The sequence below is a fragment of the Microbacterium foliorum genome, assembly GCF_003367705.1.
GTDB lineage: Bacteria > Actinomycetota > Actinomycetes > Actinomycetales > Microbacteriaceae > Microbacterium > Microbacterium foliorum.
This window is the reverse complement of sequence record NZ_CP031425.1, coordinates 1,024,510-1,478,842: the sequence shown is the minus strand read 5'-3', so window position 1 is coordinate 1,478,842 and position 454,333 is coordinate 1,024,510. Positions and strand designations below refer to the sequence as shown.

Sequence of the window (454,333 nt, the reverse complement as noted above, 5' to 3'; positions counted from 1 at the left end):
CCCGCAGGGCGACGACCTCTCCGGTCCGTTCCGCGGCACCTCGGCCGTCGTCGTGGACGCCGAGGACCGATTCACCACGATGCTGGCGCACCAGCTGCGCCATCTCGGCCTCGACGTCACGAATCGCCCCTGGAGCGAGGTGACGGACGACGAGCTCGCCGCCGCCGACCTCGTCGTCGCCGGCCCCGGTCCCGGCGACCCGCGCGACCTGGACAGCCCGCGGATCGCCCGCATGCGCGAGGTCGTCTCGCGTCGGGTCGACACCGGCTCCCCGCTGCTCGCGGTCTGTCTGAGCCATCAGATCCTCAGCGACGGCCTCGGCCTCGCCCTGGTACCCCTCGACGCCCCGCACCAGGGACTCCAGAAGGCGGTGCCGGTGTTCGGCGAGGATGCATCGATCGGCTTCTACAACACGTTCACCGCCAGGGTGACACCCGGAACGACGTCGGCGGGGTCCGCCGACGTGTCAGCGGACCCCGCGACGGGCGATGTCTACGCGCTGCGAGGCCCGCACTTCGCGTCCGTGCAGGGACACCTCGAATCGATCCTGTCGCGCGACGGGATCCGCACGCTCGAGCGACTCGTCTCGCACGCCCTGTCCTGATTCCCCGGTCGGCTCAGCCTCCGGGCTGAGCCGACTGCGATCAGCCGCCGGGCTCAGCCGCCGCGATCAGCCGCCGCGATCAGCCGCCGAAGAGCTTCACGGGGTTGAACACGTCGGCGAGCAGCAGAACCGCCCCCATCGCGATGAGCAGCGTCGCGACGACCACCGTGAGCGGCACGAGGCGCGTGGCGTCGACCGGCGCGGGCGGCGGGCGACGGAACAGCTTCGCCCAGGCACGGCGAATGCCGTCCCACAGCGCCACGACGACGTGACCTCCGTCGAGCGGCAGCAGCGGGATCAGGTTGAACACGAACAGCGCCACGTTCAAGGAACCCAGCAGACTGAGCAGCACCGAGAAGCGGTTGAGCACAGGGGCGTCCGTGGCGGCGACCTCGCCGGCCAGGCGGCCGACTCCGACCACGCTCAGCGGTCCGTTCGGATCCCGCTCGCCTCCTGTGACCAGAGAGACTCCCACATCCCAGATGCGCACAGGCAGCGTGAGGATCATCGACCCCACGCGTGCGACGGTGTCGCCCGCCATCTGCGGGCCTGCCGAGAACGGCTGCTGCACGAAGCCCATCTGGGCGCCCATGCCGACGTACCCCACATCCTTGACGACGGGCTCGCCGTCGTCTCCGAGAACCGGCTGGCCACTGGCGTCCGTGATCGTGCGCTCGGCCTCGACGGGGGTGATGCTCAGCGTCTTCTCCGCGCCGTCGCGACGGACCACGAGATCGAGGGTCTTGCCGGGCGCCGCCTGCACGATGGCCGTCGCCTCGGCGAAGGTCGACACGCTCTGCCCTCCCACGGACACGAGGACGTCGCCCGGCCGGATGCCCGCCTCAGCGGCCGGCGTCGCGGGGTCATCGGCCGCGCACTCGGTCGCGGTCGATCCGGCGGGGAGGACGCACTCGTTCACCGAGGCGATCGTCGTGGTCCCCTGCTGTACGCCGATGCCTGAGACCAGCACCGTGAAGATCACGACGGCGAGGATCAGGTTCATCAGCGGACCGCCGAGCATGACGATCACCCGCTTCCACACCGGCAGTCGGTAGAACACCCGGTCCTCTGCGCCTGCGGCGATCGTCTCGTCGTTCGCCGACCGTGCGTCCTGCACCAGCGCACGGAAGAGCCCCTTGGCCGGGCCTGCGGCGGTGGATGCCGGGTACATGCCCGACATCGAGATGAAGCCGCCCAACGGCAACAGCTTGAACCCGTACTCGGTCTCCCCGATGCGTTTCGACCACAGCCGGGGCCCGAAGCCGATCATGTACTGGCCGACGCGCACGCCGAAGAGCTTCGCAGGCAGGAGGTGACCGACCTCGTGCAGACCGATCGAGAGGCCGAGGCCGATCAGCATGAACACGATGCCACCCAGATAGAGCAGGACATCCACGTGATCACGTTAGTGCGCGGAGCCTAGGAATGAGCCCCACGAGTCTCCGAGGCCACGATGCGCCGCACCGCGGTGTGCGGGTGGACGTGCCGCACCCGGAGTTCGCGCCGCCGCCGTGAGAGCATGGAGAGGACATGTCGATTGAACAACAACCGAGCCTGCCTCCCGTGCTCCGCCCCGCGAACCCGCCCCGGCGTGAGCTGTCCGAACTCGCCTCCCGATTCGCCCGAGAGGTGCGCGGCGAGGTGAACGGTGTCACCCTGTCAGGGATCACCCTCGCGACCGCCGACCTGCGTGCGGGCGAGGCGTTCGTCGCCATCCGGGGGGTGAATCGCCACGGGGCCGAGTTCGCTGCGGCCGCCGCCGACAAAGGGGCCGTCGCCATCATCACCGACGATGCCGGTGCCGAGATCGCCGCGCCCGCCGGACTACCGATCCTCGTGGTCGACGACCCCCGCGCCGTGCTCGGCGCCCTGAGCGCCTGGGTCTACGGCACCGGAGCGGGCGACCCCCTGCCGCTGCTGTTCGCGACCACCGGCACGAATGGCAAGACCAGCGTGTCGCACCTGCTCGAAGGCATCCTCGACCAGCTCGGCGTCGTAACCGGTCTCTCCTCCACCGCCGAACGTCACATCGCCGGCGAGGTCATCGTGTCGCGGCTCACGACGCCCGAGGCCTCCGAGATGCACGCCCTGCTCGCCCTCATGCGCGAGCGGGAGGTCGAGGCGGTGGCCGTCGAGGTCAGCGCCCAGGCACTCTCGCGGCATCGTGTCGACGGCATCCGCTTCGACGTCGCCGGCTTCACCAACCTCAGCCACGACCATCTCGACGACTACGCCGACATGGACGAGTACTTCGAGGCGAAGCTGCCTCTGTTCCGACCCGACAGGGCGATCCGGGGTGTGGTGTGCCTCGACTCCCCCAACGGCGCACTCGTGGTGGAACGCGCCGAGATCCCGGTGGTCACGGTCGGCACCCCCACGATCGCCGCAGACCCGCAGGCCGCCGCCGCCGCGGACTGGGTGGTCGTGATCGACGACGAGCGCGCCTCCGGCACGACGTTCACGCTGACCGGCCCCGCGGGTGCGCTGACGACGACCGTCCCGGTGATCGGACCGCACATGGCCGCGAACGCCGCCCTCGCCATCGTCATGCTCCTCGAGGGCGGCTACTCCTGGGATCGCATCGTCGAGGCGCTCGACGGGGGACTCATCGACGCGCACCTGCCCGGACGCACCCAACTCGTCTCGGGCGATGAGGGCCCCGTCGTGTTCGTGGACTTCGGGCACTCCCCCGACGCCTTCGAGAAGACGCTCGCGGCCGTCCGCCGGGTCACTCCGGGTCGGGTGCTGATGCTTTTCGGCGCCGATGGCGACCGAGACGCCAGCAAGCGCTACGACATGGCGCGTACCGCGGTCGAGGGCAGCGACATCCTGGTGATCACCGACCACCATCCGCGTTTCGAGGACCCGGACACGATCCGCGCCACCCTCGTCGCCGGTGCGCGCGCCGCCCGCCCGGACGCGGAGATCCACGAGTACTCGCCACCGGAGGCGGCGATCATCGCCGCCGTCGGCATGGTCGGTGACGGCGACTCCATCCTGTGGGCAGGACCCGGACATCAGGACTACCGCGACATCCGTGGCGTGCGGACGCCGTACTCGGCACGGGAGCTGGCGCGTCGCGCGCTGCTCGCCGCCGGGTGGCCCGTCCCCGACTCGCACTGGCCCGTTCCCTACGCCGACCAGGACTGAGAGCCGGCGCGAGCCCAGGTGGGGTCGAGCCGCCGATCGGGTGGACCCGTCGGCGGGATCAGCCCTTCGCGATCAGCTGGTCGGCGGTGCGGCGCGCCCAGGCCTCGGCCTCGGCGAGCGACTCGACCGTCAGGGTGTCGGGGGGCTCGTGCGCGTCGACGACCCGCGAGATCGTGTCGACGATGCCGAGGAACGGCAGCCGCCCCTCGTGGAACGCGTCGACGGCCTGCTCGTTGGCCGCGTTGTAGACCGCGGGGAAGGTGGCCCCGGCGCGACCGACCGCCTTGGCGAGAGCGACCGCGGGGAAAGCTCCGTCGTCGAGCGGCTCGAAGGTCCAGGACGTCGCACTGGTCCAGTCGAGCGGACGTCCGACGCCGCCGATGCGGTTCGGCCAGTCGAGACCGAGCGAGATCGGCAGACGCATGTCCGGCGGCGATGCCTGGGCGATCGTGGAGCCGTCGATGAACTCCACCATCGAGTGCACGATCGACTGCGGGTGCACGACCACCTCGATGTCGTCATAGGCGACGTCGAAGAGCAGATGTGCCTCGATGACCTCGAGCCCCTTGTTCACGAGCGTCGCGGAGTTCGTGGTCACCATCCGGCCCATGTCCCACGTCGGATGCGCGAGCGCCTGTTGCGGGGTGACCTCGCGCAGCTCGTCACGCGAGCGTCCGCGGAAGGGCCCGCCGGATGCCGTGACGACCAGCCGCCGGACCTCTGCGTGCGTCCCGCCGCGCAGGGCCTGGGCGATCGCGGAGTGCTCCGAGTCGACAGGGACGATCTGATCGGGCGCGGCTGCAGCGAGCACGAGCTCCCCGCCGACGATGAGCGACTCCTTGTTGGCCAGGGCCAGCGTACGCCCGGCCTTCAGCGCGGCGAGAGTGGATCCGAGGCCGATGGAGCCCGTGATCGCGTTGAGCACGACGTCGGCCTCGACATCGCGCACGAGCTGCTCGGCCTCGGCGGCGCCCAGCGCGGTGCTCTCGACCTGGAAGGCTGCCGCCTGCTCGGCCAGCATCTCGGCGTTGGAGCCGGCTGCGAGGCCGACGAGCTCGAAACGGCGGGGGTTGGCACGGATGACGTCGAGCGCCTGGGTGCCGATGGAACCGGTGGAGCCGAGGACGATGATGCGACGCATGCCGCCAGCCTATGGCACGCCCTCGGCTCCCGCCGTGCTTACGGAGCCTGCTCGATGGGGGTCGTCGCGAGGATGTCGACGACGAACACCAGGGTCTCCCCCTTGAGGTCGTTCGCGTTGATCTCGCCTTCGCCGTAGCCATCCTTCGGCGGCATGGTCACGACGACCTGAGAGCCGACCTTCTGGCCCTCGAGCGCCATCTTGAACCCGGGAACGACACTGGTGGTCTGGAACTGCGCCGGTGCCGCATCGCGGCTCCAGCTCGAGTCGAACTCTGTGCCGTCCGACCACTTCACCCCGCGATACTGCACCGTGACGAGGTCGCCGGAGGCGACGACGGCGCCATCGCCCTGCTTGAGATCGGCGACCTCGGTCTCGGTCGGAGCCTCGGTGTCGGGGATCGTGATGGTCGGCGAGCCCGCGTCGTCGAGCTCGACCTTCGGCATCCCCTCGGTCGCGTCGACGTCGGACCCGGATGCGATGGTCGGCAGCTCCTCGATGGTCTCGATGTACAGCACGCTGGGGTTGGCCCCCTCCTGCCCGGGAGGAAGTGTCAGCACCACGCTGGAGCCGATCGGAACGCACTCCGCAGCGACCGTGAAGACGGTGGACTGCGTGGGATCGACCATCTGCTGCTGCGGGTTCTGCAGTGCGAGCAGGGCGGAGAGCACACCGTCGGGGCCGCGCTCAGAGGTGCTGAGCACCTCGTTCGTCTTGGCATCGACGAGCTGATAGCGCAGCGAGATGAGGTCGCCGGGCTTGACGTCCTCGCCATCGCCCTCGACGACCACGGAACGCTGAGCTTCGGTCAGGTCGGCATCGGCCGGCACCGTGACCTTGGCGTCCGCGCCGGATCCCTCGACCGACACCGCGTCGGATCCGGCGCCGGACTTCAGATCCGCCAGGCACGAGCTCTGAGCGGAGGCATCCGGCGTCGCGGTCGACTCGGGATCCGCGCCACCGGAGCACCCGGCGAGGAGGAGGGTCGCCGCAGCGACGGTGGACAGGATGATGAGTGGACGCTTGCGCACGATGAGACCTCGGGTTCGCGGGAGGGACACCCCATCATGGCGCACGCCCCTTGGCCGAGGCTGGGAGGCGCGCGCCGGGGCTTCATTCCCACGGCGGCATGGATCCGGGGGTAATCTGCTCTGATGACGTCAGAGCAGTCGGTGGAGCCCGCAACATCGCCCGCAGAGACGCAGGGACCCCGTCACGCGGGATTCGCCTACCGGCTGGGTCGCGGTCTCATCACCCCGCTCGCGCGCACCATCTACCGGCCCCGCATCGAAGGCCGCGAGAACGTCCCTCAGGACGGCCCGGTCATCTTCGCCAGCAACCACCTCTCGTTCATCGACTCCATCGCGATCCCGGTCGCCGCCCCTCGACCGGTGCACTTCCTCGCCAAGTCCACCTACTTCGAGGGCACCGGCATGAAGGGGTGGCTCAGCAAGACCTTCTTCGAATCGATCGGCGCCATCTCGGTGCGCCGGGGCGCCGGCAAGGCCGCGCTCGACGCGCTCGACGTGCAGCGTCAGCTGCTCGACGAGGGACTCGCGGTCGCGCTCTACCCGGAGGGGACGCGTTCGACCGACGGTCGCCTGTACAAGGGCCGCACGGGCGTGGCCTTCCTCGCGCTGCAGACGGGGGCACCGGTCGTGCCGGTCGGCCTGATCGGGACCGACAAGGTGATGCCTGTCGGAGCGAAGGTCCCCACCCTCTCGGAGCGCATCACCGTGCGATTCGGAGAGCCGCTCGACCTGTCGCCGCACGGCGCCGCGACCAGTGGGCGAGCCCGCCGACTCGCGACGGACGAGATCATGGCGGCGATCCACGCGCTCTCGGGCCAGGAACTGGCCGACGCGTTCAACGAGGCCCCCGCGCAGGGGACGATCGAGAAGATCAAGCAGGCGCTGCCGCACGAACGTCGCTGACCGGGTCAGGCACGGGCGCGATGGTGAGACGGCTCGACGGCTCAGTCCTGCGCCGCGCGGACCGTCGCCTCGTGTCGCACCGGGAAGTTCATCGAATTCGCGATGAAGCACCACTCGTGCGCCTGCGCGTGCGCGCGCTCAGCGGCCTCGATCATCGACGTCTCCGCCACCACGACCTCAGGTCGCAGCGTCACCTCGACGAACGCGCCGCCGCCCGCTCCGTCTTCGCGCATGGTTCCGGATGCGCTGTCGCGGTATGACGTCACGACGACACCCTCGGTGACACACGCGTGCAGGTACGAGAGCAGGTGGCATTCGGACAGCGAGGCGAGCAGCAGGTCTTCGGGGTTCCAGCGGGCGGGATCGCCGCGGAAGGGCTTGTCTGCCGACGCGAGCAGATCGGGCTTGCCCGCGACCTCGATCGTCACGTCGCGTCGGTAGTCGCGGTAACCGCTCGTTCCGGTGCCGGAGTTGCCGGTCCAGGTGGCGGTGAGAGCGTAACGGTGCTCGCCGAGAGGCGTCAGACGATCTGCCATGACGTCAGTCTGCCACCAGCCCCGGGCATGCGACGCAGCATCGTTGGCGCGGGAGGACGCCGACCGACGATATCCTGAGGGGGTGCTGGAGACTCTGACCGTTCAGGATGCCGTGGAACTTGCCGTCGTCGAACGGAGCGGCTTCGTCGAATCCCGACATGCAGGGGCGGCGGTGGTGCTCTCGCCCGAGGGCGACGTCGTCGTCCGCCACGGCAACCCCGATGCCTTGGTCCTCCCCCGCTCGAGCCTCAAGCCTCTGCAGGCCGTGGCATGCGTCACCGCGGGCGCCGCGCTCGAGGGCGAACAGCTCGCGATGTCGACCGCGAGCCACAGCGGCACCGACCGCCACGCCGCCCTGGTCCGGGACATCCTCACGGAGGGTGGACTCAACGAGGACGACCTGGCCTGCCCTCCCGCCTGGCCGTCCGACACCGCCGCACGAGACGAGCTGGTGCGCGAGCACGGTGCGCAGACCCGGATCCGGATGAACTGCTCGGGCAAGCACGCCGCGATGCTGCGGGCCTGCGTCGCGACAGGCTGGCCGACCGACGGCTACCTCGACCCGGCGCATCCGCTGCAGGTGCACATCCGTGACGTCATCGAGCGGCTCACCGGCGAGAAGGTCGCGCACACGGCGATCGACGGATGCGGAGCGCCCGTGTATGCGCTCACCCTGACGGGACTGGCCCGCTCGATCCACCGCATCGGCACCGCATCCGACCGCTCGCCGTTCGCTCTGCACCGCGTCGCCGGATCACTGGTGCGCGCGGTTCGCGAGCACCCCTGGACCATCGACGGCCCTGGTCGCCCCGACACCGTCGCGATCGAGAAGCTCGGCGTGTTCGCCAAGAGCGGCGCAGAGGGTGTGATCGTGATGGTCGCCCCGAACGGCACGACTGCCGCGGTGAAGATGCTCGACGGCGGCGCGCGGGCGAGCACCATCGTGGCCGCCACCCTGCTCGCGCGCGCCGGAGGGCTGACCGACGCGGACGTCGCGACCCTGCAGGCGGTGCTCCCGCTCGACGTGCTCGGCGGCGGGCAGAACGTCGGGAGCATCCGCCCCGGCTCAGCCCTCTGAGCCCCGCCGGCTCCGCGCTCTGAGCCGCGCCGGCTCCGCCCCCTGAGCCCCGCCGGCTCCGCGAAGTTCACCGCCGCGCCGCGAGAGCCGGGATCGAGACCCGTCTGGGTGCGGAATCCGCCACCATCGACCACGCACGGCCCGCGTGCTGTCGGGCGAACGGCGGAAGGTCTCGTACACCCGCCAGCTGGCGCAGCTCGACGGCGTTCTCTGCTCTGACGAGCACTTCCCCCTCTCGGCGCACCCGCTGCCAGAGAGACCAGTCGCGCTGCCACGCCTCGGGTTCGCCGATCAGGATCGCCGGACGGTCGGAGAGTAGGACACCGCCGGGCGCGGCCGACAGGCACAGGACGTCGCACTCAGCGAACACAGCGGACAGCGCCTCGGCGACCGCAGGGGCTCCGGCGGTGACCAGGCCTGTGAGAGGAAGCCGCGGCGCCCACCCGTCGCTCGCCCGACGCCGCGACGTTGTGTGCCGGACGCTCACGCCACCGCGCCTGCCCACGCGCTCCGCCACCGCATCCTCCCCGCCCGTCCCGGGCACCTGCGCTGCCGAGTCCGGCACCCAGACGACCTGGATCTCGCGATCGCCGATCCGCATCCGTCCTGGCGGTCGCTCCGACTCGAAACCGCGCGCATCGCCTCCCGCCGCCAGGTGATCGACTCTGCTCCGCATCCGCAGCAGCCCTCTCCGCGGCAGGATGTCGAGCACGCGGCCCACGGCTCCGCCCGCACGTGCGGAAGTCAGCACGAAGGTCGTGTCCGTGTTGTTCCGCAGGATCTGCTCCCACAGGTGCATCAAGTGCTGCGCGTAGTCCGCGGGCAGGCCGTCGACCTGGACGTCGATGTCGTCGCACAGCACGAGACGGGGCGGCCTGACACCTCCCGACGAGAGCGCCACGGCCATGTCCCAGGCCTCCTCCGGGTCGCGCGGGATCCACAGCGCCGCCTCGTCCTGCGCCGCGAGTGCGCGTAGGACGGAGGTGCGGCCCGAGCCCGCAGCGCCGACCACGCTCAGCCCGCGGTCCGCCCCGACCGCCAGCGTGTCGAGCGGCTGTCGCTGGTGCTCCGGGTCGTCGACGCGGCCGAGGATCACGCGGTCAGCGTGCTGATCACCCACATCGCTCAAGGGGATCCGTCGTTCCAGGGCGGGAAGCCAGGGGCTCTGCGGCGTCTCAGCCTGCGACCACAGCGCCGCCACGGCTCGGATGTCCGCAGCGTCGGTCAGGGCGACTCGCATCACCCGCGCCTGGTCGTCCTGCGGTCTCCGTGCCAGTGCCACACCCCGTGACGCGACTCCCCCCGGCAGCTCGGCAGCAGCGTCCGTGCCGATGACGGCTCGGCTGTCGGCGGAGTCCGACACTCGGAGGCTGACCCGCAGCGGGCAGTTCGACGCCAGCGCATCCCGGATGACCCCCGACGCACGCTGCGTGCCGAGGATCAGATGCATTCCCAGCGCGCGCCCGCGCGCGGCGATGTCGGTGAAGACCGCCCCCAGATCGGGGTGCTCCTGCAGAAGGGCCGCGAACTCGTCGACCACGATGACGAGCCGAGGCATGTCACTCTCCCGCACATCGCGGACTCCGGCGCCGGCGAGCACCGACTCTCGGCGCCGCAGCTCGGCACTCAGGCTGGTCACTCCGCGCCGGGCGCCCTCGTCATCGAGATCCGTGATGACGGCGGCGACCTGGGGCAGCGCCCTGAGAGGGTCGAACGCCGTACCTCCCTTGAAGTCGGCGAGCACGAACACCACCCGATCGGGGCCGTGCGCGGTCGCGATCGCGGTCACCCACGAGACCAGCAGCTCGCTCTTCCCGGAGCCCGTGGTGCCGGTGACGATCGCGTGCGGACCGTCCTCGACGATGTCCAGCGCCACGTCGTCGCGCTCTCCGCGGCCGATCGTGGCGGGCAGCCCGCTCGAGGACTTCTGCTGACGCAGCCCGCCGAGCGCGATCTCCGCGGGAAGGGTCTCGACCTCCTCTGCCTCCCCCACTCGGGTCTGGGCGATCGCGACGGCCTGGTCGTGGGACAGCCCCTCGACGGCCACCCGGACGACGCCCTGCGGTGTGCGCACGAAAGCACGGGTCGGCTCGTCGATGTCGATCACCGTGGTGATCCCCTCGGCGACATCGTCGCCCCGGTGCAGCATCCAGATCACGCTGTCGCAGTCCGGACGCCGCGAACCCGCGCGAGCGACCCCGAGACGGAAGGCGCCACGACGAGCCGCCTTCGCCTGCGGCAGCTGGGCGAGTCCCCAGTCGTCGAGCCCGTCGCCGCAGATCGTCATCTGCGCGGCACCGAATCTCAGAGCAAGCTGCAGCGCGAGTGCCCTTGCCACCGATTCCACCAGCGGACGCCCGCCGCGCAGAGCCACACCGCCTCCGAGCGGCACAGTGACGGGCACGTCCTCGAGACGACCGCAGCGCTCGCGGAAAGCACGCTCACGCTCCCCGTCTCCGCCGGATGCACGCACGACGCTCACCCCCGTTCCGCTGCCCACCACGATCTCGGTGCGAGGCCCGAGAGGGTCCGAACCCCGCAGAGGGGGCTGGTCCAGACAGGCCGCGGCATCCGGGTGACGATGCCAGCGCCCCTGGCGCTCCTCGTCATGCTGGCCGGCCAGCTGCTCCTCGACGCGCGTCCACGCCTTCGCATTCTCCACCGCACCCTCGCGACGAGAACGGCGGCGGGATCGGGCGCCGTCGATGAGCGAGGCGAAGATCATCAGAGGCCCCAGGGCCGCGAAGCAGAGCGAGAACAGCGAGCCGGTGACCGCCCACAGCCCGACGCCCGCAGCGACCGGCACAAGAGCTGCCACGAAGGGTGTCGGCGGGCGACGCACCGGAGCCGGCGCAGACGGGATGACTATCGGAAGAGATTCCATCCCTTCAGTGCACCCCGGATCAGGAGGGCACGGGAGCCCTCCCCAGGCCGCGGAGCGCTAGTCGGACTGACGGTCTTCGGTGGAGGAGACGTCGTCGACCGCGGCTGTCGCTGCATCGGACGACGAGGAGTCGGTGCTCGATGACTCGTCGGACACCTGGACGACGACGAGCGTGACGTTGTCTCGTCCGCCGTTCTCGAGCGCGGCGGCGAGCATCGCATCGACGGCGGCGGCGGGATCGGCGTTCGCGCGCAGGAAGTGCTGGATGCCGTAGTCGGTCAGCTCTTTGGTGAGTCCGTCGGAGCAGATCACGAACCGGTCTCCGGCCCGCACATCGATCGTCACGTAGTCGGGCGCTGTGAGCTCGCTCGCCCCGACCGCGCGCGTGATCACGTTGCTGTACGGATGGCCCTCGGCCTCCTCGGGGCTGATCTTGCCGGCAGCGATGAGCTCCTGGACGACGGAGTGATCGGTGGTCACCTGGATGAGTCGGTCATCCCGGAGCAGATACACCCGGGAATCTCCGATGTTCAGCGCAGCCCAGTGCGGCTCCTCCTCGTCGAACTCCAGGAACACTCCGGTGAGAGTGGTGCCGGTGCCCTCGTCCGTGGCCTCTGGGTGATCCGCGATGTCCGCGACCGCGAGCTCGAGCGCACCTTCGATCGACGCACGCCCCACGGAACCGGACGTCGCCACCGCCTGCAGGCGGGTGACCGTGCTGCGGCTGGCGATCTCGCCGCCCGCGTGACCGCCCATGCCGTCCGCGACGATGAACAGCGGGTATTCCGCGAAGAACGCGTCCTGGTTGGTCTCGCGCCGGCGTCCGACGTCGGTGACCCCCGCCCAGGACAGCAGGAGCGGGCGCTGAGCGACCGTCACGCTTCGCGTGCTCGTCGTCGTGTCAGACACTCGTCGCCTCCGAAATTCCTGCGGGTCGGTCCGCGCCGGGATACTCACACATCGTAGTGGACACCATTACTCCACGTTATCGCCTCGCGACGACCCTCCCGCAATCGCGGAGCATGGCCGGGACCGCACAGAGCCCCCGACCGGAGTCGGGGGCTCTGTGTCACGAGGTCACGCCGGAGGCTGCGTGGGGTCCGTCGGCGGAGCCGGCGGAGCCGCGGGCGGAGCCGTCGGAGGTGCCGGCGGGCCTGCGGGCGGAGCCGCCGGAGGAGCCGGCGGGCCTGCGGGCGGTGCCGAGGGAGCTGCCGGCGGGCCTGCGGGCGGAGCCGAGGGAGCTGCCGGCGGGACGCCGGGAGCGGCCGGGTTCGACGGTGCGGGCGGAGGCGCGTATCCGGGCTGCGCGGGCGGTGCGTACCCGGGCTGGGCCGGAGGCGTGTAGCCCTGCGGCGCCGGCGGGGCGTAACCCTGCGGGGCGCCGTACCCCTGCGGTGCGCCGTAGCCGGGGCCCGCCGCCGGACGCGGCTGCACGGGAATGCCCTGCCACACGGTGTTGTCGGCGAGGAGACCCTTCGTCGCCCACGGCGCCGGCGCGATGTTCGGGTTCCAACGCGACTTGTCGAAGGCCTGGATACCCAGCCAGATGAAAGGCAGGAAGAAGTACAGGATCACCCAGACGGCGTCCTTCTGAAGCTTCAGCCCCACCCGCCACGCGACCATGAGATCGAGGATGCGCGCGGCGATGCCGACCAGCGGGAGGATGAGGAACCAACCGAGGAAGGGAATGATCGCTCCGAGCACAGCCCCACCGAGGACGTAGAGCAACAACCACGGGCTGAGATCGCCGAGCTTGTAGAAGATCATCGAGTTGTAGACGGGAACCCACGCACGCCACTTGCCCTGCACGCCAGCCTTTTCGAAGACTTTCATGTAGAACCACGCGTAGAGTGCGTAGATCGCGAGCGGCAGGACCGTGTATAGCAGGATGACGGCGACGAGCGCGCCGCCCGATAGACCGTATCCGTAATAGTCGTAGTCGTCGTACATGATCCCCTCCGGATCCGATGGAGCGGACGCCGTGCGCGCCGCGACACCAACCATATCGGTGCGCTGATATACGGGGCAACGACACACGGACGGCGCGCGCCGCGCGACGCTCACTCGGCGACGACGAGCTCCACCACGCCGTGCTCGTCGGTGTCGCGGAGCACGAATCCCCGCGGTTCCGCCCAGCGACGCAGGCCCCGCAGCGATCCGACGCGGGGTCGATCCTCCGCCAATGCCCGGGTGAGCAGTCCCTTCGACTTCTTGTTGAAGTGATTGAGCGCTCTACCGTGCTCTGTCACCACGCGCACGTACACCGACGCGACGGACTGCGGGACCGGCCCGAGCGCGACATACGCCTCGCTGCGCAGGTCGAGGACGAAGGGGGGATCCTCCTCCGCGATCGCCGCGGACGTCGGAGCCGCCCAGTGCCGGCGCAGCGCAGGCAGACCGGGCACGGACACACCCGCTGCCAGCCGGTACTGCGGGATCGGATCGAGGGCGCCGATCGGCCCGAGCGGCGCCGAATGGATCCACACATGCGCGCCGAGCCAACGTCGGGATGCCGGCGAGAGCGACGACGCGTCGAGCGCGTCGTACAGCACTCCCGTGTACCTGTCGACCGCCGGCATCGTGACTGCGGAGCGCAGCATCCGATTGTGCAGCACATCTCCGCCCTGCTTCGTGCTGAGCTTGAGCACCGCACGAGCGGCGTCCTCGTCGGCGGAGAGCGCGACCAGAGCGTCGACGACCGCCAGCCGCTCGTCGCGCAGCGACGGAAGCGCCAGCGAGCCGACATCGAGCGGTGCGCCGTCACCGCCAGGACGCTTGGTCTCGGACGGCGGGAGCAGGATCTTCATGGGACCTCGGGGATGCAGACGCGTCCGCCCCGGGACCCACGAAGGGTGCCGGGGCGGACGCGATGAACGGACTGCTACGCGATGAGGGCCGCGTTGCCCGCCACGATCGTCAGGACGTCGCTCTCCATGGAGAGGAAGCCGTCCTGCGCGTTGGCGAGCACCTTCGTGCCGTCGGTCTGCGTGATACGGACCTCGCCCTGAGCGAGGATCGCCAGAACCGGCTCGTGGCCGCTCATGAAGCCGATCTCGCCCTCGACGGTCTTGGCGACGACGAGGCTCGCCTCTCCCGTCCAGACCTCCGCGTCCGCGGAGACGAGGCTGACGTGCAGCGCCATGGTCAGCCGTTCTCCTTCTGGATCTTCGCCCACTGCTCTTCGACGTCGGAGATGCCACCGACGTTGAAGAAGGCCTGCTCGGCCACGTGGTCGAAGTCACCGCGGGTGATCGCATCGAACGACTCGATGGTCTCCTTGAGCGGCACGGTCGAACCCTCGACACCCGTGAACTTCTTCGCCATGTAGGTGTTCTGCGAGAGGAACTGCTGGATGCGGCGTGCACGCGACACGACGATCTTGTCTTCTTCGGACAGCTCGTCGACACCGAGGATCGCGATGATCTCCTGCAGTTCCTTGTTCTTCTGCAGGATCTGCTTGACCGTCGTCGCGACGCGGTAGTGATCCTCGCCCAAGTAGCGGGGGTCCATGATTCGCGACGTCGAGGTCAGCGGGTCGATGGCCGGGTACAGACCCTTCGACGCGATCTCACGCGAGAGCTCCGTGGTGGCGTCGAGGTGGGCGAAGGTGGTCGCCGGAGCCGGGTCGGTGTAGTCATCGGCCGGAACGTAGATCGCCTGCAGCGAGGTGATCGAGTGACCGCGCGTCGAGGTGATGCGCTCCTGCAGGAGGCCCATCTCGTCGGCCAGGTTCGGCTGGTATCCCACGGCCGAGGGCATGCGGCCCAGCAGCGTGGAGACCTCGGAACCGGCCTGCGTGAAGCGGAAGATGTTGTCGATGAAGAGCAGCACGTCCTGCTTCTGCACGTCACGGAAGTACTCCGCCATGGTCAGAGCCGAGAGGGCGACGCGCAGACGCGTTCCCGGCGGCTCGTCCATCTGGCCGAACACGAGGGCGGTCTTATCGAAGACACCCGCCTCTTCCATCTCGTGGATGAGGTCGTTGCCCTCACGGGTGCGCTCGCCGACACCGGCGAACACCGAGACACCACCGTGGTCCTGCGCGACGCGCTGGATCATCTCCTGGATGAGGACCGTCTTGCCGACACCGGCGCCACCGAACAGACCGATCTTTCCACCCAGCACGTACGGGGTGAGGAGGTCGATCGACTTGATGCCGGTCTCGAACATGGTGGTCTTCGACTCGAGCTGGTCGAAGTTCGGAGCCTTGCGGTGGATCGGCCAGCGCTCGGTGACCTCGATGGTCTCGCCGGGCTCGAGGTTCAGGACCTCGCCGATCACGTTGAAGACCTTGCCCTTGGTGACGTCGCCGACGGGGACCGAGATGGCCTCACCGGAGTCGCGCACCTCCTGGCCGCGGACGATGCCGTCGGTCGGCTTCAGGGCGATGGCGCGAACGAGGTCGTCGCCGAGGTGCTGTGCGACCTCGAGCGTGATCTCGACCGACTCGTCGCCGATCGTGATCGTGGTCTTCAGCGCGTTGTAGATGTCGGGGATCGAGTCGTGCGGGAACTCGATGTCGACAACCGGACCGTTGACGCGTGCGACGCGCCCGACGACCGCGGTCGCCGGCTGGTCAGCCGTGGCGGTGGTGGTCATTTTCGTCTCTTTCCTGATGGTCTATTTGCTCGACGAGAGTGCGTCGGCGCCGCCGACGATCTCCGCGATCTGCTGCGTGATCTCCGCCTGACGCGCGTTGTTGCGCAGACGGGTGTAGTCGGTGATGAGCTTGTCGGCGTTGTCGCTGGCCGACTTCATCGCCTTCTGCGTCGCAGCCTGCTTGGCAGCAGACGACTGCAGGAGAGCGTTGAAGACGCGGCTCTGGATGTACACCGGCAGGATCGCGTCGAGGACTGTCTCGGCATCCGGCTCGAACTCGTAGAGCGGGTAGACGGCGCTTCCCGCTTCCGAGTCATCGGCTTCCGCGATCTCCAGCGGAAGCAGGCGCACGGATTCCGGCGACTGCGTCATCATGCTGACGAAGCGGTTGTACACGAGGTGGATCTCGTCGACTCCGCCCTCGTCCGCACCGCGGGAGAAGTCCTCGAGCAGCGTGGCCGAGATCTCCTCCGCCGTGTGGAACGACGGGGTGTCGGTGTCGCCGGTCCACTCCGCGGCCGCCGCGATGCGACGGAACTGGAAGTAGCCGACGGCCTTGCGACCGACGAGGTAGAACACCGGCTCCTTGCCCTGACTGCGCAGGAGCTCCGCCACCTCGAGACCCTCTCGGAGGATCTGCGAGTTGAAGGCTCCGGCAAGTCCCCGGTCCGACGAGAAGATCACGACCGCGGAGCGGCGGATCGTCTCGGGCTCGCGGGTGAGCGGGTGGTCGACGTTCGAGTGCGTCGCGACGGCGGACACGGCCCTCGTCACGGCACGCGCGAAGGGACTGGACGCTTTGACACGTCCCATCGCCTTCTGGATGCGCGAAGCCGCGATGAGTTCCATCGCCTTCGTGATCTTCTTGGTCGTCTGAGCAGAAGAGATCTTCTGCTTGTAGACCCTGAGTTGAGCGCCCATGAAATCAGTTCCTCACGCGATTACGCGCGACGACCCTTGACGATCTTCTCCTGGTTGACGTCGTCGGCCTCGGCCGCACCGTGCTCCTCGTGACCGGGGGCGCCGATGGCCTGCCCCTTGCCACCCTGGAACTCCAGGAGGAAAGCGTCCGTGTGCTTCTCGAGCTCTGCGACCGTGTCGTCATCGAGGACGTTGGTCTCGCGCAGGGTGTCGAGCACCTTGGTGTTGCGACGAAGGTAGTCCAGGAGCTCGCGCTCGAAACGGAGGACGTCCGCGACCTCGATGGTGTCGAGCTTGCCCTTGGTTCCGGCCCAGATCGAGACGACCTGCTCCTCGACGGGGTACGGCGAGTACTGGGGCTGCTTGAGCAGCTCGGTCAGACGCGCACCACGGGAGAGCTGACGACGCGACGCCTGGTCGAGGTCGGATGCGAACATCGCGAAGGCCTCGAGCGAGCGGTACTGAGCGAGTTCGAGCTTGAGCGTTCCCGAGACCTTCTTGATCGACTTGACCTGAGCGTCACCGCCGACTCGCGACACCGAGATACCCACGTCGACCGCAGGACGCTGGTTGGCGTTGAAGAGGTCGGACTGCAGGAAGATCTGGCCGTCGGTGATCGAGATCACGTTGGTCGGGATGTATGCCGAGACGTCGTTGGCCTTGGTCTCGATGATCGGCAGACCCGTCATCGAACCGGCGCCGAGCTCGTCGGAGAGCTTCGCGCAACGCTCGAGCAGACGGGAGTGCAGGTAGAAGACGTCACCCGGGTACGCCTCGCGGCCCGGCGGGCGACGCAGCAGCAGCGACACGGCGCGGTACGCCTCGGCCTGCTTCGACAGGTCGTCGAAGATGATCAGGACGTGCTTGCCGCCGTACATCCAGTGCTGGCCGATGGCCGAACCGGTGTAGGGAGCGAGGTACTTGAAGCCGGCGGGGTCGGACGCCGGAGCTGCCACGATCGTGGTGTACTCCAGGGCGCCGGCCTCTTCGAGCGCGCCCTTCACCGAGGCGATGGTCGAGCCCTTCTGTCCGATAGCGACGTAGATGCAGCGCACCTGCTTGTTGACGTCGCCCGACTCCCAGTTGTCCTTCTGGTTGATGATCGTGTCGATCGCGATCGCGGTCTTACCGGTCTGGCGGTCGCCGATGATCAGCTGACGCTGGCCGCGGCCGACGGGGATCATGGCGTCGATCGCCTTGATGCCGGTCTGCATCGGCTCGTGCACCGACTTGCGCTGCATGACGCCGGGCGCCTGCAGCTCGAGCTCACGCGAGCCCTCGGTGGCGATCGAGCCGAGGCCGTCGATCGGGTTTCCCAGCGGGTCGACGACGCGACCCAGGTAGCCGTCGCCGACGGGCACGGAGAGGACCTCACCCGTGCGGGTGACTTCCTGTCCTGCTTCGACACCGGTGAAGTCGCCGAGGACGACCACACCGATCTGGTCCTGGTCGAGGCTCAGCGCGAGGCCCTTGGTGCCGTTCGCGAAGGCCACGAGCTCGTTGGCCATGACGCCGGGCAGGCCCTCGACGTGCGCGATTCCATCCGCTGCGTCGATGACGGTGCCGACCTCGGTCGCCGCTGCCCCGGTGGGCTCGTAGGCGGCGGCGAAGTCCTTCAGCGCGTCACGGATGACGTCGGGGCTGATCGATAGTTCTGCCATTGTCTTCCCTTTGTATCTGGGTGCGCGGTTCCCCGCGCGAAGTCGTATTAGCCGACGTGGGTATTAGCTGACGAGCTTCTGGCGAAGGTCGGCGAGTCGAGCGGAGATGCTGCCGTCGATGACGTCATCGGCGATCTGCACACGCAGACCTCCGACGACGGCGGGGTCGAAGACCTCGTTGAGGGATACGTTGCCGTCGTAGCGGCGCGAGAGTGCCGCGCTCAGGCGGGTGCGCTGCGCGTCGGTCAGCGGCTTCGCGGTGTGCACCGTCGCCACCACCCGATCGCCCTGGTCCGCGACGATGCGCGTCGCCCGCGCCAGCATCTGCCGGATGCGACGTTCCCGCGGCTGGCGCACCAGAGACGACACGATCAGCGCGGCGGCGTCGCTGACGCCCCCGGCCAGAAGCCTGTCGACGAGAGCGCCCTTGGCGTCCTCTCCCCCGAGGCGGGTTCCGAGCGCGAGCTCGAGATCCGCGTTCGCGGCGATGACGCGGGAGAAGCCGAACAGCTCTCCTCCGATGTCGGCCTGAGGAGTGGAGATCGCCGCGGCACGGATGGCCAGCTCCTCGACGCCGTCGACGAGCTGCGACGAGGAGGACCAGCGCTGGGCCACGACGGTCCTCAGGACGTTCTGCACGTCCGGCGAGAACCTGCCGAAGACCGCCGACACGACGTTCTGTCGCGCCTCGGCCGGAGCCGAGGGATCGGTGAGCGCGCCGCTCAGCTGAGACGACTCCGCCACGGTCCTGGCAGCTGCGAACAGCTCCCTGGCCGAGTCGAGAGTGACGTCCTTCGCTGCGGCAAGCGCCTGAGTGGATGCCGCGAGTGCCTGAGTGGTCGCGCTGCCCATTACTGAGCCGCCTTCTCGGATGCTTCGAGGTCGGCGAGGAAGCGGTCGACGACCGCCGTCGCGCGAGCATCGTCCGAGAGCGTCTCGCCGACCACGCCACCGGCGAGGTCGATGGCGAGCGAGCCCACCTCGCTGCGCAGCGACACGAGAGCGGTCTGACGCTCCGCCTCGATCTGCGTGTGCGCGGTAGCCGTGATGCGAGCGGCCTCGCTCGACGCGGTGTCCTTGGCCTCGGCGACGATCTTCTTACCGTCCTCACGGGCGGCCTCGCGGATCTCGCCGGCCTCGGTGCGCGCCTCGGCGAGCTGCCGGGTGTACTCCTCGAGCGCGGCCTCAGCCTGCTTCTGGGCCTCGTCGGCCTTGGCGATGTTGCCCTCGATGGCGGCGGACCGCTTGTCGAGCATCGTCGTGAACTTCGGAAGGGCGACCTTCCACACGACGACGAGGATGACGAGGAACCACAGACCCGACCAGATGATGTCGTACCACGCAGGGATCAGCGGGTTGTGCGCTTCACCCTCTGCTGCGAGGTTCGTGACAAGAGCGTTCAGCATCCTGTCTCCTTCAGAAGTCGGTAGAGATTACGGGAAGGGGATGAATCCGACGGCGATGCCGACGAATGCAAGCGCCTCGGTGAAGGCGATACCGATCCACATGAGGACCTGGAGGCGGCCGGCCAGCTCGGGCTGACGAGCGACACCCTCGATGGTCTTGCCGACGACGATGCCCACACCGATGGCCGGACCGATAGCGGCGAGGCCGTAGCCGACCGAAGCGAGGTGACCGTTGATGTCTGCGAGAACCGTAGTAGCGTCCACGGGTTTTTCCTTTCGTTGGGTGGGCCGGCAGGTGCCGACCCGCTCAGTGCCTGGGGGCTTAGTGCTCTTCTGCGACCGCGAGCTGGATGTAGACCGCGGTGAGGACGGTGAAGACGTATGCCTGGAGGACGGCGACCAGGATCTCGAAGAGAGTGAAGGCGCCGCCGAAGGCGAGGGTTCCGACACCGAGAGCGGCCCAGCCGCCACCTGCGGTGAAGAAGAAGAACTGGGTGGCTGCGAAGCACAGCACCAGCAGCATGTGGCCGACGACCATGTTCATCAGCAGTCGGAGCATCAGGGTGACGGGCCGGATGATGAAGGTCGAGAGGAACTCGATCGGCGTCACGATGATGTAGACCGGCCACGGCACTCCCGACGGGAACAGCGCGTTCTTGAAGAAGCCGAGCGGGCTCTTCTTGATGCCGGCGTAGATGAAGGTGATGTAGCTCACCAGGGCGAGCGTCAGCGGCACGGCCGCGATGCTCGTTCCTGCGATGTTCAGGAACGGGATGATTCCCGTGATGTTCATGAACAGCACCATGAAGAAGATCGTGGTGAGGATCGGGAGGAATCGGTTGCCGTCCTTGCGACCGAGCAGGTCGTGCGCGATGTTGCCGCGGACGAAGTCCAGGCCCATCTCGACGACGCTCTGGAAGCGTCCGGGTACGATCTTCATCCGGCGGGTGCCGAGCACGAGGATGAGGACCACCGCCACGACGGCGATGAACTGGACCAGGTGGATCCGGTGGACGGGGATGCCCGCCACGTTGAAGAGGATCTCAGGGAAGAACTCGTCGATGGAAGGTCCGTGGAACTCGCCGTCAGTGGCGAGTCGGGGCGTCAGGTTCGCAGCAAGATTGAACAGCGCGGGCTCCAGCTTCGGGGCACCGGAAAGGACCGGGGCGACGATGGTCGGTGTGCTTCAAGCGCAAGCGCTCGCGGGCGAGCGGCGGGCACTCGTCAACACTATCAGAGTATGAGGGTTCCCTAAGACCGAGGGCCGTCCTCGGCAGGGGCATCCTGAGCGGGCGCGTCCTGGATGAGGTCGTGCCGACCGGGAGCGCGATCCTCCGGCACGACGGTCGGCAGCTGCACGCCGGGCGCCCGGTCGGCCGGGGCCTCCGACGGCAGCGACGCATCGGACACATGCGGCAGACGCATGCGCGTGATCACGATCACGTCGATGACGAGCGTCGCGACGACACCGGTGACGATCGACAGGAAGAACACCATGGGGCTGACCCACGGCTGGCCGCTCAGCACGATCATGATGACGACGAACAGGCCGAGCTTGAGCAGCCAGCCGCCGAGCACGATCGCGAAGAAGAGCTGGACGTAGAGCGGATCCCCGAACCAGCGGTTGGCGATCAGGATGCTCAGCGCGGTGATGCCGAGGAACAGCATCGCCAGCACGACGCCCAGCAGACCGCTCACCAGTCCCTCTCCCCCGTCGACGAGCAGGCCGATGCCGCCGGCGACGATCGCGAGGACGACCATCGACAGGGCGGACCAGAGCAGGGTCCTGCGCAGGATCGGGTTGCTGGATACAGGGTTCGCGCTCACGAGGGCTCCACGGGTGTCGGGTCGGTGTCGGCGGTCGCCGCGGTCGTGCGCCGGCGAGTGGGAAGAAGGGTGATGACGAGGCAGGCGGCGATGCCGACGACGCCGAACAGCACACCGGGAAGATACTGGCCCGGCCAGTCCTCGCGCGCACCGACGTACATCAGCAGCACGGCCAGCGAGATCACGGCCGTCCAGGCGTAGAAGATCAGCACGGCGTCGCGATCGCGGTGTCCGAGATCGAGCATGCGATGGTGCAGATGCTTGCGGTCGGGCGAGAACGGCGACTTTCCGGCATGCACACGACGGAGCACCGCAAGACCGAAGTCGAGCAGCGGGAGCAGCACGACCAGCAGCGGAAGCAGGATCGGAATGAACGCTCCCAGCAGCTGGGAGCGCCCGAGCCGCTCGGGGTCGAGGGCGGAGGGCTCGAGCTGGCCGGTCACGGCGATCGCCGACGTCGCCATCAGCAGCCCGAGCACCAGGGCCCCCGAATCGCCCATGAAGAGCTTCGCCGGACTCCAGTTGAACGGCAGGAAGCCGACGCACGCACCGATGAGGACGGCGGCGAGGAACGAGGCGAGGTTGAAGTAGCTGGAGGCGCCGGTGTCGCGGGTGAGGATGTAGGAGTAGGCGAAGAAGACGCCGTTCGCGATCAGGCACACGCCGGCGACGAGACCGTCGAGTCCGTCGATGAAATTGACCGCGTTCATGACGATCACGATCGCGAACATCGTGATCGTGATGCTCAGCCAGCTGGAGAACACGATCAGGTCGCCGAAGGGCAGCGACAGGATCTGCAGCCCCCCGCCCACCGTGATGATGCCTGCGGCGAGGAACTGCGCGCCGAGCTTGATCATCCAGTCGAGGTCCCAGAGGTCGTCGACGACGCCGATGATGGCGATGAGCAACGCGGCGGCGAGGATCGACCACATCGTCTGCGGCGGCATCCACATGTTCGCGAAGAACGGGTTCAGCGCCGAGAAGCCGATCGCCGCGGCGATGCCGAGGAAGATCGCCACCCCACCGAGGCGCGGTGTGGGCGTGGTGTGCACATCCCGCTCACGGATGCCGGGGTAGAGCTTGTACCGCAGACTCAGCTTCCAGACCGCCCAGGTGAGCCCGAAGGTGATCGCGGCGGTCACGAGGATCGTGAGGAGGTACTGGCTCACGACTCCGCGTCCGCTGCCGACTCCGCGGGTTCGAGCAGATCTCCGAGGACCTCTGCGAGACGTTCACGGCTGACTGCGCCGTCACGGAGGATGCGCACTCCGCCCGTCGTCGGCTCGGCGCCGCGCGGCACGAGCGAGGTGGCGTCGACGATCGTCGAGGCGATCCCGTCGCGACTGAGGCCGTCGGCGAGGTAGACCGACACGCTGTCGCCCAGCATCCGCTCGGCGTCGAGCGCCGAGATCGCCGCGTCGCGACCGGTCAGATTGGCGCTGGAGACCGCGAGGGGCCCCGTCTCGGCGAGCAGCTCGAGGGCGACCCGGCCCTCGGGCATCCGGATCGCGACCGTGCCCTCGGTGTCGCCGAGGTCCCAGACGAGGGAGGGCTGCGCGGGAAGGACGATGGTCAGCCCACCCGGCCAGAAGGCGTCGATGAGGCGCTGCACGGGTTCGGGCACGGACTCCGCGAGCGCGTGCACGACCTCCTTGGAGCCGACGAGCACCGGCGGGGGCTGGTTGCGACCGCGCCCCTTGGCGTCGAGCAGCCGCTGCACCGCCGTCGGCGAGAAGGCGTCGGCCGCGACCCCGTAGACGGTGTCGGTGGGCATCACGATGAGCTCGCCGCGGCTGATCGCCTGACGTGCGTGGCGCATCCCGGCGAGAAGCTGGGCCTCGTCGCCGCAATCGAAGATGGAGGACATGACGTTCCGATTCTAGCCGGGGTGGCTGAAGGATTCGTGTCTGCGCTCAGGGGCGCAGAGCGGTCGTCGCCCTGTCGCGAAGGGTGAGGTCGCGATGCGTCGCTGCGGCGCGCCATCCGTCGCGGGTCAGGATGCTGCGGATCTCCTCGCCCTGCAGCTCGCCGTGCTCGATCACGAGAAGCCCGCCGGGGTGCAGCAGCTCCCCGGCCCGCACGCTCAGCACACGCACCAGGTCGAGGCCGTCCGCGCCCCCGTACAGGGCCATCGACGGGTCGAACAGACGCACCTCCGGATCACGCGGGATCGCCTCGTCTGGCACGTACGGAGGGTTGGAGATCACGACCGATGCGGTGCCGTCGAGCTCGCCGAACGCGTGCGCGAGATCGTCGTTGACGAGGGTGAGGTTCTCGACGCCTGCCGTGTTGCGCACAGCCCACGGATACGCGTCCGGGGAGAGCTCCGCGGCGAACACGCGCGCGTGCGGGACCTCCGTGGCCATCGCGAGCGCGATCGCCCCGCTCCCCGTGCCGAGGTCGACGGCGATCGGGGCGGGGAGCGCTGAGCCGAGCAGCGCATCGATCGCGTACTGCACGACCGTCTCGGTCTCAGGCCGTGGCACGAAGACCCCTGGACCCACGGCGAGTTCGAGATGCCGGAACGGAGCGACCCCCGTGATGTGCTGCAGCGGTTCCCGTGCCGCACGCCGGGCGACCACGGCATCCAGTGCGCTCTCGATCTCGCCGCTCAGGGCATCGCCTCGGATGATGGCGGCCTGCACCTCTCCGCGTCGCAGCCCCAGCAGATGCCCGGCCAGGAGCTCGGCGTCGACGAGGGGATCGGGCACGCCGGCCGCTGCGAGACGCGCGGCGGCCGTGCGCACCGCCGAGGCGAGGGAGATGTCGGGCATGGATCAAGCGTAGAGCGCGTACCGGCGTCATACTGCCCGCCCCCCGGTGCTGCTCGCTTAGGCTGTAGGCGCAGTCCCCCCGCACAGGAAGGCTCCTCCATGCCCGGTATCCACTCCGACATCACGTCCGCGTTCGGCAACACCCCCCTGGTGCGCCTCAACCGCGTCACCGAGGGTCTCGGTGCGACGGTGCTCGCCAAGCTCGAGTTCTACAACCCCGCCTCGAGCGTCAAGGATCGTCTCGGCATCGCGATCGTCGATGCCGCTGAGGCTTCCGGCGAGCTGAAGCCCGGGGGCACGATCGTGGAGGCGACCAGCGGCAACACCGGTATCGCGCTCGCGATGGTCGGCGCCGCACGCGGGTACGACGTGATCCTCACGATGCCCGCGTCGATGTCGAAGGAGCGGCGCATGCTGCTGAAGGCGTTCGGCGCCGAACTCGTCCTCACCGACCCGACCAAGGGCATGACGCACGCGATCGCCGAAGCGGAGGCCATCGCCGCCCGCACGCCGGGTGCGGTGCTGGCGAAGCAGTTCGCCAACGAGGCGAACCCCGCGATCCACCGGCGGACCACGGCCGAGGAGATCCTGCGCGACACCGAGGGCTCCGTCGACTACCTCGTCGCCGGCATCGGCACCGGTGGAACCATCACCGGTGTCGGCCAGGTGCTCAAGGAGCGCGTCCCGGGCGTGCAGATCGTCGCCGTCGAGCCCAAGGACTCCCCCATCCTCACCGAGGGACACCCCGGACCGCACAAGATCCAGGGGATCGGACCGAACTTCGTGCCGCCCATCCTCGACCGCGACATCCTCGACGAGGTCATCGACGTCACCTTCGACGACGCCATCCGCGTCGCACGCGAGACCGCGAGCAGAGAGGGCATCCTGGTCGGCATGTCGAGCGGTGCCGCGATCTGGGCCGCTCTGCAGGTCGCGCAGCGCCCCGAGGCCGCGGGCAAGACGATCGTCGTCATCATCCCCTCGTTCGGCGAGCGCTACCTCTCGACCGCCCTGTACGAGAACCTCCTCGAGTCCTGATCCGCTCGATGAGCATGATCGGTCGAATGCGCGAGGACGTCGCGGCGGCACGTCTGCGCGACCCCGCGGCACGCAGCGCGGCCGAGGTGGCGCTGCTGTACCCGGGTCTGCATGCGATCTGGGCGCACCGGGTCTCGCACCGCCTGTGGCGACGCGGACTGCGTCTGCCCGCCCGTGCGATCTCGCAGATCTCACGGTGGCTCACCGGCATCGAGATCCACCCGGGGGCGCGCATCGGCCGCCGGTTCTTCATCGACCACGGCATGGGCGTCGTCATCGGCGAGACCGCCGAGGTGGGGGACGACGTCATGCTCTATCACGGGGTGACGCTGGGCGGTCGCACACGCGACGCGGGCAAGCGCCACCCCACTCTCGGCGACGGGGTGGCCGTCGGCGCAGGGGCGAAGATCCTCGGCCCCGTCAGGATCGGCGAGGGATCGGTGGTGGGAGCCAACGCCGTCGTCACCCGTGATGCGCCGGCCGACAGCGTCCTCGTCGGGGTGCCGGCCAAACCTCGCGCTCGCATGCGCGGCGAGGACACGCGCGCCATGCTCACCGCACCGGAGTACTCGATCTGAGTCAGTACTCGATCTGAGTCAGTACTCGATCTGAGTCAGTACTCGATCTGAGTCAGTACTCGATCTGAGTCAGTACTCGATCTGAGTCGACGCCGGGGCCGTGCCCCGGCGGCGCCGATCGACGCGGCGCGGCGACGGTGGATCGCCGACGCCGCGCGGCGGCCGTGGATCGCAGACGCCGCGCGGCGGCCGTGGGTCACGGTCGTCACGCGGCGTCGCAGCCCCCTCGGGTGCGCGGGTCAGTGCTTCCGCAGGCCCCGCGTCACTGAGCCACGAAGAACGGGATCGCTCCGGAGACGATGCCGATCGCCAGCATCACCAGAGACACGATCGTCGCGCGCCAGAGCACCTTGCGGTGGTGGTCGCCGAGGTTCACGCCGGCCAGCGAGACGAGCAGCAGGATCGCCGGCACGAGTGGGCTCTGCAGGTGCACCGGCTGGCCGATGATCGACGCACGCGCCATCTCGACCGGGTCGATCCCGTAAGCCGCCGCACTCTGCGAGAGCACGGGCAGGATGCCGTAGTAGAACGCGTCGTTCGACATGAAGAACGTGAACGGGATCGACAGCACTCCGGTGATCGGAGCGAGGAAGGGCCCGAGCGAGGGAGGCAGGACATCGGTGATCCAGGTCGCCATCGCGTCGACCATGCCGGTGCCCGACAGCACTCCGACCAGCACCCCGGCCGCGATGACCATCGACACGACGCCGACGATGCTCGGAGCATGGGCGACGATCTCGGACGCCTGATCCTTGATGCCGCGGAAGTTGACGAGCAGCGCGATGCCCGCACCCACCATGAACACGTACGGGAGGGGCATGATGTCGAGGACCAGCAGCACCATCACCGCGAGCGTCAGCACGAGGTTGACCCAGATCAGCTTCGGACGCAGGGTCGGCCGCTCCGGGTCGAGCATGGTGTCCGCCATGGCGGTGTCCGCAGGGTCGACGCTCGCGGCGGGGACCGGGGCACGACCGCCGGCGACCACGACGATGTTGCCGGTGCGCAGCGCCGCACGGGCCCCGGGCTTCGCGTCGGATCCGCGGAAGATCTTCGGCACGGTCGACAGCGCACCGCCGTCGCCGCCCGTGAGGAGCCCGGCGGAGTCGAGACGGCCGAGGCGACGCCGCTCCCCCAGCCCGAGCAGCCAGGCGAAGCTCAACGTCACCAGGATTCCGACCCCCAGGGCGGGGAGCATCGGCACGAAGATGTCGGTCGGCTGCAGACCGAGCGCGGTCGCGGCCCGCACGGTGGGTCCGCCCCACGGCACGATGTTCAGGGTGCCGTTCATCAGGCCCGCGACGCAGGTGAGCACCACGGGGCTCATGCCCAGTCGCAGGTAGATGGGCAGCATGGCCGAGGTCGTGATGATGAAGGTCGTCGACCCGTCGCCGTCGAGCGACACCGCACCCGCGAGGATCGCCGTGCCCAGCACGACCTTCGCCGGGTCGTCGCCGAGCAGTCGCGTGATCAGGCGGATCAGCGGGTCGAAGAGTCCCACGTCGATCATGATCCCGAAGAACATGATCGCGAACATCAGCAGCGCCGCTGTCGGTGCCATCGTGGAGATCGAGTCGAGGATCATGTCGCCGAGCCCGAGGCCGGCACCCGCGAACAGACCGAACACGGTGGGCACGAGGATCAGGGCGACCATCGGGGTCAGCCTCTTGGTCATGATGAGCGTCATGAACGCCAGCACCATGGTGAATCCGAGCAGGACCAGGACCCACTCCGGCGGCACGAAAGCCACGTCATACGTGGGAGCCTCGTCGGCGGCCGCGAACAGGCCGGTGAGTGCATCGGGCATACGGTGACTCCTTCGTCGGTTCCGTCCACTTCGACGGATCCTGACGACAGTAGGCAATCCGGCGCGTCCGTGTGCGGTATCCCGCATTCCCGGGCGTTATGCGCGTAGCGTGACTTCTGCGCATATTGCGCGAAGGGAGCCCCGTGCCGAAGACGACCAACAGGTGGCGGTTCGCGACCCGCGCGCTGCTGCTGCAGCTCGCGGCCGTCGCGCTCGTCGTCGCCCTGTGCACGGGCGTGTACCTGGCCCTCGCCGTGCAGCAGCTGCGTGCGGAGGCGCAGTCCACCGCCCTCGGCATCGCCAGGACCCTGGCCGAAGACCCTCAGGTGCGCGCCGAGGTCGCTCGTATCTCGGCGGCGAGCGGGCCACCTGATGCCGCGAGCCTGAAGAACGGCGACCTGCAACGCACCGCTCTCGATGTGGCGGCCCGCACCGGAGCACTCTTCGTGGTGATCACGGACGAGGACGGCATCCGCCTCGCGCATCCGACCAGCGCGCGCCTCGGCGAGGTCGTGAGCACGCCGTTCGCCGACGTGCTCGCCGGCAACGAGGTCGTCGAGTGGCAGACCGGCACGCTCGGGGAGTCCGCCCGCGCCAAGGTGCCGGTGCGGAATGCCGACGGCACGCCCGTCGGAGAGATCAGCGTCGGCTTCGAGCGCACCGGCGTGTTCGACGATCTGCCCCCGCTGCTCAGTGTCATCGGGCTCACCGCCGTGGGTGCCCTGACTCTCTCCCTGCTCGCGTTCCAGCTCCTGCGTCGACGCTGGGAGCGGTTGACGTTCGGGGTGCAGCCGGAGGAGCTCGTCGCCCTCGTGCAGAACCAGACCGCGGTGCTGGACGGCGTCGACGACGGCGTGCTCGCGGTCGACACCGCGGGCATCGTGCGGGTGAGCAACGCCGCCGCCGACCGGATGCTGGGCCTCGACGCTCCGGTGGGTCGACCGCTCGTCGATCTGGGCCTGCCTCCCGCGCTCCTCGAGACGGCGTCGGGCAGGGTGGCGAGATCCAGCGCCGTGATCGAGGAGCGGGTGCTCTATCTGGATTCGCGTCCGGTCGAACGAGCCGGGCGCCGACTCGGCGACGTGCTGATCATCCGCGATCGCACCGATCTGATCGCACTGACGGAGCGACTCGAGAGCGTGCGCGCGGTGACCGCCGCCCTGCGGGTGCAACGGCACGAGTTCGCCAACCGGATGCATGTGGCGGCCGGCCTCCTCGACGCCGATCGCATCCCCGACGCGCGGGCCTTCCTCGGCGAACTCGTGGAACGCGGCTCCGTGGCGTTCCCGGTCGTCGGCCTCGATCTGCTCGGCGACGCCTTTCTCCATTCGTTCCTCGGCGCCAAGGGCATCGAGGCGGGTGAGCGCGGTGTGGCGCTGCGCATAGCGGACGACACGCAGGTGATCGGCAGCATCATCGAGCCCGAAGACGTCGCCGCTGTCCTCGGCAACCTCGTCGACAATGCCGTGACCGCCGCGGTGGCCGGCGACCGCGCACCTCGATGGGTCGAGGTCGCGGTGCTCGGCGACGGCGACGCGCTCGTGGTCACGGTGGCCGACTCAGGGCGGGGGCTCGGCGGCGCCGACCCGATGTCGCCGCGCTCCCCCGGCGACGACGGCGCCGACCGTGTGCACGGACACGGGCTGGGCCTCCCGCTCGCGCGGGAGATCGCCCGCCGCAGTGGCGGCGACCTCTGGCTCATAGACCCGGGCGGCCCCGAGCACGGAGCCGTGTTCGCCGCCCGACTCGGCGCCGCCGTATCCATCGCTCCGACAGATGACAGGAAGAGCCCATGACCGATCCCCTCCGCGTCCTGATCCTCGACGACGACTTCCGCGTCGGCGAGCTGCACAGGGGCATCGTCGACGAGCAGCCCGGCTTCCGCGCCCTCGAGCCGGTGCGCACGATCGCAGAGGCGCGCGACGGCCTGCACGCGTCCCGTCCCGATCTGCTCCTCGCCGACGTCTATCTCCCCGACGGCGACGGCATCGCCCTGGTGCGCGAGACGGCGGTCGACGCCATTCTGATCTCCGCCGCCGACGATGGTCCCACCGTGCGGCGGGCGCTGCGCTCGGGCGCCGTGGGGTACCTGCGCAAGCCCTTCGATCGACGGGGTCTCACGGGACTGCTCGAGCGGTACGCACGCTACCGCAATCTGCTCGCCGGCGACCGTCCGGTGCCACAGGAGGATGTGGATCGAGCACTGGCGATCCTGCACGGCTCCGGTGAACCCGTGACCGTCTCGCGTTCCGCGACCGAACAGCTGGTGCTCGCGGCGCTCGGCGATGGAGAGGCATCGGCCGCCGAGGTGGGCGAGCGGGTCGGCATCTCTCGCGCCACCGCGCAGCGCCATCTCGCGGCGCTCGCGGCACGCACCGTCGTGGAGGTGCGCCTGCGCTATGGAGCCACCGGCCGACCGGAGCACCGGTACGCGGCGCGCACCTGAGGTGCCGTCGCGATCGCGGCGCTCAGCGCACGGAACCGCACGGACGCAGAGCCGTCAGGAGTCGGAGCCGACAGCCGCGAGCCGCGCCTCTTCGTCGGCCTGGATCGCACTCTCGATGATGGGCTCGAGAGCCCCGTCCATCACCTGGTCCAGGTTGTACGCCTTGAAGCCCGTGCGATGGTCCGCGATGCGGTTCTCCGGGAAGTTGTACGTCCTGATGCGCTCCGAGCGGTCCATACCGCGGATCTGCGACTTGCGCGCGTCCGAGGCCGCGGCATCCAGCTCCTCCTGCTGCTTGGCGAGCAGGCGAGCGCGGAGCACGCGCATCGCGGCCTCACGGTTCTGCAGCTGGGACTTCTCGTTCTGCATCGAGACGACGATGCCGCTGGGCAGGTGGGTGATGCGCACCGCGGAGTCGGTCGTGTTGACGGACTGACCGCCCGGACCGGACGAGCGGAAGACATCGATCTTGAGGTCGTTCTGGTTGATCGCGATCTCGTCGGGCTCATCCACCTCGGGGAACACCAGCACGCCGGTGGTCGAGGTGTGGATGCGACCCTGCGACTCGGTCGCCGGCACGCGCTGGACACGGTGCACACCGCCCTCGTACTTGAGGTGCGCCCAGACGCCCTGCGCGGGGTCGGTGGAGGATCCCTTGATGGCGACCTGCACGTCCTTGTAGCCGCCGAGATCGGACTCGTTGCGCTCCAGGAGCTCTGTCTTCCACCCCTTGGATGCGGCGTACTGCACGTACATCCGCAGCAGGTCGGCCGCGAACAGCGCCGACTCGGCCCCGCCCTCCCCCGCCTTGATCTCCATGATCACGTCACGAGCATCGTCGGGATCGCGAGGGATCAGCAGACGTCGCAGCCTCTCCTGCGCCGCCTGCAGTCCCTCTTCGAGAGCCGGGATCTCGGCGGCGAACGCGTCGTCTTCGCGTGCCAGCTCACGGGCGGCGTCGAGATCATCGGATGCCGCCACCCATGCCTCATGGGCGGCGACGATCCGCGACAGCTCGGCGTAGCGGCGATTGACCCGCTTCGCCCGCGCGGCGTCGGCGTGCACCGCCGGGTCGGAGAGCTCCTCCTGCACCCGGCGATGCTCGTCGATCAGAGTCTGGACGGACTCGAACACTCCCGCTCCGCTCAGCGGATGTTGTTGTCGTGCCCGTGCGCGCCCGAAGGCAGCGTCGGGATCGACTTCTGCATCTGCACGAGGAACTCGACGTTCGAGTGGGTCTCCTTGAGCTTGCCGAGGACGACCTCGAGCGCCTGCTGCTGGTCGAGACCCGCGAGGGCACGGCGCAGCTTCCAGGTGATCTTGACCTCGTCGGCCGAGAGCAGCATCTCCTCGCGACGGGTGCTCGACGCGTTGACATCGACGGCGGGGAAGATCCGCTTGTCGGCGAGCTGACGCGACAGGCGCAGCTCGCTGTTGCCGGTGCCCTTGAACTCCTCGAAGATGACCTCGTCCATCTTGGAACCGGTCTCGACGAGAGCCGTGGCGAGGATCGTCAGGGATCCGCCGTTCTCGATGTTGCGCGCGGCGCCGAAGAAGCGCTTGGGCGGGTACAGCGCCGAGGCGTCGACACCACCCGAGAGCACACGCCCCGAAGCCGGAGCCGCGAGGTTGTAGGCGCGTCCGAGACGCGTGATCGAATCGAGCAGCACGACGACGTCGCGGCCCAGCTCGACGAGACGCTTGGCGCGCTCGATGGCGAGCTCGGCGACCGTGGTGTGGTCCTCGGCGGGACGGTCGAAGGTCGAGGCGATGACCTCGCCCTTCACCGTGCGCTGCATGTCGGTGACCTCTTCGGGGCGCTCGTCGACGAGCACGACCATGAGGTGGACCTCGGGGTTGTTCTGCGCGATCGCGTTGGCGATCTGCTGCAGGACGATCGTCTTGCCGGCCTTGGGCGGCGCGACGATGAGACCACGCTGCCCCTTGCCGATCGGGGCGACGAGGTCGATGATCCGCTGCGTGAGCTTCTCGGGAGCCGTCTCGAGACGGAGACGCTCCTGCGGGTACAGCGGAGTGAGGTTGCCGAACTCGACGCGCGTCGCCGCGTCGTCGACGGACAGGCCGTTGATCGAGTCGACCTTGACCAGGGCGTTGTACTTCTGACGTCCCTGCTGCTCGCCCTCACGGGGCTGCTTGATCGATCCGACGATCGCGTCGCCCTTGCGCAGGTTGTACTTCTTGACCTGGCCGAGCGAGACGTAGACGTCGCTGGGGCCGGCGAGGTAGCCGGTGGTGCGCACGAATGCGTAGTTGTCGAGAACGTCGAGGATGCCGGCGATCGGGATCAGGACGTCGTCCTCGCCGATCTCGGTGTCGAATTCGTCGGTCGGGGCGCCTCCGCGACGCTTGTTGCGCTGACGATTGCGGGCGTTCCCGCCGTCGTCATCGGTCGGGGCGCTCTGCTGCTGCGACTGCTGCGACTGCGGCGACTCGCCCTGCCCGTTGCCGTTCTGGCCGCGGCCACGGTTGCGGCTGCGGTTGCGGTTGCGGCCACGACCGCCCTGCTCCTCGCCGCCGTCGGCGGACTCGGAACCGGAATCGTTGGAGGAGCCGGTCTCGGTCGCAGCGGCCTCGGCGGGCTTCTCTGCGGCGGGAGCCTCGGCCTCGGCGGCCGGCTTCTTGGCGGTGCGACGGCCACGACCGGTGGTCTTCTTCGGCTCGTCGCTCGCGTCGGAGGATCCGCCGTCGGAGGACGGTGCGGATTCTGCCGGTGCCGCGTCGGCTGCGGGAGCCTCGGCAGCAGGAGCCTGCGCGGCGGGCGCTGACGCCTCGGTCTCGGCATCGGCCTTCTTCGCCCTGCTGCGGCGCGGCGTCTTCGCCTTGGGTGCGGCCTCGGCCGGAGCCTCGGCAGCGGGTGCTGCGGCGGAGGCGGGTGCCGCGTCGGCAGCGGGCGCCTCAGCGGCGGCGGCGGCCTTCTCGGCCTTCGCTGCCGCCGTGGCGGTGCTCGCACGTCGCGGTGCGCGCTTGCGCGCAGGGGCCACTTCGGTCGCGGATGCGGTGGCGGCGTCGGACGCCGTCGCCGGAGCCTCGGCGGCGGCTGCCGCCTTGTCGTTCTGGGTCTCGGAGAAATTCTCCACGAGTACTCCCTCTTCAGTCTGGGGAACACGAGCGGTACGCGCACAACGGGTGCTGAGCGCGGTCGCACGGGCTGACGCTCGGCGTCAGCCGACCTCGTCACTGGGTTCTCGGGGAGAACCGGGTTCTCGCTGAGAGCAGTGAAACAGGGATTCGCGTGCGGGACTTGCAGAGTTGCAATGGGGCCAGATTCACGCAGTTACGTGGAGCCCTCCGCTCGATTCCCCCACTGTACCACCACGCACGTCGACGGCGAGCAGCAGCGCGTCCCACGGGGTGTCGGTGGTGGATTCGGCGAGTTCCACGGCATCCTGACGGCGCCCTGGTCCGTCGGCGAGCACCAGCACGCTGGGTCCTGCGCCCGAGACGACGGCCGCGAAACCGGCGCTGCGCAGCGCCTGCACGAGTCGCTGGGTCTCGGGCATCGCCTCGGCGCGGTAGTCCTGGTGCAGACGGTCGGCCGTGGCGTCGAGCAGCAGTTCAGGGCTCTGGGTGAGCGCCGCGATCAGAAGGGCCGAGCGCGACAGGTTGAACACCGCATCCGCAGTGGAGACATGAGGCGGCTGCAGCGAGCGCGCGGCCGACGTCGACATCGTGTACGAGGGCACCAGCACGAGAGGAGAGACGCCGCGATGCACGAGCAGCTTCTTGTGGCGGGCGCCGTGCTCTCCCATCCAGGCGATGGTCAGTCCGCCGAAGAGTGCGGGAGCGACGTTGTCGGGATGCCCCTCGATCTCCGTGGCGAGGCGGAGCATGTCGGCGTCGTCGATGTCGACGTCGCCCTCGAGCAGTCCCTTGGCGGCGAGGATGCCCGCGGCCACCGCGGCACCCGATGAACCGAGACCGCGCCCGTGCGGCACGCCGTTCTCGGCCTGGATGCGCAGACCGGGAAGAGGACGATCCACATCGGCGTACACGTGTGCGACGGTGCGGACGATCAGGTTCGATGCGTCGCGCGGGATCTCCTGGGCGCCGGAACCGGTGACCTCGATCTGCAGCTCGCCGGGGGCGAGCTCGGTGATGAGGAGCGTGTCGTAGACGCTGAGCGCGAGTCCGAGGGTGTCGAAGCCGGGGCCGAGGTTGGCGCTGGTCGCCGGGACCGTCACCTCGACGGTGCGTCCTGCGACCACGGTCACTCTCCTTCCACGCGCAGCACCGAGACCACGCGCTCGACGACCGAGCTCTCCGACAGCGCGGTCACGGTGGCGCTGAGCGCCGAGTCCGTCGCGCGGTGGGTGCCGATCACGAGGCGGGCGGTGGGCTCCGCCTCGCCGTCGACGGTCTGGACCACCGTGGCGACGGAGACATCGCCCTCGCTGAGGATTCCGGCGACCGTGGCGAGCACGCCCGGCGCATCCGAGACCTCGAGCGTGATCTGGTACCGCGTCGTGACATGTCCGATCGCGACGACCGGAAGATTCGCCCTCGTCGATTCGCCGACGCCGACCCCTCCCGCGATGTGCCGACGTGCCGCCGAGACGACGTCGCCGAGCACAGCGGATGCGGTCTGCACGCCGCCCGCACCCGCACCGTAGAACATCAGCGAGCCGGCGGCCTCGGCCTCGACGAAGACGGCGTTGTTGGCGCCGTGCACCGACGCGAGCGGGTGCGACCGGGGCACCAGTGCGGGATACACGCGGACCGAGATCGACTCGGCGCCGTTCGCCTCGAGGCGCTCGCAGACGGCGAGCAGCTTGATGACGAAGCCGGCGGCGCGCGCCTCCTCGATCATCGAGGCGGTGATCGAGGAGATGCCCTCGCGATGCACCGCATCCAGTGGGACCGCGGTGTGGAAGGCGAGGCTCGCGAGGATCGCGGCCTTCTGCGCGGCGTCGTAGCCCTCGACGTCGGCCGTCGGATCGGCCTCGGCGTATCCGAGGCGCTGAGCGTCGGCGAGCACGTCGGCGAAGTCGGCGCCCTCGGTCTCCATCCGGTCGAGGATGTAGTTGGTGGTGCCGTTGACGATGCCCATGATGCGCACGACCCGGTCACCCGCCAGCGAATCACGCAGCGGACGGATGATGGGGATCGCCCCTGCCGCGGCGGCCTCGTAGTACACCGAGGCGCCCACGCGGTCGGCGGCCTCGAAGAGCTCGGGACCATGGGTGGCGAGCAGCGCCTTGTTGGCCGTCACGACATCGGCTCCGGAGCCGATGGCCTGGAGGATGTTCGTGCGCGCCGGCTCGATGCCGCCGATCAGCTCGATGACGATGTCGGCCCCGAGGATCAGGGACTCCGCCTCGGTGGTGAACAGCTCCGCAGGCAGATCGGTGTCGCGCGGGGCGTCGAGATCGCGCACGGCGATGCCGGACAGCTCGAGAGCGGCGCCCGCGCGATCGGCGAGCTCGTCACCGTGGCGCAGCAGCAGGTCGGCCACCTGGGAGCCGACCGCGCCGGCGCCCAGCAGCGCCACCCGAAGTCGTCGGTACTCAGTCGTCATTGCTTCTCCTTCGGAGGGTGGATCTGTCGTGCGTCGTCGGATGCCGCGTCGCGGGGAGCGCGGGTCACCGCAGGTTCTCGGATGCCTCGATGCCGGCGTCCCGTGACAGGACGTCGTCGATGGTCTCGCCGCGGACGATGACCGTCGACCGCCCGTCGCGCACCGCGACGATCGGCGGACGGGGCACGTGGTTGTAGTTGCTCGCGAGCGGGGCGCAGTACGCGCCGGTCGCCGGCACCGCGAGCAGGTCGCCCGGCGCGACATCGGCCGGAAGGAACTCGTGGTCGACGACGATGTCGCCGGATTCGCAGTGCTTGCCGACCACGCGGCTGAGCTGCGGCTCGCCGGTGCCCGCGCGGGATGCCAGGCGAGCCGAGAACTGCGCGCCGTAGAGGGCGGGACGGGCATTGTCGCTCATGCCGCCGTCGACGCTCACGTAGCGACGGGTCGCACCGGAGTCGAGGGCGACGTCCTTCGTGGTGCCCACCTCGTACAGGGTCACCCCCGCGGTGCCGACGATCGCGCGCCCCGGCTCGAAAGACAGGGCCGGAACCGTGATCCCGCGCGCTGCGCAGCCCTCGGCCACGGCGGCGACGATCTCGCCGGCCAGGGTCTCGATCGGAGTCGGGTCGTCGAGGCGGGTGTATGCGATTCCGAAGCCGCCGCCGAGATTGAGCTGCGGCACCGGACCCCCCTCGAGCAACGAGGCGTGCAGCTCGAGCACCCGCGACGCCGACTCGCGGAAGCCGGCGACCCCGAAGATCTGCGATCCGATGTGGCAGTGCAGCCCGGCGAACTCGAGGCCGGGGATCTCGCGGATGCGGGCCACCGCCTGCTCCGCCTCGAGCAGCGGGAACCCGAATTTCTGGTCCTCGTGCGCGGTGGCGAGGAAGTCGTGGGTCTCGGCGTGCACACCGCTGATGACCCGCACCAGCACCCGCTGCGTGGCACCGGTCCTCGCGGTGATCGCCGCGAGCCGCTCGACCTCGATCGCGCTGTCGACGATGATCGTGCCGACGCCCACCTCGACGGCGCGCTCGAGCTCCGCGACGGACTTGTTGTTGCCGTGGAAGCCGAGGGATGCCGGCGCGACACCTGCCGCGAGTGCGACCGCGAGCTCTCCGCCGGTGCAGACATCTACCCTGAGCCCCTCATCGACCACCCAGCGGGCGATCACGGTGGTCAGCAGCGCTTTGCCCGCGTAGTACACCTGGGCTGTGGTGCCGTGCTCGGCGGCCGCGCGGTCGAACGCGACACGGAAGCTGCGGGCGCGGGCACGCACCTCGTCCTCGTCGATCACCAGCAGGGGCGTCCCGTGGGTCTGCGCGAGGGCGGTGGCGGAGACACCGGCCAGCTGCACGACGCCGTCGACGTCGCGGCGGGCCGACGCGGGCCAGACGGCGGCGGCGAGATCGTTCACGTCGTCGGGGACGACGAGCCATTCCGGGGCGAGCGAGTCGGCAGGGGAAAGCAAGGAACACCAATCGTGGGACGGGTCTCGGGCGAACACGCGCGCTGCGAGGTCGCCCCCGATTCTAGGGCACCCGTCATGCCGCATCCGCCATGGTGACCCTCTGCGTCAACCCCCTGAGGGCGGTCCGTCGCGACTCCTAGACTGTTCGCGATGAGCACCGAATCCGCAACCCCAGAAGCCGATCGCCCCGGCCTGATCCCCCGTGTCAGCGCCGCGGCGATCCGATGGGCGCTCAGGCAGCGTCCGGTCAGGGCGTTCCTGCTCTACTCGGAGCGACGCGGCCCCATGCTGGCCGACAGCGTCACCTACCGTGCTCTGTTCAGCGTGTTCTCCGCCGTGCTCCTGGGCTTCTCGATCGCGGCACTCTGGCTGGCCGGCAATCCGGCCGCCTGGGACGCGATCATCGACGCGGTGCAGTCCGTGGTCCCTGGTCTGATCGGCGAGGGCGCGATCATCGATCCGTCCGACCTGCAGGCTCCGATCTCTCTGTCGGTCGCGGGGGCCGTCTCGGTGGTCACTCTCACCGGCTCCGCCCTCGCCGCCGTCGGCTCGCTGCGCACGGCGGTGCGGATCCTCGCGGGCACCGCGCAGAGCGATGTCCTCTTCATCTGGGTGATGCTGCGCAACCTGCTCCTCGCCATCGGCATCGGACTCTCGTTCGTGGCGGCCGCCGCGATCACGTTCATCGGTCGGATCGGCATCACCTGGATCGCGGGCCTGCTGGGCATCGCCGACGACTCCGCGCTCGCGATCTGGAGCATCCGGATCGTGTCGCTTCTCGTCGTGCTGGCGCTCGACACCGCGCTGATCGCGGGGGTCTTCCGGGTGCTCTCGGGGACGAAGCCGTCGGCGCGCTCCCTGTGGAGCGGGGCGCTGCTGGGCGGCGTCGGCCTGCTGGTGCTGCAGGAGCTGTCCGGGCTGTTCATCGGCGGCGCGACGAGCAACCCGCTGCTCGCGTCGTTCGCCTCACTGCTCGCGCTGCTCATCTGGCTCAACCTGTCGACGCAGGTGATCCTGATCTCGTCCGCCTTCATCGTCACCACCGAAGAGGAGCGTCGCGATCGCGTGCACGCCCGTTACGGCGCATCGACGTTCCCCCAGCGACGCGTGCGCCGCGCCGAAGCGGAAGTCGCTCTCGCGACCGCCGAGCTGCGCGACGCGCAGAAGGCCGAGCTCGACGCGCGGTCGGAGTCGAAGACCGAGAAGCCCGCGGGCTGACGCTCAGCGTCTCGGGCAGGTGCCCTTCTCGAGCAGACTCTCATCCGTCGCGATGGCGCCGTCGACGTCCACGTCGATCACGGCCTCGCTGCCCACGATCTTCAGCCCGACGAGGGTGATGCCGGCGGGGAGCTGGTCGGCGATGCACACCCGCTGCGTCTCGGTCAGCCGGGTTCCCAGCGCGCCCAACGACGAGCCGACCTGATCGGCGTCGACCTCGAGTCCGCCGATGGCGGCCCCCACCGGAGTCAGTTCGAGGTCGCCGTCGGCGACCCCGGGGAGCACGGTGAGCGACAGCGGGATCGAGAGTCCGAGCACCGTCACGGACCCGGACACCGTCGCGTTGGGCTCTTCGAGCGTCACGGACTCGACGGGAAGATCGGTGTCGGCGAGGAGGCTGCCGAACTGCGACTCGTCGATGCGGATCGTGCCGGTCGCGCCGCCGAGGTCGCCACCGCGCAGCGGCACGCCGGCGACGGTCGCGTCGACGGCTCCGGTGATGCCCTGCAGCGTGACGGACTCCGTCGACAGATGCAACGTGTCGAGCGAGCCGCCGATCAGCTGCGGCAGCAGGATGCCGTCGGCCTCCACCTCGAGCTGCTGGTCGGCGGGCAGGTCGAGCTGCTCGATCACCATCCCGCGCACGATCCCGGGAAGAACGGCGCGCACGATGAGCTCCGCCGCAACGACGAGCAGGGCCAGCACGACGAGGACGATGGCCAGCACCCACGGCCAGCGGGGGCGTCGACGCGGCGCCGGTGCGGCCTCAGCGGCATCCTCACCGTCTGCGCCCCCGGGGATCACGAGCGTCGGATGCTCGGTGTCCCCCGACGGGTAGGGAAGCGTCTCGTTGTCGTCGCTCATGCTGTCATCCCCCTGTCGGCGTCGCGGACGCCGGTCACATGCGCTCGGGCGCCGAGACGCCGAGCAGGTCGAGCCCGTTGCGCAAGACCTGACCCGCGGCGTCGTTGAGCCACAGGCGCGTGCGATGCACGGTCTCGATGGGGTCGTCGCCCTGCGGGATCACGCGGCAGTTGTCGTACCAGCGGTGGTACAGGCCGGCGAGCTCCTCGAGGTAGCGGGCGACCCGATGCGGCTCGCGCACCTCGGCGGCGAAGGCCACCATGCGAGGGAACTCCTGGAGAGCTCCGAGCAGCGCGCTCTCGGTCTCATGGGTGAGCGTCTCGGGGGCGAACTCCGAACGGTCGACGCCCGAGTCCGCAGCGTTGCGAGCCACGTTGTGCGTCCGCGCGTGGGCGTACTGCACATAGAAGACGGGGTTGTCGTTCGTTCGCTTCTGCAGCAGTTCGGGGTCGAGGGCGAGCGGCGAGTCCGCAGGAGAGCGCTCCAGCGAGTACCGCAGCGCATCGGTGCCGAGCCATTCGCGCAGGTCGTCCATCTCGATGATGTTGCCGGCGCGCTTGCTGAGGCGCGCTCCGCCGACCGAGACGAGCTGGCCGATCAGCACCTCGACGTTCTTCTCCGGGTCCTCCCCCGCGGCTCCCGCGATGGCCTTGAGGCGATGCACGTAGCCGTGGTGGTCGGCGCCGAGGAGGTACAGCTTGTACTCGAACCCGCGATCGCCCTTGTTCAGGTAGTAGGCGGCGTCGGCCGCGAAGTAGGTGTACTCGCCGTTCGAGCGGCGGATCACCCGATCCTTGTCGTCGCCGAAGTCGGTCGTGCGCACCCAGACCGCACCCTCGTCGTCGAAGACATGCCCCTGCTCGCGCAGGCGGTCGACGGCCTGGTCGACGAAGCTCGTGCCGTCGGCGCCCTTGGCGTGCAGCGTGCGCTCGGAGAACCACACGTCGAAGTCGACGTTGAACTTCGACAGCGACTGCTTCTGCTCATCGAGCTGGAACCCATAGGCGAGTTCGCGCGCGACGACCACCTGCTCCTCCGCCTCGAGATCGAGCAGATCGGGGCGGGCCTCGATCACTCGGGCAGCGAGGTCGGCGATGTAGCTTCCGGCGTAACCGCCCTCCGGCGTCGGCTCGCCCTTCACGGCGGCGAGCACCGACTTCGCGAACCGCTCCATCTGCACGCCGGCGTCGTTGATGTAGTACTCCCGCGCGACGGTGGCACCGGATGCCGCCAGCACACGCGCGATCGCGTCGCCGAGAGCGGCCCAGCGCGTGTGGCCGATGTGCAGCGGGCCGGTCGGGTTCGCGCTCACGAACTCGATGTTGATCGACTTGCCGGCCTGGGTGTCGTTGCGTCCGTATGCGACTCCGGCGTCGACGATGACCTTCGCCAGAGCGCCGGCAGCGGCGGCATCCAGACGGATGTTGATGAACCCGGGGCCCGCGACCTCGGCGCTCTCGATGCCGTCGACCTTCGCCAGACCGTCGGCGATCTGCTGAGCGAGTTCCCGCGGGTTGGTGCCGAACGGCTTCGCCAGGCGCATCGCGATGTTCGAGGCCCAGTCGCCGTGCTCGCGGTTGCGGGGACGGTCGAGCACGATGTCGGATGCGGCGAGCTCGAACGGCTCGCCGGGACGTCGTTCCTCGGCGATCGGTGCGAGGACGGCGAGGAGGGCTTCGGCGAGTGTGTCAGGGTTCATAGCCGTCCCAGTTTACGGCGCGGTGGGCCCCCGAATTTGCGGGAGCGGGAACGTGATCTACAGTCATGCCATGAAGGCCGCCTCCACCCGTCACCGTCTGCCCCTCGCGGGCCTCGTCATCGCGGTGATCCTGGCGGTGGCCGCCGTGGCCCTCGGGGTCTGGCGCCCCTGGGTCTCGGTGCCCTCGACACCTCCCGCGGGAGCCGCGGCCGGCGGTGAGGCGGTGACCATCGCCCCCGTCCCCCTGCTGCTGCCCGAGCATCCGACCGTTCTCGTCTTCGGCGACTCGTGGACCTACGGCTCGGCCGCGACCGAGCCCACCCTCGGCTACGCCTACGTGCTCGCCGAGCTGCTCGACGGCGAGACGATCGTCGACGGCGTCCGCGGCAGCGGGTATCTCAAGCCGGGGATCGACGGCCCCGCCTTCGGCGAGCGGATCGCCGCTCTCGATCCGACCCTCACGCCCGACCTCGTCATCCTGCAGGGATCCATCAACGACCGCGCTCAGGGCGCGGCGGGGTATCGCGAGGCCGTGACCGCCGCGTGGGACGCGATGGCGGCGAAGTACCCGGAGGCGACGATCGTCGTACTCGGCCCCGCGCCGCACGAGCTGCCCGTCGGCACCGAGACGGCGCGGATCGACACCGACCTCGGCGATCTCGCCGCGGCCCGCGGCTGGTGGTACATCTCCCCCATCGCGCAGAACTGGATCACCGCGCAGAACTACCTGTCGGTCATCGACGTGGAGGTCGGGCGCAAGCATCCCTCGACCGACGGCCACCGCTACCTGGCCGAGAAGCTCGCCGCGGCTCTCGCCGAACTGGGCGACGCGCCGGTGACGGAGGCCGGTGGGTCGGAGACCACTCCCGAGCAGTGATATCGTCGTTCGGTACGCCTCCGTAGCTCAGTGGATAGAGCGCCGGTTTCCGGTACCGTAGGTCGCAGGTTCGACTCCTGTCGGGGGCACCAAGGGATACACGCGGAACGAGTGAGAATTCGACCGCCGAACCCGCACGTACGAGAAGAGCCGCCTGGTTTCAGGCGGCTCTTCTCGTATTCACCCGGCGATCAGCGCGAAGAATCGCTCTCCGCGGCAGCATCCGTCGTCTGAGGGCCTGCGTCCGTCTCCTCGTCTTCGCTGCGACTCCGTGCACCGGCGCCGAGGGAGATCGTCGACAGCAGGCCGAGCGTGAGGAACCCTGCCGCCGTCCACGCGGAGAAACGCGTTCCGTCGGAGAAGGCTGCTTTGGCGTCATCCGCGATGTCCGCGGTCTCGGGCTGCGCCTCCAGTCCGCTGATGGCGGCCCCTGCGCTGTCGACGACCGACGCCACGACCTGATCACGCTGATCGGCGGGCACTCCCCTCGCCTCGAGCGAGGAATCGAGGATCCCAGCCGTGCTGGTGAAGAGCACGGTGCCCAGCACCGCGACGCCGAGAGCGGCCCCGAGCTGACGCGACGTCGACTGCGTGCCGGATGCCGCGCCACTGTCCGCGACCGGGACATCGGCGAGGACGACACCGGTCAACTGGGCCGTCGCGAGCCCCACGCCGAGCCCGTAGACGAAGAGGAACGGAATGAGCGGGACCCATGACGCGTCTGGCGCGATGACGAAGCCGACGCCGGCGACACCGACGATCTCTGCGATCAGCCCCGCGCGGACGACCCACACGGGCGCGACCTTGCCGCTCGCCGCACCGGCTGCACCGCTGGCGACGAACGATCCGCCGGCGAGCGCCAGCAGCAGCAGTCCGGTCTGCAGGGCATCGAAGCCCAGCACGAACTGCAGCCACAGCGGCAGCGCGAGGATGATGCCGAACTCCCCCAGCGAGACCACCGTGGCCGCGATGTTTCCGTTGCGGAACGACGGGATCGCGAACAGACGCAGGGCCAGGAGGGTCGACCTGCCGTGACGCTCGCGGTGCACTCCCCACACGATGAACGCGACGAGGGAGACCAGGGCGAGCGCGAAGGCGAAAGGGATCGGCGACAGGTCGAGCGGCCAGGTCCAGTCGCCGATCTGCGGACGCTGGTCGACGAGCCACCAGCCGTAGGTCCGCCCCTCGATGAGTCCGAAGACGAGGCTTCCCATCGTGAGCACCGAGAGGAGCGCGCCGACGACATCGATCCGCGACGTCCGATCACTGCGGGATTCGGCGACGGTCAGCAGCACGCCGATGACGATGATGATGCCGAGCGGGATGTTGATGCCGAACGCCCAGCGCCACGAGAACGCTGTGGTCAGCCATCCGCCCAGCAGCGGACCGACAGCTGCCATGCCGCCGATCGTCGATCCCCAGACGGCGAAGGCGATGCCGCGCTCCTTGCCACGGAAGGTGGCGTTGATGATCGACAGCGTCGTGGGGAGGATCATCGACCCTCCGACGCCCTGTGCGAGTCGGGCGAGGATGAGCATCCCGCCGTCCGGTGCGAAGGAGGCGAGCACGGATGAGGCGGCGAAGACGACGACTCCGATCAGCATCATGCGTCGCCGGCCGAACCGATCGGCGAGACTCCCGAACACGAGCAGCAGCGCGGCGAACACCAGCGTGTAGGCCTCCTGCACCCACTGCACCTCGGTGGACGTGATGCCGAGATCGTCGACGATCGCAGGGATCGCGACGTTGACGATCGTCGAGTCGACGATGATCAGCGAGACCGCGATGCTGATGAAGACCAGGCCCGCCCACCGAAGCCGAAAGTATCGTTCCATGACTGCTAGCTTAGCTAGCTAAATCGTATTGTGGGCAGAATCATAGAACTCTCCGGGCTTCGCGATGCGTCTGCTCATCTCTGAGGAGACGCCGACGCCGCACCGTCGTCGATCGGGGCGCAGATCGCGCGATTTCCGTCTTTTTCCGCGAATCGCATCCAATCCGTCTGGACGAGTGCATCCGAACCCCCAGCATGACGCTCACCCCCTCCGCGCCATCTCTTCTGATGTCTCGCCTCGCCTCCGCACTGCGAGGAGCGGTCCCCCAGCTCGCCACCTTCGGCGGCGTGGGGCTCATCGCCTTCGTCGTCGACGTGGGCGGCTACAACCTGCTGCGTGCGACCGTGATGCCCGATCAGGTCATCTGGGCGAAGGTGATCTCGGTCTCCGTCGCGACGGGGGTCGCCTGGCTCGGGCATCGCTACGTCACGTTCCGCACGACGAGACGGCCCGCGGTCGCCAAAGAGCTCCTGCTCTTCCTGCTCGCGAACGGAGGCGGGCTGCTGATCGCGTCCGGCTGCCTGTTCGTCTCGCACTACCTGCTCGGGTTCACCTCCGCTCTCGCGGACAACATCTCCGGCAACGTCATCGGACTCGTGCTCGGCACCCTCTTCCGGTACTTCACCTACCGGTTCCTCGTGTTCCGCACTCCTCAGGAGGCCACCTCATGACCGCCCACTCCTCCCTCATCCCTCGCCGCTTCGAGAGCGATCCCGCTCCGGATCCCCTGCTGACGCCCGCACCCGATCAGGCACCGGTTCCGCAGGGCGTACCCAACCGCGACGTCCTCGACCCCGGGCTCATCGACACGTCGCAGAGCACCGCCGGCGTCGACTGGGCTGCGATCGTGGGGTACTCCGGGCTCGTCCTCGTGGCTCTGTCGCTCACCGCGATCGCCGTGACCACTCTGTGGTGGATGCTGTACGCCTGGCGTTCCAAGAGCACCTACGACAGCACGGCGTTCTCGAAGGAGCCCCAGGCTCCGCAGCACACCTTCACTCTCCTCGTGCCGGGAAGGCACGAGGAGGAGGTCATGGGCCAGACCCTCGACGCACTGGCCGCGCAGACCCACCCCGACGTGCAGATCATCGCGATCGTCGGCGATGACGACCCCGGCACAGCGGCGGTCGTGCGAGCCGCTGCCGACCGGCATCCCGACCGCATCGAGGTGGTCGTCGACGACAGCGTCCCCAAGAACAAGCCGAAAGCACTGAACCGCGCTCTCGCGTATGCCACCGGGTCGATAGTGGGAGTGTTCGACGCCGAGGACGAAGTGCACCCCGAACTCCTGCGCCATATCGATTCGCGCTTCACCGAAAGCGGTGCCACCGTCGTGCAGGGCGGCGTGCAGCTGATGAACTTCCGCAGCTCCTGGTGGTCTCTGCGGAACGTGCTCGAGTACTACTTCTGGTTCCGCTCGCGTCTGCACTTCCATGCGGGAGCGAACTTCATCCCTCTCGGCGGAAACACGGTGTTCGTCACGCGCGACGCGCTCGAGTACAACCACGGCTGGGATGCAGAGTGCCTCGCCGAGGACTGCGAACTCGGCGTGCGGCTGTCGAGTCAGGGCGAGAAGGTGGTCGTCGCATACAGCCCCGAGTACGTCACCCGCGAGGAGACTCCCGGCACGCTGAAGTCCTTCTACAAGCAGCGCACGCGCTGGAATCAGGGATTCCTGCAGGTCCTGCGCAAGGGCGAATGGCGCGCCCTGCCCACTCGTGGGCAGCGGCTGTTCGCGCGCTACATGCTGGCGATGCCTTTCCTGCAGGCGACGACGGGTCTGCTGATCCCGCTCTCGCTGTTCCTCATCCTCGTCGTGAAGGTGCCCACACTCGTGGCGCTGCTCACTTTCATCCCGCTGGCTCCCACCATCGTCACGGTCGCCGTCGAGATCGCCGGACTCGGCGAGTTCGGCAGGCTGTACGGACAGAAGGTCCGCGCCGTCGACTACGTGCGACTGGTACTCGGGACGATCCCCTTCCAGGTGCTGCTGGCCGGTGCGGCCATGCGTGCGGTCTTCCGCGAACTGCGCGGCGAGCGCGGCTGGGAGAAGACCGAGCACACCGGCGCACACCGCGACGACGGGGCGAGCCCCGCCCGCGTCACAGCGACCCCTGTCGCACAGGAGGTGACGGCATGAGCACCACGCTCGAGAAGCCCGTACAGCCCGACCGCACGGACGCCGTCACGACACCCGGCGACGCGCCGTCCCCCCGCGGTCTCGGCGGCGCGCGTCGTCGCGCGGCCGACTGGGTGCGCACCCACGCACGCGATCTGCTCTGGCTGGTGCCAGTGCTGGTCGTCAGCGCGATCGTCAACTTCCTGAACGTCGGCGGCGCCCCGCAGCGCATCGACGACGAGGGTACATACACCGCGCAGGCCTGGGCGGTGACACACCTCGGCGAGCTCGCCCACTACACCTATTGGTACGACCATCCCCCTCTGGGGTGGCTGCAGATCGCCGGGTACACGCAGCTCACCGGCGCCTTCGAGCGGTGGGACATCGCCGTGCTGGCCGGCCGTGAAGCCGTCCTGGTCGCCGCTCTGATCTCGGTCGCCGTGCTGTGGGCACTGGCCCGCCGATTGGGCATGTCCCGGGGCGCGGCGGCAGCCACCGGCATCATCTTCGCTCTGTCTCCCCTCGCCGTGCAGTTCCATCGCACCGTGTACCTCGACAACGTCGCGGTGCCGTGGTTCCTGCTCGCCTTCTTCCTCGCGACCAACCGTCGGGGTCAGCTCGCGGCCTTCGCGGGATCTGCCGCGGCCTTCGGCATCTCGGTGCTGACCAAGGAGACCTTCCTGCTCGCGCTGCCGATCCTGATCTGGGTCATGGTGCGCTCGTCTCGCAAGGAGACCCGTCGCTACACGCTCTCGGTCGCAGCCAGCGTGCTGGTGCTGATCGGCGGGAGCTATCTGCTCCTCGCGGCGGTCAAGGGTGAGCTTCTCGCCGGCGCTGACCGCGTCAGCCTGATCGAGGGCATCACCTTCCAGCTGGGCTCGCGAGAGGGCAGCGGCTCGATCACCGATCCCGATTCTCTGATCAACCGGACGCTGGGCATGTGGTGGCAGCTGGATCCGGTGTTCATCGTGCTCAGCCTCCTCGCTGCCGCGGCGGCACTCCTCCTCCCCCGACTTCGTCCGTACGCGGTGCTCGTGCTCGCGATGACGGTCTTCATGTTCCGTCCCGGCGGGTATCTCCCGGTGCCGTACGTGATCATGCTCATCCCGTTCGGCGCTCTGCTGATCGCCGGTGTCCTCGATGCGGCTGTCGCCCGCATCCGCCGCCGAGGTGCGAGCAGGAGACCCCTCGCCATCGGGGCCGTCGCCGTGGCGGCGATCGGCGCCGTCGTCGCCGCTCCGCTGTGGACCGCGCAGCTGCGCGGATTCGTGCTCGCCGACCTCGACGAGCCGCTGCGGGGAGCGCAGGAGTGGCTCATCGAGAACGCGTCGACCGACCAGCGCGTGATCGTCGACGATGCGATGTGGGTCGACCTGGTGAAGGCCGGCTGGGACCGCGACAACGTGATCTGGTACTACAAGCTCGACACCGACCCCGCCGTGCAGGCCGACTCGCCGAACGGCTGGCGCGACGCCGACTACGTGGTCACCACCGACTCGATGCGCACCTTCCCCGGTGCTTTCCCGCAGGTGCAGGAGGCGATCGACAACTCCGTGGTCGTCGCCACGTTCGGCGAAGGCACGCAGGCGGTCGACGTACGTCGGGTGACGATCGACGGCGCGGAGCAGGCCGCCGCATCCCAGGAAGCCGCCGTGCAGGATCGCACGACTCTGGGCTCGGCCCTCGCGACGAACCCGGAGGTGCAGCTGAGTGCAGACGATCGCGACCGCCTCACCGCAGGGCAGGTCGACGAGCGGATCGTCGCCGTTCTGGCCACTCTCGCCGGCTCCGGTTCGGTGAGCGTGTCCGGCTTCCCGATCGTGGACGGAGAGGAAGGTCTCGCTTTCCGTCAGGTGTCCCTCTCGACGATCGCGGCGGCGCCCACCGTCGTCGACGGCGGGCTCAGCCCCGAGGCGCGAGAGCTCGTCGACACCCTCCAGGGCACGTACGCGCCGTCATCCGTCGAGATCGACGGCGACAGCGTCGTCCTCCGCTACTCCGTCTCAGTGCAGCCCACGCTGCCCTGACAACCGATACCCGCACGAACCCCATCGAAGGAGCACATCATGAAGAACTCACGATCCTCGCGCCTGAACATCGCCATGGCAACCGGCGCGACGGCACTGCTGATGCTGGTCGCCGCCCCGCTGTCGTCGACCGCAGCCACGACGGCCGAGAGCGCCGCGGTGCCCGCCGCCACATCGGGTCAGGCCGGCTGGCTGCGACTCGGCCATCTCTCGCCCGACACGAAGTCCGTGGACGTGCGCGTCTCGGCGGTCAGCGGCGGCTCGACCCTGTTCGAGCTCGATGGCGTGGGCTACGGAGATGTGTCCGACTATCGGGAACTCCCCGCGGGCAGCTACACCGTGAGCATGGTGCCGGCCGGGGCCTCGGGATCGAGCGTCCCCGTCATCTCCGAGACCGTGACGATCGAGAGCGGCACGGCGACGACTGTGGCGGCCTACGGGCAGACCGACGATCTGCAGGTACGCGCCTTCGATGACGATCTGACCGAGCCCGCCACGGGAGCCGCACGCATCCGGCTCATCCAGGCATCGACCCTCACGCCCGAGGTCGATGTCACGACCACGCAGGGAGATGCCATCGCCCGCGACGCCAAGGCCGGCTCGGCCACCGGTTACGCCGAGATCCCCGCCGGCGACTGGACGCTGGACCTGAAAGGGAAGGGTGTCGCCGACACCGCCGAGGTCTCCGTCTCGCCGGGGAGCGTGACGACGCTGTTCGTCCTCGACACCTCCGACGGCGGACTCACCATTCTCCCGGTCCTGGACAGCTCTTCTGTCGGTGACGTGCCGGATGGCGGCGTCGACACCGGCGGCGGATACCTCGGTTCCGACGCCGCGAACTCTGTCGCGCCGGCGAAGCGCCTCGGCGAGGCTCTCTGATGCGTCGGTCCACCTTGATCGCCGTCGCGGCCGGGGCGGTGCTGGTGACCGCCGGCACCGCCGTGGTGGCCGTCGGCGTGAGCTCTTCCGACCACGGGCCTCCGGATGCGGGGCCTGAAGCCACTTCGACGGCGCTTCCCCCGTCAGGAGACGGAGCCCCTGAGCTCGACGCGTCATCGCTCGCCACCTCGTTCCTCGACGACTGGGTCGAGGATGGACGCGTGGTGCGCCACGACGAGGGCGGAGACACGGTGAGCGAGGGCCAGGCCTATGGCCTGTTCGCCGCCGTCGTCGCGGAGGACGAGCAGCGGTTCGACGAGATCTGGTCGTGGACGCAGCACGAGCTCGTACGCCCGGACGGACTTCTCGCGTGGCGCTGGGACGAGGGCGAGGTCGTCGACGACGAGCCGGCTTCCGATGCCGACCTCGACGCCGCACGGGCGCTCGTGCTCGCCGGCGACCGCTTCGGGCGGTCCGACCTCCATGACGATGGTGTGGCACTCGCCACCACGATCGCCGATCGGATGACCGTCGAGACGGCGCAGGGCCGGATCCTCCTCCCCGGGCTGTGGGCAGCGGATCGCGAGCCCTACGCCTACAACCCGAGCTACGCCTCGCCCGTGACGTTCGAGGTGCTGAGCGCCGCCACCGGCGATCCCCGTTGGGACGAGCTGCAGGCGGGCAGCGCCGCGGTGACCACCGACATCTTCGAAGCGACCGACCTGCCGCCCGATTGGGCACAGGTGCACACGGATGGACTCGTCGAACCGATGCCGGGTCCACGAGGCGGCGGTGATCCGGTGCAGTACGGCTTCGATGCGCCGCGCCTGATGCTGCGCTACGCGGAGTCATGCGCACCGGCCGACGTCGCGCTCGCCGGCCGGCCGCTCGCGACACTCGACCGCGAGGACGACGTCAAGTCGCGCCTCGACCTCGGGGGCGGCGCGCTGGTGGAGGAGCAGTCCCCGCTCGGCTTCGCCGCACGCGCCGCCTCGGCGAAGGCCTCGGGCGACGAGTCCGCGGCCACCTCCGACCTCGAACGCGCGGCAGAGCTCGCCGCCGAGTACCCGACCTACTACGGCGCCGCCTGGGTGATGCTGTCCACCGCGATGCTCACGGATGACGCCCTCGGTGGCTGCGCGACGGGAGAGCTCTGATGTCCAGGAGCAGCGCGACCCGAATTGTCGTCACCGCGGGGGCTCTCGTGCTCGCGCTGCTTCTGAGCGCGTGCGGTGCGATCGGTGCGCAGTCCGTGCCCGCCGCGCCACCGACTCCGGCCGGCCCTTTCTCCGCGGGTGGTCTGCAAGACCCGTCGACCCCGGAGCCACAGGCCCAGACCGCACCTCCCACTCGCGTGCAGATCCCCGCGATCGGCGTCGACACGGCGCTCGAGGATCTGGCGATCGATGGGAGCGGACGCCTCGCCGCCCCTGTCGACTTCGACCTCGCCGGGTGGTATTCCGGCGGAGTCGTGCCCGGTCAGGTCGGTCCGGCGATCATCGCCGGCCATGTGGACTCCCCCACCGCGCCGGCCGTCTTCGCCGACATCGGTGCTCTGTCCCCCGGCGACGACATCGTCGTCACCCGTGCCGACGGCACGACCCTCACGTTCACGGTCAGCGGCTCGACCCAGTCGGCGAAGGCCGAGTTCCCCACCGATGCCGTCTACAGCAACGTGCCGGCCCCCGAGCTCCGCCTGATCACCTGCGGGGGCATCTTCGATTCCTCGACCGGCCACTACCTCGACAACCTCATCGTCTTCGCGGAACTCCGCGTCTGACCTCTCGAAAGGACCACCCATGAACGAGACGCTCGTCATCATCCCGACGTTCAACGAGATCGAGAACCTCGAGGGCATCGTCACTCGCGTGCTCGCTGCGGCGGACGCAGACATCCTCATCGTCGACGACGCCTCCCCCGATGGGACGGGCGAGCTGGCAGATGCGCTGGCCGCGCGGCATCCTCAGGTCGACGTCCTGCATCGCACCGAGAAGAACGGCCTCGGAGGTGCGTACCTCGCCGGATTCGCGTGGGGACTGGAACGCGACTACTGGGCGCTCGTCGAGATGGACGCTGATGGCTCGCACCGTCCGGAGGAGCTCCCGAAGCTCGTGGAGCAGCTGATCGACCACGATCTCGTTCTCGGCTCGCGCTGGGTGCCCGGCGGACGCGTGCTGAACTGGTCCCGCCACCGCGAGGTGCTGAGTCGCGGCGGAAACCTCTATGCTCGCCTCGCACTCGGCATCGACGTGCGCGATTCCACCGGCGGCTACCGCGTGTTCAGCGCCGCCGCCCTGCGCCGCATCGACCTCGCGCACGTGGCCTCCCAGGGGTACTGCTTCCAGGTGGACCTGCTCTGGCGCGCTCTCGAGCGCGGCCTGCGGGTCGTCGAAGTGCCCATCACCTTCGTCGAGCGCGTGCACGGAGAGTCCAAGATGAGCGGCTCGATCGTCTCCGAGTCGCTCGCCCTGGTGAGCTGGTGGGGTCTGCGTCGTCGCCTCACGGCGATCGGACTGTTCCTCCGCGGCGGGCAACGGCTGGGCTCGGTGCGCGCGCTCTCGCACCGGATGCTCCCTCCCGTGCGCCCGTGACGCGACCCGCCGACCTTTTCGAGTGATCGGCGGCTACGCCTCGCCAATTAAGTTGTACACAACCTAATCGCGTGCAATAATAATGTCATGGCCGTGACCGATGAGATGGTGTGCTTCTCGCTCTACTCCGCCGCCCGCGCGACGACGCAGGCGTACCGCACCCTGCTCGCCCCCTGGGGCCTGACGTACCCGCAGTACCTCGTGCTCGCGATCCTCTGGATGGAGGGCGAGCAGACGATCGGTTCGCTCGGCGACGCCATGCAGCTCGACTCGGGCACGCTCTCCCCGCTCGTGCGTCGCCTGGAGCAGGCGGGCTACGTCACCAAGTCACGCAGCGTCGCCGATGAGCGCGTCGTCACGGTCGGCCTCACCGAGGCGGGCACTGCGCTGCGATCCGAGGTCGCGCCCGTGCACTCGGCCGTCGCCGCGCTCGCCGGCATGGAAGACGACGACCAGCGCCACCGCCTGATCGCCGAGCTGCAGGAGCTCACGGCCCGGCTGCAGAAGACCCCATAGACCCTCACTCCCCCGCGCACCACGCGCTGACAGACCACAACCGGAAGGAAATCCACACGATGGACGCTCTCTACACCGCCGAGGCACTCGCCACCGGAGCAGGCCGCGACGGCCGTGTCGCCACGGGCGACGGCCGCCTCGAGCTCGACCTCGCCATTCCCAAGGAGATGGGCGGCAGCGGCGACGGCGCGAACCCCGAGCAGCTGTTCGCCGCCGGCTACGCCGCATGCTTCCACTCCGCGCTCCAGAGCGTGGCCCGCACGCAGAAGGTCAAGATCACCGACTCGTCCGTCGGAGCGCGTGTGCAGATCGGCTCGAACGGCGAGGGCGGATTCGGCCTTGCCGTGCAGCTCGAGGTCGTCATCCCCGACCTCCCGCACGACCAGGCCCAGGCCCTCGCCGACGCCGCGCATCAGGTGTGCCCGTACTCCAACGCGACCCGCGGCAACATCGACGTCGCGATCACCGTCTCCGACGACTGATCAGCCGCCGACCACCCCACGACAGATCCCACAAGGAGCACATCATGCGCACACTCACGCACCGCACATTCGGCGAGCCCGAAGACGTCCTCGAGGTCACCGAGCGCTCGACGCCGGAGCCCGGCCCCGGCCAGGTCCGCCTTCGCGTCGTCCTGTCGCCGATCCACAACCACGACCTGTGGACGATCCGCGGCACCTATGGATTCAAGCCCGAGCTCCCCGCCGCATCCGGCACCGAGGCCCTCGGCGTCGTGGATGCCCTCGGCGAGGGCGTCGACACCCTGACGGTCGGACAGCGCGTCGCGACCGGCGGCACGTTCGGCGCCTGGTCGGAGTTCGTCGTCGCCGACGCGGCGGGCCTCATCCCGGTTCCCGAGTCGCTCGACGACGAGAGCGCCGCGCAGCTGGTCTCGATGCCGTTCAGCACGATCAGCCTGCTGCAGTTCCTCGGTGCCGAGAAGGGCGACTGGATCGTCCAGAACGCTGCGAACGGCGCCGTCGGACGCATGCTCGCCCAGCTCGGAGCCGCACGCGGCATCAACGTCATCGGTCTGGTGCGACGCGCCGCCGGCGTCGACGAGCTCCGCGAGCAGGGCATCGAGAACGTCGTCGCCACCGACCAGGATGACTGGCGCGAGCAGGTCGCCCGTCTCACCGACGGCGCGCACGTCGCCTTCGGCATCGACTCCGTCGGCGGATCCTCCGCAGGCGATGTACTCTCCCTGCTCGGAGAGGGCGGCACCCTGGTGGCGTTCGGCGCCATGAACTCGCCCGTCATGGAGATCCGCTCCGGCGACGTGATCTTCAAGCAGGCCACGGTCAAGGGCTTCTGGGGCAGCAAGGTCATCCAGACCATGGATGCCGCCACCCGCGGTGCCCTGTTCGGCGAGCTGATCCAGCGCGTCACCGAGGGCACGCTCACGCTGCCCGTGGCCGGCGTCTTCGACGCTGCGGATGCGGCGGACGCCGTGCGGGCGAGCAACACCGCAGGACGCGTCGGCAAGGTGCTGCTGAAGTTCTGACTTCGCGTGTCGGGGTGGGCCACCGGCCCGCCCCGACAGGTCCACCCAGCTCCGCGCCGCTCAGATCCTGCCGCGCACCGGCGTGCGCTCGGTCGACCCTTCGCCCTCGGGCATCGTCTTCTCGGCGCGCACGCCGAGAAGTCTCACCTCTCGCTGCGGATCCATCGTGGCTGCGAGGGCGAGCGCTGCGGCGATCACGTCGTCTCGCCGTGTCGTCGGCGCGACGAGCTTGTGGCCGAACGTCCTGGTCTCGAACGGCGCGTAGCGCACCTTGAGGTGCACCCGGACGACCGCGCGGCCCTCTGCGGCGCAGTCGTCGAAGGCGTGGGCGGCGAGCTCGGTCACCGCGTCGCGCACCTGCTCGACGGCCGTGAGGTTCTGCTGATACGTCGTCTCGCGGCTGTGGCTCCGAGCCACCCACGGCGTCGGGTCGACCGCGCTCGGCCCGAGTCCCGAGCCGAGTCCGTGATACCAGACTCCCATCCGGGGCCCGAACTCGTCGACGAGAACGGCCTCGTCGGCATCCGCGAGCTCTCGCACCGTATGGATGCCGTGAGCGGCCAGACGCTTCTGCACCTTCGGACCGACACCCCAGAGATCCCTGGTGGGCCTTGCCCCCATGGTCTCGAACCAGTTGTGTGCGGTGAGACGGAAGATCCCTCGCGGCTTACCGAACTCGGTCGCGATCTTCGCGCGCACCCTGTTGTCGCCGATGCCGACCGAGCAGTGGAGCCCGGTGGCCTCGAGCACGGCCGTCTGCGCCGCGCGCGCCACCTCCTCCGGATCGTCGGTGGTCACCCCGAGGAAGCACTCGTCCCATCCGATGACCTCCACCACCACGCCGGGCACGGCCCGCAACGCCGCCATCACCTCGGCGGATGCGGACTCGTAGGCCGGATGGTCGACGGGGAGGAACACGGCATCGTCCGGGGCCTTCCGCGCCGCGATCCGGAGCGGCATCCCCGAACCGATCCCGAACGCTCTGGCCTCGTACGACGCCGTCGACACGACGGCTCTCTCGGTGGGGTCCCCGCGTCCGCCGACGATCAGCGGCCGCCCCGCGAGCTCGGGTCTGCGCAGCACCTCGACCGCGGCGATGAACTGATCCATGTCCACGTGCAGCACCCAATCGGCCATGCACCGAGTGTGGCCCGCTGCGACCGGGTTGTCACCCCTCGCGAGCGCTCAGCAGCGGATCAGCCGATGGCCACGGCGATCGCGGTCGCGATCACGGCGAGCAGCGGCAGGGTTCCCTGCATGGTCGCCGCACGCGCCTTCGTGCGGTCCGAGAGGATCAGCACGAGAGCCGCGGCCAGCATCATCCCGGTCCCCGCGAACACGAGCGTCAGACCCACGGTGGTCGAGCCGAGGATCACGAAGCCGACACCGAGCAGCGCGGCGAGTGCCAGGAACAGGTTGTAGAAGCCCTGGTTGAAGGCCAGCGATTTCGTCGTCTGCGCGTCCGCCTCGCTGGCGACGCCGAAGATCTTCCTCGTCTCGGGCTCCGTCCACCGCAGCGACTCGAGAGCGAAGATGAAGACGTGGAACGCGGCAGCGGCCGCGGCGAGGACGAGTCCGACGATGAGCATGAGTAGATCGTATCCGCCCGGAAGCTCCTAGAGCAGGAAGATCGGCAGCAGACCGGGGTTGTGGGCGTGCACCAGCACGGCGAAGACGACCGCGTCGAAGAGCAGATGAACCGTCACCACGTAGGCGAGCGAGTGCGTGCGCACGAAGATGAATCCCTGCAGCAGGGCGAACGGGATCGTCAGCAGCGGCCCCCACTCGCGGTAGCCGAGCTCCCACAGGAACGACACGAACACGATCATCTGCAGCACGTTCGCGAGAGCGTCGGGGAAGTGGCGCCGCAGCAGCGCGAACACCGTGCAGATGAAGAAGAGCTCGTCCCAGATCCCCACGGCACCGACACCGACGAACAGGCGTGCGATGAGGTCAGGCGTGTCGACGACCGGCCAGTTCTGGTACACGCCGCTGCTGATGAAGTAGAACGGCAGGATCAGCCACCCCAGCACCAGCACGGCGACCAGCCACCCCCACTGCAGCCGCCCCCACCGGCGACGCGCGCGCCAGGGAAAGCTGATCGCCCTGTCGCGGTAGACGAAGCGCGACACCGCATAGGGAACCGCCACCGCACCGCCGAGCGCGAGCGTGAAACGCAGCATGGCCAGGTTGTCGAGCTCGGCGGCGAGCGGGATCACGCTCACGATCAGCATGCCCAGCGCGATCAGGGAGAGGTCACGGGTGAGGGAGGGAGTGCGCGCCACGCCGAGCGCGCGCGCCGTCTCCCGCCGCGCGCCGACGCTCACGATCCGGTCCGGGCGCTCGGGCCTGCGGCGCTCGACGACCCAGGCGCCGAAGACGCCGAGCGCGAGCAGGATCCAGCCGAGCCAGACGATCTGCACCACGAAGAAGGCGGGCGCCGCCGCGCAGACGATCAGCGCGGGGACCGCGCCGATCCAGTCCGGCTGCGTGCGCTGCGCCGAGGTCACGGGCGAGACCGGCGGCGGTACACGAGATCGCGGATGTCCCGCCCCTTGGCGATGCCCTTGCGCTCGAACGCGGTCATCACCCGGCCGTCGAAGCGGTCGGCCCACTCGCCGTCGAACGCCCGCTCGAACAGCGGGTCCGCGTCGAGCACCTCGCGCATCTGCAGCGCATAGTCCTCCCAGTCCGTGGCGAGGCGCAGCAGGCCGCCGTCCCGGAGCGCGCGTGCGGCGGTGTCGCCGAATCCCTGACGCACGAGTCGGCGCTTGGTGTGCTTCTTCTTGTGCCACGGATCGGGGAAGAAGATCCACACCTCGGCCGCCGCGGACTCGGGCAGGTACGACGAGAGCACCTCGGGGGCGTTGGCCTCGACGACGCGGATGTTGCGGGCGCCCTCCCGGTCGGCGTCGAGCATCGTGCGAGCGAGGCCCGCACGGAAGACCTCGACCGCGAGGAAGTCATCGTCGGGCCGCGCCGACGCGGCCGCGACGATCGCGTGCCCCTGACCCGAACCGATCTCCACGTACAGGTCGGCGTCACGCCCGTATTCGTCCGCGAGATCCAGCCGGGCCTCGGGGTGCACCGATGTCCACGCGATGTCACGCGGCACGTCGAGGAGGTAGTGGGGGCCGAGCTCCTCGAACGCGCGTTCCTGAGCGTCGGACATCCGGCCGCTGCGGCGCACGAAGGACACCGGTTCGTCACGGAACGTACGGGGTTCGACCATGTTCCCAGGGTAGTCGGCGGCATCCGACCCCGCCGACCGCCGCTCAGTGCGCGGGAGCGGTCACGAAGTCGATGAGCTCCTCGACACGACCCAGCAGTGCCGGCTCCAGGTCACGGTAGGTGTGCACCTTCGACAGGATGTGCTGCCAGGCCCGCCCGGTGTCACCCTGCGTCTCGTGCGGCCAGCCGAAGGCGCGGCAGATCCCGGTCTTCCAGTCGGTGCCGCGCGGGATCTCCGGCCACTTCGCGATGCCCAGCGCGCGCGGGGTCACGCACTGCCACACGTCGACGAACGGGTGTCCGACGATGCGGACGTGCCTGCCGTGCGGGCCACGGGCCACGGCATCCGCGATGCGCGACTCCTTCGATCCGGGGACGAGGTGGTCGACGAGCACGCCGTACCGCCGGGACGCGGTGGGCGGTTCGGCGGCCAGCAGCTCGTCGAGCAGGTCGACGCCCTGCAGGAACTCCACGACGACGCCCTCGACCCGCAGATCCGCGCCCCACACCTTCTCGACGAGCTCGGCATCGTGCTTGCCCTCGACGAGGATCCTGCTGGGCAGCGCGATCCGCGCTCGCTGGTCGGAGACCACGAAGGAGCCGGATGCCGTTCGCCGCGCCCCCTGCTCCTTCGGCGCGGGCGGCCCCAGACGCACCGGCGACCCGTCGATCAGGAACCCGCCGCCGAGGGGGAACAGCCGTCTGCGCCCGAGTCTGTCCTCGAGCTCGACGTTGCCGCCCTGCACCCGCGTGACCGCGCCGCAGTAGCCGTCATCGGCGACCTCCACGACGAGATCGAGCTCGGCGGGCACCTGCGGCACCGGCTTCGCCGCGCGCTCCCGCCATCCCGACGCGAGCACATCCGATCCGTACCTGTCGTCCATGCCCTCCAGCGTATGTGTCTCCGCTGAGGGCGAACGGTCATCCCCCTCCGGAAGGTGTCGCGTGTCGAGCTCTGTGCATAGACTCTTTCGCATGGGGCTCGGCTGCCGGTCGGAGGGAACACGATGAAGACACGGTGGCTGACGCTGGCCGCACTGACTGTGGCGGCAGCGGCCGGGGTGCTCTCCGCATCCGCCGCATCGGCGACCGACCCGCTCTCGCTCGACACCGGCTACGTCACCGATGAGGCGGGCGTGCTCACCCCCAGTCAGGAGGCGTCCGTCGAGGCTCGGCTGCAGACCCTCAGCGAGAACTCCTCGGCAGATCTCTTCGTCGTCCTCGTGGACGACTTCACCTCCCCCTCCGACGACGCCCAGTGGGCGGATGCGGTGGCCGAGAGCAACAACCTCGGCTCGGAGCAGTACTTGCTCGCGATCGCCGTCGAAGGCCGCAGCTACTACATCTCATCCGCGTCCGACGGCCCGCTCAGCGACAGCAAGCTCGACGACGTCGAGGACAAGATCCTGCCGCTCGCCTCCCAGAACGACTGGGAGGGCGCGATCACCCTCGCCGCCGACGAGATCCAGGGCGACGGGGGCGCCGGTGCCCTGCGCGCGACGCTCATCGTGGTCGGCGTGATCGCCGTGGCCCTGGTCATCTGGCTCATCGTGGCGCTCGTGCGGCGCTCACGTCGCACGGCCGCCGTGCGCAGGCGGGGCGCCATGCCCGAGCACCCCGACCCCGACGATCCGTTCTCCACTCTCACCGACGAGCAGGTGCAGACACAGGCGGGAGCGGCACTGGTTCAGGCCGACGATGCGATCACCTCGAGCCGTGAGGAGCTCGGTTTCGCGGTGGCGCAGTTCGGCGAGGCCGCGACCGCCACGTTCAGCGGAGCCATCGAGACCGCCAGGGCCAAGATGTCCGAGGCGTTCGACCTGAAGCAGAAGCTCGACGACGAGATCGAGGACACCGTTCAGGACCGGCGCGCGTGGCACATCCGCATCATCCAGATCTGCGACGAGATCGACGAGATGCTCGACGCCAACACCGAGGCCTTCGACGCTCTGCGCAAGCTCGAGCAGAACGCCCCCCAGGAACTCGAGCGCGTCCGCGCCCAGAGGGCGACCGTGCAGTCCCTGCTCGCGAGCGCCGCTCCTGCGCTGGCGACGCTGACGGCGACCTATGACGCGGCTGCCATCGCGACGGTCGCCGACAACCCCGCGCAGGCACAGGAGCGCATCGAGCTCGCCGACCGATCGATCGCAGCCGCCGCGGAGGCCATCAGCGCGGGAGAGACCGGCACGGCGGCCTTCGCGATCCGCACCGCCGAGCAGTCGACGGCGCAAGCCGGCCAGTTGGCGCAGGCGATCACCACGCTCGGCACCGAGCTGGGCGAGATCGAGGCGAACGCGCAGGCTCTGGTCACCGAGCTGCGGAGCGACATCGCCACGGCGCAGCAGCTCCCCGATCCGTCCGGCGCGATCGCCGCCGCGGCCTCCGCGACGCAGACCGAGCTGCAGCGCGCGCAGACCCATCTCACCGGCTCGGCGCGGAGTCCCCAGGCGGCGCTCGCCGCGTTGACGGCGGCGAACACGCAGATCGATGCGGCGATCGCTCAGGGGCGCGAGAGCGTCGCCCGCGCTCAGCGGGCGGCGCAGATGCTCGAGCAGACCCTCGCGCAGGCCGGCTCGGAGATCCGCTCGACGCGCGAGTTCATCGAGACCCGCCGCGGCACCGTCGGATCGACCGCGCGCACGCGACTGTCGCAGGCCGAGCTCGGACTGACGCGCGCCCTCGACCTGCGCGCCACGAACACCGAGGCCGCCCTCACCGAGGCGACGCAGGCTCTCGATCTCGCCCGGCAGGCCGCGGCCTCGGCGCAGTCCGATCTGCAGGCCTACTCCCCCGCTCGCTACGACAGCGGGTGGGGTGGGGGCGGCATCTTCGGAGGAGGCGGCAGCTCGAACGGCGGCGGCCTCGGCGGCGACATCCTCGGCGGCATCATCGGCGGCCTCCTCTCGGGCGGCGGGAGCAGCGGCGGATCCTCGCGCCGCAGCAGCTGGCGCTCCGGCGGAGGAGGCGGCGGCTTCCGCAGCTCCGGATTCGGAGGAGGCGGAGGTCGATCCTCCGGCCGCAGCGGCCGCTCGGGAGGACGACGCTTCTGACCATCCCCCACCACCACTTCGGACATCGAGCACGACCCTCTGAAAGGAAACACGCATGACCAAGCAGTCCATCTTCGGACGTATCTCCACCCTCGTCCGCGCGAACATCAACTCGCTCCTGGACTCTGCGGAAGACCCGCAGAAGATGATCGACCAGCTCGTCCGCGACTACACCAACAGCATCGCCGACGCCGAGTCCGCGATCGCCGAGACCATCGGCAACCTGCGCCTCCTCGAGCGCGACCACGAGGAAGACGTGCAGGCGGCGACCGAGTGGGGCAACAAGGCCCTCGCCGCGAGCCGCAAGGCCGACGAGATGCGCACCAAGGGCGACGCCGCGGATGCCGACAAGTTCGACAACCTCGCCAAGATCGCGCTCCAGCGTCAGATCAGCGCCGAGCGCGAGGCCACCAGCGCCGAGCCGACGATCGCCACGCAGACCGAGATCGTCGACAAGCTCAAGTCCGGCCTCAACGGCATGAAGGACAAGCTCGGCGAGCTGAAGAACAAGCGCAGCGAGCTGCTCGCCCGCGCCAAGGTCGCCGAGGCGCAGACCAAGGTGCAGGATGCGGTCGGCTCCATCAGCGTGCTCGACCCGACCAGCGAGCTCGGCCGCTTCGAAGACAAGGTCCGCCGCCAGGAGGCGCTCGCGCAGGGCAAGATCGAGCTCGCCGCGTCGAGCCTCGACGCCCAGTTCGAGAGCCTCGACGACATCGGCGAGCTCACCGAGGTCGAAGCCCGTCTCGCCGAGCTGAAGGCCGGCGGCAGCGCACCTCGTCAGGCGATCGAAGGCTCCTGACACCCCGCGGATGCCCCGGACCGTCGTGTCCGGGGCATCCGCTCTCTCCACGGAGGCATTCATGGTGCGATTCCTCGTCGTCCCGCAGTGGCAGGGTTCTCCCGCCCCGCGGGCGATGCTTCTCGTCGACGGCGCGTCGGCGATCGCGGGCGATCTGCCCCGCGCGGCGACCACGATGCTCGACGTCCCCGTCGAAGCCGGCGAGTCTCTCGGCACCGGCGTGCGACGACTCAGCGCTCTGCTGCGCACGCGCGAACTGGTGGACGAGGCGATGACCGCCGACACGGTGATCATCGGCGGCGATTGCAGCGTCACCGTCGCGGCCCTCGCCGCCCTCCCCGGCGGTACCGACGATCTCGCCGTCGTCTGGTGCGACGCGCACGCCGACCTGCACACCCCGGAGTGCTCGCCCTCGGGCGCCTTCTCCGGCATGGCCCTGAGAGCGGTGCTCGGTGAGGGCGAGACGCAGCTCGTGCTCGATCCGGCCGTCCGGCGCGATCGGGTCGTCACGGTGGGGATGCGCAATCTCGACGACGCGGAGGTCGTGCCCCTCGCCGGCCTGCGTCAGCTCTCCGTCTCCGACCTCGACGACGTCGACGCACTCGCGGATGCCGTCGCGGCCACCGGTGCCCAGCGGGTGTGGGTGCACATCGACGTCGACGTGCTCGATCCGGCCGAGATCGCGGGAGTCTCCTCCCCCGCGCCGTTCGGTCTCGCCCCTGCCGCCTTGAGCGCCGCCATCCGTGCGCTGAGGTCCCGCGTGCCGCTCGCCGGAGCGACGATCGCGGGATTCGCTCCCCGCTCTCCCGCCGACGCCGTCGAGGATCTCGGAGCGCTGCTGCGGCTGGTGGGTGCTGTCGCATGACCGAGGATTGGCGCCCCGCCGCAGAGCGAGCTCTCGCCCGAGGTCGACGCCTCGACCGACGGATCCCCTCGTTCCTCCTGCGCTCCCCCGTCAGCCGGATCGGCTACTGGTGGGGCACCGCCGTCGGCTGGATCTGGGGATCGCTCTGGAGTACGGGGCCGGTCGAGCGCCGGTCGGGGCTCTGGGTGTTCCGCGGCATGCCGCAGTGGACCTTCAATCGCGGTGGCGTCTGCGTCGGCGGCTGCTTCCTCACCGGAGATACGCGCCCGAGCGACGCAGTACTGCGTCACGAGGCCGTGCACAAGGCGCAGTGGCTGCGGTACGGCATGCTGCTGCCCGTGCTCTACCTGTTCGCGGGGCGGGACCCGCTGCGCAATCGGTTCGAGATCGAGGCCGGTCTCGAAGACGGCAACTACGTACGCCGGAGCGCGCCTCAGCGGTCGGCGGGGAGAAGCCCGAACCGCTCCGGCGCGTAGATCTGACCGGGCTGGATCTGGAGCGATCCGGTCAGGTGCTCGACGATGTCCGCCGAGCCGAGGTAGCCGCCGAGCAGAGTCACACGCGTCTCGAACTCGTCGTCGCAGAGCATCTCGTCGGCCCATGCGCAGGTTGCACGCGCGAGCGCCTGACCGGGCGCGCACGCCCGACCTGTGCCCGGAGCGCCGGAGCGCTGGGCTCGAGCGAGCCACGTGACCGTCATGCGTCCGGGTGCATCGATCACGCCGATGTCGGCGGCATCGGCCACCTCGATGAAGATCCGTCCGGAGGCGCACAGCGGCAGCGTCGCCAGGAAGACCTCGAGCTCGCCGAGCGAGTGCTCGTCGGCCGTCACGAGGTGGTGCGCGCGACGACGCGCTTCACGACGCGCGGCGCGCGTGCTGCGGGTCTCGAGGAAGGTCTCCATGATGCATCAATCGTACACCAGGTGAAGGGTTGCCTAACCTTGCTCGGCGTCCGATTCCACGAGGGCGGCGTGGAGGCGCTCGAGTTCGACCTCGGTCATGCCGTTGGCGCGCAGGTATCCGGACGCCGAACCCCACCTCTCATCGACCTTCTGCAGCAGCGCGCGCATGACCGGTGCGGGCGACTGCGTGGCCAGAGCTGCGGCATGCACCGCGTCAGGATGCTGCGACCGCAGATAGGCGACGATGCGGCGCGACCGCTCTGCGGGCAGCTGCGACTCGGTGAGCGCATAGTCCGCGATGATCGCCTCGCGGTCGGCACCCACCGCGGCCAGAGCGAGCGCCACGGTCACGCCCGTACGGTCTTTGCCCACCGTGCAGTGAACCAGCGTGGGCTCGCCCGCCGCGATGATGCGGATCGCGTCCACCAGCCTCGACCCGCTCTCCTCGAGGAGATGCAGGTAGAGGTCGTCGAGGCTCGTGTCGGTCTCGAAGAAGGACCGCACGGAGCCGAGGAACAGGGGAAGGTGCGTGGTGTCCGGTCCGTCGATCTCGGTCGGCTCTGCCGCCACCTCCTCGCCGTCGCGCAGGTCGACGATGTGGGCGATGCGTCGACGCACCTCGTGCGCGCCGGCCGTGGTCACCCCCGAGAGCTGTCCCGAACGCAGCAGGACGCCCGAGCGGATCCGGCCACCGCGAGCAGGCATCCCCCCGACGTCTCTGACGTTGGTGACGCCGCCGACGTCGAGGACCGTCATGCCTGGGCCTGTGGCTGGGCCTGGGCCTGTGGCTGTCGAGGCGGTACGGGGTAGCGTCCGGCGATCACGACACGGTTGAACGCGTTGATCGAGACGCATGCCCAGCTGAGCGCCGCGTACTCCTTCTCGGTGAAGACACCGCCGACCCGGTCATACACCTCGTCGGAGATGCCTTCCTCGGCGATGAAGGTGAACGCCTCGGCGAGTTCGAGCGCCGCCTCTTCGCGCTCGCTGAAGACGTCGCTCTCGCGCCAGGTGGCGATCTGCATGAGCGTGTCGGTGTCGAGGCCCGCCTTGAGCGCCCTGTCGACGTGCAGACGGGTGCAGAAGCTGCACCCGTTCAGCTGCGAGCAGTGGATCATCACGATCTCCTTGAGACGATCGTCGATGCCGTTCGCCGCGCAGATCTCGCCGACCGTCCGGGCGAACGCGTCCAGCGCCTGGTAGGCGGCCGGTTCGGTCTTGGAGAGGTGCACACGCTTCTCGCTCATGAGTCCATGATATTCCGGCGGAGCCGCCTCATGCGGCGTCACGTGTTGCGTGCTCGAAAACAAACTGACAAGCCTAGATACGAATCAAGTGCCGTAATGATAGGTAAAATACAGTAATCACCTGTCATATCGCTCTCCCATTTCTCACGACCCCGGAGGACAGAGCAGAATATGCAGGTGGCGATCGACATCAGCGAGTTCAGCTATCTTCCCGCGCAGGCGCAGGCTCTCGGCGTCGCCGCTCCCCCCGTGGAGCGACTGACGCTGCCCCTCCCCGGCGGCCGGCAGGTCAGCGCCCTCCGATACGGAGCAGGCTCGCCCGAGATCACGCTGCTGCACGGGGCCGGCCTCAACGCGCACACCTGGGACACGACGGTGCTCTCCCTGCAGCGACCGGTCCTGGCGATCGACCTCGCGGGTCACGGCGACTCCTCCTGGCGAGACGACCTCGACTACACACCGCGCACCCTCGCCGTCGACGTCGCCGCGGCCCTCGACGCGTGGACCGACCGCCCGCAGCTGATCGTCGGGCAGTCGCTCGGCGGGCTCACCGGAGCCTCCCTCGGCGCCGCACGCCCCGAGCTCGTATCCGCGCTGATCGTCGTCGACATCACACCCGGCATCGACACCTCCGCGGGACCCGCCGCCCTGCGGGAGTTCTATGCGGGCCCCACCGACTTCGCGAGCCGCGACGAACTCGTCGACCGGGCCATCGCGTTCGGATTCGGCGGCTCCCGGCCCGACACGGAACGCGGCGTGCTGTTCAACACCCGCGTCCGCGACGACGGCAGAGTCGAATGGAAGCACCATTTCGCCCATCTGGCCGCTCAGGCGCTGGCAGCTCACGCCCCGGGAGACGAGTCCGCCCCCTCGGTGCTCAGCGACGCCGGCTGGGACGACCTCACGCGGACGAGCGCCCCGCTCACACTCGTGCGGGCCTCCGACGGCTTCGTGAGCGCGTCCGATGCCGACGACTTCTCTCGTCGGCTTCCGCACGCACGAGTCATCACCATCGCGGCGACGCACAACGCGCAGGAGACCGCCCCGTCGGAGCTCGCGGCGCTGATCACCGCCACCCTCCCCTCCGCCGATTTGTGACCTCCCGTTCCACATCGGCCCACACCCGCCCGACACATCCCTAGGCTCGATCCATCGGCACACAGCACATGCCGCACCGAGAGGAAACACCCCATGTTCCGACGAACGCGACGACTCGCGCTGATCTCCGCGATCGCGGCGAGCGCCATCGTCCTCTCCGCCTGCGCGGGCGGGGGCACCGAACCCGAGCCCACCGCCCCCATCGGCGAGCCCGACCCTGACGCGACCCTGCAGGTGGGGCTCGTGCTGGAACCGACGAACCTCGACATCCGCCACACCAGCGGGGCGGCGCTCGAGCAGATCCTGATCGACAACATCTACGAGGGCCTCGTCAGCCGGTCGCAGGACAATGAGATCGAACCACGCCTCGCGTCGGACTACGAGGTGTCGGAGGACGGCCTGACCTATACGTTCACGCTCAACGACGGCATCGCCTTCCACAGCGGCGCCGCCCTCACCTCGGCCGACGTGGTGGCCTCGTACGAGGCCGTGCGCACCGACGCCACCCTGCAGGGCAACGCCGAGTTCGCCTCGGTCGCCTCGATCACCGCGCCCGACCCGACCACTGTGCAGATCGTGCTCAGCGCGCCGAACCAGAACTTCCTCTTCTCCCTCACCGGGCCCGCCGGGCTCGTCTTCCAGACCGGTGACACCACCGATCTCAAGACCGCCGAGAACGGCACCGGACCTTTCACGCTGACCCGGTGGAGCAAGGGCAGCGCCATCACGTTCGCCCGCAACGAGGCGTACTGGGGTGAGCCGGCCGGTGTCGCCGAGGTCGAGTTCCAGTACATCCCCGACTTCACCGCCGGCGTGAACACCGCCCTCGACGGTGGCGTGCAGGTGCTCACCGCGGTGGATCCGAACCTCGCCCCGCAGCTGGAGGACTCCGGCGACTTCACCCTGACCACCGGCCGCACCACCGACAAGGCGACGCTGGCGTTCAACAACGCGAAGGCCCCCCTCGACGACGTCAGGGTGCGCGAGGCGCTCCGTCTCGCGATCGACCACGACGCTCTCGTCGCGGCCGTCGGCGCGGGATCCACGCTCTATGGTCCGATCCCCGAGCTCGACCCCGGCTATGAAGACCTCTCCGACGTCGTGTCCTATGACCCGGAGAAGGCAAAGGAGCTGCTGGCGGAGGCAGGACAGGAAGACCTGGAACTCACCCTCACGATCCCGAGCTTCTACGGCACCACCGTGCCGAAGGTCCTGATCTCCGACTTCCAGAAGGTCGGCGTGACCCTCGACGTCGACTCCGTGGAGTTCCCGACGTGGCTCGAGGACGTCTACACCAACCGCGACTTCGACCTCAGCTTCGTGCTGCACGTCGAGCCGCGCGACTTCGGGAACTTCGCGAACCCCGACTACTACTTCGGCTATGACAACGCCGAGGTGCAGAGTCTCTATGCCGAGGCGCTCGCCGAGGTCGATCCCGACGCGTCCGCAGACCTCCTGGCGAAGGCGGCCCGCATCGTCTCGGAGGACCATGCGGCCGACTGGCTGTACAACGGCGCGACCATCACGGCCGTGAGCCCGCAGGTCACCGGCTTCCCGAAGGACTCGATCAACTCCCGCATCAACCTGGCCGGCGTGACCGTGGCCGCCGAGAAGTGACGACGCACACCCCGTGATCCGCTACGCGCTCGTCCGAGGAGCCCTGCTCATCGCAGGGCTCCTCGTGTCGAGTGCCGTGATCTTCCTGACGCTGCGTGTGCTGCCCGGTGACGTCGCACAGCTCATCGCCGGCACCCAGGCCTCGCCCGCGGAGGTCCAGGCGCTCCGTGAATCGCTCGGCCTCGACCGCCCGCTCCCCGTGCAGTACGCCGAGTGGATCGGCGGACTGTTCCGCGGCGATCTGGGCACATCGCTGCTCTCGGGGGCGTCGGTCGGCGAGGAGCTGCTGCTGAAGTCGCAGGTCACGGTGCCGCTCGGCATCATGGCCCTCCTCATCGCCGTGCTCATCGCCGTGCCGTTCGGCATCCTCGCGGCGCTGCGGCGCAACGCGCGCGGAGGCACCGCGCTCAGCGTGGGCGCACAGGCCCTCGCCGCCGTCCCGGTCGTGTGGGCGGGGATGATGCTGATCGTGGTCTTCTCGGTGTGGCTGGGCTGGCTCCCCCCGCAGGGGTTCCCGCGCACCGGCTGGAGCACCCCGGGCAAGGCGATCGAGTCACTGCTGCTCCCCGCCCTCACCATCGGCATCGTGGAGGGGGCCATGCTGATGCGCTTCGTCCGCAGCGCCACGCTGCAGGCCGCGGGGCAGGACTTCGTCCGCACCGCCGCCGCCAAAGGACTCACGCGCACCCGCGCCCTGATCTCGCACGGCATCCCCGCGGTCGGCCTGTCGATCATCACGGTCCTCGGGCTGCAGATCGCCGGGATCATCGTCGGCTCGGTGGTGATCGAGCAGCTGTTCACCCTGCCGGGGATCGGGCGGATGCTCGTGGCCGACGTCGGCACCCGCGACCTCGTCAAGGTGCAGAGCGAGCTTCTCGTGCTCACCGGATTCGTGCTGGTCGTCGGGTTCGTCGTCGATCTGGCGCATCGGGCGATCGACCCGCGACAGAGGGAGGCCTGATGCCCGGCTGGCTGCCACGGCTGCTGCGCACCGCCACAGGGCGGTTCGGACTGATCGTCATCGCGCTCGTCGCTCTCACCGCGCTCGTCTCACTGCTGTGGACGCCGTTCGACCCGCAGACGTCCGACATCGGCGCGCGCTGGTCGGTGCCGAGCTGGCCGCATCTGCTGGGCACCGACGACACCGGCCGTGACATCCTGAGCCTGCTCATGGCGGGAGCCCGCACGACGGTCTTCGTGAGCGTCGGCGCCGGGATCATCGCGACCCTCGTCGGCATCGCACTCGCCGCTCTCGGCGCGCTGACCGCCCGGTGGCTCCGCGAGACGGTCGCGGTGCTCGTCGACATCCTCATCGCGTTCCCCGTCCTGCTGATCGCGATGATGATCTCGTCGGTGTGGGGCGGGTCGCTGTGGGTCGTGATCTGGGCGGTCGGCATCGGATTCGGCGTGAACATCGCCCGCGTGACCCGCCCCGAGCTCCGCCGTGTGCAGCAGAGCGACTTCGTCCTCGCCGCCCGGGCCTCCGGTCTGACGCCGGCACAGAGCCTGCTCCGGCACCTGCTGCCCAACGTCGCCCCGGTGTTCATCGTGCAGCTCTCATGGTCGATGGCGGTCGCCGTGCTCGCCGAGGCCGGGTTGTCGTACCTGGGATTCGGCGCTGCGGTCACCGACCCGAGCTGGGGTCTTCTTCTGTCCGATCTGCAGCGCTACATCGGCGTGCACCCGCTCTCGGTCATCTGGCCGGGCCTCGCCATCACCATCACCGTGCTCGCCCTCAACCTGCTCGGGGACGCCCTGCGCGAGGCGACCGACCCGACGCTGCGTCACCGCGCGGCCGAGATCCACACCCCGGCGGTGGTCGCATGAGTCTCATCGTGGAGGACCTGGTCATCCGCATCGACGGTCGCCCCGTCGTCGACGGCATCTCGTTCGAGGTGCCGGACGGCGCCCGTCTCGGTCTCATCGGAGAGTCCGGGTCGGGCAAGTCGCTCACCGCGCTCGCCGTGCTCGGCCTGCTCCCCGACGGCGCGGCGGCGAGTGGCAGCATCCGCTGGAACGGCACCGAGCTGATCGGCATGCCCGATCGGGAACTCGCGCGACTGCGCGGTGACGAGATCGGCATCGTGTTCCAGGAGCCCCGCACGGCGCTGAACCCGATCCGCACGGTGGGCAGGCAGATCGCCGAGTCGATACGCATCCACGAGGGCATCGGCCGCCGCGATGCCCGTGATCGTGCGATCCAGGAGGCGGCGCGGGTGCGTCTGCCCGATCCCGAGGGGATCGTCGACCGCTACCCGCATCAGCTCTCGGGCGGCCAACGACAGCGCGTGGCGATCGCGATGGCACTCGCCTGCCGCCCGCACCTGCTCATCGCCGACGAGCCGACCACGGCTCTCGACGTCACCATCCAGGCAGAGATCCTCGCCCTGCTGCTGGGTCTCACCGAGGAGCAGGGCATGTCGCTGGTGTTCATCACCCACGACCTCGCGGTGCTCGCGCAGGTCGCCACGCACGGAGTCGTGCTCGAAGACGGAGACGTCGTCGAGACGGCCCCGGTGCGCACCCTCCTGAGCGCGCCCGCGTCGAGCGTGACGAAGGGGCTGCTGCGCGATGCCACGGCGACCCTCTGGCGGCCCGACGGAGGCACGCGATGAGCCTGATCGAGGCGCGAGGACTGCAGCGCGAGTATGCGGACCCCCGGCGCTCGACCTTCGCGCGGGCTCGCACGCAGACCGCCCTCGCCGCCACCGATCTCGACGTCGTCGAGGGGTCCTCCGTCGGCATCATCGGAGAGTCCGGATCGGGCAAGTCCACCCTCGTGCGTCTGCTGCTCGGACTCGACCGTCCGACGGCGGGCACCGTGCGGGTCGACGGCAGGACGGTGGATGCCACGGCATCCGCCCGTTCTCTGCACTGGCTGCGCCGCCAGACCGGACTCGTGTTCCAGGATCCGTACGCCTCGCTCGATCCTCGGATGACGGCCGCGCAGATCATCCGCGAACCGCTGTGGGCTCTCGGGATCGACGGCGACCACCGTGCCCGTGTCGGCGAGGTGCTCGAGCAGGTCGGTCTCGAGCCGGAGATGGGCGACCGCTACCCGCACGAGTTCTCGGGCGGACAGCGGCAGCGCATCGCCCTGGCCAGGGCGATCGTGCATCGACCCCGAGTCCTCGTCGGCGACGAACCCCTCTCGGCTCTCGACGTCACCGTGCGGGCGCAGATCCTCGAACTGCTGATCGAGCTGCGGCGCACCACAGATCTGACCCTCGTACTCGTCTCGCACGACATCGGAGTGGTGCAGAACCTCTGCGACACCGTCGTGGTGATGAAGGACGGGAGCATCGTCGAACGCGGTACCACGGGCGATGTCCTCCTGCGCCCGCAGCAGGACTATACGAGGACTCTGCTCGCGGCCATCCCGGTCATCCCGGTCGCCGGGGACTGATCGCGGGCGTCACCGCGCCGAGATCGCTCCGAAGAGTCGACGACGACGACTCGGACGCAGCGCGCGGCGCATGTAGACCGTGCCGAGGTCTCGGCCGAACTTGTGACCGACACGGCCCATCCGGCCCGCCTCGACGAAGCCGAGCTTCGCATGGAGCCTGATCGACGCCTCGGCCTTCGTGTCGCTGATCACGGCGACCATCTCGCGGATGCCGAGATGCTCGCAGGCATCGATGAGAGCCTGCAGCAGAGCGGCGCCGAGACCCTTGCCCCCGGCACCGGGCCCCAGGTAGATCGAGTCCTCGACCGTGTAGCGGTAGGCGTTCTTGCCCGCCCACGGCTGGGCGAGCGCGTAGCCGATCACGACGCCGGCCGGCGACACCGCCACCAGGAACGGCAGTCCGAGCTTGCTCAGCAGGGCGAACTTCTCGCGCCAGTAGGGGATGCTGCTGCGTCGCTCGTCGAGGGTGACCACCGAGTTGCTCACGAAATGGTTGTAGATCTCGCGCACATACGGGAGGTCGCCGGCCCTGGCGGGACGGATCGAGAAGGAGAACACGTCGGGAGCCGGCTGGGGGCGCAGATGGCGCGGCAGCACGCGGCGACGGTCCCCGGGCTCGAACTGCATGGGATCAGCTTAGGCGCGGCGCCCGGTCGATGCGCCAGTCCACGGGGGCCGCTCCGAAGGACTCGAGCAGGTCGTTGGCCCGCGAGAACGGACGCGAGCCGAAGAACCCGCGGCGGGCGGAGAGCGGTGACGGGTGGGCGGAGGCGATGACCGGGGTGTCGCCCAGGATCGGCTGCAGCTGAGCGGCGTCCTTTCCCCACAGGATCGCGACGAGAGGGCGGTCTCGAGCGACGAGCGCGCGGATCGCGAGCTCGGTCACCTGTTCCCATCCCCACCGACGATGCGACCCCGCCTCCCCCGGTCGCACGGTGAGCACCCTGTTCAGCAGCAGCACGCCCTGGTCGCTCCACGCCGTGAGGTCGCCGTGCGGCGCGGGCGGGATGCCCAGATCGCTCTCGAGTTCGCGGTAGATGTTGCCGAGGCTGCGCGGCAGCGGGCGCACGTCGCGATCGACGGCGAAGGACAGGCCGATCGGATGCCCGGGGGTCGGGTAGGGATCCTGGCCGGTGATGAGCACCCGCACGTCGGCGAGGGGCCGTTGGAACGCCCGCAGCACCTGGTCACCCGCCGGGAGATAGCCACGACCCGCGGCCTGTTCCTCGCGCAGCCGATGCCCGATGGCCGTGATGGTCTCCTGAGCGGGTGCGAGCGCATCGGCCCACCCCGGATCGATCAGACCGTCGGCGGCCAGTTCAGCGAGAGTGCGGCTCGGCATCGCTCAGTCCAGTCGCTCAGCCGACGGGACGCACGCGCAGCGGTCCGCGCGCGAGCAGATGGTTCGCGGACTGCGCCACGGGCCGCATGGTGATGAGATCGAGGTTCACGTGCCCCGGCGCGTCGAGCGCGTAGGCGATGACGTCGGCGACGTCCTCGGCGCGCAGCGGCGCCTCGACGTCGGCGTACACGGATTCGGCGGCGACGGCGTCTCCGCCGAGACGATTGAGGGTGAACTCCTCGGTGTGCACCATGCCGGGCGCGACCTCGGCCACCCGGATCGGCTCGCCGTTGAGCTCGAGTCGCAGCGCATGCACGAGCATCGCCTGGGCGGCCTTCGCCGCGTTGTACCCGCCGCCTCCGGCGTACGCCACCTGCGCGGCGGTGGAGGTGACGAAGAGCGTGTCCGCGTGACCGTCCGCCGCGGCGGCCCGACGCAGCAGCGGCAGCAGGCCAGCCACCAGACGCTGACTCGAGAGCACGTTCGCGTCGTACATCCACTGCCAGTCGTCCGTCGACGCGTTCTCCACGCGATCCGTGCCTCTGGCTCCTCCGGCCACCTGCACGAGCGCGTGCACGGGCCCCGAGGCCTCGAGCTCGTCGACGAGGGCCGCGACGGCATCGGGGTTCGTCAGATCGCATGCGATCGCCGATGCCCCGGTCTCCGCGGCGAGCGCCGCCAGGCGGTCCTCACGGCGCGCGACGCCGACCACTCCCCACCCACGGGCGCGCAGCGCGCGCACCGTCGCCTGTCCGATACCCGAGCTCGCACCGGTCACCACTGCACGCCTGTTCGCCATGCTCTCCACCGTACGATGTTCCGCCCGGATTCCCGGGTGCGTCCCAGCACGCCGTGTCACTCCGCTCGCGCATCCTCTCGTCTCGAGCGGGCATCCCCGACCAGGACGAGCGCGACTCCGGCCGCGCACAGTGCGAAACCGCCCACGGTGACCGGGGTCATCGGCTCACCCAGGAGCACGCTCCCCGCGAGCGAGGTCGTCGGGGCGATCAGGAAGAGCAGCGCCTGCAGCGCGGTGATCCCGATTCGTCGCAGCAGCCACCAGTAGAGGCCGTAGGCGGCGAGCGTCGGGAACACGGCGGTCAGGGCGACGGCGATCCGGAAGGGCCAGGATGCCGGCGGGACGAGCGATCCCGTCACCGCCGCGAGCACGAGCAGCAGCACCGCGGTCACCGACACGTGCACCGTGAGGGTGACGAGCACTCCGGTGCGCACGGTCGTCCTGCGCTGCAGCAGCGTGCCGATGATCAGGGCGACCATCGCCAGCGCGGGGAACGCGTACGCCCAGGGTGGTGCTCCCGTGTCGCCGAGCTGCGAGCGCACGACCAGAAGCACCCCGACAGCACCGATCCCCAGGCCGATCCATTGGGCTCCCCGCACTCGCAGGCCCAGCACCGGACCGACGAGCACCGCCACGACGAGGGGCTGGATCGCGTCGATCAGCGCGACGGTGCCGGTGGCGACCCCGGCTGCGACCGCCGCGTAGACGGCGAGACAGTATCCGAACTGCGCGAACACGCCGATCGCGGACTGCACGCGCACCTCGCGGGCGGGAATGCCCTCGCCCGCCCCCGTCAGATGCACGAGCACGAGGAGCGTCGCCGCCAGAGGGACGAAACGCCAGACCAGGAGTGTCAACGGCGAGACATCGACCGTGGCGAACGCCGGGATGATGAACCCCGAGCTCCAGGTCACCACGAAGACCGCGGATGACGTGACGGTCACCATCGAACCAAGTATACCGATCTGTCTACTCATGCTCTCGACTATACAGACTGGTATATTCAAGGCATGACACAGCCGGTCCCGGACCTCGCCCCGCTGACCCCCGGTGGACGCCGGGTGCTCGACGCCGCATCGCGGCTCTTCTACGAGCGGGGCATCCACGCCGTCGGCGTCGACACGATCGCGGAGGCGGCCGGCGTCACCAAGAAGACCCTCTACGACCGGTTCGGGTCCAAGGAGGCCCTCGTGGTCTCGTACCTGCAGCACCGCGACGCCCGATGGCGCGCGCATGTCGCGGCACAGCTCGAGCGGGTTCCCGAGCCCGGACCCGCGCGGATCCTCTCGATCTTCGATGCGGCGATCTCATGGTCCGACGAGAACAGCCCGAAGGGGTGCAGTGCGATCAACGCCCGTGCCGAGCTCGGCGACGGCGCCGACGGCCACCCCGTGTTCCCCGAGGTGTCGCGCCAGAAGGTGTGGCTGCTCGATCTGTTCGAGGAGCTGTGCACGTCCGGCGGGATCCGCGATCCTCACGCGATGGCGCAGGCGATGATGCTGCTCTACGAGGGGGCCATCGTCACGGTGGGGATGGCGACCTTCGCCGAGCCGTTCCGCATCGCCCGCACCTGGGCGGACGCGCTGCTCGCGCAGGACCGGACGAGTTGATTACGCCGCATGTCCCGACGACTGTCGGCGACTGACGATCTTCCGTACGCTCACAGCAACGGCATCAGCCGAACCGATTTCCAACAGTTCCAGGGGGAACACATGTCCGCACCCGAGACCTGGCGTTTCGAGACCAAGCAGATCCACTCCGGCGCTGCTCCCGACCCCGTGACCAAGGCCAGGGCCACGCCGATCTACCAGACCACGTCGTACGTGTTCGACAGCGCCGACCACGCGGCGAACCTGTTCGCCCTGGCCGAGTTCGGGAACATCTACACCCGCATCCAGAACCCCACGCAGGACGTGCTCGAGCAGCGCCTCGCCGCACTGGAGGGGGGCACCGGCGCCCTCGTCCTCGCCAGCGGCCAGGCGGCGTCGACGTTCGCGGTGCTCAACATCGCTCAGGCGGGCGACCACATCGTGTCGTCCAGCTCGATCTACGGCGGCACCTACAACCTCTTCAAGTACACGCTCGCGAAGCTGGGCATCGAGGTCACGTTCGTCGAGAACCAGGACGACCCCGAGGAATGGCGCCGCGCCGTCCGCCCGAACACCAAGCTGTTCTTCGCGGAGACCATCGGCAACCCGCAGATCAACATCCTCGACATCCGCACCGTCGCCGACGTCGCGCACGAGGGCGGCGTGCCGCTGATCGTCGACAACACGATCGCCACCCCGTACCTCATCCGCCCGTTCGAGCACGGCGCCGACATCGTGGTGCACTCCGTGACCAAGTTCCTCGGTGGCCACGGCACGACCATCGGCGGCGCCATCATCGACGGCGGCACGTTCGAGTGGTCCCAGAACGTCGAACGATTCCCGGGTCTCACCGAGCCCGATCCCTCGTACCACGGCGCCAGCTACACCGCCGCGGTCGGCGACCCGCTCGCGTACATCATCAAGGCCCGCGTGCAGCTTCTCCGCGACCTCGGCTCGGCGATCGCCCCGCAGAGCGCCTGGAACCTCATCCAGGGCATCGAGACGCTCTCGCTGCGCATCGAGCGCCACGTGCAGAACGCCCAGGAGATCGCCGAGTGGCTCGACGGCCGCGACGACGTCGCCTCGGTGAACTACTCGGGTCTGCCCTCCTCGCCCTGGTACGCCAAGGCCAACCAGTACGCCCCCAAGGGTGTCGGAGCGGTGCTGTCGTTCGAGCTCAAGGGCGGCGTGGAGGCCGGTCGCGAGTTCGTGAACAGCCTGTCGCTCTTCAGCCACCTCGCCAACATCGGCGACGTGCGCTCACTGGTGATCCACCCGGCATCGACCACGCACGCCCAGCTCACCCCCGAGCAGCAGCTCACGGCGGGCGTCACGCCCGGGCTCGTGCGTCTGTCCGTCGGCATCGAGAACATCGACGACCTCAAGGCAGACCTCGACGAGGCCCTCGCCGCCGCGCGCCGCGTGTCGGAGGCTGCACGCGCCTGATCCGACGAGCGCACGACGGATGCCCCGGGCCTCGGTCCGGGGCATCCGTCGTCTCCACACCCCGCCGCGTGACCGTCGCGACCGTGACCGCGCCCGCGCCCGCGACGACGCTCCCGACACCGTAACGTTCGTCGCCTCGTCCGCGCGCCGGGCGAGAATGGACACATGGACTGGCAGACGACCTCTGAAGACACGGTGCCCTCGGCGCCCGTGAGCGAGGCCGACGTGCGCCTGCTGCGTGCGCGCCCCCCGGCGACCGGCGCCTGGCGCGACGGCGACCCCGTCGGCGGTCGTCGTTTCGCCTCGTTCGGCTCCTTCCCGACCGAGAGCGGAGCAGAGCTCCCCGCCATCCGACTCGCTTTCGAGAGCTGGGGGGAACTCAACGCGGCGCGCGACAACGCGATCCTCGTGCTGCACGCCCTCACCGGAGACAGCCACGTGCGCGGCGACGCGGGTGCGGGTCACCCCACCGCGGGCTGGTGGGAGAGCGTCACCGGTCCCGGTGCCCCTCTCGACACCGACCGCTGGTTCGTGATCGCCCCGAACATGCTCGGCGGATGCCAGGGATCGACCGGTCCCGCGAGCATCGCGCCGTCGGGGTACGAGTGGGCGTCACGCTTCCCGTATCTGACCATCCGCGATCAGGTCGACGCACAGGTCCGACTCGCCGATGCCCTGGGGATCGACTCGTGGGCGGCGGTGGTCGGCGGATCGATGGGAGGCATGCACGCTCTGGAATGGGCGGTCACGCACCCCGAGCGGGTCGAGCGGCTCGCGGTGCTCTCCTCCCCGCCGGCGACCACCGCCGATCAGATCGCACTCAACACCGTGCAGCTCGAGACGATCCGGATGGATCCGCGGTTCCAGGCAGGCGAGTACTACGACCTGGCCGACGGCGACGGCCCGCATCGCGGCCTTGCACTGGCACGTCGCATGGCGCTTCTGAACTACCGCAGCCCGATCGAGCTCAACCAGCGCTTCCAGCGCTCCTGGCAGTCGGGGGTGTCGCCGCTCGGCCACGGAGGGCGCTTCGCCGTGGAGTCGTACCTCGACTTCCACGGCAACAAGTTCACCCGCCGTTTCGACGCGAACAGCTACATCACGCTCGTCGAGGCGATGAACTCCCACGATGTCGGACGCGACCGCGGGGGCGTCGAGGAGGCGCTGCGAGGCGTGACCGCCACCACGCTCGTGCTCGGGATCGACAGCGACCGCCTCTTCCCGGTCGAGGGACAGCATCGCATCGCGCGCAGCATCCGCCGCACCCTCGACGGCGACGAGGCGGTCGTGCTGACCAGCGACTTCGGACACGACGGCTTCCTCATCGAGACGAATGCCGTCGGCGCGCACCTGCGCCGTCTGCTCGCGACCTAGCCGACCACGAGGTTCCAGGGCAGCGATCCGGTCTCCAGCCGCAGCCCGTCCCACTCGAACACGGTGCCCGCCGGTGTCTCCTGGACGCTCGTGGTGAAGCTCCGCGCGGTGCCGGCCGCGGCGAGCGCCGCGTCGACGCTGCGCACCCCGCAGAGACCGTGCAGTGTCATCCAGGTGGGCGGGACGAGCGTCCACTCCCCCGCCGCATGCCGCGACAGGGCGTCCTCGGGACTGATCCACAGCGCGTCGACGACCTCGTCGGCCGAGAGCTCGAGCGCGGCCTCAGGCGCCCTGGCCAGGAAGAACCAGGTGCGTATGCGCACGGGGGCCTGCACCGGCGGCTGCCACAGCGACAGGACGACCGGACCTGCGATGACGAGGCCGACCTCCTCCCGCGTCTCGCGCACGGCCGCTCGTCGCGCACCGTCCTGCTCGTCCTCGGCGTCGCGGCGATCGTCTCTCTCCACCTTGCCTCCGGGAAAGACCCATGCACCGGCGAACGATCCGCGATCGGGTCGCCGCATCAGCAGAACTTCGATGCCGCCGGTCGCCGGGCGCAGCAGCACGGCCGTGCCGGCGACGGGGATGTCATCGAGCTCGCTCACGCGCTCACTCTACGGGGCCGACCGCCGAACGGCGGATGCGCGCCATCGCAGACTCAGACCGTGGCGGGAACCCGGGTGCGGGCCTCGACGCGATACGACAGGAGCGCGATCACCAGGCCGGCGAGAGCGAGCGCCACCCCGGTCCACGACGGGGCGGTGAAGCCCCACCCTGCGGCGATCACCGCGCCACCGAGGAACGCGCCGAGGCTGTTGCCGATGTTGAGCGCGGAGTGGTTCATGGCGGCGGCGATCGACTGGTTGTCGCCCGCGACATCCATCAACCGCGTCTGGATCGTCGGGCTGAGCACCGACGACACGAAGCCCACGACGAGCACGAGCAGCGCGAGCGTGACGATCCAGAACGCGAGCACCGCCAGCAGCGCGAACACCACGGCCATCGCCACGAGCCCGAACAGCAGAGTGCGCCGCAGGTCGATGTCGGCGAGATGACCGCCGACGAGGTTTCCCGCGGTCATCCCGAGGCCCATCAGCACGAGCACGATCGGCACGACCCACTCCGGGGACCCGGCGACGTCGGTCACCAGTGGGGCGATGTAGCTGTAGACCGCGAAGAAGCCGCCGAAGCCGATGGCTCCCACCCCGAGCGTGAACCAGACCTGCGGGATGCGGAAGACGCCGAGCTCCTCGCGCATCGTGCGTCCGGGCGACCCGGGGTGCTTCGGCACGAACAGGATGATGCAGGCCGTCGCGAGCGCGAACACCAGGGCGACCACCGCGAACGCGACCCGCCACCCCCACAGCTGACCCAGGAAGGTGCCCAGCGGCACGCCGACCACGTTCGCGACGGTGAGTCCGGTGAGGATGAACGCGACGCCCTTCGCGCGATTGCCCGGACCCATGACGTCGGCGGCCACGAGCGCGCCGATGCCGAAGTACGCCCCGTGCGGAAGCCCTGCGAGGAAGCGGGAGGCGCCGACGAGCTCGAACGTCGGCAGGAACACCGTCAGGGCGTTGAACACGGTGAGCGCGAGTGCGAGGCCGATCATCACGCGGTGCCGCGGGAAGCGTGCGACGAAGCCCGCGATGGTCGGTGCTCCCACGACGACGCCCAATGCGTACAGCGAGATCAGCCAGCCGGCCTGGCTCAGCGCGTCCTCCGGGCTGCGAGCCCACAGTGTGGGCAGCAGCTCGTCGGCGATGTTGGGCAGCAGGCCCATGACGACGAACTCGGTCATGCCGATGCCGAAGCTGCCTATGGCGAGGGAGAGGAGCGCCCACTTCGCCGCACCCCTCGATTCAGTCGAGGGATTCACCCGTCAATGCTACCGGGTGGCGAAGGCGCCCGGCGTCGTGCCGAGCACCCGTCGGAAGTGACGGGTGAGGTGGGCCTGGTCGAAGAATCCCGCGTGCGCCGCGGCCGATGCGGGGGACGCGCCCTCGACGAGCATCCGGCGCGCCAGGTCGATCCGTCGGCTGAGGACGTACTGATGAGGAGCCAGCCCGTAGCTCTGGGTGAACGCCCTCGTGAGGTGGCTGGGGTGCACTCCGCTGCAGCGCAAGCGTCCAGTGCTCGGCCGCGAGCAGGTCGCCGGGCTCGTCGAGCGCAGCATGCACCCGTCGCGCCGCCCTCAGCGCCGCAGTGCTCGTGAGAGTCGGCCTCGAGACCGACCGCCCCGCGGAGTGCCCGGGCAGCCACGCGCTGTCCAGATACACCACGCGCTTGCGATAGATCCTGCCGTCGACCGCGGATCGGCCGTTGTGCGAGATCCCCGGCGGCAGCACGGTCACGGCGCCCGGTGCCGCGATGTGCGCCGATCGTCCCAGGTCGTAGGAGACGGCGCCCTCGTCCACGAGCATCACCGTCCACCCGTCATGGGCGTGCGGCGGATAGGCGTGATCGAACGACGCGTGATACACCTCGCGCACCGACGGCACTGCAGGGTGCCACGCTCGCAGGAGTTCCGGCATGCAAGAAACGTACAAGACGATCCTGTGCGGCCGGGCGATCGTGGAACCATGACCACCGCCTCACAGCCGACCGTTCCGCCGTCCGCCGCATCTCCCCGTTTCGACACGAAGGTCGTCGTCCTCCTGAGCGAAGGACTCACCGCATGGCAGGAGCTGAACGTCACGTCGTTCCTGATGTCGGGTATCGCCGTGAGCGCCCCGGGTCTCACCGGCGACCCATACCGCGACGGCGACGACAACATCTACCTCCCCATGCTCCGCCAGCCTGTGCTGGTGATGACGGCGGATGCCGCGCTGCTCGGGGCCGCGCGCGGCAAGGCCACGGCCCGCGCCGACGTGGCGATCGCCGTATGGACGCGGGAGCTGTTCGCGACCGGGCACGATGAGGCCAATCGCGCGGCCGTCGCAGCGGTCGCGGCTCGCGACCTCGATCTCGTCGGCGTCGCACTCCGCGGCCCGCGCCATGCGATCGACCGCATGATCAAGGGAGCACGCCTTCACGACTGACGTGACGCGGCGAACCCCTACTCCGAGTCGTCCATCGCCGCCTCGAGCCGCTCGATCTTCGCGTCGAGCTCTCCCGAGTATCCGGGCCGGATGTCGGCCTTGAGCACGAGCGACACCCTCGACCCGAACGGCATCACGGCCTCGGTGGCGCGCTTGACGACGTCCATCACGCTGTCCCAGTCCGGGCCTTCGATCTCGGTGAACATGCTCGTCGTGCGATGCGCGAGGCCGGATTCGCGCACGACGCGGACCGCAGCGGCCACCGCGTCGTGCACGGAGGCGTCGGAGCGCTCCGATCCGTCGGAGGGGGTGCCGCTCGGGGCGACGGAGAAGGCGATCAGCATGGTTCACTCCCGGTTCGTTGAGGGTCGATGTGCGGGTACTCGGGTGAGGGCGCGGATGCCGACGACGAGCGCCACGATGAGAAGGACGTTCCGCAGGGTCAGCATCGCGACGGGGAGGATCTCGGCGCGCAGCAGCGCATCGTAGTTCAGCGGGTAGACGAGGCAGGTGAGCGCGCAGAGCGCCAGAACGATGACGGCGGGGACGCCGGCCCGCGCGCGGTCGAGCACCAGCCAGAGCACGGCGGGTGCGATCAGCCACGTCTGGAACTGCGGCGACCCCACCTTGTTCACCACGATCAGGGCGGTGACGAGCGACAGCGCGAGCGGCGGGAACAGGCGGGAGAAGGACGCCCCCCGCGTCGCCTTGACAGCGCCGACGATCGTGATGACGACGACGAGCACGACCATCACCGGGGTGAGCACCGCGCTGACGGCATCCGCTCCCGGCGCGCCGATCTGGAAGGTGAGGATGTCGTAGCTGTACTCGATGCGCGCGGAGCCTGCGACCGCGAGCCAGAGGAAGGGGGTCGCCGCGACCGCCTCGATCTGCAGGCCGCGCCCGGTCTGCTCGGTGAGGAATCCGAGGATCTCGGAATCGGCGCCGAGCGCGAGCAGGAGCACGATCACGCCGGCGGTCACGGCGGCCGCGGTGAGCAGCATCCGCATCCTGCTGCGCGCCGCCACGAGGGCCGCGAGCAGCAGCGCCCCCGGCCAGATCTTGATCCAGGCCCCGACCGTCAGCAGCGCGGCCGCGAGAGCGGGGCGACGCGTGAGCCAGAGTCCGCCGATCACCGCGAGCGGCACCGTGACGGCATCGATCCGGTACATCGCGATGGGGCCGAGCAGCAGCAGCGCGGCGATCCAGAACCAGGCGGCGAGTCGACGCGGACGCGAGGGCGACCGACCGAGCAGCACGACGAATGCGATCGCGTCGAGCACCGTGACCATCACCGCCCAGGCGATCAGATAGGCGCCGGAGACCCCCATCGCCGCGATCAGCGGGAGGGAGAGGATCTTGGCGACGAGCATGGGCACGAGCGCGAGCTGCGGGTACACCCAGGTCTCGGTGACGCCCACGATCGGGCCGCCGGAGAGAGCCGCGGTCGACCACGGCTCGTAGACGAGCACCACATCGCCCATCGGCTGGCTGGGGAGCAGCCATCCCGACACCGCGACGATGACATGCACGAGCAGGAACGCGCACCAGGGCGCGACGATGCCGATGGCCGAGCGACGGCTCACGCGAGGACGTCCACGATCGCGCGCGGCAGCGCCTCCGCCACATCCAGCGCGACGATCGGATGCCCGTGCGCACCGCCGTCCGCCCCGATGCCGGACGCGAGTCGACCGGCATGGCCGTGGAGCCACGCGCCCGCCGCCGCGATCTCGGCGATCGACGCGTCGGTGCCCGAGTTCGCGGCGAGGAGGGCGCCGAGCACCCCACCGAGCACGTCGCCGGTGCCGGCCGTCGCCAACCACCCCGTGCCCGCGTCGACGGTGATCAGCGTTCCGTCCGGATCGGCGATGAGCGTGCGCGCGCCCTTGAGCAGAACGGTCGCGCCGAGTTCCTGCGCGACCCGGCGGGCGCCGACGGTACGGTCGTCGCCCGGTTCCGCGCCGAGCTGGCGTGCGAGACGGGCGAATTCCCCGCCGTGGGGGGTCAGGAGCAGCGGTGCGCGCCGTCCGGGCGTGAGGTCGAGAGCGCCGGCGTCGACGACCACGGGCACCGACCCGTCGAGCAGCGCACGCAGCTCCTGCTCCGCCTCGGGGCTGCGACTCGCGGCATCCGTCCCCGATCCGATCACCCAGACGCCCACCCGCGCTCCGGCCGCGTGCGCGCTCACCACCGTCTCGGGGCGGCGGGCGATCACGGCATCCGCCGCGCGTCCCTCGCCGATGTAGCGCACGAAGCCGGCACCGGAGCGCCAGGCGGCCTCGACCCCGAGCACGGCCGCGCCGGGATAGGCCGGCGACCCCGTGCGGAGACCGACGACACCGCGGGAGTACTTGTCGTCCTCCGGCCCCGGCACCCGCACCAGACGTGCCGTGTCTTCTCGGGACCACTCGCGCGCATCGGGCATGAGTCCACGTTAGTCCGACGACCCCTGCCCCTCGAGACGGCGCTAGCGTCGAGGGGTGAGCATCCTCTTCTCCCCTCTCAGCATCCGATCCGTCACCTTCCGCAACCGTCTCTGGGTGTCCCCCATGTGCATGTACAGCGCGATCGACGGCGTCGTGCAGGAATGGCACCACACGCACCTCGCCCAGTTCGCCTCGGGCGGCGCCGGGCTCATCGTGGCCGAGGCGGCCGGTGTCGTGCCGGAGGGACGCATCTCGCCGCAGGACGTCGGGCTCTGGAACGACGAGCAGCGCGACGCCTGGACGCCGATCGTGTCCGCGATCCATGCGCGCGGCGCGAAGGCCGGCATCCAGCTCGCCCACGCAGGTCGCAAGGCCTCGACCTGGTGGCCGTGGGCCGAGCACCAGGGCTCGGTGCCGCAGTCAGAGGGCGGCTGGACCACGACCGCCCCCTCCGCGATCGCCTACGAGGGCTTCGCAGAGCCCGTCGCGCTCGACGCCGACGGGATCGAGGCGATCGTGACCGGGTTCGCCTCCGCCGCGCGCCGGGCGATCGAGGCCGGCTTCGACGTGCTCGAGATCCACGGCGCGCACGGCTACCTGCTGCACCAGTTCCTGTCGCCGCTGTCCAACCTGCGCGACGACGACTACGGCGGCTCGCTCGAGAACCGGGCTCGGCTCCTCCTCCGCGTGGTCGAGGCGGTGCGCGAGGCCGCGGGCGAGGGCGTGCCGCTGTTCGTGCGCATCTCCGCGACCGACCACGCCGACGGCGGCTTCACCCCCGACGAAGCCGCGACCGTCGGGGCGTGGGCCACCGACCGCGGTGCCGACCTCATCGACGTGTCCAGCGGCGGCCTGGTCGCTCATCAGCAGATCAGCGTCTTCCCCGGGTATCAGGTGCCGCTCGCCGAGACCGTCCGTCAGGGCGGGCGCATCCCGGTCTCCGCGGTCGGACTGATCACCGCCGCCGAGCAGGCCGAGCAGGTGCTCTCCGAGGGTGCGGCCGACGCGATCTTCGCCGGCCGCGAGTGGTTGCGCGACCCCCACTTCGCGCTCCGCGCCGCCCATGAGCTCGGCGACGACATCGCCTGGCCGCCGCAGTACGAGCGCGCGCACTGGCGCTGATCGACCGCACTCACCGCCGACAGCGAGAAGCCCCTCCGATCCACAGGGATCGGAGGGGCTTCGTCGCTCGGCGATGATCAGTGCCCGCGGATGCGACGCGTCGCGTCCTGCACCTCTCCGACGAGTTCCTCGAGGATGTCCTCGAGGAACAGGACGGCGGTCGTGCGGCCCTGCGCGTCGCGCACCTTCGCGAGGTGTCGTCCCGCGCGCCGCATGACGGCGAGCGCATCCTCCAGGTCCGTGTCCTCCTGCACAGGAACCATGTGGTTGATCCGCTTCGACGGCAGCGGCTCGACGAGCTTGGCGTCGGCGTCGGGGCCGTCCGCCGCCCGCAGGATGTCCTTGAGGTGGACGTAGCCGACCGGCACCCCCTCGTCATCGACGATCACGTAGCGCGAGAAGCCGTATCGGGCCACTGCCTTCTCGATGTCGTCCGGCGTGGTGGTCAGCGGCAGCGTGACCAGATCACTCAGCGGCACGGCCACGTCGCGAGCCTTCTTGTCGGTGAATTCGACGGCGGCGGCGACGGTTCCGGCGGTGTCCGTGAGCACACCCTCGCGCCTCGACTGATCGACGATCGTCGCGACCTCGTCGAGAGTGAACGTCGATGCGGCCTCGTTCTTCGGCTCGACCCGGAAGAGTCGGAGCACGCCGTTCGCCGCGGCGTTGAGCACCCAGATCACGGGCATGAAGATCTTCGACACCAGCACGAGAGGAGGCGCGAGGATCAGCACGGCCCGCTCCGGCACCGAGAAGGCCAGGTTCTTCGGGACCATCTCGCCGAACACGACGTGCAGGAACGAGACGATCAGCAGGGCGATCGTGAACGACACGGCGTCGACGACCGCATCCGACCAGCCGATCTCGTGCAGCGGCACGGCGAGCAGATGATGGATGGCGGGCTCGGACACGTTCAGGATCAGCAGCGAGCAGATCGTGATGCCGAGCTGCGAGGTCGCGAGCATGAGCGTCGCGTGCTCCATCGCGTAGAGCGCGGTCTTCGCGGCGCGCGATCCGCGATCGGCCTTCGGCTCGATCTGCGAGCGACGCGCGGAGATCACCGCGAACTCGGCGCCGACGAAGAACGCGTTGGCCACGAGCAGCACGACCAGCCAGGCCAGTCCTCCCCAGTCGTTCATCGGGCCACCACCTCCGCCGTCAGATCGGGATGCGGCGCGTAGCGGATGCGGTCGACACGGCGTCCGTCCATGCGGACCACTTTCAGCGTCCCGCTCTCCAGGTCGACCTCGTCACCCACGACGGGAACGCGCTCGAGCACGCTCATGACGTATCCGGCGACCGTGTCGTAGACGTCTCCCTCGGGAACCTCCACGCCGGCTCGGCGGCGCAGCTCGTCGGGCCGCAGCTCCCCCGGGAACGTGATCCCGTCGCGCCCGCGCACGACACCTGCCCTGGTGCGATCATGCTCGTCGGACACCTCGCCCACCAGCTCCTCGACCAGATCCTCCAGGGTGACGAGCCCGGCGGTCCCGCCGTACTCGTCGACGACGACGGCGAGCTGGTAGCCGCGGGCGCGGAGCTCCGAGATCAGCGCATCGACGTGCACGGTCTCCGGCACGCGCAGCGGGTCGGTGGAGAGCGCCCCCACCGGCACCTCGGCGCGGCGCTCACGCGGAACGGAGATCGCCGCCTTCAGATGCACCACGCCGGTGATGTCGTCGAGGTCGTCGTCGTACACGGGAAAGCGGCTGTGCCCGGTGCGTCGCGCGAGCTGGATGACGTCGTCGGCGGAGTCGCCCGCGGCGAGCGCGTGCATGCTCGGTCGTGCCGTCATCACGTCGGCGGCGGTCAGTCGGGAGAACGTCAGCGTCCGGTCCAGCAGGCTCGCCGTGTCGGCCTCCAGCAGGCCGGCACTGGCCGAGCGGCGCACGAGCGACGACAGCTCCTCGGCGCTGCGGGCGCCGGAGAGCTCCTCCTTGGGTTCGATGCCGATGCTGCGGAGCACGCCGTTGGCGCTGCCGTTGAGCACGACGACGGCAGGCTTGAACACGGTCGTGAAGGCGACCTGGAACGGCATGACGAGTTTCGCGGTCGCCAGCGGCAGCGCGAGGGCGAAGTTCTTGGGCACGAGCTCGCCGAGGATCATCGAGAGCACCGTCGCGACGAGCATCGCCACGACGGTCGCGATGGGTGCGACGGCCGCCTCGGGGATGTTCCAGGCCACGAGGGTCGGTCGCAGCAGGTTCGACAGCGCCGGCTCCATCGTGTATCCGGTGAGCAGCGTCGTCAGGGTGATGCCGAGCTGGGCCGACGAGAGATGGGTCGACGTGTGCCGCAGCGCGCTGATGGTGAGCGAGACTCGGGATTCGCCCCGTGCCTGACGCGCCTCGAGATCGGCACGGTCGAGATTGACCAGAGCGAACTCGCTCGCGACGAAGAGTCCTGTGCCGACGGTGAGCAGCAGCCCCACGCCCAGCAGGATGTAGTCCATCAGAGGTTCCCCTCGTCACCGAGGGGCGGGCGTTGGGGCGATGTACTGCAACTGGGAGGGTCGTCCATGGTGCCACGATTCTACGGGATCGCCGCGGTGGCGGGGAGAAGCGGCACCGCCCTCGTCACCAGCTGACCGGCAGCGCCTTGCCCTCTTCGTACCCGGCGGCGGATTGCAGCCCGACGAGGGCGCGGTGATGGAATTCCGGCACCGACGAGGCCCCGGCGTAGGTGAACGACGACCGCACGCCCGAGGTGATCATGTCGAGCAGATCCTCGAGGCCGGGGCGGAGCGGGTCCAGGTAGATCTTCGACGAGGAGATCCCCTCCGCGAAGAGCTCCTTGCGTGCGCGCTCGTACGCGTCGAGGCGTCCGAACCGCGCCTGCACGGCCTTCGTCGACGCCATCCCCCAGGATTCCTTGTAGATGCGCCCGTCCGCATCGGTCTGCAGCTCGCCCGGGGCCTCGATCGTGCCCGCGAACCAGGACCCGACCATGACGGATGCCGCGCCGGCGGCGAGCGCGAGCGCGACGTCGCGCGGGTAGCGCACTCCCCCGTCCGCCCACACGTGCGCACCGAGCTCCCGCGCCGCCTCGGCCGTCTCGAGAACGGCGGAGAACTGCGGGCGACCGACGGCGGTCATCATCCTCGTGGTGCACATCGCCCCGGGTCCGACGCCGACCTTGAGGATCGACGCACCGGCCGCGACCAGGTCATGCACCCCGTCCGCAGTCACGATGTTGCCGGCGACGAGCGGGATGCCGAGGCCGAGGTCGGCGACGGCGCGCAGGGCGCCGAGCATCCCCTCCTGGTGACCGTGAGCGGTGTCGACCACCAGCACGTCGACGCCGGCCGCCGCCAGCGCTCTCGCCTTCGAGGCGACGTCGCCGTTGATCCCGACGGCAGCCGCCACCGCCAGACGCCCGTCCGCATCGAGCGCGGGCCGGTACAGGGTCGAGCGCAGGGCGCTGCGCGCGCTGAGCGTGCCGACCAGGTGCCCGTGCCGGACGATCGTGACGATGTCGGCCCCCGCCTCGGTGATCACGTCGAACGCGTGACGCTCCGATCCGATGTCCTCGGCGTCGAGGGAGGGCGTGCCTCCGTGCACGAGGTCGCCCAGCTGCGCATCGGGCAGAGCCGTCGCGAGGCGCGAGGCCGGAAGGACGCCGAGGATCCGCTCGACGTGGTGCGGTGCCCCGCCCGACGCGACGACGATGCCGTGGCCGGCGGTGGCCGGCATCAGCCGCAGAGCGTCGGCCACCGACGCCTCGGGCGGGAGGACGATCGGGGTGTCCCACAGCACGGGCTGCGCCTTGACGTCGCGGATCGCGGCATCGAGATCTTGCAGCGGCATGTCCTGCGGCAGAACTCCCAGGCCTCCGCGCCTGGCGAGCACGGCGGCGAGTCGCGGTCCCGTCACGGAGTTCATGTTCGAGGCGACGAGCGGCAGGGTCGCGGGTGTGCCGTCCTGGGGGGCGAGATCGACCTGCAGGCGGCTGGTGACCGCGGATCGGCGCGGCACCAGGAACACATCGGAATAGGTCAGATCGACTGCGGGCGACTCGCCGGAGAATTCCATACCCCCACGCTACTCAGATCGAGGCGACAGGGGCGCTCGCCTTCGACGATCGTCCCGCGAAACACGTTAGGCTTGGTGGTCGAGAGTGTGCGGGCCCCGACGCATCCTGCGTCCTGGTGTGCACATATGGACTTCAGTGATGAAAGAGGGCGATCGAGCGTGTCGAACCAGGTGACCGGCGTCGGGGGCGACGGGGGGTTCGGAGCCAATTCGTGGCTCGTCGAAGAGCTCTACGAACAGTTCAAGGTGAACCGCGACTCCGTCGACAAGGAGTGGTGGCCGATCCTCGAGAAGTACCAGTCGGAGGCGGCCTCCGGCTCCACCGCGCCCGCCGCACCGACTGAGCAGACCGCGCACCCGGTGACCGCGCCCATCCCCGTCATCGGCACGCAGCCGGTCGCGCGGACGACCACGAAGCCCGCGGCCGCCGCCCCGATCCCCGCGCAGGCGCCGAAGCCCGCGCCCAAGGCCGAGACCGCCGAGTCGGCTGCCGCCGCTGAAGAGGACAAGGTCACGCCGCTCCGCGGTCTGCCCAAGACCCTCGCGGCGAACATGGACGAGTCGCTGACCGTTCCCACCGCGACGAGTGTGCGCACGATCCCGGCGAAGCTGATGATCGACAACCGCATCGTCATCAACAACCACATGGCCCGCACGCGCGGCGGCAAGATCAGCTTCACCCACCTCATCGGCTGGGCGCTCATCCGCACCCTCGACGAGTTCCGCAGCCAGAACGTGTTCTACGCCGAGATCGACGGCAAGCCCTCCGTCGTCGCCCCGGCGCACGTCAACCTCGGCATCGCGATCGACCTCCCCAAGCCCGACGGCACGCGTGCGCTCATGGTCCCGAGCATCAAGCGCGCGGACACCCTCTCGTTCAGCGAGTACCTGGTCGCTTACGAGGATCTCGTCACCCGCGCTCGCAACAACAAGCTCACCGCTGCGGACTTCCAGGGCACCACGGTGTCGCTGACGAACCCCGGCGGAATCGGAACCGTGCACTCCGTGCCGCGCCTCATGAAGGGGCAGGGATGCATCATCGGAGCGGGCGCGCTGGAGTACCCCGCGGAGTTCCAGGGAGCGAGCGGACGGACGCTCAACGAGCTCGCGATCGGCAAGACGATCACGCTCACCAGCACCTACGACCACCGCGTCATCCAGGGTGCAGGCTCCGGCGAGTTCCTCAAGAAGGTGCACGAGCTGCTGATCGGTCAGCGCGGCTTCTACGACGACATCTTCGCGGCGCTCCGCATCCCCTACGCCCCGATCCGCTGGAACCCCGACATCGCGGTCGACCTCGCCGAGCGCGTCGACAAGCAGTCCCGCGTGCAGGAGCTGATCAACTCCTTCCGCGTCCGCGGTCACCTGATGGCCGACATCGATCCGCTCGAGTACGTGCAGCGTTCGCACCCCGACCTCGAGATCGAGAGCCACGGGCTCACCTTCTGGGATCTCGACCGCGAGTTCGTCACCGGCGGATTCGGCGGCCGCCGCGTCGCGAAGCTCCGCGACATCCTCGGCGTGCTCCGTGACTCGTACTGCCGCACGCTCGGCATCGAGTACATGCACATCCAGGATCCGGAGCAGCGCCGCTGGTTCCAGGAGAAAGTCGAGGTCAAGTACCAGAAGCCCGGCCACGACGAGCAGCTGCGCGTGCTGCGCAAGCTCAACGAGGCAGAGGCGTTCGAGACGTTCCTGCAGACGAAGTTCGTCGGCCAGAAGCGCTTCTCGCTCGAGGGCGGCGAGTCGCTCGTGCCGCTGCTCGACGAGATCCTGCAGGGCGCTGCGACCGCAGGGCTCGAGGGTGCGGCGATCGGCATGGCCCACCGCGGCCGTCTGAACGTGCTCACCAACATCGCCGGCAAGACCTACGGTCATGTCTTCCAGGAGTTCGAGGGCACCCAGACCACCGGGAACCGACGCGGCTCCGGCGACGTGAAGTACCACCTCGGCACCGAGGGGACCTTCGTCGCCGACGACGGGTCCGAGCTGCCGGTGTACCTCGCGGCGAACCCCTCGCACCTCGAGACCGTCGACGGCGTGCTCGAGGGCATCGTCCGCGCCAAGCAGGACCGCAAGCCGATCGGCACGTTCGCCTGGCTGCCCATCCTCGTGCACGGCGACGCCGCGTTCGCAGGACAGGGCGTGGTCGTCGAGACCCTGCAGATGTCGCAGCTGCGCGGCTACCGGACGGGTGGCACCATCCACGTCGTCGTCAACAACCAGGTCGGCTTCACGACCCTGCCCGACGACTCGCGCACCTCGGTGTACGCGACCGACGTCGCCAAGACGATCCAGGCGCCGGTGCTCCATGTGAACGGCGACGACCCCGAAGCCGTCATCCACGTCGCGCAGCTCGCGTTCGAGTACCGCGAGCGGTTCCACCGCGACGTGGTGATCGACCTCGTATGCTACCGCCGCCGCGGTCACAACGAGGGCGACGACCCGTCGATGACGCAGCCCCTGATGACCGACCTGATCCAGGCGAAGCGCTCGGTGCGCAAGCTCTACACGGAGTCGCTCGTCGGACGAGGCGACATCACCGAAGAGGAATACGACGAGGCCAAGGCCGACTTCCAGAACCGTCTGGAGATCGCCTTCGCCGAGACGCATGCCGCGGAGACCGGCACCAACCCGGTCGTCCAGGATCTTCCTCCCGCCGAGGAGCAGGTCGGCGCACCTGAGATCACGGGCGTCTCGAGCGAAGTCATCCAGCTCATCGGAGACGCGTTCGTGAACAAGCCCGAGGGCTTCACGGTGCACCCCAAGCTGCAGCAGCAGCTCGAGAAGCGTCTGGACATGAGCCGCAACGGCAACATCGACTGGGGCTTCGGCGAACTTCTCGCCTTCGGCTCGCTGCTGGTCGAGGGGACCCCGGTCCGGCTCGCCGGTCAGGATTCGCGACGCGGCACCTTCGTGCAGCGTCACGCGACCCTGCACGACCGCGCGAACGGGCAGGAATGGCTCCCGCTGTCGAACCTGTCCGACTCGCAGGGCCGTTTCTTCGTCTACGACTCGCTGCTGAGCGAGTACGCCGCCCTCGGCTTCGAGTACGGCTACTCCGTCGAGGCCCGCGAATCCCTGGTGCTGTGGGAGGCGCAGTTCGGCGACTTCGTCAACGGCGCCCAGTCGGTCATCGACGAGTACATCTCGTCGGCCGAACAGAAGTGGGGACAGCAGTCGAGCGTGACCCTGCTGCTTCCGCACGGCTACGAGGGCCAGGGACCCGACCACTCGTCGGCCCGGATCGAGCGTTTCCTGCAGATGTGCGCGCAGGACAACATGATCGTCGCCCGCCCGTCGACGCCCGCGTCGTACTTCCACCTGCTGCGCCGTCAGGCCTACGCACGTCCGCGCAAGCCGCTGATCGTGTTCACGCCCAAGGCGATGCTCCGTCTGCGCGGCGCGACCAGCCCGGTCGAGGCGTTCACGCAGGGTCGCTTCGAGCCCGTGATCGACGACGCCCGCGAGCTCGACCGCAATGCGGTCACCCGCGTGCTCGTGCACTCGGGCAAGGTGCACTGGGATCTGAAGTCCGAGCTCGAGAAGAACCCGAACCCCCAGGTCGCCCTGGTCCGGCTCGAGCAGCTGTACCCGACGCCCATCGAGGGTCTCAAGGCGATCACCGACTCCTACCCCAACGCAGAGCTCGTGTGGGTTCAGGAGGAGCCCGAGAACCAGGGAGCCTGGCCCTTCCTCGCTCTCGCGTTCGCGGCGGTCCCCGGCGACCGCCGGTTCCGCCCGGTGTGCCGACCGGCATCCGCGTCTCCCGCGACGGGCTCGTCTAAGGTGCACGCCGCCGAGCAGGCCACGCTCCTGCGCGAGGCGCTGACCGTGAGCTGACTCACGTCGCACGCGAGAAGGGAGCCCCGACGAGATGTCGGGGCTCCCTTCTGCTATCCGCCGCGGATGCCGTTCCGTTCGCCGCGGCCGACGGCGCGCATCAGTACCAGATGTCGAGCGCCGGGGCGGGGAACGCGACGAACGCACGGTCCAGCGCCTCGACGGTGTCGGCGTCGGCATCGATCCGGCCTCCGCCGTGCAGCGAGGAGGCTCTCACTCCCCCGGCGAAGAGGATCGACAGCGTGGCGACGTCGAGCGTCGCATCCACCGCCCTCGTCCCGTCGCCCGCCGCCTCGACCTCGGCCGCGCCGGAGCCGTCCACCCGCAGTCGCCAGTCGCCCTCGGCGAAGCCGAGCGGGTCGGTGACGCGGAGCACGAGGTCTACGGGTGCGGAGTAGGTGCGAGCGGCGAGCGTCGTCGGGAGATCGAGGATGCGCAGCCAACCGTGATCGTGGACCGTCTGCACGACGCCGCGCGGGTCGCGCACGAGCCAGGGCAGCGCATCGTCGAGCGGGCGCAGGTCGGCCGTGACCTCGTCGACGAGGTCGTGCTGCAGGGCGAACCGCCAGAGCGCAGCCGTGGCTTCGGGCGTCTCGGCCACGAGCAGACGGATGCCGAGCGCGAAGCGGAACGATCCGCTCCGCTCCTCGAGGGTGAAGGCCATCGCTCCGCGCAGGTCGCCGGCGCCGTCGAGGTATCGGACGCCGCGCACCTTGTCGCGGTCGGTGTCACTCGGCGACAGCCCGGCGATGCCGGTCCAGCGCGAGTCCCACCCGGGGATCTGGCCGGGTCGGGCCGAGCGCGCGCGGTCGTGGACTCGGCCGAGCTCGGCGGCCAGCGTCTCCCTGTCGATGTACTCGATGCGCCCGGCGATGTCACCGCCGCCCCATCCGGCGCGGCGGGTGTCGACCGTGAAGCGCGACATGGGCAGCGCCGAGCCGAATCCGTACCGGCCGTAGATCGTCGCCTCCGACACGGTGAGGCCGGCGATCGGCACGCCCGCCGAGGCGGCGGCCCGCAGCTCGCCCTCCAGCAGCGCTCTGGCGATGCCTCGACGCCGGTGCGTCGCCGAGACGGTCACGCCGCTGATCGCCCACATCGGCAGTCGGGAGCCGCCGGGAACGGTGACGGGGGTCGTCCACGAGTCGATGGTGGCCACCGGCTGCCCCTCGGGCACGCTCTCGTCATAGACGCCGATGTTGCGTCGCGATTCGAAAGTGGTGCGCCCGAAGGCCAGCACCTCGGTCGAGGGCTCCGCGCCGAGGAAGCCCCGCGAGGTCGCACGCTGGAATCTCTCCGATACCGCCTCGTCGGCGGTGTCGACGACGCGATAGCTCAGTGACTCGGCGGCGAGGCGCTCCGTGGACGTGGGATCGGCGGGGACGGATCGCGAGTCGATGTCGGTCATGCATTCCACCCTACGGGCAACACCGACGTCGACATCCGCGGCCCCACCGGGAGGTCAGTGCTGCGCGGCCTGCACCTCGCGGAGACGCGCGAACACCTGGTCACGCAGCTCCTCGGGAGCCGTCTCCTTGCACGCGCGGGCCACGACCTCGGTGAGGGTGGTCGCCACGAGCGCTTCGTCCCGACACGACGGGCAGTTCTCGAGATGCTCACGGATCTCGGTGTGCTCGGTGTTGCACACCTCGTTGCGGAGGTACTCCTCCAGATCCTTGCGCGCCTTGTCGCAGCCGCAGTCGGTCATTTCGTGCTCCTCGGGTCTGCTGCGGAGATTCCCCGCTCCGCGGCGTAGTCGGCCAGCAGCTCCCGCAGCATCCGCCTGCCCCTGTGCAGACGGCTCATCACGGTGCCGATGGGTGTCTTCATGATGTCCGCGATCTCCTGGTAGGCGAAGCCCTCGACGTCGGCGAGGTACACCGCCAGCCGGAAGTCCTCGGGAACCGCCTGCAGCGCGTCCTTGACGACCGACGCGGGCATGTGGTCGATGGCCTCGGCCTCGGCCGAGCGTCCATGCGAGGCCGTCGTCGACTCGGCGCCGCCGAGCTGCCAGTCCTCGAGATCGTCGATCGTCCCCTGATAGGGCTCGCGCTGCTTCTTGCGGTAGATGTTGATGTACGTGTTCGTCAGGATGCGGTAGAGCCACGCCTTCAGATTCGTGCCCTGCGAGAACGTCGCCCACGAGCCGTACGCCTTCACGAACGTCTCCTGGACCAGGTCGGCGGCGTCCGCCGGATTGCGCGTCATGCGCATCGCGGCAGCATAGAGCTGATCCATGAAGGGGATCGCCTGATCCTCGAATTCACGCCGAGGGTCGCTGACCTTTTCTGCCGTCTCCGTGTCATCCATCACCGGCCAGTCTAGGCCGCTGAGGTCCACGAACTCGCGTTCCAACGTTGCGAGCATGCTGTCTCCTTGTCGCCGGGCTTCCGTGATCCGATCGGGCGGACTCCCGTATTCACTAAGGTTGAAACCGATGAGCGCCAACGGGTATTCCCCCTCCCCTGTCCAGGGCGTCTATGCAGCGCCCACGGCCCCGGATCCCGTCCATGCGACGGTCACGATCCCCGGGTCGAAATCGCTGACGAATCGCGAGCTCATCATCGCCGCGATCGCCGACGGACCCGGCCGGCTCACGGCCCCGCTGCACTCGGACGACTCGCGACGGATGGTCGAGGCTCTGCGCGCGCTCGGCGTCGGCATCGAAGAGGTCGAGGGCGCCGGAGAGTTCGGTCCCGACCTCGTGGTCACTCCGGGCAAGCTCGTCGGCGGCGCGACCGTCGACTGCGGTCAGGCGGGCACCGTCATGCGGTTCATCGCCCCGCTCGCCGGGCTCGCCCACGAAGACGTGCACCTCACCGCGCACGAGACCGCGCTGCACAGGCCCATGGGGGGCCTCATCAGCGCCCTGCGCGACCTCGGCGTCGACATCGACGACGAAGGCACCTGGGCACTGCCGTTCACGATCCGCGGCCACGGACACATCCGCGGCGGACGGGTCGAGATCGATGCCTCCGCATCGAGCCAGTTCGTCTCGGGCCTGCTTCTCGCCGCGCCCCGGTTCGACGTCGGACTCCACCTGGTGCACACCGGCGAGCACCTGCCGAGCCTGCCCCACATCGACATGACGATCGAGGCGCTGAGCCGACGCGGTATCCGCATCGAGCGACCGGCCACCGGCGAGTGGCTCGTCGAGGCCGGCGTACCGCGCGCCAAGGAGATCGCGATCGAGCCGGATCTCTCCAACGCCGCGCCGTTCCTGGCCGCCGCCCTCGTGACGGGGGGCTCCGTGTCCGTGACGGGCTGGCCCGTGCACTCCACGCAGCCCGGCGCTCTTCTCCCCGAGATCCTGCAGGCCCTGGGTGCTCACGTCCACCGGCACAGCGGCACGTTGACGGTGAAGGCCGGATCCGAGATCCGCGGGCTCGACCTCGATCTTTCCGCGGCGAGCGAGCTGACGCCGACGCTGGTCGGACTCGCCGCCTTCGCGACCGGTCCGACGACGTTCCGCGGCATCGGGCACATCAGGATGCACGAGACGGACCGCATCGCGGCTCTGATCGGCAACATCCGCGCCCTGGGTGGCGAGGCGGAGGAGCTGCCCGACGGCCTGCGCATCATTCCGCGGCCGCTGAGCGGCGGCGCCTGGGCGGCCCACCACGACCATCGGATGGCGACGACCGGCGCCCTCATCGGGCTGCGCGTCCCCGGAGTGCAGGTCGACGACATCGGCACGACGGCGAAGACTCTTCCCGAGTTCACGCTGCTCTGGGAGCGGATGCTGCGAGGCGCGTCCGCGTGAGCTGGCTCGACGACACCGACGACCTCGAGGACGGCTTCGAGGACTACGACGAGAGCAGCATCCGCACCCGTCCCAACCCCAAGGCCAACCGCCCCCGCACCAAGCGACGCCCCGCCCACGACGACGCGAAGGTCGGCCGCGTGCTCGGGGTGGACCGCGGACGCTATACGGTCCTGCTCGATGAGGGCGGACCCGACGAGCGCCTGCTGACGGCGGCTCGTGCCCGCGAGCTGCGACGCAACCCGATCGTCACGGGCGACCAGGCCAAGGTCGTGGGCGACACCACCGGTGAAGACGGCACTCTCGCGCGCATCATCGGCATCGTCGATCGGACCTCCCTTCTTCGGCGCAGCGCCGACGACACCGACCAGGTCGAGCGCGTCATCGTGGCGAACGCCGACCAGATGCTCATCGTGGTCGCCGCGGCCGACCCCGAGCCCCGGGCGCGACTGGTGGATCGCTACCTGGTGGCGGCACTGGATGCCGGCATCCGGCCGCTGCTCGTCGTGACCAAGACCGACCTCGCCGACCCGTCCGCCTTCCTCGGACACTTCGACGGACTCGATCTCCGCGTCTTCACCAGCGCGCAGGAGGAGATGCCGATCGACGAGATCGGCGCCGCGCTGGTCGGTCATTCGACGGTCTTCGTCGGACACTCCGGTGTGGGCAAGTCGACGCTCGTCAACGCGCTCGTGCCGAGCGCACTGCGCGCGACGGGCCATGTCAACCAGGTGACGGGACGCGGGCGCCACACCTCCTCGTCCACGGTCTCGCTGCGCTACACCGGTCCGGCCGGCTCGGGCTGGGTCATCGACACCCCCGGGGTCCGGTCGTTCGGTCTCGGCCACGTGGACCCTGCGAACATCCTCGCGGCGTTCACCGAACTGGCGGAGATCGCCGAGAACTGTCCCCGCGGGTGCACCCATCTCGCGGATGCGCCGGACTGCGCGCTCATCGAGGCGGCCGAGAGGGGCGAGCTCAGCGAGACGGGCCTCGCGCGTCTGGACTCCCTGCAGCGGCTGTTGCAGACCTTCGCCGACAAGGCGGAGCAGAGTCCCGGCCGGTAGGCTGAAGACGTGACTGTGCGCCTCGAACCCGGAACCGCTGCTCCCGACTTCGCCCTGCTCGACCAGGACGGCGAGACCGTCCGCCTCGCGGACCTGCGCGGCGAGAAGGCCGTGCTGTACTTCTACCCCGCGGCGATGACACCGGGATGCACCACCCAGGCGTGCGACTTCCGCGACAGCATCTCGTCCCTGCAGGGTGCCGGGTATCGCGTCATCGGCATCTCGCGCGACGAACCGGCCACGCTCGCCACGTTCCGGGAACGCGACGGTCTGACCTTCACCCTTCTCAGCGACCCTGACCACGCGGTGCACACGGCATACGGCGTCTGGGGCGAGAAGATGAACTACGGCAAGGTCGTCGAGGGCGTCATCCGGTCCACCTTCGTCCTCGACGAAGAGGGCACCATCACCCTCGCCCAGTACAACGTCAAGGCCACCGGGCACGTCGCCCGTCTGCGCAAGCTGCTCGGCATCGACGCCTGAGCGTCACTCGGCCGGGCGCTCGTTCTCGGCGCGGGTGGTCGCGATCAGCAAGACGAACCCCAGCACCGCAGGGATGCCGACGCCGACGGTGAATCCCCAGACCACAGGCTGGATCGTGAGAGACGCGAGTGCGAGGGCGACGCCGAGCACCTGGAAGACGATCCCCCCGGAACGCGCCCATGAGTGACCGGACCGGGTGCCGATCGCGAAGGCGATCAGTGCGCCGGCGCCGATCAGCGTCAGCACGATGAGCGCGAGGGCGGTCGGCAGCGAGGCCGCATCCCCCGCGCCGAGGCCGAGGAGCTCGATCAGCGCGAAGACGAGGAGCGCTGCGCCCTCCGCCGCGAGGACTGCGGCTGCGGCGAGTGCGAGGCCGGGTGAGCGCACGATGATCTCCTGAGAATCGAATGAGAACAGGCGAAACCCTTGATTTCGCCGGTTTCATGTAACAGAATAGACAGCGTCATGTGCTCCCACAGCGGCGTGGGGCGGGCTCCGAGCCCGCATCACAATTCGCGGGCATCCGTCCGTATCTCAACAGGGTAGCTGAACCCGAACTGCACCCGAAATCAGAGTCGTCGCGTTGCGACGATTCAGGAAAATCCACACCGAGGAGCCCCCATGGACTGGCGCGACAAGGCCGCCTGTTTGACCGTCGATCCCGAGCTGTTCTTCCCTGTAGGGAACACCGGCCCGGCTGTCGATCAGATCGAGAAGGCCAAGACCGTCTGCGCCACCTGCACGGTGACCGAGATCTGCCTGCAGTACGCCCTCGAGTCCAGCCAGGACTCGGGAGTGTGGGGCGGGCTCTCCGAAGACGAGCGTCGCGCCCTGAAGCGTCGCGCAGCGCGCGCGCGCCGCGCCTCCTGACCATCCGAAAGCGGCCCGAGACGATGTCTCGGGCCGCTTTCGTGTACTCGGTCGGCTACTTCGTCAACCAGCGCAGCGGGATGTCGATGACGACCTCCGTCCCTCCGCCCTCGCTCCCCCGCCATTCGATGGAACCGCCGAGCTCGCCCTGGATGAGAGTCCGGATGATCTGCGTGCCGAGCCCCTGGCCGATTCGGCCCTCGGGAAGACCGCTTCCGGTGTCGCGCACCAGCACGCGCAGGTTCTCCTCGGTGCGCGCGGCATCGATCGTGACCATGCCCTCCTGACCGGCCAGGCCGTGCTCGACGGCGTTCGTCACGACCTCGGTCAGCGCGAGCGCCAGTGGCGTGGCGTACTCGCTCGGCAGAACCCCGAAACGACCGGTCGAGTGCGTGCGCGCGCGAGTGTTGGGCGCCGAGGCGACCTCGGCCACGAGCTTGAGCACGCGATGGAAGACCTCGTCGAAGTCCACCTTCTGCGTGAGTCCCTGTGCGAGGGTGTCGTGCACGACGGCGATCGAATCGACCCGCCGCATCGCCTGGGTCAGAGCGTCCCTCGCCTCGTCCGAGTGCGTGCGACGAGCCTGGATCCGCAGCAGCGACGCCACCGTCTGCAGGTTGTTCTTGACGCGGTGATGGATCTCCCGGATCGTGGCGTCCTTGGTGATGAGCTCCTGCTCCTGGTGGCGCAGCTCCGACACATCCCGGCAGAGCAGGATCGCACCGATGCGGGTCCCGTGGTCCTTGAGCGGGATCGCCCGAAGCGAGACGGTGACCCCCCGCGCCTCGATGTCGGTGCGCCACGGAGCACGGCCGGTGACCACCACCGGCAGCGATTCATCGACCTGGCGCGACGGCGGGACGAGCCGCGTGGTGACCTCGGCCAGCGACTCCCCTTCGAGCTCATCGTCGAAGCCCATGCGATTGAAGGCCGAGAGCGCGTTCGGACTGGCGAATGTGGTGATGCCGTCGACGTCGATGCGGATCAGACCGTCAGACGCGCGAGGCGCTCCGCGTCGGGGCGAGGTCGGTGCGGCCAGGTCCGGGAAGCTGCCGTCGGCGATCATCCGGAAGATGTCGTTCGCGCACTCGTCGAACGTGATCTGCTGCCGGGACGGAGTGCGCGCCTCGCCCAGGTTCGTATGCCGGGTCACGACGCCGATGACACCGGCCTCCCCGTGTCCGCGCCGTCGGTCGTTGACGATCGGAACGGCCCGCACCCGCGTCGGCGTCTCCTCGAACCAGTCCGGCGACGAGGAATCGACGATCTCTGCGGACTCGAATGCCCCCTGCACCTGAGTGCGCCACTGCGGACGCACTCGCTCCCCCACGATGTCGCGGTAGAACAGCGTCGCCGCTCCGCTGGGTCGCGCGTGCGCGACGGCGATGAACGATCCGTCCTCGGTCTGGACCCAGACCACGATGTCGGCGGACGAGAGGTCGGCGAGGAGCTGGCCGTCGCCGGCGAGACGATGCAGCCATTCGACGTCGACGTCGGTCAGGCGGCCCTGGGCGTTGGCGAGATCACTGAGGGTTGACACCCCTCAAGCCTACGGTGCGCGCACTCAGAGAACGGCAAGCGACGATGCGCGCCACCGTCGGTCGAGACCCTCCAGGCGGATGGCCACCGCCCTGGTCCGCCCGGGGCCCGCCACGATGACGACGGCTTCGACCTTGCCGTCCACCGGCTCGGTGACCCGGATGGAGAGGATCTCGAAAGTCGGGCGCGCAGGCGAAACCCCCCTCGCACTGCGCGCCCTCGCCGACAGGTTGGCCCGCGTCACCAAACTCCGGTACGCATCTTCGCTGAACCAGCGGGCCAACTGATCGACTTCTCTGACCCCGGCGAGGACTTCGAGCACGCCCTGCGTGAGACTGCGCAGCAGCGGCTGCGGATCCGGAAGCTCGGCACGCGGCGTGGGCTGCGGGGCGAAATACTCGTTCATCGTCATCTGCGGCACTCTCCATCGGGGAAGACTGCGCCAAGTAGAGCATGCGTGGAGGAGCCGTTCCGGCCGAATCCGACATCTATGTGGATAACTCGTACATGAGCCCGAGGTGATCGCCTACGGTGGTCCGCGTGCACTGGGATCGACTGTTCGAAGACCTCGAAGGCCAGCTCGCCGCCGAATGGGAGAGCGAGCGAGCCGTGCTCGATGCCGAGTCGGAGCGACTGCGTATCTCCCGTCTCGATATGCGCAGCCGCCTCAGGGTGCTGTGCGCGGCATCCGCTCTGGCGACCGTGGACCTCCCCGGCGGAGCCCGTCTGCGCGTGCGCCTGCAGACCCTCGGCGCCGACTGGGTCGCGGCGGCGATCCTCGATGCCCCGGAGTCGCCGCCGCGTCGGTCCACCTGCATCCTCCCGCTCCCTGCGGTGCGCGGACTGAGCGTGGACCACGGACTGCTGCTCACGAGCCTCGACGGCGAGGAGGCGGCACCGATCCTCCGCGAGCGCATGTCGCTGGGGTTCATCCTGCGCGACCTCGCACGACGACGCGTGCCGGTGAGCATCCTGAGCACCGACGGGAGGGACCTGCACGGGACGATCGACAGGGCGGGCGCCGATCACCTGGATCTCGCGGTGCACGACTCCGGAGCGGCCAGGACCGCATCAGCCGTGCGGGGGTTCCAGATGATCCCGTTCCACGCAGTGACGTCGGTGCAGATCCTCGGTGGTCAGCTCCCGTGACCGAACGGTGCTCCCCACACCTCGGGGAAGCTGGCCTCGTTCGCCTGACGCCAGAGCGCCATCCGCCGTGCCTCTTCCGACTGCTCCGCGAGATAGTCGGCGAGACTCGATTCCTCGATGCGCCAACGAGCCGGCGAGCCGAGTTTGGATCCGCTGAGCCGTCCTTGATAGACGAGCTCGATGACCTCGTTTACCTGGATGCTGAGCAGCTCGGCCACCTGTGCGGGCGCGAGGAAGCGCCTCGCGGACGGGGACGAATCGGGCATGTCCCCATTCTGCCCCCACCGGCAGGTTTCACCTGCACCCCTTTTCCGCTGTGGATAAGTCCCGAGCCTCCGCAGCGATTTCTGTGAGCATGTGGCGATGCACAGATTCGTTCGTCCACGCCGCGCCGTCTGGGGCGACGCGCGCTTCCTGATCGGCATCGCCATGGTCCTGCTGTCGATAGGCGGCGTCTGGGCCGTCGTCTCCTCGGCGGGTGCGACGGCGCCGATCCTCCAGGCGAGCCGCACGATCGTCAGAGGCGAGGCGCTCACCTCCGACGACTTCCAGATCGTCGAGGTGGGGCTGGGCGGCGTGACGTCGCGCTACGTGGCTCCGCAGGATCTGCAGCCGGGGCGCATCGCCGCGAAGACGGTGACAGAGGGAGAGCTTCTGGCTCACTCGGCCGTCGAAGACGTCGATGCAGGACGAACCACGACGGTGGTCGTCGAAAGCGGCCCCGGCATCCCGGCGGATGTCGGGGCCGGCAGCGACGTCGAGCTCTGGGCGGCGCCTCCGAGTGACGACGGGACGGCGCAGGAGCCGCCTCGGATCCTGGTGGCCGACGCGATCGTCACCTCGGTGTCCAAGAGCGAGTCGGTGCTGGCCTCGGGCGGAAGCACGGTCGAGGTCGTGATCGAGAGGGCCGATGTCGCAGCGGTGCTGGGGGCGATCACGGGAGGATCGGTCCTCGCCGTCGTCCCGATCGGTGCGACGCCGTGACGTCCGTCGTGCTGGCCGTGCCGGAGTCCCGTGCGGCCGGCCTCGCCGATGAGCTCGAGATCGAGGGCATCCGCGTCGTGGCGGTGGTGTCTCCCGCACAGCTGCTCCCCCTCCCTCCCGGCATCGACGCCGCCGTCGTCGCTGCGACTCGTGGGACGCTGACCCACGAGATCGTGACAGCCTGCGATCGGGCGGGCGTGCGGCTGGTTCCGCTCGGCGACGGCGATGCGAGGGTGCTGGCGCGCTACGGTCTCGCCGCCTCGCTCGCCGCCGATGCCACAGGGTGGGAGGTGGCGACCGCATTGGCGGCAGATCACCCCGAGACCACGAAGCGCGAATCCTCGCCGCCGCATCGCGTCACCGTCGTCTGGGGTCCCGCGGGTGCTCCGGGGCGATCCACGGTGGCCATCCAGCTCGCTGTCGAGCTGACGAGGGTGGGCCGTCGCACGGCGCTCGTCGACGCGGACACCGTCGCACCCTCGCTGGCACTTCTGCTCGGACTCGGCGACGAAGCTCCCGGCATCGCTGCGGCCTGCCGCCGCGCTGAGCTGGGGGCGCTCGATGCCGAGGAGCTCACCCGGCTCTCCGCGGTCCTCGAGACGAGTGCCGGCGATGTCGAGGTGCTCGGCGGCATCAACCGTCCGAGTCGATGGCCGGAGCTGGCGGCCGACCGCCTGCGTGCGACACTCCGGGTATGCCGCACATGGAGCGAAGAGACCGTGGTCGATGTCTCGAGCGCCTTCGACGCCGACGATGAGGCGACCTTCGATCTCGCCGGCCCCCGCCGGCACGCGGCCACCATGGCCGCGCTGCAGGAGGCGGACGCGATCGTCGCCATCGCCTCGGCCGATCCGCTCGGCATCAGCCGGTTCATCCGAGAGCATGCGGAGCTGCGTCGCCTCACCGACCCCGTTCCCGTCAGCGTCGTCGTGAACCGGGTGCGTTCCGGTCCCCTCGGCTTCGATGCCCGCGGTCAGGTGCGCCGGACCCTCGAGAGGTTGGCGGGGATCACCGCGGTCGAATTCCTGCCCTTCGACCAGCGCGCCGCGGACGCCGCACTGCTCCACGCCCGTCCGATGGCCGACCTCACACCTCGGTCCGCGCTGGTCTCCGGCGTTCGCCGGCTGGTCGCGTCGCGTCTGTCATCGCCTGCGGCGCCGTCGATGGCGGCGCCGGCCGCGGCGCCTACTGGCGATAGCTCGAGAGGAAGTTCCCGAGGCGCTCGACGGCCTCAGCCAGCACGCGAGGCTCAGGGAGGGTGACCAGTCGGAGGTGGTCCGGTGTGGGCCAGTTGAAGCCCGTGCCCTGCACCAGCAGGATGTGCTCCGAGACGAGCAGGTCGTAGACCAGCTTCGCATCGTCCCTGATCTCGTGCACGTTCGGGTCCAGGCGCGGGAACGCGTAGAGGGCGCCGGCCGGCTTCACGCACGAGACGCCGGGAATCGATTCGAGTCCCTCCCAGGCGATGTCGCGCTGCTCGTGCAGCCGACCGGTCGGCGCGATCAGCGCGTCGATCGACTGGACGCCGCCGAGCGCCGCCTGAACCGCGTACTGGGCGGGGACGTTCGGGCACAGCCGGGTCGAAGCGAGCAGGTTGATCCCCTCGAGGAAGCCCTTCGCATGCGACTGCGGCCCCGTGATGACGAGCCATCCCGATCGGAAACCGGCGACACGGTAGGTCTTGGACAGCCCGTTGAAGGTGAGGCAGAGCAGATCAGGCGCCAGGGTGGCAGTCGGGATGTGCACGGCATCGTCGAAGAGGATGCGGTCGTAGATCTCGTCGGAGAGCAGCAGCAGCTGGTTCTCCCGGGCGATCTGCACCATGCCCTCGAGGATCTCTCGCGAGTAGACGACTCCGGTCGGGTTGTTCGGATTGATGATCACGAGGGCCTTGGTGCGCGGCGTGATCTTCGATCGGATGTCCTCGAGGTCGGGCTGCCACCCGGAATCCTCATCGCACAGATAGTGCACCGGCGTGCCATCGGCCAGGCTCGTCATCGCTGTCCACAGAGGGTAGTCCGGCGCGGGGATCAGCACCTCGTCGCCCTCATCGAGCAGGGCCTGCATCGTCATGGTGATCAGTTCCGAGACGCCGTTGCCGAGGAAGACATCCTCGGGGCCGAAGCGGGGGAAGCCCTCGATCTCCTCGTACCGGCTCACCACGGCGCGACGTGCCGAGATGATGCCCTTGCTGTCGCTGTAGCCGTGCGCGGTCGGAAGAGCGGCCAGCATGTCGTGCACGATCTGGTGAGGGGCTTCGAAGCCGAAGATCGCCGGATTGCCGGTGTTGAGCTTGAGGATCCGATGTCCCTCGGCCTCGAGACGCGCCGCCTCGACGAGCGTGTTCCCACGGATCTCGTACAGGACGTTCTTGAGCTTCGACGACTGGTCGAAGTGGCGCGTTGGTGTCATTGCGCAAGCCTACAATGACGCGCAGAGGGGCCGATCCCACCGGATCGGCCCCTCTGCGCTCGTGCTGTCGTGTGCTCGCGCGGCTACTTCTTCTTCTTGCCCTGGGCGCGTCGCTGCTCGCGGTTGCCCGCGGCGGGTGCTGCCGCGTCGGTACGCTGCCCGAACGCTCCGCGTTCCGCCGGCGCCGCCTCGGGCTGATCGGCCGGAGCCTGACGAGCTGCGGCCGCCTGGCGCATCTTGTCCGTGGCGGCCTGCTGCACCCGACCACGGTCATCGCGGACCTCGACCTCGCCGGCGTCGTTCGCCGCCGAGTACTCGAGGCGCTGCTCGCCGCCGCCCTCCGAGAGCCCCTTGGCCTCGACCTCGGCGGTCTGCGAGTCGGCAGCACGCCGCACCTCGACCTCGAGGTTGTAGAGGTAGCCGACGGACTCCTCCTTGATCTGGCCCATCATCGACTGGAACATCGCGTAGCCCTCGCGCTGATACTCGATCAGCGGGTCGCGCTGCGCCATCGCCCGCAGGCCGATGCCGTCCTTGAGGTAGTCCATCTCGTACAGGTGATCGCGCCAGCGGCGGTCGAGCACCTGCAGCACCACGCGGCGCTCGAGCTCGCGGGTCGCCGCCTCGCCGAGGGACTCCTCGCGCGTCTCGTACGCGATCTTCGCGTCCGAGAGCAGCTCGCGGGTGAGACCGTCGGCCGTGATGCCGCCCTTGCGATCCGCGGCCTCGGAGACGACCTCGTCGATCGTGACGCTGACCGGGTAGAGGGTCTTGAGCTCGGTCCAGAGCGCGTCGAAGTCCCAGCTCTCGTTGTGTCCCTCGCCCGTGTGGTCGCGTACGACGCCGCTGATCGCGTCTTCGATGAAGTGCTGCACCCGGTCGGCGATGTCGTCGCCCTGCAGGATGTGACGACGATCGGCATAGATCGCCTCGCGCTGGCGGTTGAGGACGTCGTCGTACTTGAGGACGTTCTTGCGCATCTCGGCGTTACGGGACTCGACCTGCGACTGCGCGCTGCGAATCGCACGGGAGACGAGACCCGACTCGATGGGCACGTCGTCGGGGAAGTTCGTGCGAGCCAGGATCGCCTCGGCGGCACCCGACTGGAAGAGGCGCATCAGATCGTCGGTGAGGCTGAGGTAGAAGCGGCTCTCGCCGGGGTCGCCCTGACGACCGGAGCGACCACGGAGCTGGTTGTCGATCCGTCGGGATTCATGGCGCTCGGTGCCGAGCACGTACAGTCCGCCGGCCTCGATGACCTTCTCGGCCTCCTCGGCGACGACGGCCTTCTTCTCCTCGTAGGCCTCGTCCCAGGCGACCTCGTACTCCTCGGGCGTCTCGACGGGGTCGAGACCACGACCCTTCAGGTCCTGCACCGCGAGGAACTCGGCGTTTCCGCCGAGCATGATGTCGGTTCCACGACCGGCCATGTTGGTCGCGACGGTCACGGCACCCAGCCGACCGGCGCGGGCGACGATCTCCGCCTCGCGCGCATGGTTCTTGGCGTTCAGGACCTCGTGCTTGACCCCCTTCTTCGCGAGGAGCCGGGAGAGGTACTCGCTCTTCTCGACGCTCACCGTTCCCACCAGCACCGGCTGGCCCTTGGCATGACGCTCGGCGATGTCCTCCACGACCTGGGCGAACTTCGCCGCCTCGTTCTTGTAGACGAGGTCGGACTGATCCTTGCGGACCATCGGCCGGTTGGTCGGGATCGGGATGACGCCGAGCTTGTACGTGGACATGAACTCCGCCGCCTCGGTCTCGGCGGTACCGGTCATGCCGGCGAGCTTGTCGTAAAGACGGAAGTAGTTCTGCAGGGTCACCGTCGCGAGGGTCTGGTTCTCGGCCTTGACCGGAACCGCCTCCTTGGCCTCGATCGCCTGATGGATGCCCTCGTTGTAACGACGACCGACCAGGATGCGGCCGGTGTGCTCATCGACGATCATGACCTCGTCGTTCATGACGACGTAGTCGGTGTCCTTCTTGAACAGCGCGAGCGCCTTGATCGAGTTGTTGAGGAACGAGATCAGCGGGGTGTTCGCGGATTCGTAGAGGTTGTCGATGCCGAGATAGTCCTCGACCTTCTCGATGCCGGGTTCGAGCACGCCAACCGTGCGCTTCTTCTCGTCGACCTCGTAATCGACGCCCGCCTCGAGCGTGCGTGCGATCTTGGCGAACTCGGCGAACCAGCGGTTGGCCTCGCCCGATGAGGGACCCGAGATGATCAGCGGGGTGCGCGCCTCGTCGATGAGGATCGAGTCGACCTCGTCGACGATGGCGAAGTAGTGCTCGCGCTGCACGAGGTCGTCCTTGCGCCACGCCATGTTGTCGCGCAGGTAGTCGAATCCGAACTCGTTGTTCGTGCCGTAGGTGATGTCACACGCGTACTGCTCGCGGCGGACCGCCGGGGTCTGACCGGAGACGATGATGCCGGTCGTCATGCCGAGCGCGCGGTACACGCGGCCCATGAGCTCGGCCTGGTAGCTCGCGAGGAAGTCGTTGACCGTGATGACGTGAACGCCCTCGCCCGCGATCGCGTTGAGATAGGCGGGGAACGTGGCGACGAGCGTCTTGCCCTCACCGGTCTTCATCTCGGCGATGTTGCCGAGATGGAGAGCCGCGCCGCCCATGATCTGCACGTCGTACGCGCGCATGCCCAGGGTGCGCTTCGCCGCCTCGCGCACGGCGGCGAAGGCCTCCGGCATCAGCTGGTCGAGCGTCTCGCCCTTGGCGAATCGTTCCCGCAGTTCTGCGGTCTCGTTGCGCAGCTCGTCATCCGTGAGCTTGGAGATGTCCTCTTCCAGCGCGTTCACGGCCTTGACCACCTGGTTCAGACGGCGGATGACCCGCCCTTCTCCCGCGCGCAGCAGCTTCTCAAGAGGATTGGCCACAGATGTCATCTCCCTGTCGGATGGTTCCGGCGGCGCCGCGTGTCGAGCGCCGACCGGACATACCTTGCCATGTTACCGGTCCGTGACCTGCGCGTCGTCTGCATGGCGCGGGCACGTCGGATTTCCCGGTATGTATATTTGTGCACGACACCACGGAGGTCCACATGTCGGTGAGACAGAGTCTGCTCGCGATCCTCGCGCAGGGCCCCTGCTACGGATACCAGCTGCGGCACGAGTTCGATCGCCGCACCGGCTCCGTCTGGCCGCTCAATGTCGGGCAGATCTACAACACGCTCGAACGGCTCGAGCGCGACGGCCTCGTGGCCCGAGGAGCAGCGGATGCCCAGGGCCACGTGTACTGGGAGATCACCGACGCGGGGGCTGAGGACGTCGCTCGCTGGTTGGCCTCTCCGGTGGAGCGCGGACGGACCACGCGCGACGAGCTCGCGATCAAGCTCGCCGTGGCGGCGACGCTTCCCGGCGCCGACGCCGCAGAGATGATCGCGATCCAACGGGCCGCCGCCGCACAGCATCATGCGACTCTCCTCACGGTGCGCGAGTCCCGCGAAGACCACACCCCCGAAGGGCTGGCCTGGTCTCTCGTGGTCGACTCGATGATCTTCACCGCCGACGCCGAGCTGCGCTGGCTCGATCACATCGAGGCGCAGCTCGCCACGCATCCGCGCCACACGCTGGCGATCGAGCTGACGGCGGACCGCCCTCGACGCGGCCGCCCGGCGAGGGCCCGCGCCGCCGCACTGGTCTGACGCGCGTTCGCCCCGAGCGGATGCACAGCCAGGGTCGACCTTCGGGAAACTAGGATCGGTCCTATGGCTGGAATATGGGGCAGACGCAAGCGCGAACAGGAAGAGCTGGCCGCACAGGATGCCGACCTGGCACGCCGTGCAGAACAGGCGCTGGTCGCGGCCGACGAGCGGATCCGCAGCACCTCGGATGAGCTCTCCTTCGCCGAGGCCGAGCTCGGGGGCCAGCTCACTGGCGACCTCAAGAAGGCTCTGAGCGCCGTGCGCACGCACCTGCGCGAGGCGTTCCAACTCCACCAGCTCAATCACGACGAGATCCCGGACACCCCGGAAGAGCTCCGCACCCGCAATGCGAGGATCGTGCAGCTGTGCGACTGGGCGCAGGATCTGCTCGACGAGAAGACGTCGGCTCTGGCCGAATCGATCGCGAAGGTGCGCCGCGCTCCCGAGGTCATCGCGAAGGTGCGCGCGGATGCCGCCGAGCTGAGCACCCGGATCCCGCAGACGAACGAGACCGTCGCACGCCTGTCGTCGCGATACGCCGACTCGGCGATGCACCAGATCACGGCCAGCGCGGCCGAAGCCGAGCAGCTCATCGCGTTCGCGACCCACGGAGCATCGGTCTCAGAACGCCGCAGGGCGGCGAAGCAGAACGAGGAGGCAAACCTCGCTCTCGAGACCGCGACGGAGGCCACCCGACGCGCCTCGGCTCTGCTCGACGCGGTGGAGGACTTCGAGATCGAGGCGCTGCGCGCCGAGTCGACGCTCGCCGAGGTCGTCGCCGATTCTCGCAGCGACCTCATCGCCGCACGTACCGCTCCGCAGGTGCCGGCCGTCGCCGCCGCGGTGACCGCGCTGCAGGATGCCCTGAGCGCCCTCACCCCCGCAGGCACTCCCGGCGATCCCTTCGCCGAGCTCTCGCAACTCCGCGCGGCGAACACCGCCCTCGACGACGCGATCGCCACCGCGAGACACCGCGAGGCGCATCCGCTGCCCAGCCTGCAGCAGGTGCAGCACGCCATCGACGACGCGGACCGCCAGCTGGGCGTCGCGCGCGGACTCATCGCCGGGCACCGCGGCTGGATCGGGGCGGACGCCCGCACCCGACTCGCCGAGGCCGAGCGCCTGCGCGTCGACCTCTCCGACCTGCTCCCGGCGGAGGAGACGCGCGATCAGGCGCTCGCCGGTGCGCGCCGGGTCGCTCATCTCGCCTCCGAGGCTCTGCAGCTCGCGCAGCGGGACATCGACTCGTCGCGTCCGCAGGACCAGGGCTGGGGCGGCGGAGGCGACGGCTGGGGAGGCGGCGGCTGGAGCGGCGGCGGCCGACGCGGCGGCGGCGGCGATATCGCATCCGGCATCCTCGGTGGCCTCGTGATCGGCAGCATCCTCGACGGCATCTTCGACTGAGCACCCCGTGAACGGACGAACGGCCCGACCCCTCGAAGGGGTCGGGCCGTTCTCCTGTCGCTCTCAGGAGGCGAGTGCCTCGGTGGGCGGAGCCTGGGTCTCGAGTGCGATGACGCCGTAGTCCCAGCCCTTGCGCCGGTAGACCACGCTCGGGTGGTCGGACCGTACGTCGACGAACAGGAAGAAGTCGTGACCGACGAGCTCCATGCGATCGACCGCCTCCTCGACGGTCATCCACTCCGCATCGAAGCTCTTCGTGCGGATCACGACGGGCGAGTAGACCTCATCCTCCTCGTTCTGGATCGGCACGTTGCCCGTCGCGACGGCGCGAAGAACCTCGACGGATGCGGGCTGGACGTCGATGCCCTCGAGGGCGCCGCTCTCCTTCTCGAAATGAGCGCCACGCGGGTGCTGACGTCCGTCGACCCGCTTCTCCTTGGCGCGGCGGAGCTGCTCCGCCATCTTGTCCACGGCCAGATCGAGGGCGACGAACTTGTCGCCGTCGGTGGCCTCGGCGCGCACGACCGGCCCCTTGCTCACGAGCGTGAGCTCGACGGTCTCATCGGGTACGCGGCCGTTGCGATACACCCGGTGGGTGACCTTCACGTCCAGTCGCTGCGCGCGTGACGCGAACGTCTGGATCTTGGCGATCTTCTCTTCGACAACGGTTCTGAAGCGGTCGGTGATTCCCACCCCGACGCCAACGATGCTCGTTTCCATTGCTGCCTCCTTGTCCCGGTCCTCCCGGCCAAGGGCGGACCGTGGTCGCCTTGTGTCCCCCCACGCTAGTGGGCACGACGACGGATGTCACGGGTCATTTGCTGCGTGTCTCCGATGCATACGCATTCCGTTCACTGAGTCGTGGTGTGGCGGCCAGCACCACTGCGCACAGGACGTCCACCCCGGCGACCCGAAGCGCCCGCGCCGCCTCGTCGAGGGTGGCACCCGTGGTCATGACGTCGTCGACGAGCACCACGGCGAGCCCTCCGCTGCTGCGCGCTCGCATGCTCCCCCGCACATTGCGGGCGCGACTCCCGACGTCGAGACCTCGTTGATCCGCCGTCGTGCGGCGGACCCGCAGAAGGCGACGCGGCGCATACCCCGCACGGCGGATCAGCAGCTCGGGGATCCGGTAGCCGCGGCGGCGGAAGCCGGCGCGCGAGGTCGGGACCGGCACGATCGCGACCTCACCTGCGGGGCGCCCCTCGAGCGCGCTCCGCAGCACTTCGCCCAGTGCGGTCCCCAACGGATGCGCGAGCCTGGTCTCGCCCTCGTCCTTGAGCCGCCGCACGCACCGCGCAGGCACCGACTCGAACGGCATCGCCGCACGGACGAGGAGCCCGGCGGTCGTGCTCGTCGCGACCGGATGCGCGCGGATGCGGAGCCGGCACGACGCGCACAGCAGCGTCTCGGGGGCGTCGCACCCGGCGCACGTGGCCGCGAGCAGCAGGGCGAGGACATCGGCGCCGATGGCACGGACGGCGAAGACGGAGGCGGATGACGGCATCCGTCGATCCTGTCGCGGATCCGAGCATGAGGGGGTGACGAGCAATCCCGTGCACGGATACTGACGGAAGTGCGCGCGGAGCACCGTCAAGTGCAGGAGCGGTGCGCCCCGTGGTCAGTGCCCCGCGCGGGTGGCGAGCAGGGCGACCCCGCTGATCGACTCGCTCCACGCAGAGCCCGTGCGCGCGAAGACGGCCCCGCCGGCACCGAGGACCCGCAGCCCCGACGCGGTGCGGGCACCGGCGAGCGACACGGCTTCTGTAGGCGCCACCTCCGACGTCCCGGTGCCGCCGACGATCTGCGTGATCACCGTCCGGTCCTCGAGGTCGGCCAGCACCCCCAGACGGTCCGGGCCGAGCCACACGAGAGCGGTCGCCGCACCCGACAGCTGCGCGAGCGGCTCGATCGGTCCCAACTCGGTCGGCACACCCGTCTCGTCGCGGATCACCGACGACACGACGATCCATCGCTCGCCGCCGACCACCACGACTGCGGCGATCCGGGCGCCGTCGACCGAGACGCGTATGGCGGACACCGCAGATGCGTCCGGCCACGCACCGGAGATCGCGTTCGGGGCCACCTCGCTGCCGATCGCCTGCAGCGCGGACGGCGCGTTCGAGGGCACAGACCAGGTGTAGCCGTAGGGGTCCATCGACGGACGCACGAGGTTCGCGCGCTTGTCCAATTCGTCGAACTGGCCCTCGCCCGCGAGATAGACGTGGCCATCCGCGAGCTGGACGGCCGCACGCGAGTTGTCGAGCGCCACGTCGATCGCCGAGATCGGCTGCGTGGCGGCGAGTATCTCCTCCGTGACCCCGGCGATCGGGGTGATCTCACTGCCCACGAGCGTTCCGAACTCGCCGTCCCGCAGCACGATGCTGCCGGCTTCGGCGGGGTCCTCCACGAGCTTGACGACCCCCGCTTCGAGAGCGCGTCCGTCGACGGTGAAACGCACCTGACTGATCTGCAGGCCGGCCGCGGCGAAAGTCGTCTGCAGCTGCGTGCGCATCCGGGCGAGCGTCTTCGGATCCAGGCTCAGGGCATCTCGGTTCAGCGCCACGTCTGCGACCTGGTCGGAGTCGATCGGCACGGCGTCGCGCGCGAGCTGCACCCCCTGGGGGAACGCGCTCTGCACTGCCGGGTCGAGCCAGGGGCTGGGGGCGCCGCCGATCAGCGACTGCGCGATCGTCGTGGCCACCGTGGCACGACGGGGGAACCACCGCACGTCCGGCACCAGACGCTCCCACGTCTGGTCGTAGTACTGCAGAGCGAAGTCGTCGTAGACGCGCGAGAACCTGGACTGATCGATCACCACGCCATCGGGGGCCTCCGAGATGCGCCACTGTCCCTCGTCGAACACCACGACGAAGGCTGAGTTCGAGGCGCCGAACGACTCCGAGTAGGCACCGGTCGCATCGACGCTGGCCAGCTGATCGAACGTGACACGCACATCGGCGGTGTCGCCCGCGGAGGGCTCGTCGGTCTCATCGACGCTCGACGTGAACACGCGCGTCGACGCGCTCACGTCGATCGAGACGCCGGTGTTCGGGCGCCAGGTCGACGCGAGGTCGGGGGTGAGGAACTTGCGGGCGGTGTCCCAGTTGTCCGCCGGGGTGATCGCCGCCTCCATGAAGCCTTCGACGATCGAGGCCGGCGCGGCACCATCTGCGGGACCCGAAGCCAGCGGGAGGAAGTCCGGGTCTTCGGGAGACGCCCCCAGAGCGAGGCCCGGCTGGGCGTCGCCGGAGGTCGGCAGCCCCGTGCACGCGGTGAGCATGAGCGCGACCGTGGCGACGGCGAGTCCGCGCAGGATCCGTGGGGTCCGTCGAATCATTCGATGCTCCCTCGGTCGAAGAGCTCGGCAGGGATGTCGGCGAGGTGGATCGGCTGGGTCGCATCGCCGATCTCGGACAGCGAATCCTGCGGCTCCGTGGGGATCGGCGACGGCCCCTCGGAGGCGTCGCCGCGGCGCGGCAGCGTCAGCACGAAGTTCGTGCCGACACCGAGCTCGGACCACACCGCGAGGCTCCCGCCGTGCAGAGTCGCGTCGCCGAGCGCGATGGAGAGCCCGAGACCCGTGCCGCCGATCGTGCGCTGCCGCGACGGATCCGCCCGCCAGAAACGGTCGAACACCCGCTCGGCATCCGCCGGGTCCATGCCGAGCCCGAAGTCGCGCACACCCGCGGCGACCGCATGCTGGTTGCTGTCGACGGTCACCACGACCGGGCGCCCCTCGCCGTGCTCGATCGCGTTGCCGATCAGATTGCGCAGCACCCGGCGCACGCGACGCGGATCCATGTCCACCGGAGAGTAGCCGCCCGGCGCGACCAGACGCAGCTCGGTGCCGCGTCCGTCCGCGAGCGGCTGCATCTGCTCGATGATGTCCTCCGCGAGATGCGCGAGGCTCGTGGCCTCGAGCTCCAGCTGCACGGACCCCGCGTCGTAGCGGCTGATCTCCAGCAGGTCGGACAGCAACGTCTCGAAACGCTGCACCTGGGTGTGCAGCAGCTCGGTCGTCCGGGCGGTGGTCGGATCGAACTCCCCGCGCTGATCGTTGAGCATGTCGGCCGCGAGACGGATGGTCGTGAGCGGCGTCCGCAGCTCGTGCGAGACGTCGGACACGAATCGCTGCTGCACGAGCGAGAGCTCGCCGAGTTCCTTGATCTGAGACTCGATGCTGTCAGCCATCGCGTTGAACGACCGGCCGAGGGTCGCGATCTCATCTTCTCCGTGCACGTCGATGCGCACCGCCAGGTCGCCCGACGCGAGTCTGGCGCTGGTCTCGGCGGCCTCGACGATCGGGGTCGAGACGGTGCGCAGCACGATGAACGAGATCGCCGCGACGATGGCGACGAGCCCGATCCCGGCGATCCACAGCGTCCGCTGCACGAACGTGAGGGTGTTGTCGGCATCGGCGAGATCGTAAGCGAAGTAGAGCTGGAAGGATCCCGCCTCAGGAACCTGCAGCTGTTGGCCGACGATGATCCCCGGGACGACCCGGCCGGCGACGTCGAGCCCCACCGACTGCCAGGATTGGCGGTCGTCGAACTGCACGACCCTGTTGCTCAGACCCGTGCTGATGATGTTGGCGCTCAACCCCGCGGAGAACCCGTTCAAGGCGACGGCATCGGGATCGTCGTTCATCCGGATGCCTGCGAAGCCCTCTGCCGTCGAATAGCGTCGGAGATCTGCCTGCACACTGTCCCAGAGTTCCTGCAGTGCGGCGGGCTCATCGCCGAGCGCCGCGGAATCCAGCGTCACCTGCGCCAGGTTCACGGCGCGGGCCGCGTCTTCGAGCGCCTCGGTCTTGCGGGATTCGAAGAGATCGTTCTGGATCACCAGGGCCATGGTGACGCACGTGATGAGGATCGCGGTCGATGTGAGCAGAAGAGTGATGGTCAGCGTGCGGAAACGCAGCGAGCTCCGCCACAGCGTGCTGATGACCGACGGCCAGCCTCGCCAGTCGCGGATGACAGCGACCGCCGTGGTGGTCGCTGTGGGCGCGGCCATCGTCGTCCTATCCCGCGCTCCCGGCGCGGTAACCCACGCCGCGCACCGTCATGACGATCTTGGGATTGTCGGGGTCGAGCTCGACCTTGGCCCTCAGGCGCTGGACGTGCACGTTGACCAGACGGGTGTCCGCCTTGTAGTGGTAGCCCCACACCTGCTCGAGGAGCATCTCGCGGGAGAAGACCTGCTGCGGCTTGGACGCGAGGGCGACGAGCAGCTGGAACTCCAGCGGCGTCAGGGCGATCGGCTCCGTGCCGCGCCGCACCTCGTGCGCATCGACGTCGACGGTGAGGTCGCCCACGCGCAGCTGCTCTCCGACCGTCTGCGGAGTGGGGCGGAGCCTGGTGCGGATGCGCGCGACGAGCTCCTTCGGATTGAAGGGCTTCACGATGTAGTCGTCGGCCCCGACCTCCAGGCCGCGCACCACGTCGGCGGTGTCGCTGCGGGCGGTGAGCATGATGACGGGGACTCCGGACTCGGCCCGGATCCGCGTGCAGATCTCGATGCCGTCCATGCCGGGGAGCATCAGGTCGAGCAGCACGAGGTCGGGACGCTGCGTGCGCCACTCCTCGACGGCCCGCGCTCCGTCGGCGCAGAACACCGGCTCGAAGCCCTCCGTGCGCAGCACGATGCCGATCATCTCGGCGAGCGCGGTGTCATCGTCGACCACAAGAATGCGTGAGGTCATAACTGTTACCTTATGGCACTCAGTCCCACCGACCTCCGTCTGCGCGTCCGACGGCGGGTGTGACACGATGGGACCGCACGACGGAGGGAGTGCCGGTGAGCGGCCAGACGTGGACCCCTGCCCCGAAGAGGGGCATCATCCCCCTGCATCCGCTGACCTTCGGGATGCTGCTGAGCAGGTCATTCGCGGCGCTGCGCCACAACCCGAAGGTGCTCTTCGGGTTCGGGGTCGTGATCCAGCTGGCGGTCGTGGTGCTCAGCGCCACCGTGATGGGGTTCGTGTTCGTCACGACCTTCACGCGCCTGGAGTCCCTCTCCCCCTCCTCCGCGGACTTCGAGGCCGTGTTCGCCGGAACCATCGCGATGAATCTCGTGGCGGGTCTCGCCGTGGGCATCGCCTCCATCGCCTTCACCGCCCTGATGCAGGGAGTGGTCGCCGCCGAGATCGGCTTCGCCGCAATCGGGGTGAAGGCCGGTCTCGGCACCCTCTGGCGCCGGATGGTCCCCTCGTTCTGGCGACTGGCGGGCTTCGCATCCCTCTCGGTCGTCTTCGTTTTCGGCGTGATCGTGATCGTGTTCCTCATCATCGCCGGATTCGTCGCCGGGGGTCTGGGGAATTCGATCGAGGCGATCGGCGGCATCATCATCCTCGTGGTCGTGGTGATCCTCGCGACCATCCCGCTGGTGGTCTGGCTCACGACCAAGCTGCTGCTCGTGCCCTCGATCCTGGTGCTCGAACGGGCGACGTTCCGCGAGGCGTTCGTCCGATCGTGGCGGCTCACCCGCGGCCGATTCTGGACCGCCTGGGGAGTCACCTTCCTGATCGGCGCGATCATGGGCGTCGCGATGCAGCTGGTGAGCCTGCCGGCGACGCTGCTGGGCTCGATGTTCAGCACCGTGATCGCCCCGACCGGTTCGTCCGACACGGGAGCGATCATGGGGTTCGTCTTCGCCCTGCTCGCCCCGCAGATCCTCCTGCTTGTCCTGCAGGCGATCACGCTCGTCGTGCAGAGCACCGCCGGCACGCTCGTCTACCTCGACAGCCGGATGCGGTACGAGGGCCTCGACCAGGCTCTGATCGGCCACGTCGAGCGCCGCGATCTCGGGTGGACCGAGGAGCAGCTGGGCGACCCGTTCGTGGTGGACCCGTCGAAGGCCGTGACGAGCGCACCCCCGCCGAAGCAGGTGCCGGAGTGGGCGATGATGAGCGCCGGTTACGGGACACAGGAGTACCCGGGGCAGCCCTACCCTGCTCCGCAGCAGTACCCCGCACAGCAGCAGTACCCGGCACAGCCGTACCCTGCTCCGCAGCAGTACCCCGCTCAACAGCAGTACCCGGCACAGGCGCCGTACCCCGCGCAGCAGCCGCCGCGGGCACCGGCACAGCCCCCGTACTCCACGCCGTCCACTCCGCCTCCCGCTCCCGCCGCCCCGCCCACGACGAGCGCGGAGTCGACCTGGGCGGCGCCCGGCACGGGGGGTGAGGGTCCGGCATGACCCGCCTCCTCGATGATGTGCGCGTGCCGGACGGCGACGAGGCGCGGCGGTGGGCCGAGCAGGAGCTCGCGGATCCCCGCTACGCGGACGCGAAGCCGACCTGGTTCGACCTCATGGCCCGGGACATCGGCCGATTCCTGGCCGATCTCTTCAGTGCCGACAACGGCGCGAGCGTCGGCCCCTCGGCTTTGATCATCGTCAGCATCATCGTCTTCGGCGCCCTCGTCGCCGCTCTGATCATCTGGGGCCGCCCACGGCGCTCCCAGTCGGTCCGCGTGGCCCGGGGCGGTCTGCTCGGCGCCGAGGACGATCGGTCGGCGGCGCAGCTGCGCACGGACGCCGACCGCGCCGCCCGCGCCCAGGACTGGGATGAGGCGACCATCCTCCGATTCCGGGCGCTGGCGAGGGGTCTGCTGGAGCGCGACCTCATCGACCCGTCCCCCGGCGCCACGGCTCAGGCCATCGCCCGGGAGGTCTCCGCGGTCTTCCCTGTCGAGAGCGACCCGGTGCGTCGCGCGGCGGTCTCGTTCGACGACGTGCGGTATCTGCGGCATCCGGCGACCGCCGAGCGCTACGCCGAGCTCGCCGCGACCGATGAGAGGCTCAGCTCCCTGCGCCCCGACCTGGTGCCCGCATGACCGTGATGGACGACAGCGTGGTGACCGCGCAGCGCCCGAGCGGGCCTGAGGTCGATGTACCGTCGACGGCCGAGCAGCCGCACCGACGACGACGCCTGAAATCGCTGCTCGGATGGCTGATCGTCGCCGCGCTCGTTCTCGGGGGCGTCTTCGTCGCGATCCAGGTGGGCGTCCGGATGCCGGACCAGCGCGGTGCCCTCGACCCCGAGAGCGTGGGCGAATCGGGCGCCATGGCGCTTGCGCAGATCCTCGAGCAGCAGGGTGTGGAGGTGTCGGTCTTCCGCTCGAGGACGGAGGCACGTGCGGCGCTGGACGCCGACACGACCCTCGTCATGTCCAACCCGTACACGCTGAGCGACGAGGGGATCGCCGACCTCGTCGAGCCCGCAGCTCGAACGGTCTTCCTCTCCAGCAGCACGCATCTGCTGAACCTGTTCGAGCTCGGCGAGAACGCCACCCCCGACTCCGCGCCCGTGTCGGCGGGATGCGATGCGCCCGAGTTCGCGGATGTCGGCACGATTCGCCCCGATCGGCTGTTCACCCCCGCCGACGGCGTCGAAGGGTGCTTCGGGACCGACGCGTCGGCTGTGCTCATCGACGACGATGCCGACGCGACGCGGATCCTCGTCGAGGGTGCACGGTTGTTCAGCAACGCCTACCTCGCCGACGACGGCAACGCCGCCCTCGGCATCGCGCTGCTGGGACAGACCGATCGCGTCGTCTGGTACGTGCCGAGCTTCGGCGACACGGACATCGAGGGCGAGACACCCGACACACTGGGCTCGCTCACGCCGGGATGGGTGACGCCCGCGATCCTCCTGCTGATGATCGCCGGACTCGCCGCGGCACTGTGGCGGGGTCAGCGCTTCGGTCCCCTCGTGTCGGAGACGCTGCCTGTCACGGTGCGCGCCTCCGAGACGATGCACGGACGCGCGCGGCTGACCGCGAAGGCGGGCGACGCCGTGCACGCCTCCGAGGCGATCCGCGACGGCAGCAGGCGCAGACTCGCTCGCCGACTCGGGCTGGCCGTGACCGCGAGCCCCGAGGAGATCGCCGACGCGGCATCCGATCGGCTGCGCATCCCGCGCGGCTCGCTGCACGATCTCCTCGCCGGCCCCCCTCCCGCGGACGATCCCACGCTGATCGATCTGAGCCGGCGCCTGCGGGAGCTCGAAGAGGCCGTCGACGCCTCCACCATCATCGAGCGGAGGGACGAGTGAGATCTCGAACCGCCGTGACCGCCATACCTTCACCGCAACGGAAGCCGAGGACACCACGTGACCGCTGAGAACTCCACCGACGCCGAACTGCGTCAGGCCATGCACCGGGTGCGCATCGAGGTCGACAAGGCCGTGGTCGGCCAGGCCGGCACCGTCACCGGGTTGCTGGTCTCCCTGCTCGCTCGCGGTCATGTCCTGCTCGAGGGCGTGCCCGGTGTCGCCAAGACCCTCGTGGTCCGCTCGTTCGCCCGCGCCCTCGGTCTCGACACCAAGCGCGTGCAGTTCACCCCCGACCTCATGCCGGGTGACGTGACAGGTTCGCTCGTGTATGACGCCCGCACCGGCGAGTTCGACTTCCGTGCGGGTCCGGTGTTCACCAACATCCTGCTCGCTGACGAGATCAACCGCACGCCCCCGAAGACGCAGGCGGCACTGCTGGAGGCGATGGAGGAACGGCAGGTGTCGGCCGACGGCATGAGCCGCCCGCTTCCCGATCCCTTCCTCGTGGCCGCGACCCAGAACCCGATCGAGCACGAGGGCACCTACTCCCTGCCCGAGGCGCAGCTCGACCGCTTCCTGATGAAGCTCGTCGTCGGGATGCCGGAGCGCGACGCCGAGGTCTCCGTGCTGCGCAAGCACGCCTCCGGATTCTCGCCCCGCGAGCTCACCGGCGTCGAGGCCGCGGTGTCGGCGGAGGAGATCCGTGCCGCTCAGGCCGCCGCGGGCAGGGTGGAGGTGACCGACGACGTGCTCGGATACGTCGTCGACCTCGCCAGAGCCACACGGCAGTCGCCGTCGGTGGAGCTGGGCGCGAGCCCGCGCGCGTCGACCGGTCTGCTCGCCGCGGCGAAGGCCTGGGCCTGGCTCAATGCCTCGTCGGCGGTCACCCCCGACCACGTGCAGACGATGCTGGTGCCGGTCTGGCGTCATCGACTGCAGCTGCGGCCGGATGCTCAGATGGAGGGCGTGTCGGCGGATGCCGTGCTGACCTCCGTCGTGCAGCAGACGAGGGTGCCGATCTAGGTGTTCGTCACCGGTCGTCTCGCGCTCGCCGTCGCCGTCGGCATCGTTCCCGTCGTCCTCGCCGGGCTCGCCGGGTACCCCGCATACGCCGTACTCGGCGTCTGGGTGGGGCTGTGCATTCTGCTGCTGGTCGTTGACGTGCTGGCAGCGCCCAGCCCGCGCACGGTCGTGGTGACCAGACGCGTACCGACCCGCACGCGACTCGGCGAGCCGGTGCCGGTGAGCGTCGCGCTGCAGAACCTCGGCTCCCGGACGCTCCATGCGCTGATCCGCGATGCCTGGCAGCCCACGGCCGGCGCGGGCGAGGACCGGCAACGGCTCATCGTGCCCCCTGGCGAGCGGCGCCGCGTCGCGATCCCGCTCCTCCCCCGCCGCCGTGGCGAGCTCTCCAGCGAGTTCGTGATGATCCGCTCGCAGGGACCGCTCGGACTCTCCGGCCGACAGGTGCGCCATCGGGTGCGCGGCACGATCCGGGTGCTGCCGGCCTTCACCTCCCGCAAGCACCTGCCCTCGCGTCTGGCCCGGCTGCGCGAGCTCGACGGCAACACGAGCATCCAGGTGCGCGGCCAGGGCACGGAGTTCGATTCGCTGCGCGAGTACGTGCGCGGCGACGATGTGCGCTCGATCGACTGGCGAGCGACCGCACGAGCAGGCACGACGATGCTGCGCACCTGGCGCCCTGAGCGCGACCGACACGTGGTGATCATCATCGACACCGGGCGCACGGCCGCGGCCCGCGTGGGCGACGGGACGAGAGTCGACGCGGCACTGGAGGCGTCGTTGCTGCTCGCGGCCCTCGCTGCACGTGCCGGTGACCACGTGCACCTGCTGATGTACGACCGGGTGGTCCGCGCCCGCGTCACCGGCGTCGACGGCTCGGCGCTGCTTCCCGCCCTCACCGACGCCATGGCCCCCGTGCACGCACGGCTGGTCGACACCGACTGGCCCGGCGCGTTCGCGGCCGTGCGCACTCTCACCACGCGTCCCGCTCTGATCGTCGTGCTCACCGCGCAGGACGCCGCGGAGTCGGCACGCGGGTTCCTCGGCGCCTTCCCCGATGCCACGAGGGCCACCTCCATCCTCGTCGGATCCGTGACGGACGACGGCATCGCCGACCTCGCGAAGAGACGCGGCTCCCGTGAGGAGATCTACCTCGCGGCCGCGGCCGAGCGCACGATGCGCGATGCCGAGAACGTGGCGGATGCCGTGCGTCGCGCCGGTGGCGAGGCGATCGCCGCCGACCCCGAGGCGCTGCCCCCGAGGATCGCCGACCGCTACCTGGAGCTCAAGGCCGCCGGACGTCTGTGAGCACGGCCCCGTCTGTGAGCACGGCCCCGTCTGTGAGCACGGTGTCTTCTGTGAGCACGGGCTGACGCGGGGTGCGCGCGCTCAGCCCGCGAGCAGTCGGGGCGTCCCCGCCTCGTACTCGATGAGGTCGCCCGTCTCGCCGCGGCGGTGCGCACGACCTCCGATGACGACCATGTAGATCAGGAAGGCAGCGAGCGCCGCGGCCCCGATGCCGATCTTGAGCGGCCAGGGCAGCGCCCAGCCGGTGATGAATCCCTCGATCAGTCCGGATGCGAACAGCGAGAACACCAGCCCGATCGCGACCGTCGCCAGCGCGCGGCCCTCTGCAGCCAGCGACTCGCCCCGGGAGCGGTGGCCCGGAGCGACCCAGGACCAGAACAGATGCAGCCCTGCGGCCGCTGCGACGAAGATCGACGTCATCTCGAGGAGCCCGTGCGGGAGGATGTAGAGGATCATCACATCGACCTTGTCGTGGGCGACCATGACGGCTCCCGAGATCCCGAGGCCCATCGCGTTCTGCACGAGCACCTGGATCGGCCACAGCCCGGTGATGCCGAAGAGCACGCACTGCAGGGCGATCCAGGCGTTGTTGGTCCAGACCATCCCCATGAACGCGGCGGCCGGGTTCTCGGTGTAGTAGCCGGTGAAGCTCTCGTCGGCGTACTGCTCGAGCATGTCGGGCGGCCCGAGGGTCGCGATGAGAGCGGGGTCGGAGGATATCCAGGCGGCCGTGCCGACGACGATGGCGATGAAGGACACCGCGATGATCAGAGTGGTCCAGCGCAGCCGGTACAGCGCCGCCGGCAGCTGCGACGAGAAGAAGCGGGCGGTCTGGGTGAGGATGCTGTCTGAGGCGCCGGTGAGGCGCAGACGCGCCCGCACCAGGATCGTCGACAGGTACGCGCCCTGCGGCGACTCTCCCACCGAGGTCTTGAGCTCGGCGAGATCAGCGGATGCCGCGCGGTAGCGCACGATCAGCTCATCGACGCCGGCTCCGTCTAGGCGCGCGCGGCTCAGTTGCTCCAGCCGCTCCCACTCGGCGCGGCGTGCATCTGTCAGCGCATCGGCATCCACCTGATTTACTGTACTCATGTCTGCCCCGCTCGATGCCTCCGACGAGGTGCTCTCCGGCGAAGCCGTCGCGATCGACGTGCAGCCGGTGGGCTTCGTCCTGAGGGCGGCCGGAGCGATCATCGACCTGCTCCTCGGACTCGGTGTCTTTCTTCTGACCGTGTTCCTGCGGATCTGGCTGCTCAATCTGGGGCTGCTGGACGAGGCGACGGATCGCATCGCGACGGTCGTATCGATCGTGATCAGCTTCGTCGTCCTGCCGATCACCATGGAGGTCACTCTCAAGGGCCGCAGCCTCGGCAAGCTCGCGGTGGGCGGACGGATCGTGCGCATCGACGGCGGGGCGACCGGGTTCCGCCACGCGTTCATCCGTGCGCTCCTCGGCGTGCTGGAGATCTATCTGACCCTGGGAAGCGTCGCCGTCCTGGCGGGGGCGTTCAGCGCCCGATCGCAGCGGCTGGGCGACATGGTCGCGGGCACGTACAGCCAGCGGGTGCGCACGCCCGCGCTCGTCGCGAGCGTTCCCGTGCTCCCGCCGATGCTGGCAGGGTGGGCGCAGATCGCCGATGTCGCCAGACTTCCCGACCGGCTCGCCCGGCGGATCTCGCAGTTCCTGCAGAGCGCTCCCCGCATGCTCCCCGCAGCCCGTGCCCGCGTCGCGCAGGATCTGCTCGCCGAAGCCGCACCGTTCGTCTCGCCACTGCCCCCGGAGGCGCCGGAGGTCGTGCTGGTCGGGATCACGGTGCTCCGCCGCGAGCGCGAGGGCCGCGCACTGCGGAATGCCGACCGCAGGGCCGAGAAGCTCACCGGGCGACGCGTCGGCGTCTGAGGAGGTCGTCGCCGACCGGCGCGACGTGTCCTGCCCGGCGCGGGCCGGCCGAGGCGGGGTCGTCTACGGGATCAGGCTCGCAGCGCCTCGTGCCGCACGACGATCCATCCGGAGGGTACCGAGAGCCGATCCGCATGGGGCGCGCACAGATCATGCGAGTGCGGATGCCCCGCGAGACCGAGAGGACCGAGCGCGGCCATCTGGTCGCCATAGTCGTAGGTGATCGTCGCCACGGCTTCTCGCGCGCAGCCGACCTTCGAGCAGAGTCGTCCGTTCATCTCCGCCAGGCTACGTCGCCGGACGGAGCGCGCCCGGATGCCGCGCCGCCGCCCGCCGCAGACTCCGCCTAGACTTTCGCTATGCCCCGTCGCCCCCGCACCTCAGACTCGCCGCGCCGCGGGGCTCGGCACGGACGGCACGGGCGCGTGGGCCGCAGCGAGGCCGTGCGCCCGCCCCTCGCCCCGCTCGACGGCCGCATCGACCGGTTCGATCTCACGGTCGGCACCGCCGTGGAGTTCCTGCGCGGAACCTGGCCCGAGCTGCAGGACGTCAGATTCGAGATCGGCGCGATGCCGGACTTCGACGCGACCGACGAGGTGCCCCGCTGGCACCTCGATCATGAGCAGCAGCGGATCGTGTTGTTCCGGCTGCCGATCGAACGTCTGCTGCCCCCCGGCCACGACGACATCGCGCACCGCAAGATGGCGATCGAGAGCGCCGTCTTCCGCGCCGCGGCGGAGTACGTGGGCCGAGAGCCCTGGGACTTCGGCGGCCACGACCACTGACGCCCGCCGGGCACCATCCCGACGTCAGGGGTAGACGGTGATGCTCTGCTGCGTGCCCGCTGCCGGCCACAGCGGCCAGACCGCGAGCGCGCCGGTGTCCGTCATCGTCACCGAGGCATGGATCGGTCCCGACCCCTTCACCGAGTACACCGTGCGCGGACGCACCTCGATCGACGACGACGATCCGGCGGCGACGTCGACATCGATGGGATCGCCGCCGGTGACGGGTTCGACCTGCACCGTCACGTCGGCATCCGCGGTGTTCACGAGCACCAGCCGGGGAGCCGGCCCCAGCGGCACCGCCGCGAGCACCTCGTCGTCGATCTCGGGCGCGGGCATCACCCAGGCGAAGTCGTCCCGTGGTCCGCCGCCCTCCTGCTGGCGGACGGCGGAGAGCACCGGCGTGTCGGAATCGACCCGCACCGTGTACTCCCCCGGTGACAGCGCCGACAGCGACAGCTCGGTCGGCGTGCCCGCAGTCAGGGGCACGTCGAACGTCCCGGCGATCGCCGCGGATCCCAGGGCGTTCACGGTCACGACCGCCTGCGCATCGGCGTCGGGAGACATCAGGCGCACGACCGTCGAGTCTCCGCTGTCGCCCTGGGTCTCGAAGAGCCGGACCCCCGGGAGCACTGCGTGCTGCTGCGGGGCGGACACGGCATCCTGCAGATCGACGCCCGCGGGATCGAGCGTGCGTGTGAGTGAGGACTGGAGCACGGCGCGCACCGGCGAGCCCGTGGCGGTGACGTGCACCATCGGCAGATCAGACCCCGCTGCGAGCGAGGTCAGCGGCACGGCCGACTGCGATTCGGCCGGCACGATCACGGTGCGCGACGCCCGGACGGAGCCGTGGGCGACGAGCGTGACGGTCGAGGGCACGACTCCGGGGTTCGTGAGCACGATGAGATCCTCGGCACCCGTCTGGACAGAGCCGCCGACGATCCAGGAGTCCTGGCTCGCGGGACGGCAGGGGGCGGCGGCCAGACCCGAGAGGTCTTCGGCCGCGAGAGAGATCGACTCGGTCGCGGCGAGCAGCGGGGCCTCGCGCCCCTCGACCTCTCCGACCAGGCGTTGCGCCGATCCCCCCTCGGCGAGGTCGTCGGCGACGAGCGGGGTGGAGTCGGCCGTGCCCGAGGATCCGGCGGCCGAGAGGGCAGGAGACCCGGCGGTGACCATCTGGAACGGGTTCGCGGGGTCACGGCCGATGGCCCGGAAATCGCCGTTGCACACGAGCACCGTGTCGCCGGGGAGCGGCGTCACCTCGGCACTCGCGGGCTTGTGCTCGACCGACGGCCAGGAGGCCGTGACCCCGAACACCACGGCGACCACGCATGCGCCCGCGACGATCGCGCCCGTCACCAGGCGGGCACCGGTCGCCGCCGCTCGGAATGCGCGCGTACCGCTCATGGCCTCTCCCCCTCATCGGTCCTCTGGGAATCGGGCTCCTCCGGATCGGAACCGGACTCCCCCTCGGCGTCGGCGGCCCCGGTCTGCGGAGCACGGTCCGCGCCCTCGGCGTCCGTGGCATCAGCGGCCTGAGCCGGGGTGGTGTCGACCACCCGGGCGGGTCCCTGCGCAGGGCGCATATCCGCCTCAGGGGCGTCCTGCGGCTCGTCGCGTCCCTCGACCGACTCCGCGACCGCAGCGGGCACGACGGGGATGTCGTCGTCCCGATCCTCCGGGTGCCGGGGAAGGACCAGCGGCTCCTCGGGGGCGCGCCCGACGATGCGTGAGGTGGCGCGGGCAGCGCGTCGCGACGCACGCGTCGGCACCGAGAGCAGCAGAGCGGCGAAGATCATCACGAACTGCAGAGTGACCACGAGGCGTGTCGTCGCCTGCTCGCCGCCGGTGAGCGACGATCGAGGGGAGGCCTCGGATTCGAGCCGGTACAGGACCCCGCGATCCGTGGAGCCTGCCGGAACGAACCCGGCCCGCTGGTCGAGGGAGCTCTCGGCCGACGTGCCGAGGGCACGGGCGCGGTCGGACTGGTCGTCCGACGGGCTGGACAGGAGGACGTAGGAGATCCCGGCATCGCCCAGCTCACCGGCGGCGTCGAAGTCGCGTGCTGAGAGGAGATCGACCGACAGCGTGGTCAGATCGGTGCCGCGCAGCTCGGTGGCCGTCGACAGGATCGTCGCCTGGGCCCCCAGCGTCTCGCTCCCGCCCCAGACGACCTCGGTCGCGAGCCCGCCGTCGTTCTGCGGGGTGAGGACGAGAGTGCCGATGGGACGGTCGGCCCCCGCCTGCGCAGCCACATAGGCGGGGAGCGTCGACACGGGACCGTCACGGAGCGCGGATCTATCGGAGTGGGTGGCGGCGAGCGCGGGCGCAGCGCACACGGCGATCGCGAGACCGGCCACGGCAGCGCCCACCAGGCGCACGCGCGGCGCGGTCAACGCGGTGTCGAGGGTGACCACCGCGGCACCGGTGAGACCGATCCAGGCGAGGCTCAATCCGGCGCCGGGCCAGATGGCCACCGGCGTCCCCTGCGCGAACGAGACCGAGATGCCGACGGCCAGGAAGGCCGTGGCGAGACCCGACAGGGCGACGACGAGCAGCGTGATGCCCGCGCGCCATCGTGGCGCGACGGCGGACACGAGCGCGAGCACGGCGAGCGGGGCGAGCAGAAGCCCCGCCCAGGGCGCCAGCTCCACGCCGAGCCACACTGCCCATCCGGCGACACCGCCCGTGGGAAATCCCGAGGCCAGCGTGAGACGACCGGCGGCGTCCGCGGCGACCTGCGGGCCCGCCCAGATCAGGCCGGGGTCGGCGAGCACAGCGAGCAGAGTGCCGTGTCGCAGCTGCCAGAGCACGAGCGGTGCGAACAGCGCGATCGCGGGCACCGGCAGCCACAGCAGCCGGACAGCGCCCCGGAAGCGCGCGGAGGCGAGCGTGATGGCCAGGGCGACGACCCACAGGAACAGGAGCGCGGGCGCCAGCGAGGGTGCGCACGCGAGTACCGCGGCGAACAGGAGGGATGCCGCGCCCGACGCCCCCCAGGAGCGATGCGTCACGACGGCGGCGTGGAAGAGCCAGGGAAGAAGCAGATGCACGAGCACCGCGGTCGGCCGGCCGTCGACGAGCGCGGTGAGGAAGGTCGGCGCGAGCGCCCAGACGACACCGGTGAAGATGCGAAGGCCCGAACGGTCGGTGACGCGGGTGGCGGCGAACCACCCGCCGAGCACCGCGAGCGGCAGAGCCAGGATCCAGAGCAGCACGAGCGAGAACGATGGAGCTCCCGGCCACAGGGAACCCAGGACCGCGACCACCGCGGCGAACGGATCGGCAGGGCCGACGACGGCGGCGCCGAGACCGCGCAGGCCCCAGGCCGCGTCGTTCCACAGCGCCCCGACGGTCGCGCGCAGGGGAAGCAGGCCGCCGCCGCCGAGCACCGGCCAGGCGAGAACGGTGGTGAACGTCGCCAGACTCACGACGAGAGCAGCGAGCACCGCCCAGGCGCCGCCGCCCGAGAAGAACCGCAGCTCGCTGATGGCACCGCCTTCGCTCCCGTGCCCGTCGTCGAGGCGCCGCCGCAGGTCGCCGCTGCTGACCCGCAGGGGGGCGATGCTCGCCCAGCCCGAGGTGCGGAAGGAGCGGATCCGCCGGCGCGACCGCGCGATCGCACCGAATCGGACCATCGCCGTCGCGGCGGCACCCCACTCGGGAGCGACAGCCTCGGGGCGCTTGCCGACGAGGTGGGTGATCGACCGCCACAGAGCGAGCGGAAGCAGTGCGAGCCAGTGCAACGGCACCGCGAAAGCGGGCGCATAGGCGAGTCTGCGGTGCAGCTGAGCGAGTCGCGTGACGAACGCGCGTCTGCTCCGCCCGGTCGGCAGCGCGGCGGGCCCATCCGGCGAGACGGACACACGTGCGGCCGGTGCGAGCACGACACGGCCGCCGCCGAGGCGGGCCCGGACCCCGAGGTCGAGGCCCTGGTCGGCCCCGGCGAGTGCGGCGTCGGGACGCAGCGCGTCGCGGACCTCGTCGCGGATCAGCACGCCGCGGATGTCGGCTCCCAGTGCGTCGTCGCTCCCGTCATGCTGCCCCTGGTCGAGTTCGCCCGCGGCCAGCTCGACCGAGCGTCCGAGCGTCGTCATGCTGACGCCGAGCGAGACGATCTCCCGATCGTTGTCGGTGTGCACGAGCTTCGGGGCGACGATCGCCGCCGACGGAGAGCGCTCGAGCGTGCCGACCAGTCGCTCCAGGGCGCGACGGTGGGGAGCGGTATCGTGCGCGAGCAGCCAGACTGCGCTGCCCTCGGCGATCCGTGGGCGGGCGAGCTCCACGGCATCCGCGAAGGAGGTGGTGCCGCGAGCCTCGATGATGCCCTCGACGGCTGCTGCGACGGCCGCGCTCTCGCGGGCGGACGCGGCGTCGCCGCACATCACCAGAGTGATCGCCGCAGGCGGGGTGGTCTGCGCGCGCAGGGCGTCGAGCGTGCGGAGCAGCTGCGCACGGGCGGAAGATCCTGGGCGCGCGACGATGATGGCGTGAACTCGGGCTGGCATGACGTCGTCAGCCTAGGCGCGCGCCGGGCCTGCGCCGCACAGGGCACCCGGCGTGGCCGCGAAGCGGTGCGTCAGCCGGTGCAGGTGTGAGCCGGTGCAGGTGTCAGCCGGTACAGGTGTCAGCTGGCGCGGCGCTTCAGCTTGCGGCGCTCGCGCTCCGAGAGTCCGCCCCAGATGCCGAAGCGCTCGTCGTTGTTGAGCGCGTACTCGAGGCATTCGCCGCGCACGTCACAGGAGGTGCAGATGCGCTTGGCATCGCGCGTCGAGCCGCCCTTCTCGGGGAAGAACGCCTCGGGATCGGTCTGCGAGCACAGCGCGTCGGCCTGCCAGGCCAGGGCACTGTCGTCTTCGGCATCGGCCTTCCGCACCCCGGGAACACCGAGGTTGATCGGATCGACGAACCAGTTCTCCGGTACGTCTGAACGGTAACCCGTCATCTCGCTCTCCAACCCCTGAATATCCGCCCCCTCGGCGGGCCGCGCAGAACTAATTACACCCGTGTCATTCCCATCGGTCAAGTCGTGGATCGTAAACCCTCAATCCGATCTTGAAGGTTCTTGAGCCTCGTACGGCGTGTCGCGTGACGGGCGGAGGTCAGTCCCTGCGGCCTCCGGGAGACGCCACAAAGGCCTCCCCCGCGCCGCCGACGGTGATGCGTCCCTCATCGGCGGTCGCGAAGGCCGCGGTGCCGATCGGGACGTCGCGCGTCTCGCCGTCCGCGCCGCGCACCCTCACCTGTCCGGCGGTGGCGAGCACCATGGTCGGCCCGTCCACCTCGACATCGACGTCTGCGCCGTCCACCGTGATCCGTCGCAGCGCGAAGTCGTCGACCGGGACCGGATACTCGGTGACCGCGCCGACCGCGTCAGGGCGGAGCACCGGGACCTCGCCGGTCGTGGTGTCGAGGATCCCGAGGAGCTCGGGCACGTCGATGCGCTTGGGCGTGAGACCACCGCGGAGCACGTTGTCGCTCGCGGCCATGATCTCGACGCCGAGGCCCGCGATGTAGGCGTGCAGCAGTCCCGCACGGAGGAACACGGCCTCACCCCGCTGGAGCACCACGTGGTTCATCAGCAGCGCGACCACGACCCCGGGGTCGCCGGGGTAGGTCCGCGAGATCTCCGCCACCGCACGCAGCGCAGGACTCCACTCCCCCGCCTCGGACGCGCTCATGGACCGCACCGACTCGATCACGCCGTCGACGACCGTCTGCGCCTCCCCGGAGAGGAGCCAGCCGATCGTGTCACGCAGGACGTCCCCCTCTCCGCGAAGCCGCGCGGCGAGGGCTTCCACGCCGATACCCGGACCGAGCGCTACCAGCAGTCGCAGAGTGTCGTCGACCGGACGAAGGCCGCTGAGCGACTCGAAGCGCTCGCTGAGCGCCACGATCAGCTCGGGCTTGTGGTTGTCGTCGCGGTAGTTGCGGGTCGGATCGTCGGAGGCGAGGTCGGACTCCCGCTCCCATCCCGCCCTGGCCTGCTCGACCGTCGGGTGCACCTGGATCGACAGCGGCGAGGCTGCCGCGAGGAGCTTCAGGAGGTAGGGAAGCGACCCGCCGGTGATGGCATCGAGGGTGGATCCGCCCTCCACATCGGCCGGATCGCCGGGATGGTCGCCGAACCACACCTCCGCCTCCGGAGCGTCCGCGGCGGCGCGGCCCTCGAGTTCGGCGAGGAGCGTCTGCGACCCCCAGGCGTAGTCGCGGGGCACATTCGAGAGACTCAGCAGCATGTCACCAGAGTATTGGCACGGATGCCGACGGCCCACCAGCGCCACCCACAGGTGCGGCGCGAGTCGCGCGCGGTAGCCTGAACGCGATGGCGCATTACACGAAGCATCCGGTCTCGGCCCCGCCCCGCGCGCCCGAGCGCGAGTCGACGGGGCATCTGGTGCTGCGCGGGTACGTGGTCATGATGATGCTCGCGGCTTTCGCGCACTCGGCGATCTACAACCTCGTCGGAGAGATCGGCGCGTTCATCACGCTGATCGCCTTCCTCATCGCCACCCTCGCCGTCGGCATCCCGATGATCGCCCGCCGCCGACCGAGCGCCTTCCCCTGGCGACGGCTCCCCTGGGCGGCCGTGGGCTATACGGCGCTCGCGCTGCTCTCGGTCGCATGGTCGCAGTGGCGCGGTGCCACCCTCATCACCTGGGTGCTGCTCGCGACGGTGACCGTCGGCGGACTGTTCATCGTGCAGGTGCTGACCTGGCACGAGATCGTGCGCGCGCTCGCCTCGACGTTCAAGTGGATCCTCGGCCTCTCGCTGGCGATCGAGCTCTGGGTCGCTCTCGTGGTGCACGAGCCGATCCTGCCCAACTTCTTCATACGTCCCGAGGGAGACCTCGACCCGCACTGGTACTGGGTGCGCGGGAACCTCCTCGACGGAGGCCGTATCCAGGGCATCGTCGGCAACTCGAACATCATGGCGATCATCTGCCTGTTCGCGCTGCTCACGTTCGGGGTGCTGTTCGCGGCGCGCACGCGGTGGCGCACGACTCTCGCGCTGTGGTCTCTGCTCGCGGCCTACTTCCTGCTCCGCGCAGGGTCTGCCACCGCCTACGCGTGCGCGGCGGCCGCGGCTCTCGTGCTGGTGGTCGCCCTGCTGATGCGCCGCTCCCGCACCCCGGGCGCACGCACGCGGCTGTACGTGCTCTTCATCGGCGGCACGGCCGTGCTGGGCGGGGCACTGTGGCTGCTGCGTGAGCCCCTCTTTGCACTGCTCGGTCGCAGCTCCGACCTCACGGGTCGATCCGACCGGATCTGGAGCGCGGTCCTGGAGCGGGTCGCGCAGCATCCGCTCTTCGGCAACGGATTCTCCAGCCCCTGGGTGCCCTTCGACCCGGCATTCCAGGGCTGGATCGAGGATCACGGCATCACGGTCTTCCACGCGCACAACATGTGGCTCGACGTGCTCATGCAGCTCGGAGTGCTCGGGGGCATCCTGATGGCGTTCGCCTACCTCAGCCTGCTGTGGAGGTCGTGGTTCTTCGCGATCGACCGGCCACGGTGGGACCTGGGTGCCGATCGCCCGTACTCGGCCCTCACACTGCTGCCGAGCCTCTTCACCGCCGTGCTGCTCGTGCAGGGACTGACCGAATCGACCCCGATCATGCTGTGGGGCTGGATGCTGCTCGTCATGTTCTCGTTCAAGATCAAGGTCGTCCCCCTGGTCGGCATCGGCGAGCGCGAGCGCGTGATCGAACGCGGCGAGAGAAGCCGGCGGGTGCCGTGACCTCGACGCACCGCCTGCCGGACCTGTTCGGCTCCGCAGAGTTCGCCCGTGCGTACACGATCGCGGTCCTGACCGCCGTCTTCGCCTCCTTCACGATCGAGCGGGCGGCGTCGGCGGTGACCCTGGGCACCGTGATCGTCGCCCTGTGCGCGCTGGGTGCCGCGATCCTGTGGGTGCGGCGGGAAGAGCTCTCGCTCCTTCGCATCGCGCCGTCATCACTGCTCGCCTTCCTGGCCTGGGCGGCGATCAGCCTCGCCTGGAGCACCGACAAATCCGACACGATCCTCGGGTGGCTGGAGCTGGTCGGCTTCGCCTTCCTCGCCATCACCGTCGGACACATCCGCGACACCCTGCAGACGGTGCGTGCGCTCGGCGACACGCTCCGGCTCCTCCTGGTGGTCTCGCTCGGGCTGGAGATCCTCTCCGGCGTCCTGCTCGACACACCCTTCAGCTTCCTGGGAATCCAAGGTCTGCTCGCCGACGGCGGACCCGTGCAGGGGATCTTCGGCAGCCGCAACATGCTCGGCTTCGTCACGGTGATCGCCCTCATCACCTTCGTCATCGAGTGGCGCTCGCAGTCCCTCACGCCGCGCATCGCCGTCCCGTCGATCGGCCTGGCCGCGATGCTGGCGTTCTTCTCCTCATCGCCGACCGTTCTCGTGCTGGCGGCTGCGGTCGGAGTCGTCACCTTCGCTCTCACCATCGTCCGACATGCGCCCACCGCACGGCGCACCCTCGTGCAATGGGTGCTCGGGGTGCTCGTCGCTCTGGCACTCGCCGCGGCGTTCGCGCTGCGACATGTGATCATCGCGCTGCTCGACGCCGGTTCGGACTTCTCGATCAGGGCGACGCTGTGGAACACCATCCTCGACTTCGCGGCGCTCAAGCCCGTCGAGGGCTGGGGCTGGTTCGGGTCGTGGGCGCGCGGCGAGTTCCCCTTCACCTACATCAACTTCCTGCTCGACGACCGCCACCAGAGCGCGCTCAACGCCTACTTCGATGTCCTGCTGCAGCTGGGCACGGCCGGACTCGTGCTGTTCCTGCTGTTCGGAGGTATCGCGACGGTGCGCTCGTGGCTCGTGGCGAGCATCCGTCGATCCGTCGTCTACGCCTGGACCCCGCTCATGCTCGTCACTCTCGCGGTGGAGTCGATGTTCGAGAGCTTCACGCTGGTCGGCGCGGGCTGGTTCATGCTCGTCCTGTGCGCACTCCGGGCAGGGCAGTCCCGCTCCTGGCGCGAGAACATCGACGCCGCGCACACGGGTGCGATCCCGACGTTGCGATCGGAGCGCTGACGCGCACGTGCCCGCGCGGGGGTTTCCGAGGTCGTCCGGGTAGGCTGTTGTCTGCCCGCGGCGTCCCGCGGACTCGAGCTTCCGGAGATCTCACCTCGTGACACACGTCCCCTTCGACCCGGCGTCCGCGACGATCGTCATCGTCACGTTCAACCGCTCCCACCTGCTGACGGGCCTTCTCGAGAGCATCGTCTCGATGGAACCGAAGCCGGGCCACGTCGTGATCATCGACAATGCGTCGTCCGACGACACCACCGAGGTCGTCGACTCCTTCCGACCGCGTCTGGGCACCGAGCTCGTCTACCGGCGCCTCGAGACGAACACGGGCGGCTCCGGCGGCTTCAGCGAGGGCATGCGCACCGCGTACGAGCTGGGATCCGAGTGGATCTGGATGATGGACGACGACGTCGAGGTCGTCCCCGACGGCCTCGCCAAGATGGGAAAGTGGACGCCCCGCTTCAAGAGCATCCAGGGCCGCCGCTACGACTACGACGGCAGCGAGTTCTACTGGCAGTACCGCATCGCCGAGCGCATGGGCATCCCGATCCCGTTCGCTCCGTCCGGCTTCGACTCCTCCGGCTACAAGGAGATGAACAGCGGATGCTTCGAGGGCATGTTCATCCACCGTTCGATCGTGACGCAGATCGGCTTGCCCGACCCGAGGTTCTTCATCTACTGGGACGACCAGATGTACGGATGGCTCGCCTCGCGCCGGACCACGGCCGTCATCGTCGACGAGTTCGTGCTGCGGCGCACCCGTGAGATCAAGCAGTGGGACATGGGCATCCGCCACATGAACGCGTCGAGCAACGCCTACCGCTTCTACATCATGCGCAACCGCGCCTACATCAAGCAGTACTACCGCGTGCACGGCACCTACAACCCGGTCCTGTTCGGGCTCGGCACGTCGATGACCTTCGCCAAGGAGCTCATCCGGCTGCTGTTCGTCGAGCGCACCGTGCGCGGCACCAGCAATCTGTTCCGCGGACTCAAAGAGGGCGGCGTGCTCGGACGCGACCGCTTCTGGACGCCGATGCCGCCTCTGGAGGGCTGACCGACATGACCGACGAACAGCAGCCGGACATCCGCTGGGCGCCCATGGAGCCCGCCCCGAGCAACCGCGGCCGCATCGCGCTCATCGTGGGCCTCGTCGTCGCAGCCCTCGTCGTCGTCGGGGTCCTGCTGTTCTTCCTCCTCCCCCTGGGCGAGGCACCGACCCCGGGCGCGAGCGGCTCGCCGTCGCCGACCTCGTCAGCGACCGCCTCCGCGACCCCTGAACCGACCTCGGAGCCGGAGCCCACCGCGTCGCCGGATCCGAGCATGACCCCGGTCACGACGCCGCCGCCCGTGGCCGACCCCTCGCTTCCCGCGTTCCGCGCCCAGGTGCAGGGGTGGCTCGACGACGCGCTGACCGGACTCGACATCGTCGGCGAGACGAGCGGGCAGGATGCCGTGTCGGTGATCGACTCCCTGCAGGACGACGCCCAGCGGCTCGCGGAGTCCGCCGCTCCCGGCTCGATCGAGGCGGGGTGGAACGACGGGGTGGGTGCATACCAGCAGTCCCTCACCGACCTGCGCTCGAGCGCGGAAGGGGGAACCCCCGCGTCCGACGTGCTCACGCGGGCCCGCCAGGCCGCTGAGAATCTTCGCACGCTCGTCGAGCTCTGACGCGCCCGCTCGCGCGGTCGGGAGACCGGTCCCGGTCGGGCGTCTAGTCTCGCTCGGGAGACGCGTACAGACGCGCGGCCAGCTGCGATTTCTCCTCGCCCAGCAGGCGCGCACGAGCCGGGAAGTCGGCCGCCGACGTGGCGCGCAGCTCGCCGGCATCGACGTCGTCGCGCAGGGTCCATCCGGTGCCGAGCGCGATCAGCGACCCGTGCTTGACGTCGTAGTACCCCGAACGCGCGTTCACGACGGTGCCCCTCGCTCCGGCCGCCGCCGCGAGGAGGTGGAAGTGGAAGCGGGAGGTCAGCCAGTCCTGCCCCGCCTTGGCCGGGAAGCCGTGGTCCCACATGCGGACGAAGGGGAAGAACGGCGCCCCCTCGTCGATATGCTCCGCAGCGTACTTCGAGTCGTCCGGCGGGATCGCCTCAGCGAAGCCGACTCCCGAGCCTCCGTGCTGCGCCCTGAACGCCTCCACCAGATCGCGCAGGTCGGAGTCGTCCTCGTCGTCGAACATGTCGCCCTGAACCAGGACCATCGCGTCGGGGACGTCCTCCTCGGCCGCGTAGAGTTCGCGGCTGTTCGCGAACGCGAGGAAGGCATCGTCGACCCCGGCACGCACTCCGACGGCGTCCGCACTGTCGGCGTCACGCGCCTCCGCGTAGTCGAACTGCGCGAACTGCTCCGCGAGGCGCTCGCGCAGGTCGCCGCTGACCGGCATGAATCCCTGACCGGTGGCGTAGATCCTGATGCCGAAGTCCGCCTTCAGCGTGGTCATCGCCGCGATCACGCCGAAGTTCTCGGGCCAGATCTCGTTCATGTATCCGCCACCGAGCAGATGCACCGACTCCATCCGGCGCAGCTCCCTGAGCCCGAGGTCGTACCGTGGGGATCCGAGGTCGCGCAGCAACGTGCCGGCCCGCTCGCCGGCGGGTTCCGGGTCCGCCGGGCCCGTGTGCGCCATGTGCCACAGCGTGTTCGTCGTCCGCAGGCGCGGGTGGGTGTCGTGGAACAGGTGAGCGGCGCGCCCCGGCTCGATCGTGTCGAGCCATACCTCACGGTCGGGCTGATGCTCGGCGAGCCAGTCGAGCCAGGAGCGAGTGATGAACTCGTCGCCGAAGTTCGGCTGTCCCCCCGCCGAGACCAGATAGACCGGGCCCTGCGGCGCGGAGAAGAGTCGGGAGGCGGCGCGACGCAGATTCGTCGCCGCGCGCGCAGCAGAGAGAGCCATGGGTGGGACCGCCTCGGGTAGGCCGTGTCGGCGAAAGCGGGGGTACTCGCGCCGTTACCCCGAGCCTACCGACGATCACCGCACGAGGCTCCGGACGCTCTCAGGTCGCGATGTCCGCGTTGTACCGGTCGAGCACCTCGGCGATAGAGGCATCCATCACCAGTGCGCCCCCGTCGAGGTACAGACCTCGCTTGCAGAAACGGCGGAGGTCGCGCTCGTTGTGGCTGACGAAGAACAGGGTGCGACCTTCGGCGAGGAGTTCGTCGATCCGCCGATAGCACTTGTCTCGGAACGCCTTGTCGCCGACGGCGAGCACCTCGTCGACGAGCAGGATGGGCTCGTCGAGCTGGGACACCACCGAGAACGCGAGACGCACCTTCATGCCGTTCGAGAGGTGCTTGTAGGGGGTGTCCTCGAAACCGTCGAGTTCAGCGAAGGCGATGATCCCGTCGTAGCGACGCGACACCTCGTCTTTCGACATCCCGTGCAGGCCGGAGGTGAGCCGGACGTTCTCTCGCACCGTCAGATCGCCCACGAAGCCTCCGGTGATCTCGATCAGCGGTGCGACACCTCCGTTGACGGCCACCGTCCCCTCGTCTGCGAGCAGAACCTTGGCGACGAGGCGCAGCAGGGTCGACTTGCCCTGCCCGTTGCGACCGACGACGCCGATCGACTCCCCATGCTGCACCGAGAAGCTCACGTCGCGCAGTGCCCAGAACTCTCCCGGGCGCGAACGTCTGGCCGCACCGGCGAAGAGATCCTTGAACGTGCGACCGCCTCGGCGGTTGCGCCGGAAGCGCACCCCGAGTCCCGACACTTCGATGGCGACCGGCATCACAGCTCCTTCAGCACGGGGCGCTCGAGGGCGCGGAAGGTCCAGATGCCCAGTGCGAGGATCGCCACGCACATCACCGCGCTGACGATCACGGGCATCGGCTCCCACAGCTCGGGGAAGAACCCGACCCGATACAGGGTGAAGATGCCGGCGAGCGGGTTGAAGGCTCCGATCGTGTGGAAGGGAGCCGGAAGGTCGCGGAAGCTGTAGATCACCGGAGAGGCGTAGAACAGCGCCCGCAGGATCAGCGCCGTCGTGCGCTCGAGGTCGACGTAGAGCACGCACAGCGGCGCCACGAGCAGCCCCAGACCGACGAGCAGGACGACCTGCATGATCATGGCCACGGGGAACCAGAGCAGCGACCAGCTGACGGTCGCACCGCTGAACACCGCGAACAGCACGAGGACCGGAAGAGACAGGAGGAACTCGATGCCCTTGCTGAGCACGATCCGGTTCACCCAGATCGACCGCGGGATCGCGGTGGATCTGACGAGCCTCGAATCCTTGCGGAAGGCACGTGTGAAGTCCGAGACCGACGAGTTGAACCAGACCCACGGCAGCAGTGCCACGATGAGGAACACGATGTACGGGTCCTCACCGACGCTGCGGTGGAAGATCTGGGTGAAGACGAACCAGTAGATCGCGCTCATCACGAGCGGATCGAGCACCGACCACAGGTAGCCGAGCGAACTCGTCGCGTAGCGCACCTTGAGATCGCGCGCCGACAGCAGCCACAGCGAATGCAGGTACCGTCGAGGCGTGCCGGGCGCCCCGACGGTCGACTTGCTCATGTGACTCCTGTGCTCAGGCCGCCCGAGAGGGCGCGAGGTGCGTTCAGTCCTTCTGCACCTTATCGAACGTCGCCCGCCACTGATCGGGCGAGGTGACCTTCGGGGTGCCCTTCGCGAACTCCTCGGACAGCACCTTCCAGCGCCGCGCCAGAGCGAGGTTGAGCCGGATGCTGCGGAGGAGGAAGCGGTGCATCGTCGAGCGATCACGCTGGTACCAGGCGACGCCGAGCCCGTCGGGCGAGGTCACGAGCGCGGAATCGATGTCGGCGAACCGCCACCAGTTGATGTCCTGTGCCGAGATGATCCGCTCGGGGTTGAGGCGGCTGCCTGGCGACTGCTTGATCAGCAGCTGACGCGCTCCGACCCTTGCGGCGAGCACGAGCGCCGCGATCGGGTTCGTCGGCTTGCGTACGCCGCCGAGGATCGCGAACGAGGAGCGACGGACGGGCGGGAGCGCGGAGAGGTCTTCGACGACCTTCGAGTCGATGTACGCCGTGCGCATCTCGCGGATCTCGGCCTGCTTGCCCGGGAGCAGATCGGGCAGCACGGCGGGGCCGCGCATGACGTCGCGCAGGGCTTCGTGCCGCAGGCGCACCGCCGAATACTGCAGCATGAACAGCAGCTTGATGTCACCGAGGAAGGAGTGCAGCGGAAGGAACCCGCCGTTGCGGACATGCGAGTGGAGGAGACCGGTGATCACCCGGTTGCGGTGGATGAAGTACTCCTCCCACGTGCGAGTGGGGTCCTTGTCGTGCCAGGCCATGTGCCACACCGCGACTCCGGGCAGGCAGACGGTCGGGTACCCGTGCTCGCGCGCACGCAGCGAGTACTCGATGTCGTCGAACTTGAGGAACACCGGCAGCGACAGACCGATCTCGCGCAGGATCGCGGTCGGGATGAGGCACATCCACCACCCGTTGAAGTCTGCACCGAGGTGACGGTGCAGCCCCGGGGTCTCGCGCAGGGTCTCCTCCGCGAAGTCGTGGTCGTACTCGCTGGCGCCGGAGGGGCGCATCCAGGACTTGCGCTGATCCCATACCTCGCCCTGCGTGTACAGGACGGAGCGGTCGTCGAGGTGCAGCATGCCGCCGCCGACGATGGTCGGGGTGATCGCGAAGTCCGCGAAGCGCACGGCCCGCACGATGGCCTCCGGCTCGGAGATGGCGTCGTCGTCGAGCAGCAGCACGTACCGGCTCTCCTCGGAGCCGAGCGACTCGAGCATGGCCCTCGAGAATCCGCCGGAGCCACCGAGGTTCGGCTGTCGCAGGACCTCCAGCTTGTCGCCGAGCGCCGCGGCGGCGTCGTCGAAACCCGGCTGATCCGAGACGAGATCGGTGCCCTGGTCCACCACGATCACGCGATCGAGGACATCGTGCACGTGCTCGTTCTGCCCCACCGCGATGATCTGGTTCAGGCAGTACGACGGGCGGTTGAAGGTGGTGATGCCCACCGTCGTCTTGCCGGGGGTCCAATCCTCGGGAGCCGCGACCTGCCATTCCGCCGAGACGAGCGTCGCATCGGAGTTCCCCGCCGCGATGTCGAACCAGTAGGAGCCGCCGTCGATGAACGAGGTGATCGGGAGGTCGAAGGTGACGGTCTCGTCGGAGAAGGACTTCGAGGCGAGCGCCGATGCGCGCCCTCGGGCGCTCGACTTGTACACCGAGATCAGTCCCTTGCCCTCGACGGTCGCGACGAGACGGACCGAGCGGACGTTCGTCGAGTGCTGCCAGTAGCTGGCCGGGAACGCGTTGAAGTAGGTGCTCAGCGAGACGCGGCGGTGCGCATAGACCCGGATGCTGCGACGCCCGACGATCTCGTACGCCTCGCCGGGCTGGGAGCCGTCGCCGGAGCCTGTGTCGACGTAGAGGGCCGAGACCTCGGCCACTCCCTCGGTGGGGAAGACCGTGTGATTGACGGCGACGAAGTCGGTGTTCGTTCTCGTGTTCTCAGTCATGGGGAGTCCCGTCAGGCCAGCTCGTTGTTCCACATCGACAGCGCAGACCCGATGGCCATGTGCATGTCGAGGTACTGGTAGGTGCCGAGACGGCCGCCGAAGTGGACGTCGCTCTCACCCTTGGTCAGTTCGCGGTAGGCCAGCAGGCCCGACCGGTCCGTCGGGGTGTTGACGGGGTAGTACGGCTCGTCGTCGCGCGTCGCGAAACGCGAGAACTCCCGCATGATCACGGTCTTGTCCTTGGGGTAGCGGTCCTCCCGCTCGGGGTGGAAGTGACGGAACTCGTGGATGCGGGTGTAGGGCACGCCCGCGTCGGCGTAGTTCATCACCGGCGTTCCCTGGAAGTCTCCGGTCTGGAGCACTTCCTCCTCGAAGTCGAGCGTGCGCCAGGACAGCTCGCCCTCCGCGTAGTCGAAGTAGCGGTCGACCGGACCCGTGTACACGATCGGGACCTGCCCGACCGTGGCCTTCTTGTTGAGCGGCTGCGACTCGTCGAAGAAGTCGACCTCGAGCTTCACCTCGATGTTCTCGTGGTCGGCCATCCGCTCGATCCACGCGGTGTAGCCGTCGGTCGGCAGCCCCTCCCACGTGTCGTTGAAGTAGCGGTTGTCGTACGTGTAGCGCACGGGAAGCCGGCTGATGATCTCGGCAGGGAGGTCGCGCGGGTCGGTCTGCCACTGCTTGGCCGTGTAGTCGCGGATGAACGCCTCGTAGAGCGGGCGTCCGATGAGACCGATGCCGCGCTCCTCGAGGTTCTGCGCGGACTTCGGGTCGAACTCCCCCGCCAGCTCGGTGATCAGCGCTCGTGCCTCGTCCGGCGTGTGCGCGGCGTTGAAGAACTGGTTGATCGTGCCGAGGTTGATGGGAAGCGGGAAAACGATGCCGTTGTGGTTCGTGTAGACCCGGTGCACGTAGTTCGTGAACGTCGTGAAGCGGTTGACGTACTCCCAGACGGTCGGGTTCGAGGTGTGGAAGAGGTGCGCGCCGTAACGGTGCACCTCGATGCCGGTCTCCGGCTCGTTCTCGCTGTACGCGTTGCCTCCGATGTGGTGGCGGCGGTCGATGACCGTGACCTTCCGGCCGGCGGCGGCTGCGCGTTCAGCGATGGTGAGTCCGAAGAAGCCAGACCCGACGACGAGGAGATCCATTGATGCAACTTTCCTGATGCTGACCGACGTGACGAGGTTCGCGGGCCCTGACGGGCACGCGTTCACACATTTTAGCTGGACCTCGGTGCGATCAAGCTGAGGGCGGCGGCAGGTGGCCCGAATCCGCGAGAATTCGCTCGAGGAACGGCGAGAGGGTCCGCGCGTAGCTGCGGGACAGGTGGTTGTCGTCGATGTACACCGCGATGTTGCCGATCGCCGCCTGGCAGACGTCCCAGGGGCACAGCCACGGCGTGAAGTCCACCGTCGTGACGGCATCCGCGAACACGGACGTGGGATTCTCCTCGGCGAGCACGAGCTCCCTCGGGACCTCGCACCCCCGCGACTCGTCGATCGCGCACTCGTACATGTCGAAGTCGAACCGCGGGTTGTCACGGACGCCGATGACCGGGATGTCCGCCGCGCGCAGTTCGCCGACGGCTTCCTCGATGCCGTGCAGAAGGCGCTCGGGCTCCTGGGCGTCCGCTCTCGTCACCACGAGATACACGGCGTCCGGCGAGATGGCCTTCGCATAGTCGAGCGCCGCTCGGGCCCACGGCTCGCACGACGCCTCGGTGGGGCTGCGCGATTCCTCCGCGAGGCCCGCCGTGCAGCCTCCTCGCAGCACCGTGATGATCGCCAGATCACGGTCTTCGGAGAGGGCGATCAGCGGGGCGGAGAGCTGCTGTGCGTGTGAGTCCCCGATCACCAGGATCCGCATCGCCGCGTCTGCGGCGTCGTCGCTCTGGTTGCACGTGCCGTCGAGCACGGCATCCCTCGGTGCGAATCTGCCGGTGCATGCGGGTCCCACCGCCGCCCACTCGGCCTGCAGCTCCGTCGGGCTCGGGATCATCGGCGTGTCGAGGTCGGCGATCTCGAACGCCGCCTCGACCTGCGACGCGCCGGGGTAGTCGGAATCGGCGGCCGCGGCCGCGAACTCGGCGGTGCGCGTCTGCTCGACCCATCGCCACCCCGCAGTCGCGCCGGTGACCACCACGACCGACGCCGCGATCACGGCGACACCGCGGATGACCGCCGGGCGGTCGGTGCGGGATGGTCCGCGAAGCGGCCTCTCGACCCCCCGGGACAGCAGCCGAGCCGCGACGAGTGACATCCCGATGATGATCGCCCCCTCGACGAGGCCGACGCGGTCGGTCTCTGCGACGACCATCCACATCACGAGGATCGGCCAGTGCACGAGGTAGAGGGCGTAGGCGTCCGACGAGAGCGATGACAGCGGTCGCGACCCGAGCAGCGCTGCGGGCCCGCCGCGCTGCTCGCCCGCGCCTGCGATGATGACGGCGGCCGTGCACAGTACGGGCCAGAGAGCGAGGTACCCGGGGAATCCGCCGCGCACGTCCAGGACGATGCCGCAGAGCACGATACCCGCGAGCCCGGCCCAGCCCAGCACCGCCCGCGCGGGGGCCGGCATGCGGATTAGCGGCTGCAGCAGCGCGAGGAGGGACCCTGCCGCGAACTCCCAGAGCCGTGTGCGCGTGTCGAAGTAGGCGAACGCCTGCGCGTCGCGCGTCTCGATGACGGAGAACCACAGCGACCAGACGAAGATCACCAGGAACACCGCGACGAGCACCGGCCGGATGAGATCGCGACGCCGGCGCAGCAGCAGCGCCACCGCACCTATCAGCAGCGGCCAGAGGAGGAACACCTGTCCCTGCACCGACAGCGACCAGAAATGCTGCAGGGGGCTGGTCTCGGCGCTGTCACGGGCGTAGTAGTCCACCTCGGAGAACGCCAGCTGCCAGTTCTGCACGTAGAACAGGCTCGCGAGGCTCTCGTTCCAGATGCGCGACCACTGCGACGGGGGCATGAAGGCGTAGGCGGCTCCGAGAACCGCCAGCAGCGTCACCGCCGCGGCCGGCACGAGGCGCCGGAAACGGCGGGTCCAGAAGGCGCCGAGAGCGAGGGGAGCACCGGTGATCGCGCGACGGGCCAGCGATCCGGTGAGCAGGAACGCCGACACCATGAGGAAGACGTCGACTCCCCCGGACACCCGCCCGAGCCACACGTGATAGACGACGACGAGGACGATGGCCAGAGTCCGCAGCCCGTCGATGTCCGCACGGCGCGACGGCGCTGCCGACGTCGTCTCGGGTCGCATGGAGGCACTCCTGCCGGCTCGCTCGGCCGCTGCGTGGATCTCCGCCGTTTCGGGTGACGGAGACGGGTTCCCTCCAGAATATCGCAGAGGGGATCCCGCCCGGTCGGTCAGGGCCGAGCGGGCCGAGAGGCCTCGAGGGCGTCGTCGATGACCTCGCGCAGTGCGTCACTGAGTGTCGCAGCGTAGGCGCTGCTCAGGTGATCTGCATCGTAGAAGACCGGTTCTCCGCCGACCGCTGCGAAGCACTCCGCCTCGTCGCAGAGCAGGTCGGTGAGATCCGCCGGCCAGAGGCCGGCCAGCGGGTCCTTCGCCGCGTCGGACACAGGGTCGGAGGGCATCGCCGCTGCGCGCGGAACGGCGCACGCATCCGGCGATTCGGCGTTCAACAGGATGCAGTCGAGATCACGGACGTCGCCGTTGAGAGGGGTGTCGGCAATGGCGACGACGGCGCTGCCCGAGTCGATCCAGCGGCTCCACGCGCGCCGAAGTCCCTCGGCGAACTGCTCATTCGCCGGGAGGCCGCTGCCGTCGTCGACGAGCTGCTGTCGAGCGGCCATCGAGGTGACGATGAGGTCGGGCTTCTCCGCGACGAGCTCGTCGGACAACGCGGCCGACCAGTCGCGACACCTCAGGTAGTCGGCCGGACCCCAGGCGGAGTCGAAACCGACGAACGCGACATCCGCCGGCGGACAGCCGGGGAACGAGCTGATCGTGAGATGCCATCCCTCCGCGCGGGCGATGGGGAACACCGCGGCCTGCCACTGCTCCGCGTGAGAGTCCCCGACCAACCACACACGGGGCCCTGCTCCGCCATTCGAGAAATCGCACTCGCGCGTGGTCTGACGGCCGTCGACCACGAGCTCGTCGCCGAGCTCTCCGCATTCCGGCGCGAGGGCGAAGTACGCATCCGCCTGGGTCACGACAGGATCGAGGACCGCGGCGGACGGATCACACGGCCCAGGGTCGGCGAGTGCGGCCGATCCGACACAGGCACCACCGGACTCCTGCGCGGCCTCGGCCGTCGCAGAGCGGGATGCCGCCCCGCCCAGCAGCAGGACCGCGACGAGCGACACGACCGCCATCATCACGCCCGCGCCCGCGAAGGCGCGCCCCGTGCCGCGCCACCACCGCGCACGCTGGGCGGGGACCTCGATCCAGCGCCGGCTGCCCCAGGCAAGGACGAGCGCGACGGCGAGGATGCCGATCCTCGACCACAGAGATAGGGGCGCGCCGATCACGAAAGGTGTCAGGACGATCAACGGCCAGTGCCACAGGTACAACGAGTACGAAACCTCTCCCAGCCATTGCACCGGCCTGGCATCGGTCAGCCGCGCCACTGCCCAGAGCGGCGCTCGACGACCGGTGCCGGCAATGATCACAGCGGCGGTCGCGAGCACGGGGAGCAGGGCCGCGACGCCGGGATACGGGGTCTGCGGCCCGAACACGAACGCGGCGACGGCGATGCCGGCAAACCCGGCGGCGGAGAGCGCCGCCGCGGCCGGAGCGTTCAAGCGACCGAGTATTCCCGCGGGCAGGAGGGCGATCGCCGCCCCGGCGGCGAACTGCCATGCGCGCGTGAACGTCACGAAGTACGCCTGCGCCGGTGATCCCGCGGTGTAGGCGACCGCCGCGACGAAGGACAGGGCGGCGACCGTCGCCACGACGATCAGCAGCAGACGCCGGCGGCCGCTCTCTCTGCCCGCGCGCACGGCGGCCGCGGAGGCGGCGAGCACGAGCAGAGGCCAGACGAGGTAGAACTGCTCCTCGACCGACAGCGACCAGTAGTGCTGCACCGCGCTGGAGGCGGCGTTGTGAGCCGAGTAGTCGACCGAGAGCGCGGCGAGGGTCCAGTTCTCCACATAGAAGACGCTGGCCAGCGCCTGCACCGCGTTGTCGGTCCACCGGGTGAAGGGCAGCAGCAGCCAGACGCCGAGAAGAGTCACGAACACGACGGTGAGCGCCGCGGGCAGCAGACGCCTGATGCGGCGTGCGTAGAACGCCGCGAGACGCACCCGCCCCGTGCTCTCCGTCTCGGAGAGCAGGTGGCCGGTGATGAGGAATCCGGATATGACGAAGAAGACGTCGACGCCCACGTATCCGCCGGGGACGCGATCGGGCCAGAGGTGATTGAGCACCACCAGCCCGATCGCGACAGCCCGCAGAGCCTGGATGTCGGTGCGGAATCTGCGCGTGCGCGCAGACGCTCGGGAGGTCGCGACCGCCGTGGCGGACGCGCTCACGACGCCAGGTACTCCTTCAGCTGCTCTCCGGCGTCACGCGGCGCGAAGCCTGTGGCCTCGAGCTTCGAGAGATCCAGGACGCTGTTGAGCGGCCTCGGCGCCACGGGCCCGGTCGCACCGGCGAAGTACGTCTCGGTGCTGACCCCGGACACCCGCGCACGATCCGCTCCGGTGAGCGCGAAGATGTCTCCCGCGAGCTCGGCCCACGTGCGAGGCTCCCCCGACCCGCTGACGTTATACGTGCCGTACGGCGCGCGCGTGCGGAGGAGATGCGCGATCGCGCGGGCGATCTCCGAGGCGAATGTGAGGCGCCCGCGCTGGTCGTCCACGACGTTCGGGTCGATCCCCCGCTCGGCGAGCGATGCCATCGTCCTGACGAAGTTCTTGCCGTCGCCGATGACCCACGAGGTGCGCAGGATGTAGTGGCGCGGCGCCGTGGCCACGGCGAGATCCCCCGCCGCCTTCGACTGCCCGTACACGCCGAGCGGGCAGAGCACGTTGTCCTCGAGATAGGCGCGGGTCGAGGTGCCGTCGAACACGTAGTCGCTCGAGACATGCACCAGCGTGACGCCGTACTCGGCGGCGATCGAGGCCAGACGCGCCGGTCCCGAGGCGTTGGCCGCCCATGCGTCACGGCGCCCCTCCGCGGTCTCGGCGAGATCGACCGCCGTGTACGCGCCCGCGTTCACGATGGCGTCGTAGTCCCGCCACCGCCGCGCGGTGCGGAGCTCGGAATCGCCGAGGTCGAACTCCGCACGGGTGGTCCATTCGATGTGGTCGGCGGCGCCGAACTCGTCGCGCAGCGCGCGCCCGAGCTGCCCGCCGGAGCCCACCACGAGGATCTTCTTCGCGCTGATCGGGGTGACATCCGCCAGACGCGGATGCGCGAGGTCCTTCTCCGAGATCTCGACGTCTGCGAGATCGATCGGCCAGGCGATCGCGGCGGTCTCGTCGGCGAGGTTGAGGAAGGAGTACGACGCCTCCGGCGACCAGTGGTCGTTCACGAGATACGCGTAGGCAGTGTCGGGCTCGAGCGTCTGGTAGGAGTTGCCCACTCCGCGCGGCACGAAGATCGCCTTCGAGGGGTCGATCTCGGCGGTGAAGACCGCGCCGAACGTCGGGCCCTCGCGGAGATCCACCCAGGCCCCGAAGATCCGCCCGGTCGCGACCGAGACCCACTTGTCCCAGGGCTCCGCGTGGATGCCGCGGGTGGTGCCGACAGCGTCGTTGAACGAGATGTTGTTCTGCACGGGGCCGAAGTCGTCGAGGCCGAGTGCGGTCATCTTCTCGCGCTGCCAGTTCTCCTTGAACCAGCCGCGCGAGTCGCCGTGCACCGGGAGGTCGAAGACGACGAGTCCGGGGATTCCGGTCTCCACGATGCCCAGCTTCTTGCCGAACGCGATCTCAGCCACGGTCGGTCACTGTCCCTTCGACGCGTAGAAGGCCTCGGTCGTGTCCTTCGCAGGAGCCCACCATGCCTCGTTGTCGCGATACCACTGGATGGTCGCGGCGAGTCCCGACTCGAAGTCGGCGAACTCCGGTGCCCAGCCGAGCTCCGTGCGCAGCTTGGTCGAGTCGATCGCGTAGCGGAGGTCGTGCCCTGCGCGATCGGTGACGTGGTCGTATGCGTCGCGCGGCTGACCCATCTCCTCGAGGATCAGCTCGACGACATCCTTGTTGTTGCGCTCGCCGTCCGCACCGATGAGGTACGTGTCGCCGATCCGGCCTTTCTCGAGGATCGTGAGCACCGCGGACGAGTGGTCGTTCGCGTGGATCCAGTCACGGACGTTCTCGCCCGCACCGTAGAGCTTGGGGCGGATGCCACGGATCACATTGGTGATCTGCCGCGGGATGAACTTCTCCACGTGCTGGTAGGGCCCGTAGTTGTTCGAGCAGTTCGAGATCGTCGCCTGCACCCCGAACGAGCGCACCCAGGCGCGCACGAGCAGATCGCTGCCGGCCTTGGTCGACGAGTACGGCGACGAGGGGTTGTACGGAGTCTGCTCGGTGAAGCGCTCGGGGTCGTCGAGCTCGAGATCGCCGTACACCTCGTCGGTCGAGATGTGGTGGAAGCGGGTCTCGTGCTTGCGTGCGGCCTCGAGCAGCGTGTACGTGCCGACGATGTTCGTGTCGAGGAACGGGCGGGGGCTGTGCAGCGAGTTGTCATTGTGCGACTCCGCGGCGTAATGCACCACCGCGTCCGCCTCGCCGGTCAGGCGGTCGACGAGCTCGGCGTCCGTGATGTCTCCCTGCACGAAGCGCACTCTGTCCTCGGGCAGTCCCGCGAGCGATGCGCGGTTGCCGGCGTAGGTGAGCGCGTCGAGGACCGTGACGGTGTGCTCGGTGTTCTCCACGGCGTAGTGGACGAAGTTGGAGCCGATGAAGCCGGCCCCTCCGGTGACGAGGATGTTCGACATCAGCGACCTCTTTCCAGGGTGTCGAGCAGGTAGGTGCCGTAGCCGGACTTCACGAGCTTGTGCGCGCGTTCACGCAGTTCGTCGTCGTTGAGGAAGCCCTGTCGCCAGGCGACCTCCTCCGGCACGCCGATGCGCAGACCCGTGCGGCGCTCCATCGTGCGCACGTAGTCTCCGGCGTCGGACATCTGGTCGAAGGTCCCGGTGTCGAGCCAGGCCGTGCCCCGAGGCAGCACCTCGACCTGGAGCGTCCCGCGCTCGAGGTAGGCACGGTTGACGTCGGTGATCTCGTACTCGCCGCGCGCGCTCGGCTCGAGGTTGCGGGCGATCTCGACCACGTCGTTGTCGTAGAAGTAGAGACCGGGCACGGCGTAGTTGCTCTTCGGCTGCTCGGGCTTCTCCTCGAGCGAGACCGCGCGGCCGTCCGCGTCGAACTCGACGACGCCGTAGGCGCTGGGCTCGGCAACCCAGTAGGCGAACACGGCACCGCCCTCGACGTCGGTGTAGCGCTTGAGCTGCGTTCCGAGTCCTGGGCCGTAGAGAAGGTTGTCGCCGAGGACGAGGGCGACCTTGTCGTCGCCGATGAAGTCGGCGCCGATCACGAAGGCCTGCGCGAGTCCGTCCGGGGAGGGCTGCTGCGCGAACGTGAGGTTCACCCCGAACTGCGAGCCGTCGCCGAGCAGACGTTCGAACTGCTCCGCGTCGTGCGGCGTGGTGATGATCAGGATGTCCCGGATCCCTGCCAGCATCAGCGTCGACAGCGGGTAGTAGACCATGGGCTTGTCGTACACGGGGATGAGCTGCTTGGAGATGCCGATCGTGATCGGGTGCAGCCTGGTACCGGAACCGCCAGCGAGAATTATGCCTTTCACCCCCATATCGTGCCACATCCTGCCTGAAAGGTTGGGATCCTCGGCATGTTGACTTGCGTCACACGAATCACAGTGGCAACATCTGTTACTTTGCGCCACAATAGGCAGGGTGACCCGCCCCACGTCCTCACGCCCCCGTCTGCGCGCGCTCCTCGCGAGCACCGCCGCCGTCATCTTCGCCGCCTCGCTCCTCGTGGCGAGCCCGGCCAGTGCTTCGGTGCCGGGAACGGAGACATCGGCGACGACCGGGGTGTCCGCCACCGCCGCCGCCGCACGTGCCGCATCGGGATCCCCCGTGAAGGCGCTCGTCACCGACGGGTTCCGCCCGGGGAAGATTATCTCCGACGAGGTCTTCTTCGACAGCTCGACGATGACGGCGGCCAGCATCGACTCGTTCTTCCGGTCGAAGGTGTCCTCGTGCCGCTCCGGGTACGTCTGCCTCAAGGACTACCGTCAGAACACGCCGAACCGGGCTGCTGACCAGTACTGCAACGGCTACCAGGGCAGCGGCAACGAATCCGCCGCGACGATCATCTACAAGGTCGCGCAGTCCTGCGGGATCAACCCCCAGGTCTTCATCGTCATGCTCCAGAAGGAACAGAGCCTGATCACGCACACGTGGCCGAGCGACTGGCGATACTCGATGGCGCTGGGGCAGGGATGCCCGGACACCGCCCCCTGCGACCCGGCGTTCGCCGGTTTCTTCTACCAGATCTACGGCGCGGGCCGGCAGATGAAGATCTACACCGAGGGTCGGTACTTCACGTACTACGCCCCTGGCAAGACCTGGAACATCCTGTACAACCCGATCGCCTCATGCGGTCGCGGGCCGGTCTACGTCGAGAACGCCGCCACCGCGGCGCTCTACTACTACACGCCGTACCAGCCGAACGCCGCAGCGCTGCGCGCGGGCTACGGCTCGGGAGACGCCTGCTCCGCGTACGGGAATCGGAATTTCCACAACTACTTCACCGACTGGTTCGGCAGCACTCAAGGACCGAGCTCGAATCTCGTCCGGGCCTCCGACACCGGCGCTGTGTATCTGCTGTCGGGACGCACGAAGCACTACATCACGAACCCGGCAGACCTCCGCGTCCTCACCACCCGAGTCGGCGAGGTGCAGACGGTCTCGCCGTCGTACATCGCCTCCCTTCCCACCGGGAACAGGTTCATCCGTCTCGTGCGTGACGCGCGCGACGGCGGGATCTATCTGCTTCAGCCGGATGGCACGAAGCACCATTTCGCCACAGAAGCGCTCATCTCCCGCTACGGCATGCGCGTGGACGACTACACGCCGCTGACCCCGCTGCTGTTGAACGCCTATCCCACCGGCGTCCCGGTCGGAGACTACTTCCGGTCGGAGGACTCCCCCGACTACTACAAATGGGAGAACGGCCAGAGGCGCCACATCGCGAACGGCCTCGCATGGAAGTTGGAGCGTGCGAAGGCGAAGGACTACGTCGCCGTCCTCCCCGCGGGCAACGCCGCCTTCCCGCCTCTCGGCCGGGCATTCCTCGCTCCGGGAACCCTCGTCAAGGAGAACTCCCGCGACGAGGTCTACATCGTCGGCAACGGCGCCGACCTCACCCACATCCCGAGCTGGGACATGGCTGCAGACGCCGGCATCACCGCTTTCGAACCCGTGGTGAAGGGCACCTTCGCCGGCTACGACAAATCGACGGCTCTGGCGCCTCTGGTCTCCTGCGCGGCAAAGACTCTGGTGGTCGACGGGGGAAAGATGACCACTGTGGCGAACCCGGCCAGGAGCGGCAAGGGAACGGCGCTGCCGGCCTCCGTCTGCGCAGTGCTGCCGCGCAGCAGCACGACCATCTCGTCGGCAGTGTTCGTCAAGTCGAAGAGCGCGGACCCGATCTACTCGCTCGAGAGCGGCAGAATCCGACACGTGCAATCGGGGCAGCGACTTCTCGAGCTCAGCGGCGGCAAGTCCCCGTATACAGCGACCTGGTCGAATGCGACGATCGCCGCCTTCGCCAAGGGAGCACCGTATTTGGCGCAGGGCGCATTCATCACCTTCGCAGGACGCGGTGAGATCTATCGCCAGCGCACAGGCAACGTCCTGCAGCACGTGCAGGACTACGTGACGCTGCTGCGCCTGGGCGGTGGCGTCGTGCCGCCGATCCAGACTCTTCCCGAACAGTTCCGCGCGTCGTTCTCGTTCGGCACGCCGCTCCTGCGCGAGGGTGACCTCGTGCGCTTCGCCGACCGCGCAGACGTCTTCGTCTACTCGTCGGACGCACTGCACCACATCACCAGCGAGGAGGACCTTCTCCGCCGAGGAAGCGGTCAGCTTCCGCCGATCATCGAGATCCCGGCGGACGAGGCGGCGGACTACCCGATCGGCGACCCTGCCGAGCCCTCCCCCTGATCGACCTCTGAAGCCGGCGCATCGAATGACACAGCTGGCGAGACGTCGGCTCCGCCGCCGCAGCGCACCCGACCATCCCGGTAGACTGAACGGATTATGACGACACTGCCTGATCGAGTGCTGATCATCGTTCCCGCATGGAACGAGGCCCGTAATGTCGGGAACACCGTCGCAGAGGTCCGCCAAGCCAGCCCGTCCTACGACGTCGTGGTAGTCGACGACGGCTCGGCTGACGACACGGCCGAGGTGGCGCGCGCCGCCGGTGCGACCGTGATCTCGCTCCCCTTCAACCTCGGGGTCGGTGGCGCGATGCGCACCGGCTTCACCTACGCGCATCGCCACGGCTACCGGCAGGTGATCCAGGTGGATGCCGACGGCCAACACAACCCGGCGGACATCGCGCGGGTTCTCGGAGGGCTGGCGCATGCGGACATCTCGATCGGCGCACGTTTCGCCGAAGTCGGCGACTACTCCGTCGGAGGGCCGCGCAAATGGGCGATGCTCTTCCTCGCCCGCACCGTGTCGCGAGTCGCCAAGACGCGGCTGACCGATGTCACGAGCGGATTCCGGGCGGCCAACGAGCGCGCCCTCGCGCAGTACATCGCGTACTACCCCGCGGAATACCTCGGAGACACCATAGATTCGCTCGTCGCGGCATGTCACTCGGGGCTCGTCGTGACCCAGGTGCCGGTCGCCATGCGCGCACGGGTGCACGGCACCCCGAGCAAGGGGCCCGTCGGAGCCTCCATCTACCTTCTGCGCTCGGTGTTTGCGCTCGCACTCGCACTGTTGCGCGGCCCCCGACGCGCTCAGGCCGTCGCTCGATCGGAGCAGCCATGATCGTCGCCGCCGGGATCGGGATGGCCGTCATCATCCTCGTGATCGTCCTGTGGATGCTGCTCGCGCGGAGACTGCGCGAGAAGTACGCCGTGATGTGGATCCTCATCGCGGTGTGCGTGCTGCTCCTGGGCCTCATGCCCGGGTTGCTCATCTGGGCGACGGCGCTGCTGGGTGTCCAAGTTCCGGCGAATCTGCTGTTCTCGCTCGCGATCGTGCTCCTGCTCGCGGTGGCACTGCATCTGTCGTGGGAGCTCTCGCACACGGAGGACGAGATGCGGCGGGTTGCAGAAGAGGCCGCACTCGCTCGCACCGAGATCGACGCGCTGACACGACGCATCGACGACCTCGAGACCGCCCGTCATCCTGGCCCCTCTCACGGCACAGACGCTGACGCGTCCTGATCCCCGCTGAGCCGCAGCGAGACGTCGCCGGCTCAGCTGACGACGAAGCGCAGCAGGGCGCGACTGCGGCGCACATCGCCGGCGACGAGAGCGCCGAGTGTCTCGACCGCCGCGTGCAGTCGGGAGATGATGCGGCGGCGGCCGATGCGCGCGGCGCGGCTCCACCCCCGCGACGACATCGCATCCGCGAACGCGAGCGAGAACTCCCGCTCCTGCTCGAAACGGACGCCCGACGTCGCCGTCACCGAGGACACGGATGCCCGGTGACGTCGGTAGTCGAAGACGACGTCGTCGTAGACGAGGATGGAGCCACCGGAGAGCGCGATGTCCAGCAGGAGCCCGTAGTCGAGAGCGACGGCATACTCGTCGCGGAAGCCGAGCCCCCGCGCGGTGGTCGTCCGCCAGACCAGCGACGGGAAGTAGGCCCAATCCGCTCGCATCAGACTCTCGGCCATCGACTCGCCCGTCAGCACCGTGCCCGAGCGACCACCGCGGGGTCGGAGAACCGCTTTGATCCGATCGCCCAGCGGCAGGACCTGATTGCCCTCGGCGTCGATCACCCGCACTCCGGGCTGGACGATGTCCACCTGGGGATGCGCGTCCAACTGCGCGGCGATGCTCTCGACGTACGTCGGATGCAGTAGATCGTCATCGCCCAGCATGGCGAAGTGGTCGGCTCGGACCAGCTCGAGACAGCGACTGAAGTTCCGAGCGAGGCCGAGATTCTCCGGGTTGCGCACGTACTCGATCCGGGGATCTCCCAGCGCCACCAGGCGCTCGCGCATGCCCTGTTCCGGATACGCGTCGTCGACCACCACGAGTCGCCAGTTCTGATGAGTCTGAGCCAGAACGGATTCGATGGCCGGCCATGCCCGATCGATCGGGCTGTAGAACGGAAGGAGGATGTCGATCGTGATTCCCGCACTCATGGCTTCCCCCGACGATCGCGCAGACCGTCGGCGATGCCTCGTCCCGCGTCGAGGACGGGGAGTCGACGATCGCGTCGGACGCCGACGATGAGCTCCTCGGCGGCCCGACGTGCGACGGCGAAGACGACCGGAATCCGCGGCAGCCGAGCCTTGCGGGCGAAGAGAACCATGTTGCGCAGGCCGAGGCGCAGCGGATGGGCGCCGGGCTCCTGCTGTGCGGTCTCCGGCACCACGAGAGTGCGCCAACCTGCTCTCGCCAGCGACCATCCCGTGTCCACGTCTTCGAAGTAGAGGAAGTACCGCTCGTCCATGCCCCCGATCGCGTCGAGCGCGCGGAGCCGGAGCAGCAGGACCGCCCCATCCACCCAGTGCACAGCCCTCGCGTGCCGGATCTCATCGGTCCGGTGGTAGGCACGACCTCCGCGCGTGACCACACCCCCCGAGGAGAAGATGCGCTCGGGCCGCGAGACCCAGCGCAGCGTCGGAGCGACGCATCCCGCTCCCTCGTCCGCGCCCAGCGCGTCGAGAAGGGAGGCGGCGAGTGTGGGGCCGAAGACCGCATCGTGGGTGAGTACCAGGAGGTTCTCGATCCCCGCGTCTCGCGCGCGTTCCGCCGCCACATTGACCGCGACCGCGTACCCGGGGTTGTCGCCGCGGCGGATGAGGACTGGCGCGACGCCGACCCCGGCGAGAGCGGCCTCGTCGATGTCGCCTCCGTTGTCCACGACGACGATCATCTCGGGCTGCCGGGTCTGCGCGCGAAGGCGCTCGATCACCGCCGACACGAGATCCTGGCGGTGGTAGGCGATGATCACCGCGGCGTATCGGGCAGCCGACAACGCGGCGTCATTAATCTCGGACATCGACGCCTAGGCTAGCTGATATGCATGCATCCTCACCTGAGCCCGGTGTCCGTCCCACCGTGGTCAGCGTGACCAAGTACGTCCCGTACACCGGCATCGCGCACGCGGGCGGCGAGTACGCCCTCCAGCATCACCGCGCGCTCCGGACCGCGTTCGAGGTCACGGCGATCGCGCCGGCGACCGCGCTGAACCGGGAGGCGGTCGACAAGGGGGCGGCGGGGCCGTTGCTCGTCCTCTCTGGTTCGGGTCCGAGTGCGTCCGATGGTCTGAAGACGGTCGCCGACGTCGGCTCGCTGCTCCGTGGGAGCTCCGCTCATGCGTGGTTCCGACGCGCGCTGCGCCGCAGCCCCTCGGCGGCCGCTCTGCTGGCAGATGCCGACATCGTCGAGTTCCAGTGGTCCGAGATGGGCAGCCTCATCCCAATCGCGCGGGCTCGATCACCCCGCGCCCGACTGGTCGTGATCGCGCACGATGTGATCACACAACGCTGGTCCCGGGCCGCCGAGACCGCCCAGGGCGTGCTGAAGCGCTTCGCCTACACGCTTGCCTCCACGCTCAGCGCTCGTCGCGAGCGCCGCACCTTCGAGGCCGCCGACATGGTCGTCGTGTTCAGCGAGAAGGACGCCCGTCTGGTCCGCGCGCTCGCCCCTAGCGCCCGCCCCGAAGTCGTCCGACCCGGCTTCGCTCTACCGACCGCATCGTCGGCACGTACGGTGGGCTCCTCCCCCACGGTCGTGTTCAGCGGCGCGATGGGGCGTCCCGACAACGACGAGGCGGCACGATGGTTCCTGCAGCGCGTCTGGCCACGGGTGCGCGCAGCGCTGCCCTCCGCGCGGTTCACGGTGGTGGGCGCCCATCCCAGCTCGGCGCTGCGACAGATCGCCGCCGAGGATCCTTCTGTCACGGTGACGGGATTCGTCGAATCGATGGATCCCCATCTCGATGAGGCCGACGTGATCGTCGTTCCTCTTCACAACGGCGCCGGGGTGAAGTTCAAGACGATCGACGCGCTGCTCCGCGGCATCCCCGTCGTGGCGACCCCCGTCGGCGCAGAGGGCATCGAGCGCGCAGACGCGATACGCCGTGTCACGGACGACCCCGACGAGTTCGCGGACGCGGTCGTCGCCGCGGCGCGGGACTCGGACCGCGCCAGGGAGTCCGAGATCCGCGACTGGGCGGCCGGGGAGTACGGCCTCGAGGCCTTCAGCGAGCGGATCGTCGCACTGTATGAGGAACTCGTCCAGGAGGGCTCCCGATGACCGATACTCCGACCGAGGCGGTCGTCATCGCCGTGATCCCGACGTTCCGCGCGCCCGAAGGTCTGCGCGGCCACGTGTCGGACGTGCTGACGCAGGTCCGTTCCGTCGTCCTCGTGGATGACGGAACCGCCTCGACTGTCGCGCTCGGTTTCGAGGACCCCCGGGTGCACGTGATCGAACTGCCTGAGAATGGCGGTATCGCGAAGGCCCTGAACGTCGGCTTCACCGCGGCTCGCGACGCGGGTGCGACGCACGTCCTCACGCTCGACCAGGACTCCTGGATTCCCGACGGATACGTCCGGCGCGCGCTCGCCGAGTTGGACTCTGCCCTCACGCGTGGCGAACGACCCGTCGGCGCGGTCCCCTCCTCCGCGGGAGGGACAGGTGTCCTCCTGGATCACGACGGCCACCCCTTCGACCCGATCCAGGCCGGTCAGCTGGTTCGTCTCGAGGCCTACGACCGTGTGGGCCCCTTCGACGAATCGCTCTTCATCGACGCGGTCGACAGCGAGTACACGCTGCGAGCATGGCGAGAAGGGTTCCGCTACGTGCTCGTTCCCGATACCGACATCGGCCACGAACTGGGGACGCTCGTCCCCCTCACTGTCTTCGGGCGCCCACTCGTCCTCGGCGGCCGGGCGCGTCATCTGCTCTACCACGCGCCTTTCCGCACCTATTACATGGTGCGCAACTCTGTCATCCTGTCCCGCCGTTTCGGGCGCGAGCGCACGATGTGGACGTGGCGCCGCACAAGGCTTCTCTCGTCGATGATCATCGGCGGACTGCTCGTGGCCGGTGACCGCAGGGCGCAGCTGCTGGCATTGCGCCACGGCATCCGCGACGGACGCGCCGATGTGGGCGGCCGGATCCCGGCGTCGTTGGTGTCGCGACTCAACCGCCTCGGCAGGAAGGCACCATGAACGACGGCCCGACGTCGCACCGCGGGCGTGCACGCAAGGCCATCGGTCACGAACTGGTTCGGCGCTCCTTCCTGTTCTCGCTGTCGATCATCCTGTCGACGCTGGTCGGCGTCGCGTCGATCCCCGTGCTGATCGGGCAGCTCGGCGACACCACCTGGGCGCGCCTCGCCGTGCTGCAGTCGATCGCACAGTTCTTCGCCGTCATCGTCGGCTTCGGATGGGGCGCCACCGGTCCCAGCACGGTGGCGAGCCTTCCCCCGACCGAGCGCAAGGCATTCTTCGCGACCTCGCTGCTCGCGCGCCTCCTCATCCTGGTTCCGGTTCTGGGAGCAGGCACGTTCATCGCCGCCTTCATCGTCCATGACGATCCGATCATCGCCGCTCTCGTCTCCCTCACCGCGGTGGCTCCGGCGGCCGCTGCAGGCTGGTACTTCATCGGCACCAACCGGCCGGTCGCGCTCTTCCTCTTCGACGCCCTGCCCGCGATCCTCGGCCAGGGAGCGGCGCTGGTGGGCGTGCTATTGGCCCCTTCGCTGCTCACCTATGCATCGTGCACCGCGACGTTCGCGGTGCTGGGACTCCTCGCATCCTGCGTGTTCGTCGCCACCCGGTCCGCCGACGGGCAGTGGCGGGTCGATCGCTCCCAGACGCTGCGCGGTCTCCTGAGCGATCAGGTGCCGGGGTTCACGGCCACCTTCACCACGAGTCTGCTCACGACGCTTCCCATCGTGATCGTCAAGCTCATCGTCCCCGCCACCGCGCTGCCGCTGTTCGTCCTGGCCGACAGACTGTCACGCTACGCCGGTCTGGTCCTCGCGCCGATCCTGCAGGCCGTCCAGAGCTGGGTGCCCGAGGCGGGGCGTGAGCACATCCGCTCTCGCGGGCGCATCGCGATGCTCGTCGCGTGCGCGATCGGGGTGGTCGGCGCCATCGGAATGATCACCTGCGCTCCCTGGGTCGCGCCTCTGCTGTCGCAGGGAGCCATCACCATCCCCATCCTCATCGCCGTGGTGATGGGACTGGGCTTCGCGGGTGAGGCTATCAGCCAGGTCACGGGTCTCGCTGTACTCGTCACGCTCGGCCGTTCCCGAGAACTGGCGCTCTCCGCGGGCGTCGCCACCGGAGCAGCACTGCTCGGCGTTCTGGGAGGGACGCTGCTTCTGGGGGTCCCCGGGGCTCTGATCGCGCTCGCCCTGACCTCGATCGGCCTCGCCGTGTACAGGTCGCGGACCGCCTTGCGCGGTCTCGCCGCCGAGTCGGCGTGAGGCGCCGGAGCTGTCCGACAGAGAGCCCCTCAGGCTCACGCTCAGCAAGCCTCGACCTCAGCCTCACGCTCGGCCCTAGAGGCTCAGCCCCAGAGGCTCGACCTCAGTCGAGCATCTGCGGGTCAGCCTCAGCCGCAAGCGGTGACGCGGTAGAGACGCGCGGCGCCTTCTGAATCGACGAGCTCGACCGCATCGGATGTCGCGAGCCGATCGAGCCCCTTGTACACGTGCTTTCCATCGTTGACCTCGCGTCGACCGAAATCGAGCACGTAGGCGACCCGGCGGTCGAGCATGAGCTCACAGACCTGAGAGCCGGTCTTGGCCGTGTCCAGTCTGTCCAGGATCTCCTGCATCTCGGGCGAGACATACATGAGGGTATGGGGCAGCAGCACTTCCCTGTCCGCCAGAGCGTACGCGAGAGCTGTGCCGGTCCAGGGACTGCCGATGATGACAGCATCCGCCGGAACCTCGTCGTCCAGACGGTCGAGGAGGGTTCTTTCATCCGTGCTGAGAAGCGGCGCCTGAGTCGTCACAGCGTAGTTCGATCTCGCATCCCGTATCGCTTGACGCATGCTCATCGCCTGAGGGAGCGGGAAGAGCGCGACCACGATCGCGGCTACCAGAGTGGTCGTGAGCACCGTCTTGCCTGCGGTCCGACGACGTGCGATGAGCGCGTCCCAGGCCGTCGTGAACCCGAGCGCGACCAGAGGCACCCAGACCAGGGGCATGAGCGCGGCAAGACGCGGGATGTTGTTGTACCAGGCTCCGACGAGGATGTCGCGCAGCACGAGGTACGGAACACCGGCGACCGTCACGTACAGCGCTGCCGCGAGCACGAAGAGGGCGAAGGCGAGCCACCCGCGAGCCGTCCGTGCCCGGAAGATCGCCACGACGCCCAGAACGATGAGCACGGCCATCCCGAGATTCACCGGAGCGCGGTTCACGGAGGCGGTGATGATCTCGCCGAGCGCCTGCCCGACGGTCATCTCCGGGGCCCAGGTCCGGGCATCCTCGGGCGGTCGCAGGAAGTACCAGAGGCCCGCGGCGATGAGCAGATAAGCGCCGATGCCCACCCACGGCCAGATTCCTCCGGGAGTCTGCCCCGGAGTGGCCACAGCGCGTCGAATGGCGGCCGTGACCAACACGACCGCGGCGAATGCCAGCAGCGCGACGAGCGCACCGGGGTGGCTCACGGCGAGAGCCGGAAGCAGTCCGACCAGTGCGATGAACCAGGGAGTGCGATCCCGCCCGCCCGAGTGCGAGCCCAGTACCGCTCTCACCAGCAGAGCCAGGGATACCGGGACGAAGCTCACGGCCATCAGGTACGGGAAGAGGACGCCGTAGTCGGCGAGCAACAGCGGGAAGGCCGGGAAACAGGTCGATGCGGCCGCCGCCGCGACGATCGTCACGGTGCGTCCGCCCCAGAACTCCCGGGTGAGAACGATGATCCCCATCGTCCAGGTGAACGCGGCGAAACCGATCAGAAGCGCGTTCGAGGCGACCGGGATCGACACGCCGCTCAGCTCGACGAGGAGGGCGGAGAGCGCGTGCCAGCCGTCGGGGTAGAAGGTCGGGACGGTCCCCGACTCGGCGCTGGTCAGCGACGACACCCAGAAGGGCGACGCATTGCCCGTCTCGAGGATGTAGCGCACGGCGTTCAGGTGGAAGATGTTGTCGAACGTCTGCGAGATGTGATCGGGCGAGGCGATCATGAGGACCACCTGCACCAGGATCACGAGGGGCGCTGCCACCGTCGCGACGAGCGCCAACGGCCTCAGACTCTCCTGCGGAGACGTGGGCATGGATCCCCGCCACAGCAGCATGCGGAACGCGACCACGACGGCGATCAGCGCGACGGCGACGATCGCGACAGGAAGCGCGCCCCATCTCATGCCCACGAGAGGGGCGGCGATGGATGCGACCACGACGACGGTCACCGATGCGGGGCCGGATACGGCGACCGACCACAGCCCTCGCAGCCCGAGAGCTCGGGCGATGAGATAACCGGGGAGGAAGATCAGCAGACCGAGCATGCCGAGCGCGAGCAGGAGTTCGATCCAGATCGTCATGGGTGTGTCGTGCTCTCCTGGTCGACGGCTGTCATTGATCGCGCCGCACTGCCGGACGACGGCCGCGCCGCACCGATCCTATCGTGGACTGTCCTGTGCGCCGTCGCGAGTGGATGCGGTGCCGGCCGCCGACGCCCGCGCTGCGAGCGCGTGCGCACGACGGCGCCCTCCGGTGAATGCTCCGGCCGCCCAGCTGATCAGGTACTCGATGGAGGAACGTCGCACCATCGTTCCCGCGACCTCGGCATCGTGCTGGAGACGGCGCAGCGGACGCAGGCGTCGACGACGTCCGAACGCCGCGTCGATGCCCGCGTCGACAGGGCGGCCACGGGCCTGCAGCACCTCGACGATCACCTGACGCCATCCGACCTGCACGAGGAAGAACATCCGCAGGACTGCGAGAGGACCGGCATTCCCCTCATACTTGCGCGCCTTGGCCAACGTCTCACGAACGGTCTCGGCGAGCCCCATCGCCTTCTGCTGGGAGGGATCCCCGTAGACGTTCGATCCGTGCTGGACGTAGTCCTGCACCACATCCCCCACGATGGCCAGGTCGCCGTACGTCGCCGCGACGACGGCCAGCCAGTGGTCGTGCGTCTCCACCCGCGTGGGCACGCGTGGGAAGGGCAGCGCCGTCTCGAGCAGCTCACCCCTGAACACGCAGAGCGAACCGGTGACCTGGTTGGCAAGTACCAGTTGCGCGCCTCCGGAGAATGTGCGGTCGGTGACGCCGGTGACCTCCCCGGACGGATGCCTCACCAGACGCGCCTGCCCGGAGGCGAGGGGCGATGTCTCGAGCTGCGCCGTGAGGAGGGCGAGCTTGCCCTCGCACCAGTAGTCGTCCTGGTCGCTGAGTGCGACCCACGGTGCGTTCACCGGCACCTCGAGCAGGCCGCGTTCGAAATTGAGATAGAAACCGCGCCTGATGCCGTCTGCGACCACACGAAACCGGCCGTCATCGCCGACCGTCTCCGCCAGCACGCGACGTACGGTGGCGTCGTCTCCGTCGACGGAGATGACACAGGTCCACTCCCGCATCGTCTGAGCCTGGATGCTGCGCAGCTGGCGAGCGAAGAGCTCGGCGTTCGGTTGATATGCGGCGAGTACGATCCAGCCGCTCTGAGAGGTCATTGCCGCTCGGCTCCCCGTCGTGGTCGTGTGATCGGTCACGAAGGAGCCTACCTCCGCCCGATCGGAGGTCGCATACGAAGCTGCCCGCCACCCGACACTCCGCGAGCGTTGCACAATGACGAAGCGCGTGATTCGGAGAACCTATGATTGACGAGGCGTTCCCCCCCGAACAGGACGTCTGACGGAGGTGACGAGGACGCCATGTCGCAAACATCTGTGCCCGCCGAGCTGCGACTGACGCAACCCGGATCGAGTACTGGACTGCTCGACGTGTTCCGTCGTCGTTACCTGCTCAGCCTGATCGTCCGCAAGGAAGTCGGCATCCGCTACCGCGGCTCTGTGCTCGGGTGGCTGTGGTCGTACGTCAAGCCGCTGATCCAGTTCCTCGTCTTCTACTTCGCGCTCGGCGTGTTCCTGCGCCTGAACGACAGCATCGAGTACTACCCGATCTACCTGCTGTCCGGTATCACCGCGGTGACGTTCTTCAACGAGTCGTTCGCGAACGCCACGAAGTCCCTCGTCGAGAACGCCGCGCTGATCAAGAAGATCTACTTCCCGCGGCAGATGTTCCCGGTCGCGAGCACGATGGTCGCGGCCATCAACACGGTCCCGCAGATCATCGTGGTGCTGGTGATCGCCCTCTTCTTCGGCTGGTCTCCGAGCGTCATCGGCATCGCCGCCCTCCTGCTCGGTCTCGTCATCATCTCGCTGCTCGCGACGGGCCTCGGACTGCTCTTCGGCGCGATCAACGTCACGTTCCGCGATGCGCAGAGCTTCGTGGAGATCATCGTCATGATCTCGGTCTGGGCATCGCCGGTGATGTACCAGTGGCAGATGGTGGCCACCAAGGTCCCCGAATGGCTGTTCCAGCTGTACGCGCTGAACCCGATCACCGGTGCCGTCGAGCTGTTCCACTACGGCATCTGGCATGCTCTGAATCCCGCGAACGCCGAGCCGCTGCCGTCGATGTGGTTCCACGCGGTGATCGCTCTCGCCGTCTCCATCGTCATCCTGATCATCGGCGAGATCGTCTTCCGCCGTCTGGAGGGTCGCTTTGCCCAGGATCTCTGATGCTCCCCGCATCCTCGTCGAGGATGTGCACAAGCACTTCAAGCTGCGCCATACGCACTCCATGAAGGAGACCTTCGTCGCCGCGATGCGACGCAAGCCCCTCACCTCGGAGTTCCAGGCGCTCGACGGCATCTCCTTCGAGATCGGCGAGGGCGAGGCGGTCGCGCTGCTCGGCTTCAACGGCTCGGGCAAGTCGACGATGCTCAAGCTCATCTCCGGCGTGCTTCGCCCCGACGAGGGACAGGTGCGCACCCGGGGCAGGGTCGCGGGACTGATCGAGGTCGGCGCCGGATTCCACCCCGATCTGTCGGGTCGCGAGAACGTCTACCTGAACGCGGCCATCCTGGGCATGTCGAAGAAGGAGACGAAGGAGCAGTTCGACTCCATCGTCGAGTTCAGTGAGATCGAGAAGTTCATCGACACCGAGGTCAAGCACTACTCCTCAGGGATGTTCCTGCGCCTGGCGTTCTCGGTCGCGATCCACACGCATCTGGACGTGCTCCTGATCGACGAGATCCTCTCGGTCGGCGACGAGCCGTTCCAGAAGAAGTGCCTCGCACGCGTGCGCGAGCTCCACTCCCAGGGCAAGACCCTGGTGGTGGTCAGCCACGACCTGAACATGGTCTCGCACCTGTGCGAGCGCGGCATCCTGCTGCAGGACGGCAAGGTGCGATTCGACGGCCCCAGTGCGGATGCCGTCGAGCTCATGCGCTCCTGACGAATCCGGCGCCGGCTCTGACGGGCCAGGCACCCGCTCAGAGATCGGCGTGCAGGCCCCACACCCGCTCGGCGGCACCGAGCCAGGAGAACGACCTCGAGCGGTCCGCGGCGAGGACGCTGAGCCTTCTCGCGCCGTCGCCGACGGCGTCGACGGCGGCGTCCGGAGCATCCGCGGCGTCGACGATCATGCCGCCGTCCGCGATCACGTCGTGGTGCACACCGCTCTCGACGGCGACCACGGGGACGCCGAGGGTCATCGCCTCAACCGCACGCCAGGGCCACCCTGCTCCGGCATCCGTGGCGACCATCGCGGCGGCGGCGGCGAAGACGGCGGCGCGGTCCTCCGTCGACAGCACTCCGCGGATGTGCGCGCGGGCCTCGGGCAGACCGACCGCCGCGGCGATCTCGGCGAGGGCCGGCTCTCCGCCCTCCGGGGCGTCGAGGACGACGGCATCCCGGCCCGTCGCGAGAGCCGCGCGGAATCCGGTCTCGAGGGAGTCGGCGGCGCCGGTGACGACGACGTAGGACGCGGGAAGCGACAGAGCGGTGCGGCGCTCGGCGGCGTCGAACGGCACGACGAACGATGACGGCACAGCACCGGAGATCACGCGGATCCGGTCGCCCAGCTTCGTGATCTCTCCGAGTCGGGCCGCGATCGCGTGCGAGGGCACCACGACGGCGTCCGCATGCTTGACGGCTCTCTTGAGCATCGCGCGCTGCCACGACACCGTCGACTTGGACAGCAGCTGCGGGGCGTCCCAGGCGCGCAGGTCCCAGAGAGTGACGGTCGTCTGGTCGTGATCGTGCACCCGGTCGTGCCGCACGAGCGGCGCCATCAGCGTCGCGGAGTGGATGAGGCCGTCACCCGCGCCGGCCGGGATCCCCAGCTGCCACGAGCCGGCGAGCTCGCGGCGCGCGAGCGAGAGCCTGCGGACATCCGCGATCCCGCGGATCGACACCTCGGCCCCGGCGGGCACGATCGCCTCGACCTCGCATCCGGACGGTGCGGTCGCGACCAGTGCTGCGGCGAGATCCGATGACGCGAACGCGTGATTCCCGTCGACGACATGCGTCAGCTGATCCAGAACAACACGCAGCCGAGCACCCATGCGACAACAGTAGCCGTCCGCAGCTGGAGAACCCCGGAGCACGGCCGCGTGGGGCGTGTGCTCCGCCGTACCGGCTCCATCCTGCTTCGTGCTTGAATGCAGGAGTGAGTGACGGACGCCTTCCTGTACGTCGTCGGTGGTTGCGGTGGACCCTCGGCGCGATCCTGACGATTCTCGTGCTCGCGATCGGGTGGGTGACGGTGCGCGGAATCGGCGCCGTGAACGACCTGCAGCAGGTGGCGACGTCGTCGTCGACGCTCAAGGAGGCCGTCGGCCAGGGCGATCTCGAGAAGGCCGCCTCTCTCTCGTCCCGCATCGCGCATCATGCGGGGTCCGCGCACGATCTCACCTCCGATCCCGTGTGGCACGCCTTCGGCATCCTCCCCTGGCTCGGACCGAACTTCGCGGCCGTGAGCGACGTGGCCGAGATCGCCGACGACGTCGCCTCGAACGCACTCGTGCCGGTGCTCGACGCCGCCGGTGCGCTGAACCTGGCCAGCCTCGGCCTGTCGAACGGCGCGATCGACATCGCACCCTTCGCCGCCATCGAGCCGCCGCTCGCGGATGCGAGCGCGACGCTGAGCGCCGCGCAGGACCGCGCTCTCCGGATCGACGCGGATGCGACGCTCCCCCCGCTCGCCGATGCAGTGCGAGAGATGCGCTCGACCGTCACCCAGGCGGCGACCGTGGTCGGATCGCTGCACGGCGCGGCCGCGCTGCTGCCGAGCATGCTGGGTGCGGATGGTCCTCGCAACTACGTCCTGGCGATGCAGAACAACGCGGAGCTGCGCTCTTCCGGAGGCATCATCGGCGCCATCGCGCTGCTGCACGCGGAGGACGGACGGGTCACCCTCGTCCAGCAGGCCTCGGTCCCCGACTTCCCGTCGCTCGACGAGCCGCTTCCGCTCAGCGAATCGACCGTCGCGCTGTTCGAGGACCGCCCCGGCCGCTACATGCAGAATCTGACGAGCGTTCCCGACTTCACCGAGGCGGGCCCCGCGATAGCGGCCCGCTGGCAGAACAGGTTCGGCCAGCCGATCGACGGGGTGATCGCCGTGGACGCGGTCATGACCGAGACCCTCCTGAAGGCGACGGGTCCACTCACGTTCGGGCCGTTCACCGTCACGCACGAGACGGTGGTGAACTTCCTGCTCTCGGAGATCTACGCCGCGGTCCCGGATCCTGCGGCCCAGGACGAGGTCTTCTCGCAGGCGGCGGGAGCCCTGCTGTCGGCGGCGCTGTCGACCGCAGATCCGAAAGATCTCGTGGCGGCGCTGGCCGATTCGGCCGAGCAGCACCGGATCCGCATCTGGAGTGCGCACGAAGACGAGCAGACGATGCTGGCCGCATCGTCACTCGGCGGCGCTCTTCCCGTCGACGACACGGAGACGCATGTGGGCGTGCTGATGAACGACACCACCGGCGGCAAGATGGACTACTACACGGATGCCGCGATCACCACATCTGTGGGGGTGTGCGACGGCGAACCGACCACTCAGGTGCGGGTCACCTGGACCAACGACGCACCGGCGGATGCGGGAACCACCCTGCCGCCGTACGTCACGGCGAACGGGTTCTACGGAGTCCCGCCCGGATCCATCGGCACCCTGATCACGGTGTACGGCCCCGAAGGCGCCACCGCGTCGCACATCGACCGCGATGGCGAGCAGGAGAGCGTTCAGACGACCCTCCTCGGCACGCGTGCAGCCGTGCAGCATGAGGTCGTGCTCGCACCCGGCGAGTCGTCCACGATCACCCTCGAGTACCAGGGTGCCGGTGCCGGCGAGCGACTCACCGTGGTCGATCACACGCCGATGATCGACGACCCCGAGATCTCCCGAGAAGAACTGCAGTGCGCCTCGTGACTTTCAGGATCCGATGATGTAGTGTCGGTCTCACTGGGGAATATCTGGGTGTAATTCTGTCGTGGGGACAGGATGCATCCACGCAATCGAACGCAGGGGTGTGTTCGGATGCGATTCCGCGTGAATTTCTGGGGAGAATCATGCTGAAGAAACTGGCTGCCATCAGCCTTGCCGCTGGCGCGATCGTGTTGATGGCTCCTGCCGTCGCCACCGCTGCGCCGTTGACCGTTCCGTCCGAGTCCGATTCGTACTCCGGTGCGCCTCGCGTGGGCGTCGACGATCCGATCATCGACATCTGCAATGTGTCGACCGTCACCTTCGGGGCAGGGTACTTCCTGTCGTCCGAGACGGTCGGTGTCTCCGTGTCCGGTCACAACGCCGGCGAATCGGCGATCTCGGGGAACACGGCGGCTGCCGACGGCAGCCTGGTCGTGACCTTCCGGCCGCCGTCCGACGGTGAGGGCTCCTACGCACTCGCCTTCTCGGGATCGCGTTCCTACACGGCGACCATCACGGTCTCGCACGGGCACGATTCGGCCGTGCGCTGCGACCACGATCCGGGCGTCGCGGCGTCCGGCACCGAGATGCCGCTCACAGGAGGCGGGCTCGAGCTCGCCCTCACCGGTGGCAGCGTGTCGCCGTGGGTGGTCGGCGGCGGAGCTGCGGCTCTCATCGCCGGCGGAGCGCTCGTCGCCACTGGAGTCGTGCGCCGCAAGCGCGCCTAAGACGGACCCCCGCTTTCTGCGGGTGTCGGCTGGACGGCGGTGGTCCCTCCCCCTTCCGATCACCGTCGTCCAGTGAATCCGGCCCGAACCGGAGGCCCACGGCCGCTACCTTAACTCTCAGGTGGCGGCCGTGGGTTCGTTAACGGACCGGCTCATCGACTGCCGGGTTCGTCCGCTGCTCACCGCCACCCGACCCTCCGGTCCGGCCGCCCCGCTCCGGTCAGGGGGAGGGAGTCGGTGTCTCCGTCGGCGGATGCAGGGTCTGCTGCATCATCTGGTGGATGTAGTCGTAGTTCGGCGAGTGCTCATCGACCCCGTTGTCGGGGGTGAGCTCGACCGTGGTGACCGGCTGCTCTCGCGCCTTGGTCATCAGGTCGAAGAACTCGGGCAGCTTGTCCTGAGGGAGATCCGTGCTGATGAGCGCGGTGCCTGCCGCAGCGACCTCGTTGAACCGCGTCAGCACGGTCTGCGGTGTGAACTGCGCGAGAATAGCCTCCTGCAGCTCGCGCTGGCGCTTCATCCGGTCCCAATCGCTCGTGGTGTAGCGCGAGCGCGCGTACCACTGAGCGGTGTCACCGTCCATGTGCTGCTGGCCGACCTCGATCCAGCCCGTCGCCCATGCGTCGACGTCGTGGGGGTTCACGCCCTCGGGCGGACCACCCTTCGGGAGCCGTTCCGTGACGTTGATGTCCACGCCGCCGAGCGCGTCGACGAGGGCGGCGAAGCCGTGCATGTCGACGAACACGTAGTAGGGGATCTCGATGCCGAGGACGCCCTCGGCGGCATCCTTCGTGGCCTCGATCCCGGGGTCGGAGCCGTGCGAGGCGGCGTCCGGGTAGAGCCCCGCGCCGTCATCGTCCCGGCAGACCTCGGCGGCGTTGCGGACGTGGTTCATCCAGCCGTTCCACCCGCAGGAGTTCGAGTTGTGCCCTTCGAACCCGTTCGGGTACAGCGCCTGCATCGGGCTGCCCTCGCTGAACGGCGCGTTGGGGAGTTCTCGCGGGATGCCGGTGATGGTCACGGCCCCGCTGGTCGCGTTCACGGAGACCACGGAGATGCTGTCGTACCGCATCGAGTCCCGACCGTCGCCGCTGTCGGCTCCGAGCAGGAGGATGTTGTAGTAGCCCTCGCTCGGCGGCAGGCTCGGCCCGCTCTGGCCGAAGATCGTGCTGATGGTTCCGCGGGCGGTTCCGACATACGACGCCGCGTATCCGGTGCCGGTTCCCACCAGGCCGAGCAGCAGGAGAGCGACGAGCGGGATCGCGAACTTCGAAGGACTAGGAACTTTCACGAGGCGCACGAGGCGCAGCGCGTCGAAGGTGAGCACGACCCACAGCACGAGGTAGCCGATGAGCAGAACCTGGACAAGGGTCAGGACGACGGCGGAGAACCATCCTCCTCCCACCGTCAGCCACAGCAGCACCGGGCGGGCGAAGAGCGCGAGTCCGGCACCGACGATGACCAGGAACCAGGCGAGGAGCGTGGCACCGAGGCCGAAACGACCGAGCCGTCGATCACCGGCGAGCACCTGCGCCGAGCCCGGAACGAACAGGTTGAGCAGCACCAGCCACCAGGCGCGCTTGGTCATCGCCCCGGAGTCAGCGGTGTTCGGATGTCGCAGCGGCCGGGTCTCGATCAGAGGGCGCGCCGAGCTTCGTGGCGGCGCAAGGGTCACAGTGAGCCCTTCAGCCGCTCGTTCTTCTCCTCGACCTGAGCCTCGAGGTCGAGGGCGTACGCCTCGACGCGGTCGGCGAGGTCGTCGTCGGACGTGCCGAGGATGCGGGCGGCGAGGATGCCGGCGTTGCGGGCTCCCCCGATCGAGACGGTGGCGACCGGGATGCCCGCCGGCATCTGCACGATCGACAGGAGCGAGTCCATGCCGTCGAGGTAGGCGAGCGGCACCGGCACGCCGATGACCGGCAGCGCGGTCATCGAGGCGAGCATGCCCGGCAGGTGCGCGGCGCCCCCGGCACCGGCGATGATCACGCGGATGCCGCGAGAGCGTGCCTCCCGCGCGTACTTCATGAGTTTGTCGGGGGTTCGGTGCGCCGAGACGACCTCCACCTCGTGCGGGATTCCGAAGTCCGTGAGGGACTGCGAGGCGTCGCTCATCACTCGCCAGTCGGAGTCGGATCCCATGACGACGCCGACCAGCGGCGCGGTGGAAGAGTGCAGAGGCTCGGTCACTTCCCCAGGCTACGGTCTGCTACTGGGAGAATCCCCGAACGGCACGCCCCTCGTGCCCCTCAGTCGAAGTGCGCGGCAGCCGCTCTGGCGACATACACCGCGTCGTCGAGATCCGCACCCGACACGTTCACGTGACCGACCTTGCGTCCGGGACGCGGCGCCTTGCCGTACGTGTGGATCTTCGCTGTCGGATACCCGGCCATCGCCGCAGCGAAACGGTCGCCGAGCGAGCCGTCCTGCGGTCCGCCGAGAATGTTGATCATCACCGACCAGGGGGCGCGTGGCGTCGTATCGCCGAGAGGCAGATCGGCCACCGCCCTGAGATGCTGTTCGAACTGTCCGGTCACCGCGCCGTCCTGGCTCCAGTGCCCGCTGTTGTGCGGGCGCATCGCCAGTTCATTCACGAGGATGCGTTCGTCATCGGTCTCGAAGAGCTCGACCGCCAGCATGCCGGTGACGCCGAGCCCGTCGGCGATCGAGCGACCGATCTCCTCGGCCAGCTGGACGAGCCGCTCCGACGCCTGCGGGGCGGGAGCGAGCACCTCGGCGCACACGCCGTCGCGCTGCACCGTCTCGACGACGGGATAGGCCACGGCCTGTCCACCGGGACGACGCGCGACCTGCTGCGCGAGTTCCCGCACGAATCCGACGAGCTCCTCGACGAGAAGCGCGTCACCGTCGGCGAGCGCCTGGAACCAGTCGGCGGCATCGGTGCCGGACCGGACGACGCGAACCCCTTTGCCGTCGTACCCGCCGCGCGGCGTCTTCACGACCGCCCTGCCGCCGTGATCGTCGAGGAACGCCTGCAGCTCGGTGGCGTCTCGCACCGGAGCCCACTCGGGCTGCGGCACACCGAGTTCGGCGAGGCGCGCGCGCATGAGCAGCTTGTCCTGGGCGAACTGCAGGGCATCCGGTCCGGGGTGCACGGCCACACCGTCCGCGACCAGCGCGCGGAGGATGTCCTGCGGAACGTGCTCGTGGTCGAAGGTGACGACGTCGACGTCCTTCACGAACGCGCGGACGACATCGAGATCGTGATAGTCGCCGACGGCCGTCGCGGCGAGACCGGCCGACATCCCCTCGTCCTCGGCCAGCACCCGAAGGTCGAGTCCGAGCTCCACCGCCGGAGCGATCATCATCCTGGCCAGCTGGCCTCCACCGATCACACCCACACGCAACGCCATGTGCCGTCTCCCATCGTCGTGACCATTCTCGCGCATCACCACAGCGTTCGGACACACTCCACGCGCAGCAAGAGAACGCTCGGCCGACTCAGAACGAGGCGGTGTCGGAGCCGGACTGCGCATCTCTGTGCGCGAGGATCTGACTGACCTCGATCTGGTCGGCGAGGGTCTCGTGCACCAGCGTGACATTCGGCACGTTCGCCAGTCGCAGCGGCGCATCGACGCCGTTGGAGAGCGAGATCGTGCCGGTCCCCCACATCCGCTGCAGGACGCCCCGACGCACGCCGATCGTGTAGCCCCTGGCGTGGGACATCTCGCGACGACTCTGCGCGCCGATGCCGTGGCGCACGATGACCCGCCGTGTCGTGACCGTCACTGTGCGCGAGTACCAGACGATGTAGGGCACGATCACGAGAACCAGGACCAGGCCGCCGGCAGCGCTGAGGAGCATCCAGTCCTCGAACGGAGCCGGGATGTTGTCATAGAAGTAGGCGGTGGCGCCGAACACCGCGATCAGCACGATCGCCGACCAGAACAGCCGTCGGGCATGGCCGCGGAAACGCGCGATCAGCAGCTCCTCCGACGGCACACCGGGAGGTGGCATCGTCGGCCGTCCGCCGAGGGTCACTGGCTGCGTCACGTCTCCATTGTGCCTGGAACCGCCGACATCGGCCTGCGCGCCCCGGGCGTGTCAGACTCAGGCCGGCCGGACATGCACCACGTCGCCGGCCGAGACGGCGACGTGCTGGCCGGCCGAGAGCACGACCAGCCGTCCGGCGGGATCCACCGCGACAGCAGTGCCGACGAGCATCCGCTCCCCGGGGAGCGTCACCCGCACGTCGGCGCCGATCGTCGCGCATCGCGCCGAGACGGCGGCGTGCAGTCCACTGGCGACGGCATCGCCGGCGTGCACGAGATCGGAGATCCGCCCGTCGAGCTCGCGCAGATACACCGAGAGCAGCCGGTCCTCGTCGACGACCACGCCGAGCGCGGCGAACGACGTCGCGGTCGGCACCGGGAGCTGCGCGGCGGTCATGGACGTGTTGACGCCGGTTCCCACGATCACGGCGTCGGGCACCGCCTGCGCCAGGATGCCGCAGATCTTGCGCCCCTCCACGAGCACGTCATTCGGCCACTTGACCGCCACTCGACGGTCGGGCAGCTGCTCCGCCACCGCCTCGGCCATCGCAAGACCCGCCGCGAGGGAGATCCACCCGCGGGCGTCGGGGTCGGCGGGAAGCCTACGCAGAAGCACCGATACCGCCAGCGAGGATCCGGGGGGCGCCGTCCACGAGCGATCGAGCCGGCCGCGCCCGGCCGTCTGAGTGTCGGTGAGCAGCACCGAGAGGTGCGGCCAGGCCACGGCATCGGCCGCACGCTCGGAGAGCGCCGCGTTCGTCGATCCGATGGCGGGCAGGACCTCGAGTCGCGAGGCCACTCCCCTGGTCGCGGCGAGGTCCATCAGAGCTCCTCCTCGTCGGCCTCTTCGTCGTCGTCGTCCTCGTCGGGGCGCACCGCACCGATCTCGTGGGCCTGCCAGCGGTCCCACCGGCGCATGAGCTCCTCGATCGCACCGTGGAACTTCGCGGTGGCGACTCCGGGCGTCGTGTCGCCGAAGTAGTGCTGCACCCACATCCGCAACCGGGCGACGGCGCCCTCGTCCGCGCGCACGCGCTCGACCTCCGCGATGATGTCGGAGGCGGCATCCGCCTCGAGCCACTCGCAGTCCGAGAGGTAGCCGTTGGTGTCGATCGATGCGCGGTCGTCGACCGGCCGGGTGATCATCAGAGGCTTGCCGACGGCGAGGCGGTCGTAGACCATCGCCGAGATGTCGACGATCGCGACATCGGCAGCCGCGAGCTGCCAGCCCAGGTCAGGGCCGTTGTCGTACACGTGCTGCGCGGCGGGATCGGCGGCGTTCGCCGCGGTGATCGCCGCCACGATCCGCCGGTGCGCAGCGCCGTAGGCGTCGTCGACGACGCCGCTGCGGGGATGCGGCCGATACACCACGCGGTGGGCGGACGAGGCGAGGAGCGCGCCCACGAGCGCCTCGCCGTGCGAGGCGATCGAACCGTAGTGGGCGCTCGGCCGGTCGCCCTCCCACGTGGGCGCGTACAGCACGACGGTGCGGTCATCGGGGGTGTACGGGAGCGTGCCCGAATAGTGGTCGGCCTGCGGGCGGCCGATCTCGAGGGTGCGGCGCTCGATGTCCCAGTCCCAGAGCGTGCGTGCGAGGCGATCCCGCGCCGCCTGACCCGCGACGAAGGCGTAGTCGTAGGCCTTGTACTGATTCGTCGTCATGTACATCTTGTCGGACTCGCCGTGGTTGATGAACACATGCCAGCGGCGACCGTAGCGGAACATCTGGAAGTTGCGCGTGTTCTGGTTCACGTACAGGACGATGCGGATGTCCTGCGAAGCGACGAACTGCTCCAGGTCGCGCACGGTCGGGACGAACGCGACGGGAGGGCCGTCCTCGTCGAGAAGCCTGTCCGCGCCCGTGGCCGAGCGAGCCAGCACCACGACCGGCCAGCGCTTCGCGAGCTCCGCCAACGGCCGATACCACTGCCGCATCTGGTACATGTTCACCGCACCGTCGGCGAAGTAGACCGCGATCTGGTATCGCCCTGACGGGTGCGGCTCCCGGTCGGCCAGTCTGCGGCGCACCCGCTGCACCGCGGTACGCGAGGCGAGAGCCCTCTTCAGCAGACGGTAGGCCTTCTTCGCATCGGACACAGCACCCATCCCTCCAGGATACCGAGTGGGGCCCGAGGTGCTCAGCCGATCGCCGGCAGCCCGCGCCCGCATCAGCGAACGTCCGAGAGCACATGCCATGATCGTCATGTGCCTGACAACGAGATCGACGCCCCCGACGACGGGGTGTCCTTCGTCATGCCCGTCCTGAACGAGCGCGCCTACCTCGAGCACGCCGTCCGGTCTGTGCTCGCGCAGGAGCTGACGGTGCCCGCCGAACTCGTGCTCGCCCTCGGACCGTCGACCGACGGCACCACCGCCCTCGCACAGCGCCTCGCCGCCGACGACGAGCGGATCCGGCTCGTCGACAACCCCGCCGCGCACATCCCGGTGGGATTGAACGCGGCGATCCGAGCGAGCCGGTACGCCACGATCGTGCGGGTCGACGCCCACTCCGAACTCTCCCCCGGCTATGCCGCGCGGGCCCTCGAGACACTGCGGCGCACCGGCGCCGCGAACGTCGGCGGCGTGATGCACGCCGACGGCAGGACACCCTTCCAGCGAGCCGTCGCCCGGCTGTACAACTCCCCCGTCGGACTCGGGGGCGGCGCCTACCACGGCGGGACGCACGAGGGCGAGGCCGAATCCGCCTACCTGGGCGTCATGCGCCGTGACGTGCTCGAGGAGGTCGGGCTCTTCGACGAGTCGATCCGCCGCGGCGAGGACTGGGAGCTCAACCTCCGCATCCGCCAGGCCGGACACCGGGTGTGGTTCGACCCGAGCCTCTCGGTCACCTACTGGCCGCGGGAGAGCTGGCTGCGTCTGGCCCGACAGTTCCGGGCCACCGGAGCATGGAGAGGCGAGCTCGTGCGCCGGTACGGGCGCCGCAACGGCATCCGCTTCTTCGCACCGCCCGCGCTCGTCGCGCTGCTCGCCACCGCCGTTCTGCTCGGCATCACGCAGCTCGTCGGGGCCGTGACCGGGGTTCTCTCCGCGATCCTCTCCGCGGTGATCTACCTGCCGCTGCTCGCCTACGTGCTCCTCGTGCTCGTCGTGGCCGCTCTGCCCGGCGGTGGCGGCCCGCGCCAACGGCTGTGGACCGCCGCGGTGCTGCCGACGATGCACCTCTCATGGGGCTTCGGGTTCCTGGGTGGCGTGCTCCGCGGAGCCCGAGACACCGTCGACGCGTCGCGACTCGGCACCCGCAACACCCCGCTCCCCTGATCAGCGCGTGACGTACCCCTGATCGAGGATGCGAGCGACCACCCGCTCCGCCGCGTGACCGTCGTCGCGGGTGTTGAACTGAGCGCGCCACGCCGCGTACCGCTGCGCGAAGGCCTCCGTGAGCGTGGGATCGGCCAGCGCGGTGACCAGCTCCTCCTGCGAGCGGACCAGCGGGCCGGGCGCCCTGCTCTCGAGGTCGAAGTAGAACCCGCGCAGCTGGCCGCGGTAGTGGTCGAGGTCGGGTACGAGGAAGAACATCGGCTTGCCCGTCACACTGAAGTCGAACATCACCGAGGAGTAGTCCGTGATCAGGGCGTCGGCGGCGAGCAGCAGCTTCGACGTCTCGGGGTATCCGGTGACGTCGATCACACGAGCGCCGGCGCGGTCGCGATCGGTGTCGATCGTGCGGGAGTGGCCGCGGACGAGCACGACGGAGTCCGTCTGGCGAGCGAGTGCCTCCGCGTCGACGAAGTCGACCATCGCCGCGCGGTCGTCGCGCCAGGTGGGCGCGTAGAGCAGCACGCGTTCGTCGGCGCCTATTCCGAGATCGGCACGGATCGCCGCCGCGTCCCCCGTCACCAGCACATCGTCGCGGGGGTACCCCTCGACCCAGATGGGGCGTCCGAAGAAGGCGTATGCCTTGCGGAGAATGCGCTCCGAATACGCGTTCTGCGCGAGCAGGACGTCCCAGCGGCGCGACTCCTTCACGACGGCTGCCATGCGACGCAGGTCGAAACCCGGACGATGCAGCGCGAGCCGCTTCAACGGAGTGCCGTGCCAGGTCTGCAGCACCTTCTGACCCGGTTTGCGGGCGAACCGTCGGCGCAGCCAATCGTTGACGACGAGGAGCCGGACGGAGGCGCGAGCGCGCCACCACTCCGGGCTGCCCTCGACGACCGCGATGGCACCGTGCGGAACCGCCACCGAGAGATCGGCAACGCTCCAGTAGCGCACGACCGCCGGCGCTGCTGCGGCGAGCGCCCGATCGATGGCCTGCGGATTGCACCCGACGGTGCGCCCGTAGAAGCTCTCGAAGAACACCGCGTTCTCGGTTCCGCCGGCGTGCGCGAGGTAGCGCCCCTCGAGGGTCGCCTGGCCTTCAGGAGTCTCGTAGGCGGGATCGACCGGAGCCGCGATGACGGCCGTGCCACCGCGGACCGCTATCCGCACGCCGGACAGCACCTCCGGTGCGAGCGCGAGACCGCCGAGGTCCACGCCCGGGATGCGGATCTCGTAGTCCCCGGCCGGGAGCGGCAGCTCGGGCCCGCCCCAGCGCGACGCACGAAGCGGGACGGTCGCCTTCCACGTCTTGCCTCCGCCGGTGATCCGAGCGGCGACACTGGCGCGCGGTCCGATCAGTTCGGCGCTGGAGGGACGCGGACCTGTCCCTGCGATGACCAGCGTCTCCGCCGCATCATCGATCCGGGCCGTGGTCATACTGCTCCCTTCGGCGCGGCGACACCGCGCGCGCGAATCTTCTCGTACACCCGCTGGGTGTTGCGCCCATCGCGGAATGCATGCATCTCCGCGCTGAGCGTAGCGGAACGCTCTGCGGCGGCGGCGAACACGTCGTCGTCGTCCAGCAGGGCCGACATCTGCGCAACCGCGGCATCCCAGTCCGCGGCCCACTCGTCGCCCGCCACGTCGCGGAAACGACCGTAGAACCCCCGGGTGCGGCCGTACTCGGCGACGTCGGGGGCGAGATAGAGCACCGGCATCGCCAGGAGCCCGACGTCGTACGCGAGCGAGGAGTAGTCGGTGATCAGCAGGTCGACCGCCGGCAGTATCGGGGTCACGTCGGCGAGCACATGAGAACCGAGCGTCTTCACCCGCCTGGTCGGCAACGGAGGCGCGTACCCGCCCTCGCCCAGCGGATGCGAGCGGACGAGGAGCACGGCATCGTGATCCTCCAGCATCCGGATGATCCGCACCCACTGCCCTGCATCCGGTATCGCGGGGTCGGGCGCGCCGTCGCGCCAGGTGGGCGCGTAGAGGATCGTGCGGGAGGACCTCCGGGGTTCCCCGAGTGCACGGTCGAGGACGAGGGATGCCGTCGCCCGCCGCTCGTCGGGATCCGCTGCCGAGAGCACGTCGACGCGTGGCTCACCGGTCACGACCACCCGATCGTCGCCGAGGCCGAACGCCGACTCGAGGCGTCCACGGGATCGATGCGACGCGGCCGGGAGCACGCGGATGCGCTGTGCCGCCCGACGGTAAAGGAACTCGACGAGGCGTCGCAGCACCGCCGCACCCGGAACGTCGGGAACCTGCGTCGTGGCGGGCGAGTCCAACCCGATCCGTTTGAGGGGGATGCCGTGCCAGAGCTGCACGACGAATGCGCCGGCGATCGCGTAGCGGTTCGCATCGCCCAGGCCGTGGGTCACCACGACGACGCCGGCCCGCGCGGTCGCCCACCACCCGCGCAGCCCGTGCTTGCGCACGGTGCGCAGGCCCAGGGCGGCGGCATCGGCATCCTCACGATCCGAGGACGTGAGCCAGAGCGTGTCGTGGCCCAGCGCCGCAGCGTGCCGTTGCAGCGCGAGCGCGCCGTCTCCGATGCCGGCGCCGCATCCGAACACCCAGCGTGAGCCGCGCGGTACGACGGACGTACCGACGCGACCGGCGAGGTAGACCGGGATCCGCAGCAGCTTGGCCGCATTGCCGGAGCCGAAAGAGAAGGACGCCACTCCGCGAGCCTATCGCGGGGTGGCGTCCTTCTCGGTGACCCGGGGGTCCGGGTGATCAGCCGGCGAGAGCTCCCAGGGTGACGTCGCTCTCGAACTGCTTCCCTCCGCGGATGTAGGTGACCTTGGCGTCGCTGCCGCCTGCGGCCGCACGGACCTGGGCGGTCAGATCGGTCGCGCTCGTGATCGGGACGCCGTTGAATGCGGTGACCACGTCGCCCTTCTTGAGCCCACCCGTGGCGGCAGCACCCCCGCCGGACACATCGGCGATCAGCGCGCCGGCGACCGCGGCGTTCTCCGCGCTGGCGGCATCCTGCACCGAGGCGCCGAGAAGACCGTGCGTCGCGGCACCGTCGGCGATGATCTCCTTCGAGACGCGCTCGGCGATGTTCGAGGGGATCGCGAAGCCGATGCCGATGGATCCGCCCTCCTCGGAGTTGCCCGAGCTCGCGATGGCCACGTTGATGCCGATCAGCTCGCCCTTGCTGTTGACGAGCGCGCCGCCCGAGTTGCCGTGATTGATCGCGGCGTCCGTCTGGATGACGGCGATCGAGATCGAATCGGAGCCCTGCTGCGAGGTGTTGCCCGGCAGATCGAACTGGAACGGCCCCTGGCCCTGCCCCTCCGGCGGCGTCTCCTCCTGCTGGGGAGCGTCTTCCGACGACGAGTCGGGCAGAGCGGACGAAGCGATCTGGATGCTGCGGTTCAGCGCGCTGACGATTCCGGTGGTGACCGAGTTCGACAGACCGAGCGGCGCACCGAGCGCGACCGCCGTGTCTCCCACGTTGAGCGACGAGGAATCGGCGAACTCGATCGGGGTGAGGTCCTTGGCGTCGGTCAGCTTGATGACGGCGAGATCGTAGATCGGGTCGGTGCCGACCACGGTCGCGGCGTAGATACGGCCATCCGACGTCGTGACCCGGATGGTGGGATCGGCGACCGCACCGCCGAGCGTCACGACGTGGGTGTTCGTGAGCACGTAGCCGTCGTCGCTGATGATGACGCCCGAACCGCTGCCGCCCTGATCCGAGCCCGCGACCTCGATGGTGACGACCGACGGCAACGCCTCCGTCGCGACCGCGGTGGTCTCGTTGACGGATCCCGGATTGTTCACCGTCACGGTGTCGGGTCCCTGCGCCACGCCGGTCGAGGTCTGGTTGGAGATCCCGTTGAGGATCGCTCCCCCGCCGAATCCGGCGACGCCGCCGACGAGCGCGGCCGCGACCACGATGGCAGCGAACTTCACACCGGCACGCGGCTTCTCCTTGGTCTTCGCCGGAGGCGCGAACGGCTCACCCTGCCCGGCCTGATGCGCCGAGTGGATGCCGAAGGCGGCACCCGGAGCGGCCGCGGTGGCGGCGCCGGGGTGCGTCGGGGCAGGTCCGTATGCCGATGCGTCCGGGGCGCCGACACCGCTCGGAGCAGCGAACGCCGCGGGCTGCTGCGGCACGGGCGCAGCGTGGGGCGCGGCGAATGCGGGGGCGCCGCCCGCTGCGGGATCCTGCGGCGCCGCGGGTGCCTGCGGTGGTGTGAAAGCAGAGGACGCCGACGTGAACGTCTGCGGCATCTCGTGTCCCTGCCCGACGGGCGCGGGCAGGTCGGTACGGGTCTCAGCGGCGCCGTTCGTCGTCGAATGGTCGACGGCCCCTGGCACCTCGGTGGACGGCACGGCGTCGTTCGACGCGGGTGACGTGTGGTCGTGGGTGTTGTCTTCGTTCATGGTGTGTGCTCCTTCAACAACGCCCCTTCAGAATGACGACTCTGTCTGTGCGTTTCGTATGGTGCAGATGAGTTTCCGCTATGGCCTTAGCCTGTTCTCCATGAATGAGATCCCCGGCGCCTGGCGGCGTACGGCAGCGGGAGCCGGCCTGCTCGCAGCCGACGGAACCGTCGCACCCACCATCTTCGCAGAGATGTCCGCCGCGGCGGCCAGAACCGGGGCGATCAACCTCGGGCAGGGCTTCCCCGACGAGGACGGCCCGAGGGAGGTGCTCGACACCGCCCGCGAGGCGATCTCCCGAGGGGTCAACCAGTACCCGCCCGGTCGGGGCGCACCAGATCTGCTCGCCGCGATCAGCGAGCATCAGCAGCGCTTCTACGGGCTGGAGGTCGACCCGGCGAGCGAGGTGATCGTGACGGCCGGTGCGACGGAGGCTCTGACCGCCGCTCTGCTCGCGCTGATCGACGGACCGGACGACGAGGTGGTCGTCTTCGAGCCGTACTACGACTCGTACGCGGCAGCGGTCGCGCTGGCCGGAGCACGGTTGCGGACGGTCCCCCTGCGCGCCCCGGACTTCCGGCCGGACCTGGATCTGCTCGCTGAGACGGTCACCGACCGCACCCGGATCATCCTCGTCAACGACCCGCACAATCCGACCGGCGCGGTGTTCGACCGAGAGGTGCTCGACGAGGTGATCCGGCTCGCCGATCGGCACGACGCGATCATCGTCACCGACGAAGTGTATGAGCATCTGTCGTTCCACTCGCCGCACACTCCGATCGCCTCGCTGCCCGGCGGCGCGGCGCGCACGCTGACGATCTCGTCGGCGGGCAAGACATTCTCGGCCACGGGCTGGAAGATCGGCTGGGTGCATGGCCCGGCCGCGCTGATCACCGCCGTCCTGACCGTCAAGCAGTATCTGACCTATGTGAACGGGGCGCCCTTCCAGCCCGCCGTCGCCGTCGGTCTGCGCCTCGGCGACGACTACTTCGCGGGGGCGGCGGCGGCACTGGCGCGCAAGCACGAGATCCTCGGCGCCGGGCTGAGGGACGCCGGGTTCGTCGTCCACGCGCCACAGGGGGGCTACTTCACCGTGGCCGACGCGTCGGGGCTCGGCGGTGCCGATGCGGCGCAGTTCTGCCGGGAGCTGCCCGAGCGGGCGGGTGTCGTGGCCATCCCCCTCACCGCCTTCGTATCGACGGCTCGGCGAGACGAGTACACCGGGCTCGTGCGGTTCGCCGCGTGCAAGCGCATCGACGTGCTGCAGGAGGCCGCCGCACGGCTCAGCACCGCGGAGTTCTGATCGACGGAGCGACTCCCGCGGTCAGCGCGGGCTGACCCGGTACCGTCTGAGCTGCAAGGCCGGGTTGCTCTCCCGCACCCGCTCGATTACGGCGCGCTCGACGGGCGCGAGGGCGATGCCCTCGCTCACTCCGACTCCGGCCAGGACGACGCCCTGCGGGTCGATGATCTGCGAGTGTCCCACCCCGACCGGGGTCGGGTGATCGGCCGCGACCACGTAGACGGTGTTCTCGATCGCGCGCGCCGCGAGCAATGTGGTCCAGTGATGCTCTTTGAGGGGGCCGCGCACCCATTCGGCGGGGACGACGAGCGCGTCAGCGCCGGCATCGACGAGCATGCGGGCGACCTCGGGGAAGCGCAGGTCGTAGCAGGTCATGAGGCCGAAGCGCATGCCGGCGACCTCGAAGGTCGGCGCCGTGAGCTCGCCCGCCTCGATCCAGTCGGACTCCTTCTGGCCGAAGGCGTCGTACAGGTGCTGCTTGCGGTACACCCCGAGGATGCCGTCGCCGCGGACGGCGACGACGGTGTTGTGCACGTGCGCGGCGTCGGAGGCGCGCTCCACCAGGCCCGCGACGATCACGACGCCGTGGTCTGCCGCCAGGGCCTGCAGCGTCGTGACGAAGTCGCCCTCCAGCGTCTCCGCATTCGCGACGAGCGTGTCGTCCATGGGATCGACGAAGTAGCTCGAGTACTCGGGGAAGACGATCAGTCGCGCGCCTCGGGCAGCGGCAGCGACGACGAGCTCGGCGAGGCGCTCACGGTTCTGTTCGCGGGAGTCCGTCGGAGCGAACTGGCAGACGGCGACGGGCACGGCGGCGGATGCGGGCATGCTCACATCCTCCCCCATCGCGCCGGGGCCGACCTCGATTCGCGAGCCCTCAGAATCCGTGTTAGGCTGTAACTCGTGCCGCGGGGTGGAGCAGTTCGGTAGCTCGCCGGGCTCATAACCCGGAGGTCGCAGGTTCAAATCCTGTCCCCGCAACAAGTAAGGCCCCGAGATCATCGCGATCTCGGGGCCTTTTCCTTTGAATCGGGTACGATTCGACAGATCTCGTCGACAGCTGTGCGGCGAGCTGATCAGACTGCACGGCCACGAAGTGCAGCTCGGCCCAGCCTGCGGTCTTCTCTGCAAAGTGGTACTCGCGATCCAAGGCGTCGTACAGGTCGAGCGCCATCCTGACCGCCTGTGCAATCGATGCGCCAAGTGTTACAAACTCGAAAGCAGCTCGGGCGGCTTACGCGCTCAGCTCCTCAAGGCTGGGGACACAGGTTGGGGTCATCCGTGCACGCGGGAGTGCGACCGTGCCCGGTGACGGCAAAATCAACTCGCACTGCCGTGTGAAGAGCATCGAGATTACTCCAGTTGTTCGCACCGCCACGCTTCAATGGATGAGGACCACCACCACGGTCGTGCGCTGTCCCCAGCGTACGCGATCGTTTACGGCTGAGGTGAGCGCGAAGCCCCCTAGGGCCGCGCAGCGACCGGGCGATCGTCGTTCAATCACTGCACCGCGCGGCGCTTTGCAGACGCATACACCTAGTGCCTCGATCACACCAGGCCACCGACGCTCTGTTCTCCGCCGGAGGCAGGTACTTATCTCCTAAGTACTGCCCCACAGAGAAGGAAAAAACTTATGAGAATTGCGAAGAACCGGTCCGGTACGTCATCAAGACGTCGCCAGCGAGCGTGGACCAGCATGCTTTCCACGGCCCTCCTTCTCGGGGGTGTTCTTAGTAGCGCCGCCCCAGCGAACGCAGCCCTTACGGGGAACATCTGCGATTTCGCGGTGATCATCGCGGTCCGCGGCACCAACGCACCCGCAGGCAGCGGGTCGGTGCACAACGGTCGCCTCTACGACAGCGGAGGATATGGGGGGGAACTTGACCAGATCCGTGTCCACGCGGCTGCGGCGGCGCCCTCCTACTATGTCGCTGCATTGAACTATCCGGCGGGTGCCGCAAACTACCCGGTGAGTGTTGCAAGTGGGATGAATACTCTCGTCCAGGAGCTCAACTGGCTTGCAAACCAGTGCGGCCAGTACGGGCCCACTGTCTTCCTCATGGGGCACTCCCAGGGGGCGGATGTGGTTCTGAACGCGTTTGCCAATCCTTCCCTTTCTGCCAAAGCAAGGCAGTCGATCAGAGGCATCGCCGTCTTCGGCGATCCCGCCTACAAGGCGAACCAGCCCATCAACGTCGCAGGTTCTCAAAACGGGTCATCGGGCTTGTTCTCGCGCAACCAGACAGCCATCAACACACTCAACGGGTTCAAGTACTGGGGATACCCTCCGAACTCCAACACGGTGGGCTACCAACAGCAGATCCGTTCGTATTGCTTCGAGGGAGATGCCTTCTGCGATAGCACCAATCCTGGCGGGCAGGCGGCAATCAACATTCATAATTCGTACGAAGCCAACAACAAGGTCTTTGAGGCCTTCAAATGGTTCGAGTACCTGACGACCGATTTCAATTAGGATCGGGCTCATGGTCGACAGTGCCCCGCGTCCGCTCCGTACTGCCCTTCTATGGATCCTGGAGCTCGCCGTCGCAATGGCGGCGTGGGGCACTGTTTGGCTCCGCCAACTCGGAGTACCGGGGTGTGGTCAGACCTGCGACGGCACCCTGCTTTACGCCGCTATTGATGCCTTCTTCTGGGTGTGTGTCGTGATCGTCGCCTCCTCGGGAGTGATCTCGCTGCTCTTCGCACAGCACCGTTCAATGTCCTTCGTTCCTGTGACGGGGATCGTCTTGATAGTGATTGCCGCGTTTGTCGCGCACGGACTGTGCAGTCAGGCGCTGGCCCCCTAATCCGCAGCCCAACCAAGATCAGTCGGCGTACACCTTCAGCAGGGCTACCAGCCGACCCAGCTCGCTCGCATCGGGGTCTAGCGCTAAAAGCAGGCGAAGAAACGTTTCTAGTTTCGCTTGACTGATCTGCCCTCGTAGGCCCGATCGTTCTAAACGCCCGTACGTCGGGACCGCCAGCCCAGCCCGCAGAGCTATCGCTTCCTGCGACATCCCACGGGAGGATCGGGCCGCGTAAAGCCAGACTGCAACGGCTTCTACCGGCGACCCCACCGCCCATTTGTCGCTCACAAATACACTCCGTTATCAGAATCGCTACATCGCTCGCCGCGCTCAGCCTGACGAGGATGTCCACGAGTCCGGGGAGCGTGGGATCCAAACTACGACGCATACCATAATTAATCAAGAGATTTGATTAGCGACACGCACTACCGGATCGAGATCGTGGCTCGGAACTGTGGGAAGGCGCTGAGGGAGCTGCGAAAGCAGAATGGGCGCCCCCGGAGGGGCGCCCATTCTGTATCTCTCACTGCGGGATCACTCCCCCGATGTCGACTCCAGTCCGAGCAGCGTGTTGACCGCATCCGTGAGGCGCTTGTCGGCCTCGGCGAACTTGGTCAGGTCGCCGGACTTGAGCGCGGCGTCACGGTCGGTGAGCGCCTGCCGCGCGGCGGCGAGAGCCTCGGCCTGCGCATCCGTGGGCGTGGTCGGGTCCGTCGGGGTGACCTCACCGGTGTCGGGATCGGGCTGCGTCGGCTCGACCTGGTCGTCACCGCCGGTCGCGCCCGAGTCTCCACCGAAGAGCGTGTCGAGTGCTGCCGTCAGAGTGTCTTCGAACGCCACCTTGTCACCGAAGGCCACGAGGACCTTCTGCAGACGCGGCAGCTTGGTGCCCTCCGAGGACTGCACGTAGACCGGCTGCACGTAGAGCAGACCGCCTCCGACGGGCAGCGTCAGCAGGTTTCCGTAGAGGACTTCCGACTCACCCTGCTGCAGCAGGTTCAGCTGCGGCACCACGGCGGTGTCGGAGTTGTAGGTGTTCTGCACCTGTCCCGGGCCCGGCACGGTCGTGTCGGTGTCGATCTCGAGCATCCTGAGCTGGCCGTAGCCCTCCGCCTTGACGCCGGCCTCGGAGCCGGCATCCGAGTCGACGGCGAGGTAGCCCATCAGAACGTCACGGTTGCCGCCGCTCCCCGTCGCCGACGGGATGAACGTCGAGAACATCGAGAACCGCGGGGAGTCCTGTCCGGGCATCTGCATCGTCAGGTAGTACGGCGGCTGCAGCACCGCGTCGCTGCGAGGATCGTTCGGCGTCTGCCAGCGGTTGTCCTGCTGAGCGAACGAGCCGGCGGTGTCGATGTGGTAGATACCGAGCACGTCGCGCTGCACCTTGAACAGGTCGGTCGGATACCGCACGTGGCTCATCAGGTCGGACGACATCTCGCTGACCGGCTTGAGCGTCGACGGGTAGATGTTCTGCCACGTCTGCAGCACCGGGTCCTTGTCGTCCCAGGCGTAGAGTGTCACCGATCCGTCGTATGCGTCGACCGTGGCCTTGACCGAGTTGCGGATGTAGTTGATGTCGTCGATCGCGAGGGTCGGCGACGGGAGGTTCGAGTCGGCGATCGCCTCCGAGAGGCTCACGTTCTTCGAGTACGGGTACGTGGCGCTGGTCGTGTAGCCGTCGACGATCCAGACGATCTTGCCGTCGACCACGCTGGGGTACGGATCGCTGTCGAGCTCCAGGTACGGCGCGACCTTCTGCACTCGGGTCTTCGGATCGCGGTCGTAGAGGATCTGCGAGTCGTCGTTCACCAGGTTGGAGAAGAGGATCTGCTCGGACTGGAACTTCAGCGCGTAGAGGAGCTTCGTGAAGGTGTTGCCGATCTTCGGCCCACCGTCGCCCTCGAACGTGGTCTTGGTCTCGTTCGAGCCGTCCTTGCCGCGCGGGTAGTCGATCTCGACCGGGTCCGATCCGTCGGGCGACCCGACGATCGAGTACTCGGGCGAGTTCTCGCCGAAGTACACGCGGGGCTCGAAGTTCTCCTGGTCGGTGAGGAATCCCGCGGAGGGGATGCCGCGCTCGAGGAAGACGGGCTCTCCGTCGCTCGTGCGCTGGTTGCCCGCGGCCACCACCAGACCGTAGCCGTGCGTGTAGACCGCGGCGCGGTTGTTCCAGTTGCTGACGTCGACGCCCTCCATGTCGAGGTCGCGCACAGACACCACGGTGTCCTGCATCTTGCCGTCGATCTCGTAGCGGTCGACGTCGAGGTTCTGCTGGAACTGGTAGTACCCGCGGTACTGCTCGAGCTGACGCACCGCGGGGCTGATCACCGCAGGGTCGACGATGCGGATGGATGCCGTCGTCTCGGCGTCCGCGCGCAGCTGCCCCGCCTCGGCGTCGGTCTCGGCCTCGAACGGAGTCGTCTCGAGATTGGCGACCCCGTACGCCTCTTTCGTGCCGTCGATGTTCCGCTGGTAGAACTCCGCCTGGTAGGCGTTCTGGTTCGGGCGCACCTGGAAGGTCGTGACAGCCCACGGGAAGCCGACGCCGACGACGAGCGAGGCGACGATCAGCAGCGCGGTCGCGGCCAGCGGGAAGCGCCAGCGGCCGATGACGGCCGTGACGAAGAAGAGGATCGCGACGATCGCCGCGATGATGGTGAGGATCGCGAGACCGGGGATCGTCGCGTTCACTCCGGTGTAGGCGGGGCCGACGATGCGATCGTCCTGGGCGACGAGGGTCTTGAACCGGTCGAGCCAGAGGCTCGCCGCCTGCACGAGCAGATAGAGACCGGCGAGGATCGCGAGCTGGATGCGCGCGGGCTTGGAGATGCGCAGCTCACCCTGGCCGATGCGCACTGACCCGTAGAGGTACGACACCAGCGCGGTCACGACGAGCGTCAGCAGGAGCACGGCGGACACGAACGCGAGCAGGATCGAGTAGAACGGCATCGCGAACATGTAGAAGCCGGTGTCGACGCCGAACTGCGGGTCGGTGGTGTCGGTGGTGACACCGTTGGCCCACAGCCACACGGTCTTCCACTGGCTGGCCGCGGAGAAGCCGGCGAACAGGCCGAAGAAGATGGGCATGCCCCACATCGCGAGGCGACGGAGCGGTTCGATGACCTCCTGGTACCTGTCCAGCTGCGAGCTCAGGCGCACGTAGACGGGCCGCAGACGGTACGCGAGCTGGATGGCGACGAACAACGGCACCGCCATACCCAGGAAGCCGACGACGAACATCACCGCCGTGGCGAACCATTGAGTGGTGAGCACTCCGGTGAAGCCCACCTGGTCGAACCAGAGAAATTCGGTGTAGAACGATGCGAAGACGAAGAAGGCAGCGATCAGCGCGGCGATGATCGCCAGCGAGATCCCGAAGATTCTTCGCGAGGTTCGAGGAGTGGCCGGGTTCGGTGCGGAAGTCGAGGTCACCCTTCCATCCTAGGCTCGCCTCACTGTGCGGCGGCTGTTCACCCTGTCACGGGGAGGTCACGACATCGCAGGTCGGCAGGGCATCGACGTCGCCGCCGTCGGCGATCACATCGAGAGCCGCAAGTGACTCTTCGAGCGTGGAGGTGCTGACCACCGTGAGCCCGTCGGGGATGTGCCCCACGACCTCATTGCAGTTCGTCGAGGGCGCGAGGAAGTAGTCGGCACCGGCGTCACGCGCGCCGTAGAGCTTCTGACGGATGCCGCCGATCGGTCCCACCGTCCCGTCGGCCTCGATGGTGCCGGTGCCGGCGACGTTCTCCCCGCCGTTGAGCTCGCCCTCGGTGAGCGTGTCGATGATCCCGAGCGCGAACATCATTCCCGCGCTCGGACCGCCGACGTCGTCGAGCTGCAGGGTGACGTCGACCGCGAAGTCGTAGTCGGTGCGCAGAGAGACGCCGATGAGCCAGGTGGTGACATCCCCCTGGGTCTGCGCCTCGGGCGTGACCTCGACGACCCGCTCGTCGCCCGAGCGCTGCACGGTGAGTGCGACGGGGGCACCGCCGGCATCCTGGATCGCCTGCTTCAGCTGCTTCGCGGAACTCACCGCGGCGCCGTCGACCCCGGTGATCACGTCTTCCGCCTCGAGGCTGCCCTCGGCGGGCGAATCGTCGATGACCTGCTGCACCACGACCTCGGCGCCGGTGTCGTATCCGAGCTCATCGAGTGCGGCGGCGGTCGCCTCGTGCTGCGAATCGACCATCAGCGTCGCGTTCTGCTCGTCGCGCTGCTCGGTCGTGACGCCTTCGGGGAACACCGAGTCGATCGGGACGACGGCGCGAGAGGAGTCCGTCCACGCCAGAGCGAGCTCGAACCAGCTGGGCGTGCGCTCGCGGTTGCCCACGACCTGCACGGTCGTGAGATCGAGCGTTCCCGCCGTCTCGTATGTCTTCGCACCGTCGATCTGGATCAGCGGGACCTGCTCGCCGTCGGCGCCGGCAGCGGTGCCGAGGGTGTCGTACACCGGGCCCGGACGCTGGATCACGTAGGGCGTCGGAAGGAAGGTGAGCACGACGAGGGCGATCAGCGCGACGATCAGCGCCCAGACGCCCAGCCCGAGCTTCACAGACCGGGTTCGATCCACAGTTTCCTCCGTCGTTCGCGGGCGGCGTACAGCGATCTGCCCGCGTCGGGGTCTGGCGGCCACTCCGGTGACTAGCGTAGATGCCACGGCTTCAGACGTGCTGAGAGGCGAGCGACATGCCAGACAACGACCCCACCCCCGAGGACTTCGAAGAGTTCCTCCGACGAATGATGGCCGGCCAGGGCGGCGGTGACATCGACCCCGAAGCGCTGCGGAACGCCTTCTCCGGTATGGACGGCATCCAGCTCGACCCGGCGATGATGCAGACGATCATGTCTCAGCTGCAGGGAGCCTTCGGCGGCGATGCGTGGGAGAACGCGCTGCGTCAGGCGCTGCACATCGCCAACCGCGACGGACTCGGCATCACCGAGGGATCGCGTACCTCGCTGGTCGACTCGTTCGCCCTCGCCGATCTGTGGCTGAGCGAGGCGACCACGATCTCCGAGCTCGCCGAGCGGCCCAGGGCGATGACCCGCGGCGAGTGGGTCGAGGCGACCCTCCCCGTGTGGAAGGAGATCGCCGAGCCGGTGTCCACGAGCATCGCGGATGCGCTCACCAGCGCCCTCGACACCCAGGTGCCCGAAGAGATGCGCGAGGTCGTGCAGGGGGCCGGCAAGCTCATGCGCGGACTGGGCGGATCGGTGTTCGCGGCGCAGTTCGGACAGGTGCTCGGCACACTCGCCCTCGAGGTGGTGTCCGGCGGTGATGTCGGCATCCCCGTGCTCCCGGCCGGAACGGCAGCGGTGATTCCGCAGAATCTCAGCGATTTCGGAGACGGACTCGAGATCCCCGAAGACCAGATCATCCTCTACCTCGCCACACGCGAGCTGGCCTACGCGAGGCTCTATCGCCACGCGAAGTGGCTGCACCTGCACGTGATGGCGCAGATCACCGACTTCGCGCGGGGCGTCACGGTCGACGTCGACGCGCTGGAAGACGTCGCGAGCCGACTCGACCCCTCGAACCCCGAAGAGCTGCGGTCGGCGATCGAGGGCGGCGCACTGCTGCCTACGCAGACGGAGGCGCAGGGCGAGGCGCTGGCGCGGCTCGAGAACCTGGTCGCGACGATCGACGGGTGGGTCGACGTCGTCACCGCCCAGGCCACGTCTCGACTCCCCGACGGTGCTCGCATCGCCGAGGCCGCACGACGTCGCCGCGCGGTGGGCGGCCCGGCGGAAGACGCCCTCGGCGCTCTCGTCGGACTCAAGCTCCGCCCGCGCCGGCTGCGCGAGGCGTCGGCCATGTGGCAGGCCGTCACCGACGCGGTCGGCGCCGCCGGACGCGACGCACTGTGGGACTACCCCGACCTGATGCCGACCTCGGAGGACATCGACGACCCGTCCGCACTGGTGGCGCGGCTGCAGGCGACGGCCCGCGGCGAGGAGCCGGCAGCCGACGAGTTCGACGAGGCGCTGGCGCGTCTGCTCGACGGCGACGACTTCTCGTCGGAGAGGAACGCAGAGACGGACGCCTCCGGGACCGACAGCGAGGAGCGCGACGGCGAGGAGCGCGACGGCGAGGAGCGCGACGGCGAGGACCCCGGCGACGGGGGGCCCGGCGACGGGACCGGGGGCGAGCGACCGGTCTGATCCGGCCGTCGGTCCGGTGCGCGCACCGGACCGACACCTCTTCTGCACAGACGCCGAGGGCGACCGATGTTGTCCACCGATCGCCCTCCTGGCGTCCCACGGCACGCGATGATCCCCAGAATCGAGGGATGCCTCCGCTGAGCCCGCAGATCACGACCCGCCTCGACCCCGCCATCCCTCTGCTGTGGCGCGACGGAGAAACCCTGCAGATCGGCATCGAGGGGACTCTGCGGATCCCCGCCTCCGAACCGTGGGTGGAGCGGCTCGTCGCGCGCATGGCGGCCGGGTTCCGCCGCTCGACTTTCGACGTCGTCGCCCATGCAGCCGGCGCACCGCGCGCCGACGCGCGCGAGCTGCTGGCGCGGCTCCAGCCGCTGCTGGTCGACGACGCCCCCTCTCCCCCTGCGGCGTGGGTGGAGAGCATCGACGTCCTCGACGGCCGCTGCGAATACCGGATGCGGGAGGCGCTGATCGACGAGGGCGTGGCCGACGGAGTGCGAGGGGATCCCCGGCACGTCGGCGTCGTGCTCGTGGAGGGGGCGGCCGCGGCGCTGCAGTTCGCGCGCTACCTGCGGGAGGACACCGCACACCTGCCGGTGTCGTGGGAGCGCGGGCGGACGACCGTCGGCCCCGTGATCATCCCCGGCATCTCGCCGTGTCTGAGCTGCCGCGACGCGCACGACAGCGCGAAGGATCCGGCATGGCCGCGCCTGCACGCGCAGCTCATCGCGCGCCCCGCAGGCGCTCTCAGCGCGGCACGCGTCGCCGATGCGGCCACGCTCGTCGCCCGGCTGCTGGCGGCATCCGCGTCACCGGGCGAGTATGCGGTGATCAGCGGCGACGGTCGGCGCGAGTGGCGTTCGGTGACATTTCACGAAGAATGCCGGTGCCGCGTGCCGTCGTCCCCATCTCTGCGAGGAACCGCGACGGCGCTCGTTCCCCTCGCCCCGCGGATCGAGACCAGGAGAGCGCCAGCGTACGCGCGGCTCGCGTGACACCGACGTACGCGAGACGTCGCTCTTCATCGATGGCCTCGAATCCGGTGGCATAAGAGATCGGCAGCGCCCCCTCGGCCCACCCCGCGAGGTGCACGTGCGGCCATTCGAGCCCCTTCGCGGCGTGCAGCGTCGACAGCGTGACGGTGCGCAGGGTCGGCTCATGCTGGTCCTTGGCACGAGCCATCAGCGAATCGCTGAACGTGCGCAGGTTCTCGTCGGGCCCGGCATCCTCCGCGAGCCGGAGGATCGCGCGTCGCGCCTCCCAGCCGTCGCGCTGCGCGCCACCCGCGGCAGGAGGCTCGTCGCTCAGGCCGAGTTCGCGCAGGACACGCTGGACCCCCGGGAGGAACCCCTGCTCGGTGGGAGCGACGGCCGCTGCCCGCAGCGCGAGGATCGCCTGTCGCACCTCGGGCATCGCGAAGAACCGCGTACCGCCCAGCACCGAGGTCGCGACACCCTCGGCGGCGAGCGCCTGCTGCAGCGCGGCGGACTGCGCGTGCGCACGGTAGAGCACGGCGATGTCGGCGGGCGAGGTGCCCGCGGCGATCCGTGCCGACACCGCCGCGGCGATGCCCTCGGCCTCTTCGCGCTCGGAGTCGTACGCGGTGACCGTGGGGGCATCCGCGTTGAAGGTCTCGCGCGCGGGGACGAGCTCGAGCGCACCCGGCCTGCCCTTCATGAGCGCGTTCGCCGCTTCGAGGATCGGCGCCTGCGACCGGTAGTTGGTCTCGAGGCGGACGACCGTCGCATCAGGATGCCGGCGTCCGAACTCGAGCAGAAAACGCTGCTCGGCCCCGGCGAACGAGTAGATAGTCTGGCTGGCATCGCCCACCACGCAGATGTCGCGCCGGTCGCCCAGCCAGAGCTCCAGCAGACGGTTCTGCAACGGCGACACGTCCTGATACTCGTCGACCGTGAAGTGCCGATACTGCTCGTGCACGGAGGCAGCCACTCGGGGCTCCGCCTCCAGCATCCCCGCGCACGCGAGCAGGACGTCCTCGAAATCCAGCTGATGCCGTTCGTCCTTCAGTGCCTCGTAGCGCTGCTGCAGCTCGACCAGCTGCTGCGTGTCGACACCGCTCACCGACCGCCCGAGGCCGGCGTGCGCGTCGACCGACAGCATCGACACCTTGCGCCATTCGATCTCGGAGGCGATGTCGCGCAGTGTGGCGGTGCTCGGGCGCAGTCGCATGGCATCGGCGGCCTGCCCCAGCATGCGCACCTTGTTGTCGATGATCGACGGGGCCGGAGCACCCGCGAGCGTGGGCCAGAAGAAGTTGAGCTGCGCCAGAGCGGCCGCATGGAAGGTGCGCGCGGCGACGCCCTCGACACCCAGTGCCCGCAGACGTCCCCGCAGCTCGCCCGCCGCCTTGGCGGTGAACGTCACCGCCATCACGCGCGAGGGCGAATACGCACCGGTATCGACGCCGTGGGCGATCCTGTGGGTGATCACACGCGTCTTCCCCGTGCCGGCCCCCGCGAGCACCGCGACGGGTCCGCGCAGCACGGATGCCGCCTCCCGCTGCCGTTCGTCGAGGGCGTCGAGCGCGCTCACGCGCGCTCCTCGAACCACGACACGATCAGGGCGCGGGCGATGGACGACGGACCGGGAAGACCGACCGGCCCGTCGCCGGCGAGGGCGGAACCGATCTCCTCGCGGGTGAACCACCGCGCATCGATGATCTCCTCGCCATCGGGCCGCACATCGCCCTCATCGAGGACGACCGCGCGGAAGCCCAGCATCAGCGAGCGCGGGAACGGCCACGGCTGCGAGGAGACGTAGCGCAGCGAGGCGAGCCGGACGCCGGACTCCTCCTCGAGCTCACGGTGCACCGTCGCCTCGAGCGACTCCCCCGCCTCGGTGAACCCCGCGAAGCAGGAGTACATGCGGCCGCCCCAGTTCGCGTTGGCACCGAGCAGCAGGCGCTCCCCGTCGGCGCTCTCCACGGCCACGATGACGGCAGGATCGGTGCGCGGGAAGTGCTCGCGTCCGCAGACCAGGCAGTGCCTCGACCACCCCGCCTGTCGGAGCTCGGTGCCGCCGCCGCAGGACGGACAGAACGGAGCGTCCCGCAGCCAGCCGCCCAGGGCGAGCGCCTCGATGAGCAGCTCGGTCTCGTCGGGGTCGAGACGGGCACCCAGATCGCGCAGCCCCAGCCACATCTCATCCGGGGCCGTGTCGACGCTCACCGTCTCGGGCTCGGGCGGCAGGACGGCCAGCAGGATGGCGTGGCCGTCGGGGTCACGTCCGAGCAGAGCCCAGGTGGCCTCGACGATCTCCTCGACGGGAACCCGCAGGAGCGTGGCGTGATCGAGGTCGCCGTCCGCGATGCGCACCCGACCGCCACGCGTGGCGATCACTCGGGTGGTGCGGTCGGCACGGAGTCGGTCGATGAGGCCGGGCTCGCCCCTCAATTCGGCGGCGCGGTCGAGGGACGTGGTCTTCATGGTCATCGGCTCCCTCTCTCACGGGCGTGGCGGAAGCGGGACCGCCCCTGCGTCCACCTACCCTGGGGGTATGCGACGCTCTCCTTTCACTCTAGCCGCGGCGGTGACTGCCGCACTGCCGGGCGCGGAGGTGACCGGAGCCCGCGCGCTGAGCGCTGACGGCGACGGACGCTTCGATTCCGCCGTCGCCACGCTCGCCGACGGACGCGAACTCGCGATCCGCGTCGCGGACGACGACGAGACGGCCCGTGAACTCGCCGCGGAGGCGCTCGCCCTGCGCGCGCTCACGGCCGGTGCCCGCGCGATGCTCCCCTTCCGGGCGCCCGAGTACATCGGCGAGACCCGCCTCGGCGACTCCCGCGCACTCGTGACCGAGCTGCTGCCCGGATTCCAGATCGAGGCGGCGATGGTCCCGGCGGGGCGTGGCGCGGCCGAATCGATGGGAACCGCGATCGCCGCCGTGCACACCATGCCGACGTCGGTCGTGCGCGGAGCCGGGCTCACCACCCGCTCGGCGCAGGAGAGCCGCGACGAGCTCATCCGCCTCGTCGACGCCGCCGCATCCACCGGTCGCGTCCCGGCGCGTCTGACGATCCGCTGGCGCGACGCCGTCGCGGACGACGACCTGTGGCGCTACGAGTCGACCGTCGTGCTCGGGGGCGTCCAGTCCACCTCCTTCCTCTTCCGCGACGACCCGGATCTCGGCCCCGAGGTCACCGGCCTCATCGGGTGGCACTCGCTGTCCGTCGGCGACCCCGCCATCGACCTCTCCTGGCTCTCGGCGGCCCCCGACGCGGCGGACGACGTGCACGCGGCCTACGCCAGAGCCGCCGATCGCGGTACCGACGCCGCACTCGAGGTCCGTGCGCGTCTGCACGCCGAGCTGGAGTTCGCCCGCTGGCTCGTGCACGGCGACTCGCTGCGCCGGCAGGACATCGTCGATGATGCCGCTGCGCTCCTGGAGTCACTCGCCGAAGGGCTGCACGACGACGACCTCGGCGTGATCGCATCGCGGCGTGACGGCGTCGACTCGGCCCTCGACGCGCTCGACCGGGTGCCCGCCGCGGCATCCGTCGCCGACGTCGACACGTCGATGCAGACCGATGCGTACAACCCGAACGAGCTGTGGCACGACGAAGACGCCACCGGAGACATGTCCGATGCCGCGGCAGAAGCGGCGCGCCGCATGCAGGTGGGAAGCCTCGCGACCGAGGACCTCTCGTCCGTGCGCGTGGACGAGCGTCCGGACCAGGAGCCGGGACATCCCGATGACACGCAGCGACGTGACGCCGCCCCCGCCGTCGTGCGCCCATCGGGCGACACCGGTGACGGGTCGGACGAGTCGTCGCCCGAGGACGAAGCTCAGCGCGCGGCGCGCGCCGCGCTCCAGCGCTGGAAGAGCTCGGACTCGGAGTAGATCCGTTCTCCGCGGATGACCAGGTCATCGGCGACGTAGTAGAGAGCGACATCGATCTCATCGAGCGGCACCCCGAAACGGCGGTGGTAGGCGAGCCGGTAGAGCGCGAGCTGCAGCATCCGGTCCTCCCTCTCCTGCGCCGTGCGGGGAGCCTTGCCCGTCTTCCAGTCGACGATCTCGATTCGACCGCCGCGGTCCTCCCTGCGGTACACGGCGTCGAGCTTGCAGATGACGATGTGGCCGTCGTCGCCCGAGGCCGCTCCTCCCCCGAGCGCGAAGTCGATCTCGATCTCGACGGCGAGAGGTTGCCGACCCGCCCATTCGCTGCGCTCGAAGATCTCCTGCAGCGTCTCGAGATCGGCCGCATCGGCCGGTGAGACCACCGCACCTCCGATGTCCTGCCCGAGAGGGGCATCGTCACCGTCGTCGAGCTCCCAGAGGGCCTCGTCGACCCGCCGTCCCACTCCGACGAGTTCGCTGCGACGTTCCACCCAGGCATGGAAAAGTGTGCCCAGTCGGGTCTGCCGATACGGCCTCTCGGGCATGGGGCGGACGATCGATGACAGCGTGCCCCCGAAGTCCGTGACGTAGTCCTTGAAACGCGACGCGGGAACGCGGGTGGGCGGCGGGGCGTCGGTGCCCCGCATGCGCGCGGTCCGTTCGGCCAGAAGCCTCGACAGTTCGGGCGAGGCCTGCGGCTCCCCCTCTGCGGCCAGCCGAACCGCGGATGCCGCGGCCTCCACGACCTGTCGACGGGCCCCGAGCGGATCGAGCGGCCAGGTCAGGGTCGCCCCCGGCCCGTCATAGGGGTTCTCGTCCGGGTCGACCGGCTGCACCGGATCGAAGCCGAGGATCTCCATCGCCTCGACGAGATAGGCGCTCGGCACCCGCGGCGACTTCTGCCCGGCCCAGTGCGAGCCGCTCAGCAGCAGATCGGTCCGGGCGCGCGTCACGGCGACGTAGGCGAGGCGTCGCTCCTCCTGCTGCTGATAGTCCCGGTAGGCGTTCTTGAAGCGGCGAAGCGCTCCGCCCTGGGGCCAGGCCTTGGATATCCCGCCCGACAGCGATGACTGGGCGAGCGTCTTGCGCCTCTTCGGATCGGTCTCGTCGCCGACGGCGGACTCCGGGTCCCATTCGAAACGCGGCAGCGCATCGCGGTCGCCGCGCAGCGCGAACGGAACGACGCCGAATCCGAACCATCCCGACGTGTCCGAGACGCGGCCGGGGAGCTCATCGGCCACCAGTCTCACGACAGCGACCGAATCCCACTCCAGTCCCTTCGAGCCGTGGATGGTCAGCAGCTGCACCACTCCCGGCTCCGGAGGTTCGGGGCGCGGCATCAGCTCATCGGTGCTCTCGGCCTTGTCGAGCCAGGCGAGCAGACTGCCGATCGTGCCTCGTTCGTCGGCGGACAGGAATGCGCGCACCTCGTCGGAGAACGCGCGCAGCTGCGTGGCCGCGACACGTGCGGGGCCGCGGGTCTCGTTCGCCGCGAGCTCGATGTCGAGCCGCAGCTCGAGTTCGATCAGACGGATGAGCTCGGGAAGCGGCTGCGAGCTGGCGCGACGGAGTCGCTCGAGCATCTCTCCTGCGGCGCGGATGCGTGATCGCCCCGCCGCGCTGATGCCCTCGAGCAGCCGGTAGTCGTCGCGCACGGCCCGGACGATGTCGACCGCGTCGATGATCGACACCGCTTCATCCGCCCCTCGGGACGAGCGCAGTCGCACGCGCACCTCTTCGGGCAGGGGCATCATCGCGGTGTCGCGCTCGGCGAGCGTGCGTCCGAGATCGTAGAGCGCCGCCATGTCGGCCACTCCCACCGCGAACCGCGGTCCCGTGAGCAGTCGGATCAGGGCCGATCCCGCGGTCGGGTCGTGCACGACACGCAGCGTCGACACCACGTCGACCACCTCGGGCGTGGTCAGCAGACCACCGAGGCCGAGGATGCGGTGCGGTATGCCCCGTGCCGCGAGGGCGGCCGCGAACGTCTGCATGTGTCGCTTCGACCGGAAGAGGATGGCGCCGGTGTGCGGCGAATCCGACGCCGCGGCATGCGTGGCGCGGCGATCGGCGAACCAGTCCGCGACCTGCTCCGCCTCGTCATCGACGGTGAAGGGGAATCGCACGTCCACGGCCCCGACCCCCGCGCCAGGGCGAGGTTCGAGCGGCGGCACATCGAGAACGGGACGCCTCAGCGGCTCGAGCACGCGGTTCGCGACGTCGAGGATGCGGGTGTCGTTGCGCCAGCTCGTCATCAGACTGTAGGTCTGCGCATTCTGCGAGGCGCTCGAGAACGTGCGGGAGAACGCGTAGAGGTTGTCGGCGCTCGCACCTCGCCAGCCGTAGATCGACTGGTGCGGGTCGCCGACCGCCATGACCGCGGAGTCGCGGAACAGCTCGGCCAGGAACCTCGTCTGGATGACGGACGTGTCCTGGTATTCGTCGAGCAGCACCACTCGATGCTGCTCGCGCAGGGCGGCTCGGACATCGGGCGCAGACTCGACGATGTCATAGGCGCCACCGACCTGATCGGCGAAGTCCAGCACCCCTCGGCGCTCCTTCTCGGCGATGTACTCCCGCACGAGACGGGCGAGGGTGCCCAGTCCCTGCAGGTTGCTCGCCGCCTTGTCGACGTCGGCGTTGCCGCGGTAGGGCTCGAACCGCTCGGCCTGTTCGCGAGCCAGGGCGACGGCGCGATCGAGGTCGACCCGGTGGTCGAGCACATCACCGGCCAGTCGCTGCACGGCGTCGATCACCGTTCCGAGGGCGAAGTCGATGTCCTCCAGCTCGGGCAGGTCGGAGCGGAGCACGACCTCGCGCGCGAGCATCCAGGATGCCGCCTGGCTGAGCATCGCGACATCCGAGTCGCGGCCGATTCGGGCGGCATGCTGCCGCACGATGCCGTCGGCGAAGGCGTTGTAGGTCGACACCGTCGGCCGGATCATCAGCTCTTCGGCGGCGCGCGGCGTGGCCGGATCCCAGCCCGTGCCGTAGCGTGCCGCGAGTTCGTCGAGCACGTGCAGACGCACCAGCTCGCGTTGCCTTCCGGGCGCCGCGTCGTCGACACGTCGGAGAGCGCCGGACGACACGATCTCTGGCAGGAACGGCAGCAGCCCCCGTCGCCCGTACTCGTCGATGACGGCGAGCCGTGTGCCGATGCGCTCGGCCAGCTCGCCGGCGGCCTTGCGTGTGAAGGTGAGTCCGAGCACCTCGTCGCGGCGCACGTGGCCGTTCGCGACCAGCCACACGACCCGGCCCGACATCGTCTCGGTCTTGCCGCTGCCTGCGCCGGCGACGACGAGGGCGGGCATCGGCGGCGCCTCGATCACGCGCTGCTGTGCGGGAGTGGGCGGCGGCTGCCCGAGCGCTGCCGCGATGTCCGTCGCAGAGATCCCTCGCTCGCCCGGCCAGCGTCCGATCTCTGCGGCTGCGGCCACCGGCGCCTCGCCGAGGCTCATGAGCTCACCGCCGGCACCGTGTGGATGCGGCACGGGTTGATCCGTCGCTGCGTGTCGGCGCAGTGCGACTCGACCTGCGCGGTGAAGCTCGATGCCGACATCCCCCTCGCCGCCTCGCCGACGCGCCGCAGGAACGCCTCTCTGGCCTCGTCACCCAGAGTGTGCTGGTGGGCCACGCGGTAGTCGCTCTTCGCGAGCGTCTTCGAGACGATCACGAGGCGTGCCCCGGCGAGCGCATCAGCGGGAGCGCCCTCGATGAGTCCCTGCTGCACGGCGATCTGATAGGCCGCGAGCTGGGCGTGCTCGGTCACGGCGGTGTCGGACTCGGGATCGCTTCTCCCGGTCTTGAGATCGACGACCACCACCCGCTCGCGACCCGCGTCGCCCTCGATGGGCTGCCACTTCTGACCGCGTGCATGAGGGTGGTCGCCCGCTCCTGGCGGATACAGCTCGACACGGTCGATGTAGCCGTGGACGACGGCGCGGTTCGCGGCGTCGTCTCCCACGGGGTGCACGCCCGGCGGGGCATCGGTGTCGCCGGCGACGTCGACCGCGAACCGGAACTCCACCTCGCTGGCGAGCTCCCGGCCTCCGTCGCGGCGCACGTCGCCGAGGTAGGTGTGCAGACGATCGACGAGGACGTCGGCCCGGCGGCGCTCCTTGCGTCCGATCCACGCGGTCTCGAAGTCGAGCTCCGGCCAGTGCTCGGCCACGACCTCCCGCATCCGCTCGAGGTCGCCGTCGGGCGCCTTCTCCATGGCCTCGTGGATGATCGTGCCGATGCCCGCGGTCGGGGGCATCACCGTGTCTCCACCCAGCGCCGAGACCGCCCAGTTCAGGCCGCACTCCTCGTACGACTCCATCCTCGACGGGGAGACGCGCGCTCCCTCGCTCGCGAGGTCTCGCAGCGCGCTGATCGTCGACGGCTCCGCGATGCCGTACCAGTCGGCCGGGTCCGCTCCGGGAACACCCTCCCTCGCCAGCACGGCGAGCTGGCCTGCGGCTTCGCGTCGGTCCGCGGCCGATGCGGAGGATGTGAGCACCCGTCGGTGACGGGCGACGAGTCCGCGAAGGGTGAGCGGATGCTCGGCCGAGGCGTGTCGCCCGGGGGGCTCCGGCGGCGGCAGGAAGGCGAAGAAGGGGCTGGGCGTCAGATCGTCGTCGTCGACCGCGGTGATGAGGAGCCGCCGCTGCGCGCGGGAGATGGCGCGCACGAAGAGTCGCAGCTCGTCGTGGAGCGCGGTGCGACGGCGGTCGAGGGCACCCGGCGCAGACTCTGCCGCACCACTGCGCGCCGCGACGATCGCATCTGCCAGGCGCCAGGTCTGCAGCAGTCCACCCCGAAGGCGCACGTTCGGCCAGACGCCGTCCTGCACCCCGGCGACCACGACGGCGTCGTATTCGGTGCCGAGCGCCGTGGCGGGCGTGAGCAGTGTCACCCGGCCCGGCCGATCGGGGCTGGAGAGGGAGTCCTCAGGGACCTCGCTGTCGAGGACGTCGCGAACGAAGACCTCCGCCCTCTCATTCGGGGTGCGCTCGACGAATCGCTTGGCGGCGCCGAACAGGGCGACGAGCGCGTCGAGGGCGCGCGCGGTCTCCGCACCGCTCGCCTGCAGCGACATCTCGCGCCAGGCGATCTGCAGCCTGCGCCCGTCGACCGCACGCGCGGCGTCCCAGACCCGCCAGAGCAGGTCGTGGATCGTCTCGCCCGCCGCGCCCCCCGCAGCCACTTCGGCGACGGTCTGCGCGAAACGGGCAGCAGTGCGGGACTCCTGGGCGTCGATCAGCTCGAGGTGCGCCGGGGCTGTCAGCGCCTGCACGAGGAGTTCGCGCGCCGGGGTCGAGCCGCCGTGTCCGAGCTCCAGATGCCGGAGGCGCGCGCGGAGTCGTCGGAGCCCGATCGCGTCCATCCCGCCGAACGGGGTGCGCAGTGCCTCCTCCCAGTCCTGCGCGGTGCGCTCGTCGGGAGGCGTGAGCGCCAGGCGGACCACCCCCACGATGTCGCGCACGATCGACTCGCTGCCGAGCGGACGCTGCACCCCCGCCGCCCTGGTCGGGATCTCGCGCGCCGCGAGCTCGGCCTCGAGCTCGCTCACCTGTCGGGTGTCATGGGCGATCACCGCCATCCGGTCCCAGGGCACGTCGTCGCTCAGGTGCCATTCGCGCATGACGCCCGCAATGCGGTCGAGCTCCTCGTACGGAGAGGGCGCGACGAATGTCGCCACCGCGGGGGTCGCCGCGGCGTCCGGCGGCAGCGGCGCGCGTCGGTGTTCGACGCGTCCCGAGACGCCGATCGCCTGGGTGACTGTGCGCGTGAGCGCAGTGAGCGAGGGCTCCTGCCGGTGCGCGTGGTCGAGCACGTGCACCGTGCCGAGTTCCGCGGCGAGGTCGGCGAAGAGCTCGGGGCTCGCGCCACGGAACGCCCCCGAGGAGATGTCGGGGTCGCCGACGGCGAACACCGCGATGCCGCGTCGCCGCAGCGCCTGCACGACGGCCACGCCCCCGCGCGTGAGCTCCTGAGCGTCATCGATCAGCACCACGGCGAGATCGGCGAGCGGTCCGAGAGCCGCAGCGTCGGCGGTCTGCAGGATCGCGCTGGCCTCGGCGAGCAGATCGGCCGCGTCACGGTGGGAGGCACGAGCCATGTCGAGAACCGCGCGGTACTCGACGAGGAAGTCGGCCGCCGCCGTCCACACCGGGTCACCCGTCGCCGTGAGTTCGGCGGGACCGGTGCCGAGCTCGACGCAGGCGTCGATGAACGCCCGCAGCTCCGAGCGGAACCCCTTCGATGCCCGGACGGAGGGGCTCAGGGCGTCGGGCCAGTCGATGTGCTCGTCTTCGGTGTCGCCCGCGAGCAGCTCCGAGATCAGCCTGTCCTGATCGGCGCCGGTGAGCAGCGCCGGCGGCTCCGCTCCGGCGCGCACCATCGCTCCGCGCACGATCTGGAAGGCGAAGGAACCGAGCGACCGCGCCAGCGGGCCCGGAGTGGCCTGACCGATGCGCACACCGATCCGATCGCGCAGCGCAGTGGCCGCCTGTCGGCTGGGCGTGAGCACGAGAACCTGCTCAGGGCGCATGCCGACCGTGTCGAGGAGTCGCACCACGCGCTCTGTGAGCGCATGGGTCTTGCCCGTGCCCGGCGCACCGATGACGACTCCGGATGCCGTCGCATCGGCGCCGATCACGGCGTTCTGCGCGGCGTCCTCTGTCATGTCCTCCACGCTACTGGGGCCCGGGGACATCGCCCGCTCCGGCGATCCGGCGACCCTGTGCGCTCAGGGCGAAACCGGGGGCGCGGAGGATCCGCGCCGGTCCGCGCCCGGTAGAGTTGGGCGCAGTCGTCGACCTCTGTGGTCGACTCGACCGCAGCATCGTCGACTGGAAAACAGGAGTACGCGTGGAAATCCGCATCGGCATCACCAACACCGGCCGCGAGCTGAGCTTCGAGACCGCTTCGAGCGCGGACGAGGTCCGCAGCCAGGTCTCCTCGGCTCTCGAGCAGAACACCGCCCACCTGAGCTTCTCCGACGTCAAGGGCAACTCGTACCTGGTCCCGACCGCGAACCTCGCGTACATCGAGCTCGGCACCGAGGAGTCCCGTCGCGTCGGCTTCTTCGCCTGACACCGCGATGTACATCCTTCTCGCACTCATCGGGGCGTGCGTACTCGGCGTCGCCGCCCACTTCATGATCGGCGGGCGGGAGCTCCGCGGGGTCGCGCTGACGCCGGCGATCGCGACGGCGCTGTCTGCTGTCGCCTATACGGGACTGCAGTGGCTCGGGGTCGGCGAGGACAGCGTCTGGCTGTGGCTCGCGAGCGTGCTCGGCGCGGTCGTGGTCGCCGCGGTGCTGACGATCGCCATCGTCGCGGCGCGCACCCGAGCGGATGCCGCGAACAGAGCAGCGCTCGGCATCTGACCCGGCCCGGCCGACGGCAGACGCGCTCGATCAGGACGCGAGTCCCACCCCGGCACGGCCGACGGCGGGCACGAACTGATCAGGACGCGAGTCCCATCGCGTCCATCCGCCGGGCGTGAGCGCCCATGAGCTCGGTGTAGACCAGCTCGACCCGGTCCTCGCTCATCGCCGCCAGCTCGGGCTGACGCAGAGCCGAACGGCAGACGAGGATCGTGTCGCCGACCAGGCGGCGCGCCCACATCGACAGCAGCGAGCGCCATTCGCCGTCTCCGTCGATCGTCTCCTGGATGATCGCGACGATCTCGTGCCTGGCGTCGTCCTCACCGAGGATCTCGGCGACACGCTCCCCCGTCTCGCCATAGCTCGAGGCGAGTGCGAAATAGAAGTCGTCGAGCATTCCGGCCGTGATGTAGACGGCCAGGAGCGTCTCGCGTGGCCGCGCGCCGATCGTCTTGCGTCGGAACGCGTCGAGGTTCTCTCGGAACGGCAGCATGAGCTGCGTCGGGTCGTCGCCGCGCGCGGCGATGAGCTCGACGATGGCCCGGTGCTTGGTCAGGGCGGCTCCCGCCGCCCGCGAGAGGGACTCCTTCTCGGACAGTTCAGGGGTCGCTCTGATCAGCCGGGTGAGCGTCTCGAAGTAGCCGAGCTGCAGATAGGCGGCCTGTCCGAGGAACCGCGGCAGCTCGGGAGCGAGTTCGGCGAAGTCGACGCGGGTCGCCGCCCCCTGATCACCGCGACTGCGCAACGTCATCGTGCGTCGGGGCGTCCTACGCTTCCAGAACCAGTTCACCACGGGGTTTACATTACTCGGACGACGCGCACTTCCTGCCCGGGCGACCCCCTCGGGTAGGCTGTCGTTGTCCCCGCCGTCGGAGCGGGGCCCCGCGCCTGTGGCACAAGAGACGGCGTGGATCCGTGAACATGGCGATCCTCGCAGGTCGCCGGACAGGCATCTGAACATTGACTACCTTCGCTGATCTCGGAATCGATCCGGACATCGTCGACGCACTCGCCGCCAAGGGCATCGTCGACGCCTTCCCGATCCAGGAGCAGACCATCCCCCTCGGCCTTCCCGGCCAGGACATCATCGGCCAGGCAAAGACCGGAACCGGCAAGACCTTCGGTTTCGGCATCCCGGTCGTCCAGCGACTGGGGCTGAACCCCGAGCACGGGGTCAAGGCGCTCATCGTCGTGCCGACCCGTGAGCTCGCTGTGCAGGTGTACGAAGACATCGACCTGCTGACGAGCAACCGCTCGACCAGCGTCGTCGCGATCTACGGCGGCAAGGCCTACGAGGGCCAGATCGACCAGCTCAAGGCCGGAGCACAGATCGTCGTCGGCACCCCCGGTCGTCTCATCGACCTCGCGGGTCAGCGCCTGCTCGACCTCTCGAACGCGACCGAGGTCGTGCTCGACGAGGCCGACAAGATGCTCGACCTCGGCTTCCTCGCCGACATCGAGAAGATCTTCCAGAAGGTCCCCGCGGTGCGTCACACCCAGCTGTTCTCGGCGACCATGCCCGGACCGATCGTGGCGCTCGCACGCCGTTTCATGACGAACCCGATCCACATCCGCGCGAACGACCCCGACGAGGGACTCACGCAGGCCAACATCAAGCACCTCGTCTACCGCGCGCACTCGCTCGACAAGGATGAGATCATCGCCCGCATCCTGCAGGCGGAGGGTCGCGGCAAGACCGTGATCTTCACCCGCACGAAGCGCGCGGCGCAGCGCCTCGTCGACGAACTCGGCGATCGCGGCTTCAACGTCGGCGGCGTGCACGGCGACATGGGTCAGGACCAGCGCGAGCGCTCGATGGCCGCGTTCAAGGCCGGAAAGCGCGACGTCCTCGTCGCGACCGACGTCGCGGCCCGCGGTATCGACGTCGACGACGTGACCCACGTCATCAACCACACGATCCCCGACGAGGACAAGACGTACCTGCACCGCGCCGGTCGGACCGGCCGCGCCGGCAAGACCGGCATCGCGGTGACCTTCGTCGACTGGGAGGACCTGCACAAGTGGGCGCTGATCAACCGCGCCCTCGAGTTCGGCCAGCCCGAGCCTGTCGAGACCTACTCGTCGAGCCCCCACCTGTTCGAGGAGCTGAACATCCCGGCCGGCACCAAGGGCCGCCTCGTGTCGGCACCCAAGACGCAGTCGGTGAAGACCGAGCGGACACCGCGCCCCGAGCGCGCCGCCGTCGCAGCCGCCGAGGGCACCGACGAAGGCGGGACCCGCCGTCGTCGGCGTCGCCGCGGCGGCGCGAACCCGGTCGGCTCCACGTTCGCGGAGGGCGCGGAGGCCTCGACGTCGGCCGATTCGGCGTCCGAGTCGTCGGCCGACCGCAGCGCCGAGGGCGCCGGAACGCACGACGGCGCCGGCAAGGAGCACCACGACGGAAAGCCGGCCCCGGCTCGCCGGCGCCGCCGCCGTCGCGGCGGCTCGGGCGGCGCGGGAGCGGCTCCGGTGGTCGGCGCCTGAGCGCCACCCCGACTGATCGATGAGAGGGGCGGATGTCGCGGATGCGGCATCCGCCCCTCTGTCTTTCCCTCAGGGATACCCGTCGTGCTGTCAGGGATACCGAGGCGACGACCCGGAGGCACGCTCGATCAGCCGCTCCACCATGACCTCCGCCGTCGTGTTCTCCCCCGGGAGGTTCGGCTTGCCGGTGCCGTGGTAGTCGCTGGAGCCGGTGACGATCAGGTCGTGCGCGGCGACGACCGCGCGCAGCGTCCTCTTGCCGGCTTCGGTGTTCTCACGGTGGTCGATCTCGAATCCACCCAAGCCCGCCGCGATCAGCGTCTCGAGGAACGACACCGGCATCATGCGGTCGCGTCCGACGGTGACCGGGTGCGCGATGATCGCGACTCCCCCGGCGTCCGTGATCAGCCGCACCGCGGTCAGCGGATCGGGGGCGTAATGCGGCTCGTAGTACCCCTCGCGAGGATGCAGGATGCCGTCGAACGCCTCCGTGCGGTCCTTGACGATCCCGCGGGCGACGAGCGCATCGGCGATGTGCGGGCGCCCGACGGTGGCATCGAGCGTCGTCTGGGCGAGGACGTCGTCCCAGTCGAGGTCGTAGTCGCGCCCGATGCTGCGGACGATGCGCTCCGCGCGCCCGATGCGGTCGTCGCGGATCCGATCGGTCTCGGCCTGCAGCGCCGGATCGAGGGGATCGAACAGGTAGCCGAGCACATGTACGCTGCGCCATTCGTGCTTCGCGGAGAGCTCCATGCCGGGGATGAACGTCATGCCCAGCTCGGCCGTCGCCGCGGCTGCCTCGTCCCACCCCGTGGTGCGATCGTGGTCGGTCAGCGCCATCGTCCGCACTCCGAATCGCTGCGCCTGGCGCACCACCTCGGCCGGCGGTTCCGTGCCGTCGGAGTGGTTGGAGTGCATGTGCAGGTCGGCGGGACCGGCGAAGCGGGCGGAACGAGCGAGAGGCATCCTCCGAGCGTACCGACGACGGCGCCGCCCGGGGTCCCGCGCTCCGCGCGGCAGGGTCTTCACAGCGACGCCTTCTAGGCTGGAGCGGATGCTTCGACTACTGGGGATTCTCGTCACGGTGCTGCTCGCGATCGCGACGGCGATCGCGGTGTGGCCGCAGTTCTTCCACCTCGAGCAGACCTATCCGTTCGCGCAGGTCGTCGCGGCGCGGGGCGTCGTGCTGGCGGGCTTCCTCGTGGCCGCGGTCATCGCGCTGCTGCTCCTCTTCGCCCGGCCGCTGCGCGGCTTCGCGGCGTCCGTGCTGATCATCGCGCTGCTGGGCGCGGGTGCCACGGGGCTCATCGGGCTGCAGCGCGGATTCGGCGGCGACACGCTCCCGGCGGCGACCGACACGAGCATCCGCGTGCTCACCTGGAACACCGCGGGCGACGAGGTCTCGGCCGAGGAGGTCGCCGGGCAGATCCTCGAGCGCGGGGCCGACATCGTCGCCCTCCCCGAGACCACCGAGGAGGTCGGCGAGCAGATCGCCGTGTCACTGCGGGACCAGGGCCATCCGATGTGGGTGCACCACGTGCAGTTCCAGCCGGATGTCGTCGACGGGCCGAAGTCGTGGCACACCACGGTCCTCGTCTCCCCCGACCTCGGCGAGTACTCGGTGATCCCGTCGTCGGAGGACGGCTCGAACAACACCGGCTCCGTGCCCAGCGTGGTCCTGATGCCGGTCGACGCGAACGCCGGAGGACCGGCGATCGTCGCAGTGCATGCCGTGGCACCGCGCATGGAGGACATGGCGCAGTGGCAGAGCGATCTGCGGTGGATCGCCGATCAGTGCCCGACGGGCGACTTCATCCTCGCCGGCGATTTCAACGCCACGATCGACCACATGGCGGGTCTCGGCGTCGACGGCGGCGACATGGGGTACTGCCGGGACGCCGCCTCGCGCACCGGGAACGGCTACAGCGGAACCTGGCCGAGCTCGCTTCCGGCGCTGCTGAGCACCCCCATCGACCACGTGATGGCGTCGCAGAACTGGACGCCCACCGGGTCCGCGGTGATCGACGATGCCACCGGAAGCGACCACCGGGGACTCGTGGTGCAGCTCGAGCCCGCGGGCTGAGATGCCGCGCGCTCCGCGCAGGTGACAGACTGGAGCGATGAGCACCGCAGACCGCGACACGATCGCAGAGCCCACGACAGAGACCCCCGTCGAAGCGACGACCACGAACCGCAAGCAGCCGTTCCCCCGCGGCTTCCTCGACACGATCTCGACCGGGTGGGCCGAGCGCCCGGAGTCGGTCCCGGCTCCCCGCCCGCAGGCGTCGTTCGCCGCGACGCGTCGCGCCGCCGTGTCCGCCGCGTTCCCCGGCGCACGTCTCGTCATCCCCGCGGGCTCGCTCAAGCAGCGCAGCAACGACACCGACTACCCGTACCGCGCGCACTCCGCGTTCGCGCACCTCACCGGCTGGGCGGCAGACGCAGAGCCCGACTCGGTGCTGGTGTTCGAGCCGACCGACGGAGGGCATGACGTCACCCTCTACTTCCGCGAGCGCGCCGACCGCACGACGACCGAGTTCTACGCGGACGCGACCGTCGGCGAGTTCTGGATCGGCCCCCGTCCGTCGCTCGCGGGCGTCGCCGCCGACCTCGACATCGCCACCGAGCACCTCGACCGCTATGTCGGCGTCGACGGCGAACTCGTGCTGGAGGAGGACGACGACCTCACCCGTTTCGTCTCCGAGCTGCGTCTGGTCAAGGACGAGTTCGAGATCGCCGAGATGCGCCGCGCCGTCGACATCACCGCCCAGGGGTTCGACGACATCATCCGCTCTCTGCCCGCCGCGATCGCGCACGCCCGCGGCGAGCGCGTGGTCGAGGGCGTCTTCCACCGCCGCGCCCGCGAGGACGGGAACGGCGAGGGCTACGACACCATCGCCGCGTCGGGTCCGCACGCCTGCTACCTGCACTGGACGCGCAACGACGGCACCGTGGTGCCCGGCGACCTGATCCTCGTGGATGCCGGCGTCGAGGCCGACAGCCTCTACACCGCCGACATCACGCGCACCCTCCCGGTCTCCGGCACGTTCACCGACGTCCAGCGTCGCGTATACGAGACCGTGCGCGAGGCGGCGGACGCCGCCTTCGCCGCCGCACGCGTCGGCGTGCGCTTCCGCGAGGTGCACGAGGCCGCGATGCGCGTGATCGCCGAGCGCGTCGCCGAGTGGGGCCTGCTCCCCGTCACCGCGCAGGAGGCTCTCGACGGCGACGCCGGCGGGCAGCACCGGCGATACATGGTCCATGGCACGTCGCACCACCTCGGCATCGACGTGCACGACTGCGCGCAGGCCCGGCGCGAGATGTACTACGACGGCATCCTGGCCCCGGGGATGGTGTTCACGATCGAGCCCGGCCTGTACTTCCAGATCGATGACCTCACCGTGCCGGTCGAGTACCGCGGCATCGGCGTGCGGATCGAAGACGACATCCTGATGACCGAGGACGGTCCGGTCAACCTCTCGGCGGACATCCCCCGCACCGCCGACGAGGTCGAGGCCTGGATCGCTCGGGTCCAGGGCTGACCTCGGGATGCATGAGGGCGAGCTCGAGCTCACCGACGACGACGCCGCGCGGCTGATCGTCGGACGTTTCCCCGAGTTCGCCCTCCTCCCCCTCCGGCGTGTGCGCACCTCCGGGACCGTGAACCGGATCATCCGCATCGGCGATGATCTGGCGGCACGGTTCCCGCTGCTCCCCGCGACGGAGACGGCGCTGGCCGCAGAGGCCGAGGCGATGTCCGAGTTCGCGCAGACCTGCACCGTCGCGGCACCGCAGCCCGTCGGCATCGGCGAGCCGACCTCCGAGTATCCGTCCGCCTGGGCCGTGCAGACCTGGGTGCCCGGAGAGACCGCGAGTCACGATCACCAGGAGGCATCCGATTCGCTGGCGATGGACCTCGCCGAGCTGATCGCGTCGCTGCGGACGGCCGACGTGCGCGGACGTGTCTTCGACGGGCAGGGCCGCGGCGGTGCCCTCACCGACCATGACGAGTGGATCGCGCTGTGCATCGACCGGAGCAGCCATCTGCTCGACACCGCTCGCGTGCAGCGACTGTGGCGCGCACTGCGTGTCGTTCCCCCGTCCGGCCCCGATGTCATGAGTCACCGGGACCTGACGCCGTTCAACCTGCTGGTGTCGGATGATCACCTGGTCGGCGTCCTGGACGGCGGCGGCTTCGGACCGGCTGACGCTGCGCTCGACCTCGTCGGCGCCTGGCATCTGTTCGACGGCCCGCGTCGTCGGATCCTCCGCGACCGCCTCGGTTCAGGCGAGGCTGAATGGCTGCGCGGCGCGGCCTGGGCGCTGCAGCAGGCGATGGGACTGGTCTGGTACTACGAGGACTCGCATCCCGACATGAGCGCTCTCGGACTCTCCACGATGCATCGGCTGCTCGCCGACGCCGAGCTCACCTCACTCTGACGGCGGGTCGGCGACGATCTCGACTTTGAAACCCTGAGCGTTCTCCGCCCACCCGGCGTAGTGGTCCGGTCCCCCGGCATGCGGGTATCTCTCGTGATACAGCGGATGCCATCCGTGGGCCTCCGCGTCGGCGAGCACGGCGTCGACCTCGATGCGCGTACCGCCCCAGAACGCCAGGTGGTTCACGCCCGCACGACGCCGATCGTGTGCTGCCGACGAGAGGTTCGGGGAGGTCGTGACCGTCACATAGGCGCTCCCTGCCGTCCACGTGCGTCCGTCCGGCCACTCCCCGGTGAGCGCGAACCCCAGTCGTGCGAGCAGCCAGCTCCAGCTCTCGACGGCCTCGTCGAGGCTCGGCACCCAGATCTCGACGTGATGCAGGCCTCTCACGACTGGCGTCCGCGGAACACGGCCGTGCGGAGCTCGATCGACCATACGTCGGTCGTCGGCATGTCGAGCGATTCGGCGACGGCGATCTCGGCCTCGATGTCGTACGGCACCCGCACGAACTGCACGGCGAAGGGGTCGTCGGCCGACGCCCCTCCTTCGAGGACCACGTACGACGACACGGGCGTGTCGAGCGGGTTCCCGACACTGCCGACGTTGAACAGCGTGCGTCCGTCGTTCGTCTCGATGTAGGCGTCGTGGATGTCGGCATAGCCGACGACGTCGGGCAGCGGTCCGTCGCCGGTCATCTCCGTCGCCTCGAACATCGCCGAGAACTGCTCGGGCGTGTGCCGATGGTGCACCCTGACGTGCGGGCTCTGCGCCGATGCGTGGAACAGGCGGATCCGCCGACCGCTGAGCGCGATGTCGACACTCAGCGGAAGCGCTCCGAGCCATGCCCTGCTGGAGGGCGACAGCTCGTCACGCCACCAGAGCATCTCGGCCGGCCCGTCGTCGGGGATCGAGGGGAGGAAGTCGTCCCAGTTGCCGCGGACGCTCACCTCGCAGGCCGCACGGCAGCGCTGCACCGCAGCCTCCCCGCGCGGTCCTTTGCCCGCCGTGTCGCCGAGGTTGACGATGCGGGTGATCCCCCGCCGCCGGATGTCTTCGAGCACCGTGTCGAGTGCGGTCAGGTTGCCATGCACATCGGCGATCAGGGCGATTCGTTCGAGACTCACCCCACCATGCTCTCAGGGCCGTGCGAACTCCGCGACGATCGGCGCGAGAGACGCGCCGATCTCGGATGCCGGGAGCTTTCGTCCCTTCACCTCGAAGGTGTGGCCGCCGCCGTCGATCCACACCACCCTGGCGTTCCGGCACGTCGCGACGACGTCGTCGAACTGCGAGATGGGCTGGATGAAGGGATCATTCGTCCCTTCGACGAACAGCTGCGGAACGGCGATGGCCGCCAGGTGCTCCGCCCGGGGCTTCTCCGGCTTTCCCGGCGCATGCAGCGGATACCCGAGGTAGGCGAGACCGTCGACGACGAGGCCCTCGGCGACCGCCATCGACGCCATGCGCCCGCCGTACGACTTGCCCGTGGCCCACACCGCCGCCTGCGGATCCTGCGCACGTGCGAACGCCACGACGGCCCTCCACGTCGCGATCGCGTGCGTGGCCGGTCCCGGCATCCGGCGCCCCTGCTCGACGTAGGGGAAATTGAACCGCAGCGTGGAGAACCCGAGCGCGCCGAGTGCGTCCGCATAGCCCTGGAGGAACGGGTGGTCCTTGCCCGCACCCGCACCGTGTGCGATGACGACAGTCGAGCCGTTCGTCCCGGGCACCCAGTCGGCCGAGACGGTCGTCGTCCCCGTGGGCAGATCGACCGAGACGGTGGACATCAGGCGCGCAGGTACGGGATCGCAAACGGCACGCGCATGATCTTTCCGCCCGAAGCCCGCACCATACCCATGATCACGAGGGCGAGGTGGAAGATCGACACGGCGAAGTACAGCGTGATCGGGATCCCGAGCGGGTAGAAGCCCGAGGCGGGGGAATCTGCCGTCAGGGTGAACAGGATCACGAAGTGCGACACCAGCAGCACCGTCGAGACGAGCAGATAGGTGAGCCCCCAGTTGAGTGCAGTCCTGGCGTTCTCCCGTGCCGGGCCGCCGAATCGGCGCGAGGCTCCCCCGCTCACCGCCATCGCGATGCCCGAGGCGATCCCGCCCACGAAGGGGAACGGGATCAGGATCAGCAGACCGAGCGCCCACGGGAGGAGACCGCGCGGTGGGACAGCTGCGGGGTACGCACCCGCCGCGTATCCGCCCACGGGGTAGCCCTGTGCCGCCGGTGGCGCGTAGCCGTGTGCGGCCGGTGGGGCGTAGCCCTGTGCGGCCGGTGGGGCGTAGCCGTGTGCGGCCGGTGGGGCGTAGCCCTGTGCGGCCGGTGGGGCGTAGCCGGGAGCCTGCGGCGACGCGTATCCAGGAGCCGGTGGTGGCGAGTACCCGGGAGTCGGTGGTGGCGACGATGCGTATCCGGGGGCCTGCGGCGGGACGTATCCCGGAGGGGGCGGCGGCGACGAATGGCCCGGTTGCTGCGGCGGCACGTCGCTCTGCCCTTCAGCCATCAGGCGGTCTCCGCGGAGCGCGGCGGGACGCCGGGTGCCGAGGGGTCCGCGGCACCGGTGCCGTCGGCAGGAGGCGCGGGATCGGCGGAAGGCGCGGGATCGGCGGGTCGCGGAGGGATGCTCGGCTCCTCAGGGGCTTCCTGCGGCCCGCCCAGCGGCGGAGTCGCCTCGGTGCCGGGCGCGGGCTGCTCGGGCGCGGACGGCGGGGTGGGCGCGGAGGCACCGGGGGTGATCCGCTCTCCGTACCGGGGCGGCTCGCTCAGATCCACCGGCGCACGCACGGCCGTGGGCGTCGGTGCTCCCAGCGCCAGGCGCGCCTTGGCGAGCGACGTCGCCTGCACGCGCACCTCGTAGTGATCGGCGGCGAACTGCGTGACGCTGGCGAAGTCGCGGCGGCGACGGACGATCGCGTAGGTGACGAGGCTCAGCAGCATGCCGAGCGCGACGCCGATGAACACGAAGCCGACGAAGAGCTGCATCGGCACCTCGGGGTTGCCGATCACGAGGATCGCCGAGAGGAACAGGCCGATGAGGATGCCGTTGACGGCACCCGACCGCGCCGCCGCGGCGTATCCGAGCCGTCCGGTGATCCGCTCCACCGTGCGCACGCTCTGCCCGATGATCGCGATGTCGCGCGCGGGCACCTCTTGGGCGATCAGTGTGGACACCGTCTTCTGGGCGCTCTCGTAATCGCGGGTGGATGCGACGATCTCGCCCTCGTCGCGGCTGTCAGCTGGACGGTTCAGCATGCTCATGACGCCATTCTCCCATGACCGCCATGTGCCGGACCTGGTCCGCACGGTCGGCGGCGACCGCGACGCGTCGGCACCGGCATCCGCCCAGGCCCGCGCACTACGCTGGACGGGTGAGCACACAACGGGTATTTGCCGCGCGCCTTGCAGGGTGCGCCGTCTTCGACCCCGTGGGCGACCGGCTCGGCAAAGTCCGTGATGTCGTCATCGTGTACCGAAGTACCGCGGCACCCCGGGTCATCGGGCTCGTGGTCGAGATCCCCGGTCGCCGACATGTGTTCCTCTCGATCGGGCGGGTCACCTCCATCCGCGCCGGGCAGGTCATCACGACCGGTCTCATCAACGTGCGGCGGTTCTCGCCGCGCGCCGGTGAGGTGCGCGTGCTGGCGGAGCTGCTCGGCCGTCGCGTCAGCCTCGTCGAGGGCGGCGGGTCCGCGGTGATCGAAGACGTCGCGATCGAGCCGAACCGTCTCGGCGAGTGGGCGATCAGCCAGCTCTTCCTGCGGCGGCCGAAGACCAGCGCCTCTCCCTTCGCGAAGGGACCGACGACCTTCGCGGCGTGGAACGAGGTCGCCGAGCAGCGCTCCCCCGGCGAGTCGCAGTCCGCCGAGCAGCTCGTCGCGTCCTACTCGGAGCTGCACGCCGCCGACCTCGCCAACACCCTGCTCGATCTGCCTCAGCAGCGCATGATCGAGGTGGCCGAGGAGCTGTCCGACGACCGTCTCGCCGACGCCCTCGAGGAGATGCCCGAAGACGAGCAGGTGCACATCCTCGATCGCCTCGGCGACGAGCGCGCCGCCGACATCCTCGACCAGATGGAGCCCGACGACGCGGCCGACCTCCTCGCGCAGCTTCCGCCGAACCGTCTGGAGCAGCTCCTCGAGCTCATGGAGCCCGAGGAGGCCGAAGACGTCAGGATGCTGCTGCGCTACGGCCCCGACACCGCGGGTGGCCTGATGACCCCCGAGCCGATCATCCTCTCCGCCGACGCCACCGTCGCCGAGGCGCTGGCGCTGATCCGTCGGCACGAGCTCCACCCCGCCCTCGCCGCGGCCGTGTTCGTGACGCTCCCGCCGTTCGAGACGCCCACCGGTCGCCTGCTCGGCATGGTGCACTTCCAGCGGATGCTGCGGTATCCGCCGCACGAGCGCCTCGGCGCGATCATGGACGACAGCCTCGACCCGGTCAGGGTGACGGCATCGGCGGCCGAAGTCGCGAGGATGCTGGCCAGTTACGACCTCGTGTCGCTGCCGGTGGTCGACGCCGCGCACCGCCTCGTCGGCGCCATCAGCATCGACGACGTGCTCGACTACCTCCTGCCAGACGACTGGCGCACGCATGACAGCGACGAGCCCCGCGTGCCGAAGGAGGTGCGCTGATGGCCCGTTCGCGCTCGCCGCGCCTCGACGCACCCCTCGGCCGGGGCACGGTGCGATCGCGACCCACGTCGCGCGACCGCTTCGGACGGTTCACCGAATGGGTCGCGCGCGCCATGGGAACGCCGGCGTTCCTGCTCATGCTGACGCTGTTCTGCGTCGCCTGGATCTGCTGGAACACCCTGCTGCCCGAGAGCCTGCGCTTCGACGACGCCGCACTCGGGTTCACGGCCCTCACCCTGATGCTGTCGCTGCAGGCGTCGTACGCGGCACCCCTGATCCTTCTCGCACAGAATCGCCAGGACGACCGTGACCGGGTGCAGATCGAGCAGGACCGTCAGCGTGCCGAGCGCAACCTCGCCGACACGGAGTACCTCGCAAGAGAGATCGTCGCCCTGCGCATGGCGCTCGAGGAGAAGAACAACCAGGTGGTGACGCGCGACGTGCTGCGTCAGGAGCTGAAGGCCATGCTCGCCGAGCTGGGTGATGCCGATGAGGCCCCCGGCGACACGCGCACCGGCGGTCGATCCTCCTCATGAGCACCGCGGATGCCGTCACCACGGCCGTCGCCGCGGTGACGGACCCCGAGCTGCGACGCCCGATCGGCGACCTCGACATGGTGCGCGACGTGACGGTCGACGACGGCCGCGCCCGCGTCGGTATCGTGCTCACGATCGTCGGGTGCCCCGCCGCCGCGCGGATCGAGTCGGATGTGCGCGCTGCGGCCGCATCGGTGCCCGGTATCCGCGAGGTGGACGTCGAGGTCGGCGTGATGACGCCGACCGAGCGCAAAGCCCTCACCGAGAAGCTCCGCGCCGGCCGCGCACCGCGGCAGATGCCGTTCGGTCCCGATTCGCTCACCCGCGTCATCCTGGTCTCGAGCGGCAAGGGCGGGGTCGGAAAGTCGACGATGACGGCCAATCTCGCCGTGGCCCTCGCCGACCAGGGACTCGCCGTCGGTCTCGTGGATGCGGACGTGCACGGCTTCTCGATCCCGGGTCTGCTGGGAATCCCCGCCGGCACGCAGCCGACCAGGATCGACGACCTCATGCTCCCGCCGGTGGCGTACGGCGTGAAGACGATCTCGATCGGCATGTTCCTGCGCGACGGCGAGGCGGTCGTGGCCTGGCGAGGACCCATGCTGCACCGCACCGTGCAGCAGTTCCTGACCGACGTCTTCTTCGGCGACCTCGACATCCTGCTGATCGACATGCCTCCGGGAACCGGCGATATCGCCATCTCCATCGGCCAGCTGCTGCCGCACGCCGAGGTGCTCGTGGTGACGACCCCTCAGGCCGCCGCATCGGACGTGGCGATCCGCAGCGGTCTCGTCGCCCGCCAGACGGGTCAGCGGGTGATCGGCGTGGTCGAGAACATGGGCGCCTTCACGCTTCCGGACGGCACCGTCGTCGATCTGTTCGGCTCGGGCGGCGGCGCGGCGGTCGCGGCGGCGCTGTCGGAGACGGCCCCCACGCCCCTGCTCGCGTCGATACCGCTGAGCCCCGCACTCCGTGCCGGCGGCGACGCCGGTCTTCCCCTCGTGCTCGACGACTCCGACGATCCCGCAGCCGTCGCGATCCGCGAACTCGCCCGCACGCTGGCGACGCAGGGCCGCGGTCTCGTCGGCCGCTCGCTGCCGATGACGCTGGGCTAGGGGCGACCCGCGCGCCGACGGGTGATCAGTCTCGTCACCAGGGTCACGAGCGGCAGGAGCACGGCCAGAGGCGGGCACATCACCGCTCCCATGGCCAGCAGCGTCCCCTGGGCGAAGTCCGCGCCCCCGGTGCGGCCGAGCCCGATGCTGCCCTGTCCGATCGAGTCACCCGCCACGAGGAACCGTCCGTCGTACATGTCGAGCGAGTCCCGGCAGGTCACACGGTGAGCACCGGGCTCCGCCGCGGTGAACTGCGACGACTGCACGAACCCCGGCCGAGGCGTCATCCACCACAGCACGTCGTCCCAGTTCACCGCACCGGGGCCCCGCTGCGGACGTTCCTCGCCGTCAGGACCGAGCACCCGGCAGTCCATGGTGCCCAGCGACGCGGAGATGCCACTGGCCCAGATGCCGACGCGCTCCCCCTCCTCGAGGTCGACGACCGTCGTCGTCCCGAGAGGCACGTCCTCGGCGGCGTCGATCGACCGCACGATGGGCAGCACCCACAGGGTCCAGATCGAGACCGCGGCGACGGCGCAGACGGCGGCCGCGACGAACGCCATCCTGTGCCGGCTGCGGAGCCGGTCGGGATCGAGCGTCCGCGTCACGTGGCTTCGGGATCGTACGGCGGGGGGCTCGACATCGAGAACTCCGGGCGCACCCTCGGCGTGCTCACGGGCTTCACCGCGGGTTCGGCGACCACGGCGTCGGCGCGCGCCGGCCCCGGTGACGCATCGTCCTCGAAGAGCGCATCGCGGATGATCCGCCGCGGGTCGTACTGGCGCGGATCGAGCTTGCGCCAATCGACGTCGTCGATCTCGGGGCCCATCTCGTCACGGACCCGTGACTTGGTGTCGCGCAGGAACTCGCCCGCACGGCGCGCGAGTTTCGCGACGCTCTCTGCATAGCGCGGCAGCCGCTCCGGTCCGACCAACAGCACGGCGATCAGACCGATCAGCAGCAGCTTCTCGAAGGTGATCCCGAACTGCATCTGTCCAGGCTACCGCCGCGCCTGCCCTGACGCCGCGCACCGAGCGCATACCCTGGGAGAACACACATCCGAGTCGGGAGAACCAGGCAATGAGCGAGAACGATGCGAACGCACGTTTCATCCGCGAGTCCATCGTCGAGCCCGCGCCGATCGCCCGTGCCCGCGCCCATGCCCTCGAGCTCGGTGCCGCACCCGTCAGCCCCGCCGTCGGCTCGCAGATCGCCGTGCTCGCCGCGGCCACCGGCGCACGTTCCATCGTCGAGATCGGCACCGGCGCAGGGGTCTCGGGGCTCTGGCTGCTGCGCGGGGCGCCGCAGGCGGTGCTGACCTCGATCGACAACGAACCCGAGCACCTGGCCGCGGCCCGTCAGGCATTCGCCGACGCGCGGATCCCTGCGACGCGGGCGCGGTTCATCACCGGCCGCGCCGCCGACGTCCTGCCCCGCATGAACGAGGCCTCGTACGACATCGTCCTCGTCGACGCCGACGCCGAGAACGTCATCGACTACGTCGCCCACGGTCTGCGGCTCGTGCGCACCGGCGGCATGGTCCTGGTCCCCCGCATCCTCGGCGGCGGTCGCGTCGCCGACCCGGTGCAGCGCGACGAGGTCACCTCGGCCTACCGCTCGCTCGTGCAGGAGACCCAGGAGTCCCCGGTCGTGCTGGCCACCGTCTCCGCCTCGGGCGAGGGACTGCTGCAGCTGATCAGCGTGGGCCCGTCCTGAACCCAGGCCGTCGCGAGCATCGCGATCCCGGACACGAAGAAGGGCGACGGATCGAGGATCCGTCGCCCTTCTCGTGGACCCGCATGCGCGGATCCCTGGTAGATCAGGCGGGGTTCACGACGGCTGCCAGCACGTCGTGAAGTTCCTTCGCCTCGGCGTCGTTCACGGACACGACCAGTCGGCCGCCTCCTTCGAGCGGGACGCGCACGATGATGAGTCGCCCTTCTTTCACGGCCTCCATGGGTCCGTCTCCGGTCCTCGGCTTCATCGCTGCCATCGTGGGCTCCTTTTCCTCCGGTGGTATGCGATCAGTTTATCGGGTGTTACCCGAACCTGGATGTCGCCTATGAAGAAATGCACCAAGCCTTAACATTCAGGGCACCTGCCAGAACGTGTTGCCGAGGGCGTAGACGTGGTAGATCCACAGCCATTGCCCCGCCAGACAGGCGACGAGGATCCCCCCGCGCCATGCGCGCGAACGCGGCACGGCGAAGGCTCCCCATGCCGGGCTCAACGGCAGCAGCAGGCGGAAAGTGCTCGACTGGGGGAAGAACACCGCCAGCAGGTACAGCAGATAGCTCGCGCTCCAGAGGCGGAGGTCGGGTCCCAGCGCTCGCACCTGGGGAAGGTACAGCAGCGCCGCCCCGGTCGCCACGACCAGGAGCGCGAGAGCGATCGGACCCCACGCGGTCGGCAGCCCCCATTGCGCGAACCAGAACTGCGACGCCTGGATCCACCCGTCGAACGGTATGAATCCCTCCGCCCCACCCGCGATCCAGTTGCGCCGCCAGGCCAGCTCGGTCGCCAGATAGGCACCCGGGTCCCCCGTGACGACCGATGCGATGACCTGCCAGGCGAAGCCGCAGACCGTGGCGAGGGCGCCGAGGGCGACGATGTGCACGACCTCCCGCACGGGCAGAGGATCGTCGCGACGGTGCCACCAGCGCAGGATTCCGTGCAGTCCGAGATAGAGGGCGACGGCGAGGATGCCGGGCCGGGTGAAGGCCATGACGGGGATGAGCACGTACAGCAGCACGTAATGGCGGCGGACCGTGGCATCCAGCGCCAGGAAGAGCAGGAGCAGGAACAGGGTCTCGGCGTAGCCGACCTGGAACATGGCCGAGATCGGCCCCGAGGCGAAGAACACCACCGCCCACATCGCGGCGCGGTGCCCGATGCGGTCTCTGAGCAGGCGATGCAGAGCGAGACAGGCGAAGTATCCTGCCGCGAACGAGAGCAGGAACGCGCCCATCCCCCACGATCCGAAGAGGAATCCGATGGCCTTCGCAGCGAAGGCGAACACCGGCATGAATGCCCAGGCGTTCTCGGCCACATCCCCCGACGGGGTGAGCGGAAGATCGGAGGGGTACCCCTCCTCGGCCACGAGCCAGTACCACTGCGCGTCCCATGCGACGATGAAATCAGGGAGTCCGGGGTCCGCACCGAATCTCGACAGGGGCGTCGACTGGAGCGCTGCCGCGACCATCATCGCCGTGGTGACCGCGCGCGCCGCCAGGTAGATCAGCGCGATCCTGAGCGCCGGCGGAGCAGCCGCCCAGCGGCGGGTGAGGGTCAACGAGAGGTGAGCCATGCGCGCAGGCCCCGCTCGACGGCGTCGATCTGCGCGAGAGGCACCCGCTCCTCGTCGTGATGGGCCAGGTGCGGGTCGCCGGGACCGTAATTGACGGCGGGGATGCCGAGAGCCGAGAAGCGTGCGACGTCCGTCCACCCGTACTTCGGACGAGGTTCCGCGCCGACTGCGGCGACGAAGTCCCGCGCGATCGGGGCGTCGAGGCCGGGCCTCGCCCCTTCGGCCACGTCGGTGATCTCGACGTCGAAGCCGGCGAGCAGGTTGCGGATGTGGGACTCCGCGTCGGCGGCCGACTTGCTCGGCGCGAACCGATAGTTCACCTCGACCTCGCAGGCGTCGGGGATGACGTTGCCGGCGACCCCTCCGCTGATCCGCACCGCGCTCATGCTCTCGCGATAGAGCAGACCGTCGACCGCGACCTCGCGGGCGCGGTACTCGGCGAGGCGAGCCAGGATGGGCGCGGCCCGATGGATCGCGTTCTCACCGATCCATGCACGCGCGGCGTGCGCCCGCACACCGGACGTGCGCACGATCGCCCGCATGGTGCCGTTGCATCCGCCCTCGACCTCGCCGTTCGACGGCTCGCCGAGGATCGCGAAATCCGCCTGGAAGAGATCGGGCCGCACCGCGGCGAGCAGCGCGAGGCCGTTCTTCGACGCCTCCACCTCTTCGTTGTCGTACCACATCCAGGTGATGTCGACCGTGGGCTCGGTGAGCTCGGCGGCGAGCTTGAGCTGCACCGCCGTGCCGCCCTTCATATCGACCGTTCCCCGCCCCCACAGGTAGGCGACTCCCTCGATCTCGACGTCTCTGGTGGGGACGTTGTCGTTGATCGGCACCGTGTCGATGTGGCCCGCGATCGCGACCCTCTGGGCACGACCGAGATTCGTGCGGGCGACGATGGTGTTGCCGTGTCGGATCACCTCGAGGTGGTCGTATCCCGACACCGACTGCTCGATGGCGTCGGCGAGGGCGGTCTCCTCGCCCGAGACGCTCGGGATGTCGCAGATCGCGCGGGTCAGGTCGACAGAGGACGCAGTCAGATCGAGCACCATGCCCCCAGCCTAGTTACACCGACATCTGTGCGAGTGTGCGCATCGGGTCGCGATAGCGTGGAGGCATGACTGAGGCACGCACCGTGTGGGGTACCGGACTTTCGACGATCGCCGGCGACGGCACGGTTCTGGACGCCTGGTTCCCCGAGGTGTCGACCGTCGCGCCCGGTGCCGGAGACGCCGCGGCGGCGCTGCTGAGCGTCGAGGCCCTGGCCGGCCCGGACGAGCGGCGCAACGTCATCGTCGAGCCCGTGCAGCTGCAGATCGACCTGGATGCCGCACCGACCTCGACCGTCGACGCGTACCTGCGCCTGCACGCGCTGTCGCACCTCGTGGTGCGCCCGAACGACCTCAACCTCGACGGCATCTTCGCCCACCTGCCGAACGTGGCGTGGACGAACGCCGGTCCCCTGCATCCCGACGACGCGGCGCGTCTGCGCCCCCTTCTGCAGCGCGCCGGAATCCAGGTGCAGGGGCTCGACAAGTTCCCCCGCCTCACCGACTACGTGCAGCCTGCCGGGGTGCGGATCGCCGACGCCTCGCGCGTGCGCCTCGGGGCCCACCTCTCGCCGGGTACGACGGTGATGCACGAGGGCTTCGTGAACTTCAACGCCGGCACGCTGGGCGCCTCGATGGTGGAGGGTCGCATCTCGCAGGGCGTCGTCGTCGGCGACGGCAGCGACATCGGAGGCGGATCCTCGATCATGGGCACGCTGTCGGGTGGCGGCTCGCATCGGGTCTCGATCGGCGCGCGCACCCTTCTGGGAGCGAACGCCGGGATCGGCATCTCGCTCGGAGACGACTGCGTCGTCGAGGCCGGACTCTACGTCACGGCCGGCACCAAGATCGTGCTCGTCGACAGCCCGGTGCTGCCGGAGGGCGGACGGAAGACGGTGAAGGGCGCCGACCTGTCGGGCCATGACGGTCTGCTCTTCCGTCGCAATTCCCTCAGCGGTGCGGTCGAGGCCGTGCGTCGCGCAGGGGTCGGTGTCACGCTGAACGAGGCACTGCACGCCTGAGGCGTCGGGCGGCCTGATCACGCGCGACCCGCGGATGCCGGGCTCCCAGGCTCCCCCGCACCTCCCGTGCTAGGGTGAATCCGACGCTCCTCGCTCTGCGAAGCGTCTGCGTCGTCGACACGCTCCCGCACCACTTGCCTGGTTCTGGCCATTTCGAACGGCGAAACGATGCGCGATCCCGCGCCGTCGCCCACCTTCCCGCACCCGGCATTTCTGTTCGTGCGTGCATTCTCGGAGATATCTCATGACTTCCTTCCTCGATCTCGGCGTGCCCGCCGACCTCGCCGCCGTCCTCTCGAAGGACGGCAAGACCGAGGCGTTCGCCATTCAGCGCGACACGCTTCCCGACTCCCTCGCCGGCCGCGACCTCCTCGGTCGGGGCCGCACCGGCAGCGGCAAGACGATCGCGTTCGCGCTCCCCCTCGTCGCCCGCCTCTCCGCCTCGCCGCGCAAGGGTCGTCCGGGCCACCCGCGCGGCCTCGTCCTCGCCCCGACCCGCGAGCTCGCGACCCAGATCGCCGCGACCATCGCGCCGCTCGCCGAGGCCAAGGGCCTGCGCGTCACCACCGTCTTCGGCGGTGTGAGCCAGCGTCCGCAGGAGACCGCGATGCGCAACGGCGTCGACATCGTCGTCGCGTGCCCCGGCCGCCTCGAAGACCTGATGAAGCAGCGGATCGTGCAGCTCGACGCCGTCGAGGTCACCGTGCTCGACGAGGCCGATCACATGGCCGACCTCGGATTCCTGCCCGGCGTCACCCGCATCCTGACCGCCACCCCGGCCGGCGGCCAGCGTCTGCTGTTCAGCGCGACCCTCGATCGCGGCATCGACACGCTTGCCCGCCGCTTCCTCTCGAACGCGGTGAGCCACGAGGTCGACGAGGAGAGCGTGCCCGTCGGCGAGATGACGCACCGCGTGCTCGTCGTCGACTCGACTGACAACAAGACGACTCTCGTGCGCGACCTCGCCTCCGGCACCGGCCGCCGCATCCTGTTCACCCGCACCAAGCACCAGGCGAAGAAGCTCGCCAAGCAGCTCACCGCCGCGGGGATCCCCTCGGTCGACCTGCACGGCAACCTGTCGCAGAACGCCCGCGAGCGCAACCTCAGCGCGTTCTCGTCCGACCCGGCCGACGGAGGCGTGCGCGTGCTCGTCGCCACCGACGTCGCTGCACGCGGCGTGCACGTCGACAACGTCGACCTGGTCGTGCACGTGGATCCGCCCATGGAGCACAAGGCGTACCTGCACCGCTCGGGCCGCACCGCCCGCGCGGGCGCAGCGGGAACCGTCGTCACGGTCGTGCTCCCGGAGCAGCGTCGCGACGTGAAGGATCTGCTGCGCAAGGCCGCGATCACTGCCGCTCTCGAGCCCGTGACCACGGATGCGGTCACCGAGCTGGTTCCGGAGCGTGCCCCGCACGTGCGACCGGCACCGGTGCAGGCCCCCCAGCAGCGCCAGGCGCCCAAGCAGCGTCCTGCGGGCGGCGAGCGCAACTCCGCCGCCACTCCCCCGTCCCGCCGCAGCCGTCGCCCTCGTGGCGGCCAGGGTGGTCAGGGAGCCCAGGGCGGAGCGACGGCGGGAGCACGTCAGGGCGGCGCAGCCCGTCAGGGCGGCCAGTCCCGCGCCGGCCAGGGCGGTCGCGGCCGAGGCGGCTCGCAGGGCCGCTGACCCCCAGTCACCGAGAAGGCGGGTGCGTCGATGCTCAGGCATCGGCGCACCCGCCTTCCGCGTGTCGGCGAGGCATCGCGCGTGTCGCAGTCCGCCCCGTGCGACTGTCAGGGCGACACGGCCGCCAGGACCTCGGGGTCCGAGCATCCGTCGACGAATCCGTCGAGCCGCCGCCGGATCTCCGCACCGAGCACGCGCACGCCGATCCACTCCGCGAGGGGCGCCAGCCACCCGGGGCGGCAGGAGAAGTTGTACTTCCACACGGCCAGTGTTCCCTCGGGAACCTCCGTGAACCGCCATCCTCCGCCGAGCTTCGCGAAGAACCAGGGTCCGCGCTCCATCACCATGCCGACGTTCGTGGGAGGCGCGTAGGAGACGTAGCGACTCACCATGGAGAGGCCGAAGCGCTGTCTCGTGAACGTGCGCACCCCCTTCGCCGCGACATCCGCCCCGTCGAGGAAGTGCTGCTCGCTGATGAAGGGATCCCAGCGCCGCCGAACCGCACCGGTCAGCTGGGAGACCGCGAAGGCGGTCGCCGGGTCGACAGGCACGACGGCCTCGGCGCTGACGACGGGCATGTGCGCCGCGTCAGAGCGTCTGGAAGGTGCGCTCGGGCGAACCCGTGTACAGCTGCTGCGGGCGACCGATCTTGGTCTGCGGGTCGAGCTGCAGCTCGCGCCACTGGGCGAGCCAGCCGGGCAGACGGCCGATCGCGAACAGCACCGTGAACATGCGCGTCGGGAAGCCCATCGCCTTGTAGATCACGCCGGTGTAGAAGTCGACGTTCGGGTACAGACGACGCTCCTTGAAGTAGTCGTCGGCGAGAGCGATCTCCTCGAGCTCCTGAGCGAGGTCGAGCAGCGGGTCGGTGACGCCGAGTTCGGCGAGCACCTCTCCCGCGGCCTCCTTGACGAGCTTGGCGCGCGGGTCGTAGTTCTTGTAGACCCGGTGCCCGAAGCCCATCAGCTTCACGCCCTCTTCCTTGTTCTTCACCCGCTCGACGAAGCGGGACACGCTCTGTCCCGAATCGCGGATCTGGCCGAGCATGGTGAGCACCGCCTCGTTCGCCCCGCCGTGCAGGGGCCCGGAGAGCGCCTGGATGCCGGCGGAGACCGAGGCGAACTGGTTCGCACCGGTGGAGCCGACCAGGCGGACCGTCGAGGTCGACGCGTTCTGCTCGTGGTCCTCGTGCAGGATCAGCAGCAGCTCGAGCGCCTTCGACATCACCGGGTTGATCTCATAGGGCTCCGACAGGACGCCGAAGTTCAGCTTCAGGAAGTTCTCGACGAAGCCGAGCGAGTTGTCGGGGTACAGGAATGCCTGTCCGACGCTCTTCTTGTGGGCGTACGCCGCGATCACTGGCAGCTTCGCGAGCATGCGGATCGTGTTGAGCTCCACATGCTCGGGGTTGTGCGGGTCGGTCTCGCCCTCGTAGTAGGTCGAGAGGGCGGCCACGGCCGACGACAGCACCGACATCGGGTGCGCGGTGTGCGGCAGTGCCGAGAAGAAGCGCTTGAGGTCTTCGTGCAGCAGAGTGTGGCGACGGATCTTCTCGTCGAACTCCGCGAGCTCACCGGCGGAGGGCAGTTCGCCGTAGATCAGCAGCCAGGCGACCTCGAGGTAGCTCGTCTTGCCGGCCAGCTGCTCGATCGGATACCCGCGGTAGCGCAGGATGCCCTGGTCGCCGTCGATGAAGGTGATCGCGGACTTCGTCGATGCGGTGTTGACGAACCCGTAGTCGAGTCCCGTGTACCCCGTCTGCTTCGTCAGGGTCGACAGATCGATGCTGTCGTTCCCTGCCGTGCCGCGCACGATCGGGAACTCTGCGGTGGTCTCACCGATCGACAGCTTCGCGATGGGCTGCTGCTCTGCCGCTGCGCTCACGCGGACCTCCTCGTGGGTTCTTCTTCAAAGCCGGATATGGCGATGTCTCGGCGCTGTGCGCCAGGCCGGATCGAGATCGTCGATCCACGACCGAAATCGCCTTTACAGCCTAGTAGGCACATCGGCCTACTGTGACAAGGCACAAAAGAACGATGCGTCTGGGGGGATTGTCTACAGGGCATGCTCCCGGAGACGGCGTGCACCTTCCATGATCCGCTCGGTCGGCGCGGTGAGCGCGAGCCGCACGTGCCGGGTCGAGTGCGGTCCGTAGAACGGCCCAGGACCGGCGAGGATGCCGAGGTCCGCGAGCCTCGCGATGCTCGCCCACGCGTCCTGATCCTCGGTCGCCCAGAGGTACAGCCCCGCCTCGGAACCGTCGATCCGGAAGCCCGCTGCCTCCAGCGCCGGCCGCAGCGCGTCACGCCGGGTCCGGTACAGCTCCTTCTGCGCGGCGACGTGCGCGTCGTCGCCCAGTGCCACCGCCATCGCGTGCTGCACGGGCTCCGGCGGCATGAGTCCCAGGTGCTTGCGGGCCGTGAGCAGCTCGCCCACGATGCGCGCGCATCCGGCGACGAAGGCCGCTCGGTAGCCGGCGAGGTTGGACTGCTTGCTCAGGGAGTAGACGCTGAGCAGATTCGCCCTGCTGCCCCCGGTCACGCGGGGGTCGAGGATCAAGGGGATGCTCTCGCTCGCCCAGCGGCCGTCCCAGCCGAGCTCCGCGTAGCATTCGTCGCTGGCGAGCACTGCACCGAGCTCCCGTGCCCGATCGACGGCGACGGCCAGCTCCTCGACCGTCCAGGTGCGTCCGTCGGGGTTGCCGGGGGTGTTGATCCAGACGAGTCTCGTGCCCTCAGGCCAGTCCGCCGGTTCGTCGGCGGCGACGGGCGTCGCACCCGCCACGCGCGCACCGACTTCGTAGGTCGGATACGCGATGCGCGGATGCACGACGATGTCACCCGCGCCCAGGCCCAGCAGAGTGGGCAGCAGGGCGACCAGCTCTTTGGAGCCGATCGTGGGGAGCACGTTGTCGGTCGTGAGATCGGGCACACCCCGGCGGCGCCGGTACCACTCGACGATCGCCTCGCGCAGCGCGGGCGTGCCGACGGTCTGCGGGTAGGCGTGCGCGTCGGTCGCGTCGGCGAGCGCCCGACGGATCAGCTCAGGCGTGGGGTCGACGGGCGAACCCACCGAGAGGTCGACGATCCCGCGCGGGTGCAGCGCCGCCCGCTCGCGATACGGGGCGACGGAATCCCAGGGATAGTCTGCGAGGTCGCGGACGCTCACGGACTACTCGCCCTGAGGCGGGAGCGCGGCGATGATGGGGTGGTCGTGCGCGATGACGCCGACCTTCGCCGCACCGCCGGGCGAGCCGACCTCGTCGAAGAACTCGACGTTGGCCTTGTAGTAGTCCTGCCATTCGTCGGGCAGATCGTCTTCGTAGTAGATCGCCTCGACGGGGCACACCGGCTCGCACGCACCGCAGTCGACGCATTCGTCGGGGTGGATGTACAGCGAGCGTTCACCCTCGTAGATACAGTCAACGGGGCACTCGTCGATGCAGGCGCGGTCCTTGACATCGACGCACGGAAGGGCGATCACATACGTCACCCCTCCAGTCTACGACTCGCTGCCGGTCCGATCGCCCACCGGCATCCGAGACAGACGCGGCCAGGCCACGGTGAGCAGCACGAGACCGGCGACGAGGTAGATCCAGATCCGTCCGCTCAGCGTGTCCTCCACCACCACCGAGCCACCGGGGCCGACCCCCGAGATGAGCACGAGCATGCCCAGCATCCCGAGACCGGCGGCCAGTGTCGCCCCCCGGTCGTGCGTGAGGGCGCGGATCGCCACGAGGATCGCCGCGCAGGCGATGGCGCCGACGACCAGGCCGACGGGCAGCGGGCCCCACATCAGGCTGTGGCCGATGGTGCCGGCGACACCGAACACGCCGCCGACGAGGGCCGCGGCGATCCAGGACAGCACCCGGGAGATCCAACCGTTACGCACCAGACGATCCTACGCGCGGTGCGCCCCCTCCTCGCTCACCCGGCGAGCCCGAGCAGACGCAGCACGGCGGCCACGGCGGCAGCAGCGACCACGACCACGAGGAATGACTGTCGCAGCCAGAGCAGGCCGGCCGCGACGAGCAGCGCGGGGACCCGCGCGTCGACGATCACTGCCTGACCCGCGCCGAGGCTCTGCACCGCCACGAGGGCGGCGAGCAGCGCGACCGTCAGCAGATCGGAGATGCGCGCGGGACGCGGAGCCTCGAGCACTCGGGTCGGCACCAGGTACCCGGTCGCCTTCAGCCCGAGGCAGATCAGCGCGGCCAGCAGGATCGCGCTCCAGACGCTCACAGCGCTCCTCCGTCGTCGACCACGCGCACCGACGGCTTTCGCCCCAACCAGTCGAACCATCCGACGACGACGGCCACCACGGCCGCGACCAGGACAGGCAGGCCGGGCATGAGCATCGGAGTGAGCGCCGCGGCGACGATCGCGGCCGCGATGCCCACCGCGATCGCCTGGCGCTCCTTCAGTCGAGGCCACAGCAGCGCGAGGAAGGCGGCGGCGGCCGCGGCATCCAGCCCCCAGCTCCGAGGATCGCCGAGGACATCGCCGACGAGCGCACCGATCAGGGTGGTGAGGTTCCATCCGAGGAAGATGCCGACCCCGGTGACCCAGAACCCCACCCGGCGCAGGCGAGGGTCGTTCTGGGAGATCGCCACGGCCGTCGACTCGTCGATCGTGAAGGGGGCGGCGACGACCCGGCGGGCGGGGGTCGTGCCGACGATCGGAGCCATGCGCATCCCGTACGCCACGTTGCGTACTCCGAGCAGCACGGCGGAGGCGATCGCCGAGGGAAGCGCCGACACTCCCCCGGCGGCGAAGACGCCCACGAAGGCGAACTGCGACCCGCCGGTGAACATCAGCAGACTCAGGACACATGCCTGCCACACGTCGAGGCCCGAGGCCACGGCGAGCGCGCCGAACGAGACGCCGTACGCGCTCGTCGCGAGCACGACGCCGAGCGCTTCGCGCCACACCTCGCGTTCCGCGCTCACCGGCGGATCGTTCGATTCACTGAACACATGATCATCATCATGAACAGGACCGACCGGATAGTCAAGCGAACGATCGTTTGGCATGATGAACACATGGAAGATCTCCGCACCCGGATCGCACGCACGCTCCGACGAGAGCGTGAGAGCGCAGGCCTGTCGGTCTCGGAGCTCGGCCGTCGCGCCGGCATCTCCAAGGCGACCGTCTCGCAGCTCGAATCCGGATCGGGCAACCCCAGCGTCGAGACGCTGTGGGCGCTGGGCGTCGCGCTCGGGGTGCCGTTCGCCGTACTCGTCGACGAACAGACCAACGCGCCGACCCTGATCCGGGCCGCAGACCTCGCCGGAGTGCCGTCGTCAGCCGCGGACTACAGCGCCACGCTGCTGTCCGCGAGCCCGCCCGGGGCCCGGCGGGACATCTACCTCATCACCGCCGAACCGGGCGACCCCCGCCGTTCCGATCCGCACCATGCCGGAACCACCGAACACGTCATCCTGCTCTCCGGTCAGGCGCAGATCGGCCCCGTCGACGAGCCGGTGCTGCTGAACCCGGGCGACTACCTCTCCTACCCGGGAGATGCCCCCCACGTGTTCGAGGCGACGGCTGCCGACACCAGGGCCGTGCTCGTCTCCGAGCTGCGCTGAGCACGGAGCGGGCGCCGCGCGCGACCCGCTCACCGCTCACCGCTCAGTACCAGTTGACCGACTGCGAGTGCGACCAGGCGCTGCACGGCGTGCCGTAGACCGACGAGATGTACCCGAGGCCCCAGCGGACCTGCGTGGCCGCGTTGGTCTGCCAGTCGGAGCCGGCGGACGCCATCTTGCTGCCGGGCAGAGCCTGCGGGATGCCCGTCGCGCCGCCGGAGGCGTTGTAGGCCTGGTAGTTCCAGCCCGACTCCTTGGTCCACAGCGAGTTCAGGCAGGAGAACTGGTCCTCGCCCCACCCGTACTCGCTCGCGGCGATGTCGCGGGCCGCCGCCTTCGCGCCGTCGACCGTGTTGGTCTGCGCGAGCACTGCAGCCTCCTGAGCCGCCTGGGCGGCTGCGGCGTCTGCGGCCGCCTTCGCCTCCTGCGCCGTCGTGTACGACTGCTGGAGCGCCGCCGTCTCGGCGGTGATCTCCTCGATACCGGTCACCGTGTAGGCCGTGAGGCTCGACAGCTCGCGGTGCGAGAGGCCGTCGCGGTCCGCGAGCTGACCGACCCAGGTGGTCACGTCGGAGGTGTCGACGGATGCCGGCGCGGCACCGAGGTCGAGACCCGACGCTGCGACCTCGGCGTTCACCGCCTCGGCTGCGGCGACGGCATCCTTCGCCGCGACCATCGTGAGCGCGGAGTCGTCGACGCTCTTCGCGGGCGTCTCCTCCGCACCGGTGACGAACGACGCGACGCTGGCAACCGCATCCGGCATCTCGGCGCCTGCTGCCGGCGCCGAGACCATGCCGACGGTCAGGGCGAGTCCGAGCACGCCTCCGGTGATGGTGCCGAGGATCAGCTTCGGACGGCGGGCGGTGATGGCGTTCCGGGCATCGGCGGCGGCGTTGGCGCGCCGAAGGGCACGGGAAGTGTGAAGCATGGGGGTGTGACTTTCGGGTGGTCGTACGCCCATCGCGGGACACTCATCGGGAGATCGCCCCAGGCGCAAGGTAACGATTCTGCAACGGGCCACCTGTGCGCTTCATGAGAAAAGGGCCCTGCACCAGCCATTTCGGCGGTGCAGGGCCCTTTTCGCAGGCGATTCTCAGACGCTGGCGTCCTGACGCTTCATCCTCGCGGTCTCCCGCGCGCGGGTGTTCGCGTCGAGGTTGACCTTGCGGATGCGCACGACCTCGGGCGTGACCTCGACGCATTCGTCGTCACGCGCGAACTCGAGGCTCTCCTCGAGAGTGAGCTGGCGCGGAGGCGTCATCGACTCGAAGGTGTCGGAGCTCGCCGCACGCATGTTGGTGAGCTTCTTCTCCTTGGTGATGTTGACGTCCATGTCGTCGGCACGAGAGTTCTCGCCGATGACCATGCCCTCGTAGACCTCCTGCGTGGGCTGCACGAAGAACGACATGCGCTCCTGCAGGGCGATCATCGCGAACGGCGTGACCACTCCCTGGCGGTCGGCGACGATCGAGCCGTTCTGACGGGTCGTGATGGACCCTGCCCACGGCTCGTAGCCGTGCGAGATCGCGTTGGCGATACCCGTGCCGCGCGTCGTGGTGAGGAACTCGCTGCGGAAGCCGATGAGACCACGCGACGGGACGATGAACTCCATGCGCACCCAGCCGGTGCCGTGGTTCGTCATGTTCTCCATGCGGCCCTTGCGGTTCGCGAGCAGCTGCGTGATCGCGCCGAGGTGCTCCTCCGGCGTGTCGATCGTGAGGTGCTCGAACGGCTCGTAGGTCTTGCCGTCGATCTTCTTCGTGACCACCTGCGGCTTGCCGACGGTGAGCTCGAAGCCCTCGCGACGCATGTTCTCGACCAGGATGGCGAGAGCGAGCTCGCCTCGGCCCTGCACCTCCCACGCATCCGGGCGTCCGATGTCGACGACCTTGAGCGAGACGTTGCCGATGAGCTCCTTGTCGAGACGGTCCTTGACCATGCGCGCCGTGAGCTTGTGGCCCTTCACCTTGCCCATGAGGGGCGAGGTGTTGGTGCCGATCGTCATCGAGATGGCGGGGTCGTCGACCGTGATCGCAGGCAGCGGACGGACATCCTCGGGGTCGGCGATGGTCTCGCCGATCGTGATGTCGCTGAAACCGGCGATGGCGACGATGTCGCCGGGCCCTGCGTCTTCGGCGGGGTAGCGCTCGAGCGCACGGGTCTTCAGCAGCTCGGTGATGCGCGCGTTCTGGTGCGTGCCGTCGGCTCGGACCCAGGCGACGGTCTGACCCTTTTTGAGCGTGCCGTTGAAGACGCGCAGCAGCGCGAGACGACCGAGGAAGGGGCTGGAGTCGAGGTTGGTGACCCAGGCCTGCAGCGGGGCCTCGTCGTCGTACGACGGGGCGGGGACGTGCTGGAGGATCGCCTCGAAGAGCGGCTCGAGGTCGTCGTTGTCGGGCAGCGAACCGTCGGCCGGACGGTTCTGCGACGCCGCGCCGGCGCGACCGGACGCGTACACGACAGGCACGTCGAGCAGTGCGTCCACGTCGAGGTCGGGAACGTCGTCGACGAGGTCGGAGGCGAGACCGAGCAGCAGATCGTGCGCCTCTTCTTCGACCTCGGCGATACGCGCGTCGGGGCGGTCGGTCTTGTTGACCAGCAGGATGACCGGCAGCTTCGACTCGAGGGCCTTGCGGAGCACGAAGCGGGTCTGCGGGAGCGGGCCCTCGCTCGCGTCGACGAGCAGCACGACGCCGTCGACCATGGAGAGGCCGCGCTCGACCTCACCGCCGAAGTCGGCGTGGCCGGGGGTATCGATCACGTTGATCGTGATCTCCTTGCCCTGGGCGTGCTTGCCCTTGTAGGTGATCGCCGTGTTCTTGGCGAGGATTGTGATGCCCTTCTCGCGCTCGAGGTCGTTCGAGTCCATGGCACGCTCATCGACGTGGGCGTGTTCGCCGAAGGAGCCCGTCTGACGCAGCATGGCGTCGACGAGAGTGGTCTTGCCGTGGTCGACGTGCGCGACGATTGCGACGTTGCGGAGGTCAGAGCGGAGGGCGTGCGCCATGCAGGAGTCCTAAAGAGTGTGGGTTTTTGTCGAGAAGCCGACGGGACAGCCTATCGCACCCTCGTGAATCCTGGCTGAACGGCTCCTGTCCCCCTGTCCCCTGGGCAGTGCGATACCGTGACCGCATGGGGGACCCGATGTACGACACCGACCTCGCCGCCGCGCAGAACCCGGCGACGCCACCTGCTCGACTCGCAGACATAGCCGCACGCCGGGGAGATCTGCATCCGCTGATCCTGGGTCATCCCGCGTGCTATCCGCAGCTGCGCGAATGGATCTTCCAGGTCAACCCGTCGGCGCGGGCGGCGATGAGCGCTGCTCCTGCGATGCCACCTGCCGCGGCTCCGAGTCCGCGTCGCGGACGCGGCGGCCTGTGCGCGCTCCTCGGATGCGGCGGTCTCGCGCTGCTGGGTGTCGTCATCGTCGGGATCGTGTTCGTCGGAGGGCTGCTCATCGGACCCTCGACGCAGGATCAGTCGACGAGCGATCGTCCGACGAGCGAGGGCACCACGGCTCGCGACGACTCCCTGGCGGCTTTCGATGCGGAGCGGAGCAGGTACGACGAGCTCTACGCCCAGATCGAGAGCAACCCCGTGGCTCCCCTGGTCGCCGACGTCGTGAGGTTCCAGCGTGTGGAGACGAACATCGCCGACCCCGGCCTCACCGACGCCTCGGTCGCGCAGTACGCGAATGAGGCCAGGAGCATCAGGGAGACGCTCGAGCAGAGGATCGCCGACGCCGCAACCCGGCGGACGAACGTCTCGGGCTCGGTCACCGAGGCGATCGTCGACGAGGCGGGCCAGGGATTCATCGACATCGCCTGGGACGCGGACACGCAGTGCGCGACCTCCCGACGGGCGGACGAGGGTCGAGTCACCATCGGATGCGTCTCGGACGAGCCGCTCGCGGTGCACCTCGCTCCGGAGAGCCAGCTCGGCGGCGACCTGGCGATGCGCGAGGTCGTGCTGCATGAGCTGACGCACCTCTACGTGCGCGCCGACAGCGATGCGCACGGCTCCGAGTTGGGAACTGCGGCCCTTCTCGTCGAGCAGGGTCATTTCCAAGGGAACAGCGAGTCGTTCGCCGACTGCTACGCGTTGACCTACCTGGATCTGTGGACTCTGACCTTCGACGGTCGCGAGTACGGCTACGGCTACATCTGCACCCCCGAGGAAAGGCAGCTCGTACGCGAGTGGGCGGCAGAAGTACATGCGCCGATGCCGCAGTGATGCGCGCGGCGCGCGTACGATCGATGGTGCCATGAGCCTCCTCCCGACTGCCGAGTCCTCGCGAGCCCGCATCTGGTGGGAGATAGGCATCGTGCTGGCTCTCGGCCTCGGCCAGTCGGCCGTCTATGCGGTCGTGCAGCTCGCCTATCGCCTCACCGACGTCACTCCGCTGGCCGATCAGACGGCCACGCTGAACCCGTCGCGCAGCGACCGCGAGATCTTCGACCTGATCTACCAGGTGCTCTCGATCGGGTTCTCCCTCGTCCCGGTTCTGCTGGTCTGCTTCCTGCTCTGGCAGTCCTCGCGGCCGCACCTCGGCCGCCTGGGGCTCGACGGCACCCGGGTCGTCCCCGACATCGGACGGGGCGTGCTGCTCGTCGCAGCCATCGGGATCCCGGGCCTCGGCCTGTACCTGGTCGGTCGCGCATCCGGCCTCTTCGTCGCCGTGAATCCCGCCGGGCTCGACGCGTACTGGTGGACGGTGCCGGTGCTCCTGCTCGCCGCGGCGCGCGCCGCGCTGCAGGAGGAGTTCGTCGTGCTCGGTTACCTGTTCGCGCGTCTGCGGCAACTCGGGTGGGGTCCGTGGAGCATCATCATCGCGACATCGGTGCTGCGCGCGAGCTACCACCTCTACCAGGGACCCGGCGCCTTCATCGGCAACCTCGCCATGGGTCTGCTGTTCGGATGGCTGTTCCAGCGCAGCGGGCGTCTGATGCCGTTCCTCGTCGCGCATTTCCTGATCGACGCCACGGTGTTCGTCGGCTACCCGTGGGCGGCGGCGACGTGGCCGGAGCTCTTCGGCCTGCCCGGCTGACGCGGCGCCCTATGCATTCCCGCACGCACTCCCCTACTCTTGGTACCTCCATCGATGCCGCATATGGAGGGAATAGCTCATGAAGAAGAATCGCGGAGCCAAACTGGGCGTCGCCATCGCAGTCGCTGCGGGGATCACGCTGTTCGGCGTGACACCCGCTTCTGCAAGCGAGTTCGGGCCGTACTCGTCGCCGCAGCAGTGCAATGCGGACCGCACCGATTTCGTTCGCGGAGGTGGCAGGGCGAGCCCCTGCGTTCCGGGAACGGGCGGCTGGTACTTCCAGTCGTATCAGTGACCGCCCATGCTCCGCCCCTCGTCATGAGCCGGCCCTTCCGGCACACCCGGTGCTCATGCTCGTGAGTCGTAGCGCTTGACTGCGTTCAGTCAACGGATCGACGAGACCGCCGTCCTGCGAGGTGCCGGAGACGCGATCGCTGTGCCCCTCACGCTTCCGCGTGAGGGGCACAGCGTCGCTCTCGCGTGCGTTCGTCGGCGGGAGGGACGGCGAGAGCAGGCGGCTCTCAGGAGGCCTCGACAAGCCATACCGAGACGACCGCACACACCAGGATCACGCCTAGTGCCCCCAATGCCTTCCAGTCCCAGGAGCGACGGATCGCCTGGTCCGCCGTCACGTCAGCTGCCTGCCAGCGGTCGCGGATGTCCGCGAGATCACGGAAGCCGGTTGGCACCGTCCGCGCATCCTCATCGCGCATACGGCTCCGGCGTGGGCGAGCGTGAGCCGGACCGCCGAAGCTCGTGAGGTCGGTGCCGTCCTGCAGCGAGAACACGAGCTGCCAGCGCAGATCGATGTCGCGCACCTGACTCCACCCGAATGCAGTACGACGCAGCAGATTCTGCACGAGAACGCCTTCGCCGGTGACCCGCACATGTGACACGAAGCTGATCTGATACACGACCCAGAGACCGAGCAGGACCCATGGCGCGAGCAGCAGCATAGGACCCCACCCGCCCCTGACCACGGCATCCCCGAGCAGGAACAGCGCGAGCAGGCCGGTCAAGACCATGGTGACGACACCCGAGGGTGCACGGTATGTGCGTGCGCCCTCGGGTGCGGGAGCCGCCGTCACTATGCCTGGCCTCCCAGCGACATCGATACACCGGGGATCGCCTTGAGCAGGCGGTCCGTGTACTCCTGCTGCGGATTGGCGAAGATCTCGTCCACGGTTCCCTGCTCCACGAGCTTGCCTCGCTCCATGACGCAGACGAAGTCGCTGGAGACACGCACGACCGCGAGGTCGTGCGTGATGAAGAGATACGTCAGATCAAGCTCCGACTGCAGCTCAGCGAGCAGCTTGAGGATCTGGTCCTGAACGAGCACGTCCAGAGCCGAGACCGCTTCGTCGAGCACGACGATGTCCGGCTTGAGTGCGAGCGCGCGCGCGATCGCGACTCGCTGACGCTGACCGCCCGACAACTCGTTCGGATACCTCGTCGACAGCTCCCGAGGCAGCGACACCTGGTCGAGGAGCTCGAGCACCCGGTCCCGTCGGGACGACTGGTCGCCCACGCCGTGGATGTTCAACGGCTCCGCGATGGTATTGCCGATGTTGCGCAGCGGATCCATCGATCCGTACGGGTCTTGGAATACCGGCTGCATACGCCGCCGAAGCCCGAACGACTGGGCGTTCGAGAGGTGCGACACGTCTTGACCGTCGATCTCGATGAGACCGGACGTCGGTTCCTCGAGCTTCAGCAGCATCTTCGCGACGGTCGACTTCCCCGAACCCGATTCTCCGACCAGCGCGAGCGTCTTGCCCTTCGGGATATCGAACGTGACGTCGTCGACGGCACGGAACGCCTCACTGCGGAAGTTACCCTGCCGGATCCGATAGTCCTTCGTCAACCCGGCGACCCGCACTGTCGGAGGAGTGTCGGAGAGGTCTTCGACCGTCCTGACGCCGCGGTCCTCGACGATCGCCTGGATCCGCTGCGAGGCGATGCTCGGCGCAGCGCCGACCAGCCGCTTCGTGTACGGATGCTGCGGATTCTCGAGAATCGCGCGACTGGGACCGGCCTCTACGATGTCACCGCCGTTCATCACGATGATCCGCTCCGCACGCTCGGCCGCAAGACCGAGATCATGCGTGATGAGCAGCACCGCAGTGCCTCGATCACGCGTCAACGATGCCATGTGATCGAGGATCACGCGTTGGACCGTGACGTCGAGCGCGCTGGTCGGCTCGTCGGCGATCAGGAGTTTCGGGTCAGCTGCCAGACCGATGCCGATCAGTGCTCGCTGGCGCATACCCCCCGAGAACTGGTGCGGGTATTGGTGCAGGCGGCGCTCGGCATCCGCGAGCCCGGCCTGCTGCAGCACCTCGACAGCACGATCTCGAACCTCACTGCGCCCGGCAGCCAGGCCGTTCGCGCGGACCGCTTCTTTGACCTGGAAACCGATCGACCAGACGGGGTTGAGGCTTGCCATCGGGTCCTGCGGCACGAAACCGACGTCCTTGCCCCGGACCTCCTCGATCTCACGGCGGTTGAGCGTCGTCAGCTCGCGACCGTCCAGCGTGACGCTGCCACCGGTCACCGTTCCCGTCCCCGGGAGCAGGTTGATGATCGCAGCCGCTGTGGTGGATTTGCCGGAACCCGACTCACCCACGATGGCCACGGTCTCGCCGGCGTGGACGTCGAAGGAGATCCCGTGGAGCACCTCACGGGGTCCGGCCTGCCCGCGAAACGCGACCTTGAGGTCGCGCACGCTCAGAATCGGTTCGGTGGACTGCTGTGCGTGAACGCTCATCGCTGTGCCCTCGCCTTCGGATCGAGAGCGTCTCTGATGAGTTCGCCCAGCATGATGAACGCGAGCACGGTGATCGTGAGCGCGAGAGAGGGGTAGATGAGCGACATCGGCGCGATTCTCAGTGACGTCTGGGCATCACTGATGTCCTTGCCCCACGACATCACGTCACCACCTGCACCTCCGCCGAGCCCGACACCGAGGAATGTCAGTGTGGCCTCGGCGACGATCGCGCCTGCGAGCGCGAGCGTCGCGAGCACGAGCAACGGGGCGATCGCGTTCGGCAGCACGTGCGACAGCAACGTGCGGAAGCGCGACAATCCCAGCGCGCGCGATGCCGTGACGAACTCCGCCTGGCGCACTCGCAGAATCTCGGCACGGACGACACGTGCGGTCGAGGCCCACGCGAAGCCACCGATCGCGATCGACAGCGTCAGCACGTTGCGGAAGTCCGAGTACACGGTCATGACGACGACAGCTGCCAGCACGTAAGGGATCGAGAAGAAGATGTCCCCGATGCGGGACAGCACTGCGTCGACCCAACCGCCGTAGTATCCGGCAAGCGCGCCCATGACCAGTCCGATGCCGGAGCCGATGATCGTGGAGATCAGACCGACGCTCAGCGAGGTGCGGGAGCCCCACACGATGCGCGCATAGATGTCGCAACCCTGGAATGTGAAGCCGAGCGGATGCCCGGCGGCAGGGCCGCCGTTGGAGTTGCTGAGCTCGCACTGATTGTTCGGCGGCGTCTGAGTGAACAAGGTCGGCCAGACAGCCATGAGCAGGACGACCCCGATGATGACCAGGGAAATCCAGAACATCGGACGACGACGCAGATCGTGCCAGCCATCGCGCCAGAGGCTCGCGGGTTTTCCCGAAACGACGACGGCATCGGTCTTGGCGGGGGCCTTCGTCACAGCGGCGACGAAGTGATCGGATGGTTCAACTGACATAGCGAATCCTCGGGTCGAGCAGTCCGTAGAGCAGATCCACGAGCAGGTTGACGAGAACGTAGATGATCACGAAGACCGTCACGAACGACACGATCGTCGGCCCCTCATGCTTCAGCGTCGCGTGGAACAGGGTGTTTCCCACCCCTGGGATGTTGAAGATGAACTCGGTCACGGTCGCGCCCACCAGCAGCACACCGAAGTTCGTCGCCGAGTTCGTGATCACGGGGATGAGCGAGTTGCGCAGCACGTGCACCGGGATGACCCGGCCTCGCGAGAGGCCCTTGCTGTATGCCGTGCGCACCCAATCCTGATTGAGCGTGTCGAGGACCGACCCACGCATGAGCCGCATGCTCGTCGCGAAGAGGCTCAGACCGAGCACGATAGCCGGCAACCAGAGGTCGCCCCAGTCGTTCTGCCCACCGACGGTCGCTCGGAACCAACCGAGCTTGATCGCAAGGAAGTATTGCGCGAGGAAGGCCACGACGAAGATCGGCATCGAGAGGAAGACCAGCGATACGACGAGGGCGCCGTTATCGAACAGCTTCCCCTTGCGCAGCGCCGAGAACGTGCCGATGACGATCGCGAGCAGGAACTCGATGCCGATGGCCATGATCGCGAGGCGTCCCGTGATGGGCAGGGTGCGGGCAAGGACTTCGTTCACGGACTGTCCCGAGAACGTGGTGCCCATATCGCCCTGGAACACCCCGAGGATGTAGTAGTAGTACTGCACCAGGAAGGGTTCATCGAGGTGATACTGGGCCCGGATCGCTTCGAGGAGCGCCGGTGCCGGGGGCTTGTCGCCGAAGAGCGCCGCGATGGGGTCGCCCGGCATGAGGAAGACGAGTGCGAAGATCAGCAGCGTCGAGCCGAAGAACACGGGAATCAGCTGAAGCAGTCGTCGAATGATGTACGAGAACATCCCTCTCCTTTCATGGAGACGTTCCCAGGGGACACGGCTACGAGGCGGCGACGGTGATCGTCGCCGCCTCGCGGCTCAGTCCTCCATGGGGACTAGTTCGTCTTGGTGATCTCGTAGTAGAGCGGCACGGAGTTCCAGCCGAACACGACGTTGTCGACGTTCCCACCGAAACCACCGGACACGTTCTGGTACCACAGCGGCACAGCCGGGAGGTCCTTCAGCAGGATCTCCTGAGCCTTCTGGTAGTCCTCGATCGCCTTCGCGGGGTCGCTCGCGGATGCACCCTGCTCGAGCAATGCGTCGAAGTCGGCGTTGGAGTAGTCACCGTCGTTCGAGGAGGCCCCCGTGGAGTACAGCGGGAACAGGAAGTTGTACAGACCCGGGTAGTCAGCCTGCCATCCGGAGCGATTGGCGGTCTGGATCGTGCGCTTTCCATCGGCGCCGCGCTCGTTGACCGTCGCACGCAGGGTGGCGAAGTCGACGAAGGGTGCTCCGGATGCCTCGATGCCGAGCGTGTTCTTGATCGAGTTCGACACTGCGTCCACCCACGCCTGGTGGGCGCTGTCAGAGTTGTACGCGATCTGGAAGGTGCCCGACCACGGCGAGATGGCATCGGCCTCAGCCCACAGCTTCTTCGCCTCGTCGGGGTTATACGTCAGCACGTCGGCACCCTCGAGCGAGTCGCTCCAGCCGTCGAGCACCGGAGAGGTGAAGTCACTTGCCGGCGTGCGGGTGCCGTTGAAGATCTTGTCGGTGATCTCGTCGCGATTGATCGCCATCGAGATGGCGGCACGACGGAGCTGGCCCTCTTCGCCTGCGAAGTGTGCAACCTGCTCGCCGATCGTGAACGACTGGAAGATCGCGGCCGGCTGGTTGACCGCGCGGTCGCCGAGCTCACCCTCGAAGGTCGCGATCGAAGTGTCGGGGATCGCGTCGATCACGTCGAGCTCTCCGGAGAGGAGGTCGGCGTACGCCGCGTCGAGCGACGTGTAGAAGGTGATCGTCAGACCGCCGTTGACGACCTTGCGGTCGCCCTGGTAGTCATCGTTCTTCACCAGCGCGATGCTGACGTCGTGCTGCCACGCCCCATCGCCATCGAGCTTGTACGGTCCGTTGCCGATCGGGTTCTCACCGAAGGCAGCCATGTCGTCGAAGGCGACGTCGGGCAGGGGGTAGTAGGCGGAGTATCCGAGGCGAGTGGCGAAGTCGGCAGCCACGGGGGTGCTGAGCTCGATCGTGAAGGAGAGATCATCGACCTTCTTCAGACCGGTGAGCTCTGCGTCAGCCGAGTCGCTGTAGCCGACGATGTCGCTGAACCAGGACTGGTTGAGCTGCTTGTTCGAGAGCAGCGCACCGTAGTTCCACGCCTTGATGAAGTTGTCCGCCAGCACATCGGTGCCGTCGGTGAACTTCTGGTCCTTCTTGAGCTTGACCGTGAGCGAGGTCGGGCTGTCGACCGTGATCTCCTCGGCCATGTCGTTGACGAGTGCGCCGTCTCCGTCATAGAACGCGAGTCCCGCGAAGATCGAGTCGAGGATCTTTCCACCGCCGACCTCGTTGGTGTTGGTCGGGATGAGCGGGTTCTCCGGCTCGGATCCGTTCGCGGTGACGACTGCGGTTGCATCGCCGGCGTTCGGCTTGCCGGAGTCGGTGTCCCCCGAGCTACCCGCGCAGCCCGCGAGCGCCATGGCGCCGATCGCGAACAGCGCGACGCCCGCGAGGGCGATCTTGTTGCGCTTCACTTTTGTCCTCCTGTGGACTCAAACGACAGTCTGCGCGCTCATGGTGGAGCGCGCAGGGATACCTGAGCCTAACCCTGCTCGACACGCGTATCCCCAGTCGGCTAATCAACCGTTACTGAGTGGTGACCATCCGTAACATCCGAGAAACACGCTGCACGCGACGTGATTGCCAGGCTGCGAACGAACCGATAAATTTGGCGGACCAATCGGAGGGAAGTCAACGATGACGAAGAAGAGAGTGATGAGCATTGCAGCGGGAGCCGCCTTGGTCGCGGGTCTGGCGGTGTCGGCGCCGCTCGCTGCTCAAGCCGCGACCGGGTGGGCGGGGGCCTACATCGAGAGCGGCCAATGCCAGGCCGACCGTCGCCTGTACGTGCAGGAGGGCTACTCGGTCGGCCCATGCCAGAACCGCCCCGGACTCCCCGGACAGTGGTTCAGATGGACGAATTGACAGCAGGATGACCGGGGTGTGGGCCGGCGATCGTGAAGATCGCCGGCCCACACCCGTCCGTCCTCAGGCGAAGGCCTCGATCGGAGGACACGCGCAGACGAGGTTGCGGTCGCCGTACGCCTGATCGATTCGGCGCACCGGCGGCCAGTATTTGCCCGCCACCAGGGCAGGCACCGGGTAGGCGGCGTCCTCGCGGGTGTAGGCGTGCTCCCACTCCCCCGCGATCAGCGAGACCGCGGTGTGCGGCGCGTGCACGAGAGGGTTGTCGTCGGCGGGCCAGCGTCCTGCGGCCACGGCATCCGCCTCGGCCTTGATCATGATCATCGCCTCGATGAACCGCTCGATCTCGCCGATGTCCTCGGATTCGGTCGGCTCGACCATGAGCGTGCCCGCCACGGGGAACGACATCGTCGGAGCGTGGAAGCCGTAGTCGATGAGACGCTTGGCCACATCGTCGACGGTGATCCCGGTCGCCTCCTTGAGCGGACGGAGATCGAGGATGCACTCGTGCGCGACCCGTCCGCCCTCGCCGGCGTAGAGCACGGGGTAGTGCTCGGCGAGGCGGGCGGCGATGTAGTTCGCCGAGAGGACGGCGGCGGCCGTGGCGTGACGGAGGCCGTCGGCCCCCATCATGCGCACGTACGACCACGAGATCGGGAGGATCCCCGCCGAGCCGTACGGGGCGGCCGAGACCGCGCCGCCCTCGAACACGAAGCCCCCGGCGTGCTCCGCACGCTGGGCGAGCGGATGCGACGGCAGGTGCGGGGCGAGGTGCGCCTTGGCCGCCACGGGGCCCACACCGGGACCGCCGCCGCCGTGCGGGATCGCGAACGTCTTGTGCAGGTTGAGGTGCGAGACGTCTCCGCCGAGGTCGCCGAATCGGGCGTAGCCGAGCAGCGCGTTCAGGTTCGCGCCGTCGACGTAGACCTGTCCGCCGGCCTCATGGACGGCATCCGTGATCTGCACCACATCCTGCTCGTAGACGCCGTGCGTCGACGGGTAGGTGATCATCAGCGCCGACAGTTCATCGGCGTTCGTCGCGATCTTCGCCCGCAGGTCGTCGAGATCGACGTTGCCGAGCTCGTCGCAGGCGACCACGACGACCTTCATCCCCGCGAGCACGGCGGAGGCCGCGTTGGTGCCGTGGGCGGACGACGGGATCAGGCACACCGTGCGCTGCGTGTCGCCGTTCGCGAGGTGGTAGCCGCGGATCGCGAGCAGACCGGCGAGCTCGCCCTGCGAGCCGGCGTTCGGCTGCAGCGAGACCGCGTCGTAACCCGTCACCTCGGCGAGCCACGCCTCGAGCTGGGTGATCATGTCGAGGTAGCCCCCGACGTCGGATGCCGGAGCGAACGGGTGGATGCCCGCGAACTCGGGCCACGTGATCGACGCCATCTCGGTGGCCGCGTTGAGCTTCATGGTGCACGAGCCGAGCGGGATCATGCCGCGGTCGAGCGCGTAGTCGCGATCCGCGAGGCCCTTCAGGTAGCGCATCATCGCGGTCTCGCTGCGGTGGGCGTGGAAGACCGGGTGGGTGAGGTACTCGTCCTGTCGGAGCAGGTCGCCGGGAAGAGCACCGCGCGATCCCGAGCCGTAGAACCCGAAGGCCCGCTCCCGCTGGCCGCCGAAGACCTGAGCGACCTGATGGAGATCAGCGACCGTCGTCGTCTCGTCGACCGAGAGTCCGACGGTGTCGGCATCGACCGCGTGCAACAGGATGCCGGAGTCGTGAGCCCGCGCGACGATCTCGGCCGCCCGAGCCGGGACACGCACCCGCAGGGTGTCGAAGAACGCGTCGTGCACGAGGTCGGCCCCCGCGTCGGCGAGCCAGTCCCGCAGCATGACGGTCTTGGCCGCGACCTCGCCGGCGATCGCCTTCAGTCCGTCGGGACCGTGATAGACCGCGTACATCGACGCCATCACCGCGAGCAGCACCTGAGCGGTGCAGATGTTGCTCGTGGCCTTCTCCCGACGGATGTGCTGCTCGCGCGTCTGCAGCGACAGACGGTAGGCGGGCTTGCCGTCGGCATCGACCGACACACCGACGAGGCGCCCGGGCAGCTGGCGCTCCAGACCCGCTCGCACCGCCATGTAACCCGCGTGCGGGCCGCCGAAACCGAGGGGGACGCCGAAGCGCTGCGTCGTGCCCACCGCGACATCTGCGCCGAGCGAGCCCGGCGACGCGATCAGCGTGAGCGCGAGCAGGTCGGCCGCGACCACGGCGAGTCCGCCCGCCACGTGCGCGGCGTCGATCACGGCACTCGGGTCCCAGACGCGTCCGGACGCGCCGGGGTACTGCACGAACACGCCGAACAGCTCGGCGGGGAGCTCCTCGCCCGCGGCGAAGTCCACGGACACGAGCTCGATGCCCACGGCCTCGGCCCTCGTCTCGAGCAGCGCCTTCGTCTGCGGAAAGGCATCGGCGTCGACGGCGAACACGTTCGACGCCTTCTTCGACGCGCGGCGTGCCAGCAGCATCCCCTCCACGACCGCGGTGGACTCGTCGAGCATCGAGGCGTTCGCGGTGGTCAGACCGGTCAGTTCGGCGACCATGGTCTGGAAGTTGATGAGGGCCTCGAGGCGGCCCTGCGAGATCTCGGGCTGGTAGGGCGTGTAGGCGGTGTACCAGGACGGGTTCTCCAGCACATTGCGCTGGATGACCTGCGGGGTGATCGTGCCGTAGTAGCCGAGGCCGATCATCGGCCGGTTCACCGTGTTGCGGGCGGCGAGCGCACGCAGCTCCGCCAGCGCCTCGGTCTCGCTCGCGGCGCGCGGGATGACCGAGTCCGCGGAGGCGTCGGTGAAGATCGACGAGGGCACGGCCTGGCGCATCAGCGCCTCGACCGGGCTCCAGTCCTCGAGGGAGGACTCGACACCCAGCGCGTCGAGCATCTGACGCTGGGAGGAGGCGGTGGTTCCGATGTGACGGTCGGCGAAGGAGACCACTGGTCGATCAGCCCTCCGTGAGAGCGACGTACGCGTCGCGGTCCATCAGGCCGTCGAGCGCCCCCGCGGCGACCGACACCTTGAGCAGCCACCCGCCGGCGAACGGCTCGGCGTTCACCAGCGAGGGGTCGTCGACCACGGCGTCGTTGATCTCGACGACCGTGCCGCTGACGGGGGCGTACAGCTCTCCGACGGACTTGGTGGATTCGATCTCGCCGACCACGGAGCCCGCCGTGATCTCGGTGCCCACCGCGGGCAGCTCGACGAAGACGACATCGCCGAGCTTGTCGGCCGCGTAGTCGGTGATGCCGACGGTGGCGGTACCGCCGTCGGAGGCGATCCACTCGTGCTCGTCGGTGTAGTGGAGTGCGTTGAGGTCGGTCATTTGGTCCTCCGATAGAAAGGCAGGGCGGTCACGGTCGCGGGGATCCTGGTCCCCCGCACATCAAGGAATACTGCGGTTCCCTCCGCAGCAGAAGACGGTGCGACGTAGGCCATCGCGATCGGATGGCCGAGTGTCGGGCTGAGCGCGCCGCTCGTGATCTCACCCAGGACGACGCCGTCCTGGTCGACGACCGGGTACCCGGCGCGACCCGCGCGCCTGCCCTCGGCGACCAGACCGACCAGCACGGGCGCGTCGGCGGCGGCGGGCGTGGCGTCCTTGCCGATGAAGCTCTCCTTGTCGGAGACGACGACCCGACCGAGTCCGGCCTGCGCGGGTGTGATCTCGCGCGACAGCTCGTGGCCGTACAACGGCATGCCCGCCTCGAGACGAAGGGTGTCGCGGGCGGCGAGACCCGCGGGCACGAGCTCGTGCGCGTTCCCGGCCGCCACGACCGCATCCCACAGCGCCGGCGCGTCCGCCGCGCGGACGAGCAGCTCGAAGCCGTCCTCCCCGGTGTAGCCGGTGCGGGCGATCAGCAGGGGCGACCCGAGGAAGGTCGCGTCGGCCCACGCGTAGTATCGCTGCTCGGCCCAGGGCACCGAGACCTCGGAGATGCCCTCGGTCGCCGCGACGATCGCCTCGGCGGCGGGTCCCTGCACGGCGAGCAGCGCGTACTCGTCCGAGACGTCCTCGACGTCGACGCCGCGGTCCCCGAGGAAGCCCTCGAAGGTGCGCTCCTCCCCTGCGACGAGTTCAGGGCGCTCGCGCTCGACCATCGAGGGGAACGAGCGGATGCGCGACGCGAAGGCGGAGTCGACGAAACCGCGGTTGCCGGCGTTGGCGATCACCAGGAACCGGTCTTCGGCGAGTCGGTAGACGATCACGTCGTCGACGATGCCGCCGTCGTCGGCGAGCATCAGCGAGTACTTCGCCTTGCCCACGGCCATCGCGGACAGCCGCCCGGCGAGCGCGTAGTCGAGGAAGTGCGCGGCGAAGTCGCCGGTGACCAGGAACTCGGCCATGTGCGAGATGTCGAAGATCCCGGCGGACCGGCGCACGGCGTGGTGTTCGGCGAGATCCGAGGTGTAGCGCACCGGCATCTGCCAGCCGCCGAAGTCGGTGAATGACGCGCCGAGCGCTTCGTGGCGTTCGCGGAGCGGGGTGTAGCGAGGGTCGGACATGGAGTTCTCCCGGGCTGGGTCGGGAGGAACGGCGCTGCCGCTCCTCGGAACTCCCCCTCTGTCATGAGCCTGAGAGCTTCACCCGGGATCGGGCTTTCACCGTCGGCGGATCCCGTGGTTCCTGGGCGAGGACGCGCGGAGCGCGCCCGAGACGAAGGGTGGAATCGCTTTTCAGAGTGGCCGGAACCGCGCGGTACGCGTACCTGAGAGATTGGCGGGGAGGCTTGCTCCTTCGGTGCCCGGCTGCGTTCGCCGGGGCTCTCCCGCGTGGGTCATTCGGCCTGTCTTCACTTGTGGGCCCAGTCTAGCGGGTCGGAGCATCGACGCCAGGGGGCGCCGACCCGCGAGGCCGCCGTCAGCGGCCGGCGATCTCTGCGCGGACCTCGTCGCGCAGACGCCCCAGGTTCTCGGGCTCGGGAGCAGCGCCGAGCAGCGTCTTCGTGTACTCGTGCTGCGGGTCGAGGATCACCGCGTCAGCCGGACCGCGCTCGACCACGTCGCCCTTGTAGAGCACCATGATCTCGTCGCTGAAGTGCCGTGCCGTCGCGAGGTCGTGCGTGATGTAGAGCACGCCGAGCTCGTCTTCTCGCTGCAGGTCGGCGAGCAGATTCAGCACGCCGAGGCGGATCGAGACGTCGAGCATCGAGACCGGCTCGTCGGCCACGATGAACCGGGCGCCGGGAGCGAGGGCGCGTGCGATGGCGACCCGCTGGCGCTGACCGCCGGAGAGCTCGTGGGGCCGGCGCTCGGCGAAGCTCTCGCCGGGCGTGAGACGCACCCGCTCCAGAAGCTCCAGCGCCCGCGCGCGCACCTCGTCGCCCGACAGCCGAGGGTGGTGCAGGCGGATCGGGCGCTCCAGGTGATGGAGGATCGTGTGGAACGGGTTGAGCGACGCGAACGGGTCCTGGAAGACCATCTGCACCTGCGACCGATAGTGCTCGACGGCTCGACCCCGTGACGCGGTCTGCTGTCCGTCCAGCAGGATCTGGCCGCTGGTGGGCGTCTCGAGCTTCATCAGCATCCGCGCGATCGTCGACTTGCCCGAGCCGGACTCGCCGACCAGCGCGACGGTGCGCCCGGCCTCGATCGTGAACGAGACGTCCTTCACGGCGTGCAGGACCGAGGTCTTCAGTCCCGATCGCAGTGTGAAGTCCTTGACGAGGTTGCGCGCTTCGAGAGCGGGAGCGCTCATCGGATCTCCTCCTGGCTCGGGCTGTTGCCGGTGCGGACGAAGTCGCCGCGTGCGCCGGTCAGGCTCGGGAAGCTCGACAGCAGCTTCTTCGTGTACTCGTGCTGCGGGGTGCGGTAGATCTCCTCCGCCGTCCCCTCCTCGACGATCTGCCCCTGCAGCATGACCGCGATGCGGTCGCTGATCTCGATCAGCATCGGCAGGTCATGGGTGATGAAGATCACCGCGAATCCGAGCCGCTCACGCAGCCGCATGATCTCGCGGATGATCCCGCGCTGCACCACGACGTCCAGCGCCGTGGTGGGCTCGTCCATGATCATCACCTGCGGGTCGAGCGCGAGCGCCATCGCGATCATCATGCGCTGGCGCATGCCGCCCGACAGCTCGTGCGGAAAGCTCGTCAGTCGGGACGGATCGACCCCGACCAGCGTGAGCAGTTCCTCGGCTCTCGCCTGCTTGTCCTTCCGAGACATCCCCGGGCGATGCGTGTCGAAGATGTCGAAGATCTGCGCGCGCACGCTGATCACGGGGTTGAGCGAGTTCATCGCCCCCTGGAAGACCATCGAGATCTTGTCCCAGCGGAACGCCCGCAGACCGTCGCCGTCGAGGGCGACGATGTCGACGTCGTGACCGTCGCGGTCGTGGAAGACGATCTCGCCGCCGGTCATCAGCGCCGGGGCCTTGAGCAGCCGGTTCATGCCGTAGGCGAGGGTCGTCTTGCCGCAGCCCGACTCTCCCGCGAGCCCGAGGATCTCGCCCCTGTTGAGGGTGAGCGAGACGTCGCGCACGGCCTTGACCGGCGGATCGACCTCGTATTCGATCGAGACGTTGCGGGCCGTCAGCACCGCCTGCGGAGCGCTCATGCGGCGATTCCCTTCGTCTTGACGGCCTTGCGCACCCGGCGCGCGGCGTCGGGGGCATTGCGGAGCTTGGGGTTGATGACCTCGTCGATCGCGAAGTTGATCAGCGCCAGACCGGCACCGAGCACGGCGATCATGACCCCCGGGGGAACGAACCACCACCAGGCTCCGCGACCGAGCGCCTGGCCGGACTGCGCGTCGTTGAGGATCGTGCCCCAGGTGATCGACGAGTTGGGGCCGAGCCCGAGGTACGACAGGCCCGCCTCGCCGAGGATCGCGAAGATGATCGCGAACAGGAACTGGGCGGTGAGCAGCGGCAGCAGGTTCGGCATGATCTCGACGAGGATGACGCGGAACGACCGCTCCCCCGCGACCTTCGATGCGTACACGTAATCGCGGGTGCGCAGCGAGCGCGTCTGCAGGCGCAGCACGTAGGCGGCGCCGGCCCACGAGGTGATCCCGAGCACGAAGGCGACGAGCTGCCAGCTGCGCTGCGGGACGAAGGAGGCGATGACCATGACCAGCGGGAGTCCGGGGATCACGATCATCACGTTGGTCAGCAGCGCCAGGGCGTCTTCGCGCCATCCGCCGAGGTAGCCGGCGAGCACGCCGAAGACCAGCGACAGGACGATCGCGATGCCGCCCGCGACGACGCCGACGAGCAGAGACCCCTGCGCACCGATCGCGAGTTGGGCGAACATGTCGTTGCCGAGCTTCGTCGTGCCCAGCCAGTGCTCGCCGGACGGCGGCAGCAGGGCCGGATTGTCGGAGCTGCGCGGGTTCTGCGAGAAGATCGGCGCGATGATCGCGAACAGCACGATCGCGAGCACCAGGGTCACCCCGACGACGAACTTCGTCGACGAGGTGGGGAGGATGCGGCGACGCCGACGTCCTCGCTGCGTGGCCAGCGAGATCGTGCTCGCCGGCTGGGTCATCGGCTGATCCTTGGTGATCAGCACGGCGTTGTCGGTGTCAGACATTCTGGCGAGCCCTCGGGTCGATGAAGCCATAGACCAGGTCCATGATGAAGTTGGCGGCGAGCACCGTGATGGTGATGACGAGGAAGAGTCCCTGCATCAGCGCGTAGTCGTTGTTGGTGACGGCCTGGAACATCAGCTTGCCGATGCCCGGATAGGTGAACACCTGCTCCATCACGATGGAGCCGGCGACCACGAAGCCGAGCGTGATCGAGAAGCCGGCGATCGACGGGATCGCGGCGTTCCTCGCGGCATACGTCGTCATGATGCGCCGCGGGCGCAGCCCCTTCGCCTCCGCGGTGAGGACGTAGTCCTCGGCCATGGTCTGCACCATCATGTTGCGCATCCCGAACATCCAGCCGCCGACCGACGAGATGACGATGGTGAGCGCCGGGAGCACCGCATGCGAGAGCGCGTTCGAGAAGAAGGCCCACGTCGGCTCAGGGCCGTCGGGAAAGTCGAAGACGTCGTATCCGCCGAAGATCGGGAACCATCCGAGCCCGACGGCGAAGACGGAGACCAGCAGCAGCGCCATCCAGAAGTACGGGATGGACTGCAGGACCGTGGTCGCCGGAATGAGGTGGTCGACCCAGGTGCCGCGCTTCCACCCCGCCCAGGCGCCGAGCACGACGCCGAGGATGAAGGAGATGACCGTCACCGTGCCGACGAGCACGAGGGTCCACGGCAGCGCCTGGCCGATCAGCTCGCTCACCGGAGTGGGGAACTTGGTGACCGAGACGCCCAGATCGCCCTGGAACATGCGACCCCAGTACGCCAGGTACTGCTCCCAGAGCGAGGAGTCGTCACCTCCGAGCAGCAGCTTGATGTTGCGGATGGTGGTCTCGGAGACCTCTCCGCCCGCCCGCTGCATCTTGGCGATCATGATGTCGGCCGGGTTCCCCGGCATGAGCCGGGGAAGCAGGAAGTTGAGTGAGATCGCGGCCCACAGCGTGAACGCGTAGAACCCGATCCTTCGTGCATAGAACGTCATGTCACAGACCGCGCTTCCTGCTCCCCGACACCACGTCCTACTCGACCGGCTCGAGGTGCGTCAGGACGTATCCCGCGGCGATCGCTCCCCAGGACGGCGGGAAGGCGTAGAGGTCGTCCTCGGTCGGCCAGCCCGTGAAGTCCTTCGTGTTGTAGAAGGTCTGCGTGGCGTTGATCACGAGCGGGATGTAGGGCAGGTCGCGGACGATCTCGGTCTGGATCGTGCCGTACAGCGCCTTCTTCTCGGCCTCGTCGTCGGTGCTGATCGCGGACTGGATCGCCTGGTCGACGACAGGGTTGCTGTACCGGCTGAAGTTCCAGCGCCCGGCCGGGACCTCACTGCCGACCGGAGCCGTGGACTCGACCGTGGTGCCCCCGAACCAGTCGCGGTAGATCTGGAACGGGTCGGCCACGGAGGTGCCGACGACACCGCCGACGATCAACTGGAAGTCCCCACCCTGACGGGCATCGGAGAACTCCTGCCACTGCACGGTCGACGCGGTGATCTTGATGCCGGCCGCCTCGGCCTGCTCGGCGATCAGCTTGGCCGCATCGTTGTAGTCGGTCCACCCGTCGACGGAGATCAGGCTGAGCTCGAGCGGCGTCCCGTCCTTCGCGTAGAAGTCGCCGTCTTTGGTGTACCCCGCGGCCTCGAGGATGTCGCCCGCCGCGGAGGCGTCGGCCTCCTGGGGGCTGACCTCGTCGGCCGCGTCGGCCACCCACTTCTCGTCGCGCGGCAGCAGCGCGAACGTGGGCGAGATGTCGCCGGTCAGACCGACGAAGGCCTTGTCCTTGATGGCGGCGCGGTCGATCGCCACGTTGAGGGCCTGGCGCACCGCGACATCGGTCTGCGGGCCGGTGCACCCGAGCTCGGCGTTCGAGCAGGTGTAGAGGACGGTGGGGTCCTGCGGGGTGTTGATCCAGTCGATCGCCCCGTTCGCGGTCACGTCATCGGGGTTCGGGATGAACATCCCCGTCCAGTCGAGCTTGCCGGCGGCGAGGAGATCCTGCGCCGTCTGGTTGTTGTCGACCGCGATGTACTGGACCTTCTTGACCCCGAGCTCGTCGGCGTCGCGGAAGTTCTCGTTGGCCACGAGCGTGTACGACTCGCTCGTGGTCTTGTCGACCACGTAGGCGCCCGAACCGACCGGGTCCTCGTTGGCGAAGTTCGCGAAGTCGGTGACGTCGGCCCAGATGTGCTCGGGGAGGATGTACGTCGACCCGAGGCGCTGGAACTCGGTGGTGTACTGCGCGCTCGTGTAGGTGAGCACGACGGTGGTGTCGTCGGTCGCCTCCGCCGAGACGAGGCCGTTGCCCTCGGGATTGTTCGCCTCGTAGGTGAACGAGAAGGCGACGTCGGCCGCCGTGAGGGGCTCGCCGTCGCTCCACATGAGGTCGGGCTTGATGGCGATCGTGATCACCGTGCCGTCGTCGTTGTACTCGTACGAGTCGCCGATGAGTCCGACGGGCTCGGAGTCCGCGGTCTTGTTGAAGAAGAACAGCGGCTCGTAGATGGGGCCGAGCGCGCCATGGAGCACGGTCGGTGCGAACGGGTTGTAGTTCGCGGTGATCGGGGTCTGGCTTCCCGCCCAGACGCGCAGGGCGCGGTCGCCATCGCCCGCGCTCCCCTCGCTGCCGCCGGCGCCACAGGCGGTCAAACCCAGGGCGAGGACGGATGCCCCCGCCACAGCGGTGAGCGCGATCTTGCGCCTTCCGTTACGGATCATTCTGTATTTCCTCTCGGTGCTGCACTGCAGGAGGGATCTCCGGATGGAGCCGAGCCCGGAACCGGAACTCGTGACAGATCCCCGGAAGGGATTTGTTAGGACAGTAACCTAACAAATTACCCACCGGGCGACAAGCATTCGGAACCCGACCGCATAACGTTTCGGACTCGGCGCCGCACGCGTCACACAGGTGCAGTAAGTGTCTCGATGACACTAAGATCGATCCGGAGGTTAAGGTGACTATGACTCAAACCAGGGGAATCGACGTCGCGGTGTCGACGGTCATCCTCACGCTGCGTCGCACCGAAGACGGGGCCGCCGTGTTGGCGCTCCCTCTGGTGCTTCGCACCCGCGAGCCGTTCGCCGGACAGTGGGCCCTGCCCGGCGGCTGGCTCACCGCGGTCGAGTCCCCCGTCGACGCCGCAGCCCGCACGCTCGCCGAGACCACCGGTCTCACACCCAGCTACCTCGAGCAGCTGTACGCATTCGGCGCCGTCGACCGCTCCCCCACCCGCGTCGTGTCGATCGTCTACTGGGCGCTGCTGCGCCAGGATGACGTCGATGCGCAGAGCGCCGCGCACCGCGCATCCGGCCGTGCCCCCGAGAACGTGCGCTGGTTCGATCTCGACGACCTGCCGCCGCTCGCCTTCGACCACCGCGCGATCATCGACTACGCCCTGTGGCGTCTGCGCAACAAGGTCGGCTACAGCCGCGTCGCACACGGCTTCCTCCCCGCCGAGTTCACCCTGGCCGATCTCCGCGAGGCCTATGAGGCGATCCTCGGCAGGCAACTCGACCCGGCGAACTTCCGACGCCAGGTCGAGAGCTCGGGGACGCTGCTGCCCACCGACCGGTTCCGCACCGGCAGCCACCGCCCCGCCCGCCTGTACCGCTACAACACCGACGTCGAGCTGGCCGACCACGGCCCGCTCGGCCCCGACGAGACGAGCACCCGATGAGCATCACCTTCGTTCCGACGCCGGATGTGCCGGCGATCGACGCCTCCGTCGATCACGCGATCCGGTCGATCGTGTCCGGCGCCTCCACAGATGCCACCTGCGCGACAGATCTCGCGCTCGGGCCCTGGGATTTCGACACGCGCCCCGGCTACGGGCCCGGCTCGTCGATGGGCGACGTGATCCCCACCGGCGCCCCACGGCAGGGGGAACTCCCCGCCTCGTACCGCGAAGCGGGCGAGGACGAGCTCGACCACCGCATCCGTGCGGCCAAGGCGACGCTGGGCGACCGCGTGGTCGTGCTCGGCCACTTCTACCAGCGCGAGGAGGTGGTGCGTCACGCCGATTACGTGGGTGACTCCTATCAGCTCGCGACGGCGGCGAAAGCGCGCACGGATGCCGAGGCCATCGTCTTCTGCGGAGTGCATTTCATGGCCGAGACGGCCGATCTGCTCTCCGGTCCCGATCAGGCCGTGATCCTGCCGAACCTCGCCGCCGGCTGCTCGATGGCCGACATGGCCGACATCGACCAGGTCGAGGACTGCTGGGAGCAGCTGTCCGAGGTGTTCGGCGACCTCGAGGTCGTCGATGAGGGCGGCCGGGTTCCGGTGATCCCCGTGACCTACATGAACTCCTCCGCAGCCATCAAGGGTTTCGTCGGCCGGCACGGCGGGATCGTGTGCACGTCGTCGAACGCCGAGACCGTGCTGGAGTGGGCCTTCGAGCGGGGCCGACGCGTCCTGTTCTTCCCCGACCAGCATCTGGGACGCAACACCGCGAAGGCGATGGGCGTGCCCCTCGACAGGATGCCGATGTGGAACCCGCGCGCGGCGCTCGGAGGCTCGTCCACCACGGAACTGCTCGACTCCCGCGTCATCCTGTGGCACGGGTTCTGCTCGGTGCACCGCCGATTCTCCGTCGCGCAGATCGAGAAGGCGCGGGCCGAGCACCCGGGAGTGCGGGTCATCGTGCACCCCGAATGCCCCATGGAGGTCGTCGACGCCGCCGACGAGGCGGGGTCCACCGACTACATCCGACGCGCGATCGCCGCCGCGACCACCCCGACGACCTTCGCGATCGGCACCGAGGTCAACCTGGTCCGACGCCTTGCCGCGCAGTTCCCCCAGCACGAGATCTTCTGCCTCGATCCGGTGGTCTGCCCCTGCTCGACGATGTACCGGATCCACCCGGGGTATCTCGCGTGGGTGCTCGAAGAGCTCGTCGCCGGACGCACCCCGAACCGCATCACGGTGACCGCGGACGTGGCGGATCCCGCGCGGATCGCCCTCGAGCGGATGCTGGCGGCGAAGCCGCCCGTGGTCGCGGTCCCCTGATGGAGGTGATCGTCGCGGGCTCCGGCATCGCAGGGCTCACCGCCGCCCTGCATGCGCACGAGGCCGGTCACACGGTCACCGTCGTGACGAAGGGCGCGCTGGGCGACGGCTGCACCGGATACGCCCAGGGCGGCGTCGCCGGGAGCTACGGCGCCGGCGACTCCGCGGCCGAGCACGCGGCCGACACGATGACCGCGGGAGGGGGGCTGTCCGACCCCGCGGCCGTCGACGTTCTCGTCCACGACGCGACGGCCAGGATCGCCGAGCTGATCGCCCGCGGTGTCGCGTTCGATCGCTCCGCCGCAGGCGCACTCCTGCGCGGGCGCGAGGCCGCGCACGGCCATGCGCGCATCGTGCACGCCGGCGGCGACGCGACCGGTGCGGCGATCACCCGGGCGCTGGTGCACGCCACCCGCGCGGCGGGGGTGGCCGTGATAAAGCACGCGTTCCTCGTCGATCTGCTCGTCGAGGGCGGGGTCGCCCGCGGCATCCGCGTGCTGATCGACGGCACGATGAGAGACCTCAGGGCAGATGCCGTCATCCTCGCCACCGGAGGGGCCGGTCAGCTCTATGCGCACACGACGAACCCGGCAGGTATCACCGGTGACGGCCTCGCCGCGGCACTGCGCGCGGGTGTGGTCGTGAGAGATCTGGAGTTCGTCCAGTTCCATCCGACGGTCCTCCTCGATGCGGACACTCCGTTCCTCGTCTCGGAGGCCGTGCGCGGCGAGGGGGCGACTCTGCTCGCCGCCGACGGTCGACGATTCGTGTTCGACAGCCATCCCGACGGGGAACTCGCTCCCCGTGACGTCGTGTCGCGGGCGATCGCACGTCAGGCCGCCGCGCAGGGATCGCCCGTGCGGTTGGACGCGACGATGCTCGGAGCGCAGGTGTTGGCCCGACGGTTCCCGACGATCGACAGGGTCACACGGGAGCGCGGATTCGACTGGGCAGCGGAACCGATCCCGGTGACACCGGCGGCGCACTATCTGATGGGCGGCATCGTCACCGACTTGGACGGACGCACGTCGCTGCCGCAGCTTCTCGCGGTCGGCGAGGTCGCGCGCACCGGCGTGCACGGGGCCAACAGGCTCGCATCGAACTCGCTGCTCGAGGGTGCGGTGTTCGGAGCACGGGCTGCGGCCGCGCTCGACGCGCACTGGCCGACCGAGTCCGCTCCGACCGGCTCCGCTCCGGCCGGCTCCGGTCTCGCCGGGTCCGGTCTCGCCGACTCCGGTCTCGCGGCGTCCGGTCTCGCGGCGGAGCTCGGCTCCGGTCTCGCGGCGGAGCTCGCCTCCGAAGCCACGGCGGAGCTCGCCTCCGGCGCCTCGGGCGAGGTGCGCGCCACGATGCGCGACGCCACGGGTGTCCCCGCCTTCTCCCGCGCCGCGCTGCAGCAGCTGATGTGGGATCGTGTCGGCCTGCTCAGATCCGCCGAGGGGCTGGAGCAGGCGCTCGATACGCTCGATGTGTGGCGCGCCGAGCGACGGCATCCCGCCACGGTGGCGGAGCACGAGGAGCACAACCTCCTGCTGCTGGGGGTCGCCACGGCGACCGCCGCTCTCACCCGCACCGACTCTGTCGGTGCGCACTTCCGCGAACCCGCACCCTCACCCGTTCTGGAGACCGTCTGATGCTCACGCCCGCCCTCCTCACCCGCGTCGTCGCAGCCGCCCTCGATGAGGACGCGCCGTGGGGCGACCTGACCAGCGTGACGCTGCTGCCGGCGGATGCCACCGCGAACGCCGATCTGATCGCGCGCGAACCCGGAGTCTTCAGCGGTGGCGCCGTGTTCTCGATCGCCTTCACCCTCACAGACCCGACTGTGACCGTCGACGTGCATGTCGGCGACGGCGACGCGTTCACCGCCGGCGACGTGCTCGCCTCGGTGTCGGGGGCGGCCCGGAGCGTCCTCACCGCCGAGCGCGTCGCACTGAACTTCACCCAGCGCATGAGCGGCATCTCCACCCTCACCGCCGCATACGTGCGCGCGGTCGAGGGAACCGCGGCGCGCATCGCCGACACCCGCAAGACCACGCCGGGCCTTCGCGCCTTCGAGCGACACGCGGTGGTGTCCGGCGGCGGACGCAATCACCGGCATTCGCTGTCGGACGCCGTGATGGCGAAGGACAACCACCTCGCTGTGCTGCAGCGCTCCGGCCTCGATCTCGCCGTCGCGCTGCGCGAGGCGCTCTCCGCGCTCCCCCACACCACGCATGTGGTGGTCGAGGTCGACAGGCTCGACCAGATCGCCGCCGTGCTCGACGGCGGCGCGCACACGGTGCTGCTCGACAACTTCTCGCTCGACGACCTGCGAGCGGGAGTGGCCCTCATCGGCGGCAGGGCGCAGACCGAGGCATCCGGCGGCGTCGACCTCGAAACGGTGGGCGCCATCGCCGCGACCGGGGTCGACGTGATCTCGGTCGGGGCGCTCACGCATTCGGCACGGGCCCTCGACCTCGGCCTCGACGTGCGGATCGACTGACCGGATGCTCTACCTCGACCACGCCGCGACGGCTCCGGTGCGACCGGAGGTGCTCGATGCGATGCGCCCGTATCTCACCGGGACCTTCGGCAATCCGTCGAGCCACCACACGTACGGTGAGGCGGCCACGGACGCGCTCGACGACGCGAGGTCGAGGGTCGCCCGCGTGCTGGGCATGCGGGCCGGCGACGTCGTGTTCACGGCGGGTGGAACCGAGGCGAACAACCTCGCGGTGAAGGGGATCGTGCTCGCTGCTCTCGGAACAGGGCGTCGTCACCTGGTGGTCTCGCCGATCGAGCACGAATCGATCCTGGAGTCGGCCGACTTCCTGCGCCGTTTCCACGACATCGAGGTGACGATGCCGGCGGTCGATGCTCAGGGGCGGATCACCGCCGACGCTCTGCGTGCGCAGGTGCGGGAGGACACGGCCCTGGTCGCCCTCGGGCACGCGAACAACGAGATCGGCACGGTTCAGGACGTCTCGGGACTCGCCGCGGTGACGCACACCGCGGGCGCCGCACTGCACCTTGACGCGGTGCAGTCCGCGGGGTGGCTGCCGCTCGCGGGACTCGGCGCGGATGCCGTGGCGATCGCCGGCCACAAGCTCGGCGCGCCCAAAGGGATCGGCGCCCTCGCGGTCCGAGGGCGTATCCCGCTCGAACCCCTCCTGCACGGAGGTGGTCAGGAGCGCGGTCGCCGCTCCGGAACCGAGAACGTCGCGGGTGCCGTCGGTCTCGCCGTCGCCCTCGATCTCGCCGAGGCCGAGCGTGCGGCGGCGAGCGCACGGGTGGGCGCGGCGACCCGCCGAGTCATCGCCGGGATCCTCGCTGCCGTGCCGCAGGCGGTGTTGACGGGAGCCCCGGAGGAGCGGCTGCCCGCCACTGCGAGCTTCACCTTCGCGGGCGTGAGCGGCGAGGCTGTGCTGCTCGAGCTCGAGCGGCGAGGGGTCGTCTCGTCGAGCGGATCCGCGTGCGCGGCCGGCAACGACGAACCGTCCCACGTGCTCCTCGCCTGCGGGGTGGATCCGGGCGTGGCGCAGAGCGCGGTGCGCTTCACCTTCGGTCGCGAGACGCTGCCCGACGACCTTCCCCGTCGACTCGCCGCCCTCGTCGCCGAGTCGGTGCGCGCCGTCGCCGGGTGAGCGTGCGAGGGCGAACCGGGGGCGGCTCTAGACTCGGCTCGTGACCGCCTCCGCCCCGCTCGTGACCGTGATCGTCCCCGGCCGCGACATCGGCGGCTTCGCGCCCGCTGCTCTCGAGTCCCTTCTGGCGCAGACCGAACGTCGGTGGCAGGCGATCCTCGTCGACGACGGGTCCGCTGACGACACCGGCGAGATCTTCGCGGCAGCCGCCGCCTCCGACCGCCGTTTCCGTGCGCTCACCCACGCGGCGTCCCGTGGTCTCGGAGCCGCCCGCAACGCGGCGCTCGACCTGGTCGACACACCCCTCGTGGGGTTTCTCGACGGCGACGACGAGCTCGCCCCCACCGCCATCGAACGCCTGAGCAGCACACTCGCCGAGACCGGAAGCGACCTCGTCGCGGGAGCCTACGTCCGGTCGCGGTTCGACGGCGAACGGTACGTGCCCGGTCGTGTGCAGCCCTGGGTGGCCGCCGCGACGTCGCCGGCGCGGCGGGGCACCACGATCTTCGAGCACCCGGCGGCGAGTGCGAACATCGTCGCCTGGTCGAAGATGAGCCGCACCGAGCTGTGGCACGACCTGCGGTTCCCCGAGGGCGTCGCCTACGAGGATCAGATCGTCGCGCAGCTGCTCTACACCCGCGCTCGAACGTTCGACGTGATCCCCGACACCGTCGTGCGGTGGCGGATGCGCGCCGACGGCACGTCCATCACACAGGGCCGCGCGCAGCTTCGCGTGATGCGCGACTACCTCGCGGCGCTCCGTGGCGGCATCCGCGTGCTGCATGAGGCCGGAGCACGCGCGGCGGTCGTCGCGCGACTCGAGCTGATCCTCGCGATGGACCTGCCTCCCCTGCTCGACATCGCCGCGACACATCACGACCCCGAGTACGCGGCGGTCGTGGCGTCGTTCGTCGCCGAGATCGAGGCGCTGCCCGAATTCGCCGACGCCCACCCCGACCCCGCACTCACCGCCGCTCTGGCGTGGTGACGCCGAATCCCCGGAGACGCATGAACGAGTACCTCGCCGACCTCTTCGCACTCGACGGCCGCACGGCCGTGGTCACCGGGGGAAGCTCCGGCATCGGCCGTGGCATCGCCACCGCCCTCGCGCGGGCCGGCGCGGCGACCGTCGTCGTCGCACGCGGCGAGGACAGGATCGCGCGAACGGTCGGAGAGCTGACGGATGCCGGGTGCCGCGTGGCGGGTGTCGTCGGCGACCTGAGCTCGCGCGCCGGCATCCGCGCTCTGGCCGACGCCGCCGCGCAGCCGTTCGGAGAACCCGACATCCTGGTGAACTCGGCGGGGGTCAACATCCGGCCGCCGTTCGCCGAGATCTCCGAGGCGGACTGGGACGCGACCATGACGGTCAACACGCTCGCACCGCTGCTGCTCGGACAGCGCTACGCCGTCGGCATGGCCGAACGCGGGTTCGGCCGACTGATCCACATCAGCTCTCAGCAGGCCCACCGCGCGTTCGTCGGCAGCGGGGTCTACGGCGTGTCGAAGGGCGCGGTGGAATCGCTGATGCGGTCGGAAGCCGAAGCCTGGGGAGGCACCGGAGTGACCAGCAACACCCTCGTGCCGGGGTTCGTGCTCACTCCCCTCAACGCGCGGTTGCAGGAGGACCCTGCACAGATCGCCGCCCTCGCCGCGCGCACGATGATCGGCCGCAACGGGCTGCCGGAGGACTTCGCCGCGGCGACCGTCTTCCTCGCGAGCGCGGGATCGGGATACGTGACGGGCCACTCGCTGTTCGTCGACGGCGGCCTGTCGGTGCACTGAGCCGGCGGCCTCACGATGCCCCGCGCCGGCGGCCTCACGATGCCCCGAGCCGGCGGCCTCTCCATGTACCGGCCGGCGCTCAGTCCTCCGCCGGGTGGACCCTCTCGTCCGCGCGGGCCACGTCGAGCAGCGGCACGGGGGCGGTGAGTGCGGCGACCGCATCCGCCCCCGCGGAGTCCTGGGGTGCCCGATCGGCCCGTCGATCGGGCAGCGCCGCTCGCAGCCCTCCGGTGACCTCGGTCTCGACGACGGCCTCGGTCTGGATCACCCGAGACGCCGCGACCTGCTGCGCCGCGAGCTCTGCGTAGAGACCGCCCCGGGCGATCAGCTCGGAGTGGGTGCCGGACTCGACGATCTGGCCTGCTTCGAGCACGTGGATGACGTCGGCGCCGATCACGGTCGAGAGCCGATGCGCGATGGTCAGGGTCGTCCGTCCCTTCGCCGCCTCGTCGAGCGCCTCCTGCACGACCCGCTCCGACACGGTGTCGAGAGCGGAGGTCGCCTCGTCGAGCAGCAGCACCGGCGGGTCCTTCAGCAGCACCCTGGCGATCGCGATGCGCTGCTTCTCGCCGCCGGAGAGACGGTAGCCGCGCTCGCCGACGATCGTGTCGTACCCGTCTTCGAATCCGGCGATGATGTGATGGATGTTCGCAGCCGTGCATGCCGCGATCAGCTCGTCCTCCGTCGCCTCAGGGCGGGCGTAGAGCAGGTTGTCGCGGATCGTGGCGTGGAACAGATACGTCTCCTGCGAGACGATGCCGACCTGGTCGATGATCGACTCCTGGGTGAGCGTGCGCACGTCGGCGCCCGCGAAGAGGACGGCACCGCCCGCCGCCTCGTACAGACGGGGCGCCAGGTAGAGGACGGTCGTCTTGCCCGCGCCCGACGGGCCGACGAACGCGACATGCTGCCCCGGCTCGGCGACGAAGGAGACCCCCTGGAGAGTCGGTCGCGCATCGGCCGCCGCATCGGGGTAGCGGAAGACGACGTCATCGAACTCGATCCGCCCGCGCGGACCCGGAGCGTCGGCGACGGTGATCGCGTCGCGGGCGTCCTGGATCTCGGGCACCAGATCGAGATACTCGAAGATGCGCGCGAACAGCGCCGACGACGTCTGCAGGTCGAGGGAGACGCGCATCAGACCCATCAGCGGCTGCAGGAGCCGCGCCTGCACCGTGGTGAACGCGACGACGGTGCCGGCCGTGATCGCGCCGGTGCCGCCGGCGATGAGGTACCCCGACACCAGGTAGATCACGGCGGGCACGCTCGCCATCAGCACCTGCACGACGGCGAAGAAGCCCTGACCGCTCATCGCCCGGCGCACCTGCAGCGTCACCTGGTTGCGGTTCTCGGCCTGGTAGCGCTGCGACTCGGTGCGCTGGCGGTTGAACGCCTTGGACAGCAGCATGCCCGACACGCTCAGCGTCTCCTGCGTGATCGAGGTGAGCTCGGACAGGGACTCCTGAGTCTCGCCTGCGATCCGCGCCCGCACCTGCCCGACGCGTCGCTGCACCACGATGAGGAAGGGCATCAGCACGACGGCGATCAGCGTGAGTCGCCAGTCGATCAGGATCATCGCGACGAGGGAGGCGATGACCGTGACGACGTTGCCGAGGATGCTGGTGACGGTGTTGGTGAGCACGCCGGACACACCGCCGACATCGTTCTGCAGCCTCGACTGGATCACGCCCGTCTTCGTGCGCGTGAAGAACCCGAGCTCCATCGCCTGCAGGTGCTCGAAGAGCCGCACCCGCAGGTCTCCGGTGACGTTGTTGCCGACCGTCGAGGTCAACCAGGTCTGGGCGACACCCAGCGCTGCGGAGAGCAGGAAGAGCGCGACCATCGCGCCGACGAGCCAGGCCAGCAGGTCGAGGTGCGGCCCTCCGCCGTCGACCGGGAACAGCCCCTCGTCGAAGATGCGCTGGACGATCAGCGGAGGGATCACCGCGATGCCGGCGCCCAGGACGACGAGCACACCGGTCCAGAGGATGCGCCAGCGGTACGGCCGGAACAGGGCGACCACCCGCGCTCCCAGCCCGCTGATGCGCGGGGCCTCGGCGTTGAGTCGACGCTGTGCGTCCTCATCGACGCCACGGAACCCGCCGCGTCCTCCACCCATGCTCATTCCGCCAGCGTAGTCAGGGCGGCGGACACACGGATCCGATCACGTCGAACGTGCCGGCGACGCGCACACCGGCATCCGTCTGGGTGCGGGCGTATTCGTACGGATCCGGAATGAAATGTCGTCGCCTGCCGTTACGCTGAATGGTCCGCGCTCTCGCGTGCACCCTCCCTCCCCTCTTCTCGCGTGCCTTGGAGGCCGTATGTCTGCCGTCGACACCGGTTCGATCCCCACGCCCACTTCTTCCGCACCGACGGGCGAGATCGCGCGCAGCGACATGCGCGTCATCTGGCTGCTCCTCGTCGCGGCGTTCGTCGCCATTCTCAATGAGACGACCATGGGCATCGCCATCCCGCATCTCAACGAGGACCTCGGCATCCCGCCGGAGCTCGGGCAGTGGCTGACGAGCGCGTTCATGCTCACCATGGCCGTCGTCATCCCGACCACCGGCTTCATCCTGCAGCGCTTCACCACACGGCAGGTGTTCATCGCCGCGATGAGCCTCTTCTCCCTCGGCACCCTCGTCGCCCTGGTCGCACCAGGGTTCGCGGTGCTGCTCGCCGGTCGCGTGATCCAGGCCGCCGGCACCGGCATCATGATGCCGCTGCTCATGACGACGATCATGAACGTCGTGCCCGCTCAGTCGCGAGGGCGCATGATGGGCCGCGTGGGCCTCGTCATCTCCCTGGCACCCGCGATCGGCCCCACCGTCGCCGGCGCCGTGCTCGAGACGCTGAACTGGCGCGCCCTGTTCGCGATCATCCTGCCGATCGCCCTGGTCTCGCTCCTCATCGGCGCGAAGTGGATGACCAACCTCGGCGAGACGCGCGCGGTGCCCCTCGACGTGCTGTCCATCCCGCTCGCCGCACTCGGCTTCGGCGGCATCGTCTTCGGTCTCAGCCAGTTCGGCGGTGAAGGCGGATCCGGTGAGGCCGCGGGCATCACCGCGCTCGTCGTCGGAGCCGTCGCGCTCGCGCTGTTCGTCTGGCGTCAGATCATGCTGCAGCGCGGCGACGACGCGCTCCTCGATCTGCGGGTCTTCCGGTCGACGAACTTCACGTTCTCGGTCATCATCATGACGATCCTCGCCCTGTCGATGTTCGGCACCCTCACGCTGCTGCCGCAGTACCTGCAGAACGTCGCGGGGCTGAACGCGCTCGAGTCCGGTCTGATCCTGCTGCCGGGGTCGGTCCTGATGGGTCTGCTCGGCCCCGTCATGGGCCGCGTCTACGACGCCCGCGGCACTCGTCCGCTGCTGATCCCCGGCACGATCCTCGTGTCGGCCGCACTCTTCTACTACTCGACGGTCGGCGAGCACACCGTGTGGTGGGTGCTGATCATCGTGCAGGCGACGATGTCGGTGGGTCTGGCGATGTCGTTCACCCCGCTGTTCTCGGCGTCGCTGGGTTCGCTGCAGCGCTCGCTGTACTCCCACGGATCCGCGGTGCTGAACACCCTGCAGCAGGTCGGCGGCGCGGCGGGAGTGGCTGTGCTCACCGTGACCTACTCGGCGATCCTGCACGCGGGCGAAGCCGAGGGCCTGTCCACGGAGGTGGCCGGAGCGCCCGGTGCACGCATGGCGTTCCTGATCGCGGCGACCATCTCGCTCGCGGCGGTGGCCTTGAGCGCCTTCGTGACCAAGCCCGCAGACGACGTCTCGGGCGGGGCACACGGCGGGCACTGATCCGCACCGCTCGCCGGTTCGGCGGGCCGCGATGACCGCTGCGGCGGCGTCCGCTACTGCTGCGTCTTCGGCGCGGGGATGTGGCAGACGCCGCCGCTGCAGTATCCGACGGCGCCGTTCTCGAGCAGGTTCAGAGCGTCCGGAATGGTCTGGAGCACCGCGGGTGCCTCCTGCGCATCGGAGTCCTGTGACGTGGCCATCATTAGATGCTACGCCTGCTGCGGGGCGGGGGCGTCGATTCCGCTCGTCTCTCACGGCAGACACAGCGTCGACGTCCTCTACGGTTGACGGGTGCTCAAACGACTCCTCGCCCGCGTGTTCTGGATGTTCAGCCGCTGGACCCTGACCGCAGAGACGACGCCGTCTCGACCGACGATCCTGATCGGCGCGCCGCACACCTCGAACTGGGATTTTGTGCTGATGCTCGCCATCTCGTGGCAGCTGCGCATCGAGGTGCACTGGCTCGGCAAGAACAGCCTGTTCCGCGGCTGGCGCGGCCCCCTGATGCGACGACTCGGCGGGATTCCGGTGGACCGTGCCGACCCCGCCCGTGTCGTGGCGGATGTGGTCGATCAGGTGCACTCCGGCTCGGTCTTCGGGCTGGTGATCACGCCGGACGGCACACGCGGCGGTAACGAGCACTGGAAGTCCGGCTTCTATCGGATCTCCCGCGAGACCGGGATGCCGGTGACGCTCGGCTTCGTCGACCGGACGACGATGACCACCGGCCTCGGTCCGACCCTCGATCTCACGGGTGACGTCAGGGCGGACATGGACCGGATCCGGGCCTTCTACGCCGACAAGGCGGGATTGCGCCCCGAGCGGCGCACCGTCCCCCGTCTGCGCGAGGAGGACGGCGAGCGCTGAGAGCGGATTCTGGCGACGGCGCAAGAGTGTGGACACGGTCTGATCCGCCCCACGAGACTGGACGGATGGAACCCGAACAGCGCGCGACGCCGGACGATCTCGACCATCAGGCCGACGGACGCGACGAGACCCGCAACGAGCGAGCCGACCGCAACTGGGACGAACTGCTGCAGGAGCTGCGTGTGATGCAGACGGGAACGCAGATCCTCACCGCCTTCCTGCTCGCGGTGGCATTCCAGCCGCGCTTCGAGGACATGGACGAGGTGCAGCGCAACCTCTACGTCGTGCTGGTCGCCCTCGCCGCCCTGGCGACGATCCTCGCTCTCGCGCCCGTCGGCATGCATCGCGCCGCCTTCGGTCGGCGACGCAAGCCCGAGCTGGTGCGTGTCGCGGCGAGCATCGTCAAGATCGACCTCGTGGTGATCGCCGCGCTGACCATCGGCGTGACGACCCTCATCATCGACTTCGCCGTCGGTCGGGAGGCCGGGCTCGTCGCTCTGGTCGCCTCACTCGTGGCGATAGGGCTGCTCTCGTTCGCCCTCCCCCGACTCGTGCGGCGGGCGGTGGGCCGCTCCTGAGAGCGTCCCACCGCCCGCGGCTCAGCTCAACGCCCCGCCGGCGTGCGGTTCTCGGCGCTGACCATCCAGGCGAACTGTTCGAGGCTCTCGAGGATCGCGTGCAAGATGTCGGCCGAGGTCGGGTCCTCCTCGTCGATCGCGTCGTGGACGTCGCGGATCGTGCCGACGACGGCATCCAGGCGCGCGGTGATCAGATCGATCGTGTCGGTGGTCGACACCTCACCGGACGGGAACGCCGGCAGCGAGGTGGTCTCCGCGATCGTGTCCGTGCGGCCGTCCGGCACCGCGTGCAGGGCGCGCATGCGCTCGGCGACGGTGTCGCTGAACTCGCGCGCGGCATCGATGATCTCGTCGAGCTGACGGTGTGTGTCGCGGAAGTTGCGGCCGACGACGTTCCAGTGCGCCTGCTTGCCCTGCAGCGAGAGTTCGATGAGGTCGACGAGCACGGTCTGGAGGTTGCCGGCGAGCTCGGCGGAAGCCGTGAAGCCCTTCTCCGCGTTCTGACGCCTGGTCGTCTTCGCGCCGCGCTTCGTGGAGCCGGCGGTCGTGGACTTCGTCTTCTCAGCCATGGGTGTCTCCTGCTCTGTGAGTGGATCCGGAGCGACGTGCGAGCTCCGGCCCACAGACCTTAACGCCGCGGGGCGGCGCCGATCGAGGGGGTTGACAGGCCCCTCGCGCACGCCGGATCGTGGCGGGGTGATGAGATCGGACACCCAGAGAACCCAGACCGACGATGCCGGCGCGCGGGATGCCCGCCCCGAGATCGTGATCGCCCCGATCACGGAATCCGATGCGGGAGAGGTGCTCACCCTGCAGCGCGCCGCGTTCGTGTCGGAGGCGCAGATCTACGGCAGCGCCGACATGCCCCCGCTCACGCAGACGCTCGCGGAGGTCGAGGCGGAGCTGCGCGCGGGCGACGGTCTGACCGCCCGCATCGACGGCCGCCTGGTGGGGGCGATCCGCTTCGTGGAGGACGACGACGGCGTGCTGCTGATCGGCAGGATCGCCATCGCGCCGGACAGTCAGGGCGAGGGCATCGGACGCAGCCTGCTCGAGGCCGCGGAGCGGTCATCGTCGGCCGAGGTCGCCGAGCTCTTCACCGGCAGCCTGAGCGAGGCCAACATCCGGCTCTACGAATCGGTCGGGTATCGCGAGCACGAGCGGATCCCGCAGGGAGACGGCACCGATCAGGTCTTCCTGAGAAAACCTCTGCATCAGGTGGGAGACCCCTCCGAACGGGGCGCGTCGGGTTGAATCGCGCGGCGGGGTTCGGAATCGTGTCCCGAACGCGCCGCAACCGCGTCGTGACCGCAACCGGAAGGAGAGTCTCGTGCTCACCCTCACCGACAACGCCACCGCGATCGTCAACACCCTGGTCAGCCGCCAGACCGACGCCGCCGATGCGGGACTCCGCATCCATTCCACACCGGCAGGCGGTCCTGACGGCGGGGCCAGACTCGCGGTCCTGGTCACCCCCGACCCCGAGCCCGAGGACCAGGTGGTCGAGGTGTCGGGCACGCGCCTGTTCCTCGATGAGACCGCCGCCGCCGCGCTCGAGGACAAGATCCTCGACGCCGGCGTCGACGACGAGGGCTCCGTCTCCTTCGCGGTCCTCCCCCAGGTCGCCTGAGCGCGGTGCACCGGATGCCGCGGCCTTCGGGTCGCGGCATCCGTGCGTGTGGGGAGTGTCCGTGCATCCCGCTCGCGTAGGTTAGAACCAGAGCCGCGATCGTCGCGGCGCGAGAAGGACCGTTCCCCCGCATGAAGATCGCACTGCTCCGCCGGTACATCGTGCTCGCCGAGACGCTGCACTTCCCCCGTGCGGCGAAGGAGCTGGGCATCCCCCTGGCGTCGCTGTACACATCGCTCGACAAGCTCGAGGACGAGGTCGGTCACGCACTCGTGAACCGCGAGGGAACGCCCCGACTGACGAATGTCGGCGAGCTGTTCCTCGTCGAGGCGAAGGAGACCGTCGCCGCTGCTCCCCCGCCCGCGCCGAAGACGGTCGCCCCCGCGGGCGGCAAGGCCAAGGCGTCGAAGGGCAAGGGGCGCGCCCCCATCGTCAAGGGGCAGCCCAAGCCCTACAAGAAGCGTCAGGGACGCTGACGTCAGGGACGCGGAGACTCAGCGCTCCTCGACACGTCCGTCGGCGACGCTCCACCGCCGGTTCGTCTGCACCGCCTCCAGCATCCGTCGATCATGGGTGACCAGCAGCAGCGTGCCGGTGTAGGACTCGAGCGCCTCTTCGAGCTGCTCGATCGCCGCGAGGTCGAGGTGGTTCGTCGGCTCGTCCAGCACGAGCAGATTCACTCCGCGGGCCTGCAGCAGCGCCAGCGCCGCCCGTGTGCGCTCCCCGGGTGAGAGGCCCGACACCGGCCGGGTCACGTGGTCGGCCCTGAGTCCGAACTTCGCCAGCAGCGTCCGCACCTCGGCAGACGCCATCTCCGGCACGGCGGCCTCGAACGCCTCGGAGAGCGGTTCCTCCCCGAGCAGGAGCGAGCGGGCCTGGTCGATCTCGCCGATCTGCACGCTGCTGCCGAGCGCGGCGCTGCCCTCGACCGGCTCCTGCCGCCCGAGCAGGGCGCGAAGCAGCGTCGACTTGCCCGCGCCGTTCGGACCGGTGATCCCGATCCGGTCACCGGCATCGACCTGCACCGACACGGGGCCCAGCGTGAAGTCACCCTGCCGCAGCACCGCGGAGTTGAGTGTCGAGACGACACTGCTCGATCTCGGGGCGGAGCCGATCGTGAACTCGAGCTGCCATTCCTTGCGCGGTTCCTCGACCTCGTCGAGGCGGGCGATCCGGCTCTCCATCTGGCGGACCTTCTGGGCCTGCTTCTCGCTGGATTCCGTCGACGCCTTGCGCCTGATCTTGTCGTTGTCGGGAGACTTCTTCATCGCGTTGCGCACGCCCTGGCTCGACCACTCGCGCTGCGTGCGGGCGCGCGCGACGAGGTCGGCCTTCTTGTCGGCGAACTCGTCGTACTTCTCCCGCAGGTGGCGACGCACCACCGCGCGCTCCTCGATGTACGCGTCGTATCCTCCGCCGTAGAGACGGTGCGCGTTCTGTGCGAGGTCGAGCTCGAGCACCCGGGTGACGCTGCGCGCGAGGAACTCGCGATCGTGGCTCACCAGCACGACCCCGCCGCGGAGCCCGCGGACGAACGACTCCAGACGGTCGAGTCCGTCGAGGTCGAGGTCGTTCGTGGGCTCATCGAGGAAGACGATGTCGAAGCGCGAGAGCAGCAGGGCGGCGAGCCCCACGCGGGCGGCCTGCCCGCCGGACAGGCCGGTCATCGACGCCTCCTCCGAGACGCGACCTCCGCTGGGCAGACCCAGATCGGCCAGCACGGCCGGGATGCGCTCATCGAGGTCGGCGGCACCGCTGGCCAGCCAGCGGTCGAGGGCCAGCGAGTATGTGTCGGCGGGATCCGTGCCCCCGGGGGCGAGCGACGGGTCGCCGAGCGCGGCGGCCGCGGCATCCATCTCGCGTGTCGCCGCCGCGCAGCCCGTGCGGCGCGCGATGTACTGCGCCACGGTCTCGCCCTCGATCCGGTCGTGCTCCTGCGGCAGCCAGCCGACGAAGGCGTCGGTCGGTGCGAGGGACACCGTTCCGTCAGCGGGAGCAAGAACCCCCGCGAGGATCCGCAGCAGTGTGGACTTGCCAGCGCCGTTGGCGCCGACGACGCCAATCACGTCGCCCGGGGCGACGGTCAGGTCGACGCCCTCGAAGAGGATGCGGTGACCATAGCCACCTGCGAGGTTCTGGGCGACGAGGGTGGCGGTCATCACACCAGTCTGTCAGGCGCGCAGTCAGCCGACCGCACGGAAGAACAGCGAGAACCAGATGAGGAGCAAGCCGATCTGCGCGAACGTGCCGAGGACACCCACCACCATCGCCCAGCGCGCGAGCCCGCGACCGGATTCGGAGTTCCCCGGTGCATCGAGTTGACGTCGCGCGAGAACCGAGAGGATCACACCGGCGGGCGGGATCAGGAAGGCGGCGATGAAGCCGATGAGGGCGAGCTGATTCGTCCTGGCCGATGCGGCGTACTGGGTCACAGGATCAGAGTAGAGCGAGGGCCCTCAGAGTGCGACCTTCATCGTGACCGGGGAACAGGAATCGTCGCTCCGACGTCGTCGAGAGTCTCGCGCAGTGTCCTGTCGGCGTGAGAGATCAGTCCCAGTCGAGGTATTCCTCGATGATCACGCCGGTCTCGATCGGGTGATGCATCGGGAACAGGTGATCGCCCGCGATCGTCTTGATGCTCGACCGGTCGGGGATCGTCGCGTGCAGCGCCTCGGCGTTCGCGGGCGGGGTGTCGGTGTCCTCGGTGGCCTGCACGATCAGCACCGGGATCGCCGGTGCCACGGCGACGTCGACGTCCTCGACGCCGAGCAGCAGCAGCCCGTTGGCACGGTCGGAGTGTGCGGCGACGAGGGCGCGGGCGATCGTCCCGCCGAAGCCGTGTCCGCCGATCCAGGTGTCGTCGATGCCGACGTGGTCGATCACGGCGATCGCGTCGTCGACGCGCTCCTCCAGCGATGCGTCACCGGCACGGTGTCCGATGCGCAGGACGTGGAATCCCGCCTCCTCGGCGAGGTAGTGGGCGGCCACGCCCAGCACGTCGGCCGCGAGGCCCTGCTCCTGGATCAGCACGAGCTTGACGGGTCCGTCTCCCTCGTCCACAAAGGGGATGGCACGGCCGTCTGGCTCGAAGATCTGGGTGTCGGTCATGGGCGTCGTTCTCCTCGTACCGTCGCGGTGGGGTGTCGAGCGGGCTGCGCGGAGCTGATCTGACAGTCGCGGCCGACCCTGCGCGATCAAGCGTATCCCGCCCCCGACCGGGGCCGTGCGAGTTCAGGCGTAGAGTCAGCACAGGAGCTGACCCTGGTTCCCCGAAGATGGGAACCCGTTGTCCGACACGACACGCACATCCACCGCTCACACCGCACCGTCGAACGACGGACTCCGCAGCCTCGGCCTGCTGGCGAGTTCGTCCATGGAGAACGAGCGGCGTCTGCCGATCCACCCGCACCACTTCGACCGGATCGACGCCGATGTGCGCGCCCGGATGATCGTCGAGCACGGTTACGGATCGGACTTCCAGCTGGAGCCCGGCTACATCGAATCGCGGGTGGGGCGAGTCGCGGACCGCGCGGAGGTCCTTGCATCGGCCGACGTGCTGCTGCTGCCCAAGCCGCAGCTGGCTGATGTCGCCGCGATCCCCGAGGGGCGGATCCTGTGGGGCTGGCCGCACTGCGTGCAGGATGTGGAGCTCGCGCAGACCGCGATCGACAACCGCCTCACGCTGATCGCGTTCGAGGCCATGAATCACTGGACCTCGCAGGGCGACATGAGCCTGCACGTCTTCCACAAGAACAACGAGCTCGCCGGATACTGCTCGGTACTGCACGCGATGAGCCTCGTCGGGTCGACCGGGGACTACGGACCCCGGCTGAGTGCGGTCGTGATCGGCTTCGGGGCCACCGCCCGAGGAGCGGTGACCGCGCTCAACGCGCACGGAGTCCACGACATCGAGGTCCTGACGCAGCGCGGAGCGGCGGCCGTGGGCTCCCCCATCCACAACGCCCACCTCACCCAGCTCAACACCGACGACGGCCCCACCCACCTCAGCGAGGTCAGTACCGAGGAGGGCGAGGTGCTGCTCCCCGACTTCCTCGCCCGGTACGACATCGTCGTCAACTGCACGTTCCAGGATGTCGCGGCACCGCTGACATACCTGCGCACCGAGGACCTCAGCCGTTTCACGCCGGGCAGCCTGATCGTCGACGTCTCGTGCGATGAGGGCATGGGCTTCGAATGGGCCACGCCGACGACGTTCGATGAGCCGATGTTCACGGTCGGTCAGGGCGTGAACTACTACGCCGTCGATCACAGCCCGTCGTACCTGTGGAACTCCGCGACGTGGGATATCAGCGAGGCCCTGCTGCCGTTCCTCCGCACGGTTCTCGAAGGCCCGGACGCCTGGGCGGAGAACACCACCCTCACGCGCGCGATCGAGATCCGCGAGGGCGTCGTCCAGAACCCGAGCATCCTCAGCTTCCAGGGACGCGACGCCGCCTACCCCCACGTCCGCTCGGCCTAGCGGGCCTCCCGCACGGTCGGGTTCACGACGACCCGCGCCGTGCGAGGAGGGACGCTCAGTTGTTGAAGCGGAACTCCACCACGTCGCCGTCCTAGTCGGCTCGAACCGACGAAGCACCCGCCCCTGCGACCTCCGATAGCCCGATGAGGTACCGCGTACCCACCTCAGCCATCGTGATCGACCGCAGCTTGTAGCCGAGCGGTCGAGGATGCCACGTGGCATCTGGTCGAACTTCGTTCAGGTAGATATAGCGCGAAGTCAGATCATCCGGAGTGCCGATCCAGATCGCGCTGCGTTCATTCTCCTTCTGAATCCCGACCAATTCGCCTTGACGCGCAAACCCGCTGAGGGCGGACGCAGTGTCGTCCAGATCGACGTCGAAGGGGAAGGAAGGCGGCCACTCAGGCTGAAGCCTGACGAACTCGTGGGCAAATGTCTCGTCAGGCGTGAGACGCGCGACATCGCGCAATCGGAGCAGGACGTACCCGTCGAAGTACCCGCCGTCGGCGGTCTGCGCCATCAGAATCCACTGCTCGCCGATTCGAAGCACGATGCCATCGACCCGATCGGCGAACTTCGGCTTGCGCTCGATGCGCAGAATCGACTTCGTTTCCTGCGCCCGTTGGAGCGCCTTGTGCAACCGCCGCGAAACCATCGCGATCAGTTCTTGCTCGTGGGTGTACTTCCGATACCGAACTCAGTGACGTCGCTGTCCCTCATCGCATCCTCGTCCTCGTCGTCCTCGGTGAGATAAGCGGTGCCGAAGACATCACAGCCCAGCTTGGCAATGCCACTGATCAGGTCCGCCTCCAGCACGAATCCACCTTGCGTGCTGTCGGAGTCTCCGGACCACCAGAGCACGGTTTCGCCGCCTTGGCGCAGATCCATGAGCGCCTGCGCCTTGGGTTCCAGTCTCACCACCAACGCGCGAAGTGCGGAGAAGCCGGTCTGATCGTCGGCACTCGGTTCGTCAATATACGCATCGAGCGACCAAAAGGTCCGCTGATGCGTCAGACGCTCCGGCGCATAGTTCCGACCGGCCCGCCCGGCAGGGGTGAGATCGCCTTTGTCACCCCAGCCAGTAGGCTCCATTCCGAGCATCGCGGAGATCTCGGCTACCGTCTTCGTGTCGCTGTGGATGCTGAGCGACGCCCTGTTGCTCTGGATCATCGACGAAGCTTACTTGGATCCGCCCGACCTCAGTTGTTGAAGCGGAACTCCACGACGTCGCGCTTCATGCCAAGTCCTCGAAGCTCTCTTCACCGGGACGCCACACCATCCATGCGCCGTCTTTGAATCCGCTGATCTCCGCAATCTCCACGTGAATGTCGTCGAGCGTCGGGTGGATGACAAGTGCGCCGGTGTCCAGGGCGATTCGAACGCCTGATCCCGTCTGTTCCGTTGTCGAAACGACCGTACCGGGCGTCAGCCTGCGCAGGGCATCCGCATATCCGGCGTCCTTCTCGCTCCACGTGCGTCCATCGAACTCGATCAGGGGCCAGACGTAGCAATTGAGCGTGACCGGGTCACCCGCGCCGGGCGATCCGTCGAACCGAAACTGCACATAGTCGTTAAGGACGAACTCGACGGAGTACATCCTCTCGCCGACAAGGCGCGACAGCAGCCCGTTCGGCTCGTACATCTTCCGGTCCATCACTGACGACCACTGGTCCCACTCAGTTGTTGAAGCGGAACTCCACGACGTCGCCGTCCTGCATGACGTAGTCCTTGCCCTCGAGGCGTGCCTTGCCCTTGGCTCGCGCTTCGACGACGGATCCGGTCTCGACGAGGTCGGCGAACGAGACGATCTCCGCCTTGATGAAGCCCTTCTCGAAGTCGGTGTGGATGACGCCGGCGGCCTGCGGTGCTTTCGATCCCTTGGGGATCGTCCAGGCGCGCGCCTCCTTCGGACCGGCCGTCAGGTACGTCTGCAGGCCCAGGGTGTCGAAGCCGATGCGGGCGAGCTGGTCGAGACCGGACTCGTCCTGGCCGGTGGAGGCCAGCAGCTCGGCGGCATCCTCGGGGTCGAGGTCGATGAGCTCCGATTCGATCTTCGCGTCGAGGAAGATCGCCTTCGCCGGAGCGACGAGGGCGGCGAGCTCCGCCTTGCGGGCGTCGTCGGTCAGCACGGCCTCGTCGACGTTGAAGACGAAGATGACCGGCTTGGCCGTCAGCAGGCCCAGCTCGCGCACCGGGGTGAGGTCGATGCCGGCGACCGACAGCAGCACGCCGCGCTCGAGGGCGTCCTTCACGGCCGCGGCGGTCTCGAGCACGACCGGCTCGATCTTCTTGCCGCGCACTTCCTTCTCGTAGCGGGAGATCGCGCGATCCACCGTCTCGAGGTCGGCGAGCATCAGCTCGGCGTTGATCGTCTCCATGTCGGATGCCGGGTTGACGGCGCCGTCCACGTGAACGACGTCGTCGTCGGCGAAGCCGCGGACGACCTGCGCGATGGCATCCGCCTCACGGATGTTCGCGAGGAACTTGTTGCCGAGGCCTTCGCCCTCGCTCGCTCCGCGCACGATGCCGGCGATGTCGACGAACGAGACCGCGGCCGGCAGGATGCGCTCGCTGCCGAAGATCTCGGCGAGCGTCTCGAGACGCGGATCGGGCAGGTTGACCACCCCGACGTTCGGCTCGATCGTCGCGAACGGATAGTTCGCCGCGAGCACGTCGTTCTTGGTCAGGGCGTTGAAGAGGGTGGACTTGCCGACATTGGGCAGACCGACGATTCCGATAGTGAGAGCCACGGGGGTCGAGTCTACCGGTCGCGGATGCTCCGCCCCTGCGTGCCGGGCGATCCCCGCTCAGCCGCGGACGGCGCGGAACACGTGCGTGACGTACGGCAGGTCGATCGTGCCCTCGCCCTCGAGCCCGAGCTCGTCGAACAGTGCGTCCATGTGCCGGATGATCTCGGTGCGCTCCTCGACAGGGGCCGTGATGAGGTAGCTGCGCGAGAGCGCCATCCGGTGCAGCTGCGCGCGCGTCATCGCCCGGTTCCACTCCCACCGCTGCGTCTCGACCTCTCCGAACGGCTCGGCGATGCGCGGCCCTTCGGACTCGGGGCCGTTGACCATGTTCTCGGCCGGGCTGCTGTGCATGATGTCGGTCAGCCGACGCACCCACTCGACGCGCTCATCGCGGATGTTCCAGATCAGGCCGAGCACTCCCCCGGTGCGCACCACCCGGCCGAGTTCGACGGATGCCGCGAGCGGGTCGACCCAGTGCCACGCCTGGCCGAGCGTCACCGCATCCAGGCTCGCATCCGGCACCGGCATGTGCTCGGCCGACCCCTGGAAGGTCGGGATGCCGGGAACGCTCCGCCGCAGCGCGGCGAGCATCTCCGGATCGGGGTCGACGGCGACGACCTCGGCATCCGGAGCCTGGCGGATCACCCGCGTGAGCTTGCCCGTGCCCGCTCCGACGTCGGCGATGCGGCGGGCACCCTGCGGCATCCGCTCGAGCATCCAGGCGACGGCCTCGAAGGGATACTCGGGGCGCCCGGCCTCGTAGTTCTCTGCCTCGGAACCGAACGACGTCGCCCTGTCTGCACTCATATCGCCAGCCTACGGCGAGTCCTCCTCGGGCGTCAGGACGCTCGGGAGAGAGTGGGGATGTGCCCCTGGACTTCACTGCGATCGACTTCGAGACCGCGAACTCCAGCCCCGCCTCCGCCTGTTCTGTCGGGCTCGTCCGCGTCCGCGACGGTCAGGTCGTCGCCACCGCGGGATGGCTGATCCGTCCGCCGGCCGGGCACGACGAGTTCCAGGAGTGGAACACCCGGATCCACGGCATCCGCGCGCACGATGTGCGTTCGGCCGCGACCTGGGTCGACCAGTTCGACCGCCTGTGCGAGTTCGCGGGAGCCGACGTGCTGGTCGCTCACAACGCCGGGTTCGACCTCAACGTCCTGCGCCGCGCCTCGGAGGTGACCGGGGGCGACTGCCCGCCCTACCGCTCGCTGTGCAGCCTGCAGGTCGCCAGGAAGGTCTATGACCTCGACTCCTATCGTCTGCCGAAAGCGGCCGAAGCCGCAGGGTTCACGGGCTTCTCGCATCACGATGCGCTCGCGGATGCTCTCGCCTGCGCCCACATCGTGATGGATGCCGCTCGCCGCACGGCCTCCCCCGACATCTTCGGCCTCGCCGCAGCTCTGTCCCTGCGCGTGACCGAGCCCGCCGCACTCCCGGAGCGCGCTGTCGCCTGAGTCGTGACGGACGAATGTCCGTGGTCGCGCGCATCATGGAGACATGGACGCTCTGACGATGGTTCTCCTCCTGGCCGCACTGGTGGCCGGCGTCGCTGTGGGCTGGTATCTCCACGCCTTCCGCGGGGCGGGCGAGCTCGCCACGGCGCGGGCCGAGCTGGTGGCCGCACGAGACGATCGCGACCGTCAGTACGACCTGTACCGAGATGCCGTGGAGCACGCACGCGGCGAGCAGCGCGCCGAGGCGCAGCGGGTGCAGCAGCAGAACGCGGTGCTCACCGCGCTCGCCCCGGTGCGCGAGAGCCTGCAGCAGATGCAGCAGAAGGTCTCGGCCATCGAGCAGGAGCGCCATGCGCAGTTCGGCTCGCTCGCGGAGCAGCTGCGTCGCGCGCAGGAGTCCGACGAGGCGCTGCGCGCGACCACCGAGTCCCTGGCCGGGGCGTTGAAGTCCACGGCGACGCGCGGTGTGTGGGGCGAGACGCAGCTGCGCCGCGTGGTCGAGGCGGCGGGGCTGACCCGGCACGTCGACTTCGACCTGCAGACGACCATCTCGTCCGATCAGGGGCGGGGTCGACCCGACATGGTGATCCGTCTCGCCGGAGGCGCCTCCATCGCCGTCGATGCGAAGGTGCCGCTCGACGCCTACCTCGAAGCCTCCGCGCTGCCGTTGGGAGACGCCCACGAGGCACAGCGCCGTCAGCACATGCAGAAGCACGTGAAGGCGGTCCGCGCCCACATCGATGCGCTGGCGAAGAAGGCGTACTGGGCGGGGCTCGACTCGAGCCCCGAATTCGTGATCTGCTTCCTGCCGAGCGAATCGCTGCTCGCGGCCGCGATCGACGAAGATCCGACGCTGCTCGACTACGCCTTCGGCAGGCGGGTCGCCCTGGCCTCCCCCGTGAACCTGTGGGCGGTGCTCAAGACCGTCGCGTACACGTGGACGCAGCAGGAGGTCTCGACCGAGGCCCGTGCACTCCTCACCCTCGGGACGCAGCTCTACGACCGTCTGGGCGTGCTCGCCGGCCATGCCGACGATCTGCGCAGAGCTCTGGAACGCACCGTCGAGAGCTACAACAGGTTCGCCGGTTCGCTCGAGAACAGGGTTCTCGTGACCGCACGGCAGTTCCCCGGTATCAGCGCCACGACTCTCGATGCCGCTCCCCCGACCATCGCCGCGCAGACACGCAGGTTCACCGCGACGGAACTCATCGCCGCCCGGGATCAGGACGACGCGGCGATGATCGCCGACGTCGGCGAGATCCGCGCGCGGCTCGACGACGTGGGTCCCGACGATATGGATCGCGAAGATGCGGTTCGCGACGACGCAGAGAGCGCTGACACGGATGACTCTGACGCGGAGAACACGGAACAGCCGTTCTCGGCCCCGGACGGATCCCTGGACGCTCGCCGCTGACGGGTGACGCCGTCGCGAGGTGTCGTCAGGCGATGCCGGGAACGCCGCTGAGCAGCAGAATGACGAGCCCGCTGGTGACGACGAATGCGCCGATCATCCACCAGGAGCTGAGTTCATGGCCCTCGTCGCGACGAACGCGGAAGAGGACGTCGGCTCGGCGCGCGGGATCCGCGACTACGGGGGCCTTGACCACCGGCGGCGTAGCGACGTTGCTCGCGATCGGCGCGCCCGCTTCGTCGACCCTGACACGCATGATGCGCCCCGTGCTCGTCGTCACGATCTTGGTCGGAGCGGCTTTGGAGCCACTCGTGTGCTGCGTTGTCATCGGTCTGCCCTCCTGTGCCTGCGGTGCCTGGCGGCTCCGTCGACGGCGACAAATCCAGTGTCAATTGTGACACGGCGACCGGAGGAAGCCCGGTTCAGCGCTCCGCGACGCGGTACCGGGTCTGTAACGATGCCCGTGGCGCGGTCAGACCGATCGTGTCAGAGCCACTTCGAGACGAGGTGCTCCGACGCGATTCTGCGCAGTGTTCCCGAGGCCCCGCGCAGCACGACGCTCTCGGTGTAGATGTAACCGCCCTCGCGACGGACACCGGCCACGAGCTGACCGTCCGTGACGCCGGTGGCGACGAAGATCGTGTTGTCACCGCGCACCAGATCATCGGCCTCGTAGACCTTGTCCATGTCGAGCCCCGCATCGATGCCGCGCTGGCGCTCCTCATCATCGCGGGGCCACAGGCGTCCCTGGATGTGTCCACCGAGCGCCTTGATCGCGCAGGCGGTGACGATGCCCTCCGGGCTTCCGCCCACGCCGACGCACATGTCCGTGCGCGCGGCGTGACGGGCGGCATTGATGCCACCGGCCACGTCGCCGTCGCTCATCAGGCGGGTTCCGGCACCCGCATCCCGGATCTCCTGGATCAGCTTCTCGTGCCGGGGGCGATTCAGCACCGACACCACGATCTCGTCCACCGGCTTGCCGAGCGCCCCGGCGAGCTTGCGGATGTTCTCGCCGATCGGAAGGCGGATGTCGACGACTCCGACGCCCGCCGGTCCCGTGACCAGCTTGTCCATATAGAAGACGCTGGATGCGTCGAGCATCGATCCGCGGTCCGAGACAGCGATGACAGAGAGCGCGTTCTGCCGTCCGGCAGCGGTGAGGGAGGTTCCGTCGATCGGGTCGACCGCGATGTCGCACGCGGGCCCCGTGCCGGTGCCCACCTCCTCGCCGTTGAAGAGCATGGGGGCGTTGTCCTTCTCCCCCTCGCCGATGACCACGCGCCCCTGGAACGCGACAGTCCCGAGGAAGGCGCGCATCGCATCGACGGCTGCTCCGTCGGCGGCCTCTTTGGCACCCCGGCCGATGAACGGCACGGCGCGGATCGCCGCCGCCTCGGTCGCACGCACCAGCTCCATCGCGAGGTTTCGATCGGGACGAAGAGGGCTCAGATCCGCAGTCAGACTCACCATGCGGCCAGCCTAGCCAGCAGAACGATCCCGACAGGGCTGTTTTCGCCTGTCCGGAGCCGAAGGAATCCCGCTTCTTAACAGAGTGTCATGACGGACGCGCTCGCCGACCGGCACCGACGACATCCGCGAGCCAGCCCCGATAGAGTGACTGCTGTCCCGGCTTCCCCTATCGCAGGAGTTTCTCATGCCCGTCGCCACCCCGGATCAGTACGCCGAAATGCTCGACCGCGCGAAGGCCGGCGGCTTCGCGTACCCGGCTTTCAACGTCTCGAGCTCGCAGACGATCAACTCCGTCCTGCAGGGCCTCACCGAGGCCGGCTCCGACGGCATCATCCAGGTCACCACCGGCGGTGCCGACTACTTCGCCGGCCACACGGTGAAGGCACGCGCGACCGGCGCGCTCGCCTTCGCCCGCTACGCCACCGAGGTCGCCAAGAACTACCCGGTCACCGTCGCCCTGCACACCGACCACTGCCCGAAGGACGCCCTCGCCGGCTTCGTCGAGCCGCTGATCGCCGCGTCCGAAGAAGAGGTCAAGGCCGGACGCAACCCGATCTTCCAGTCGCACATGTGGGACGGCTCGGCCGTCCCGCTCGCGGAGAACATCGAGATCGCCAAGGATCTGCTCCCCCGCATGAAGAACATCAACGCCATCCTCGAGGTCGAGATCGGCGTCGTCGGCGGCGAGGAGGACGGCGTGCAGCACGAGGGCTCGAACGAGGCCCTGTACACCACGTTCGCCGATGTCGACCAGGCCGTTCAGGCGCTCGGTCTCGGCGAGCAGGGTCGCTACATCGCGGCCCTGACGTTCGGCAACGTGCACGGCGTCTACAAGCCGGGCGGGGTCAAGCTGCGGCCCGAGCTGCTGGGAGAGATCCAGGAGCAGGTCGCCGCGAAGTACAACACCGGAGCGAAGCCGCTCGACCTCGTCTTCCACGGCGGGTCCGGCTCGACCGACGACGAGATCGCCCTCGCGGTGGCCAACGGCGTCATCAAGATGAACATCGACACCGACACGCAGTACGCCTACACGCGCGCGATCGCCGACTACATGTTCAAGAACTACGACGGCGTGCTCAAGGTCGACGGCGAGGTCGGCAACAAGAAGCTGTACGACCCCCGCGCCTGGGGCAAGGTCGCCGAGACGGCGATGGCCGCTCGCGTGCTGGAGTCCACGCGCCAGCTCGGCTCGTACGGTCAGTCCCAGAGCTGACCCGCCGACGCGACACACGACGATGCCCCCGACCGATCCGGTCGGGGGCATCGTCGTGTGATCCGCGCTACCCGCCGGCGGTCTTGGCGACGAAGTCGATGAAAGCCGGGTCGTTCATCAGCGGGATCGCGGCGCAGATCGACGCCACGAGCAGAGTGACAGCACCGCCCGCCAGGGGCACCCACCACGACACCTTGCCGCTGCGCAGCCGGCGGACGGAGAGGAGGGCGGTGAGCGACCATCCCGCGACGAGGACGATCGAGGCGATCGTGCCCCAGAGCTTGCCCTGCGCGAAGTTCGTGAACTCGCCGTCGACGCCGAGCGCGCTCATCATCTGGTTCATCGCAGTCGGGAAGTCGAGATACGACAGCCCTGTCACGACCACGTTCACCAGGCCGTAGGCGAGCAGCGCGATGGTCACGAGACGGTCGACCGGGCGCCGACGGGGCGCATCAGGGCGGCTGCCCGTCATCGGGTCTCCCGGCCGGGCACCGGCTGCGGGAACGGAGTCGGAGGGCGTCGGCGGCGGAACCTCGTCGAGCGGCGGCAGTCCTGCTGCTCGACGCTGCTCTTCGATGGTCGCGATTTCGCCGTACTGCGGCCGCTGGTCCGTCATCCCGACATGCTATCCGTCCGGCCTCCGCGCGACTCTCAGGATGCGGTCCCGGAAAATGATGGCGGCCCCGGAGAAGTGGGGACTTCTCGGGGCCGCGGACTCGGAGCGCTGGGGACGCTCGTCATCCAAGTGGGCGAGGAACGCTGGGGACGTTCCGACACCTGTAGTGCCGTTTGCACATGCGACTACTCTCCACACTCTAGGAAAGCGCGTGCCGATTCGCTAGTGCCAGTTCTTCAGATAGTGAAGAGGCCGCGCTCAGACGGCGGCACCCAGTCCGGCCGGTCCGCCGGTGAGGCCGTCGGCGCCCAGCTGCAGCGCCAGTCGCCGCGCGGTCCGAGTGAGCGTCGCCACCAGGCCACGACCCTCGTGCGCCTGTTCGACGGGGAGCGAGATCGCCAGGGATGCACGGATGTTCGGCGCGATCACGGGAACGGCGACGCAGGCGTTGCCGATCGCGTATTCCTCACGGTCCACCGTGAACCCCGGCGATCGGTCGAGCTCGGCCAGCAGCGCGCGCGGATCCTTGATCGTGCGGGGCGTCAGTTCCTCCAGGCGGTGGCGCGACAGGTAGTCGAGACGCTCGGCCCCGGAGAGATCGGAGAGGATCTGCTTGCCCAGCGCCGTGGCATGCGCGCTCGACTCGAGGGCGACCGACAGGTCGATCCGTGGCCGCTCCGCCGCATCGACGATGTCGACCAGGTGCACCTCGCCCTCGTGGTACTTCGACAGATAGGCGGTGGCGCCGACGTCCTCGGTGACCTGGCGGAGCGCGACGCGCACCCGCGCGAGAAGGACCCCGCCGGCATCCGGGCGCGATTGGAACATCGGGAAGTGCTCTCCCAGCACGAGGCCCTCGGGCTCGGTGGCGAGGTACCCCTCGTGGATCAGCGTGCGCGCGAGGTTGTACGTGGTCCCCTGCGTGAGGCCGGTGAGCATCGCGAGAGTCTTGACCGGCACCGGGCGAGGGGAGTTCGCGACGATGTCGACGAGTCGCAACGCCCGTTGGACCGACCCGATCAGGGTCGGCGCCGCCTCGGTACCGGGCACCGTCAGGCGCCTCCGCCGGAAGTGCGACCGCCCAACGCACGCGCGTCGCGCTGGCCCGAGGAGTCCTGTCGCAGTTCCTTCGGCAGCGAGAACAGGAGGTCCTCCTCCGCCGTCTTGACCTCTTCGACGTCTCGGTAGCCGGCGCCGTCGAGCGCCTCGAGCACCTCGCGAACGAGCACCTCGGGAACCGATGCGCCGCTGGTGACGCCCACGGTGGCGACGCCGTCGAGCCACTCCTGCTTGACCTCCTCGGCGTAGTCCACCCGATAGGCGGCCTTCGCTCCGTACTCCAGGGCGACCTCGACGAGTCGCACGGAGTTCGAGGAGTTCGACGAGCCGACCACGATGACGAGATCGGCGTTCGCCGCGACCTTCTTGATCGCGACCTGGCGGTTCTGCGTCGCGTAGCAGATGTCGTCGGACGGCGGGCTGTGCATCTCGGGGAAGCGTGCGCGCAGACGGTTCACCGTCTCCATCGTCTCGTCGACCGACAGCGTGGTCTGCGAGAGCCACACGACCTTCGACGGGTCCTTCACCTCGACGGTGTCGGCCTCGTCGGGCGAGTTCACGATCGTGACGTGGTCGGGCGCCTCGCCCGCCGTGCCCTCGACCTCCTCATGACCCTCATGACCGATGAGCAGGATCTCGAAGTCGTCGCGTGCGAAGCGCACGGCCTCGCGGTGCACCTTCGTGACCAGGGGGCAGGTCGCATCGATGGCATGCAGTCCGCGGTCGGATGCCGCCTCGACGACCGCGGGTGAGACTCCGTGAGCGCTGAAGACCACGTGAGCGCCCTCGGGAACCTCGTCGACCTCCTCTACGAAGATCGCGCCCTTCTCCTCGAGCTCGCTCACGACGTGGATGTTGTGCACGATCTGCTTGCGCACGTAGACGGGGGCGCCGTAGCGCTCGAGAGCCTTCTCGACGGCGACGACCGCACGGTCCACGCCCGCGCAGTACCCACGAGGAGCGGCGAGCAGAACACGCTTGTTGCCCGCCACCGGGTTATCCTGAAGCCGCCCCGCCGCCCCACGTACTCGTGGAACGCGCGGAAGAGGCAGATGAACGGCAGTCGAGGTCACCCTCCGATTCTACCGCCGGGAACCTGAGCAGGAGCGGGAAGGTGCACTGAGCGGATGACGGTCTTCGAAGCGTCCACGGGCCCGGGCGAGACGCCCCCGGCGGATGCCGTCGCTCCGCGCGACTCGACGGCGGACGCCCCGACCTCGGTCGCCCGACTGAACGGCACGATCCGCGACTTCATCGCCCGCTGGAACACCGTGTGGGTCGAGGGCGAGATCACCTCGTGGAACGTGCGCGGAGGCAACATCTTCGCCCGCCTCAAGGACACCCGCTCGGATGCTCAGATCTCGATCCGGATCTGGTCGAGCGTGCGTCCCCGGATCCCCGGCGACCTCGCTGTCGGCGATCACGTCGTGGCGGCGGTCAAGGCGGACTACTTCGTCAAGGCGGGTGACTTCAGCTTCGCGGTCTCGGCCATGAAGCACGTCGGACTGGGCGACCAGCTCGAGCGTCTCGAGAAGCTGCGGCTGCAGCTGCGCCAGGAGGGCCTGTTCGATCAGGCCCGCAAGAAGCGGCTGCCCTTCCTCCCCCATGTGATCGGGCTGATCACGGGCGAGAAGTCCGACGCCGAGAAGGACGTGCACCGCAACGCCGAGCTGCGGTGGCCACAGGTGCGCTTCCGCACCGAGTACGCGGCGGTGCAGGGCGATCGCTGCGTGCCCGAGACCCTCGCCGCGCTCGCCCGCCTCGATGCCGATCCCGACGTCGACGTGATCGTCATCGCCCGCGGTGGCGGCGACCCGCAGACCCTGCTCGGATTCAGCGACGAGCGGCTGGTGCGCGCCGTGGCCGCAGCATCCACGCCGGTGGTCAGCGCGATCGGGCACGAGAACGACCATCCCCTCCTCGACGACGTGGCCGACCTCCGGGCATCGACACCCACCGACGCCGCGAAGCGGGTCGTGCCGGATGTCAGCGAGCAGCGTGCGCTGATCGCCCAGTTGCGCTCGCGGGCGACGAGCCGGCTGACCCAGCGCCTGTCGCACGACATCGCCCAGCTCGAACAGCTGCGGTCCCGCCCGGCTCTGCGCTCCCCCGACCCCATCATCGACTCCCGTTCGCAGGACGTGTGGCTGCTGCTCTCACGAGGGCGCGACACGATCACGCGGCGCCTGGATTCCGCCGGGCGGGCGACCAGCGAGCTGCGTGCATCGCTGCGTGCCCTCTCGCCGGCTGCGACGCTCGCGCGCGGCTACGCGATCGCCCATCTGGAGGGCGGCGTGATCCTGCGCGATGCCGCGGATGCACCGGCCGGCAGCGCGTTGACCATCACGGTCGACCGAGGCTCCGTCGCGGCCCGTTCCGAAGGCGAGATCGATGAGGCGTCGGCCCCGCCCGCCGAATGAGCGGTCCGCGCGCACGGCGTAGGATGAAGGGGTGACTGCGCTGAACGACACCCCTGTGGAGACCCTGTCGTTCGAGGCCGCTCGGGATGAGCTCGTGAGGGTCGTCTCCGAACTCGAGCAGGGCGCTCCGACCCTCGAGCAGTCCCTCGCCCTCTGGGAGCGAGGCGAGTCGCTCGCCGCGCGCTGCGAGGAATGGCTGCTCGGCGCGAAGCGCCGGCTCGAGGCCGCCCGCACGGCGGCATCCGATTCCGCCGAACCGTCCGCCGAGGACGCGTCGTGAACAAGCCCGCACCGATCGTCGCCGAACTCGGACGCCCCGAGACCCCCGCCGAGACCGCCGCGCGCAAGGCCGCTTCGAGCAAGGCGTACCGGTCGAGCCAGACCGTGCGCAGCCTTGTCGCGGCATTGATCGCCACGCTCGCCATCGTCGCCGTGATCGTGTTCGCGGTTCCTCGGGGCGAGCCCGCGACCACCAGGACGATCGACATGGTCGGCATCGCCGCCGATGTCGAATCCACCGTCGACAGCACTGTGATCGTGCCCGATCTCGGTGGCTTCTGGCGCGTCAACGCCGCAGGCCTCACCAGCGGCGCGACCGCCGTATGGGATGTCACCCTGGCCCCGTCCGCGCAGAACGAGCGCGGCTTCATCAAGCTGGCCCAGGCGTTCGACGCCGATGCATCGTGGGCGCCGCAGCGCCTCAACGGCACGGCCGCCACCGAGACGATCTCGATCGCCGGCCTCGAATGGGATGTCTACAAGCTCGGCGACGCCGGAGCGACGCAGAACATCACCTACGCGATCGGCACCCAGGCCGGAGACGACTACCTGCTGCTCTACGGTTCCCGCTCCGCCGATTCGACGGCCGAGCTGGCCGAATCCCTCGTCCCCCAGATCCGCGATCTCTCGGAGACTTCATGACACACGCCCTCACGCCGACCGCCGCCTGGACCCAGATGCAGGAGGGCAACCGGCGCTTCGTCGACGACGCGCCCCAGCATCCGAACCAGGACGTCGCCCGTCGCCGGCATCTGGCCGCGGCGCAGCATCCGGTGGCCACGCTCTTCGGATGCTCGGACTCGCGCCTCGCCGCCGAGATCATCTTCGATCTGGGGCTGGGCGACCTGTTCGTGGTGCGCAACGCCGGACAGGTGATCGGAGAGTCGATCGTCGCGAGCCTCGAGTACGCCGTGGCTGTTCTGGAGGTGCCGCTGATCGTCGTGCTCGCCCACGACTCGTGCGGTGCGGTCCGCGCAGCGATCGACGGGACCGCGATCGACGCCGCTCCCCTGCCCCCGCACATCTGGAAGCTCATCGCCCCGATCGTCCCGGCCGCGCGCAAGGTGCTGGTCGAGAACGGCGGGAGCACTGTCGACGAGATCGACGCGGATCTCGTCGGCGAGGAGCACCTCCGCAACACCGTCAGCGATCTGCTGCAGTCGTCCGAGGTGATCTCCCAGGCCGTCGCCGAGGGTCGTCTGGGCATCGTCGGCGCCAATTACCGCCTGGCCGAGGGCACCGCGGTGCCCATCATCACGGTCGGGATCGACACCGAGGGGCACGACCCCGCAACCAAGGAGGGTTCGGAATGACCGACCAGCACAGCGGAGCGCAGGAATACCGCATCGAGCACGACACCATGGGTGAGGTGCGGGTGCCCGTCAACGCCCTGTACGGTGCACAGACGCAGCGAGCCGTGGAGAACTTCCCGATCTCGGGCAAGGGCCTCGAGTCGACCCAGATCGCCGCGCTGGCGCGCATCAAGAAGGCCGCGGCGCTCGCGAACAAGCAGCTCGGCACGCTCGACGGCGCGATCGCGGATGCCATCGCTCAGGCCGCCGACCAGGTCGCCTCCGGCGCGCACGACGCCGAGTTCCCCGTCGACACGTACCAGACCGGCTCGGGAACGTCGTCGAACATGAACATGAACGAGGTGCTCGCGACGCTCGCCACCCGCATCCTCGGCGCCGACGTGCACCCCAACGACCACGTGAACGCCTCGCAGTCGTCGAACGACGTGTTCCCCACCTCCGTGCACATCGCCGTGACGCAGGCGCTCATCGACACCCTCATCCCCGCGCTCGACCACCTCGCCGTGGCCTTCGAAGCCAAGGCGGAGCTGTGGAAGGATGCCGTCAAGTCCGGCCGGACGCACCTCATGGACGCGACGCCGGTCACTCTCGGACAGGAGTTCGGCGGCTACGCGCGTCAGATGCGCCTGGGCATCGAGCGCGTCCAGTCGGCCCTCCCACGCGTCGCCGAGGTGCCCCTCGGCGGCACGGCGACCGGAACCGGCATCAACACCCCGCTCGGCTTCCCGCAGAAGGTCATCGAGCTGCTCGCAGCCGAGACCGAACTGCCCATCACCGAGGCGAAGGACCACTTCGAGGCTCAGGCCAACCGCGACGGTCTCGTCGAGGCCTCCGGCGCCCTGCGCACCATCGCGGTGTCGCTCACCAAGATCAACAACGACCTTCGCTGGATGGGATCCGGCCCGAACACCGGTCTCGGCGAGCTGCACATCCCCGACCTGCAGCCCGGATCGTCGATCATGCCGGGCAAGGTCAACCCGGTCGTCCCCGAGGCCGTGCTGATGGTCTGCGCGCGCGTGATCGGCAACGACGCGACGGTCGCCTGGGCCGGAGCATCCGGGTCGTTCGAGCTCAACGTCGCGATCCCCGTGATGGGCACCGCCGTCCTGGAGTCCATCCGTCTTCTCGCCAACGCCTCGCGCGTGCTCGCCGACAAGACCGTCGACGGCCTGCAGGCGAACCTCGACAGGGCCGCCGCGTTCGCCGGAATGAGCCCGTCGATCGTCACCCCGCTCAACAAGCTGATCGGCTACGAGGCCGCGGCGAAGATCGCCAAGCACGCCGTCGCCCAGGGCATCACGGTGCGCGATGCGGTGATCGATCTCGGCTACGTCGAGCGCGGCGACCTCACGATCGAGCAGCTCGACGAGAAGCTCGACCTGCTGTCGATGACCCATCCCGGGTGATCGTCTCGCACTGACGACACGGATGCCGCAGGGACTCGATCCCTGCGGCATCCGTCGTACAGCGGCGCGCGCCCGATCTGCGGGCCTCCCCCCGTGGTGGCGTGCGCCCGATCTGCGGGCCTCGCCCCGATCTGCGGACCGATTGCGTCAAACGCACCGCAGATCGGGGCACGATCCGCAGATCGGGGCGTTCTTTCGGCTCTGCACGGATGCCGGATACGAACGTCCTGTCCCCCGCCCGTGCACAGGCGGGCCTGTGGCGGCCGGCGAACGGGCATGCTCTGCGTCATGCTCTCCGCATCCGACACCATCATCCGCCTCGGCGGCCTCGCCCGCGGCTCCCGGCTGCAGGAGCTCGGCTTCACACGTCGCGCTCTCTCTCGCGCCGTGCACCGTGGTGAGATCGAACGGATCAGGGACGGCGTCTTCGCCTGCGGTCACCTCGAGCCGGAAGTGCGTGCGGCGACGGCACACGGCGGGGCGCTGAGTTGCGCGAGCGTACTCCAGCTCCTGGGTGTCTGGGTGCTCGCGCCCGTGCAGGTGCCCCATGTCTGGCTGGGCGGCGATCGCCATGCGCATCCCCATGACGGATGCCGGTGCGTGTCGCACTACTACCGCGGTACGCCTCCGCTCGGACGCAGCGCGCTCGAGATCGCACTCGTGCACTTCCGGCGATGCGCCGGAGACGAGGCCTTCTTCGCCGCCTTCGAGTCAGCGCTTCGGCGGGGACTGCTCGCGGGGACTGCTCGAACTCGCATCCGTTCCATGATCCCGGCGACCTCGCGTTGGCTGGTGGACCTCGCACGGTCCGATTCCGACAGCGGTCTGGAATCACTGCTCCGTCTGCGCCTGCATGTTCTGGGCGTCCGACTGGACTGTCAGGTGTCGATCGTCGGAGTCGGCCGCGTCGACTTCGTGATCGGCGGGCGGTTGATCCTGGAGGCCGACGGCAAAGAGAATCACGACGGCGCCACGCTGCGACACAAGGACCGGATCCGCGACGCCTCGGCATCCGCTCTGGGGTATGAGACTCTGCGCTTCGACTACGCCCAGATCGTCCACGACTGGCCCGCCGTGCAGGAATCGATCATCGGGGCGCTCTTCCGTCTGCGCGCCCGCGCCTGACCCGATCTGCGGCCTGCGCCCCGATCTGCAGACCCATTCCGTAGAACTGTCCGCAGATCGGGGCGAGGCCCGCAGATCGGGGCGTCGAGGCGCAGACCAGTGCCGTCGAGGCGCAGGTCCGAGCCCCGGGCAGCGCTGTCAGCTGAGTTCGCCGCCCTCCAGCAGCTCCGTGACCAGCGCGGCGATCGCCGACCGCTCCGAGCGCATCAGCGTGACGTGCGCGAACAGGTCGTGGCCTTTGAGCGTCTCGATCACACTCGCGATGCCGTCGTGACGCCCGACGCGCAGGTTGTCGCGCTGGCCCACGTCGTGGGTGAGGATGACCCGCGAGTTCTGCCCCATGCGGCTGAGCACCGTCAGCAGCACGTTGCGCTCGAGCGACTGGGCCTCATCGACGATCACGAACGCGTCGTGCAGGGAGCGTCCGCGGATGTGCGTGAGCGGCAGAACCTCGAGAAGACCGCGCTCGATGACCTCTTCGACCACGTTGCCGGAGACGACCGACCCGAGAGTGTCGAACACGGCCTGGCCCCACGGCCCCATCTTCTCGCCCTGGTCGCCCGGGAGATATCCGAGCTCCTGACCGCCCACGGCGAACAGCGGACGGAAGACGATGATCTTCTTCTGCTGCTGCCGCTCGAGAACCGCCTCGAGTCCGGCGCAGAGGGCGAGTGCCGACTTGCCCGTTCCCGCACGACCGCCCAGCGAGACGATGCCCACGTCGGGGTCGGTCAACAGATCGATCGCGATGCGCTGCTCGGCGGAACGTCCGTGCATGCCGAACACATCACGGTCTCCCCGCACGAGTCGGTACTCGCCGTCGCCCGTGACCCTGCCGAGGGCGGATCCGCGCTCGGAGTGGATGATGAGCCCGGTGTTGACCGGCAGCCCCCTGGCCTCCTCGCTGACGCCGACCTCGCTCTCGTAGAGGTCGCTGATCTCGTCGCCGGAGAGATCGAGGGTCGTGATGCCCGTCCAGCCCGAGTCCACCGCCTGCTCGGCGAGATACTCCTCGGCCCGCAGGCCGAGCGATGCCGCCTTGACGCGCATCGGGAGGTCCTTCGACACGATCGTGACGTCCTGCCCGTCCTGCGCGAGATGCATGGCCACGGACAGGATGCGGGTGTCGTTGTCGCTCAGGCGGATGCCGGCGGGCAGCACCGAGGAGTCGGTGTTCGCCAGCTCGACGCGCAGCGTGCCCCCTTCGCCCACCTCGACCGGGAAGTCCAGACGTCCGTGCTCCACCCGCAGGTCATCGAGGTGGCGAAGCGCCTGTCGTGCGAAGTAGCCGATCTCCGGGTCGTGGCGTTTGCCCTCGAGCTCGGTGATGACCACGACGGGAAGCACGACCGAGTGCTCGGCGAATCGGAAGAACGCCTGCGGATCGCTCAGCAGGACGGACGTGTCGAGGACGTAGGTGCGCAGATCCTGATCCGGATCGGCGCCCCCTGCCCGCGACGTGGACTTACGGGTGGACTGCTGCGCGGTGCTTGCGGACTGCTGCGCTGTACGTGAGGTCACGACCCACTCCCGACCCGGGCATTCCCGGTAGTTCGAACGAGTCGACCAGGGGGTCACGAGTCGTAGACCTGAGGTCGACCCGACGGGCGCCTTGCCCGATGCCTCGAAGCTACGTCCCGCTGCCGACATTGAGCGGATCCGACACACCGCGGATTCGTTACGCGTTGATTAACGGTTCGTGTCGCCGGATCCGAGTCCCGGCCGCACAGCGCGCGAGCGCCGGGACCGTCGGTTTCAGCGACCGAAACGTCGGTCGCGGTCGGCGAAGTCGCGGATCGCCCGCAGGAAGTCGACCTGGCGCAGATCCGGTCCGAGCGCCTCGACGAAATAGAACTCGCTGTGCGCGCTCTGCCACAGCAGGAAGTCGCTGAGTCGCTGCTCACCGCTCGTGCGGATCACCAGATCGGGGTCGGGCTGACCCCCGGTGTACAGGTGCTCGCCGATCATCTCGGGCGTGAGGTGGGCCGCGAGATCCTCGATCGTGCCGCCCGAGGCCTGGTGCGACGTCACGATGCTGCGCACGGCGTCGACGATCTCGTTGCGCCCGCCGTAGCCGACCGCGAGGTTCACGTGCAGACCGGTGTGGTCGCGCGTGCGCTGTTCTGCGTCATCGAGCACCCTGGCCAGCTCCGGAGGCAGGATGTCGGAGCGGCCGACGTGCTTGACCCGCCAGTTCGGCTCCTCCGACACGGCTTCGGCGAGCTCCGCGATGATCTCGATGAGATCGGCGAGCTCGGCAGAATCGCGCTTGCGCAGGTTGTCGCTCGACAGCAGGTACAGCGACACCACCCGGATGCCGAGCTCGTCGCACCACGCGAGGAACTCGCGCATCTTCGCCGCGCCCGCACGGTGCCCCTCTGCGGGCGTCTCGTAGCCGAGCTGACGGGCCCAGCGGCGGTTGCCGTCGATCATCATGGCGACGTGGTGCGGCACGGACGACGGGTCGAGATGGCGGCGCAGCCGACTGGTGTACAGCCGGTACAGCGGGCCTCGCCCCTGGCCGTCGCGTGACATCACCTCCCTACGCTATCGTGCCCGACTGTGCGGGTCACGTGCGAGGGAGCAGCACCACAGGATATGTACGGTCAGCGGAATGCCCGCCGCAATAGAGTGGGGCCGTGAGCACTCCCGACTCGGCACCCGATCTCCCCCAGCTGCCGCTCCTCGAGGAGGCGGCGCACGACTCCGCGGTCGAGATCAGACCGACCTGGCGAGGATGGATCCACGCGGCCACCTTCCCTGTCACCATCGTGGCGGGCATCGTACTGATCCTGTCGGCCCAGGGCGGGGCCGCCAAGTGGGCCGCCGCGGTGTTCATGGTGACGTCGATGCTGCTGTTCGGCAATTCGGCGCTGTACCACCGCTTCGACTGGAGCCCCAAGGTCAAGGTCACGCTCAAGCGCATCGACCACGCCAACATCTTCCTGCTGATCGCCGGCACGTACACGCCGCTGGCCGTGCTCGCGCTTCCGCCGCAGAAGGGAACCCTGCTGCTCTCGCTGGTGTGGGGCGGCACGGTGGTCGGCATCCTCTTCCGCGTGTTCTGGATCAACGCGCCGCGCTGGCTCTACGTCGCGCTGTACCTGCTCATGGGCTGGGCCGCGGTGATGTTCATGGTCGATCTGTTCACGGCGAACGCGGCGATGATGGTGCTCGTCGTCGTCGGCGGCCTGCTCTACACGGGCGGCGCGATCGTCTACGCGCTCAAGAAGCCCAACCCGTGGCCGGGCCATTTCGGGTTCCACGAGATCTTCCACGTGTGCACGGTGCTCGCGTTCCTGTGCCACTGGGCGGCGTGCCTGCTCATCGCCCTCGGCCCGCTGTCGCCGTCGCTGGGCGCCTGATCCCCGCTGCGACCCGTCAGCGCCTGTCGGGGTCGTCGTCGCCCTCGGTGACGATGGGCAGATCGGCATCGGTCTCGGTGGCCCGATCCGCGGCGAGCGCGGCCTCCTCGGCATCCAGCTCTTCCCTGACCTCTTCGCGGTAGCGCACCCGGCGGATCCGTCGGTTCATGTCGAGGATCAGCAGGATGACGGCCACCAGGATGATCACCACGGCGGCGAAGCCGACGAAGCCCGGGGTGACCAGCTGCGGGTCCACCGTCATCGTGGGGGTGGGCATCGGAGTCTCGGTCAGAGCGAGCATGTGGTTCTGCCTTTCCTGCGCAGGTCGCATAACCTGGTGTTACCAGCCTAACGACCGGAAGACCCACGCCGTGACGACCGCAGAACAGCTCGACGACCGCTATGGCCGCACCCGACGCCGACGCGGCCCCTGGATCGTCTTCCTCGCGATCGCGGTCGTGATCGTCGCCGCGTTCGGCTGGTCGATCGTCACGACCCAGATGAACGCCGTCGACGCCGACGACCTCGGCTACGACCTCGTCGACGAGCACAGTGTGACCGTGCGCTTCCAGGTGACCGGGGTGCAGGGCAAGGACATCGCGTGCGCGGTCGAAGCCCTCGACGAGGAGTTCGGCGTGGTCGGCTGGAAGGTGGTCGAGATCCCGGCCGGCGACAGCCATTCCCAGGCGCTGTCTGCCAGCGTGCCCACCGTGTCCGCGGCCACCACAGGTTTGGTGAACAGCTGCTGGGTCGCTTAGACTCGACGCAGACAGATGACGCCCTGGCACTGTGCCAGGGCGTCTTGGCATATCCCCCGCGGACCATCGCCGGGTACCTAACGAAGGAGCTCCGTCATGTCCACTGACGCTCAGGTTCCCTTCCTCACGCAGGAAGCCTACGACCGGCTCGTCTCCGAGCTCGAGCACCTCTCCACCACGGGGCGCGAGGAGATCGCGAAGCGCATCGAGGCGGCCCGTGAAGAGGGCGACCTCAAGGAGAACGGCGGGTACCACGCCGCGAAGGACGAGCAGGGCAAGCAGGAGGCGCGGATCCGCACCCTCGAGAACCTCCTGAAGACCGCCAAGGTCGGCGAGGCGCCCGCGAGCCGCGGCATCGTCGAGCCCGGCACCGTCGTCACCGCGATCGTCGCCGGAGGCGAGGAGGTCTTCCTGCTCGGCAGCCGTGAGATCGCCGCGGGCAGCGACCACGACGTCTACAGCGAGGCCAGCCCGCTGGGCCAGGCGATCCTCGGCCTCAAGGTCGGCGAGAAGTCGTCGTACGAGGCTCCGAACGGCCGTTCCATCTCGGTCGAGATCGTCGCCGTCGAGACCTACACGGGCTGACACGACCGGCGCCGAGCCGCGCACGCATGCAAGAGGGGCCCCGTCCATGCGGACGGGGCCCCTCTTGCATGCGCGTGGAATCCGGTCAGTCCGGAACGATCATCGGGTGGAAGCCCGCGCGGCGCAGCGTGTCGAGCGTGAGCTCGGAATGCTCGGCACCACGGGTCTCGACGCTGAGCTCGAGGATGACGTCGCTGATCTGCAGGCCGTGTCCATGCCGGGTGTGCATCGCCTCGATGACGTTCGCCCCCGCCTCGGCGATGAGCTCCGACACGCGTGCGAGCTGACCGGGACGGTCGGGAAGCGGGATCCGGATGGTCAGGTAGCGCCCGGACGCGGCCAGACCGTGGGAGACGACGCGCTGGAGCAGGAGCGGATCGATGTTGCCTCCGGACAGCACGGCCATCGTCGTCCCGGCCGCCGACACCTTACCCGCGAGGATCGCCGCAACCCCGGCCGCGCCCGCGGGCTCGGCGACGACCTTGGACTGCTCGAGGATGATCAGGATCGCCCGGGCGAGGTCGTCGTCCGAGACCGTCACGACCTCGTCGACGAGATCCTTGATGATGTCGAAGGGCACCGCTCCCGGTCGCGCGACGAGGATGCCGTCGGCGATCGTCGGCCGCGTCTCGATGTCGACGGGCTGTCCTGCCAACAGCGACGGCGGGACGGCGGCCGCGTTCTCGGCCTGCACGCCGATGATCCGCACCTCTCGTCCGAGCTCGGCGGCCCTGGCCTTGACCGCCGCGGCCACACCGGCGATGAGACCGCCGCCGCCGATGCTGAGCACGATCGTGTCGACCTCGGGGGCGTCGTCGAGCAGCTCGAGTCCGAGCGTGCCCTGGCCGATGACGATGTCGCGGTGATCGAACGGATGGATGAGCACCGCTCCGGTGCGCTCTGAGAACTCCGCGGCGAGACGCAGGGAGGTCGCGACGGTCTCGCCCTCGAGGACGACCTCGGCGCCGTATCCGCGCGTCGCGAGCAGCTTGGGCACGGGGACTCCCAGCGGCATGAAGATCGTGGCCGGGATGCCCAGTGCCTGCGCCGCGAGCGCGACGCCCTGCGCGTGGTTGCCGGCGGATGCGGCGACGACGCCGCGCGAGCGCTCCTCTTCGCTCAGGCGCGACAGCCGGTAGGCGGCTCCGCGGATCTTGAACGACCCGGTGCGCTGAAGATTCTCCATCTTGAGCAGCACCGGGGCACCGAGGATGTCCGACAGCGCCCTCGACGGCAGGGTCGGCGTGTGCGTGATCACCTCAGCCAGACTCCGAGCGGCCTCCTCGAACTCGGTCAGGCTGGGGACTGCGTTCATCGATTCCTCCGTGTCCGCTCGCGCGGTACTGTGCTCCAGATCAGGTCGGCGTCGGGTCGATCCCCCGTACGCCAGGCGCCGCTGCTCACGGTGACCGCCGCGACGTTGACGAACGCGGCGAGCGGCACGGCGAAGAGTGCTCCGGGGATGCCGCCGACCATCGCGCCACCGGCGACGACGAGCACCACGGCGAGCGGATGCACCTTCACGGCGGAGCCCATCAGGATCGGCTGCAGGATGTGGCCTTCGAGCTGCTGGACCCCGAGCACGACGGCCAGCATCGCCAGTGCGATCAGCGGGCCGTTGTAGACGAGGGCGAGCAGCACCGCGATCGCGCCGGTGACGACGGCGCCCACGATCGGGATGAAGGATCCGAGGAAGACGAGCACCGCGACCGGGATGGCCAGCGGCACGCCGAGCAGGGCCGCACCGACCCCGATGCCGACCGCGTCGATCGCCGCGACGAGCAGCTGGGTGCGCGCGTAGTTGATGATGGTCGCGAAGCCGTTGCTGGCTGCGGCGTCTGCGGCGGGACGAGCGGCGCGCGGGAACAGGCGCAGCGTCCACCGCCAGATGCCGCGTCCGTCGGCGAGCAGGCAGATGAGGATGAACAGCGACAGCACGGCGCCCGTCGCCACATGGGCAGCGGTGGTGCCGACGGCGAGGGCCCCGTTCAGGAGCGCCTGGGTCTGCTCGTTGATGATCTGCAGGCCCTGGTCGATGTAGCTCTGGATCTGGGCCTCGCTCAGGTGCAGCGGTCCGTTGAGCAGGAACTGCCGGAACTCCTCGATGGCCTGCGAACTGCGCTCCTGCACGTCGGGCAGCTGCGCGCGCACCTGCCAGATGACCAGCCACAGCAGCAGCGAGACGATCGCGATCGTGCCGATGAGCGAGACCGCGACGGCCAGCCATCTCGGGAACCGATGCCGCAGCATCCACTGCAGAGCCGGCCACAGCAGAGCCGTGATCAGGATTCCCACCATGAGCGGGATGACGAGGAGCTTGAGCTCGATGACGAGCCAGATGATGCCGGCGACGGCCGCGGCGATCAGCAGCAGACGCCAGGCGTAGGCCGCCGTGACGCGCAGTCCGATCGGCACCGCCGCATCGGCGTCGGTGGTGACCGTACGCTGCGTGGACACCGCACGCGGACGGAAGAGATCCCTCAGCCGCGGACGCTGCTCTTCGCTCATCGTCCGATTCTACGGCGCTGCCGCTGCGGGCCACGACGCCGGCCCGGATGTCGGCACCCGGCGTTACGCTGACCACGTGACCGACTCCCTCAGCGCCGCCCAGGCCCGCCGCATCGCGTTGGGTGCGCAGGGGTTCTCCCGGGCGCGACCGACCACGGTCTCGGCCGCGCACCTGCATCGCACGATGTCCCGGCTCGGCGTGCTGCAGATCGATTCGGTCAACGTCTTCGCGCGGTCGCACTATCTTCCGATGTTCTCGCGTCTGGGGGCGTACGACCCCGCTGTGTTCGACCGGGTCTTCCATTCGCGCACGACGCACTACGTGGAGTACCTCGCGCACGAGGCCACCTTCATCCCGATCGAGGACTGGCCGCTGTGGCGATTCCGGATGGAGAGCTTCCGCGATCGCTGGGCGGGACCCGACTCCTGGACGAGCACGAATGCGCGCACCCTCGAGTGGGTGCGCGACGAGCTGCGGGCACGCGGTCCGCTGCGCCCTGCGGACCTTCGCGACGATGTGCCGAGGGAGCGCGGCGGCTGGTGGGACTGGGACGATGTCAAGCTGGCCCTCGAGCACCTCTGGCGCACCGGCGACGTCGCGATCAGCGGCCGGAAGGGGTTCGAACGGCGCTACGCGCTCGCGGAGCAGGTGATCCCCGATGCGCTCCGGAATCAGCACGTCGCGCGGGACGATGCGATCCGCGAGCTGATCCGCCGGGCCGCCCGCCACTCCGGGGTGGCGACCCAGTCCGATCTCGCGGACTACCACCGGATCCGCGATCGCGCGGCGGTCGCCCGCTCGATCGCCGACCTCGTCGACGCGGGTGAGCTGCAGCCGGTCACCGTGCGCGGATGGGAGCGCGGCGGTCGCCCGCTGCAGGCCTGGCGGCATCGCGACGCGTCGCTGCCTCGTGCGATCGACGCCGCTGCCCTGCTGACGCCGTTCGACCCCGTGGTGTGGTTCCGGGATCGGGCGCTGCGGGCGTTCGAACTCGACTACCGCATCGAGATCTACGTGCCGGCGGCGAAGCGCCGTTACGGGTACTACTCGCTGCCGGTGCTCGTGGGCGACCGCATCGTCGCCAGGGTCGATCTCAAGGCCGAGCGCGCGACGTCGACGCTGCAGGTGCAGTCCGTCTGGTGGGAGCCGCAGGCCCGACCTCTCGACGATGTCGAGCGGATCGCGGCCGAACTGCGGCATGCCGCATCGTGGCAGGGCCTCGAGCACGTGTCGGTCTCGAGGTGGGGCTCGGCGTCCGACGCGGTGCACGCCGCCCTCGCCGCCCGGCCCGGCACCTCGGTGCGACGCCATGTGCATGCCAGAGAGAGCACCGCGTGAGACGGCGCGCCGCCTGGTCGCTCGGCATCATCGCGCTGGTCCTGCTGCTGGCCGGCATCGCCGTCTGGTGGTGGCAGTCCTCGCTCGATCAGCCCGCTCCCGTGGCATCTCGCTCTCCGTCGTCGGTCGCCACCGAGACGGATATGCGGGACGTCGCGCAGCAGGAGCTCGACGACCATCTCGAGAGCTGCATCGTGGATGCCACCGCCGAGGTGCTCCCCGAGGGCTGCGGGCTGCGCATTCCGTGGGGCACCGAGTTCGCCGCGGTCGACCGGGTGCGCCTGCGGATCGACCGGCTGCCCGTTCTCGAGCTGACCGAGGAGGGATTCGTCGCCGATGACGGTGTTCTCGTGGCGACCGTGACCGGCACGGGGCAGAACGGATCGCCGAGGACCGAGACCTACCGCACCGAGTCCTGGAGCGTGCGGGGTGACATCACGCGCGAGGGCTCGAGCGTCGCACTCGACGTCTGGTGAGCGCGGTCCACCGCTCGGGTCAGAACTGCACGCGCGGAGGCTCGGAGATGGCTCCGCTGTCGGCCACCTCGAAGAACTCGCGCTCGGTGAAGCCGAGGCCCCGGGCGAAGAGGTTGTTGGGGAAGACCTTGATCTTCGTGTTCAGCTCGCGCACCCCGCCGTTGTAGAAGCGACGAGCGGCCTGGATCTTGTCTTCGGTGTCGACGAGCGCCTGCTGCACCTGCAGGAAGTTCTGGCTGGCCTGCAGCTGCGGGTAGGCCTCGGCGACCGCGAAGAGGCTGCGCAGAGCCTGCTGGAGGTGTCCTTCTGCGATCCCGGCTTCGCCCGGTCCGGCGGCCGACAGGGTCTCGGCGCGCGCCCTCGTGACGTTCTCGAAGACCGCCTTCTCATGCGACGCGTAGCCCTTGACCGTCTCGATGAGGTTGGGGATCAGATCGGCCCGGCGCTTGAGCTGCACGGTGATCCCGCTCCATGCTTCATCGACGCGGACGTTGAGCTGCACCAGCGAGTTGTACGTCGCCCACAGGTAGATCCCGATGAGCAGAATCACACCGACGACGATCAGTACCGGCACGAGCCATTCCATCAGAAGCCCACCCTTCCTCGTGTTTTTCTCATCCTATCGGCGCAGTCTGCGCGTCGACTGGGTGCGGTGTCCCGGTCAGCACCCGGACTTCCCTCACGCGCCCAGCACGCGATCGAGGTAGCGGTTGGTGAACCTGCGGTCGGGATCGAGACGGTCGCGCAGCGCGGTGAAGTCGTCGAAGCGCGGATAGCGCTCCCGCAGCCCGTCGGCCGTCAGCGTATGGAGCTTGCCCCAGTGCGGCCTGCCCCCGTGTTCGAGCATGATCTGCTCCACCGCCTCGAAGTACTCGGTGGGATCCACGCGCCAGTACCGGTGCACGGCGATGTATCCGCTCGCCCGGCCGTACGCGGTCGACAGCCAGCGGTCGTCCGCCGCCGCGAAGCGCACCTCGATCGGGAACTCGATCCGCCATCCGCGCGCGTCGATCAGAGCTCGCACGGCGCGGAAGGCCGCGACGGTGTTCTCGGCGGGCAGCGCGTACTCCATCTCGCGGAACCTCACGGTGCGACTCTGCGTGAGCACGCGGTGCGACAGGTCGGTGTAGCGACGGTCACCCGTGAGGGTCACCGCGAGACGGTTGAAGGGCGCGGTGACGGCAGGGGCGAACTGTCCGGCCGCACACACGGCGCGGTAGACGCCGTTCGACAGCAGCGTCTCGTCGATCCAGCGTCCGACCACGGGGAGCGGCTGGCGCCTCGTCGATTCGGGGAGACGCGTCTGCCTCTTCGTGAGCGCCACATCGGTGTGCGGGAACCAGTAGAACTCGAAATGATCGGATGCCGAGATCCTCTCGGACACCGTGTCGAGCACGTCGTCCAGCGGCATCGGCTCGTCGACGGCCTCCAGGACGAACGCGGGCACGCACTGCAGCGTCACCTCGACGATGATGCCGAGCGCGCCGAGCCCCAGGGCGACCGCGGGCAGCAGCTCCGTGTTCTGGTGCTCATCGATGCGCAGGAACTCACCGGCCGCCGTCACGAGGGAGACGCCGACGACCTGGGCCGCGAGGCCGCCGAAGCGCGCTCCGGTGCCGTGGGTACCGGTCGAGATCGCTCCCGAGATCGACTGCCGGTCGATGTCGCCGAGGTTCTCCATCGCCAGCCCGAACGGTGCGAGGAGGCCGGGGATGCGGTGCAGCCGGGTGCCGGCGAGCAGGGTGACGCGACGGCTTGCGGTGTCGGCAGAGACCAGCCCCTGCATGTCGTCGAGTTCGAGCAGCACCCCCGGCGCCACCGCGATGCCGGTGAAGCTGTGACCGGCTCCGACCGCCTTGATCGAGAGACCGCGCGCAGCGGCGGCGACCACCGCGCGCTGCACCCCTTCGGGCGTCCGAGGACGCTCCACGCGCAGTGGAGTGACCTGCACCGACCGACCCCAGTTCTGCCAGGTGCCGCCGATCCTCGTCACAGGAACGCCTTTCCCTCGCCGCGATACGTGGGCAGCTCGTCGACGACCTCATCGCGCGACACGAGGTGATAGCGGTCGATGCGCTCGGCGGGCTCACCGCTCTTCGCATGCCGGAACCACACCCGGTCTCCCACCCCGAGATGCTCGGCGGCGCGACCCTGCAGCGGCGTCTGCACCTCGCCGGCCGCCTCTCGAGGGAGCGTGCGCAGCCCCTGCGGCCACACGGGCAGCGGCTGCCGCGACGCGACAGCCGGACCGGACGCGATCCATCCGCCGCCCAGTACCGTCGCGATGTCTGCGGCCGGGCGCCTGACGACGTCGAAGGCGAAGGCGGATGCCGGAGCGGGACGGAACGACCGGTAGCCGTCGAAGAGATGACCGCCGAGCAGGCCGCTGCCGGCGCTCGCCTCGGTCAGCGACTCGTCGCTGCCGGAGAACTCGAGCGAGCCCGTGCCGCCGCCGTTGAGGAGCTCCAGCGCGGTGACGTCGGCCACGGCCGCGACGATCGCCGCGCGGCGCTCACGCAGCTCCGTCCGCGAGCGCGCCTGCACCAGGCGGATCAGCGGCGCATCGGGGCCCGCGTCATCGCCCTGGCCGGCGATCTGCGCGTCGTACATCTGCAGACCCACGAGACGGAATCCGGGCCGGGCTACCACGCGCCGCGCGAACGCCGCGACCTCGCCCGCCGTGAACAGTGCGGAGCGGCGCACCCCGATGTGCCCCAGCAGCGCGGACCGCCAGGACGCATCGACGTCGATCGCCACTCGGATCTCGGGCCGCGCACCGGGGGCCGCCACGCTGTCGATGACGTCGAGGTGGGCGGGGTCGTCGACCATGAGGGTGATCCGACGCGCGGCATCCTCGTCGGCGAAGAGCTGAGCGAGTCCGGCCCGGTCGACCGTCGGGTACCCGAGCATGATGTCGTCGTGATCGGCGGCGAGCCAGAGTGCCTCGGCGAGCGTGAAGGCGAGGATGCCGTGGTAGCCGGGCAGCGCGAGGACGGCGTCCAGCACCGCGCGCACGCGCACCGACTTCGAGGCGACGCGGATGGGCAGGCCGCCCGACCGCGCGAGCAGATCCATCGCGTTGTACCGCAGCGCCTCGCGGTCGATCACCGCGACCGGCGCGGGCAGGTGCCCCGTCGCGGCCGACAGCCTCGACCAGTAGCGCGCAGGATCGTCCCACTCGGGGGCGACGGGGTGGCGAGCCTCGATCGGGCTCAGTTCGGCTGTGAGGTCGAGCACTCCCCCACCATACGGCGTGAGGCACCGGGATTCACCCCTCGCGGCACCGGGTTTCGACGCCGGACGGGCCTCTGCTCCCCGATAGGCTGACCAGGGCCACGCCCCCGTAGCCCAATGGCAGAGGCAGGCGACTTAAAATCGCTTCAGTCTGGGTTCGAGTCCCAGCGGGGGCACGCCCGGCATCCGCCGCGTCAGTCCGCCATGCCGTCGACGGCGGCGGCGTCCGCCTTCGACGAGCGCGACCGCAGGGAGCGCGCCTCACGCACCCGCCGGAGCACCAGCACGAGCAGCGCCACCGCGATGGCCGTGTAGACGGCATAGTCGAGGTAGCCGAGGTAGTGCTCCAGCCGCTCGTGCTGGGTCCCGAGCGCCGCGCCCACACCGATGAGCATGGCGTTCCACGCCCCGCTGCCGATGATCGTGTACGCACTGAACCTGACCAGGCCCATGCGCGACGCCCCGGCGGGGATGGAGATGAGGGAGCGGACCCCCGGCACCATCCGCCCGACCAGGACGGTCCACCCGCCACTGCGCGCGAACCAGTTCGCGCCGCGCTCGAGGTCGGATCTGCTGACCAGGCGCGTGGCGGCGAGCAGGCGCACCGCGCGCTCCATCCCGATGGCCCGTCCCAGTGCGTACAGCAGCAGGGCGCCGACCCACGACGCGAGCGTGCTCCAGAAGATCAGCCATCCCAGCTGCAGATCGCCGCTCTGGCTGAGGTAGCCGGCGAACGGCAGGATGACCTCACTCGGTATCGGGGGGATCAGCACCTCGATGAACACGAGGATGCCGACGCCGATGTCGCCGAGGGCGGTGAGGATGTCGGCCGCGAACCCGGTCAGTCCGGTGAAGCCGTGATCGGCGGTGTTCGCGATGGCAGTGGCGGGGCTCATGACGGGCTCGTCTCTGTCTGTGGCAGTGCGCCCATGCTAGGCGAGTCCTGCGCGCCGACCCTGAGCGTTCGGTGCGCCGCTCATCGGCCGAAGAGGTCGCGGATGCCGGGGATCCCGAGGTCTCCCAGACGCTCTCCCCATCCGCTCGCGGTCTCGCCGAGGCCCGAGACCGTCTCTCCCGCGGATCCGAGCAGTCCCTCGGCCGCGCCGCCGATCCCGTCGACGTCCACACCGCCGACGAGCCCCTCGAGGTCGACGCCCTGCATGAGCGATTCGACGTCGAGGCCCTGCGCCAGGGCGTCGAAGTCGACACCGAGACCCGCGGCCTGCTCGAGCAGCGGGCCGGCGACGGAGCTCAGGACCGCTCCCCCGGCGACGGCTCCCAGAATGCCGACCGCCGCGCCGCCGACGGCCGCGCCACCGACGACCATGCCACCGACGACCCTGCCGCCGCCCCCACCCGCACCGCCTCCGCGCACTCGGGAGAGCAGCGAGCGCATACGCCCCGGCGACGTCGCCTCGGTGCGCCCTGCGGCCCTCGCGAGGTCGTGGGATGAGGCGGACGAGGGGCGCTCGCCCGAGGGGAGCTCGGCCTGCATGCGCTCCTGCACCTGCGCCCGCTGTGCCGGTGTGAGGCGATCGAAGGCCTCCCTGTGCATCTGCTCGATGCGGTGCGGATCAGCGGTCTGCAGCAGGTAGTCGTAGCGGGCGATCGCCGCACGATCGGCGTCCGAGACCGCCGAGGACCCCCGAGTGCCGCCCTGCGCCGGAGGCGCGTATCCACCCGGCGCCGGAGGCGCGTATCCACCCGGCGCCGGAGGCGTGTGGCCCTGAGCCGGAGGCGTGTGGGCCTGGGGAGCCGAAGGGGCCGACGGCCGGGCCGCAGACCACGGTGCGTCCTGACCTCCCCGGTCGGAGGAGACGTGCGACTCGATCGCTTTCGCGGCGAGACCGATCAGACGGGAGAGCTTTGCCATGGTCGTGGTTCCTTCGATGGCGAGGGGACAGCCACGGAGTCTCGACCCGATCAAGGCGAAGAGGGGATGCCATGGCCGTCCGTGGATACGGACGCCAGGTCTCCTCCGCCCCGAGGGGCCGGTGGGCCGGGGCACGACTTCATGCCCGTAATGACGACTCCACCGCAGACGGGAGTACTCCCCTTGCTGATCTCGACGCTAGCGGGATCACCTATGAATCGTGTGCGAACGCGCTGCCGACCGGGAGACGACGAACGGCCCCGGCGCGGAGAATCGCGGGGGCCGTTCGTGCAGACGGATCGACTACTTGGCAGCGGCCTTCTCGGTCGCGTCGGCGTGCTCAGCGGGGTCGGTCGTGGCCGGAGCCGGAGCCTTCTTCGCTGCGGTCTTCTTGGCCGCAGGAGCCTTCGCGGCGGCAGCCTTCGGCTCGGCGGCCTTCGGCGCGTCGGCCTTCGTCGCAGGAGCGGCGGGGGCGTCGGCCGCGGGGCGCGGACGTGCCGCGAACTCCTCGAAGACGTACCGCGGGTTCTGCACGGTCTCGAGGTTCACGAGGTCGCGGCCGAGCCACAGGTTGTTCCACCAGCCCCAGATCACGCGGAACTTGCGCTCCCACGTGGGCATCGCGAGGCCGTGGTAGCCGCGGTGCGCGACCCAGGCGACGAAGCCCTTGAGCGCGATCTTGCCGGACTGGAAGACGCCGTTGTACAGGCCGAGACCCGCGACCGCACCGAGGTTCTTGTGGAAGTACTCCTTGGGATCCTCACCGCGCAGCACGGCGACGAGGTTCTTCGCGAGCAGCTTCGCCTGACGGACGGCGTGCTGGGCGTTGGGCACGCAGAAGCCGCCGACGCCGCCACCCGAGAGGTCGGGAACGGCCGACACGTCACCGGCGGCCCAGGCTCCGGGGACGAATGCCTCGGGGGTGCCCACGCGGAGGTCGGCGCGGGTCTGGATGCGACCGCGCTCCTCGACCGGCAGGTCGCCGCCGCGCACGACGGTCGGGTTCGCCATGACACCGGCGGTCCAGACGATCACGTCGGTCGGGATGACCTCTCCGGTGGAGAGCTCGACGTTGCCGTCGACGGCACTGGTGAGCTGGGTGTCGAGGTGCACGTTGGCGCCGCGCTTCGCGAGGTCCTTGAGGACCCACTCGCTCGTCTGCAGCGAGACCTCGGGCATGATGCGCCCCATCGCCTCGATCAGGTGGAAGTGCGTGTCCTCGAAGCGCAGCTGCGGGTACCTGCTCACCAGCGACGAGGCGAGCGAGCGCAGCTCGGCGAACACCTCGATGCCGGCGAAGCCGCCGCCGACGACCACGACGGTCAGCAGACGGTCGCGCTCGGGGCCGGCCGGGAGCGAAGACGCCTTGTCGAAGTTCGACATGACGCGGTCGCGGATGGCGACAGCCTCTTCGATCGTCTTCAGCCCGATCGCGTTGTCGGCGATGCCGGGGATCGGGAAGGTGCGCGAGACGGCACCCGCCGTGACGACGATCTGGTCGTACGCGAACTCGTACGGCTCACCCAGCGGCGGGGTGATCGTGGCCACCTTGTCGGCGTGGTTGATGTTCGTCACCTTGGCGGTGAGCACGTTCGTGCGCTTCAGGTGACGACGGTGGGCGACCACCGAGTGGCGGGCTTCGATCGAGCCGGCGGCCACCTCGGGAAGGAAGGGCTGGTACGTCATGTACGGCAGCGGGTCGACCATGGTGACGTCTGCTTCGCCCTTGCGAAGGTGCTTCTCCAGCTTCCACGCCGTGTAGAAGCCTGCGTAGCCTCCACCGACGATCAGAATCTTGGGCACAGTGCTGTTCTGAGGCACAGGGGGACAACTCCTCGGGAGTCAGGAATGTGGCGTGCGAATGCGCGCCGAGCGGATACGCCGGGCAGCTGCGGTGACGCCAAGCGCTATCAGGATACCAGGGACTGTGAGGGCGATGAGCGGCAGGGTACCGTAGCGCAGCGATTCAGCGCTGGGAAGCAGCGGTGAACCGGCCTCCGTCGGCGCATCGGCATCGGGCAGCGGCGGCACCGCCACCGGCGTCGCGGTGGGAACCGGCTGCGGCGCGGTCTCGGCCCGGCGATACAGACGGATCCACTCGGCGAGGTCGCCCATCGGGTTCTCGGCGACCGACGGCAGATCGGCGTTCAGGGCCGCTTCGGCGTCGATGAGACCGTAGCCGTACAGCGGATCCGGGGTCTTCGACATCCCCTCGACCGGGATGGCGGTCCTGATGATCCTGTTGATCACGTTGGCCGCGTCGAGGTCGGGGTGCGCCGATCGGATCAGCGCCGCGATCCCCGCCACGATCGGCGCCGCGCCGCTGGTGCCCCGCCACGAGACCACCGTGCCGTCGGCCGAGACGCCGAGCAGTCCTTCGCTCGGGGCGGCGATGCCGATCGTGATGCCCTGGGTCGATGCCTCGAGGCTGGCTGTCCCGGTCTGATCGACACCGCCGACCGTGAGCACGCCGGGGATCGTGGCCGGGGCGCCGATGATGTCGGTGCCGCTCCCCCGGTTGCCGGCCGCGACGACCACCACGACATCGTGCTCGAACGCGTACAGGAACGCGTCGTCCCAGCTCTTGTCCCAGTCGAGGGTGTTGGTGGTGAAGGAGAGGTTGATGATGTCGGCGCCGTTGTCGACCGCCCAGCGCATCGCCTTGGCGACCTGCTCGGTGAAGGGCACCGCCGCGGCGGCACCGAAGCCGACCGAGATCGACAGCAGATCGGCCTCGGGCGCCACGCCGATCATCCCCTTGCCGTCGGCGGCACCGCGCCCCGCCGCCAGCGAGGCCACCCACGAACCGTGGTTGCCGTCGATCGCGCCCACGGGGGTGCGGCCGTCGGGCGAGCCGGTGCCCGACACATCCGTGCCGTCGGTGACCGCGCCGTCGAACACCCCCGGGACCTTGCCGATGCCCGTGTCGATGACCGCGATCGTCACACCGTCGCCGCGAGTCGTCTGCCACGCGTCGCGGATGCGGGCGCCGTCGAGCCAGTACTCGGACGCGCGCACCGGATCGGCGGGGTCGTCGGGCACCGGAGGCGGGGTGGCCGACGCGCCGAGGAGCAGGACGGATGCCATGATCGTCGCGAGCACGACGCCGCTGCGCAGCATCCGGCGCGCCGTCATGCGGATGAGGCCTCGGCGTCGCGCAGGGCGGCGCCGGGCTCGTCGCACCGGCACCGATCGGGTGACCAGCTGGAGCGCTCGAGCGCCGCGTCACCGATCGGGTTCACGCCCGGGCCCGCCGCGAGGGCGTGTCCGGCCAGGGCATGCAGGCATTTGACACGCGTCGGCATGCCACCGGCCGAGATGCCGGAGATCTCGTCGACCTCGCCGAACCCGCTCCGGTCGCGCAGGTACGACCGGTGCGCCTTCAGATAGGCGGCCGCGACCTGCTCGTCATCCGCGAGCAGGGCGGCGAGCTCGGGCATGACCTGTGTGGCCTCGAGCGTCGACATCGCCGCCGTCGCCGCGGGATGCGTCAGGTAGTAGAACGTGGGGAAGGGCGAGCCGTCCGGCAGCCGCGGCGTCGTCGCGACGACCGTCGGGTTGCCGCACACGCAGCGTGCGGCGATGCCCACCACGCCGCGGGCGGTCCTGCCGAGCTGGGCCGAGACCACGGCGAGCTCGGCGGCGGTGGGCGTGGGGAAAGGCGGCGTGGTCACCCGACCAGCGTACGGGAGACGCCAGGGAGCTCGCTCGGAGCCGTGCCGGTCGTGTCACCTGCCCGACGGCCGGTGGCCGAGGTCAGCGCGTGACCGCTGCCGTGTCGCTGAGACCGGCGGAGGTGAGCGTGCGCAGCAGCTGGGGCATCCAGTCCGACGGGGTCTCTTCGAGGGTGTCGCTGACAGGACCCTGCTCCTGCGGCAGCGCGGCGGGGTCGAGATCGTCGTCGATCAGATAGACGACCTCACCCGGCTTGACGTAGTAGAGGCGCTCGCGCGCCTGGGTCGTGATGTACGCCGGGTCGTTCCAGCGGTCGCGCTCCTTCTGCAGCGCCGTGATCTGGTCTTCCGAGACCTGGATGGACTGCTCGAGCGCGGCGATCTTCTGACGCTGATCGATGAACGTCCCCAGGGTCGGCACCAGCACCCAGGCACCCAGCACGACGAGCGAGAGCATGATCACCGAGAACGCCGAGAGGCGGATGCCGGAGGCCCACTCCCGCACGTCGACGCTGCGCGCCGTCGCGCCGCGTGCGGCCGACCCGCGCGGCGACGCGGACCGGGGTGCGCGCGCCGCGGAGCCCTTCGCCGCCCCGGCTCGGGACGACCCCGGAGACGCCGAAGGAGGAGCCGGTCGTCGTGCCACGGCTCCTCCTCCGTCGATGCCGCTCAGGCGGCGTGCCTCTGTCTGTGCTGCGTTCAGCCCTGGTAGCGGGGGAACGCCGAACGGCCGGCGAAGACCGCCGCGTCGCCCAGCTCCTCTTCGATGCGCAGAAGCTGATTGTACTTCGCGACGCGCTCGCTGCGAGCAGGCGCACCCGCCTTGATCTGACCCGCGTTCGTGGCGACGACGAGGTCGGCGATCGTGGTGTCCTCGGTCTCGCCCGAGCGGTGCGAGAGCATCGCCGTGTAGCCGGAGCGCTGCGCGAGACTGACCGCGTCGAACGTCTCGGTGAGCGTTCCGATCTGGTTCACCTTGACGAGCAGCGAGTTGGCCACGCCGCGCTTGATGCCGTCGGCGAGACGCGTCGGGTTGGTGACGAACAGGTCGTCGCCGACGAGCTGGACCTGCGAGCCGAGAGCATCGGTGAGCAGCTTCCAGTTGTCCCAGTCGTCTTCTGCCAGAGCATCCTCGATCGTCACGATCGGGAAGTCCGCGACGAGACCGCGGTAGTACTCGATCAGCTCGGGGCCGCTCCAGTCCTTGTTGTCGAGACGGTAGACGCCGTCGGAGAAGAACTCGGTCGCGGCGACGTCGAGGCCCAGTGCGATGTCGGTGCCCGGCGTGAAGCCGGCCTTCTCGATCGCCTTGACGAGGAAGTCGAGACCCTCGCGGTTGCTGGGCAGGTCGGGGGCGAAGCCGCCCTCGTCGCCGAGTCCGGTCGCGTAGCCGGCGGCCTTCAGCTCGCCGCGCAGCACGTGGTAGGTTTCGACGCCCCAGCGGAGCGCCTCGGAGTAGGTCTCGGCGCCGATCGGCGCGAGGAAGAACTCCTGCATGTCGATGCCGTTGTCGGCGTGCTCGCCGCCGTTGATGACGTTGAACAGCGGCACGGGCAGGACGTGCGCGTTGGGGCCGCCGAGGTAGCGGAACAGCGGCAGGTCGGCCGAGTCGGCCGCGGCCTTGGCGACGGCAAGGCTGACGCCGAGGATCGCGTTCGCGCCGGTGCGCTGCTTGTTCTCGGTGCCGTCGGTGTCGATCAGGATCTCGTCGACGATGCGCTGCTCGCTCGCTTCGACACCCTCGAGGGCCGGGCCGAGCTCGTCGATGATGGCATCGACGGCCTTGAGGACGCCCTTCCCGCCGTACCGGCTCTTGTCGCCGTCACGCAGTTCGTACGCCTCGAATGCGCCGGTGGATGCGCCGGACGGGACGGCCGCGCGCTGGACGACACCGTCATCCAGAAGCACCTCCACCTCGACGGTCGGGTTCCCGCGCGAGTCGAGAATCTCGCGTGCGCCTACAGCCTCGATCAGTGCCACTGATGTGCTCCTTGCTCAGAGAAAACGTTGTGTGGAGCGTCGTCGATCCTCGGCCAGTCTAGCCCGCCGCCGCGTCGGCGCCGGGGTCCGAGTCGGAGGGCGACACCACGACCGCGACTGCGAAGCCGTCCCATCCCTTGACCCCGACGGTCTGCAGGGCTGTGGCGTCGAAGCGGGGGTCCTCCCCCAGCATCCGCAGCGCGTCCCTGGTGCCGATCACCTTCGGATCGGTCGTGTCGTCACGGATGATCTCGCCCTCGCGCCCGATGTTGTCGAGGATCACGACGGTGCCGGGATGCCCGAGGCGCGCCGCCCAGTCGAGGTAGATCGTGTTCGACTCCTTGTCGGCGTCGATGAAGACCAGATCGAATGCGCCGACGAGAGTCGGGAGCACATCCGCGCCGCGCCCGATCCGGATGTCGACCCGGTCGCCGACGCCGGCCGCGTCGAGACTCCCCCGCGCGACGGCGGCATTGGCTGCCTCGGCTTCGATCGTCACGACACGGCCCTCGGCGCCGACCGCGCGCGCGAGCCAGATCGTCGAATATCCGCCGAGGGTGCCGATCTCGAGCACCCGCCGCGCTCCGCTGATCCGCGCGATCAGGTGGAGCAGCTTGCCCGAGACGGGTGCCACCTCGATCTCGGGCAGTCCGGCCGCGCGCTGCGCCGCCAGCGCCGCCTCGAGATGCGGATCATCCCCGACGAGCAGATCGGCGAGATAGGAGTCGGTCTTCGACCAGGCATCGGCGGTGGCGTCCATCCCCTCAGCAAACCCTCGCGGCACGCGAGGCGTCAAGGGGTGGACGGCCGCTGCGGATCCCCCGTCGCGCCCGTCTCCCGTGACGCGCGCGGGGCGGAGAGCAGGCGTCCCGGTGCGTCCGCCAGCTCCGGCTGCCGGCGGAACTGCCCGGTGAGGGCGAGGATCCCGATGACGACGGCGGCCACGATCCACGCCGCGACGCCCAGCGGCCCCGCGAGGGCGAGATCGGGCTGCGATGCGGCGACGAGCAGCACGAGCCCGGCCGCCGCGTTGAGCGATCCGTGCGCCAGGACGGCGGGCCAGATCGATGCGGAGCGCAGGCGCAGCCATCCGAAGAGGACTCCCCAGGCGACGCAGCCGCCGACCATGAAGAGGACGCCCGTGACATCGGTGCGGCCGAAGTTGTAGCCGAGCAGGATGATCGGGCTGTGCCACAGTCCCCAGATCGCCCCGCTGAGGAGCAGGGTGGGCCAGGTGCCGAGCGGGCGCAGCGCCGGCACGAGCCACCCCCGCCAGCCCAGCTCCTCGCCGAATGCCAGCACGCCGTTGAGCAGCGCGGCGAACGGGATCAGCGCGATCTGCGAGACCACGAGCAGCCCGACGGGAGGCATCGGCGTGCCCTCGGGAAGGGCTCCCGCGACGGTGGCCGAGAACGCGGCGAACGTCAGGTCGAGACGGACGAATCCGAGCGCGGCGGCGACGAGGACGCCGAGCGCGACGAGCACCGGAGGCGCGAGCCAGCCCAGCACCGTCAGCCAGATCACGCGCCTCGCCGGACGCAGCGGCCACAACCCGAGGAATCGCAGTCTCTCGCCGCGCGCGGGGACGCGCATGAGCAGGGTCACCACGAGCGCGGCGATCGCGGGGGTGAACATCATCACGGGCAGGATCACGCCGGCGAGCGGCTCGGCGAGACCGTCGCCCGACCACAGCGGCAGGGCGACGAGCCAGGCGAGGCCGCAGGCGAGGGCGATGAACACGGCGATGGCGGTGACACGGAGGCGGGTCATGAGCGGTCTCCTCTGATCAGGACGGACACGGACGAGCTATCGGGGGTCGGCGGCGAGGGCCAGGACGGATGCCGCCGTGGCCGCGTCGTCGACCGTGACGACGAACACGCGGCCGTTCGTGCGGGCGACCTCGAGAGCGTCGCCCGCACGGAGCACCACTCCGCGGCGCCCGTCCACGCCGAAGCGATATCCCCATCCTCCGAACTCGGCGAAGGGGTCGACCCGCACGGCGCGCACGCTCGCGATCTCGGCGGCCGGGATCTCGATGCGCGGCCAGCCCATGACGGATCGCACGCGGAGCCCCGCGGCGCTCGCGCGGACGCGGAAGGTGAGGCTGGTCGACACGAGAACCGTGACGATCAGCGCGACCGCGGCGACGATCCACCCCGCGGCGATGTCCTGAGCGAACAGGAGCACGCTCATCGCGATCATGAGGAAGACGGCGATGCCGAGGACGACCTGGCCGACTCTCGCCACCGTCACCGTCTTCATCCACACCGCGCGCTCGTGATCGGCCAGCAGCAGCGGGGTCGCCGCATCGCCCACCGACTCGGGCGAGCGCGGCACCGCCGGCTGCAGGAACCAGCCGGCGACGGCGAGCGCGATCATGACCAGGAGGAAGACCGGGACCCACGGGGTGATGTCGGCGGCATCCGCGGCGTCGGCGAGGCCACGCTGCACAGCGGTGGTGGCGATGGCGAGCACCGCCATCAGGCCCGCCGTGCCGAGGCTCACGGCACCGAGCAGCCGCGCGGTCGCGGACCACTGCGGCCGCGGGCTCGGTGCCGCGGCATCCCGCTGCGGGGGACGGTGGGAGAATAGCGCGATGAGCGCGAACAGCAGCACCGTCCCGCCGCCGAGACCGACCAGCAGGGCGAGAGGAGTCCAGCTCGGTCCATAGCCGTCGACGCCGTCGAGCCCCCAGTGGGTCGCCGCCGGATCGGGGACCTCGGGCATCCAGGAGAGCACGACGATGCTCGCGAGCGCGATCAGGGCGAGCGGGACGATCACCCCCACCCACCAGAAGGCGGTGCGGGCTCGGAGGATTTCAGGGGTCATGCGTCGGTCTCCTTGATGAGGGCGGCCAGAGTCGAGGCGGACAGCCCGAGGGATGCCGCGCGGGTGACGAGAGCGGAGATGTCGTGCGAGAGCTCGGCGAGAGGGGTCGCGGATGCTGAGACGACGGCACCCCTGCCACGGCGCAGGTCGATCAGACCCTCGTCGCGCAGCTGCTGGTAGGCGCGCAGCACGGTGTGCAGGTTGATCTCGAGCGCCTCCGCGACCTCCCGAGCGGCGGGCAGCCGATCGCCGGGGACGAGTCGACCGGTGAGGATGTCGGTGCGCACCGATGCGGCGACCTGCTCGAAGAGAGGCCGCGCACTGTCGGCATCGATTCGAATCAGCATCCCGGCTCCGATCTTCTACTAGTTCTACTACAACTATAACAATAGTCGCCGGGTCGAGCCGCGTTCGATCAGCGCGGGAGCCAGAAGCACCGTCTCATGCGAGGCCTCCGTGCCCGAGACCAGGGCGAGCACCCGCTCCAGTGCCACCCGCCCGCTCTCCTCGAACGGCTGGCGCACCGTGGTCAGGTCGAGCCCCGCGGCGAGCTCGCCGTCGTCGTACCCGACCACCGCGAGAGGCGCGGCCGGCGGCGAGGAGCGGAGCTCGGCGAGCACCGCCGCCGCATACTGATCGTGGTTCGCGACGATCGCGGTCGCCCCCGTGCGGGCAGCCTGACGTGGGACGTCGGCGCCGACCGCACCCGGCCGGTCGAGCGCGATCGACACGACCTCGACATGGTCGGCGAGTCCCTCGACGCGCAGCATCCCCGCCGACACGTACGACGGCGAGCGCTGCGGCTCGTGGACGAAAAGAACCCGTCGGTGACCGAGACCGGCGAGATGCCGGCCGATCTGAGCGCCGCCGTCGCGGTCGTCGACGAGGATCACCGGCCCCCCGGCATCCGCACGCGAGGGCACGACATCGACGTACACGACCGGGATGCGGGCGGCGCGACTCGCGCGGCGTGCGGCCCCGCCCAGCGGCACCCCCATCACCACGAGTCCCGCGACGTCGGCGCGGGTGGGCAGCACATCCAGCAGCGGCTCCTCGGCGGCGGCCGCGGAATCCAGGTCGTAGGGGATGATGTCGACGGCGGCGTCCCTGGCGCGGCGCAGCATGCCGGAGAGCCTGCGCAGGTACGAGGGGTACGTCGTGAAGGGCGCGGCCACCGCGATCCGCGCCGCCCCCACCCGCCGCCCCGCGGTCATGCGATAGCCGAGCTCCGTGGCCGCGGCGACGATGCGCTCGCGTGTCTCCTGCCGCACCCGGTGCGGTGCGCTGACCGCGAGCGAGACGGTCGAGATGCTCACTCCCGCGCGCTCCGCGACGTCGTAGATGGTCACTCGGCCCGGTCGCGCTCGCATGTTCGATTCCCCGCTTCATCGAAGTTCTTCGATTGCTCAGACTAGTGCGCAGCCGCCGAAGCGGCCGTCGAAGGAGATGCAGATGCCCAGACCGAGGAATGGCAGATTCCGCCGTCCGACGCTCGACGACGCGGTGGCGAGGTACGAGAACCGGATCGCGCCGCTGCTGGCTCCCGAGCCGAAGGACCCCGCCGGCCGCCGACGCGTGGCGAGCGAGAACGACACGCGCGTGAGCGCCGCGCTGGGCATCGTCCCCCTCGACACCGCGACGCGCGACGAGCTCGTGCCGGTCGACGGGCACCCCGACGTGCGCGTGCGCGTCTACTGGCCGGACGCCGACCCGGCCGCCCGCGGCGCCGACCTGCCGATCCTCGTGTACTTCTACGGAGGCGGATTCACGATCGCCGGCATCGACTGGGTGAGCTGGGACGCACGGTTCCGGCAGCGCGCACACGACGCGGGGATCGTGCTCGTCGCGGTCGACTACGCCCACGCCCCCGAGCAGCGCTATCCGACCCAGCCCGAGCAGTGCTGGTCGGCGTTCGAGTGGGTGCGCGCACATGCGACCGAGCTCGGCGGCTCGCCCTGGCGGATCGCGGTCGGGGGCGCCTCGTCGGGTGGCGACCTCGCCGCGGCCGTGACCCTGATGAACCGTGACCGCGCGAACCATCCGATCGCCCTGCAGATCCTCGAGAACCCGGCACTGGATCTGACGATCGGGCACGCCGACATGGCTGGGATCGCCGCCTCGATGCCCGGCGTGATCGTCCGCACGGCGGGACGCCAGCTGGTGCGGCAGTACCTCGGCGACGATGCGGGCACCGCACGCCTCCCCTACGCCTCTCCGCTCCTGGCGGCCTCCCACGACGGCCTCCCCCCGGCCCTCATCCTCACCTCGGAGCTCGATCCGCTGCGCGGCGACGGCGAGGCGTACGCCCGCGCGCTGTCGGATGCGGGGGTCGCGGTCACGGCCGTGCGGTTCATCGGCCAGACGCACGGATCGCTGGGATGCACCGGTCTCATCCCCGCAGCCGATGCCGCGCACCGTCTGCTGATCGCCGAGCTGCGCACCCTGCACTCGGCGGATGCCCGACGCGTGGAAAGCGCCCGATGATCGATCTCGGCGACGATCTCCCGCCGCTCGACGAGCCGGTGCTCGCCTGGCTGCGCCGCACCGCCGAGCTCACGGCTGCACTGCCCGACGCGGGTCCCGCCGGGTCCCCCGCGCGTCGCCGCGCCGCCAGAGAGGTCAGCGACATCGTCGCGGTCGAGTTCACCGACCCCGCCCCTGACGGCGTGCGGGTCGACGATCTGATGGTCGCCGGCGCAGAAGGGCCGCTGCGCGCGCGACGCTTCCGGTCGTCCGCAGCCGCCGGGCCGCAGCCGACGATGCTGTGGCTGCACGGGGGCGGATGGACGGAAGGCACGATCGACGAGATCCTCAACGAGCGGGTATGCGCCGACCGCGCTCTCCGCTCCGGCGTGCAGCTCATCTCGCTCGAGTACCGGCTCGCCCCCGAGCATCCGTTCCCCGCTCCGGTTCTGGATGCGGTCGCCGCTCTGGCCGACCTGCGCGCGCACGCCGACGAGTGGGGCATCGACACGCACCGGCTCGGCGTCGGGGGGAACTCGGCGGGAGCCACCATCGCCGCCTCGGCCGCGCTGCGGGAACGCGACGCGGGGAGGCCGCTGCACCATCAGACGCTCGAGGTGCCCCCGACGGCTCTGCGCCCCGTGGGCGAGTCGATGGACCGATACCGCCGCGCGTCGGGGATGGAGGATGCGGAGGGGATCGTCGAGATCTACCGCGCCGGCGCTCCCCTGGAGGAGGCCTCGCCCCTGGATGCCGCGGATCACCGGCACCTCGCGCCCGCCCTGATCCTCGCGGCGGAGCACGACCCGCTGCGCGACGGCGCCATCGCCTACACGCGGACGCTGCAGGCTGCCGGTGTGCCCGTGGTGCTGCGCATCGGGGCGGGCCACGTGCACGGCTCCCCCGGTCTCACCGCCCACTGGCACGGCGCGCGTGCATGGCGCGACGTGTTCGCCCACGAGCTGGCATGCGCGTACGCGACCACCATGGCGGGCCCGGACGGCGCGCGACCGCTTCCCCACCGTTCGATCACCGTCCCCGTACCCGCCCCGACCCCGACACCGACACCGACCCCGACCCTCACACCGACCCCGAGCTGGAGACGATGATGTCCGCCCCTGCAGTCGACCCCGTGTTCCCCTCCCCGTCCTCCGCACCTCCGCTCGCATCGGACGCCATCCCCGGCGAGCGCCAGAGCCGCTGGTTCTGGGTGGCGTTCGTCCTGGCCTGGTTCGGCTCGGGTATCGCGCAGGGCGTGGCGAGCGTCGCGATCCCCCAGCTGCTCAAGGAATGGAACCCCGATCAGGCGACGGGCGATCTCAGCATCGTGCTCACCCTCGGCGGCGCTGCGGTGCTCATCACGACGCCGATCTTCGGTCGGGTGAGCGACCGCTCGATGTCCCGCCTCGGCATCCGTCGCCCCTGGATCCTCTCCGGAGCCGTCATCGCGCTGGTCGGCTATGCGATCCAGGCGACCGCACCGTCGCTGCTGCTGCTCGGCACCGGCACGGTGCTCGTGCTGGTGGGGTGGGGAGCGATCTCGATGACGGTCCACACGCTGTTCGCCGATCAGATCAGACGCAGCATCCGCGCGATCATGTCGGCGGTGACGGGTGCCGCCACCGCACTCGGCATCCTCGGCGGTGTCTCGCTGTCGGGCGTCGTCGCGACGACAGGACAGGCGGGGATGTTCCTGATCCCGGGCGGCCTGTCGGTGCTCCTCGCGCTCCTGCTGTTCTTCGCACTCAAGGACATCCGACGCGCGACGCCCGCCGCCCCGCTGGACTGGAACGGGGTGCTCGCCACGTTCTGGCTGAGCCCGCGCCGCCACCCCGACTTCGCGTGGGCGTGGATGTGCCGGTTCTTCATGACCGCGTCGATCGTGTCGGTCACCAGCTATCTCTATCTGACGATCTCCGGCCGCTTCGGAATCGACGACCCCGCGGCGATCGCGAGCGTGCAGACGCAGGCGACCGCGGCCTTCACGCTGATGAATCTCGTGATGGCCTTCGTCTTCGGCGTGATCTCCGACCGCACGAAACGCCGCAAGCCGTCGGTCGTGATCGGATCTCTGGCCAGCGCGGCGGGTCTCGTGCTCGCCGTGTCCTTCGGCGACATCGTGTGGTTCCTGGTCGGCATCGCGATCGTGGGTGCGGGCCAGGGCGCGTACATCGCCGCCGACGTGGCCCTCATGACCGAGTGCCTGCCCTCGATCGACGACGCGGGCAAGGATCTCGGCATCGTGGCGCTCGCATACCTGCTGCCCGGTATCCTCGTGCCCGTGTTCGGCTACTTCGCGACCCGCATCGGATCTCCCACCGGCGAGAACTTCGTCGCCCTCTACATGGGCGCGGTGGTGATGGCGCTGATCGCCGCGTTCGCCGTCACCCGCGTGAAGGGCGTGCGATGAGCGGCACCACTCGGCTGAGCCTCACCGCACGGCGAGAGCACCGACGACTGAGCCGGGTCGACGGGATGCCGCCCGTCACGCACCCCAAGGTGCGCCGCACCTCGGGCATCCCCGTCGAGGCCTCCGACGGCGTCACCCTGCTCACCGACCACTGGCACGCCGAGGGGGCCGGCGGCCACACCGTGCTCATCCGCACGCCGTACGGACGCGAGGGCATCGGCGGCGTCGCGCGGTTCCTCGCCGAACGCGGACACCACGTCGTGGTGCAGAGCTGCCGGGGCACGTTCGGCTCGGGAGGCGCGTTCGATCCGCTGCATCACGAGGTCGCCGACGGTCAGGCGGCGATGCGCTGGGTGCGCCGACAGCACTGGGCCACGGGCCGTGTGCACTCCTGGGGCGGGAGCTACTTCGGGGTGACGCAGTGGGCGTACTGCGACGGCGACGAGCGACCGGACGCGATGGGGATCGCGATCTCGGCCCGCCGGTTCGACGACGCGATCCTCTACCCGGGCGGCGGGTTCTCGATCGACACCCCGCTCACCTGGGCGTACGCGCTCGACATCCAGGAGAAGTCGCTGCCCGCCCGCCTGCGGGCGCTGCTGCTCGCGGCGCCCGCGCTCGACCGCGGCGCACGAGCGGTGCCGCCGACCGAGGCCGTGCGGACGGCCCGCGGCGCGGACCCCGCCTTCTTCCGCGACTGGGTCGCGCACAGCGACGCCGGAGACCCGTGGTGGGATCCGCTGCACTTCGCCTCGGACCTCGGGAGCATCCCGCCCGTGACGCTGATGGCCGGCTGGCAGGACCTCTTCCTCGTCGGCCAGCTCTCCGACCACGCGGCACTGCAGGATGCCGGGCATGCGGTGCGCCTGATCGTCGGGGACTGGGTGCATGGGGCGCCCGAGATCACCGACATCGGCGTGCGCGAGGTTCTGGAGGCGTTCACCGGCGGGCCGCCCAGCGGAGTGCGCGTCGAGGTCACGGGCGGCGTCGGGTGGCGCGAGCTCGACAGCTGGCCCCCGCCCTCCACCGCGCTGACGCTGGATGCGACCGCCGCGAACAGGCTGTCTCCGAGCCGGGATTCCGCGACCGCATCGACCCTCTCCTACCGGTACGACCCCGCTGACCCCACTCCGGCGGCGGGCGGGCGGACCCTGAATCCGTTCCGCGCCGGACGCCGCGATCAGCGCGCCCGCGAACGACGCGACGACGTGCTCGTGTTCACGGGTGACGTGCTGCGCACCGACCTGGTCGTGATGGGAGCACCGGGGTTCGAGATGTCGTTCACATCGACGAATCCTCGGGCCGATGTCTTCGTGCGACTGTGCGAGGTCGACGCCAGGGGCACCTCGCGCACGATCACCGACGGATACCGGCGGCTGTCGCCCGAGGCGAGCGCCGACGAGCCCCGCAGCGTGCGCCTCGATCTGGCCCCGATCGCCCACCGCTTCGCCGCCGGGTCGCGCCTGCGCCTGCAGGTGTCATCCGGTGCGCATCCGGTGCACCTGCGCAACCCGGGGACGGACGACCCGGTGCGCGACCACTCGCGGCTGATCCCGAGCATCCAGACGGTGCAGGTCGGCGGACCGACCCCCGCGAGGCTCACGCTCCCGATGGTCGACAGCACAGGACATCCGGAATTCACCCGCGCATGACACGATGACGGGATGCCCCTCGCCCGCCGCCTGACGCTCGGCGACGCCACCGCCCTCGGACTGGGTTCGATGATCGGCGCCGGCGTCTTCTCGGTCTGGGCACCCGCGGTCGGTGTCGCCGGCAGCGGCCTCCTGGTCGCGCTCGTGATCGCGGCGATCGTCGCCTACTGCAACGCCACCGCGTCGGCGCAGCTCGCCGCCGTGCATCCGGTGGCCGGCGGCACCTACGCCTACGCACGTGCCGAGATCGGCCCCTGGTGGGGCTTCATCGCCGGATGGAGCTTCGTGATCGGCAAGATCGCGAGCTGCGCGGCGATGGCCATGACGTTCGCCGCATACGCCGCCCCGGACGGCTGGCGGATTCCGGTCGCCGTGGCCGCGGTGGTCGCACTCGCGGTCGTCAACTGCTTCGGCGTGACCCGCACGGCTCTCGTCACCCGCATCCTCGTGGTGTGCTCGCTGCTGGGACTGGCCGTCGTCGTCGCGGTCGGGCTCGGGACGGCATCCGCGGCATCCCCCGTTCCCCTGCCCGATGCGACGGCGTACGGGGTGCTGCAGGGTGCGGGTCTGCTGTTCTTCGCGTTCGCCGGGTACGCGAGGATCGCCACCCTGGGCGAGGAGGTCGTCGATCCCGCGCGCACGATCCCGCGGGCGATCGTGCTCGCTCTCGGCGGTGCCGTCGTCGTATATCTGCTGGTCGCCGTCACGGTCGTCGCCACCCTCGGCGGCGCGGCGGCGGCGAGCACAGCGCCGCTCGCCGACGTCCTCGCCTCCACGGGGTGGGCCGCGCTCGCACCCGTCGTCCGGATCACGGCGGCGGCCGCCTCGCTGGGCGCGCTGCTCGCACTCCTCACCGGGATCGGACGCACCACACTGGCCATGGCGCGGGAGCACGACCTGCCCTCGTTCCTCGCGAAGATCGACGATCGCCGGCAGGTGCCCCGACGAGCCGAGATCCTGATCGCCGTCATCGTGGTCGCGATCGTGCTCGTCGCGGATCTCCGCGACGCGATCGGGTTCTCCTCCTTCGGAGTCCTGCTGTACTACCTGATCGCGAACGCCGCGGCCTTCCGCCAGCAGGGTCCCGCGCGCCGCCATCCCCGTGCGCTGCAGGTCGTGGGGGCGCTCGGCTGCCTGCTGCTGGTGAACTCGCTGCCGGTGCTGGCCTCGATCGTCGGGACGGCTGTGGTGCTGCTCGGGGTGCTCGCCCGGATGATCCGGCTGCGGCTGACGCGCTGATCAGGAGCGCGGGGTGCGTGGCAGGGGCGCGGATGTGAGGCGGCCGAGGCCCGCGATTCAGCCCACCGATCGACGACGCGAGCTGAGCGCAGTCTCCGCCGCGTGACACGCGGTGGGGAGGAGCGCCTCGGCCGTGCGCCGGTAGCCCAGCGGGCTCGGATGGAACCGATCCATGCTGAACATGGCGTCCGGATCGTCGAAGAACATCGGACCGACGGCACGGCGGAGATCGACGGGACGCGCTCCCGCGGCGAGCGCCGTCTCGGTCTGCGCCTCCGCCAGCCTGCGCGACATGCTGGAGACCAGACGGCGCAGCGGCTGCGGAACCGGGCGCAGCGCACCGAGGTCGGGACAGGTGCCGACCACGACCTCGGTGCCGCGTCGACGCAGATGCAGGATCGCGTCGCGCAGGTGCTGCGTCGAGACCGTGACCGGGATCCGGTGCGTGACGTCGTTGCCGCCCACCACGATCACGGCGACGTGCGGCGCGTAGTCCTCCGGCAGGCCGGTGAGCTGAGCCGCCAGGTCGGGCGACTCCGAGCCCACGACCGCCGCGGTGCGCAGGTGCACGGGCCACCCGATCCGTCGAGCCATGCCCTTGGCCAGCCGCCCGCCGAGCGTCTGCTTGCGGGTCTCGGCGCCGAGACCCGCCGCGAGCGAGTCACCGAGCACGAGCAGTTCGATCGGCTCACCGCCGAGGGAGCGACGCCAGACGCGGTCGGCATCGATCGACAGTTCGCCGAGCGGCTTGCCGATGCGTCGGCGCGCGATGGCCGCCTGATGGGCGAGCACGAATCGGATGCCGGCGGCCGCCCCCACGGCCGCGACGCCGACCCCGGCGAAGGCGACGAGATGCTGTGCTCTCATGCGCCGATTCGACCTGACGGGCGTGAACGCCGCGTGAACGGCATCCGATGTCGGACCCCGGCGTACCCGCTGCAGGACCGTCGCACGCCTGCAGGACCGATCACCCCCTCAGCCCCGACATCCGTGCCTCGGCCCTGCATTCGACACCCGGAACGAGCCCGGGCCGCGATGCCCCGGAACGAGCCCGGGCCGCGATGCCCCGGACTCAGGAGAGGGGCTTGAGCTCCAGCTCCGCCGCGCCGGCCGACACCGTGGCGAACTCCGTGTACCCGTCGGCGGCCGAGCGCTCGAGCAGCGCCTTGACGTTCTTCGTCCGTCGCTCCAGGCGCACTCGTGCTCCGGATGCGACGAGCCGCGCCTTGTGCGAGACCAGCTCGGCCACCGGCACATCGGCGTCATGGATGAGCACGACCGCGCGGTCCCCGGCGTCCCCGACGAGGGTCACCAGATCGACCAGGCGCTCGAAGCCGAGCGAGAAGCCGACGGCAGCGACCTGCTGTCCGAGGAACCGGCCGATCATGCCGTCGTAGCGACCTCCGCCGCCCAGCGAGTACGGCACCGAGGGGTGGGCGAGCTCGAAGATCGTGCCCGTGTAGTAGCCCATGCCGCGCACGAGGAACGGATCGAAGACGAGCGGGATGTCGTCGGCACCGCGTCCGGCGGCGACCGCCTCGCCGATCCCGACGAGGTGTCCGACGATCTCGTCCGGCGCGCCGTCGGGCAGCGCCTTGCGGATCTGTCGTTCGCCGAACGGGTTGTATTCCATGGTCTGGGGGCGGCGCAGGAATTCCTCGAACGCGTCGACCGCCGACGTGGCGGCGCCGCGCTCCCGCAGTTCGGTCGCGACGCCGTCGGGCCCGATCTTGTCGAGCTTGTCGATCGTGATGAGAACGCCGGGGCGCTCCTCGGCGGTGAACCCGAAGCTGTCGAGCATCCAGTCCAGCGCCCGCCGGTCGTTGATGCGCACGGTCGCGCCCTCCAGTCCGAGGGCGTCGACCGCGTCGAGCGAGGCCACCATCAGCTCGGACTCCGCCCGGGCGGAGTCGTCACCGATGATGTCGATGTCGCACTGCACGAACTGGCGGTAGCGGCCCTTCTGCGGCCGCTCCGCACGCCACACCGGGCCGATCTGGATGGAACGGAAGACACCGGGCAGCTGCCCGCGGTTGCTGGCGTAGAAGCGCGCGAGCGGCACGGTCAGGTCGTAGCGGAGCCCCAGGTCGGCCAGTGCCCCCTGGTCGTCGGCGGCCCCGCGGATCGCGTCGGCGTCGAGCCCGCGGCGCAGCACGTTGAAAGCGAGCTTCTCGTTGTCGCCGCCGATGCCGGCGTGCAGTCTCGAGTACTCCTCGAGCGCCGGCGTCTCGATCTCGTCGAAGCCGTGCGACCGGTAGCGGTCGCGGATGACGGAGAGGACGCGCTCACGGCGGGCCTTGTCGGCGGGGAGGATGTCGCGCATGCCGCGCGGCGGGTTCACAGTAGCCACGCCACCATCTTCCCAGGTCGCCGGGGCGGCCCGTGGCGTCAGGGGCGCGATTCGGCTTCGCGGACCTCGTCCTCCACGCGCCGGAGGCGCTCGCGCAGGGCACGCTCGGCATCCCAGCCCTGCGACCGGGCGACCGCGACGAGCGCGAGCAGCGCATCGCCCAGCTCGGCCTCCGTGCGCGGAACGGATCCCGCCGGCACTGCTCCTGCGACATCCGCTCCGGTGCCTGTGGCCCTGCCGACCACCTTCTGTGCGAGGGCGAGAGCCGGCATCCCCCGCGGGATGCCGTCGAGCACGCTGCGTCTCGTGCGCTTCTCGGCCGCCTTGGCGGCGTTCCAGTGCACGAGCACCTGCTCGGGCGTGGTCGCCGTCTCGCCCGCGAAGACGTGCGGATGCCGCCGCACCATCTTCTCGGTCAGGGTCGCGGCGACGTCGTCGATGTCGAAGGGGTCCGTGGGGTCCTGCGCGGCGATCGCTGCGTGGAAGAGGACCTGCCAGAGCAGGTCGCCGAGCTCCTCGCGGAGGTCGGCCCTCGTGCCGTTCTCGACCGCGTCGATGACCTCGTGCGACTCCTCGATCAGGTACGGCACCAGGTCGCGGTGGGTGATCCGCTGCGACCACACGCAGTTCTCCCGCACCTCGCGCATGGTGTCGGCCGCCGCTCTCAGGGGATCCGGGACCTCGTGCTGGGCCGATTCGCGTTCTGTGGACACGGTCACTCCTCGCCGATGTGCGGTTTCGTCTGGAATCTCGTCTGCGGTTTCGTGTGCGGTTCTGTCTGCGGTTCCGGACGGCCCGGGTGCTCGCGTGCTCAGGTGATCGTCGGGCTCTCGGGGGCCGTCGCGGCCAGACGACGATAGAAGCGGGCGCGCAGCGACACGATGACCGCCGACAGCAGCAGCGCGCACAGCGAGCCGACGAGCACGCCGAGGATCGCCTGGTCACGGATGCCCGCGTCACGGGCGAAAGCGAGGTTGGCGAGCAGCAGCGAGACCGTGAACCCGATGCCGCCCAGCGTTCCGGCCGCCAGGATGTCGCCGAACGGCAGCGCAGGAGGGGCGCCCCGCGGGCGGATGCGCATGGCGATCCAGCCGAACAGCGAGATGCCGAGGATCTTGCCGACGGGAAGCGCGACCACGATGCCCCAGAACGCCGGCGACAGCTCGGAGGGGGCGAGATCGGGGATGACCACGAACGCCGCGACGAAGGCGAAGACCGGCAGGATCAGCCCGTTGACCGTGGGCTCGAGTGCGTGCCTGGTGCGGGCGGCGGGCACCGGCGACATCACGAGGCCCAGCAGGACGCCCGCGATGGTGGCATGGATGCCGGATGCGGCGACGAGTCCCCACGCCACGACTCCGACCACGACCATCGCGACCGCGATGCCCGCGTGACCCGTGGCGTGCAGCGCGCGGCTGAGGAGCCAGAACGCGGCCACCGCGATCACGGCGAGGACGAGCAGCAGCCACTGCACGTCGTGTGCGAAGAGCACCGCGATGAAGACGATGCCGATGATGTCGTCGAGGATCGCCAGCGCCAGCAGGAACACCCGCACGGTCGAGGGCAGGCCGCGCCCGAACATGGCGAGCACGCCGAGGGCGAAGGCGATGTCGGTCGCCGTGGGGATCGGCCATCCGGTCGCGGTCGCGGAGTCTCCGGCGATGAGCAGGTAGACGGCGATCGGCACGAGCACACCGCCGGCGGCGGCGATCGCCGGCTGCACGGCCTTGCGCGGCGAATCGAGCTCGCCATGGGTCAGCTCGTGGCGCAGCTCTATCGCGACAACAAGGAAGAACACCGCGAGGAGGCCGTCGGACACCCAGTGCTCGATCGAGAGGTCCAGCGTGGTCCCCGGCACCGCGATGTGCAGATCGAGCACCGCGGCGAGCGCATCGTGTACGGGCAGGTTGGCGAGCAGCAGTCCGATGCCCGCGGCGAGCAGCAGCAGCACGGCGGGGAACTGCTGTCCACGCAGGGGGTTCACGGAGATGCGCATATCCCCTCCATGGTAGTTCGCCCGGTGTCGCGGCGGTCTTGCGAACGCCTCGTTCGCGCCTCGCACCGTCATGAGTTCAGAGTGGGCCCGCCACCCGGGCTACTCTCGAAGCGTGACCCCCGAACACAGCTTCCCCGAGCCCACCGACACCTCGGCCATCCGCATCATCGGCCGCTTCGAAGCGGGCCGCGGCATCCCCGATGCGATGCGCTCCGACGTCAGGATGCTCGGCGGCCTCCTCGGCCAGGTGCTGCGAGAGGCCGGCGGCGACGACCTCTTCGAGGACGTCGAACGTCTGCGCCTCGCGACGATCCAGGCGTACGACGAGGAGACCTCCGACGCGTTCGAGCGTGCCGCGGCGATCGCCGAGTCGTTCACGATCTCCCGCGCCGACGAGGTCGCCAGGGCGTTCACGTGCTACTTCCACCTGGTCAACCTCGCCGAGGAGCACCAGCGTGTGCGCGTGCTGCGTGAGCGGGCCGGCCAGCCCGGTCGCGAGGATGCCGCCGACACGGTCGCCTCCGCGTATGCGCGCCTGAAGACCGAGGTGGGCGACGACGAGGCGCGTCGGCGTCTCGAGGGGCTGCGCTTCCATCCCGTCTTCACAGCGCACCCGACCGAGGCGCGACGCCGGGCCGTGTCGTCCAGCATCCGCCGCCTGTCGGAGCTGCTGACGCAGCACGATGCCGCCAGCGACGACGGCGCCGAGCAGCGCCGTGCGCATCGACGGATGCTCGAGGAGATCGACACGCTGTGGCGCACCGCTCCGCTGCGCGCCGAGAAGCCGTCGCCGACCGACGAGGTCCGCACGGTCATGGGCGTCTTCGACGAGACCCTGTTCACGACGGTGCCCCACGTGTACCGCCGCATCGACGATGCGCTGCGCGGAGACGACTCCGGCGCCAGCGCCCCGATCGTTCCCGCGTTCGTCCGGATCGGCTCCTGGGTCGGCGGCGACCGCGACGGCAACCCGTTCGTCACCGCGTCGGTGACGCGCGAGGCATCGCAGATCGCGTCCGACCACGTGCTCCGCGGTCTCGAGCGTGCACTCGAGCGCATCGGCCGCACTCTCACCCTCGATGCCGAGGACACCCCGCCCAGCCCGGCCGTCTCGTCGCTGTGGGATGCGTTCGCCGCCGCCGAGCCGCGCGTGGCGTCGGAGCTCGGCGCCCGCTCCCCCGGCGAGCCGCACCGACGGGTGCTGCTCGCGCTCGCGCACCGGGTCTCCGCGACCCGGCGGGGCGAGGAGCCCCGGTACACCCGCCCCGAGGAGCTGCTGGCCGACCTGCGAGCGGTGCAGTCGTCGCTGGCGGATGCCGGGGCGAAGCGCCACGCCTTCGGCGGTGTGCAGCATCTGATCTGGCAGGTGGAGACCTACGGGTTCCATCTCACCGAGCTCGAGGTCCGTCAGCACTCCCAGGTGCACGCGAAGGCTCTCGCCGAGCTCGAGGGCGGCGAGGCGCTCAGCGCGCAGACCGAGGAGGTGCTCGAGGTCTTCCGGGCGATCGCCGACATCCAGCGCGACCGCGGTCTTCGTGCGGCCGGCCGTTACGTCGTGTCGTTCACGCAGGCGGCCTCCGACCTCGCGAACGTGCACCGTCTCGCACGGCACGCCCTCGGTGACGACGCACCCGTGCTCGACGTGGTGCCGCTCTTCGAGACGTTCGCCGACCTGCAGGCGGCACCCGGCATCCTCGCCGAGGCCGTGACGTTCCCGGAGTTCCGGTCGCGGATGGCCGACACCGGCAACCGTCTCGAGGTCATGCTCGGCTACTCCGACTCCTCGAAGGACGTGGGCCCGGTCGCCGCCAACCTCGCGCTCTACGAGGCGCAGGCGAAGATCGCACTGTGGGCGCAGGAGTCCGGCATCGAGCTGACCCTGTTCCACGGCCGCGGAGGCGCCCTCGGACGCGGCGGCGGACCCGCCAACTCGGCGATCCTCGCGCAGCCGCCGCACTCGGTCGACGGGCGCTTCAAGCTCACGGAGCAGGGCGAGGTCATCTTCGCGCGCTACGGCGAGCCGGCGATCGCGATGCGCCACATCGACCAGGTCGCCGCGGCGACCCTGCTCGCCTCGTCACCGTCGGTCGAGAAGCGCACGAGCGATGCCGCAGAGCGGTTCGCCGACATCGCGGCGGTCATGGATCGGTCCTCGCGGGAGCGCTTCTTCTCGCTCGTGAAGGCCGAGGGCTTCGCGCCCTGGTTCGCCACGGTCACCCCGATGGAGGAGATCGGCCTGCTCGCGCTGGGCTCGCGCCCCGCACGTCGCGGCCTCTCGGTCGAGTCGCTCGAGGACCTGCGTGCGATCCCCTGGGTGTTCGCATGGACGCAGGCGCGCATCAACCTCGCCGGCTGGTTCGGACTCGGCACCGCCCTCGCCGCCGTCGGCGATGAGGCCCGCCTCATCGAGGCGTATCGCGACTGGCCGCTGCTGCACACGATGATCGACAACGTGGCGATGAGCCTCGCGAAGACCGATGAGCGGATCGCCCGTCAGTATCTCGCTCTCGGCGACCGCGACGATCTCGCCCAGCTCGTGCTCGATGAGATGACGCTGACCCGCGAGTGGGTCGTGCGCCTCACCGGTGGCGTCGGGCTCCTCGAGAACAAGCCGATCCTGCAGCGCGCCGTGCAGCTGCGCACGCCCTACGTCGACGCCCTGTCGCTCCTGCAGCTGCGGGCTCTGCGCGCGCTGCGCGAGCCCGACGCCGCGTCGGGCTCGGGAGCCGACGACGAGCAGAAGCGACTCCTCCTCCTCTCCGTCAGCGGCGTCGCGGCCGGCCTCCAGAACACCGGCTGATCCCGGCACCGCACCGCTCTCACGCGACACGATCGCACGTACGTCCTCCCCCGTCAGAAAGACCTTTCGCGTGACCTCTTCGTCTTCCCCTGCCTTCCACCCGCTCGCCGAGTCCGTGCAGCCCGTCTTCGACACCGTGCTCGCCCGCAGCCCGCACGAGCCCGAGTTCCAGCAGGCCGTGCACGAGGTGCTCGGATCGATCGCGCCCGTGCTCGCCGCACACCCCGAGTACATCGACGGCGGGATCCTCGAACGTCTGGTCGAACCGGAGCGCCAGATCCTGTTCCGGGTGCCGTGGGTCGACGACGCCGGCCGCCTGCAGGTCAACCGCGGCTACCGCATCCAGTTCTCCTCGGTGCTCGGCCCGTACAAGGGCGGACTGCGCTTCCACCCCTCGGTGAACCTGTCGATCATCAAGTTCCTCGGGTTCGAGCAGATCTTCAAGAACGCCCTGACCGGTCAGGGTATCGGCGGCGGCAAGGGCGGATCGGACTTCGACCCGCACGGCCGCTCGGACGCCGAGATCATGCGCTTCTGCCAGTCGTTCATGAACGAGCTCTACCGCCACCTCGGCGAGCACACGGATGTGCCGGCGGGCGACATCGGCGTGGGCGGACGCGAGATCGGCTACCTGTTCGGCCAGTACCGCAAGATCACCAACCGTCACGAGTCGGGGATGTTCACCGGCAAGGGCACCGGCTGGGGCGGCGCCGAGGTGCGCACCGAGGCCACCGGCTACGGCGCGGTGTTCTTCGCGCAGGAGATGCTGGGGGTGCACAGCGACTCGCTCGACGGCAAGCGCGTCGGCGTCTCCGGGTCGGGCAACGTCGCGATCTACGCGATCCAGAAGGCCGCGCAGCTGGGAGCGGTGCCGGTGACGGCATCCGATTCCTCCGGCTACGTCGTCGACGACGCGGGCATCGACGTCGATCTGCTCCGTCAGATCAAAGAGGTCGAGCGCGCGCGCATCGTGGAGTACGCCGCCCGCCGTCCCGGCGCCCGGTTCGTCGAGGGCGGCAGCGTCTGGGAGGTCCCGGTCGACATCGCGGTGCCCTCGGCCACGCAGAACGAGCTCGATCTCGACCATGCCCGTGCACTGATCGGCAACGGCGTGCGCGCGGTCTCCGAGGGCGCGAACATGCCCTGCCTGCCGGCGGCGATCGACGCCTTCCAGAGCGCCGGTGTGCTCTTCGCCCCCGGCAAGGCCGCGAACGCGGGCGGTGTGGCGACCTCCGCACTCGAGATGAGCCAGAACGCCTCCCGGCAGCGCTGGAGCTTCGACGCCAGCGAGAACAAGCTGCGCGAGATCATGTCCGACATCCACGCCGCCGCGTTCGATGCCGCCGAGCGGTACGACGTCGCCGGCGACTACGTGGCCGGCGCGAACATCGCCGGCTTCGAACGCGTCGCCGGAGCGATGCTCGCGCAGGGCGTGATCTGATCCCGCCCCGATCCTCCCCCGGCGAGTGCCGGAGGAGGATCGGAGTCAGCGCTCGTCGACAGGAACCTTCACGACCTTGTTGTACCCGGTGACCGCCTGATTCTCGTCGAACGCGACGACCTTGCGACGGAAGCCCCGGGTGATCACGAGCAGGTAGATGAACCCGAGGGCGGTCCAGATCAGCCCGCCGATCAGCGCATCCTGGTGCAGGTTGACCCACAGCAGACCGGTGAGCAGCATGCCGATCGCCGGCATCACGATGTAGTTGACGATGTCGGCCGGGGTCTTGCGCCGCCCCTTGCGGATCGCGAACCACGCGATCACCGAGATGTTCACGAACGTGAAGGCGATCAGCGCTCCGTAGTTGATCCAGGCGGCGATCAGCTCGAGCGTGAAGGGGATCGCCAGCAGCGAGATCGCCCCCACCAGCACGATGTTGAAGGTCGGCGTGTGCGTGCGCGGGTTGATGTAGCCGAACGCCCGCTGCGGCAGCACGTTGTTGCGTCCCATCACCAGCAGCATCCGCGACACCGAGGCGTGCGAGGCGAGTCCCGAGGCGAGGGTCGCGCAGAAGCCCGCGGCCGTCAGCACCGCCATCAGCACGTTGCCGCCGACCAGCTGCCCGATGACCGGCAGGGTCGAGTCCTCGACGAACTGCATGTCACCGCCCGGGGCGAACTCGTTCCAATCCGGGAAGCGCAGCTGCGAGACGTACGAGGCGACGAGGAAGATGCCGCCGCCGATGATCACCGTGAGCAGGATCGCCTTGGGCATGATCTTCGGGTCCTTCGCCTCCTCGGCGTACATCGTCACGGCGTCGAACCCGATGAAGGAGAAGCAGACGATGGTGGCGCCCATCAGCACCGCCCCCATGGTCACGTCGTCGTGCAGGAACGCGCCGACCGAGAGGATCGTGGCCGCTCCCTCACCCCGCATGAGCTGCGCGACGACGAGCACGACGAAGACGATCATCACGATGATCGAGAAGACCAGCAGGATCATGTTCAGGTTCGAGGTGCCGCGCATGGTCATGTAGATGATGCCGGTGACGAGGATGCAGTACAGCACGACCCAGATCCAGGCGGGGACGTCGGGGAACATCGCCTCGAGATAGCTCTTGATGATGAGGCAGTTCACCATCGGCAGCAGCACGTAGTCGATCAGCGAGGTCCAGCCGACCATGAACCCGAGGTTCGGGTGGATCGATTCCCGCACGTACGTGTACGCCGACCCGGCGCTCGGGATCGCGCTGGCGATCTTGCCGTAGCTGATGGCCGTGAACACCATCACGACGAGAGCGACCAGGTACGCCGCCGGGACGACGTTCTGGGTGTCGCGTGCCACCATGCCGAACGTGTCGAACACGACGGTGGGCGTCATGTACCCCAGCCCGAGTCCGACGATGGCCCACAGGCCGAGATTGCGTCGGAGGGCTCCCCCGCCCTGCGCGAGCGGCTTGGTCTTCGCGGCCATGTGTACTCCTTCAGGGACGGCGCAGAGGCCGGACTTCGGGTCGTCCGACGTTGAGCATCAGTATGGACCCGGGAGTTTCCTCAGCGGAAGAGGAGATCTGATTCGAAATACGCATTTAACATGACGATTGTGCGCGATATTCGAAGACCGTCGATCGTCACCAGCCTTCGCTGAGCACCCGATCGAGCATGGCGACGGCGTGGTCCGCGCTCTCCGCGGTCAGGCACAGCGGAGGCTTGATCTTCAGCACGTTCGACCGTTCGGAGGTCGTCAGGACGATCACGCCGAGTTCGCGCATCCGCTCGCAGATCGCGGCGGCCTCTGCGGCGGCCGGCTCGAAGGTCTGCCGGTCACGCACCAGCTCGACACCGAGATAGAGTCCGACGCCGTGCACCGGTCCGACCAGCGGATGCCGCTGCGCCAGCCCCCGCAGCGCCTCGGCGAGCCGTGAGCCGACCTCGCGCGCGTTGCGCTGCAGGTCGTCCTGCACCATGGCGTCGAGCACCGCGAGGCCGACCCGGCAGCTGAGCGCGCTGCCCCCGCCCGACGAGAAGAAGTGCCCCTGGTCGCTCAGCGCGTCGGCGATCCGCTTCGACGTGATCACCCCGCCGATCGGGAACCCGTTGCCCATGGGCTTGGCGATCGTCACGATGTCGGGGACGACGCCGGACTGCTCGAAACCCCAGAAGGTGGTGCCCATGCGGCCGAAGCCCACCTGCACCTCGTCGGCGATGCAGAGCCCGCCGCGATCGCGGATCAGCGCGTAGGCACCGCGGAGGTACCCGTCCGGCAGCACCACGCCGCCGGCGTTCCCCAGCACGGACTCGCTCAGGAATGCGGCGGGATCCCGCCCCTCCGCAGCGAGTCGGTCGAGGTCTGCGGCGAGATCCGCGAGGTAGCGGTCGGCGGTGTCCTCACCGCGATACGTCCCGCGGAAGCGGTTGGGCACGTCCGCGACGTGCACCCAGTCCGGGCGCGTCGACAGCGCGTCCGGGTTGTCGTAGGCGCTGGTCGTCACGGCATCCGACGCCATCGTCCAGCCGTGGTACGCCTCGCGGAGTGCGACGACCGTGCGGCGCCCCGATGCCGCCTGCGCGAGCCGGATGCCGAGGTCCACCGCCTCCGACCCGCTGTTCACCAGCAGCACGGTGTCGAGGCCGCTGCCCTCCGGCATCAGCGCGAGCAGGCGCTCGCTGTACTCGGCGAGATCGCGGAACAGGAATCGGGAGTTCGTCGCCAGCCGCCGCAACTGACGAGCGGCCGCATCGGCGACCGCGGGATGGCCGTGACCGAGACCCGCGACGTTGTTCACCATGTCGATGTGGCTGCGGCCGGTGGTGTCGACGAGGTGGTGACGCCAGCCCCGCTCGATCTGCGGGGGCCGCTCGTAGTAGCGCTCCTGCGCCTCGGCGAAGATGCGCTCACGGCGTCGCAGCTCATCGCCGGCCTCATCGTGCTGCGCCTGCGAGCGCAGACCCAGCAGCGGAGCGGGATCGGCGGTGAGACGACGCCACGCCGCGACGCGCTCCGGCGCCACCCGTCGTGCCGACGCGGGGTCGGACGGCTGCGACGGCGCGTCCTTGCGCCGCACGCCCACGGTGATCACCCTGTTCTCGAACGAGGCGGCGAGCCGACCGATGTTCTCCCCTGCGTCGACCCCGCCCGTGCGCGTCGGCTCGAGGTGAGCGCCACGGAGCTCGATCTCCCAGTGCTCGTCCACGCTGAGCAAGACGGCCTCGTCGGACGTGCGCAGGTCACCGGAGATCGGGGCCAGCAGCCGCACCGACGGCCCGGGAGCCACGTGCAGCTCGGTCTCGGTCGGCCAGGTCGCCGCGGCATCCGCACTGTCCACCACCGTGCGCGTGAGCCGGTACACCCCGTACGGCATCACCGCGACGCGCGCACCGCGCGCATGGGCGTCGTCGATCAGCTGCGCCTCCGCGTCCGAAGCCTGCCAGCGGCCCGCCCCGAGCTCGTCGGACTCGACCCCGGGGTCGACCACGACCACCCGGCCGTCGATGTCGGGAAGCAGCATCGACAGCTCGGGGGCGGGGTGCGCGGGCAGCGCGGGCACGGCAGCGCCGAACCCCACCGCGTCGCGCACGATCTCCGTCGCCTCGACGAGAGGAACGGAGGTCGCGGCATCGAAGATCGCCTGCTCCGCCGCGACGCGCTCGCGCGCATAGTCGTTGTCGCCGTCGATCTCGAGCTGCCTCCACCCGCTGGCGACGAGCAGCGCGGATCGCAGCACGACGAGCGGCCAGAGCGCGAGGGCCTCGTCGCCGCTGAGCGGGACGTCGGCGTGGAAGGCGGTGACGGTCTCGAGCGTGCGCAGTGGCCTCTCGGGCTCGTGGTGCAGCATCGACGCGACGCACACCGCCAGCTCGGCCACCCGCCATCCGAGGCCCAGGTCGCCCAGATCGAGCACCGCATGCGGATGCAGGCGCGAGTCGTCGCCGCGGCGCCCCGTGACGTTGTCGTCGGTGAGGTCGCCGTGGATCGGCTGCACCGGCAGACGGCCGCAGACGGGATCGAGCGCCGCCGTGGCCTCTTCGGCCGCCATGACCACGGCGGTGCGGAGCGCGGCATCCGAGATCGACGGCGCGAGCCGTCGCACCTGCTCCGCGGCGACGCGCATGTCCCACATCTGCGGGCGGTCGAGGCCAGGATGCTCCAGGGCGGCGAGCGCGGTGACGGATGCCGCGGCGAGCGTGCCGAACTCGGCGAGGACGACGGGCGCGAGATAGCCCGCGTCCACGAGCGCCTCCCCCTCGGCGAACTCGCTCCGGCGCACCGCGAAGCCCCGCCAGCGCTGAGTGAGCGCACCGTCGAGGCCAGGCAGCACGGCGGGCACGACGACGCCCGCCGCCCGGTAGGCGTCGAGCGCCGCGTGCTGAGCGTCGCGCGCCTCATCTCCGAACACGGGGTTGTCGATGCGCAGCACACTGCGCGCGCCGTCGGGTTCGACGAGCACGAAGTTGCGGTCCTGGTTGCTGCCGAGTTCGGTCGCCGTGGCGTCCACCCCGTAGCAGTCCCGGGCGATCAGAGCGGCATCGGCCTCGGTGACATCGGGCCGGACGAGGCCGGTCTTCTCACTCACCCGAGTCCGCCGCACGACCGTCGGCGTCGAGGCGCACGTCATCGGCATGTCGAGCCAGCGAACTGCCGTAGCGCTCGGTCAACTGCACCATGAGGTCGGGGGTGTCCCGGTCGACGCCGAACACGTGTCCGGGAAAGTCGAGCTCGGGCTGAGCTGCCGAGATCGCCTCGTCCTGGTCGGGAGAGAGGAGCTGCACCGGATCGCCGACGGCCACCCATCCGATCGGCACGACCGTGCCGGCCGGCAGCACGGCACGCCGATGCACGATCGCGTTCACCCGCACCTCGCAGCGGTCGCCGACGAGGGCCCCGTTGAAGATGCGCGCTCCGGAGGCGAAGAAGACCTGCTCACCGACCGTCGCACCCGCGATGCTCGCCAGGGTGCCGATCAGCGTATGGGGTCCGATGTGCACGGCGTTCGCGGCGGTGGCGCGGATCAGCGCGTTCTCCATCACGATGACGTGCGCCCCGATGGTGATCGGGCCGCCCTCGGCGGTGATCACGGCGCCGTGCAGCACCTGGCACCCCGGGCCGATCGTGACGTCGCCGGAGATCACGGCGGTGGGAGCGATGACGGCGGAGTCATGGATCCGGGGCCGAGCCCCGAGGTGCTCGTACAACATGACGCCAGCGTAGTGCGACGGGGTCTACGCCGAGAAGGCCGCGCACGGACGAGGCGGCAGGAGGCGGCCGCGATCCCTGCTGCTACGCTGACGCCCATGCAATGCCGGTGACTCGATCCTCTCCCCTGCCGTCGGGCCGCATCCACGCGCCCCGGCACCACGATCGAAAGGCACACCCATGCACGCACGCCCTCTCCCCCTGGCCGGACGCACGGCCCTCGTCACCGGCGTCTCGCGACGTCGCGGCATCGGATTCGCGACCGCCCGCACGCTCGCCGCCCTCGGCGCCGACGTCTTCGTGCACCACTACCGACCTCATGACCTCGACCACCCCTGGGGCGGCGACGATCTCGAGGCGGTGCGCGACGGCATCCGGGAGTCCCTCGCGCCCGGTGCGGTGATCGGCGACCTGCACGCGGACCTGCGCGATGCCGGTGCCGTCGACGCGCTCCTCGATGCGGCAGGCGATCTGACCGGGCGGCTCGACATCCTCGTCTGCAATCAGGCCCGCAGCGGCGACGACGGCTCGATCTTCGACATGACGCAGGAGCGCCTCGACGCGCACTGGCAGGCCAATGCCCGCGCCAGCCTGCTGCTGACGGCGGGCTTCGCGCGGCGGAAACGTGCCGAGCTGGGTGGCGCGGCGACGACCGATACCCGCCCCGGTGACCGGATCGACGTGCTGGGCCCGTTCGAGAAGCCCACCGGTCACGTGATCTGGATGACCTCGGGTCAGGGACACGGCGCGATGCGCGGCGAGATCGCCTACGCGACGAGCAAGGCCGCCCTCGCGGGCATCACCCGCTCGACGGCCGCCGAGCTTCTCGATGTCGGAATCGTCCTGAACACCGTCAACCCCGGTCCGGTGAACACGGGGTACCTCGACGAGGACACCACCGACCGCGACCTGACCGGGGTCGCCGACTGGATCGCGCGCACCCCCTTCGGCCGGGTCGGGCGCCCCGACGACCCCGCGCAGCTGATCGGCTGGCTCTGCACCGATGCCGGCTCGTGGATCGTCGGACAGGTGCTCACGTCGGACGGCGGCTTCTCGCTCTGACGCCTCGGGCCCTCATCCGGCCGTCATCGGCGCCCCGCCCGCCGGCCCTCAGGCGACCGGGACGGGCTCGGGGAAGATCGCCGTGAGAAGCTGCCCGACCCAGGCGAGGAGCTCGGCATCCTGCAGCGGCTCGAGTCCGACGCCGACCGCGGCGGGCACGGTGGGCATCGGCACGACCAGCGCTTCGCCGCCCGAGACCAGCTTCGCCTGGGGGTACAGGCGCCGCAGACGCATCTGGATGGAATCCTCGAGCCGGGCCGGGGCGATGCGCAGGTTCGACCCCATCACCACGACGTCGGCGAGTCCCGCGCGCGCGGCTCGCCGGCGCAGTCGGGCGACCGCGATGAGTCCCTCGACCTCGGCGGGCGGGGCGCCGTAGCGGTCGGTGAGCTCATCGATCACGAGGTCGATGGCGTCGTCCTTCGCCGTCGCCGCCGATGCCGCGGACAGCTTCTGATACGCCTCGAGGCGCAGCCGCTCGCTGTCGATGTAGTACTCGGGGATGCGCGCATCCAGGGGGAGCTCGAGCCGCAGCTCCTGGCCAGACTCGACGTCCTCGCCGCGGAAGGTCGCGACGGCCTCGCCGATCATGCGCAGATAGAGGTCGAAGCCGACGCCGGCGATGTGACCCGCCTGCTCGCCGCCGAGCAGGTTGCCCGCGCCGCGCAGCTCGAGGTCCTTGAGCGCCACCTGCATGCCGGAGCCGAGATCGTTGTTCACCGCGATGGTCTGCAGACGGTCCGCGGCGGTCTCGCTGAGCGGCTTCATCTCGTCGTACAGGAAGTACGCGTACGCCCGCTCACGACCGCGACCGACGCGTCCGCGCAGCTGGTGCAGCTGGCTCAGGCCGTACTTGTCGGCGCGGTCGATGATGATGGTGTTGGCGTTCGAGATGTCGAGACCGGTCTCGATGATCGTCGTCGAGACCAGCACGTCGAACTTGCGCTCGTAGTAGTCGTCGACGACCTGCTCGAGCGCATGCTCGCCCATCTGACCGTGAGCGACCGCGATGCGCGCCTCCGGCACGAGCTCCGCGAGCTGCGCGGCGACGCGCTGGATCGACTGCACGCGATTGTGCACGAAGAACACCTGCCCCTCGCGGAGGATCTCGCGACGGATCGCCGCGGTGATCTGCTTGTCGCTGCGGGGTCCGACGAACGAGAGGATCGGATGCCGGTCCTCGGGTGGCGTCGCGAGCGTCGACATCTCGCGGATGCCGGTCACCGCCATCTCGAGCGTGCGCGGGATGGGGGTCGCGCTCATGGCGAGGATGTCGACGTTCGTCTTCATCTTCTTGAGCGTGTCCTTGTGCTCGACGCCGAAGCGCTGCTCCTCGTCGATGATCATCAGCCCGAGGTCCTTGAACATGACCTGGTCGGTGAGGATGCGGTGCGTGCCGATCACCATGTCGACCGTGCCGTCGAGCAGGCCGTCGAGGGTCAGCCGCGCCTCCTTGTCGGTCTGGAACCGCGACAGCGGACGCACCTTCACCGGGAACCCGGCGAAGCGCTCGGTGAAGGTCTCGAGGTGCTGCTTCACGAGGAGGGTCGTCGGCACGAGCATCGCGACCTGCTTGCCGTCCTGGATCGCCTTGAACGCCGCTCGCACCGCGACCTCGGTCTTGCCGAAGCCCACATCGCCCGAGAGCAGACGGTCCATCGGGATCGGGCGCTCCATATCGGCCTTGATCTCATCGATCGTCTGCAGCTGATCCGGGGTCTCGGCGAACGGGAACGCCTCTTCGAGCTCGCGCTGCCAGGGTGTGTCCGGGCCGAACGCGTGCCCCTTCGCACTCATGCGGGCCGAGTAGAGCTTGACCAGCTCGACGGCGATGTCGCGCACCGCCTTGCGCGCCTTGCCCTTGGCCTGCGACCAGTCGCTGCCGCCCATCTTGGAGAGCGTCGGCCCCTCGCCGCCCACGTACTTCGAGAGCGAGTCGAGCTGGTCGGTCGGCACGAAGAGCTTGTCGCCGGGGTAGCCGCGCTTCGAGGGTGCGTACTCCAGCACGAGGTAGTCGCGCACCGACTTGGTCGCGTTGCGTCCCCCGGTGGAGACCTCGCGCTTGGTCATCTCGACGAAACGGCCAATGCCGTGCGTGTTGTGCACGACGTAGTCGCCCTGCGTGAGCTGCAGCGGGTCGACGACGTTCTTGCGCCGCGATGCGAGCTTCTTGACGACCCGCTGGTCTCCGCCGATCGTGCGTCCGTAGAACTCGTTGTCGGTGAGGACGGCGAGCTTCGCCTCGGCGATCTGGAAACCGGCCTCGACCGATCCGCAGACGAGGGTCGCGACGCCGCCGTCGGGGGCCGCGTTCAGCTCTGTCACGACGCGGGCGGCGACCCCCCGGTCGGACAGCACGTCGCGCGCGCGATCGACCAGTCCCGTGCCGGTCGCGATGACGACGACGCGCCAGCCCTCCGCGACCTTCGCGTCGACGAACGAGATCGCGCCGTCGACGTTGCCGTGGAACGACGGGATGACCGTCGCATCGATCGTCTCGGCATCCTCGCCGCCCATCGCGAACGGGCTCAGCCGCCACCAGACGCCGCCGCGGTCGCGGACGACCTCGCGCAGCCGGGCGATGGTGAGGAAGTCCCCGGCACCGAGGTCGATGGGGGCCGAGGCGCCGGAGGTGGCCGCGCTCCAGGCCGCGTCGAGGAACTCGCGGTTGGTCTCGCCGAGCGTGATCGCCCTGGCACTGGAGCGCTCGGGGTCGACGACGGCCGTCGCACTGCCCTCGGGCAGATACTCGGCGAGCGACTTGAGGGGTCCTGAGACGGCGGGCAGCAGCGATTCCATGCCTTCGACGGGGATGCCCTCGGACATCTTCTCGAGCATGCCGGCGATCGCGGGGAACCCGGCGATCAGCGCGCGGGCGCGATCGCGCACGTCGGGGGTCAGCAGCAGCTCCCTGCTCGGCGGGAGGTCGACGGCGTCGATCGCCCCGGGCAGCGAGCGCTGGTCGGCGACCGAGAAGGCTCGGATCTGATCGATCTCGTCGCCGAAGAACTCGATGCGGAACGGGTGCTCGGAGATCGCGGGGAAGACGTCGAGGATGCCGCCGCGCACGGCGAACTCGCCACGTCGCGAGACCATGTCGACACGGGAGTAGGCGCGCTCGATCAGCTGCTCGACGACGCGCTCGAGCTCGTGGCCGCGTCCGCCCGCCCGGAGGTCGAGCGGGGGGATCTCGCCGAGATTGCCGGCGATCGGCTGCAGCGCCGCGCGCACCGACGCCACGACGATCAGCGGGTGGTCACCCGACCAGTCGGCGATGCGGCGCAGGGTCTGCAGGCGCTGGCCGACCGTGTCGGGGCTGGGGCTGAGCCGCTCGTGCGGCAGCGTCTCCCACGCCGGGAACGTGACGACCTCGGCATCGGGGATGTATGCGGTGAGCGCGGCGGCGAGGCTCTCGGCCCGTCGCCCCGTCGGCACGACGGTGAGCAGCGCGGCGGGGTGCCCTGCGGCGCGCCGCTTGTCGAGCAGCCCCGCGAGCGTCGGTGCGTCGAGCCCGTCGACCAGGCCGAGATCGGCGTCGGTCTGGGCCCACGTCAGGGCGTCACGAAAAAGAGAGGCCTCTTCCAAGGCGCGCAGAATCCCCGACACAGTCACCGGACAAGCCTAACCGCGCCCACCGACACCGAGTCCGTGGCTCGTGCGCCCTCTCGTTCCCCTCATAGGATGCACGGATGGAACCGGTCATCCTCACCACGGAGCGTCTCGTCCTGCGCACGCCGGATGCGTCCGATGTCGCCGCGATCACGGCCGCGTGCCAGGACCCCGAGATCCCCCGGTGGACGACCGTGCCGAGCCCGTACACACGGGAGCACGGCGAAGGATATGTCCGCCTGATCGGGGAATGGTGGGCGGACGGCAGTCAGACCATCTGGTGCGCGTACCGCGACGGCGAGCTGGTCGCCTCGATCGGGCTGCACCACATCCACGAGCACCGCACCGGCGGGGATGCCGAGCTCGGGTACTGGGTCGCGGCGCCGGCGCGGGGCCACGGCTACCTGGTCGAGGCCGCCCGCGCCGTCATCCACTGGGGGTTCGCGGAGCTCGGCCTCGCCAGGATCGGCTGGCGCGCCGTCGCCGGCAACATCGCCTCGGCCCGCTCGGCGCGGGCCCTCGGCTTCCGCTACGAGGGCCTGGGGAGGAGCGCTCTCACCAGCGATCGCGGTCGCGACGACGGCTGGTTCGGCGGTCTTCTGGCGACGGATGACCGGGGGCCCGTGGAATGGCCGATCCTCTAGCATCCGTCTGCCCTGGCCCGGTGTCGGCGGCGGGTGGCAGGATGGGCGCATGCCTGAGATGCCGGAAGTCCAGGGCCTGACCTCGTTCCTCGAGGGGCGAGCGGTGGGGCGCACCATCGTCCGCACGAGTGTGGGCGCGATCGCCGCGCTCAAGACGTACGACCCGCCGAACACCGCCCTGCACGGTGCGCAGATCACCGGTGCGGCGCGACGGGGCAAGTTCATCGTGCTGTCGGCCGGCGCCGACCTGCATCTCGTCTTCCATCTGGCCAAGGCCGGGTGGCTGCGCTGGTACGAGACTCTGCCGACGACGCCGATCAAGCCCGGCAAGTCGCCGATCGCGGTGCGCGTGGCACTCGACGACGAGAGCGGTTTCGATCTCACGGAGGCCGGCACGAAGAAGTCCCTGGCGGTGTACGTGGTGCGCGATCCCGAGCAGGTGCCCGGCATAGCCCGCCTCGGACCCGACCCTCTGGAACCGGCCTTCACCCGGGAGGTGTTCGGCGGGCTGCTCGACGGCCGGCGCACCCAGATCAAGGGTCTGCTGCGCGACCAGAGCGTGATCGCGGGAATCGGCAACGCGTACTCCGACGAGATCCTGCACGCCGCGCGCATGTCGCCCTACGCGATCGCCGCCACGCTGGGCGACGACGAGGTCGACCGCCTCTTCGCCGCCATGCAGACCACCCTCGCCGAGGCGATCGCCGAGGCATCCGGAAAGCCGCCGGCAGATCTCAAAGACGCGAAACGACGCGGGATGCAGGTGCACGCGCGGCGCGGCGAGGCCTGCCCCGTCTGCGGCGACACGGTGCGCAGCGTCTTCTTCGCCGACCGCTCGCTCGAGTACTGCCCGACGTGTCAGACCGGCGGCAAGCCGCTCGCGGATCGTCGTCTGTCTCGACTGCTCAAGTAGCACGCCGACGCGGAATGAAATGCACCAGGACGCGTTGAGTACACTCAGAGCAACAACGTGCTCCGGGGTCGGTGAGAATCCGAACCGGCGGTGACAGTCCGCGAGCGTCTCGGTTCTCCGAGGTGCCGATCCGGTGGAATTCCGGGACCGACGGTGATGCGAGGCCCGGCCTCGCTAGTCCGGAAGGGAGGCAGCACGGTGCGCCGCTGCGCGCACGTTCTGCCTGCCTCTCCCCTCGAGGGAATCCCCGGAGCCTCAGAGAGGACGACGGATGGCAGTGAACGAGACGGAACGCCGGGCGATGACCCGAGCGCTCGAGCTCGCGGCGCTCGGCCCCCGCGGCGTGAACCCGCAGGTGGGCGCGGTCATCCTCTCCCCCGACGGCACCGTGCTCTCCGAGGGGTGGCACCGGGGTGCGGGCACCCCGCACGCCGAGGTCGACGCGCTCTCGAAGCTCGCCCCCGGTGCCGCACAGGGCGCAACCGCTGTCGTCACTCTCGAGCCCTGCAACCACACCGGCCGCACCGGACCCTGCGCCCTCGCCCTCATCGACGCGGGAGTCGCCAGGGTCGTCTACGCCCTCGACGATCCCGGCGAGGTCTCCGGTGGTGGCGCCGAGCGTCTCCGCGCAGCGGGGGTGAGCGTCGACGCCGGGGAGCAGGCGCGGACCGCGCGCGCCGTCATCGACGGCTGGCTCACCGCCCAGCGACTGGGACGCCCGCACGTCACCGTGAAGTGGGCGCAGTCGCTCGACGGTCGGGCCGCGGCATCCGACGGCACCAGCCAGTGGATCACCGGGCCGGTCGCGCGCGCCGACGTGCACCGCCGTCGCTCCCTCGCCGACGCGATCGCGGTCGGCACGGGCACCGTTCTCGCCGACGACCCTGCGCTCACGGCGCGCGACGGAGCGACGCTGTACGCGCACCAGCCCGTTCCCGTCGTGATCGGCGCGCGCTCCACGCCCGTCGACGCCGCGATCCGCAGACATCCGCATCCGCCGATCTTCCACGCCACGCACGATCTGTCCGCTGTCCTCGGGGATCTCCATGAGCGCGGGATCCAGAGCGTGTTCGTCGAGGGCGGCCCCACCCTGGCCAGCGCATTCGTGGCCGCGGGCCTCGCCGATCGCGTGCTCGTCTACCTCGCCCCGGTACTGCTGGGCGGCGATCGGCTCGCCCTCACCGACGTCGGCGTCGCCTCGATCGCCGACGCGCACCGGCTGACCATCGACGAGTGGGTGCCGCTCGGCGTCGACCTGCTGGCCGTGGCGCGTCCCGCGCTCGGCATCGAATCACGCGCAGAACCACGCACAGAACGCGCCAGCGAACCGCGCACAGAAGCACGCACAGAACCACGCACAGAAGAAGGAGTCGCCTGATGTTCACCGGAATCATCGAGGAGATCGGCGAGATCACGGCGATCGCGCCCGCCGGCGACGGATGGCGCCTCACGGTGCGCGCACCGCGCGCCGCGTCCGGGGCTGTGCACGGCGAGTCGATCGCCGTGTCGGGGGTGTGCCTCACGGTGGTCGCGTCGACTGCCGACACCTTCGACGCCGACGTCATGAAGCAGACGCTCGACGTCGCAGCCCTCGGCGGAGCGAGCGTGGGCACGCGGGTCAACATCGAGAAGGCCATGCCGGTGGGCGCCCGCCTCGGCGGACATATCGTGCAGGGTCACGTCGACGGCACGGGGCTCGTCCTCGAGGTCCGGCCCGGGGAGCAGTGGAGCGTTCTGCGCATCGGACTGCCCGACGACCTCGCCCCGCTGGTCGTCGACAAGGGATCGATCTCGATCGACGGCACCTCGCTCACCGTCAGCGCCGTGAGCGCCGCCGATGCGGCAGAGCACTGGCTCGAGGTCTCGCTGATCCCCGAGACCCTCGCCGCCACCACCCTCGGAGTCCGCGCGGTCGGCGACCGCGTGAACCTCGAGACCGACATCCTCGCCCGTCACGTCGAGCGCCTGCTGGCGTTCCGGGCAGCACCGGAAGGAGGCTCACGATGAGCCTTTCCACCATCCCCGAGGCCCTCGAAGCCCTTCGCGCCGGGCGCCCGGTGCTCGTCGCCGACGATGAGAACCGCGAGAACGAGGGCGACGTCATTCTCTCCGCCGAGCTCGCGACACCCGAATGGGTCGCGTGGACCGTGCGCTGGTCGTCGGGGTTCATCTGCGCCCCGATGCCGACGGATCTCGCCGACAGCCTCAACCTCCCGCCCATGGTCGCCGCGTCAGAAGACGCGAGATCGACCGCGTACACGGTCAGCGTCGACGCCGCCGAGGGCGTGACCACGGGAATCAGCGCCCACGACCGTGCGCACACCCTCAACGTGCTCGCGAACCCGGACTCGACCGCGACCAGCATCATCCGGCCCGGGCATGTGCTGCCGCTGCGCGCCGTCGACGGCGGCGTGCGCGAACGCAGCGGACACACCGAGGCTGCGGTCGACCTGATGAAGCTCGCGGGGCTGCGGCCGGTCGGCGCGATCGCCGAGGTCGTGGCCGAGGACGGCAGCATGATGCGCCTCCCCGGGCTGCTGGAGCTCGGCGAACGCGACGGCGTGCCCGTCATCACGATCGAGCAGCTGATCGCGCACCTCACCGAGAGCGACCCCACCGGCTGGTCCGCCGAGCGGGCGAGCCGTCGCGTCAGCCTGCGCGCCGACGCCACCGTCCCCACCACGCACGGCACCTTCCGCTTCCTCGCCTACAAGGACAGGGTGACCGGCACCGACCACATCGCCGTCGTCTCCGGGGAGCCGGGCGAGACCGCCCTCGTGCGCGTGCACTCGGAATGCCTGACCGGTGAGGCCTTCGGCTCGCTGAAATGCGAGTGCGGTCCGCAGCTCGACGCCGCGCTGGACGCGATCGAGAAGGACGGCGGGATCGTCATCTACATGCGCGGTCACGAGGGTCGCGGGATCGGCCTGATCAACAAGCTGCGCGCGTACAGCCTGCAGGAGGAGGGTCTCGACACCGTCGATGCCAACCTCGCGCTCGGCCTCCCCGCCGATGCGCGCGACTACGCGGCGGCGGCCGGCATCCTCACCGATCTCGGCGTCTCGAAGGTGCGCCTGCTGACCAACAACACCGACAAGGTGAACCAGCTGCGCAGCCTCGGCCTCGACGTCGTCGAGCAGGTGCCGCTGATCGTGGGCGTCGGCCCGAACAACCACCAGTATCTGGAGACCAAGCGTGACCGGATGGGTCACATCATCGGTGAGGCGGAGCTCGCAGAGGCTCTCGCCGACGGACGGAAGGACGAGGAATGAGCGGCGCAGGAGCACCCAGGACCGAGAAGATCGACGGACGCGGACTCAAGGTCGTGATCGTCGCGGGCACCTGGCACGACGTGATCACCGACGGGCTGATCGCCGGGGCGCAGCGCGTCCTGGACGAGGCGGATGCGGCCTACCGGCTCGTCCGCGTGCCCGGGTCGTTCGAGCTGGCCGTCGCCGCCCAGGCCGCGTTCGCGGGTGGAGCGGATGCCGTCGTCGCCCTCGGAGTGATCATCCGCGGCGGCACCCCGCACTTCGAGTACGTCTCGGCCGCGACCACCGACGGGCTCACCCGGGTGGCGCTCGACGCCGGTAAGCCGGTCGGCTTCGGCGTGCTCACGCTCGACGACGAGAAGCAGGGCCTCGATCGTGCCGGGCTCGAGGGCTCGAAGGAGGACAAGGGCGCGGAGGCGGCGGAGGCGGCGCTGCGCACCGCCCTCGTGGTGCGCGATCTGCGCGGCTGACCTCCGCCACGAACGTCGCGATCGCCACGAACGTCGCGATCGCCACGATCTGGCGCGGAGCCGCGGTCGCGGCGGACTAGCGCGGCGGCGCGGTGCTCTCGCGCACGATGAGCTCGGTGCCCACGAGCGGGGTCTGCGCGCGCTCTTCCCCGTCGAGCTCGGCGAGCAGCGCGTCGACGGCCAGCGCGCCGACCTTCTCGGGGTGCTGCTGCACGGTGGTCAGCGGCGGCCAGAGCTGGGCGGCATCGGGCAGACCGTCGAACCCGACAACGCTGACATCGCCGGGGATGTCGCGTCCCGCCTCGCGGAACGCCCGGACGACACCGATCGCCATCTGGTCGTTCGCGGCGAACACGGCGGTGACCCCGTCGTCGTCGCGCAGGCGGAGACCCGCCTGGTATCCCGATTCCGCCGACCAGTCGCCCTGCAGCGGCTCGGGTGCCACGACGCCGCGTGATTCGAGCGTCTGGCGCCACGACTCCCGGCGACGCTCGGCGGAGTACGACTTCGCGGGCCCCGCCACGTGCCAGACGGTCGCGTGTCCGAGGTCGAGCAGATGCTCGGTGGCGAGACGCGCGCCCTGGGCCTGATCGGTGTCGACGAAGGGATGCGCGTCGGCGCGGTTCGAGTCGACCAGCACCACGGGCATCCCGTCCGGGATCTCGACCTCGGCCTCATCGAGCTGATGCGCCTCGATCACGATGATGATGCCGTCGACAGCGTGCTCTTCGAGTCGACGGAATGCTCCGGCGACGGTGTCCCTCGCCGTCGATTCCACGGGGATCAACGTCAGCGCGTAGCCCCTCTGCGAGGCGCGCACCGCGATCGCGTCGAGAGTGCGCTGATTGCCGTACGAGCTGAACGAGAACATGATGACGCCGATGGCCCGGAATCGCCCCGACCTCAGGGCGCGGGCCGCACTGTTGGGCCGGTATCCGAGCCGCTGCATGGCATCTTCGACGCGTTCCCTCGTCGCCGCGCCCACGTATCCGCGGGCGTTCACGACCCGTGAGACGGTCTGACCGGAGACACCTGCTTCGCGCGCGACGTCCTCCATCGACGGATCTCTCCGCCGCTGCGGCGGCTCTGCCGGCTGTTCCGAAGTCACGATCGATCATCCATTCATGTGTTGACGTTGACACACTAGCAGCGCGTCGAATATGTTGACGTTGACACACGGCGCAGTGAGCGCCCGATCCGTAAGAAGGTTCTCGTCGATGACGACACAAGACTCCGTCGCCCTGGCGGCTCACGGCACCCGCCGGCGCGAGAAGCGCGACTGGAAGGGCTGGGCATTCGTCGGCCCCTTCATGGTCGTCTTCGCCCTGGTGTTCCTCACCCCGCTCGCGTACGCGCTCTACCTGAGCTTCTTCCAGGAGAAGCTCGTCGGCGGCACCGCCTTCGTCGGCGTCGACAACTACGTGCGCGCACTCACCGACCCCCAGTTCTGGGAGGCCTTCGGCCGCGTCGTGCTGTTCCTCGTGGTGCAGGTGCCGATCATGCTGGTCCTGGCGCTGGCCGCCGCGCTCGCCCTCGACAGCGCTCGACTCCGGGGCGCGGCGTTCTTCCGCATCCTGATCTTCCTGCCCTACGCCGTGCCCGCCGTCGTGGCCGTGCTGATGTGGGGATACATCTACGGCGACCAGTTCGGACTCACGTCGAACTTCAACGACTTCCTCGGCAGCGACCTCATCACCCCGTTCGCCAGGGAGTGGATCCTGGTCTCGATCGGCAACATCGTGACCTGGCAGTTCGTCGGCTACAACATGCTGATCTTCTACTCGTCGCTCAAGACGATCCCAACCGACATGTACGAGGCCGCGTCTCTCGACGGCGCCGGAGCCTGGCGCACGATCTTCTCGATCAAGATCCCGAACGTCCGCGGCGCGCTGGTGATCGCGACGATCTTCTCGGTCATCGGCAGCTTCCAGCTCTTCAACGAGCCCAACATCCTGCGTCCACTGGCCCCGAACGTGATCACGACGTACTTCACCCCCAACATGTACGCGTACAACCTCTCGTTCGCGGGACAGCAGTTCAACTACGCCGCGACGATCGCCATCATCATGGGCGTCATCACCGCGGTGATCGCCTACGTCGTGCAGCTGCGCGGCTCGAAGTCTGAGGTGCGCTGACATGGCACTCCCCCTCGCCCGTCCCTCGCAGAAGCGCCACGATCTGATGAATCCGCGCAAGTCGAAGATCCTGCTGATCGTGATGGTCGCCTACGCGCTGTACACGCTCATCCCGCTCGTGTGGCTGCTGTTCAGCTCGACCAAGACGCAGTCCGGACTGTTCAGCTCGTTCGGCCTGTGGTTCTCCGACGACTTCGCGTTCTTCGACAACCTCGTCGCCACATTCTCGTACCAGGACGGGATCTTCCTCCGCTGGCTCGGCAACACCCTCCTCTACGTCGTGGTGGGTGCGGGCGGGGCGACCCTGCTCGCGACCATGGCGGGCTACGGACTCGCGAAGTACCGCTTCCCCGGCCGGCGCGCCGTCTTCGCCGTCGTCCTCGGTGCCGTCGCGGTGCCCGGCACCGCCCTCGCCGTGCCGACGTTCCTGCTCTTCAGCGAGCTGGGGCTCACGAACACGCCCTGGGCGGTCATCATCCCGTCACTCATCAGTCCCTTCGGGCTGTACCTGATCTGGGTCTTCGCCTCGGAATCGGTGCCGACCGAGCTGCTCGAGGCCGCCCGTATCGACGGGGCCGGCGAGTTCCGCACGTTCTTCACCATCTCGATGCGGCTTCTCGCCCCGGGCATCGTGACCGTGACCCTGTTCACCGTGGTGGCGACCTGGAACAACTACTTCCTGCCCCTGATCATGCTCTCCGACCCCGCCTGGTATCCCCTCACCGTGGGTCTCAACCAGTGGAGCGCGCAGGCCATCGGCGCAGGTTCCCAGCCGATCTACAACCTCGTGATCATGGGCTCGCTGCTCACGATCGTCCCGATCGTCATCGCCTTCCTGCTGCTGCAGCGTTTCTGGCAGTCAGGTCTCACCGCCGGCAGCGTCAAGCAGTAGCTCCCGGCATCCTCTGCACCGAAGACGTCGGTCCGATGAAGGACCGCACCCCCGAAAGGACACAGCAATGAAGCACCTTCCCTCCCCCGCCGCCCGACGCACCCTCACGGTGCTCGCGGCCGGCACCGTCGCGGCGCTCGCGCTGGCCGGATGCAGCGCCGGCAGCTCCGGCAGCGGCGGCGCGGCCGGCGACGGCTCGTTCGACTCCGTCGAGGCCGCTCTCGAGAAGGGCGGCGAGATCACGTACTGGTCGTGGACGCCGTCTGCGGAGGCCCAGGTCGAGGCCTTCGAGAAGGAGTACCCGAATGTGAAGGTCAACGTGGTCAACGCGGGCACCAACAAGGACGAGTACACCAAGCTCCAGAACGCGATCAAGGCCGGCTCCGGCGCCCCCGACGTCGTGCAGATCGAGTACTACGCCTTCCCGCAGTTCACTCTCAGCGACGCGTTCGTCGACCTCTCGCAGTACGGCTTCGCCGACTTCGAGGACGACTACACCGCCTCGACGTGGAACTCCGTCACCGAGGGCGACGCGATCTACGGCCTGCCGCAGGACTCGGGCCCCATGGCGCTGTTCTACAACAAGGCCGTGTTCGATGCCGCCGGTGTCGCCGTGCCCACCACGTGGGACGAGTACTACGAGGCCGCCAAGACGATCCACGCGGCGAACCCCGACGCGTACATCACCAACGACACCGGCGACGCGGGCTTCGCCACCTCGATGATCTGGCAGGCGGGCGGCGAGCCGTTCGCCGCCTCCGGCACCGACGTGACGATCGATCTGCAGGACGACGGATCGAAGAAGTGGACCGAGAACTGGAACCGCCTCGTCGAGGAGGACCTGCTCGCCCCGTACAGCAGCTGGAGCGACGAGTGGTTCCGCGCTCTCGGCGACGGCAGCCTCGCGACCCTCGTGATCGGCGCCTGGATGCCCGGCAACCTCATCACCGGTGCCCCCGACGGAGCCGGCGACTGGCGCGTCGCTCCGATGCCGACCTACGACGGCACCCCGGCGTCCGCCGAGAACGGCGGCGGCGGTCAGGCCGTGACCTCGCAGAGCAAGAACCCCGAGCTCGCTGCGGGCTTCCTGTGGTGGCTGAACAACTCGGAGGACAGCATCTCGACCTTCCTCGAGTCCGGCGGGTTCCCCTCCACCACGGCCGAGCTGTCGAGCGAGGAGTTCCTGGCGGACGCCCCGGAGTACTTCGGCGGTCAGAAGATCAACGAGGTCCTCGCGGCCGCGGCCGATGACGTCGTCGAGGGCTGGAGCTACCTGCCCTACCAGGTCTACGGCAACAGCATCTTCGGAGACACCGTCGGCCAGTCGTACCAGAACGGCACGGACCTGAACGAGGGACTGACGACCTGGCAGGACGCACTGGTCGAGTACGGCAACTCGCAGGGCTTCGCCGTCAACAAGTAATCGCACGTCTGGGCCGGGCGGGAATCCTCCCGTCCGGCCCACCCATCGAAAGCACCTCATCGTGACCTCCTTCTCCATCGGCGAGACCGATTTCCTCCGCGCCGGCCTCCCCCACCGGGTGATCTCCGGTGCCATCCACTACTTCCGGGTGCACCCCGACCAGTGGCAGGACCGCATCCGCAAGGCACGCCTGATGGGGCTGAACACGATCGAGACCTACGTCGCCTGGAACGCGCACGAGCCGCGGCGGGGCGAGTGGGATGCCACGGGATGGAACGACCTCGGTCGATTCCTCGACCTCATCCAGGCCGAGGGCATGGATGCGATCGTCCGCCCCGGCCCCTACATCTGCGCCGAATGGCACAACGGCGGGCTCCCGAACTGGCTCACCGCCGGCGAGCGCGAGCTCCGCTCCTCCGAGCCCACCTACCTGGCCGAGGTGAGCGACTACCTGCGTCGCGTCTACGAGATCGTCGCTCCCCGGCAGATCGACCGCGGCGGCTCCGTCGTGCTCGTGCAGATCGAGAACGAATACGGCGCCTACGGCTCCGACAAGGCCTACCTCCAGGCTCTCGTCGCGCTGACTCGCGAGGCGGGCATCACCGTTCCGCTCACCACGGTCGACCAGCCCACCGATCAGATGCTCGCCGACGGCAGCCTGCCCGAGCTGCACAAGACCGGCTCGTTCGGTTCGCGCAGCGCCGAGCGACTCGCCACCCTGCGCGCCCACCAGCCCACCGGTCCGCTGATGTGCTCCGAGTTCTGGGACGGCTGGTTCGACTGGTGGGGCGGCGTGCACCACACCACCGATGTGGAGGCCGCGGCATCCGACCTCGACGAGCTGCTCGCCGCCGGCGCGTCGGTGAACATCTACATGTTCCACGGCGGCACGAACTTCGGACTCACCAACGGCGCCAACCACAAGGGCCGCTACCTGCCGATCGTCACCTCGTACGACTACGACGCCCCTCTCGACGAAGCCGGGAACCCGACGGCGAAGTTCTTCGCCTTCCGCGACGTGATCGCCAAGTACGCCCCCGTCCCCGATGAGCGCCCGCCCGCCGCGACGACCTCGCCGGCATTCTCGGTGCCGCTCGTGCCTGCGGGCGCGTGGACGGATGCCGTGGTCGACACGTCCGTGCGCACCGATTCCCCGGCGACCTTCGACGAGCTCGGGCATCTGAGCGCTCTCGTCCGCTACGACACCGAGCTGCCGGGAGGCCGTGGAGGGCTTCTCGTCACCGAGGAGGTGCGCGACCTCGCCTGGGTGAGCGTCGACGGCCAGGCTGTCGGAACTCTCTCGCGCGCGCGCCATGACCGCGCGCTGCAGATTCCCGCCGGCCGCACGCTCAGCATCCTCGTCGAGGAGCAGGGTCGCGTGAACTACGACCACCGGCTCGGCGAGCAGAAGGGCCTCATCGGCACCCCCGCCGTCGACGATGCACCCCTGACCGGATGGCGCTCGACACCGCTCGACGTCGCGGAGATCGCGGCGGAGATCGCCGGCCGCGGCGGGAAGCCGTCGGGCGCTCCGTTCACCGGACCGTCCGCGTGGGTCGCGGACTTCACCCTCGACTCCCCCGCCGACCTCTTGCTCGACACCGCGTCCTGGAGCAAGGGGTACGCGTTCGTCAACGGGTTCTTCCTGGGCCGCTACTGGCGCAACGGCCCGCAGCGTACGCTCTTCGTCCCCGCACCCGCGACCCTCGCCGGAGCGAACAGGCTCGTCGTCCTCGAGCTCGAGTACCTGCTCTCCCCGTCCGCGGACTTCGTCTCGGCACTCGCTCTCGGCGACACAGAGGAATAGAGCACCGAGGAATAGAGCACAGAGGAATAGGGCACAGAGGAATAGCGCACAGAGGAACAGGGCACAGAGGAATGGAGCGGAGGCACCGACCTCGGCTCCGCACCGTCGCTACGCGCCTCTGCGGGACCACCAGACGTCGGCGGTCAGGCGTGCGGTGTCGGCCCGGGTGATGCTCTGCCAGTTGCGGCCCCCGCGCGCGAAAGCCTCCTGCACGCCGGGCGGCACCGCGGCCGGATCGACCGGATGGTCGAGCCAGTCGCACGCGCGCACATGCCCGAGATCGACCGCGCTCGCCTCGGGGGATGCGTCGTAGCGCCATGGTCCGGTGAGCCGGCCCAGCCACAGGAACCCGTCGGCGTCGCGAGTCCAGACGAACGTCCCCTCGAGCACGCTCGCGAATCGCTCGAGTCGGCGTGCCATCCGCTCCCCGAAAGCCGCGTCCACCGCGGCGAGCGCGTCGTCGATCGAGCCGGGCGGGTCGTCGAGCCGGCCGCCCATTCCGCAGACCCGGGTCGCGAGCGCCCGTTCGACGGCAGCCCCGCGGCGCACGTCGTCATCGCGTGAGCGCATCGGGGCGCGGTAGACGGAAGGAGCCTCAGGGTGGCCGCTCACGCGATCGGCACCAGCGTGGCGTCGATCCGCCCGCCGTCGATCACGACCGTCATCATCGTGCAGACGGGCTGACGGCGGCGATCGGTCGGCGACCCCGGGTTCAGCAGACGCATGCCCGACGGGGCCACCGTGTCCCACGGGATGTGCGAGTGCCCGAAGACGAGCAGATCCGTGCCGGGAAAGGCGGCGTCCATCCGCTCCTCGCGCCGCTGCTTCTGCCCGGTCTCGTGCACCACGGATATCTCGACGCCCTCGACCGTCAGCCGGGCGATCTCGGGCAGCCGCTCGCGCAGCGCCGGGCCGTCGTTGTTCCCGTGAACGCCCACGAGTCGCCGTGCTCGTGATTCGAGCAGATCCAGAGTCGCGACGTCGATCCAGTCGCCCGCGTGCACGACGATGTCGGCCTCCTCGACCGCCGACAGCACGGCGTCGGGCAGTCTCTTCGCGCGGGCGGGCACATGGGTGTCGGCGATCAGCAGCAGTCTCGTCGTCACGATCTTCTCGTCTCCCGTGGGCATCGGCATCCGCGTTCGACTCTACGCACGCGCGGCGACGGGATGTCATACGCACCCAGCAAACGTTCAGGAAGGCGTAGGATCTCTCGGTGCCCTGGTATACCAGCGCACTCGGATCTAAGGAGCAGCATGAGTACGACCACAGCGCCCGCGAATCCGCGTTCGCGCGTCATCACGGCGAGCCTCGTCGGCACGACGATCGAGTTCTACGACTTCTACGCGTACGCGACGGCGGCCGTGCTCGTCTTCCCGGTGCTGTTCTTCCCCACCGGGAACGACACCACCTCGCTGCTGTCGTCGTTCGCCGTCTTCGGCGCCGCGATGATCGCCCGTCCGATCGGTGCGGTGATCTTCGGCCACTTCGGCGACAAGTTCGGTCGCAAGGCGACGCTCGTCGCCTCGCTGCTCACGATGGGCATCGCGACGTTCGTCATCGGCCTGCTCCCCACCTTCCAGCAGATCGGCTGGTGGGCGGCACTGCTCCTGCTGATCCTGCGCCTCGCGCAGGGCTTCGCCCTCGGCGGTGAGTGGTCGGGTGCCGCACTGGTCGCCACCGAGAACGCCCCGAAGGGCAAGCGCGCCTGGTACGGCACGTTCCCCCAGCTGGGAGCGCCGCTCGGCTTCATCATCGCGAACCTGCTGTTCCTCACGATCAACTGGCTGCTGCCGCACTCCGAGAACCCGGCGCTCAAGTCCGAGGCGTTCCTGTCGTGGGGATGGCGCATCCCGTTCCTGTTCTCCGCCGTGATGGTCATCATCGGCCTGTGGGTGCGCCTGAAGCTCGTCGAGTCCGAGACCTTCACCAAGGCCGAGAAGAAGGGCGCGATCCGCAAGCTGCCGCTCGCCACCGTCTTCCGCCACCACTGGCGGCAGCTGATCCTCGGCACGTTCATCATGCTGGCGACCTACGTGCTGTTCTACCTGATGACGAACTTCACCCTCGCCTACGGCACCAAGCCCGCATCGCTCGAGACCGCGTCGGCCGCAGCGCGGGCCGCCGCCGAAGCGACCGGCAAGGACTTCGACGCCGCCGCCTTCGCGTCTCAGTTCTACCCGGGCCTCGGATTCGGCTACACCGACTTCGTGCTCATGCAGATCATCGGCGTGGTGTTCTTCGGTGTCTTCACGCTGCTCTCCGGCCCCATCGCCGACAAGATCGGGCGCCGCAGGCTGCTGATGTGGGTCACCGGACTCATCATCGTGTTCGGTCTCACCTTCAACGCCTTCCTGCTGCCCGCGGTCGACCCCAAGTTCACAGGAGCGCTCGCCCAGGCGTTCCTCGTGTTCGGCTTCATGCTGATGGGAGCGACGTTCGGTCCGATGGGCGCGCTGCTGCCCGAGCTCTTCCCCACGAACGTGCGCTACACCGGGTCCGCGATCTCGTACAACGTGTCGTCGATCCTCGGCGCCGCCCTCGCTCCCATCGTCGCGCTGTGGCTGTGGGAGCTCGGTGACGGCGCGCCCTGGCTCGTCGGGCTCTATCTGTCGGCGATGGGAGTGCTCACCTTCATCGCGCTGTTCCTCTCGAAGGAGACCAAGGACAACGACTACGACGAAGACCTCGGCGTCGCCGCTGCGGTCGAACTCTGACAGCTCATCTCGAGCGAAAGGGCGGCATCTCCTCGGGGGGTGCCGCCTTTTCCATCCGCGCGACGGGCAACGGGCAGAGCGCCTCGGCGGGGAATACAGCATGACCGATCGCGTTGAATACCCCCAGGGGGTATTCTGCACTCATGGACGCGCACATCGACAATGATGAACACGGTGGCCACACCAGCCACGGAGAGCACGCGGGGCATTCAGAGCACGCGGGGCATTCAGGGCACGCGGGGCACGGTGATCATGTAGGGCGATTCCGACGCCTGTTCTGGATCATGCTGGTCCTCGCGTTCCCTGTCGTCGGGTTCTCGACGATGTTCTCGATGCTGCTCGGATACCCGCTGCCCGACGCCGGGTGGGTCGGGTGGATGTCTCCGGTTCTCGGCAGCATCATGTACGTGTGGGGCGGAGCCCCATTCCTCACCGGTGCGGTGAGTGAGCTGAGGGCCCGCACGCCCGGGATGATGCTGCTGATCGCCCTTGCGATCACGGTGGCGTTCGTCGCATCGTGGGGCGCGAGCGTGGGTCTGCTGCATCATGAGCTGGACTTCTGGTGGGAGTTGGCGCTCCTGATTGTGATCATGCTGCTCGGTCACTGGATCGAGATGCGCTCGCTCGCGCAGACGACCTCCGCGTTGGACTCTCTGGCTGCATTGCTGCCCGATGAGGCGGAGAGGATCGAAGGCGACACGACGGTCACAGTCGCCCCGTCCGATCTGCAGGTGGGCGATGTGGTGGTGGTGCGCCCCGGCGGGCGGATTCCCGCGGACGGGCAGATCGTGCAGGGCTCGGCGAGCATCGACGAGTCGATGATCACCGGCGAGTCCCGGCCGGTGCGCCGCAGCGACGGCGACCAGGTGATCGCCGGTACCGTCGCCACCGATTCCGGTGTGCGGGTGGAGATCACCGCCATCGGCGAGGACACCGCCCTGGCGGGTATCCGGAAGCTGGTGACCGAAGCACAGAGTTCGTCGTCGCGGGCGCAGCGGCTCGCGGACAGAGCGGCAGGCTGGTTGTTCTGGTTCGCGCTCGGCGCTGCGGCGATCACCGCGATCGTCTGGACGGCGGTCGGCATGCCCGATGCGGCCGTGATCCGCACGATCACCGTGCTCGTGATCGCCTGCCCGCACGCGCTGGGTCTGGCGATTCCACTCGTCGTGTCGATCGCGACCGAGCGGGCTGCTCGCGGGGGTGTGCTGATCAAAGATCGCCTCGCGCTGGAGAGCATGCGCACCATCGACACCGTGCTGTTCGACAAGACGGGCACGCTCACCAAGGGCGCCCCCGCAGTGACGGCGATCGACCCCGCACCGGGAACCGACGCTGATCGACTGCTCGCATCGGCTGCCGCGGCGGAAGTGGACTCCGAGCATCCCCTCGCACGTGCGATCGTGAACGCCGCGAAGGAGAAGACCTCTGCCGTTCCTGCCTCCTCGGACTTCGAGTCCTCTCCTGCCGTGGGGGTCCGCGCGCGCGTAGACGGACGCCTCGTGCAGGTCGGCGGCCCGTACCTGCTCGAGCAGGAACACGCCCAGGAGCTCCCCGTCGCCGACGAGTGGCGACGTGAGGGTGCGATCATCCTCCACGTCCTCGTCGACGGTCAGGTGGCGGGTGCCCTGCGCCTGGCCGATGAGATACGTCCGGAGTCTCGGCCCGCCGTCGATGCCCTCCACGCGCGCGGCGTGCAGGTGGTCATGATCACCGGTGACGCCGACGCGGTCGCCGCCTCCGTCGCAGGTGAACTCGGCATCGACCGGTACTTCGCGGGGGTGCGACCGGAGGACAAGTCGTCGAAGGTGAAGGAGCTTCAGAACGAGGGCCGCAAGGTCGCGATGGTCGGAGACGGCGTCAACGACGCCCCCGCCCTCGCACAGGCCGACGTCGGCATCGCCATCGGTGCGGGAACGGATGTCGCGATCGCTTCGGCCGGCGTCATCCTCGCCAGCGACGACCCCCGGTCCGTGCTCTCGGTGATAGAGCTGTCGCGGGCCAGCTACCGCAAGATGACGCAGAACCTGTGGTGGGCTGCCGGCTACAACCTGCTCTCGGTCCCCCTTGCCGCCGGAGTGCTCGCTCCGATCGGATTCATCCTCCCCATGTCCGTCGGAGCGGTGCTGATGTCCCTGTCGACCATCGTCGTCGCGCTCAACGCCCAGGTGCTTCGCCGACTGGATCTGCGACCGGACGCCGTCTCAGCCGGCACGACCCTCAGTACGAGGCCGTGATCGTCCTGGCGGCGCCGTCGAGGACCATCGCGCCGCCGTACGGCACGATCCACTGCGGCCGCGTGTGACCGAACGGCACACCCACGCAGACCACGGCATCCGGGTTGTATCGCGCCACCGTCTCGATCACGACATCACGCTGCGCCGCACGAAGGGAGCCTGCCTCCTCCGCCGACGGCCGGAAGTCGAAGTCGCTCACCGGCGGTCGCGCCACCACCACCCCGGCGACAGCGCCGATGATGCCCCGCTCGCCCAGCCCGCGCAGCCAGCGCGCCACCCAGCTCGCCGCCGGGCGTTCCTCGCTCGTCTCGAGCAGCAGGATCCCGCCGCGCAGGTCGTACGAGGTCGGCAGCCGGTCGGCGAGCGCGAGCTGATCGATCACCTCGAGGCATCCGCCCCAGGTGCGGCCTTCGACGCGGACGGCAGGACCCGACCAGGTCCACTCCTCGGTCGCGACCCGATCGCCGTACTCGGTGAGTGCGCGCGGGTCGGTCCATCGCCTCCCCACGTCCTCCGACTCTCCGGGCTCCGTGATCTCGAGCGCGCCGCCGTCGAGCAGCGCCGCGCGCAGCGACCGCAGGTGCACGTCGTCGACCGCGGGCCCTGGGCCGAGGTGCACGGCGGTGGATCCGCCGTAGTACCCGCGGATGCCCAGGCCCCAGAGCCAGTTGAGGATGTTCGTGTTGTCGCTGTAGCCGAGGAAGGGCTTGGCGTCTGCCTGCGCGAGCGCAGCGTCGAGGTGGGGCACGACGAGGATCTGATCGTCGCCGCCGATGGTGGCGAGAATGGCGCGGATGCGCGGGTCCGCGAAGGCCGCGTTCACGTCGGCGGCCCGCGCCTCGGGGGTCGCATCGAGCTCACGCGTGGTCGGATACTCGACGGGGATCAGACCGGTGAGGTCCCGCAGCCGGCGCATCGCCTGCTCGTGGATCTGCGGCGCGACGGCCGGAGCGGCGAAGGCCGGTGAGAGGATGGCGACATGGTCGCCGGGGACGGGTCTCGGTGCAGCCAGCATCGCCCCAGTCTCGCATCACGAGACGCGCACAGCCCATCCACAGAATCGGCCGCGGCACGAAGTACGGTCGAACTACTCCCCCAGCAGATCGAGGTCCCGCATGTCCAGCACGGCGACACCACGCCGACGCGGACGCGGCGCGCACCAGGACGGCCCGCGCGCCACTTTCCGCCAGCTCCTCCCCTTCCTCTTCGAGCACAAGCGCACACTCATCGTCGTCGCCGTGCTCAGCGTGTTCGGCGCGGCGACCTCGCTCGCTCAGCCGCTGCTGGTGGGACAGGTCATCGAGGCCGTGCAGTCCGATGAGGGTCTCGGCATCATCGTGTGGGTGCTCATCGCACTCGTGGTCGTGTCGTCGATCATCTCGGGGTACCAGCACTATCTGCTGCAGCGCACCGGCACTGCCGTCGTCTACTCCAGCCGGCGCAAGCTCATCTCCCGCATCCTGCATCTGCCGATCAGCGAGTTCGACGCCCGCCGCACCGGCGACCTGGTCTCGCGGGTCGGCACCGACACCACGCTGCTCTACGCCGTGCTCACGCAGGGGCTGGCGGATGCCGTCGGCAGCGCGATCCTGTTCCTCGGCGCGCTGATCGCCATGCTCGTGATCGACCCGGTGCTGCTGCTGCTCATCGTCGTGGTGATCGGCGTCTCCGTGGTCGTCGTGGTGGCACTCAGCGGCCGCATCCGCACGGCGTCGACGGCCCAGCAGGAGAAGGTGGGCGAGCTCGCGTCCGGCGTCGAGCGTGCCGTGGGATCCATCCGCACCGTCCGAGCCTCCGGAGCCACCGAGCGCGAGACCGCATCGGTGTCGACGCTCGCGACGGAGGCGTACGGGATCGGCGTGCGGATCGCGAAGATCTCCTCGCTGGTCGTGCCGATCGCGGGCGTGGCGCTGCAGGTGTCCATGCTCGTCGTGCTGGGCGTCGGCGGCTTCCGCGTCGCCGCCGGCACGATCACGATCGCCTCGCTGATCACCTTCATCCTCTTCCTGTTCATGCTCGTGATGCCGCTCGCGACGACCTTCGGGGCCATCACCTCGGTGAACCAGGCGCTGGGCGCGCTCGGCCGCATCCAGGAGGTGCTGAACCTGCCGACCGAGACCCAGGACGACGCACAGACCGCCACGTCGATCCCGCGCGATGCGGCAGACCCCGCGGCGCCCGCTCTCGAGTTCCGCGATGTGCGCTTCCACTATCCCGAGAACGTCGTCGCCGCCCGTGAGGCCGCGGCGAAGGAGGCGAAGACGCTGCTCGCCGACGCGCACCTCGAACGCAGCGGCACGCTCGAGACGGCCGACGCCTCCGGCCCCGACCGCGACGTGCTGCGCGGCGTCTCGTTTGCCGTGCCCCGCGGCGCCCGCGTGGCACTCGTGGGTCCCAGCGGCGCCGGCAAGAGCACGATCCTGTCGCTCATCGAGCGCTTCTACGACCCGACGGGCGGCTCGATCCGCCTGTACGGGCACGATGCGCGCACGTACCCCCGGGATGAGCTTCGGGCGCAGTTCGGATACGTCGAGCAGGATGCCCCCACGCTCGCCGGGACGCTCGCCGACAACCTGCGCCTCGCATCGCCCGACGCCTCCGATGCGGCATGCGAACAGGTGCTGCGCGCGGTGAACCTCGGCGATGTGCTCGAGCGCAGCCCACTCGGCCTCTCGGCTCCCGTCGGCGAAGACGGCGTGATGCTCTCGGGCGGAGAGCGTCAGCGTCTCGCGATCGCCCGTGCCCTGCTCACGGATGCACCGATCCTGCTGCTCGATGAATCCACGTCGTCGCTCGACGGCGTGAACGAGCAGCGCATGCGCGAGGCGATCGACGCGGTCTCCACCGACCGCACGCTCATCGTCATCGCGCACCGGCTGTCGACGGTGGTCGACAGCGACCTGATCGTGGTACTGCAGGACGGCACCGTCGTCGGACAGGGCACGCACGCCGAGCTCGTGGAGTCGACGCCGCTCTACCGTGACCTGGCCCGGCACCAGCTGCTGGCCTGAGCGAGGCGCACACACGAGAGTGCGCGAGGGCGGGATGCCGGAGACCACTCAGCCATGGGTTCGTCTCCGACGTCCCGCCCTCGCGGGTCGGGGGGGGGGGGAAGGGTGGGACGCCGGCTCCCCCGAACCGGCGCCCGGTCTGTCACGCCTTGTCGAGGCGGTAGCGCAGCGATGCCAGTTCGGCGCGGAGAGCTGCCGGCACCTTCTCGCCGAAGGTGTCGTAGAACTCCTCGGTGAGGTCGGCCTCATGCTTCCAGGCCTCGGTGTCGACGGCGAACAGCTCGTCGAGGTCGGCCTGCGGCACGTCGATGCCATCGAGGTTGAGATCCGACACGATCGGCAGACGGCCGATCGGGCTGTCCACTGTCGAGACCTCGCCCGCGATGCGGCGGATGATCCAGTCGACGACCCGTGAGTTGTCGCCGAAGCCGGGCCACAGGAAGCGCCCGTCGGAACCGCGACGGAACCAGTTGACCTGGAAGATGCGCGGTGCGCGATCGAACCGCAGGCCGCGACCGACCGTGAGCCAGTGACCGAAGTAGTCGGCCATGTTGTAGCCGCAGAAGGGCAGCATGGCGAACGGATCGCGGCGCAGCTCGCCGACCGTGCCCTCGGCGGCGGCCGTGCGCTCCGACGAGATGTTCGAGCCGAGGAACACTCCGTGCGTCCAGTCCGTCGCCTCCACGACGAGCGGCACGTTGGTCGCGCGGCGTCCGCCGAACAGGATGACGTCGAGCGGCACCGCCTGCTCCCAGTCCTCCGAGATCTGCGGGCACTGTGCGGCAGAGACGGTGAAACGAGAGTTGGGGTGCGCGGCCGGACGCCCCGAGTCCGGCGTCCAGTCGTTTCCCTCCCAGTCGATCAGGTGCGCGGGCGCCTGATCGGTCAGTCCCTCCCACCACACGTCGCCGTCGGGACGCAGCGCCACGTTCGTGAAGATCGTGTTGCCCCAGAGGGTCTCGACCGCGGTGACGTTGGTCGATTCGCCGGTGCCGGGCGCGACGCCGAAGAACCCGGCCTCGGGGTTGATCGCCCAGAGGCGGCCGTCCTCGCCCGGGCGGATCCACGCGATGTCGTCGCCCAGAGTCTCGACGCGCCACCCGGGGATCGTCGGACGCAGCATGGCGAGGTTCGTCTTGCCGCACGCCGAGGGGAAGGCTGCGGCGACGTGGTAGGCCTTGCCTGCAGGATCGATGACCCGGATGAGCAGCATGTGCTCGGCGAGCCATCCCTCGTCACGGGCGATCACCGAGGCGATGCGCAGCGCGAAGCACTTCTTGGCGAGGATCGCGTTGCCGCCGTATCCGGAGCCGAACGAGTACACCTCGAGCGTCTCGGGGAAGTGCACGATGTACTTGTCGTCGTTGCAGGGCCACTCGACATCCGCGGCACCCGGCGCCAGGGGCGCGCCGACCGAGTGCACGGTCTTCACCCACGGGGCGCCGTCGGCGATCTGTCGCGTGACCGCGTCGCCGACGCGCGTCATGATCCCGATGGAGGTGACGGCGTAGGCGCTGTCGGTGATCTGGACGCCGATGTGCGACAGGGGCCCCCCGACCGGTCCCATGGAGAACGGCACGACGAACATGGTGCGTCCGCGCATCGACCCCTCGAAGATCTCGGTCATCTTCTCGCGCATCTGCGCGGGCGGCGCCCAGTTGTTCGTGGGGCCGGCATCCTCTTCGCGCTCCGAGGAGATGAAGGTGCGGCCCTCGGTGCGGGCGACATCGCTGGGGTGCGAGCGGGCGAGGTACGAGCCGGGACGCCACTCGGGGTTGAGCTTGATGAGCTTGCCCTCGTCGACCAGGCCGCGCAGCAGCCAGTCGTTCTCGGCGCGCGAGCCGTCGACCCAGTGGATCGAGGCCGGCTGCGTGAGCGCGGCGATCTCGTCGACCCATTCGCGGAGCTCGGTCATCGCGGGGGTGTCATAGGTCGGAGCCGTCCCGAAGGTGCGCACGGGTGCGACGGATGCTGCTCGGGGGGTGAAGACTTCGGCGATCGCCATGACTGCTCCTTGATGTCGGGGGCGTTGCATCCATCTTCTTCGCGTTAACGGCGGACTTTCGGCCATTCCTGCGTGTAAGAATCTGCATTCTTTAGATATGATCAAGGAATGGCTACCTCGGGCATTCATCTCGCGACCCTCGGGCATCGCATCCGTCATCGACGTCTCGAGAAGGGCTTCACTCTCGATGAGCTCGGCGCTCTCGTGGGCGTGGCCGGATCCCAGCTCAGCCTCATCGAGAACGGCAAGCGCGAGCCCAAGCTCTCCCTGCTGCAGGCCATCGCACAGGCGACCGGCACCGAAGTCACCGATCTCATCTCCGCGGAACCGCCCAACCGTCGCGCCGCCCTGGAGATCGAACTCGAGCGCGCCCAGGAGAGCCCGGTGTTCCGGCAGCTCGGGATCGCCCCCGTGCGCGTGACGAAGGGGATGAGCGACGAGACGATCGAGTCGATGCTCGGACTGCATCGCGAACTCCAGCGTCGGGAGCGCGAGGCCATCGCGACGCCCGAGGAGGCGCGGCGCGCGAACACCGAGCTGCGACTGCGCATGCGCGAACAGCACAACTACCTCGGCGACATCGAGAAGCTCGCCGAGAAGCAGCTGCGCTCGGCGGGTCACGTGCAGGGCGCGCTGACGCACCGCACCGTGAGCATCATGGCCGAGAAGCTCGGTTTCGAGCTCATCTACGTCAACGACCTCCCCCATTCGACGAGATCGGTGACCGACGTCGAGAACGGCCGCATCTACCTGCCCCCGGCCTCGATCCCCGGCGGGCACGGCCTGCGGTCGATGGCACTGCAGGCCATGGCGCACCGCCTGCTCGGCCACACCCCGCCCACCGACTACGCCGACTTCCTGCAGCAGCGGCTCGAGATCAACTACTTCGCCGCGTCCTGCCTGATGCCCGAGACCGCATCAGTGGCCTTCCTGCAGCAGGCCAAGAAGGACCGCAACCTCGCGGTCGAGGACTTCCGCGACGCGTTCGGTGTGACCCACGAGGCCGCGGGGATGCGCATGACGAACCTGCTCACCCAGCACCTGGGCATGTCACTGCACTTCCTGCGCGTCGACGCCACGGGCGCCATCACCCGCGTCTACGAGAACGACGGCCTGCCGCTGCCGATGGATGTCACAGGCGCGGTGGAGGGCCAGCGCGTGTGCCGCCGGTTCCAGGCGCGGGCGGCGTTCACCCAGCAGAACCGCACGAACGAGCACCACCAGTACACCGACACCCCCTCGGGAACGTTCTGGTGCTCCACCCAGACCGGTGCGTCGACGGACGGGGAGTTCTCGATCACGGTCGGCGTGCCCTTCGACGATGCCCGCTGGTGGCGCGGACGTGAGACCGCCGACCGTGCGGTGTCGACCTGCCCCGACGAGGCCTGCTGCCGTCGCCCCTCCACCGACCTCACCGAGCGCTGGTACGGCAAGGCCTGGCCGAGCGCGCGCGTGCACACCCACATGTTCTCTCCGCTCCCCCGCGGCGCGTTCCCCGGCGTCGACGACAACGAGGTCTACAACTTCCTCTCCCGTCACGCCGACGAATGAGGCCGGGCCCGCTCAGCCCTCGACGAAACGCGTGAAGCGGGCGAGCGCGGCACCGACCGCGTCGTGGTCGATCGGCGCGTCGCCCGGGACGACGTCGAAGAGCTCGGCCGGCGAGCCGAGTGACGCGCTCGCGTGCGTCCAGCATCCGACCACCCTGCCGTGTGCGAGGATCGTCGCCCGCACCATGCCGTTCTTGCCCGGCCCCACCGCGGCGAGGTCTTTCGGACGACACACCGCGGTGCGGTCGGCGTACGAGATGTAGTACTCGTCGAAGGCTCCGAGCGCGCGCACGTCGGGCGCTGCGGCCGACCGTCGCGGACGCCGCAGCGAGACGAAGACCCCGTCATCGACCTCGGCGACGCGACCCGCCGCGCGCTCCCGGGCCTCGCGGGACTGCCCGAGGGTGAGGCCGGACCACCAGGCGAAGTCGGCGATCCCGGCGGGTCCGTGACCGTCGACGTAGCGGACGAAGAGCTCGGCGAGCGGATCGTCGGGTGCCGCGTGCTCGCGGATGTGGTCTTCGACACGCACGAACCGCTGCTCGCGGGCGATGCCCGAGCGCGCGACGATCGGGCCCTGACACAGGAGTCCCCGCAGCGTGAGCTCGGCCAGCAGGTGGATCCCCCGTTGGCCCGCGGGGTCGACCCCCGCGCCGCGGAAGAGATCGAACATCTCGGCGCGCGTCGCACCGCCGTCTCGGAGCGCGGGCACGATCGCCCGGGTGATTGCGCCGAGCATCTCGTCATCGATGCCCAGATCACGTCGTCGCGTGGCGGCCTGCTGACGCTGACGTCGACCGGTCACCGAGAGCACCCAGCCGAGATCCCGCGCGGGGATGATGTGCAGGGTGCCGCGCATCGTCCATGCGCGCACCAGGTCGCCCCGCTCGAACGCCCGGTCGACCGCGCGCAGCGGCGGCTCTCCCCCGGTGCGACACGCCAGCGCCCATCGGCCCGCCAGGAGGTCCTGGCTCTGCACCGCGAGCATGTGCGCCGCCGCATCCGTCACCGAACACGCCGGGGCGCTGAGCCGATGCGAGCACAGACGCTCCGACAGCAGGGTCGAGGTCTTCATGTCCTCATCATGCCCGTGGCCGGCGACACCCGACGCGATCGGTGGTCGTTCAGCCGTGCAGCGTGACCTCCCGCCGCTGCGGAAGCACGATCGGATGCGAGCCGGCCATGACCTCTAGCACGCGGATGACCTGGCAGGAGTATCCGTACTCGTTGTCGTACCAGACGTAGAGCACGACGTCCGTGTCGGTCGCGATGGTCGCGAGGCCGTCGACGATGCCGGCGCGGTGCGATCCGACGAAATCGGTGGAGACGACCTCGGGGCTCTCGACGTAGTCGATCTGCTGGCGCAGCTTCGAGTGCAGTGAGACGCGACGCAGGTAGTCGTTGAGCTCGTCTCTGACCGCGGGCCGCTTGAGGCTCAGGTGCAGCACGGCCAGCGAGACATCGGGCGTGGGCACCCGGATCGCAGAGCCCGTCAGCTTTCCCTCGAGCTCGGGGAGCGCCCGGGCGACGGCCTTGGCTGCTCCCGTCTCGGTGATGACCATGTTCAGCACCGCGGAGCGACCCCGGCGGTCTCCGCTGTGGAAGTTGTCGATCAGATTCTGGTCGTTCGTGAACGAGTGCACCGTCTCGACATGACCGCGGACGATCCCGTACGCCTCGTCGATGGCCTTGAGCACGGGCGTGATCGCATTCGTGGTGCACGACGCGGCGGTGATGATGCGGTCGTCGGGGTCGATGGTGTCGTCGTTGATGCCGTGCACGATGTTCTTCAGCGCACCCTTGCCCGGCGCGGTCAGCAGCACGCGCGCGACGCCCTTCGACTCCAGATGGCGGCTGAGCCCCGCCTCGTCGCGCCAGCGTCCGGTGTTGTCGACGACGATCGCGTCATGGATGCCGTAGGCGGTGTAGTCGATCGTGGCGGGGTCGTCGGAGTAGACGACCTGGATGCGGGTGCCGTTCGCGATGATCTGCTCGGCATCCTCGTCGACCGTGACGGAGCCCGCGAACCGCCCGTGCACCGAGTCGCGCAGCAGCAGCGAGGCGCGCTTCACGAGGTCGTTCTCGGCTCCGCGTCGCACCACGATCGCGCGCAGGCGCAGACCGCTGCCCCCGCCGGTGTGGGCGATGAGGATGCGAGCGAGCAGACGGCCGATGCGGCCGAAACCGTAGAGCACGACATCGGTGGGTGCGGCGGCGACGGCACCGACCGCGGGCGCGAGCACCTCGGCCACGTACACGTCGAGCGGCAGGCCGCTCTCGGCATGACCCTCCACCAGACGCGCGAGGTCGAGCGAGGATGCGCCCGGTGCGAGCTCGTGCACGGCATCGAGCACGGTGAGGGTGTCATCGACCGCGAGCTGTCGGTGTCCGAGCTGGGCGACCCGATCATGCATCTCGACGATTCCCGTCGCGGAGAGCCCGAGCAGGCGGTGTCCGTGCAGCGAGGTGACGACGTCGCGTTCGCGCTTGAGCGCGCCGATGAGCGGGATCATCCGCTCGGCGAGCTCCTCTCGCGCCGTCCAGTCGTCATGGGGTGCGGCAGGTGCGTTCATCTGCGTCCTTGCATGTGTGAGCGCGCCGAGGTTGCCGGCGCGCGAGATTGCCGGGTGAACTTCGGGGGATGCGTCCAGGGTACGCGTCATGGGCGAGGGTTCCGAAATCGCCGTGTCGCGTTCTGGAATAGGGCGGCGTCGACGTAGTGCCCATCTCGATCCCGTCACCGTGCTCGTCACGCCACGCACATGACGGCGACTCCGGTCGCCATCGCCCAGGACTCGACGGCGAGCAGGCGCCCGGTGCGCCCCTGATGCACGGGGGCGAGCACCCACTCGGAGACGACCGTCCACAGCACGACCGCGACGACCCCGGCTACGACGAGCACGGACAGCACCCCGTCGAACCCGTGCCCGCCGTGGCCGCCCGCCTCGACCGCCCGTGCTCCCGTCGACAGGCTCTCGAACGAGCAGATCGCCATCACGAGCGACACCAGAGCGCGGTGGCAGCATGCGTTGGCCCCGGGCGTTCCGCGCACACCGGCGGTGCCGAGCATCGCGGACGCCAGAAGGACGACCCCGAGCACGAGACCGATCATCGTGTCGCCGCCGCCGCCGGCCGCGACCGTGATCATCGCCGCCGCCATGACCAGGGCGCTCTGCCGCCCCTGCCACGGCACGGACCGCCACATGCCGAGGCATGCCGTTGCCGACACGACGGCGGAGAGCGCCATCAGCCACGATGCTGCGGGGAGGAGGGGATCCACGGTTCGGATTATATTGATCAGTTGCTCAAAATAGCTAGACTCCCCGCGATGAGGCAGGATGGGCGAGTGCCCCGTGTCGTAGACCACGATCAGCGCCGACGGCAGATCGCCGAGGCGCTTCTCACCGTGGCGGCACGCGACGGACACGAGGCCGTGTCGTCGCGAGCGGTGGCCAAGGAGCTCGGCGTGGCGACGGGGTCGCTCTGGCACTACTTCGACGGGTTCGACGATGTCGTGCGCGCCGCCGCGACCGAGATCACCCGCCGCACCGACGAGCGGATCCGGTCGGCGACCGCGGGGCTGCGCGGCCTGGCCAGACTCGACGCGCTCATGCGCGAAGTCCTTCCCGTCGACGACGGGACCCGCACCGAGGCCTACGTGGTGGTCGGCTTCTGGGGCCGCCTCACAGCGCTCGCCTCCAGTCCGGATGCGGGCTCGCCGACCTTCGCGACCTGGCAGGACGTCATCAGCGATTCCCTCGACGAAGCGGTCGCCGACGGCGAGCTGTCGCCGGCGACCCCGAAGCGCGCACTGATGTCCCTGCTGCGGTCGATCACCTACGGACAGCAGGTGATCGAGGTCACCGAGCCGCACGGCGCGGATGCGCATCTCGCGGTGCTCGAGAGCATCCTCGAGCCCTGGCGAGCCTGAACGCTCGCGCAGAACCGCGCAGTTCCCGCGTGCGCCCGCACGGACGGCGACGCATCCGGCGCCGGCGTCCTCTCCCCGGCGCTCTTGTGCGCGTCGAGGACATCGGCGTAGCATCAGCCGCATCCGTTTATTGAGCAACTGCTCGAAATAGTGAGGTACGCCGATGTCCCACCCCCACCCCGTCACGATCGACCGGATCCCCACCCCGCACCCGCTCGACCCGCTCACCGGCGAGGAGATCGCCGCAGCCAGGGCCGTGCTCGAATCCGCCGGCCTGCTCGGCGAGACCGTACGCGTGCCGATGCTCCTGCCCGACGAACCCACCAAGCAGGAACTCGCCACGTGGGAACCCGGCGCACCGATCGACCGACGCATCGACGTGACGCTGCTCGACACGGCGACCGGCGCCGCGACCGAGGTCATCGTCTCGGTCACCCGCGGCGAGGTGCTGCGCACCGAGCGGGTGCCGAACGACGCACCGCCGTACGGACAACCGCAGTACCTCTTCGAGGAGTACGCCCGCGCGGAGGAGATCGTCAAGGCCTCCCCCGAATGGCAGGCGGCGATGACGCGCCGGGGCCTTGCCGAGCACCGGGACCTCGCATTCTGCGGTCCCCTCGCCCCCGGATACACGGGACGTGCGGACGAGGTGGGGCGTCGTGTCATCCGCTCGCTCACCTTTCTGAAGTACGACGAGAATGACTCGCCCTGGGCACATCCGGTCGAGGGCCTCGTCGTGCACATCGACCTGACCGAGGGACGCGTGATCCGCATCGACGACGAGGGCGATGTGCCGGTGCCCGCAGGCCACGGCAACTACTACGCAGAGGTGCAGGGTGCGGCGCGGACGACCCTGAAGCCGATCGAGATCACCCAACCCGAGGGTCCGAGCTTCTCGGTCACCGGCTCGCTCGTCGAGTGGGAGAACTGGTCGATGCGGGTGAGCTTCAACGCTCGTGAGGGGCTCGTGCTGCACGACGTCGCGTTCGACGGCCGGTCGGTGCTGAGCCGAGCCAGCGTGCCCGAGATGGTCGTGCCCTACGGCGACACCGCGCCCGGCCGGTTCTGGATCAGCTACTTCGACGCCGGCGAGTACCTGCTCGGCAAGAACGCGAACCACCTGGAGCTCGGGTGCGACTGCCTGGGCGTGATCCGCTATCTCGACGGCTACGTCGCCGATGACCACGGCAACCCCGTGCGCATCCCGAACGTGGTGTGCATGCACGAGGAGGACTACGGCATCCTCTGGAAGCACACCGATCTCGCGGGGCGCTCGGACGTGCGGCGCTCGCGGCGCTTCGTGATCTCGTACTTCTCGACCATCGGCAATTACGACTACGGCTTCTACTGGAACTTCGCGCTCGACGGCTCGATCGAGGTGGTGGCCAAGGCGACCGGCATCGTGTTCGTCGGCGCCGGAGAACCCGGCGTCCGCCAGAAGCACGCGACCGAGCTCGCGCCGGGCGTGTTCGCGCCGGTGCATCAGCATCTGTTCTGCGCGCGACTCGATGTCGCGATCGACGGCGAGGAGAACCGCCTCTTCGAGATCGATGCGCAGCGCGTCCCCATGGGCCCGGACAACCCGTTCGGCAACGCCTTCACCTGGTCAGAGACGCAGCTGCGCACCGAGCTCGAGGCGCAGCGCGAGGCGGACACCTCGGTCGCCCGCGCCTGGGAGGTGCAGAGCACGACGCGCACGAACGGCGTCGGACGCCCCACCGCGTACCACCTGATCCCCGAGCCGACTGCCCTGCTCATGGCAGATCCCGCGTCGTCCGTCACCGCCCGCGCGACGTTCGCGACCAAGCATCTGTGGGCGACACGGCACGAGCAGGGCCAGAACTGGCCGGCGGGAAGATATCCCAACGCACACCAGGGCGGATCCGGCCTGCCCGAGTACTCGGCCGGGGACCGTTCGCTCGACGGCGAGGACATCGTGCTGTGGCACACATTCGGCCTCACCCACTTCCCTCGCCCCGAGGACTGGCCCATCATGCCCGTCGACTACGCCGGATTCTGGTTCAAGCCGAACGGCTTCCTCGATCAGAACCCTGCGATGGACGTGCCCCTGTCATCTCAGACGCACGGCTCGCCGCAGGCCGGATGCTGCGGTGGCGGCGAGTCCTGCACCTGCGGTCACTGACCCCGACCTCGGGTCACGACATCGCTCTCCCCTGGGATGCCGGGAGCACGCGATCACCGCGCGTCGGCACGGGTCAGCGCGCGTCGAAAGCCTCTCTCAGGAGAGCTCGGCGATCGCGACGCGCAGCACGCCGTCTGCGGCGTGGAGCGCCCGTGCCGAGCGGTCCGCCGACGCTCCGGTCGAGAGCATCAGGATCGCGAGCTTCACCGAGCCGTCCGCCGAGGCCAGGGCTGCGGCGGCCTCGTCGACGGTGGCGCCCGTGAGCTCGGTGACCGTGCGGATCGATCGTGCGTGCAGCTTCTCATTCGTTGCGAGAAGGTCGACCATCACCCCGCGATGCGTCTTGCCCAGCTTGATCATCGACAGCGTGGTGAGCATGTTCACGACGAGCTTCTGCGCGGTGCCCGACTTCAGGCGCGTCGATCCCGAGACGAACTCCGGCCCCGTGACAACCTCGATCGCGATGTCCGCCACAGCGCCGATGTCGGATGCCGCATTCGACGCGATCGCGACGGAGAGCGCTCCGACTCCCCGCGCGAACTCCAGGCCGCCCACCACGTAGGGCGTGCGGCCCGACGCGGAGATCCCGACCACGGTGTCCCTCTCGGTCAGTCCGAGCTCGCGCAGCGACAGGCCGGCGGCCTCGGCGTCGTCCTCGGCGTTCTCGACCGCAGACCGGATCGCCGTCTCTCCACCGGCGATCAGCCCGACCACCATCGACGGGTCGGTGCCGAAGGTGGGAGGGCATTCGCTCGCGTCGAGCACGCCGATACGACCGGCCGTGCCCGCGCCGATGTAGATCAGGCGTCCGCCCTCACGGAATCGCGCGGTGATGCCGTCGACGGCGGCCGCGATCTCGCCGCGGCGTTCGGCGACCGCGTCAGGGACACGACGATCCTCGGCGTTCATCCGATCCACGAGTTCGATCGTGTCGAGCAGGTCGAGATCGCCCCGCTCGGTCGTCGAAGCTTCGGTTCCGAGTGTCGACAGGACGTCGAGGAGCGTGGTCAACCTGGCGTGTTCATTCGGCACGATGCACGAACCTTTCATGGGGAAGATCGGCGCTCTCTGCAAGCAGCAGAGCACCGTCGAGAGCGTCGCCGGCAGAGGCGACCACCGCATGCCCGGCAGCGCGCAGGGACTCTTCGATGCGTGCGCGGAACCAGACGTGCTCGGTGAGGCCGCCGTGCAGAGCCACCGTGTCGACGCTCGATGCTGACGCACCGTTCGATGCGGCACCGTTCGATGACGCGGCGTGAGCCGTCGCTGCGGTCATCGACGCGGCGTGAGCCGTCGCGTCGGTCATCGACGCGGCGTGAGCCGACGCGGCGGTCTTCGACGCGGCGTGAGCCGACGCGGCGAGGAGACGGATGCTCTCGGCGGCGATGGCGGCGGCGACTCCGTCACCGGACTCCGCGGCGTCGAGCACGAGCGGCGCCAGCGTCGCGAGACGTCGCGGCAGCGGACCGTCGCCCGCCAGCCAGGGGTGAATCGCGGACGGCACGCCTATCGACATCGCCACGGCATCCGTGAGTCGGGTGCTCGGCCCGAGGCCGACGGATGCTCGCAGCACCGCACGCAGGGCCTCGCGTCCGAGCCACGACCCGCTGCCGAAGTCTCCGAGCTCAGGACCCCAGCCGTCAACGAGGGTGGCGCGAGCGCCGTTCGGTCCGCTGCCGTCGATCCCACGGCCGTCGATCCCATCGCCGTCAATCCGATCGCCGTCGATTCCCAAGGCGGCCGCGCCGGTGCCCGCGATCAGGAGCACTCCGGCGTCGCCGTCGAGGGCACCTGCATGCGCCGACACGACGTCGGAGGTCACGGCGGCGGGGACGCCGAAGGTGTCGGCGAGCCGCCGAGCGAGTTCGGATGCCGCGGTCGGCGCGGTCCACGCTCCGGCAGCGCCGACGGAGATCGATGAGATCGGCACGTCGAGACGAGCCCTCAGCGGGAGGATCGATTCGAGCGCAGCGGCGACGCCACCGGCCGCGGCCAGTCCGGGCGCACCGGCTCCTTCATGGAGAGGGCGTCGGGCGGGTCGCCGGCCGACGCCGGCATCCGACTCCGAGACGACCACGCGGCACCGCGACTTGCCGAGGTCGACGGCCACGACGGCGGAGGGGGAATGCATGGAAATAGTCTACGCATCGGACACCGACGTGAAACAATTATTCAAAGTCACCTCGGGCATCGCCCGACCCCCCTTCCCCGACACGCCAGGACGCAGGAGAGCGATGAGCATCCAGACGACGATCGCGACAGCGGCCGAGACGCTCCCGCCGTCGCTCGCGCGCATCGCCCGCACCATCGCCGACGATCCGACGATCGTCGTCGACAGCACCATCACCGAGATCGCCGCGACCTGCGCCACCTCGGTCGCCTCGGTGGTGCGCTTCTGCCGGGCGATCGGTGTGAACGGATATGCGGCGCTGCGAATGGCCCTCGCCACCGAGCTCGGGCGGGAGTCCGCGCACTTCCCCGCGTCCGCCGGGTTCGGCGCCGAGATCTCGGCCGCAGACTCCCTCCGAGAGGCGACCGCGAAGGTGGCGGCGCTCGAGCTGCTCGCGATTGAGGAGACGATCGCGGGTGTCGACTACGACGTGCTCGCCGCCGCCGTGGATGCGGTCGACGACGCCGACCGCATCCTGCTGTTCGGCATCGGCGCGAGTGGTCTCGTCGCAGCCGATCTCGGCCACAAGCTCCTGCGCATCGGCCATGCGGCGATCGTGCTCACCGACGCGCATGAGGCGAGCGCCGCAGCTGCGCTCGGCGCCAAGAAGACCGTGGCGATCGGGTTCTCCCACTCCGGCACGACCCGCGAGACGCTGCTGTTCCTGCAGACCGCCCGGTCGGCGGCGAGCACCACGATCGGCGTCACCGGCACATCCGGCTCGCCCATGGCCGCGGAGGCCGATCATGCGCTGCTCAGCCATGCGCGCGAACCCCGCCTGCGCGCCGGGGCCATGGTCAGCAGGATCGCGCAGCTGGCCCTGGTCGACTGCCTCTTCGTGGGGGTGGCGCAGAAACGCCATGCCCACTCGGTGCACGCCCTGCAGCGCACGGCCGACGCCACACGGACACTGCGCTGAGTCGCACCATTCCCCGGGCGCTGCGCCGCACCGTTCCCCGCGGCTGCGCCGCACCATTCCCCGGGGCTGCGCCGCACCATTCCCCGGGGCTGCGCCCCATCATTCCCCGGGGCTGCGCCGCATCATTCCCCGCGGCTGCGCCCCATCATCCCCCGGGCGCTGCGCCGAGCCTCGTACCGGCGCTGCGTTGCGATTCCCTCGACATCTGAGAAGCCTCGCGGTTCTGAACGAGCCGGTGGTAGCATCACGACACGGATCGTATACAACGTCGTCGTTCCACCACCCGAGGTAGTCAGTCATGAACGGTGTGCCCGCAGCCCCCGCCGAGTCGGTATCCACGCTCATCGCGCGCAACATCAGCGAGTTCAGAGCGGCCGTCTCCGAGTCGTTCGTTCCGCTGCAGGTGTCGACGTCGGGTGCCGATCAATTCCGAGGTGTGATCCGCGGCGCGTCGGTCGATGAGGTGCACGTGAACGAGGTGCGTGCGACATCGCACGTCGTCGAGCGCACGCCGGAGCTCATCGCTCGCAGCGACCGGTCGTACTTCAAGCTCAGCCTGATGCTCGCCGGAACCGGGATGCTGATCCAGGACGATCGCGAAGCCGTGCTGCACCCGGGCGACCTGGCCGTGTACGACACCGATCGCCCGTATTCCCTGGTGTTCGACGACGACTTCCGCACCATGGTGGTGATGTTCCCGAAACACCTCATCAGCCTCCCGGCCGACATGGTCGGTCAGCTCACGGCCGTGCGGATCTCGGGACAGGGCGGACTCGGCGGAATGGTCGTCCCCTACCTGACTCAGCTCGCCGGCAACCTCGACCAACTCGCCGGAACCACGGGAGCGCGCCTCGCGCACAGCGCCCTCGACCTCGTCACGACGGTCTTCACGCGTGAGCTCGGACTCGATGGGGTGTCGGCTGATCCGCACCGCGCTCTGGTGCAGCGCATCCGCTCGTACATCGACCGCAACCTCGCCTCCACCGACCTCGGCCCCGCCTCGATCGCGGCGGCGCACTTCATCTCGACCAGACACCTGCACGGACTCTTCCAGGAGCAGGGCGTCACGGTGTCGACGTGGATCCGCACCCGGCGCCTTGAGCAGTGCCGACGCGACCTGCTCGACCCGATGCTCGCCGACCGTCCGGTCGCGGCCGTCGCCGCGCGGTGGGGTTTCGTGGATGCCGCGCATTTCAGCCGCGCATTCAAGACCGCCTTCGGCATCTCCCCCAGCGAATACCGCGCCGCGCACTGATCCCGTCGCGGCGCCGCCATCATCGCGCGCGATGCCGTCGCCGAGTAGTGCGGGATTCGTCGGCAGTAGCCTGGGAAGATGACCGAGACCATCAGCGCCCGCGCCGTCCTGCTCGACATGGATGGCACTCTCGTCGATTCGACGGCCGTCGTGGAACGCCTGTGGCTGGCGTGGGCCGCGCCCCACGGGATCGACCCGGCGACCGTACTGAGTGTCATTCATGGGCGTCAGGGCCATCAGAGCATGGCGATCATGCTGCCGGAGCGGGATCACGAGATCAACATCCGGGAGAACGCCGTGATGCTGGCGAACGAGAGCGAGGACGTCGACGGGGTCGTCGCGATCGAGGGCGCGGATGCGCTCCTTGCGGCGCTGCTTCCCTACCCGCATGCGATCGTGACCTCGGCCGATCTCACACTGATGAATGCGCGCATGGGGCAGGCGGGTCTCAGTGTCCCCTCGCTGACCGTGACCGCGGAGAACGTGTCGGCGTCGAAGCCGGATCCCGAGGGCTTTCTGCTGGGCGCGAAGCTGCTCGGTGTCGACCCGGCCGACTGCGTGGTGTTCGAGGATTCGGGTGCGGGCATTCAGGCCGCTCACGCCGCGGGCATGCGCGTGATCGGGGTCGGCTCGCACGCCACCTCGCACGAACCGACCTTCCATGTCGATGACCTCACCCAGGTGGCCGTCGTGCCGACGGCCGACGGGTTCGAGCTCACCGTCCGATGATGCGGCGACCGTCGCACGGGTGATGCGGTGATGCGGTGACTGTCGCTCGGGCGATACGGTGACCGTCACTCTGGCGATACGGTGACGGAGTCACGTCGGTGACGCTCGCCTCTGTCATCCCGTGCGGGCGAGCCGCGAGGGGATTCTTCGTCTGGCGGCGCTGAGTCTCGGGGTTCGCCATCGTTGGTCGGGGTCCCACCATGCCGGCCCCCGCACCTGCGGGATGCCGTCGTTCATGCGGATCTCCCACCCGGACTTCCCCAGGGACCGGTGATGCCACCAGCACAACGGCACACCGTTATCCGTATGCGTCGGACCACCCTTCGCATGCTCGGTGACGTGATGGATCTCACACCATGACGCGGACACGTGACATCCCGGGATCAGACATTCCCTGTCACGGGCGATGATCGCCCGGCGTTGATGCACGGTGAAGACCCGATCGGTGGTCGTGATCGCGATGATCCGCCCCGCATCGAACTCCACCCGCTGTATCGTCCCCGAGCAGCCGATCTGCGCGGCGACGGAGACGGGCACGTGGGCACCGGAACCGGTGATCGTCGCCCACCCCCCGTTCCCGTCGTTCCCGCCGGCTGTCTGGGCGGTGTTGCCGAAAGAAGATCCCTGCGCGGTGTTGCCGAAGGCGGCTCCGGCGACGTGACTGCCGTCAGCGGCCAGACCTGTGGTGTCGAGGTGGGCGGTGGTGTGGGCGGCGAGGTCTGCGGCGTCGACGGTCACGACGAGGACCGGTGCCGCACCTCCGAGGGAGGGCATGTCGTTGTGGCGGGCCGCGATCGTGAGAACCATCGCGAGAGCATCATGACGCTTCTGCGCCGAAGTGCGGCCATCGAGCACACACCGCGGGTCCGAGTTGAACGGATCCTCACCCTCGACATCGGAATCGGCATCGGCATCGGCATCGGCACCCACACCGCCCACGCCAGTGCCGACGGCGGAATCGCCGTAGACATCGATATCACGACCTGTGTCCGCGCCCACTCCGTCACTCGGGGTGAAGTGCACGCCGGGCATGGGTGGGCCGTCGCCTTTGGGGTTGAGGATCGCGTCCATGATCGCCTGGAACTGTCCGGCGACATCCGGGGTCAGAAACCCGCGGATCGCATGCACCCCGTCGGTCAACCGGCCGATCGTCACACCCCGCCGGCGACACGCCCCCTCATCCTTCGGTTCCTCCCCATCAGGGTCGAACATCGACGCGAGATCCTCCGCGAGCATCGCCAGATCCTGCACCGTCGGCGCCGGACCCGCCACATCCTCCGGGTCGAGGTCTGGATCGACATCAGAGACACCGTCACCGTCACCGTCACCGTCGACCACGACACCGTGCCCGCGGGCACACCCGGCCAACGCGACATCCGCCGCCAACCGCTGATCCACGCTCAACCGATCCCACACCTTCTCGATCGGGCCCGTCGCCGCGAGAAACCCCGACACCCCCACCACACCATCCAGCAACGCCACCCGCAGCTCCGACCACCGCGCCGGCATCCGCTCCCCCGACAGACTCAGCGGACGCCGCACCAGATCGACGACCCTGTCGACCCGACCCGCACCCCGCACATCCACCCGCACCGCCCGCTGCACCACCTCATGCACACCCCGACACCCCACCGCATGCGCGAACTCACCCCCGTCATCAGACGCGACAGCCTCCACGATCACCGCCTCCGCACGCCGGAACACCGCCCCCGCCCCCAACAACACCCGGATCCGATCCGCATCACCCAACCCCGCCAGCACACCCTCAGACAACACCGTGTCAAGGTCGGCGATGACCCGATCCAAAAGCTCCGTCGTGCTGCCCATACCCACAAGCCAACCCGCACCCACCGACATTCAAGACCCCGAACCACCCACAAATACCCCAGACCAGAAGCGCATTCCAATCTCCCGGAATGACACGAAGAGAGCGCTCTCGGGTAGTACGCGCGAAGCGATGGCCGGCCCCAAGAGGAAGGGACGGGAAGGGACGGGAAGAGACGGGAAGAGACGGGAAGAGACGGGAAGAGACGGGAAGAGACGGGAAGAGACGGGAAGAGACGGGAAGAGACGGGAAGGGACGAGAAGGGACGAGGGAAGACGAGACGAGTGACGAGCAACACCCGACGAGCGGCGAAAGGCCCCGACCACCCGGCGAACCCCGAGAACGCGGCGAACCCTCGGAACCCCGAGCCCCAGAGCAGCGAGCAGCGAGCAGCCCGACAGTCGCGTACCCCGAGAACCCGGCGAACCCTCGGAACCCCGAGACCCAGAGCAGCGAGCAGCCCGACAGTCGCGTACCCCGAAAGTCCGCGAGCCCAGAACATCCAACGCAACGCCCGCGTAGACGTCCGAACCGGAGAACAGAGCGAGCCCCCTTCATACCCGCCCGGTCTGCATGACAGCGCGATCCGCGCAGCCCCGTGCCCGACAGGCCCGCCTACCCTGACCCGCACCCCCTACACACCCGCACCCCTTACATACCCGCATGATCGAAGGCGATCGTGGGCACGTCCACGACGTGAGATCCGCCGTCGGCCACGATCACCGCGCCCGTGACGTACGACGACTCCCCCGATCCGAGAAAGCGCACCACCGAGGCGATTTCCGCAGGCTGCGCCGGTCGACGCAGCGGCACGTCGGCCGTCACTGCGGCATACGCCTCTTCGCGCGATGCGAGCCCGGCATGGGTGGCGAACTCGTCCATCTCGTCGTCGGCCATCGGCGTCTGCACCCACCCGGGGCAGATCGCGTTCACCCGCACCCCCTGGCGCCCGTAGTCGCGGGCCAGGGTTCGAGTCAGACCGATGAGCGCATGTTTCCCGACCGTGTAGCCGGCGACCGACGGACCCGCGAACAACCCCGCCAGCGACGAGACGATGACGATCTGTCCCTTCGCTTCGATCAGCGCCGGCAGCGCCTCTCTCGCCATGATGAACGCGGTCGTGAGGTTGGCGCGGATGGCGGCCTCCCAACTGTCGTCATCGGTGTCGGCGACGGGCGAGAACCCGTGTCCTCCCGCATTGGCGACGAGGACGTCGAGGCGTCCGAAGGTGGCGAGCACCTCGGCGACGGCGGCTCGAGCCGAGACCGTGTCGGCGGCATCCGCGACGATCGGATGCGCCCCCACGGCTGCTTCCACAGCGCGCAGGGGTTCGACGCGCCGCCCCACGACGACGACGTGCGCCCCCTCCGCGGCATATCTCTCAGCGATCGCCGCACCGATGCCGGTGCCGCCTCCCGTGATGACCACGACCCGCCCGGCGACGGAGGATCCGATTGCACGTCCCATTTCTGCTCCTGTCCTGTGCGCTCCCGCGCGTCTACTCCTGTGCGCTCCCGCGCGATTCCCTCTTCTTCGCTCGCACAGGATCGATGCCTGTTGCGACGCGCTGATCCGGACGATGCGGGTCAGGCCGGAAAGCCCGACCTGGCTGAGTACCCGAAGTCGCTGACGACCGTCGTGTCGTTGATCGCGCGGCTGCGCGGCGACACGAGATAGGCCACGTGCGAGGCCACCTCGTCGGCCGTCTGCACGGGAAAGGACGCTGCAGCGAACACCTCGTCTCCCAGATCTCCTCGACTCATCGGTGTGTCCACGATCGACGGCGCGACGGTGTTCACCCGGATGCCGTCACCCGCCAGATCGACCGACAGCGCCCGGCCGAACTGCACGAGCGCCGCCTTCGACGCGCAGTACGGCACCATGCCGGCGGACGCGACGAGAGCCGAGTCGCTCGAGACCAGGACGACGGATGCGGCGACGGCGGCGCGCAGCGCAGGAAGCGCCGACGACACCACGAGGAATGACCCCGTGACGTTGACCGCGAACACGGCATTCCATTCGGTCAGCGAGATCTCGTCGATGGGCGACCCCACGGGGCCGGAGACGCCCGCGCAGCATACGACCGCGTCGAGTCCGCCGAGCGCATCCACCGCCTTCTCCACCGCGGCATCGACCTGGCCGGCGTCGGTGACGTCGGCCACGAGCACGACGGCGTCAGCGCATCCCCTCGCCACCTCTGCGAGCGATACGCCGTCGCGATCGAGCAGCGCGACGCGCACGCCCTCTGCGGCGAGCGCCAGTGCGGTCGCGCGCCCGATGCCGCTCGCGGCTCCCGTGATCAGAGCGGTCGTGCCGTTCAGCCGCAGATCCATGGTCTCTCCGTGGCTCCGCCGCTGCGCCGGTGGCGCTGCGAGGACGACGGTGCCTTCACCGTCATCCTGCTCTGGGTCCTGCGCTCCGAGAATGCGGTGACCTGCGCTGTGCGCGCTGGCACCATCGTCCTTCGCTCAGCGTCAACCGCCGCGAGGATCACGCGAGCAGAATCGCACTATCGGCGACGTCCCCCGTCGTCGAGGCCGTCCGCACGGGCGTCATCGAACAAAGGAGCCGACGTGGCAGACCCGACATCTGCGTCCACGACGCAGCAGCACCACACCTCTCTCCGACCCGGCGCTCTGGGCGTCGCCGGAATCGTCTTCCTGGTCCTCGCGGCGGTCGCTCCGTTGACAGGCATCGTGGTCGTCGCCTCGCTCGCTATCGCGCTCGGCAACGGCGGCGGCACTCCGATGTCGTTCTTCCTCGTGGCCGTGATCCTGCTGCTGTTCGCCGTGGGCTACGCGCAGATGTCGAAGCAGCTCGTCAACGCCGGAGGGTTCTACGCCTTCGTCGTGAAGGGCCTCGGACGCACGGGCGGGCTGATCGCCGGTCTGATCGCGACGCTCGGCTACAACTTCTTCGTCGTCGGCACGATCGGCACCAGCGGCTTCTTCATGCAGAACATCATCCGCGATCTCACGGGCCTCGACGTGAACTGGCTGGTCTGGGGTCTGCTGTCGATCGTCGTGTGCTTCGTGCTGGCGAGGGTCGGCGTGGACTTCAGCTCGAAGATCCTGGGGGTCTGTCTGGTGCTCGAGGTGCTGATGCTGGTCGTCTTCGACGTGTCGGTGCTGGTGCAGACCGGATACGACCTCGCGGCCTTCAGCCCCGAGGCCGTGTTCTCGGGCTCGTTGCCGATCGGGCTGCTGCTCGCCGCGACCGGTTTTCTCGGTTTCGAGGCGACGGCACTGTTCAGCGAGGAGGCGAAGCAGCCGCTGCGGACGATCCCGCGGGCGACGTACACGTCGATCATCGCGATCGGCGTGATCCTGGGCGTCACCACGTGGGCCGTGGTCAGCGCGACCGGCGTCGCGCAGGCACAGGTCACCGCGCTGGAACACCTGCCCACCGGCGACCTGATCTTCATGCTGTCGCAGCAGTACCTCGGCGGCCCGCTCACCACGGTCATGATGGTCCTGCTGCTGGTCAGCCTGTTCGCGGCGATGCTCGCGTTCCACAATTCCGCCACCCGCTACCTCTACTCCCTCGGACGCTCGCGGATCCTGCCCCGCGCCCTCGCGCGGACGCGCCCCAACGGCGCCCCACAGCTGGCCGGCATCGTGCAGGCGTCGTTCGCCGCGCTCGTCGCGATCATCTTCGCGATCGCCGGCGCGGATCCGATCCTCACCCTGGTGCCCGCGATGCTGGGCTTCGGAACACTGAGCGTGCTGATCCTGCAGGGGCTCGCGGCGATCTCGATCGTCGTGTACTTCCGACGCAAGGGCGACCGCCGCTGGTGGAGCACGTTCATCGCCCCCGGGATCGGGTTCCTCGGAATCGCCGCGATCTCGGTGCTCGCGATCGTGAACTTCAACATCGTCGCGGGCTCGGACGAGCTCGCGATCCGCCTCATGCCGCTGCTCCTCGTGCTCGCGCTGATCGGCGGCATCGTCTACGGCGCCTATCTGAAGCGGTCGAAGCCGGCCGTCTACGAGGGACTCGCCTCGGACCTCGAGCGCTTCAGCGACCGCTGACGCATCCGCCTCCCACAGCCACCCCCACGACCTTCCCCCTCCAAGGAGAGACATGACCACTCTGAACCCCGCAGACACCTCGACCTGGCTGCCCCTCGAAGGCCTCGCCCCCGGCTTCGACGCCAACAAGGCACCGCACTCCACGGCGCTCAGCGGCCGGGAGATCACTGTCGTCGATGCCCGAGGAACACGCATCTCGCACCGGTTCGCCGACACCACGGTGACCTGGGACTACCGCCCGGGTGCGGAGGACACCACTCAGGCCACCACCGACACCGACGACTACGAGGCCTTCGAGGTCGACGAGGACCTCTACTTCGTGCAGTTCCACCACAACTACCTGCCGAACGAGGCGATCTCCCTGGTGGTCGACCTCCGCCACGGCCGCGCGCTCGCGATCATCTCGGTGATCCTGCCTGCGCCGGAGCAGGGACGCACCCGCGTGCAGCACGTCTTCGCCCCCTCCGTGATCGAGGGGGCCACCGTGACCGGGGTCGAGCCCGCTCCCACCACGACGCTGATCGGCCGCAGGGTCGAGTGGGTGTACAGCGAGGAGCATGCGTACGAGCACGTCTACCTCTCGGAGCGCTGGTACTCGTGGCAGTGCCTCGCCGGCCCCGAGCGCGGTCTCGCCGACACCGACGAGAACAGCGTGTGGGAGGTGCGCCCCGGCATCTACGTCTTCGCGTGGCGCGAGAAGGTCATCCCGTGCGCATCCGTGACGATCGCCGACCACCGCGACGTGACCGCGATCCGCTCGCACGGTGTGCTCTTCGGCCTCGACGAGTCGGGCGAGGTGCCGACGCACTTCACCTTCGGCGCTCACGGCCGTCTGCTCTCCACGACCCATCACGCGGCGGATCTCGAGCCGGCGAACTTCGGGAAGCTCTGACGTCGTGACGGCCGATGCCGGCCTCAGCCGCGGATCTGTGATCCCCGGGCTGAGGCCGGCATCCGTTCGTCACCTCTTCATGCCTGAGCCGTGCGCCCAGGACCCGACACGACCTGAGACACGGCGACCGACTTGAGTCCCTCGACGCCGAACTCCAGGCCGTAGCCCGAGCTCTTCACCCCGCCGAAGGGCACCATCGGGTGCAGGCCGCCGTGCGAGTTGATCCAGACGGTGCCGGACTGCATGCGGGTCGCCACCTCACGCGCGGCGTCCGGGTCGCTCGACCACACGGACGCCCCGAGACCGACCTCGACCGCGTTGGCGAGCGCGAAGGCCTCATCGACGTCGCTGTACCGGATCACCGGCAGCGCGGGGCCGAACTGCTCCTCCTGCACGAGCGCCGCGTCGTTGTCGATGTCGGCGACGATCGTCGGGCGGTAGAAGAGCTCACCGAGCTCCGGAGCCGCTTCGCCGCCGGTCACGACGCGCGCACCACGGCTCTTCGCCTCCTCGACGAGCCGCGACACGATGTCGAACTGCGCCCGGTTCTGCAGGGGCCCCAGCACGTTGTTCTCGTCGAGCCCGTTGCCGATCGGCACGGAGGCGGCGATCCCGGCGAGCGCGTCGACCACCTCGTCGTAGACCGAGTCGTGCACGTAGAGGCGCTTCAGCGCCGCACAGGTCTGACCGGTGTTGATGAAGGCGCCCCAGAAGAGATCCTCGGCGATGGCCGTCACGTCCGTGCCCGGCAGCACGATCCCGGCGTCGTTGCCGCCGAGCTCGAGGGTCAGGCGGGCGAGATTCCCGGCCGAGCTCTCGATGATCCGGCGACCGGTGGCCGTGGAGCCGGTGAACATGATCTTGTCGATGTCGGGATGCGACGCCAGGCGGGCGCCGACCTCGCGATCGCCCGAGACCCCGATGAGCACGTCGGCCGGAAGCACGTCGTTGATCACCGCCAGCAGTGCGAGCACGCTCAGCGGCGTGTACTCACTGGGCTTCGCGACCACCGTGTTGCCCATGCGCAGCGACGGGCCGATCTGCCAGATCGTGATCATCAGCGGCCAGTTCCACGGGCCGATCGCTCCCACGACGCCCACTGCCTTGTACACGAGCTCGGCGTGCAGCGTCTCGTCGTCGACGAGCACCTGCGGGTCGAGCACGGTCGCCGCGTTGGTGCGCAGCCAGGCCGAGCAGGCACCCAGCTCGAAACGGGCGTTCGGGCCGTTCAACGGCTTGCCCTGCTCACGGGAGAGCAGATGCGCGAGAGCCTCCGCGTGGGCGTCGATCGCGTCAGCCGCGGCGACGAGCAGCGCGCTGCGCTCCTCATGGCCGAGGGTCTCCCACCCCGGCTGGGCGGCCTTCGCCCGCGCTATCGCGCGGTCCAGATGGGTGACCGAGTGCACGGGCGCGCGACCGATGACGTCGCGCGTCGCAGCATCCGGGATCTCTCGCCCCCCACCCTCCGGAGCCTGGATGCGGTCGAGCAGCGCGGCGGCTGCGGATGCGGCGGATTCGGACATCGGACTCTCCTTCGAGCGGGTCGCACACCGAGGATCCGGCGCGCTCATCTCATTGTCGAATGGGTCGTCGCGGCGCACTTGTCGAGGAGTGCGCCGCAGATGTCCGACCGCGAAGGGATGCGCCCCCGGGCGTTCAGATCAGGGTGAAGTCCTCGAAGATGAGGGTGGTGCGCGTCGAGCGGATCGACGGGATCGCCTGGATGTCCTCCAGCACGATGCGGCGGAGGTCACGGGCGTCGCGCGCGCGCACGAGCAGGATCACGTCGAAGTCCCCGCCGACCAGTGCCATGTGCTCGATCTCGGGAATCGTGCGCAGTCGGGCGCTCACCTCCTGCCAGGTGGCCTGCTCGATCGCCAGCGTGACGTAGGCGCTCGCGTGGTGCCCGAGGAGCACAGGGTCGGTGCGCACGGAGTAACCGGTGATGATGCCCGCGTCGGTGAGGCGCTTGATGCGGGCGTGGGCGCCGGCCCGGGAGATGTGCACGGCCTCGGCGATGGCTGTCATCGAGGCGCGGGCGTCGCGTCTCAGCTCCACGAGGATCGCCTCGTCGGTGTCGTCCAGCGTGATCATGGCACCCCTTCGTCCGGTCACGGATTTCTGTCAGTTTGCCACGCGAATCTGCAGGGATCGCGCAATCGTCCACGATCAAGTGAAAGTCGTGGACGACTGTCGCACTGCGGGGCAAGCTGGCGTCACCGAGTTCGGCAAGGAGGGCGGACGGATGGAACACGCAGAGATGCTTCCGCGAGACACGGCGGTGCAGCTGATCGATGCCGACGGCTCGGTCGTCGCGGATGAGACGTATGCGATGCCGAGCATCGAGACACTGCTCGCCGCGTACCGGGGGCTCGTCGACGGACGTCGCATCAACGATCAGGCCGGCGCTCTCGTGCGACAGGGGCGCCTGGCGGTGTACCCGTCGTCGCACGGCCAGGAGGCCTGCCAGATCGGCGCCGCGCTCGCCATCGCCGCCGAGGACTGGCTCTTCCCCACCTACCGGGACTCCGTCGCGGTGATCGCTCGAGGCGTGGCGCCCGCCGAGGCGATGGTGCTGCTTAAGGGCGACTGGCACTCGGGCTACGACGTGCGGGCCCATCGCGTCGCCCCTCAGGCCACTCCCCTGGCGACGCAGCTGCTGCATGCCGTGGGTTTCGCATACGCCGCGAAGCAGCGCGGAGAGGACACCGTCGTGATCGCCCTGTGCGGTGACGGCGCGACCAGCGAGGGCGACTTCCACGAGGCGATGAACTTCGCCGCGGTCTTCCACGTGCCCGTCGTCTTCTTCGTGCAGAACAACGAGTTCGCGATCTCCGTGCCGCTCAGCCGCCAGACCGCGGCCCCCTCCCTCGCGCACAAGGCGATCGGCTACGGGATGCCGGGGCAGCGCGTCGACGGAAACGACGTCGCCGCAGTGCTGTCCGTGCTCGGTGAGGCCGTCGATCGGGCGCGCTCGGGAGGCGGTCCGACCCTGGTCGAGGCCCACACCTATCGGATGCAGGCACACACCAATGCCGACGACGACACGCGCTACCGCGAGCGCGAGGAGGTGCGGGCCTGGGGGGCTCGTGACCCGCTGACGCGTCTGCGGACGCACCTCACCGGGGTCGGCGCGCTCACGGCCGAGCTCGAGGCGGAGTATGCGGCCGGTGCCGAGCGCATCGCGGCGGCGATGCGAGAGGCCCTCAACACGGACACCGACATCGACCCGGAGGACCTCTTCCGCTTCGTGACCGAGACGCGGTCCCCCCAGCGCGAGGAGCAGTGGCAGATGCTCCGCGGCGAGATCGAACGGACGCGGGCGGCGGATGCCGAAGAGACCGCGCATGCCACCACCGGAGGTTCCCGATGACCATCGCCCACGAGGACGTCCGCGTCGACGAGCGTCCGTCGCATGTGTCGACCATGAGCATGGCCGCGGCGCTGAACCTCGCCCTGGCCGACGCCATCCAGGCCGACCCGGATGTCGTGATCTTCGGCGAGGACGTCGGCGCCCTCGGTGGCGTCTTCCGCATCACCGACGGTCTCACCGCGAGGTTCGGCGAGGACCGGTGCTTCGACACCCCGCTCGCGGAATCCGGCATCGTCGGCACCGCCGTCGGCATGGCCATGAACGGCATGCGACCGATCGTGGAACTCCAGTTCGACGCCTTCGCCCTGCCCGCGTTCGAGCAGGTCGTCAGCCATGTGGCGAAGCTCGGCAACCGCACCCGCGGAAGCGTGCGGATGCCGCTGGTGATCCGCATCCCGTTCGGCGGCGGCATCGGCGGGGTCGAGCATCACTGTGATTCCTCCGAGGCGTATTACGCGCACACGCCGGGCCTCACCGTCGTCAGCCCGTCGACGCCGCAGGACGCGTACTCGCTGCTGCGCGCGGCGATCGCCTCACCCGATCCGGTGATCTTCCTCGAGCCGAAGAAGCTGTATTGGACCAAGGGCGAGGTCGACACGTCCGTCACGGCCGAGATCGGCACCGCCCGCATCGCGCGCGACGGCACAGATGTCACCCTCCTCGCCTACGGCGCCGCCGTGCCACTCGCGCTCGAGGCGGCCGAGGTCGCGGCATCCGAGGGCCGCAGCGTGCAGGTCGTCGACGTGCGATCGCTGTCGCCCTTCGACGATTCCACCGTGACCGCCGCCGTGCGGACGACGGGTCGCGCGGTCGTGATCGCTGAGGCACCGGGATACGCGAGCGTGGCATCGGAGATCCAGGCGCGCGTCTTCGAACGCTGCTTCGAGTACCTCGAAGCGCCCGTGCGCCGCGTCACCGGATTCGACACGCCCTTCGCCCCGCCGAAGCTCGAGCACTGGTATCTGCCGGACGTCGACCGCATCCTCGACGCGATCGACTCCCTGCACTGGGAGGACGAATCATGACCGCGGTGACCACCCGGGTCTTCCGTCTGCCCGATCTCGGAGAGGGGCTGACCGAGGCGGGCCTCGTGCAGTGGCTGGTCGCGGTCGGCGACACCGTCGCCACGGATCAGGCGATCGCCGAGGTCGAGACGGCCAAGAGCGTCGTCGAGCTCCCCTCGCCCTTCGCAGGTGTCGTGACCGCGCTGCACGGAGAGCCCGGCGAGACGATCGACGTGGGCGCGCCGGTGCTCGAAGTCGCCGACGGCGACGCGGGCCCGAGCGCGGGTTCGTCGGCTCAGGTCGAGCACGACGCCTACCGCGAAGAGGAGCGCGCGGGCTCGGGCAACGTGCTGATCGGCTACGGCACGACGGAACGGGGCGCATCGGGCCGCCGGCGACCGCGCGTGCAGACCCCCGCACGATCGACTCCGTCCGCGGGAACGCCCACTGCGATGACGGCGACGGAGCCGGAGCCGGCGCCATCCACGGAGACGGAGCGGAAGACCGTGCGGAGCGAATCTGATGCCCCGGCGCGGCGCGCCGTGGCGGTCCGCTCCCCTCTCGTCCGACGCCTCGCCCGTGACCTCGGGATCGACGTGCACGCGATCGCTCCGACCGGGCACGACGGCGCCGTCACCCGCGCCGACGTCCTCGCGGCGGCGGTGGACGTCGCGGTCGACGGCGCGGCCGCCTCGCATCACGGCTCCCCGGTGGGCATCGGTCGCCCGGGCGGTGGTCGTGAGGACTCCGACGCCCGCGCCGACGCCGCCCTCCGTGGAGATGTCGTCGACGGCCTGCCCGTCGCCTCACGCGAGCGCATGTCGGCGTTGCGCAAGGCCGTCAGCGCGAAACTCGCGCGCAGCCGCTCCGAGATCCCCGAGGCCACCGTCTGGGTCGACGTCGATGCGACCGACCTGTGGACGCTCCGCACGCAGATGGCGCCCGAGGGGGGCAAGGCGCCCTCGGTCACCGCGCTGATCGCACGCTTCGTGTTGATGGCGCTCGAGGACCACCCGGTGCTCGCGTCCCGTCTGAGCGACGACGGCTCGGAGCTGATCTCCTTCGACGGGGTCAATCTCGGCGTGGCCGCCGACACCGCGCGCGGGCTCATGGTCCCGGTCATCCCCCGCGCGCACGCGCTGAGCATCGAGCAGCTCGACGGCGCCCTGCGAGAACTGTCCGCGACCGCACGAGCGGGGTCCATGCCTCCTGAGCGGCTGCGCGGCTCGACGTTCACCCTGAACAACTACGGCGGACTCGGCGTCGACGGATCCGCCGCGATCATCAACCATCCCGACGTCGCCATCCTCGGCATCGGCCGCATCATCGAGAGAGCCTGGGTGGTCGAGGGGCAGATCGTCCCGCGACGAATCGCTCAGCTGTCTCTCGTGTTCGACCACCGGGTGTGCGACGGCGGATACGCGGCGAGCTTCCTGCGCCGCGTCACCGAGCTCATCGAGCACCCGCTTCGCGCTTTCGGGAGGGCGTGAGAGCCGAGCGGACGCACTTCGGGCATCACTCCACGGTGAGGTCACCGCGCAGCGTGGCGTCGGCGGTCGTGATGCCGATGATCCGGGCGTCCGGGGCCCCCGCGTCGTCCCGAGCCGTGTGGAAGACGAGGAGGCGTCCGTCCCTGTCGGCGACGAAGTACGCCCACTGACCCGACGAGACGACGTGCACCCGCGTTCCGGACGGGAACGCGGAGACGGCCGACGAGAGAGGATCACCGATCCGCACCTCGAGCGCATGCGGCGAGGCCGTGCCATCGGCTCCCGCCTCCTCTTCGTCGGAGACCGCGCCGACGGTGATCTCTGAGATCGTCTCGCTCTCGGCGACCGTCACCGACAGCGAGGAGACTCCGTCGGGGCTCGTGAAGATCGACGCTCCGCCGTCGTAGGCGGGCGGCGTCACCGTGGCATCGGGCACCGCAGCCGCAACCTCGTCGAGCGTGTCACCGAGGCGGATCGGGCCGACGCCCGATCCGGTGATCGACCACTCGCCCCAGGGCCCGGCGGCGTCACCCACCGGCTCTGTCGACGTCGCCGGGGGCGTCGCGGTCAGCTTCTCGACGAGTTCGGACTCGCCGGAGATCGCCGTCGCCTGCAGCAGCTCCGCGGCGGCCGCGGGGTCGATCGGTGCGGACTCGGGGAGGGATGTCTGCAGGTGCACGACCGCGTTGCCCACGGCGGCGAACCCGTGGAAGACTCTCCAGCCGCCTGAGGAAGGATCCGCGTTGAGCGCCCCCGCCAACGCACGGACGCCGTCCTGCTCCTCCGCGACGACCGACTCGAAGGTGTTGCGGCCGTCGTAGTCGAACTCTCCGCACTCGGCTGCTGCGCGCTCGAGCTGATCCATGCGCGCGGCTGCGTGCGCCTCGTCGGCGAACTGCATGGCGACGACGCTGTTGCGGGAGAACTCGGTGTCGCTCGGCATCGACCAGGACATCGTCCGGGTCGCCAGTGAGCCGAGCGTCTGCTCCATATAGAGCACACCGCAGATCGCGGGAGCGAACTCCGGTCCACCGCCGTCCGAGATCTGCTCCAGCACGTCGGACGGCCCGCTGACGTCGACCGCCGAGGGGATCAGGGTGACGATGTCGTCTGCAGAAGGCAGAAGCCACGACACTTCATCCGCGACGAAGGATACGGGCCCCGAGTACGGTTCCGGCGACGACGACTCTGGGGTCGGTGAAGGCGGCGGCGAAGCCTCCTCCGCGGGCGCACAGGCGGTCAGCGCGAGAAGCGCTCCGACCCCGACGACTCCGATGACGACCTGCACTCGTCCACGATTCACCACACGCATGACATGCCCTCCCGCTCGTTCGTCACGTCGAGATCCGACGTGCCCCTGCGGCGAGCATACGGACGCGTCGACCCGCCGACGAGAGTCGCGTCCATGTCGAGATCAGAACGAGAGGAATCGCATGCCGAGCACCGCATATCTCGGAGGCCGGATGCACGCATAGGCTACTCTCGCTTTACTGACCGATCATTCGGTAAGTTGATCGGGGCGACGCAGCGTCGCCTTCCCCCTATTGCAGAACGATGGAGTTCGCATGACGTCAGCAGTCTCCGCACGCAGCTCGACAGCCCGGATGCCGGGCGAGGAACGGCGGGTCCTCGCCAGCACCCTCGTCGGCACCTCGATCGAGTGGTACGACTTCTTCATCTACGCGCAGGCCGCCGGCCTCGTCCTCGCCCCGCTGTTCCTCGCGCCTATCGCGGAGGAGAACAAGGGGTTCGCGCAGGTGCTGTCCTTCGCCACCATCGGGATCTCCTTCCTCTTCCGCCCCCTCGGCGCCATCGTCGCCGGTCACCTCGGCGACAAGCTGGGGCGCAAGAAGATGCTGGTCTTCACCCTGGTGATGATGGGACTGTCCACCTCCCTCATCGGCCTGCTCCCGACCTATGCCGCGATCGGGGTCGCCGCACCCATCCTCCTCATCGTGCTGCGGATCCTGCAGGGGTTCTCGGCCGGAGGCGAATGGGGCGGCGCTGCCCTGATGGCCGTTGAGCATGCCCCGAAGAACCGCCGAGGGCTCTTCGGCGCCTTCCCGCAGATCGGCGTTCCGATCGGCATGATCCTCGCGACGGCGACTCTCTGGGTACTCACCAGCTCGATGTCGCCCGAGGCGTTCCTCGAATGGGGCTGGCGCATCCCGTTCCTGCTGTCGATCGTGCTGATCGCCGTCGGCTATGTGATCCGGCGCGCCGTCGACGAGAGCCCGGTCTTCGAAGACCTCCGTCGCCGCCGCCAGGAAGCCTCCGCCCCGCTCGGCCGCCTGTTCCGCAAGAACACCAAGCAGGTCGTGCTCACCGCACTCATCTTCATCGGCAACAACGCCGCCGGCTACCTGCTGATCGCCTTCTTCGCGACGTATGCGGTCACCGCCCTCGGGATGGAGCGGCCGCCAGTGCTGCTGGCCACGACGCTCGCGTCCTTCGGATGGCTCATCTTCACGCTCTGGGGTGGCCATCTCTCCGATCGACTCGGGCGCGTCCGCACCTTCCAGATCGGGTACATCGCGCTCGCGCTCTGGGCGGTGCCGATGTGGTTCCTGATCGACACCGCGAACATCTTCTGGTACTTCGTGGCGTTGTTCGTCATGACGTTCGCGCTCGGTCTCTCCTACGGTCCGCAGGCAGCGCTCTACGCCGAGATGTTCCCCGCCAACGTCCGGTACTCGGGCGTCTCGATCGGGTACGCGCTGGGCGCCATCCTCGGCGGCGCGTTCGCCCCGATGATCGCCGAGTCGCTGATGAACCAGTTCCAGGCGGCGTGGACCATCGGCGTCTACATCGCTGTCGCGGCCGTGATCTCGCTCGTCGCGGTCTCGCTGGTCAAGGAGCCCAAGGGCGTCGACCTGCACGCCTGAGCGGCGCACTGCTCCACCCACTCGACGGGCCGGTCGTTCATACGATCGGCCCGTCGGCCGTTCCTGCGGCGAGGGCGGCGATCGCCACCGCACGGGTGTCGGCCACGGTCGCCGCCCTCAGCACGGCTTCCGCAGCGGCCTCGCACTGCGCCTCGGTGACAGCGGCGAGCGCGGCGGCGACGCGACCGAGCGCCCGCGGCGTCATCGACAACGAGGTGACGCCGAGGCCCACGAGCACCGGTGCGAGAGCGGGATCCGCGGCGGCTTCACCGCAGACCCCGACCGGCAGATCCCACCGGCGACCGGCGTCGCCGACCGCCCCGATCAGCCGGAGGACGGCGGGCTGCCAGGGGTCGTTCAGCTCGCCGAGCTCGGCGAGCAGGCGGTCCGCCGCCAATGTGTACTGGGCGAGGTCATTGGTGCCGATGCTGACGAAGTCGACGACCTCGAGCATCTCCGAGGCGAGCAGCGCCGCCGAGGGAGTCTCGATCATGACGCCGACGGTCATGAGCCCTGCGGAGCGGGCGCTCTCGGCGAAGGCGCGGGCCTCGTCGACGGTCGCCACCATCGGTGCCATCACCTCGACGACCGCGGACTCCGCCTCGGCTGCGAGCGCCAGCGCGCGGAGCTGATCGTCGAGCAGCGCGGGCGAGCGATGTGCGATCCTCAGGCCGCGTATCCCCAGCGCGGGATTCTCCTCGGTATCGGCGTTCGCGAAGGGAAGCGGTTTGTCACTGCCCGCATCCAATGTGCGCACCACGACCCGACGACCGTGGAAGGCCGCGAGCACGCCACGGTAGGCGGCGACCTGCTCGTCGATCGACGGCGCGTCGACCCTGTCGAGGAAGCAGAACTCGGTGCGGAAGAGCCCCACGCCCTCGGCTCCGGCTGACACGGCGGCGTCCGCATCGGCCGCCCCGCCGATATTGGCGAGCAGGCTGATGCGTCGCCCGTCGGCCAGCACGGCTTCGCCGCTGAACGGCACAGCGACAGCTGCCGCCTCCGCCGCTGCCACCGTGGCCTCGTCGGGGTCGATCTCGACGGTCCCGCGGTCGCCGTCGACGAGCACGGTGACGTCGGAGACGATTCTGGTCGACCCCGCGACCCCCACCACGGCAGGGATCCCGAGCGATCGCGCGATGATGGCGGTATGCGAGGTGGGTCCGCCCTTCTCGGTCACGAGCGCGACGCAGTTGCCACCGGCGAGAGCTGCGGCATCGGCAGGCGCGAGATCGATCGCGACCAGGGCGAACGCCTCATCGCGGTCGGGGACGCCTGGCACGTCGATCTCGAGGATCTCGGCGACGAGACGATCACGGACGTCGCGGATGTCGGCAGCACGCTCGGCCATCCGCCCCCCGAGCGCGGTCAGCCCCGCCTCGTGCGCGACCGCGGTCTCCCACACGGCGCGCGCCGCAGAACGCCCCTTCGTGCGCACAAGCACAGATGCCTCACCGACCAGTTCAGGATCGGAGGCGAGAAGGCGCGACGCGTCGAGGATCGCCCGCGCCTCTCCGGTCGCCCGTGCGGTGCGGCTGCGCAGCTGATCCGCCACCGCCACCGACGCCCCTTCGATCGCGGACACCTCGCGCTCGCGGTCGGAAGCGGGGATGACGACGCCGGGATCGGGTTCGTCGACCGGAGGCCCCAGCAGCACCGCCGGCGCCGCGACTCGACCACCGCTCACCCCTCGACCGCGCAGCACGGTCCCGGCGCGCACGAGGGTCACGGGGACACCGGGGGTCGGGTCGGTCGCCCAGGATGCATGCTCGCGGGAATTCGGGCCTGCTGCCCGGGGCGCGGCCGTCGCGATCCCGGTCCCCTCGCCGAAGCCATCATCGAACAGGGCCGCCACGCGTGCGAGCACAGCCTCGGAATCGGCCCCGCTCGCCGAGAGCTCGATCTCGTCACCCTGTGCAGCGCCGAGGATGAGCACGCGGGTCAGGCTCGCCGCCGAGGCGTCCGGGCCGTCGGGCAACCGTCGAAGCCGCACGTCCGCCCCGGCCGATGCCTCGGCGATCAGAGCGGCGGGGCGAGCATGGATGCCGAGAGGATTGCGCACCACGACCACGCGTGTCACCGCGTCAGAGTCCGCCTCAGGGGCCAGCCCGGTCGCAGCGACCTCCTCGGGCGTCGAATCGGCCTCCGGCCCGCCGAGCTGCCCCGTCTTCGCACCCAACGCTGCCGAGGCCTCCCCTGCGACCAGATCGAGCGAGCCGCCGGACGCCGCAGACACGACGGCGGCGAGCAGACCCTCCACGAACGGCGCGGGCGTCAGGCGCACCGGCACATCGCTCGACCGCAACTCGAGGGCGAGCTCCGCGCTGAGCACCGCGGATCCCAGGTCCATCAGCACGAGCACGCCGTCGCAGTCCGACGCGAGATCGTCGATCTCCGCGGCCACGGCGACCGCATCCGTCCCGAGGACGGGTGCGCCGTCGGCATCCGCACCCGCCCCGGCGGCGACGCGCACGCGCACTCCCCCGCCCTGCACCATCTGCAGGGCGAGCTCGAGCGCCGCCTCCCCGAGTCGAGCGCTGTGGGAGACGGCGACGATGCCGATCATCAGGACGATTCCGCTGCAGGCGAGGCGGTCTCCGCGGTGGCCCGGGCGAGCGCCTCGAACAGCAGCGTGGTCGACGCGGCGCCGGGGTCGAGGTGACCGGCGCTGCGCTCGCCCAGGTAGCTCGCGCGTCCCTTGCGGGCGACGAGGGGCTCGGTGGCGTCGCGACCGGATGCCGCGGCCCGCGCCGCCGCCGCCGTGGCCGCACCGAGATCCGCACCGCCGGCGGCCTCGGCATCGAAGGCATCGACCGCCGGGGCCATCGCGTCGATCATCGTCTTGTCGCCCGCCTCGGCCTTGCCGCGAGCGACGATCCCGTCGAGTCCGGCCCGCAGCGAGGCGGCCAGAGCCGCGACGTCGAGGGAGGTCACCGGCCCCGCGGCCATTCCCATGCGCAGGAACAGGGTGCCGTACAGCGGGCCGCTCGCGCCACCGACCGAGCTGACGAGGGTCATACCCACCGTCTTGAGCAGCTCGTCGACCGTGTCGGGCACGCCCGCGTCGAGCTTCGCGACGACCGTATCCATACCCCTGGCCATGTTCGCGCCGTGGTCGGCGTCGCCGATCGCGGAGTCGAGCTCGGTGAGCCACTCCCTCTTCTCGGCGACCACGTCGCGGAACCCGTGGATCCATGCCGACAGCTCCGCCGTCCCGAGCGCCGCCATCAGACGCCCCACCGCAGGCCGGGGGTGTTCACGGGAGCGTCCCACAATCGCAGCAGCTCGTCATCGGCCTTGAGCACGGTGAGCGAGCATCCGGCCATGTCGAGCGAGGTGATGTAGTCGCCGACCAGGTTTCTGGCGATCTGCACACCCGCCTTCTCGAGCAGCGGCACGACTTCGCCGTACATGAGGTACAGCTCGATCAGGGGCGATCCGCCCATGCCGTTGAGCATCACGATCGCGGGTCCGGCCGCGTCGAGGTCCGCCAGGATCGGCTCGACGAGCTGGCGGGCGATCTCGGACGCCGGAGCCAGGGGCTCCCGGTGCCGGCCCGGCTCGCCGTGGATGCCGATGCCGATCTCCATCTGGTCGTCCGGAAGATCGAACGTGGGCTTCCCCGCCGCGGGCACGGTGCAGCTCGTGAGCGCCATACCCATCGAGCGCCCCTGCCCGACGATCCGCTGCGCGAGCTCGACCACCGCGGCGAGATCCTGGCCTTCTTCGGCCGCCGCGCCGACGAGCTTCTCGAGCAGCACGGTGAGCCCCACGCCACGGCGCCCTGCCGTGTAGAGGGAGTCCTGCACGGCGACGTCATCGTCGACGATCACGGTGCCGACGTCGATGCCCTCCATCGCTGCGAGCTCCGCGGCCATCTCGAAGTTCAGCACGTCGCCGGTGTAGTTCTTCACGATGTGCAGCACTCCGGCACCCCGATCGACCGCTTTGGTCGCGGCCTGCACGCGGTCAGGGGTGGGCGAGGTGAAGACCTCGCCTGCCACGGCCGCATCGAGCATCCCGACACCGACGTAGCCGCCGTGCAGCGGCTCATGCCCGGATCCGCCTCCGGACACCACCGCCACCTTGCCCTGTGCCTTGGGCGTCGCCCGCGTGATCACCTGGGTCTCGTGGTCGACGGACAGCTCCGGATGCGCGAGTGCGACGCCCCGCAGCGATTCGGCCAGCACATCGGCGGGGTTGTTGATGAGCTTCTTCATCGTTCGATCTCCCTTGATCTCTGCGGCGGCGAACTTTCGCGATATCGGAAAGGTATTCGTCACTGTCGAATATGCTCCTGCGCGAGACCGCCCGCAACAGTACTCGCGAGCGGGGGGTGTGATGACCTGTCCGCACCCGGTCCCGCCGCCGAGAACTATGCAGGTCGACTGTCGGCCGGCTCCGGGGACTTTCCTGCCGTCGGCGACCATTCATCGCGCGACAGACTGAAGCGTCGATATCGCGAGGGAGAGCCGAGGAACGCTTCGGATCCGCCCAGGCCCGTCTCTCGCATTCCGAGCCCTCGGAGAATTCGCACCGAACTGACGTTCGCTTCCACGGCCTCCGCCCAGATCCGCGAGAGCCCCAGAACGGTGAAACCGTAGGCGAGGCCCGCAGCCGCTGCCTCCGATCCCAGTCCTTGACGCCATCGATGCGAAGGGCCGATGAGGAACCCGAGCTCGCGCAGCCCGACGGCATCTCCATGGAGATCGACATGCCCGACGGGCTCGTCGCTACGGACAGCAAGGAGACGCGTCAACATCGGATCCGGATTTGCAATCGCTGCACGCCACCACGGCACCGCCGCGTCGGCGGTCGATCGCTGGGTCCACCCGGAGTGAGCGCAGAACACCGGATCCGTCGCCCACGACGCCAACACCTCCGCGTCGGTGAGCACCATCGGCCGCAGCGCAAGTGTCATCCGCTCAACCTAGCGAACGGCGGACTCGCGTGGTGCCGCCTCGACGCTCGCCCTTCTCAGCGCGACTGCAGTCCGTCGAGGCTCACTCGGAGGATGTCCTCACCCAGCTCGTCGGGATCGACGGGACCACCGGGTCGATACCACTCCACGACCGAGTTGATCATGCCGAAGATCAGCCTCGTCGCGACCGCGGCATCCACGTCATCGCGGATGAGCCCCTCGGCCTGGGCCTCGGAGACGATCGCGGTGACCCTCTGGTCGAACGCGCGGCGGCGCACCAGCGCGGCCGTCTCGACGTCGCCGTTGCCGCGCACCCGCAGCAGCAGCGTCACCGAGGGCAGCTTCTCGGTGAGCACGCGCACGGCCCCGCGGATGATCGATCGCAGACGGTCGGAGGCGAGCGGATGCCGGGCGGTCGCGTCATCCACGACGGCCTCGAGAGCGTCGAGCGCGTCGTTCAGGGCGAGCTCGAGGATCGCCGACTTGGAGTCGAAGTGGTGATAGAGCGCCGATTTCGTCAGTCCCAGGGTGGCGCTGAGGTCGGCGACGCTGGTCGCGTCGTAGCCCTGCTCGTTGAACACCTTGACCGCGACGGCGAGCACCTGCTCGCGGTCGTAGCCGGGCCGGCCGCGTCGGGGGGCGGGTGCATCGGATCGGGGCTGCGACATGCGCCAAGTCTGTCATTCCCGCGGAGTTGCCATTCGCCTCCCGATCTGAGATCGTATTCCTGACCGATCGGTCTGAAATTATCGCCAGCGTGGGTGATCGAGAGGATGATGATGTCCGAGGCCTATCTCGTCGATGGCGTCCGCACCCCCGTCGGGCGCTACGGAGGGGCCCTTGCGTCCGTCCGCCCCGACGACCTCGCAGCCCTGGTGGTGGGTGAGACCGCCCGCAGGTCGGGTCTTCCCGTCGAGGAGATCGACGAGGTGATCCTCGGCGCCGCGAACCAGGCGGGCGAGGACAACCGCAACGTGGCGCGCATGGCCGTGCTGCTCGCGGGCCTTCCCGATTCGATCCCCGGCCTGACCGTCAACCGCCTCTGCGCCTCGGGGATGTCGGCCATCGCCCTCGCCGCGAATGCCGTGCGCGCAGGAGACGCCGACCTCGTCATCGCGGGCGGCGTCGAATCCATGACCCGTGCGCCCTGGGTGCAGGCGAAGCCCGACCGGGCATGGGCACGGCCCGGTGCCGCGTTCGACACCTCGATCGGCTGGCGTTTCACGAACCCCCGGCTGAGCGAGCGCGACAAGGCCACCTTCTCGATGCCGGAGACGGCGGAGGAGGTCGCGCGCGTCGATGCGATCAGTCGGGCCGATGCCGACGCTTTCGCTCTGCAGAGCCACGAGCGGGCGATCGCCGCGATCGACGCCGGGCGCTTCGCCGCCGAGATCGTCGGCGTCGAGACGGGCCGCGGATTCGTCGACACCGACGAGGGACCGCGACGCGACACCACCCTCGACGCACTCGCGCGGCTGCGTGCGGTCGTCGCCGGCGGCGAGGTCGTCACCGCAGGGAACTCCAGCTCGCTGAACGACGGATCGTCAGCGATCGTCGTGGCGAGTGCCGAAGCCGTCGAGAGCCACGGACTGCGCCCGCGTGCGCGCATCGTGGCATCGGCCACAGCCGCCCTCGCTCCCGAGATCATGGGACTGGGGCCGGTGCCTGCCACGCAGAAGGCGCTCGCCAAGGCGGGTCTGACCGTGGACGACCTCGGCGCCGTCGAGCTGAACGAGGCCTTCGCCTCGCAGTCCCTCGCCTGCATCCGCCGCCTGGGACTCGACCCCGCGATCGTCAATGCCGACGGTGGCGCCATCGCGCTCGGCCATCCGCTCGGATCCAGCGGTTCCCGACTGATCGTGACGCTTCTCGGACGACTCGAGCGCGAGAACGCCCGCTACGGACTCGCCACGATGTGCGTGGGCGTCGGGCAGGGCACCGCCATGATCGTCGAGCGCCTGACATGACTCTGCACATCGAGGAGCACGACGACCGGATCGTCGCGACGCTGGATCGCCCCGAGAAGCGCAACGCCATCGATCAGGCGACGGTCGACGCGCTGCACGGGCTGTGCGCGGTGCTCGAAGAGGCTCCGCGCACGCTGATCCTCGCGGGATCGGGCGGTGTCTTCGCTGCGGGCGCCGACATCGCACAGCTGCGCGACCGCACCGCCGACGACGCCAGGCGCGGCATCAACGCGACCGTGTTCATCCGCATCCACGAGCTGCCGATGCCCGTGGTCGCCGCGATCGACGGCTACGCCCTCGGCGGCGGGGCAGAACTCGCCTACGCCGCAGACATCCGCGTCGCCACGCCGTCCCTCCGCATCGGCAACCCCGAGACCGGACTCGGGATCATCGCGGCGGCCGGCGCGACATGGCGCCTCCCCGAGATCGTCGGCGAGGCGCGAGCCAGCGAGCTGCTGCTCACCGGGCGTGCGCTCGACGCCGAGGAGGCACTGCGCTGGGGCCTGGTCTCGTCGGTGCATCCGGCCGACGAGCTGCTCGCCGCAGCCCACGGGATCGTCGATCGCATCGCGGCGAACGACCCACTGGCGACCCGGTTCACGAAGCGGGCCCTGCGCACGCCGCGAGCGCAGCACCCGGCGATCGAACTCGAGCTGCAGGCCGAGCTGTTCGACTCGCCCGAGAAGCACCGCCGGATGACCGCATTCCTCGAGAGGAAGACCCGATGAGCGGGACCACCCGCCCGCCGAGCGAGCGCACCGACCCCACCCGCCCGCCGAGCGAGCGGACCGACCCCACCCGCCCGCTGAGCGAGCGGAGCGAGACGAAGCGCGCCCACGTCGCACCGGCACACGTCGGTGTGCTGGGCGGCGGGCGCATGGGCGCCGGCATCGCGCATGCGTTCCTGCTCGCGGGTTCGCACGTGAGCGTGGTCGAGCGGGACGCGGCGAGCGCCGAGGCCGCCCTGACGCGCATCGGCGACAGCATCCGTCGATCCGTCGAGCGCGACTCCTCTCTGGATGCGGCAGAGCTCGCCGACCGGCTCACGACCGGTACCGACATCGCGGCGTTCGCCGCGGTCGACCTCGCGGTCGAGGCGGTACCCGAGGAGCGCGCCCTCAAGAACGATGCTCTCGCCCGCGCCGAAGCCGCGATGCCCGCTCACGCGACGCTGGCGAGCAACACCTCGTCGATCTCGATCGACGACCTGGCCGCAGACCGACGGCGCCCCGAGCGCTTTCTCGGTCTGCATTTCTTCAACCCCGTGCCGGCATCGGCACTCGTCGAGATCGTGCGCGGCAGCCGGACCGAGACGGCGATCGTCGACAGCGCGACCGGATGGGTGCGCGCTCTCGGCAAGACACCGATCGTCGTGAGCGACTCGCCGGGCTTCGCCTCGTCCCGACTGGGCGTGATGCTCGGCCTCGAAGCGATCAGGATGCTCGACGAGGGAGTCGCCTCGGCGGCCGACATCGACGCGGCGATGACGCTCGGATACCGGCATCCGATGGGCCCTCTGCGCACGACCGACGTGGTCGGCCTCGATGTGCGCCTGGGGATCGCCGAGGAGTTGGAGCGCACGCTCGGCGCGCGTTTCGCTCCGCCGGATCTTCTGCGACGTCTGGTCGCCGAAGGAAAGCTGGGCCGCAAGAGCGGCGAAGGGTTCTACGCATGGAACGAGGAGAGATGACCGAGTATCTGCCGAGCTATGTCCAGGGCGAGTGGTGGACCCCGTCGACCCCTGAGCGGTCCACCGAGGTGCGGGACGCATCGACCGGCGACGTCGTCGCGCATGTCTCCACCGACGGCCTCGACCTCGCCGGGGCGCTGGAGCACGCCCGTTCGGTGGGACAGAGGAGTCTCGGCGCGCTCACCTTCCATCAGCGCGCCGTGCTGCTGAAGCAGTTCGCGCTGGCGCTCACCGAACGCAAGGAGGAGCTGTACGCACTGTCATCCCGCACGGGTGCCACGAAGAGCGACTCCTGGGTCGACATCGACGGCGGCATCGGCGTGCTGTTCTCATACTCCGGCAAAGGACGACGCGAGCTGCCGAACAGCCGCGTGCACGTCGACGGTCCGGTCGAACCGCTCTCGAAGGACGGATCCTTCCTCGGTCGTCACGTCTACACGACGCTGCCCGGCGTCGCGGTGCAGATCAATGCGTTCAACTTCCCCGTGTGGGGATCGCTCGAGAAGTTCGCTCCGGCGTTCCTCGCCGGAATGCCCACCCTGGTGAAGCCCGCCACCCCGACGGGATACCTGGCGGAGGCGATGGTGCGCATCCTCGTCGAGTCCGGACTGCTGCCCGAAGGGTCTCTCCAGCTCGTCAGCGGAAGCGTTCCCGAGCTGTTCGAGAACCTGCGGCTGGGGGACATCGTCGGATTCACCGGCAGCGCGTCGACGGCGGAGAGCCTCAAGGCCCACCCCGTCGTGCAGACCGGAGGAGTGCGCTTCACCGCGGAGACCGACTCGATCAACGCGTCGGTGCTCGGCACCGACGCCGTCGACGGCACCCCCGAGTTCGATGCCTATGTGCGCCAGCTCGTCACCGAGATGACGAGCAAGTCCGGCCAGAAGTGCACGGCGATCCGTCGCGCGATCGTGCCGACGGGCTCGGCGGATGCCGTGATCGCCGCCGTGCAGGCGCGCATCGCCGAGAAGACCGTGCTCGGCGACCCGCGCAGCGAGGGCGTCACCATGGGCCCGCTCGCCTCGATCGCGCAGCGCGACGAGGTGCTGCGACAGGTCGGCAGACTGCAGGCGGCCGGCGGCCGGATCGTCGTCGGCACGACGGACGACCCCGAGGTGCGCCTCGCCGACGGCTCGACAGGACCCTCCCCCGACGGAGCGTTCGTCGCGCCGATGCTGCTGCGCTTCGACGACGCGCAGTCCGACGCCGCGCATTCGATCGAGGCCTTCGGCCCGGTCTCGTCGCTGCTCACGTACGACACCACCGCCGACGCGGCAGCGCTCGTCGCGCGGGGCGGGGGCTCGCTCGTCACGAGCATCGCGACCCACGACCCCGTGCAGGCTGTGGAGCTGGCCGCGCGCATCGCGCCCTTCAACGGCCGGATGCTGCTTCTCGACCGCGATGACGCCCGATCGTCGACCGGTCACGGATCCCCGCTGCCGAACCTCGTGCACGGCGGTCCCGGCCGGGCCGGCGGCGGCGAGGAGCTCGGCGGCATCCGTGCGGTGCTCCACCACATGCAGCGCACCGCCGTGCAGGGATCGCCCGACATGCTCACCGCGCTGACCGGCGTGTGGCACGCGGGAGCCGCCGCGCGCAGCGACGGCCGGCATCCGTTCCGCAAGTCGCTCGCAGAGCTCCGCATCGGCGATCAGATCGTGTCCGCGTCGCGCGAGGTGACGCTCGCCGACATCGAGACCTTCGCGCACTTCACCGGCGACACGTTCTACGCGCACATGGATGAGGCGGCCGCCGCCGCCAACCCGTTCTTCCCCGGTCGGGTCGCCCACGGCTACCTGCTCGTCTCGTGGGCCGCCGGACTGTTCGTCGACCCGGAGCCCGGCCCCGTGCTCGCCAACTACGGGCTCGAGAACCTGCGGTTCATCACCCCCGTCTCCCCCGGCGACACGATCCGCGTCGAGCTCACCGCCAAGCAGATCACGCCCCGCGAGACCGACGGGTACGGCGAGGTGCGCTGGGATGCCGTGATCCGCAACCAGAGCGACGAGCTCGTCGCGACCTACGACGTCCTGACCCTCGTCGAGAAGGACGACACCGCCGAGGTCGCTGCAGCATGAGGCCCATGATGCAGCGCGATGCCGCCTCGGCGATGCTCGGCATGGTCATCGAGCTCGACGTACCGGGAGAGGCGATCGTGTCGATGACGGTGCGCGACGACATGCTCAACGGCTTCGCGATCACCCACGGTGGTCTGGTGTTCACTCTCGCCGACACCGCCTTCGCGATCGCCTGCAACGAGGATGAGCGGGTCACCGTCGCCGGTGGCGCCGACATCACCTTCCTGAAGTCGACGACCGCGGGCCAGCGCCTGACCGCACGAGCGGTGCGCCGGGTCGTGAGCGGCCGGAACGGGCTCTACGACGTCACCGTCACCGACGACTCGGGTGACGTGGTCGCCGAGGTGCGCGGTCGCTCACTGACGACGAACCGGTCGCAGACGGCGTGAGTCGGCGTGCACCCCATGATCCGCGATCGTGCGGAGAATCCCCCTGCGACGAAGGAGTCGACGATGACCGAGTACCGCACCGAGATCGAGCAGCGCAGCGAGATCGGCACCGAACCGGAGCTGCATGAACCCGAGGCGCTCGCCCGTCTGCAGCTGGAACGCCTGCAGTGGACCGTGCACCACGCGTACGAGAACGTGCCCGTGTACCGCCGCACGTTCGCCGAGCACGGTGTGCACCCCGACGACATCCGCACGCTCGACGACGTGCAGAAGCTGCCCTTCACCACCAAGGCGGACCTGCGCGAGAGCTACCCGTTCGGCATGTTCGCCGTGCCCCTGCCCGAGGTGCGGCGCGTCCATGCGTCGTCCGGCACGACGGGGCGTCCGACCGTGGTCGGCTACACCGAGGGCGACCTCGACCGCTGGGGCGACCTGGTCGCGAGGTCGCTGCACGCCGCCGGTATCCGGGCGGGGATGAAAGTCCACAACGCCTACGGCTACGGGCTCTTCACCGGAGGACTCGGGGCACACGCCGGCATCGAACGGCTCGGCGCCACGGCGATCCCCGTATCGGGAGGACAGACAGCGCGGCAGGTGCAGCTGATCACCGATTTCGAACCGGACGCGATCCTCTGCACCCCCAGCTACCTGCTCACGATCGCTGATGCGATGGAGGCGGCCGGGATCGACCCGACGACGACGTCGTTGCGGGTGGCGGTGCTCGGCGCAGAGCCCTGGACGAACGAGATGCGGCGAGAGATCGAGCGACGGTTGAACATCGACGCGGTCGACATCTACGGTCTCAGCGAGGTGATGGGCCCGGGTGTCGCGAGCGAGAGCGTACTCACGAAAGACGGCCCGCACATCTGGGAGGACCACTTCCTGCCCGAGATCATCGACGGCGACACCGGCGGGCGGCTGGCGGACGGTGAACTCGGCGAGCTGGTCTTCACCTCGCTCACCAAGGAGGCGTTCCCCGTCATCCGATACCGGACGCGGGATCTCACACGGCTTCTCCCGGGCACGACCTACCCGGCGCTCCGGCGCATGGAGAAGATCACCGGGCGCAACGACGACATGATCATCCTGCGCGGCGTGAACCTCTTCCCCACGCAGATCGAAGAACTCGTGATGGGCATCGAGACCCTGACGCCGCACTTCGTGCTCGAGCTGCATCGTGTCGGTCAGCTCGACACGATGACGGTGCGCATCGAGCGGCACCCGTCGTTGAGTGCCGAGGAGTGCGAGGCTGCCGCGGCGGTGCTCACCCACCGGATCAAGATGCATATCGGCACCAGCGTCGACGTCGAGGTGGAGGAGCCGGGCACGCTCCCCCGGAGCGAGGGCAAGTACAAGCGCGTGTACGACCTGCGCTGAGGAAGGATCGCCTCTACGCGATATCGCGTAGAGGCGATCAGCCGCGGAGCGCGAGGACGAACGGAAGCACCTCCGTGGCACCGGCCTGACGGAGCGTGCGGGCGGCGATGGTCAGAGTCCACCGACTGTCGGCCAGGTCGTCGACGAGCAGGACCGGACCCTCGGGGATGTCGAGACCCTGCGCGCTGAACCTGTTCCACAGACCGGCGAGACGGAAGACGCTGTTGCCGCCGGGCTGCCCGGTCGGTCCGCCGTTCACCGGATCGAGCGCGCCGAGATAGGAAAGGCGGCCGATCTCGGCGATCCCCCGGGCGAGCGAGTCCACGAGCAGCGGGTGCGACCGTGAGGGCATCGCGACCACCGCCACGGGGCGTTGCGCCCACCCCCACTCGGTGAGAACCCGCACGCATCCGCCGAGAACCTGCGGGGTGACGGGAGCATCGGCGGCTCCCGCCGCGAAGAGCTCCCGCAGCGTGCCACCCCAGCCGAGGTCGGTCAGACGTGCGAGGGCACGCCCCTCCCCCGCCTGCTCATCGGCGGAGATGCGTCCCTTGACGGGGACGTCGAGCCGATCGGCCCCGGTCGGCCAGGCGCGACGCGGTTCGACCGGCACGCCGACCCTGTCGAGCGAGTGCGCCGCCTGCGTGGTCGCGGACTCGCCGATCTCGCTCGGGAACCACACCCCCGCGCAGTTGTCGCACCGACCGCAGGGCGCGGCGGTGTCGTCATCGAGGGATCTCTGGAGGAACTCCATCCGGCATCCGTCGGTCTGCTCGTAGTCGATCATGTGCTGCTGCTCGGCACGACGTTCGGCCGCGATGCGTTCATAGCGCTCGGCGTCGTACGCCCACGGCTGCCCGGTCGCGATCCATCCGCCCTGCACTCGTCGCACCGCTCCGTCGACGTCGAGCACCTTGAGCAGCAGCTCGAGCGGCGTGCGGCGGATGTCGACCATCGCCTCGAGCGCCGGCGTCGAGATCGGCTGATCGCCGAGCACGCCGATCACGCGCTCCGCCCGCTCGCGGTCGGGCATCGACGCCGTCGCGAAGTAGTGCCAGATGTCGCGATCTTCGACGCCGGGCAGCAGCAGGACGTCGGCGCTCTCGCTCGCGCGGCCCGCACGACCGACCTGCTGGTAGTACGCGACCGGTGACGAGGGGGCGCCGAGGTGCAGCACGAAGCCGAGGTCGGGCTTGTCGAAGCCCATGCCGAGAGCGCTCGTCGCGACGAGAGCCTTGACCTCGTTGCGCTTCAGCATCGCCTCGGATTCCGCGCGCTCGTCGGTGTCGGTCTGGCCCGTGTAGGCGCGCACCTCGTGCCCGTGCTCGCGCAGCAGCCGCGCGGTGTCGACGGCCGCGGCGACCGTCAGCGTGTAGATGATGCCCGAGCCTGGCAGATCGTCGATGTGGCTCAGCAGCCAGGCGAGGCGGCTCGCCGAATCGCGCAGGCGCAGCACCCCGAGACGCAGCGAGGTGCGGGCCAGCGGGCCTCTGATCGTGAGCACCTCGGGGCCATCGCCGGATTCCTGCCCTGCGCCCGTGCCGAGCTGCTCGGCGACATCGGCGACGACCCGGCTGTTGGCCGTGGCCGTCGTCGCGAGAACGGGCACCGCGACGGGCATCTGCTCGATCAGATCGCGCAGTCGCCGATAGTCGGGGCGGAAGTCATGCCCCCAATCGCTGATGCAGTGCGCCTCATCGACGACCAGCATGCCGATCCGCCGCACGAGAGCGGGCAGCTGCTGCTCACGGAACGCCGGGTTGTTGAGTCGCTCGGGCGACACCAGCAGCACGTCGACCTCGTCGCGGTCGAGCTGCTGCATCGCCTCGGACCACTCGTGCGCATTGGTCGAGTTGATCGCGACCGCGCGCACCCCCGCCCGCTCGGCCGCAGCGATCTGGTCGCGCATCAGAGCGAGCAGCGGCGAGACGAGCACGGTCGGCCCCGCACCCTGACGCCGCAGCAGCAGCGTCGCGACGAAGTACACCGCAGACTTTCCCCACCCGGTGCGCTGCACCACGAGAGCACGACGCCGGCCCTCGACGAGCGCCTCGATCGCCTCGTACTGACCATCGTGGAAGTCGGCGTCGGGGCGGCCGACGAGCTCGCGCAGCGCGCCGAGAGCGGCGCCGCGGGTGTCGACGGGTGCGGAGGAAGTCATGCCTCCACTCTGCCCGACCCCACCGACACCCCGGCCCCTCCGTCCACAGCCCTGTCCGCGCCCGGCCCCGGCTGCGTCGTCTAGCGTGGAGAGATGATCACCCGAGAACTGGCCGTATCCCTGCGCGACGCCGGTCTCGTGTGGCACCCCGAAGAGGGCGATCGCTTTCAGCTCGACCTCCCGGACGACGTGGAACTCGAAGCCGAGGCCGACGTGTTCACGGTCAGCGGGATGACGATCGAGGCCCGCCAGACGCCCAGCGGAACCGACCTCGCGTTCAACGGCACGACGGAGTGGGCCCTCGACGCGGTCACCCTGGCGGACGCCGTCTGGCTGCCGCGGGAGGACCAGCTGCGCGAACTCCTGCGCGGCACGTTCCGCTCGCTGACGCGCCTCTCCGATGCCTTCGTCGTCGAGGTCGAGATCGCGGGCTCGACCCTGCGATTCGAGCATCCGGACCCGTCCGAGGCCTACGGCCGCGCGCTCCTCGACCTCATCTCGCGCTCCCGCTGAGCGCCCCGCCTTGCGTACCGACGACCGTCGTGTCAGAATTACCTAACGACCGGTCAGTAAAGCAGGTCGCTACCGAGGAGTCGATGATGACAAGCCCCGCAGATCTCTCCCTCATCAGAGGCGAGTCCGCCGACGACCGGCTCTCCGATGAGGAGCGCCTGTTCGACGATCTCATCGCGAACGAGCAGCGGATCGAACCCCGCGACTGGATGCCCGAGGCGTACCGCAAGACGCTGATCCGACAGATCTCGCAGCACGCGCACTCCGAGATCATCGGCATGCAGCCGGAGGGCAACTGGATCACCCGCGCCCCGAGCCTCAAGCGCAAGGCGATCCTGATGGCCAAGGTGCAGGACGAAGCCGGCCACGGGCTCTACCTCTACTCCGCCGCACAGACTCTCGGCATCACCCGCGACGAGATGATGGACCAGCTCATCAGCGGCAAGGCCAAGTACTCGTCGATCTTCAACTACCCCACCCCGACGTGGGCCGACATGGGCGCGATCGGATGGCTCGTCGACGGCGCGGCGATCGTGAACCAGGTGCCGCTGTGCCGCGCCTCGTACGGCCCGTACGGCCGCGCGATGGTGCGCGTCTGCAAGGAGGAGTCGTTCCACCAGCGCCAGGGGTTCGAGATCCTGCTCTCGCTCATGCAGGGCACCGACGAGCAGAAGCAGATGGCACAGGATGCCGTGAACCGCTGGTACTGGCCGAGTCTGGCGATGTTCGGCCCGCCGGATGACCAGTCCCCGAACTCCGCGCAGTCCATGAAGTGGAAGATCAAGCGCTTCACCAACGACGAGCTGCGCCAGCGCTTCGTCGGGATGCTCGTGCCGCAGGCCGAGATCCTCGGCGTCACCCTGCCCGATCCCGACCTGCGCCTCGACGAGGAGACCGGGCAGTACGTGATCGGCGAGATCGACTGGGACGAGTTCTTCGAGGTGCTCCGCGGCAACGGGCCCTGCAACGCCGAGCGTCTCGAGCGCCGCCGCACGGCGCACGAAGAGGGCGCGTGGGTGCGCGAGGCCGCCGCCGAATACGCCCGCAAGCAGGCCCTTCGCAGGGCTCAGACACCGGTCGGAGACGTGGCGTGATGGCGACGCCCGGAGCAGACGAGCGCGAGCCCTGGCCCCTCTGGGAGGTCTTCGTGCGCGCGAACCGCGGCCTGAGCCACGTGCATGTCGGATCGCTGCATGCCCCGGATGCCGACCTGGCGATCCGCAACGCCCGCGACCTCTACACCCGTCGCGGCGAGGGCGTCTCGATCTGGGCCGTTCCGGCCGAGGCGATCACGACGAGCGACCCCGATGCCAAGGGCGCGTACTTCGAGAGCCCCGCGGGCAAGAACTACCGGCACGCCGTGTACTACACGGCGTCCGAGGGGGTGCCGCACCTGTGACCCTTCGACAGGCTCAGGGGCCCATCGAGGATGCGGGCCTGCACGGCGACGTCTCGGTCGACGAACTGCGACTGAGCGACGAGCTCACCGGAACCGGGGCCGCCGCCGCATCCGCCGACATCGCCGAGTACGCGCTGTGGCTCGGCGATGACGCGCTCATCCTCTCGCAGCAGCTCGGCGAGTGGATCGCCCGCGCCCCCGAGCTCGAGGAGGACGTCGCCCTCGGCAACATCGCGCTCGATCTGCTGGGCCACGCCCGCTCCTTCCTGCACTTCGCCGGCTCCTACGACGGACGCTCCGAAGACGATCTCGCCTACCTGCGTGACGAGCCGGAGTTCCGCAGCGCCTGGATCGTCGAGCAGCCCAACGGCGACTTCGCGCAGACGATCGCGCGCCAGTTCGTCGCGTCGACCTACATGTTCGAGCTCTACGCGGCTCTGCGGGCGAGCACCGATCGGACGTTCGCGGCGATCGCCGAGAAGTCGCTCAAAGAGGTCGACTACCACAGAGACCACGCCGTGCAGTGGGTGCTGCGTCTGGCCGGCGGCACAGACGAATCGAGGCGGCGGATCATCCGCGCGCTCGGCGATGTCTGGCCGTACGTCGACGAGCTCTTCCGCGACGAACCCCTGATCGAACGCCTCGGCGACGTCGCCGTGCGGCCCTCGACGCTCCGCCCCGGTTTCGACGCGGCCGTCGACACGGTCTTCGCGGATGCGGAGCTGACGACGCCCGCCGTCGCCGCATCCTCGGCGGGTGGGCGGCGCGGCCACCACGCGACGCCGCTCGGACATCTGCTCGCCGAGATGCAGGTGCTCGCGCGACGGCACCCGGGAGCATCATGGTGACCGGCACTGTGCAGACCGAGTCCCACGCCGCTGCCTGGCGGATCGCCGCGTCCGTGGCCGATCCGGAGGTGCCGGTGCTCACGATCGAGGACCTCGGCGTGCTGCGGGCGGTCATGCTGCGGGGCGACACCGTCGTGGTGGACATCACCCCGACCTACAGCGGATGCCCCGCGATGGACACGATCCGCGACGACGTCATCCTCGCCCTGACCGCGGCCGGCTACGAGAACGTCGAGGTGCGCCTCGTCCTCTCCCCCGCCTGGACGACGGACTGGATGTCGGAGGCCGGCAAGCGCAAGCTGTCGCAGTACGGCATCGCTCCCCCGAGCGGACGGGCGGCGATCTCCTCCGGCCCGATCCGGCTGGCGATCAGCGTGCGATGCCCGCGCTGCGGCTCGCTGGACACCCGCGAGGTGTCGCGCTTCGGATCCACCTCCTGCAAGGCGCTGTTCGAATGCCGCGCCTGTCTCGAGCCCTTCGACCATTTCAAGGTGCACTGATGTCGCTGTTCGCTCCGTCCGGTGCGGTGGCACCCGCATCCGTCCCGCCTCGCGCCGCAACGACGACGAGGAAGCGGGCCCGTTTCCACACGCTGTCCGTCGAGGAGGTGCGCCCGCTCACCGACGACGCGGTCGAGGTCACCTTCACCGTCCCAGCCGAGCTGGCCGACGAATACGATCACCTGCCCGGCCAGTACGTGGCGCTGCGCACCACCCTCGAGGGCGCCGAGGTGCGCAGGTCCTATTCGCTGTGCCGCGCGCCCGAGCACCGCACGGCGGAGCAGATCGCCGCGGGCGTGCCGACGCGCCTCAGCGTCGCGGTGAAGCGCGACGAGGGCGGGCTGTTCTCCACCTGGGCGCAGACGGGATTGCATCCGGGGTTCGAGATCGACGTGATGAGCCCGCAGGGCACCTTCACCTCCGGCCTCGACGACCTCGATCAGCGCCATGTCGTCGGCATCGCCGCAGGCTCGGGCATCACGCCGCTGATGGCGCTCGCGCACACCGTGCTGACCCGCTCGGAGACATCGCGCTTCACGCTGCTGTACACGAATCGCTCGACGCTCGACGTGATGTTCCTCGAAGACCTGGCCGACCTGAAGGACCGCTACCCGACACGGCTGACCCTGCACCACGTGCTCTCGCGCGAGCAGCGCACCGCGCCGGTGCTGTCCGGACGCATCGACGAGGAGAAGCTGCGCACGATACTGCGCGTGCTGATCGACCCGACCGATGTCGACGAATGGTTCCTCTGCGGCCCGCTCTCGCTCGTCGACCTGTGCCGCGAGGTGTTCGCCGATGTGGGCGTGCCGCGCGAGCACATCCGTTTCGAGCTCTTCACGACGGGCGATGAGCCGGTGCGTGCGGCGCGACCGGTCGAGGTGCGCGCCGGCGAGAGGACGATTCGCATCGAGGTGACCCTCGACGGCGTCTCGTCGACCGTGCAGAGCCCGGTCGACGCTCACGAGTCCGTGCTCAACGCGGCACTGCGCGTGCGCCCCGACGCGCCGTTCGCCTGCGCCGGAGGCGTCTGCGGCACGTGCCGCGCGCGGGTCGTCGAGGGCAGTGTGACGATGACCGAGAACTACGCGCTCGAGCCGGACGAGATCGAACGCGGCTACGTGCTGACCTGCCAGTCGCACCCGACGAGCGACCGCATCGTCGTCGACTACGACGTATGAGGAGCATCCGATGATCGATCTCACCATCGCGGACGACACGGCCACCGTCGTGCTGAACGCTCCCGCGAAGCTGAACGCGCTCGACGAGCAGGCGATCCGCGACCTCGGGCATGCGTACGACGAGGCGGAGGCCGCGGGCGTGCGCGCTCTGGTCCTGCGCGGCGAAGGCAGGGCGTTCTGCGCCGGCCGGGACATCTCTCAGGTCGACCCGCGCGACGACGACGTGATCGGCTACCTCGGAGGGCTCGTCACGCCCCTGCTGCAGAAGATGTCGCGCTTTCCCGCGCCGACCTTCGCTGTCGCGCACGGCGCCTGCCTCGGCGTCGGGCTCGGGCTGCTGATCGCCACCGACGTCGTCTACGTCGCGGAGTCGGCGAAGATCGGGTCGCCCTTCGCCGCCCTGGGCGCCACGCTGGACTCGGGAGGGCACGCGCTCTTCGTCGAGCGACTCGGCGCGCACCGGACCCTCGACCTCATCTACACCGGGCGGCTGATGAGCGGCGCGGAGGCGGTGACGGCCGGACTCTTCTCGCGGGTCGTGCCCGACGACGAGGTCGTCGACACCACCGCCCTCGCCGCGACGACGGCTGCGCGCGGTGCCACGGCCGCGTTCCTCGCCAGCAAGCGGCTCGTCGCGCGGATCCGCGACGAGCGCCTGGCGCTGTGGGATTCGATCGATGCCGAGAACACGGCGCAGGCTGCGCTCTGCGACACGGAAGACTACCGCGAGGGGTTCGCCGCGTTCCAGGAGAAGCGCATCCCGGTGTTCAAGGGCCGCTGAGACGCGGGCGGGACCTCGGCCGCCTAGCGCCTGGGTGCCCGCGACGGCAAGGGCGTCGGTGATGTCGGATGCCGGTGCGAGACTGCATCCATGATGCTCTCGGAGCTCGTCTCCACCGCCGAAGCCGTCGCCGCGACGTCGTCACGACTCGCGAAGATCGACGCACTGTCGCAGCTGCTCGCCCATGCCGACGCCGACGAACTGCCGGCACTCACCGGACTCCTGCTCGCCGCACCCCGTCAGGGGCGTCTGGGCGTCGGGTGGCGGGGCATGTCCGCTCTCGACGTCACGAACGCCGCGGACGCGACGCTGACGATCACCGACGTCGACGACGCTCTCGACACTCTGGCCCACACGTCCGGTTCAGGGTCGACCGCGGCCCGAAGCGCCGCACTGACAGCTCTCGCCGCACGAGCGACGGCCCCCGAATGGGATTTCCTGAGTCGGTCGATGCGGGGCGAGCTGCGCACCGGCGCGCTCGGCGGAGTGCTGCTCGACGCGATCGCCAAGGCCTCGGAGCGACCCGCCGCATCCGTGCGTCGCGCCGCGATGCTGTCGGGCGACCTCGGCGTCACCGCACGGCTCGCGCTCAGCGGCACGGCCGCCGAGCTCGATGCGGTGGGCCTCGAGGTCGGCCGCCCGGTGCTGCCGATGCTCGCCTCGACCGCCGCGACGCCGACGGCGGCGCTGGAGGTCACCGGCAGGGCATCGGTCGAGTACAAGCTCGACGGCGCCCGCATCCAGGTGCACCGGCACGGCGACGAGGTCGGCGTCTATACCCGCAGCCTCGCCGACATCACCCACCGCGTGCCCGAGATCGTCGAGATCGTGCGGGCTCTGCCCGCTCACGACCTGATCCTCGACGGGGAGACCCTGTCGCTCGACGAAGACGGAGGCCCGCGGCCGTTCCAGGAGACCATGTCGCGGTTCGGGGCCGACGTCGCGCGCGAGCTCGTGCTGCGACCGTGGTTCTTCGACATCCTGCACGTCGACGGACGCGACCTCCTCGACGAGCCGCTGTCGACGCGGCTGCACGAACTCGAACGGGTCGTCGGCGAGTGGCGCATGCCCGGCATCGTCACCGACGATCCCGACGCCGCAGAGCAGCTCTCCCGCGAGGCTCTGACCGCCGGGCATGAGGGCGTGGTGGTCAAAGGGCTCGATGCACCGTACGCCGCGGGGCGTCGTGGTAGATCCTGGGTCAAGGTCAAACCGGTACTGACCTACGACCTCGTCGTGCTGGCGGCCGAATGGGGTTCGGGCCGCCGGAGCGGGTGGCTGTCGAATCTGCATCTGGGCGCCCTCGACCCGACGGGAGAGTTCGGAGAACCCGGCGAGTTCGTGATGGTGGGCAAGACGTTCAAGGGGCTGACCGACGAGCTGCTGCGCTGGCAGACCGAGCAGTTCCCGCCGCTCGAGACGAGACGGACCCAGAGCACGGTGTTCCTGCGACCGGAGTTCGTGGTCGAGATCGCGATCGACGGCGTACAGCGCTCGCCGCGCTACCCCGGCGGCATCGCGCTGCGCTTCGCCCGGGTCAAGGGCTATCGACCCGACAAGACCCCGGCAGAGTCAGACACGATCCAGACGCTGCGCGCATTGATGCGCGGCTGAGACGTCCGCGGATGCCGCTGACGGGCAGAGCCGTCGAACCGGGTGCGTCAGGCGAAACGGGGACGTCAGGCGAAAGGGGGACGTCAGGCGGAAGGGGGACGTCAGGCGGAAGGGGTGAGTCCGAGGTCTTCTTCACGCACCGTGCCCTGGAACGACCACGGGAAGTCGATCCACAGGTCGGTGTCCTTCCAGGCGTAATCGGGCTGGATGATCGTCGACGGCTTCGTGTAGATCGTCACCGAGCGGACATCGGCGCCCTTGTCGGTCAGCAGCTGCACGGCCAGGGCGAGTGTGCGCCCCGAGTCGGCGACATCGTCGACGAGCAGCACGCGTCGGCCGTCGAGATACGCCATGTCGAGTTCGGGCGGCAGCACCTCGGGGGCATCGAGCACGGTGCCGATGCCGGTGTAGAACTCGACGTTGATCGCGCCGCAGTTCTTCGCACCGAGGCCGTACGCGATCGCCCCGGCGGGGAGCAGCCCGCCGCGCGCGATCGCGACGACCACCTCGGGCGCGAAGCCGCTGTCGAGGATGCGTCGCGCGAGGTCTCGCGTCGCGGTTCCGAAGCCGTCCCAGGTGAGCGTCTCGCGCTCGATCGAAGCATCCGTCATCGTCTCATTCTTCCCCACCGGCCGGGCGCTCGCGTTCACCCGAGCCTGGTGACCTCGACCGACACGAACAGCTCGGATCCGCTGGATCCCGCGTACACGCCGCGCAGCGGAGCGACATCGGCGTAATCGCGGCCATGACCGACGTAGACGTGCGATTCTCCGACCTCGACCAGATTCGTCGGGTCGTACCCGCGCCACTCGCCCGAGTACCACTCCACCCACGCGTGGGACTCCCCTGTGACCGGCTCGCCTATCGCCGCGGTCGGGTCGGGGTGCAGGTATCCCGACACGTAACGCGCGGGGATGCCGGCAGCACGCAGCACTCCGAGAGCGACGTGGGCGATGTCCTGGCAGACGCCCGACCGCGCAGGCCACGCATCGCGTGCGGTCGAGCTCACTCCCGTGACTCCGCTGCGGTACTCCATCGCCTCGCCGACCGTGCGGCAGATCTCGAGGGCGGTCTCATCGACCCCGCCGCCCTCGGCTTCGATGCGCAGCGCCAGCTCGTGCATCTCGTCATCGGGAGCGGTCGCCGGCGTCTGCATCACGCACTCCGCGAGACCCAGGGACTGCGGGATCCGCAGCGCGAGTTCTTCCCAGTCGATGCCGGGAGCGACAGGCAGGGCCGGACGCACATCGACCACGCTCGTCGCCGTGACCGAGAGCATCTGGTGCGGGGTCAGCACCTCGAACGTCGAGACCCGGGTGTCCCAGTAGTCGGTGTACGAATGCTGGGTGGCGGTGGGTGAGATGTCGAGCGTGGCCTGCAGCACGAACTGCCCGTCGCGCGAGTGCGGCAGCATCCTCGCCTCGTTGTACGACGCCGTCGCCGGCTGTCCGTAGCGGAATCCGGTACGGTGCACGATCCTCAGTCGGCTCACAGCGCCTCTCCGATCCACACCGGCATCGCGATCGAGGGGAAATACCGCTCCCTGATCGCGTCACTCGCCACGGACATGCCCACCTGGACCTCCTCCATGCTCTCCGACAGCCGGTGCACGGTGTCGCCGATCGGCCGGTACTCCAGCTCCGATCGCAGGCGCCCGAGCACGCGGTGCGCGCGGTCGGGGGTGCCGAAGGCTCCGGACGGGTCGATGCCGCGCAGACAGTCCTCCGCTTGCAGGATGCTGGAGAGCACCGACCGCGGGAACAGCCGATCGACGAGCAGGAACTCCACCGCCGATGCCCCGGTCGGTACCGCGCGGTGGCTGCGCAGGTGCGCCTCGTACGCCCCGCAGCTGCGCAGCAGCGTCGTCCAGCTCGGCCCCCCGGCCTCGGTCAGCGACCGCGTGGCGAGCAGACGCGCTGTCATGTCCGCCCGCTCGATCGAGCGGCCGAGCACGAAGAAATGCCATGCCTCGTCGCGGCTCATCGACGAATCCACGACCCCGAAGGCGAGCGCCGATCGATCTCGCACCCACCGGAAGAACGGGTGCGTCTTGTCAGAGGCGATCCGGCGCGGCATCCGCGCATTCGACTCGTTGAGGGTCTCCCACAGGTCGGTCGAGATGATCTCCCTCGCACGCCGCGCGTTCTCACGCGCGGAGGCGATCGAATGGGCGATCGACGCGGAGTGCTCGCGGTCGAGGGCCAGCAGCCGCACCACGTCATCGCGACTGAGCACCGCCTGGGGATCCGCGGTCGTGCCCATCACGGAGAGGAGCGCTCGACACGCGGTGTCCTCCTCGACCCACGGATCCTCGAGGAGCAGCTGCAGATGCACGTCGAGAATGCGCGCGGTCCCGTCGGCGCGCTCCACGTAACGACCGATCCAGAACAGCGCCTCGGCGATGCGGCTCAGCATGCCGCACCACCCTGCTGCTGTTGCTGTTGCTGTTGCTGCTGCTGCTGCTGCTGGTGATGGCGCAGCTCGAGGTCCTCGTCCTGCGGCGACGAGAGGAAGGGCGGACTCGCCTCTTCGCGAGGTGAGGCGACGATCGGGATCGCGCCGGTGGCGAGCGACACCTCCGCCGCCGCGGGGTCGGGCTCCCCCGGCACGGTCGCCGTCTGCCCGGTGAAGAGAGACGGATCGAGCACCCACGTGTCCTTCGATCCCCCGCCCTGACTGGAGTTCACCACCAGCTGGCCCTCCGGAAGGGCGACGCGGGTGAGGCCGCCCGGCAGCACCCAGATGTCCTGCCCGTCGTTCACCGCGAACGGTCGAAGGTCGACGTGTCGTGGCCGGAAGCCGTCTTCGACCAGGGTGGGGATCGTCGACAGCTGCACCACCGGCTGCGCGATCCAGCCGCGCGGATCCGCCAGCAGCGTCTTCTTCAGCTCCTCCAGCGTCTCCCGTGACGCGTCGGGTCCCACGACCAGCCCCTTGCCGCCCGACCCGTCGACCGGCTTCACCACCAGCTCGTCGAGCCTGTCGAGCACCTCCTCGAGCGCATCCGGCTCTTCGAGCCTCCAGGTGTCGACGTTCGGCAGCACCGGCTCCTCCCCCAGGTAGTACCGGATCAGGTCGGGCACATAGGTGTACACGAGCTTGTCGTCGGCGACGCCGTTGCCCACCGCGTTCGCGAGGGTGACGGTGCCGAGCCGCGCGGCGAGCATCAGCCCGGGCGCTCCGAGCACCGAATCGGGGCGGAACTGCTGGGGATCCAGGAACTCGTCGTCGACCCTGCGGTAGATGACGTCGACGCGGGTGGGCCCCGCGGTCGTGTGCATCCACACGCGTCCGCCCGAGCAGAACAGATCGCGACCTTCGACGAGCTCGATGCCCATCATGCGGGCCAGCAGCGTGTGCTCGTAGTACGCAGAGTTGTGCACGCCGGGCGTCAGCACCACGACCGTCGGGTCGTCGACTCCGATCGGCGCGGCCGCCCGCAGCGCCTGGAGCAGGCGGCCGGGATAGTCGACGACCGGTCGCACCCGCAGGCTCGTGAACAATTCGGGCAGGGTCTGCGCCATCACCCGGCGATTGGCGAGCACGTAGCTCACTCCGCTGGGGACGCGCACGTTGTCCTCGAGCACTCGCCACGAGCCGGCCTCATCGCGGATCACGTCGATCCCGGCGACATGGATGCGCACGCCGTTGGCACCGACGATCCCCGCCGCCTGACGGTGGAAGTGCGACGAGGAGCTGATCAGCGATGCCGGGATGACGCCGTCCTGCACCGCGAGCTGCGGGCCGTACACATCGGCGAGGAACGCCTCCAGCGCCCGCACCCGCTGAGTCACCCCGGACTCGACGTAGCGCCAGTCATCCGCGGCGATCACCCGCGGCACGACGTCGAGAGGGAACGGACGCTCCTCCCCCGCGAAGTCGAAGGTGACGCCCTGCGCGAGATACGAGCTGGCGAGGGCATCCGTGCGCGCCCGCAGCTCCGCATCGTCCATACCGGCGAGGGCGGGATACATGTCCTGATACGGCGCCCGCACGTCCGCGCCGTCCGGCCGGGCCTCCGCCGCGAACATCTCGTCCCAGGGCGAGGCCCCCGGCCGCCGGGGCGATCGGCGCGTCGTGTATCCGTCGAACAGCGATTCCATGACCGCATGTTTCCCTGTCGCCGTTTCGGCGGTGTTACGCGCAGGAGACGGCGCCGCGACGACCGGCGGCGGGCCGCGCGGTAGGATCTATCCGTCCGGCGCTCTGTGCCGCCGGTGCCTGAAAAAGAGGCACGAAGCACTCCGCGATGATGCGGAGGCGAGACACATACGGAATGCGCACGACCTCCGTCCCTGTCTCGAAAGGCCCACCCATGCCCAGTGTCTCCGCGCACGTCGCCCTCACCCTCGCCCAGCACATCGACGCCGTCTTCGGCGTCATGGGCAACGGCAACGCCTACTTCCTCGACGCGATCGAGAGGCAGACGGACGCCGTCTTCACCGCGGTACGACACGAGCAGGGTGCTGTCGTCGCCGCCGACGCCCACTTCCGCGCGTCCGGTCGCATCGCCGCAGGCACGTCGACGTACGGCGCCGGGTTCACGAACACCCTGACCGCACTCGCGGAGGCCGTGCAGGCCCGCGTGCCGCTCGTGCTCGTCGTCGGAGACGAGCCGACCTCGGGACCGCGCCCCTGGGACGTCGATCAGATCGCGCTCGCCTCGGCCGTCGGCGCCCGCACCTATACCGTCGGTCATGCGGATGCCGCGGCCACCACCGTCATCGCGATCGAGCATGCGCTGACCTATCGGCTGCCGGTCGTGCTGGCGATCCCCTACGACGTCGCCACGTCAGAGGCCGGCCCTGTGCCCGAGGTCCCCGCGCCGCGCCTGCTCGCACCGCTCGCCCCGAAGGGCGAGTTCGCCGAGGGGATGCTCGACGAGATCGCCGCCGCGCTGTCGCAGGCGGAGCGTCCGTTCCTTCTCGCCGGACGCGGCGCCTGGCTGGCCGGCGCGGGCGACGCCCTCGGCGCGCTCGCCGCCCTCACCGGCGCGCTCACCGCGTCATCCGCGCTCGGCCGCGGCGTGTTCCCCGACGAGCGGTTCGATCTCGGTGTGACGGGTGGATTCGGGGCGGATGGGGCGATGGAGCTGGTCCGCACCGCCGACGTCGCCGTGGTCTTCGGCGCTTCCCTGAACCAGTTCACGATGCGTTTCGGCGAGCTCTTCGCCCCCGGCACCCGCGTCTTCCAGATCGACATCGCGCCGGCGGCGACGCATGCGCACATCGGCGGCTTCGTCCGGGCGGACGCTCGCGTCGCCGCCGAGGCGCTCGTCGCCAGGGTCGGCTCCGCGTCCTCCACCGCTGCGCCCGGGCTGCCGTGGCGCGAGACCGTCGACGTCGCCGCCGCACGGACGTATGAGAAGGGCGACGACCTCGCCGCCGACGGTCGCCTCGATCCCCGATCGGCCGCACGCCGCATCGCCGATCTCCTACCCCGCGACCGCGTCGTCGTCTCGGACGGCGGACACTTCATCGGCTGGGCGAACATGTACTGGCCGGTGGGGGCTCCCGACCGGATGATGATGGTCGGCACCGCCTTCCAGTCGATCGGGCAGGGGTGGCCGAGCGTGGTCGGCGCCGCCCTCGCCCGCAGGGATTCGACGATCGTGCTGACCTCGGGCGACGGAGGCGGGCTGATGGCCATCGCCGACCTCGAATCCGCGGTCCGCGCGGCCGGCGGACGCGGCATCGCCGTGATCTGGAACGACGCGGCGTACGGCGCCGAGGTCAACCTCTACGGCCTCAAGGGTCTGGCCGAAGGACCGATGCGGATCCCCGAGGTCGACTTCGCGGCGTTCGGCGCCGCCGTCGGCGCGGAGGGTGTCGTCGTGAAGACCCTCGCAGATCTCGACCGGCTCGGCGCCTGGGCGCAGGAGGATGCCGCGACGCGACGATTCCTGCTTCTGGATCTGCGGATCTCCGGCGACGTGGTCGCGCCGTACCAGCAGGAGATCATCCGCGTGAACTCGTGATCGCCGACGGTCCGCACCTCCTGCTGCGCTAGTCTTCCGGGATGCCCGCCATCCGCAACATCGCCGTCGGTCTGCCCGTGAAGCAGGGCCATGTCCTCGCGTTGTCCGGCACGGACCGGTCCCGCGGACTCGACTTCCTCCGTGCGATCGGCGGCGGGATCGAATTCGGCGAGCGGGCCGAGGAGGCGCTGCACCGTGAGTTCCGCGAGGAACTCGACATCACCCTGCAGGCCGTGGAACTGCTCGGCGTGCGCGACAACATCTTCACGTACGAGGGCGTCCCGGGTCACGAGATCGCGCATATCTACGCAGTGCGCTCGATCGAGCTCGACGAGGTTCCCCTCGACGCCGAACTGCACGTGCTCGATGAGGGCAGCCCGGTGCGATGGGTGCCGATCGCGGAGGTGCGCGACGGCAGACGGCCGCTGTTCCCCGACGGCGCGACGGAGCTCCTGCTCAGCCTCGCCGCGAGCTGACTCCCCTGCGCGGCCGCGGACGGGGCGCTGGGTGGGACATCGAGGTCGTCGATCTGCCAGAATCGACGGGTGACCGGGTGGAACAGCACGAGGAAGACGGCGACCGCAGCCGCGATCTTCCTGATGACCCTGACCTTTGCCTTGACGTCGTGCGCGGCGGGTGCCGATCCCGCGGATCCCACGGGGACCGCCAGGTCGACGCCTCCCCCCGCCTCTGAGCCGGCCGCCACGCAGACCGCCGAGCCGCCGGCGGAGGAATCCCAGAGCGCGTCCGACGGATTCCGCGAGTGGCTGGAGGCGTCCCGCCTCCCCGACGTCGATATCGCGTGCGCGCGCCTCACCCCCGATCTCGTGACTCGCATGATCGCCGAGCTCGAGGCCCACGGGATGACCGGCGTCTCGAACTGCGAACAGATGATCACCGCCACCGCCGGGCTCTACCGTTCACTCGACCAGAGCGCCGAGGTCGACATCGCCGTGCAGTCCGAGACCGCGACCGATGCCACGCTCTCCGTGACGTATCTCGCCTCCGGCGACTGCGGCACCGTGGTGATGACGCGCCCCGGCACCGAATGGATCCTCACCGATCAGTCGATGGAGTGCGGGAGCTGACGCGAACCATTCCCCCGGCAGGTTCGCGCCGTCAGCCGCCGTAGTCCGGCAGCTCCTGCAGCGTCCAGGTATTGCCGTCGGGGTCGTCGAACGTCACGAACCGGCCCCAGTCCTGGTCGTCGACCCCGCTCGCCTCGACGCCGACACCGCGCAGGTGCGCGAGCGCCTCGTCGGCATCCGGCACGACCACCTGGATGGTGTTCTGCTGCCCCGGCTCGAGCGCGATCCCGAGACCGGTGCCGAACGCGATCGAGCACGCGGATCCCGGTGGCGTCATCTGCACGAAGCGCAGGCCCTCGACAGGCGTCTGGTCGTGATCGGCGGTGAAGCCGATCTTCACGTAGAAGTCCTTCGCCCTGTCGACATCGGCCACCGGCACGAAGATGAGTTCGATCTTCCAGTCCATCGCGCACTCCTCCTGGTGGGCACCGTCGACCCATCCGCGTTCACGGTACGCCGCACCGCCGACATCCCACCAGCGCATGTCGCAGCGGCAGACGCGCGTTCGTCGACGCCCTCAGATCCACCCCTTGTCGAGGGCGATCCGCACCGCCTGCGCCCGATTCGCCGCGCCGGTCTTGCCGATCGCCGCGGAGAGATGATTGCGCACGGTCCCCGCCGAGAGGAACACCTCGGCGGCGATCGCCGCGGCCGAACGCCCGTCCGCCGCGAGCCGCAGCACCTGCCGCTCGCGGTCGCTCAGGGGATTCGCACCATCGAACAGGCTGTCGGCGGCGAGCACGGGATCCAGGACCCGAAGTCCTGATCGCACCCGGCGGACGGCTTCGGCGAGCTGCTCGGCAGGGGTGTCCTTGACGATGAACCCGCTCGCACCGGCGTCCAGGGCCGCGCGCAGGTAGCCGGGGCGTGCGAAGGTCGTCACGACGAGCACCCGGGTCGCCGGGCTCGTCTCACGGATGCGCCGCGTCGCCTCGACGCCGTCCATACCCGGCATCTGGATGTCCATCAGACACACGTCCGGCCGCAGCTCCCCCGCACGCTGCACCGCTTCGGCTCCATCGGACGCCATTCCGACCACGGTGAGGTCGGACTCGAGGTCGAGGAGAGCCCCGAGCGCACCGCGCACGAGCGCCTGGTCGTCGGCGATCAGCAGGCGGATCTCTCCGACGGCATCCGCTGCGCTCACCACGTCAGCTCCACGCGCGTCCCCGTGCCGCCCGCGGCATCGGCGGCTCCCAGCGCCAAGGCGGCACCTGCCGCCGCGGCGCGGTCGCGCATCCCCCGCACGCCGTTCCCCTCGCCGTCGGCGCCGCCGTCTCCCGCTCCGATGCCCACTCCGTCGTCTTCGACGACCATCCGGCCCGACGACAACTGCACGCGCACCGTGCGCGCACGCGAGTGCCGGAGGGTGTTGGTCGTGGCCTCTCGCAGGATCCAGCTCGCGGTGATCGCCTGCACCGGCGACAGCGCGCTCGGGTCCCCGTCGACCTGCACCTCGATGTCCGCCGCACGGAACGAGTCGCGCGAGGAGGCCAGCTGCTCGACCAGCGTCGTGGTCCGGGCACCCGACACGGTCGACCGCACCCCGGCGATCGCTTCCGCCGTGAGCCGCTCGATGTCGGCGAGCTCGGCCTTGGCGCGCTCAGGGTCGGAGTCCAGAAGCCGACGCACCAGCTGCGCCTTGAGGCCGACCACCGTGAGCGAATGTCCGATCAGATCGTGCACGTCGCGCGCGAGGGCTTCGCGACCCTCGCTGGTCGCCAGCTCCAGACCGAGCCGCTCCGCCTCGGCGGAGCGCAGGATGAGCCATGTGGAGACCGTGTTCACCACGCCGAGCAGCGCGACGATCGCCAGCACCGAGAGGTAGGTCATCCCTCCCGGCAGCAGGAACACGCAGACGGCCGTGAGCGCGACCGCCGCGATCGTGGTGATCCAGTGCCAGACCCGCGTCAGTCCGTACGAGGCGAAGGACATGAGGAACGGCAGGAAGCTGAGCGCGGATCCGCCCTCCGCGGGCACCGAGACGAGGACGCACGCGATGAGGGCGATGAAGGTGAGCCACTGACGCCTCGACGGCGTGCGCCCCAGCCCTCCGCCGCCGCGCATGCCGTGCAGGAAGCCGGTGACGTACAGCACGACGAACGCCACCAGCGCGACCCACCCCGCCACGACCCAGGCGATCTGGGCCTCGGAGCGCACGAGCGCGATCACCGGATACACGAGGAAGACGAGCCAGATCACGGCCATCAGCCAGCCGAACCGCGCCCACGGATCCTTGCCGGTGGCGTGCGCCCGCCGGGCACCGGGAGCCGCCCAGGCCGCAGGCGGCACACCCGCGGCGGCGAATCCCGCGGCGTCGCGGACCGCGTCGCGAGAGACCCCGGCGGCGTTCGGGGTCTCTCGCGTCGATCGTTGCGTCATCGCTCCAACCTACTGTCGTGCTTGCGGCTACTGCCGCGCCCGCGATCGTCTCATTCCCATCATCACCAGCACCGCGAAGAGCGCGAGCCAGACGGCGACGTTGAGGAACAGCATCCACAGCTGATCGGTCTGCCCGGTCGTGAGCACTCCGTCGGTGAGGGGCCACCGGGCGAGCGCCACGAAGCCGTAGAGCGGCGTGAATCGTGCGATGTCGAGCATGACCCCGTCGAGCGGCATGAACACGTTGCCGAAGAACGCGAAGAACGTCATCGTGATCGAGGCGAGCGCCGCCGCCGAATCCGAGCTGAAGAACAGCCCGACGCCGAGCCCGTACAGTCCGTACATCAGGCCGAGCCCGAGGACGATCGCCGCCGTCGCACCCCACCGCCACAGGTCGTCGACGCGGGCTCCGGTCATCATTCCTGCTGTGCAGACCGCCACCAGCGCCAGAGCTGCGAAGGCGACGGAGGTGAGCAGTTTCGTCATGGCGTAGCCGAGCGTGGTCATCGGTGTCATCGCGAGCTGACGTCCCCAGCCCTGCTTCGCCTCGGTCGCTGCCAGCGAGGTCAGCGAACTCATCGCGACGGCCGTGCCGTACGCCGCCATCGAGGTCATCACGTAGAAGGAGACGTTCCCGTTGCCGGCCGACTGCGTGCCATAGCCCATGCCGGCACCGAACAGGAGGTACATCGCGACCGGCATGGCCAGCGTGAACGCGAGCGTGTAGGGGTTGCGCAACTGGCGGACGCCTTCGATGCGCAGCATGGTGGGTGAGACGAGCATGTCAGTCCTCCGTCAGAGCGGTGAAGGCGGTTTCGAGCGTGGGGGCGGCGATCTCGAGATCGTGAGCGCCGGCGTCGAGCAGCGTCCGGGCGGCGGCATCCGAATCGGTGGCCCGCAGGCTGAGCCGATCGCCGTCGATCCGCAGATCGATGACGCCGTCGGTCGCGCGGAGCATCGCGACGAGATCCTCGGATGCCGCGTCCACCGTCGCCGAGACGGTGCGCTCGCCCAGGCTGGCGCGCAGGAGCGCCGTCGGCGCGTCCGCGACGACCGCGCCACGATGCATCACGACGGTCCGGCGGGCGAACTGCTCCGCCTCCTCCAGGTAGTGGGTGGCGAAGATGATGGTCCGCCCCGCGTCAGCATCAGCGCGCATCGCGTCCCAGAAGTGCCGGCGGGCGGTGACGTCCATGCCTGCGGTCGGCTCGTCGAGCACGAGGATGTCGGGGTCCGACACCATCGCGAGGGCGAACTTCACCCGCTGCTGCTCGCCCCCGGAGCACTTCGACACCCGACGTCGGGCGAGGTGGTCGAGGTCGGCTCGCGCCATGACGTCGTCGACACGGCCGAGAGCATCGGCGCCGTACAGCGACGCGATGAGGCGCACGGTCTCCCCGACGGTCAGGTCTCCGAGCAGCCCGCCGGTCTGCAGCACCGCGCCGATCGCTCCGGTCGACGTGGCACGCTCCGGTGTCACCCCGAGAACCCGGACGGTGCCGCTGCTGGGCTCGGTGAGTCCGAGCAGCATGTCGAGCGTCGTCGTCTTGCCTGCGCCGTTCGGCCCCAGCAGGGCGACGACCTCGCCGCGCCGGACGGAGAGGTCCACCCGGTCGACGGCCTGCACGCGACGGTCGCCGGTGCCGAAGTGCCGCTCGACGGCCCGCAGTTCGAGCACGACAGGATCATCGGTCAGGGAAGCCTCATCGGGCAGTGCAGCGGAGGCCGGTCGCGCGGTGACCCGCGTCGCCGAGCTCTGCACGGAGGAGTTGTTCATGTCTCCAGCCTCGTCGGGCGACGAGGATCCGACCGGAGGGCGGTGTCATCTCCTCGGCATGACACGTGTCATGCCGGATGTCCTCACCGGACCGTCAGCAGCGCTCCGTCGAAGAAGGCGGCCAGCTCGTCGACCCCGTCCAGCGGCAGGATCGCCGCGACGTACTGGTCCGGCCGCACCACCACGACCACGCCGTCCCGCGACAGCTCACGCGCCGCGAAGATGTCGGTCTCCGTCCACTTCGAGGGTCCTGCCGCGTAGACCTTCTCCCAGTCGGTGAGCCCGAGCGGGCCGGTCTGAGGCTGGAAGAGCGCGGGGGCGGACGTGACCTCGACCTGTTCGTATGGCTGCTGGTAGATCGCCTTGACGTCGAACACCGCATCCTCGTCGGCACCCTCGGGAGTGAAGCGCGCGAACACCGGGGCCGCCTCCGCGGCCCACGCCGCGAGCGTGGACGCCTCCCGTCCGCCGAACGCGTACACGCGCCACCGCCCGTCGGCCCTGGCGTGATGCCCGAGGTGCACGACGTTCCCGTCGCCCACGCGCACGACCTCTGCGGACTTGAAGCGCTTGCCGAGCGGGAAGCCCGCCGCGAGCGCCTGGTGCGCGTGTGTGCCGGTGATCATCGACGAGGTGTACTGCGTCATGAAACCGGAGGGGAACTCCGCCGTGGCGAGGTAGTAGGTCGCCAGATCGCCGGGGTCGGTGATCTCCGAGGGCTTGCGGGCCATCAGCGTCGACCACTCGCGGTCGAAGTCGATCAGCTGCTGCGCGACCGGTCGGCGCTCGGCCCCGTACGTCGACAGCAGCGCCTCGGGGGCGCGTCCGGAGAGGACCGACCCGAGCTTCCAGCCGAGGTTGAAGCCGTCCTGCATCGAGACGTTCATCCCCTGCCCGGCCTTGGCGCTGTGGGTGTGGCAGGCATCGCCGGTGAGGAAGACACGAGGCGTCCGGTCCGAGCCGTCGGCGACGTCGTCGAAACCGTCGGTCACGCGGTGGCCGACCTCGTAGACGCTGTGCCAGGCGACCTCCTTCACATCGAGCGTGTACGGGCTGAGGATCGCGTTCGCCCGGCGGATGATCTCCTCGACCGGCGTCTGCCGCACGCGGTGGTCGTCATCGTCGGCGACCTCCCCGAGATCGATGTACATCCGGCTGAGGTAGCCGCCCTCGCGCGGGATGTGCAGGATGTTCCCCGCCTCGGAGTTGATGGCGCATTTGGTGCGCCAGTCGGGGAAGTCGGTGTTCACGAGCACATCCATGACCCCCCACGCGTGCGCCGCGCTGGCGCCCACATGCGTACGGCCGATCGCCTGACGCACGCCGCTGCGCGCACCGTCGCACCCCACCACGTACTTCGCGCGCAGAGTGCGCTCCTCGCCCGCGCGCTCGCCCGTGACGTATCGCACGGCGACCTCGACCGGATACGCGCCTTCGTCGTGGATCGTCAGCCCCGCGAACTCGACGCCGTAGTCGGGGGCGATGCGGCCCGGCCCGTGCGCTGCGGCTTCGGCGAAGTAGTCGAGCACGCGCGCCTGATTCACGATCAGGTGCGGGAACTCGCAGATGTCGTAGGCGTAGTCGGCGGTGCGCGAGGTGCGGACGATCTCGCCGGGGTTCTCGGGGTCGGGGCCCCAGAAGTTCATCCAGCCGATGTTGTACGCCTCGGCGATGATGCGTTCGGCGAACCCGAACGCCTGGAACGTCTCGACGCTGCGCGGCTGGATGCCGTCGGCCTGCCCCAGCACGAGACGTCCGTCGCGCTTCTCGATGATGCGGGTGGTCACGTCGGGGTACTGCGACATCTGCGCGGCGAGCAGCATGCCGGCAGGACCCGAGCCGACGATGAGGACGTCGATCTCGTCGGGGAGGTCGGCCGGACGGGCGCTGCCGATGCCCGCGGCATCCTTCACCCTCGGGTCTCCGGAGACATAGCCGTGGTGGTGGAACTGCATCGTCGTCGATTCCTTCCGGACGTCACTGTCGGGTCTTGCGCTCTCACGCGGCATGTTCTATATTCGAACACGCAGTTCTACTATTGAACACAGCTTAGGGACGCCCGTGCCGAACCGCAAGGGAACGCGCACGGCGACACGAGGGAGCGCACGCATGGCCGACGGCACCCCCGCCTCGCAGACGCTCAGTCGCGGCATCCGCATCCTCGAGCTGCTCGCCGACGCCAGAGCGCCGCTCACGATCGACGAGATCGCGGCCGCACTGGGAGTGCACCGCTCGATCGCCTACCGACTGCTGCGCACGCTCGAGGACCACAGGCTCATCGGGCGCGACGGCTCGGGTTCCGTCACCCTCGGCCCCCGCATGGCCGCACTCGCCGCCGGGGTCGCGCACGACCTCCAGGCCGAGGCCCTGCCGGAGCTCACCGCGATCGCGAACGAACTGGGCATGACCTGCTTCCTCGCCGTGCTCGACGGCGACGACTGCATCACCCTGGCCAGCGTCGAACCGCGGCACGCGATCGCGAGCGTGGCCCAGAGACCGGGAGCACGGCATGCGGTCATCGTGGGCGCACCGGGCAAGGCCATCCTCGCGCAGCTGCCCGCCGCGGACTGGCCCGAGACCGCGAGTGCGGCGCTGCGCGTCGAGGTCGACGTTGCCAGGGCGCGCGGATACGCGACGAGCCACGACGAGGTCATCCCCACCGTGCAGGCGGTCGCGGTGCCGCTCGCGCTGCGGGGACAGCGCCCCGCCGCGATCGCGGTGGTGCATGTCGCCACCGATCACGACGACGCCGAGATCGCCGCGAGGCTCGCGCGCTCGGCATCCGCGATCCGCGACGCCCTCGAGGGCTGAGCGCCGCGCGCGTGAGCGCACGCCCGCGACGGCGGGCATGCGCTCACGACACGGTGCGGGCCCGACGTCAGGCCCGGGCGAGACCCCGAACGGGGCTCACCGACTGCTCCTCCTCGTGGTCGGGTCCGAGCGGGATCCCCGACCGGTCGCGCAGCAGCAGCGTGGCCACGAGCCCGAGGCCCGTCATGCCGGCGAGGTACCAGGTGACGGCCTGGGTCGACCCGGTGGCCTGCACGATCGCCGTCGCGATGGTCGGCGCGAACGCCCCTCCGGCGATCGCTCCGATCGCGTACGAGATCGAGACGCCGGAGAAGCGGATGCTGGCGGGGAAGAGCTCCGCGTACAGCGCCGCCTGCGGGCCGTAGGTGAAGCCGAGACCGATCGTGAGGATCGCGAGACCGGCGAAGAGCAGGCCGATCTCGCCCGTGTTGACCAGCGGGAACAGCGTGAACACGCCCACGAGCTGCATCACCCAGCCGAGGATGTACGTGGTCCGCCGTCCGATGCGGTCCGAGAGCCAACCGGCGAGCAAGGTCGTCAGGAGCCAGGTCACCGCCGACCCGGCGACGGCCACGAGCACCGGCCCGCGCTCGAGCCCGATCGGTCCCTCGGGGTTCGTGGCGTAGCCCTGGATGTACCCGCCGGTGGTCATGTAGCCGACGGCGTTGTTGCCGGCGAACACGAAGGCGGCGATGATCACGAGCAGCAGGTGCTTGCGGAACAGCTGCACGATCGGCATGCTCGCCTTCTCCTTGCGCTCGGCGAGCTCCATGAAGACCGGGCTCTCCTCGACCTTGCGGCGCACGTAGTAGCCGACGAGGATCAGCACGACGCTGAGCAGGAACGGCACACGCCATCCCCATTGCAGGAACTGGTCGCCCGGCGCGATCGCGGTCATGAGCGCCATGACACCCGAGGCGAGCAGCAGTCCGAGCGGCACGCCGATCTGGGGCGAGGCGCCGAAGATCCCGCGCTTGGCCTTCGGAGCGTGCTCGACGGCCATCAGCACCGCTCCGCCCCACTCGCCACCGGCCGAGATGCCCTGGATGATGCGCAGCAGCACCAGCAGGATCGGCGCCGTGATGCCGATCGTCTCGTAGGTGGGCAGGATGCCGATGAGAGCCGTGGCGGCACCCATCAGGATCAGCGTCCACATGAGCACTGTCTTGCGCCCGAGCTTGTCGCCGTAGTGTCCGGCGAGGAATGCGCCCAGCGGGCGGAAGAGGAAGCTGACGCCGACTGTCGCGAAGGCGATCAACGCGCTGTTCGCGCCGAGCGGCTCGAAGAACAGCTGCCCGAACACCAGGCCGACCGCCGTGGCGTAGATGAAGAAGTCGTACCACTCGACCGTGGTGCCGACGACGGTGGCGAACACGACGCGGCGCCGATCGGCCGTGGTCGCGATGGTTCCGGTGGGGGTGAACCCATCCTGTGACTGCCCGCTCATGGGGTTGTCTCCTTTTCCTGTGACCGCATTGTCACGGCTCGCCGTCGAGGGGATCGAGTGCTTGCCGAGGGATGAGGAGATAATATATGATTTCGAATACGACGCACAAGGCGTCGATCCACAGCGCGAGGAGGCGCCCCGTGACGGCATCCATCACCCGCCCCGGCAAGATCATCGCGATCCACCTGAGCTACGCCTCTCGGGCCGATCAGCGCGGCCGACGGCCCGCGGCCCCCTCCTACTTCTTCAAGCCCGCCAGCTCCGTCGGCGTCTCCGGCGGCACGGTCGAGCGGCCGGCCGGCACCGAGCTGCTCGCCTTCGAGGGCGAGATCGCACTCGTGATCGGAACGCCGGCCCGCCACGTCACCCTCGACCAGGCATGGGCGCACGTGGGCTGGGTCACCGCATCGAACGATCTCGGTCTGTACGACCTGCGCGCCAACGACAAGGGCTCGAACGTCCGCTCCAAGGGCGGCGACGGCTACACGCCTCTGGGGCCGGAGCTCATCGACGCGCGCGCGGTCGACCCCGGGGCCCTCCGCGTGCGCGCCTGGGTCAACGGAGAGCTGCGCCAGGACGACACCACCGCAGGCCTGATCTTCCCGCTCGCCCAGCTCGTCGCCGACCTCTCCCAGCACTTCACACTGGAGACGGGCGACGTGATCCTCACCGGCACGCCCGCCGGCTCGTCGGTGATCGTGCCCGGAGACGTCGTCGAGATCGAGGTGAATGCTCCGGACGCGGTGGGCTCGCCCTCATCCGGCCGCCTCGTGACCACCGTGACCCAGGGCGAGACGCCCTTCGACGGCGACATCGGCTCCCTGCCGGCCGTCGACGATCTGCAGCGCACCGAGGCCTGGGGCTCTCGCGAAGAAGCCGGGCTTCTCGCGGAGACGCCGGCGGCCGGGCTCTCCCCCGACCTGCGCGCGAAACTGCTCGAGGCGCCGACGGCGGGGCTCTCCGCCCAGCTGCGCAAGCGCGGTCACCACTCCTGCTTCGTCGACGGCGTCGGTGCCAACATCCCCGGCAGCAAGATCGTCGGCACGGCGAAGACGCTGCGCTTCGTTCCCTTCCGTGAAGACCTGTTCGCCAGCCACGGTGGCGGGTACAACGCGCAGAAGCGCGCTTTCGACGCCGTCGAGGAGGGCGAGGTCATCGTCATCGAGGCCCGCGGCGATGCGACCACCGGGACTCTCGGCGACATCCTCGCACTGCGAGCGAAGGTTCGTGGGGCGGCGGGAGTGGTGACCGACGGCGGTGTGCGCGACTTCGACGCCGTCGCCGAGATCGGACTGCCCGTGTTCTCGCAGGGGGCGCACCCCTCGGTCCTCGGCCGCCGGCACGTGCCGTGGGACGTCGACGTGACGATCTCGTGCGGCGGCGCGACCGTGCAGCCGGGCGACATCGTCGTGGGAGACGGCGACGGCGTGATCGTGATCCCGCCCGGCCTCGCCGACGAGATCGCCGACGCCGCCCTCGCCCAGGAGGTCGAGGACGCGTGGGTCGCCGAGCAGGTCGCCGCAGGTCATCCGGTCGACGGACTCTTCCCCCTCAACGCCGCCTGGCGTGAGAAGTACGAGGCGGCGGCCGGCTCCCCCTCCGACTCCTCCTCCGACTCCTCCGGCTCCTCCTCCGGCCCCGACTCCGGCCCGCGCCGATGACGACCGTCGGCGGCGCGAGCAAGTCCGAGCAGGCGTACACCTGGATCCGCTCTCGCATCTCCGGGCACGTGTTCGGGCCCGGCTACCGGCTCGTGCTCGGCTCCCTCGCCGAAGAGCTGGGCATGAGCGTCGTGCCGGTGCGCGAAGCCATCCGCCGCCTCGAGGCCGAGGGGCTGGTGACGTTCGAGCGCAACGTGGGCGCGCGAGTGACGCTCGTCGACGAGAGCGAGTACGCGCACACCATGGAGACGCTCGGACTCGTCGAGGGTGCGGCCACCGCGCTGTCGGCTCCCCTGCTCGACCGGGCCGCGCTCGACGCGGCCGCCGAGGTCAACGAGCGGATGACGCAGATGCTCGGCCACCTCGACGCGCACGCGTTCACCGAGCTGAACCGCCAGTTCCACTCGGTGCTCTTCGAGCCGTGCCCGAACCCGCACCTGCTCGACCTGGTGCATCGCGGATGGGCCCGACTCTCCGGCATCCGCGACTCCACCTTCGCCTACGTGCCGGGTCGCGCCCAGCACTCGGTCGAAGAGCACACCCAGATCCTCGAGCTGATCCGCGCGGGCGCCGACCCGCTCGAGATCGAGCTCGCCGCCCGCAACCACCGCCTGCGCACGAGGGATGCCTTCCTCGACGCGCTGCACACCCGCTCACCCCGCACGACTGGAGAAGACTCATGACCGATTCGCGCATCCCCGCCGATCTTCCCGACCACATCCAGCACTACATCGACGGCGAGTTCGTCGACTCGATCGACGGCGACACGTTCGACGTGCTCGACCCGGTGACGAACAAGACCTACACCACGGCCGCAGCGGGAAAGAAGGCCGACATCGAACGCGCCGTCGCCGCCGCGAAGCGGGCTTTCGACGACGGACCGTGGCCCCGCCTGCTCCCCCGCGAGCGCTCGCGCGTGCTGCACCGGATCGCCGACATCGTGGAGTCCCGCGATGCCCGTCTCGCCGAGCTCGAGTCCTACGACTCCGGCCTGCCGATCACGCAGGCGCTGGGACAGGCTCGCCGCGCCGCCGAGAACTTCCGGTTCTTCGCCGACCTGATCGTCGCGCAGTCGGACGACGCCTTCAAGGTGCCCGGTCGCCAGATGAACTACGTGAATCGCAAGCCGATCGGCGTCGCCGGCCTCATCACACCGTGGAACACGCCCTTCATGCTGGAGTCGTGGAAGCTCGGTCCCGCCCTCGCCACCGGGAACACCGTGGTGCTGAAGCCCGCCGAGTTCACGCCGCTGTCGGCGTCGCTCTGGGCGGGCATCTTCGAGGAGGCAGGGCTGCCGCAGGGTGTCTTCAACCTCGTGAACGGACTGGGCGAGGATGCCGGAGACGCCCTCGTCAAGCACCCGGACGTGCCGCTGATCTCCTTCACGGGCGAGAGCTCGACCGGACAGCTGATCTTCGGCAACGCCGCCCCGTTCCTCAAGGGACTGTCGATGGAGCTCGGCGGCAAGTCGCCGGCGGTCGTCTTCGCCGACGCCGACCTCGAGGCCGCCGTCGACGCGACCATCTTCGGCGTGTTCTCGCTCAACGGCGAGCGGTGCACGGCCGGTTCGCGCATCCTCGTCGAGCGCTCGATCTATGAGGAGTTCGTCGAGCGGTACGCCGCCCAGGCGAAGCGCGTGAAGGTCGGCTACCCGCACGACCCGGCGACAGAGGTCGGCGCGCTGGTGCACCCCGAGCACTACGACAAGGTGATGAGCTACGTCGAGATCGGCAAGAGCGAGGGCCGCCTCGTCGCCGGCGGCGGACGCCCGGAGGGGTTCGATACCGGCAACTTCGTCGCGCCGACCGTGTTCGCCGACGTCGCCCCCGATGCCCGCATCTTCCAGGAGGAGATCTTCGGCCCGGTCGTCGCGATCACGCCGTTCGACTCCGACGAGGAGGCGCTGTCGCTCGCGAACGACACGAAGTACGGGCTCGCCGCCTACATCTGGACGAACGACCTGACGCGCGCCCACACCTTCGCGCAGTCGGTCGAGGCGGGGATGGTGTGGCTGAACAGCAACAACGTGCGAGACCTGCGCACCCCGTTCGGCGGCGTCAAGGCGTCGGGTCTCGGACACGAGGGCGGCTACCGCTCGATCGACTTCTACACCGACCAGCAGAGCGTGCACATCACGCTCGGCGGTGCACACAACCCGACCTTCGGCAAGAACTGACCCAGAGAGACTCGGCAAGGACGCTGACATGACCGACCGCGAGAACATGACCCTGACCTCCGCCGGCTACTACGTGAGCCAGGAGGCGCCGATCCGCACGGACGATCCGATCGCGACGCCCGAGAGCACTCCACCCGATGTGCTCCGCTGTGCCTACATGGAGCTCGTCGTGACCGATCTCGCGGCATCGCGGGTGTTCTACGTCGACGTGCTCGGACTGTACGTCACCGAGGAGGACGACGAGGCGATCTACCTGCGGTCCACCGAGGAGTTCATCCACCACAACCTCGTGCTGCGCAAGGGGCCGATCGCCGCGGTCGCCGCGTTCTCGTACCGGGTGCGCTCGGCCTCGGACCTCGATCTCGCCGTCGCGTTCTACACCGAGCTCGGCTGCGACGTGCGCCGCGAGCCGAACGGATTCGTCAAGGGAGTCGGCGACTCGGTGCGGGTGGTCGACCCGCTCGGCTTCCCGATCGAGTTCTTCCACCAGTCCGACCATGTCGAGCGCATGTCGTGGCGCTACGACCTGCACATCCCCGGTGAGCTGGTGCGTCTCGACCACTTCAACCAGATCACCCCGGACGTGCCACGGGCCGTCAAGTTCATGCAGGATCTCGGCTTCCGCGTCACGGAGGACATCCAGGACGAGGAGGGCACGGTGTACGCCGCGTGGATGCGCCGCAAGCCCACCGTGCACGACACCGCGATGACCGGCGGCGACGGCCCGCGCATGCACCATGTGTGCTTCGCGACCCACGAGAAGCACAACATCCTGGCCATCTGCGACAAGCTGGGCGCGCTCCGCCGCTCCGACGCGATCGAGCGCGGACCCGGTCGGCACGGGGTCAGCAACGCGTTCTACCTGTACCTGCGCGATCCCGACGGCCACCGCGTCGAGGTCTACACGCAGGACTACTACACGGGCGATCCCGACAATCCCGTCATCACCTGGGATGTGCACGACAATCAGCGGCGCGACTGGTGGGGCAACCCCGTCGTGCCGTCCTGGTACACCGACGGCTCGCTCGTGCTCGACCTCGACGGCGATCCGCAGCCGGTCGTCGCCCGCACGGACAGCTCGGAGATGGCCGTGACGATCGGCGCAGACGGCTTCTCGTACACACGTCCCGAAGAGGGTGAGAAGAAGCTCGGGAACCAGCTCTAGAGCGCTTTTCGCTTCACGGTTCCCGAACGCCCTTCGTCTCGCTTCGCTCGCTCAGGGAACGGAGCGCACCGACGGGACCCACACCGACCTGAGGAGGAACGGATGCTGTCAGCAGACACGATCGAGGCGATAGCCGCGGAACTGGCCGAGGCCGACCGCACGCACGCCGTCATCCCGCGCATCACCGCGCGGTACCCGGAGGCGACCGTCGAGGACTCCTACGCGATCCAGGGGGTCTGGAGAGACGCGCAGATCGCCGCCGGTCGCCGTCTCGTCGGCCGCAAGATCGGCCTCACGTCCAAGGCGATGCAGCAGGCGACGGGGATCACCGAGCCGGACTACGGGGTGATGTTCGACGACACGGTCTACGAATCCGGTGCCGAGATCCCGACCGCGCACTTCTCGAACGTGCGCATCGAGGTCGAGCTCGCGTTCGTGCTCGCGCGCCCTCTCGAGGGGCCGGACTGCACGCTCGACGACGCCCTCGCGGCGATCGACTATGCCGTGCCCGCCCTCGAGGTGCTCAACTCGCACATCGAGCTCGAGGGGCGCACCATCGTCGACACGATCAGCGACAACGCGGCATACGGCGCGATGGTGCTCGGCAGCGAGCGCCGGCGTCCCGACGAGATCGACCTGCGCTGGGTGCCCGGCGTGCTCTCCCGCAACGGCGAGATCGAGGAGACGGGTGTGGCCGCCGGCGTGCTCGGACATCCCGCCACCGGGGTCGCCTGGCTCGCGAACAAGTTCCACCAGCACGGCGCGCGACTGGAGGCCGGGGAGATCATCCTGGCAGGATCGTTCACACGCCCGATGTGGGTGTCGCGCGGCGATCAGGTGCTGTGCGACTACGGACCGATGGGAACGATCGAATGCCGCTTCATCTGAGCCCGTCCTTCCGCGAGCGGCTCGCCGCCGCCGACCGCTCCCTGATCGGGATGTGGGCGTGCTCCGGCAGCCCGCTCGTGACCGAGGTCGCGGCCGGATCCGGGCTCGACTGGCTGCTGATCGACATGGAGCACTCCGCCAACTCCCTCGAATCCACTCTCGTGCAGCTGCAGGTGGTCGCGGCGTATCCGATCACCCCCGTGGTGCGGGTGCCGTCGAACGACACGGTCGCCATCAAGCAGGTGCTCGATCTCGGCGCGCAGAACATCATCGTGCCGATGGTGTCGTCGGTCGAGGAGGCCAGGGCCGCCGTCGCCGCGACTCGGTATCCGCCGCAGGGTGTGCGCGGGGTGGGCAGCGCCCTGGCTCGCAGCGCCCGCTGGAACCGCGTCGACGACTACCTGCGCGACTCGGCGACGCACACCTCCCTGACGGTGCAGATCGAGACGGCGGCGGGTGTCGCCGCGGCGGCGGAGATCGCCGGCGTCGAAGGAGTGGATGCGGTGTTCGTCGGCCCCTCCGACCTCTCGGCGTCGATGGGCCTGCTCGGACAGCAGACGCATCCCGACGTCGTGGCCGCGGTGCATCGCGTCTTCTCTGCGGTCGCGAGCACGGGCACCCCTGTCGGCGTCAACGCCTTCGATCCGGCGGCCGCCGACGCCTACGTCGCCGCGGGTGCCGACTTCGTGGCCGTCGGCGCCGATGTCGCACTGCTGGCCCGCGCGTCGGAGGCCCTGGCAGCCAGGTTCATCCCGGCATCGGACGACACGACCCGCGCCAGCTACTAACCCGCGCCCTGCCGCGCGGCAGGTGGCGGATTCATAGCAATCCGGGCGAGACTGGGACCATGACCTTCGCCGCGCTCCAGCCGCTCGCAGACCGTGCCGCACTGTTCACCGCTCTCCGCCAGGATTCGCTGGTCACCGCACTCGAGGACCTCGGCGAGAATCGCTGGGATGCCGACATGGCCGCCGGCACGCTGACGTTCACCTCGAATGCCGACCCGTCGCGCCGGCTCACCACCCGCGCCCACCTCATCGCCACCATCGCTCCCGGGCCCCGGTCGCTGCTGTGGGCATGGGCGCACCCGCAGGGCGACCCCGACGGCGTCGCCGGTCAGCTGCGGGACTACGGCACCGCCCACGGCATCGCCGAGCTCAGCCAGAGCGAGCTGCCGTTCCCCGACGATGCCAGCGGCGACTCCGAGTGGATCACCGCGGCCGCGCACACCGTCGGCGGAGTCGCCGTCGAACTCACCGGCCGCGCGCCCTACTACTCCGCCCCGGTCGGCGGCGGCACGTCGGCCGTGTTCCTGCTCGACGCACCGATCCCGCCGCTCACCGTGTCAGCCGCGGCGATCGCACTCCCCCGCATCCTCGCCGGCACCGTGCTCGCAGATGCCCGCACCGCGGTGTGGGATGCCGCCCGTCTCGCCGGCTGGAACCTCACCTGGGCCGACGAGGCGTTCTCCGGAGCGACCGTCGCCGACGAGAGCGGATCGGCCGCCTTCCGCTTCGACGAGCAGGCCCGTATCACGAACATCGAGAGCAGCCTGCACCCGCAGAGCTGACCGCGCGCGTCACGCCGAGGGTCGGCCCGTCATCGCCCCAGGCGCTGGCGGGCCGTCTTCGTACCGGCACCGACCGGCGCATGGGCGGTCGCCGCGGCCAGTCCGAACAGCGGCATGTCGACGTAGACGGTCTCGAGATCCGCAGCGGGCACCTGATACGTCTCATGCCACACTCCGACGCTGCCGGTCCCCTGCAGCGTGCGCATGAAGTCCCGCCACGGCTGCAGGTGCGGGGCGTCGCGGTCGGCGGCGAAACGCTGCAGGTGCTCGGGGCTCTCCCAGTACGACAGCAGGATCGTCGTCCTGCCGAACCAGCTGTGCACGCCGAGCATGCCCGAGTCGGGGTGGGTGGCGAGATGCTGCAGCATCGGCGGCATCTTGCTGGCGGTCCACCAGACGCGGCGGAGATCCCACCATCTGTTGGCGCGCATCCCGATCAGGAAGACCGTGACGTCCGCCCTGTCGGGGGCCGCGGTGTATCGCCCGGGGAACACCTGCTGAGTCATGAGCCACTCCTTGGAACATTGTTATGTAACTGCGTTATGCAACAACGTTACGGTAAGCTCGACCCCATGGCAAGACCTCCTCTGTACGACGATGCGCTGCGCGGCCGCCTCCTCCATGCGACAGCCGAGATGGTCGACCAGAAGGGGCCGGAGCGGATCAGCCTGCGTGACATCGCTCAGAACGCCGGCACCTCGACCTCGGCGGTCTACGCCCTTTTCGGCGGCAGGGCCGAGCTGCTCGTCGCCGTGATCGAGCACGGCTTCGCGTCGTTCGGCGACGCACAGGCGGCAGCCGAACCACAGGGGCTGCGCACCCTCGGGCTCGCGTACCGGTCGTGGGCCATGGCGAATCCGGCGCTCTATCGTCTGATGTTCGGAGGCGGGGTGGCCACCGACGACTGTCGCCCCGATGACGCGACCATGAGCACGGCGATGGCGCCCCTCGTGCGCGCTCTCGCTGCCCGCGTCGACGAGCCCGACGTGATGGCCGCAGCCCTCACCGTCTGGGCACAGGTGCATGGTGCCGTGAGCCTCGAGCTCGCCGGCGTCACTCCCCCGCTCGTTCCGTGGGACTCCGTCTACGACGCGGTGGTGGATGCGGTCGAGCGGGCCTTCCCCGCCCGCTGAGCCTTCACGGGTCGCCCGAAAGGCGCCGCAGCATCCGGGAGCTCCCCGACGGCCTGACGCCCGAGCAGCGACGGATGCTCGACGAACTCGGCTGAACGCAGACGGTCCCGATCTGCGGACGTCGCCCCGATTCGCGGACGAATCAGCGGGAGGGATCAGCAGATCGGGACCGGATGCGCAGATCGGGACCGATGAGGGTCAGAGCAGGCGCTCGGCCGCTTCCACCACGTTGGTCATGAGCAGCGCGACCGTCATCGGGCCGACACCACCGGGGTTCGGCGAGATCCAGCCGGCGACCTCGGCGACGTCGGGATGCACGTCTCCGAAGACGACGCTCTTGCCCGTCTCCGGATCGCTCTCGCGGGTGACCCCGACGTCGAGCACGGCCGCACCGGGCTTCACATCCTCGGCGCGGATCAGGTGCTTGACGCCTGCTGCGGCCACGATGACGTCAGCCTCGCGCAGGTACCGCGGCATGTCGACCGTGCCGGTGTGCGTGAGCGTGACCGTGGCGTTCAGGTCGCGGCGGGTGAGCAGCAGTCCGATGGAGCGGCCGATCGTGACGCCTCGCCCGACGACGACCACATGCCTGCCCGTGAAGTCATAGCCGTTGCGCAGCAGCAGCTCGATCACGCCGCGCGGCGTGCAGGGCAGCGGCGTGTGGATGGGATTGTTGACGTTGAGCACGAGCCGACCGAGGTTGGTCGGATGCAGTCCATCCGCGTCCTTCGCGGGGTCGATGCGCTCGAGGATCGCGTCGGTGTCGATGTGCTTCGGCAGCGGGAGCTGCACGATGTAGCCGTGGCAGTCCGGGTCTGCGTTCAGCTCGTCGATCAGCGCCTCGACGTCGGCCTGCGAGGCGTCGGCCGGCAGCTCGCGCTGGATCGAGTTCATGCCGATCGCCTCGGACTGACGGTGCTTCATGCCGACGTAGAGCTGCGATGCCGGGTCTGCACCCACCAGCACCGTCGCGATGCCGGGCACGATGCCCGCCGCCTTGAGCGCGGCGACGCGCTCGGTCAGCTCGGCCTTGATCGCGGCTGCGGCCGCCTTGCCGTCGAGGACCTGGGCGGTCACTGCTGCAGGTCTGGGTAGAGCGGGAAGGCAGCGGCGAGCGCGTCGACGCGCGCACGGAGTGCCTCGACATCGGCGCCGGGCAGCAGCGCGAGGGCGATCACGTCGGCGACCTCGGCGAACTCCGCGTCGCCGAATCCGCGGGTCGCGAGCGCCGGGGTCCCGATGCGCAGACCCGACGTGACCATCGGCGGACGCGGGTCGTTGGGCACCGCGTTGCGGTTGACGGTGATGTGGATGTCGTGCAGCAGGTCTTCGGCCTGCTTGCCGTCGACCTGGGCGTCGCGCAGGTCGACGAGCACGAGGTGCACGTCGGTGCCGCCGGAGCGCACTCCGATGCCGGCATCCTTCACGTCCTGCTGCGAGAGACGCTCGGCGAGGATGGAGGCGCCGCGCAGGGTGCGCTTCTGGCGCTCTGCGAACTCAGGGGTGCCCGCGAGCTTGAACGCGGTCGCCTTGGCGGCGATCACGTGCATGAGGGGTCCGCCCTGCTGCCCCGGGAACACCGCCGTGTTGATTTTCTTCGCGATGTCGGCGTCGTTCGTCAGGATGAAGCCCGAGCGAGGGCCGCCGATCGTCTTGTGCACGGTCGACGAGACGACGTGCGCGTGCGGCACCGGGTTCGGGTGCAGGCCCGCGGCGACGAGCCCGGCGAAGTGCGCCATGTCGACCCAGAGCAGGGCGCCGACCTCGTCGGCGATCGCACGGAAGGCTACGAAGTCGAGGGTGCGGGGGTACGCCGACCATCCGGCGATGATCACCTTGGGCTTGTGCTCGATCGCGAGGCGACGCACCTCGTCCATGTCGATGATCGAGGTCTCGGGGTCGACGCCGTAGGCGACGATGTCGTACAGCCGGCCCGAGAAGTTGATCTTCATGCCGTGCGTCAGGTGGCCGCCCTGGTCGAGGGCGAGGCCGAGGAGCGTGTCGCCGGGGCGGGCGATCGCGTGCAGCACGGCGGCGTTGGCCGATGCGCCCGAGTGCGGCTGGACGTTCGCGAACTCGGCGCCGAACAGGTCCTTGGCACGCTGGATCGCGAGCTCCTCGGCGACGTCGACCTCTTCGCAGCCGCCGTAGTACCGGCGTCCGGGGTACCCCTCGGCGTACTTGTTGGTCAGGACGGAGCCCTGCGACTGCAGGACCGAGACGGGAACGAAGTTCTCGGATGCGATCATCTCGAGGAACGTCTGCTGGCGGGCGAGTTCGCGGTCGAGGACCTGTGCGATCTCGGGGTCCACCTCGGACAGCGGTGCGTTGAAGTAACGGTCGGTCATGATGACGTGCTCCTCTGACGACGGATTCGAAGGGTGTTCCTATCGGCCCAGGCGCGCGGTCGAATTCCGTGGTCAGTCGCTCCCCGGTGGTAGTCCACCCAGACGCCAGTCGCGACGAGTACGAGCATAGCGGATTTCCCTGTGCGCACGACCTCCGGCAGGGTACGTTTTGTTCATGGTCCTTCCTGATTACCTGCCGCTGGTACCGCTGCCCGCATCCGTCACCGTCGGAGTCGGGCAGCTGCCTCTCTCCCCCGAGGTGCGCGTGAGCGGGGACTCCCCCGCCGTCGCGCAGCTGATCGACGCGGTCGAGCGCCGAAGCGGCATCCGACTCCTCCGTTCCGCCGAGTCCGCCGGCGAGATCGCGCTGCGCATCGACGCGGCGGTCGCGGGGCCTGCCGGCTACACGCTCTCGATCGCGGAGGGGGTCGAGATCGTCGGCGCCGATGAGGCCGGACTCTTCTACGGGGTCCAGACGATGCTGCAGCTGCTGCGCGAGGACACGCAGGGCTGGGCGCTCCTGCGCGCCGAGATCGCCGACGAGCCGCGCTTCGGCCGCCGCGGCGTGATGCTCGACGTGGCACGCCATTTCTTCGGAGTGGCCGAGGTGAAAAGACTGATCGACAGCGTCAGCGCACTGAAGTTCAATCATCTGCACCTCCACCTCACCGACGATCAGGGATGGCGCATCGAGATCGACTCGTGGCCGCGACTCACCGAGCTCGCCTCCACGACCGCGGCCCTCGGCGACGCCGGCGGCTTCTACACCAAGGACGACTATCGCGAGATCGTCGCCCATGCGGCCGCACGGCACATGATCGTGATCCCGGAGGTCGACCTGCCCGGGCACACGCACGCCGTCGGCGTCGCCTATCCGGAGCTCGTCGAGGTCCCGGTGATGAACGAGGCGCTGATCGCCGACGCCAGGCGCCTCGGGCAGGACCTGCCGGTCGCCGGCGAGCCCTACCTCGGGTGGGGCGTCGGGCACTCCAGCGTCCGCATCCACGAAGAGCGCACCTACGAGTTCGTGCGCGACGTCGTGCGAGAGCTCGCCGAGATGACGCCCGGTCCCTACCTCCACATCGGCGGAGACGAGTCGCTCGGTACCCCCCAGGCGGACTTCGACCTGTTCGTCGAACGGGCGACGGCGATCGTCTTCGACGAGGGCAAGACGCCGGTGGCCTGGCACGAGGTGGGGGCGGCGGCGGGCATCGCCGAAGGCACGGTCGGTCAGTACTGGGGCAAGCGACACCCGGAGGGATCCCACGCGGCCGAGGCGACGCACTTCGTGGAGCGCGGCGGCGCGCTGATCATGTCGGCCGCCGACGCCGCCTACCTCGACATGAAGTACACGACCGACTTCGGTCTCGGGCTCACGTGGGCGGGCACCATCGACGTCCGCGCCGCCTACGAGTGGGAGCCGACGTCGGTGCTCGACGTGCCGGACACCGCGATCCTCGGTATCGAGGCGCCGCTGTGGAGCGAGACCACGCGCACCTGGAACGACGTGGAGCAGCTCGTCTTCCCGCGCGCCGCCGCCCTGGCCGAGGTCGCGTGGTCGCCGCGCCGCGGATCGGGACGCGAGTGGGAATCGTTCCGCGTGCGCCTGGGCGCACTTGCGCCGGTATGGAATGCTCAGAGCATCGACTTCCATCCTGCCCCCGAGATCCCCTGGACCGAGCGATGACCGCGGCACGCTCGCTGACGGGGTCGCTCGTCATCCACTCCGCACGGCTGGTCGACGGAGGTTCCGTCCAGGACGACGCATGGGTGCGGTTCGACGACGGCAAGGTCTCGGGACGAGGGGTGGGCGACTCCTGGACCGCAGCCGACGAGGTCGTCGATGCCGCGGCATCCGCAGGGCAGGGGGCACTGCTCACGCCGGGATTCATCGACATCCACGGCCACGGCGGCGCCGGCGCGTCCTTCGACGACGGCATCGACGCGATCCGCGCCGCTCGGACCCTGCACCGAGACCATGGCACGACGCGCGCCGTGGTCTCGCTGGTCACGGCTCCGCTCGACGCCCTCGCGCGGCGCGTCGAGGACATCGCCGCCCTCATGACGACGGATGCCGACATCCTCGGCTCCCACCTCGAGGGGCCGTTCCTCGACCCCGCGCATCACGGCGCTCACGAGCCCACCCTGCTGCGCGAGCCCCGCGCCGCAGACGTGGCGCGGCTGCTGGAGGCCGGGCGGGGCACGATCCGACAGATGACGATCGCCCCCGAGCTTCCCGGCGGTCTCGACGCGATCCGCCTGGTCGTGGAGGCGGGAGCGGCTGCCGCGGTCGGTCATACGAGCGCGGATGCCGCGACGGCGGTCGCCGCCTTCGAGGCCGGGGCATCGATCCTGACCCATGCGTTCAACGCGATGCCCGGCATCCATCACCGCGCCCCCGGGCCGGTGCTGGCCGCCGCCGCCGATCACCGGGTGGTGCTCGAGGCGATCGCCGACGGCGTGCACCTCGACCCGCACGTGATCAAGCTGGTGTTCGATTCCGCGCCCGGCCGGGTGGCGCTGATCACCGATGCGATGGCCGCGGCCGGGAGCGCCGACGGGCACTACGACCTCGGCGCGGTGAGCGTCACCGTGCGGGACGGCATCGCGCGTGCGGACGAGACGGGATCGATCGCCGGCTCGACCCTCACGCAGGATGTCGCGCTGCGCCGAGCGATCGCCGCGGGGGTCGCGCTGCCCGATGCCGTACGAGCGCTCACCGAGACCCCGGCGCGCGCGATCGGGTGCGGTGCCGGTCTGGGCAGGCTCGAGGCCGGATTCGCGGCCGATGCCGTTCTGCTGGACGCGCAGCTTCGCGTCGTGCGCGTGTGGGTCGGCGACCGGAGCTGACCCGGAGCGAGGCCGGAAGGGTGCGGGGCCGCCTATCCCCAGATCGGCGGCCCCGTCATGTCCCCTCTTCGCGAGTCGGCGGGCCGGGAACTCCTCCCCCGAGGTGTCCGGCCCGCCATATCGACGCATATCCCCCTGCGTCGATGCCTGAGCTCCGCCCCCCGGTGGAGCTCCTTGGCTTCTCTCAGTGATGAGACGACGACCGCCACGATTCATTACGCGAGTTCCCAGATTTTTTTCGCAGCCAGTGTCATCCTTCGACCTTTCTTGACTGCCACCAGGGTTTTTGTTTCGCGGGCCGCCGCACGATCTTTTTTCACCCTTGGGGTGACATGCCCGGGGTTTGGCGAGAGAATGGAGAAGACGCGTGATGAAAACGGGGTTCACGCGTCTCTTCATGTGGGGACGACTTCACGTGCTCCACGACAGATGGATGACATGGATCAGGACAACACTTCGCACGACGAGGCGATCGCCGACGCCGATCTCGTGCTGCGCACGCGCTCGGGCGACGCACAGGCTTTCGCCGAGCTCTGGCGACGCCACTATCCCTCGGGGATGTCCGTCGCACGATCGATCACCTCATCGATCGATCCCGACGACCTCGTGCAGGAGTCCTACACCCGCATCTACCAGGCCATCATCAAAGGCGGCGGGCCCAACGGCTCCTTCCGCGCCTACCTCTTCACCAGCATCCGCAACACCGCGGCCGCGTGGGGGCGTGCACGTCGTGACCATGCGATCGACGAACTCGATGCGGTGGCCGATCCCGACAGCACCGACCAGGCCGCCAATGATGCTCTCGACCGCAGCCTGACGGCCCAGGCCTTCCGCAGCCTCCCCTCCCGCTGGCAGGAGGTGCTCTGGTACACCGAGATCGAGCAGATGAAGCCGCAAGAGGCCGCGGCTATTCTCGGCATGAAGGCAGGAGCCGTCTCACAGCTCGCGTTCCGCGCGCGCGAAGGACTCCGCGAGGCCTGGATCCAGGCCCACCTGCGCAGCGCCGCGGCGGGCTCGGACTGCCAGTGGACCATCGAGCACCTGGGCGCCTACTCGCGAGGCAACCTGAGCACCCGCGACCGCAAACGCCTCGAGCTGCACCTCGACGAGTGCGCACGGTGCATGATCGTCGCCGCCGAGGCGAAGGATGTGTCGAAGCGCCTCGCGCTCGTGCTCCTGCCGCTCGTGCTCGGCATCGCAGGGTCGGCCGGCTACCTCGCGACGCTCCAGGGCGCCGGCACGCCCATCGTCGCGTTGGCGGCCATGCCGTCGACGGTCACCGAAGGCGCCGTGGTCGTCACCGCGGGTGGCGCTGCCGCTGCCGGAGCAGGCGCAGGCAATGCGGGTGGCGCGGGGCATGCAGGCGCCACGGGCGCGGCATCCGGCGGATCCACGGGCGCGGCGACCAGTGGAGGACTGCTCAGCGGGGTGGGCGCCCTGGTCGGTGCGGCCTCAGCGGCCCTGGTCGTCGCCGGCGTCGTCGTCGCAGCGACGATCATCCCGGGTCTCACCGGAGCGAACCCGACGGCGTCGTTGCCCTACGCGGGCGACGGCGACTCGTCCATCAGCGCCGATGTCGGCCCCGACGACGCGATGGCCGAGGACCGCACGCTGCTCGTCGAAGAAGAGGAAGCACCCGAGACGCCGCCGGTCGAAGCGCCGGTGACGCCCGATCCCGGTGAGAACACGACTCCCGAGACGCCCGCGGCACCCGAGCACCCTGAGCCCCCGGTGGTCACTCCGCCGACGGTCGATCCCGATCCGCCCACGGATCCGCAACCGCCCACGGATCCCGAGGACCCGACCGGCCCCGAGGATCCCACCGACCCGGAGCCTCCGACGAACCCGGAGAACCCGACCAATCCGGAGAACCCGACCAACCCGGAGAACCCGACCAACCCCGAGAACCCGACCAACCCGGAGAACCCGACCGAACCGGAGAACCCCGGCCCGGAGAACCCCGGCCCGCAGTTGCCCGCGGGCACTCCAGCGGTGTCCGGCGTGGAGGTCTCCCTCGACGATGACATGGTCACCCACTTCTTCGTATCGCTCACCGGAGCGCCGGGTTCCACCGTCGATGCACTCCTGAACCGAAGCACCGGAGGCAGCGGGTCCACCGTGCTCGAGGCCGGCGAGGCCGATCTCGGCTACGGCGTCATCGACCTTCGTCCGACGCTGTCACAGCTCTGCTACAACGCGACCGTCGACTTCTTCTACACCACCGGGACGGAGACGGGCACGGCCGTCCGCACGACGCTGTGGGACCTCTACGAGCTCTCCGACCTCTACCAGGGTGTCGACCCCCGCGAGTATCCGCTGTTCGCCTTCGCGTGCTTGCTCGCGACCGACCCTGACACCGAGCAGCCCGCCACCGATGGCACCGGCACCCAGGCGCCCGTCACCGGCACTGGAACAGGCACTAGCACTGGCGCTGAAACGGGCGCCGAGGGGCCCGACGCTGGCACTGAAACCGGCGCCGGGGAGCCGAACACCGACACAGACACAGACACAGACACAGACACAGAGACGAAACCGACGGGAGACACAGAACCGACGGGAGACACGGAACCCGGCACCGCTACAGACCCCGCGCCGACCGACACGACGCCGAAGGATACGACCACCCCGGAGCCCGTCACCGAGCCGATCCCCGACACCGGGGACGCCACCGCGGACGGAGGCGTCCCCGCGCTCTGAGGCTCTTCGGCGGCGAATAGACTGGGGCCATGCCTCAGGATTCCGTCTCCGTGCCCGGCGTGGACCGCCCGAACATCACCCCTCTCGACATCGTTCGCTCGATCGTCCTGGTCGTCTCCGTCGGCACGCTCGCTCTGTGGGGCTTCGCCACCTGGCCGCTGCCGTGGAACGTCGTCCTCGGCATCGGCGCTCCGCTCGTGGTCCTGCTGGTCTGGGCGCTGTTCCTGTCGCCGCGCCCCATGCTGCGTCTGCATCCGTTCCTCCGCGCCGCCGTCGAGCTGCTCATCTACGTCGGCGTGACCATCGCCTGGTGGCTGATGGACCAGCCGGTCGTCGGCATCGCGTTCGCGATCGTCGCCATCGGCGCGGGGCTCGTGAGCGGCAGGCGCCGCATCGCATGAGCGTCGTCGAACAGCTCACCGCCGAGCTCGGAATCCTCGTCGACACGGATCCTGTGGTCCTCGACCAGGCCCGTGCGGATCATTCAGGCCACGCCTCCCCCGGCACCCCGCTCGCGGTCGTCCATGCCGAGACCGTCGCGCACGTCCAGGCCGTTCTGCGCATCGCCACCGCGACCCGCACTCCGGTCGTCGTCCGTGGCGCGGGCACCGGACTGGCCGGTGCCGCCAACGGCGGCGACGGCGAGATCGTGCTGTCCACCCGACGGATGACCGCGATCCACGAGATCCGCGCAGACGACCTGCTGGCAGTGGTCGAGCCCGGCATACTCAACGCCGATCTCAACGACGCCCTCGCCGAGCACGGGCTGTGGTGGGCCCCGGACCCCGCGAGCCGTGCGATCTCGACCGTCGGTGGAAACATCGCCACCGGCGCGGGCGGCCTGCTCTGCGCCAAATACGGCGTCGTGCGCGACGCCGTGCTCGGGCTCGATCTCGTGCTCGCCGACGGTCGACTGCTGCACCTCGGTCACCGCAGCGTGAAGGGCGTCACCGGTCTCGATCTGACCTCCCTCGTGATCGGATCCGAGGGCACCCTCGGTGTCGTCGTCGGAGCGACGCTGAAGCTCCGCCGCCTGGTCGAAGGCATCACGTGCACCGTGACGGCGACCTTCCCCGACGTGCGCTCCGCGGCCGCGGCCTCTGCCGCCGTCACCGCCTCCGGCATCCAGCCGGCGATCATGGAGCTGATGGATGCCGGGAGCCTCGCCGCGGTCGCCGCGCTGCTCGATCTGCCCCTGCCGGCCGCGGGCAGCGCCCAGCTGACGATTCAGACCGACGGACCCGCATCCGTGGTCGAGGCGACGACGATCGCCGCGATCCTCGAGTCGCACGACGGCGTGACACTCGTCTCGCACGACCGCGAAGAGGGCGAGAAGCTGCTGGCGATACGACGTGCCATGCATCCCGCGATGTCCGCCCTCGGCACGACCCTCATCGAGGATGTCTCCGTGCCCCGCAGCGCGATGCCGGCGATGTTCGACGAGATCGCGCGCATCGAGCAGAAGTACGGCATGGCGATCCCGACCGTGGCCCACGCGGGAGACGGCAACCTGCACCCGAACTTCATCTTCGAGGGCGCCGAGCCCCCGGCGGAGGTGTGGGCCGCGGCCGACGAGCTGTTCCGTGCGGCCATCGCACTCGGCGGCACCCTCACCGGAGAACACGGCATCGGGACGCTGAAGAGCCGGTGGCTCGCCGACGAGCTCGGCGATGACCAGTGGGAGCTGCAGCGCCGCATCACGCAGGTGTTCGACCCCCTCGGTATCCTCAACCCCGGCAAGGTGTTCACCCCTCGTGCCTGACATCAGGGTCAGCGCCGCGGTGATCGTCGACGACGCCGGACGGGTGCTCGTCGTCCGCAAGCACGGCACGACCCGCTTCATGCAGCCGGGTGGCAAGCCGGAGCCCGGCGAGACCCCCGCGCAGACCCTGATCCGCGAGCTGCACGAGGAACTCGGGATCGAGCTCGTCGAGGCCGACCTCTCCCCCCTCGGCATCTTCGTGTCGGAGGCTGCCAACGAGCCGGGTCATCGGGTGATCGCGGATGCGTTCGCCGTCACCGCACCGATCGCCGATGTCGTCGTGCAGGCCGAGCTCGCCGAGCTCCGCTGGATCACCCCGGCCGACGCCGAGTCCCTGCCGCTCGCACCCCTGAGCACCGAGCATCTGCTGCCGCTCGCGTGGCCGGCTGCCGGGGGCTGAGCCCTCGACGGGTCAGATGCCCTGCCAGCTCGGCTTGTTCGCGAAGGTGTAGCGGTAGTAGTCCGAGAGCGCGAGACGCGAGGCCGCGGCCTCGTCGACCACGACGGTGGCGTGCGGATGCAGCTGGATCGCCGAGCCGGGGAGGATGGCCGAGAGAGGCCCCTCGACAGCGTCGGCCACGGCCTGCGCCTTGCCCTCGCCGAAGGCGAGGAGCACCAGGTGTCGTGCGCGCAGGATCGTGCCGAGACCCTGCGTGATGCAGTGCATGGGCACGTCGTCGATGGAGTCGAAGAAGCGCGCGTTGTCTTCGCGCGTCTGCGCGGTCAGCGTCTTCACGCGGGTCCGTGACGCGAACGACGAGCCGGGTTCATTGAAGCCGATGTGTCCGTCGGTGCCGATCCCGAGGATCTGCAGGTCGACACCGCCCGCGGCATCGATGGCCGCCTCGTAGTCCGACCCGGCGTGCCGGATGGTCTCCTGGGCGCCGTCGGGCACGTGGATTCGACGCGGATCGAGTCCGAGGGGCTCCACGACATCGCGGGTGATCACCGACCGATAGCTCTCGGGATGCGCGGGATCGAGTCCGACGTATTCATCGAGGGCGAAGCCACGGACCCGGGAGACGTCGCGGCCGGCGAGGCGCGTGCGCAGCGCCTGGTAGACGGGCAGCGGGGTGGATCCCGTCGCGAGTCCGAGCACGGCGTCGGGACGCGCGTCGATGAGTCCGACGATCTCGGCGGCGACGAGCGCGCCTGCAGCCTCGGCGTTCTCGACGATGACGACTTCAGCCATGGGTCACGATCTCCTTGAGAGGGGTGGCGGCACCGACGAGCGCAGCGCCGAAGGCGGCCGCGGGAGAACCCGCGGGAAGCAGTTCGATCCTGTCGTCCAGATGCAGGGAGCGCATGAACGATGACGCCTCCGCTCCGGCCTGCAGGGCCGTGCGGATGCCTGACAGGAGCCGGTCGCCGAGCGCGGTGAGCCCGCCCCCGATGATCACCCGCTCCACGTCGGCCGAGAGCACGAGCGCCCGCACGGCTGCGGCCGCGCCGTTGAACAGGTCCGCGCGCAGCGCGCGCGCTCCGACATCTCCGCGTTCCGCCGCGTCCAGGATGTCGAGCACGGGCAATGCGCCGGGAACCGCCCAGGCGCGCGCCAGTGCCCCGCCGCCGCACAGAGTCTCGATGCATCCGCGCTGGCCGCAGCTGCAGAGCCGTCCGTTCGGGTCGACGGAGAGGTGACCGACCTCGCCGGCGGTCCCCCGCGAGCCGCGCCAGATCACGCCGTCGACCACGATGCCCGCCGCGACACCGGTGCCGAGGTTCAGGAAGGCCATCGACCCGTCGATCTCGCGCATCGCGGCAGCCCCCAGCGCGGCGGCCTTCACGTCGTTCTCGACGTGCACCGGCACCCGCAGGCGGTCGGCGACGCGGTCGGCGAGATCGAGCGACTCCACGCCGAGGTTCACGGCGTGCAGGACACGTCCGGTGGTGACGTCGACGAGACCGGGGATCCCGATGCCCACCGACGAGACCGCGGCAGCGTCGATGCCGGCTTCCCCGGCGAGCGCGGTCACCGTCGAGGCGATGGTGTCGACCACCGCCTCTGCGCCCCACCCGGTCGGCCGGCGCAGACGTGCGACGACGTCTCCCTCGGGAGTCACCGCCACCGCGTCGATCTTCGTCCCGCCGACATCCAGGCCCACTCGAAGACGCCGACCCGCGAGGTCGACGTCGATCGCCTCCGTCATCGGATGGCGCTCCTGCGCATGGTGGCGTCGCCGGCGCCGCTCACGAGACACCCAGCTGGCTGGAGAGCACCATGACGGCGGCACCGCGAAGCACGATGTCGTTCTGCTCCGTGCGGCGGATCAGAGCGTCCTCGAAGACGCCCTCGAGCGTGCGCGCGTGCAGGGTCTCGACCGCGGCGTCGATCAGCACGCCGTCGAGGAGGTCGTCGGGGCCGGAGAGCACGACCTCTGAGAGGTCGAGCGCGGCGACGATCGGAGCGATCGCGATGCCCATGCGCGTTCCCGCATCGCGCAGGATCTCGTCTCTCGACTGCGGCTCGGCGTCGATCGCCGGGCGCAGCCTCGTCTCGCTGAGCCAGGCCTCGAGGCATCCGTCTTTGCCGCATGCGCACCGCGGACCACCGTCGGTGCCGACCACGACATGCCCGATCTCGCCCGCTGCGAAGCGGCTGCCCAGCAGCGGCTGGCTGCCGGTGATCACGCCGGCGCCGACGCCGCGACCGATCTTGATCAGCATGAAGTCGGCCTTCGCCTCGCCGAACGTGTACTCGGCGAGCACGGCCGCGTTGGCATCGTTGCGCACCAGTACGGGCAGGCCGAGGTCGATGCCGAGCTTGCCCTCGAGCGGAAGATCGCTCCATCCCAGGTTGGGCGAGCTGAGCACCACCCCGTCCGGTCTCACGACCCCGGGGGTGCCGATGCCGACGCCGAGAATGGGGTGGGTGGCGGTCTCGGCGAGCGCCCTGGCGAGCTGCAGTGTGGCGGCGTAGGCGGCGTCGCCGTCTGCGCTCTCGGGCCGCGGCACCTCACGACGTTCCAGGATGTCGCCGTCGAGGCTCAGCAGCGCACCGACGAACGCGTGGGGCCCTGAGAGGTCGATCCCGATGATCTGATGCCCGACGCGATCGATGTCGATGAGGATCGGCGGCTTGCCGGGACCCACGGTCTCCCGCACGCCCATCTCGATGACGATGCCGTCGGCGATGAACTCGGCGACCAGGTCGGAGATGGTGACCCGGGTCAGCCCGGTCTCGCGCGAGAGGTCCGCTCGGCTCATCGCTCCCGAGTGGTACAGGGTCTGCAGGACGAGCGCGCGATTGTGCCCCCTCGCGTGCTCCGGGAGCACCTTCGCCCGCGAGCGCAGATGGCGCCCAGGGCCGAAGGCGTGGAGGCTCGCACCGACGTAGTCTGGTGACGTCGATGGAGGCGTGGCATCCGATACGGACATGTTTGTTAGTAGACCTTACGAACAAAAATTGTGCAAGTCCTGCCCCGAATAGCACAGGCAGGGTTACGGAAACGTTACATTATGCCGAGAGCGATGTCCCGGACCCGCGGAAGACTCCGAAGACGACCCCGACAACCGGGCCACGAGCGCCTCGACGATCTCCTCCCGCGCCTGTCGCGTGAGCGGTGTGCCCGGCACGCCGGGTCGCCGCTGCGACGGCGACGGACCGTCCAGAGGACGATACCCCACCCCCGCATGCGCGAGCCGCCGCAGGTGCACCCGCAGACGGCGTGCGAAGCCTGCGAAAGGCGGGGGCTCTCCCCCGTCCCACAGCCGTTCGGCGATCGCGCTGAGCCGGGGGAACATCGCGAAGTCGACCCGCTCCCTCGTCGGCAGATGCTCGGTCCACACATTGGCCTGCCCTCCCAGCGCCGCCTCGTCGATCTCGAGCGCGTAGGTCTGCTCGATCGGCAACGGCGGCCCCACCCGGATCGGTTCCTCGGGCGACTCCGACTGCGGGTAGTCGAGGTACGCGTGCAGATCGGGACACGCGATCACCGGCAGTCCGCGGCGCACCGCCGCGCGCAGAGCGACGGGACCGCGCCAGGCCAGGATCGCCACCCGCTGCGGCACGTCGCCCTCGAGCACCTCGTCCCACGCGAGTGCGGTGCGACCGCGACGGCGCACGTGCTCGACGAAGTGCGCGGTGAACCACGGTTGCACCTCCTGCACCGTCGAGAGACCCAGTTCGCGCATCCGCTCGGCCGCGGCCGCGCTCGCCGCCCATTCGGTCACCGGCACCTCGTCGCCGCCGATCCCGATCCAGGGCGCGTCGAAGAGATCGCACAGAGCATCGATCGCCGCCCGCCCGAACGCGAGAGCCTCGTCGGTCGGCGCGAGAGTGCGGGGATTCACCCCGAACCGCTGCCAGGGCCCGGTCGCCATCTCGGCGACGTCGGCATTGCCGAGCTCCGGATACGCGGCGAGCGCTGCCTGCACGTGCCCCGGCAGCTCGACCTCGGGCACGATCGTCACGAACCGCTCGGCGGCGTAGGCGACGAGGGCGCGCAGCTCGGCATCCGTGTAGTGCCCTTCGTGCACTCCCGCCTCGACCGTGGCCAGCGGACCGTGCCCGCGCTGCGTCCCCTCGCGGCGCGCACCCACACGGACCAGTCGGGGGTAACCCGGCACCTCGAAGCGCCAGCCCTGATCATCGGTCAGATGCAGGTGCAGCACGGACAGATGGTGGTCGGCGAGCAGATCGATCAGTCGCCGCACGTCCTCGGGAGGACGGAAGTGCCTGGCCACATCGAGCATCACCCCTCTCCAGGCATGCGCGGGAGCTCCCTGCCAGACACCGGCGGGGATGCGGGCGCGCTCCGCACCCGGCTCGCGCAGCTGCAGCAGAGCGGTCGCACCGCGGAACACTCCCTCGGGGCTCGCGCCCTGCACGTCGATCGTCGTCGCCGAGACCGTGATGCGGAAGGCCTCCCTGCCGATCCGCCCGCGTGCGAACGGCTCGGCGGCGAGCGAGTCGTCGACGCGCAGGACGATCGCGGGGCCGGCCTCCGACTCCGACGCTTCGGGTGCGCCGGGGTGATCTCTGCGGGTCACCGATGCCGCCAGTCGCGAGACGCTCGCGGCGAGCGCCTGGGACGCGGCCAGGGGGGTCTGCGCGGTCCATTCGAACGGCGGGGCGGCCGGATCCACCGATACGAGCACCTGCGGCACCGTGGCCCGATGCGGCGGCGGCGTGCTGCGCAGCGCGCCGCCGGGGGTCGCGCCCGTCACCTCGCCGCGGAGCACGACGGGAACTCCCGCGATCACCACCTCGACGATCCCGACCGGCGGCTCGAGGGGCGCGTCGAACGTCGCCCCGGCATCGACGGTCGCGGCGTCGAACAGCACGAGGTCCGCGGTGGCCCCCTCGCGTATCGTTCCGCGAGGCGCATCGCCGCGGTCGAGGCCGAGACGTGCGGCCGGCGTGCCCGCCAGGTGCCGCACGGCCTCCTCGAGGGTCAGCACGCCGAGCTCGCGGACGTAATGCCCGAGGTATCGCGCGAACGTCCCCCGCCCCCGCGGGTGCGGCCTCGCCCCGACGAGGATGCCGTCGCTGCCTCCGCAATGGCGCGGGTGCCGCATGATCGCGCGGACGTTCTCCTCGTCGCCCACATGCATCAGGATGCCCGTGGCGCCGCGGTCGGCGAGGATCGTGTCGATCACGACATCGATGGCGCGCCTTCCCGACGAGGCCGCGATCTCGGCGATCGTGCGGCCGACAAGCCCCGTCAGGTGCGGAACCGAGACGCCCGAGATCTGGATCGAATCCCAGTCGGCGCGTTCGCCGTGGAAGCCGTCCGAACCGACATCCTCGAGCTCGATGCGCACGGCTTCGCGACCTGCGCGGTCGAGAGCGGCGAGGGCGCCCAGCAGGTCGCCGCTCTCGGCGAGCCGACTGGGAAGGAGCGCCGCCAGGGTCGTGGCCCCGGGCAGATACGGGTAGGTGTCGAGGGTGACGTCGACGCCGTCGTCGGACGCCGCGTCGACCAGGGCGAGCAGTTCCGCCGCGCGACCCCTGTTCGGTGCGAAGTTCATCGTCGCGTGCGTCAGGTGGATCGGGCACCCGGTGCGGCGGCCGATGTCGAGCACCTCACAGTAGGCGTCGAGCGCCGCTCCCCCGTAGCTGCGGGTGTGCGGCGCCCAGTACCCGCCCCGTTCGGCGACCACCCGGCAGAGCGCCTCGAGTTCGGCCGTATCGGCGTACATGCCGGGGGTGTAGGTCAGACCGCTCGACATCCCGAAGGCCCCGGCATCCATCGCCGCCGCCAGGATCGTGGACATCTCGCGGATCTCGGCGTGCGTGGCCCGCCTGTTCTCGTGCCCGACGACCATCATCCGCAGGTTCCCCTGCGGTACGAGCACGGCCGCGTTCGCGACGGATGCACCGTCGATCGCGGTGAGGAGGTCATCCATCGAGCGCCAGGGAGCGTGATCCGGCATCCCGTTCCATCCGGCTATCTGTGCGGGGATGATCGTCGCGGTGTCGTCATCGAGCGGCGCATAGCCCAGTCCGTCCTGGCCGAGCACCTCGGTGGTGACGCCCTGCAGGATCTTCGCGTCGTGGGTCGCGCCCTGCAGCACCGCGAGCTCGCTGTGCGCGTGCATGTCGATGAATCCCGGAGCGAGCACGAGGCCCGCGGCCGCCACCTCGACCGCGTCGCCCGGCAGCTGCAGCCGTCGGGGGTCGTCGGCCCCGATGACGGCGACGATGCGAGACCCCTCGACGGCCACGTCGGCGACGAACCGGCTGCCCCCTGTGCCGTCGACGACGGTCGCCTCCCGGTAGACCCTGACCGGCTTCTCGCTGCTCAGAAGCACGTCGCCACCGCTCCGACGACGCGCGGGTCGTCGGCATCGGGGTCGTCGATGACCGCCACGACGCGCCACTTGTCGAAGGCCGTGCACGGGTGCGACAGTCCGAGACGCACGACGTCGCCGGGCACCACCGACGCGGTGTCCGCGAGGTGGAGGAAGGCGTGCTGATCGTTGAGCGCCGTGATCTCGCCGTCGACGGACTGCGGGATCGGCAGACCGAGATCGAACGGCACATCGCGGCGCCCCGCGTCGAGGAGTGCGAGGTTCGGCTCGGGCTGCGAGACGACGCGCGACCAGGCGTGCATCGCCGACCGCAGCGGAGCGGTCGAGGTGAGCGGACCGAACGGCGACATCCGTGAGTAGAAGCCGTCGTCGTGGATCTGGAACGCCCCGGACCTCAGCACGATGTCGGCATCGGCCCGGTGCGGAGCGAGGACCGCGGCCGCCCGGTCGGGAAAGGCACTGCCACCGGCACTCAGCACCGGACGCACATCCTCTGAGTACGCGAGACGCCGGTGCAGGGTCACGAGGGTCTCGAGGTAGGCGTCGACCGCCGCGATCGACGTCGCGCTGCGGTCGGGTCCGAACGGCCCCTCGTATCCGGTGACCCCGGCGAGACGAAGCCCCGGAGCATCGAGGATCGCCTCGGCGATGCTCTCGCCCTCGGCGAGGCTGCGCGCACCCGTGCGACCACCCGCACCGCCGAGTTCGACGAGCACGTCGAGGGGCCGCGGCGCGTCACAGAGAGCATCCGCCAAGATGCCCACCGTGGTCGGCGAATCGGCCCAGCACAGGATGCGCAGCCCGGCGTCCCCGGCGAGCAGTGCGCCGAGGTGGCGGGCCGCCTCGCGGTCGGTCACGGCGTTCGCGATGAGCACGGTGCGCACCCCGGCCGCGACCGCGACCTCGGCCTGCCACGTCGTCGCGACCGAGATCCCCCACGCCCCCGCATCGAGCAGACGCTGCCAGAGCGCCGGTGCCATCGTCGTCTTCCCGTGCGGCGCCAGCAAGACCCCCTGCTCGGACGCCCAGTCGAACACCGTCATCTCGTTGTGCGCCAGCGCGGCCTCGTGCACCGTCAGGATCGGAGTGGTCAGATCGGAGAGGTGCAGATCCGCGCCAGCGATCTCGGAGAGACGGATGCCCGCGGTGCGCGCCGAGAAGCCCTTCGCCCACGTGCCGAGAACAGGATCCGGAATTTGTAGAGGCATCTAACAAGGCTACTAGGGTGGAGGTATGACCGCGAAGATCCGCATCTCGACCGACGCTGCCCCCGCCCCCGCCCACACGTTCTCGCAGGGCGTGCGCAAGGGACCGATCGTGCAGGTCTCCGGGCAGGGCCCCGTCGATCCGCAGACGAACGAGTACCTGTTCCCCGGCGACGTGGCCGCGCAGACCACTCGCACCCTCGAGAACGTGAAGGCGATCGTCGAAGCATCGGGAGCGACCTTCGACGACGTCGTGATGCTGCGCGTGTATCTCACCGCGCGAGAGGACTTCCCGATCATGAACGAGGCGTACGGCGCGTTCGTCAGCGCCCACACGACCGGCGACGTCCTGCCCGCCCGGACCACCGTGTTCACCGGACTCCCCCGCGAGGAGATGCTCGTCGAGATCGACGGGCTCGCGGTCGTCTCCGACTGAGGGCCTGCCACTCGGCCCCACGGACCGTTGCCTCCCCGTTACCTGCGATCGCGTAGCATAGCAGTGAGGACACACGAGAAAACCGGGGGGTGATGTTCGTGACCGATCTGATCTCAGCTCAGGATGCGAAGACCGAGAAGCTGAACGAGGCGACGGATGCCGCCGTCCCGCAGGATTCCGATACGCCCACCGCCGCCCTCCCGCCGCAGAGCGGTGACCCCGAGGTCGCCTGGGCTCCCATCGAGCCCGCACCCAAGAAGAAGCGCCTCGGTCTGTGGATCGGGCTCGGAGCGGGAGCGGTCGTGCTCGCCGCGGGCGCCGCGTCGATGATCCTCATCGCCCCGGGCACCAGCGTCGCCGGCATCCCCGTCGGCTGGCTCACCCCCGGCGCCGCCGCTGACGCGATCGATGCGCACGTCGCCGAGACCGAGGTCACGCTCACCGGCGCAGGCGACGAGGTGGTCCTCACGGGCGCCGACCTCGGTGCGTCGATCGATGCCGGAGCGCTCGCCGACAAGGCCTTCGCGGAGCATCCGCTCTGGAATCTCGGAGCATGGATGGGCGACCCCATCGCGGGCGAGATCACCCTTGACCCTGCGACCGCGGACTCCGCGCTGCGCGCGGCCGTCCCCACCAGCTACCAGGACCCGACCGATGCCGGCGTGGTCTTCGACGCGGCGACCGCCGCCTACACGGTCACCCCGTCGGTCTCCGGAACGGCCGTCGACATCGACGGCCTCGCCTCGGCCATCGCCGACACCGTCGCCGACGGCGGCAAGAGCCTCGAGTTCTCCGGCGCGCCCGTCGAGGCGGCGGCCGCCGTCACCGATGAGGACGCGACGACGCTGATGACCTCATTGAACGGAATGCTCGGCACGATCGGCTTCTACGTCGGCGAAGAGCGCACGGTCCCGATCGACCCCGCGACGGCCGCGAGCTGGTTCTCGGTCGTCGACGACGACGGAGCCCTGCGTGTGGTCGCCGACGAAGCGGTCATCCAGACGACGATCGATTCCCTCGCGGGCGCCGTCGACCGCGCTCCCGTCAACGCGACGAACATCGTGAACTCCTCGGGTGAGGTGCTCCGCACCGAGACCGAGGGCGTCAACGGTCGTGCTCTCGGCGACACCTCGAACCTCGCGTCCGAGGTCGCCGACAAGCTCGAGGCCGCCGACGGCGTCGTCCCGCTCGCCGTCACCGAGACCCCGTTCGAGTCGGTCAACCTCGTACGCAAGATCGACGTCGACCTCGGATCCCAGACCGCGACGCTCATCGAGAACGGCGCGGTCGTGCGCTCCTGGGCGATCTCGTCCGGCAAGGCGGCCACGCCCACCGACACCGGCAACTTCACGGTCTACGCGCACGTGCGCATGCAGACGATGAAGAGCCGTGAGCCCGACGGATCGATCACCGAGACGCCGAACGTGCCGTGGGTCACGTACTTCAACGGAGACGAGGGCTTCCACGGCACCTACTGGCACAATGCCTTCGGCTCGCCCCGCAGCCACGGTTGCGTCAACATGCCGATCGACGTCGCGAAGTTCGTCTATGAGTGGTCGCCCGTCGGCCTCGAGGTGTCGGTCCACAACTGATCATCTCCTCCCCCTCGGTTCCGCTCGCGGCCCGGGAAGAGGAGAAGAAGAAGGGGCCGGATGCTCGCGCATCCGGCCCCTTCTCCGTGCCGTCGGTCAGTTCAGCGCGTCGACGATCCCGTTCAGCGTCGCGGACGGGCGCATCACGGCCTGGACCAGCGCGTCGTCGGGGCGATAGTAGCCGCCGATCTCCACCGCCGTGCCCTGCACCGCGTTGAGCTCGGAGACGATCTTCTCCTCGTTCTCGGCGAGGGTCGCGGCGATCGGCGCGAATGCGGCGGCGAGCTCGGGATCCGTCGTCTGCGCCGCCAGCTCCTGCGCCCAGTACAGCCCCAGGTAGAAGTGGCTGCCGCGGTTGTCGATCGTGCCCAGCGCGCGCCCGGGTGAGCGGTCCTCTTCGAGGAAGGTGCCCGTCGCGGCATCGAGCGTCTGCGCGAGCACGCGAGCCTTCTCGTTGCCGGTGCGGTCGGCGAAGTGCTCGAGCGACGCCGCCAGCGCGAAGAACTCGCCCAGCGAGTCCCAGCGGAGGTAGTTCTGCTCGACGAGCTGCTGCACGTGCTTCGGAGCGGAGCCACCGGCACCGGTCTCGAACAGGCCGCCACCGGCGAGCAGCGGCACGATCGAGAGCATCTTGGCGCTCGTGCCGACCTCGAGGATCGGGAACAGGTCCGTGAGGTAGTCGCGCAGCACGTTGCCGGTCACCGAGATCGTGTCGAGACCGTGGCGCATGCGGGCGAGCGTGTACCGCGTCGCCTCCTCCGGAGCCAGGATCGTGATCGTCAGCCCCTTCGTGTCGAGCGTCGCGAGTCCCTGGTGCACCTTCGCGATGATCTGCGCGTCGTGCGAGCGGTTCGCGTCGAGCCAGAACACGGCGGGGTCGCCGGTCGCACGCGCGCGGGTCACGGCCAGCTTGACCCAGTCCATCACCGGGATGTGCTTGGTCTGCGTGGCGCGCCAGATGTCGCCGGGCTCGACCTCGTGCTCGATCAGCACGGTGCCTTCACTGTCGAGCACCTGGACGGTCCCGGCGGTCTCGATCTCGAAGGTCTTGTCGTGGCTGCCGTACTCCTCGGCCGCCTGCGCCATCAGCCCCACGTTCGGCACGGTGCCGATCGTGGCGGGGTCGAGCGGGCCGTTCGCGATCACATCGTCGATCACGGCCTGGTAGACGCCTGCGTAGGAGGAGTCGGGGATGACCGCGAGCGTGTCGGCCTCGCCGCCGTCGGCGCCCCACAGCTTGCCGCCGTTGCGCACCAGGGCCGGCATCGAGGCGTCGACGATCACGTCGCTGGGGACGTGCAGGTTCGTGATGCCCTTGTCGGAGTTCGTGTACGACAGGCGGGGCCCCTCGGCGATCGCGCGGTCGAACGCCGCGGCGATCTCATCTCCGCCGGCGACGCCGCCCAGACCTGCGAGGATCGAGCCGAGCCCGTCGTTCGGGGTGAGCCCGGCGGCGGCGAGCGCGTCGCCGTGCTGGGCGAAGACGTCGTGGAAGAACGCGCGCACCACGTGGCCGAAGATGATCGGGTCGCTGACCTTCATCATCGTCGCCTTGAGATGCACCGAATAGAGGATGTCGTCGTTCTTCGCGGTCTCGAGCGTCTCGGCGAGGAAGGCGTCGAGGTTCGCGGCCGAGAGGAACGTGGCGTCGATGATCTCGCGCGGCAGGACCTTGAGCCCCTCCTTGAGGATCGTGACGGTGCCATCGGCGGCAGTGTGGCGGAAGCTCAGGACGTCGTCCTTCGCAGCCACCCACGAGCGCTCGTTGTGCTTGAAGTCGTCGTGGCCCAGCGTCGCCACACGGGTCTTCGACCCCTCGGCGAACGCCTTGTTGCGGTGCGGATGCTTCTTGGCGTAGTTCTTCACCGCGAGCGGGGCTCGACGGTCGCTGTTGCCTTCGCGCAGGACCGGGTTGACGGCCGATCCCTTGATCCGGTCGTAGCGGGCCCGGACATCCTTCTCTTCGAGCGAGGTGGGCTCGTCCGGGAACGCGGGGATGTCGTATCCCTGGGCCTGGAGCTCGGCGATCGCGGCCTTGAGCTGCGGGATCGAGGCCGAGATGTTCGGCAGCTTGATGATGTTCGCCTCGGGAAGCGTCGCGAGCCCCCCGAGCTCGGCCAGCGCGTCGCCGACCTGCTGCTCGGGAGCGAGCTTCTGCGGGAAGGCGGCGAGGATGCGGCCGCCGAGCGAGATGTCGCGGGTCTCGACCTCGATGTCGGCCTGTCCCGTGTAGGCCTTGATGATCGGCAGGAACGAGGCGGTGGCGAGTGCCGGTGCCTCGTCCGTGTACGTGTAGATGATGGCGTCGTCGGTCACCAGGAGGTTCTCCGTTCGCGAGGGCATATTTGTCTCGATACCAAGATACCTGAGCGGCCCTTGCGGCGTGGTCGCGGAGCCGCCCACACGGCCGCGAGGGGCCCTCCCGCCCCGGTCCACGACCAATACTCCGGGTTTGCGGGCGCGATGTCGCGCGAGGCGTTAGCCTGTGACTATGTCCGAACTGCGCATGGTCGAACTCTCCGCCGCGACGATCGTCGCCGTGAACAACCTGTCGCTCAAGCCCGGGCAGGAGCAGTTCCTCGCTCCGGTGTCCTACGGCATCGCGGCGACCGTCATCGATCCGCAGACCTCCTGGCAGCGAGTCGTGCTCGAAGACGACCACGTCGTCGGGTTCGTCAGCGCCAACTTCGACGCCGACGCGCCCGAGGAGCACTTCCGCTCCGTGCTGTGGCGCATCAACGTCGACGCCGACGATCAGGGCAAGGGCGTCGGCCGCTTCGCGGTCGAGAGTCTGCTCGACGAGGCCAGGGCGCGCGGATTCGATCACGTCAACGTCATCTACGAGGCCGGCGAAGACGGCCCCGAGGCGTTCTTCCTCCGAGTCGGGTTCACCCCGGTCGGCGAGACCGAGTACTCCGAGGTCATCGCCCAGATCCGTATCGCCTCGTAAGCAGGCGTCGAGTTCCGAACCTCCTCTCTCTCGAGAGCCGGCCATGCGTCGCGTGCCTGCCAGCACTGGCACCCTGCAGGGCATCGGTATTTGTTGCGATTGCCCACAAAAGTCTTGTGCGGAGCGGCGGCGCGTGTCATCATCGATCCCGAGGCTGCTGGCGAAGCGCTTCGACGTTGTGACCTGACGATGATGACGGAGCCCCGATGACGACCATCCACGACGTGGCCGAGGCCGCCGGGGTGTCCATCAGCACCGTCTCCTACGCCCTCAGCGGTAAGCGACCCGTCTCCGAGAAGACCCGCCGTCGCATCGAGGACACCGTGCGGTCCCTCGGCTACGAGCCGGATGCCGGGGCCAGGATGCTGGCGGGGCGCCGAACCCACATCTTCGCGCTCACCGAGCCGCTTCGAGCCGACACGCACGCGCCCACCCATATGGCGTTCGTGCTGGCGACCACCGTGGCCGCGCGCCGCCGGGGGTACGACATCCTGCTCCTGACCGACGAGCAGGCATCCGAGGGGATGAACAGGGTCGCCGCCAGCAACCTGGTCGATGCGATCCTCGTGCTCGACGTCGCCCCCGACGACGCACGGGCCGACATCGCCCGCGCACTGCGCTCCCCCACCGTCTTCATCGGCATCCCCGACGACGCCGAGGGGCTGACCTGCGTGGACCTCGACTTCGAGGCGACCGGCCACCTCGCGATCGACCGCCTCGCCGATGCCGGTCACACCGCCGCCGTGCTGCTCGGTCAGACCGAGGTGTCGTACGTGAAGTCCAACTTCCCGCGCCGGTTGCTGCGCGGGGTGCAGGCCCAGGCGACGCTGCGGGGCGTGGCCCTCGAGTGGGCGACCACCGGTGTCACGACGACCGACGTGTCGGCCGTGCGCACGGCCGTCGGGACCGCCCTCGATCGCGGGATCCGCGCCTTCGTGGTGCACGCGGTCGGCGATGTGCACGAGGCACTGCTCGCGGTCGTGGCCGAGCGCGAGCTGACCGTCGGCACGGACGTGTCGGTGATCTCTGCGGCGGCGTCCTTCGACACCACGACCCTCCCCGTGCCCGTGGACACGATCCCCCTGGTGCCGCAGCAGTCGTGCGAGCTCGCCATCGACCTCGCCGTGCAGCGACTCGAAGACCCGCACGCCCCCGCGCGCATCCACCTGATCCCTCCCGAATACCTCTCCGCCGGATCGGTCGCTCCCGCCCGGGAGTGACCCCCTCCGGAGAATCGCGGTCCCATCGATTTTGTCGAAACGCTTCGACGATGCGATATCGAGACGATCACACAACTGAACACCCGACCCGATGAAGTGTCCGGCCCCCGGGGCCACAAGAAAGGAGTGCCGACGATGGCACGCAACACCCGCAGGACGAAGACGTTGGCGGCCCTCGCCGCACTCACCGCGACCGGCATCGCACTGAGCGGCTGCACGGCGGGATCCGGTGACGACGGCGGTGACGGACAGACCCTCACGCTCTGGCACTACGAGGGGGCGGACAGCGCGATGGGCAAGGCGTGGGCCGAGGCGATCGCGATCTTCGAAGAGGAGACCGGAGCCACGGTCGAGTTCGAGGAGAAGTCGTTCGAGCAGATCCAGAAGACGGCCAGCCAGGTGCTCGACACCGACGCCGCCCCCGATCTGATGGAGTTCAACAAGGGCAACGCGACGGCCGGGTTCCTGGCATCCACCGGTCTGATCGCCGACATCTCCGACGCCGTCGACGAGTACGGCTGGGACGACAAGCTCGCCCCCTCGCTGCAGACGACCGCGAAGTACTCCGACGACGGCGTCATGGGAGGCGACACCTGGTTCGGCATCCCGAACTACGGCGAGTTCGTCGGCGTGTACTACAACGAGGACGCCTTCGCCGCCGCCGGCCTGGAGATCCCCACCACCTACGACGAGTTCATCGACGTGCTCGATGCGTTCGTCGCACAGGGCGTCACGCCGCTCGCCGAGGCGGGCGCGGAATACCCGCTGGGCCAGCTCTGGTATCAGCTCGCGTTGAACGCGGGCGACCGCGGCTTCGTCGACGACTACCAGCTGTACAAGGAGCCCGTCGACTGGCAGGGCCCCGAGGTCACCGCGGCGACCGAGACCCTGCAGGAGTACATGGACAAGGGCTACATCGCCTCCGACGTCTCGTCGGTCAAGGCCGAGGACGCGGGCGTCTCGTTCATCAACGGCAGCTCTCCGATCTTCGTGTCCGGCTCCTGGTGGTTCGGGCGCTTCGTCTCGGAGGCGACCGGCTTCGACTGGACGATGACCGCCTTCCCCGGCGCCGACCTGTCTCTCGGCTCCTCCGGCAACCTGTGGGTCGTGCCCGAGAACGCATCGAACAAGGATCTCGCCTACGAGTTCATCGACATCACGATGCGCCCCGAGATCCAGGCCATCATCGGCAACAACGGCGGCCTCCCGGTCGCGGCAGAGCCCGCCGACATCACCGACGAGAAGAGCGCGGCCCTGATCGAGACGTTCAACGGCGTGCTGGATGCCGACGGCCTGTCCTTCTACCCGGACTGGCCCGCCCCCGGCTTCTACGACGTGATCGTGCAGGAACTGCAGGGGCTTATCACCGGAGCTCAGGATGCCGAGACCACGAACACGAACCTCGGTGAGCAGTACGACGAAGGCACCTCGGAATTCCGTTGATCCGCTCGTGGGGGCGGCGTCCGCGCGGCGTCGCCCCCACACCCTCCTGGAGATGAACATGTCACTCGCCACCCGTCGCGAGGGCCGCACGAAGCTGCCGCCCGAGGAGCCGTCGATCCCGCAGCGCCGCGGAGGGACCGGGGCGTACTGGATCTACCTGCTCCCCGGCTTCGCTCTGCTGCTCGTCGTCGTCATCGTCCCGCTCGTCTGGAACCTCTACCTGACCTTCACGAAGTGGAAGGGGGTCCGCACCCCGGAGTTCATCGGGCTCCAGAACTGGCAGAAGATCCTCACCGACAGCGACTTCTGGACCTCGTTCACGAACTCGGTGTGGATGATCATCGCGATGGTCGTGGTGCCGACGATCGTGGGGCTCATCGTCGCCGCGCTGCTGTTCGACGTCGTCGGTCGCAAGTTCGGCGGCAGAGTCGGCAGCTTCCTGCGAGCCACGTACTACCTCCCCCAGATCCTCCCGATCGCCGTCGCCGGCATCGTGATCGGCTGGATCGTGCGACCGGGCGGAGACGGAGCGCTCAACCAGATCCTGGGGGCACTCGGCCTCCCGGCCTACGACTGGCTCGGCCAGATGCCCTCCGCCCTGATCGTGCTGATGGTCGTGATGGTGTGGGTGCAGCTCGGCTACCCCGTCGTCGTCTTCATGGCCGCCCTGCAGCGGGTCGACCCCGAACTGTACGAGGCGGCGGAGCTCGACGGCGCCAACTGGCTGCAGCGCTTCACCTCGATCACCGCCAGCATCATCCGCCCCGAGATCTTCGTGGTCACCCTGACCTGCACCATCGCCGCGCTGAAGGTCTTCGGTCCGGTCTACATCATCACGCGAGGCGGACCCGCCGGTGCGACCCTCGTGCCCGCCTACTACGCGTACCAGGAGTTCTTCACCAAGCGGAACGTGGGCTACGGAGCGACCATCGCCACCGTCCTCACCATCGTCGTGGTCATCGTGTCGATCATCTTCATCCGCGTGCAGAACTCCCTCGAGCGCAAGGAAAGGGCGGGTCTGTGATGCACGCCACCACTGCCATCGTCACCGGGAAGCCGGGCAAGGCCCGCCCCCGCGGGGGCATGACGAAGAAGCGTCCGGTCGACTGGCTGCTGCTCGCCCTCGTCGTCGTGGGAGCGGTGCTGGTCATCGCGCCGTTCTACCTCGTGCTCGTCAACTCGTTCAAATCGCCCGTCGACTACGCGACGTCCGGTCCGCTCGCCCTCCCGGAGACCCTCGACTTCGGCGGCATCATCAAGTTCTGGGAGCGGGTGAACTTTCCCGAGAAGGTGTGGAACTCGATCCTCATCGCCGGCGTCGTCTCAGTGCTCGCGGTGGTGATCTCGATGCTGAACGCGTTCGCGATCGGCATCGGCCGCATCCGCGGCCGCAGCTGGATCGTGCTGCTGTTCCTGATGGCCAACCTCCTGCCGCAGGAGGCGCTGCTGTACCCGCTCTACTTCATGTTCAAATCGGTCGGCCTGTACGACAACGTGTGGGCCGTCATCATCGTCTTCACCGTCATCCAGGCGGCGTTCGGCACGTATCTGCTCTCGTCCGTCTACGGCACGTTCCCCAAGGAGATCCTCGAGGCCGCATCGCTCGACGGTGCGAGTCGCTGGCAGATCCTCTGGCGCGTGGTCTTCCCGATCAGCCGGCCGACCCTGTCGGTGCTGCTCATCTTCTTCTTCATCTGGACATGGAACGAGTTCCTCATCCCCCTGACCTTCCTCGCCTCGAACGCGAACCAGACGGTCCCGGTCGCGATCAGCGTGCTGCAGGGCGACCGGCTGATGGACGTGACCACCACGAGCGCCTCGGCGCTGCTGGGCATCATCCCCACGCTCATCTTCTTCCTCATCTTCCAGCGCACCCTCACGCGCGGCATCACGGCAGGAGCAGTCAAGTAATGAAGTTCACCGACGGGTTCTGGCAGCTGCGACCGGGCGTCACGGCGCTCTACGCCCAGCAGGCCTACGACATCGCCGAGACGGACGACACGCCGGACGGCGCCGGCCTCGTCATCACCGCCCCCACCATGGTGATCGCCGGTCGCGGCGACACGCTCAACCGCCCCGTGCTGACGACCACGCTCTCCTCTCCGGCGGAGGGCGTGATCCGGGTGCGGATCGCTCACCACGAAGGCGGCCGCACGCATGAGGGATTCCGGCTCCCCGGCGCCGGGTCGGGGCACGCGACGCGCGACATCACCGCCGAGGGCGGCGTGCTCGAGGCCGGAGCTCTGATCGCCCGCATCGCTCCCGGCTCTCCCTTCAACCTCTCATTCGAGGTCGAGGGCCGTCGGGTCACCGGCAGCGGTCACAAGGCACAGGGGTACATCAGGCTCGCGCCCCACGCCCAGGTGGATCCCGGCATCGTCGACAACGCGCGTCAGGGCGGGGCCGCCCCCCGCGACTCCGTGTTCGTGCACGAACAGCTCGACCTGGGGGTCGGCGAGCTCGTCTACGGCCTCGGCGAGCGATTCGGGCCGCTGGTCAAGAACGGACAGTCGGTCGATGTCTGGAACGCCGACGGCGGCACCTCCAGCGAGCAGGCCTACAAGAGCATCCCGTTCCATGTGTCGAACCGCGGGTACGGCGTGCTGGTGAACGACTCCGGCCACGTCTCGTACGAGATCGGCTCCGAGTCGGTCGAACGGATGCAGTTCTCGGTCCCGGGCGAGGTGCTCGAGTACTTCGTGATCGCCGGCCCCACCCCGAAGGAGGTGCTCGGAAGGTACACGGCGCTGACCGGCAGACCTCCCGTGGTGCCCGCCTGGTCGTACGGTCTCTGGCTCTCGACGAGCTTCACGACCGACTACGACGAGCAGACGGTCACCTCATTCATCGACGTGATGGCCGCACGCGAGCTGCCGGTGTCGGTGTTCCACTTCGACTGCTTCTGGATGCGCGAGTTCAACTGGACCGACTTCGTCTGGGACACCAGGGTGTTCCCCGACCCGGAGGGGATGCTGTCGCGACTGCATGCCAAGGACCTCAGGGTGTGCGTGTGGATCAACCCCTACATCGCTCAGCGCTCACCCCTGTTCCGTGAGGCGGCGGATCAGGGGTTCCTGGTCCGCCGCCCGGACGGCACCGTGTGGCAGTGGGATCTCTGGCAGGCGGGCATGGGTCTCGTCGACTTCACGAACCCCGCCGCGACCGCCTGGTACCAGGAGCACCTGCGCCGGCTGATCGACCAGGGGGTGGACTGCTTCAAGACCGACTTCGGCGAGC

Annotated in this window: 412 protein-coding genes, 3 tRNA genes, 1 pseudogene and 4 riboswitches (2 of these 420 running past the window's edge); of the genes and pseudogenes, 193 read left to right on the top strand and 223 right to left on the bottom strand. The window is 69.4% G+C overall.

Features of this window, described 5'->3' with window-relative positions:
* A protein-coding gene (locus DXT68_RS06730; RefSeq protein ID WP_045255364.1) for an anthranilate synthase family protein crosses the window boundary here: on the top strand, window positions 1–604 show its end. It extends 1,280 nt beyond the left edge of the window; the window shows 604 of its 1,884 coding nt (coding positions 1,281–1,884); its start codon lies off the left edge, out of view; its stop codon occupies window positions 602–604.
* 79 nt (window positions 605–683) lie between these two features.
* Here DXT68_RS06730 and DXT68_RS06725 read toward each other — a convergent pair whose 3' ends face one another.
* Complete coding sequence (locus DXT68_RS06725) at window positions 684–2,000, bottom strand: M50 family metallopeptidase (protein WP_045255365.1); 1,317 nt, start codon at window positions 1,998–2,000, stop codon at window positions 684–686.
* 134 nt (window positions 2,001–2,134) lie between these two features.
* Between DXT68_RS06725 and DXT68_RS06720 the strand changes: the two genes are divergently transcribed.
* Complete coding sequence (locus DXT68_RS06720; protein ID WP_045255366.1) at window positions 2,135–3,754, top strand: Mur ligase family protein; 1,620 nt, start codon at window positions 2,135–2,137, stop codon at window positions 3,752–3,754.
* Between the two features lie 58 nt (window positions 3,755–3,812).
* On the opposite strand, the gene dxr is transcribed toward DXT68_RS06720, so the two are convergent.
* Together dxr and DXT68_RS06710 are read right to left on the bottom strand one after the other, a co-directional pair.
* Window positions 3,813–4,895, bottom strand: a complete 1,083-nt coding sequence (gene dxr, locus DXT68_RS06715) for a 1-deoxy-D-xylulose-5-phosphate reductoisomerase (RefSeq protein ID WP_045255367.1) — start codon at window positions 4,893–4,895, stop codon at window positions 3,813–3,815.
* Window positions 4,896–4,933: 38 nt separating this feature from the next.
* Complete coding sequence (locus tag DXT68_RS06710; RefSeq protein ID WP_045255667.1) at window positions 4,934–5,926, bottom strand: FKBP-type peptidyl-prolyl cis-trans isomerase; 993 nt, start codon at window positions 5,924–5,926, stop codon at window positions 4,934–4,936.
* 123 nt (window positions 5,927–6,049) lie between these two features.
* On the opposite strand from DXT68_RS06710, the gene DXT68_RS06705 reads away from it, so the two are divergent.
* Complete coding sequence (locus DXT68_RS06705; protein WP_045255368.1) at window positions 6,050–6,829, top strand: lysophospholipid acyltransferase family protein; 780 nt, start codon at window positions 6,050–6,052, stop codon at window positions 6,827–6,829.
* A gap of 41 nt (window positions 6,830–6,870) precedes the next feature.
* On the opposite strand, the gene DXT68_RS06700 is transcribed toward DXT68_RS06705, so the two are convergent.
* Window positions 6,871–7,365, bottom strand: a complete 495-nt coding sequence (locus DXT68_RS06700) for an OsmC family protein (RefSeq protein ID WP_045255369.1) — start codon at window positions 7,363–7,365, stop codon at window positions 6,871–6,873.
* 82 nt (window positions 7,366–7,447) lie between these two features.
* On the opposite strand from DXT68_RS06700, the gene DXT68_RS06695 reads away from it, so the two are divergent.
* Complete coding sequence (locus DXT68_RS06695; protein WP_244268222.1) at window positions 7,448–8,443, top strand: asparaginase; 996 nt, start codon at window positions 7,448–7,450, stop codon at window positions 8,441–8,443.
* 67 nt (window positions 8,444–8,510) lie between these two features.
* Here the strand turns inward: DXT68_RS06695 and DXT68_RS06690 are convergent, their stop codons facing one another.
* The 16 genes from DXT68_RS06690 to prmC form a co-directional block, all read right to left on the bottom strand.
* Entirely contained in the window at window positions 8,511–11,261 is a 2,751-nt protein-coding gene (locus tag DXT68_RS06690; RefSeq protein ID WP_162829113.1) for an FtsK/SpoIIIE domain-containing protein, read from the bottom strand.
* Between the two features lie 123 nt (window positions 11,262–11,384).
* Window positions 11,385–12,236, bottom strand: a complete 852-nt coding sequence (locus tag DXT68_RS06685; protein WP_045255372.1) for a PP2C family protein-serine/threonine phosphatase — start codon at window positions 12,234–12,236, stop codon at window positions 11,385–11,387.
* Between the two features lie 168 nt (window positions 12,237–12,404).
* Window positions 12,405–13,277: a DUF5684 domain-containing protein gene (locus DXT68_RS16930; protein WP_156149317.1), complete on the bottom strand. Its 873-nt coding sequence runs from the start codon at window positions 13,275–13,277 to the stop codon at window positions 12,405–12,407.
* A gap of 110 nt (window positions 13,278–13,387) precedes the next feature.
* A complete protein-coding gene (locus tag DXT68_RS06675) occupies window positions 13,388–14,134 on the bottom strand; it encodes a YaaA family protein (RefSeq protein ID WP_045255373.1) in 747 nt (248 codons plus the stop codon).
* 74 nt (window positions 14,135–14,208) lie between these two features.
* The gene (locus tag DXT68_RS06670; RefSeq protein WP_045255374.1) at window positions 14,209–14,469 is read right to left on the bottom strand and encodes a F0F1 ATP synthase subunit epsilon; all 261 of its coding nucleotides are present in this window, start codon (window positions 14,467–14,469) and stop codon (window positions 14,209–14,211) included.
* Window positions 14,470–14,471: 2 nt separating this feature from the next.
* Window positions 14,472–15,926, bottom strand: a complete 1,455-nt coding sequence (gene atpD / locus DXT68_RS06665; protein WP_045255375.1) for a F0F1 ATP synthase subunit beta — start codon at window positions 15,924–15,926, stop codon at window positions 14,472–14,474.
* 21 nt (window positions 15,927–15,947) lie between these two features.
* Window positions 15,948–16,847: a F0F1 ATP synthase subunit gamma gene (locus DXT68_RS06660; protein ID WP_045255376.1), complete on the bottom strand. Its 900-nt coding sequence runs from the start codon at window positions 16,845–16,847 to the stop codon at window positions 15,948–15,950.
* A 20-nt stretch (window positions 16,848–16,867) separates the two neighbouring features.
* Complete coding sequence (atpA, locus tag DXT68_RS06655; protein ID WP_045255377.1) at window positions 16,868–18,508, bottom strand: F0F1 ATP synthase subunit alpha; 1,641 nt, start codon at window positions 18,506–18,508, stop codon at window positions 16,868–16,870.
* 63 nt (window positions 18,509–18,571) lie between these two features.
* Window positions 18,572–19,360, bottom strand: coding sequence for a F0F1 ATP synthase subunit delta (locus DXT68_RS06650; RefSeq protein WP_045255378.1), 789 nt, complete (start codon window positions 19,358–19,360; stop codon window positions 18,572–18,574).
* Window positions 19,360–19,914, bottom strand: a complete 555-nt coding sequence (locus tag DXT68_RS06645; RefSeq protein WP_045255379.1) for a F0F1 ATP synthase subunit B — start codon at window positions 19,912–19,914, stop codon at window positions 19,360–19,362. The genes DXT68_RS06650 and DXT68_RS06645 overlap by 1 nt, the downstream gene beginning before the upstream one ends.
* A 27-nt stretch (window positions 19,915–19,941) precedes the next feature.
* Window positions 19,942–20,178, bottom strand: a complete 237-nt coding sequence (gene atpE / locus DXT68_RS06640) for an ATP synthase F0 subunit C (RefSeq protein WP_042541851.1) — start codon at window positions 20,176–20,178, stop codon at window positions 19,942–19,944.
* 58 nt (window positions 20,179–20,236) lie between these two features.
* Window positions 20,237–21,043, bottom strand: coding sequence for a F0F1 ATP synthase subunit A (atpB, locus tag DXT68_RS06635; RefSeq protein ID WP_082069047.1), 807 nt, complete (start codon window positions 21,041–21,043; stop codon window positions 20,237–20,239).
* A 122-nt stretch (window positions 21,044–21,165) separates the two neighbouring features.
* Complete coding sequence (locus tag DXT68_RS06630) at window positions 21,166–21,741, bottom strand: Cg1360 family ATP-synthase-associated protein (protein ID WP_045255380.1); 576 nt, start codon at window positions 21,739–21,741, stop codon at window positions 21,166–21,168.
* Window positions 21,738–22,910 carry an MraY family glycosyltransferase gene (locus DXT68_RS06625; protein WP_045255381.1) on the bottom strand — a complete coding sequence of 391 codons (1,173 nt, stop codon included), beginning with the start codon at window positions 22,908–22,910 and terminating at the stop codon, window positions 21,738–21,740. Before DXT68_RS06625 ends, DXT68_RS06630 begins: the two co-directional genes overlap by 4 nt.
* Entirely contained in the window at window positions 22,907–23,608 is a 702-nt protein-coding gene (locus tag DXT68_RS06620) for an L-threonylcarbamoyladenylate synthase (RefSeq protein WP_045255382.1), read from the bottom strand. The genes DXT68_RS06625 and DXT68_RS06620 overlap by 4 nt, the downstream gene beginning before the upstream one ends.
* Window positions 23,609–23,654: 46 nt before the next feature.
* Complete coding sequence (gene prmC / locus DXT68_RS06615; protein ID WP_045255383.1) at window positions 23,655–24,515, bottom strand: peptide chain release factor N(5)-glutamine methyltransferase; 861 nt, start codon at window positions 24,513–24,515, stop codon at window positions 23,655–23,657.
* Window positions 24,516–24,614: 99 nt separating this feature from the next.
* Here prmC and cysK point away from each other — a divergent pair, with 99 nt between their 5' ends.
* Both cysK and epsC read left to right on the top strand, forming a co-directional pair.
* Window positions 24,615–25,553, top strand: a complete 939-nt coding sequence (cysK, locus tag DXT68_RS06610) for a cysteine synthase A (protein ID WP_045255384.1) — start codon at window positions 24,615–24,617, stop codon at window positions 25,551–25,553.
* Between the two features lie 8 nt (window positions 25,554–25,561).
* Window positions 25,562–26,131: a serine O-acetyltransferase EpsC gene (epsC, locus tag DXT68_RS06605; RefSeq protein ID WP_045255385.1), complete on the top strand. Its 570-nt coding sequence runs from the start codon at window positions 25,562–25,564 to the stop codon at window positions 26,129–26,131.
* Window positions 26,132–26,393: 262 nt separating this feature from the next.
* Here the strand turns inward: epsC and DXT68_RS06600 are convergent, their stop codons facing one another.
* Window positions 26,394–27,938: a CitMHS family transporter gene (locus DXT68_RS06600; protein ID WP_045255386.1), complete on the bottom strand. Its 1,545-nt coding sequence runs from the start codon at window positions 27,936–27,938 to the stop codon at window positions 26,394–26,396.
* 143 nt (window positions 27,939–28,081) lie between these two features.
* Between DXT68_RS06600 and DXT68_RS06595 the strand changes: the two genes are divergently transcribed.
* Together DXT68_RS06595 and DXT68_RS06590 are read left to right on the top strand one after the other, a co-directional pair.
* A complete protein-coding gene (locus tag DXT68_RS06595) occupies window positions 28,082–29,734 on the top strand; it encodes a sensor histidine kinase (protein ID WP_052677837.1) in 1,653 nt (550 codons plus the stop codon).
* Window positions 29,731–30,384 (top strand): response regulator, encoded by a 654-nt coding sequence (locus tag DXT68_RS06590; protein ID WP_045255387.1) that lies wholly within the window; start codon window positions 29,731–29,733, stop codon window positions 30,382–30,384. Before DXT68_RS06595 ends, DXT68_RS06590 begins: the two co-directional genes overlap by 4 nt.
* A 54-nt stretch (window positions 30,385–30,438) precedes the next feature.
* Here the strand turns inward: DXT68_RS06590 and prfA are convergent, their stop codons facing one another.
* The 5 genes from prfA to lysA form a co-directional block, all read right to left on the bottom strand.
* Window positions 30,439–31,518, bottom strand: a complete 1,080-nt coding sequence (prfA, locus tag DXT68_RS06585; RefSeq protein WP_045255388.1) for a peptide chain release factor 1 — start codon at window positions 31,516–31,518, stop codon at window positions 30,439–30,441.
* Window positions 31,519–31,529: 11 nt separating this feature from the next.
* The gene (gene rho, locus DXT68_RS06580) at window positions 31,530–33,482 is read right to left on the bottom strand and encodes a transcription termination factor Rho (RefSeq protein ID WP_045255389.1); all 1,953 of its coding nucleotides are present in this window, start codon (window positions 33,480–33,482) and stop codon (window positions 31,530–31,532) included.
* Window positions 33,483–33,671: 189 nt separating this feature from the next.
* Window positions 33,672–34,616, bottom strand: coding sequence for a homoserine kinase (gene thrB, locus DXT68_RS06575; RefSeq protein ID WP_045255390.1), 945 nt, complete (start codon window positions 34,614–34,616; stop codon window positions 33,672–33,674).
* Entirely contained in the window at window positions 34,613–35,920 is a 1,308-nt protein-coding gene (locus DXT68_RS06570) for a homoserine dehydrogenase (protein ID WP_045255391.1), read from the bottom strand. Before DXT68_RS06570 ends, thrB begins: the two co-directional genes overlap by 4 nt.
* A gap of 64 nt (window positions 35,921–35,984) precedes the next feature.
* Window positions 35,985–37,394, bottom strand: coding sequence for a diaminopimelate decarboxylase (gene lysA, locus DXT68_RS06565; RefSeq protein ID WP_045255392.1), 1,410 nt, complete (start codon window positions 37,392–37,394; stop codon window positions 35,985–35,987).
* A gap of 150 nt (window positions 37,395–37,544) precedes the next feature.
* Here lysA and DXT68_RS06560 point away from each other — a divergent pair, with 150 nt between their 5' ends.
* Window positions 37,545–38,612, top strand: coding sequence for a YihY/virulence factor BrkB family protein (locus DXT68_RS06560; RefSeq protein ID WP_045255393.1), 1,068 nt, complete (start codon window positions 37,545–37,547; stop codon window positions 38,610–38,612).
* Window positions 38,613–38,615: 3 nt separating this feature from the next.
* On the opposite strand, the gene DXT68_RS06555 is transcribed toward DXT68_RS06560, so the two are convergent.
* Together DXT68_RS06555 and argS are read right to left on the bottom strand one after the other, a co-directional pair.
* Complete coding sequence (locus DXT68_RS06555; RefSeq protein ID WP_045255394.1) at window positions 38,616–39,476, bottom strand: hypothetical protein; 861 nt, start codon at window positions 39,474–39,476, stop codon at window positions 38,616–38,618.
* A 34-nt stretch (window positions 39,477–39,510) separates the two neighbouring features.
* Window positions 39,511–41,175 carry an arginine--tRNA ligase gene (gene argS, locus DXT68_RS06550; protein ID WP_045255395.1) on the bottom strand — a complete coding sequence of 555 codons (1,665 nt, stop codon included), beginning with the start codon at window positions 41,173–41,175 and terminating at the stop codon, window positions 39,511–39,513.
* Window positions 41,176–41,245: 70 nt separating this feature from the next.
* Between argS and DXT68_RS06545 the strand changes: the two genes are divergently transcribed.
* Window positions 41,246–42,052, top strand: a complete 807-nt coding sequence (locus tag DXT68_RS06545) for an SGNH/GDSL hydrolase family protein (RefSeq protein WP_082069079.1) — start codon at window positions 41,246–41,248, stop codon at window positions 42,050–42,052.
* A 16-nt stretch (window positions 42,053–42,068) separates the two neighbouring features.
* Window positions 42,069–42,144, top strand: a tRNA-Arg gene (locus tag DXT68_RS06540).
* Between the two features lie 99 nt (window positions 42,145–42,243).
* Here DXT68_RS06540 and DXT68_RS06535 read toward each other — a convergent pair.
* The gene (locus tag DXT68_RS06535) at window positions 42,244–43,887 is read right to left on the bottom strand and encodes an MFS transporter (RefSeq protein ID WP_045255396.1); all 1,644 of its coding nucleotides are present in this window, start codon (window positions 43,885–43,887) and stop codon (window positions 42,244–42,246) included.
* Window positions 43,888–44,114: 227 nt separating this feature from the next.
* Here DXT68_RS06535 and DXT68_RS06530 point away from each other — a divergent pair, with 227 nt between their 5' ends.
* The 10 genes from DXT68_RS06530 (at window position 44,115) to DXT68_RS06485 (ending at window position 53,523) form a co-directional block, all read left to right on the top strand.
* The gene (locus DXT68_RS06530) at window positions 44,115–44,558 is read left to right on the top strand and encodes a GtrA family protein (protein WP_045255672.1); all 444 of its coding nucleotides are present in this window, start codon (window positions 44,115–44,117) and stop codon (window positions 44,556–44,558) included.
* Window positions 44,555–46,027: a glycosyltransferase gene (locus tag DXT68_RS06525; protein WP_174233196.1), complete on the top strand. Its 1,473-nt coding sequence runs from the start codon at window positions 44,555–44,557 to the stop codon at window positions 46,025–46,027. Before DXT68_RS06530 ends, DXT68_RS06525 begins: the two co-directional genes overlap by 4 nt.
* Entirely contained in the window at window positions 46,024–48,033 is a 2,010-nt protein-coding gene (locus tag DXT68_RS06520; RefSeq protein ID WP_052677838.1) for an ArnT family glycosyltransferase, read from the top strand. Before DXT68_RS06525 ends, DXT68_RS06520 begins: the two co-directional genes overlap by 4 nt.
* Before the next feature lie 39 nt (window positions 48,034–48,072).
* Entirely contained in the window at window positions 48,073–48,912 is an 840-nt protein-coding gene (locus DXT68_RS06515; protein ID WP_052677839.1) for a DUF4397 domain-containing protein, read from the top strand.
* Window positions 48,912–50,069, top strand: a complete 1,158-nt coding sequence (locus DXT68_RS06510) for a family 8 glycosyl hydrolase (RefSeq protein WP_052677840.1) — start codon at window positions 48,912–48,914, stop codon at window positions 50,067–50,069. The genes DXT68_RS06515 and DXT68_RS06510 overlap by 1 nt, the downstream gene beginning before the upstream one ends.
* The gene (locus DXT68_RS06505; RefSeq protein WP_045255397.1) at window positions 50,069–50,692 is read left to right on the top strand and encodes a class F sortase; all 624 of its coding nucleotides are present in this window, start codon (window positions 50,069–50,071) and stop codon (window positions 50,690–50,692) included. The genes DXT68_RS06510 and DXT68_RS06505 overlap by 1 nt, the downstream gene beginning before the upstream one ends.
* 19 nt (window positions 50,693–50,711) lie before the next feature.
* A complete protein-coding gene (locus DXT68_RS06500) occupies window positions 50,712–51,503 on the top strand; it encodes a polyprenol monophosphomannose synthase (RefSeq protein WP_045255398.1) in 792 nt (263 codons plus the stop codon).
* Between the two features lie 87 nt (window positions 51,504–51,590).
* Window positions 51,591–52,019, top strand: a complete 429-nt coding sequence (locus DXT68_RS06495; protein WP_045255399.1) for a MarR family winged helix-turn-helix transcriptional regulator — start codon at window positions 51,591–51,593, stop codon at window positions 52,017–52,019.
* A 59-nt stretch (window positions 52,020–52,078) separates the two neighbouring features.
* On the top strand, window positions 52,079–52,501 hold the full coding sequence (locus DXT68_RS06490) for an organic hydroperoxide resistance protein (RefSeq protein ID WP_045255400.1): 423 nt from the start codon (window positions 52,079–52,081) through the stop codon (window positions 52,499–52,501).
* A 44-nt stretch (window positions 52,502–52,545) separates the two neighbouring features.
* A complete protein-coding gene (locus DXT68_RS06485) occupies window positions 52,546–53,523 on the top strand; it encodes a zinc-binding dehydrogenase (RefSeq protein ID WP_045255401.1) in 978 nt (325 codons plus the stop codon).
* 60 nt (window positions 53,524–53,583) lie between these two features.
* On the opposite strand, the gene DXT68_RS06480 is transcribed toward DXT68_RS06485, so the two are convergent.
* From DXT68_RS06480 to DXT68_RS06460, 5 genes are read right to left on the bottom strand one after another with little or no spacing between them, the layout of a single operon-like run.
* Window positions 53,584–54,660 carry a DNA polymerase IV gene (locus DXT68_RS06480; protein ID WP_082069049.1) on the bottom strand — a complete coding sequence of 359 codons (1,077 nt, stop codon included), beginning with the start codon at window positions 54,658–54,660 and terminating at the stop codon, window positions 53,584–53,586.
* 59 nt (window positions 54,661–54,719) lie between these two features.
* The gene (locus DXT68_RS06475; protein WP_045255403.1) at window positions 54,720–55,112 is read right to left on the bottom strand and encodes a DUF1304 domain-containing protein; all 393 of its coding nucleotides are present in this window, start codon (window positions 55,110–55,112) and stop codon (window positions 54,720–54,722) included.
* Window positions 55,113–55,139: 27 nt separating this feature from the next.
* Window positions 55,140–56,033: a CPBP family glutamic-type intramembrane protease gene (locus DXT68_RS06470; RefSeq protein ID WP_045255404.1), complete on the bottom strand. Its 894-nt coding sequence runs from the start codon at window positions 56,031–56,033 to the stop codon at window positions 55,140–55,142.
* Window positions 56,030–56,755: a tRNA (guanosine(46)-N7)-methyltransferase TrmB gene (gene trmB / locus DXT68_RS06465; protein WP_045255405.1), complete on the bottom strand. Its 726-nt coding sequence runs from the start codon at window positions 56,753–56,755 to the stop codon at window positions 56,030–56,032. The genes DXT68_RS06470 and trmB overlap by 4 nt, the downstream gene beginning before the upstream one ends.
* A gap of 43 nt (window positions 56,756–56,798) precedes the next feature.
* On the bottom strand, window positions 56,799–57,638 hold the full coding sequence (locus tag DXT68_RS06460) for a DUF3097 domain-containing protein (RefSeq protein ID WP_045255406.1): 840 nt from the start codon (window positions 57,636–57,638) through the stop codon (window positions 56,799–56,801).
* A 123-nt stretch (window positions 57,639–57,761) separates the two neighbouring features.
* Between DXT68_RS06460 and DXT68_RS06455 the strand changes: the two genes are divergently transcribed.
* The 4 genes from DXT68_RS06455 (at window position 57,762) to DXT68_RS06440 (ending at window position 61,944) form a co-directional block, all read left to right on the top strand.
* Complete coding sequence (locus DXT68_RS06455) at window positions 57,762–59,804, top strand: TPM domain-containing protein (protein WP_045255407.1); 2,043 nt, start codon at window positions 57,762–57,764, stop codon at window positions 59,802–59,804.
* Between the two features lie 55 nt (window positions 59,805–59,859).
* Window positions 59,860–60,603 carry a PspA/IM30 family protein gene (locus DXT68_RS06450; protein ID WP_045255408.1) on the top strand — a complete coding sequence of 248 codons (744 nt, stop codon included), beginning with the start codon at window positions 59,860–59,862 and terminating at the stop codon, window positions 60,601–60,603.
* Between the two features lie 61 nt (window positions 60,604–60,664).
* A complete protein-coding gene (locus DXT68_RS06445; protein WP_045255677.1) occupies window positions 60,665–61,468 on the top strand; it encodes an arginase family protein in 804 nt (267 codons plus the stop codon).
* Window positions 61,465–61,944 (top strand): hypothetical protein, encoded by a 480-nt coding sequence (locus tag DXT68_RS06440; RefSeq protein WP_045255409.1) that lies wholly within the window; start codon window positions 61,465–61,467, stop codon window positions 61,942–61,944. Before DXT68_RS06445 ends, DXT68_RS06440 begins: the two co-directional genes overlap by 4 nt.
* On the opposite strand, the gene DXT68_RS06435 is transcribed toward DXT68_RS06440, so the two are convergent.
* Genes DXT68_RS06435 through DXT68_RS06425 form a run of 3 tightly spaced genes read right to left on the bottom strand, consistent with a single transcriptional unit; the run spans window position 61,902 to window position 63,619 of the window.
* On the bottom strand, window positions 61,902–62,372 hold the full coding sequence (locus tag DXT68_RS06435; RefSeq protein WP_045255410.1) for an SIP domain-containing protein: 471 nt from the start codon (window positions 62,370–62,372) through the stop codon (window positions 61,902–61,904). The two genes, DXT68_RS06440 and DXT68_RS06435, sit on opposite strands and share 43 nt — an antisense overlap.
* A gap of 33 nt (window positions 62,373–62,405) precedes the next feature.
* Window positions 62,406–63,128, bottom strand: coding sequence for a tyrosine-protein phosphatase (locus DXT68_RS06430; protein ID WP_045255411.1), 723 nt, complete (start codon window positions 63,126–63,128; stop codon window positions 62,406–62,408).
* Window positions 63,125–63,619 (bottom strand): carboxymuconolactone decarboxylase family protein, encoded by a 495-nt coding sequence (locus DXT68_RS06425; RefSeq protein WP_045255412.1) that lies wholly within the window; start codon window positions 63,617–63,619, stop codon window positions 63,125–63,127. The genes DXT68_RS06430 and DXT68_RS06425 overlap by 4 nt, the downstream gene beginning before the upstream one ends.
* A gap of 171 nt (window positions 63,620–63,790) precedes the next feature.
* On the opposite strand from DXT68_RS06425, the gene DXT68_RS06420 reads away from it, so the two are divergent.
* From DXT68_RS06420 to DXT68_RS06395, 6 genes are all read left to right on the top strand, one after another.
* The gene (locus tag DXT68_RS06420; RefSeq protein ID WP_045255413.1) at window positions 63,791–64,717 is read left to right on the top strand and encodes an alpha/beta fold hydrolase; all 927 of its coding nucleotides are present in this window, start codon (window positions 63,791–63,793) and stop codon (window positions 64,715–64,717) included.
* Between the two features lie 93 nt (window positions 64,718–64,810).
* Window positions 64,811–66,334, top strand: coding sequence for an ABC transporter substrate-binding protein (locus DXT68_RS06415; protein WP_045255414.1), 1,524 nt, complete (start codon window positions 64,811–64,813; stop codon window positions 66,332–66,334).
* Between the two features lie 13 nt (window positions 66,335–66,347).
* On the top strand, window positions 66,348–67,295 hold the full coding sequence (locus DXT68_RS06410) for an ABC transporter permease (protein ID WP_045255415.1): 948 nt from the start codon (window positions 66,348–66,350) through the stop codon (window positions 67,293–67,295).
* On the top strand, window positions 67,295–68,161 hold the full coding sequence (locus DXT68_RS06405; protein ID WP_045255416.1) for an ABC transporter permease: 867 nt from the start codon (window positions 67,295–67,297) through the stop codon (window positions 68,159–68,161). Before DXT68_RS06410 ends, DXT68_RS06405 begins: the two co-directional genes overlap by 1 nt.
* Window positions 68,158–68,949, top strand: coding sequence for an ATP-binding cassette domain-containing protein (locus tag DXT68_RS06400; protein WP_045255417.1), 792 nt, complete (start codon window positions 68,158–68,160; stop codon window positions 68,947–68,949). Before DXT68_RS06405 ends, DXT68_RS06400 begins: the two co-directional genes overlap by 4 nt.
* Window positions 68,946–69,740, top strand: a complete 795-nt coding sequence (locus DXT68_RS06395) for an ABC transporter ATP-binding protein (protein ID WP_082069050.1) — start codon at window positions 68,946–68,948, stop codon at window positions 69,738–69,740. The genes DXT68_RS06400 and DXT68_RS06395 overlap by 4 nt, the downstream gene beginning before the upstream one ends.
* A 9-nt stretch (window positions 69,741–69,749) precedes the next feature.
* Here DXT68_RS06395 and DXT68_RS06390 read toward each other — a convergent pair whose 3' ends face one another.
* The 4 genes from DXT68_RS06390 to DXT68_RS06375 are packed head-to-tail and all read right to left on the bottom strand — an operon-like array spanning window position 69,750 to window position 72,828.
* Window positions 69,750–70,367, bottom strand: a complete 618-nt coding sequence (locus DXT68_RS06390; RefSeq protein ID WP_045255418.1) for a GNAT family N-acetyltransferase — start codon at window positions 70,365–70,367, stop codon at window positions 69,750–69,752.
* Between the two features lie 4 nt (window positions 70,368–70,371).
* On the bottom strand, window positions 70,372–71,082 hold the full coding sequence (locus tag DXT68_RS06385; RefSeq protein ID WP_045255419.1) for a uracil-DNA glycosylase: 711 nt from the start codon (window positions 71,080–71,082) through the stop codon (window positions 70,372–70,374).
* Between the two features lie 16 nt (window positions 71,083–71,098).
* The gene (locus tag DXT68_RS06380; RefSeq protein ID WP_045255420.1) at window positions 71,099–71,881 is read right to left on the bottom strand and encodes an SDR family oxidoreductase; all 783 of its coding nucleotides are present in this window, start codon (window positions 71,879–71,881) and stop codon (window positions 71,099–71,101) included.
* Window positions 71,882–71,937: 56 nt separating this feature from the next.
* Window positions 71,938–72,828: a DMT family transporter gene (locus DXT68_RS06375; RefSeq protein ID WP_244918558.1), complete on the bottom strand. Its 891-nt coding sequence runs from the start codon at window positions 72,826–72,828 to the stop codon at window positions 71,938–71,940.
* A 63-nt stretch (window positions 72,829–72,891) separates the two neighbouring features.
* Here DXT68_RS06375 and DXT68_RS06370 point away from each other — a divergent pair, with 63 nt between their 5' ends.
* From DXT68_RS06370 to metX, 3 genes are all read left to right on the top strand, one after another.
* The gene (locus tag DXT68_RS06370; RefSeq protein WP_045255421.1) at window positions 72,892–73,491 is read left to right on the top strand and encodes a TetR/AcrR family transcriptional regulator; all 600 of its coding nucleotides are present in this window, start codon (window positions 72,892–72,894) and stop codon (window positions 73,489–73,491) included.
* 102 nt (window positions 73,492–73,593) lie between these two features.
* Window positions 73,594–74,916, top strand: coding sequence for a bifunctional o-acetylhomoserine/o-acetylserine sulfhydrylase (locus tag DXT68_RS06365; RefSeq protein ID WP_045255680.1), 1,323 nt, complete (start codon window positions 73,594–73,596; stop codon window positions 74,914–74,916).
* 165 nt (window positions 74,917–75,081) lie between these two features.
* Window positions 75,082–76,290 carry a homoserine O-acetyltransferase MetX gene (gene metX, locus DXT68_RS06360; protein WP_045255422.1) on the top strand — a complete coding sequence of 403 codons (1,209 nt, stop codon included), beginning with the start codon at window positions 75,082–75,084 and terminating at the stop codon, window positions 76,288–76,290.
* On the opposite strand, the gene DXT68_RS06355 is transcribed toward metX, so the two are convergent.
* The 4 genes and pseudogenes from DXT68_RS06355 to DXT68_RS17220 all read right to left on the bottom strand — a co-directional run.
* The gene (locus DXT68_RS06355; RefSeq protein ID WP_045255423.1) at window positions 76,287–76,895 is read right to left on the bottom strand and encodes an NUDIX hydrolase; all 609 of its coding nucleotides are present in this window, start codon (window positions 76,893–76,895) and stop codon (window positions 76,287–76,289) included. The two genes, metX and DXT68_RS06355, sit on opposite strands and share 4 nt — an antisense overlap.
* Before the next feature lie 53 nt (window positions 76,896–76,948).
* The gene (locus DXT68_RS06350; protein WP_045255424.1) at window positions 76,949–78,169 is read right to left on the bottom strand and encodes an MFS transporter; all 1,221 of its coding nucleotides are present in this window, start codon (window positions 78,167–78,169) and stop codon (window positions 76,949–76,951) included.
* Window positions 78,170–78,178: 9 nt separating this feature from the next.
* Window positions 78,179–78,400, bottom strand: a complete 222-nt coding sequence (locus DXT68_RS17225; protein WP_244268224.1) for a helix-turn-helix domain-containing protein — start codon at window positions 78,398–78,400, stop codon at window positions 78,179–78,181.
* A 70-nt stretch (window positions 78,401–78,470) separates the two neighbouring features.
* Window positions 78,471–78,713, bottom strand: a pseudogene (locus tag DXT68_RS17220) (AraC family ligand binding domain-containing protein); the annotation flags it as partial.
* A gap of 159 nt (window positions 78,714–78,872) precedes the next feature.
* Here DXT68_RS17220 and DXT68_RS06340 point away from each other — a divergent pair.
* Window positions 78,873–79,331: a DUF2000 domain-containing protein gene (locus DXT68_RS06340; RefSeq protein WP_045255425.1), complete on the top strand. Its 459-nt coding sequence runs from the start codon at window positions 78,873–78,875 to the stop codon at window positions 79,329–79,331.
* Window positions 79,332–79,348: 17 nt separating this feature from the next.
* Here the strand turns inward: DXT68_RS06340 and DXT68_RS06335 are convergent, their stop codons facing one another.
* The 3 genes from DXT68_RS06335 to DXT68_RS06325 are packed head-to-tail and all read right to left on the bottom strand — an operon-like array spanning window position 79,349 to window position 81,756.
* The gene (locus DXT68_RS06335; RefSeq protein WP_045255426.1) at window positions 79,349–79,675 is read right to left on the bottom strand and encodes a thiamine-binding protein; all 327 of its coding nucleotides are present in this window, start codon (window positions 79,673–79,675) and stop codon (window positions 79,349–79,351) included.
* A 3-nt stretch (window positions 79,676–79,678) separates the two neighbouring features.
* Window positions 79,679–80,917: a glycosyltransferase family protein gene (locus DXT68_RS06330; RefSeq protein ID WP_045255427.1), complete on the bottom strand. Its 1,239-nt coding sequence runs from the start codon at window positions 80,915–80,917 to the stop codon at window positions 79,679–79,681.
* Window positions 80,914–81,756 carry an NAD(P)H-hydrate dehydratase gene (locus DXT68_RS06325; RefSeq protein ID WP_045255428.1) on the bottom strand — a complete coding sequence of 281 codons (843 nt, stop codon included), beginning with the start codon at window positions 81,754–81,756 and terminating at the stop codon, window positions 80,914–80,916. Before DXT68_RS06325 ends, DXT68_RS06330 begins: the two co-directional genes overlap by 4 nt.
* Before the next feature lie 55 nt (window positions 81,757–81,811).
* Between DXT68_RS06325 and DXT68_RS06320 the strand changes: the two genes are divergently transcribed.
* Window positions 81,812–82,879, top strand: coding sequence for an NADH:flavin oxidoreductase/NADH oxidase (locus tag DXT68_RS06320; protein WP_045255429.1), 1,068 nt, complete (start codon window positions 81,812–81,814; stop codon window positions 82,877–82,879).
* A gap of 77 nt (window positions 82,880–82,956) precedes the next feature.
* Here the strand turns inward: DXT68_RS06320 and DXT68_RS06315 are convergent, their stop codons facing one another.
* The 3 genes from DXT68_RS06315 to guaB1 all read right to left on the bottom strand — a co-directional run bounded on the left by DXT68_RS06315 (window position 82,957) and on the right by guaB1 (window position 86,910).
* Complete coding sequence (locus DXT68_RS06315) at window positions 82,957–84,018, bottom strand: hemolysin family protein (RefSeq protein WP_045255430.1); 1,062 nt, start codon at window positions 84,016–84,018, stop codon at window positions 82,957–82,959.
* A complete protein-coding gene (locus DXT68_RS06310; protein ID WP_115760468.1) occupies window positions 84,015–85,331 on the bottom strand; it encodes a hemolysin family protein in 1,317 nt (438 codons plus the stop codon). The genes DXT68_RS06315 and DXT68_RS06310 overlap by 4 nt, the downstream gene beginning before the upstream one ends.
* Before the next feature lie 124 nt (window positions 85,332–85,455).
* Window positions 85,456–86,910, bottom strand: coding sequence for a GMP reductase (gene guaB1, locus DXT68_RS06305; protein WP_045255432.1), 1,455 nt, complete (start codon window positions 86,908–86,910; stop codon window positions 85,456–85,458).
* Window positions 86,911–87,069: 159 nt separating this feature from the next.
* Between guaB1 and DXT68_RS06300 the strand changes: the two genes are divergently transcribed.
* A complete protein-coding gene (locus DXT68_RS06300) occupies window positions 87,070–90,753 on the top strand; it encodes a multifunctional oxoglutarate decarboxylase/oxoglutarate dehydrogenase thiamine pyrophosphate-binding subunit/dihydrolipoyllysine-residue succinyltransferase subunit (protein ID WP_045255433.1) in 3,684 nt (1,227 codons plus the stop codon).
* A gap of 100 nt (window positions 90,754–90,853) precedes the next feature.
* Here the strand turns inward: DXT68_RS06300 and DXT68_RS06295 are convergent, their stop codons facing one another.
* The 3 genes from DXT68_RS06295 to DXT68_RS06285 are packed head-to-tail and all read right to left on the bottom strand — an operon-like array spanning window position 90,854 to window position 93,120.
* Complete coding sequence (locus tag DXT68_RS06295) at window positions 90,854–92,161, bottom strand: GNAT family N-acetyltransferase (protein WP_052677842.1); 1,308 nt, start codon at window positions 92,159–92,161, stop codon at window positions 90,854–90,856.
* Window positions 92,162–92,215: 54 nt separating this feature from the next.
* The gene (locus DXT68_RS06290; RefSeq protein WP_042541911.1) at window positions 92,216–92,461 is read right to left on the bottom strand and encodes a zf-HC2 domain-containing protein; all 246 of its coding nucleotides are present in this window, start codon (window positions 92,459–92,461) and stop codon (window positions 92,216–92,218) included.
* The gene (locus tag DXT68_RS06285) at window positions 92,458–93,120 is read right to left on the bottom strand and encodes a sigma-70 family RNA polymerase sigma factor (protein WP_045255434.1); all 663 of its coding nucleotides are present in this window, start codon (window positions 93,118–93,120) and stop codon (window positions 92,458–92,460) included. Before DXT68_RS06285 ends, DXT68_RS06290 begins: the two co-directional genes overlap by 4 nt.
* Before the next feature lie 70 nt (window positions 93,121–93,190).
* On the opposite strand from DXT68_RS06285, the gene aroA reads away from it, so the two are divergent.
* From aroA to bcp, 3 genes are read left to right on the top strand one after another with little or no spacing between them, the layout of a single operon-like run.
* The gene (gene aroA, locus DXT68_RS06280; RefSeq protein WP_045255435.1) at window positions 93,191–94,516 is read left to right on the top strand and encodes a 3-phosphoshikimate 1-carboxyvinyltransferase; all 1,326 of its coding nucleotides are present in this window, start codon (window positions 93,191–93,193) and stop codon (window positions 94,514–94,516) included.
* Complete coding sequence (rsgA, locus tag DXT68_RS06275; RefSeq protein WP_045255436.1) at window positions 94,513–95,583, top strand: ribosome small subunit-dependent GTPase A; 1,071 nt, start codon at window positions 94,513–94,515, stop codon at window positions 95,581–95,583. Before aroA ends, rsgA begins: the two co-directional genes overlap by 4 nt.
* A gap of 9 nt (window positions 95,584–95,592) precedes the next feature.
* On the top strand, window positions 95,593–96,066 hold the full coding sequence (gene bcp / locus DXT68_RS06270) for a thioredoxin-dependent thiol peroxidase (protein WP_045255437.1): 474 nt from the start codon (window positions 95,593–95,595) through the stop codon (window positions 96,064–96,066).
* A gap of 3 nt (window positions 96,067–96,069) precedes the next feature.
* On the opposite strand, the gene DXT68_RS06265 is transcribed toward bcp, so the two are convergent.
* Window positions 96,070–96,453: a hypothetical protein gene (locus DXT68_RS06265; RefSeq protein ID WP_045255438.1), complete on the bottom strand. Its 384-nt coding sequence runs from the start codon at window positions 96,451–96,453 to the stop codon at window positions 96,070–96,072.
* Between the two features lie 234 nt (window positions 96,454–96,687).
* Here DXT68_RS06265 and DXT68_RS06260 point away from each other — a divergent pair, with 234 nt between their 5' ends.
* Entirely contained in the window at window positions 96,688–96,936 is a 249-nt protein-coding gene (locus DXT68_RS06260) for a WhiB family transcriptional regulator (protein WP_028503730.1), read from the top strand.
* A 55-nt stretch (window positions 96,937–96,991) separates the two neighbouring features.
* Here DXT68_RS06260 and DXT68_RS06255 read toward each other — a convergent pair whose 3' ends face one another.
* On the bottom strand, window positions 96,992–98,476 hold the full coding sequence (locus tag DXT68_RS06255) for a sensor histidine kinase (RefSeq protein ID WP_045255439.1): 1,485 nt from the start codon (window positions 98,474–98,476) through the stop codon (window positions 96,992–96,994).
* 24 nt (window positions 98,477–98,500) lie between these two features.
* Window positions 98,501–98,887, bottom strand: coding sequence for an Rv3235 family protein (locus DXT68_RS06250; protein WP_045255440.1), 387 nt, complete (start codon window positions 98,885–98,887; stop codon window positions 98,501–98,503).
* 128 nt (window positions 98,888–99,015) lie between these two features.
* Here DXT68_RS06250 and DXT68_RS06245 point away from each other — a divergent pair, with 128 nt between their 5' ends.
* Complete coding sequence (locus DXT68_RS06245; protein WP_045255682.1) at window positions 99,016–99,624, top strand: hypothetical protein; 609 nt, start codon at window positions 99,016–99,018, stop codon at window positions 99,622–99,624.
* On the opposite strand, the gene DXT68_RS06240 is transcribed toward DXT68_RS06245, so the two are convergent.
* The gene (locus DXT68_RS06240; RefSeq protein ID WP_045255441.1) at window positions 99,612–99,890 is read right to left on the bottom strand and encodes a helix-turn-helix domain-containing protein; all 279 of its coding nucleotides are present in this window, start codon (window positions 99,888–99,890) and stop codon (window positions 99,612–99,614) included. The genes DXT68_RS06245 and DXT68_RS06240 overlap by 13 nt on opposite strands.
* A 97-nt stretch (window positions 99,891–99,987) precedes the next feature.
* Here DXT68_RS06240 and DXT68_RS06235 point away from each other — a divergent pair, with 97 nt between their 5' ends.
* Window positions 99,988–100,608, top strand: a complete 621-nt coding sequence (locus tag DXT68_RS06235) for an SAF domain-containing protein (protein ID WP_045255683.1) — start codon at window positions 99,988–99,990, stop codon at window positions 100,606–100,608.
* On the top strand, window positions 100,605–101,870 hold the full coding sequence (locus tag DXT68_RS06230) for a CpaE/TadZ family protein (RefSeq protein ID WP_052677843.1): 1,266 nt from the start codon (window positions 100,605–100,607) through the stop codon (window positions 101,868–101,870). Before DXT68_RS06235 ends, DXT68_RS06230 begins: the two co-directional genes overlap by 4 nt.
* Here the strand turns inward: DXT68_RS06230 and DXT68_RS06225 are convergent.
* Together DXT68_RS06225 and secA are read right to left on the bottom strand one after the other, a co-directional pair.
* Complete coding sequence (locus DXT68_RS06225; protein WP_045255442.1) at window positions 101,794–103,020, bottom strand: pyridoxal phosphate-dependent aminotransferase; 1,227 nt, start codon at window positions 103,018–103,020, stop codon at window positions 101,794–101,796. The genes DXT68_RS06230 and DXT68_RS06225 overlap by 77 nt on opposite strands.
* 83 nt (window positions 103,021–103,103) lie before the next feature.
* Window positions 103,104–105,911 (bottom strand): preprotein translocase subunit SecA, encoded by a 2,808-nt coding sequence (gene secA / locus DXT68_RS06220; protein WP_045255443.1) that lies wholly within the window; start codon window positions 105,909–105,911, stop codon window positions 103,104–103,106.
* A gap of 164 nt (window positions 105,912–106,075) precedes the next feature.
* Here secA and DXT68_RS06215 point away from each other — a divergent pair, with 164 nt between their 5' ends.
* Window positions 106,076–106,678 carry a helix-turn-helix transcriptional regulator gene (locus tag DXT68_RS06215; protein WP_045255444.1) on the top strand — a complete coding sequence of 201 codons (603 nt, stop codon included), beginning with the start codon at window positions 106,076–106,078 and terminating at the stop codon, window positions 106,676–106,678.
* A 63-nt stretch (window positions 106,679–106,741) separates the two neighbouring features.
* A complete protein-coding gene (locus DXT68_RS06210) occupies window positions 106,742–108,082 on the top strand; it encodes a coiled-coil domain-containing protein (RefSeq protein ID WP_045255445.1) in 1,341 nt (446 codons plus the stop codon).
* A gap of 63 nt (window positions 108,083–108,145) precedes the next feature.
* Here DXT68_RS06210 and hpf read toward each other — a convergent pair whose 3' ends face one another.
* The 5 genes from hpf to mtrA form a co-directional block, all read right to left on the bottom strand.
* The gene (gene hpf / locus DXT68_RS06205; RefSeq protein WP_045255446.1) at window positions 108,146–108,802 is read right to left on the bottom strand and encodes a ribosome hibernation-promoting factor, HPF/YfiA family; all 657 of its coding nucleotides are present in this window, start codon (window positions 108,800–108,802) and stop codon (window positions 108,146–108,148) included.
* A gap of 94 nt (window positions 108,803–108,896) precedes the next feature.
* A complete protein-coding gene (locus tag DXT68_RS06200) occupies window positions 108,897–109,589 on the bottom strand; it encodes a ComF family protein (protein WP_045255447.1) in 693 nt (230 codons plus the stop codon).
* A gap of 114 nt (window positions 109,590–109,703) precedes the next feature.
* A complete protein-coding gene (locus tag DXT68_RS06195) occupies window positions 109,704–111,422 on the bottom strand; it encodes an LpqB family beta-propeller domain-containing protein (protein WP_045255448.1) in 1,719 nt (572 codons plus the stop codon).
* The gene (mtrB, locus tag DXT68_RS06190; RefSeq protein ID WP_045255449.1) at window positions 111,419–113,098 is read right to left on the bottom strand and encodes an MtrAB system histidine kinase MtrB; all 1,680 of its coding nucleotides are present in this window, start codon (window positions 113,096–113,098) and stop codon (window positions 111,419–111,421) included. The genes DXT68_RS06195 and mtrB overlap by 4 nt, the downstream gene beginning before the upstream one ends.
* A gap of 7 nt (window positions 113,099–113,105) precedes the next feature.
* Window positions 113,106–113,786 carry an MtrAB system response regulator MtrA gene (gene mtrA, locus DXT68_RS06185; protein ID WP_045255450.1) on the bottom strand — a complete coding sequence of 227 codons (681 nt, stop codon included), beginning with the start codon at window positions 113,784–113,786 and terminating at the stop codon, window positions 113,106–113,108.
* A 95-nt stretch (window positions 113,787–113,881) separates the two neighbouring features.
* Here mtrA and DXT68_RS06180 point away from each other — a divergent pair, with 95 nt between their 5' ends.
* The 5 genes from DXT68_RS06180 to DXT68_RS06160 all read left to right on the top strand — a co-directional run bounded on the left by DXT68_RS06180 (window position 113,882) and on the right by DXT68_RS06160 (window position 119,471).
* Window positions 113,882–115,282 (top strand): hypothetical protein, encoded by a 1,401-nt coding sequence (locus DXT68_RS06180; RefSeq protein WP_045255685.1) that lies wholly within the window; start codon window positions 113,882–113,884, stop codon window positions 115,280–115,282.
* Window positions 115,279–115,920, top strand: a complete 642-nt coding sequence (locus tag DXT68_RS06175) for a DUF4129 domain-containing protein (protein WP_045255451.1) — start codon at window positions 115,279–115,281, stop codon at window positions 115,918–115,920. The genes DXT68_RS06180 and DXT68_RS06175 overlap by 4 nt, the downstream gene beginning before the upstream one ends.
* Window positions 115,917–117,140 carry a DUF4350 domain-containing protein gene (locus DXT68_RS06170; protein ID WP_052677845.1) on the top strand — a complete coding sequence of 408 codons (1,224 nt, stop codon included), beginning with the start codon at window positions 115,917–115,919 and terminating at the stop codon, window positions 117,138–117,140. Before DXT68_RS06175 ends, DXT68_RS06170 begins: the two co-directional genes overlap by 4 nt.
* Before the next feature lie 99 nt (window positions 117,141–117,239).
* Window positions 117,240–118,163, top strand: a complete 924-nt coding sequence (locus DXT68_RS06165) for an AAA family ATPase (protein ID WP_115760548.1) — start codon at window positions 117,240–117,242, stop codon at window positions 118,161–118,163.
* Window positions 118,164–119,471: a DUF58 domain-containing protein gene (locus DXT68_RS06160; protein ID WP_045255453.1), complete on the top strand. Its 1,308-nt coding sequence runs from the start codon at window positions 118,164–118,166 to the stop codon at window positions 119,469–119,471. It abuts the gene before it with no gap.
* An 81-nt stretch (window positions 119,472–119,552) separates the two neighbouring features.
* Here the strand turns inward: DXT68_RS06160 and DXT68_RS06155 are convergent, their stop codons facing one another.
* A complete protein-coding gene (locus DXT68_RS06155; protein WP_045255454.1) occupies window positions 119,553–120,545 on the bottom strand; it encodes a stage II sporulation protein M in 993 nt (330 codons plus the stop codon).
* 16 nt (window positions 120,546–120,561) lie between these two features.
* Between DXT68_RS06155 and DXT68_RS06150 the strand changes: the two genes are divergently transcribed.
* Window positions 120,562–121,371, top strand: coding sequence for an RDD family protein (locus DXT68_RS06150; protein ID WP_045255455.1), 810 nt, complete (start codon window positions 120,562–120,564; stop codon window positions 121,369–121,371).
* 71 nt (window positions 121,372–121,442) lie between these two features.
* On the opposite strand, the gene DXT68_RS06145 is transcribed toward DXT68_RS06150, so the two are convergent.
* Window positions 121,443–121,649, bottom strand: coding sequence for a DUF3499 family protein (locus DXT68_RS06145; RefSeq protein ID WP_045255456.1), 207 nt, complete (start codon window positions 121,647–121,649; stop codon window positions 121,443–121,445).
* Between the two features lie 165 nt (window positions 121,650–121,814).
* Between DXT68_RS06145 and DXT68_RS06140 the strand changes: the two genes are divergently transcribed.
* Window positions 121,815–122,156 (top strand): metallopeptidase family protein, encoded by a 342-nt coding sequence (locus DXT68_RS06140; RefSeq protein WP_045255687.1) that lies wholly within the window; start codon window positions 121,815–121,817, stop codon window positions 122,154–122,156.
* A gap of 24 nt (window positions 122,157–122,180) precedes the next feature.
* Here DXT68_RS06140 and DXT68_RS06135 read toward each other — a convergent pair whose 3' ends face one another.
* From DXT68_RS06135 to manA, 4 genes are all read right to left on the bottom strand, one after another.
* Entirely contained in the window at window positions 122,181–123,563 is a 1,383-nt protein-coding gene (locus DXT68_RS06135) for a DUF5719 family protein (RefSeq protein ID WP_045255457.1), read from the bottom strand.
* On the bottom strand, window positions 123,560–126,664 hold the full coding sequence (locus DXT68_RS06130; protein WP_082069051.1) for a glycosyltransferase: 3,105 nt from the start codon (window positions 126,662–126,664) through the stop codon (window positions 123,560–123,562). The genes DXT68_RS06135 and DXT68_RS06130 overlap by 4 nt, the downstream gene beginning before the upstream one ends.
* Before the next feature lie 119 nt (window positions 126,665–126,783).
* Window positions 126,784–127,101: a WhiB family transcriptional regulator gene (locus tag DXT68_RS06125; protein ID WP_082069052.1), complete on the bottom strand. Its 318-nt coding sequence runs from the start codon at window positions 127,099–127,101 to the stop codon at window positions 126,784–126,786.
* Window positions 127,102–127,258: 157 nt separating this feature from the next.
* Window positions 127,259–128,395 carry a mannose-6-phosphate isomerase, class I gene (manA, locus tag DXT68_RS06120; protein ID WP_045255458.1) on the bottom strand — a complete coding sequence of 379 codons (1,137 nt, stop codon included), beginning with the start codon at window positions 128,393–128,395 and terminating at the stop codon, window positions 127,259–127,261.
* Between the two features lie 86 nt (window positions 128,396–128,481).
* On the opposite strand from manA, the gene DXT68_RS06115 reads away from it, so the two are divergent.
* The 4 genes from DXT68_RS06115 to DXT68_RS06100 all read left to right on the top strand — a co-directional run bounded on the left by DXT68_RS06115 (window position 128,482) and on the right by DXT68_RS06100 (window position 132,860).
* On the top strand, window positions 128,482–129,897 hold the full coding sequence (locus DXT68_RS06115; protein WP_045255459.1) for an O-antigen ligase family protein: 1,416 nt from the start codon (window positions 128,482–128,484) through the stop codon (window positions 129,895–129,897).
* Entirely contained in the window at window positions 129,894–131,192 is a 1,299-nt protein-coding gene (locus DXT68_RS06110) for an O-antigen ligase family protein (RefSeq protein WP_045255460.1), read from the top strand. The genes DXT68_RS06115 and DXT68_RS06110 overlap by 4 nt, the downstream gene beginning before the upstream one ends.
* A gap of 97 nt (window positions 131,193–131,289) precedes the next feature.
* Window positions 131,290–132,246, top strand: a complete 957-nt coding sequence (locus tag DXT68_RS06105; RefSeq protein WP_045255461.1) for a glycosyltransferase family 2 protein — start codon at window positions 131,290–131,292, stop codon at window positions 132,244–132,246.
* A 5-nt stretch (window positions 132,247–132,251) separates the two neighbouring features.
* Complete coding sequence (locus tag DXT68_RS06100; protein ID WP_045255462.1) at window positions 132,252–132,860, top strand: hypothetical protein; 609 nt, start codon at window positions 132,252–132,254, stop codon at window positions 132,858–132,860.
* Window positions 132,861–132,903: 43 nt separating this feature from the next.
* Here DXT68_RS06100 and DXT68_RS06095 read toward each other — a convergent pair whose 3' ends face one another.
* The 10 genes from DXT68_RS06095 to rfbA all read right to left on the bottom strand — a co-directional run bounded on the left by DXT68_RS06095 (window position 132,904) and on the right by rfbA (window position 146,455).
* Window positions 132,904–134,085 carry a polysaccharide pyruvyl transferase family protein gene (locus DXT68_RS06095; protein ID WP_052677846.1) on the bottom strand — a complete coding sequence of 394 codons (1,182 nt, stop codon included), beginning with the start codon at window positions 134,083–134,085 and terminating at the stop codon, window positions 132,904–132,906.
* A 100-nt stretch (window positions 134,086–134,185) separates the two neighbouring features.
* Complete coding sequence (locus DXT68_RS06090) at window positions 134,186–134,920, bottom strand: ABC transporter ATP-binding protein (protein WP_045255463.1); 735 nt, start codon at window positions 134,918–134,920, stop codon at window positions 134,186–134,188.
* Entirely contained in the window at window positions 134,920–135,711 is a 792-nt protein-coding gene (locus DXT68_RS06085; RefSeq protein WP_045255464.1) for an ABC transporter permease, read from the bottom strand. The genes DXT68_RS06090 and DXT68_RS06085 overlap by 1 nt, the downstream gene beginning before the upstream one ends.
* Before the next feature lie 43 nt (window positions 135,712–135,754).
* The gene (locus DXT68_RS06080) at window positions 135,755–137,665 is read right to left on the bottom strand and encodes a glycosyltransferase (protein WP_045255465.1); all 1,911 of its coding nucleotides are present in this window, start codon (window positions 137,663–137,665) and stop codon (window positions 135,755–135,757) included.
* Between the two features lie 11 nt (window positions 137,666–137,676).
* Window positions 137,677–138,813: a UDP-galactopyranose mutase gene (gene glf, locus DXT68_RS06075; protein ID WP_045255466.1), complete on the bottom strand. Its 1,137-nt coding sequence runs from the start codon at window positions 138,811–138,813 to the stop codon at window positions 137,677–137,679.
* A 91-nt stretch (window positions 138,814–138,904) separates the two neighbouring features.
* Window positions 138,905–140,929 (bottom strand): acyltransferase family protein, encoded by a 2,025-nt coding sequence (locus tag DXT68_RS06070; protein ID WP_045255467.1) that lies wholly within the window; start codon window positions 140,927–140,929, stop codon window positions 138,905–138,907.
* A 107-nt stretch (window positions 140,930–141,036) separates the two neighbouring features.
* Window positions 141,037–143,169 (bottom strand): acyltransferase family protein, encoded by a 2,133-nt coding sequence (locus tag DXT68_RS06065; RefSeq protein WP_045255468.1) that lies wholly within the window; start codon window positions 143,167–143,169, stop codon window positions 141,037–141,039.
* On the bottom strand, window positions 143,166–144,581 hold the full coding sequence (locus DXT68_RS06060; RefSeq protein WP_045255469.1) for a sugar nucleotide-binding protein: 1,416 nt from the start codon (window positions 144,579–144,581) through the stop codon (window positions 143,166–143,168). Before DXT68_RS06060 ends, DXT68_RS06065 begins: the two co-directional genes overlap by 4 nt.
* A 6-nt stretch (window positions 144,582–144,587) precedes the next feature.
* A complete protein-coding gene (gene rfbB / locus DXT68_RS06055) occupies window positions 144,588–145,586 on the bottom strand; it encodes a dTDP-glucose 4,6-dehydratase (protein WP_045255470.1) in 999 nt (332 codons plus the stop codon).
* Complete coding sequence (rfbA, locus tag DXT68_RS06050) at window positions 145,586–146,455, bottom strand: glucose-1-phosphate thymidylyltransferase RfbA (protein ID WP_045255691.1); 870 nt, start codon at window positions 146,453–146,455, stop codon at window positions 145,586–145,588. The genes rfbB and rfbA overlap by 1 nt, the downstream gene beginning before the upstream one ends.
* Window positions 146,456–146,564: 109 nt before the next feature.
* On the opposite strand from rfbA, the gene DXT68_RS17140 reads away from it, so the two are divergent.
* From DXT68_RS17140 to DXT68_RS06035, 3 genes are all read left to right on the top strand, one after another.
* Window positions 146,565–148,841, top strand: a complete 2,277-nt coding sequence (locus tag DXT68_RS17140) for a hypothetical protein (protein WP_052677847.1) — start codon at window positions 146,565–146,567, stop codon at window positions 148,839–148,841.
* A 96-nt stretch (window positions 148,842–148,937) separates the two neighbouring features.
* A complete protein-coding gene (locus DXT68_RS06040; protein ID WP_045255471.1) occupies window positions 148,938–149,681 on the top strand; it encodes a glycosyltransferase family 2 protein in 744 nt (247 codons plus the stop codon).
* Window positions 149,678–150,082, top strand: a complete 405-nt coding sequence (locus tag DXT68_RS06035; protein ID WP_045255472.1) for a DUF2304 domain-containing protein — start codon at window positions 149,678–149,680, stop codon at window positions 150,080–150,082. The genes DXT68_RS06040 and DXT68_RS06035 overlap by 4 nt, the downstream gene beginning before the upstream one ends.
* A gap of 32 nt (window positions 150,083–150,114) precedes the next feature.
* On the opposite strand, the gene DXT68_RS06030 is transcribed toward DXT68_RS06035, so the two are convergent.
* On the bottom strand, window positions 150,115–151,011 hold the full coding sequence (locus DXT68_RS06030; protein WP_208856529.1) for a glycosyltransferase: 897 nt from the start codon (window positions 151,009–151,011) through the stop codon (window positions 150,115–150,117).
* Window positions 151,008–151,874 carry a glycosyltransferase gene (locus tag DXT68_RS06025; protein ID WP_082069053.1) on the bottom strand — a complete coding sequence of 289 codons (867 nt, stop codon included), beginning with the start codon at window positions 151,872–151,874 and terminating at the stop codon, window positions 151,008–151,010. The genes DXT68_RS06030 and DXT68_RS06025 overlap by 4 nt, the downstream gene beginning before the upstream one ends.
* A 20-nt stretch (window positions 151,875–151,894) precedes the next feature.
* Here DXT68_RS06025 and DXT68_RS06020 point away from each other — a divergent pair, with 20 nt between their 5' ends.
* Genes DXT68_RS06020 through DXT68_RS06010 form a run of 3 tightly spaced genes read left to right on the top strand, consistent with a single transcriptional unit; the run spans window position 151,895 to window position 155,318 of the window.
* Window positions 151,895–153,133 carry a glycosyltransferase gene (locus tag DXT68_RS06020; protein ID WP_082069054.1) on the top strand — a complete coding sequence of 413 codons (1,239 nt, stop codon included), beginning with the start codon at window positions 151,895–151,897 and terminating at the stop codon, window positions 153,131–153,133.
* On the top strand, window positions 153,130–154,053 hold the full coding sequence (locus DXT68_RS06015) for a glycosyltransferase (RefSeq protein ID WP_045255475.1): 924 nt from the start codon (window positions 153,130–153,132) through the stop codon (window positions 154,051–154,053). The genes DXT68_RS06020 and DXT68_RS06015 overlap by 4 nt, the downstream gene beginning before the upstream one ends.
* Window positions 154,050–155,318 (top strand): lipopolysaccharide biosynthesis protein, encoded by a 1,269-nt coding sequence (locus DXT68_RS06010; RefSeq protein WP_045255476.1) that lies wholly within the window; start codon window positions 154,050–154,052, stop codon window positions 155,316–155,318. The genes DXT68_RS06015 and DXT68_RS06010 overlap by 4 nt, the downstream gene beginning before the upstream one ends.
* Window positions 155,319–155,446: 128 nt before the next feature.
* Here DXT68_RS06010 and DXT68_RS06005 read toward each other — a convergent pair whose 3' ends face one another.
* Together DXT68_RS06005 and DXT68_RS06000 are read right to left on the bottom strand one after the other, a co-directional pair.
* Complete coding sequence (locus tag DXT68_RS06005) at window positions 155,447–157,387, bottom strand: DUF6541 family protein (protein WP_052677848.1); 1,941 nt, start codon at window positions 157,385–157,387, stop codon at window positions 155,447–155,449.
* A 78-nt stretch (window positions 157,388–157,465) separates the two neighbouring features.
* Window positions 157,466–158,518, bottom strand: coding sequence for a glycosyltransferase (locus tag DXT68_RS06000; protein WP_052677849.1), 1,053 nt, complete (start codon window positions 158,516–158,518; stop codon window positions 157,466–157,468).
* A gap of 201 nt (window positions 158,519–158,719) precedes the next feature.
* Between DXT68_RS06000 and DXT68_RS05995 the strand changes: the two genes are divergently transcribed.
* Entirely contained in the window at window positions 158,720–159,589 is an 870-nt protein-coding gene (locus DXT68_RS05995; protein ID WP_045255478.1) for an ABC transporter permease, read from the top strand.
* On the top strand, window positions 159,573–160,307 hold the full coding sequence (locus tag DXT68_RS05990; RefSeq protein ID WP_045255479.1) for an ABC transporter ATP-binding protein: 735 nt from the start codon (window positions 159,573–159,575) through the stop codon (window positions 160,305–160,307). Before DXT68_RS05995 ends, DXT68_RS05990 begins: the two co-directional genes overlap by 17 nt.
* A 37-nt stretch (window positions 160,308–160,344) precedes the next feature.
* Here the strand turns inward: DXT68_RS05990 and DXT68_RS05985 are convergent, their stop codons facing one another.
* Window positions 160,345–161,418 carry a glycosyltransferase gene (locus DXT68_RS05985; protein WP_045255480.1) on the bottom strand — a complete coding sequence of 358 codons (1,074 nt, stop codon included), beginning with the start codon at window positions 161,416–161,418 and terminating at the stop codon, window positions 160,345–160,347.
* Window positions 161,419–161,522: 104 nt separating this feature from the next.
* Here DXT68_RS05985 and DXT68_RS05980 point away from each other — a divergent pair, with 104 nt between their 5' ends.
* Window positions 161,523–163,283 (top strand): DUF4012 domain-containing protein, encoded by a 1,761-nt coding sequence (locus DXT68_RS05980; RefSeq protein WP_045255481.1) that lies wholly within the window; start codon window positions 161,523–161,525, stop codon window positions 163,281–163,283.
* Between the two features lie 140 nt (window positions 163,284–163,423).
* Window positions 163,424–164,008 (top strand): LAVTG motif-containing sortase-dependent surface protein, encoded by a 585-nt coding sequence (locus DXT68_RS05975; RefSeq protein ID WP_045255482.1) that lies wholly within the window; start codon window positions 163,424–163,426, stop codon window positions 164,006–164,008.
* 220 nt (window positions 164,009–164,228) lie between these two features.
* On the opposite strand, the gene DXT68_RS05970 is transcribed toward DXT68_RS05975, so the two are convergent.
* The 6 genes from DXT68_RS05970 to DXT68_RS05945 form a co-directional block, all read right to left on the bottom strand.
* Entirely contained in the window at window positions 164,229–165,596 is a 1,368-nt protein-coding gene (locus tag DXT68_RS05970) for an LCP family protein (RefSeq protein ID WP_373372454.1), read from the bottom strand.
* 83 nt (window positions 165,597–165,679) lie between these two features.
* Window positions 165,680–166,147, bottom strand: coding sequence for a 5-(carboxyamino)imidazole ribonucleotide mutase (gene purE / locus DXT68_RS05965; RefSeq protein WP_045255695.1), 468 nt, complete (start codon window positions 166,145–166,147; stop codon window positions 165,680–165,682).
* A 107-nt stretch (window positions 166,148–166,254) separates the two neighbouring features.
* The gene (locus DXT68_RS05960) at window positions 166,255–167,379 is read right to left on the bottom strand and encodes a 5-(carboxyamino)imidazole ribonucleotide synthase (RefSeq protein WP_045255484.1); all 1,125 of its coding nucleotides are present in this window, start codon (window positions 167,377–167,379) and stop codon (window positions 166,255–166,257) included.
* 88 nt (window positions 167,380–167,467) lie between these two features.
* Window positions 167,468–168,019 (bottom strand): PH domain-containing protein, encoded by a 552-nt coding sequence (locus DXT68_RS05955; protein ID WP_045255485.1) that lies wholly within the window; start codon window positions 168,017–168,019, stop codon window positions 167,468–167,470.
* A gap of 57 nt (window positions 168,020–168,076) precedes the next feature.
* Window positions 168,077–168,841, bottom strand: coding sequence for a biotin--[acetyl-CoA-carboxylase] ligase (locus DXT68_RS05950; RefSeq protein ID WP_045255486.1), 765 nt, complete (start codon window positions 168,839–168,841; stop codon window positions 168,077–168,079).
* The gene (locus tag DXT68_RS05945; protein WP_045255487.1) at window positions 168,841–170,124 is read right to left on the bottom strand and encodes a CDP-glycerol glycerophosphotransferase family protein; all 1,284 of its coding nucleotides are present in this window, start codon (window positions 170,122–170,124) and stop codon (window positions 168,841–168,843) included. The genes DXT68_RS05950 and DXT68_RS05945 overlap by 1 nt, the downstream gene beginning before the upstream one ends.
* Window positions 170,125–170,271: 147 nt before the next feature.
* On the opposite strand from DXT68_RS05945, the gene DXT68_RS05940 reads away from it, so the two are divergent.
* A complete protein-coding gene (locus DXT68_RS05940; protein WP_045255696.1) occupies window positions 170,272–171,297 on the top strand; it encodes a glycosyltransferase family 2 protein in 1,026 nt (341 codons plus the stop codon).
* Here the strand turns inward: DXT68_RS05940 and DXT68_RS05935 are convergent, their stop codons facing one another.
* The 3 genes from DXT68_RS05935 to DXT68_RS05925 are packed head-to-tail and all read right to left on the bottom strand — an operon-like array spanning window position 171,298 to window position 175,701.
* Window positions 171,298–172,734, bottom strand: a complete 1,437-nt coding sequence (locus tag DXT68_RS05935) for a CDP-glycerol glycerophosphotransferase family protein (RefSeq protein WP_045255488.1) — start codon at window positions 172,732–172,734, stop codon at window positions 171,298–171,300.
* Window positions 172,731–173,984, bottom strand: a complete 1,254-nt coding sequence (locus DXT68_RS05930; protein WP_045255489.1) for a CDP-glycerol glycerophosphotransferase family protein — start codon at window positions 173,982–173,984, stop codon at window positions 172,731–172,733. The genes DXT68_RS05935 and DXT68_RS05930 overlap by 4 nt, the downstream gene beginning before the upstream one ends.
* Before the next feature lie 55 nt (window positions 173,985–174,039).
* A complete protein-coding gene (locus tag DXT68_RS05925; RefSeq protein ID WP_045255490.1) occupies window positions 174,040–175,701 on the bottom strand; it encodes a S1C family serine protease in 1,662 nt (553 codons plus the stop codon).
* 100 nt (window positions 175,702–175,801) lie between these two features.
* On the opposite strand from DXT68_RS05925, the gene DXT68_RS05915 reads away from it, so the two are divergent.
* Window positions 175,802–177,004, top strand: a complete 1,203-nt coding sequence (locus DXT68_RS05915; protein WP_045255491.1) for an aminotransferase class I/II-fold pyridoxal phosphate-dependent enzyme — start codon at window positions 175,802–175,804, stop codon at window positions 177,002–177,004.
* A gap of 21 nt (window positions 177,005–177,025) precedes the next feature.
* On the opposite strand, the gene DXT68_RS05910 is transcribed toward DXT68_RS05915, so the two are convergent.
* Entirely contained in the window at window positions 177,026–177,832 is an 807-nt protein-coding gene (locus tag DXT68_RS05910; protein ID WP_045255492.1) for a carbon-nitrogen hydrolase family protein, read from the bottom strand.
* A gap of 79 nt (window positions 177,833–177,911) precedes the next feature.
* On the opposite strand from DXT68_RS05910, the gene DXT68_RS05905 reads away from it, so the two are divergent.
* From DXT68_RS05905 to DXT68_RS05895, 3 genes are all read left to right on the top strand, one after another.
* Window positions 177,912–177,985, top strand: a tRNA-Met gene (locus DXT68_RS05905).
* Window positions 177,986–178,790: 805 nt separating this feature from the next.
* Window positions 178,791–179,477 carry a cutinase family protein gene (locus DXT68_RS05900; protein WP_162829112.1) on the top strand — a complete coding sequence of 229 codons (687 nt, stop codon included), beginning with the start codon at window positions 178,791–178,793 and terminating at the stop codon, window positions 179,475–179,477.
* A 10-nt stretch (window positions 179,478–179,487) separates the two neighbouring features.
* Window positions 179,488–179,811 carry a hypothetical protein gene (locus tag DXT68_RS05895; protein ID WP_045255494.1) on the top strand — a complete coding sequence of 108 codons (324 nt, stop codon included), beginning with the start codon at window positions 179,488–179,490 and terminating at the stop codon, window positions 179,809–179,811.
* An 18-nt stretch (window positions 179,812–179,829) separates the two neighbouring features.
* Here the strand turns inward: DXT68_RS05895 and DXT68_RS17400 are convergent, their stop codons facing one another.
* From DXT68_RS17400 to DXT68_RS05880, 3 genes are all read right to left on the bottom strand, one after another.
* Window positions 179,830–180,081: a helix-turn-helix domain-containing protein gene (locus DXT68_RS17400; RefSeq protein ID WP_373372455.1), complete on the bottom strand. Its 252-nt coding sequence runs from the start codon at window positions 180,079–180,081 to the stop codon at window positions 179,830–179,832.
* Between the two features lie 264 nt (window positions 180,082–180,345).
* Window positions 180,346–183,246, bottom strand: coding sequence for a UPF0182 family membrane protein (locus tag DXT68_RS05885; RefSeq protein WP_045255495.1), 2,901 nt, complete (start codon window positions 183,244–183,246; stop codon window positions 180,346–180,348).
* A gap of 46 nt (window positions 183,247–183,292) precedes the next feature.
* Complete coding sequence (locus DXT68_RS05880) at window positions 183,293–184,387, bottom strand: YlbL family protein (protein WP_045255496.1); 1,095 nt, start codon at window positions 184,385–184,387, stop codon at window positions 183,293–183,295.
* 116 nt (window positions 184,388–184,503) lie between these two features.
* On the opposite strand from DXT68_RS05880, the gene DXT68_RS05875 reads away from it, so the two are divergent.
* On the top strand, window positions 184,504–185,976 hold the full coding sequence (locus tag DXT68_RS05875) for a zinc-dependent metalloprotease (RefSeq protein ID WP_045255497.1): 1,473 nt from the start codon (window positions 184,504–184,506) through the stop codon (window positions 185,974–185,976).
* An 831-nt stretch (window positions 185,977–186,807) separates the two neighbouring features.
* On the opposite strand, the gene DXT68_RS05870 is transcribed toward DXT68_RS05875, so the two are convergent.
* On the bottom strand, window positions 186,808–188,529 hold the full coding sequence (locus DXT68_RS05870; RefSeq protein ID WP_045255498.1) for an ATP-dependent helicase: 1,722 nt from the start codon (window positions 188,527–188,529) through the stop codon (window positions 186,808–186,810).
* Window positions 188,526–189,428 (bottom strand): NAD(+) diphosphatase, encoded by a 903-nt coding sequence (gene nudC / locus DXT68_RS05865; RefSeq protein ID WP_045255499.1) that lies wholly within the window; start codon window positions 189,426–189,428, stop codon window positions 188,526–188,528. Before nudC ends, DXT68_RS05870 begins: the two co-directional genes overlap by 4 nt.
* Window positions 189,429–189,525: 97 nt before the next feature.
* Here nudC and DXT68_RS05860 point away from each other — a divergent pair, with 97 nt between their 5' ends.
* Window positions 189,526–190,839, top strand: a complete 1,314-nt coding sequence (locus tag DXT68_RS05860; RefSeq protein ID WP_052677850.1) for a phosphotransferase — start codon at window positions 189,526–189,528, stop codon at window positions 190,837–190,839.
* On the opposite strand, the gene DXT68_RS05855 is transcribed toward DXT68_RS05860, so the two are convergent.
* Both DXT68_RS05855 and DXT68_RS05850 read right to left on the bottom strand, forming a co-directional pair.
* Entirely contained in the window at window positions 190,785–194,297 is a 3,513-nt protein-coding gene (locus tag DXT68_RS05855) for an ATP-dependent helicase (protein WP_052677867.1), read from the bottom strand. The two genes, DXT68_RS05860 and DXT68_RS05855, sit on opposite strands and share 55 nt — an antisense overlap.
* On the bottom strand, window positions 194,294–197,509 hold the full coding sequence (locus DXT68_RS05850; protein WP_045255501.1) for an ATP-dependent helicase: 3,216 nt from the start codon (window positions 197,507–197,509) through the stop codon (window positions 194,294–194,296). The genes DXT68_RS05855 and DXT68_RS05850 overlap by 4 nt, the downstream gene beginning before the upstream one ends.
* 185 nt (window positions 197,510–197,694) lie before the next feature.
* Between DXT68_RS05850 and DXT68_RS05845 the strand changes: the two genes are divergently transcribed.
* Window positions 197,695–197,919, top strand: a complete 225-nt coding sequence (locus tag DXT68_RS05845) for a DUF3107 domain-containing protein (RefSeq protein ID WP_045255502.1) — start codon at window positions 197,695–197,697, stop codon at window positions 197,917–197,919.
* A gap of 7 nt (window positions 197,920–197,926) precedes the next feature.
* On the top strand, window positions 197,927–198,214 hold the full coding sequence (locus tag DXT68_RS05840) for a hypothetical protein (protein WP_045255503.1): 288 nt from the start codon (window positions 197,927–197,929) through the stop codon (window positions 198,212–198,214).
* A gap of 79 nt (window positions 198,215–198,293) precedes the next feature.
* Here DXT68_RS05840 and DXT68_RS05835 read toward each other — a convergent pair whose 3' ends face one another.
* The gene (locus DXT68_RS05835) at window positions 198,294–199,007 is read right to left on the bottom strand and encodes a ferritin-like fold-containing protein (protein WP_045255504.1); all 714 of its coding nucleotides are present in this window, start codon (window positions 199,005–199,007) and stop codon (window positions 198,294–198,296) included.
* A 167-nt stretch (window positions 199,008–199,174) separates the two neighbouring features.
* Here DXT68_RS05835 and DXT68_RS05830 point away from each other — a divergent pair, with 167 nt between their 5' ends.
* Window positions 199,175–200,698, top strand: a complete 1,524-nt coding sequence (locus tag DXT68_RS05830; protein WP_045255505.1) for a DEAD/DEAH box helicase — start codon at window positions 199,175–199,177, stop codon at window positions 200,696–200,698.
* A 90-nt stretch (window positions 200,699–200,788) separates the two neighbouring features.
* Here DXT68_RS05830 and DXT68_RS05825 read toward each other — a convergent pair whose 3' ends face one another.
* Window positions 200,789–201,664: a PHP domain-containing protein gene (locus DXT68_RS05825; RefSeq protein ID WP_045255506.1), complete on the bottom strand. Its 876-nt coding sequence runs from the start codon at window positions 201,662–201,664 to the stop codon at window positions 200,789–200,791.
* Window positions 201,665–201,752: 88 nt separating this feature from the next.
* Between DXT68_RS05825 and DXT68_RS05820 the strand changes: the two genes are divergently transcribed.
* Genes DXT68_RS05820 through DXT68_RS05810 form a run of 3 tightly spaced genes read left to right on the top strand, consistent with a single transcriptional unit; the run spans window position 201,753 to window position 205,138 of the window.
* A complete protein-coding gene (locus DXT68_RS05820; protein WP_045255507.1) occupies window positions 201,753–202,781 on the top strand; it encodes an endonuclease/exonuclease/phosphatase family protein in 1,029 nt (342 codons plus the stop codon).
* 37 nt (window positions 202,782–202,818) lie between these two features.
* A complete protein-coding gene (locus DXT68_RS05815; protein ID WP_045255508.1) occupies window positions 202,819–204,240 on the top strand; it encodes an aminopeptidase P family protein in 1,422 nt (473 codons plus the stop codon).
* Window positions 204,241–204,247: 7 nt separating this feature from the next.
* Entirely contained in the window at window positions 204,248–205,138 is an 891-nt protein-coding gene (locus tag DXT68_RS05810) for an aminoglycoside phosphotransferase family protein (RefSeq protein WP_045255509.1), read from the top strand.
* Here the strand turns inward: DXT68_RS05810 and DXT68_RS05805 are convergent.
* Genes DXT68_RS05805 through DXT68_RS05785 form a run of 5 tightly spaced genes read right to left on the bottom strand, consistent with a single transcriptional unit; the run spans window position 205,130 to window position 208,408 of the window.
* Window positions 205,130–205,528 (bottom strand): VOC family protein, encoded by a 399-nt coding sequence (locus tag DXT68_RS05805; RefSeq protein ID WP_045255510.1) that lies wholly within the window; start codon window positions 205,526–205,528, stop codon window positions 205,130–205,132. The genes DXT68_RS05810 and DXT68_RS05805 overlap by 9 nt on opposite strands.
* Complete coding sequence (locus DXT68_RS05800; protein WP_045255511.1) at window positions 205,525–206,262, bottom strand: metallophosphoesterase family protein; 738 nt, start codon at window positions 206,260–206,262, stop codon at window positions 205,525–205,527. Before DXT68_RS05800 ends, DXT68_RS05805 begins: the two co-directional genes overlap by 4 nt.
* Window positions 206,263–206,274: 12 nt before the next feature.
* Window positions 206,275–206,925 carry an alpha/beta hydrolase family protein gene (locus tag DXT68_RS05795; protein WP_045255512.1) on the bottom strand — a complete coding sequence of 217 codons (651 nt, stop codon included), beginning with the start codon at window positions 206,923–206,925 and terminating at the stop codon, window positions 206,275–206,277.
* On the bottom strand, window positions 206,925–207,653 hold the full coding sequence (locus DXT68_RS17320; protein ID WP_082069057.1) for a DUF4870 domain-containing protein: 729 nt from the start codon (window positions 207,651–207,653) through the stop codon (window positions 206,925–206,927). Before DXT68_RS17320 ends, DXT68_RS05795 begins: the two co-directional genes overlap by 1 nt.
* Window positions 207,653–208,408 (bottom strand): general stress protein, encoded by a 756-nt coding sequence (locus DXT68_RS05785; RefSeq protein ID WP_045255513.1) that lies wholly within the window; start codon window positions 208,406–208,408, stop codon window positions 207,653–207,655. Before DXT68_RS05785 ends, DXT68_RS17320 begins: the two co-directional genes overlap by 1 nt.
* Before the next feature lie 110 nt (window positions 208,409–208,518).
* Here DXT68_RS05785 and DXT68_RS05780 point away from each other — a divergent pair, with 110 nt between their 5' ends.
* Genes DXT68_RS05780 through DXT68_RS05770 form a run of 3 tightly spaced genes read left to right on the top strand, consistent with a single transcriptional unit; the run spans window position 208,519 to window position 211,435 of the window.
* Window positions 208,519–209,784, top strand: coding sequence for a magnesium transporter (locus DXT68_RS05780; protein ID WP_045255514.1), 1,266 nt, complete (start codon window positions 208,519–208,521; stop codon window positions 209,782–209,784).
* Window positions 209,784–210,320, top strand: coding sequence for a DUF1003 domain-containing protein (locus DXT68_RS05775; RefSeq protein WP_045255515.1), 537 nt, complete (start codon window positions 209,784–209,786; stop codon window positions 210,318–210,320). The genes DXT68_RS05780 and DXT68_RS05775 overlap by 1 nt, the downstream gene beginning before the upstream one ends.
* Window positions 210,317–211,435: an Mrp/NBP35 family ATP-binding protein gene (locus DXT68_RS05770; protein ID WP_045255516.1), complete on the top strand. Its 1,119-nt coding sequence runs from the start codon at window positions 210,317–210,319 to the stop codon at window positions 211,433–211,435. Before DXT68_RS05775 ends, DXT68_RS05770 begins: the two co-directional genes overlap by 4 nt.
* Here the strand turns inward: DXT68_RS05770 and DXT68_RS05765 are convergent.
* Window positions 211,432–212,043 (bottom strand): hypothetical protein, encoded by a 612-nt coding sequence (locus tag DXT68_RS05765; protein ID WP_045255517.1) that lies wholly within the window; start codon window positions 212,041–212,043, stop codon window positions 211,432–211,434. The genes DXT68_RS05770 and DXT68_RS05765 overlap by 4 nt on opposite strands.
* Complete coding sequence (locus tag DXT68_RS05760) at window positions 212,040–212,426, bottom strand: twin-arginine translocase TatA/TatE family subunit (protein WP_045255518.1); 387 nt, start codon at window positions 212,424–212,426, stop codon at window positions 212,040–212,042. The genes DXT68_RS05765 and DXT68_RS05760 overlap by 4 nt, the downstream gene beginning before the upstream one ends.
* 89 nt (window positions 212,427–212,515) lie before the next feature.
* On the opposite strand from DXT68_RS05760, the gene DXT68_RS05755 reads away from it, so the two are divergent.
* Window positions 212,516–213,151: an O-methyltransferase gene (locus DXT68_RS05755; RefSeq protein ID WP_045255519.1), complete on the top strand. Its 636-nt coding sequence runs from the start codon at window positions 212,516–212,518 to the stop codon at window positions 213,149–213,151.
* A 103-nt stretch (window positions 213,152–213,254) separates the two neighbouring features.
* Here the strand turns inward: DXT68_RS05755 and DXT68_RS05750 are convergent, their stop codons facing one another.
* From DXT68_RS05750 to dapE, 3 genes are all read right to left on the bottom strand, one after another.
* Window positions 213,255–213,428 carry a DUF3117 domain-containing protein gene (locus DXT68_RS05750; RefSeq protein ID WP_082069058.1) on the bottom strand — a complete coding sequence of 58 codons (174 nt, stop codon included), beginning with the start codon at window positions 213,426–213,428 and terminating at the stop codon, window positions 213,255–213,257.
* 96 nt (window positions 213,429–213,524) lie between these two features.
* Complete coding sequence (locus tag DXT68_RS05745) at window positions 213,525–214,742, bottom strand: hypothetical protein (protein ID WP_045255520.1); 1,218 nt, start codon at window positions 214,740–214,742, stop codon at window positions 213,525–213,527.
* Window positions 214,724–215,797 carry a succinyl-diaminopimelate desuccinylase gene (gene dapE / locus DXT68_RS05740; RefSeq protein WP_045255521.1) on the bottom strand — a complete coding sequence of 358 codons (1,074 nt, stop codon included), beginning with the start codon at window positions 215,795–215,797 and terminating at the stop codon, window positions 214,724–214,726. The genes DXT68_RS05745 and dapE overlap by 19 nt, the downstream gene beginning before the upstream one ends.
* Before the next feature lie 65 nt (window positions 215,798–215,862).
* Here dapE and dapD point away from each other — a divergent pair, with 65 nt between their 5' ends.
* Window positions 215,863–216,816: a 2,3,4,5-tetrahydropyridine-2,6-dicarboxylate N-succinyltransferase gene (gene dapD / locus DXT68_RS05735; protein ID WP_045255522.1), complete on the top strand. Its 954-nt coding sequence runs from the start codon at window positions 215,863–215,865 to the stop codon at window positions 216,814–216,816.
* Window positions 216,817–217,060: 244 nt separating this feature from the next.
* Entirely contained in the window at window positions 217,061–218,482 is a 1,422-nt protein-coding gene (locus tag DXT68_RS05730) for a DEAD/DEAH box helicase (RefSeq protein ID WP_045255523.1), read from the top strand.
* 107 nt (window positions 218,483–218,589) lie between these two features.
* Here the strand turns inward: DXT68_RS05730 and DXT68_RS05725 are convergent, their stop codons facing one another.
* The 7 genes from DXT68_RS05725 to DXT68_RS05695 all read right to left on the bottom strand — a co-directional run bounded on the left by DXT68_RS05725 (window position 218,590) and on the right by DXT68_RS05695 (window position 223,430).
* Window positions 218,590–219,060 (bottom strand): SRPBCC family protein, encoded by a 471-nt coding sequence (locus DXT68_RS05725; RefSeq protein ID WP_045255524.1) that lies wholly within the window; start codon window positions 219,058–219,060, stop codon window positions 218,590–218,592.
* A 10-nt stretch (window positions 219,061–219,070) separates the two neighbouring features.
* Window positions 219,071–220,366, bottom strand: a complete 1,296-nt coding sequence (locus DXT68_RS05720) for a citrate synthase (RefSeq protein WP_082069059.1) — start codon at window positions 220,364–220,366, stop codon at window positions 219,071–219,073.
* Between the two features lie 171 nt (window positions 220,367–220,537).
* Window positions 220,538–221,650 carry a succinyldiaminopimelate transaminase gene (gene dapC / locus DXT68_RS05715; protein WP_045255525.1) on the bottom strand — a complete coding sequence of 371 codons (1,113 nt, stop codon included), beginning with the start codon at window positions 221,648–221,650 and terminating at the stop codon, window positions 220,538–220,540.
* Window positions 221,651–221,653: 3 nt separating this feature from the next.
* Window positions 221,654–221,974: a ferredoxin gene (fdxA, locus tag DXT68_RS05710; protein WP_042542002.1), complete on the bottom strand. Its 321-nt coding sequence runs from the start codon at window positions 221,972–221,974 to the stop codon at window positions 221,654–221,656.
* Window positions 221,975–221,983: 9 nt separating this feature from the next.
* The gene (locus DXT68_RS05705; RefSeq protein ID WP_045255526.1) at window positions 221,984–222,373 is read right to left on the bottom strand and encodes a hypothetical protein; all 390 of its coding nucleotides are present in this window, start codon (window positions 222,371–222,373) and stop codon (window positions 221,984–221,986) included.
* Window positions 222,374–222,408: 35 nt separating this feature from the next.
* Complete coding sequence (locus DXT68_RS05700; protein ID WP_045255527.1) at window positions 222,409–222,723, bottom strand: AzlD domain-containing protein; 315 nt, start codon at window positions 222,721–222,723, stop codon at window positions 222,409–222,411.
* Entirely contained in the window at window positions 222,720–223,430 is a 711-nt protein-coding gene (locus tag DXT68_RS05695) for an AzlC family ABC transporter permease (RefSeq protein WP_045255700.1), read from the bottom strand. Before DXT68_RS05695 ends, DXT68_RS05700 begins: the two co-directional genes overlap by 4 nt.
* Window positions 223,431–223,523: 93 nt before the next feature.
* On the opposite strand from DXT68_RS05695, the gene DXT68_RS05690 reads away from it, so the two are divergent.
* Window positions 223,524–224,072 carry a helix-turn-helix domain-containing protein gene (locus DXT68_RS05690; RefSeq protein WP_045255701.1) on the top strand — a complete coding sequence of 183 codons (549 nt, stop codon included), beginning with the start codon at window positions 223,524–223,526 and terminating at the stop codon, window positions 224,070–224,072.
* Window positions 224,073–224,115: 43 nt separating this feature from the next.
* Here the strand turns inward: DXT68_RS05690 and DXT68_RS05685 are convergent, their stop codons facing one another.
* Complete coding sequence (locus DXT68_RS05685) at window positions 224,116–225,000, bottom strand: aggregation-promoting factor C-terminal-like domain-containing protein (protein ID WP_052677852.1); 885 nt, start codon at window positions 224,998–225,000, stop codon at window positions 224,116–224,118.
* Window positions 225,001–225,165: 165 nt separating this feature from the next.
* A complete protein-coding gene (gene typA, locus DXT68_RS05680; RefSeq protein ID WP_045255528.1) occupies window positions 225,166–227,079 on the bottom strand; it encodes a translational GTPase TypA in 1,914 nt (637 codons plus the stop codon).
* A 125-nt stretch (window positions 227,080–227,204) separates the two neighbouring features.
* Here typA and DXT68_RS05675 point away from each other — a divergent pair, with 125 nt between their 5' ends.
* The 3 genes from DXT68_RS05675 to DXT68_RS05665 all read left to right on the top strand — a co-directional run bounded on the left by DXT68_RS05675 (window position 227,205) and on the right by DXT68_RS05665 (window position 229,417).
* Window positions 227,205–228,308, top strand: coding sequence for a variant leucine-rich repeat-containing protein (locus DXT68_RS05675; protein WP_045255529.1), 1,104 nt, complete (start codon window positions 227,205–227,207; stop codon window positions 228,306–228,308).
* Window positions 228,309–228,339: 31 nt separating this feature from the next.
* Window positions 228,340–229,122, top strand: coding sequence for a CPBP family intramembrane glutamic endopeptidase (locus tag DXT68_RS05670; RefSeq protein WP_045255530.1), 783 nt, complete (start codon window positions 228,340–228,342; stop codon window positions 229,120–229,122).
* 79 nt (window positions 229,123–229,201) lie between these two features.
* The gene (locus tag DXT68_RS05665) at window positions 229,202–229,417 is read left to right on the top strand and encodes a hypothetical protein (RefSeq protein ID WP_045255531.1); all 216 of its coding nucleotides are present in this window, start codon (window positions 229,202–229,204) and stop codon (window positions 229,415–229,417) included.
* Window positions 229,418–229,643: 226 nt separating this feature from the next.
* On the opposite strand, the gene DXT68_RS05660 is transcribed toward DXT68_RS05665, so the two are convergent.
* The 5 genes from DXT68_RS05660 to DXT68_RS05640 form a co-directional block, all read right to left on the bottom strand.
* A complete protein-coding gene (locus DXT68_RS05660) occupies window positions 229,644–230,147 on the bottom strand; it encodes a PH domain-containing protein (RefSeq protein WP_244268226.1) in 504 nt (167 codons plus the stop codon).
* 62 nt (window positions 230,148–230,209) lie between these two features.
* Window positions 230,210–231,889 (bottom strand): dipeptide ABC transporter ATP-binding protein, encoded by a 1,680-nt coding sequence (locus DXT68_RS05655; RefSeq protein WP_045255533.1) that lies wholly within the window; start codon window positions 231,887–231,889, stop codon window positions 230,210–230,212.
* Window positions 231,886–232,839: an ABC transporter permease gene (locus DXT68_RS05650; protein ID WP_045255534.1), complete on the bottom strand. Its 954-nt coding sequence runs from the start codon at window positions 232,837–232,839 to the stop codon at window positions 231,886–231,888. The genes DXT68_RS05655 and DXT68_RS05650 overlap by 4 nt, the downstream gene beginning before the upstream one ends.
* The gene (locus tag DXT68_RS05645; RefSeq protein WP_045255535.1) at window positions 232,829–233,758 is read right to left on the bottom strand and encodes an ABC transporter permease; all 930 of its coding nucleotides are present in this window, start codon (window positions 233,756–233,758) and stop codon (window positions 232,829–232,831) included. The genes DXT68_RS05650 and DXT68_RS05645 overlap by 11 nt, the downstream gene beginning before the upstream one ends.
* A 92-nt stretch (window positions 233,759–233,850) precedes the next feature.
* Entirely contained in the window at window positions 233,851–235,500 is a 1,650-nt protein-coding gene (locus tag DXT68_RS05640; RefSeq protein ID WP_045255536.1) for a peptide ABC transporter substrate-binding protein, read from the bottom strand.
* A gap of 241 nt (window positions 235,501–235,741) precedes the next feature.
* Between DXT68_RS05640 and DXT68_RS05635 the strand changes: the two genes are divergently transcribed.
* Complete coding sequence (locus tag DXT68_RS05635; RefSeq protein ID WP_045255537.1) at window positions 235,742–235,951, top strand: hypothetical protein; 210 nt, start codon at window positions 235,742–235,744, stop codon at window positions 235,949–235,951.
* A gap of 63 nt (window positions 235,952–236,014) precedes the next feature.
* Here the strand turns inward: DXT68_RS05635 and gcvP are convergent, their stop codons facing one another.
* The 8 genes from gcvP to DXT68_RS05595 all read right to left on the bottom strand — a co-directional run bounded on the left by gcvP (window position 236,015) and on the right by DXT68_RS05595 (window position 246,206).
* Window positions 236,015–238,843 carry an aminomethyl-transferring glycine dehydrogenase gene (gene gcvP, locus DXT68_RS05630; RefSeq protein ID WP_045255703.1) on the bottom strand — a complete coding sequence of 943 codons (2,829 nt, stop codon included), beginning with the start codon at window positions 238,841–238,843 and terminating at the stop codon, window positions 236,015–236,017.
* A 61-nt stretch (window positions 238,844–238,904) separates the two neighbouring features.
* Window positions 238,905–239,282, bottom strand: a complete 378-nt coding sequence (gene gcvH, locus DXT68_RS05625; protein ID WP_045255538.1) for a glycine cleavage system protein GcvH — start codon at window positions 239,280–239,282, stop codon at window positions 238,905–238,907.
* Entirely contained in the window at window positions 239,279–240,463 is a 1,185-nt protein-coding gene (locus DXT68_RS05620) for a glycine cleavage system aminomethyltransferase GcvT (RefSeq protein ID WP_045255539.1), read from the bottom strand. The genes gcvH and DXT68_RS05620 overlap by 4 nt, the downstream gene beginning before the upstream one ends.
* A gap of 51 nt (window positions 240,464–240,514) precedes the next feature.
* A riboswitch (glycine riboswitch) is annotated at window positions 240,515–240,643 on the bottom strand.
* 1 nt (window position 240,644) lies between these two features.
* Window positions 240,645–240,739: riboswitch (glycine riboswitch) on the bottom strand.
* A 79-nt stretch (window positions 240,740–240,818) separates the two neighbouring features.
* The gene (locus tag DXT68_RS05615; protein WP_045255540.1) at window positions 240,819–241,655 is read right to left on the bottom strand and encodes an ABC transporter ATP-binding protein; all 837 of its coding nucleotides are present in this window, start codon (window positions 241,653–241,655) and stop codon (window positions 240,819–240,821) included.
* Complete coding sequence (locus DXT68_RS05610) at window positions 241,652–242,515, bottom strand: ABC transporter ATP-binding protein (RefSeq protein WP_045255541.1); 864 nt, start codon at window positions 242,513–242,515, stop codon at window positions 241,652–241,654. The genes DXT68_RS05615 and DXT68_RS05610 overlap by 4 nt, the downstream gene beginning before the upstream one ends.
* A complete protein-coding gene (locus DXT68_RS05605; protein WP_115760465.1) occupies window positions 242,512–243,492 on the bottom strand; it encodes an ABC transporter permease in 981 nt (326 codons plus the stop codon). Before DXT68_RS05605 ends, DXT68_RS05610 begins: the two co-directional genes overlap by 4 nt.
* Window positions 243,485–244,480, bottom strand: a complete 996-nt coding sequence (locus tag DXT68_RS05600; protein WP_045255542.1) for an ABC transporter permease — start codon at window positions 244,478–244,480, stop codon at window positions 243,485–243,487. Before DXT68_RS05600 ends, DXT68_RS05605 begins: the two co-directional genes overlap by 8 nt.
* A 37-nt stretch (window positions 244,481–244,517) precedes the next feature.
* Window positions 244,518–246,206 carry an ABC transporter substrate-binding protein gene (locus DXT68_RS05595; protein WP_045255543.1) on the bottom strand — a complete coding sequence of 563 codons (1,689 nt, stop codon included), beginning with the start codon at window positions 246,204–246,206 and terminating at the stop codon, window positions 244,518–244,520.
* Between the two features lie 242 nt (window positions 246,207–246,448).
* On the opposite strand from DXT68_RS05595, the gene DXT68_RS05590 reads away from it, so the two are divergent.
* The 7 genes from DXT68_RS05590 to DXT68_RS05560 are packed head-to-tail and all read left to right on the top strand — an operon-like array spanning window position 246,449 to window position 253,904.
* Entirely contained in the window at window positions 246,449–247,165 is a 717-nt protein-coding gene (locus DXT68_RS05590) for an NUDIX hydrolase (protein ID WP_045255544.1), read from the top strand.
* Window positions 247,162–248,496, top strand: a complete 1,335-nt coding sequence (gene nadA, locus DXT68_RS05585; protein ID WP_045255545.1) for a quinolinate synthase NadA — start codon at window positions 247,162–247,164, stop codon at window positions 248,494–248,496. Before DXT68_RS05590 ends, nadA begins: the two co-directional genes overlap by 4 nt.
* On the top strand, window positions 248,496–250,130 hold the full coding sequence (locus DXT68_RS05580) for an L-aspartate oxidase (RefSeq protein ID WP_045255546.1): 1,635 nt from the start codon (window positions 248,496–248,498) through the stop codon (window positions 250,128–250,130). The genes nadA and DXT68_RS05580 overlap by 1 nt, the downstream gene beginning before the upstream one ends.
* A complete protein-coding gene (gene nadC, locus DXT68_RS05575) occupies window positions 250,130–250,981 on the top strand; it encodes a carboxylating nicotinate-nucleotide diphosphorylase (protein ID WP_045255547.1) in 852 nt (283 codons plus the stop codon). The genes DXT68_RS05580 and nadC overlap by 1 nt, the downstream gene beginning before the upstream one ends.
* 4 nt (window positions 250,982–250,985) lie before the next feature.
* Window positions 250,986–252,122, top strand: coding sequence for a cysteine desulfurase family protein (locus DXT68_RS05570; RefSeq protein WP_045255548.1), 1,137 nt, complete (start codon window positions 250,986–250,988; stop codon window positions 252,120–252,122).
* A gap of 40 nt (window positions 252,123–252,162) precedes the next feature.
* Window positions 252,163–253,110 (top strand): glycosyltransferase family 2 protein, encoded by a 948-nt coding sequence (locus tag DXT68_RS05565; protein WP_045255549.1) that lies wholly within the window; start codon window positions 252,163–252,165, stop codon window positions 253,108–253,110.
* A 20-nt stretch (window positions 253,111–253,130) separates the two neighbouring features.
* Entirely contained in the window at window positions 253,131–253,904 is a 774-nt protein-coding gene (locus tag DXT68_RS05560) for an SDR family NAD(P)-dependent oxidoreductase (RefSeq protein ID WP_045255550.1), read from the top strand.
* A 79-nt stretch (window positions 253,905–253,983) separates the two neighbouring features.
* Here the strand turns inward: DXT68_RS05560 and DXT68_RS05555 are convergent, their stop codons facing one another.
* Window positions 253,984–256,023 carry an ABC transporter ATP-binding protein gene (locus tag DXT68_RS05555; RefSeq protein WP_373372463.1) on the bottom strand — a complete coding sequence of 680 codons (2,040 nt, stop codon included), beginning with the start codon at window positions 256,021–256,023 and terminating at the stop codon, window positions 253,984–253,986.
* Between the two features lie 205 nt (window positions 256,024–256,228).
* On the opposite strand from DXT68_RS05555, the gene DXT68_RS05550 reads away from it, so the two are divergent.
* Window positions 256,229–257,710, top strand: coding sequence for an MDR family MFS transporter (locus tag DXT68_RS05550; RefSeq protein WP_045255552.1), 1,482 nt, complete (start codon window positions 256,229–256,231; stop codon window positions 257,708–257,710).
* Between the two features lie 53 nt (window positions 257,711–257,763).
* Here the strand turns inward: DXT68_RS05550 and DXT68_RS16925 are convergent, their stop codons facing one another.
* Complete coding sequence (locus tag DXT68_RS16925; protein ID WP_162829093.1) at window positions 257,764–257,910, bottom strand: hypothetical protein; 147 nt, start codon at window positions 257,908–257,910, stop codon at window positions 257,764–257,766.
* Window positions 257,911–258,001: 91 nt separating this feature from the next.
* Here DXT68_RS16925 and DXT68_RS05545 point away from each other — a divergent pair, with 91 nt between their 5' ends.
* The gene (locus DXT68_RS05545) at window positions 258,002–258,577 is read left to right on the top strand and encodes a 1-acyl-sn-glycerol-3-phosphate acyltransferase (protein WP_045255553.1); all 576 of its coding nucleotides are present in this window, start codon (window positions 258,002–258,004) and stop codon (window positions 258,575–258,577) included.
* Window positions 258,578–258,642: 65 nt separating this feature from the next.
* Window positions 258,643–259,155: a DUF6328 family protein gene (locus DXT68_RS05540; RefSeq protein ID WP_045255554.1), complete on the top strand. Its 513-nt coding sequence runs from the start codon at window positions 258,643–258,645 to the stop codon at window positions 259,153–259,155.
* Window positions 259,156–259,181: 26 nt separating this feature from the next.
* Here DXT68_RS05540 and DXT68_RS05535 read toward each other — a convergent pair whose 3' ends face one another.
* Complete coding sequence (locus DXT68_RS05535; protein ID WP_045255555.1) at window positions 259,182–259,724, bottom strand: Dps family protein; 543 nt, start codon at window positions 259,722–259,724, stop codon at window positions 259,182–259,184.
* A 130-nt stretch (window positions 259,725–259,854) separates the two neighbouring features.
* Between DXT68_RS05535 and DXT68_RS05530 the strand changes: the two genes are divergently transcribed.
* The 3 genes from DXT68_RS05530 (at window position 259,855) to DXT68_RS05520 (ending at window position 261,261) form a co-directional block, all read left to right on the top strand.
* Entirely contained in the window at window positions 259,855–260,409 is a 555-nt protein-coding gene (locus tag DXT68_RS05530) for a GNAT family N-acetyltransferase (RefSeq protein WP_082069063.1), read from the top strand.
* Window positions 260,410–260,485: 76 nt separating this feature from the next.
* On the top strand, window positions 260,486–260,785 hold the full coding sequence (locus DXT68_RS05525; RefSeq protein ID WP_045255556.1) for a Fe-S cluster assembly protein HesB: 300 nt from the start codon (window positions 260,486–260,488) through the stop codon (window positions 260,783–260,785).
* Between the two features lie 131 nt (window positions 260,786–260,916).
* On the top strand, window positions 260,917–261,261 hold the full coding sequence (locus tag DXT68_RS05520; RefSeq protein WP_045255557.1) for a LysR family transcriptional regulator: 345 nt from the start codon (window positions 260,917–260,919) through the stop codon (window positions 261,259–261,261).
* Between the two features lie 18 nt (window positions 261,262–261,279).
* Here DXT68_RS05520 and DXT68_RS05515 read toward each other — a convergent pair whose 3' ends face one another.
* From DXT68_RS05515 to DXT68_RS05505, 3 genes are all read right to left on the bottom strand, one after another.
* A complete protein-coding gene (locus tag DXT68_RS05515; protein ID WP_045255558.1) occupies window positions 261,280–262,944 on the bottom strand; it encodes an ABC-F family ATP-binding cassette domain-containing protein in 1,665 nt (554 codons plus the stop codon).
* A 24-nt stretch (window positions 262,945–262,968) separates the two neighbouring features.
* Window positions 262,969–263,217, bottom strand: coding sequence for a hypothetical protein (locus tag DXT68_RS05510; protein WP_045255559.1), 249 nt, complete (start codon window positions 263,215–263,217; stop codon window positions 262,969–262,971).
* A 115-nt stretch (window positions 263,218–263,332) separates the two neighbouring features.
* Entirely contained in the window at window positions 263,333–263,893 is a 561-nt protein-coding gene (locus DXT68_RS05505; RefSeq protein WP_045255560.1) for an alpha/beta fold hydrolase, read from the bottom strand.
* Between the two features lie 265 nt (window positions 263,894–264,158).
* On the opposite strand from DXT68_RS05505, the gene DXT68_RS05500 reads away from it, so the two are divergent.
* Window positions 264,159–265,265 carry a N(5)-(carboxyethyl)ornithine synthase gene (locus DXT68_RS05500; protein ID WP_045255706.1) on the top strand — a complete coding sequence of 369 codons (1,107 nt, stop codon included), beginning with the start codon at window positions 264,159–264,161 and terminating at the stop codon, window positions 265,263–265,265.
* Window positions 265,266–265,356: 91 nt separating this feature from the next.
* Here the strand turns inward: DXT68_RS05500 and DXT68_RS05495 are convergent, their stop codons facing one another.
* The 5 genes from DXT68_RS05495 to DXT68_RS05475 form a co-directional block, all read right to left on the bottom strand.
* On the bottom strand, window positions 265,357–265,920 hold the full coding sequence (locus tag DXT68_RS05495) for a hypothetical protein (protein ID WP_045255561.1): 564 nt from the start codon (window positions 265,918–265,920) through the stop codon (window positions 265,357–265,359).
* Window positions 265,921–265,925: 5 nt separating this feature from the next.
* Complete coding sequence (locus tag DXT68_RS05490; RefSeq protein ID WP_045255562.1) at window positions 265,926–266,435, bottom strand: DUF4279 domain-containing protein; 510 nt, start codon at window positions 266,433–266,435, stop codon at window positions 265,926–265,928.
* A gap of 64 nt (window positions 266,436–266,499) precedes the next feature.
* Entirely contained in the window at window positions 266,500–266,907 is a 408-nt protein-coding gene (locus DXT68_RS05485) for a hypothetical protein (protein WP_045255707.1), read from the bottom strand.
* A gap of 34 nt (window positions 266,908–266,941) precedes the next feature.
* The gene (gene ychF / locus DXT68_RS05480; RefSeq protein WP_045255563.1) at window positions 266,942–268,015 is read right to left on the bottom strand and encodes a redox-regulated ATPase YchF; all 1,074 of its coding nucleotides are present in this window, start codon (window positions 268,013–268,015) and stop codon (window positions 266,942–266,944) included.
* A 57-nt stretch (window positions 268,016–268,072) separates the two neighbouring features.
* Complete coding sequence (locus DXT68_RS05475; protein WP_045255564.1) at window positions 268,073–268,822, bottom strand: class I SAM-dependent methyltransferase; 750 nt, start codon at window positions 268,820–268,822, stop codon at window positions 268,073–268,075.
* 59 nt (window positions 268,823–268,881) lie between these two features.
* Here DXT68_RS05475 and DXT68_RS05470 point away from each other — a divergent pair, with 59 nt between their 5' ends.
* Complete coding sequence (locus tag DXT68_RS05470) at window positions 268,882–269,472, top strand: exonuclease domain-containing protein (RefSeq protein ID WP_045255565.1); 591 nt, start codon at window positions 268,882–268,884, stop codon at window positions 269,470–269,472.
* Window positions 269,473–269,515: 43 nt separating this feature from the next.
* Window positions 269,516–270,886 (top strand): DNA recombination protein RmuC, encoded by a 1,371-nt coding sequence (locus DXT68_RS05465; RefSeq protein WP_082069064.1) that lies wholly within the window; start codon window positions 269,516–269,518, stop codon window positions 270,884–270,886.
* Window positions 270,887–270,911: 25 nt separating this feature from the next.
* Here DXT68_RS05465 and DXT68_RS05460 read toward each other — a convergent pair whose 3' ends face one another.
* A complete protein-coding gene (locus DXT68_RS05460) occupies window positions 270,912–271,211 on the bottom strand; it encodes a hypothetical protein (protein WP_052677855.1) in 300 nt (99 codons plus the stop codon).
* 158 nt (window positions 271,212–271,369) lie between these two features.
* Window positions 271,370–272,356, bottom strand: a complete 987-nt coding sequence (gene glpX / locus DXT68_RS05455; protein WP_045255566.1) for a class II fructose-bisphosphatase — start codon at window positions 272,354–272,356, stop codon at window positions 271,370–271,372.
* 184 nt (window positions 272,357–272,540) lie between these two features.
* Between glpX and fbaA the strand changes: the two genes are divergently transcribed.
* Window positions 272,541–273,569, top strand: coding sequence for a class II fructose-bisphosphate aldolase (fbaA, locus tag DXT68_RS05450; RefSeq protein WP_045255567.1), 1,029 nt, complete (start codon window positions 272,541–272,543; stop codon window positions 273,567–273,569).
* A 67-nt stretch (window positions 273,570–273,636) separates the two neighbouring features.
* Here fbaA and DXT68_RS05445 read toward each other — a convergent pair whose 3' ends face one another.
* From DXT68_RS05445 to DXT68_RS05435, 3 genes are all read right to left on the bottom strand, one after another.
* A complete protein-coding gene (locus tag DXT68_RS05445; RefSeq protein WP_045255568.1) occupies window positions 273,637–274,185 on the bottom strand; it encodes a DUF6264 family protein in 549 nt (182 codons plus the stop codon).
* Window positions 274,186–274,443: 258 nt separating this feature from the next.
* Complete coding sequence (locus DXT68_RS05440; protein ID WP_045255569.1) at window positions 274,444–275,235, bottom strand: IclR family transcriptional regulator; 792 nt, start codon at window positions 275,233–275,235, stop codon at window positions 274,444–274,446.
* Window positions 275,236–275,237: 2 nt separating this feature from the next.
* A complete protein-coding gene (locus DXT68_RS05435) occupies window positions 275,238–276,317 on the bottom strand; it encodes a 4-hydroxy-3-methylbut-2-enyl diphosphate reductase (protein ID WP_174233195.1) in 1,080 nt (359 codons plus the stop codon).
* Window positions 276,318–276,371: 54 nt separating this feature from the next.
* On the opposite strand from DXT68_RS05435, the gene xseA reads away from it, so the two are divergent.
* The 6 genes from xseA (at window position 276,372) to DXT68_RS05405 (ending at window position 281,787) form a co-directional block, all read left to right on the top strand.
* Complete coding sequence (gene xseA / locus DXT68_RS05430; RefSeq protein WP_045255571.1) at window positions 276,372–277,664, top strand: exodeoxyribonuclease VII large subunit; 1,293 nt, start codon at window positions 276,372–276,374, stop codon at window positions 277,662–277,664.
* 31 nt (window positions 277,665–277,695) lie between these two features.
* Complete coding sequence (locus tag DXT68_RS05425) at window positions 277,696–277,944, top strand: exodeoxyribonuclease VII small subunit (RefSeq protein WP_045255572.1); 249 nt, start codon at window positions 277,696–277,698, stop codon at window positions 277,942–277,944.
* Window positions 277,941–278,585, top strand: coding sequence for a DUF4245 family protein (locus DXT68_RS05420; protein WP_045255573.1), 645 nt, complete (start codon window positions 277,941–277,943; stop codon window positions 278,583–278,585). The genes DXT68_RS05425 and DXT68_RS05420 overlap by 4 nt, the downstream gene beginning before the upstream one ends.
* Window positions 278,582–279,256, top strand: a complete 675-nt coding sequence (locus DXT68_RS05415; protein ID WP_045255574.1) for a carbonic anhydrase — start codon at window positions 278,582–278,584, stop codon at window positions 279,254–279,256. Before DXT68_RS05420 ends, DXT68_RS05415 begins: the two co-directional genes overlap by 4 nt.
* Window positions 279,253–280,662 carry a class II fumarate hydratase gene (locus tag DXT68_RS05410; protein ID WP_045255575.1) on the top strand — a complete coding sequence of 470 codons (1,410 nt, stop codon included), beginning with the start codon at window positions 279,253–279,255 and terminating at the stop codon, window positions 280,660–280,662. The genes DXT68_RS05415 and DXT68_RS05410 overlap by 4 nt, the downstream gene beginning before the upstream one ends.
* 288 nt (window positions 280,663–280,950) lie before the next feature.
* Window positions 280,951–281,787, top strand: a complete 837-nt coding sequence (locus tag DXT68_RS05405) for a DUF559 domain-containing protein (RefSeq protein WP_045255710.1) — start codon at window positions 280,951–280,953, stop codon at window positions 281,785–281,787.
* 138 nt (window positions 281,788–281,925) lie between these two features.
* Here the strand turns inward: DXT68_RS05405 and phoH2 are convergent, their stop codons facing one another.
* On the bottom strand, window positions 281,926–283,308 hold the full coding sequence (phoH2, locus tag DXT68_RS05400) for an RNA 5'-3' helicase PhoH2 (protein WP_045255576.1): 1,383 nt from the start codon (window positions 283,306–283,308) through the stop codon (window positions 281,926–281,928).
* A gap of 234 nt (window positions 283,309–283,542) precedes the next feature.
* Entirely contained in the window at window positions 283,543–284,322 is a 780-nt protein-coding gene (locus DXT68_RS05395; RefSeq protein ID WP_045255577.1) for an isoprenyl transferase, read from the bottom strand.
* A 104-nt stretch (window positions 284,323–284,426) separates the two neighbouring features.
* Here DXT68_RS05395 and trhA point away from each other — a divergent pair, with 104 nt between their 5' ends.
* Window positions 284,427–285,152, top strand: a complete 726-nt coding sequence (gene trhA / locus DXT68_RS05390; protein WP_045255578.1) for a PAQR family membrane homeostasis protein TrhA — start codon at window positions 284,427–284,429, stop codon at window positions 285,150–285,152.
* A gap of 16 nt (window positions 285,153–285,168) precedes the next feature.
* On the opposite strand, the gene DXT68_RS05385 is transcribed toward trhA, so the two are convergent.
* On the bottom strand, window positions 285,169–285,453 hold the full coding sequence (locus DXT68_RS05385; protein WP_045255579.1) for a hypothetical protein: 285 nt from the start codon (window positions 285,451–285,453) through the stop codon (window positions 285,169–285,171).
* Window positions 285,454–285,523: 70 nt separating this feature from the next.
* On the opposite strand from DXT68_RS05385, the gene DXT68_RS05380 reads away from it, so the two are divergent.
* Together DXT68_RS05380 and greA are read left to right on the top strand one after the other, a co-directional pair.
* Complete coding sequence (locus DXT68_RS05380; RefSeq protein WP_045255580.1) at window positions 285,524–285,910, top strand: DUF4307 domain-containing protein; 387 nt, start codon at window positions 285,524–285,526, stop codon at window positions 285,908–285,910.
* Window positions 285,911–286,006: 96 nt separating this feature from the next.
* Window positions 286,007–286,495 carry a transcription elongation factor GreA gene (gene greA / locus DXT68_RS05375; protein ID WP_045255581.1) on the top strand — a complete coding sequence of 163 codons (489 nt, stop codon included), beginning with the start codon at window positions 286,007–286,009 and terminating at the stop codon, window positions 286,493–286,495.
* Window positions 286,496–286,580: 85 nt separating this feature from the next.
* On the opposite strand, the gene ilvA is transcribed toward greA, so the two are convergent.
* Window positions 286,581–287,810: a threonine ammonia-lyase gene (ilvA, locus tag DXT68_RS05370; protein ID WP_045255582.1), complete on the bottom strand. Its 1,230-nt coding sequence runs from the start codon at window positions 287,808–287,810 to the stop codon at window positions 286,581–286,583.
* Entirely contained in the window at window positions 287,807–289,003 is a 1,197-nt protein-coding gene (locus DXT68_RS05365) for an AI-2E family transporter (RefSeq protein ID WP_082069065.1), read from the bottom strand. The genes ilvA and DXT68_RS05365 overlap by 4 nt, the downstream gene beginning before the upstream one ends.
* A 76-nt stretch (window positions 289,004–289,079) precedes the next feature.
* Between DXT68_RS05365 and DXT68_RS05360 the strand changes: the two genes are divergently transcribed.
* Window positions 289,080–290,342 (top strand): winged helix-turn-helix domain-containing protein, encoded by a 1,263-nt coding sequence (locus DXT68_RS05360; RefSeq protein ID WP_045255583.1) that lies wholly within the window; start codon window positions 289,080–289,082, stop codon window positions 290,340–290,342.
* The gene (locus DXT68_RS05355; protein WP_045255584.1) at window positions 290,339–290,818 is read left to right on the top strand and encodes a hypothetical protein; all 480 of its coding nucleotides are present in this window, start codon (window positions 290,339–290,341) and stop codon (window positions 290,816–290,818) included. The genes DXT68_RS05360 and DXT68_RS05355 overlap by 4 nt, the downstream gene beginning before the upstream one ends.
* Window positions 290,819–290,837: 19 nt before the next feature.
* Here DXT68_RS05355 and DXT68_RS05350 read toward each other — a convergent pair whose 3' ends face one another.
* The 3 genes from DXT68_RS05350 to DXT68_RS05340 all read right to left on the bottom strand — a co-directional run bounded on the left by DXT68_RS05350 (window position 290,838) and on the right by DXT68_RS05340 (window position 294,055).
* Entirely contained in the window at window positions 290,838–291,404 is a 567-nt protein-coding gene (locus tag DXT68_RS05350; protein ID WP_045255585.1) for a LemA family protein, read from the bottom strand.
* Between the two features lie 93 nt (window positions 291,405–291,497).
* On the bottom strand, window positions 291,498–292,811 hold the full coding sequence (locus DXT68_RS05345) for a D-arabinono-1,4-lactone oxidase (protein WP_045255586.1): 1,314 nt from the start codon (window positions 292,809–292,811) through the stop codon (window positions 291,498–291,500).
* Window positions 292,808–294,055, bottom strand: a complete 1,248-nt coding sequence (locus DXT68_RS05340) for an alanine racemase (RefSeq protein ID WP_045255587.1) — start codon at window positions 294,053–294,055, stop codon at window positions 292,808–292,810. Before DXT68_RS05340 ends, DXT68_RS05345 begins: the two co-directional genes overlap by 4 nt.
* Window positions 294,056–294,155: 100 nt before the next feature.
* Here DXT68_RS05340 and DXT68_RS05335 point away from each other — a divergent pair.
* Window positions 294,156–294,228 (top strand) — tRNA-Leu (locus DXT68_RS05335).
* Window positions 294,229–294,246: 18 nt separating this feature from the next.
* On the opposite strand, the gene DXT68_RS05330 is transcribed toward DXT68_RS05335, so the two are convergent.
* The 12 genes from DXT68_RS05330 to DXT68_RS05275 form a co-directional block, all read right to left on the bottom strand.
* The gene (locus DXT68_RS05330; protein ID WP_045255588.1) at window positions 294,247–294,948 is read right to left on the bottom strand and encodes a DedA family protein; all 702 of its coding nucleotides are present in this window, start codon (window positions 294,946–294,948) and stop codon (window positions 294,247–294,249) included.
* 80 nt (window positions 294,949–295,028) lie between these two features.
* Complete coding sequence (locus DXT68_RS05325) at window positions 295,029–295,925, bottom strand: hypothetical protein (protein ID WP_045255589.1); 897 nt, start codon at window positions 295,923–295,925, stop codon at window positions 295,029–295,031.
* A 303-nt stretch (window positions 295,926–296,228) separates the two neighbouring features.
* Window positions 296,229–297,728 carry an NAD(P)/FAD-dependent oxidoreductase gene (locus tag DXT68_RS05320; RefSeq protein WP_045255590.1) on the bottom strand — a complete coding sequence of 500 codons (1,500 nt, stop codon included), beginning with the start codon at window positions 297,726–297,728 and terminating at the stop codon, window positions 296,229–296,231.
* A 39-nt stretch (window positions 297,729–297,767) separates the two neighbouring features.
* Complete coding sequence (locus tag DXT68_RS05315) at window positions 297,768–299,060, bottom strand: S8 family serine peptidase (RefSeq protein ID WP_045255591.1); 1,293 nt, start codon at window positions 299,058–299,060, stop codon at window positions 297,768–297,770.
* Window positions 299,057–299,599 (bottom strand): DUF501 domain-containing protein, encoded by a 543-nt coding sequence (locus DXT68_RS05310; RefSeq protein WP_045255592.1) that lies wholly within the window; start codon window positions 299,597–299,599, stop codon window positions 299,057–299,059. The genes DXT68_RS05315 and DXT68_RS05310 overlap by 4 nt, the downstream gene beginning before the upstream one ends.
* Before the next feature lie 82 nt (window positions 299,600–299,681).
* Window positions 299,682–300,245, bottom strand: coding sequence for an FtsB family cell division protein (locus tag DXT68_RS05305; RefSeq protein WP_082069066.1), 564 nt, complete (start codon window positions 300,243–300,245; stop codon window positions 299,682–299,684).
* 53 nt (window positions 300,246–300,298) lie between these two features.
* Entirely contained in the window at window positions 300,299–301,579 is a 1,281-nt protein-coding gene (gene eno / locus DXT68_RS05300) for a phosphopyruvate hydratase (protein ID WP_045255593.1), read from the bottom strand.
* A gap of 58 nt (window positions 301,580–301,637) precedes the next feature.
* Window positions 301,638–302,339 carry an O-methyltransferase gene (locus DXT68_RS05295; protein WP_045255594.1) on the bottom strand — a complete coding sequence of 234 codons (702 nt, stop codon included), beginning with the start codon at window positions 302,337–302,339 and terminating at the stop codon, window positions 301,638–301,640.
* Window positions 302,340–302,371: 32 nt separating this feature from the next.
* Window positions 302,372–303,349: a CPBP family intramembrane glutamic endopeptidase gene (locus tag DXT68_RS05290; RefSeq protein WP_045255595.1), complete on the bottom strand. Its 978-nt coding sequence runs from the start codon at window positions 303,347–303,349 to the stop codon at window positions 302,372–302,374.
* 36 nt (window positions 303,350–303,385) lie between these two features.
* On the bottom strand, window positions 303,386–304,408 hold the full coding sequence (locus DXT68_RS05285) for a hypothetical protein (protein ID WP_052677857.1): 1,023 nt from the start codon (window positions 304,406–304,408) through the stop codon (window positions 303,386–303,388).
* On the bottom strand, window positions 304,405–304,755 hold the full coding sequence (locus DXT68_RS05280; protein WP_045255596.1) for a GntR family transcriptional regulator: 351 nt from the start codon (window positions 304,753–304,755) through the stop codon (window positions 304,405–304,407). Before DXT68_RS05280 ends, DXT68_RS05285 begins: the two co-directional genes overlap by 4 nt.
* A 33-nt stretch (window positions 304,756–304,788) precedes the next feature.
* Complete coding sequence (locus tag DXT68_RS05275; RefSeq protein WP_045255597.1) at window positions 304,789–305,778, bottom strand: LacI family DNA-binding transcriptional regulator; 990 nt, start codon at window positions 305,776–305,778, stop codon at window positions 304,789–304,791.
* 82 nt (window positions 305,779–305,860) lie between these two features.
* On the opposite strand from DXT68_RS05275, the gene DXT68_RS05270 reads away from it, so the two are divergent.
* From DXT68_RS05270 to DXT68_RS05250, 5 genes are read left to right on the top strand one after another with little or no spacing between them, the layout of a single operon-like run.
* Window positions 305,861–306,892 carry an alpha/beta hydrolase gene (locus tag DXT68_RS05270; RefSeq protein ID WP_082069067.1) on the top strand — a complete coding sequence of 344 codons (1,032 nt, stop codon included), beginning with the start codon at window positions 305,861–305,863 and terminating at the stop codon, window positions 306,890–306,892.
* On the top strand, window positions 306,889–307,980 hold the full coding sequence (locus tag DXT68_RS05265; RefSeq protein ID WP_162829111.1) for an alpha/beta hydrolase fold domain-containing protein: 1,092 nt from the start codon (window positions 306,889–306,891) through the stop codon (window positions 307,978–307,980). The genes DXT68_RS05270 and DXT68_RS05265 overlap by 4 nt, the downstream gene beginning before the upstream one ends.
* On the top strand, window positions 307,980–309,281 hold the full coding sequence (locus DXT68_RS05260; protein ID WP_045252953.1) for an MFS transporter: 1,302 nt from the start codon (window positions 307,980–307,982) through the stop codon (window positions 309,279–309,281). The genes DXT68_RS05265 and DXT68_RS05260 overlap by 1 nt, the downstream gene beginning before the upstream one ends.
* On the top strand, window positions 309,278–310,933 hold the full coding sequence (locus DXT68_RS05255; RefSeq protein WP_082068805.1) for a CocE/NonD family hydrolase: 1,656 nt from the start codon (window positions 309,278–309,280) through the stop codon (window positions 310,931–310,933). The genes DXT68_RS05260 and DXT68_RS05255 overlap by 4 nt, the downstream gene beginning before the upstream one ends.
* 12 nt (window positions 310,934–310,945) lie before the next feature.
* Entirely contained in the window at window positions 310,946–312,172 is a 1,227-nt protein-coding gene (locus DXT68_RS05250) for an APC family permease (RefSeq protein ID WP_045252944.1), read from the top strand.
* 57 nt (window positions 312,173–312,229) lie between these two features.
* On the opposite strand, the gene DXT68_RS05245 is transcribed toward DXT68_RS05250, so the two are convergent.
* The 4 genes from DXT68_RS05245 to nhaA all read right to left on the bottom strand — a co-directional run bounded on the left by DXT68_RS05245 (window position 312,230) and on the right by nhaA (window position 316,518).
* The gene (locus DXT68_RS05245; RefSeq protein WP_082068804.1) at window positions 312,230–313,039 is read right to left on the bottom strand and encodes an SGNH/GDSL hydrolase family protein; all 810 of its coding nucleotides are present in this window, start codon (window positions 313,037–313,039) and stop codon (window positions 312,230–312,232) included.
* Window positions 313,040–313,244: 205 nt separating this feature from the next.
* Window positions 313,245–314,495 (bottom strand): histidine--tRNA ligase, encoded by a 1,251-nt coding sequence (locus tag DXT68_RS05240; protein WP_045252943.1) that lies wholly within the window; start codon window positions 314,493–314,495, stop codon window positions 313,245–313,247.
* A gap of 65 nt (window positions 314,496–314,560) precedes the next feature.
* Window positions 314,561–315,169 (bottom strand): nucleoside triphosphate pyrophosphohydrolase, encoded by a 609-nt coding sequence (locus DXT68_RS05235; RefSeq protein ID WP_052677603.1) that lies wholly within the window; start codon window positions 315,167–315,169, stop codon window positions 314,561–314,563.
* 164 nt (window positions 315,170–315,333) lie between these two features.
* On the bottom strand, window positions 315,334–316,518 hold the full coding sequence (gene nhaA, locus DXT68_RS05230; RefSeq protein WP_174233194.1) for a Na+/H+ antiporter NhaA: 1,185 nt from the start codon (window positions 316,516–316,518) through the stop codon (window positions 315,334–315,336).
* 112 nt (window positions 316,519–316,630) lie between these two features.
* Here nhaA and DXT68_RS05225 point away from each other — a divergent pair, with 112 nt between their 5' ends.
* Window positions 316,631–319,318 carry a phosphoenolpyruvate carboxylase gene (locus DXT68_RS05225; protein ID WP_045252942.1) on the top strand — a complete coding sequence of 896 codons (2,688 nt, stop codon included), beginning with the start codon at window positions 316,631–316,633 and terminating at the stop codon, window positions 319,316–319,318.
* 70 nt (window positions 319,319–319,388) lie between these two features.
* Entirely contained in the window at window positions 319,389–320,759 is a 1,371-nt protein-coding gene (gdhA, locus tag DXT68_RS05220) for an NADP-specific glutamate dehydrogenase (protein WP_045252941.1), read from the top strand.
* A 45-nt stretch (window positions 320,760–320,804) separates the two neighbouring features.
* On the opposite strand, the gene DXT68_RS05215 is transcribed toward gdhA, so the two are convergent.
* The 3 genes from DXT68_RS05215 to DXT68_RS05205 form a co-directional block, all read right to left on the bottom strand.
* The gene (locus tag DXT68_RS05215) at window positions 320,805–322,232 is read right to left on the bottom strand and encodes an APC family permease (protein ID WP_174233193.1); all 1,428 of its coding nucleotides are present in this window, start codon (window positions 322,230–322,232) and stop codon (window positions 320,805–320,807) included.
* A gap of 157 nt (window positions 322,233–322,389) precedes the next feature.
* A complete protein-coding gene (locus tag DXT68_RS05210; RefSeq protein WP_244268113.1) occupies window positions 322,390–325,332 on the bottom strand; it encodes an aminotransferase in 2,943 nt (980 codons plus the stop codon).
* Entirely contained in the window at window positions 325,325–325,954 is a 630-nt protein-coding gene (locus DXT68_RS05205; protein WP_045252940.1) for a gamma carbonic anhydrase family protein, read from the bottom strand. Before DXT68_RS05205 ends, DXT68_RS05210 begins: the two co-directional genes overlap by 8 nt.
* A gap of 178 nt (window positions 325,955–326,132) precedes the next feature.
* Here DXT68_RS05205 and DXT68_RS05200 point away from each other — a divergent pair, with 178 nt between their 5' ends.
* Window positions 326,133–327,014, top strand: coding sequence for an SDR family oxidoreductase (locus tag DXT68_RS05200; protein ID WP_045252939.1), 882 nt, complete (start codon window positions 326,133–326,135; stop codon window positions 327,012–327,014).
* Window positions 327,015–327,062: 48 nt separating this feature from the next.
* Here the strand turns inward: DXT68_RS05200 and mfd are convergent, their stop codons facing one another.
* A complete protein-coding gene (mfd, locus tag DXT68_RS05195; RefSeq protein WP_045252938.1) occupies window positions 327,063–330,626 on the bottom strand; it encodes a transcription-repair coupling factor in 3,564 nt (1,187 codons plus the stop codon).
* 77 nt (window positions 330,627–330,703) lie between these two features.
* Here mfd and DXT68_RS05190 point away from each other — a divergent pair, with 77 nt between their 5' ends.
* From DXT68_RS05190 to ribH, 6 genes are all read left to right on the top strand, one after another.
* Window positions 330,704–331,267: a GNAT family N-acetyltransferase gene (locus tag DXT68_RS05190; RefSeq protein ID WP_045252937.1), complete on the top strand. Its 564-nt coding sequence runs from the start codon at window positions 330,704–330,706 to the stop codon at window positions 331,265–331,267.
* A gap of 49 nt (window positions 331,268–331,316) precedes the next feature.
* Window positions 331,317–332,180 carry an Fpg/Nei family DNA glycosylase gene (locus tag DXT68_RS05185; protein WP_045252936.1) on the top strand — a complete coding sequence of 288 codons (864 nt, stop codon included), beginning with the start codon at window positions 331,317–331,319 and terminating at the stop codon, window positions 332,178–332,180.
* 54 nt (window positions 332,181–332,234) lie between these two features.
* Window positions 332,235–332,380, top strand: a riboswitch (FMN riboswitch).
* Window positions 332,381–332,451: 71 nt separating this feature from the next.
* Window positions 332,452–333,558 carry a bifunctional diaminohydroxyphosphoribosylaminopyrimidine deaminase/5-amino-6-(5-phosphoribosylamino)uracil reductase RibD gene (ribD, locus tag DXT68_RS05180; RefSeq protein WP_045252935.1) on the top strand — a complete coding sequence of 369 codons (1,107 nt, stop codon included), beginning with the start codon at window positions 332,452–332,454 and terminating at the stop codon, window positions 333,556–333,558.
* Window positions 333,558–334,187, top strand: a complete 630-nt coding sequence (locus tag DXT68_RS05175) for a riboflavin synthase (RefSeq protein ID WP_045252934.1) — start codon at window positions 333,558–333,560, stop codon at window positions 334,185–334,187. Before ribD ends, DXT68_RS05175 begins: the two co-directional genes overlap by 1 nt.
* Window positions 334,184–335,452, top strand: a complete 1,269-nt coding sequence (ribA, locus tag DXT68_RS05170; RefSeq protein ID WP_045252933.1) for a GTP cyclohydrolase II — start codon at window positions 334,184–334,186, stop codon at window positions 335,450–335,452. Before DXT68_RS05175 ends, ribA begins: the two co-directional genes overlap by 4 nt.
* Entirely contained in the window at window positions 335,449–335,922 is a 474-nt protein-coding gene (ribH, locus tag DXT68_RS05165; protein ID WP_045252932.1) for a 6,7-dimethyl-8-ribityllumazine synthase, read from the top strand. Before ribA ends, ribH begins: the two co-directional genes overlap by 4 nt.
* Window positions 335,923–335,998: 76 nt before the next feature.
* On the opposite strand, the gene DXT68_RS05160 is transcribed toward ribH, so the two are convergent.
* Window positions 335,999–336,979 carry a LacI family DNA-binding transcriptional regulator gene (locus DXT68_RS05160; RefSeq protein WP_082068801.1) on the bottom strand — a complete coding sequence of 327 codons (981 nt, stop codon included), beginning with the start codon at window positions 336,977–336,979 and terminating at the stop codon, window positions 335,999–336,001.
* Between the two features lie 160 nt (window positions 336,980–337,139).
* On the opposite strand from DXT68_RS05160, the gene DXT68_RS05155 reads away from it, so the two are divergent.
* From DXT68_RS05155 to DXT68_RS05140, 4 genes are all read left to right on the top strand, one after another.
* The gene (locus tag DXT68_RS05155; RefSeq protein ID WP_045252930.1) at window positions 337,140–338,057 is read left to right on the top strand and encodes a carbohydrate ABC transporter permease; all 918 of its coding nucleotides are present in this window, start codon (window positions 337,140–337,142) and stop codon (window positions 338,055–338,057) included.
* 46 nt (window positions 338,058–338,103) lie between these two features.
* Window positions 338,104–338,949: a carbohydrate ABC transporter permease gene (locus DXT68_RS05150; RefSeq protein ID WP_045252946.1), complete on the top strand. Its 846-nt coding sequence runs from the start codon at window positions 338,104–338,106 to the stop codon at window positions 338,947–338,949.
* 67 nt (window positions 338,950–339,016) lie between these two features.
* Complete coding sequence (locus DXT68_RS05145) at window positions 339,017–340,372, top strand: ABC transporter substrate-binding protein (protein ID WP_045252929.1); 1,356 nt, start codon at window positions 339,017–339,019, stop codon at window positions 340,370–340,372.
* 61 nt (window positions 340,373–340,433) lie between these two features.
* Window positions 340,434–342,179 carry a glycoside hydrolase family 35 protein gene (locus DXT68_RS05140; protein ID WP_045252928.1) on the top strand — a complete coding sequence of 582 codons (1,746 nt, stop codon included), beginning with the start codon at window positions 340,434–340,436 and terminating at the stop codon, window positions 342,177–342,179.
* Window positions 342,180–342,287: 108 nt separating this feature from the next.
* Here the strand turns inward: DXT68_RS05140 and DXT68_RS05135 are convergent, their stop codons facing one another.
* Window positions 342,288–342,749, bottom strand: a complete 462-nt coding sequence (locus tag DXT68_RS05135; protein WP_045252927.1) for a hypothetical protein — start codon at window positions 342,747–342,749, stop codon at window positions 342,288–342,290.
* 38 nt (window positions 342,750–342,787) lie between these two features.
* A complete protein-coding gene (locus tag DXT68_RS05130; protein ID WP_208856509.1) occupies window positions 342,788–343,285 on the bottom strand; it encodes a metallophosphoesterase family protein in 498 nt (165 codons plus the stop codon).
* Window positions 343,286–343,435: 150 nt separating this feature from the next.
* On the opposite strand from DXT68_RS05130, the gene DXT68_RS05125 reads away from it, so the two are divergent.
* A complete protein-coding gene (locus DXT68_RS05125) occupies window positions 343,436–344,896 on the top strand; it encodes an MFS transporter (protein ID WP_045252926.1) in 1,461 nt (486 codons plus the stop codon).
* Window positions 344,897–345,039: 143 nt separating this feature from the next.
* Window positions 345,040–347,130, top strand: coding sequence for a heavy metal translocating P-type ATPase (locus DXT68_RS05120; protein WP_244268110.1), 2,091 nt, complete (start codon window positions 345,040–345,042; stop codon window positions 347,128–347,130).
* Here DXT68_RS05120 and DXT68_RS05115 read toward each other — a convergent pair.
* The gene (locus tag DXT68_RS05115; protein ID WP_045252924.1) at window positions 347,114–348,145 is read right to left on the bottom strand and encodes a S66 family peptidase; all 1,032 of its coding nucleotides are present in this window, start codon (window positions 348,143–348,145) and stop codon (window positions 347,114–347,116) included. The two genes, DXT68_RS05120 and DXT68_RS05115, sit on opposite strands and share 17 nt — an antisense overlap.
* A 100-nt stretch (window positions 348,146–348,245) precedes the next feature.
* On the opposite strand from DXT68_RS05115, the gene DXT68_RS05110 reads away from it, so the two are divergent.
* Complete coding sequence (locus DXT68_RS05110) at window positions 348,246–350,141, top strand: ABC transporter ATP-binding protein (protein WP_045252923.1); 1,896 nt, start codon at window positions 348,246–348,248, stop codon at window positions 350,139–350,141.
* Window positions 350,142–350,283: 142 nt separating this feature from the next.
* Here DXT68_RS05110 and DXT68_RS05105 read toward each other — a convergent pair whose 3' ends face one another.
* Window positions 350,284–352,146 carry a phosphoenolpyruvate carboxykinase (GTP) gene (locus DXT68_RS05105; RefSeq protein ID WP_045252922.1) on the bottom strand — a complete coding sequence of 621 codons (1,863 nt, stop codon included), beginning with the start codon at window positions 352,144–352,146 and terminating at the stop codon, window positions 350,284–350,286.
* A gap of 108 nt (window positions 352,147–352,254) precedes the next feature.
* On the opposite strand from DXT68_RS05105, the gene DXT68_RS05100 reads away from it, so the two are divergent.
* On the top strand, window positions 352,255–353,697 hold the full coding sequence (locus DXT68_RS05100; protein ID WP_045252921.1) for a helix-turn-helix domain-containing protein: 1,443 nt from the start codon (window positions 352,255–352,257) through the stop codon (window positions 353,695–353,697).
* Between the two features lie 12 nt (window positions 353,698–353,709).
* On the opposite strand, the gene DXT68_RS05095 is transcribed toward DXT68_RS05100, so the two are convergent.
* The 3 genes from DXT68_RS05095 to DXT68_RS05085 form a co-directional block, all read right to left on the bottom strand.
* Entirely contained in the window at window positions 353,710–354,771 is a 1,062-nt protein-coding gene (locus DXT68_RS05095) for a winged helix DNA-binding domain-containing protein (RefSeq protein ID WP_045252920.1), read from the bottom strand.
* 49 nt (window positions 354,772–354,820) lie between these two features.
* The gene (locus tag DXT68_RS05090) at window positions 354,821–356,269 is read right to left on the bottom strand and encodes a glyceraldehyde-3-phosphate dehydrogenase (RefSeq protein WP_045252919.1); all 1,449 of its coding nucleotides are present in this window, start codon (window positions 356,267–356,269) and stop codon (window positions 354,821–354,823) included.
* Window positions 356,270–356,445: 176 nt separating this feature from the next.
* Window positions 356,446–356,976: a hypothetical protein gene (locus DXT68_RS05085; protein ID WP_156149242.1), complete on the bottom strand. Its 531-nt coding sequence runs from the start codon at window positions 356,974–356,976 to the stop codon at window positions 356,446–356,448.
* 66 nt (window positions 356,977–357,042) lie between these two features.
* On the opposite strand from DXT68_RS05085, the gene DXT68_RS05080 reads away from it, so the two are divergent.
* Window positions 357,043–357,627, top strand: coding sequence for a TetR/AcrR family transcriptional regulator (locus DXT68_RS05080; RefSeq protein ID WP_045252917.1), 585 nt, complete (start codon window positions 357,043–357,045; stop codon window positions 357,625–357,627).
* Between the two features lie 163 nt (window positions 357,628–357,790).
* Window positions 357,791–359,770, top strand: coding sequence for a primary-amine oxidase (locus DXT68_RS05075; protein WP_174233192.1), 1,980 nt, complete (start codon window positions 357,791–357,793; stop codon window positions 359,768–359,770).
* A gap of 96 nt (window positions 359,771–359,866) precedes the next feature.
* Here the strand turns inward: DXT68_RS05075 and murQ are convergent, their stop codons facing one another.
* Together murQ and DXT68_RS05065 are read right to left on the bottom strand one after the other, a co-directional pair.
* On the bottom strand, window positions 359,867–360,802 hold the full coding sequence (murQ, locus tag DXT68_RS05070; protein WP_045252506.1) for an N-acetylmuramic acid 6-phosphate etherase: 936 nt from the start codon (window positions 360,800–360,802) through the stop codon (window positions 359,867–359,869).
* On the bottom strand, window positions 360,792–361,901 hold the full coding sequence (locus DXT68_RS05065) for an N-acetylglucosamine kinase (protein ID WP_052677559.1): 1,110 nt from the start codon (window positions 361,899–361,901) through the stop codon (window positions 360,792–360,794). The genes murQ and DXT68_RS05065 overlap by 11 nt, the downstream gene beginning before the upstream one ends.
* Between DXT68_RS05065 and DXT68_RS05060 the strand changes: the two genes are divergently transcribed.
* From DXT68_RS05060 to DXT68_RS05050, 3 genes are all read left to right on the top strand, one after another.
* A complete protein-coding gene (locus DXT68_RS05060) occupies window positions 361,900–362,859 on the top strand; it encodes a MurR/RpiR family transcriptional regulator (RefSeq protein WP_244918557.1) in 960 nt (319 codons plus the stop codon). The genes DXT68_RS05065 and DXT68_RS05060 overlap by 2 nt on opposite strands.
* A 298-nt stretch (window positions 362,860–363,157) precedes the next feature.
* Window positions 363,158–364,114, top strand: a complete 957-nt coding sequence (locus DXT68_RS05055) for an AraC-like ligand-binding domain-containing protein (RefSeq protein WP_045252504.1) — start codon at window positions 363,158–363,160, stop codon at window positions 364,112–364,114.
* A 78-nt stretch (window positions 364,115–364,192) separates the two neighbouring features.
* Window positions 364,193–364,843 (top strand): HAD-IA family hydrolase, encoded by a 651-nt coding sequence (locus tag DXT68_RS05050; protein ID WP_045252503.1) that lies wholly within the window; start codon window positions 364,193–364,195, stop codon window positions 364,841–364,843.
* Between the two features lie 114 nt (window positions 364,844–364,957).
* Here DXT68_RS05050 and DXT68_RS05045 read toward each other — a convergent pair whose 3' ends face one another.
* The 3 genes from DXT68_RS05045 to DXT68_RS05035 all read right to left on the bottom strand — a co-directional run bounded on the left by DXT68_RS05045 (window position 364,958) and on the right by DXT68_RS05035 (window position 369,001).
* Complete coding sequence (locus DXT68_RS05045) at window positions 364,958–366,670, bottom strand: HNH endonuclease signature motif containing protein (RefSeq protein WP_162829110.1); 1,713 nt, start codon at window positions 366,668–366,670, stop codon at window positions 364,958–364,960.
* 649 nt (window positions 366,671–367,319) lie between these two features.
* The gene (locus DXT68_RS05040; RefSeq protein WP_045252581.1) at window positions 367,320–368,135 is read right to left on the bottom strand and encodes an SDR family NAD(P)-dependent oxidoreductase; all 816 of its coding nucleotides are present in this window, start codon (window positions 368,133–368,135) and stop codon (window positions 367,320–367,322) included.
* A 119-nt stretch (window positions 368,136–368,254) separates the two neighbouring features.
* Window positions 368,255–369,001, bottom strand: a complete 747-nt coding sequence (locus DXT68_RS05035) for an SDR family NAD(P)-dependent oxidoreductase (protein WP_045252580.1) — start codon at window positions 368,999–369,001, stop codon at window positions 368,255–368,257.
* A gap of 240 nt (window positions 369,002–369,241) precedes the next feature.
* Here DXT68_RS05035 and DXT68_RS05030 point away from each other — a divergent pair, with 240 nt between their 5' ends.
* Entirely contained in the window at window positions 369,242–370,699 is a 1,458-nt protein-coding gene (locus tag DXT68_RS05030; protein ID WP_045252579.1) for an APC family permease, read from the top strand.
* Window positions 370,700–370,751: 52 nt separating this feature from the next.
* Complete coding sequence (locus DXT68_RS05025) at window positions 370,752–371,591, top strand: molybdenum cofactor biosynthesis F family protein (RefSeq protein ID WP_045252578.1); 840 nt, start codon at window positions 370,752–370,754, stop codon at window positions 371,589–371,591.
* 77 nt (window positions 371,592–371,668) lie between these two features.
* Here the strand turns inward: DXT68_RS05025 and DXT68_RS05020 are convergent, their stop codons facing one another.
* On the bottom strand, window positions 371,669–373,114 hold the full coding sequence (locus tag DXT68_RS05020; RefSeq protein ID WP_045252577.1) for an aldehyde dehydrogenase family protein: 1,446 nt from the start codon (window positions 373,112–373,114) through the stop codon (window positions 371,669–371,671).
* 133 nt (window positions 373,115–373,247) lie between these two features.
* Complete coding sequence (locus DXT68_RS05015) at window positions 373,248–373,685, bottom strand: Lrp/AsnC family transcriptional regulator (protein WP_174233191.1); 438 nt, start codon at window positions 373,683–373,685, stop codon at window positions 373,248–373,250.
* Between the two features lie 151 nt (window positions 373,686–373,836).
* Here DXT68_RS05015 and pdhA point away from each other — a divergent pair, with 151 nt between their 5' ends.
* From pdhA to DXT68_RS05000, 3 genes are read left to right on the top strand one after another with little or no spacing between them, the layout of a single operon-like run.
* Window positions 373,837–374,964: a pyruvate dehydrogenase (acetyl-transferring) E1 component subunit alpha gene (gene pdhA, locus DXT68_RS05010; protein WP_045252576.1), complete on the top strand. Its 1,128-nt coding sequence runs from the start codon at window positions 373,837–373,839 to the stop codon at window positions 374,962–374,964.
* A complete protein-coding gene (locus DXT68_RS05005; protein WP_045252575.1) occupies window positions 374,961–375,989 on the top strand; it encodes an alpha-ketoacid dehydrogenase subunit beta in 1,029 nt (342 codons plus the stop codon). The genes pdhA and DXT68_RS05005 overlap by 4 nt, the downstream gene beginning before the upstream one ends.
* Window positions 375,986–377,458 (top strand): dihydrolipoamide acetyltransferase family protein, encoded by a 1,473-nt coding sequence (locus DXT68_RS05000; protein WP_082068758.1) that lies wholly within the window; start codon window positions 375,986–375,988, stop codon window positions 377,456–377,458. Before DXT68_RS05005 ends, DXT68_RS05000 begins: the two co-directional genes overlap by 4 nt.
* A 25-nt stretch (window positions 377,459–377,483) precedes the next feature.
* On the opposite strand, the gene DXT68_RS04995 is transcribed toward DXT68_RS05000, so the two are convergent.
* Complete coding sequence (locus DXT68_RS04995; protein ID WP_162829109.1) at window positions 377,484–378,593, bottom strand: sensor domain-containing protein; 1,110 nt, start codon at window positions 378,591–378,593, stop codon at window positions 377,484–377,486.
* Window positions 378,594–379,023: 430 nt separating this feature from the next.
* Here DXT68_RS04995 and DXT68_RS04990 point away from each other — a divergent pair, with 430 nt between their 5' ends.
* Window positions 379,024–380,343 (top strand): MFS transporter, encoded by a 1,320-nt coding sequence (locus DXT68_RS04990; RefSeq protein WP_045252573.1) that lies wholly within the window; start codon window positions 379,024–379,026, stop codon window positions 380,341–380,343.
* A gap of 37 nt (window positions 380,344–380,380) precedes the next feature.
* Here DXT68_RS04990 and ptsP read toward each other — a convergent pair whose 3' ends face one another.
* The 5 genes from ptsP to DXT68_RS04965 form a co-directional block, all read right to left on the bottom strand.
* A complete protein-coding gene (gene ptsP / locus DXT68_RS04985; protein WP_082068757.1) occupies window positions 380,381–382,909 on the bottom strand; it encodes a phosphoenolpyruvate--protein phosphotransferase in 2,529 nt (842 codons plus the stop codon).
* The gene (dhaL, locus tag DXT68_RS04980; RefSeq protein ID WP_045252572.1) at window positions 382,909–383,571 is read right to left on the bottom strand and encodes a dihydroxyacetone kinase subunit DhaL; all 663 of its coding nucleotides are present in this window, start codon (window positions 383,569–383,571) and stop codon (window positions 382,909–382,911) included. The genes ptsP and dhaL overlap by 1 nt, the downstream gene beginning before the upstream one ends.
* On the bottom strand, window positions 383,571–384,563 hold the full coding sequence (gene dhaK / locus DXT68_RS04975; RefSeq protein WP_045252583.1) for a dihydroxyacetone kinase subunit DhaK: 993 nt from the start codon (window positions 384,561–384,563) through the stop codon (window positions 383,571–383,573). Before dhaK ends, dhaL begins: the two co-directional genes overlap by 1 nt.
* A 155-nt stretch (window positions 384,564–384,718) precedes the next feature.
* A complete protein-coding gene (locus DXT68_RS04970; RefSeq protein ID WP_082068756.1) occupies window positions 384,719–385,264 on the bottom strand; it encodes a GNAT family N-acetyltransferase in 546 nt (181 codons plus the stop codon).
* Window positions 385,265–385,320: 56 nt separating this feature from the next.
* A complete protein-coding gene (locus DXT68_RS04965; protein ID WP_045252570.1) occupies window positions 385,321–385,932 on the bottom strand; it encodes a TetR/AcrR family transcriptional regulator in 612 nt (203 codons plus the stop codon).
* A gap of 111 nt (window positions 385,933–386,043) precedes the next feature.
* Here DXT68_RS04965 and DXT68_RS04960 point away from each other — a divergent pair, with 111 nt between their 5' ends.
* The 6 genes from DXT68_RS04960 to paaK all read left to right on the top strand — a co-directional run bounded on the left by DXT68_RS04960 (window position 386,044) and on the right by paaK (window position 392,765).
* Window positions 386,044–387,231, top strand: coding sequence for a thiolase family protein (locus DXT68_RS04960; RefSeq protein WP_045252582.1), 1,188 nt, complete (start codon window positions 386,044–386,046; stop codon window positions 387,229–387,231).
* On the top strand, window positions 387,228–387,959 hold the full coding sequence (locus DXT68_RS04955; protein WP_045252569.1) for an enoyl-CoA hydratase/isomerase family protein: 732 nt from the start codon (window positions 387,228–387,230) through the stop codon (window positions 387,957–387,959). Before DXT68_RS04960 ends, DXT68_RS04955 begins: the two co-directional genes overlap by 4 nt.
* A gap of 149 nt (window positions 387,960–388,108) precedes the next feature.
* Entirely contained in the window at window positions 388,109–388,921 is an 813-nt protein-coding gene (locus tag DXT68_RS04950) for a 3-hydroxyacyl-CoA dehydrogenase family protein (protein WP_045253168.1), read from the top strand.
* Entirely contained in the window at window positions 388,918–390,999 is a 2,082-nt protein-coding gene (gene paaZ / locus DXT68_RS04945; protein ID WP_045253114.1) for a phenylacetic acid degradation bifunctional protein PaaZ, read from the top strand. Before DXT68_RS04950 ends, paaZ begins: the two co-directional genes overlap by 4 nt.
* Window positions 391,000–391,004: 5 nt before the next feature.
* Window positions 391,005–391,388, top strand: coding sequence for a hydroxyphenylacetyl-CoA thioesterase PaaI (gene paaI / locus DXT68_RS04940; RefSeq protein ID WP_052677630.1), 384 nt, complete (start codon window positions 391,005–391,007; stop codon window positions 391,386–391,388).
* 63 nt (window positions 391,389–391,451) lie between these two features.
* A complete protein-coding gene (gene paaK / locus DXT68_RS04935) occupies window positions 391,452–392,765 on the top strand; it encodes a phenylacetate--CoA ligase PaaK (RefSeq protein WP_045253169.1) in 1,314 nt (437 codons plus the stop codon).
* Between the two features lie 37 nt (window positions 392,766–392,802).
* On the opposite strand, the gene DXT68_RS04930 is transcribed toward paaK, so the two are convergent.
* Window positions 392,803–394,926 (bottom strand): RecQ family ATP-dependent DNA helicase, encoded by a 2,124-nt coding sequence (locus DXT68_RS04930; protein ID WP_045253116.1) that lies wholly within the window; start codon window positions 394,924–394,926, stop codon window positions 392,803–392,805.
* Between the two features lie 93 nt (window positions 394,927–395,019).
* Here DXT68_RS04930 and DXT68_RS04925 point away from each other — a divergent pair, with 93 nt between their 5' ends.
* The 8 genes from DXT68_RS04925 to DXT68_RS04890 all read left to right on the top strand — a co-directional run bounded on the left by DXT68_RS04925 (window position 395,020) and on the right by DXT68_RS04890 (window position 401,762).
* Window positions 395,020–395,439 carry a hypothetical protein gene (locus DXT68_RS04925; protein WP_045253117.1) on the top strand — a complete coding sequence of 140 codons (420 nt, stop codon included), beginning with the start codon at window positions 395,020–395,022 and terminating at the stop codon, window positions 395,437–395,439.
* Between the two features lie 83 nt (window positions 395,440–395,522).
* Entirely contained in the window at window positions 395,523–396,533 is a 1,011-nt protein-coding gene (paaA, locus tag DXT68_RS04920; protein ID WP_373372453.1) for a 1,2-phenylacetyl-CoA epoxidase subunit PaaA, read from the top strand.
* Complete coding sequence (gene paaB / locus DXT68_RS04915) at window positions 396,533–396,838, top strand: 1,2-phenylacetyl-CoA epoxidase subunit PaaB (protein ID WP_045253118.1); 306 nt, start codon at window positions 396,533–396,535, stop codon at window positions 396,836–396,838. The genes paaA and paaB overlap by 1 nt, the downstream gene beginning before the upstream one ends.
* Window positions 396,835–397,686, top strand: coding sequence for a 1,2-phenylacetyl-CoA epoxidase subunit PaaC (paaC, locus tag DXT68_RS04910; protein WP_045253119.1), 852 nt, complete (start codon window positions 396,835–396,837; stop codon window positions 397,684–397,686). Before paaB ends, paaC begins: the two co-directional genes overlap by 4 nt.
* Window positions 397,680–398,186, top strand: coding sequence for a 1,2-phenylacetyl-CoA epoxidase subunit PaaD (gene paaD / locus DXT68_RS04905; RefSeq protein WP_045253120.1), 507 nt, complete (start codon window positions 397,680–397,682; stop codon window positions 398,184–398,186). The genes paaC and paaD overlap by 7 nt, the downstream gene beginning before the upstream one ends.
* Window positions 398,186–399,367, top strand: a complete 1,182-nt coding sequence (gene paaE, locus DXT68_RS04900; RefSeq protein WP_045253121.1) for a 1,2-phenylacetyl-CoA epoxidase subunit PaaE — start codon at window positions 398,186–398,188, stop codon at window positions 399,365–399,367. Before paaD ends, paaE begins: the two co-directional genes overlap by 1 nt.
* Before the next feature lie 10 nt (window positions 399,368–399,377).
* The gene (locus DXT68_RS04895) at window positions 399,378–400,148 is read left to right on the top strand and encodes an enoyl-CoA hydratase/isomerase family protein (RefSeq protein WP_045253122.1); all 771 of its coding nucleotides are present in this window, start codon (window positions 399,378–399,380) and stop codon (window positions 400,146–400,148) included.
* Between the two features lie 90 nt (window positions 400,149–400,238).
* Window positions 400,239–401,762 carry an ATP-dependent DNA ligase gene (locus DXT68_RS04890; RefSeq protein WP_045253123.1) on the top strand — a complete coding sequence of 508 codons (1,524 nt, stop codon included), beginning with the start codon at window positions 400,239–400,241 and terminating at the stop codon, window positions 401,760–401,762.
* A gap of 101 nt (window positions 401,763–401,863) precedes the next feature.
* Here the strand turns inward: DXT68_RS04890 and DXT68_RS04885 are convergent, their stop codons facing one another.
* Genes DXT68_RS04885 through DXT68_RS04870 form a run of 4 tightly spaced genes read right to left on the bottom strand, consistent with a single transcriptional unit; the run spans window position 401,864 to window position 405,865 of the window.
* Entirely contained in the window at window positions 401,864–402,373 is a 510-nt protein-coding gene (locus DXT68_RS04885; protein WP_045253124.1) for a phosphoribosyltransferase, read from the bottom strand.
* A 35-nt stretch (window positions 402,374–402,408) separates the two neighbouring features.
* Window positions 402,409–403,254 (bottom strand): transglutaminase family protein, encoded by an 846-nt coding sequence (locus DXT68_RS04880; protein ID WP_045253125.1) that lies wholly within the window; start codon window positions 403,252–403,254, stop codon window positions 402,409–402,411.
* On the bottom strand, window positions 403,251–404,177 hold the full coding sequence (locus tag DXT68_RS04875; RefSeq protein ID WP_045253126.1) for an alpha-E domain-containing protein: 927 nt from the start codon (window positions 404,175–404,177) through the stop codon (window positions 403,251–403,253). The genes DXT68_RS04880 and DXT68_RS04875 overlap by 4 nt, the downstream gene beginning before the upstream one ends.
* On the bottom strand, window positions 404,171–405,865 hold the full coding sequence (locus tag DXT68_RS04870; RefSeq protein ID WP_045253127.1) for a circularly permuted type 2 ATP-grasp protein: 1,695 nt from the start codon (window positions 405,863–405,865) through the stop codon (window positions 404,171–404,173). The genes DXT68_RS04875 and DXT68_RS04870 overlap by 7 nt, the downstream gene beginning before the upstream one ends.
* A 212-nt stretch (window positions 405,866–406,077) precedes the next feature.
* On the opposite strand from DXT68_RS04870, the gene DXT68_RS04865 reads away from it, so the two are divergent.
* The 3 genes from DXT68_RS04865 to DXT68_RS04855 all read left to right on the top strand — a co-directional run bounded on the left by DXT68_RS04865 (window position 406,078) and on the right by DXT68_RS04855 (window position 408,827).
* Complete coding sequence (locus DXT68_RS04865) at window positions 406,078–407,739, top strand: thiamine pyrophosphate-binding protein (protein WP_045253128.1); 1,662 nt, start codon at window positions 406,078–406,080, stop codon at window positions 407,737–407,739.
* Between the two features lie 41 nt (window positions 407,740–407,780).
* Window positions 407,781–408,215: an NUDIX hydrolase gene (locus DXT68_RS04860; RefSeq protein ID WP_045253129.1), complete on the top strand. Its 435-nt coding sequence runs from the start codon at window positions 407,781–407,783 to the stop codon at window positions 408,213–408,215.
* 69 nt (window positions 408,216–408,284) lie between these two features.
* A complete protein-coding gene (locus DXT68_RS04855; protein ID WP_244268135.1) occupies window positions 408,285–408,827 on the top strand; it encodes a hypothetical protein in 543 nt (180 codons plus the stop codon).
* A gap of 31 nt (window positions 408,828–408,858) precedes the next feature.
* Here the strand turns inward: DXT68_RS04855 and DXT68_RS04850 are convergent, their stop codons facing one another.
* The 6 genes from DXT68_RS04850 to DXT68_RS04825 all read right to left on the bottom strand — a co-directional run bounded on the left by DXT68_RS04850 (window position 408,859) and on the right by DXT68_RS04825 (window position 414,941).
* Complete coding sequence (locus tag DXT68_RS04850) at window positions 408,859–409,233, bottom strand: VOC family protein (protein ID WP_045253172.1); 375 nt, start codon at window positions 409,231–409,233, stop codon at window positions 408,859–408,861.
* Window positions 409,234–409,344: 111 nt separating this feature from the next.
* Window positions 409,345–409,977 carry a response regulator transcription factor gene (locus DXT68_RS04845; RefSeq protein WP_174233189.1) on the bottom strand — a complete coding sequence of 211 codons (633 nt, stop codon included), beginning with the start codon at window positions 409,975–409,977 and terminating at the stop codon, window positions 409,345–409,347.
* A complete protein-coding gene (locus DXT68_RS04840; RefSeq protein WP_052677631.1) occupies window positions 409,971–411,209 on the bottom strand; it encodes a sensor histidine kinase in 1,239 nt (412 codons plus the stop codon). The genes DXT68_RS04845 and DXT68_RS04840 overlap by 7 nt, the downstream gene beginning before the upstream one ends.
* A gap of 27 nt (window positions 411,210–411,236) precedes the next feature.
* Complete coding sequence (locus tag DXT68_RS04835; RefSeq protein ID WP_045253130.1) at window positions 411,237–411,992, bottom strand: hypothetical protein; 756 nt, start codon at window positions 411,990–411,992, stop codon at window positions 411,237–411,239.
* Between the two features lies 1 nt (window position 411,993).
* The gene (locus DXT68_RS04830; protein WP_082068829.1) at window positions 411,994–412,986 is read right to left on the bottom strand and encodes an ABC transporter ATP-binding protein; all 993 of its coding nucleotides are present in this window, start codon (window positions 412,984–412,986) and stop codon (window positions 411,994–411,996) included.
* 83 nt (window positions 412,987–413,069) lie between these two features.
* The gene (locus tag DXT68_RS04825; protein WP_045253131.1) at window positions 413,070–414,941 is read right to left on the bottom strand and encodes an FAD-dependent monooxygenase; all 1,872 of its coding nucleotides are present in this window, start codon (window positions 414,939–414,941) and stop codon (window positions 413,070–413,072) included.
* A 154-nt stretch (window positions 414,942–415,095) separates the two neighbouring features.
* Between DXT68_RS04825 and DXT68_RS04820 the strand changes: the two genes are divergently transcribed.
* Window positions 415,096–415,797, top strand: a complete 702-nt coding sequence (locus tag DXT68_RS04820; RefSeq protein ID WP_045253132.1) for an IclR family transcriptional regulator — start codon at window positions 415,096–415,098, stop codon at window positions 415,795–415,797.
* Between the two features lie 67 nt (window positions 415,798–415,864).
* Here DXT68_RS04820 and DXT68_RS04815 read toward each other — a convergent pair whose 3' ends face one another.
* Window positions 415,865–417,244: an MFS transporter gene (locus DXT68_RS04815; protein ID WP_045253133.1), complete on the bottom strand. Its 1,380-nt coding sequence runs from the start codon at window positions 417,242–417,244 to the stop codon at window positions 415,865–415,867.
* Window positions 417,245–417,384: 140 nt separating this feature from the next.
* Between DXT68_RS04815 and DXT68_RS04810 the strand changes: the two genes are divergently transcribed.
* The 7 genes from DXT68_RS04810 (at window position 417,385) to DXT68_RS04780 (ending at window position 424,704) form a co-directional block, all read left to right on the top strand.
* On the top strand, window positions 417,385–418,905 hold the full coding sequence (locus DXT68_RS04810; protein WP_045253134.1) for a fumarylacetoacetate hydrolase family protein: 1,521 nt from the start codon (window positions 417,385–417,387) through the stop codon (window positions 418,903–418,905).
* On the top strand, window positions 418,902–419,588 hold the full coding sequence (locus DXT68_RS04805; RefSeq protein ID WP_045253135.1) for a GntR family transcriptional regulator: 687 nt from the start codon (window positions 418,902–418,904) through the stop codon (window positions 419,586–419,588). Before DXT68_RS04810 ends, DXT68_RS04805 begins: the two co-directional genes overlap by 4 nt.
* On the top strand, window positions 419,585–421,081 hold the full coding sequence (gene hpaE / locus DXT68_RS04800; RefSeq protein ID WP_045253136.1) for a 5-carboxymethyl-2-hydroxymuconate semialdehyde dehydrogenase: 1,497 nt from the start codon (window positions 419,585–419,587) through the stop codon (window positions 421,079–421,081). The genes DXT68_RS04805 and hpaE overlap by 4 nt, the downstream gene beginning before the upstream one ends.
* A gap of 28 nt (window positions 421,082–421,109) precedes the next feature.
* On the top strand, window positions 421,110–422,246 hold the full coding sequence (gene hpaD / locus DXT68_RS04795) for a 3,4-dihydroxyphenylacetate 2,3-dioxygenase (RefSeq protein WP_045253137.1): 1,137 nt from the start codon (window positions 421,110–421,112) through the stop codon (window positions 422,244–422,246).
* 102 nt (window positions 422,247–422,348) lie between these two features.
* The gene (locus DXT68_RS04790) at window positions 422,349–423,134 is read left to right on the top strand and encodes a 2-keto-4-pentenoate hydratase (protein WP_045253138.1); all 786 of its coding nucleotides are present in this window, start codon (window positions 422,349–422,351) and stop codon (window positions 423,132–423,134) included.
* Window positions 423,119–423,922, top strand: a complete 804-nt coding sequence (locus tag DXT68_RS04785) for an HpcH/HpaI aldolase family protein (protein WP_045253139.1) — start codon at window positions 423,119–423,121, stop codon at window positions 423,920–423,922. The genes DXT68_RS04790 and DXT68_RS04785 overlap by 16 nt, the downstream gene beginning before the upstream one ends.
* A 59-nt stretch (window positions 423,923–423,981) precedes the next feature.
* A complete protein-coding gene (locus tag DXT68_RS04780) occupies window positions 423,982–424,704 on the top strand; it encodes a DUF6882 domain-containing protein (protein WP_045253140.1) in 723 nt (240 codons plus the stop codon).
* 29 nt (window positions 424,705–424,733) lie between these two features.
* Here DXT68_RS04780 and DXT68_RS04775 read toward each other — a convergent pair whose 3' ends face one another.
* Window positions 424,734–425,210 carry a DUF4188 domain-containing protein gene (locus DXT68_RS04775; RefSeq protein WP_045253141.1) on the bottom strand — a complete coding sequence of 159 codons (477 nt, stop codon included), beginning with the start codon at window positions 425,208–425,210 and terminating at the stop codon, window positions 424,734–424,736.
* Between the two features lie 66 nt (window positions 425,211–425,276).
* Here DXT68_RS04775 and DXT68_RS04770 point away from each other — a divergent pair, with 66 nt between their 5' ends.
* Window positions 425,277–425,837: a TetR/AcrR family transcriptional regulator gene (locus tag DXT68_RS04770; RefSeq protein WP_045253142.1), complete on the top strand. Its 561-nt coding sequence runs from the start codon at window positions 425,277–425,279 to the stop codon at window positions 425,835–425,837.
* Between the two features lie 198 nt (window positions 425,838–426,035).
* Here DXT68_RS04770 and DXT68_RS04765 read toward each other — a convergent pair whose 3' ends face one another.
* Both DXT68_RS04765 and glyA read right to left on the bottom strand, forming a co-directional pair.
* The gene (locus tag DXT68_RS04765; protein ID WP_045253143.1) at window positions 426,036–426,914 is read right to left on the bottom strand and encodes a bifunctional methylenetetrahydrofolate dehydrogenase/methenyltetrahydrofolate cyclohydrolase; all 879 of its coding nucleotides are present in this window, start codon (window positions 426,912–426,914) and stop codon (window positions 426,036–426,038) included.
* Window positions 426,911–428,185, bottom strand: coding sequence for a serine hydroxymethyltransferase (gene glyA, locus DXT68_RS04760; protein WP_045253144.1), 1,275 nt, complete (start codon window positions 428,183–428,185; stop codon window positions 426,911–426,913). Before glyA ends, DXT68_RS04765 begins: the two co-directional genes overlap by 4 nt.
* A gap of 38 nt (window positions 428,186–428,223) precedes the next feature.
* A riboswitch (ZMP/ZTP riboswitch) is annotated at window positions 428,224–428,308 on the bottom strand.
* A 52-nt stretch (window positions 428,309–428,360) separates the two neighbouring features.
* Between glyA and DXT68_RS04755 the strand changes: the two genes are divergently transcribed.
* From DXT68_RS04755 to DXT68_RS04730, 6 genes are all read left to right on the top strand, one after another.
* Window positions 428,361–429,872 (top strand): beta-N-acetylhexosaminidase, encoded by a 1,512-nt coding sequence (locus tag DXT68_RS04755; RefSeq protein ID WP_045253145.1) that lies wholly within the window; start codon window positions 428,361–428,363, stop codon window positions 429,870–429,872.
* Window positions 429,869–431,035 carry an N-acetylglucosamine-6-phosphate deacetylase gene (gene nagA / locus DXT68_RS04750; protein ID WP_045253146.1) on the top strand — a complete coding sequence of 389 codons (1,167 nt, stop codon included), beginning with the start codon at window positions 429,869–429,871 and terminating at the stop codon, window positions 431,033–431,035. The genes DXT68_RS04755 and nagA overlap by 4 nt, the downstream gene beginning before the upstream one ends.
* A 438-nt stretch (window positions 431,036–431,473) precedes the next feature.
* Entirely contained in the window at window positions 431,474–433,732 is a 2,259-nt protein-coding gene (locus DXT68_RS17315) for a sigma-70 family RNA polymerase sigma factor (RefSeq protein WP_052677632.1), read from the top strand.
* Window positions 433,733–433,761: 29 nt separating this feature from the next.
* Complete coding sequence (locus DXT68_RS04740) at window positions 433,762–434,133, top strand: YrdB family protein (protein ID WP_045253147.1); 372 nt, start codon at window positions 433,762–433,764, stop codon at window positions 434,131–434,133.
* The gene (locus DXT68_RS04735; RefSeq protein ID WP_045253148.1) at window positions 434,130–435,494 is read left to right on the top strand and encodes an FAD-binding oxidoreductase; all 1,365 of its coding nucleotides are present in this window, start codon (window positions 434,130–434,132) and stop codon (window positions 435,492–435,494) included. Before DXT68_RS04740 ends, DXT68_RS04735 begins: the two co-directional genes overlap by 4 nt.
* The gene (locus DXT68_RS04730) at window positions 435,487–435,894 is read left to right on the top strand and encodes an NUDIX hydrolase (protein ID WP_045253149.1); all 408 of its coding nucleotides are present in this window, start codon (window positions 435,487–435,489) and stop codon (window positions 435,892–435,894) included. The genes DXT68_RS04735 and DXT68_RS04730 overlap by 8 nt, the downstream gene beginning before the upstream one ends.
* Window positions 435,895–435,906: 12 nt before the next feature.
* Here the strand turns inward: DXT68_RS04730 and DXT68_RS04725 are convergent, their stop codons facing one another.
* From DXT68_RS04725 to DXT68_RS04705, 5 genes are all read right to left on the bottom strand, one after another.
* Window positions 435,907–436,686, bottom strand: coding sequence for a glucosamine-6-phosphate deaminase (locus DXT68_RS04725; protein ID WP_045253150.1), 780 nt, complete (start codon window positions 436,684–436,686; stop codon window positions 435,907–435,909).
* Complete coding sequence (locus tag DXT68_RS04720) at window positions 436,679–437,644, bottom strand: ROK family protein (RefSeq protein WP_045253151.1); 966 nt, start codon at window positions 437,642–437,644, stop codon at window positions 436,679–436,681. Before DXT68_RS04720 ends, DXT68_RS04725 begins: the two co-directional genes overlap by 8 nt.
* Window positions 437,645–437,684: 40 nt before the next feature.
* Window positions 437,685–438,872, bottom strand: coding sequence for an ROK family transcriptional regulator (locus DXT68_RS04715; RefSeq protein ID WP_045253152.1), 1,188 nt, complete (start codon window positions 438,870–438,872; stop codon window positions 437,685–437,687).
* Between the two features lie 63 nt (window positions 438,873–438,935).
* Window positions 438,936–442,250 (bottom strand): family 20 glycosylhydrolase, encoded by a 3,315-nt coding sequence (locus DXT68_RS04710; protein ID WP_045253153.1) that lies wholly within the window; start codon window positions 442,248–442,250, stop codon window positions 438,936–438,938.
* On the bottom strand, window positions 442,241–443,458 hold the full coding sequence (locus tag DXT68_RS04705; protein WP_244268138.1) for a type III PLP-dependent enzyme domain-containing protein: 1,218 nt from the start codon (window positions 443,456–443,458) through the stop codon (window positions 442,241–442,243). Before DXT68_RS04705 ends, DXT68_RS04710 begins: the two co-directional genes overlap by 10 nt.
* A gap of 25 nt (window positions 443,459–443,483) precedes the next feature.
* On the opposite strand from DXT68_RS04705, the gene DXT68_RS04700 reads away from it, so the two are divergent.
* Both DXT68_RS04700 and DXT68_RS04695 read left to right on the top strand, forming a co-directional pair.
* Entirely contained in the window at window positions 443,484–443,891 is a 408-nt protein-coding gene (locus DXT68_RS04700) for a RidA family protein (RefSeq protein WP_045253154.1), read from the top strand.
* 92 nt (window positions 443,892–443,983) lie between these two features.
* A complete protein-coding gene (locus tag DXT68_RS04695) occupies window positions 443,984–445,483 on the top strand; it encodes a L,D-transpeptidase family protein (RefSeq protein WP_244268140.1) in 1,500 nt (499 codons plus the stop codon).
* A gap of 96 nt (window positions 445,484–445,579) precedes the next feature.
* On the opposite strand, the gene DXT68_RS04690 is transcribed toward DXT68_RS04695, so the two are convergent.
* Window positions 445,580–447,799 (bottom strand): NADP-dependent isocitrate dehydrogenase, encoded by a 2,220-nt coding sequence (locus tag DXT68_RS04690; RefSeq protein WP_045253178.1) that lies wholly within the window; start codon window positions 447,797–447,799, stop codon window positions 445,580–445,582.
* Between the two features lie 175 nt (window positions 447,800–447,974).
* Between DXT68_RS04690 and DXT68_RS04685 the strand changes: the two genes are divergently transcribed.
* The 6 genes from DXT68_RS04685 to yicI all read left to right on the top strand — a co-directional run.
* Entirely contained in the window at window positions 447,975–448,433 is a 459-nt protein-coding gene (locus DXT68_RS04685) for a GNAT family N-acetyltransferase (RefSeq protein WP_045253156.1), read from the top strand.
* Between the two features lie 206 nt (window positions 448,434–448,639).
* Window positions 448,640–449,653 carry a LacI family DNA-binding transcriptional regulator gene (locus tag DXT68_RS04680; protein WP_045253157.1) on the top strand — a complete coding sequence of 338 codons (1,014 nt, stop codon included), beginning with the start codon at window positions 448,640–448,642 and terminating at the stop codon, window positions 449,651–449,653.
* Window positions 449,654–449,788: 135 nt separating this feature from the next.
* The gene (locus tag DXT68_RS04675; RefSeq protein WP_045253158.1) at window positions 449,789–451,096 is read left to right on the top strand and encodes an ABC transporter substrate-binding protein; all 1,308 of its coding nucleotides are present in this window, start codon (window positions 449,789–449,791) and stop codon (window positions 451,094–451,096) included.
* 58 nt (window positions 451,097–451,154) lie between these two features.
* Window positions 451,155–452,120 (top strand): carbohydrate ABC transporter permease, encoded by a 966-nt coding sequence (locus DXT68_RS04670; protein WP_052677634.1) that lies wholly within the window; start codon window positions 451,155–451,157, stop codon window positions 452,118–452,120.
* Entirely contained in the window at window positions 452,120–453,007 is an 888-nt protein-coding gene (locus tag DXT68_RS04665; protein WP_082068833.1) for a carbohydrate ABC transporter permease, read from the top strand. The genes DXT68_RS04670 and DXT68_RS04665 overlap by 1 nt, the downstream gene beginning before the upstream one ends.
* Window positions 453,007–454,333, top strand: the 5' portion of a protein-coding gene (gene yicI, locus DXT68_RS04660) for an alpha-xylosidase (protein WP_045253159.1). It continues 908 nt past the right edge of the window; only the first 1,327 of its 2,235 coding nucleotides appear in the window; the start codon lies at window positions 453,007–453,009; the stop codon falls past the right edge of the window. Before DXT68_RS04665 ends, yicI begins: the two co-directional genes overlap by 1 nt.

What these genes read in the sequence shown, in the direction of transcription:
- DXT68_RS05820 (WP_045255507.1), top strand. Translation starts at nt 201,753, where the DNA reads ATGCTTCGACTACTGGGGATTCTCGTCACGGTGCTGCTCGCGATCGCG.
- DXT68_RS04790 (WP_045253138.1), top strand. Translation starts at nt 422,349, where the DNA reads ATGCTGTCAGCAGACACGATCGAGGCGATAGCCGCGGAACTGGCCGAG.
- DXT68_RS06590 (WP_045255387.1), top strand. Translation starts at nt 29,731, where the DNA reads ATGACCGATCCCCTCCGCGTCCTGATCCTCGACGACGACTTCCGCGTC.
- typA (WP_045255528.1), bottom strand. Translation starts at nt 227,079, where the DNA reads ATGGCGCACGCCCTCCGCTCTGACCTCCGCAACGTCGCAATCGTCGCG.
- DXT68_RS06335 (WP_045255426.1), bottom strand. Translation starts at nt 79,675, where the DNA reads ATGCTGATCGCCTTCTCCGTCGCCCCGAGCGGCACCCCCTCCGACGGA.
- DXT68_RS06535 (WP_045255396.1), bottom strand. Translation starts at nt 43,887, where the DNA reads ATGGAACGATACTTTCGGCTTCGGTGGGCGGGCCTGGTCTTCATCAGC.
- DXT68_RS05155 (WP_045252930.1), top strand. Translation starts at nt 337,140, where the DNA reads ATGACGACACAAGACTCCGTCGCCCTGGCGGCTCACGGCACCCGCCGG.
- DXT68_RS05600 (WP_045255542.1), bottom strand. Translation starts at nt 244,480, where the DNA reads ATGACGTTCTATGCACGAAGGATCGGGTTCTACGCGTTCACGCTGTGG.
- DXT68_RS06195 (WP_045255448.1), bottom strand. Translation starts at nt 111,422, where the DNA reads ATGATTCGACGGACCCCACGGATCCTGCGCGGACTCGCCGTCGCCACG.
- DXT68_RS05825 (WP_045255506.1), bottom strand. Translation starts at nt 201,664, where the DNA reads ATGCCTCTCGCTCGTTCCGCCCGCTTCGCCGGTCCCGCCGACCTGCAC.
- DXT68_RS06645 (WP_045255379.1), bottom strand. Translation starts at nt 19,914, where the DNA reads ATGCTGAACGCTCTTGTCACGAACCTCGCAGCAGAGGGTGAAGCGCAC.
- paaA (WP_373372453.1), top strand. Translation starts at nt 395,523, where the DNA reads ATGATGACAAGCCCCGCAGATCTCTCCCTCATCAGAGGCGAGTCCGCC.
- DXT68_RS05875 (WP_045255497.1), top strand. Translation starts at nt 184,504, where the DNA reads ATGCCAGACAACGACCCCACCCCCGAGGACTTCGAAGAGTTCCTCCGA.
- DXT68_RS05160 (WP_082068801.1), bottom strand. Translation starts at nt 336,979, where the DNA reads ATGGAGGACGTCGCGCGCGAAGCAGGTGTCTCCGGTCAGACCGTCTCA.
- DXT68_RS06175 (WP_045255451.1), top strand. Translation starts at nt 115,279, where the DNA reads ATGACCCGCCTCCTCGATGATGTGCGCGTGCCGGACGGCGACGAGGCG.
- DXT68_RS04770 (WP_045253142.1), top strand. Translation starts at nt 425,277, where the DNA reads ATGGCAAGACCTCCTCTGTACGACGATGCGCTGCGCGGCCGCCTCCTC.
- guaB1 (WP_045255432.1), bottom strand. Translation starts at nt 86,910, where the DNA reads ATGGAATTCTCCGGCGAGTCGCCCGCAGTCGATCTGACCTATTCCGAT.
- DXT68_RS05970 (WP_373372454.1), bottom strand. Translation starts at nt 165,596, where the DNA reads ATGACCAAGCGCGCCTGGTGGCTGGTGCTGCTCAACCTGTTCGTTCCG.
- DXT68_RS05945 (WP_045255487.1), bottom strand. Translation starts at nt 170,124, where the DNA reads ATGGGTGCTGTGTCCGATGCGAAGAAGGCCTACCGTCTGCTGAAGAGG.
- DXT68_RS04820 (WP_045253132.1), top strand. Translation starts at nt 415,096, where the DNA reads ATGGCCGACGGCACCCCCGCCTCGCAGACGCTCAGTCGCGGCATCCGC.
- DXT68_RS05760 (WP_045255518.1), bottom strand. Translation starts at nt 212,426, where the DNA reads ATGCAGTTCGGGATCACCTTCGAGAAGCTGCTGCTGATCGGTCTGATC.
- hpf (WP_045255446.1), bottom strand. Translation starts at nt 108,802, where the DNA reads ATGGAAACGAGCATCGTTGGCGTCGGGGTGGGAATCACCGACCGCTTC.
- DXT68_RS06070 (WP_045255467.1), bottom strand. Translation starts at nt 140,929, where the DNA reads ATGCGACCCGAGACGACGTCGGCAGCGCCGTCGCGCCGTGCGGACATC.
- DXT68_RS05855 (WP_052677867.1), bottom strand. Translation starts at nt 194,297, where the DNA reads ATGAGCCTCGGCGAGGCGCCGGTGGCCGCAGCCGCAGAGATCGGACGC.
- DXT68_RS05095 (WP_045252920.1), bottom strand. Translation starts at nt 354,771, where the DNA reads ATGAAGACCTCGACCCTGCTGTCGGAGCGTCTGTGCTCGCATCGGCTC.
- DXT68_RS05075 (WP_174233192.1), top strand. Translation starts at nt 357,791, where the DNA reads ATGTCCCACCCCCACCCCGTCACGATCGACCGGATCCCCACCCCGCAC.
- DXT68_RS05415 (WP_045255574.1), top strand. Translation starts at nt 278,582, where the DNA reads ATGACACACGCCCTCACGCCGACCGCCGCCTGGACCCAGATGCAGGAG.
- DXT68_RS04850 (WP_045253172.1), bottom strand. Translation starts at nt 409,233, where the DNA reads ATGGACTGGAAGATCGAACTCATCTTCGTGCCGGTGGCCGATGTCGAC.
- DXT68_RS04990 (WP_045252573.1), top strand. Translation starts at nt 379,024, where the DNA reads ATGACGTCAGCAGTCTCCGCACGCAGCTCGACAGCCCGGATGCCGGGC.
- DXT68_RS05015 (WP_174233191.1), bottom strand. Translation starts at nt 373,685, where the DNA reads ATGATCACGCTGGACGACACCGACGAGGCGATCCTCGTGGAGCTGAGA.
- DXT68_RS05290 (WP_045255595.1), bottom strand. Translation starts at nt 303,349, where the DNA reads ATGACCCGCCTCCGTGTCACCGCCATCGCCGTGTTCATCGCCCTCGCC.
- DXT68_RS06660 (WP_045255376.1), bottom strand. Translation starts at nt 16,847, where the DNA reads ATGGGCGCTCAACTCAGGGTCTACAAGCAGAAGATCTCTTCTGCTCAG.
- DXT68_RS05690 (WP_045255701.1), top strand. Translation starts at nt 223,524, where the DNA reads ATGGAAGATCTCCGCACCCGGATCGCACGCACGCTCCGACGAGAGCGT.
- DXT68_RS06415 (WP_045255414.1), top strand. Translation starts at nt 64,811, where the DNA reads ATGTTCCGACGAACGCGACGACTCGCGCTGATCTCCGCGATCGCGGCG.
- DXT68_RS06390 (WP_045255418.1), bottom strand. Translation starts at nt 70,367, where the DNA reads ATGCAGTTCGAGCCCGGGGACCGTCGCCGCGTGCTGCCGCGCCATCTG.
- DXT68_RS04670 (WP_052677634.1), top strand. Translation starts at nt 451,155, where the DNA reads ATGTCACTCGCCACCCGTCGCGAGGGCCGCACGAAGCTGCCGCCCGAG.
- DXT68_RS05025 (WP_045252578.1), top strand. Translation starts at nt 370,752, where the DNA reads ATGACCACTCTGAACCCCGCAGACACCTCGACCTGGCTGCCCCTCGAA.
- DXT68_RS05750 (WP_082069058.1), bottom strand. Translation starts at nt 213,428, where the DNA reads ATGGCAGCGATGAAGCCGAGGACCGGAGACGGACCCATGGAGGCCGTG.
- cysK (WP_045255384.1), top strand. Translation starts at nt 24,615, where the DNA reads ATGCCCGGTATCCACTCCGACATCACGTCCGCGTTCGGCAACACCCCC.
- DXT68_RS04835 (WP_045253130.1), bottom strand. Translation starts at nt 411,992, where the DNA reads ATGCTCGTCTCACCCACCATGCTGCGCATCGAAGGCGTCCGCCAGTTG.
- DXT68_RS04720 (WP_045253151.1), bottom strand. Translation starts at nt 437,644, where the DNA reads ATGACGGAGGCGATCGACGTCGACCTCGCGGGTCGGCGTCTTCGAGTG.
- DXT68_RS05175 (WP_045252934.1), top strand. Translation starts at nt 333,558, where the DNA reads ATGTTCACCGGAATCATCGAGGAGATCGGCGAGATCACGGCGATCGCG.
- mtrA (WP_045255450.1), bottom strand. Translation starts at nt 113,786, where the DNA reads ATGACCTCACGCATTCTTGTGGTCGACGATGACACCGCGCTCGCCGAG.
- DXT68_RS05985 (WP_045255480.1), bottom strand. Translation starts at nt 161,418, where the DNA reads ATGGGTGCTCGGCTGCGTGTTGTTCTGGATCAGCTGACGCATGTCGTC.
- DXT68_RS04885 (WP_045253124.1), bottom strand. Translation starts at nt 402,373, where the DNA reads ATGACGGATGCTTCGATCGAGCGCGAGACGCTCACCTGGGACGGCTTC.
- greA (WP_045255581.1), top strand. Translation starts at nt 286,007, where the DNA reads ATGTCCACTGACGCTCAGGTTCCCTTCCTCACGCAGGAAGCCTACGAC.
- DXT68_RS05605 (WP_115760465.1), bottom strand. Translation starts at nt 243,492, where the DNA reads ATGTCTGACACCGACAACGCCGTGCTGATCACCAAGGATCAGCCGATG.
- DXT68_RS04665 (WP_082068833.1), top strand. Translation starts at nt 452,120, where the DNA reads ATGCACGCCACCACTGCCATCGTCACCGGGAAGCCGGGCAAGGCCCGC.
- DXT68_RS05515 (WP_045255558.1), bottom strand. Translation starts at nt 262,944, where the DNA reads ATGACCGCCACCCTCGTCGCCCAGAACCTCGCAGGTGGCTATGGTCAC.
- DXT68_RS04785 (WP_045253139.1), top strand. Translation starts at nt 423,119, where the DNA reads ATGCCGCTTCATCTGAGCCCGTCCTTCCGCGAGCGGCTCGCCGCCGCC.
- DXT68_RS06030 (WP_208856529.1), bottom strand. Translation starts at nt 151,011, where the DNA reads ATGAGTGCGGGAATCACGATCGACATCCTCCTTCCGTTCTACAGCCCG.
- DXT68_RS05350 (WP_045255585.1), bottom strand. Translation starts at nt 291,404, where the DNA reads ATGGAATGGCTCGTGCCGGTACTGATCGTCGTCGGTGTGATTCTGCTC.
- ribH (WP_045252932.1), top strand. Translation starts at nt 335,449, where the DNA reads ATGAGCGGCGCAGGAGCACCCAGGACCGAGAAGATCGACGGACGCGGA.
- DXT68_RS06005 (WP_052677848.1), bottom strand. Translation starts at nt 157,387, where the DNA reads ATGACGATCTGGATCGAACTCCTGCTCGCGCTCGGCATGCTCGGTCTG.
- DXT68_RS05570 (WP_045255548.1), top strand. Translation starts at nt 250,986, where the DNA reads ATGCTCTACCTCGACCACGCCGCGACGGCTCCGGTGCGACCGGAGGTG.
- DXT68_RS04755 (WP_045253145.1), top strand. Translation starts at nt 428,361, where the DNA reads ATGGTCCTTCCTGATTACCTGCCGCTGGTACCGCTGCCCGCATCCGTC.
- DXT68_RS06560 (WP_045255393.1), top strand. Translation starts at nt 37,545, where the DNA reads ATGAGCACCGAATCCGCAACCCCAGAAGCCGATCGCCCCGGCCTGATC.
- DXT68_RS04860 (WP_045253129.1), top strand. Translation starts at nt 407,781, where the DNA reads ATGCCCGCCATCCGCAACATCGCCGTCGGTCTGCCCGTGAAGCAGGGC.
- DXT68_RS04960 (WP_045252582.1), top strand. Translation starts at nt 386,044, where the DNA reads ATGTCCGAGGCCTATCTCGTCGATGGCGTCCGCACCCCCGTCGGGCGC.
- hpaD (WP_045253137.1), top strand. Translation starts at nt 421,110, where the DNA reads ATGACCGACCGCGAGAACATGACCCTGACCTCCGCCGGCTACTACGTG.
- DXT68_RS04815 (WP_045253133.1), bottom strand. Translation starts at nt 417,244, where the DNA reads ATGAGCGGGCAGTCACAGGATGGGTTCACCCCCACCGGAACCATCGCG.
- DXT68_RS05125 (WP_045252926.1), top strand. Translation starts at nt 343,436, where the DNA reads ATGAGTACGACCACAGCGCCCGCGAATCCGCGTTCGCGCGTCATCACG.
- DXT68_RS04895 (WP_045253122.1), top strand. Translation starts at nt 399,378, where the DNA reads ATGATCGATCTCACCATCGCGGACGACACGGCCACCGTCGTGCTGAAC.
- DXT68_RS06515 (WP_052677839.1), top strand. Translation starts at nt 48,073, where the DNA reads ATGAAGAACTCACGATCCTCGCGCCTGAACATCGCCATGGCAACCGGC.
- DXT68_RS05120 (WP_244268110.1), top strand. Translation starts at nt 345,040, where the DNA reads ATGGACGCGCACATCGACAATGATGAACACGGTGGCCACACCAGCCAC.
- DXT68_RS05050 (WP_045252503.1), top strand. Translation starts at nt 364,193, where the DNA reads ATGACCGAGACCATCAGCGCCCGCGCCGTCCTGCTCGACATGGATGGC.
- epsC (WP_045255385.1), top strand. Translation starts at nt 25,562, where the DNA reads ATGAGCATGATCGGTCGAATGCGCGAGGACGTCGCGGCGGCACGTCTG.
- DXT68_RS05610 (WP_045255541.1), bottom strand. Translation starts at nt 242,515, where the DNA reads ATGAGCGCTCCGCAGGCGGTGCTGACGGCCCGCAACGTCTCGATCGAA.
- DXT68_RS05950 (WP_045255486.1), bottom strand. Translation starts at nt 168,841, where the DNA reads ATGGACCTCGCCGCGACCAGGGGAGTGGCCTCGCGACTCGAGGTCCTG.
- DXT68_RS06460 (WP_045255406.1), bottom strand. Translation starts at nt 57,638, where the DNA reads ATGGACGACAGGTACGGATCGGATGTGCTCGCGTCGGGATGGCGGGAG.
- DXT68_RS06210 (WP_045255445.1), top strand. Translation starts at nt 106,742, where the DNA reads ATGGCTGGAATATGGGGCAGACGCAAGCGCGAACAGGAAGAGCTGGCC.
- metX (WP_045255422.1), top strand. Translation starts at nt 75,082, where the DNA reads ATGGACTGGCAGACGACCTCTGAAGACACGGTGCCCTCGGCGCCCGTG.
- DXT68_RS06650 (WP_045255378.1), bottom strand. Translation starts at nt 19,360, where the DNA reads ATGGGCAGCGCGACCACTCAGGCACTCGCGGCATCCACTCAGGCGCTT.
- DXT68_RS06570 (WP_045255391.1), bottom strand. Translation starts at nt 35,920, where the DNA reads ATGACGACTGAGTACCGACGACTTCGGGTGGCGCTGCTGGGCGCCGGC.
- DXT68_RS05745 (WP_045255520.1), bottom strand. Translation starts at nt 214,742, where the DNA reads ATGGCTCACCTCTCGTTGACCCTCACCCGCCGCTGGGCGGCTGCTCCG.
- DXT68_RS04705 (WP_244268138.1), bottom strand. Translation starts at nt 443,458, where the DNA reads ATGCCTCTACAAATTCCGGATCCTGTTCTCGGCACGTGGGCGAAGGGC.
- DXT68_RS06115 (WP_045255459.1), top strand. Translation starts at nt 128,482, where the DNA reads ATGGCGCATTACACGAAGCATCCGGTCTCGGCCCCGCCCCGCGCGCCC.
- DXT68_RS06315 (WP_045255430.1), bottom strand. Translation starts at nt 84,018, where the DNA reads ATGAACGACTGGGGAGGACTGGCCTGGCTGGTCGTGCTGCTCGTGGCC.
- DXT68_RS05840 (WP_045255503.1), top strand. Translation starts at nt 197,927, where the DNA reads ATGTACATCCTTCTCGCACTCATCGGGGCGTGCGTACTCGGCGTCGCC.
- DXT68_RS05655 (WP_045255533.1), bottom strand. Translation starts at nt 231,889, where the DNA reads ATGAGCGTTCACGCACAGCAGTCCACCGAACCGATTCTGAGCGTGCGC.
- DXT68_RS05045 (WP_162829110.1), bottom strand. Translation starts at nt 366,670, where the DNA reads ATGGGCAGCACGACGGAGCTTTTGGATCGGGTCATCGCCGACCTTGAC.
- DXT68_RS06290 (WP_042541911.1), bottom strand. Translation starts at nt 92,461, where the DNA reads ATGACCGACTGCGGCTGCGACAAGGCGCGCAAGGATCTGGAGGAGTAC.
- mtrB (WP_045255449.1), bottom strand. Translation starts at nt 113,098, where the DNA reads ATGGCCGCGCCCACAGCGACCACCACGGCGGTCGCTGTCATCCGCGAC.
- DXT68_RS06425 (WP_045255412.1), bottom strand. Translation starts at nt 63,619, where the DNA reads ATGAGCGAGAAGCGTGTGCACCTCTCCAAGACCGAACCGGCCGCCTAC.
- DXT68_RS04715 (WP_045253152.1), bottom strand. Translation starts at nt 438,872, where the DNA reads ATGTCCGTATCGGATGCCACGCCTCCATCGACGTCACCAGACTACGTC.
- DXT68_RS05560 (WP_045255550.1), top strand. Translation starts at nt 253,131, where the DNA reads ATGAACGAGTACCTCGCCGACCTCTTCGCACTCGACGGCCGCACGGCC.
- DXT68_RS06020 (WP_082069054.1), top strand. Translation starts at nt 151,895, where the DNA reads ATGCATGCATCCTCACCTGAGCCCGGTGTCCGTCCCACCGTGGTCAGC.
- DXT68_RS05110 (WP_045252923.1), top strand. Translation starts at nt 348,246, where the DNA reads ATGTCCAGCACGGCGACACCACGCCGACGCGGACGCGGCGCGCACCAG.
- DXT68_RS05190 (WP_045252937.1), top strand. Translation starts at nt 330,704, where the DNA reads ATGGAACCGGTCATCCTCACCACGGAGCGTCTCGTCCTGCGCACGCCG.
- DXT68_RS05500 (WP_045255706.1), top strand. Translation starts at nt 264,159, where the DNA reads ATGGAGAACGAGCGGCGTCTGCCGATCCACCCGCACCACTTCGACCGG.
- dapD (WP_045255522.1), top strand. Translation starts at nt 215,863, where the DNA reads ATGACTGAGGCACGCACCGTGTGGGGTACCGGACTTTCGACGATCGCC.
- DXT68_RS05540 (WP_045255554.1), top strand. Translation starts at nt 258,643, where the DNA reads ATGGAACCCGAACAGCGCGCGACGCCGGACGATCTCGACCATCAGGCC.
- DXT68_RS06215 (WP_045255444.1), top strand. Translation starts at nt 106,076, where the DNA reads ATGTCGGTGAGACAGAGTCTGCTCGCGATCCTCGCGCAGGGCCCCTGC.
- paaE (WP_045253121.1), top strand. Translation starts at nt 398,186, where the DNA reads ATGTCGCTGTTCGCTCCGTCCGGTGCGGTGGCACCCGCATCCGTCCCG.
- DXT68_RS05940 (WP_045255696.1), top strand. Translation starts at nt 170,272, where the DNA reads ATGCCCGTCCTGAACGAGCGCGCCTACCTCGAGCACGCCGTCCGGTCT.
- DXT68_RS05520 (WP_045255557.1), top strand. Translation starts at nt 260,917, where the DNA reads ATGAAGATCGCACTGCTCCGCCGGTACATCGTGCTCGCCGAGACGCTG.
- ribD (WP_045252935.1), top strand. Translation starts at nt 332,452, where the DNA reads ATGGCAGTGAACGAGACGGAACGCCGGGCGATGACCCGAGCGCTCGAG.
- DXT68_RS04875 (WP_045253126.1), bottom strand. Translation starts at nt 404,177, where the DNA reads ATGCTGAGCCGCATCGCCGAGGCGCTGTTCTGGATCGGTCGTTACGTG.
- DXT68_RS05115 (WP_045252924.1), bottom strand. Translation starts at nt 348,145, where the DNA reads ATGCTGGCTGCACCGAGACCCGTCCCCGGCGACCATGTCGCCATCCTC.
- pdhA (WP_045252576.1), top strand. Translation starts at nt 373,837, where the DNA reads ATGGAACACGCAGAGATGCTTCCGCGAGACACGGCGGTGCAGCTGATC.
- DXT68_RS06375 (WP_244918558.1), bottom strand. Translation starts at nt 72,828, where the DNA reads ATGGTGACCGTCACGTCATCCGCGGTCTTCGTGGTGACCTGGAGCTCG.
- DXT68_RS04675 (WP_045253158.1), top strand. Translation starts at nt 449,789, where the DNA reads ATGGCACGCAACACCCGCAGGACGAAGACGTTGGCGGCCCTCGCCGCA.
- DXT68_RS17320 (WP_082069057.1), bottom strand. Translation starts at nt 207,653, where the DNA reads ATGGCTGAAGGGCAGAGCGACGTGCCGCCGCAGCAACCGGGCCATTCG.
- DXT68_RS04775 (WP_045253141.1), bottom strand. Translation starts at nt 425,210, where the DNA reads ATGACTCAGCAGGTGTTCCCCGGGCGATACACCGCGGCCCCCGACAGG.
- dapE (WP_045255521.1), bottom strand. Translation starts at nt 215,797, where the DNA reads ATGGTGCTCGATCTGACTGCGTCCTCTGTCGACCTGACCCGCGCGATC.
- DXT68_RS05665 (WP_045255531.1), top strand. Translation starts at nt 229,202, where the DNA reads ATGAAGAAGAATCGCGGAGCCAAACTGGGCGTCGCCATCGCAGTCGCT.
- DXT68_RS05490 (WP_045255562.1), bottom strand. Translation starts at nt 266,435, where the DNA reads ATGATCCAGAGCAACAGGGCGTCGCTCAGCATCCACAGCGACACGAAG.
- DXT68_RS05460 (WP_052677855.1), bottom strand. Translation starts at nt 271,211, where the DNA reads ATGACAACGCAGCACACGAGTGGCTCCAAAGCCGCTCCGACCAAGATC.
- DXT68_RS06720 (WP_045255366.1), top strand. Translation starts at nt 2,135, where the DNA reads ATGTCGATTGAACAACAACCGAGCCTGCCTCCCGTGCTCCGCCCCGCG.
- DXT68_RS05915 (WP_045255491.1), top strand. Translation starts at nt 175,802, where the DNA reads ATGAATGAGATCCCCGGCGCCTGGCGGCGTACGGCAGCGGGAGCCGGC.
- DXT68_RS05935 (WP_045255488.1), bottom strand. Translation starts at nt 172,734, where the DNA reads ATGACCACGGCCCGGATCGATGATGCGGCGGAGACGCTGGTCATCGCA.
- DXT68_RS05250 (WP_045252944.1), top strand. Translation starts at nt 310,946, where the DNA reads ATGCCCCTCGCCCGCCGCCTGACGCTCGGCGACGCCACCGCCCTCGGA.
- xseA (WP_045255571.1), top strand. Translation starts at nt 276,372, where the DNA reads ATGACGGTCTTCGAAGCGTCCACGGGCCCGGGCGAGACGCCCCCGGCG.
- DXT68_RS05100 (WP_045252921.1), top strand. Translation starts at nt 352,255, where the DNA reads ATGGCTACCTCGGGCATTCATCTCGCGACCCTCGGGCATCGCATCCGT.
- DXT68_RS05260 (WP_045252953.1), top strand. Translation starts at nt 307,980, where the DNA reads ATGTCCGCCCCTGCAGTCGACCCCGTGTTCCCCTCCCCGTCCTCCGCA.
- DXT68_RS06000 (WP_052677849.1), bottom strand. Translation starts at nt 158,518, where the DNA reads ATGACCTCTCAGAGCGGCTGGATCGTACTCGCCGCATATCAACCGAAC.
- DXT68_RS05895 (WP_045255494.1), top strand. Translation starts at nt 179,488, where the DNA reads ATGGTCGACAGTGCCCCGCGTCCGCTCCGTACTGCCCTTCTATGGATC.
- DXT68_RS04865 (WP_045253128.1), top strand. Translation starts at nt 406,078, where the DNA reads ATGCCCAGTGTCTCCGCGCACGTCGCCCTCACCCTCGCCCAGCACATC.
- DXT68_RS06600 (WP_045255386.1), bottom strand. Translation starts at nt 27,938, where the DNA reads ATGCCCGATGCACTCACCGGCCTGTTCGCGGCCGCCGACGAGGCTCCC.
- DXT68_RS05555 (WP_373372463.1), bottom strand. Translation starts at nt 256,023, where the DNA reads ATGGGTGGAGGACGCGGCGGGTTCCGTGGCGTCGATGAGGACGCACAG.
- DXT68_RS16930 (WP_156149317.1), bottom strand. Translation starts at nt 13,277, where the DNA reads ATGTACGACGACTACGACTATTACGGATACGGTCTATCGGGCGGCGCG.
- DXT68_RS05035 (WP_045252580.1), bottom strand. Translation starts at nt 369,001, where the DNA reads ATGGATCTGCGGCTGAACGGCACGACCGCTCTGATCACGGGAGCCGCG.
- DXT68_RS06170 (WP_052677845.1), top strand. Translation starts at nt 115,917, where the DNA reads ATGACCGTGATGGACGACAGCGTGGTGACCGCGCAGCGCCCGAGCGGG.
- DXT68_RS05530 (WP_082069063.1), top strand. Translation starts at nt 259,855, where the DNA reads ATGAGATCGGACACCCAGAGAACCCAGACCGACGATGCCGGCGCGCGG.
- aroA (WP_045255435.1), top strand. Translation starts at nt 93,191, where the DNA reads ATGAGCGCCAACGGGTATTCCCCCTCCCCTGTCCAGGGCGTCTATGCA.
- fbaA (WP_045255567.1), top strand. Translation starts at nt 272,541, where the DNA reads ATGCCCGTCGCCACCCCGGATCAGTACGCCGAAATGCTCGACCGCGCG.
- DXT68_RS05255 (WP_082068805.1), top strand. Translation starts at nt 309,278, where the DNA reads ATGAGCGGCACCACTCGGCTGAGCCTCACCGCACGGCGAGAGCACCGA.
- DXT68_RS05580 (WP_045255546.1), top strand. Translation starts at nt 248,496, where the DNA reads ATGGAGGTGATCGTCGCGGGCTCCGGCATCGCAGGGCTCACCGCCGCC.
- nhaA (WP_174233194.1), bottom strand. Translation starts at nt 316,518, where the DNA reads ATGCGCATCTCCGTGAACCCCCTGCGTGGACAGCAGTTCCCCGCCGTG.
- DXT68_RS06365 (WP_045255680.1), top strand. Translation starts at nt 73,594, where the DNA reads ATGTCCGCACCCGAGACCTGGCGTTTCGAGACCAAGCAGATCCACTCC.
- DXT68_RS06025 (WP_082069053.1), bottom strand. Translation starts at nt 151,874, where the DNA reads ATGTCCGAGATTAATGACGCCGCGTTGTCGGCTGCCCGATACGCCGCG.
- DXT68_RS06100 (WP_045255462.1), top strand. Translation starts at nt 132,252, where the DNA reads ATGACCGACGAACAGCAGCCGGACATCCGCTGGGCGCCCATGGAGCCC.
- paaB (WP_045253118.1), top strand. Translation starts at nt 396,533, where the DNA reads ATGGCGACGCCCGGAGCAGACGAGCGCGAGCCCTGGCCCCTCTGGGAG.
- DXT68_RS06250 (WP_045255440.1), bottom strand. Translation starts at nt 98,887, where the DNA reads ATGACGATGAACGAGTATTTCGCCCCGCAGCCCACGCCGCGTGCCGAG.
- DXT68_RS05205 (WP_045252940.1), bottom strand. Translation starts at nt 325,954, where the DNA reads ATGTTGTACGAGCACCTCGGGGCTCGGCCCCGGATCCATGACTCCGCC.
- DXT68_RS05850 (WP_045255501.1), bottom strand. Translation starts at nt 197,509, where the DNA reads ATGACAGAGGACGCCGCGCAGAACGCCGTGATCGGCGCCGATGCGACG.
- DXT68_RS05395 (WP_045255577.1), bottom strand. Translation starts at nt 284,322, where the DNA reads ATGTCACGCGACGGCCAGGGGCGAGGCCCGCTGTACCGGCTGTACACC.
- DXT68_RS06490 (WP_045255400.1), top strand. Translation starts at nt 52,079, where the DNA reads ATGGACGCTCTCTACACCGCCGAGGCACTCGCCACCGGAGCAGGCCGC.
- DXT68_RS04780 (WP_045253140.1), top strand. Translation starts at nt 423,982, where the DNA reads ATGACCTTCGCCGCGCTCCAGCCGCTCGCAGACCGTGCCGCACTGTTC.
- DXT68_RS05770 (WP_045255516.1), top strand. Translation starts at nt 210,317, where the DNA reads ATGAGCACCGCGGATGCCGTCACCACGGCCGTCGCCGCGGTGACGGAC.
- gcvH (WP_045255538.1), bottom strand. Translation starts at nt 239,282, where the DNA reads ATGACCGACCTCAACGCACTCCACTACACCGACGAGCACGAGTGGATC.
- DXT68_RS05925 (WP_045255490.1), bottom strand. Translation starts at nt 175,701, where the DNA reads ATGAACGAAGACAACACCCACGACCACACGTCACCCGCGTCGAACGAC.
- DXT68_RS05660 (WP_244268226.1), bottom strand. Translation starts at nt 230,147, where the DNA reads ATGGTCTTGACCGGCCTGCTCGCGCTGTTCCTGCTCGGGGATGCCGTG.
- DXT68_RS06235 (WP_045255683.1), top strand. Translation starts at nt 99,988, where the DNA reads ATGCACAGATTCGTTCGTCCACGCCGCGCCGTCTGGGGCGACGCGCGC.
- DXT68_RS05645 (WP_045255535.1), bottom strand. Translation starts at nt 233,758, where the DNA reads ATGTTCTCGTACATCATTCGACGACTGCTTCAGCTGATTCCCGTGTTC.
- DXT68_RS06475 (WP_045255403.1), bottom strand. Translation starts at nt 55,112, where the DNA reads ATGCTCATCGTCGGACTCGTCCTCGCCGCGGCCGCTGCCGCGTTCCAC.
- DXT68_RS06040 (WP_045255471.1), top strand. Translation starts at nt 148,938, where the DNA reads ATGACGACACTGCCTGATCGAGTGCTGATCATCGTTCCCGCATGGAAC.
- DXT68_RS06150 (WP_045255455.1), top strand. Translation starts at nt 120,562, where the DNA reads ATGTCTGCCCCGCTCGATGCCTCCGACGAGGTGCTCTCCGGCGAAGCC.
- DXT68_RS05020 (WP_045252577.1), bottom strand. Translation starts at nt 373,114, where the DNA reads ATGTCCGAATCCGCCGCATCCGCAGCCGCCGCGCTGCTCGACCGCATC.
- DXT68_RS06395 (WP_082069050.1), top strand. Translation starts at nt 68,946, where the DNA reads ATGAGCCTGATCGAGGCGCGAGGACTGCAGCGCGAGTATGCGGACCCC.
- DXT68_RS05810 (WP_045255509.1), top strand. Translation starts at nt 204,248, where the DNA reads ATGCATGAGGGCGAGCTCGAGCTCACCGACGACGACGCCGCGCGGCTG.
- DXT68_RS05185 (WP_045252936.1), top strand. Translation starts at nt 331,317, where the DNA reads ATGCCTGAGATGCCGGAAGTCCAGGGCCTGACCTCGTTCCTCGAGGGG.
- DXT68_RS06380 (WP_045255420.1), bottom strand. Translation starts at nt 71,881, where the DNA reads ATGGCGAACAGGCGTGCAGTGGTGACCGGTGCGAGCTCGGGTATCGGA.
- purE (WP_045255695.1), bottom strand. Translation starts at nt 166,147, where the DNA reads ATGGGATCCGACTCCGACTGGCGAGTGATGAGCGACGCCTCGCAGTCC.
- DXT68_RS06340 (WP_045255425.1), top strand. Translation starts at nt 78,873, where the DNA reads ATGACCACCGCCTCACAGCCGACCGTTCCGCCGTCCGCCGCATCTCCC.
- rfbB (WP_045255470.1), bottom strand. Translation starts at nt 145,586, where the DNA reads ATGTCGAACATCCTCGTCACCGGAGGGGCCGGCTTCATCGGCTCCAAC.
- DXT68_RS06080 (WP_045255465.1), bottom strand. Translation starts at nt 137,665, where the DNA reads ATGACTGAGAACACGAGAACGAACACCGACTTCGTCGCCGTCAATCAC.
- DXT68_RS05150 (WP_045252946.1), top strand. Translation starts at nt 338,104, where the DNA reads ATGAATCCGCGCAAGTCGAAGATCCTGCTGATCGTGATGGTCGCCTAC.
- DXT68_RS06090 (WP_045255463.1), bottom strand. Translation starts at nt 134,920, where the DNA reads ATGCCGGTCGCCATCGAAGTGTCGGGACTCGGGGTGCGCTTCCGGCGC.
- DXT68_RS04725 (WP_045253150.1), bottom strand. Translation starts at nt 436,686, where the DNA reads ATGGCTGAAGTCGTCATCGTCGAGAACGCCGAGGCTGCAGGCGCGCTC.
- DXT68_RS04870 (WP_045253127.1), bottom strand. Translation starts at nt 405,865, where the DNA reads ATGGAATCGCTGTTCGACGGATACACGACGCGCCGATCGCCCCGGCGG.
- DXT68_RS06555 (WP_045255394.1), bottom strand. Translation starts at nt 39,476, where the DNA reads ATGAGCGACGACAACGAGACGCTTCCCTACCCGTCGGGGGACACCGAG.
- DXT68_RS04890 (WP_045253123.1), top strand. Translation starts at nt 400,239, where the DNA reads ATGATGCTCTCGGAGCTCGTCTCCACCGCCGAAGCCGTCGCCGCGACG.
- DXT68_RS06035 (WP_045255472.1), top strand. Translation starts at nt 149,678, where the DNA reads ATGATCGTCGCCGCCGGGATCGGGATGGCCGTCATCATCCTCGTGATC.
- DXT68_RS17315 (WP_052677632.1), top strand. Translation starts at nt 431,474, where the DNA reads ATGGATCAGGACAACACTTCGCACGACGAGGCGATCGCCGACGCCGAT.
- argS (WP_045255395.1), bottom strand. Translation starts at nt 41,175, where the DNA reads ATGAACCCTGACACACTCGCCGAAGCCCTCCTCGCCGTCCTCGCACCG.
- DXT68_RS05725 (WP_045255524.1), bottom strand. Translation starts at nt 219,060, where the DNA reads ATGCCCGTCGTCAGCGCCGAGGCCGTCGTGCCTGTCGACCCGGCGACC.
- paaD (WP_045253120.1), top strand. Translation starts at nt 397,680, where the DNA reads ATGGTGACCGGCACTGTGCAGACCGAGTCCCACGCCGCTGCCTGGCGG.
- DXT68_RS06200 (WP_045255447.1), bottom strand. Translation starts at nt 109,589, where the DNA reads ATGCCGTCATCCGCCTCCGTCTTCGCCGTCCGTGCCATCGGCGCCGAT.
- DXT68_RS05960 (WP_045255484.1), bottom strand. Translation starts at nt 167,379, where the DNA reads ATGGCGTTGCGTGTGGGTGTGATCGGTGGAGGCCAGCTGGCCAGGATG.
- DXT68_RS05285 (WP_052677857.1), bottom strand. Translation starts at nt 304,408, where the DNA reads ATGACCCCTGAAATCCTCCGAGCCCGCACCGCCTTCTGGTGGGTGGGG.
- DXT68_RS06700 (WP_045255369.1), bottom strand. Translation starts at nt 7,365, where the DNA reads ATGGCAGATCGTCTGACGCCTCTCGGCGAGCACCGTTACGCTCTCACC.
- DXT68_RS05485 (WP_045255707.1), bottom strand. Translation starts at nt 266,907, where the DNA reads ATGTACGAGCCGAACGGGCTGCTGTCGCGCCTTGTCGGCGAGAGGATG.
- DXT68_RS05145 (WP_045252929.1), top strand. Translation starts at nt 339,017, where the DNA reads ATGAAGCACCTTCCCTCCCCCGCCGCCCGACGCACCCTCACGGTGCTC.
- DXT68_RS06530 (WP_045255672.1), top strand. Translation starts at nt 44,115, where the DNA reads ATGTCTCGCCTCGCCTCCGCACTGCGAGGAGCGGTCCCCCAGCTCGCC.
- DXT68_RS06455 (WP_045255407.1), top strand. Translation starts at nt 57,762, where the DNA reads ATGAAGACACGGTGGCTGACGCTGGCCGCACTGACTGTGGCGGCAGCG.
- DXT68_RS06405 (WP_045255416.1), top strand. Translation starts at nt 67,295, where the DNA reads ATGCCCGGCTGGCTGCCACGGCTGCTGCGCACCGCCACAGGGCGGTTC.
- DXT68_RS06430 (WP_045255411.1), bottom strand. Translation starts at nt 63,128, where the DNA reads ATGACGGTCCTCGACGTCGGCGGCGTCACCAACGTCAGAGACGTCGGG.
- DXT68_RS05040 (WP_045252581.1), bottom strand. Translation starts at nt 368,135, where the DNA reads ATGGGACGTGCAATCGGATCCTCCGTCGCCGGGCGGGTCGTGGTCATC.
- DXT68_RS05650 (WP_045255534.1), bottom strand. Translation starts at nt 232,839, where the DNA reads ATGTCAGTTGAACCATCCGATCACTTCGTCGCCGCTGTGACGAAGGCC.
- DXT68_RS05910 (WP_045255492.1), bottom strand. Translation starts at nt 177,832, where the DNA reads ATGCCCGCATCCGCCGCCGTGCCCGTCGCCGTCTGCCAGTTCGCTCCG.
- DXT68_RS05590 (WP_045255544.1), top strand. Translation starts at nt 246,449, where the DNA reads ATGACTCAAACCAGGGGAATCGACGTCGCGGTGTCGACGGTCATCCTC.
- trmB (WP_045255405.1), bottom strand. Translation starts at nt 56,755, where the DNA reads ATGGTCGAACCCCGTACGTTCCGTGACGAACCGGTGTCCTTCGTGCGC.
- DXT68_RS05670 (WP_045255530.1), top strand. Translation starts at nt 228,340, where the DNA reads ATGAGCCTCCTCCCGACTGCCGAGTCCTCGCGAGCCCGCATCTGGTGG.
- DXT68_RS05785 (WP_045255513.1), bottom strand. Translation starts at nt 208,408, where the DNA reads ATGAGCATGCTGAACCGTCCAGCTGACAGCCGCGACGAGGGCGAGATC.
- dhaK (WP_045252583.1), bottom strand. Translation starts at nt 384,563, where the DNA reads ATGAAGAAGCTCATCAACAACCCCGCCGATGTGCTGGCCGAATCGCTG.
- DXT68_RS05615 (WP_045255540.1), bottom strand. Translation starts at nt 241,655, where the DNA reads ATGAGCGCTCCCGCTCTCGAAGCGCGCAACCTCGTCAAGGACTTCACA.
- DXT68_RS06225 (WP_045255442.1), bottom strand. Translation starts at nt 103,020, where the DNA reads ATGACACCAACGCGCCACTTCGACCAGTCGTCGAAGCTCAAGAACGTC.
- DXT68_RS06480 (WP_082069049.1), bottom strand. Translation starts at nt 54,660, where the DNA reads ATGGCCGATTGGGTGCTGCACGTGGACATGGATCAGTTCATCGCCGCG.
- DXT68_RS06165 (WP_115760548.1), top strand. Translation starts at nt 117,240, where the DNA reads ATGCACCGGGTGCGCATCGAGGTCGACAAGGCCGTGGTCGGCCAGGCC.
- DXT68_RS05000 (WP_082068758.1), top strand. Translation starts at nt 375,986, where the DNA reads ATGACCGCGGTGACCACCCGGGTCTTCCGTCTGCCCGATCTCGGAGAG.
- DXT68_RS05330 (WP_045255588.1), bottom strand. Translation starts at nt 294,948, where the DNA reads ATGAGCCCCGCCACTGCCATCGCGAACACCGCCGATCACGGCTTCACC.
- DXT68_RS05295 (WP_045255594.1), bottom strand. Translation starts at nt 302,339, where the DNA reads ATGGACGCCACCGCCGATGCCTGGTCGAAGACCGACTCCTATCTCGCC.
- DXT68_RS06010 (WP_045255476.1), top strand. Translation starts at nt 154,050, where the DNA reads ATGAACGACGGCCCGACGTCGCACCGCGGGCGTGCACGCAAGGCCATC.
- DXT68_RS06675 (WP_045255373.1), bottom strand. Translation starts at nt 14,134, where the DNA reads ATGAAGATCCTGCTCCCGCCGTCCGAGACCAAGCGTCCTGGCGGTGAC.
- nadA (WP_045255545.1), top strand. Translation starts at nt 247,162, where the DNA reads ATGAGCATCACCTTCGTTCCGACGCCGGATGTGCCGGCGATCGACGCC.
- DXT68_RS06670 (WP_045255374.1), bottom strand. Translation starts at nt 14,469, where the DNA reads ATGGCGCTGCACGTCAGCCTCGTCTCCGCGGACGCGGAGGTCTGGACG.
- DXT68_RS04930 (WP_045253116.1), bottom strand. Translation starts at nt 394,926, where the DNA reads ATGACTTCCTCCGCACCCGTCGACACCCGCGGCGCCGCTCTCGGCGCG.
- nudC (WP_045255499.1), bottom strand. Translation starts at nt 189,428, where the DNA reads ATGACCATGAAGACCACGTCCCTCGACCGCGCCGCCGAATTGAGGGGC.
- DXT68_RS06505 (WP_045255397.1), top strand. Translation starts at nt 50,069, where the DNA reads ATGTCCAGGAGCAGCGCGACCCGAATTGTCGTCACCGCGGGGGCTCTC.
- DXT68_RS04965 (WP_045252570.1), bottom strand. Translation starts at nt 385,932, where the DNA reads ATGTCGCAGCCCCGATCCGATGCACCCGCCCCCCGACGCGGCCGGCCC.
- DXT68_RS06370 (WP_045255421.1), top strand. Translation starts at nt 72,892, where the DNA reads ATGACACAGCCGGTCCCGGACCTCGCCCCGCTGACCCCCGGTGGACGC.
- DXT68_RS05475 (WP_045255564.1), bottom strand. Translation starts at nt 268,822, where the DNA reads ATGAGTGCAGACAGGGCGACGTCGTTCGGTTCCGAGGCAGAGAACTAC.
- DXT68_RS06500 (WP_045255398.1), top strand. Translation starts at nt 50,712, where the DNA reads ATGAACGAGACGCTCGTCATCATCCCGACGTTCAACGAGATCGAGAAC.
- DXT68_RS16925 (WP_162829093.1), bottom strand. Translation starts at nt 257,910, where the DNA reads ATGGCCACGTCACAGGACTCCGATGCGCAGGAGGCACCCGCGGTGCTC.
- DXT68_RS06135 (WP_045255457.1), bottom strand. Translation starts at nt 123,563, where the DNA reads ATGAGCGGTACGCGCGCATTCCGAGCGGCGGCGACCGGTGCCCGCCTG.
- paaI (WP_052677630.1), top strand. Translation starts at nt 391,005, where the DNA reads ATGATGCAGCGCGATGCCGCCTCGGCGATGCTCGGCATGGTCATCGAG.
- DXT68_RS05635 (WP_045255537.1), top strand. Translation starts at nt 235,742, where the DNA reads ATGAGCATTGCAGCGGGAGCCGCCTTGGTCGCGGGTCTGGCGGTGTCG.
- DXT68_RS06285 (WP_045255434.1), bottom strand. Translation starts at nt 93,120, where the DNA reads ATGCTCGCAACGTTGGAACGCGAGTTCGTGGACCTCAGCGGCCTAGAC.
- DXT68_RS05685 (WP_052677852.1), bottom strand. Translation starts at nt 225,000, where the DNA reads ATGCTTCACACTTCCCGTGCCCTTCGGCGCGCCAACGCCGCCGCCGAT.
- manA (WP_045255458.1), bottom strand. Translation starts at nt 128,395, where the DNA reads ATGCTGCTGAGTCTCTCGAATGTGCCCCGCGACTACGCCTGGGGGTCG.
- gcvP (WP_045255703.1), bottom strand. Translation starts at nt 238,843, where the DNA reads ATGCTCGACGCGCTGGGTGTCGAGTCCTCCCTCGAGGACTGGAGCCCG.
- paaZ (WP_045253114.1), top strand. Translation starts at nt 388,918, where the DNA reads ATGACCGAGTATCTGCCGAGCTATGTCCAGGGCGAGTGGTGGACCCCG.
- DXT68_RS05215 (WP_174233193.1), bottom strand. Translation starts at nt 322,232, where the DNA reads ATGGCCGCGAAGACCAAGCCGCTCGCGCAGGGCGGGGGAGCCCTCCGA.
- DXT68_RS04830 (WP_082068829.1), bottom strand. Translation starts at nt 412,986, where the DNA reads ATGAACAACTCCTCCGTGCAGAGCTCGGCGACGCGGGTCACCGCGCGA.
- DXT68_RS04955 (WP_045252569.1), top strand. Translation starts at nt 387,228, where the DNA reads ATGACTCTGCACATCGAGGAGCACGACGACCGGATCGTCGCGACGCTG.
- DXT68_RS04840 (WP_052677631.1), bottom strand. Translation starts at nt 411,209, where the DNA reads ATGACGCAACGATCGACGCGAGAGACCCCGAACGCCGCCGGGGTCTCT.
- DXT68_RS06440 (WP_045255409.1), top strand. Translation starts at nt 61,465, where the DNA reads ATGACCGAGGATTGGCGCCCCGCCGCAGAGCGAGCTCTCGCCCGAGGT.
- DXT68_RS05280 (WP_045255596.1), bottom strand. Translation starts at nt 304,755, where the DNA reads ATGCTGATTCGAATCGATGCCGACAGTGCGCGGCCTCTCTTCGAGCAG.
- DXT68_RS05270 (WP_082069067.1), top strand. Translation starts at nt 305,861, where the DNA reads ATGCCCAGACCGAGGAATGGCAGATTCCGCCGTCCGACGCTCGACGAC.
- DXT68_RS05815 (WP_045255508.1), top strand. Translation starts at nt 202,819, where the DNA reads ATGAGCACCGCAGACCGCGACACGATCGCAGAGCCCACGACAGAGACC.
- DXT68_RS06015 (WP_045255475.1), top strand. Translation starts at nt 153,130, where the DNA reads ATGACCGATACTCCGACCGAGGCGGTCGTCATCGCCGTGATCCCGACG.
- DXT68_RS04695 (WP_244268140.1), top strand. Translation starts at nt 443,984, where the DNA reads ATGTTCGTGACCGATCTGATCTCAGCTCAGGATGCGAAGACCGAGAAG.
- DXT68_RS06260 (WP_028503730.1), top strand. Translation starts at nt 96,688, where the DNA reads ATGGACTGGCGCGACAAGGCCGCCTGTTTGACCGTCGATCCCGAGCTG.
- DXT68_RS06495 (WP_045255399.1), top strand. Translation starts at nt 51,591, where the DNA reads ATGGCCGTGACCGATGAGATGGTGTGCTTCTCGCTCTACTCCGCCGCC.
- DXT68_RS05265 (WP_162829111.1), top strand. Translation starts at nt 306,889, where the DNA reads ATGATCGATCTCGGCGACGATCTCCCGCCGCTCGACGAGCCGGTGCTC.
- DXT68_RS06450 (WP_045255408.1), top strand. Translation starts at nt 59,860, where the DNA reads ATGACCAAGCAGTCCATCTTCGGACGTATCTCCACCCTCGTCCGCGCG.
- DXT68_RS05060 (WP_244918557.1), top strand. Translation starts at nt 361,900, where the DNA reads ATGGAAATAGTCTACGCATCGGACACCGACGTGAAACAATTATTCAAA.
- DXT68_RS05730 (WP_045255523.1), top strand. Translation starts at nt 217,061, where the DNA reads ATGACTTCCTTCCTCGATCTCGGCGTGCCCGCCGACCTCGCCGCCGTC.
- DXT68_RS06400 (WP_045255417.1), top strand. Translation starts at nt 68,158, where the DNA reads ATGAGTCTCATCGTGGAGGACCTGGTCATCCGCATCGACGGTCGCCCC.
- ilvA (WP_045255582.1), bottom strand. Translation starts at nt 287,810, where the DNA reads ATGAACGCAGTCCCCAGCCTGACCGAGTTCGAGGAGGCCGCTCGGAGT.
- paaK (WP_045253169.1), top strand. Translation starts at nt 391,452, where the DNA reads ATGACCGAGTACCGCACCGAGATCGAGCAGCGCAGCGAGATCGGCACC.
- atpD (WP_045255375.1), bottom strand. Translation starts at nt 15,926, where the DNA reads ATGACCACCACCGCCACGGCTGACCAGCCGGCGACCGCGGTCGTCGGG.
- glyA (WP_045253144.1), bottom strand. Translation starts at nt 428,185, where the DNA reads ATGACCGACCGTTACTTCAACGCACCGCTGTCCGAGGTGGACCCCGAG.
- DXT68_RS06310 (WP_115760468.1), bottom strand. Translation starts at nt 85,331, where the DNA reads ATGGACTACATCCTGCTGGGCGTGGGGCTGCTGCTCACCGTCGGCACA.
- DXT68_RS04950 (WP_045253168.1), top strand. Translation starts at nt 388,109, where the DNA reads ATGGGCGCCGGCATCGCGCATGCGTTCCTGCTCGCGGGTTCGCACGTG.
- DXT68_RS04700 (WP_045253154.1), top strand. Translation starts at nt 443,484, where the DNA reads ATGACCGCGAAGATCCGCATCTCGACCGACGCTGCCCCCGCCCCCGCC.
- DXT68_RS04925 (WP_045253117.1), top strand. Translation starts at nt 395,020, where the DNA reads ATGATCACCCGAGAACTGGCCGTATCCCTGCGCGACGCCGGTCTCGTG.
- glf (WP_045255466.1), bottom strand. Translation starts at nt 138,813, where the DNA reads ATGGATCTCCTCGTCGTCGGGTCTGGCTTCTTCGGACTCACCATCGCT.
- DXT68_RS06325 (WP_045255428.1), bottom strand. Translation starts at nt 81,756, where the DNA reads ATGCCCGATGCGCGCGAGTGGTCCCGAGAAGACACGGCACGTCTGGTG.
- DXT68_RS05775 (WP_045255515.1), top strand. Translation starts at nt 209,784, where the DNA reads ATGGCCCGTTCGCGCTCGCCGCGCCTCGACGCACCCCTCGGCCGGGGC.
- DXT68_RS05620 (WP_045255539.1), bottom strand. Translation starts at nt 240,463, where the DNA reads ATGTCCGACCCTCGCTACACCCCGCTCCGCGAACGCCACGAAGCGCTC.
- DXT68_RS06705 (WP_045255368.1), top strand. Translation starts at nt 6,050, where the DNA reads ATGACGTCAGAGCAGTCGGTGGAGCCCGCAACATCGCCCGCAGAGACG.
- DXT68_RS05755 (WP_045255519.1), top strand. Translation starts at nt 212,516, where the DNA reads ATGAGCGAGAACGATGCGAACGCACGTTTCATCCGCGAGTCCATCGTC.
- DXT68_RS04825 (WP_045253131.1), bottom strand. Translation starts at nt 414,941, where the DNA reads ATGCAGTTCCACCACCACGGCTATGTCTCCGGAGACCCGAGGGTGAAG.
- DXT68_RS06085 (WP_045255464.1), bottom strand. Translation starts at nt 135,711, where the DNA reads ATGAGCAAGTCGACCGTCGGGGCGCCCGGCACGCCTCGACGGTACCTG.
- DXT68_RS04740 (WP_045253147.1), top strand. Translation starts at nt 433,762, where the DNA reads ATGCCTCAGGATTCCGTCTCCGTGCCCGGCGTGGACCGCCCGAACATC.
- DXT68_RS06435 (WP_045255410.1), bottom strand. Translation starts at nt 62,372, where the DNA reads ATGGAGACCTTCCTCGAGACCCGCAGCACGCGCGCCGCGCGTCGTGAA.
- DXT68_RS06295 (WP_052677842.1), bottom strand. Translation starts at nt 92,161, where the DNA reads ATGACCGACATCGACTCGCGATCCGTCCCCGCCGATCCCACGTCCACG.
- DXT68_RS06420 (WP_045255413.1), top strand. Translation starts at nt 63,791, where the DNA reads ATGCAGGTGGCGATCGACATCAGCGAGTTCAGCTATCTTCCCGCGCAG.
- dxr (WP_045255367.1), bottom strand. Translation starts at nt 4,895, where the DNA reads ATGCGTCGCATCATCGTCCTCGGCTCCACCGGTTCCATCGGCACCCAG.
- DXT68_RS06095 (WP_052677846.1), bottom strand. Translation starts at nt 134,085, where the DNA reads ATGGCTCTCTCTGCTGCGCGCGCGGCGACGAATCTGCGTCGCGCCGCC.
- DXT68_RS06445 (WP_045255677.1), top strand. Translation starts at nt 60,665, where the DNA reads ATGGTGCGATTCCTCGTCGTCCCGCAGTGGCAGGGTTCTCCCGCCCCG.
- DXT68_RS05385 (WP_045255579.1), bottom strand. Translation starts at nt 285,453, where the DNA reads ATGCTCGCTCTGACCGAGACTCCGATGCCCACCCCCACGATGACGGTG.
- DXT68_RS06130 (WP_082069051.1), bottom strand. Translation starts at nt 126,664, where the DNA reads ATGCCAGCCCGAGTTCACGCCATCATCGTCGCGCGCCCAGGATCTTCC.
- DXT68_RS06485 (WP_045255401.1), top strand. Translation starts at nt 52,546, where the DNA reads ATGCGCACACTCACGCACCGCACATTCGGCGAGCCCGAAGACGTCCTC.
- hpaE (WP_045253136.1), top strand. Translation starts at nt 419,585, where the DNA reads ATGACCGATTCGCGCATCCCCGCCGATCTTCCCGACCACATCCAGCAC.
- DXT68_RS05995 (WP_045255478.1), top strand. Translation starts at nt 158,720, where the DNA reads ATGTCGCAAACATCTGTGCCCGCCGAGCTGCGACTGACGCAACCCGGA.
- DXT68_RS05135 (WP_045252927.1), bottom strand. Translation starts at nt 342,749, where the DNA reads ATGCGCTCACGCGATGACGACGTGCGCCGCGGGGCTGCCGTCGAACGG.
- DXT68_RS05365 (WP_082069065.1), bottom strand. Translation starts at nt 289,003, where the DNA reads ATGAGCGAAGAGCAGCGTCCGCGGCTGAGGGATCTCTTCCGTCCGCGT.
- DXT68_RS06385 (WP_045255419.1), bottom strand. Translation starts at nt 71,082, where the DNA reads ATGCCGAGCCGCACTCTCGCTGAACTGGCCGCCGACGGTCTGATCGAT.
- DXT68_RS04685 (WP_045253156.1), top strand. Translation starts at nt 447,975, where the DNA reads ATGTCCGAACTGCGCATGGTCGAACTCTCCGCCGCGACGATCGTCGCC.
- DXT68_RS04735 (WP_045253148.1), top strand. Translation starts at nt 434,130, where the DNA reads ATGAGCGTCGTCGAACAGCTCACCGCCGAGCTCGGAATCCTCGTCGAC.
- DXT68_RS05275 (WP_045255597.1), bottom strand. Translation starts at nt 305,778, where the DNA reads ATGCGAGCGCGACCGGGCCGAGTGACCATCTACGACGTCGCGGAGCGC.
- prmC (WP_045255383.1), bottom strand. Translation starts at nt 24,515, where the DNA reads ATGCCCGACATCTCCCTCGCCTCGGCGGTGCGCACGGCCGCCGCGCGT.
- DXT68_RS04680 (WP_045253157.1), top strand. Translation starts at nt 448,640, where the DNA reads ATGACGACCATCCACGACGTGGCCGAGGCCGCCGGGGTGTCCATCAGC.
- DXT68_RS05065 (WP_052677559.1), bottom strand. Translation starts at nt 361,901, where the DNA reads ATGCATTCCCCCTCCGCCGTCGTGGCCGTCGACCTCGGCAAGTCGCGG.
- DXT68_RS05975 (WP_045255482.1), top strand. Translation starts at nt 163,424, where the DNA reads ATGCTGAAGAAACTGGCTGCCATCAGCCTTGCCGCTGGCGCGATCGTG.
- atpA (WP_045255377.1), bottom strand. Translation starts at nt 18,508, where the DNA reads ATGGCAGAACTATCGATCAGCCCCGACGTCATCCGTGACGCGCTGAAG.
- glpX (WP_045255566.1), bottom strand. Translation starts at nt 272,356, where the DNA reads ATGGTGAGTCTGACTGCGGATCTGAGCCCTCTTCGTCCCGATCGAAAC.
- nagA (WP_045253146.1), top strand. Translation starts at nt 429,869, where the DNA reads ATGACCGCGGCACGCTCGCTGACGGGGTCGCTCGTCATCCACTCCGCA.
- DXT68_RS05200 (WP_045252939.1), top strand. Translation starts at nt 326,133, where the DNA reads ATGCACGCACGCCCTCTCCCCCTGGCCGGACGCACGGCCCTCGTCACC.
- DXT68_RS06510 (WP_052677840.1), top strand. Translation starts at nt 48,912, where the DNA reads ATGCGTCGGTCCACCTTGATCGCCGTCGCGGCCGGGGCGGTGCTGGTG.
- DXT68_RS05325 (WP_045255589.1), bottom strand. Translation starts at nt 295,925, where the DNA reads ATGGCAAAGCTCTCCCGTCTGATCGGTCTCGCCGCGAAAGCGATCGAG.
- ribA (WP_045252933.1), top strand. Translation starts at nt 334,184, where the DNA reads ATGAGCCTTTCCACCATCCCCGAGGCCCTCGAAGCCCTTCGCGCCGGG.
- DXT68_RS05005 (WP_045252575.1), top strand. Translation starts at nt 374,961, where the DNA reads ATGACCATCGCCCACGAGGACGTCCGCGTCGACGAGCGTCCGTCGCAT.
- DXT68_RS05550 (WP_045255552.1), top strand. Translation starts at nt 256,229, where the DNA reads ATGTCTGCCGTCGACACCGGTTCGATCCCCACGCCCACTTCTTCCGCA.
- DXT68_RS05240 (WP_045252943.1), bottom strand. Translation starts at nt 314,495, where the DNA reads ATGCGCGACATCCTCCCCGCCGACAAGGCCCGCCGTGAGCGCGTCCTC.
- DXT68_RS06520 (WP_052677838.1), top strand. Translation starts at nt 46,024, where the DNA reads ATGAGCACCACGCTCGAGAAGCCCGTACAGCCCGACCGCACGGACGCC.
- DXT68_RS04805 (WP_045253135.1), top strand. Translation starts at nt 418,902, where the DNA reads ATGACGACCGTCGGCGGCGCGAGCAAGTCCGAGCAGGCGTACACCTGG.
- DXT68_RS05505 (WP_045255560.1), bottom strand. Translation starts at nt 263,893, where the DNA reads ATGACCGACACCCAGATCTTCGAGCCAGACGGCCGTGCCATCCCCTTT.
- DXT68_RS05675 (WP_045255529.1), top strand. Translation starts at nt 227,205, where the DNA reads ATGGGGGACCCGATGTACGACACCGACCTCGCCGCCGCGCAGAACCCG.
- DXT68_RS05495 (WP_045255561.1), bottom strand. Translation starts at nt 265,920, where the DNA reads ATGGTTTCGCGGCGGTTGCACAAGGCGCTCCAACGGGCGCAGGAAACG.
- DXT68_RS06545 (WP_082069079.1), top strand. Translation starts at nt 41,246, where the DNA reads ATGAAGGCCGCCTCCACCCGTCACCGTCTGCCCCTCGCGGGCCTCGTC.
- DXT68_RS05090 (WP_045252919.1), bottom strand. Translation starts at nt 356,269, where the DNA reads ATGAACGCACCTGCCGCACCCCATGACGACTGGACGGCGCGAGAGGAG.
- DXT68_RS05535 (WP_045255555.1), bottom strand. Translation starts at nt 259,724, where the DNA reads ATGGCTGAGAAGACGAAGTCCACGACCGCCGGCTCCACGAAGCGCGGC.
- DXT68_RS06620 (WP_045255382.1), bottom strand. Translation starts at nt 23,608, where the DNA reads ATGTCCTCCATCTTCGATTGCGGCGACGAGGCCCAGCTTCTCGCCGGG.
- DXT68_RS06525 (WP_174233196.1), top strand. Translation starts at nt 44,555, where the DNA reads ATGACCGCCCACTCCTCCCTCATCCCTCGCCGCTTCGAGAGCGATCCC.
- DXT68_RS06125 (WP_082069052.1), bottom strand. Translation starts at nt 127,101, where the DNA reads ATGACGGGTTACCGTTCAGACGTACCGGAGAACTGGTTCGTCGATCCG.
- DXT68_RS05465 (WP_082069064.1), top strand. Translation starts at nt 269,516, where the DNA reads ATGGACGCTCTGACGATGGTTCTCCTCCTGGCCGCACTGGTGGCCGGC.
- DXT68_RS06145 (WP_045255456.1), bottom strand. Translation starts at nt 121,649, where the DNA reads ATGAACGGACGACTCTGCTCGAAGGTCGGCTGCGCGCGAGAAGCCGTG.
- DXT68_RS05795 (WP_045255512.1), bottom strand. Translation starts at nt 206,925, where the DNA reads ATGTCCACCGTCTCGGTCGATCTGCCCACGGGGACGACGACCGTCTCG.
- ptsP (WP_082068757.1), bottom strand. Translation starts at nt 382,909, where the DNA reads ATGATCGGCATCGTCGCCGTCTCCCACAGCGCTCGACTCGGGGAGGCG.
- dhaL (WP_045252572.1), bottom strand. Translation starts at nt 383,571, where the DNA reads ATGGCGGCGCTCGGGACGGCGGAGCTGTCGGCATGGATCCACGGGTTC.
- DXT68_RS05410 (WP_045255575.1), top strand. Translation starts at nt 279,253, where the DNA reads ATGACCGACCAGCACAGCGGAGCGCAGGAATACCGCATCGAGCACGAC.
- DXT68_RS05315 (WP_045255591.1), bottom strand. Translation starts at nt 299,060, where the DNA reads ATGACGGCGCGCCGGATGCTGCGCAGCGGCGTCGTGCTCGCGACGATC.
- DXT68_RS05055 (WP_045252504.1), top strand. Translation starts at nt 363,158, where the DNA reads ATGAACGGTGTGCCCGCAGCCCCCGCCGAGTCGGTATCCACGCTCATC.
- DXT68_RS05405 (WP_045255710.1), top strand. Translation starts at nt 280,951, where the DNA reads ATGCTCTCCGCATCCGACACCATCATCCGCCTCGGCGGCCTCGCCCGC.
- DXT68_RS05595 (WP_045255543.1), bottom strand. Translation starts at nt 246,206, where the DNA reads ATGATCCGTAACGGAAGGCGCAAGATCGCGCTCACCGCTGTGGCGGGG.
- DXT68_RS05105 (WP_045252922.1), bottom strand. Translation starts at nt 352,146, where the DNA reads ATGGCGATCGCCGAAGTCTTCACCCCCCGAGCAGCATCCGTCGCACCC.
- DXT68_RS04970 (WP_082068756.1), bottom strand. Translation starts at nt 385,264, where the DNA reads ATGACACTTGCGCTGCGGCCGATGGTGCTCACCGACGCGGAGGTGTTG.
- DXT68_RS06240 (WP_045255441.1), bottom strand. Translation starts at nt 99,890, where the DNA reads ATGCCCGATTCGTCCCCGTCCGCGAGGCGCTTCCTCGCGCCCGCACAG.
- nadC (WP_045255547.1), top strand. Translation starts at nt 250,130, where the DNA reads ATGCTCACGCCCGCCCTCCTCACCCGCGTCGTCGCAGCCGCCCTCGAT.
- DXT68_RS05445 (WP_045255568.1), bottom strand. Translation starts at nt 274,185, where the DNA reads ATGACGGACCAGCGGCCGCAGTACGGCGAAATCGCGACCATCGAAGAG.
- DXT68_RS05235 (WP_052677603.1), bottom strand. Translation starts at nt 315,169, where the DNA reads ATGCGCGAGGTGCGGGAGAACTGCGTGTGGTCGCAGCGGATCACCCAC.
- DXT68_RS05245 (WP_082068804.1), bottom strand. Translation starts at nt 313,039, where the DNA reads ATGAGAGCACAGCATCTCGTCGCCTTCGCCGGGGTCGGCGTCGCGGCC.